Annotated in this window: 420 protein-coding genes, 7 tRNA genes, 3 rRNA genes, 1 pseudogene and 1 riboswitch (1 of these 432 cut by a window edge); of the genes and pseudogenes, 149 read left to right on the forward strand and 282 right to left on the reverse strand. The window is 69.0% G+C overall.

The genetic code is table 11. The annotated features are described in order from the left end of the window. Positions 1–200: 200 nt before the first annotated feature. Positions 201–467: a DUF4031 domain-containing protein gene (locus tag ACZ5Y9_RS11300; RefSeq protein ID WP_247622158.1), complete on the forward strand. Its 267-nt coding sequence runs from the start codon at positions 201–203 to the stop codon at positions 465–467. Here the strand turns inward: ACZ5Y9_RS11300 and ACZ5Y9_RS11305 are convergent. Further along, positions 432–2,861, reverse strand: a complete 2,430-nt coding sequence (locus tag ACZ5Y9_RS11305) for an Rne/Rng family ribonuclease (protein WP_464471370.1) — start codon at positions 2,859–2,861, stop codon at positions 432–434. The genes ACZ5Y9_RS11300 and ACZ5Y9_RS11305 overlap by 36 nt on opposite strands. 281 nt (positions 2,862–3,142) lie before the next feature. Between ACZ5Y9_RS11305 and ACZ5Y9_RS11310 the strand changes: the two genes are divergently transcribed. Next, on the forward strand, positions 3,143–3,760 hold the full coding sequence (locus tag ACZ5Y9_RS11310) for a vitamin K epoxide reductase family protein (protein WP_247631995.1): 618 nt from the start codon (positions 3,143–3,145) through the stop codon (positions 3,758–3,760). Between the two features lie 63 nt (positions 3,761–3,823). Here ACZ5Y9_RS11310 and ndk read toward each other — a convergent pair whose 3' ends face one another. The 4 genes from ndk to ileS are packed head-to-tail and all read right to left on the reverse strand — an operon-like array spanning position 3,824 to position 9,360. Further along, positions 3,824–4,240, reverse strand: a complete 417-nt coding sequence (ndk, locus tag ACZ5Y9_RS11315; protein ID WP_067120383.1) for a nucleoside-diphosphate kinase — start codon at positions 4,238–4,240, stop codon at positions 3,824–3,826. A 1-nt stretch (position 4,241) separates the two neighbouring features. After that, positions 4,242–4,664, reverse strand: a complete 423-nt coding sequence (locus ACZ5Y9_RS11320) for a DUF4233 domain-containing protein (protein ID WP_247622155.1) — start codon at positions 4,662–4,664, stop codon at positions 4,242–4,244. Then, positions 4,661–6,013, reverse strand: a complete 1,353-nt coding sequence (locus tag ACZ5Y9_RS11325) for a bifunctional folylpolyglutamate synthase/dihydrofolate synthase (protein WP_464471371.1) — start codon at positions 6,011–6,013, stop codon at positions 4,661–4,663. The genes ACZ5Y9_RS11320 and ACZ5Y9_RS11325 overlap by 4 nt, the downstream gene beginning before the upstream one ends. Then, positions 6,010–9,360 (reverse strand): isoleucine--tRNA ligase, encoded by a 3,351-nt coding sequence (gene ileS / locus ACZ5Y9_RS11330; protein ID WP_464471372.1) that lies wholly within the window; start codon positions 9,358–9,360, stop codon positions 6,010–6,012. Before ileS ends, ACZ5Y9_RS11325 begins: the two co-directional genes overlap by 4 nt. A gap of 280 nt (positions 9,361–9,640) precedes the next feature. Between ileS and ACZ5Y9_RS11335 the strand changes: the two genes are divergently transcribed. Continuing rightward, on the forward strand, positions 9,641–10,291 hold the full coding sequence (locus ACZ5Y9_RS11335; RefSeq protein ID WP_464471373.1) for a pentapeptide repeat-containing protein: 651 nt from the start codon (positions 9,641–9,643) through the stop codon (positions 10,289–10,291). 9 nt (positions 10,292–10,300) lie between these two features. Here the strand turns inward: ACZ5Y9_RS11335 and ACZ5Y9_RS11340 are convergent, their stop codons facing one another. The 4 genes from ACZ5Y9_RS11340 to ACZ5Y9_RS11355 are packed head-to-tail and all read right to left on the reverse strand — an operon-like array spanning position 10,301 to position 15,209. Continuing rightward, positions 10,301–11,815: an ATP-binding cassette domain-containing protein gene (locus tag ACZ5Y9_RS11340; protein ID WP_464471374.1), complete on the reverse strand. Its 1,515-nt coding sequence runs from the start codon at positions 11,813–11,815 to the stop codon at positions 10,301–10,303. After that, positions 11,812–12,624 (reverse strand): ABC transporter permease, encoded by an 813-nt coding sequence (locus ACZ5Y9_RS11345; RefSeq protein WP_464471375.1) that lies wholly within the window; start codon positions 12,622–12,624, stop codon positions 11,812–11,814. The genes ACZ5Y9_RS11340 and ACZ5Y9_RS11345 overlap by 4 nt, the downstream gene beginning before the upstream one ends. Then, on the reverse strand, positions 12,621–13,565 hold the full coding sequence (locus ACZ5Y9_RS11350; RefSeq protein ID WP_464471376.1) for an ABC transporter permease: 945 nt from the start codon (positions 13,563–13,565) through the stop codon (positions 12,621–12,623). Before ACZ5Y9_RS11350 ends, ACZ5Y9_RS11345 begins: the two co-directional genes overlap by 4 nt. Before the next feature lie 33 nt (positions 13,566–13,598). Continuing rightward, positions 13,599–15,209, reverse strand: a complete 1,611-nt coding sequence (locus ACZ5Y9_RS11355) for an ABC transporter substrate-binding protein (protein ID WP_464471377.1) — start codon at positions 15,207–15,209, stop codon at positions 13,599–13,601. 168 nt (positions 15,210–15,377) lie between these two features. Here ACZ5Y9_RS11355 and valS point away from each other — a divergent pair, with 168 nt between their 5' ends. From valS to ACZ5Y9_RS11370, 3 genes are all read left to right on the forward strand, one after another. Continuing rightward, positions 15,378–17,993, forward strand: a complete 2,616-nt coding sequence (gene valS, locus ACZ5Y9_RS11360; RefSeq protein ID WP_336640137.1) for a valine--tRNA ligase — start codon at positions 15,378–15,380, stop codon at positions 17,991–17,993. After that, positions 17,993–18,208 carry a hypothetical protein gene (locus ACZ5Y9_RS11365; protein ID WP_247622146.1) on the forward strand — a complete coding sequence of 72 codons (216 nt, stop codon included), beginning with the start codon at positions 17,993–17,995 and terminating at the stop codon, positions 18,206–18,208. The genes valS and ACZ5Y9_RS11365 overlap by 1 nt, the downstream gene beginning before the upstream one ends. An 86-nt stretch (positions 18,209–18,294) precedes the next feature. Beyond that, positions 18,295–18,792 carry a GyrI-like domain-containing protein gene (locus tag ACZ5Y9_RS11370; protein ID WP_247622145.1) on the forward strand — a complete coding sequence of 166 codons (498 nt, stop codon included), beginning with the start codon at positions 18,295–18,297 and terminating at the stop codon, positions 18,790–18,792. Here the strand turns inward: ACZ5Y9_RS11370 and ACZ5Y9_RS11375 are convergent. The 11 genes from ACZ5Y9_RS11375 to ACZ5Y9_RS11425 form a co-directional block, all read right to left on the reverse strand. Beyond that, on the reverse strand, positions 18,726–19,346 hold the full coding sequence (locus ACZ5Y9_RS11375) for an NUDIX hydrolase (RefSeq protein ID WP_247622144.1): 621 nt from the start codon (positions 19,344–19,346) through the stop codon (positions 18,726–18,728). The genes ACZ5Y9_RS11370 and ACZ5Y9_RS11375 overlap by 67 nt on opposite strands. Further along, positions 19,343–20,611 (reverse strand): ATP-dependent Clp protease ATP-binding subunit ClpX, encoded by a 1,269-nt coding sequence (gene clpX / locus ACZ5Y9_RS11380; RefSeq protein WP_247622143.1) that lies wholly within the window; start codon positions 20,609–20,611, stop codon positions 19,343–19,345. The genes ACZ5Y9_RS11375 and clpX overlap by 4 nt, the downstream gene beginning before the upstream one ends. 183 nt (positions 20,612–20,794) lie before the next feature. Then, positions 20,795–21,646, reverse strand: a complete 852-nt coding sequence (locus tag ACZ5Y9_RS11385) for an aldehyde dehydrogenase family protein (RefSeq protein WP_247622142.1) — start codon at positions 21,644–21,646, stop codon at positions 20,795–20,797. Continuing rightward, positions 21,643–23,085 carry an aldehyde dehydrogenase family protein gene (locus tag ACZ5Y9_RS11390; protein ID WP_247622141.1) on the reverse strand — a complete coding sequence of 481 codons (1,443 nt, stop codon included), beginning with the start codon at positions 23,083–23,085 and terminating at the stop codon, positions 21,643–21,645. Before ACZ5Y9_RS11390 ends, ACZ5Y9_RS11385 begins: the two co-directional genes overlap by 4 nt. 14 nt (positions 23,086–23,099) lie before the next feature. Beyond that, the gene (gene deoC / locus ACZ5Y9_RS11395) at positions 23,100–24,101 is read right to left on the reverse strand and encodes a deoxyribose-phosphate aldolase (protein WP_464471378.1); all 1,002 of its coding nucleotides are present in this window, start codon (positions 24,099–24,101) and stop codon (positions 23,100–23,102) included. Beyond that, positions 24,098–25,033, reverse strand: coding sequence for a sugar-binding transcriptional regulator (locus ACZ5Y9_RS11400; RefSeq protein ID WP_464471379.1), 936 nt, complete (start codon positions 25,031–25,033; stop codon positions 24,098–24,100). The genes deoC and ACZ5Y9_RS11400 overlap by 4 nt, the downstream gene beginning before the upstream one ends. A gap of 152 nt (positions 25,034–25,185) precedes the next feature. Next, positions 25,186–25,827 carry an ATP-dependent Clp protease proteolytic subunit gene (locus ACZ5Y9_RS11405; protein WP_247622138.1) on the reverse strand — a complete coding sequence of 214 codons (642 nt, stop codon included), beginning with the start codon at positions 25,825–25,827 and terminating at the stop codon, positions 25,186–25,188. A 20-nt stretch (positions 25,828–25,847) separates the two neighbouring features. Continuing rightward, positions 25,848–26,444 (reverse strand): ATP-dependent Clp protease proteolytic subunit, encoded by a 597-nt coding sequence (locus ACZ5Y9_RS11410; RefSeq protein WP_247622137.1) that lies wholly within the window; start codon positions 26,442–26,444, stop codon positions 25,848–25,850. Between the two features lie 80 nt (positions 26,445–26,524). Then, complete coding sequence (locus tag ACZ5Y9_RS11415) at positions 26,525–27,007, reverse strand: tetratricopeptide repeat protein (protein WP_247622136.1); 483 nt, start codon at positions 27,005–27,007, stop codon at positions 26,525–26,527. Positions 27,008–27,077: 70 nt separating this feature from the next. Next, positions 27,078–28,541, reverse strand: a complete 1,464-nt coding sequence (tig, locus tag ACZ5Y9_RS11420) for a trigger factor (RefSeq protein ID WP_464471380.1) — start codon at positions 28,539–28,541, stop codon at positions 27,078–27,080. Between the two features lie 60 nt (positions 28,542–28,601). Continuing rightward, positions 28,602–28,675 (reverse strand) — tRNA-Pro (locus ACZ5Y9_RS11425). 107 nt (positions 28,676–28,782) lie between these two features. Between ACZ5Y9_RS11425 and ACZ5Y9_RS11430 the strand changes: the two genes are divergently transcribed. Continuing rightward, positions 28,783–28,856 (forward strand) — tRNA-Gly (locus tag ACZ5Y9_RS11430). A gap of 101 nt (positions 28,857–28,957) precedes the next feature. After that, entirely contained in the window at positions 28,958–30,175 is a 1,218-nt protein-coding gene (locus ACZ5Y9_RS11435; protein WP_464471381.1) for a hypothetical protein, read from the forward strand. A 73-nt stretch (positions 30,176–30,248) separates the two neighbouring features. Here ACZ5Y9_RS11435 and ACZ5Y9_RS11440 read toward each other — a convergent pair whose 3' ends face one another. From ACZ5Y9_RS11440 to ACZ5Y9_RS11490, 11 genes are all read right to left on the reverse strand, one after another. Beyond that, complete coding sequence (locus ACZ5Y9_RS11440; RefSeq protein ID WP_247622133.1) at positions 30,249–30,602, reverse strand: RNA polymerase-binding protein RbpA; 354 nt, start codon at positions 30,600–30,602, stop codon at positions 30,249–30,251. Beyond that, on the reverse strand, positions 30,602–30,850 hold the full coding sequence (secG, locus tag ACZ5Y9_RS11445) for a preprotein translocase subunit SecG (RefSeq protein ID WP_247622132.1): 249 nt from the start codon (positions 30,848–30,850) through the stop codon (positions 30,602–30,604). Before secG ends, ACZ5Y9_RS11440 begins: the two co-directional genes overlap by 1 nt. An 81-nt stretch (positions 30,851–30,931) precedes the next feature. Next, the gene (gene tpiA / locus ACZ5Y9_RS11450; protein ID WP_336640130.1) at positions 30,932–31,723 is read right to left on the reverse strand and encodes a triose-phosphate isomerase; all 792 of its coding nucleotides are present in this window, start codon (positions 31,721–31,723) and stop codon (positions 30,932–30,934) included. Then, a complete protein-coding gene (locus ACZ5Y9_RS11455; protein WP_247622130.1) occupies positions 31,714–32,928 on the reverse strand; it encodes a phosphoglycerate kinase in 1,215 nt (404 codons plus the stop codon). Before ACZ5Y9_RS11455 ends, tpiA begins: the two co-directional genes overlap by 10 nt. Before the next feature lie 10 nt (positions 32,929–32,938). Beyond that, on the reverse strand, positions 32,939–33,943 hold the full coding sequence (gene gap / locus ACZ5Y9_RS11460; protein ID WP_247622129.1) for a type I glyceraldehyde-3-phosphate dehydrogenase: 1,005 nt from the start codon (positions 33,941–33,943) through the stop codon (positions 32,939–32,941). 104 nt (positions 33,944–34,047) lie between these two features. Further along, positions 34,048–34,674, reverse strand: coding sequence for a superoxide dismutase (locus ACZ5Y9_RS11465; protein WP_464471382.1), 627 nt, complete (start codon positions 34,672–34,674; stop codon positions 34,048–34,050). A 185-nt stretch (positions 34,675–34,859) separates the two neighbouring features. After that, positions 34,860–35,837 carry a DNA-binding protein WhiA gene (gene whiA / locus ACZ5Y9_RS11470; RefSeq protein WP_247622127.1) on the reverse strand — a complete coding sequence of 326 codons (978 nt, stop codon included), beginning with the start codon at positions 35,835–35,837 and terminating at the stop codon, positions 34,860–34,862. A 67-nt stretch (positions 35,838–35,904) separates the two neighbouring features. Beyond that, a complete protein-coding gene (gene rapZ / locus ACZ5Y9_RS11475; protein ID WP_247622126.1) occupies positions 35,905–36,777 on the reverse strand; it encodes an RNase adapter RapZ in 873 nt (290 codons plus the stop codon). 33 nt (positions 36,778–36,810) lie between these two features. Beyond that, positions 36,811–38,712, reverse strand: coding sequence for an excinuclease ABC subunit UvrC (gene uvrC, locus ACZ5Y9_RS11480; protein ID WP_247622125.1), 1,902 nt, complete (start codon positions 38,710–38,712; stop codon positions 36,811–36,813). Continuing rightward, positions 38,712–41,600: an excinuclease ABC subunit UvrA gene (gene uvrA, locus ACZ5Y9_RS11485; protein WP_336640128.1), complete on the reverse strand. Its 2,889-nt coding sequence runs from the start codon at positions 41,598–41,600 to the stop codon at positions 38,712–38,714. Before uvrA ends, uvrC begins: the two co-directional genes overlap by 1 nt. 51 nt (positions 41,601–41,651) lie before the next feature. Then, positions 41,652–42,095: a MarR family winged helix-turn-helix transcriptional regulator gene (locus tag ACZ5Y9_RS11490; protein ID WP_247622123.1), complete on the reverse strand. Its 444-nt coding sequence runs from the start codon at positions 42,093–42,095 to the stop codon at positions 41,652–41,654. A 45-nt stretch (positions 42,096–42,140) separates the two neighbouring features. Between ACZ5Y9_RS11490 and ACZ5Y9_RS11495 the strand changes: the two genes are divergently transcribed. Continuing rightward, positions 42,141–42,383, forward strand: a complete 243-nt coding sequence (locus ACZ5Y9_RS11495) for a hypothetical protein (protein WP_247622122.1) — start codon at positions 42,141–42,143, stop codon at positions 42,381–42,383. 42 nt (positions 42,384–42,425) lie between these two features. Here the strand turns inward: ACZ5Y9_RS11495 and ACZ5Y9_RS11500 are convergent, their stop codons facing one another. The 5 genes from ACZ5Y9_RS11500 to rpsA form a co-directional block, all read right to left on the reverse strand. Then, a complete protein-coding gene (locus ACZ5Y9_RS11500) occupies positions 42,426–42,749 on the reverse strand; it encodes a TfoX/Sxy family protein (protein ID WP_247622121.1) in 324 nt (107 codons plus the stop codon). Between the two features lie 28 nt (positions 42,750–42,777). Next, a complete protein-coding gene (gene uvrB, locus ACZ5Y9_RS11505; RefSeq protein ID WP_247622120.1) occupies positions 42,778–44,850 on the reverse strand; it encodes an excinuclease ABC subunit UvrB in 2,073 nt (690 codons plus the stop codon). Between the two features lie 61 nt (positions 44,851–44,911). Beyond that, positions 44,912–46,123, reverse strand: a complete 1,212-nt coding sequence (locus tag ACZ5Y9_RS11510; protein WP_247622119.1) for an MFS transporter — start codon at positions 46,121–46,123, stop codon at positions 44,912–44,914. Beyond that, the gene (coaE, locus tag ACZ5Y9_RS11515) at positions 46,120–46,719 is read right to left on the reverse strand and encodes a dephospho-CoA kinase (protein ID WP_247622118.1); all 600 of its coding nucleotides are present in this window, start codon (positions 46,717–46,719) and stop codon (positions 46,120–46,122) included. The genes ACZ5Y9_RS11510 and coaE overlap by 4 nt, the downstream gene beginning before the upstream one ends. A 79-nt stretch (positions 46,720–46,798) precedes the next feature. Next, positions 46,799–48,253 (reverse strand): 30S ribosomal protein S1, encoded by a 1,455-nt coding sequence (gene rpsA, locus ACZ5Y9_RS11520; protein ID WP_247622117.1) that lies wholly within the window; start codon positions 48,251–48,253, stop codon positions 46,799–46,801. Positions 48,254–48,451: 198 nt separating this feature from the next. Here rpsA and ACZ5Y9_RS11525 point away from each other — a divergent pair, with 198 nt between their 5' ends. Continuing rightward, a complete protein-coding gene (locus ACZ5Y9_RS11525) occupies positions 48,452–49,387 on the forward strand; it encodes a 5'-3' exonuclease (protein ID WP_464471383.1) in 936 nt (311 codons plus the stop codon). 3 nt (positions 49,388–49,390) lie between these two features. Here ACZ5Y9_RS11525 and ACZ5Y9_RS11530 read toward each other — a convergent pair whose 3' ends face one another. After that, positions 49,391–50,377 (reverse strand): PHP domain-containing protein, encoded by a 987-nt coding sequence (locus ACZ5Y9_RS11530; protein WP_247622115.1) that lies wholly within the window; start codon positions 50,375–50,377, stop codon positions 49,391–49,393. An 8-nt stretch (positions 50,378–50,385) separates the two neighbouring features. Next, positions 50,386–51,450: an anthranilate phosphoribosyltransferase gene (gene trpD / locus ACZ5Y9_RS11535; RefSeq protein WP_464471384.1), complete on the reverse strand. Its 1,065-nt coding sequence runs from the start codon at positions 51,448–51,450 to the stop codon at positions 50,386–50,388. Between the two features lie 192 nt (positions 51,451–51,642). Between trpD and ctaE the strand changes: the two genes are divergently transcribed. From ctaE to ACZ5Y9_RS11570, 7 genes are all read left to right on the forward strand, one after another. Further along, positions 51,643–52,296, forward strand: a complete 654-nt coding sequence (ctaE, locus tag ACZ5Y9_RS11540; protein WP_440748432.1) for an aa3-type cytochrome oxidase subunit III — start codon at positions 51,643–51,645, stop codon at positions 52,294–52,296. A gap of 20 nt (positions 52,297–52,316) precedes the next feature. Further along, a complete protein-coding gene (gene qcrC / locus ACZ5Y9_RS11545) occupies positions 52,317–53,117 on the forward strand; it encodes a cytochrome bc1 complex diheme cytochrome c subunit (protein ID WP_247622113.1) in 801 nt (266 codons plus the stop codon). A 36-nt stretch (positions 53,118–53,153) separates the two neighbouring features. Then, complete coding sequence (gene qcrA / locus ACZ5Y9_RS11550) at positions 53,154–54,230, forward strand: cytochrome bc1 complex Rieske iron-sulfur subunit (protein WP_247631967.1); 1,077 nt, start codon at positions 53,154–53,156, stop codon at positions 54,228–54,230. Continuing rightward, positions 54,227–56,041 (forward strand): cytochrome bc1 complex cytochrome b subunit, encoded by a 1,815-nt coding sequence (gene qcrB, locus ACZ5Y9_RS11555; RefSeq protein WP_464471385.1) that lies wholly within the window; start codon positions 54,227–54,229, stop codon positions 56,039–56,041. The genes qcrA and qcrB overlap by 4 nt, the downstream gene beginning before the upstream one ends. Positions 56,042–56,119: 78 nt before the next feature. After that, positions 56,120–56,527: a RidA family protein gene (locus ACZ5Y9_RS11560; protein WP_247622110.1), complete on the forward strand. Its 408-nt coding sequence runs from the start codon at positions 56,120–56,122 to the stop codon at positions 56,525–56,527. Between the two features lie 2 nt (positions 56,528–56,529). Continuing rightward, the gene (locus ACZ5Y9_RS11565; RefSeq protein WP_464471386.1) at positions 56,530–57,078 is read left to right on the forward strand and encodes a GNAT family N-acetyltransferase; all 549 of its coding nucleotides are present in this window, start codon (positions 56,530–56,532) and stop codon (positions 57,076–57,078) included. A 40-nt stretch (positions 57,079–57,118) separates the two neighbouring features. Beyond that, positions 57,119–57,538 carry a rhodanese-like domain-containing protein gene (locus ACZ5Y9_RS11570; protein ID WP_464471387.1) on the forward strand — a complete coding sequence of 140 codons (420 nt, stop codon included), beginning with the start codon at positions 57,119–57,121 and terminating at the stop codon, positions 57,536–57,538. 51 nt (positions 57,539–57,589) lie between these two features. On the opposite strand, the gene ACZ5Y9_RS11575 is transcribed toward ACZ5Y9_RS11570, so the two are convergent. The 5 genes from ACZ5Y9_RS11575 to ACZ5Y9_RS11595 all read right to left on the reverse strand — a co-directional run bounded on the left by ACZ5Y9_RS11575 (position 57,590) and on the right by ACZ5Y9_RS11595 (position 62,635). Further along, on the reverse strand, positions 57,590–58,024 hold the full coding sequence (locus tag ACZ5Y9_RS11575; RefSeq protein WP_247622107.1) for a cytochrome c oxidase subunit 4: 435 nt from the start codon (positions 58,022–58,024) through the stop codon (positions 57,590–57,592). Positions 58,025–58,027: 3 nt separating this feature from the next. After that, positions 58,028–59,761 (reverse strand): aa3-type cytochrome oxidase subunit I, encoded by a 1,734-nt coding sequence (gene ctaD / locus ACZ5Y9_RS11580; protein WP_247622106.1) that lies wholly within the window; start codon positions 59,759–59,761, stop codon positions 58,028–58,030. Between the two features lie 3 nt (positions 59,762–59,764). Then, on the reverse strand, positions 59,765–60,664 hold the full coding sequence (gene ctaC / locus ACZ5Y9_RS11585; protein WP_247622105.1) for an aa3-type cytochrome oxidase subunit II: 900 nt from the start codon (positions 60,662–60,664) through the stop codon (positions 59,765–59,767). Positions 60,665–60,760: 96 nt separating this feature from the next. Beyond that, positions 60,761–61,123, reverse strand: coding sequence for an iron-sulfur cluster insertion protein ErpA (gene erpA / locus ACZ5Y9_RS11590; protein WP_247622104.1), 363 nt, complete (start codon positions 61,121–61,123; stop codon positions 60,761–60,763). 102 nt (positions 61,124–61,225) lie between these two features. Then, a complete protein-coding gene (locus ACZ5Y9_RS11595; protein ID WP_464471388.1) occupies positions 61,226–62,635 on the reverse strand; it encodes a M20/M25/M40 family metallo-hydrolase in 1,410 nt (469 codons plus the stop codon). A gap of 46 nt (positions 62,636–62,681) precedes the next feature. On the opposite strand from ACZ5Y9_RS11595, the gene ACZ5Y9_RS11600 reads away from it, so the two are divergent. After that, positions 62,682–63,254: a DUF3043 domain-containing protein gene (locus ACZ5Y9_RS11600; protein WP_247622102.1), complete on the forward strand. Its 573-nt coding sequence runs from the start codon at positions 62,682–62,684 to the stop codon at positions 63,252–63,254. 65 nt (positions 63,255–63,319) lie between these two features. On the opposite strand, the gene ACZ5Y9_RS11605 is transcribed toward ACZ5Y9_RS11600, so the two are convergent. From ACZ5Y9_RS11605 to ACZ5Y9_RS11725, 25 genes are all read right to left on the reverse strand, one after another. After that, positions 63,320–64,360 carry a quinone-dependent dihydroorotate dehydrogenase gene (locus ACZ5Y9_RS11605; protein WP_464471389.1) on the reverse strand — a complete coding sequence of 347 codons (1,041 nt, stop codon included), beginning with the start codon at positions 64,358–64,360 and terminating at the stop codon, positions 63,320–63,322. 10 nt (positions 64,361–64,370) lie between these two features. Beyond that, positions 64,371–64,841 carry a transcriptional regulator NrdR gene (gene nrdR, locus ACZ5Y9_RS11610; protein WP_247622100.1) on the reverse strand — a complete coding sequence of 157 codons (471 nt, stop codon included), beginning with the start codon at positions 64,839–64,841 and terminating at the stop codon, positions 64,371–64,373. A gap of 9 nt (positions 64,842–64,850) precedes the next feature. After that, positions 64,851–66,155, reverse strand: a complete 1,305-nt coding sequence (gene hisD, locus ACZ5Y9_RS11615) for a histidinol dehydrogenase (RefSeq protein WP_464471390.1) — start codon at positions 66,153–66,155, stop codon at positions 64,851–64,853. A 1-nt stretch (position 66,156) separates the two neighbouring features. Then, positions 66,157–67,440, reverse strand: a complete 1,284-nt coding sequence (locus ACZ5Y9_RS11620) for a hypothetical protein (protein ID WP_464471391.1) — start codon at positions 67,438–67,440, stop codon at positions 66,157–66,159. A gap of 66 nt (positions 67,441–67,506) precedes the next feature. Next, positions 67,507–71,025, reverse strand: coding sequence for a DNA polymerase III subunit alpha (dnaE, locus tag ACZ5Y9_RS11625; RefSeq protein ID WP_464471392.1), 3,519 nt, complete (start codon positions 71,023–71,025; stop codon positions 67,507–67,509). Positions 71,026–71,081: 56 nt separating this feature from the next. After that, entirely contained in the window at positions 71,082–71,657 is a 576-nt protein-coding gene (locus ACZ5Y9_RS11630; protein ID WP_404596187.1) for a GNAT family N-acetyltransferase, read from the reverse strand. A 48-nt stretch (positions 71,658–71,705) separates the two neighbouring features. Beyond that, positions 71,706–72,626, reverse strand: coding sequence for an RluA family pseudouridine synthase (locus tag ACZ5Y9_RS11635; RefSeq protein ID WP_464471393.1), 921 nt, complete (start codon positions 72,624–72,626; stop codon positions 71,706–71,708). A gap of 2 nt (positions 72,627–72,628) precedes the next feature. Continuing rightward, a complete protein-coding gene (gene lspA / locus ACZ5Y9_RS11640; protein WP_247622094.1) occupies positions 72,629–73,165 on the reverse strand; it encodes a signal peptidase II in 537 nt (178 codons plus the stop codon). A 97-nt stretch (positions 73,166–73,262) separates the two neighbouring features. Continuing rightward, positions 73,263–73,874, reverse strand: coding sequence for a DivIVA domain-containing protein (locus ACZ5Y9_RS11645; protein WP_464471394.1), 612 nt, complete (start codon positions 73,872–73,874; stop codon positions 73,263–73,265). Between the two features lie 152 nt (positions 73,875–74,026). Beyond that, complete coding sequence (locus tag ACZ5Y9_RS11650; protein ID WP_247622092.1) at positions 74,027–74,323, reverse strand: YggT family protein; 297 nt, start codon at positions 74,321–74,323, stop codon at positions 74,027–74,029. A 6-nt stretch (positions 74,324–74,329) separates the two neighbouring features. Continuing rightward, positions 74,330–74,806 carry a cell division protein SepF gene (locus ACZ5Y9_RS11655; protein ID WP_247956408.1) on the reverse strand — a complete coding sequence of 159 codons (477 nt, stop codon included), beginning with the start codon at positions 74,804–74,806 and terminating at the stop codon, positions 74,330–74,332. Positions 74,807–74,849: 43 nt separating this feature from the next. Next, a complete protein-coding gene (locus tag ACZ5Y9_RS11660) occupies positions 74,850–75,530 on the reverse strand; it encodes a YggS family pyridoxal phosphate-dependent enzyme (protein WP_464471395.1) in 681 nt (226 codons plus the stop codon). Next, positions 75,527–76,681: a cell division protein FtsZ gene (gene ftsZ, locus ACZ5Y9_RS11665; protein ID WP_247622089.1), complete on the reverse strand. Its 1,155-nt coding sequence runs from the start codon at positions 76,679–76,681 to the stop codon at positions 75,527–75,529. Before ftsZ ends, ACZ5Y9_RS11660 begins: the two co-directional genes overlap by 4 nt. A 164-nt stretch (positions 76,682–76,845) precedes the next feature. Further along, on the reverse strand, positions 76,846–77,697 hold the full coding sequence (locus ACZ5Y9_RS11670) for a cell division protein FtsQ/DivIB (protein ID WP_464471396.1): 852 nt from the start codon (positions 77,695–77,697) through the stop codon (positions 76,846–76,848). A gap of 105 nt (positions 77,698–77,802) precedes the next feature. Next, entirely contained in the window at positions 77,803–79,203 is a 1,401-nt protein-coding gene (murC, locus tag ACZ5Y9_RS11675) for a UDP-N-acetylmuramate--L-alanine ligase (RefSeq protein ID WP_464471397.1), read from the reverse strand. A gap of 12 nt (positions 79,204–79,215) precedes the next feature. Then, positions 79,216–80,295 carry a UDP-N-acetylglucosamine--N-acetylmuramyl-(pentapeptide) pyrophosphoryl-undecaprenol N-acetylglucosamine transferase gene (locus ACZ5Y9_RS11680; protein WP_247622087.1) on the reverse strand — a complete coding sequence of 360 codons (1,080 nt, stop codon included), beginning with the start codon at positions 80,293–80,295 and terminating at the stop codon, positions 79,216–79,218. Next, positions 80,292–81,533, reverse strand: coding sequence for a putative lipid II flippase FtsW (gene ftsW, locus ACZ5Y9_RS11685; protein WP_464471398.1), 1,242 nt, complete (start codon positions 81,531–81,533; stop codon positions 80,292–80,294). The genes ACZ5Y9_RS11680 and ftsW overlap by 4 nt, the downstream gene beginning before the upstream one ends. Beyond that, positions 81,502–83,040, reverse strand: a complete 1,539-nt coding sequence (murD, locus tag ACZ5Y9_RS11690; protein WP_247622085.1) for a UDP-N-acetylmuramoyl-L-alanine--D-glutamate ligase — start codon at positions 83,038–83,040, stop codon at positions 81,502–81,504. The genes ftsW and murD overlap by 32 nt, the downstream gene beginning before the upstream one ends. Then, positions 83,030–84,142, reverse strand: a complete 1,113-nt coding sequence (gene mraY, locus ACZ5Y9_RS11695) for a phospho-N-acetylmuramoyl-pentapeptide-transferase (protein ID WP_247622084.1) — start codon at positions 84,140–84,142, stop codon at positions 83,030–83,032. The genes murD and mraY overlap by 11 nt, the downstream gene beginning before the upstream one ends. Further along, on the reverse strand, positions 84,139–85,551 hold the full coding sequence (locus ACZ5Y9_RS11700) for a UDP-N-acetylmuramoyl-tripeptide--D-alanyl-D-alanine ligase (protein WP_464471399.1): 1,413 nt from the start codon (positions 85,549–85,551) through the stop codon (positions 84,139–84,141). Before ACZ5Y9_RS11700 ends, mraY begins: the two co-directional genes overlap by 4 nt. 27 nt (positions 85,552–85,578) lie before the next feature. Then, positions 85,579–87,345: a peptidoglycan D,D-transpeptidase FtsI family protein gene (locus ACZ5Y9_RS11705; RefSeq protein ID WP_464471400.1), complete on the reverse strand. Its 1,767-nt coding sequence runs from the start codon at positions 87,343–87,345 to the stop codon at positions 85,579–85,581. A 23-nt stretch (positions 87,346–87,368) separates the two neighbouring features. Further along, on the reverse strand, positions 87,369–87,935 hold the full coding sequence (gene ftsL / locus ACZ5Y9_RS11710) for a cell division protein FtsL (RefSeq protein ID WP_247622081.1): 567 nt from the start codon (positions 87,933–87,935) through the stop codon (positions 87,369–87,371). Continuing rightward, positions 87,932–88,870 (reverse strand): 16S rRNA (cytosine(1402)-N(4))-methyltransferase RsmH, encoded by a 939-nt coding sequence (rsmH, locus tag ACZ5Y9_RS11715; RefSeq protein ID WP_247622080.1) that lies wholly within the window; start codon positions 88,868–88,870, stop codon positions 87,932–87,934. Before rsmH ends, ftsL begins: the two co-directional genes overlap by 4 nt. Positions 88,871–88,971: 101 nt before the next feature. Next, on the reverse strand, positions 88,972–89,403 hold the full coding sequence (gene mraZ, locus ACZ5Y9_RS11720) for a division/cell wall cluster transcriptional repressor MraZ (protein ID WP_247622079.1): 432 nt from the start codon (positions 89,401–89,403) through the stop codon (positions 88,972–88,974). A gap of 259 nt (positions 89,404–89,662) precedes the next feature. After that, on the reverse strand, positions 89,663–90,040 hold the full coding sequence (locus ACZ5Y9_RS11725) for a DUF3040 domain-containing protein (RefSeq protein WP_247622078.1): 378 nt from the start codon (positions 90,038–90,040) through the stop codon (positions 89,663–89,665). Between the two features lie 85 nt (positions 90,041–90,125). Between ACZ5Y9_RS11725 and ACZ5Y9_RS11730 the strand changes: the two genes are divergently transcribed. After that, a complete protein-coding gene (locus tag ACZ5Y9_RS11730) occupies positions 90,126–91,226 on the forward strand; it encodes a polyprenyl synthetase family protein (RefSeq protein WP_464471401.1) in 1,101 nt (366 codons plus the stop codon). A gap of 17 nt (positions 91,227–91,243) precedes the next feature. Here the strand turns inward: ACZ5Y9_RS11730 and ACZ5Y9_RS11735 are convergent, their stop codons facing one another. After that, on the reverse strand, positions 91,244–91,594 hold the full coding sequence (locus ACZ5Y9_RS11735) for an Rv2175c family DNA-binding protein (protein ID WP_464471402.1): 351 nt from the start codon (positions 91,592–91,594) through the stop codon (positions 91,244–91,246). Between the two features lie 133 nt (positions 91,595–91,727). On the opposite strand from ACZ5Y9_RS11735, the gene ACZ5Y9_RS11740 reads away from it, so the two are divergent. Further along, complete coding sequence (locus ACZ5Y9_RS11740; RefSeq protein WP_464471403.1) at positions 91,728–92,957, forward strand: LysM peptidoglycan-binding domain-containing protein; 1,230 nt, start codon at positions 91,728–91,730, stop codon at positions 92,955–92,957. A gap of 79 nt (positions 92,958–93,036) precedes the next feature. Then, positions 93,037–94,980 carry a Stk1 family PASTA domain-containing Ser/Thr kinase gene (gene pknB, locus ACZ5Y9_RS11745; RefSeq protein ID WP_247622074.1) on the forward strand — a complete coding sequence of 648 codons (1,944 nt, stop codon included), beginning with the start codon at positions 93,037–93,039 and terminating at the stop codon, positions 94,978–94,980. 104 nt (positions 94,981–95,084) lie between these two features. Here the strand turns inward: pknB and ACZ5Y9_RS11750 are convergent, their stop codons facing one another. Then, positions 95,085–96,425 carry a class II 3-deoxy-7-phosphoheptulonate synthase gene (locus ACZ5Y9_RS11750; RefSeq protein WP_247622073.1) on the reverse strand — a complete coding sequence of 447 codons (1,341 nt, stop codon included), beginning with the start codon at positions 96,423–96,425 and terminating at the stop codon, positions 95,085–95,087. A gap of 37 nt (positions 96,426–96,462) precedes the next feature. Continuing rightward, positions 96,463–97,161, reverse strand: a complete 699-nt coding sequence (locus ACZ5Y9_RS11755; RefSeq protein WP_247622072.1) for a lysophospholipid acyltransferase family protein — start codon at positions 97,159–97,161, stop codon at positions 96,463–96,465. 150 nt (positions 97,162–97,311) lie between these two features. Here ACZ5Y9_RS11755 and ACZ5Y9_RS11760 point away from each other — a divergent pair, with 150 nt between their 5' ends. Then, positions 97,312–99,144: an AMP-dependent synthetase/ligase gene (locus tag ACZ5Y9_RS11760; protein WP_247622071.1), complete on the forward strand. Its 1,833-nt coding sequence runs from the start codon at positions 97,312–97,314 to the stop codon at positions 99,142–99,144. A gap of 89 nt (positions 99,145–99,233) precedes the next feature. On the opposite strand, the gene def is transcribed toward ACZ5Y9_RS11760, so the two are convergent. The 3 genes from def to ACZ5Y9_RS11775 all read right to left on the reverse strand — a co-directional run bounded on the left by def (position 99,234) and on the right by ACZ5Y9_RS11775 (position 104,604). Beyond that, positions 99,234–99,725, reverse strand: coding sequence for a peptide deformylase (def, locus tag ACZ5Y9_RS11765; RefSeq protein ID WP_247956422.1), 492 nt, complete (start codon positions 99,723–99,725; stop codon positions 99,234–99,236). Further along, on the reverse strand, positions 99,722–101,131 hold the full coding sequence (locus tag ACZ5Y9_RS11770; RefSeq protein ID WP_464471404.1) for a MinD/ParA family ATP-binding protein: 1,410 nt from the start codon (positions 101,129–101,131) through the stop codon (positions 99,722–99,724). Before ACZ5Y9_RS11770 ends, def begins: the two co-directional genes overlap by 4 nt. Before the next feature lie 65 nt (positions 101,132–101,196). Next, positions 101,197–104,604 carry a pyruvate carboxylase gene (locus ACZ5Y9_RS11775; RefSeq protein ID WP_464471405.1) on the reverse strand — a complete coding sequence of 1,136 codons (3,408 nt, stop codon included), beginning with the start codon at positions 104,602–104,604 and terminating at the stop codon, positions 101,197–101,199. A gap of 93 nt (positions 104,605–104,697) precedes the next feature. On the opposite strand from ACZ5Y9_RS11775, the gene ACZ5Y9_RS11780 reads away from it, so the two are divergent. After that, complete coding sequence (locus ACZ5Y9_RS11780) at positions 104,698–105,510, forward strand: ParA family protein (RefSeq protein ID WP_247622067.1); 813 nt, start codon at positions 104,698–104,700, stop codon at positions 105,508–105,510. Between the two features lie 70 nt (positions 105,511–105,580). Here ACZ5Y9_RS11780 and ACZ5Y9_RS11785 read toward each other — a convergent pair whose 3' ends face one another. The 3 genes from ACZ5Y9_RS11785 to ACZ5Y9_RS11795 all read right to left on the reverse strand — a co-directional run bounded on the left by ACZ5Y9_RS11785 (position 105,581) and on the right by ACZ5Y9_RS11795 (position 107,391). Further along, positions 105,581–106,126: a MerR family transcriptional regulator gene (locus tag ACZ5Y9_RS11785; protein WP_247622066.1), complete on the reverse strand. Its 546-nt coding sequence runs from the start codon at positions 106,124–106,126 to the stop codon at positions 105,581–105,583. A 99-nt stretch (positions 106,127–106,225) separates the two neighbouring features. Further along, on the reverse strand, positions 106,226–106,906 hold the full coding sequence (gene ftsR, locus ACZ5Y9_RS11790) for a transcriptional regulator FtsR (protein ID WP_247622065.1): 681 nt from the start codon (positions 106,904–106,906) through the stop codon (positions 106,226–106,228). Beyond that, a complete protein-coding gene (locus ACZ5Y9_RS11795; protein WP_247622064.1) occupies positions 106,906–107,391 on the reverse strand; it encodes an FHA domain-containing protein in 486 nt (161 codons plus the stop codon). The genes ftsR and ACZ5Y9_RS11795 overlap by 1 nt, the downstream gene beginning before the upstream one ends. A gap of 112 nt (positions 107,392–107,503) precedes the next feature. Here ACZ5Y9_RS11795 and ACZ5Y9_RS11800 point away from each other — a divergent pair, with 112 nt between their 5' ends. Together ACZ5Y9_RS11800 and lpdA are read left to right on the forward strand one after the other, a co-directional pair. After that, positions 107,504–108,166 (forward strand): copper resistance protein CopC, encoded by a 663-nt coding sequence (locus ACZ5Y9_RS11800; RefSeq protein WP_464471406.1) that lies wholly within the window; start codon positions 107,504–107,506, stop codon positions 108,164–108,166. Between the two features lie 9 nt (positions 108,167–108,175). Continuing rightward, entirely contained in the window at positions 108,176–109,573 is a 1,398-nt protein-coding gene (gene lpdA / locus ACZ5Y9_RS11805) for a dihydrolipoyl dehydrogenase (RefSeq protein ID WP_247631933.1), read from the forward strand. An 89-nt stretch (positions 109,574–109,662) separates the two neighbouring features. On the opposite strand, the gene ACZ5Y9_RS11810 is transcribed toward lpdA, so the two are convergent. The 5 genes from ACZ5Y9_RS11810 to ACZ5Y9_RS11830 form a co-directional block, all read right to left on the reverse strand. Continuing rightward, on the reverse strand, positions 109,663–110,379 hold the full coding sequence (locus ACZ5Y9_RS11810) for a methyltransferase domain-containing protein (protein WP_464471407.1): 717 nt from the start codon (positions 110,377–110,379) through the stop codon (positions 109,663–109,665). Next, positions 110,369–111,535, reverse strand: coding sequence for a type III polyketide synthase (locus tag ACZ5Y9_RS11815; protein WP_464471408.1), 1,167 nt, complete (start codon positions 111,533–111,535; stop codon positions 110,369–110,371). The genes ACZ5Y9_RS11810 and ACZ5Y9_RS11815 overlap by 11 nt, the downstream gene beginning before the upstream one ends. Before the next feature lie 70 nt (positions 111,536–111,605). Then, a complete protein-coding gene (locus ACZ5Y9_RS11820) occupies positions 111,606–112,220 on the reverse strand; it encodes a CYTH domain-containing protein (RefSeq protein WP_464471409.1) in 615 nt (204 codons plus the stop codon). Continuing rightward, complete coding sequence (locus tag ACZ5Y9_RS11825; RefSeq protein ID WP_247622058.1) at positions 112,213–112,425, reverse strand: response regulator; 213 nt, start codon at positions 112,423–112,425, stop codon at positions 112,213–112,215. The genes ACZ5Y9_RS11820 and ACZ5Y9_RS11825 overlap by 8 nt, the downstream gene beginning before the upstream one ends. 55 nt (positions 112,426–112,480) lie before the next feature. Beyond that, entirely contained in the window at positions 112,481–112,951 is a 471-nt protein-coding gene (locus ACZ5Y9_RS11830) for a prepilin peptidase (RefSeq protein ID WP_247622057.1), read from the reverse strand. Between the two features lie 154 nt (positions 112,952–113,105). Here ACZ5Y9_RS11830 and ACZ5Y9_RS11835 point away from each other — a divergent pair, with 154 nt between their 5' ends. Genes ACZ5Y9_RS11835 through ACZ5Y9_RS11845 form a run of 3 tightly spaced genes read left to right on the forward strand, consistent with a single transcriptional unit; the run spans position 113,106 to position 118,860 of the window. Further along, positions 113,106–113,870 (forward strand): hypothetical protein, encoded by a 765-nt coding sequence (locus ACZ5Y9_RS11835; protein ID WP_464471410.1) that lies wholly within the window; start codon positions 113,106–113,108, stop codon positions 113,868–113,870. Beyond that, positions 113,867–115,405, forward strand: coding sequence for a DNA polymerase Y family protein (locus tag ACZ5Y9_RS11840; protein WP_247622055.1), 1,539 nt, complete (start codon positions 113,867–113,869; stop codon positions 115,403–115,405). Before ACZ5Y9_RS11835 ends, ACZ5Y9_RS11840 begins: the two co-directional genes overlap by 4 nt. Then, positions 115,405–118,860, forward strand: a complete 3,456-nt coding sequence (locus ACZ5Y9_RS11845) for an error-prone DNA polymerase (protein WP_464471411.1) — start codon at positions 115,405–115,407, stop codon at positions 118,858–118,860. Before ACZ5Y9_RS11840 ends, ACZ5Y9_RS11845 begins: the two co-directional genes overlap by 1 nt. Before the next feature lie 27 nt (positions 118,861–118,887). Here ACZ5Y9_RS11845 and ACZ5Y9_RS11850 read toward each other — a convergent pair whose 3' ends face one another. Then, positions 118,888–119,277, reverse strand: a complete 390-nt coding sequence (locus ACZ5Y9_RS11850; RefSeq protein WP_464471412.1) for a hypothetical protein — start codon at positions 119,275–119,277, stop codon at positions 118,888–118,890. A 273-nt stretch (positions 119,278–119,550) separates the two neighbouring features. Beyond that, positions 119,551–121,260, reverse strand: coding sequence for a long-chain-fatty-acid--CoA ligase (locus tag ACZ5Y9_RS11855; RefSeq protein WP_464471413.1), 1,710 nt, complete (start codon positions 121,258–121,260; stop codon positions 119,551–119,553). Positions 121,261–121,471: 211 nt separating this feature from the next. Here ACZ5Y9_RS11855 and ACZ5Y9_RS11860 point away from each other — a divergent pair, with 211 nt between their 5' ends. Next, entirely contained in the window at positions 121,472–122,632 is a 1,161-nt protein-coding gene (locus ACZ5Y9_RS11860) for an ice-binding family protein (protein WP_464471414.1), read from the forward strand. Between the two features lie 190 nt (positions 122,633–122,822). On the opposite strand, the gene ACZ5Y9_RS11865 is transcribed toward ACZ5Y9_RS11860, so the two are convergent. The 3 genes from ACZ5Y9_RS11865 to ACZ5Y9_RS11875 form a co-directional block, all read right to left on the reverse strand. Further along, the gene (locus ACZ5Y9_RS11865) at positions 122,823–124,613 is read right to left on the reverse strand and encodes a UvrD-helicase domain-containing protein (RefSeq protein ID WP_464471415.1); all 1,791 of its coding nucleotides are present in this window, start codon (positions 124,611–124,613) and stop codon (positions 122,823–122,825) included. Continuing rightward, positions 124,610–126,703, reverse strand: coding sequence for an ATP-dependent nuclease (locus ACZ5Y9_RS11870; protein WP_464471416.1), 2,094 nt, complete (start codon positions 126,701–126,703; stop codon positions 124,610–124,612). The genes ACZ5Y9_RS11865 and ACZ5Y9_RS11870 overlap by 4 nt, the downstream gene beginning before the upstream one ends. Positions 126,704–127,535: 832 nt before the next feature. Beyond that, positions 127,536–127,609, reverse strand: a tRNA-Pro gene (locus ACZ5Y9_RS11875). Between the two features lie 107 nt (positions 127,610–127,716). Here ACZ5Y9_RS11875 and ACZ5Y9_RS11880 point away from each other — a divergent pair. The 4 genes from ACZ5Y9_RS11880 to ACZ5Y9_RS11895 are packed head-to-tail and all read left to right on the forward strand — an operon-like array spanning position 127,717 to position 129,901. After that, positions 127,717–128,301, forward strand: coding sequence for a GNAT family N-acetyltransferase (locus ACZ5Y9_RS11880; RefSeq protein ID WP_464471417.1), 585 nt, complete (start codon positions 127,717–127,719; stop codon positions 128,299–128,301). Between the two features lie 37 nt (positions 128,302–128,338). Next, complete coding sequence (locus tag ACZ5Y9_RS11885; RefSeq protein ID WP_464471418.1) at positions 128,339–128,794, forward strand: hypothetical protein; 456 nt, start codon at positions 128,339–128,341, stop codon at positions 128,792–128,794. Positions 128,795–128,846: 52 nt separating this feature from the next. After that, on the forward strand, positions 128,847–129,518 hold the full coding sequence (locus ACZ5Y9_RS11890; RefSeq protein ID WP_464471419.1) for a lysoplasmalogenase family protein: 672 nt from the start codon (positions 128,847–128,849) through the stop codon (positions 129,516–129,518). Further along, on the forward strand, positions 129,515–129,901 hold the full coding sequence (locus tag ACZ5Y9_RS11895; RefSeq protein WP_247631919.1) for an RNA-binding S4 domain-containing protein: 387 nt from the start codon (positions 129,515–129,517) through the stop codon (positions 129,899–129,901). The genes ACZ5Y9_RS11890 and ACZ5Y9_RS11895 overlap by 4 nt, the downstream gene beginning before the upstream one ends. Before the next feature lie 35 nt (positions 129,902–129,936). On the opposite strand, the gene ACZ5Y9_RS11900 is transcribed toward ACZ5Y9_RS11895, so the two are convergent. From ACZ5Y9_RS11900 to ACZ5Y9_RS12020, 25 genes are all read right to left on the reverse strand, one after another. Next, positions 129,937–130,830, reverse strand: a complete 894-nt coding sequence (locus ACZ5Y9_RS11900; RefSeq protein WP_464471420.1) for an NUDIX domain-containing protein — start codon at positions 130,828–130,830, stop codon at positions 129,937–129,939. A gap of 152 nt (positions 130,831–130,982) precedes the next feature. Next, positions 130,983–132,455: a ribosome biogenesis GTPase Der gene (gene der / locus ACZ5Y9_RS11905; protein ID WP_247624674.1), complete on the reverse strand. Its 1,473-nt coding sequence runs from the start codon at positions 132,453–132,455 to the stop codon at positions 130,983–130,985. 40 nt (positions 132,456–132,495) lie between these two features. After that, a complete protein-coding gene (gene cmk / locus ACZ5Y9_RS11910; RefSeq protein WP_247622043.1) occupies positions 132,496–133,212 on the reverse strand; it encodes a (d)CMP kinase in 717 nt (238 codons plus the stop codon). Next, entirely contained in the window at positions 133,205–134,350 is a 1,146-nt protein-coding gene (locus tag ACZ5Y9_RS11915; protein ID WP_372491576.1) for a prephenate dehydrogenase, read from the reverse strand. The genes cmk and ACZ5Y9_RS11915 overlap by 8 nt, the downstream gene beginning before the upstream one ends. A gap of 23 nt (positions 134,351–134,373) precedes the next feature. Next, positions 134,374–135,162, reverse strand: a complete 789-nt coding sequence (locus ACZ5Y9_RS11920; RefSeq protein ID WP_464471421.1) for a pseudouridine synthase — start codon at positions 135,160–135,162, stop codon at positions 134,374–134,376. Continuing rightward, the gene (gene scpB, locus ACZ5Y9_RS11925; protein ID WP_464471422.1) at positions 135,159–135,794 is read right to left on the reverse strand and encodes an SMC-Scp complex subunit ScpB; all 636 of its coding nucleotides are present in this window, start codon (positions 135,792–135,794) and stop codon (positions 135,159–135,161) included. The genes ACZ5Y9_RS11920 and scpB overlap by 4 nt, the downstream gene beginning before the upstream one ends. Continuing rightward, the gene (locus tag ACZ5Y9_RS11930) at positions 135,784–136,692 is read right to left on the reverse strand and encodes a segregation and condensation protein A (protein ID WP_464471423.1); all 909 of its coding nucleotides are present in this window, start codon (positions 136,690–136,692) and stop codon (positions 135,784–135,786) included. The genes scpB and ACZ5Y9_RS11930 overlap by 11 nt, the downstream gene beginning before the upstream one ends. Continuing rightward, positions 136,676–137,509 carry a ParA family protein gene (locus ACZ5Y9_RS11935; RefSeq protein WP_247624672.1) on the reverse strand — a complete coding sequence of 278 codons (834 nt, stop codon included), beginning with the start codon at positions 137,507–137,509 and terminating at the stop codon, positions 136,676–136,678. The genes ACZ5Y9_RS11930 and ACZ5Y9_RS11935 overlap by 17 nt, the downstream gene beginning before the upstream one ends. Positions 137,510–137,617: 108 nt before the next feature. Continuing rightward, positions 137,618–138,994 (reverse strand): ABC transporter permease, encoded by a 1,377-nt coding sequence (locus tag ACZ5Y9_RS11940; protein ID WP_464471424.1) that lies wholly within the window; start codon positions 138,992–138,994, stop codon positions 137,618–137,620. After that, positions 138,991–139,671, reverse strand: a complete 681-nt coding sequence (locus tag ACZ5Y9_RS11945) for an ABC transporter ATP-binding protein (protein ID WP_336640070.1) — start codon at positions 139,669–139,671, stop codon at positions 138,991–138,993. The genes ACZ5Y9_RS11940 and ACZ5Y9_RS11945 overlap by 4 nt, the downstream gene beginning before the upstream one ends. Further along, entirely contained in the window at positions 139,668–141,323 is a 1,656-nt protein-coding gene (locus tag ACZ5Y9_RS11950; RefSeq protein ID WP_464471425.1) for an efflux RND transporter periplasmic adaptor subunit, read from the reverse strand. The genes ACZ5Y9_RS11945 and ACZ5Y9_RS11950 overlap by 4 nt, the downstream gene beginning before the upstream one ends. Beyond that, positions 141,323–142,339 (reverse strand): hypothetical protein, encoded by a 1,017-nt coding sequence (locus ACZ5Y9_RS11955; protein WP_336640068.1) that lies wholly within the window; start codon positions 142,337–142,339, stop codon positions 141,323–141,325. Before ACZ5Y9_RS11955 ends, ACZ5Y9_RS11950 begins: the two co-directional genes overlap by 1 nt. 161 nt (positions 142,340–142,500) lie before the next feature. Then, complete coding sequence (gene xerD / locus ACZ5Y9_RS11960) at positions 142,501–143,403, reverse strand: site-specific tyrosine recombinase XerD (protein ID WP_464471426.1); 903 nt, start codon at positions 143,401–143,403, stop codon at positions 142,501–142,503. A gap of 2 nt (positions 143,404–143,405) precedes the next feature. Continuing rightward, positions 143,406–143,996: an NUDIX domain-containing protein gene (locus tag ACZ5Y9_RS11965; protein WP_464471427.1), complete on the reverse strand. Its 591-nt coding sequence runs from the start codon at positions 143,994–143,996 to the stop codon at positions 143,406–143,408. After that, entirely contained in the window at positions 143,989–145,689 is a 1,701-nt protein-coding gene (locus tag ACZ5Y9_RS11970) for a CTP synthase (protein WP_247622034.1), read from the reverse strand. Before ACZ5Y9_RS11970 ends, ACZ5Y9_RS11965 begins: the two co-directional genes overlap by 8 nt. Positions 145,690–145,715: 26 nt before the next feature. After that, positions 145,716–147,398 carry a DNA repair protein RecN gene (recN, locus tag ACZ5Y9_RS11975; protein WP_464471428.1) on the reverse strand — a complete coding sequence of 561 codons (1,683 nt, stop codon included), beginning with the start codon at positions 147,396–147,398 and terminating at the stop codon, positions 145,716–145,718. Further along, on the reverse strand, positions 147,395–148,309 hold the full coding sequence (locus ACZ5Y9_RS11980; RefSeq protein ID WP_247622032.1) for an NAD kinase: 915 nt from the start codon (positions 148,307–148,309) through the stop codon (positions 147,395–147,397). Before ACZ5Y9_RS11980 ends, recN begins: the two co-directional genes overlap by 4 nt. Continuing rightward, positions 148,306–149,103: a TlyA family RNA methyltransferase gene (locus ACZ5Y9_RS11985; RefSeq protein ID WP_247622031.1), complete on the reverse strand. Its 798-nt coding sequence runs from the start codon at positions 149,101–149,103 to the stop codon at positions 148,306–148,308. The genes ACZ5Y9_RS11980 and ACZ5Y9_RS11985 overlap by 4 nt, the downstream gene beginning before the upstream one ends. Continuing rightward, positions 149,100–149,273, reverse strand: a complete 174-nt coding sequence (locus tag ACZ5Y9_RS11990; protein ID WP_464471429.1) for a hypothetical protein — start codon at positions 149,271–149,273, stop codon at positions 149,100–149,102. The genes ACZ5Y9_RS11985 and ACZ5Y9_RS11990 overlap by 4 nt, the downstream gene beginning before the upstream one ends. Positions 149,274–149,348: 75 nt before the next feature. Further along, positions 149,349–150,386 carry an HAD-IIA family hydrolase gene (locus ACZ5Y9_RS11995; RefSeq protein ID WP_247622029.1) on the reverse strand — a complete coding sequence of 346 codons (1,038 nt, stop codon included), beginning with the start codon at positions 150,384–150,386 and terminating at the stop codon, positions 149,349–149,351. Next, complete coding sequence (locus ACZ5Y9_RS12000; protein WP_464471430.1) at positions 150,387–151,283, reverse strand: hypothetical protein; 897 nt, start codon at positions 151,281–151,283, stop codon at positions 150,387–150,389. Next, positions 151,178–152,065, reverse strand: coding sequence for a hypothetical protein (locus tag ACZ5Y9_RS12005; RefSeq protein WP_464471431.1), 888 nt, complete (start codon positions 152,063–152,065; stop codon positions 151,178–151,180). Before ACZ5Y9_RS12005 ends, ACZ5Y9_RS12000 begins: the two co-directional genes overlap by 106 nt. Positions 152,066–152,301: 236 nt before the next feature. Continuing rightward, a 5S ribosomal RNA gene (gene rrf, locus ACZ5Y9_RS12010) occupies positions 152,302–152,418 on the reverse strand. A gap of 108 nt (positions 152,419–152,526) precedes the next feature. Further along, positions 152,527–155,630: ribosomal RNA gene (locus ACZ5Y9_RS12015) — 23S ribosomal RNA — on the reverse strand. A 421-nt stretch (positions 155,631–156,051) separates the two neighbouring features. Continuing rightward, positions 156,052–157,573, reverse strand: a 16S ribosomal RNA gene (locus tag ACZ5Y9_RS12020). The 16S, 23S and 5S rRNA genes sit together here, the layout of an rRNA operon. Positions 157,574–158,166: 593 nt before the next feature. Between ACZ5Y9_RS12020 and ACZ5Y9_RS12025 the strand changes: the two genes are divergently transcribed. After that, positions 158,167–159,471, forward strand: coding sequence for a CoA transferase (locus ACZ5Y9_RS12025; protein ID WP_464471432.1), 1,305 nt, complete (start codon positions 158,167–158,169; stop codon positions 159,469–159,471). On the opposite strand, the gene ACZ5Y9_RS12030 is transcribed toward ACZ5Y9_RS12025, so the two are convergent. From ACZ5Y9_RS12030 to ACZ5Y9_RS12045, 4 genes are read right to left on the reverse strand one after another with little or no spacing between them, the layout of a single operon-like run. Next, positions 159,456–160,250, reverse strand: coding sequence for a DUF4184 family protein (locus tag ACZ5Y9_RS12030; protein WP_464471433.1), 795 nt, complete (start codon positions 160,248–160,250; stop codon positions 159,456–159,458). The genes ACZ5Y9_RS12025 and ACZ5Y9_RS12030 overlap by 16 nt on opposite strands. A 45-nt stretch (positions 160,251–160,295) precedes the next feature. Then, the gene (gene tyrS, locus ACZ5Y9_RS12035; protein WP_464471434.1) at positions 160,296–161,597 is read right to left on the reverse strand and encodes a tyrosine--tRNA ligase; all 1,302 of its coding nucleotides are present in this window, start codon (positions 161,595–161,597) and stop codon (positions 160,296–160,298) included. Between the two features lie 28 nt (positions 161,598–161,625). After that, complete coding sequence (locus tag ACZ5Y9_RS12040) at positions 161,626–162,411, reverse strand: hypothetical protein (protein WP_404598576.1); 786 nt, start codon at positions 162,409–162,411, stop codon at positions 161,626–161,628. Next, positions 162,408–163,052: a SatD family protein gene (locus ACZ5Y9_RS12045; protein WP_247625363.1), complete on the reverse strand. Its 645-nt coding sequence runs from the start codon at positions 163,050–163,052 to the stop codon at positions 162,408–162,410. Before ACZ5Y9_RS12045 ends, ACZ5Y9_RS12040 begins: the two co-directional genes overlap by 4 nt. Before the next feature lie 60 nt (positions 163,053–163,112). Here ACZ5Y9_RS12045 and ACZ5Y9_RS12050 point away from each other — a divergent pair, with 60 nt between their 5' ends. Continuing rightward, entirely contained in the window at positions 163,113–163,697 is a 585-nt protein-coding gene (locus tag ACZ5Y9_RS12050) for a DUF1349 domain-containing protein (RefSeq protein ID WP_464471435.1), read from the forward strand. Between the two features lie 36 nt (positions 163,698–163,733). On the opposite strand, the gene argH is transcribed toward ACZ5Y9_RS12050, so the two are convergent. From argH to ACZ5Y9_RS12095, 9 genes are all read right to left on the reverse strand, one after another. Continuing rightward, positions 163,734–165,164, reverse strand: a complete 1,431-nt coding sequence (argH, locus tag ACZ5Y9_RS12055; RefSeq protein WP_247625361.1) for an argininosuccinate lyase — start codon at positions 165,162–165,164, stop codon at positions 163,734–163,736. Further along, entirely contained in the window at positions 165,161–166,117 is a 957-nt protein-coding gene (gene argF / locus ACZ5Y9_RS12060; RefSeq protein WP_247956524.1) for an ornithine carbamoyltransferase, read from the reverse strand. The genes argH and argF overlap by 4 nt, the downstream gene beginning before the upstream one ends. Beyond that, positions 166,114–167,319, reverse strand: coding sequence for an acetylornithine transaminase (locus ACZ5Y9_RS12065; RefSeq protein WP_247625359.1), 1,206 nt, complete (start codon positions 167,317–167,319; stop codon positions 166,114–166,116). Before ACZ5Y9_RS12065 ends, argF begins: the two co-directional genes overlap by 4 nt. Further along, a complete protein-coding gene (argB, locus tag ACZ5Y9_RS12070) occupies positions 167,316–168,215 on the reverse strand; it encodes an acetylglutamate kinase (RefSeq protein ID WP_247634407.1) in 900 nt (299 codons plus the stop codon). The genes ACZ5Y9_RS12065 and argB overlap by 4 nt, the downstream gene beginning before the upstream one ends. After that, complete coding sequence (gene argJ / locus ACZ5Y9_RS12075; protein ID WP_464471436.1) at positions 168,212–169,369, reverse strand: bifunctional glutamate N-acetyltransferase/amino-acid acetyltransferase ArgJ; 1,158 nt, start codon at positions 169,367–169,369, stop codon at positions 168,212–168,214. Before argJ ends, argB begins: the two co-directional genes overlap by 4 nt. Further along, on the reverse strand, positions 169,366–170,430 hold the full coding sequence (argC, locus tag ACZ5Y9_RS12080; RefSeq protein WP_464471437.1) for an N-acetyl-gamma-glutamyl-phosphate reductase: 1,065 nt from the start codon (positions 170,428–170,430) through the stop codon (positions 169,366–169,368). The genes argJ and argC overlap by 4 nt, the downstream gene beginning before the upstream one ends. Positions 170,431–170,650: 220 nt before the next feature. Then, the gene (locus tag ACZ5Y9_RS12085) at positions 170,651–172,807 is read right to left on the reverse strand and encodes a bifunctional hydroxymethylpyrimidine kinase/phosphomethylpyrimidine kinase (protein WP_464471438.1); all 2,157 of its coding nucleotides are present in this window, start codon (positions 172,805–172,807) and stop codon (positions 170,651–170,653) included. Then, positions 172,804–173,652, reverse strand: a complete 849-nt coding sequence (gene thiM / locus ACZ5Y9_RS12090) for a hydroxyethylthiazole kinase (RefSeq protein ID WP_464471439.1) — start codon at positions 173,650–173,652, stop codon at positions 172,804–172,806. Before thiM ends, ACZ5Y9_RS12085 begins: the two co-directional genes overlap by 4 nt. Further along, a riboswitch (TPP riboswitch) is annotated at positions 173,643–173,736 on the reverse strand. (Overlaps the previous gene by 10 nt.) 7 nt (positions 173,737–173,743) lie before the next feature. Next, positions 173,744–174,724, reverse strand: a complete 981-nt coding sequence (locus ACZ5Y9_RS12095; protein WP_464471440.1) for an NAD-dependent epimerase/dehydratase family protein — start codon at positions 174,722–174,724, stop codon at positions 173,744–173,746. An 84-nt stretch (positions 174,725–174,808) separates the two neighbouring features. Here ACZ5Y9_RS12095 and ACZ5Y9_RS12100 point away from each other — a divergent pair, with 84 nt between their 5' ends. Continuing rightward, positions 174,809–175,951, forward strand: a complete 1,143-nt coding sequence (locus tag ACZ5Y9_RS12100) for an AAA family ATPase (protein ID WP_464471441.1) — start codon at positions 174,809–174,811, stop codon at positions 175,949–175,951. A gap of 48 nt (positions 175,952–175,999) precedes the next feature. Here the strand turns inward: ACZ5Y9_RS12100 and pheT are convergent, their stop codons facing one another. The 10 genes from pheT to ACZ5Y9_RS12150 form a co-directional block, all read right to left on the reverse strand. Then, positions 176,000–178,504 (reverse strand): phenylalanine--tRNA ligase subunit beta, encoded by a 2,505-nt coding sequence (pheT, locus tag ACZ5Y9_RS12105; RefSeq protein WP_464471442.1) that lies wholly within the window; start codon positions 178,502–178,504, stop codon positions 176,000–176,002. Further along, positions 178,504–179,544 carry a phenylalanine--tRNA ligase subunit alpha gene (pheS, locus tag ACZ5Y9_RS12110; protein ID WP_464471443.1) on the reverse strand — a complete coding sequence of 347 codons (1,041 nt, stop codon included), beginning with the start codon at positions 179,542–179,544 and terminating at the stop codon, positions 178,504–178,506. Before pheS ends, pheT begins: the two co-directional genes overlap by 1 nt. Before the next feature lie 52 nt (positions 179,545–179,596). After that, a complete protein-coding gene (locus tag ACZ5Y9_RS12115; protein ID WP_464471444.1) occupies positions 179,597–180,514 on the reverse strand; it encodes an amino acid ABC transporter permease in 918 nt (305 codons plus the stop codon). Continuing rightward, complete coding sequence (locus tag ACZ5Y9_RS12120; protein ID WP_247625348.1) at positions 180,511–181,158, reverse strand: amino acid ABC transporter permease; 648 nt, start codon at positions 181,156–181,158, stop codon at positions 180,511–180,513. The genes ACZ5Y9_RS12115 and ACZ5Y9_RS12120 overlap by 4 nt, the downstream gene beginning before the upstream one ends. 80 nt (positions 181,159–181,238) lie before the next feature. Then, a complete protein-coding gene (locus ACZ5Y9_RS12125; RefSeq protein WP_247625347.1) occupies positions 181,239–182,156 on the reverse strand; it encodes a glutamate ABC transporter substrate-binding protein in 918 nt (305 codons plus the stop codon). A gap of 42 nt (positions 182,157–182,198) precedes the next feature. Next, entirely contained in the window at positions 182,199–182,945 is a 747-nt protein-coding gene (locus tag ACZ5Y9_RS12130) for an amino acid ABC transporter ATP-binding protein (RefSeq protein WP_247625346.1), read from the reverse strand. A 225-nt stretch (positions 182,946–183,170) separates the two neighbouring features. After that, on the reverse strand, positions 183,171–184,148 hold the full coding sequence (locus tag ACZ5Y9_RS12135) for a TAXI family TRAP transporter solute-binding subunit (RefSeq protein ID WP_464471445.1): 978 nt from the start codon (positions 184,146–184,148) through the stop codon (positions 183,171–183,173). Then, entirely contained in the window at positions 184,145–185,521 is a 1,377-nt protein-coding gene (locus ACZ5Y9_RS12140; protein ID WP_404598561.1) for a sensor histidine kinase, read from the reverse strand. The genes ACZ5Y9_RS12135 and ACZ5Y9_RS12140 overlap by 4 nt, the downstream gene beginning before the upstream one ends. 3 nt (positions 185,522–185,524) lie before the next feature. Further along, the gene (locus tag ACZ5Y9_RS12145) at positions 185,525–186,196 is read right to left on the reverse strand and encodes a response regulator transcription factor (protein ID WP_247625343.1); all 672 of its coding nucleotides are present in this window, start codon (positions 186,194–186,196) and stop codon (positions 185,525–185,527) included. Between the two features lie 52 nt (positions 186,197–186,248). Beyond that, the gene (locus ACZ5Y9_RS12150; RefSeq protein ID WP_247625342.1) at positions 186,249–187,061 is read right to left on the reverse strand and encodes a TrmH family RNA methyltransferase; all 813 of its coding nucleotides are present in this window, start codon (positions 187,059–187,061) and stop codon (positions 186,249–186,251) included. A gap of 233 nt (positions 187,062–187,294) precedes the next feature. Between ACZ5Y9_RS12150 and ACZ5Y9_RS12155 the strand changes: the two genes are divergently transcribed. Continuing rightward, positions 187,295–187,597 carry a ribosomal maturation YjgA family protein gene (locus ACZ5Y9_RS12155; RefSeq protein ID WP_464471446.1) on the forward strand — a complete coding sequence of 101 codons (303 nt, stop codon included), beginning with the start codon at positions 187,295–187,297 and terminating at the stop codon, positions 187,595–187,597. Positions 187,598–187,609: 12 nt separating this feature from the next. Here the strand turns inward: ACZ5Y9_RS12155 and rplT are convergent, their stop codons facing one another. The 3 genes from rplT to infC all read right to left on the reverse strand — a co-directional run bounded on the left by rplT (position 187,610) and on the right by infC (position 188,940). After that, positions 187,610–187,996 carry a 50S ribosomal protein L20 gene (rplT, locus tag ACZ5Y9_RS12160; protein WP_045252681.1) on the reverse strand — a complete coding sequence of 129 codons (387 nt, stop codon included), beginning with the start codon at positions 187,994–187,996 and terminating at the stop codon, positions 187,610–187,612. 31 nt (positions 187,997–188,027) lie between these two features. After that, positions 188,028–188,222: a 50S ribosomal protein L35 gene (rpmI, locus tag ACZ5Y9_RS12165; RefSeq protein WP_247625340.1), complete on the reverse strand. Its 195-nt coding sequence runs from the start codon at positions 188,220–188,222 to the stop codon at positions 188,028–188,030. 73 nt (positions 188,223–188,295) lie between these two features. Next, positions 188,296–188,940 (reverse strand): translation initiation factor IF-3, encoded by a 645-nt coding sequence (gene infC / locus ACZ5Y9_RS12170; protein WP_308194271.1) that lies wholly within the window; start codon positions 188,938–188,940, stop codon positions 188,296–188,298. 230 nt (positions 188,941–189,170) lie between these two features. Between infC and ACZ5Y9_RS12175 the strand changes: the two genes are divergently transcribed. Then, on the forward strand, positions 189,171–189,569 hold the full coding sequence (locus tag ACZ5Y9_RS12175; RefSeq protein ID WP_247625339.1) for a DUF1844 domain-containing protein: 399 nt from the start codon (positions 189,171–189,173) through the stop codon (positions 189,567–189,569). A gap of 173 nt (positions 189,570–189,742) precedes the next feature. On the opposite strand, the gene ACZ5Y9_RS12180 is transcribed toward ACZ5Y9_RS12175, so the two are convergent. The 6 genes from ACZ5Y9_RS12180 to ACZ5Y9_RS12205 all read right to left on the reverse strand — a co-directional run bounded on the left by ACZ5Y9_RS12180 (position 189,743) and on the right by ACZ5Y9_RS12205 (position 194,174). Then, complete coding sequence (locus ACZ5Y9_RS12180; RefSeq protein WP_336641897.1) at positions 189,743–190,570, reverse strand: SseB family protein; 828 nt, start codon at positions 190,568–190,570, stop codon at positions 189,743–189,745. Beyond that, positions 190,554–191,300 carry a bifunctional 1-(5-phosphoribosyl)-5-((5-phosphoribosylamino)methylideneamino)imidazole-4-carboxamide isomerase/phosphoribosylanthranilate isomerase PriA gene (gene priA, locus ACZ5Y9_RS12185; RefSeq protein ID WP_247634394.1) on the reverse strand — a complete coding sequence of 249 codons (747 nt, stop codon included), beginning with the start codon at positions 191,298–191,300 and terminating at the stop codon, positions 190,554–190,556. Before priA ends, ACZ5Y9_RS12180 begins: the two co-directional genes overlap by 17 nt. Before the next feature lie 102 nt (positions 191,301–191,402). Further along, complete coding sequence (gene hisH, locus ACZ5Y9_RS12190; protein WP_464471447.1) at positions 191,403–192,038, reverse strand: imidazole glycerol phosphate synthase subunit HisH; 636 nt, start codon at positions 192,036–192,038, stop codon at positions 191,403–191,405. After that, the gene (gene hisB, locus ACZ5Y9_RS12195) at positions 192,035–192,652 is read right to left on the reverse strand and encodes an imidazoleglycerol-phosphate dehydratase HisB (protein ID WP_247625335.1); all 618 of its coding nucleotides are present in this window, start codon (positions 192,650–192,652) and stop codon (positions 192,035–192,037) included. The genes hisH and hisB overlap by 4 nt, the downstream gene beginning before the upstream one ends. Continuing rightward, positions 192,649–193,734, reverse strand: a complete 1,086-nt coding sequence (locus ACZ5Y9_RS12200; RefSeq protein WP_464471448.1) for a histidinol-phosphate transaminase — start codon at positions 193,732–193,734, stop codon at positions 192,649–192,651. The genes hisB and ACZ5Y9_RS12200 overlap by 4 nt, the downstream gene beginning before the upstream one ends. Positions 193,735–193,811: 77 nt before the next feature. Then, on the reverse strand, positions 193,812–194,174 hold the full coding sequence (locus ACZ5Y9_RS12205; RefSeq protein WP_464471449.1) for a LysM peptidoglycan-binding domain-containing protein: 363 nt from the start codon (positions 194,172–194,174) through the stop codon (positions 193,812–193,814). A gap of 309 nt (positions 194,175–194,483) precedes the next feature. Here ACZ5Y9_RS12205 and lexA point away from each other — a divergent pair, with 309 nt between their 5' ends. Together lexA and ACZ5Y9_RS12215 are read left to right on the forward strand one after the other, a co-directional pair. Beyond that, the gene (gene lexA, locus ACZ5Y9_RS12210) at positions 194,484–195,170 is read left to right on the forward strand and encodes a transcriptional repressor LexA (protein ID WP_247625332.1); all 687 of its coding nucleotides are present in this window, start codon (positions 194,484–194,486) and stop codon (positions 195,168–195,170) included. A 47-nt stretch (positions 195,171–195,217) separates the two neighbouring features. Then, positions 195,218–197,083 carry a S9 family peptidase gene (locus ACZ5Y9_RS12215; protein ID WP_464471450.1) on the forward strand — a complete coding sequence of 622 codons (1,866 nt, stop codon included), beginning with the start codon at positions 195,218–195,220 and terminating at the stop codon, positions 197,081–197,083. Between the two features lie 7 nt (positions 197,084–197,090). Here ACZ5Y9_RS12215 and smpB read toward each other — a convergent pair whose 3' ends face one another. The 3 genes from smpB to ftsE form a co-directional block, all read right to left on the reverse strand. Continuing rightward, the gene (smpB, locus tag ACZ5Y9_RS12220; RefSeq protein WP_247956542.1) at positions 197,091–197,567 is read right to left on the reverse strand and encodes an SsrA-binding protein SmpB; all 477 of its coding nucleotides are present in this window, start codon (positions 197,565–197,567) and stop codon (positions 197,091–197,093) included. A gap of 95 nt (positions 197,568–197,662) precedes the next feature. Further along, complete coding sequence (gene ftsX / locus ACZ5Y9_RS12225) at positions 197,663–198,577, reverse strand: permease-like cell division protein FtsX (RefSeq protein WP_247625329.1); 915 nt, start codon at positions 198,575–198,577, stop codon at positions 197,663–197,665. After that, positions 198,574–199,686: a cell division ATP-binding protein FtsE gene (gene ftsE, locus ACZ5Y9_RS12230; protein ID WP_247625328.1), complete on the reverse strand. Its 1,113-nt coding sequence runs from the start codon at positions 199,684–199,686 to the stop codon at positions 198,574–198,576. The genes ftsX and ftsE overlap by 4 nt, the downstream gene beginning before the upstream one ends. A gap of 174 nt (positions 199,687–199,860) precedes the next feature. Between ftsE and ACZ5Y9_RS12235 the strand changes: the two genes are divergently transcribed. Both ACZ5Y9_RS12235 and ACZ5Y9_RS12240 read left to right on the forward strand, forming a co-directional pair. Next, a complete protein-coding gene (locus ACZ5Y9_RS12235) occupies positions 199,861–201,138 on the forward strand; it encodes a DUF2510 domain-containing protein (RefSeq protein ID WP_464471451.1) in 1,278 nt (425 codons plus the stop codon). A 33-nt stretch (positions 201,139–201,171) separates the two neighbouring features. Beyond that, entirely contained in the window at positions 201,172–202,188 is a 1,017-nt protein-coding gene (locus ACZ5Y9_RS12240) for a DUF2510 domain-containing protein (protein ID WP_464471452.1), read from the forward strand. A 22-nt stretch (positions 202,189–202,210) separates the two neighbouring features. Here the strand turns inward: ACZ5Y9_RS12240 and prfB are convergent, their stop codons facing one another. Further along, entirely contained in the window at positions 202,211–203,320 is a 1,110-nt protein-coding gene (gene prfB, locus ACZ5Y9_RS12245; RefSeq protein ID WP_247625325.1) for a peptide chain release factor 2, read from the reverse strand. Between the two features lie 85 nt (positions 203,321–203,405). Here prfB and ACZ5Y9_RS12250 point away from each other — a divergent pair, with 85 nt between their 5' ends. Beyond that, positions 203,406–204,656, forward strand: a complete 1,251-nt coding sequence (locus ACZ5Y9_RS12250) for an MFS transporter (protein WP_464472742.1) — start codon at positions 203,406–203,408, stop codon at positions 204,654–204,656. A 7-nt stretch (positions 204,657–204,663) separates the two neighbouring features. On the opposite strand, the gene ACZ5Y9_RS12255 is transcribed toward ACZ5Y9_RS12250, so the two are convergent. From ACZ5Y9_RS12255 to ACZ5Y9_RS12265, 3 genes are read right to left on the reverse strand one after another with little or no spacing between them, the layout of a single operon-like run. Then, positions 204,664–205,083, reverse strand: coding sequence for a pilus assembly protein TadG-related protein (locus ACZ5Y9_RS12255; protein WP_308194270.1), 420 nt, complete (start codon positions 205,081–205,083; stop codon positions 204,664–204,666). Next, positions 205,083–205,538 (reverse strand): TadE family protein, encoded by a 456-nt coding sequence (locus ACZ5Y9_RS12260; RefSeq protein WP_247625323.1) that lies wholly within the window; start codon positions 205,536–205,538, stop codon positions 205,083–205,085. Before ACZ5Y9_RS12260 ends, ACZ5Y9_RS12255 begins: the two co-directional genes overlap by 1 nt. After that, positions 205,507–205,908, reverse strand: coding sequence for a TadE/TadG family type IV pilus assembly protein (locus tag ACZ5Y9_RS12265; protein WP_464471453.1), 402 nt, complete (start codon positions 205,906–205,908; stop codon positions 205,507–205,509). The genes ACZ5Y9_RS12260 and ACZ5Y9_RS12265 overlap by 32 nt, the downstream gene beginning before the upstream one ends. Positions 205,909–206,025: 117 nt before the next feature. Here ACZ5Y9_RS12265 and ACZ5Y9_RS12270 point away from each other — a divergent pair, with 117 nt between their 5' ends. The 10 genes from ACZ5Y9_RS12270 (at position 206,026) to ACZ5Y9_RS12315 (ending at position 211,987) form a co-directional block, all read left to right on the forward strand. Continuing rightward, complete coding sequence (locus ACZ5Y9_RS12270) at positions 206,026–207,495, forward strand: recombinase family protein (RefSeq protein WP_464471454.1); 1,470 nt, start codon at positions 206,026–206,028, stop codon at positions 207,493–207,495. 150 nt (positions 207,496–207,645) lie between these two features. Then, the gene (locus ACZ5Y9_RS12275) at positions 207,646–207,855 is read left to right on the forward strand and encodes a hypothetical protein (protein ID WP_464471455.1); all 210 of its coding nucleotides are present in this window, start codon (positions 207,646–207,648) and stop codon (positions 207,853–207,855) included. Continuing rightward, positions 207,855–208,658, forward strand: a complete 804-nt coding sequence (locus ACZ5Y9_RS12280; RefSeq protein WP_464471456.1) for a hypothetical protein — start codon at positions 207,855–207,857, stop codon at positions 208,656–208,658. Before ACZ5Y9_RS12275 ends, ACZ5Y9_RS12280 begins: the two co-directional genes overlap by 1 nt. Continuing rightward, positions 208,655–208,819 (forward strand): hypothetical protein, encoded by a 165-nt coding sequence (locus ACZ5Y9_RS12285; RefSeq protein ID WP_464471457.1) that lies wholly within the window; start codon positions 208,655–208,657, stop codon positions 208,817–208,819. The genes ACZ5Y9_RS12280 and ACZ5Y9_RS12285 overlap by 4 nt, the downstream gene beginning before the upstream one ends. A gap of 338 nt (positions 208,820–209,157) precedes the next feature. After that, positions 209,158–209,412: a hypothetical protein gene (locus tag ACZ5Y9_RS12290; protein ID WP_464471458.1), complete on the forward strand. Its 255-nt coding sequence runs from the start codon at positions 209,158–209,160 to the stop codon at positions 209,410–209,412. Beyond that, positions 209,409–209,846, forward strand: a complete 438-nt coding sequence (locus ACZ5Y9_RS12295) for a hypothetical protein (RefSeq protein WP_464471459.1) — start codon at positions 209,409–209,411, stop codon at positions 209,844–209,846. The genes ACZ5Y9_RS12290 and ACZ5Y9_RS12295 overlap by 4 nt, the downstream gene beginning before the upstream one ends. Then, positions 209,843–210,106 carry a hypothetical protein gene (locus ACZ5Y9_RS12300; RefSeq protein WP_464471460.1) on the forward strand — a complete coding sequence of 88 codons (264 nt, stop codon included), beginning with the start codon at positions 209,843–209,845 and terminating at the stop codon, positions 210,104–210,106. The genes ACZ5Y9_RS12295 and ACZ5Y9_RS12300 overlap by 4 nt, the downstream gene beginning before the upstream one ends. Continuing rightward, positions 210,097–210,447, forward strand: coding sequence for a hypothetical protein (locus tag ACZ5Y9_RS12305; RefSeq protein WP_464471461.1), 351 nt, complete (start codon positions 210,097–210,099; stop codon positions 210,445–210,447). The genes ACZ5Y9_RS12300 and ACZ5Y9_RS12305 overlap by 10 nt, the downstream gene beginning before the upstream one ends. Next, positions 210,444–210,794 carry a hypothetical protein gene (locus ACZ5Y9_RS12310; protein WP_464471462.1) on the forward strand — a complete coding sequence of 117 codons (351 nt, stop codon included), beginning with the start codon at positions 210,444–210,446 and terminating at the stop codon, positions 210,792–210,794. The genes ACZ5Y9_RS12305 and ACZ5Y9_RS12310 overlap by 4 nt, the downstream gene beginning before the upstream one ends. Before the next feature lie 263 nt (positions 210,795–211,057). Continuing rightward, complete coding sequence (locus ACZ5Y9_RS12315; protein ID WP_464471463.1) at positions 211,058–211,987, forward strand: hypothetical protein; 930 nt, start codon at positions 211,058–211,060, stop codon at positions 211,985–211,987. A gap of 248 nt (positions 211,988–212,235) precedes the next feature. On the opposite strand, the gene ACZ5Y9_RS12320 is transcribed toward ACZ5Y9_RS12315, so the two are convergent. Next, a complete protein-coding gene (locus ACZ5Y9_RS12320; RefSeq protein WP_464471464.1) occupies positions 212,236–212,739 on the reverse strand; it encodes a hypothetical protein in 504 nt (167 codons plus the stop codon). A gap of 137 nt (positions 212,740–212,876) precedes the next feature. Here ACZ5Y9_RS12320 and ACZ5Y9_RS12325 point away from each other — a divergent pair, with 137 nt between their 5' ends. Further along, positions 212,877–213,503 carry a hypothetical protein gene (locus ACZ5Y9_RS12325; protein ID WP_464471465.1) on the forward strand — a complete coding sequence of 209 codons (627 nt, stop codon included), beginning with the start codon at positions 212,877–212,879 and terminating at the stop codon, positions 213,501–213,503. 292 nt (positions 213,504–213,795) lie between these two features. On the opposite strand, the gene ACZ5Y9_RS12330 is transcribed toward ACZ5Y9_RS12325, so the two are convergent. The 3 genes from ACZ5Y9_RS12330 to ACZ5Y9_RS12340 are packed head-to-tail and all read right to left on the reverse strand — an operon-like array spanning position 213,796 to position 216,757. Beyond that, positions 213,796–214,734 (reverse strand): type II secretion system F family protein, encoded by a 939-nt coding sequence (locus ACZ5Y9_RS12330; protein WP_247625320.1) that lies wholly within the window; start codon positions 214,732–214,734, stop codon positions 213,796–213,798. Further along, positions 214,731–215,588 carry a type II secretion system F family protein gene (locus ACZ5Y9_RS12335; RefSeq protein ID WP_464471466.1) on the reverse strand — a complete coding sequence of 286 codons (858 nt, stop codon included), beginning with the start codon at positions 215,586–215,588 and terminating at the stop codon, positions 214,731–214,733. Before ACZ5Y9_RS12335 ends, ACZ5Y9_RS12330 begins: the two co-directional genes overlap by 4 nt. Continuing rightward, positions 215,585–216,757 (reverse strand): CpaF family protein, encoded by a 1,173-nt coding sequence (locus ACZ5Y9_RS12340; protein ID WP_247634347.1) that lies wholly within the window; start codon positions 216,755–216,757, stop codon positions 215,585–215,587. Before ACZ5Y9_RS12340 ends, ACZ5Y9_RS12335 begins: the two co-directional genes overlap by 4 nt. Positions 216,758–217,024: 267 nt before the next feature. Here ACZ5Y9_RS12340 and ACZ5Y9_RS12345 point away from each other — a divergent pair. Together ACZ5Y9_RS12345 and ACZ5Y9_RS12350 are read left to right on the forward strand one after the other, a co-directional pair. Continuing rightward, positions 217,025–217,106, forward strand: a tRNA-Leu gene (locus ACZ5Y9_RS12345). A gap of 66 nt (positions 217,107–217,172) precedes the next feature. Beyond that, positions 217,173–217,946: a DedA family protein gene (locus ACZ5Y9_RS12350; RefSeq protein WP_247624792.1), complete on the forward strand. Its 774-nt coding sequence runs from the start codon at positions 217,173–217,175 to the stop codon at positions 217,944–217,946. A 28-nt stretch (positions 217,947–217,974) separates the two neighbouring features. Here ACZ5Y9_RS12350 and ku read toward each other — a convergent pair whose 3' ends face one another. Beyond that, on the reverse strand, positions 217,975–218,880 hold the full coding sequence (ku, locus tag ACZ5Y9_RS12355; RefSeq protein WP_464471467.1) for a non-homologous end joining protein Ku: 906 nt from the start codon (positions 218,878–218,880) through the stop codon (positions 217,975–217,977). 57 nt (positions 218,881–218,937) lie between these two features. Here ku and ligD point away from each other — a divergent pair, with 57 nt between their 5' ends. Then, positions 218,938–220,902: a non-homologous end-joining DNA ligase gene (gene ligD / locus ACZ5Y9_RS12360; RefSeq protein WP_464471468.1), complete on the forward strand. Its 1,965-nt coding sequence runs from the start codon at positions 218,938–218,940 to the stop codon at positions 220,900–220,902. Between the two features lie 3 nt (positions 220,903–220,905). Here ligD and ACZ5Y9_RS12365 read toward each other — a convergent pair whose 3' ends face one another. The 4 genes from ACZ5Y9_RS12365 to murI all read right to left on the reverse strand — a co-directional run bounded on the left by ACZ5Y9_RS12365 (position 220,906) and on the right by murI (position 224,130). Next, positions 220,906–221,826 (reverse strand): cation diffusion facilitator family transporter, encoded by a 921-nt coding sequence (locus tag ACZ5Y9_RS12365; protein WP_464471469.1) that lies wholly within the window; start codon positions 221,824–221,826, stop codon positions 220,906–220,908. 100 nt (positions 221,827–221,926) lie between these two features. After that, a complete protein-coding gene (rdgB, locus tag ACZ5Y9_RS12370; RefSeq protein WP_247624796.1) occupies positions 221,927–222,520 on the reverse strand; it encodes an RdgB/HAM1 family non-canonical purine NTP pyrophosphatase in 594 nt (197 codons plus the stop codon). Positions 222,521–222,522: 2 nt separating this feature from the next. Then, positions 222,523–223,260, reverse strand: a complete 738-nt coding sequence (gene rph / locus ACZ5Y9_RS12375; RefSeq protein ID WP_247624797.1) for a ribonuclease PH — start codon at positions 223,258–223,260, stop codon at positions 222,523–222,525. 33 nt (positions 223,261–223,293) lie between these two features. Beyond that, positions 223,294–224,130 carry a glutamate racemase gene (gene murI, locus ACZ5Y9_RS12380; RefSeq protein WP_464471470.1) on the reverse strand — a complete coding sequence of 279 codons (837 nt, stop codon included), beginning with the start codon at positions 224,128–224,130 and terminating at the stop codon, positions 223,294–223,296. Between the two features lie 62 nt (positions 224,131–224,192). Here murI and ACZ5Y9_RS12385 point away from each other — a divergent pair, with 62 nt between their 5' ends. Further along, on the forward strand, positions 224,193–225,518 hold the full coding sequence (locus ACZ5Y9_RS12385) for a nicotinate phosphoribosyltransferase (protein WP_247624799.1): 1,326 nt from the start codon (positions 224,193–224,195) through the stop codon (positions 225,516–225,518). Between the two features lie 16 nt (positions 225,519–225,534). Here ACZ5Y9_RS12385 and ACZ5Y9_RS12390 read toward each other — a convergent pair whose 3' ends face one another. Genes ACZ5Y9_RS12390 through ACZ5Y9_RS12400 form a run of 3 tightly spaced genes read right to left on the reverse strand, consistent with a single transcriptional unit; the run spans position 225,535 to position 229,137 of the window. Then, positions 225,535–225,801, reverse strand: a complete 267-nt coding sequence (locus ACZ5Y9_RS12390) for a DUF3039 domain-containing protein (RefSeq protein WP_247624800.1) — start codon at positions 225,799–225,801, stop codon at positions 225,535–225,537. A 40-nt stretch (positions 225,802–225,841) separates the two neighbouring features. Continuing rightward, complete coding sequence (locus ACZ5Y9_RS12395) at positions 225,842–227,401, reverse strand: hypothetical protein (RefSeq protein WP_247624801.1); 1,560 nt, start codon at positions 227,399–227,401, stop codon at positions 225,842–225,844. Next, a complete protein-coding gene (locus ACZ5Y9_RS12400) occupies positions 227,377–229,137 on the reverse strand; it encodes an ABC transporter ATP-binding protein (RefSeq protein ID WP_464471471.1) in 1,761 nt (586 codons plus the stop codon). The genes ACZ5Y9_RS12395 and ACZ5Y9_RS12400 overlap by 25 nt, the downstream gene beginning before the upstream one ends. 240 nt (positions 229,138–229,377) lie before the next feature. On the opposite strand from ACZ5Y9_RS12400, the gene ACZ5Y9_RS12405 reads away from it, so the two are divergent. The 4 genes from ACZ5Y9_RS12405 to ACZ5Y9_RS12420 all read left to right on the forward strand — a co-directional run bounded on the left by ACZ5Y9_RS12405 (position 229,378) and on the right by ACZ5Y9_RS12420 (position 233,057). Beyond that, positions 229,378–230,070 carry a phosphocholine cytidylyltransferase family protein gene (locus ACZ5Y9_RS12405; protein WP_247624803.1) on the forward strand — a complete coding sequence of 231 codons (693 nt, stop codon included), beginning with the start codon at positions 229,378–229,380 and terminating at the stop codon, positions 230,068–230,070. A gap of 96 nt (positions 230,071–230,166) precedes the next feature. Then, positions 230,167–231,159: a hypothetical protein gene (locus ACZ5Y9_RS12410; protein ID WP_464471472.1), complete on the forward strand. Its 993-nt coding sequence runs from the start codon at positions 230,167–230,169 to the stop codon at positions 231,157–231,159. 90 nt (positions 231,160–231,249) lie between these two features. Next, complete coding sequence (locus tag ACZ5Y9_RS12415; RefSeq protein WP_372491583.1) at positions 231,250–232,839, forward strand: acyl-CoA carboxylase subunit beta; 1,590 nt, start codon at positions 231,250–231,252, stop codon at positions 232,837–232,839. Continuing rightward, positions 232,836–233,057 (forward strand): acyl-CoA carboxylase subunit epsilon, encoded by a 222-nt coding sequence (locus ACZ5Y9_RS12420; protein WP_247624806.1) that lies wholly within the window; start codon positions 232,836–232,838, stop codon positions 233,055–233,057. The genes ACZ5Y9_RS12415 and ACZ5Y9_RS12420 overlap by 4 nt, the downstream gene beginning before the upstream one ends. Before the next feature lie 29 nt (positions 233,058–233,086). Here ACZ5Y9_RS12420 and ACZ5Y9_RS12425 read toward each other — a convergent pair whose 3' ends face one another. From ACZ5Y9_RS12425 to ACZ5Y9_RS12450, 6 genes are all read right to left on the reverse strand, one after another. After that, the gene (locus tag ACZ5Y9_RS12425) at positions 233,087–236,095 is read right to left on the reverse strand and encodes an alpha-mannosidase (RefSeq protein ID WP_464471473.1); all 3,009 of its coding nucleotides are present in this window, start codon (positions 236,093–236,095) and stop codon (positions 233,087–233,089) included. A gap of 56 nt (positions 236,096–236,151) precedes the next feature. Then, positions 236,152–237,408, reverse strand: a complete 1,257-nt coding sequence (locus tag ACZ5Y9_RS12430) for an ROK family transcriptional regulator (protein ID WP_464471474.1) — start codon at positions 237,406–237,408, stop codon at positions 236,152–236,154. Positions 237,409–237,685: 277 nt separating this feature from the next. Continuing rightward, positions 237,686–238,696, reverse strand: coding sequence for a hypothetical protein (locus ACZ5Y9_RS12435; RefSeq protein ID WP_247624809.1), 1,011 nt, complete (start codon positions 238,694–238,696; stop codon positions 237,686–237,688). Beyond that, the gene (locus tag ACZ5Y9_RS12440; protein ID WP_464471475.1) at positions 238,693–239,928 is read right to left on the reverse strand and encodes a sensor histidine kinase; all 1,236 of its coding nucleotides are present in this window, start codon (positions 239,926–239,928) and stop codon (positions 238,693–238,695) included. Before ACZ5Y9_RS12440 ends, ACZ5Y9_RS12435 begins: the two co-directional genes overlap by 4 nt. Further along, positions 239,918–240,577: a response regulator transcription factor gene (locus tag ACZ5Y9_RS12445; RefSeq protein ID WP_247624811.1), complete on the reverse strand. Its 660-nt coding sequence runs from the start codon at positions 240,575–240,577 to the stop codon at positions 239,918–239,920. Before ACZ5Y9_RS12445 ends, ACZ5Y9_RS12440 begins: the two co-directional genes overlap by 11 nt. 13 nt (positions 240,578–240,590) lie before the next feature. Continuing rightward, on the reverse strand, positions 240,591–241,838 hold the full coding sequence (locus ACZ5Y9_RS12450) for a class I SAM-dependent RNA methyltransferase (RefSeq protein ID WP_247624812.1): 1,248 nt from the start codon (positions 241,836–241,838) through the stop codon (positions 240,591–240,593). Positions 241,839–241,877: 39 nt separating this feature from the next. On the opposite strand from ACZ5Y9_RS12450, the gene ACZ5Y9_RS12455 reads away from it, so the two are divergent. Beyond that, on the forward strand, positions 241,878–242,534 hold the full coding sequence (locus ACZ5Y9_RS12455; RefSeq protein WP_464471476.1) for a Maf family protein: 657 nt from the start codon (positions 241,878–241,880) through the stop codon (positions 242,532–242,534). 78 nt (positions 242,535–242,612) lie between these two features. Continuing rightward, positions 242,613–244,379, forward strand: coding sequence for an acetyl/propionyl/methylcrotonyl-CoA carboxylase subunit alpha (locus tag ACZ5Y9_RS12460; RefSeq protein WP_464471477.1), 1,767 nt, complete (start codon positions 242,613–242,615; stop codon positions 244,377–244,379). 60 nt (positions 244,380–244,439) lie between these two features. On the opposite strand, the gene ACZ5Y9_RS12465 is transcribed toward ACZ5Y9_RS12460, so the two are convergent. Next, complete coding sequence (locus ACZ5Y9_RS12465) at positions 244,440–245,888, reverse strand: NAD(P)H-quinone dehydrogenase (protein ID WP_464471478.1); 1,449 nt, start codon at positions 245,886–245,888, stop codon at positions 244,440–244,442. A gap of 49 nt (positions 245,889–245,937) precedes the next feature. Here ACZ5Y9_RS12465 and ACZ5Y9_RS12470 point away from each other — a divergent pair, with 49 nt between their 5' ends. The 3 genes from ACZ5Y9_RS12470 (at position 245,938) to ACZ5Y9_RS12480 (ending at position 248,768) form a co-directional block, all read left to right on the forward strand. Next, complete coding sequence (locus ACZ5Y9_RS12470; RefSeq protein ID WP_247624816.1) at positions 245,938–246,771, forward strand: purine-nucleoside phosphorylase; 834 nt, start codon at positions 245,938–245,940, stop codon at positions 246,769–246,771. Further along, positions 246,768–248,438 carry a phospho-sugar mutase gene (locus ACZ5Y9_RS12475; RefSeq protein WP_464471479.1) on the forward strand — a complete coding sequence of 557 codons (1,671 nt, stop codon included), beginning with the start codon at positions 246,768–246,770 and terminating at the stop codon, positions 248,436–248,438. Before ACZ5Y9_RS12470 ends, ACZ5Y9_RS12475 begins: the two co-directional genes overlap by 4 nt. Positions 248,439–248,504: 66 nt before the next feature. Continuing rightward, a complete protein-coding gene (locus ACZ5Y9_RS12480; protein WP_247624818.1) occupies positions 248,505–248,768 on the forward strand; it encodes an HPr family phosphocarrier protein in 264 nt (87 codons plus the stop codon). A gap of 38 nt (positions 248,769–248,806) precedes the next feature. On the opposite strand, the gene ACZ5Y9_RS12485 is transcribed toward ACZ5Y9_RS12480, so the two are convergent. Next, the gene (locus ACZ5Y9_RS12485; RefSeq protein WP_464471480.1) at positions 248,807–250,726 is read right to left on the reverse strand and encodes a BglG family transcription antiterminator; all 1,920 of its coding nucleotides are present in this window, start codon (positions 250,724–250,726) and stop codon (positions 248,807–248,809) included. 171 nt (positions 250,727–250,897) lie between these two features. Here ACZ5Y9_RS12485 and ACZ5Y9_RS12490 point away from each other — a divergent pair, with 171 nt between their 5' ends. The 8 genes from ACZ5Y9_RS12490 to ACZ5Y9_RS12525 all read left to right on the forward strand — a co-directional run bounded on the left by ACZ5Y9_RS12490 (position 250,898) and on the right by ACZ5Y9_RS12525 (position 258,607). Next, complete coding sequence (locus tag ACZ5Y9_RS12490; RefSeq protein ID WP_247624820.1) at positions 250,898–251,212, forward strand: PTS sugar transporter subunit IIB; 315 nt, start codon at positions 250,898–250,900, stop codon at positions 251,210–251,212. Then, positions 251,209–251,484, forward strand: coding sequence for an HPr family phosphocarrier protein (locus ACZ5Y9_RS12495; protein WP_247624821.1), 276 nt, complete (start codon positions 251,209–251,211; stop codon positions 251,482–251,484). The genes ACZ5Y9_RS12490 and ACZ5Y9_RS12495 overlap by 4 nt, the downstream gene beginning before the upstream one ends. Then, entirely contained in the window at positions 251,484–253,169 is a 1,686-nt protein-coding gene (ptsP, locus tag ACZ5Y9_RS12500) for a phosphoenolpyruvate--protein phosphotransferase (protein WP_464471481.1), read from the forward strand. The genes ACZ5Y9_RS12495 and ptsP overlap by 1 nt, the downstream gene beginning before the upstream one ends. Beyond that, positions 253,166–254,782 carry a PTS mannitol transporter subunit IIBC gene (locus ACZ5Y9_RS12505; protein ID WP_247624823.1) on the forward strand — a complete coding sequence of 539 codons (1,617 nt, stop codon included), beginning with the start codon at positions 253,166–253,168 and terminating at the stop codon, positions 254,780–254,782. The genes ptsP and ACZ5Y9_RS12505 overlap by 4 nt, the downstream gene beginning before the upstream one ends. A 63-nt stretch (positions 254,783–254,845) precedes the next feature. Further along, the gene (locus tag ACZ5Y9_RS12510) at positions 254,846–255,280 is read left to right on the forward strand and encodes a PTS sugar transporter subunit IIA (RefSeq protein ID WP_247624824.1); all 435 of its coding nucleotides are present in this window, start codon (positions 254,846–254,848) and stop codon (positions 255,278–255,280) included. Next, the gene (locus ACZ5Y9_RS12515) at positions 255,277–256,434 is read left to right on the forward strand and encodes a mannitol-1-phosphate 5-dehydrogenase (protein WP_464471482.1); all 1,158 of its coding nucleotides are present in this window, start codon (positions 255,277–255,279) and stop codon (positions 256,432–256,434) included. Before ACZ5Y9_RS12510 ends, ACZ5Y9_RS12515 begins: the two co-directional genes overlap by 4 nt. 81 nt (positions 256,435–256,515) lie before the next feature. Continuing rightward, positions 256,516–257,811 carry a flavin-containing monooxygenase gene (locus ACZ5Y9_RS12520; protein WP_464471483.1) on the forward strand — a complete coding sequence of 432 codons (1,296 nt, stop codon included), beginning with the start codon at positions 256,516–256,518 and terminating at the stop codon, positions 257,809–257,811. A 37-nt stretch (positions 257,812–257,848) separates the two neighbouring features. After that, positions 257,849–258,607, forward strand: a complete 759-nt coding sequence (locus ACZ5Y9_RS12525) for an alpha/beta hydrolase (RefSeq protein ID WP_247624827.1) — start codon at positions 257,849–257,851, stop codon at positions 258,605–258,607. A 9-nt stretch (positions 258,608–258,616) separates the two neighbouring features. On the opposite strand, the gene ACZ5Y9_RS12530 is transcribed toward ACZ5Y9_RS12525, so the two are convergent. The 9 genes from ACZ5Y9_RS12530 to ACZ5Y9_RS12570 all read right to left on the reverse strand — a co-directional run bounded on the left by ACZ5Y9_RS12530 (position 258,617) and on the right by ACZ5Y9_RS12570 (position 269,130). Continuing rightward, on the reverse strand, positions 258,617–259,735 hold the full coding sequence (locus tag ACZ5Y9_RS12530; protein WP_247624828.1) for a polysaccharide deacetylase family protein: 1,119 nt from the start codon (positions 259,733–259,735) through the stop codon (positions 258,617–258,619). Between the two features lie 2 nt (positions 259,736–259,737). Continuing rightward, on the reverse strand, positions 259,738–260,853 hold the full coding sequence (locus tag ACZ5Y9_RS12535) for an adenosine deaminase (RefSeq protein ID WP_247624829.1): 1,116 nt from the start codon (positions 260,851–260,853) through the stop codon (positions 259,738–259,740). A gap of 67 nt (positions 260,854–260,920) precedes the next feature. Continuing rightward, positions 260,921–262,216, reverse strand: a complete 1,296-nt coding sequence (locus ACZ5Y9_RS12540) for a thymidine phosphorylase (protein ID WP_404598473.1) — start codon at positions 262,214–262,216, stop codon at positions 260,921–260,923. Next, positions 262,213–262,611: a cytidine deaminase gene (locus ACZ5Y9_RS12545; protein WP_247624831.1), complete on the reverse strand. Its 399-nt coding sequence runs from the start codon at positions 262,609–262,611 to the stop codon at positions 262,213–262,215. Before ACZ5Y9_RS12545 ends, ACZ5Y9_RS12540 begins: the two co-directional genes overlap by 4 nt. 7 nt (positions 262,612–262,618) lie before the next feature. Then, a complete protein-coding gene (locus ACZ5Y9_RS12550; RefSeq protein WP_247956569.1) occupies positions 262,619–263,899 on the reverse strand; it encodes an ABC transporter permease in 1,281 nt (426 codons plus the stop codon). Then, positions 263,896–265,167, reverse strand: coding sequence for an ABC transporter permease (locus ACZ5Y9_RS12555; RefSeq protein WP_404598470.1), 1,272 nt, complete (start codon positions 265,165–265,167; stop codon positions 263,896–263,898). Before ACZ5Y9_RS12555 ends, ACZ5Y9_RS12550 begins: the two co-directional genes overlap by 4 nt. Beyond that, positions 265,164–266,672 (reverse strand): ABC transporter ATP-binding protein, encoded by a 1,509-nt coding sequence (locus ACZ5Y9_RS12560; RefSeq protein WP_464471484.1) that lies wholly within the window; start codon positions 266,670–266,672, stop codon positions 265,164–265,166. Before ACZ5Y9_RS12560 ends, ACZ5Y9_RS12555 begins: the two co-directional genes overlap by 4 nt. Positions 266,673–266,770: 98 nt before the next feature. Beyond that, complete coding sequence (locus tag ACZ5Y9_RS12565; RefSeq protein WP_247624835.1) at positions 266,771–267,865, reverse strand: BMP family lipoprotein; 1,095 nt, start codon at positions 267,863–267,865, stop codon at positions 266,771–266,773. A gap of 149 nt (positions 267,866–268,014) precedes the next feature. Continuing rightward, complete coding sequence (locus ACZ5Y9_RS12570) at positions 268,015–269,130, reverse strand: mannose-1-phosphate guanylyltransferase (protein WP_247624836.1); 1,116 nt, start codon at positions 269,128–269,130, stop codon at positions 268,015–268,017. Positions 269,131–269,395: 265 nt separating this feature from the next. On the opposite strand from ACZ5Y9_RS12570, the gene sdhC reads away from it, so the two are divergent. From sdhC to ACZ5Y9_RS12610, 8 genes are all read left to right on the forward strand, one after another. Then, on the forward strand, positions 269,396–269,746 hold the full coding sequence (gene sdhC / locus ACZ5Y9_RS12575; RefSeq protein WP_407665553.1) for a succinate dehydrogenase, cytochrome b556 subunit: 351 nt from the start codon (positions 269,396–269,398) through the stop codon (positions 269,744–269,746). Next, positions 269,746–270,189, forward strand: coding sequence for a succinate dehydrogenase hydrophobic membrane anchor subunit (locus ACZ5Y9_RS12580; RefSeq protein ID WP_247624838.1), 444 nt, complete (start codon positions 269,746–269,748; stop codon positions 270,187–270,189). The genes sdhC and ACZ5Y9_RS12580 overlap by 1 nt, the downstream gene beginning before the upstream one ends. A gap of 19 nt (positions 270,190–270,208) precedes the next feature. Further along, positions 270,209–272,035, forward strand: coding sequence for a succinate dehydrogenase flavoprotein subunit (gene sdhA / locus ACZ5Y9_RS12585; RefSeq protein WP_247624839.1), 1,827 nt, complete (start codon positions 270,209–270,211; stop codon positions 272,033–272,035). A 2-nt stretch (positions 272,036–272,037) separates the two neighbouring features. After that, positions 272,038–272,805 carry a succinate dehydrogenase iron-sulfur subunit gene (locus ACZ5Y9_RS12590; RefSeq protein ID WP_247624840.1) on the forward strand — a complete coding sequence of 256 codons (768 nt, stop codon included), beginning with the start codon at positions 272,038–272,040 and terminating at the stop codon, positions 272,803–272,805. Positions 272,806–272,902: 97 nt separating this feature from the next. Then, on the forward strand, positions 272,903–274,057 hold the full coding sequence (locus ACZ5Y9_RS12595) for a YihY/virulence factor BrkB family protein (RefSeq protein WP_464471485.1): 1,155 nt from the start codon (positions 272,903–272,905) through the stop codon (positions 274,055–274,057). A gap of 10 nt (positions 274,058–274,067) precedes the next feature. Then, positions 274,068–274,907 carry an exodeoxyribonuclease III gene (locus ACZ5Y9_RS12600; protein WP_247634313.1) on the forward strand — a complete coding sequence of 280 codons (840 nt, stop codon included), beginning with the start codon at positions 274,068–274,070 and terminating at the stop codon, positions 274,905–274,907. 68 nt (positions 274,908–274,975) lie between these two features. Beyond that, a complete protein-coding gene (gene trpS / locus ACZ5Y9_RS12605; protein ID WP_464472743.1) occupies positions 274,976–275,953 on the forward strand; it encodes a tryptophan--tRNA ligase in 978 nt (325 codons plus the stop codon). Positions 275,954–275,975: 22 nt separating this feature from the next. Beyond that, on the forward strand, positions 275,976–276,623 hold the full coding sequence (locus tag ACZ5Y9_RS12610) for a hypothetical protein (RefSeq protein ID WP_464471486.1): 648 nt from the start codon (positions 275,976–275,978) through the stop codon (positions 276,621–276,623). A 145-nt stretch (positions 276,624–276,768) separates the two neighbouring features. Here the strand turns inward: ACZ5Y9_RS12610 and pth are convergent, their stop codons facing one another. Continuing rightward, positions 276,769–277,350 (reverse strand): aminoacyl-tRNA hydrolase, encoded by a 582-nt coding sequence (pth, locus tag ACZ5Y9_RS12615; RefSeq protein ID WP_404598464.1) that lies wholly within the window; start codon positions 277,348–277,350, stop codon positions 276,769–276,771. Positions 277,351–277,452: 102 nt separating this feature from the next. Beyond that, a complete protein-coding gene (locus ACZ5Y9_RS12620) occupies positions 277,453–278,061 on the reverse strand; it encodes a 50S ribosomal protein L25/general stress protein Ctc (protein WP_247624845.1) in 609 nt (202 codons plus the stop codon). A 231-nt stretch (positions 278,062–278,292) separates the two neighbouring features. Here ACZ5Y9_RS12620 and ACZ5Y9_RS12625 point away from each other — a divergent pair, with 231 nt between their 5' ends. Beyond that, on the forward strand, positions 278,293–278,418 hold the full coding sequence (locus tag ACZ5Y9_RS12625; protein ID WP_281731609.1) for a hypothetical protein: 126 nt from the start codon (positions 278,293–278,295) through the stop codon (positions 278,416–278,418). A 4-nt stretch (positions 278,419–278,422) separates the two neighbouring features. Here ACZ5Y9_RS12625 and ACZ5Y9_RS12630 read toward each other — a convergent pair whose 3' ends face one another. Together ACZ5Y9_RS12630 and ACZ5Y9_RS12635 are read right to left on the reverse strand one after the other, a co-directional pair. After that, positions 278,423–278,917 (reverse strand): gluconokinase, encoded by a 495-nt coding sequence (locus ACZ5Y9_RS12630; protein ID WP_247956578.1) that lies wholly within the window; start codon positions 278,915–278,917, stop codon positions 278,423–278,425. Between the two features lie 40 nt (positions 278,918–278,957). Continuing rightward, the gene (locus tag ACZ5Y9_RS12635; protein WP_464472744.1) at positions 278,958–279,995 is read right to left on the reverse strand and encodes a D-2-hydroxyacid dehydrogenase; all 1,038 of its coding nucleotides are present in this window, start codon (positions 279,993–279,995) and stop codon (positions 278,958–278,960) included. Between the two features lie 222 nt (positions 279,996–280,217). Here ACZ5Y9_RS12635 and gndA point away from each other — a divergent pair, with 222 nt between their 5' ends. Next, complete coding sequence (gene gndA / locus ACZ5Y9_RS12640; protein ID WP_247625265.1) at positions 280,218–281,627, forward strand: NADP-dependent phosphogluconate dehydrogenase; 1,410 nt, start codon at positions 280,218–280,220, stop codon at positions 281,625–281,627. A 59-nt stretch (positions 281,628–281,686) separates the two neighbouring features. Here the strand turns inward: gndA and ACZ5Y9_RS12645 are convergent, their stop codons facing one another. Both ACZ5Y9_RS12645 and ACZ5Y9_RS12650 read right to left on the reverse strand, forming a co-directional pair. After that, the gene (locus tag ACZ5Y9_RS12645; RefSeq protein WP_464471487.1) at positions 281,687–282,412 is read right to left on the reverse strand and encodes an ABC transporter ATP-binding protein; all 726 of its coding nucleotides are present in this window, start codon (positions 282,410–282,412) and stop codon (positions 281,687–281,689) included. A gap of 41 nt (positions 282,413–282,453) precedes the next feature. Further along, a complete protein-coding gene (locus tag ACZ5Y9_RS12650; RefSeq protein WP_464471488.1) occupies positions 282,454–283,938 on the reverse strand; it encodes an ABC transporter permease in 1,485 nt (494 codons plus the stop codon). A gap of 217 nt (positions 283,939–284,155) precedes the next feature. Between ACZ5Y9_RS12650 and ACZ5Y9_RS12655 the strand changes: the two genes are divergently transcribed. Both ACZ5Y9_RS12655 and ACZ5Y9_RS12660 read left to right on the forward strand, forming a co-directional pair. Further along, positions 284,156–284,884, forward strand: coding sequence for a response regulator transcription factor (locus ACZ5Y9_RS12655; RefSeq protein WP_464471489.1), 729 nt, complete (start codon positions 284,156–284,158; stop codon positions 284,882–284,884). Positions 284,885–284,910: 26 nt separating this feature from the next. Then, positions 284,911–286,407 carry a sensor histidine kinase gene (locus ACZ5Y9_RS12660; protein WP_464471490.1) on the forward strand — a complete coding sequence of 499 codons (1,497 nt, stop codon included), beginning with the start codon at positions 284,911–284,913 and terminating at the stop codon, positions 286,405–286,407. A 210-nt stretch (positions 286,408–286,617) separates the two neighbouring features. Here ACZ5Y9_RS12660 and ACZ5Y9_RS12665 read toward each other — a convergent pair whose 3' ends face one another. From ACZ5Y9_RS12665 to ACZ5Y9_RS12695, 7 genes are all read right to left on the reverse strand, one after another. Then, a complete protein-coding gene (locus ACZ5Y9_RS12665; RefSeq protein WP_464471491.1) occupies positions 286,618–287,436 on the reverse strand; it encodes a DUF559 domain-containing protein in 819 nt (272 codons plus the stop codon). Positions 287,437–287,667: 231 nt separating this feature from the next. After that, positions 287,668–289,242, reverse strand: a complete 1,575-nt coding sequence (locus ACZ5Y9_RS12670) for a flavodoxin reductase (protein ID WP_464471492.1) — start codon at positions 289,240–289,242, stop codon at positions 287,668–287,670. Between the two features lie 15 nt (positions 289,243–289,257). Next, on the reverse strand, positions 289,258–290,139 hold the full coding sequence (locus ACZ5Y9_RS12675; RefSeq protein WP_464471493.1) for an FAD:protein FMN transferase: 882 nt from the start codon (positions 290,137–290,139) through the stop codon (positions 289,258–289,260). Positions 290,140–290,188: 49 nt separating this feature from the next. Further along, positions 290,189–290,668 carry an FMN-binding protein gene (locus ACZ5Y9_RS12680; RefSeq protein WP_247634304.1) on the reverse strand — a complete coding sequence of 160 codons (480 nt, stop codon included), beginning with the start codon at positions 290,666–290,668 and terminating at the stop codon, positions 290,189–290,191. 103 nt (positions 290,669–290,771) lie between these two features. Continuing rightward, the gene (locus ACZ5Y9_RS12685; protein ID WP_247624857.1) at positions 290,772–291,806 is read right to left on the reverse strand and encodes a ribose-phosphate diphosphokinase; all 1,035 of its coding nucleotides are present in this window, start codon (positions 291,804–291,806) and stop codon (positions 290,772–290,774) included. Between the two features lie 7 nt (positions 291,807–291,813). Continuing rightward, positions 291,814–293,244: a bifunctional UDP-N-acetylglucosamine diphosphorylase/glucosamine-1-phosphate N-acetyltransferase GlmU gene (glmU, locus tag ACZ5Y9_RS12690; protein ID WP_464471494.1), complete on the reverse strand. Its 1,431-nt coding sequence runs from the start codon at positions 293,242–293,244 to the stop codon at positions 291,814–291,816. A gap of 1 nt (position 293,245) precedes the next feature. Further along, positions 293,246–293,317, reverse strand: a tRNA-Gln gene (locus ACZ5Y9_RS12695). Between the two features lie 82 nt (positions 293,318–293,399). Between ACZ5Y9_RS12695 and ACZ5Y9_RS12700 the strand changes: the two genes are divergently transcribed. From ACZ5Y9_RS12700 to ACZ5Y9_RS12710, 3 genes are read left to right on the forward strand one after another with little or no spacing between them, the layout of a single operon-like run. Next, a complete protein-coding gene (locus ACZ5Y9_RS12700) occupies positions 293,400–293,906 on the forward strand; it encodes a GNAT family N-acetyltransferase (RefSeq protein ID WP_247624859.1) in 507 nt (168 codons plus the stop codon). Then, positions 293,903–294,397: a MarR family winged helix-turn-helix transcriptional regulator gene (locus ACZ5Y9_RS12705; protein ID WP_247624860.1), complete on the forward strand. Its 495-nt coding sequence runs from the start codon at positions 293,903–293,905 to the stop codon at positions 294,395–294,397. The genes ACZ5Y9_RS12700 and ACZ5Y9_RS12705 overlap by 4 nt, the downstream gene beginning before the upstream one ends. Before the next feature lie 13 nt (positions 294,398–294,410). Beyond that, positions 294,411–295,382: a pseudouridine synthase gene (locus ACZ5Y9_RS12710; protein ID WP_464471495.1), complete on the forward strand. Its 972-nt coding sequence runs from the start codon at positions 294,411–294,413 to the stop codon at positions 295,380–295,382. A 9-nt stretch (positions 295,383–295,391) separates the two neighbouring features. On the opposite strand, the gene ACZ5Y9_RS12715 is transcribed toward ACZ5Y9_RS12710, so the two are convergent. The 7 genes from ACZ5Y9_RS12715 to ACZ5Y9_RS12745 all read right to left on the reverse strand — a co-directional run bounded on the left by ACZ5Y9_RS12715 (position 295,392) and on the right by ACZ5Y9_RS12745 (position 304,527). Then, the gene (locus ACZ5Y9_RS12715) at positions 295,392–296,051 is read right to left on the reverse strand and encodes a methionine ABC transporter permease (protein ID WP_247624862.1); all 660 of its coding nucleotides are present in this window, start codon (positions 296,049–296,051) and stop codon (positions 295,392–295,394) included. Then, the gene (locus ACZ5Y9_RS12720; protein WP_247634301.1) at positions 296,051–297,094 is read right to left on the reverse strand and encodes a methionine ABC transporter ATP-binding protein; all 1,044 of its coding nucleotides are present in this window, start codon (positions 297,092–297,094) and stop codon (positions 296,051–296,053) included. The genes ACZ5Y9_RS12715 and ACZ5Y9_RS12720 overlap by 1 nt, the downstream gene beginning before the upstream one ends. 98 nt (positions 297,095–297,192) lie before the next feature. Further along, the gene (locus ACZ5Y9_RS12725; RefSeq protein WP_402792246.1) at positions 297,193–298,098 is read right to left on the reverse strand and encodes a MetQ/NlpA family ABC transporter substrate-binding protein; all 906 of its coding nucleotides are present in this window, start codon (positions 298,096–298,098) and stop codon (positions 297,193–297,195) included. 146 nt (positions 298,099–298,244) lie between these two features. Beyond that, entirely contained in the window at positions 298,245–299,993 is a 1,749-nt protein-coding gene (locus ACZ5Y9_RS12730; RefSeq protein ID WP_464471496.1) for a Na+/H+ antiporter, read from the reverse strand. Between the two features lie 167 nt (positions 299,994–300,160). After that, positions 300,161–301,984, reverse strand: coding sequence for an ABC-F family ATP-binding cassette domain-containing protein (locus ACZ5Y9_RS12735; RefSeq protein ID WP_464471497.1), 1,824 nt, complete (start codon positions 301,982–301,984; stop codon positions 300,161–300,163). 1 nt (position 301,985) lies between these two features. Next, positions 301,986–302,753 (reverse strand): alpha/beta fold hydrolase, encoded by a 768-nt coding sequence (locus ACZ5Y9_RS12740; RefSeq protein WP_464471498.1) that lies wholly within the window; start codon positions 302,751–302,753, stop codon positions 301,986–301,988. Between the two features lie 46 nt (positions 302,754–302,799). Further along, entirely contained in the window at positions 302,800–304,527 is a 1,728-nt protein-coding gene (locus ACZ5Y9_RS12745) for an alpha/beta hydrolase-fold protein (RefSeq protein WP_464471499.1), read from the reverse strand. A gap of 20 nt (positions 304,528–304,547) precedes the next feature. On the opposite strand from ACZ5Y9_RS12745, the gene ACZ5Y9_RS12750 reads away from it, so the two are divergent. Beyond that, a complete protein-coding gene (locus ACZ5Y9_RS12750) occupies positions 304,548–306,161 on the forward strand; it encodes an HNH endonuclease signature motif containing protein (protein WP_464471500.1) in 1,614 nt (537 codons plus the stop codon). Between the two features lie 194 nt (positions 306,162–306,355). Here ACZ5Y9_RS12750 and ACZ5Y9_RS12755 read toward each other — a convergent pair whose 3' ends face one another. Next, complete coding sequence (locus ACZ5Y9_RS12755; protein WP_247624870.1) at positions 306,356–307,651, reverse strand: glycoside hydrolase 5 family protein; 1,296 nt, start codon at positions 307,649–307,651, stop codon at positions 306,356–306,358. Between the two features lie 50 nt (positions 307,652–307,701). Continuing rightward, on the reverse strand, positions 307,702–308,736 hold the full coding sequence (locus tag ACZ5Y9_RS12760; RefSeq protein WP_464471501.1) for a LacI family DNA-binding transcriptional regulator: 1,035 nt from the start codon (positions 308,734–308,736) through the stop codon (positions 307,702–307,704). A 128-nt stretch (positions 308,737–308,864) separates the two neighbouring features. Between ACZ5Y9_RS12760 and ACZ5Y9_RS12765 the strand changes: the two genes are divergently transcribed. Genes ACZ5Y9_RS12765 through ACZ5Y9_RS12785 form a run of 5 tightly spaced genes read left to right on the forward strand, consistent with a single transcriptional unit; the run spans position 308,865 to position 315,558 of the window. After that, positions 308,865–310,148, forward strand: coding sequence for an ABC transporter substrate-binding protein (locus ACZ5Y9_RS12765; protein ID WP_464471502.1), 1,284 nt, complete (start codon positions 308,865–308,867; stop codon positions 310,146–310,148). Between the two features lie 17 nt (positions 310,149–310,165). After that, on the forward strand, positions 310,166–311,098 hold the full coding sequence (locus ACZ5Y9_RS12770; protein ID WP_247624873.1) for a carbohydrate ABC transporter permease: 933 nt from the start codon (positions 310,166–310,168) through the stop codon (positions 311,096–311,098). A gap of 19 nt (positions 311,099–311,117) precedes the next feature. Beyond that, entirely contained in the window at positions 311,118–311,969 is an 852-nt protein-coding gene (locus ACZ5Y9_RS12775) for a carbohydrate ABC transporter permease (RefSeq protein WP_247624874.1), read from the forward strand. Then, positions 311,966–314,284 carry a glycoside hydrolase family 3 protein gene (locus ACZ5Y9_RS12780; RefSeq protein WP_464471503.1) on the forward strand — a complete coding sequence of 773 codons (2,319 nt, stop codon included), beginning with the start codon at positions 311,966–311,968 and terminating at the stop codon, positions 314,282–314,284. Before ACZ5Y9_RS12775 ends, ACZ5Y9_RS12780 begins: the two co-directional genes overlap by 4 nt. Next, positions 314,272–315,558: a glycoside hydrolase family 125 protein gene (locus tag ACZ5Y9_RS12785; protein ID WP_464471504.1), complete on the forward strand. Its 1,287-nt coding sequence runs from the start codon at positions 314,272–314,274 to the stop codon at positions 315,556–315,558. Before ACZ5Y9_RS12780 ends, ACZ5Y9_RS12785 begins: the two co-directional genes overlap by 13 nt. Before the next feature lie 109 nt (positions 315,559–315,667). On the opposite strand, the gene ACZ5Y9_RS12790 is transcribed toward ACZ5Y9_RS12785, so the two are convergent. From ACZ5Y9_RS12790 to rsmA, 8 genes and pseudogenes are all read right to left on the reverse strand, one after another. Beyond that, positions 315,668–316,120: a hypothetical protein gene (locus tag ACZ5Y9_RS12790; RefSeq protein ID WP_247624877.1), complete on the reverse strand. Its 453-nt coding sequence runs from the start codon at positions 316,118–316,120 to the stop codon at positions 315,668–315,670. Between the two features lie 271 nt (positions 316,121–316,391). Further along, on the reverse strand, positions 316,392–317,513 hold the full coding sequence (locus tag ACZ5Y9_RS12795; RefSeq protein WP_247624878.1) for a substrate-binding domain-containing protein: 1,122 nt from the start codon (positions 317,511–317,513) through the stop codon (positions 316,392–316,394). A 59-nt stretch (positions 317,514–317,572) separates the two neighbouring features. Continuing rightward, entirely contained in the window at positions 317,573–318,928 is a 1,356-nt protein-coding gene (gene mmsB, locus ACZ5Y9_RS12800; RefSeq protein WP_404598431.1) for a multiple monosaccharide ABC transporter permease, read from the reverse strand. Further along, positions 318,925–320,406, reverse strand: a pseudogene (mmsA, locus tag ACZ5Y9_RS12805) (multiple monosaccharide ABC transporter ATP-binding protein); the annotation flags it as partial. The pseudogene mmsA and the gene mmsB, both read right to left, overlap by 4 nt. A gap of 192 nt (positions 320,407–320,598) precedes the next feature. Beyond that, positions 320,599–321,630, reverse strand: a complete 1,032-nt coding sequence (locus ACZ5Y9_RS12810) for a LacI family DNA-binding transcriptional regulator (RefSeq protein WP_464471505.1) — start codon at positions 321,628–321,630, stop codon at positions 320,599–320,601. A 113-nt stretch (positions 321,631–321,743) separates the two neighbouring features. Further along, the gene (locus ACZ5Y9_RS12815; RefSeq protein WP_247624881.1) at positions 321,744–322,676 is read right to left on the reverse strand and encodes a 4-(cytidine 5'-diphospho)-2-C-methyl-D-erythritol kinase; all 933 of its coding nucleotides are present in this window, start codon (positions 322,674–322,676) and stop codon (positions 321,744–321,746) included. Positions 322,677–322,680: 4 nt separating this feature from the next. Next, a complete protein-coding gene (mgrA, locus tag ACZ5Y9_RS12820; protein ID WP_308194264.1) occupies positions 322,681–323,748 on the reverse strand; it encodes an L-glyceraldehyde 3-phosphate reductase in 1,068 nt (355 codons plus the stop codon). Continuing rightward, positions 323,745–324,605, reverse strand: a complete 861-nt coding sequence (rsmA, locus tag ACZ5Y9_RS12825) for a 16S rRNA (adenine(1518)-N(6)/adenine(1519)-N(6))-dimethyltransferase RsmA (RefSeq protein WP_247624882.1) — start codon at positions 324,603–324,605, stop codon at positions 323,745–323,747. Before rsmA ends, mgrA begins: the two co-directional genes overlap by 4 nt. A 55-nt stretch (positions 324,606–324,660) precedes the next feature. Between rsmA and ACZ5Y9_RS12830 the strand changes: the two genes are divergently transcribed. After that, on the forward strand, positions 324,661–325,944 hold the full coding sequence (locus ACZ5Y9_RS12830; protein WP_464471506.1) for an MFS transporter: 1,284 nt from the start codon (positions 324,661–324,663) through the stop codon (positions 325,942–325,944). Here the strand turns inward: ACZ5Y9_RS12830 and ACZ5Y9_RS12835 are convergent. From ACZ5Y9_RS12835 to rsmI, 11 genes are all read right to left on the reverse strand, one after another. Further along, positions 325,923–326,795, reverse strand: coding sequence for a TatD family hydrolase (locus ACZ5Y9_RS12835; RefSeq protein ID WP_247624884.1), 873 nt, complete (start codon positions 326,793–326,795; stop codon positions 325,923–325,925). The two genes, ACZ5Y9_RS12830 and ACZ5Y9_RS12835, sit on opposite strands and share 22 nt — an antisense overlap. 37 nt (positions 326,796–326,832) lie before the next feature. Continuing rightward, complete coding sequence (gene metG, locus ACZ5Y9_RS12840) at positions 326,833–328,410, reverse strand: methionine--tRNA ligase (protein WP_464471507.1); 1,578 nt, start codon at positions 328,408–328,410, stop codon at positions 326,833–326,835. A gap of 30 nt (positions 328,411–328,440) precedes the next feature. Further along, entirely contained in the window at positions 328,441–330,030 is a 1,590-nt protein-coding gene (locus ACZ5Y9_RS12845; protein WP_464471508.1) for a molybdopterin-dependent oxidoreductase, read from the reverse strand. A gap of 60 nt (positions 330,031–330,090) precedes the next feature. Beyond that, entirely contained in the window at positions 330,091–331,260 is a 1,170-nt protein-coding gene (locus ACZ5Y9_RS12850) for a glycoside hydrolase family 1 protein (protein ID WP_464471509.1), read from the reverse strand. Positions 331,261–331,293: 33 nt separating this feature from the next. Next, complete coding sequence (locus tag ACZ5Y9_RS12855; RefSeq protein WP_464471510.1) at positions 331,294–333,009, reverse strand: ABC transporter ATP-binding protein; 1,716 nt, start codon at positions 333,007–333,009, stop codon at positions 331,294–331,296. A 5-nt stretch (positions 333,010–333,014) separates the two neighbouring features. After that, a complete protein-coding gene (locus ACZ5Y9_RS12860) occupies positions 333,015–333,929 on the reverse strand; it encodes an ABC transporter permease (RefSeq protein WP_247624889.1) in 915 nt (304 codons plus the stop codon). Further along, positions 333,926–334,906 (reverse strand): ABC transporter permease, encoded by a 981-nt coding sequence (locus tag ACZ5Y9_RS12865; RefSeq protein WP_247634278.1) that lies wholly within the window; start codon positions 334,904–334,906, stop codon positions 333,926–333,928. Before ACZ5Y9_RS12865 ends, ACZ5Y9_RS12860 begins: the two co-directional genes overlap by 4 nt. Positions 334,907–334,961: 55 nt before the next feature. Continuing rightward, entirely contained in the window at positions 334,962–336,626 is a 1,665-nt protein-coding gene (locus ACZ5Y9_RS12870) for an ABC transporter substrate-binding protein (protein ID WP_336641968.1), read from the reverse strand. 100 nt (positions 336,627–336,726) lie between these two features. Continuing rightward, positions 336,727–337,827, reverse strand: a complete 1,101-nt coding sequence (locus ACZ5Y9_RS12875) for a LacI family DNA-binding transcriptional regulator (protein ID WP_464471511.1) — start codon at positions 337,825–337,827, stop codon at positions 336,727–336,729. Positions 337,828–337,870: 43 nt separating this feature from the next. Further along, on the reverse strand, positions 337,871–338,569 hold the full coding sequence (locus tag ACZ5Y9_RS12880; RefSeq protein ID WP_464471512.1) for a class I SAM-dependent methyltransferase: 699 nt from the start codon (positions 338,567–338,569) through the stop codon (positions 337,871–337,873). Between the two features lie 8 nt (positions 338,570–338,577). After that, on the reverse strand, positions 338,578–339,399 hold the full coding sequence (rsmI, locus tag ACZ5Y9_RS12885; RefSeq protein ID WP_247634274.1) for a 16S rRNA (cytidine(1402)-2'-O)-methyltransferase: 822 nt from the start codon (positions 339,397–339,399) through the stop codon (positions 338,578–338,580). A 22-nt stretch (positions 339,400–339,421) separates the two neighbouring features. Here rsmI and ACZ5Y9_RS12890 point away from each other — a divergent pair, with 22 nt between their 5' ends. Further along, positions 339,422–340,993: a dolichyl-phosphate-mannose--protein mannosyltransferase gene (locus ACZ5Y9_RS12890; protein ID WP_464471513.1), complete on the forward strand. Its 1,572-nt coding sequence runs from the start codon at positions 339,422–339,424 to the stop codon at positions 340,991–340,993. Here ACZ5Y9_RS12890 and ACZ5Y9_RS12895 read toward each other — a convergent pair whose 3' ends face one another. The 5 genes from ACZ5Y9_RS12895 to ACZ5Y9_RS12915 form a co-directional block, all read right to left on the reverse strand. Next, positions 340,994–342,376 carry an amino acid permease gene (locus tag ACZ5Y9_RS12895; protein WP_464471514.1) on the reverse strand — a complete coding sequence of 461 codons (1,383 nt, stop codon included), beginning with the start codon at positions 342,374–342,376 and terminating at the stop codon, positions 340,994–340,996. It abuts the gene before it with no gap. Positions 342,377–342,385: 9 nt separating this feature from the next. Continuing rightward, positions 342,386–344,197: a thioredoxin domain-containing protein gene (locus ACZ5Y9_RS12900; protein ID WP_247624897.1), complete on the reverse strand. Its 1,812-nt coding sequence runs from the start codon at positions 344,195–344,197 to the stop codon at positions 342,386–342,388. A gap of 46 nt (positions 344,198–344,243) precedes the next feature. After that, the gene (gene msuE, locus ACZ5Y9_RS12905) at positions 344,244–344,813 is read right to left on the reverse strand and encodes an FMN reductase (protein WP_247624898.1); all 570 of its coding nucleotides are present in this window, start codon (positions 344,811–344,813) and stop codon (positions 344,244–344,246) included. An 89-nt stretch (positions 344,814–344,902) separates the two neighbouring features. Further along, the gene (locus tag ACZ5Y9_RS12910) at positions 344,903–345,739 is read right to left on the reverse strand and encodes an aldo/keto reductase (RefSeq protein ID WP_247624899.1); all 837 of its coding nucleotides are present in this window, start codon (positions 345,737–345,739) and stop codon (positions 344,903–344,905) included. Next, complete coding sequence (locus ACZ5Y9_RS12915; protein ID WP_464471515.1) at positions 345,736–346,926, reverse strand: heparan-alpha-glucosaminide N-acetyltransferase domain-containing protein; 1,191 nt, start codon at positions 346,924–346,926, stop codon at positions 345,736–345,738. Before ACZ5Y9_RS12915 ends, ACZ5Y9_RS12910 begins: the two co-directional genes overlap by 4 nt. 44 nt (positions 346,927–346,970) lie before the next feature. Here ACZ5Y9_RS12915 and hrpA point away from each other — a divergent pair, with 44 nt between their 5' ends. Both hrpA and ACZ5Y9_RS12925 read left to right on the forward strand, forming a co-directional pair. Continuing rightward, positions 346,971–350,927, forward strand: a complete 3,957-nt coding sequence (gene hrpA / locus ACZ5Y9_RS12920) for an ATP-dependent RNA helicase HrpA (protein WP_464471516.1) — start codon at positions 346,971–346,973, stop codon at positions 350,925–350,927. Between the two features lie 18 nt (positions 350,928–350,945). Then, a complete protein-coding gene (locus ACZ5Y9_RS12925; protein WP_247624902.1) occupies positions 350,946–351,887 on the forward strand; it encodes a quinone oxidoreductase family protein in 942 nt (313 codons plus the stop codon). A gap of 11 nt (positions 351,888–351,898) precedes the next feature. On the opposite strand, the gene ACZ5Y9_RS12930 is transcribed toward ACZ5Y9_RS12925, so the two are convergent. From ACZ5Y9_RS12930 to ACZ5Y9_RS12965, 8 genes are all read right to left on the reverse strand, one after another. Beyond that, on the reverse strand, positions 351,899–352,531 hold the full coding sequence (locus ACZ5Y9_RS12930) for an alkylhydroperoxidase domain protein (protein WP_464471517.1): 633 nt from the start codon (positions 352,529–352,531) through the stop codon (positions 351,899–351,901). After that, entirely contained in the window at positions 352,528–353,103 is a 576-nt protein-coding gene (locus tag ACZ5Y9_RS12935) for a CMD domain protein (RefSeq protein WP_464471518.1), read from the reverse strand. Before ACZ5Y9_RS12935 ends, ACZ5Y9_RS12930 begins: the two co-directional genes overlap by 4 nt. Beyond that, positions 353,100–354,140: a putative FMN-dependent luciferase-like monooxygenase gene (locus ACZ5Y9_RS12940; protein WP_464471519.1), complete on the reverse strand. Its 1,041-nt coding sequence runs from the start codon at positions 354,138–354,140 to the stop codon at positions 353,100–353,102. Before ACZ5Y9_RS12940 ends, ACZ5Y9_RS12935 begins: the two co-directional genes overlap by 4 nt. Beyond that, a complete protein-coding gene (locus ACZ5Y9_RS12945; protein WP_464471520.1) occupies positions 354,137–355,753 on the reverse strand; it encodes a dipeptide ABC transporter ATP-binding protein in 1,617 nt (538 codons plus the stop codon). Before ACZ5Y9_RS12945 ends, ACZ5Y9_RS12940 begins: the two co-directional genes overlap by 4 nt. Before the next feature lie 58 nt (positions 355,754–355,811). Beyond that, positions 355,812–356,750 (reverse strand): ABC transporter permease, encoded by a 939-nt coding sequence (locus ACZ5Y9_RS12950; RefSeq protein ID WP_464471521.1) that lies wholly within the window; start codon positions 356,748–356,750, stop codon positions 355,812–355,814. Further along, on the reverse strand, positions 356,747–357,748 hold the full coding sequence (locus tag ACZ5Y9_RS12955; protein WP_464471522.1) for an ABC transporter permease: 1,002 nt from the start codon (positions 357,746–357,748) through the stop codon (positions 356,747–356,749). The genes ACZ5Y9_RS12950 and ACZ5Y9_RS12955 overlap by 4 nt, the downstream gene beginning before the upstream one ends. After that, complete coding sequence (locus ACZ5Y9_RS12960; RefSeq protein WP_464471523.1) at positions 357,748–359,382, reverse strand: TIGR04028 family ABC transporter substrate-binding protein; 1,635 nt, start codon at positions 359,380–359,382, stop codon at positions 357,748–357,750. Before ACZ5Y9_RS12960 ends, ACZ5Y9_RS12955 begins: the two co-directional genes overlap by 1 nt. Before the next feature lie 80 nt (positions 359,383–359,462). Further along, positions 359,463–360,872 (reverse strand): NtaA/DmoA family FMN-dependent monooxygenase, encoded by a 1,410-nt coding sequence (locus tag ACZ5Y9_RS12965; RefSeq protein ID WP_464471524.1) that lies wholly within the window; start codon positions 360,870–360,872, stop codon positions 359,463–359,465. 125 nt (positions 360,873–360,997) lie between these two features. Here ACZ5Y9_RS12965 and ACZ5Y9_RS12970 point away from each other — a divergent pair, with 125 nt between their 5' ends. Beyond that, positions 360,998–362,008 carry a Gfo/Idh/MocA family protein gene (locus ACZ5Y9_RS12970; RefSeq protein WP_464471525.1) on the forward strand — a complete coding sequence of 337 codons (1,011 nt, stop codon included), beginning with the start codon at positions 360,998–361,000 and terminating at the stop codon, positions 362,006–362,008. A gap of 2 nt (positions 362,009–362,010) precedes the next feature. Next, positions 362,011–362,985 carry an NYN domain-containing protein gene (locus tag ACZ5Y9_RS12975; protein WP_247956613.1) on the forward strand — a complete coding sequence of 325 codons (975 nt, stop codon included), beginning with the start codon at positions 362,011–362,013 and terminating at the stop codon, positions 362,983–362,985. Here the strand turns inward: ACZ5Y9_RS12975 and ACZ5Y9_RS12980 are convergent. From ACZ5Y9_RS12980 to ACZ5Y9_RS13020, 9 genes are read right to left on the reverse strand one after another with little or no spacing between them, the layout of a single operon-like run. Further along, positions 362,966–364,240: an MFS transporter gene (locus ACZ5Y9_RS12980; protein WP_464471526.1), complete on the reverse strand. Its 1,275-nt coding sequence runs from the start codon at positions 364,238–364,240 to the stop codon at positions 362,966–362,968. The genes ACZ5Y9_RS12975 and ACZ5Y9_RS12980 overlap by 20 nt on opposite strands. Further along, on the reverse strand, positions 364,237–365,244 hold the full coding sequence (locus ACZ5Y9_RS12985; protein ID WP_247634263.1) for a sugar phosphate isomerase/epimerase family protein: 1,008 nt from the start codon (positions 365,242–365,244) through the stop codon (positions 364,237–364,239). The genes ACZ5Y9_RS12980 and ACZ5Y9_RS12985 overlap by 4 nt, the downstream gene beginning before the upstream one ends. Beyond that, positions 365,241–366,215 carry a sugar phosphate isomerase/epimerase family protein gene (locus tag ACZ5Y9_RS12990; RefSeq protein WP_247956616.1) on the reverse strand — a complete coding sequence of 325 codons (975 nt, stop codon included), beginning with the start codon at positions 366,213–366,215 and terminating at the stop codon, positions 365,241–365,243. The genes ACZ5Y9_RS12985 and ACZ5Y9_RS12990 overlap by 4 nt, the downstream gene beginning before the upstream one ends. Before the next feature lie 4 nt (positions 366,216–366,219). Then, a complete protein-coding gene (locus ACZ5Y9_RS12995) occupies positions 366,220–367,164 on the reverse strand; it encodes a sugar phosphate isomerase/epimerase family protein (protein ID WP_464471527.1) in 945 nt (314 codons plus the stop codon). A gap of 48 nt (positions 367,165–367,212) precedes the next feature. Then, positions 367,213–368,040: a carbohydrate ABC transporter permease gene (locus tag ACZ5Y9_RS13000; RefSeq protein ID WP_247624917.1), complete on the reverse strand. Its 828-nt coding sequence runs from the start codon at positions 368,038–368,040 to the stop codon at positions 367,213–367,215. After that, positions 368,037–369,005 carry a carbohydrate ABC transporter permease gene (locus tag ACZ5Y9_RS13005; protein ID WP_464471528.1) on the reverse strand — a complete coding sequence of 323 codons (969 nt, stop codon included), beginning with the start codon at positions 369,003–369,005 and terminating at the stop codon, positions 368,037–368,039. The genes ACZ5Y9_RS13000 and ACZ5Y9_RS13005 overlap by 4 nt, the downstream gene beginning before the upstream one ends. Positions 369,006–369,013: 8 nt before the next feature. Next, on the reverse strand, positions 369,014–370,327 hold the full coding sequence (locus ACZ5Y9_RS13010; RefSeq protein ID WP_247624919.1) for a sugar ABC transporter substrate-binding protein: 1,314 nt from the start codon (positions 370,325–370,327) through the stop codon (positions 369,014–369,016). A 37-nt stretch (positions 370,328–370,364) separates the two neighbouring features. After that, positions 370,365–371,858 carry a GMC oxidoreductase gene (locus ACZ5Y9_RS13015; protein WP_247624920.1) on the reverse strand — a complete coding sequence of 498 codons (1,494 nt, stop codon included), beginning with the start codon at positions 371,856–371,858 and terminating at the stop codon, positions 370,365–370,367. A gap of 50 nt (positions 371,859–371,908) precedes the next feature. Beyond that, complete coding sequence (locus ACZ5Y9_RS13020; protein ID WP_247624921.1) at positions 371,909–373,015, reverse strand: Gfo/Idh/MocA family protein; 1,107 nt, start codon at positions 373,013–373,015, stop codon at positions 371,909–371,911. Between the two features lie 115 nt (positions 373,016–373,130). Between ACZ5Y9_RS13020 and ACZ5Y9_RS13025 the strand changes: the two genes are divergently transcribed. From ACZ5Y9_RS13025 to ACZ5Y9_RS13035, 3 genes are read left to right on the forward strand one after another with little or no spacing between them, the layout of a single operon-like run. Then, the gene (locus tag ACZ5Y9_RS13025; RefSeq protein ID WP_247624922.1) at positions 373,131–374,327 is read left to right on the forward strand and encodes an ROK family transcriptional regulator; all 1,197 of its coding nucleotides are present in this window, start codon (positions 373,131–373,133) and stop codon (positions 374,325–374,327) included. Beyond that, entirely contained in the window at positions 374,324–374,932 is a 609-nt protein-coding gene (locus ACZ5Y9_RS13030) for a DUF4166 domain-containing protein (RefSeq protein ID WP_464471529.1), read from the forward strand. The genes ACZ5Y9_RS13025 and ACZ5Y9_RS13030 overlap by 4 nt, the downstream gene beginning before the upstream one ends. Positions 374,933–374,988: 56 nt before the next feature. Next, the gene (locus ACZ5Y9_RS13035; protein WP_247625268.1) at positions 374,989–375,945 is read left to right on the forward strand and encodes a DUF1731 domain-containing protein; all 957 of its coding nucleotides are present in this window, start codon (positions 374,989–374,991) and stop codon (positions 375,943–375,945) included. Here ACZ5Y9_RS13035 and ACZ5Y9_RS13040 read toward each other — a convergent pair. Genes ACZ5Y9_RS13040 through ACZ5Y9_RS13055 form a run of 4 tightly spaced genes read right to left on the reverse strand, consistent with a single transcriptional unit; the run spans position 375,858 to position 378,449 of the window. Continuing rightward, positions 375,858–376,859 (reverse strand): epimerase, encoded by a 1,002-nt coding sequence (locus ACZ5Y9_RS13040; RefSeq protein WP_247624924.1) that lies wholly within the window; start codon positions 376,857–376,859, stop codon positions 375,858–375,860. The genes ACZ5Y9_RS13035 and ACZ5Y9_RS13040 overlap by 88 nt on opposite strands. Position 376,860: 1 nt before the next feature. Further along, the gene (locus ACZ5Y9_RS13045) at positions 376,861–377,247 is read right to left on the reverse strand and encodes a PLDc N-terminal domain-containing protein (RefSeq protein WP_247624925.1); all 387 of its coding nucleotides are present in this window, start codon (positions 377,245–377,247) and stop codon (positions 376,861–376,863) included. 14 nt (positions 377,248–377,261) lie between these two features. After that, positions 377,262–378,191, reverse strand: coding sequence for an aldo/keto reductase (locus tag ACZ5Y9_RS13050; RefSeq protein WP_247624926.1), 930 nt, complete (start codon positions 378,189–378,191; stop codon positions 377,262–377,264). A gap of 54 nt (positions 378,192–378,245) precedes the next feature. Beyond that, positions 378,246–378,449 carry an XRE family transcriptional regulator gene (locus ACZ5Y9_RS13055; protein WP_247956624.1) on the reverse strand — a complete coding sequence of 68 codons (204 nt, stop codon included), beginning with the start codon at positions 378,447–378,449 and terminating at the stop codon, positions 378,246–378,248. Positions 378,450–378,567: 118 nt separating this feature from the next. Between ACZ5Y9_RS13055 and ACZ5Y9_RS13060 the strand changes: the two genes are divergently transcribed. From ACZ5Y9_RS13060 to ACZ5Y9_RS13070, 3 genes are read left to right on the forward strand one after another with little or no spacing between them, the layout of a single operon-like run. Continuing rightward, positions 378,568–378,945 carry a helix-turn-helix domain-containing protein gene (locus ACZ5Y9_RS13060; protein WP_247624928.1) on the forward strand — a complete coding sequence of 126 codons (378 nt, stop codon included), beginning with the start codon at positions 378,568–378,570 and terminating at the stop codon, positions 378,943–378,945. Between the two features lie 7 nt (positions 378,946–378,952). Then, positions 378,953–379,354, forward strand: a complete 402-nt coding sequence (locus ACZ5Y9_RS13065) for an ImmA/IrrE family metallo-endopeptidase (RefSeq protein ID WP_247624929.1) — start codon at positions 378,953–378,955, stop codon at positions 379,352–379,354. 8 nt (positions 379,355–379,362) lie between these two features. Next, the gene (locus tag ACZ5Y9_RS13070) at positions 379,363–379,965 is read left to right on the forward strand and encodes a GNAT family N-acetyltransferase (protein ID WP_404598383.1); all 603 of its coding nucleotides are present in this window, start codon (positions 379,363–379,365) and stop codon (positions 379,963–379,965) included. A 21-nt stretch (positions 379,966–379,986) separates the two neighbouring features. Here ACZ5Y9_RS13070 and ACZ5Y9_RS13075 read toward each other — a convergent pair whose 3' ends face one another. After that, complete coding sequence (locus ACZ5Y9_RS13075; RefSeq protein WP_247624931.1) at positions 379,987–380,190, reverse strand: hypothetical protein; 204 nt, start codon at positions 380,188–380,190, stop codon at positions 379,987–379,989. 109 nt (positions 380,191–380,299) lie between these two features. On the opposite strand from ACZ5Y9_RS13075, the gene ACZ5Y9_RS13080 reads away from it, so the two are divergent. Continuing rightward, the gene (locus ACZ5Y9_RS13080; RefSeq protein ID WP_464471530.1) at positions 380,300–380,911 is read left to right on the forward strand and encodes a flavodoxin family protein; all 612 of its coding nucleotides are present in this window, start codon (positions 380,300–380,302) and stop codon (positions 380,909–380,911) included. On the opposite strand, the gene ACZ5Y9_RS13085 is transcribed toward ACZ5Y9_RS13080, so the two are convergent. Together ACZ5Y9_RS13085 and ACZ5Y9_RS13090 are read right to left on the reverse strand one after the other, a co-directional pair. Then, positions 380,841–381,851, reverse strand: coding sequence for a hypothetical protein (locus tag ACZ5Y9_RS13085; RefSeq protein ID WP_464471531.1), 1,011 nt, complete (start codon positions 381,849–381,851; stop codon positions 380,841–380,843). The two genes, ACZ5Y9_RS13080 and ACZ5Y9_RS13085, sit on opposite strands and share 71 nt — an antisense overlap. Before the next feature lie 54 nt (positions 381,852–381,905). Continuing rightward, positions 381,906–383,873, reverse strand: coding sequence for a DUF7507 domain-containing protein (locus tag ACZ5Y9_RS13090; protein WP_464471532.1), 1,968 nt, complete (start codon positions 383,871–383,873; stop codon positions 381,906–381,908). Between the two features lie 340 nt (positions 383,874–384,213). On the opposite strand from ACZ5Y9_RS13090, the gene ACZ5Y9_RS13095 reads away from it, so the two are divergent. Next, positions 384,214–385,149 carry a hypothetical protein gene (locus ACZ5Y9_RS13095; RefSeq protein WP_464471533.1) on the forward strand — a complete coding sequence of 312 codons (936 nt, stop codon included), beginning with the start codon at positions 384,214–384,216 and terminating at the stop codon, positions 385,147–385,149. A 70-nt stretch (positions 385,150–385,219) separates the two neighbouring features. On the opposite strand, the gene nrdF is transcribed toward ACZ5Y9_RS13095, so the two are convergent. The 4 genes from nrdF to nrdH are packed head-to-tail and all read right to left on the reverse strand — an operon-like array spanning position 385,220 to position 389,095. Beyond that, complete coding sequence (gene nrdF, locus ACZ5Y9_RS13100) at positions 385,220–386,200, reverse strand: class 1b ribonucleoside-diphosphate reductase subunit beta (RefSeq protein ID WP_247624936.1); 981 nt, start codon at positions 386,198–386,200, stop codon at positions 385,220–385,222. 30 nt (positions 386,201–386,230) lie between these two features. Further along, positions 386,231–388,351 carry a class 1b ribonucleoside-diphosphate reductase subunit alpha gene (gene nrdE, locus ACZ5Y9_RS13105; protein WP_247625269.1) on the reverse strand — a complete coding sequence of 707 codons (2,121 nt, stop codon included), beginning with the start codon at positions 388,349–388,351 and terminating at the stop codon, positions 386,231–386,233. Positions 388,352–388,371: 20 nt separating this feature from the next. Beyond that, entirely contained in the window at positions 388,372–388,821 is a 450-nt protein-coding gene (nrdI, locus tag ACZ5Y9_RS13110) for a class Ib ribonucleoside-diphosphate reductase assembly flavoprotein NrdI (protein WP_247624937.1), read from the reverse strand. Positions 388,822–388,861: 40 nt separating this feature from the next. Then, positions 388,862–389,095, reverse strand: a complete 234-nt coding sequence (nrdH, locus tag ACZ5Y9_RS13115; protein WP_247624938.1) for a glutaredoxin-like protein NrdH — start codon at positions 389,093–389,095, stop codon at positions 388,862–388,864. A 378-nt stretch (positions 389,096–389,473) separates the two neighbouring features. Here nrdH and ACZ5Y9_RS13120 point away from each other — a divergent pair, with 378 nt between their 5' ends. The 8 genes from ACZ5Y9_RS13120 (at position 389,474) to ACZ5Y9_RS13155 (ending at position 398,435) form a co-directional block, all read left to right on the forward strand. Beyond that, the gene (locus tag ACZ5Y9_RS13120) at positions 389,474–390,682 is read left to right on the forward strand and encodes an MFS transporter (RefSeq protein ID WP_247624939.1); all 1,209 of its coding nucleotides are present in this window, start codon (positions 389,474–389,476) and stop codon (positions 390,680–390,682) included. After that, positions 390,679–391,590, forward strand: a complete 912-nt coding sequence (locus ACZ5Y9_RS13125; RefSeq protein ID WP_247624940.1) for a sugar kinase — start codon at positions 390,679–390,681, stop codon at positions 391,588–391,590. Before ACZ5Y9_RS13120 ends, ACZ5Y9_RS13125 begins: the two co-directional genes overlap by 4 nt. Before the next feature lie 54 nt (positions 391,591–391,644). Further along, entirely contained in the window at positions 391,645–392,403 is a 759-nt protein-coding gene (locus tag ACZ5Y9_RS13130; protein ID WP_336641996.1) for an alpha/beta fold hydrolase, read from the forward strand. Then, on the forward strand, positions 392,400–393,560 hold the full coding sequence (locus ACZ5Y9_RS13135; RefSeq protein ID WP_247624942.1) for an acyl-CoA dehydrogenase family protein: 1,161 nt from the start codon (positions 392,400–392,402) through the stop codon (positions 393,558–393,560). Before ACZ5Y9_RS13130 ends, ACZ5Y9_RS13135 begins: the two co-directional genes overlap by 4 nt. A gap of 84 nt (positions 393,561–393,644) precedes the next feature. After that, positions 393,645–394,112 carry an Lrp/AsnC family transcriptional regulator gene (locus ACZ5Y9_RS13140; RefSeq protein WP_247624943.1) on the forward strand — a complete coding sequence of 156 codons (468 nt, stop codon included), beginning with the start codon at positions 393,645–393,647 and terminating at the stop codon, positions 394,110–394,112. Continuing rightward, complete coding sequence (locus ACZ5Y9_RS13145; RefSeq protein WP_464471534.1) at positions 394,109–395,503, forward strand: aspartate aminotransferase family protein; 1,395 nt, start codon at positions 394,109–394,111, stop codon at positions 395,501–395,503. Before ACZ5Y9_RS13140 ends, ACZ5Y9_RS13145 begins: the two co-directional genes overlap by 4 nt. 42 nt (positions 395,504–395,545) lie before the next feature. Beyond that, entirely contained in the window at positions 395,546–397,030 is a 1,485-nt protein-coding gene (locus ACZ5Y9_RS13150) for a CoA-acylating methylmalonate-semialdehyde dehydrogenase (protein WP_247624945.1), read from the forward strand. A 16-nt stretch (positions 397,031–397,046) separates the two neighbouring features. After that, entirely contained in the window at positions 397,047–398,435 is a 1,389-nt protein-coding gene (locus tag ACZ5Y9_RS13155) for an aspartate aminotransferase family protein (protein WP_247624946.1), read from the forward strand. Positions 398,436–398,458: 23 nt separating this feature from the next. Here ACZ5Y9_RS13155 and ACZ5Y9_RS13160 read toward each other — a convergent pair whose 3' ends face one another. The 5 genes from ACZ5Y9_RS13160 to ACZ5Y9_RS13180 form a co-directional block, all read right to left on the reverse strand. Beyond that, entirely contained in the window at positions 398,459–399,187 is a 729-nt protein-coding gene (locus ACZ5Y9_RS13160; RefSeq protein ID WP_247624947.1) for a FadR/GntR family transcriptional regulator, read from the reverse strand. 64 nt (positions 399,188–399,251) lie between these two features. After that, positions 399,252–400,031 carry a 3-oxoacyl-ACP reductase gene (locus ACZ5Y9_RS13165; protein WP_464471535.1) on the reverse strand — a complete coding sequence of 260 codons (780 nt, stop codon included), beginning with the start codon at positions 400,029–400,031 and terminating at the stop codon, positions 399,252–399,254. A 44-nt stretch (positions 400,032–400,075) separates the two neighbouring features. Further along, positions 400,076–401,431, reverse strand: coding sequence for an aldehyde dehydrogenase family protein (locus ACZ5Y9_RS13170; protein WP_464471536.1), 1,356 nt, complete (start codon positions 401,429–401,431; stop codon positions 400,076–400,078). Further along, complete coding sequence (locus ACZ5Y9_RS13175) at positions 401,428–402,180, reverse strand: gamma-glutamyl-gamma-aminobutyrate hydrolase family protein (RefSeq protein ID WP_247624950.1); 753 nt, start codon at positions 402,178–402,180, stop codon at positions 401,428–401,430. Before ACZ5Y9_RS13175 ends, ACZ5Y9_RS13170 begins: the two co-directional genes overlap by 4 nt. Further along, a complete protein-coding gene (locus tag ACZ5Y9_RS13180) occupies positions 402,161–403,516 on the reverse strand; it encodes a glutamine synthetase family protein (protein ID WP_247624951.1) in 1,356 nt (451 codons plus the stop codon). The genes ACZ5Y9_RS13175 and ACZ5Y9_RS13180 overlap by 20 nt, the downstream gene beginning before the upstream one ends. A gap of 156 nt (positions 403,517–403,672) precedes the next feature. On the opposite strand from ACZ5Y9_RS13180, the gene ACZ5Y9_RS13185 reads away from it, so the two are divergent. Beyond that, a complete protein-coding gene (locus ACZ5Y9_RS13185) occupies positions 403,673–405,220 on the forward strand; it encodes an amino acid permease (RefSeq protein WP_247956638.1) in 1,548 nt (515 codons plus the stop codon). Positions 405,221–405,233: 13 nt separating this feature from the next. On the opposite strand, the gene ACZ5Y9_RS13190 is transcribed toward ACZ5Y9_RS13185, so the two are convergent. From ACZ5Y9_RS13190 to ACZ5Y9_RS13200, 3 genes are read right to left on the reverse strand one after another with little or no spacing between them, the layout of a single operon-like run. Then, positions 405,234–405,506, reverse strand: coding sequence for a metal-sensitive transcriptional regulator (locus tag ACZ5Y9_RS13190; protein WP_247624953.1), 273 nt, complete (start codon positions 405,504–405,506; stop codon positions 405,234–405,236). An 18-nt stretch (positions 405,507–405,524) separates the two neighbouring features. Then, a complete protein-coding gene (locus tag ACZ5Y9_RS13195) occupies positions 405,525–405,950 on the reverse strand; it encodes a PIN domain-containing protein (RefSeq protein WP_464471537.1) in 426 nt (141 codons plus the stop codon). Beyond that, positions 405,947–406,228: a type II toxin-antitoxin system prevent-host-death family antitoxin gene (locus tag ACZ5Y9_RS13200; protein ID WP_464471538.1), complete on the reverse strand. Its 282-nt coding sequence runs from the start codon at positions 406,226–406,228 to the stop codon at positions 405,947–405,949. The genes ACZ5Y9_RS13195 and ACZ5Y9_RS13200 overlap by 4 nt, the downstream gene beginning before the upstream one ends. A 71-nt stretch (positions 406,229–406,299) precedes the next feature. On the opposite strand from ACZ5Y9_RS13200, the gene ACZ5Y9_RS13205 reads away from it, so the two are divergent. Both ACZ5Y9_RS13205 and ACZ5Y9_RS13210 read left to right on the forward strand, forming a co-directional pair. Continuing rightward, complete coding sequence (locus ACZ5Y9_RS13205; RefSeq protein WP_247634236.1) at positions 406,300–407,577, forward strand: DUF445 domain-containing protein; 1,278 nt, start codon at positions 406,300–406,302, stop codon at positions 407,575–407,577. Position 407,578: 1 nt separating this feature from the next. Continuing rightward, a complete protein-coding gene (locus tag ACZ5Y9_RS13210; protein ID WP_247624957.1) occupies positions 407,579–408,493 on the forward strand; it encodes an arginase family protein in 915 nt (304 codons plus the stop codon). A gap of 62 nt (positions 408,494–408,555) precedes the next feature. On the opposite strand, the gene ACZ5Y9_RS13215 is transcribed toward ACZ5Y9_RS13210, so the two are convergent. The 4 genes from ACZ5Y9_RS13215 to galU form a co-directional block, all read right to left on the reverse strand. Beyond that, positions 408,556–408,631 (reverse strand) — tRNA-Ala (locus tag ACZ5Y9_RS13215). 50 nt (positions 408,632–408,681) lie between these two features. Beyond that, on the reverse strand, positions 408,682–409,557 hold the full coding sequence (locus ACZ5Y9_RS13220; RefSeq protein WP_464471539.1) for a hypothetical protein: 876 nt from the start codon (positions 409,555–409,557) through the stop codon (positions 408,682–408,684). A gap of 85 nt (positions 409,558–409,642) precedes the next feature. After that, the gene (locus tag ACZ5Y9_RS13225; protein WP_247625270.1) at positions 409,643–410,254 is read right to left on the reverse strand and encodes a GNAT family N-acetyltransferase; all 612 of its coding nucleotides are present in this window, start codon (positions 410,252–410,254) and stop codon (positions 409,643–409,645) included. Between the two features lie 44 nt (positions 410,255–410,298). Beyond that, positions 410,299–411,186, reverse strand: coding sequence for a UTP--glucose-1-phosphate uridylyltransferase GalU (gene galU, locus ACZ5Y9_RS13230; protein WP_247624959.1), 888 nt, complete (start codon positions 411,184–411,186; stop codon positions 410,299–410,301). A 40-nt stretch (positions 411,187–411,226) separates the two neighbouring features. On the opposite strand from galU, the gene ACZ5Y9_RS13235 reads away from it, so the two are divergent. Genes ACZ5Y9_RS13235 through mscL form a run of 3 tightly spaced genes read left to right on the forward strand, consistent with a single transcriptional unit; the run spans position 411,227 to position 412,560 of the window. Further along, complete coding sequence (locus ACZ5Y9_RS13235; protein WP_247624960.1) at positions 411,227–411,823, forward strand: 5-formyltetrahydrofolate cyclo-ligase; 597 nt, start codon at positions 411,227–411,229, stop codon at positions 411,821–411,823. A gap of 15 nt (positions 411,824–411,838) precedes the next feature. Further along, positions 411,839–412,111: an FmdB family zinc ribbon protein gene (locus ACZ5Y9_RS13240; protein ID WP_247624961.1), complete on the forward strand. Its 273-nt coding sequence runs from the start codon at positions 411,839–411,841 to the stop codon at positions 412,109–412,111. 23 nt (positions 412,112–412,134) lie between these two features. Then, positions 412,135–412,560, forward strand: a complete 426-nt coding sequence (gene mscL, locus ACZ5Y9_RS13245) for a large conductance mechanosensitive channel protein MscL (RefSeq protein ID WP_247624962.1) — start codon at positions 412,135–412,137, stop codon at positions 412,558–412,560. A gap of 303 nt (positions 412,561–412,863) precedes the next feature. On the opposite strand, the gene ACZ5Y9_RS13250 is transcribed toward mscL, so the two are convergent. Continuing rightward, entirely contained in the window at positions 412,864–416,583 is a 3,720-nt protein-coding gene (locus tag ACZ5Y9_RS13250; RefSeq protein WP_464471540.1) for an AAA family ATPase, read from the reverse strand. A gap of 176 nt (positions 416,584–416,759) precedes the next feature. On the opposite strand from ACZ5Y9_RS13250, the gene ACZ5Y9_RS13255 reads away from it, so the two are divergent. The 3 genes from ACZ5Y9_RS13255 (at position 416,760) to ACZ5Y9_RS13265 (ending at position 418,727) form a co-directional block, all read left to right on the forward strand. Further along, positions 416,760–417,284 (forward strand): methylated-DNA--[protein]-cysteine S-methyltransferase, encoded by a 525-nt coding sequence (locus ACZ5Y9_RS13255; protein ID WP_464471541.1) that lies wholly within the window; start codon positions 416,760–416,762, stop codon positions 417,282–417,284. 129 nt (positions 417,285–417,413) lie between these two features. Further along, a complete protein-coding gene (locus tag ACZ5Y9_RS13260; protein WP_464471542.1) occupies positions 417,414–418,271 on the forward strand; it encodes a LuxR C-terminal-related transcriptional regulator in 858 nt (285 codons plus the stop codon). A 105-nt stretch (positions 418,272–418,376) separates the two neighbouring features. After that, entirely contained in the window at positions 418,377–418,727 is a 351-nt protein-coding gene (locus ACZ5Y9_RS13265; protein WP_247624966.1) for a histone-like nucleoid-structuring protein Lsr2, read from the forward strand. Positions 418,728–418,772: 45 nt separating this feature from the next. Here ACZ5Y9_RS13265 and ACZ5Y9_RS13270 read toward each other — a convergent pair whose 3' ends face one another. Further along, the gene (locus tag ACZ5Y9_RS13270) at positions 418,773–419,402 is read right to left on the reverse strand and encodes a MarR family winged helix-turn-helix transcriptional regulator (protein WP_247624967.1); all 630 of its coding nucleotides are present in this window, start codon (positions 419,400–419,402) and stop codon (positions 418,773–418,775) included. A 79-nt stretch (positions 419,403–419,481) separates the two neighbouring features. Here ACZ5Y9_RS13270 and idi point away from each other — a divergent pair, with 79 nt between their 5' ends. The 10 genes from idi to ACZ5Y9_RS13320 all read left to right on the forward strand — a co-directional run bounded on the left by idi (position 419,482) and on the right by ACZ5Y9_RS13320 (position 428,056). Further along, entirely contained in the window at positions 419,482–420,003 is a 522-nt protein-coding gene (gene idi, locus ACZ5Y9_RS13275; protein ID WP_404598348.1) for an isopentenyl-diphosphate Delta-isomerase, read from the forward strand. A gap of 2 nt (positions 420,004–420,005) precedes the next feature. Beyond that, a complete protein-coding gene (locus ACZ5Y9_RS13280; protein WP_464471543.1) occupies positions 420,006–421,085 on the forward strand; it encodes a polyprenyl synthetase family protein in 1,080 nt (359 codons plus the stop codon). Then, the gene (locus ACZ5Y9_RS13285) at positions 421,082–421,984 is read left to right on the forward strand and encodes a phytoene/squalene synthase family protein (protein ID WP_247624970.1); all 903 of its coding nucleotides are present in this window, start codon (positions 421,082–421,084) and stop codon (positions 421,982–421,984) included. The genes ACZ5Y9_RS13280 and ACZ5Y9_RS13285 overlap by 4 nt, the downstream gene beginning before the upstream one ends. Next, positions 421,981–423,579, forward strand: a complete 1,599-nt coding sequence (gene crtI / locus ACZ5Y9_RS13290) for a phytoene desaturase family protein (protein ID WP_247624971.1) — start codon at positions 421,981–421,983, stop codon at positions 423,577–423,579. Before ACZ5Y9_RS13285 ends, crtI begins: the two co-directional genes overlap by 4 nt. Beyond that, positions 423,579–423,926, forward strand: a complete 348-nt coding sequence (locus ACZ5Y9_RS13295) for a lycopene cyclase domain-containing protein (protein WP_464471544.1) — start codon at positions 423,579–423,581, stop codon at positions 423,924–423,926. Before crtI ends, ACZ5Y9_RS13295 begins: the two co-directional genes overlap by 1 nt. Further along, entirely contained in the window at positions 423,923–424,267 is a 345-nt protein-coding gene (locus ACZ5Y9_RS13300) for a lycopene cyclase domain-containing protein (protein ID WP_247624973.1), read from the forward strand. Before ACZ5Y9_RS13295 ends, ACZ5Y9_RS13300 begins: the two co-directional genes overlap by 4 nt. Further along, positions 424,264–425,154, forward strand: a complete 891-nt coding sequence (locus ACZ5Y9_RS13305) for a prenyltransferase (RefSeq protein WP_464471545.1) — start codon at positions 424,264–424,266, stop codon at positions 425,152–425,154. The genes ACZ5Y9_RS13300 and ACZ5Y9_RS13305 overlap by 4 nt, the downstream gene beginning before the upstream one ends. A 27-nt stretch (positions 425,155–425,181) precedes the next feature. Beyond that, the gene (locus tag ACZ5Y9_RS13310; RefSeq protein WP_464471546.1) at positions 425,182–427,368 is read left to right on the forward strand and encodes an MMPL family transporter; all 2,187 of its coding nucleotides are present in this window, start codon (positions 425,182–425,184) and stop codon (positions 427,366–427,368) included. Between the two features lie 54 nt (positions 427,369–427,422). Continuing rightward, positions 427,423–427,496, forward strand: a tRNA-Arg gene (locus ACZ5Y9_RS13315). 35 nt (positions 427,497–427,531) lie between these two features. Then, complete coding sequence (locus ACZ5Y9_RS13320; RefSeq protein WP_464471547.1) at positions 427,532–428,056, forward strand: hypothetical protein; 525 nt, start codon at positions 427,532–427,534, stop codon at positions 428,054–428,056. Between the two features lie 30 nt (positions 428,057–428,086). On the opposite strand, the gene ACZ5Y9_RS13325 is transcribed toward ACZ5Y9_RS13320, so the two are convergent. The 3 genes from ACZ5Y9_RS13325 to ACZ5Y9_RS13335 form a co-directional block, all read right to left on the reverse strand. Further along, positions 428,087–428,584: an HNH endonuclease gene (locus tag ACZ5Y9_RS13325; protein ID WP_247624977.1), complete on the reverse strand. Its 498-nt coding sequence runs from the start codon at positions 428,582–428,584 to the stop codon at positions 428,087–428,089. Between the two features lie 338 nt (positions 428,585–428,922). Further along, complete coding sequence (locus ACZ5Y9_RS13330) at positions 428,923–429,717, reverse strand: M23 family metallopeptidase (protein ID WP_247624978.1); 795 nt, start codon at positions 429,715–429,717, stop codon at positions 428,923–428,925. A 266-nt stretch (positions 429,718–429,983) separates the two neighbouring features. Continuing rightward, positions 429,984–430,685, reverse strand: a complete 702-nt coding sequence (locus tag ACZ5Y9_RS13335; RefSeq protein WP_247624979.1) for a metal-dependent transcriptional regulator — start codon at positions 430,683–430,685, stop codon at positions 429,984–429,986. 101 nt (positions 430,686–430,786) lie between these two features. Between ACZ5Y9_RS13335 and serC the strand changes: the two genes are divergently transcribed. Then, positions 430,787–431,899, forward strand: a complete 1,113-nt coding sequence (serC, locus tag ACZ5Y9_RS13340) for a phosphoserine transaminase (protein ID WP_464471548.1) — start codon at positions 430,787–430,789, stop codon at positions 431,897–431,899. 51 nt (positions 431,900–431,950) lie between these two features. Here the strand turns inward: serC and ACZ5Y9_RS13345 are convergent, their stop codons facing one another. Both ACZ5Y9_RS13345 and ACZ5Y9_RS13350 read right to left on the reverse strand, forming a co-directional pair. Beyond that, a complete protein-coding gene (locus ACZ5Y9_RS13345; RefSeq protein WP_464471549.1) occupies positions 431,951–432,586 on the reverse strand; it encodes a DUF3027 domain-containing protein in 636 nt (211 codons plus the stop codon). After that, the gene (locus ACZ5Y9_RS13350; protein WP_247624982.1) at positions 432,570–432,950 is read right to left on the reverse strand and encodes a cold-shock protein; all 381 of its coding nucleotides are present in this window, start codon (positions 432,948–432,950) and stop codon (positions 432,570–432,572) included. The genes ACZ5Y9_RS13345 and ACZ5Y9_RS13350 overlap by 17 nt, the downstream gene beginning before the upstream one ends. A gap of 120 nt (positions 432,951–433,070) precedes the next feature. Between ACZ5Y9_RS13350 and ACZ5Y9_RS13355 the strand changes: the two genes are divergently transcribed. The 6 genes from ACZ5Y9_RS13355 to ACZ5Y9_RS13380 all read left to right on the forward strand — a co-directional run bounded on the left by ACZ5Y9_RS13355 (position 433,071) and on the right by ACZ5Y9_RS13380 (position 439,697). Continuing rightward, positions 433,071–433,343: a multidrug ABC transporter ATPase gene (locus tag ACZ5Y9_RS13355; protein ID WP_247624983.1), complete on the forward strand. Its 273-nt coding sequence runs from the start codon at positions 433,071–433,073 to the stop codon at positions 433,341–433,343. Positions 433,344–433,356: 13 nt separating this feature from the next. Beyond that, a complete protein-coding gene (locus ACZ5Y9_RS13360; RefSeq protein ID WP_464471550.1) occupies positions 433,357–435,066 on the forward strand; it encodes a helicase-associated domain-containing protein in 1,710 nt (569 codons plus the stop codon). A gap of 37 nt (positions 435,067–435,103) precedes the next feature. Next, positions 435,104–436,759: a DNA repair helicase XPB gene (locus ACZ5Y9_RS13365; RefSeq protein ID WP_247624985.1), complete on the forward strand. Its 1,656-nt coding sequence runs from the start codon at positions 435,104–435,106 to the stop codon at positions 436,757–436,759. Between the two features lie 61 nt (positions 436,760–436,820). Continuing rightward, positions 436,821–437,513 carry a response regulator transcription factor gene (locus tag ACZ5Y9_RS13370; RefSeq protein ID WP_247624986.1) on the forward strand — a complete coding sequence of 231 codons (693 nt, stop codon included), beginning with the start codon at positions 436,821–436,823 and terminating at the stop codon, positions 437,511–437,513. A 44-nt stretch (positions 437,514–437,557) separates the two neighbouring features. Beyond that, positions 437,558–439,246, forward strand: coding sequence for a sensor histidine kinase (locus ACZ5Y9_RS13375; RefSeq protein WP_247624987.1), 1,689 nt, complete (start codon positions 437,558–437,560; stop codon positions 439,244–439,246). Between the two features lie 163 nt (positions 439,247–439,409). Next, a complete protein-coding gene (locus tag ACZ5Y9_RS13380; RefSeq protein ID WP_247624988.1) occupies positions 439,410–439,697 on the forward strand; it encodes a WXG100 family type VII secretion target in 288 nt (95 codons plus the stop codon). Positions 439,698–439,821: 124 nt separating this feature from the next. On the opposite strand, the gene groL is transcribed toward ACZ5Y9_RS13380, so the two are convergent. From groL to ACZ5Y9_RS13400, 4 genes are all read right to left on the reverse strand, one after another. Next, a complete protein-coding gene (groL, locus tag ACZ5Y9_RS13385) occupies positions 439,822–441,441 on the reverse strand; it encodes a chaperonin GroEL (protein WP_247956659.1) in 1,620 nt (539 codons plus the stop codon). 124 nt (positions 441,442–441,565) lie between these two features. Beyond that, a complete protein-coding gene (locus ACZ5Y9_RS13390; protein ID WP_247624990.1) occupies positions 441,566–442,138 on the reverse strand; it encodes a LytR C-terminal domain-containing protein in 573 nt (190 codons plus the stop codon). A gap of 25 nt (positions 442,139–442,163) precedes the next feature. Further along, positions 442,164–442,421 (reverse strand): DUF3263 domain-containing protein, encoded by a 258-nt coding sequence (locus ACZ5Y9_RS13395; protein ID WP_247634216.1) that lies wholly within the window; start codon positions 442,419–442,421, stop codon positions 442,164–442,166. A 9-nt stretch (positions 442,422–442,430) separates the two neighbouring features. Beyond that, positions 442,431–443,423, reverse strand: a complete 993-nt coding sequence (locus ACZ5Y9_RS13400) for a DUF2332 domain-containing protein (protein WP_247624992.1) — start codon at positions 443,421–443,423, stop codon at positions 442,431–442,433. A 71-nt stretch (positions 443,424–443,494) separates the two neighbouring features. Between ACZ5Y9_RS13400 and msrB the strand changes: the two genes are divergently transcribed. Next, positions 443,495–443,905, forward strand: coding sequence for a peptide-methionine (R)-S-oxide reductase MsrB (gene msrB / locus ACZ5Y9_RS13405; protein ID WP_247624993.1), 411 nt, complete (start codon positions 443,495–443,497; stop codon positions 443,903–443,905). Then, positions 443,902–444,480, forward strand: a complete 579-nt coding sequence (locus ACZ5Y9_RS13410) for a nitroreductase family protein (protein WP_247624994.1) — start codon at positions 443,902–443,904, stop codon at positions 444,478–444,480. The genes msrB and ACZ5Y9_RS13410 overlap by 4 nt, the downstream gene beginning before the upstream one ends. On the opposite strand, the gene ACZ5Y9_RS13415 is transcribed toward ACZ5Y9_RS13410, so the two are convergent. Next, positions 444,481–445,356 carry a DMT family transporter gene (locus ACZ5Y9_RS13415; protein ID WP_464472745.1) on the reverse strand — a complete coding sequence of 292 codons (876 nt, stop codon included), beginning with the start codon at positions 445,354–445,356 and terminating at the stop codon, positions 444,481–444,483. A 133-nt stretch (positions 445,357–445,489) separates the two neighbouring features. Here ACZ5Y9_RS13415 and ACZ5Y9_RS13420 point away from each other — a divergent pair, with 133 nt between their 5' ends. Both ACZ5Y9_RS13420 and ACZ5Y9_RS13425 read left to right on the forward strand, forming a co-directional pair. Further along, complete coding sequence (locus ACZ5Y9_RS13420) at positions 445,490–446,143, forward strand: SOS response-associated peptidase family protein (protein ID WP_247624996.1); 654 nt, start codon at positions 445,490–445,492, stop codon at positions 446,141–446,143. 2 nt (positions 446,144–446,145) lie between these two features. After that, positions 446,146–446,562, forward strand: a complete 417-nt coding sequence (locus ACZ5Y9_RS13425; protein WP_247624997.1) for an MmcQ/YjbR family DNA-binding protein — start codon at positions 446,146–446,148, stop codon at positions 446,560–446,562. Here the strand turns inward: ACZ5Y9_RS13425 and ACZ5Y9_RS13430 are convergent. Genes ACZ5Y9_RS13430 through ACZ5Y9_RS13445 form a run of 4 tightly spaced genes read right to left on the reverse strand, consistent with a single transcriptional unit; the run spans position 446,559 to position 449,976 of the window. Next, complete coding sequence (locus tag ACZ5Y9_RS13430) at positions 446,559–447,173, reverse strand: response regulator transcription factor (protein WP_336642024.1); 615 nt, start codon at positions 447,171–447,173, stop codon at positions 446,559–446,561. The two genes, ACZ5Y9_RS13425 and ACZ5Y9_RS13430, sit on opposite strands and share 4 nt — an antisense overlap. Beyond that, a complete protein-coding gene (locus tag ACZ5Y9_RS13435; RefSeq protein ID WP_464471551.1) occupies positions 447,170–448,261 on the reverse strand; it encodes a sensor histidine kinase in 1,092 nt (363 codons plus the stop codon). Before ACZ5Y9_RS13435 ends, ACZ5Y9_RS13430 begins: the two co-directional genes overlap by 4 nt. Before the next feature lie 9 nt (positions 448,262–448,270). Beyond that, positions 448,271–449,032 carry an ABC transporter permease gene (locus tag ACZ5Y9_RS13440; protein WP_247624999.1) on the reverse strand — a complete coding sequence of 254 codons (762 nt, stop codon included), beginning with the start codon at positions 449,030–449,032 and terminating at the stop codon, positions 448,271–448,273. Beyond that, entirely contained in the window at positions 449,029–449,976 is a 948-nt protein-coding gene (locus ACZ5Y9_RS13445) for an ABC transporter ATP-binding protein (protein ID WP_464471552.1), read from the reverse strand. Before ACZ5Y9_RS13445 ends, ACZ5Y9_RS13440 begins: the two co-directional genes overlap by 4 nt. Positions 449,977–450,153: 177 nt before the next feature. Between ACZ5Y9_RS13445 and ACZ5Y9_RS13450 the strand changes: the two genes are divergently transcribed. Then, on the forward strand, positions 450,154–451,021 hold the start of the coding sequence (locus ACZ5Y9_RS13450; protein ID WP_464471553.1) for a hypothetical protein. 2,033 nt of this gene lie beyond the right edge of the window; 868 of the gene's 2,901 nt are visible here — the first part of the coding sequence; its start codon is at positions 450,154–450,156; the stop codon falls past the right edge of the window.

Genomic DNA, 451,021 nt, shown 5'->3' on the forward strand with positions numbered 1-451,021 from the left:
TCGTTGGGGAGCTCGCGGCTCCGAGAATCTCACGGGAAGACTGTTGCTTGCATGCGCCGCGGGGCGACGGGTGCGAATGCAAGACTCTCCGCTTCGACCGACGAGGACGACGCGGCATACGCACCAAGGGACTACTTTACCGGATGCCGGAGCCACTCGCAAAGTGAGCCGAGGGGTGTGTCCGGTCATAGGCTTGCGGGATGACCGTTCTCGTCGACGACCCGCTCTGGCCCGCGCACGGACGCCTGTGGGCGCACCTCGTCAGCGACGAGAGCCTCGACGAGCTGCACGCGTTCGCGCTCAGCCACGACCTCCCGCCGCGCGCCTTCGACCTGGACCACTACGACGTGCCGGAGGAGAGCATCCCCCGGCTCGTCGCCGGCGGCGCCCAGCACGTCGGCGGCAAGGAGCTCGTCCGACGCCTGATCGCCTCAGGCCTCAGGATCCCCGCTCGCGACCGGCGCTGACGCCTCGCCGTTCACCGATACCGGGGTGCCGGTGAGCGCCGCGGTGCTGACACGACGGCGTCCACGACCCTGTCCCGGTGCCTTCGGCTCCGGGAGGGCGTCGAGCACCGAGTCGAGCAGCTGCTCGGCCTGGCTGCGCGGCGCGGGCTTGCGATCCGCCCCACGCTTCTTGCGGGGCTTCTTCGCGCGCTCCGGCGCCTCGACCGGCGCCTCGGCGACGACGACCTCGTCGCCGGCACCCTCGGCGGGAGCCTTCGTGGATGCCGCGATCTGCGCCAGGGCAGACTTCGCACCCTCGGGGATGCTGTGCGTCACGTTCGCAGCGGGCGGGGCGCTCTGGCTCTGTCCGCCACCGTTGCCACCGCGCTGACGGCGGCCGCTCTGGTTGTTGCCGTTGCCCCCGTTGCCGTTCCCACCGTTTCCGTTGGAGCGGTGCTTGACGACGGGGTCGTGGTGCACGATCACACCGCGGCCGGCGCAGACCTCGCACGCCTCGCTGAAGGTCTCGAGGAGGCCGAGGCCGAGCTTCTTGCGGGTCATCTGCACGAGACCGAGCGAGGTGACCTCGGCGACCTGGTGCTTGGTGCGGTCGCGGCTGAGGCACTCGATGAGACGGCGCAGCACGAGGTCGCGGTTGGACTCGAGCACCATGTCGATGAAGTCGACCACGATGATGCCGCCGATGTCGCGCAGGCGCAGCTGGCGGACGATCTCCTCGGCGGCCTCGAGGTTGTTCTTGGTGACCGTCTCCTCGAGGTTGCCGCCGGAGCCGACGAACTTCCCGGTGTTGACGTCGACGACGGTCATGGCCTCGGTGCGGTCGATCACGAGCGAACCGCCCGACGGCAGCCAGACCTTGCGGTCGAGCGCCTTCTCGATCTGCTCCGTGATCCGGAACGCGTCGAAGGGGTCGGCGGCGTCTTCGTACGACTCGACGCGCTCGAGGAGGTCGGGGGCGACGCTCTCGAGGTAGGAGCGGATCGTGCGCTGCGACTCCTCGCCCTGGATGAGCATCTTCGTGAAGTCCTCGTTGAAGACGTCGCGGACGATCTTGACGAGCAGGTCGGGCTCGGCGTGCAGCAGCGCGGGAGCCTGCTGGCTCTCGACCTGCTTCTGGATGTGCTCCCACTGCGAGGTCAGACGCTGCACGTCGCGCGTGAGCTGGTCCTCCGTCGCGCCCTCCGCGGCCGTGCGCACGATGACGCCGGACGACTCCGGCAGCACCTCCTTGAGGATGCGCTTGAGACGCGCGCGCTCGTTGTCGGGCAGCTTGCGGCTGATGCCGTTCATCGAACCGCCGGGGACGTACACGAGGTAGCGGCCGGGGAGCGAGATCTGGCTGGTCAGGCGGGCGCCCTTGTGGCCGACCGGGTCCTTGGTGACCTGCACGAGCACGCGGTCGCCCGGCTTGAGGGCGAGCTCGATACGACGGGGCTGGTTGCCGGTCTCGACGCCGTCCCAGTCGACCTCGCCGGAGTAGAGCACGGCGTTGCGGCCACGGCCGATGTCGACGAAGGCGGCCTCCATGCTCGGGAGCACGTTCTGCACACGACCGAGGTAGACGTTGCCGATGAGGGAGGCGTCCTGGTTGCGCGCGACGTAGTGCTCGACGAGGACCCCGTCCTCGAGGACGCCGATCTGCGTGCGGCCGTTCTTCGATCGGACGACCATCTTGCGGTCGACGGATTCGCGGCGGGCGAGGAACTCGGCCTCGGTGACGACCGGACGACGGCGACCGGCGTCGCGTCCGTCACGGCGGCGCTGCTTCTTGGCCTCGAGACGCGTGGAGCCCTTGATCGCCTTCGGCTCGGTGATGTACTCGACGACGCGCTGGCGCTGACGGGGAGCATCGCGCTGGTCGTCGCCCTCGGATCCGCCACGACGGCGGCGTCCGCGACGACCGCCGTCGGCATCGTCGAGCTCGCGCTCGGGAGCCGGGCCACGACCGGGGCGTGCCGGCAGCGGCACGATCTCGGGGGCGTAGAAGTGCAGCTGGGTGGAGACCTGCGACACGAACACCTCGGGGAGCAGACCCAGCGACACGGCGGTGACCGCGGCGGGCTCCTCGGGAGTGGCAGGTGCCTCGGGAGCGGCGGGTGCCTCGGGAGCGGCGGGCTCCTCGACCGAAGGCTCCTCGGCGGCGGACTTCTCCTCAGCCGAGGGCTCCTCTGCCGCGGACTCTTGCTCGACCGCGGACTCTTCCTCTGCCGCGGACTCGTCCTCGGCCACGACGGTCTCTTCGACCTGCGCGACCTCTGCGGGAGCATCCGACTCGGCCGGGGCCTCGTCTTCCGGAGTCTCGCCCTCGGGAGTCGGGGACTCCGTCAGCTCTTCCGCGGCGTCAGCCGGGAAGTCGAGGGTAGGGGTGTTGTTGTCATTGTTCTCATCGGCCATCTCTGGCTTGCTCCCTGCGCGGATCACCGGAGTGTTCCGCGAAACTCATGCGGCACCCGCGGGTGCCGCGAACTCACTCGATCTGCGACCGGCTCGTAGCTCTGGTCGCGTGGGGCATGGGCCCCGAAGTCTGCGTCGACACGTGTCACGGCTGGGCCGCTCATCGCGTCACAGGCCATTATCGCACCAAGTTCCGCAGAATGCGGCATCCGTGCACGTCCGGAGATTTTCTCCGGCCCCGTTCTCGCCCGATCCATAGCCGTCGCTGAGATAATCCTCAGATGAGCGAGCAGCGCACCCGCCCCGTCATCTTCGCCGTCTGGCTGATCATCGCGAGCGTGATCGGCTGGTTCGCCGCCTTCCAGCTCACGGTCGAGAAGTTCGTGCTCCTCGCCGACCCGGACGCCGCGCTGTCGTGCGACCTGAGCGCCTTCATCCAGTGCGGCAAGAACCTCGAGTCCTGGCAGGGATCGGTGTTCGGCTTCCCGAACCCGATCCTCGGCCTCACCGGGTGGATGGCACCCCTCGTCGTCGGTGTCGCGATCCTCGCCGGCGCCCGCTTCCCGCGCTGGTTCTGGGCCCTCTTCGGCGTCGGCATCACCTTCGCCTTCGGCTTCGTCTGCTGGCTCATCTCGCAGAGCATCTACGACCTCATCGTCCTGTGCCCGTGGTGCATGGTCACGTGGGCCGTGACGATCCCGACGTTCTTCGCCACCATGCTGCATCTCACCCGCAACGGCACCTTCACCCGCCACGAAGGGGCGCAGCAGCGGGCCGACAAGCTCATGGCGTGGGTGCCGCTGGCCACGGTCATCGCCTACGCGATCATCGTGCTGATGGCGCAGACCAAGGGCATCGACTTCCTCGGCGAGATGGTGCGCATCATCACCGGCGGCTGACTCCGCACACGAGAAAGGCCCGTCCGCTTCCGCAGCGGACGGGCCTTTCTCCTGGAGTGCGACTCAGTCGAACCAGATGCCGAGCTCGCGTGCGGCGCTCTCGGGGCTGTCCGAGCCGTGCACGAGGTTCTGCTGGACCTTGAGGCCCCAGTCGCGGCCGAAGTCGCCGCGGATCGTGCCGGGGGCTGCGGTCGTCGGGTCGGTCGTGCCGGCGAGGGAACGGAATCCCTCGATCACGCGGTTGCCGGCGAGGCGGATCGCGACCGACGGCCCCGACAGCATGAACTCGAGGAGCGGCTCATAGAACGGCTTTCCCTCGTGCTCGGCGTAGTGCGCGGCGAGCAGGTCGCGGTCGGGCTCGACGAGGCGGATGTCGACGAGCGCGTAGCCCTTCGCCTCGATGCGGGCCAGGATCGCGCCGGTGAGGCCGCGAGCGACGCCGTCGGGCTTGACGAGGACGAGGGTTTCTTCGGTGGCCATGTCATTCACTCTCTGTCTGAGTCTCGGTCGAGGGCTCGGTCGGGCGTTGTGCATCCACCCGCGCCCCCTTGATGGTCGCATACGCCCACATGCCGCCGAAAATCAGGACGACGAACAGGATGGACGGAACCAGGATCGCGGACAGGGCGATGATGACCTGCACGATCCACCCTGCGGTGATGGCCCAGGGCCGGGTGATCATGCCGGCGATGGCGATGCAGACCAGCGCCATCACGATGCCGCCCACGATCCCCCACCACTGCGGGATGGCCGGCGGGAGCGAGCGCAGGCCGAAGATCGTGAGTCCGACGAGGAACACGACGATCGACTCGAAGCCGAGCACGACCGGCGCGAGCTTCTGCACGAGGGTACGAGGCGGACGGGGCGGGCGTGGAGCGCGTCCGCCGGCGGCGCTGGAGGTCATGCGCGCCACCCGGATTTCCAGTCCTCTTCCTCGGCGAGGGCGATCGCCTCGCCCGCGAGCACGACCGATCCGGCGATGACGACCGCTCGGCGGTCGTTGGACGCGGCCCACTCCCGCGCGGCATCGGCCGCATCGGCGAGGGTCGGATGCACGGTGGCGCGCTGTCCCGTCTGCTCGACGAGGTCGGCGATCACATCGGCGTCCGACGCGCGATCGGAGTCGGGGGCCGTGGCGAAGACGTGCGCCGCCGCAGGAGCGAGCTGCGCGACGATGCCCGCGGCATCCTTGTCGGCCAGGACCCCGAGCACGACACCCCACTCGTCGAAGTCGAAGCTGTCGTCCAGCGCCTGCACGAGCGCTTTCGCGCCGTGCGGGTTGTGGGCGGCGTCGACGACGACGGTCGGGGCGACACCCAGCAGCTGCAGGCGGCCGGGCGACGTGGCGCCCTGCAGACCCTCCGACATGATGTCGTCGGCGATCCGCTGCGCCGCTCCACCGATGAGCGACTCGACCGCCGCGACGGCGAGGGCGGCGTTGTGGCCCTGGTGGGCGCCGTAGATCGGCAGGTACTCCTCGACGTAATCGCCGGCCAGGCCGCGGATGGTGAGCAGCTGCCCGCCGACCGCCAGCTTCTGCTCGGCGAGGCCGAAGTCGTCGCCCTCGAAGGCGATCGTCGCTCCCCGCTCGGCGGCGACTCGGCGCAGCACCTCGGCTGCCTCGGCCGGCTGCTGCGCCGAGACGACGGCTGCGCCGTCCTTGATGATGCCGGCCTTGACCTCGGCGATCTTCGCGATCGTGTCGCCGAGGCGGTCCGCATGATCGATGTCGATGGGCGAGAACACGGCGACGTCGCCGTCGGCCGTGTTGGTCGAATCCCATTCGCCGCCCATGCCCACTTCGAGCACGAGCACGTCGACCGGAGCATCCGCCACGGCGACGAAGGCGAGCACCGTCAGCAGCTCGAAGAACGTCAGCGGCGCGTCGCCCGCGGCCTCGAGCTCGGCGTCGACGATCTCGACGAACGGGGCGACCTCGTCCCAGGCGTCGGCCACGGCGGCGTCGTCGATCGGCTCGCCGTCGATCATGATGCGCTCGGTGAAACGCTCCAGATGCGGACTCGTGAAGAGTCCCGTGCGCAGACCGTGCGCGCGCAGCAGACTCTCGATCATCCGGGCGGTCGACGTCTTACCGTTCGTCCCGGTGATGTGCACGACGCGGTAGGTGCGCTGCGGGTCGTCGAGGAAGGCGAGGATGCGCGCGGTGCGCTCCTTGCGCGGCTGCACCCAGCGCTCCCCCGCGCGCCCCAGAAGGGTCTCGTAGACGGCATCCGCCCGTTCGCGAGCACTCATGCGGCACCGCCGATCCGGGACACGGCGATCGTGAAGGCCGCACGGTTCGCGTACGTGCCCTTCGCGATGTCGGCGATGAACTCGGCCCCTGCCACGGGGCGGTCCTCCCGGTGCAGCGAGTGCTCGACGGCCAGCGTCTCCCCCGCCACATCCGCGATCTCGAAGGCGGAGGCGACGGCATCCGCGTCCTCCTCGCTCGCGAACCGCAGATCCAGGCGGATGCGGTCGCTCACGTCGAAGCCGGCGTTCTTGCGCGTCTCCTGCACGGCGCGGATCACGTCGCGCGCCAACCCCTCGGCCTCGAGCTCCGGGGTCGTCTGCGTGTCGAGCAGCACGAAGCCTCCGGTGGGCACGATCGCGAGGGCCTCGCCCTCGGGGCGACCCGTCGTCTCGAGCACCAGCTCGTACTCGGCCGGTTCCAGGGCGATGCCTCCGGCCGTGACCACACCGTCGACCTCCGACCAGTCGCCGGAGCGCGCGGCCTGGATGGCCTTCTGCACCTCTTTGCCGAGGCGCGGTCCGGCCGCTCGCGCGTTCACGCTGAGGCGGTGGTCGATGCCGTAGTCGTGGGCGGTGGTGTCGGCGAGTGCCACCAGCTCCACCGACTTCACGTTCAGCTCCTCGCGCAGGATGTCGTCGAACTGCCCCAGCGTCGAGGCGAGCGGCGACACGACGGTGAGGCGCGCGAGCGGAAGACGCACGCGCAGCTTCTCCTTCTTGCGCAGCGCGTTGCCGACGCTCGAGAGTTCGCGGACGGCATCCATCGCGTCGCGGATCTCGTCGGCGGCGGGGAACGCCGCGGCATCCGGCCAGTCCTGCAGGTGAACGCTGCGCCCGCCCGTGAGTCCCTGCCAGACGCGCTCGCTGATCAGCGGCACGAGGGGCGCAGCGACGCGGGTGAGCGTCTCGAGCACGGTGTAGAGGGTGTCGAAGGCCTCGCGGCTCTTCGGGTCCTCGCTCACACCCACCCAGAAGCGGTCGCGCGAGCGGCGGATGTACCAGTTCGTCAGCACCTCGGCGAAGTCGCGCAGGCGACCGGCTGCGGTGGTCGAGTCGAGTCCTTCGAGGTCGGCGCGCACCTCGCGCACGAGGTCACCGAGGCGCGCGAGGATGTACCGGTCGAGCACGTCGGTCGAATCGGTGCGCCACGACGCCTCGTACCCGTCACCCGACGCATTCGCGTAGGTGGCGAAGAAGTACCACGAGTTCCACAGCGGCAGCAGGAACTCCCGCACGCCCGAGCGGATGCCCTCCTCCGTCACCGCGAGGTTGCCACCGCGCAGCACCGAGCTCGACATGAGGAACCAGCGCATCGCGTCGGAACCGTCTCGATCGAGCACCTCGGAGACGTCCGGGTAGTTGCGCAGCGACTTCGACATCTTGTAGCCGTCGCTGCCGAGCACGATGCCGTGGCAGCTGACGCCGGTGAAGGCCGGGCGGTCGAACAGCGCGGTCGACAGCACGTGCATCACGTAGAACCACCCGCGGGTCTGCCCGATGTACTCGACGATGAAGTCGGCGGGTGCGTGCGTGTCGAACCACTCCTGGTTCTCGAACGGGTAGTGCACCTGGGCGTACGGCATCGAGCCCGAGTCGAACCACACGTCGAACACGTCCTCGATGCGCCGCATCGTGCTCTTGCCGGTGGGGTCGTCGGGGTTCGGACGCGTCAGGTCGTCGATGTACGGGCGGTGCAGGTCGATCTCACCCTCGGGATTGCGCGGCAGCGTACCGAAGTCGCGCTCGAGGTCCTCGAGCGAACCGTAGGCATCGACGCGCGGGTACTCGGGGTCGTCGCTCTTCCAGATCGGGATCGGCGATCCCCAGTAGCGGTTACGGCTGATCGACCAGTCGCGCGCGCCCTCGAGCCACTTGCCGAACTGTCCCTGCTTGACGTTCTCGGGCACCCAGGTGATCTGCTCGTTGTTCGCGAGCATGTCGTCCTTGATGTCCGTCACGCGGATGAACCAGCTCGACACGGCCTTGTAGATCAGGGGGTTCCGGCAGCGCCAGCAGTGCGGGTACGAGTGCTCGTAGCTCTGCAGACGCACGAGGCGGCCGTTCTCGCGCACCAGACGCACGAGCGGGGTGTTCGCGTCCATCCAGAGCTCACCGGCGACGTCGGTGACGCTCGGCAGGAAGCGCCCGCCGTCGTCGAGCGACAGGATCGTGGGGATGGCGGCGGCACCCGCGACCCGCTGGTCGTCCTCACCGTAGGCCGGGGCCTGGTGGACGATGCCGGTGCCGTCGCTCGTCGTCACGTAGTCGTCGACCAGGATGCGCCAGGAGTTCTCGGTGCCCCAGACCTCGGCATCCGCGTAGTAGTCGAAGAGCCGGTCGTACGTGACGTCCTGCAGCTCGGATCCGCGGACGGATGCCTCGACCGCGGCGAGCGCCTCCTCGGCGCTCTCGTAGCCGAGATCCTTCGCGTAGCCGCCGAGCAGTTCGCGGGCGAGAAGGTAGCGGTGGGCGGAGGCCTCGACCGCGGCATCCGCGGAGCCTGCGACCTGGTGCACGTCGGCCGCTCCGTTCGGGCCGGCCGGCACGACGACGTACTCGATGTCGGGACCCACGGCGAGCGCGAGGTTGGTCGGGAGGGTCCACGGCGTGGTCGTCCACGCGAGGGCGCGCACGGCGGTGAGGCCGAGCGCCTCGGCCTTGGCCCCGGTGAGGGGGAAGGTGACGGTGACGGACGGGTCCTGACGCATCTGGTACACGTCGTCGTCCATACGCAGCTCGTGGGCGCTGAGCGGCGTCTCGTCACGCCAGCAGTACGGGAGCACGCGATAGCCCTCGTAGGCGAGGCCCTTGTCGTAGAGGGTCTTGAACGCCCAGAGCACGCTCTCCATGTACCCGAGGTCGAGCGTCTTGTACCCGCGGTCGAAGTCGACCCAGCGGGCCTGGCGGGTGACGTAGTCCTGCCACTCGCGCGTGTAGGCGAGCACCGAGCTCTTCGCCTTGTCGTTGAAGACGTCGATGCCCATCGCCTCGATCTCGCTCTTCTCGGTGATGCCGAGCTGCTTCATCGCCTCGAGCTCGGCGGGGAGCCCGTGGGTGTCCCACCCGAACACGCGGTCGACCTTGTGACCGGTCATCGTCTGGAAGCGCGGGAACACGTCCTTGGCGTAGCCGGTGAGCAGGTGGCCGTAGTGCGGCAGGCCGTTGGCGAACGGAGGGCCGTCGTAGAACACCCACTCGGGCGAGCCCTCGCGCTGCTCGATCGAGGCGCGGAAGGTGTCGTCCGTCTTCCAGAACTCGAGCACCTCCTCCTCGATCCGGGGGAAGCGGGGGCTGGGCGCGACGGAGGCGTCGGCGGCGGGGCCGAAGGAGGAACGCGGGTAGGTCATCGTGTCTCGCAGTGGTCGTCGTGGCGGATGCTCCTGCGAGGACGACCCTGCCGGGCCGCGGTACCACCTCGCGTGCGTTCCCGCCCCTCTCGGTGCGTTCACGCCACTCTCACTGCGGCTGTGACGGGCCTGCCCCGCTCGGTTCTACTGAGCCCGTCGCCGGGCCGTTCTTCCGAGAGCTCCCCGGTGATGCCGGATCGATGCTCGTGCTTCCAGTGTACGCGCCCCGGCGGGCCTGCGGGATCCCGTGAGTGTCGGCGCTCCGCCCTACGCTCGACGAATGGCCCGCTCCCCCGAGACCCCCGTCGCACCTCGCGTCTCGCCTCCCGACCTCCCCGATCACCTCGACGCCGCCGTCGCCGCGCGCAACGCCGACCTCATCGCCGCACGTATCGAGCTCGCAGGCGACGCCGACCTCGCCTACGCCTCGCTCGAGCAGTGCGTCGTGACCGCGGATGCCGACACGATCGACCTCACGGGGGCCACCGTGCTCGACGTCGACGTCACCGGCATCCGCGCCGCGTCGGTCAAGCTCCGCGGCGCCGGCATCCGCCGCCTGCGGGTGACCGGCGGCCGCATCGGCACGCTCGATCTCAGCACCACCCGGGTGTCCGAGCTCGAACTCCGCGATCTCCGCATCGACTACCTCAACCTGGGAGCGGCCCGCGTCGAAGACCTCGACGTGATCGGATGCCGCATCCGCGCTCTCGACATGCCCCAGGCGGAGCTCACCCGGGTGCGCTTCACCGATTCGGCGAGCGACGAGGTCGACACCCGCGGCATGCGGGCGACCGATGTCGATCTGCGCGGACTCGACGCTCTCGCCTTCCTCGACGCGAACAGCCTGCGCGGCACGACGCTCACGGCTTTCCAGGTGCAGCAGCTCGCCCCCGTGTTCGCCGCGGGGCTCGGCATCCACGTCGCCGACTGAGCGACCCGATCAGGGTCGGCGCACGCCGCTCGCCGCGAGCAGCTCCCGGGTGAACGGATGCTGCGGAGCCGCGAACACCTCGGCGACCGCCCCCTGCTCCACGATCCGGCCGCCCTGCATCACCAGGACGTCGTCGGCGACCGCTGCCACGACGTCGAGGTCGTGGGAGACGAAGACCATCGTCAACCGCCTTTCGCGCTGCAGCCGGTGGAGCAGACGCAGCACGCGCTCCCGCACCGAGGGATCGAGCGCCGAGACCGGCTCGTCGAGCACGAGCACGTCGGGATTCGCCGCGAGCGCCCGGGCGATCGCCGCGCGCTGCCTCTGCCCTCCGGAGAGTTCCGACGGGCGACGCCGGGCGAAGGACGGATCGAGATCGACTTCACCGAGAAGGGCCGAGACGCGCTCCCGACGTTCGGCACGCGGTACGCCGCCCGCCGCGAGCGCCTCGTGCAGGGAACGGCCGACGCTCCAGCGCGGATCGAAGGCGCCGAGCGGATTCTGGTGAACGAACTGCACCCGGTGCGCCCCGTTCCAGCGGATGCTCCCGGTATCCGGCGCCTGCACCCCCAACAGCACCCGTGCGAGCGTGGTCTTGCCCGATCCGGATTCCCCGACGATCCCGAGTGTCGTTCCCTGGCGCACGTCGAACGAGACATCGACGACGGCGGGAACCGCTGCGAACGCCACCGAGACCCGCTCGACCGAGGCGACCGTTTCACCGCCGGCATCGCCCGCCTCACGGGGCTCGTGCAGGGTCGCGGCGATGAGTTGCCGCGTGTACGGATGCTGCGGATCCTCGAGCACCTCGGCGACGGCGCCCTCCTCCACGATCTCTCCGTCGCGCATCACCAGCACCCGGTCCGCGAGCAGGCGCACGGCGGCGAAGTCGTGGCTGATGAAGAGAACGGCGGTACCGGCATCCGCGATCTCCCGCAGCAGACCGAGGATCTTCGCCTGCACGGTGGCGTCGAGCGCCGTGGTCGGCTCATCGGCGATGAGTGCGGCGGGCCCGGCGGCGAGCGCCGAGGCGATGAGCGCCCGCTGGCGCAGACCGCCCGAGAGTTCGTGCGGATACTGGCGCACGCGACGCTCGGGGTCCGGCATCCAGACCCGGCGCAGCAGCGCGAGCACCCGATCCCGCAGGGCGCCGCCCGCCCGCGCGTGCAGGCGCAGAGGCTCCGCGATCTCCGATCCGATGCGCTGCAGCGGGTCGAGGGCCACGAGGGCGTCCTGCGCCACCAGGGCGACGCGCGCCCCGCGCACGTTTCGCCATCCGCGCTCGTCGAGGCCGCGCACGTCCGTGCCGCCGACGCGCATCGCGTCGGCGGTGACGGCGGCTCGGCGGGGAGCGAGCCCGAGAAGCGCCCGGGCGGTGAGAGACTTCCCCGCTCCCGACTCGCCCACGATCGCGACGCACTCGCCGGGTGCCACGGTGAGCGACACCCCGTCCACGACCGCGGCACCGTCGATCGTGATGCGCAGGCTCTCCACCTCGATGACCGGCACGCTGTTCTCGCTCATCGCCCGTTCCCCTCCGCGCGCGTCCGCAGCACGCGACCGACGATCGTCGCCGCGACCACCGTGACGGTGATGGCGATACCGGGGAACACCGAGATCCACCAGGCCTGACCGAGCACGTTCCGACCGCCCGCGAGCATGAGGCCCCACTCCGGTGTCGGCTCCGCCGGGCCGAGCCCGAGGAAGCTGAGTCCGGAGGCGGCGAGGATGCTCGACCCGATGCCGATCGTCGCCAGCACGCTCAGCGATCCGAGCACGCCGGGGAGGACATGCCGCCAGAACGCCACCAGACGCGGCACGCCGAGGATGCGGGCGGCCTCTACGTGCTCGGCGACGCGGAGGGTGCGCGTCTGCACGCGGGCGAGTCTGATGTACACGGGCACCGCGGCGAGCGTCACGGCGATCGCGACGTTCACCGGCCCCGGCCCGAGCACGGCGATCACGACGAGCGCGACCAGGAACTCGGGGAATGCCATGAGCACGTCGTTCACGCGCATCAGCGACACGTCGACCCAACGGGGTGCGAGACCCGCGACCGCTCCGATGGCGAGCCCGGCCACCAGCGCGATCGCCGTGGCGAGCAGCCCGATACCGACCGAACGCGCGGCGCCGAACACGACCCGGGAGTACACGTCGCGGCCGCTCTGGTCCGTGCCGAAGAGGTGGTCGGCACTCGGCGGGAGCAATGCTCCCCGCACATCGGTGAGCACGGGGTCGTGCGTCGCGAGGACTCCGGGAAAGGCGGCGGCGGACGCGATGAGGCACAGCACCCCGACGGCCGCCCACAGCAGCCCTCGCTGCGCGCGGCTCATCGGCTCGTCCCACGGTCGACCGCGCGCACGCGCGGGTCGCTGAGCGGATGCACCAGCTCCACGATGACGTTCACGATCACGAACACGAGCGCACTGAGCAGGATGATCCCCGAGATCACGGGGAGGTCGCGGTCGCTGATCGCGGCGAGCGTCACCCGTCCGAGTCCCGGCCGCGCGAAGACGGTCTCGACCAGCACCGCCCCGCCGAGCACCGATCCGGTGAGGTAGGCGGTCAACGTCACGGCTCCCGCTGCCCCATGGCGCAGACCGTGCCGCAGCGTGAACCACCCCGCACTCGCACCCCGAGCGCGCACGGTCTCGGCGAACGGCATCCGCTCGGCCTGCACGAGGCCGTCGCGCAGCACCTGCCCGAGCAGTGCCGCGACGGGCAGGGCGAGCGTGATCGCCGGAAGCACGATGGTGGCGGGGTTGCGCGCGCCCGACACGGGGAACCAACCGAGCCCGAACGCGAACACGCTCAACAGCACCAGCCCGATCCAGAACACCGGTGACGAGAGCACGACCAGCTCGACACCCGTCGCGACCGCGCGCGCTGTCTCCCCGCGCACGAGCAGCGCGACGGAGAGGGCGATCACGACGGCGATGAGCAATGCGAGCGCCGAGAGCTGCAGGGTCGCCCCGAGCTGCCGACCGATGACCTCCGCCACCGGCATCCGCAACTGATACGACTCCCCCAGGTCCCCGCGCACCAGCCGGCCGAGATAGTCGACGTACTGCTCGAACGGTGGACGGTTCAGACCGAGGTCTTCTCGGATGCCGTCCTTCACCGCTTCGCTGACCTGCGCCTGGGGGCCGAGCATCACCGACACCGGATCGCCGGGGATCACGCGGAAGGCCAGGAACGCCACCGTCGCGGCGCCCCACAGCACGACCACCACGGATGCGACGAGACCGGCGATCTTCGCGAGCGCAGCCTTCACCGCTCTCCTCTCACCGCCGTGCGTCGACCCGGGTCAGCCGACCGTCACATCGTAGAACAGCGGCCGACCGTAGAGGTCGTACGAGAGTCCGTCGATGCGCTCGCCGACCGCGGTGATCGCCGACGGGCTGTAGAGCGGCACGATCGCCGTGTAGGTGGCGTTCCATTCCTGCAGCTGCGTGTAGATCGCATTGCGCTGGTTCTGGTCGCTGGTGGCCACGGCCTGCTCGAGCAGCCCGTCGACCTCGGGATCGGTCACTTGCGAGGCGTTCTGGAATCCGTCGGTGTGCAGGTGCGCGCGCAGGAAGTCGGGGTCGACGCCCGAGAAGCCCCAGTCGGTGAGGTCGAACGTCTTCGGTCCGTACTGCTCGTTGTAGGCGCCCGGCTCGAGCACCTCACGCTCGATCTCGAAGCCGATCTTCTTCAGGTCGGACTGGATCGCGTTCGCGAGGGCCGCGCGGTCGTCGGGCACCGGCGTCCACGCGATCCAGCGTGCGGAGAGACGCGCGCCGTCCTTCATGCGGATGCCGTCGGTGTCGCGCTCGGTCCAGCCGGCTTCGTCGAGGAGGCGGTTCGCCTCGTCGGGGTCGAAAGCCCAGGTGCCCTCGATGGCGGCGTCGTAACCCGGCGTCGTCGAGCTCAACACGCTCCAGGCGCGGGGGAACTGGCCGAAGAAGATCTCCTCGACCGCGGGGTCGATGTCGATGCCGCGGGCGAACGCCTGGCGCACCTTCTCGTCGGCGAACACGCCGTACTTCTCGTTGAGGTAGAGCGAGTACGGGAGGCCCGGGTACTCGACGGAGTCGACGCTCACACCGTCGCCGAGGTCTCCGGCGAGGTTCGGCGGGATGTTGCTCGCGAGGTCGGCCTCGCCGCTGGTCACGACGCCCGCACGGACGGATGCCTCGGGCTGGATCTCGACGCGCAGCGTCTCGAACTTCGGGGCTCCCTCGCCGTGCGGACCCCAGGCGTAGTCGTCGTTGCGCGTGTACACGAGCTCTTGGTCGGGTGTGTACTCGGTGAGCTCGAACGGCCCGGTGCCGACGGTGATCCCGGGGCCACCGGCCTTGAGCTGATCGGCCGAGTCGGCGAGGACGGCCGGCGAGTAGAACCCGAGCTGGGGCGTGCTGGCCGCCTGCAGGAAGGGAGCGTAGGGCTGGGTGAAGCTCACCGTCACCGTGTGGTCGTCGACGACCTCGGTACCCGCGTAGAAGTCGGCGCCGAGCATGCTCGCCGCCTGCGCGGATGCGGTCTCCGGGTCGACGATGCGGTCGAAGTTCGCCTTGACCGCCGCCGCGTCGAAGGGCTCGCCGTCGGTGAAGGTGACGTCGTCGCGCAGCGTGAAGGTGTACTCCGTACTGTCGTCCGACACGGTCCAGTCGGTCGCGAGCCACGGGGAGAACGTGCCGTCCTCCTCCTGGAAGACGAGCGAGTCGAGCACCGCGCGCTGCACCGTGCCCGACACGTCGAGCTGGCTGACCTGCGGGTCCATGTGACCGGCGGAGAGGTTCGCGCCCTCGATCGACCACACCACCTCGCCGTCACCGTCCTGTCCACCGGGGGTGGCGCAGGCGCTGAGCGCCAGGGCGGTCACGGCGACGATCGCCGCGGCGGGGAGAAGACGGCGCACGGATGCTGCGGGCATGAGGATTCCTCAGAACGAAAAATGGGGTGAGATCAGTCTAGGACCGATTCTTGGACTGGGTCGATTTGCGACGGCATCCGCTCGCGTGTGCCCTCGCTAGACTGGTGGGCACACCCACACTCAGGCACGCTCACACAGTGCCGCATACATCGCTCGAGGAGACCCTTCATGCCTGCTTCCGAAATCGCGCAGAACCAGATTCCCGACAAGCCCGCACTCGAAGGTCTCGAAGCGAAGTGGGATGCCGCCTGGGCGGAGCAGGGCACCTACCTGTTCGACCGCTTGCGGGCGGCGCAGTCCGGCCGCGACGGCGTGTACTCGATCGACACCCCGCCGCCGACGGCATCCGGCAGCCTGCACATCGGTCACGTGTTCTCGTACACGCACACCGACGTCAAGGCGCGCTTCGAGCGCATGCGCGGCAAGACGGTGTTCTACCCGATGGGCTGGGACGACAACGGCCTCCCGACCGAACGCCGCGTGCAGAACTACTACGGAGTGCGCTGCGACCCGTCGCTGCCGTACACCCCCGACTTCACTCCCCCGTTCGAGGGCGGCGACAACAAGTCGAGCCGTGCCGCCGACCAGCTGCCGATCAGCCGCCGCAACTTCATCGAGCTGTGCGAACGCCTCACCCTCGAGGACGAGAAGCAGTTCGAGGCGCTGTTCCGCCAGCTCGGCCTGAGCGTGGACTGGACGCAGACGTACCGCACGATCTCGGACGACACGATCCGCCAGAGCCAGCTCGCCTTCCTGCGCAACATCGAGCGCGGTGAGGCGTATCAGGCCCTCGCGCCGACGCTCTGGGACATCGACTTCCGATCCGCGATCGCGCAGGCCGAGCTCGAGGACCGCGAGCAGCAGGCGGCCTATCACACGATCGAATTCCCCTTCGCGGACGGATCGGGGTCGATCGCCATCGACACCACCCGCCCGGAACTGCTCCCCGCATGCATCGCGATCGTGACGCACCCCGAGGGCCCGCACAAGCACCTGATCGGCACGAAGGTGCGCACGCCCTTCTTCGGCGCCGAGATCGAGATCCACGGTCACCACCTCGCTCAGCCCGACAAGGGCACGGGAGCCGCGATGGTCTGCACCTTCGGCGACGTGACCGACATCATCTGGTGGCGCGAACTGCGCACCGCCGCCGGCGAGTCGCTGCCGAACATGACCACGATCGGCCTGGACGGTCGCTTCCTGCCGGAGGCGCCCTCGACCGTCGCCGACGCCGACGCCCGCGCCTGGTACGCCGAGGAGGTCGCCGGCAAGACGGTCTTCAGCGCCCGCAAGGCGATCGTCGAGAAGCTGCAGGAGACCGGCGACATGACCGCGGTCGGCAAGCCGTTCAGCCACGCGGTGAAGTTCTTCGAGAAGGGCGACCGCCCGCTCGAGATCGTGTCGACGCGCCAGTGGTACATCCGCAACGGCGCCCGCGACGGCGACCTGCGCGAGCAGCTGCTCTCGCACGGCACCGAGCTGAACTGGTACCCGGACTTCATGCGCGTGCGCTACGAGAACTGGGTCGGCGGACTCACGGGCGACTGGCTCGTTTCGCGTCAGCGCTTCTTCGGCGTGCCGATCCCGCTCTGGTACGGACTCGACGAGAACGGCGAACGCGACTACGAGCGCGTGATCGTGCCGGATGCCGCGTCGCTTCCGATCGACCCGACCACTGACGTGCCCGACGGTTACACCGAGGACCAGCGCGGCGTCGCGGGGGGCTTCGACGCCGAGGCCGACATCTTCGACACCTGGGCGACCTCGTCGCTCACCCCGCAGCTCGCCGGAGGGTGGCAGCGCGACGAGGAGCTGTGGAACCTCACGGCCCCGTTCGACCTGCGCCCGCAGGGCCAGGACATCATCCGCACCTGGCTCTTCTCGACCATGCTGCGATCCGTGCTCGAAGACGGCCGCTCGCCGTGGCGCAACGCCGCGATCAGCGGTTTCATCGTCGACCCCGACCGCAAGAAGATGTCGAAGTCCAAGGGCAATGTGGTCACGCCCGCCGACATCCTCGAGACGCACGGATCGGATGCCGTGCGCTACTGGTCCGCATCGAGCCGCCTCGGCGCCGATGCCGCCTTCGACCCGCAAAGCCCGACGCAGGTGAAGATCGGTCGTCGTCTCGCGATCAAGGTGCTGAACGCGGCGAAGTTCGTGCTGTCGTTCCCGGTGCCCGAGGGCGCTCAGGTCACGCACGCCCTCGACGCTTCGATGCTCAGCGCGCTCGACGGAGTGATCGCCGAGGCCACCGCCGCGTTCGAGAACTACGACCAGGCCCGTGCGCTCGAGATCACCGAGGCGTTCTTCTGGACGTTCTGCGATGACTACCTCGAGCTGGTGAAGGAACGTGCCTACAACCAGAACGACGTGGGGCAGGCATCCGCCGCCCTCGCGCTGCGCCTCGCCCTGTCGACCCTGCTGCGGCTGCTCGCGCCCGTGCTGTCGTTCGCGACCGAGGAGGCCTGGTCGTGGTTCGAGGAGGGCTCGGTGCACACCGCAGCCTGGCCCGAGGCTCTCGGCATCGAGGGCGACACCGCCGTATTGTCGGCCGCGAGCGAGGCGCTGATCGGTATCCGCCGTGCGAAGACCGAGGCCAAGGCGTCGCAGAAGACTCCGGTGTCACGTGCGGTGATCGCCGCGCCCGCCACGAAGCTCGTTGCTCTCGAAGCCGCCGCCGACGACCTGCGGGCCGTGGGCCGGATCGCCGAGCTGGAGTTCGTGGAGGCGGATGCCTTCGCCGTCACCGCCATCGAGCTCGCACCGACCGAGGCTTCCTGATGCAGCTGGGCACGCGCTGGGCCACCGGTTCCGAGGCTCCCGCATCGGTTCCCGCGGCTCTCCGCCCCGCGATCGCCGAGGTCGAGTCGCGCGGAGTCACCGGTCACTGGACACTCACCTGGCTCGAGGGGCGTGCGATCGCCGAGCTCGACGCCGGCTGGGAGGTCCTGCAGTCCGCGACGGGTGAGGTCATCGCCCGCCCGTTCGAGGACTGACGCCCTGCAGTCATCGTGAGAGGCCCCTCCGCCCACCGGCGGAGGGGCCTCTTGCGGTTTCCGCGGGAAGCCCCGACGATGTGGGCATGAACGCCTTTCCCGACAGCCCGTTCGGCGCGATGGAGCGCCTCACTCTCGATCCCGCTCCTCTGGCGGTGATCCGGCACGAGAGCATCCGCATCGCAGACCTGCGCAACGCCTTCGACACCGGCTACGGCGCGATCGCCGCCTTCTTCCACGACGGCACGCTCGTGCCGGCGGGGCCCGCCGTGGCGATCTACCACGGGGACCCCATGGGCGTTTTCGACCTGGAACTCGGCTTCCCCGTCACGACAGCGCCGACGGATCCACTGATCACCGCGAGCGGCGCGTCGGTGCAGGCGTCCACCCTTCCATCCGGCGACGCCGCCGCGACGACGCACATCGGATCGTACGACGGTCTCGGGCGGGCGTGGATGGGCCTCGCCGAGAGAGCCGGCGCGGAGGGCCTGCACCACCGGGGGATCTGGATCGAGGTCTACGTCTCCGACCCGACCGAGGATCCCGAAGAGCTGCGCACCGACCTCATCCTGCCGGTCGCCTGAGGTCCCGTCGTCCGGAGGAACTCCTCCGCCTTGTACCAGGTGAGCTGGTGATAGCTCTGATGCAGGTGCTCGGCGAGGCCCTCGAACGGAACCACATGGACTCTGATGTCCTCGTTCTCGTCGAGCGACTGCTCGGACGTCGGTTGACAGCCGAGCGCCACGAAATGATGGACGCGGTTCGTGTGGTTGCCGAAGTTCGCCCACGTCGCACCGAGCGCGATCATCGACGCCGCCTCGTATCCGGTCTCCTCTCGGAGTTCGCGGGCGGCTGCGACGGCCACGTCTTCACCCTCGGCTACGCCACCGCCGATCGTGCCCCACGCGACGATGCCGGCCCCGTGACGATACTCCTCGACGATGACGGCGTCGCCGGCGGTGTCGATGGCGAGCACGGACACCCAATCGCCGTATTCGAGAACGTAGTACGGCGCGATCGTCCGCCCTCGGGCATCGACGCAGTCATCGGCACGCACCGAGATCCACCGATCGGAGACGATGGTTTCGGACCGGCGGGTCTCCCAGGGTTCGGGCGACGACGCCCGGTCCGAGGTCACGCGCTCTTGCGCTTGCGCTCCATCACGATGGTGGGAGGCGCGCCTTCATCGACGGCGGCGCGGGTCACGATCACCTTGGCGACGTCTTCGGCCGAGGGGATCTCGAACATGATCGGACCGAGCACGTCTTCGAGGATCGCGCGAAGGCCCCGAGCGCCGGTCTTGCGCTCGACGGCGAGGTCGGCGATCGAGCGGAGCGCGTCGTCTTCGAATTCGAGCTGCACGCCGTCGAGCTCGAACATGCGCTGGTACTGCTTCACGAGCGCGTTGCGCGGGCCGGTGAGGATGTCGATCAGGGCATCCTGGTCGAGCGGAGACACCGAGGCGATCACGGGCAGACGGCCGATGAACTCGGGGATCAGACCGAACTTGTGCAGGTCGTCGGGCAGCACCTCGCTGAAGAGATCGAGATCCTTGCCCTTGTCATGCAGCGGGGCGCCGAAGCCGATGCCGTGCTTGCCGACGCGTGCCGAGACGATGTCTTCGAGACCCGCGAACGCTCCGGCGACGATGAACAGGACGTTCGTGGTGTCGATCTGCAGGAACTCCTGGTGCGGATGCTTGCGTCCACCCTGCGGTGGGACCGAGGCGACCGTGCCCTCGAGGATCTTGAGCAGCGCCTGCTGCACGCCCTCGCCCGAGACGTCGCGTGTGATCGACGGGTTCTCGGCCTTGCGGGCCACCTTGTCGATCTCGTCGATGTAGATGATGCCCTGCTCGGCGCGCTTGACGTCGTAGTCCGCCGCCTGGATGAGCTTGAGGAGGATGTTCTCGACGTCTTCACCGACGTAGCCGGCCTCGGTCAACGCGGTCGCATCGGCGACGGCGAACGGCACGTTGAGCCGCTTAGCGAGCGTCTGGGCGAGATAGGTCTTGCCGCACCCGGTCGGCCCGATGAGCATGATGTTGCTCTTCGCGATCTCGACCTCGTCGGCCTTCTGCTCCGCCGGCTGCAGCGTGCTGTGCGCGCGCGTGCGCTTGTAGTGGTTGTAGACGGCGACGGCGAGCGCCTTCTTAGCGGGCTCCTGACCGACGACGTACTCCTCGAGGAAGGAGAAGATCTCGCGGGGCTTGGGCAGATCGAAGTCCGTCACTCCCTCGGCGGAGGACTCGGCCATCCGCTCCTCGATGATCTCGTTGCACAGCTCGACGCACTCGTCGCAGATGTACACACCGGGGCCAGCGATGAGCTGCTGCACCTGCTTCTGGCTCTTTCCGCAGAACGAGCACTTGAACAGGTCAGCGCTTTCACCGATACGGGCCATGCGCGTCCTCCTATGGGGGATCCAGAGATCGTGCTTCGAGCCTAACCTCTGCATCGGACACCGGGACGCATTGGGACAGGGGCCGTGTCAGAGAGCCTCGGTTCGGAGCGCTCGACACGACGAAGGGCCGGCCCGCAGCATCCTGCGAACCGGCCCCTCGTCGAGAAATCGGATCAGGTCGGATCAGATCATGCTCTTGGTGTGCCACACGGTCTTGACCTCGGTGAACGCCGCGATGCGTTCGGGCGAGGCGACGACCTCACCCGGCGCGACCACGCGCTTGAGCGTCTCGGCGGCCGCGATCTGCAGGTCGACCCACTCGAGCGCACCGGCACCCGCGAGGTCGAGCGCGTTCACGTCCTGATGCGAGGCGAGCCACGGCGCGATCTCGGCCGGCGAGCCGGTGAGCACGTTCACCACGCCGCCGGGCACGTCGCTGGTCGCGAGCACCTCGGCGAGGCTGATGGCCGACAGCGGATGCCGCTCACTCGCGATCACGACGACCGTGTTGCCCGCGACGAGCGCCGGTGCCACGACCGAGACGAGACCGAGCAGCGCCGAGTCCTGCGGTGCGACGATCGCGACGACACCCGTCGGCTCGGGAACGGTGATGTTGAAGTACGGACCCGCCACGGGGTTCGCGTTGCCGGCGACCTGCGCGTACTTGTCGCACCATCCCGCGTACCAGACCCAGAGGTCGATCGCCTCGTCGACCTGCGAGGCTGCGGCCGATGCCGACAGCCCTTCCTGGGCGACGATCTCATCGATGAACTGCGCGCGACGGCCCTCGAGCACCTCTGCGACGCGGTAGAGCACCTGGCCGCGGTTGTACGCGGTGGCGCCCGACCAGCCCTTCACCGCGGAACGCGCCGCGACGACGGCATCCCTGGCGTCCTTACGCGAACCCTGCGCCGCGTTCGCGAGGAAGGCTCCCTTCGGTGAGACGACCTCGTAGGTGCGTCCCGACTCGCTGCGCGGGAAGGCGCCGCCGATCGCCAGCTTGTACGTCTTCGGCACGGTCAGTCGCTTGCTCATGCTGCCGATCCCTTCAGGTAGGCGGTGAGACCCTGGCGGCCGCCCTCGCGGCCGTAACCGGACTCCTTGTATCCGCCGAACGGGCTCGACGGGTCGAAACGGTTGAACGTGTTCGCCCACACCACGCCCGCGCGCAGGCGGTCGGCGACGGCGAGGATGCGCGATCCCTTGTCCGACCAGATGCCCGCGGAGAGGCCGTAAGGGGTGTTGTTGGCCTTGGCGATCGCCTCGGCCGGCGTGCGGAAGGTCAGCACCGAGAGCACCGGGCCGAACACCTCGTCACGCGCGATGCGGTGCGAGGCCTCGACGCCGGTGAAGATCGTCGGGGCGAACCAGAAGCCCTTCTCCGGGATCGCGCAGTCCGCGGTCCAGCGCTCGGCGCCCTCCGCCTCGCCGATGTCGCTGAGCTCGCGGATGCGTGCCAGCTGGGCTGCGGAGTTGATGGCGCCGATGTCGGTGTTCTTGTCGAGCGGGTCGCCCAGACGCAGCGTCGACAGGCGCGTCTTGAGCCGGTCGATGACCTCGTCGTGGATCGACTCCTGCACGAGCAGGCGGCTTCCGGCGCAGCACACGTGCCCCTGGTTGAAGAAGATGCCGTTGACGATCCCCTCGACCGCCTGGTCGATCGGCGCGTCGTCGAACACGATGTTCGCGGCCTTGCCGCCGAGTTCGAGCGTGAGCTTCTTGTTCGTGCCGGCCACCGCCTTCGCGATGTCGCGGCCGACGCCGGTCGAACCGGTGAAGGCGACCTTGTCGACGTCGGGGTGGCGCACGAGGGCCGCGCCCGTCGGCCCGGCACCGGTGATGATGTTGACGACACCGGCGGGCAGGTCCGCCTGCTGCAGGATCTCCGCGAAGATCAGCGCGGTGAGCGGCGTCGTCTCGGCGGGCTTCAGCACGACCGTGTTGCCTGCCGCGAGAGCGGGGGCGAGCTTCCACGCGAGCATCAGCAGCGGGAAGTTCCACGGGATGACCTGACCGGCCACGCCAAGCGCACGCGGGTTCGCGCCGAGGCCGGCGTGATCGAGCTTGTCGGCCCACCCGGCGTAGTAGAAGAACCAGGCGGCGACCAGGGGCACGTCGACGTCACGGCTCTCCTTGATCGGCTTGCCGTTGTCGAGGCTCTCGGCCACGGCGAGCTCGCGGGCGCGCTCCTGCACGAGGCGGGCGATGCGGAAGAGGTACTTGCCGCGGTCGCGACCGCTCATCCGCGACCACGTCTTCTCGTAGGCACGGCGTGCAGCGGCGACGGCGCGGTCGACGTCGTCATCGCTCGCGGTCGCGATCTCGGCGATGCGCTTCTCGGTCGCGGGCGAGATGGTGGTGAAGCTGTTGCCGGATCCGTCGACGAACTCACCGTCGATGAAGAGGCCGTAGCTGTCCTTGAGGTTCAGCAGCGCCGTGGATTCCGGCGCGGGGGCGTATTCCAGAAATGACATTTTGCGTATCCCAGTCAGTCGATCGTGACGTAGTCGGGGCCGGAGTAGTGGCCGGTGGTGAGCTTCTGACGCTGCAGCAGCACGTCGTTGAGGAGGCTCGAGGCGCCGAAGCGGAACAGGTGCGGCTGGAGCCACTCCTCCCCCACGGTCTCGGCGACGGTGACGAGATACTTGATCGCGTCCTTCGAGGAGCGGATGCCGCCGGCGGGCTTCACACCGATCTTCTCGCCGGTCGCGCGGTGCCAGTCGCGCACCGTCTCGAGCATGAGCAGCGTCGTCGGGAGAGTCGCCGCCGGCTGCACCTTTCCGGTCGAGGTTTTGATGAAGTCGCCACCCGCGAGGATGCCGAGCCACGACGCCCGCTTGATGTTGTCGTAGGTGTTCAGCTCACCGGTCTCGAGGATGACCTTGAGCGAGGCGTAGCTGCCGTCCTCGCGGCGGCAGGCTTCCTTCACGCGCGCGATCTGGTCGAACACGATCCCGTAGCGCCCGGAGAGGAATGCTCCCCGGTCGATGACCATGTCGATCTCGTCGGCTCCGGCGGCGACGGCCTCGGCCGTGTCGGCGAGCTTGATCTCGAGCGACGAACGGCCGCTCGGGAACGCCGTCGCGACGGCGGCGACCGAGATCAGCCCCTCGTCGGGATCGCCGTGCAGGGCACCGAGTGCGGTCACCGCGTCTCCGACCATGTCGCCGTAGACGCACACCGCGGCGACCTTCGGGGTCGTGGGGTCCGCAGCATCCGGGTTCTTGGCCTTGGCGACCAGAGAACGCACCTTGCCGGGGGTGTCGGCCCCCTCGAGAGTGGTGAGGTCGATCAGCTTGATGATCGTGTCGAGAGCCCACGCCTTCGACGTCGTCTTGATCGATCGCGTGCCCAGGCCCGCGGCGCGCTGCTCGAGGCCGACGGCGTCGACGCCGGGGAGGCCGTGCAGGAAGCGGCGGAGCGTCGCGTCGTCGGGATCTCCGCCGAGCACGTCCACCGCCGTTCTGCGGGTCAGTTCATTGGTCGTCATCGTTCCTCCAACAATGCTCGTGCTGTGGTCTCATCTGTCACCAGTACCCCGCACAGGCCGCTGGTGACGACGGTGCGGGCGATGTCATGCTTCGCGGGGCCGGCGGTGACGAAGATCGCCTTCTTCGCTCCGCGCAGGCGGTCGAGGCTCACGCCGACCGTACGGGCGTCGAGCTGCGCGTCGACGATGTTGCCCTCGGCATCAACGTAGCGGCCGAGCACGTCTCCGACGGCTCCGCGTCGGGCGAGCTCATCGACGTCTTCGGCGCTGAGGTAGCCGTTCTCGACGTGCGCCGAGGAGGCGTCGCACGGACCGGCCGTGAACAGGAAGGCCTGCGCGTCGGCGGCCTCCTCCAGGATGCCGGCGACGGTGCGATCGGACTCGATCGCCTGTTTGGTCTCGACGCGCTCGAGGATGGCGGGGCTCGGCAGCAGCGACACCTGCCCGTTCGCGCGCTGCGCGATCGTCACGGCGAGCCCTGCGGCCCCGCCCGAGCGGCGGTTCAGGCTCACTCCCCCGTTGAGCTGGACGACGGTGACGCCGTTCGCCCACCCGTCGGGAAGAGCTTCGGCCACCGCGCGGAGAGTGCGCCCCCAGCTCACTCCGAGCGTGCGGGGAACGGGACGGAGCGCGGTGAGGAAGTCTGCCGCTGCTTGGGCGACGCGTTCCAGCGTGCCGTCATCGCCCTCGGGGGCGGGCACCACGACCGCGTCGCTCAATCCGAAGCGCTCGACGACTTCCCGCTCGAGGCCGAGACGCCGGGCGCGCGGGTGGATGATCTCGATGCGGACGATGCCGCGCTCGCGCGCCTGGGTCAGCAGACGGCCGACCTTCCAGCGCGAGATCTTGAGGAGTCCGCCGATCTCGTCTTGCGTCTTGTCCTCGTCGTAGTACAGCTCGGCGACCCGGACCATGAGCAGTTCGTCTTCCACGGCATCCTCCTTCCGTGATCCAGCGTACGACGCTTCCCGCGTTGGTGCACGCTCATGCTCATATGAGCAGTGAGAGGCATCCGTCCGCACATCTGCCGGGTACGACGAAGGGGTGTCGGTCAGATGACCGACACCCCTTCGAAGAGAGTGACTCAGGCGCGCTTGCGCGAGGTGAGCACCTGATCGACGATCCCGTACTCCCGAGCCTGCTCGGCCGAGAGGATGTTGTCGCGATCGATGTCGCGGTTGATCTGCTCGACCGGCTTGCCAGTGTGCTTCGCCATGGTCTCTTCGAGCCAGGTGCGCATGCGGAGGATCTCCGCCGCCTGGATCTCGATGTCGGACGCCTGCCCCTGGCCCGCCTCGCCCATCGCGGGCTGGTGGATCAGAACGCGAGCGTTCGGAAGCGCGAGACGCTTGCCCGGCGCGCCGGCCGCGAGCAGCACGGATGCCGCGGAAGCCGCCTGGCCGAGGACGACGGTCTGGATCTGCGGCGCGACGTACTGCATCGTGTCGTAGATCGCCGTCATCGCGGTGAACGAGCCACCGGGCGAGTTGATGTACATCGTGATGTCGCGCTCGGAGTCCTGGCTCTCGAGCACGAGGAGCTGGGCCATCACGTCATCGGCGGATGCGTCGTCGACCTGCACGCCGAGGAAGATCACGCGATCTTCGAACAGCTTGTTGTACGGGTCCTGGCGCTTGAAGCCGTAGGCCGTGCGCTCCTCGAACTGCGGGAGCACGTAGCGGCTGGAGGGCAGGTTGCCTGCGGATTGGAAAGTGGGCGTGTACATGGTGTCCTTTCGAATCCGGATTACGCGGCGTCGTCGGCCGTGCCGCCGCCACCGGTGACGTCGCTGGCGTGCTCGCGGATGTGATCGACGAAGCCGTACTCGAGCGCCTCCTCGGCCGTGAACCAGCGGTCCCGGTCGCCATCGGCGTTGATCTGCTCGACCGACTTGCCCGTCTGGCCGGCGGTGATCTCGGCGAGGCGCTTCTTCATCGAGAGGATGAGCTGCGCCTGGGTCTGGATGTCGCTCGAGGTTCCGCCGAAGCCGCCGTGGGGCTGGTGCAGCAGCACACGTGCGTTCGGGGTGATGTAGCGCTTGCCCTTGGTGCCGCTGGTGAGCAGCAGCTGCCCCATGGAAGCGGCCATGCCGATGCCGACGGTGACGATGTCGTTCGGCACGAACTGCATCGTGTCGTAGATCGCCATTCCTGCGGTGATCGAGCCACCGGGCGAGTTGATGTAGAGGTAGATGTCCTTTTCCGAGTCCTCTGCGGCGAGAAGAAGGATCTTCGCGCAGATCTCGTTGGCGTTCTGGTCACGCACCTCTGAGCCCAGCCAGATGATGCGATCCTTCAGCAGCCTGTCGAAGACGCTCGTCGCGACAAGGGGTTCTGCAGCCATTTCAGCTCCTGTTTCCGTGTTCGTGCTTCGAATCTACCGGCGACCGCGCAGCCTCCAGGCCGTTGTTCGCCGTCGGCATATCAGCGTGGCGGATCGACCAGTTCGCGGGCGTATCCGGTGACCGAGCGCGTGTACCGCGGCAGGTGCGGCGCGAGCGCCTCCAGCGCGATGGCGGCGCCGCGCACGGGATCGCCGCTCGACACCAGTGCGAGGGCGTAGAAGGCCGACGCCGCATCGCCGAACGCGCCGCCTCGCTCCCGCTCGGCCCGGAGCATGTCCAGCGCCTCGTCGGTGTGCCCGAGGTTCCGCAGCGTGCTCGCGAGCTGGATGACGGCCTGCGGCCGATGCTCCTCGTCGAGACCTTCGGCGAGAGCACGTCGGTAGAGCACCTCGGCCTCCGCCTCGATACCGGCGGAGTCACGGGCCCCCGCCCGCTCGAACAGAGCACGGGCATCGTCGTCGCTCCGCTCCGCCGCGAGAGCGTCGATGCGCGTGATTCGCTCCGCATCGGTCAGGGCGTCGTCCGCCCACACGGCATCGATCCGCGTGTCCCAGTCATCCATCGGTTACTCCTTCGCTGATGAGAAAGGGGCGGATGCCGCAGCATCCGCCCCTTTCATCGTGATCGTGAGATCACTCGGCCTTGTCGGCCGCCTTCTTGGCCGGGGCCTTCTTGGCGGCGGGCTTCTTCGCAGCCGGCTTCTCGTCGGCGTCGGCATCGGCCGCCTTCTTGGCGGGAGCCTTCTTCGCCGCAGCCTTCTTGGCCGGAGCCTTCTTCTCGGCGGGGGCCTCCTCGGCCTCCGCCGCCTCTGCCTCGTCATCGGTCACGATGAAGTCCGACAGATCGACCGGCTTGCCGTTGGTATCGACGACCTTGACCTTGCCCAGGGCGACCGCCAGCGCCTTGTTGCGCGCGACCTCTCCGACGAGGGCGGGGAGCTGGTTCGACGACTGCAGAGCCTCGACGAACTCCTGCGGCGCCATGCCGTACTGCGCGGCGGACTGCACGAGGTACTGGCTGAGCTCCTCCTGCGAGACCTGCACGTCGGCCTGCTCGGCGATCGTGTCGAGCAGCACCTGCGTGCGGAACTGCTTCTCGCTCGCCTCGGTGACCTCGGCACGGTGGACGTCGTCCTCGAGGCGGTTCTCGCCCTCGAGGTGGTTATGCACCTCGTCCTCGATGAGCTGCGGCGGAACCGGGATCTCGATCTGCTCGAGCAGCGTCTCGACGAGCTTGTCGCGCGCGGCCGACCCCTGGGTGAAGACGCCCTGCTGCGACACGCGCTCGGCGAGGCTGGCACGCAGCTCGGCGATCGTGTCGAACTCGCTCGCGATCTGCGCGAAGTCGTCGTCGGCCTCGGGGAGCTCGCGCTCCTTGACAGCCTTGACGGTCACGGCGACCTCTGCCTCGGAACCGGCGTGGTCGCCGCCCACGAGAGCCGAACGGAAGGTGGTGTCCTCACCGGCGGTGAGCGACTCGATCGCGTCGTCGATGCCCTCGAGCAGCTCGCCCGAGCCGACCTCGTAGGACACGCCCTCGGCGCGGTCGATCTCGGCGCCGTCGATGGTGGCGACCAGGTCGAGCTCGACGAAGTCGCCCTTCGCTGCGGGGCGGTCCACGGGGACCAGCGTGCCGAAACGCGCGCGCATGTTCTCGAGCTCGGCATCGAGAGCGGCGTCATCCGCCTCGACAGCGTCGACCGTGAGGGTGATGCCCTCGTAGGAGGGGAGTTCGATCTCGGGGCGCACGTCGACCTCGACGTCGACGAGCAGGTCGCCGGAGAAGTCCTTCTCGCTCGGCCACTGGGTGATGTCGGCCGACGGACGACCGACGATGCGCAGCTTGTGCTCGGCGCTCGCCTCGCGGAAGAACTTGTCGAGACCCTCGTTGACCGCGTGCTCGATGACGGCACCGCGGCCGACGCGCTGGTCGATGATGGGAGCAGGGACCTTGCCCTTGCGGAAGCCGGGGATCTGGACGTCCTGAGCGATGTGCTCGTAGGCGTGAGCGATGCTCGGCTTGAGGTCGTCCGGGGTGACCGTGATGGTGAGCTTGACCCGGGTCGGGGTCAGCTTCTCGACGGTGCTGTTCGCCATGCTTGTGTGTCTCCTTGTGATTTCCGCGGTGCACCGCGGCCGTGAGCCTTGGGGGCCGTGTCGGGGCGACAGGAGTTGAACCTGCGACCTCCCGCTCCCAAAGCGGGCGCTCTACCAAACTGAGCTACGCCCCGGGGAATCCGCACGCAGATTCAGCCCCACCGAGTCTAACGGACAGGAGCATGCCTCAGAGTCCGGTATAGTCGATGAGTCGGCAACCGAGCTTCCGGGCTCGTTTTCCGGGGCTGTAGCTTAGTGGTAAAGCCTTAGTCTTCCAAACTAATGATGCGGGTTCGATTCCCGTCAGCCCCTCCACATCACGAAGGCCCTCGTCGCGAGACGAGGGCCTTCGTCGTCCGCGGCATCTCCTAGACTCGAGGGCATATCCACGTGGTGCCACGACGAGGGGGATGCCGGTGAGCGACGGGAATCGACCTCCGAACGGGCTTGTCCCCCTGAACGGCCACCACCATCTCCCGTTCCGGTTCTCCGGCGGAACCGAGGCGGTCGTCCGTCGCCGCCGCTCCGCGCCGAAGGCCCTCGTCTTCGGAATCGTCGGAGCAGCCCTCGCCGTCGGGGCGTTCACGACGGTTCACATCGGCGCCAATCTCCGCTTCGATGATGCGGCCGATTCGTACCAGGCGATCCGCACCGACACGATCTCCGCCCGCACGGCGCTCGACTCCGGTGTCGACGGGCTGACCGCGACCACCACCTCCGCCGATCAGCTGGTCGCTGCCGACACCGGCGTGTTGATGGACGGCATCCCGCTCGACGATCTCACCACGGCGATCGCCGACGCGAAGGACGAGACCGCGACCGCCCAGGAGCTGACGGCGCAGGACCCGCCGCGACTCGGTGAGAAGCCGGGGTGGTTCTGGGAGCTGTTCGGCACCGCGGATCTTCTCGATGCCCAGGCCGACGACGCCGACGCACTCCTGACCGACCTCGACGCGCAGCTCCCCGTGGTGGAACAGGCCGACGCCGCGATGGTCGACGCCGCCAGCACGATCGTCACCGGTGCCGCCGCCGCCGTTCCCGCTTTCGAAGCCGCGCACCTCTCCGCGAAGAACCTCGACATCATCTCGATGCGCGCGGCCGCCGAGGACATCGCCCCGCTCACGACGCTCGACGAGGATGCCGTGGCTCGCTTCACCGCACTCCAGGCGTCCGCCGCCCAGGTTGTCGTCTCTCAGGATGCGGAGATGGCGGAGAAGGCCGGCCCGCTGCTCGGCGCCCGGCTCGAGATCGAGGCGTTCGCTCGTTCGCTCGCCCCGGGCGTGCTGCTTGAGTTCGACTGGGCCCCGATCGTGAACGGTGCGGGCGACAACGGGAGCATGGGCGGCTACACGACCTGGTGGTGGGACGAGCCCGACCGCTCCGTGATCCTGCTGTCGAACTCGGTCGCCGAGCAGTGGCCTGCCGATCGGAGCAAGGCGCTCGTCGCGCATGAGGTCGGCCACGCGATCAGCGTGAAGTGCGAGGACATGTACGACTCCTCCACCCAGGACAGCATCGAGAAGTGGGCGACCGCCTGGGCGATCAGCATGGGATTCTCCGATGATGCGAACGGCGTCTGGGCCTACGGCTACCCGCCGGAGAGCTACATCGCCGCGGCCGCCGGTTGCCGCTGACGCCGCGGCGCGGGCCGGACGACGAAGCCCCCGCGATTCGATCGCGGGGGCTTCGTGATGTCTGTCTGCGGAACTACTGCCCGCGACGCTCGCGCAGCTGAGTGAGCGCATCGTCGAGGAGCTGGACGGCCTCCTCGTCGGTGCGACGCTCCTTCACGTACGCGAGGTGCGTCTTGTACGGCTCCGTCTTCGCCAGCGCAGGCGGGTTCTCACGATCGCGACCGGCCGGCAGACCGGACTGCGGGTGATCGATCGTGTCGGGAATCTCCTCTTCGGGCAGGCCTGCCGCGAAGTAGCGAACCGTCTCGTTGCCGAGGCCGTCCCAGTACGAGACCGCGATGCGGTCGGCGTGGTAACCGTGGTCCTGCTCGCCCATGGGGCCGGAGCCGACGCGGGTGCCACGAATGGCGTTGCCACCGGTAGCCATCAGATCACCTCGAACTTCGTGATGAGTCCCAGCGCGACGATCGCCACGAACCAGGCCAATGCCAGAACGACCGTGAAGCGGTTCAGGTTGCGCTCGGCGAGACCGGACGAGCCGACAGCCGAGGACATCCCTCCCCCGAACATGTCGGAGAGGCCGCCACCGCGACCCTTGTGAAGAAGGATGAGAAGGGTCAGCAGAACGCTGGTGATGCCCAGCACGACCTGCAGGACGAACTCGAGAATTGCCACGAGAAAGAGCCTTTCGCTGGGGCAGGAGTGCCCCCGTAACGGTCAAGTATACGGTGCAGCGGGGCCGAAGCCCCGCTGCACTCACACTCCGACGTGCTTCTCGAAGCGGATGATCGCAGCGAACTCGTCCACGACGAGGCTCGCGCCGCCGACCAGTGCACCATCGACGTCGGGCTCGCGCATGAAGCTCGCGATGTTCGCGGACTTCACCGAACCGCCGTAGAGGATGCGCGTGCGGGCGGCCGCATCGTCGCCGAGGACCTTCGCGACGACACCGCGCAGCGCGGCGCAGACATCCTGCGCCTGCTGCGGCGTCGCGGCCTGTCCGGAGCCGATGGCCCAGACGGGCTCATATGCCACGACGATGTCGGCGGATGCCGGCACGTTCTGCAGCGCGACCTCGAGCTGACCGGCCGGAACGGCGCTGGCCCCGAACTTCTCGAGGTCCTCCGCGGTCTCGCCGACGCAGATCACCGGCACGAGACCGTGCTTGAGCGTCGCCTGCACCTTGGCCGCGACGACCTCGTCGGTCTCAGCGTGGTACTCACGACGCTCCGAGTGGCCGAGGATGACGTACTTCGCATCCAGCTTGGCGAGGAACGCACCGGAGATCTCACCGGTGTACGCACCCGAGTCGTGCGCCGAGACGTCCTGCGCGCCCAGGGCGAACGGGATCTTGTCGGCGTCGATCAGCGTCTGCACGCTGCGGATGTCGGTAAAGGGCGGGAACACCGCGACCTCCACGGAGCCATCCTCGTGCTTGGCATCCTTCAGCGTCCAGTGCAGCTTCTGCACGAACGCGACCGCCTGCAGGTGGTCGAGGTTCATCTTCCAGTTTCCCGCGATCAGCGGGGTACGGGCGTTCAGGCCCATCCGAGCACCTCCAGGCCGGGTAGTTTCTTTCCCTCGAGGAACTCGAGGCTGGCGCCGCCGCCGGTCGAGATGTGGCCGAAGCGGTCATCGGCGAATCCGAGCTGCCGCACGGCCGCGGCGGAGTCTCCCCCACCGACCACGCTGAGCCCGTCCACCTCGGTCAACGCCTGCGCGACGGTCTTCGTACCGTTCGCGAAAGCGGGGAACTCGAACACGCCCATCGGGCCGTTCCAGAACACCGTCTTCGATCCCCGGATGACCTCCGCGAACCGTGCAGCGGTCTCGGGACCGATGTCGAGGCCGATGCCCGACGAACCGAACGCCGTCGACTCGATCGCATCGGCGGCCGTGATCTCGTGCGCCGCGTCTGCGGAGAACGAGGCAGCCACGACCACGTCGGTCGGGAGCACGAGCTCCACGCCGCGCTTCTCGGCCTCCGCGATGTAGCCGCGCACGGTATCGAGCTGATCTTCTTCCAGAAGACTCGAGGCCACGTCGTGGCCCTGCGCCTTGAGGAAGGTGAACAGCATGCCGCCACCGACGAGGATCCGATCGACGCGCGGCAGCAGGTGCGAGATGACGCCCAGCTTGTCGCTGACCTTCGACCCGCCGAGCACGACCGCGTACGGGCGCTCGGGGTTTTCCGTGAGGCGATCGAGCACGTCGAGCTCGGTCGCGATCAGCAGACCGGCGGCCGAGGGCAGGATCTCTGCGAGGTCGTAGACGCTCGCCTGCTTGCGGTGCACGACACCGAAGCCGTCGGAGACGAGGACGTCGCCCAGCTCCGCCAGCTCGGCCGCGAACGCAGCACGGGTCGCGTCGTCCTTCGAGGTCTCCCCCGGGTTGAAACGCAGGTTCTCGATCACGACGACGTCGCCGTTCTCGAGCGACTCCACGGCATCCTTCGCGGACTCGCCGACCGTGTCACGCGCGAAGGCGACCGGCTTGCCGAGCAGCTCGGACAGTCGCTGAGCGACCGGCTCGAGGCTGTACTGGGGGTCGGGCGCGCCGTCGGGGCGTCCGAGGTGCGAGCACACGACGACGCGGGCGCCGGCGTTGATGAGGGCGTTGAGGGTCGGCAACGAGGCGCGTACACGGCCATCGTCCGTTATGACCCCGTCCCGCAGGGGGACGTTCAGGTCACAACGGACGATGACGCGCTTGCCCTCGAGCGAACCCAGTGAGTCCAGGGTGCGCAGAGTCATGGGGCGATGCTCAGAGACGCTCTGCCACGTACTCGGTCAGGTCGACGAGACGGTTGGAGTAGCCCCACTCGTTGTCGTACCAGCTGGAGAGCTTGACCTGGTTGCCGATGACGCGGAGCAGGCCGGCGTCGAAGATCGACGAGTGCGGGTCGGTGACGATGTCGCTCGAGACGATCTCGTCCTCCGTGTACTTGAGGATGCCCTTGAGGGGGCCCTCGGCGGCAGCCTTGTACGCGGCCTTGATCTCGTCGACCGTGACCGGGGTCTTGGTCGTGATCGTGAGGTCGGTGATCGAGCCGGTCGGCACCGGCACGCGCAGCGCGAAGCCGTCGAGCTTGCCCTTGAGCTCCGGGAGGACCAGGCCGATGGCCTTCGCCGCACCCGTGGAGGTCGGGACGATGTTGATCGCTGCCGCGCGAGCACGGCGCAGGTCGCTGTGCGGGCCGTCCTGCAGGTTCTGGTCGGCCGTGTAGGCGTGGACCGTCGTCATGAGGCCGGTCTCGATGCCGAACGCGTCGTTGAACACCTTGGCGAGCGGCGCGAGGCAGTTCGTGGTGCAGGAGGCGTTCGAGATGATGTGGTCGGTCGCCGGGTTGTAGGTGTCCTCGTTCACGCCCATCACGATGGTCGCGTCGTCGCCCGTGGCGGGAGCCGAGATGAGAACCTTCTTGGCGCCGGCGTCGATGTGCTTCTTCGCGAGCTCCGCCTTGGTGAAGAAGCCGGTCGACTCGATGACGATGTCGACACCCAGCTCGCCCCACGGGAGGTTGGCGGGGTCGCGCTCGGCGAAAGCCTTGATGACGTTGCCGTTGACGGTGATGCTGTTCTCGTCGTAGCTCACCTCGGCGTCGAGGCGACCGGTGATCGAGTCGTACTTCAGCAGGTGCGCCAGGGTCTTGTTGTCGGTGAGGTCGTTGACCGCGACGATTTCGATGTCTGCTCCCTGCGCGAGAGCCGCGCGGAAGTAGTTGCGTCCGATACGGCCGAAGCCGTTGATACCGATCTTGACAGACACTCAGGTCTCCTGATTTTCTCGTGCGCTTGCGCGCGGTTTCTACTAGAGAAGCGTGGACAACGGCGTCCCGACGGGCGAATCGTCCGTCGGGACGCCCGTCTTGTTTACGACAGTACCAGCAGGCCAGCGGTCTTCTCGCGGGCCACCTCGAAGCGCTGGGCGACGTTCTCCCAGTTGGCGATGTTCCACGCGGCCTTGACGTAGTCGGCCTTCACGTTGAGGTAGTCGAGGTAGAAGGCGTGCTCCCACATGTCGAGCTGGAACAGCGGCACGGTGCCCTGCGCGGTGTTCGCCTGCTGGTCGAACAGCTGCTGGATGATCAGGCGGGCGCCGATCGGGTCCCAGCTCAGCACGGCCCAGCCGGAACCCTGGATGCCGGTGGCCGCCGCCGTGAAGTGAGCCTGGAACTTCTCGAACGAACCGAAGTAGTCGTCGATCGCAGCCTTCAGCTCGCCCTCGGGCTGGCCGCCACCGTTCGGCGAGAGGTTGGTCCAGAAGATCGAGTGGTTGACGTGCCCACCGAGGTTGAACGCGAGGTCCTTCTCGAGCTTGTTGACGTTCGCGAGGTTTCCGCTGTCGCGCGCCTCGGCGAGCTGCTCGAGCGCGGTGTTCGCACCGGTCACGTACGCCTGGTGGTGCTTGTCATGGTGCAGCTCCATGATCTTTCCACTGATGTGCGGCTCGAGAGCTGCGAAGTCGTAGGGGAGGTCGGGGAGCGTGTAGGTCGCCATATCGCTTTCATCCAATCCGCGCCGCGCCGCGGCGCTTGCCGATCCTCCGCGCCGCCGAGATGCGGCGAGGAGCGGACGTAACTCATCCTACTGACGCCAACGCCCGACGGCATCGGATCCTTCCGCTGAATGACGAAGAGAGCCGACCCTTGACAGGGCCGGCTCTCTTGTGTGCGAGGAACGGGTCAGACGTCGAGCCCGGCGGGCACCGCCGCCTCGGTCCCGGGGATCCCGTCGTGCTGCGCCTTCTTGTCGGCCATCGCCAGAAGACGACGGATGCGACCGGCGACGGCATCCTTCGTCAGCGGCGGATCGGCATGGTGTCCGAGTTCGTCGAGACTCGCATCGCGGTGTGCGAGACGCAGCTCCCCCGCCACGCGGAGGTGATCGGGGACCTCGTCGGCGAGGATCTGGAGCGCGCGCTCGACGCGCGCGCAGGCGGCGACGGCGGCCTGCGCCGAACGACGCAGGTTCGCGTCGTCGAAGTTGACGAGACGGTTGACGCCGGCGCGCACCTCGCGGCGCTGGCGCAGTTCCTCCCAGGCCACCGCGGTGCGGTGGGCACCCATCTCGCTGAGGATGGCACGGATCGCCTCGCCCTCGCGCACGACCACGCGCGGCATTCCGCGGACTTCACGGGCCTTCGCGGCGACGCCCAGGCGATGCGCGGCACCGACGAGCGCCATCGCGGCCTCCGACGACGGGCAGACGACTTCGAGCATGGCGGAGCGGCCGGGTTCGCTGAGCGAGCCGGCGGCGAGGAACGCCCCGCGCCAGAGACCGGCGAGCTCCGAGCGCGAACCGGTGGTCAGGCGGTTCGGGAGTCCACGCACCGGACGACGACGCTGGTCCAGGAGACCGGTCTGACGGGCGAGGGTCTCCCCCGAGTCGATGACGCGCACGGCCCATCGGGCGCCCTCATTGGCGGTGCTGGACTGCACCTGGGCGATCTCGGGACGAACACCGTAGATCTCAGCGAGATCCCGGGCCACGCGACGCGCGAGGGTCTCGGCATCCACTTCCGCTTCGACGGCCACCCGGCCGGCGATCGAGTGCAGGCCGCCGGCGAACCGCAGGATGGCGGTCACCTCCGCGACTCGCACCGTCGGGGGTGCATTTCGGATGCTGACCAGCTCGGCCTTGACGTCGGTGGTGAGTGCCACGGGGCTCCTTCTACGTTCACGCGTCGGGTCGCGACGCAAACGTCCAGCTTACCGGCTGGGCGCTCCCCTACTCGCGCCCGAGGTCGCGATGACGGACGTTGACGGCCACCCCGGGGATCGCCGCGAGACGCCGAGCGAGCTCCTCCGACATGGCGACGGAGCGGTGCTTGCCTCCGGTACAGCCGATCGCGATGGTGGAGTGGCTCTTGTTCTCGCGCTGATACCCCTCGAGCACCGGAGTGAGAGCCGCAGCGTAGGCCTCGAGGAACTCCCCCGCCCCCTCGCGAGACAGCACGTACTCGCGCACGGGCTCGTCCTGCCCGGTGAGACCGCGCAACTCCTCGTTCCAGAACGGGTTCGGCAGGAATCGCATATCGGCCACGAGATCGACGTCGGTCGGCAGGCCGTACTTGAACCCGAAACTGAGCAGCGTCACGCGATGACGAGCCTGCCCCTCTTCGGAGAACAGCTCCGAGACCTGTGTCGCCAACTGGTGGATGTTCAGTGTCGAGGTATCGATCACCATGTCGGCAGACTCGTGGATCGGCGCGAGTCGGGCGCGTTCGCGCCGGATGCCGTCGAGGAGCGTGCCGTCGTTCTGGAGCGGGTGCGGCCGGCGGACGGCTTCGAAGCGCCGGACGAGCACGTCATCGGACGCTTCGAGGAACAGCACCCGCACGGAGCCGCGCGAGCGGAGCAGGCGCGCGACCTCCGGGAAGTCGTCGAAGAGGCTACGTCCGCGAACGTCGACGACGGCTGCGACCTTGGGCAGGGCATCCCCGCCCATGTCGGTGAGGTCGATCAGCGGTCGGAGGATCTGCGGCGGGAGATTGTCGACGACATACCAGCCGAGGTCTTCGAGGGCGTTCGCCACCGTCGTCCGGCCTGCACCGGACATACCTGTGACGATGAGGAACTCGCCCTTCTCGGACTCGGTCATCTCTCGCTCATCCCTTTCGCCTGGGACACCAGCCTATCGAGTGGCGAGGTGCGTGTGGATGTTCTGCGCCAGCACCGGTCCGATGCCCTGCACCTCTTCGATCTGTCCCGGCTCGGCCGCCCGCAGGGCCGTCACGGATCCGAAGTGCTTGAGCAGCACCTTGATGCGAGCGGCGCCGAGCCCCGGGACCTCGGCGAGCACCGTGGTGATGTCGTTGCGGCGCTTCTTGCGCTGATGGACGATCGCGAACCGATGCGCCTCGTCGCGCAGGCGCTGGAGCAGGTAGAGCGCCTCGCTCGTGCGCGGGAGGATCACGGGGAAATCCTCGCCGGGAAGCCAGACCTCCTCGAGGCGCTTCGCGATGCCGCACACGCTGATCTCCGGGTGCCCCGCGTCGCGCAGGGCACGCGCGGCCGCTTCGACTTGGGGTTTGCCGCCGTCGACGAGGAGCAACTGCGGCCGATAGGCGAAGCGAGGCTTCTTGCGGCCAGGCTCGCCCTCGGCCTCTCCCTCCACCCCGTCGAGCAGCGGGTCGCTCACGACGACCGGGTCCGGGCGGTCGAGATACGCCAGCCGACGGCGCAGGACCTGGTACATCGAATCGGTGTCGTCCGTGGTCTCGGCGATGCCGAAGGAGCGGTACTGGTCCTTGCGCGGGAGGCCGTCTTCGAAGACCACCATCGAGGCTACGACGTTCGTCCCGCCCAGATGCGAGATGTCGAAGCACTCGATGCGCAGCGGAGCCTCGTCCATGCCGAGAGCTTCCTGCAGGTCGGTGAGCGCCTGTGTTCGGGCCACGTAGTCGCTGGTGCGCCGCGTCTTGTAGCGGATGAGGGCTTGCTGCGCGTTCAGCGTGGCGGTGCGCATGAGATCCGCGCGCTGGCCACGCTGGGCGACGGCGATCTCGACCTTCTTGCCGCGACGCTCGCGGAGCCATTCCTCCATCTCGGGTGCGTCATCCGGCAGCGAGGGCACCAGGATCCGCCGTGGCACGTCGGCGGCATCCCCGTAGGCGCGCTGGAGCACCTGATCGACCAACTCGGCACCCGAGATGTCGATCTCCTTCTCGATCGTCATCGCCCGGACGCCGCGCACACGACCCCCACGGATCACGAAGTGCTGAACCGCCGCGGCGAGCTCGTCCTCGGCGATGCCGAAGAGGTCGGCGTCCTCATCGGATGCCAGCACGAGGGCGCTCTTCCCGAGCACCGCCTCGATCGCGGAGAGCTTGTCGCGGTACTTGGCCGCCGCTTCGTAGTCCATGGCCGCGGAGGCGTCGAGCATCCGCTTGCGGAGGTCGCGAGTGAATCGCTCGTCGCCTCCAGCCATGAACGCCACGAAGTCGTTCACCATCGCGCGGTGCTCCTCGATGGTCACCGTCATCGAGCACGGCCCGCCGCACTTGCCGATCTGCCCGGGGAAACAGGGGCGTCCCGTCTGCATGGCGCGCTTGTAACTCGCGTCGCTGCAGGTTCGGATCGGAAACGCCTTGATCATCAGGTCGATCGTCTCGTGCACCGCCCAGACCTTCGGATACGGGCCGAAGTACCGCGCCCCCGGAATCCTGCGATTTCGGGTGACGAGCACGCGCGGCGCCTCGTCGCCGAGGGTCACCGCCATGAACGGGTAGGACTTGTCGTCCTTGTAGCGGACGTTGAACGGCGGATCGAACTCCTTGATCCACATGTACTCGAGCTGCAGCGAGTCGACATCGGTCGAGACGACCGTCCATTCGACCGAGGAGGCGGTCGTGACCATGCGCCGTGTGCGCTCATGGAGCGTGCGCAACGGCGCGAAGTAGTTCGAGAGCCGCTGGCGGAGGTTCTTCGCCTTCCCGACGTAGAGCACCCGCCCATCAGCGTCACGGAAACGGTACACACCGGGATCGGTCGGGATCTCTCCCGGCCGCGGCTTGTACGGAAGCACATCGGCCATCAGCTGGCCTTGCGCGCGGCGCGTCCATCCCCGAGGATCTCGGCGAGGAACTGCCCGGTGTGACTCTCCTCCACCCGGGCGATCTGCTCCGGGGTGCCCGTCGCCAGGATCTCGCCACCGCCGGAACCACCCTCGGGACCGAGGTCGATGACCCAGTCGGCGGACTTGATGACGTCGAGGTTGTGCTCGATGACGATCACGGTGTTGCCCTTGTCGACGAGTCCGTTCAGCACCTCGAGGAGCTTGCGCACGTCTTCGAAGTGCAGACCGGTGGTCGGCTCGTCGAGCACGTAGATGCTTCGACCGTTGCTGCGACGCTGGAGCTCGGTGGCGAGTTTCACGCGCTGCGCCTCTCCGCCCGAGAGCGTCGTGGCCGACTGGCCCAGGCGCACGTATCCGAGTCCCACGTCGACCAAGGTCTTCATGTAGCGGTGGATCGCCTGGATGGGCTCGAAGAACTCCGCGGCCTCTTCGATCGGCATCTCGAGGACCTCGGCGATGTTCTTCCCCTTGTAGTGCACGGCGAGCGTGTCGCGGTTGTACCGCTTGCCGTGGCACACCTCGCAGTCCACGTACACGTCGGGGAGGAAGTTCATCTCGATCTTGATCGTGCCGTCACCGGAGCACGCCTCGCAGCGGCCGCCCTTGACGTTGAAGCTGAAGCGACCCGGCTGGTAGCCGCGCACCTTGGCCTCGGGGGTCTCGCTGAAGAGCGAACGGATGCGGTCGAACACACCCGTGTAGGTCGCCGGGTTCGAGCGCGGCGTGCGTCCGATCGGTGCCTGATCGACATGCACCACCTTGTCGAGATTGTCGAGACCGGTCACGCGGGTGTGCTTGCCGGGCACGGTGCGGGCACCGTTCAGCCGGGACGCGAGCACCTGGTAGAGGATGTCGTTGACCAGCGACGACTTGCCCGAGCCGCTGACGCCGGTGACAGCCGTGAGGACACCCAGCGGGAAGCTCGCATCGACGTTCTTGAGGTTGTTCTCGCGAGCCCCGATCACGTTGAGCATGCGCTTGCGGTCGAGTTTGCGCCGCTTGGTCGGTGTCGGGATCTCACGACGACCGGAGAGGTACTCCCCCGTCATCGACGATCGGTCGTCGAGCAGAGCCTCATAGGGACCCGAGTGCACGACCTCGCCACCGTTGACACCGGCTCCCGGGCCGATGTCGACCACCCAGTCGGCCGCCTCGATCGTCTCCTCATCGTGCTCCACCACGATGAGCGTGTTGCCCAGGTCGCGCAGCTTGAGCAGGGTGTTGATCAGACGCCGGTTGTCGCGCTGGTGGAGACCGATGGACGGCTCGTCGAGCACGTAGAGCACACCGGTCAGACCCGATCCGATCTGCGTCGCCAACCGGATGCGCTGCGCCTCACCGCCGGAGAGAGAGCCGGCGGACCTGCTCAGGTTGAGGTACGAGAGCCCCACCTGAAGCAGGAAATCGAGTCGCAGACGGATCTCGCGCAGGACCTGAGCGGCGATCTTCGCCTCTCGCTCCGTGAGGGTCAGCGTCTGCATGAAGGACTGCGCATCGCTCAGGCTGAGGTGCGAGACCTCGGCGATGGAGTGGCCCTGCACCTGGACCGCGAGGACCTCCGGCTTCAAGCGATCGCCGTCGCAGACGGGGCACGGCACCTCGCGGAGGTACTCGCCCCACCGACCGCGCTGCGTGTCGGACTCGGCCTGCAGGTACTGCCGCTCGATGTAAGGGACGACGCCCTCGAACCCGGAGGCGTACCGCATCTCGCGCCCGTACCGGTTCTTCCACTTGACGGTGACCTTGTAGTTCTCGCCGCGCAGCACCGCGTCCTGTATGTCGGAGTGGAGCTCGCGCCAGGGGGTGTCGAGCGAGAAGTCGAGATCGCGGGACAGGCCTTCGAGCAGACGCTCGTAGTACTGGAAGAGACCCTTGCCCTGCGTCGTCCAGGGGATGATGACGCCTTCGCGGATCGAGAGATCCTCGTCGCCGAGCATCAGGTCGACATCGACCGACATGCGCGTACCTAGACCGGAGCACGCGGGGCACGCGCCGAACGGTGCGTTGAACGAGAAGGTGCGGGGCTCGATCTCGGTCAGGCTGAGCGGGTGCCCGTTCGGGCAGGCGAGTTTCTCGGAGAAGGACTGCCACGCGTCGTCGCCCTCTTCGTCGACGAAATTGACCTGGACGACGCCTCCGGCAAGGCCCAGAGCCGTCTCGACGGAATCCGTCACGCGCCCGAGGATGTCATCCGACGCGACGAGGCGGTCGACGACCACGGCGATGTCGTGCTTGTAGCTCTTCTTGAGGGTGGGCGGCTCGGCGAGCTGGATGAGATCGCCGTCGACGATCGCACGGGAGTATCCCTTGGCGCCGAGCTCGCGGAAGAGGTCGACGAACTCGCCCTTCTTCTGCGACACGATCGGAGCGACGATCTGGTAGCGGGTACGCTCGGGCAGCTCCATGAGCTGATCGGCGATCTGCTGCACGGTCTGCCGCTGGATCTTCTCGCCGCACTCGGGGCAGTGAGGAATGCCGATGCGCGCCCAGAGCAGTCGCATGTAGTCGTAGATCTCGGTGATCGTGCCGACCGTCGAGCGCGGGTTCCGGTTGGTCGACTTCTGGTCGATCGACACCGCCGGACTCAGCCCCTCGATGAAATCGACGTCGGGCCTGTCGACCTGACCGAGGAACTGGCGCGCGTAGGCGCTCAACGACTCGACGTAACGGCGCTGCCCCTCTGCGAAGATCGTGTCGAACGCGAGACTGGACTTGCCGGACCCGGACAGGCCGGTGAACACGACGAGCGAGTCACGGGGAATGTCGATGTCGACGTTCTTGAGATTGTGCACGCGGGAACCGCGAACACTGAGTTTTCCGGGGGTGGCGACGGGGACGATAGGCACCGGACAAGTCTACGAGGGGCCACCGACATTGGCTCCGCAGGGCCTGGATGCTCAGGCGCCTCCGAGGCGCCGCCCCGCGAACGGCCCCAGCCCGTCACGGAGCGCCGACACTTCGTGCACGTCCATCCCGACCGCGGACATCACCTGCGGCGGCACCTCCAGCGCCCGCTCGCGCAGAGCGCGCCCCGCATCGGTGAGGGTGATGTCGAGACGCCGCTCGTCCTCCGCGCTGCGCTCCCGCGCGACGAGCCCGTCGGACTCCAGTCGCTTGACCAGCGGCGACGCCGTGGCCGGCTCCATCGCGAGATCGGCGGCGAGATCGTTCAGGGTGCGAGGCGATCGTTCCCAGAGCGCCAGCATCACCAGGTACTGCGGGTGTGTCAGCCCCAGCGGCTCGAGGATCGGTCGGTAGATCGCCACGACGTTGCGCGCCGCGGTCACCAGCGCGAAGCACAGCTGGTTCTCGAGCCGGAGGAGTTCGTCGGATGCGTTCATCCGGCCAACTATACAACTGCCCTAATCGTTAGTACACTAATCAACATGGCACATGATCCGGAACGGGCTCCCCTGCGCACGCGCATTCGCGAGGCGGGAGGGCTGTACGCCTGGGTGAACACCAACCTCATCCGCTTCGCCGGACCGGCGTCCGTCGGCCCCTACGAGAAGACGCCCCCGCCGAGCGCCGCAGAGCGCGCCGAGCGCGCGTGCCCCCTGTGCGGAGCGCCGATGACGGCGCACGAAATCGACCGGTCCGGACCCAAGCCCCTCATCCACTGCCCCTGAGCCGAGGAAGCGCCTGCGGCCGGCGCGAACGGTCGACGCGCCTCAGTCGGCTCCGGCCCGCGCCGCATCGATCCAGAACAGCAGTCCGTCATCGTCGGCGATCGCGGATGGGGCGACGTCGATCCATCGCGCGCTCATGGTCCGCGGGCCCATCACGGCGCGCTCGGCTCCCTCGCGCAGGAGTAGCACTGCCTCGTCTTCGGCTGCGACCTTGATCAGCAGCACGCCTCCCGGCCGGGCCCCCGCGAGGATCCGGCCATCGAGCAGGAATGCTCGGGTCCCGAACATCCTCCGCTCCTCGATGCCGGATGCGGGCGCGACGATCGCGCGAATCCGATCGGCGAGTTCTTCGCCCGCAGCATCCATCCGCGCCGCCTTCACCTTCCGAACGCCCTCAGGCGTGACCGGCCCGCTCCATGGCGCGCAGTTCCTTCTTGAGGTCCTGCACCTCGTCGCGGAGTCGCCCTGCCAGCTCGAACTTGAGCTCGGCGGCAGCCGCCAGCATCTGATCCGAGAGGTCTTGGATCGTCGCCTCCAGCTGCTGTGCTCCCTCCGCGGCGATCCCCGTACGTCGGAGGTTCGGCGTGGGCGACTTGCCCTTGCCCGTCGCACGCCCCCTCCCCGACATCAGCTCGGCGGTGTCCGCCCCCTCGCGTGCCAGAACGGCGGTGATGTCGGCGATCTTCTTCCGCAGCGGCTGCGGGTCGATCCCGTGCTCCTTGTTGTACGCGACCTGCTTCTCGCGACGACGATCGGTCTCCTCGATCGCCTTCGCCATCGAGTCGGTCATCTTGTCGGCGTACATGTGGACCTCGCCCGACACGTTTCGCGCCGCACGCCCGATCGTCTGGATGAGCGACGTCCCGGAACGCAGGAAGCCCTCTTTGTCGGCATCGAGGATCGCCACGAGCGAGACCTCGGGGAGATCGAGGCCCTCACGCAGGAGGTTGATTCCGACCAGCACGTCGTACACCCCGGAACGCAGCTCGCTCAGCAGCTCGACACGACGCAGAGTATCGACATCGGAGTGCAGGTAGCGGACGCGAACCCCGTGCTCGCCGAGGAAGTCCGTCAGCTCCTCGGCCATCTTCTTCGTGAGGGTCGTGACGAGGATGCGCTCATCGCGCTCGACGCGCAGACGGATCTCCTCGAGCAGGTCGTCGATCTGCCCCTTCGAGGGCTTCACGATGATCTCGGGATCGACCAGGCCCGTCGGGCGGATGATCTGCTCGACGATCCCGTCGGCGATCCCCATCTCGTACTTCCCGGGCGTCGCGGAGAGGTAGACGGTCTGCCCGATGCGGTTCTTGAACTCGTCCCATCGGAGCGGACGGTTGTCCATCGCACTCGGCAGACGGAATCCGTGGTCGACGAGCGTGCGCTTGCGCGAGGCGTCACCCTCGTACATCGCACCGATCTGGGGCACGGTGACGTGCGACTCGTCGATGACGAGGAGGAAGTCGTCCGGGAAGAAGTCGAGCAGCGTGTGCGGCGGCTCCCCCGGAGCGCGACCGTCCATGTGGCGCGAGTAGTTCTCGATGCCCGAGCAGAATCCGAGCTGCTGCAGCATCTCGAGATCGAAGGTGGTGCGCATGCGCAACCGCTGCGCCTCGAGCAGCTTCCCCTGCTTCTCGAACTCGGCGAGGCGCTCTTCCAGCTCTGTCTCGATCGTGCCGATCGAGCGCTGGATCACATCGGTTCCCGCGACGTAGTGCGACGCGGGGAAGATCGGCACGGCGTCGAGCTTCTCGATCACCTCGCCGGTGAGCGGGTGGAGGGAGTACAACGCTTCGATCTCGTCACCGAAGAGTTCGATGCGGATCGCGTGCTCCTCGTAGACGGGGATGATCTCGATCGTGTCGCCCCGCACGCGGAAGTTGCCCCGCGAGAAGTCGACGTCGTTGCGGTTGTACTGCATCGCGATGAACTGGCGGATGAGCGCGTCCCGGTCGTACCGCTCCCCCACCTGCAGGGCGACCATCGCACGGAGGTACTCCTCGGGAGCACCGAGTCCGTAGATGCAGGAAACGGTCGACACCACCACGACGTCGCGGCGGCTGAGCAACGAGTTCGTCGTCGAGTGCCGCAGCCGTTCGACCTCGGCGTTGATGGACGAGTCCTTCTCGATGAAGGTGTCGGTCTGCGGGACGTACGCTTCGGGCTGGTAGTAGTCGTAGTAGGAGACGAAGTACTCGACCGCGTTGTTCGGCATGAGCTCGCGGAACTCGTTCGCGAGCTGAGCCGCGAGCGTCTTGTTGTGCGCGAGGACCAGAGTGGGGCGCTGCACCTGCTCGACGAGCCATGCGGTCGTCGCCGATTTTCCCGTACCCGTCGCCCCCAGCAGCACGACGTCCGTCTCCCCGGCGTTGATGCGCGCGGCGAGCTCGGCGATGGCCTGGGGCTGATCACCGGCGGGCGCGTATTCGCTGATGACCTCGAACGGGCGAACGCTACGGGTGGGTTCCATACGTCCAGCGTAGGCGGGGCCACCGACATCGGGGCCCGCTTCCCCTTCGGGCGAACGGCTCTCACACTCTTCCGGAAGGAGACGCGTGCAGAGCGAGCGCCGCGATCGCCGCGGATGCGGCGCACATCGCGAGGATGCCGGCGATGAACCACTCCCATCCCAGCCCTCCGAAGACGAGACCGAGGATCCATCCGAACAGGCTCGATCCGGCGTAGTAGCCGAAATAGTAGAGCGACGACGCCTGCGCGCGCACCGCCGGATCGGCATCCGTCGGCACCCACCCGGAGGCGATCGCATGGGCACCGAAGAACCCGGCGGTGAACAGCACGAGTCCGGTGAGCACCAGTCCCGTGGTCGGCATCGCCAGGAGTACCGCGCCCGACGCGGTGACGCCGATCGAGACCAGCAGCACGGGGTAGCGTCCGAACCTGCTGGCGAGCGATCCCGCCCAGGGCGAGGAGACCGTGCCGGCGAGGTAGGCAACGAACAGCAGGGTCACCAGCCAGGCCGGGAGCAGGAACGGTGGAGCCGCGAGATGGAAGCCGAGATAGTTGTAGACCGCGACGAAGGCACCCATCAGAAGGAAACCCTGCGCGTAGAGGGCGAGCTGTGGCGCGGAACGCAGCGGACGCAGAAGTCGCGCGAGGATCCCCGGGCCGCCGCCTCGCGCCGCAGGAAGGAAGCCGCGGGCGCGCGGCGTGAGCCAGAGGAACAGAACGGCGCAGACGATGCAGACCGCGGCGACGCCCCAGACCCCCGCACGCCACCCGCCCGCCTCTCCGATGCCGCCGGCCACGAGGCGCCCCGTCAGCCCGCCGAGCGTGGTGCCCGCGATGTAGCTGCCCGCGGCCGCCGCCGCGTGCGAGGAGCGGACCTCTTCGCTCAGGTAGGCGAGGGCGACGGCGGGCACGGCGCCCAGCGCGATGCCCTCCCCCAGCCGCAGGATCAGCAGCGGGAGGATGCCGTCGCTCAGCGGCGCGCAGATGCCGAGCACGGTGGCGATGATCACCCCCGTCGCCATCGCGGGGATCCGTCCGATCCGATCGGCGACCATCGACCAGGGGACGACGGCCGCCGCCAGCCCGAGCGTTGCGGCGGACACGCTCAGGGCCGCCGATGCCGGTCCGATCCGGAGGTCGGAGGCGATCTGCGGAAGGACGGCCTGGGTGGCGTAGAGCTGGGCGAATGTCGCGACGCCGGCGAAGAAGAGCCCGATGATCAGTCGGCGATACTCCCGTGATCCCGGAGCATGGCCGGTGAACGGTTCGCTCACCGCGCGCGGATCCGCTCCCATAGGGCGTCGGTGCGGGCTTCGGTCTCGTCGAGAGATCCGGACGTGTCGATCACCGCGTCGGCGATCGCGAGACGCTGATCGTCGGACACCTGGGCGTCGATGCGCTCCTTCGCCGACTTCGGGTCCATTCCGCGGATCTCGACGAGACGACGCAGCCTCTCCGTCTCGGGAGCGTGCGCCACGACGATGAGGTCCCAGGGGTCGTCGACGCGCGCCTCCACCAGGAGCGGGACGTCGTAGACGACGACCGCGTCCTCATCGGCTGCGAAAGCCTCTTCGAAGCGCCGCTGGGACTCGGCGCGAACGGCCGGGTGCACGATCGCGTTCAGGGCGCGAAGCCGCTCGGGGTCTCCGAAGACCTGCGCACCCAACGCCGGGCGGTCCAGCGACCCGTCGTCGGCGATGATGCCGTCACCGAACTCCGCGGCGATCCGACGGAGCACGGGACTCCCCGGCGCTTGGACGTCACGCACGATCTGATCCGCATCGACGAGGATCGCACCGTGCGAGGCGAGCCGTCGGGCGATGGTCGACTTCCCGGACGCGATGCCGCCGGTGAGCGCGATGAGGGGCATGGTCTCCATCCTGTCACGCGGGAGAACGCGGAACGGGCCGCCACCCGAAGGTGACGACCCGTTCCTGACGTGATGCTGCTTAGGCGTTGCCACCCGAGAGCTTCTCGCGGAGAGCCGCGAGAGCCTCGTCGTCGGCAAGCGTGCCCGCACCAGCGGTCTCGCTCGAGAACGACTGTCCGCCGAAGTCCTCGCCGGCCGCCGCCTCGGCCTCGGCCGCTTTGGTGACCTGAGCCTTGTGCGCCTCCCAGCGAGCCTGGGCAGCAGCGTACTCCTGCTCCCATGCCTCGCGCTGGGCGTCGAAGCCTTCCTTCCACGCACCGGTCTCGGCGTCGAAGCCCTCCGGGTACTTGTACTCGCCGTTCTCGTCGTACTCGGCGACCATTCCGTAGAGGGCCGGGTCGAACTCGGTGCCGTTGGGGTCGACCGACTCGTTGGCCTGCTTCAGCGACAGCGAAATGCGACGACGCTCGAGGTCGATGTCAATGACCTTGACGAACACCTCTTCGCCGACGGAGACGACCTGCTCGGCCAGCTCGACGTGCTTGCTGGAGAGCTCGGAGATGTGGACGAGGCCCTCGATGCCGTCTGCGACGCGCACGAACGCACCGAACGGAACGAGCTTCGTGACCTTACCCGGGGTGACCTGACCGATCGCGTGGGTACGGGCGAAGACCTGCCACGGGTCCTCCTGCGTCGCCTTCAGCGACAGGGAGACGCGCTCGCGGTCGAGGTCGACCTCGAGGATCTCGACGGTGACCTCCTGGCCGACCTCGACGACCTCGGAGGCGTGCTCGATGTGCTTCCAGGACAGCTCGGAGACGTGCACGAGGCCGTCCACGCCGCCCAGGTCGACGAACGCACCGAAGTTGACGATCGACGAGACGACACCCTTGCGGACCTGGCCCTTGTGGAGGTTGTTCAGGAACGTGGTGCGCGACTCCGACTGCGTCTGCTCAAGCAGCGCGCGGCGGCTGAGCACGACGTTGTTGCGGTTCTTGTCGAGCTCGAGGATCTTGGCCTCGATCTCCTGGCCGAGGTACGGCGTGAGGTCGCGGACGCGGCGGAGCTCGATGAGCGAAGCCGGGAGGAAGCCACGGAGGCCGATGTCGACGATGAGGCCACCCTTGACGACCTCGATGACGGTGCCGGTGACGACGCCGTCGTTCTCCTTGATCTTCTCGACGTCTCCCCAGGCGCGCTCGTACTGCGCACGCTTCTTGGAGAGGATCAGACGGCCTTCCTTGTCCTCCTTCTGGAGGACGAGGGCCTCGACCAGGTCGCCGACGGCGACGACCTCGTTGGGGTCGACGTCGTGCTTGATGGAGAGCTCGCGCGAGGGAATGACACCCTCGGTCTTGTAGCCCACATCGAGGAGGACCTCGTCGCGGTCGATCTTGACGATCGTGCCCTCGATGATGTCGCCATCGTTGAAGAACTTCAGGGTCTTCTCGACCGCGGCCAGGAAGTCCTCAGCAGATCCGATGTCGTTGATGGCGACCTGCTTGGTGGCCGGGGCGGTCGTTGCGGTAGTCATGTAGTGGGTTGTCCTTGTGAATGGAAACTCAGGCCGTGAACAGCGACCGCGCACGGCCGATATCCTGCTTCACAGCGATTGGATTGGATTGATCGTCACGAGAGCATGCGTATGCACGCCACGAGTGACGCTTCAGATTACCAGATCTCGGGATGCTGCGGGGGCTCGGGCGTCGGATGCCCGTGCGAGACTGTCCCCGTGACCGATCGCCTGATGCTGCTCGATACCGCCAGCCTCTACTTCCGTGCGTTCTACGGGGTGCCTGACAAGGTCACCGCACCGGACGGCTCCCCCATCAACGCGGCCCGTGGGTTGCTCGACATCGTCGCGAAGCTCGTCACGCTCTACGAGCCCACCCAGGTCATCGCCTGCTGGGACGACGACTGGCGTCCGCAGTGGCGCGTCGACCTCATTCCCAGCTACAAGGGTCACCGCGTCGTCGAGGTCGTCGCGGACGCCCCGGACGTCGAAGAGGTGCCCGATCCGCTCGAGGCGCAGATCCCTCTCATCCGTCAGACGCTCGCGGCTCTCGACATCCCCATCATCGGCGTCGCGGCGCACGAGGCCGATGACGTGATCGGCACGCTCGCCACGGCATCCGCCCTTCCGGTCGACATCGTCACCGGGGATCGCGACCTCTTCCAACTCGTCGACGACGCGAGCGACGTCCGCGTGATCTACACCGCCCGCGGCATGAGCAACCTCGAGATCGTGACCGACGCGACCGTCGTCGCCAAGTACGGAGTACTCCCCAGCCAGTACGCCGACTTCGCGACGATGCGCGGCGACGCCTCGGACGGCCTTCCCGGCGTCGCCGGCGTCGGCGAGAAGACCGCGGCGACGCTCCTCCAGACCCATGCCGATCTCGACGGCATCCGTGCGGCGGCCGCCGCGGGCGAGGGGATGAGCGCCGGCGTCCGCGCGAAGATCCTCGCGGCGAGCGACTACCTCGACGTCGCCCCCACGGTCGTCGCGGTGGCCACCGGACTCGACATCTCCGCGCCGGGCACGCCGCTGCATCCGTTCGACGACGTCGCCCGCGACGCGGCCGATTCTCTCGCCGCGAAGTGGAATCTGACCTCCTCGATGAACCGCGCGATCGCCGCGATCGAGAAGGTCACCGGTTCCGCCTGACCCTCATTCCGCCCACGCGAGCAGACGCTCGAGCCCCCAGGTCGTCACGATCCGGGATGCCGGCACCCCCGCGCGCTCCGCTCGCTCGGCGCCGTGGTCGAGAAGCGACAGCTGACCGGGGGCGTGCGCATCCGAGTCGATCGAGAAGAGGCATCCGGCTTCGAGAGCGAGCGCGATCAGCTCGTCCGGAGGATCCTGACGCTCCGGGCGGGAGTTGATCTCGACGGCGACGCCGTTCTCGGCGCACGCCGCGAACACGGCGGCCGCGTCGAACTCCGACGGCGGGCGGGTGCCGCGCTCACCCTGCACGAGGCGTCCCGTGCAGTGGCCGAGCACGTTCACCCGCGGGTGCGCCACCGCTGCGAGCATCCGACGGGTCATGGAGCGGGCATCCATCCGCAACTTCGAGTGCACGGACGCGACGACGATGTCCAGATCGCCGAGAAGCCCGTCCTCCTGGTCGAGCACGCCGTCGTCGAGGATGTCGACCTCGATGCCGGCCAGGAGCGTGAAGCCGTCGCCGGACTCGGCCCGGACGAGAGGGATCTGCTCGCGCAATCGCTCCGCCGAGAGCCCGCGTGCCACTCGCAGGCGCGGCGAATGATCGGTGATCGCCTGATACTCGTGGCCCTGTGCGCGCGCTGCGGCCGCCATCACCGCGATCGACGTCGTCCCGTCCGACCAGTCGGTGTGCGCGTGGAGATCGCCGCGCAGCTTCCGCCGCAGGTCGGAGATGCGCTCCGGCTCCACGTCGCCACGGAGCTCGACCAGATAGTCGGGGACCATGCCCTCCTGCGCCTGACGGATCACCGAGAAGGTAGACGCACCGATCCCCGGGGCCGCGCGGAGCCGGTTCGGATCTGTGCGCACGTCCGCGGGCAACGACTCGAAGACCGCGGCTGCCTGTCGGAAGGCCTTGGCCCGATATCTCGACGCCCGCTCGCGCTCGAGCAGCGAAGCGATCTCGAGCAGTGCGGCGACCGGTTCCATGATGCGCCTCAGCCGGCGGCGAGCTCCCGGCTCACGCCGATCCACTCGTCGAGCTTCGACAGCGCCCGCCCATCGTCGATCGCGGCGGCCGCACGCTCGTACGCGCTGCGCAGGCGTTCGAGGATCGGACGCTGCACCTGAGCCGCGTCCTGGGAGAGCTCGAAGGCGACGATGCCCGCTGCAGCGTTCAGCAGCACGATGTCGCGCACCGCTCCCCGCTCCCCCTCGAGCGTGCGACGCAGGATGGTCGCGTTGTGCTCCGGCACCCCTCCGAGAAGGTCCGAGAGTTCGGCGAGCGGGATGCCGAGGTCCCGCGGATCCAGATCGTGCTCGTGCACATCTCCTCGGGTGACCTCCCAGATCCGGCTGTGGCCGGTGGTGGTGAGTTCGTCGAGTCCGTCATCGCCGCGGAAGACCAGCGCGGTGGCGCCGCGCGTGCGGAACACTCCGGTGATCAGGGGCACGCGCTCGAGCTGCGCCACGCCCACGGCGTTCGCCTCGGCGCGAGCCGGATTGCAGAGAGGGCCGAGCATGTTGAACACGGTGGGTACGCCGAGCTGCGATCGCACGGCTCCCGCGTGCTTGAAACCGGGGTGGAACGCACCCGCCCAGGCGAAGGTGATCCCCGTGCGGTCGAGGATGGACGCCACGGCGGCCGGATCGAGCGTGAGCTCGAGCCCGAGAGCGCCGAGCACATCCGAGGAGCCGGACGCCGAACTCGCCGCCCTGTTGCCGTGCTTCACGACCGGGATGCCCATCGCACCGATGATGATGGCCGCGGTCGTCGAGACGTTCACGGTGCCGACACGGTCCCCACCCGTGCCGACGATGTCGAGGACGTCCGGCGACACCGGGAGCGGGACGGCCGCTTCGAGGATCGCATCGCGGAAACCGACGATCTCGTCGATCGTCTCGCCCTTCGCACGCAACGCGATCAGGAATCCCGCCAATTGGGCCTCGCTGACATCGCCCCGCATGATCTGACGCATGGCCCACGTCGACTCCCAGACGCTGAGGTCGCGACGCTCCAGGAGAGTGGTGAGCACATCGGACCAGGTCAGGGATTCAGCCATGTGTGCGATCCTATCGGCGCCGAGAAAACGTGCATCTCGTCTGTCACGGATGCCGACGGCCGGAGCACCCGCGATTTCCCGCGGATTCACCGACGATTCGCAGTGTTTTCTTAGGGTTACCTAAGTGAAAAGCTGGCGAAACGAGGTGTCCGGGTGCAAGAATCACCCCCGGGAATCGGCCATAATGGAACGGTGACGACCTCAGCGACGTATGCCCCGGCGGCGAGAACCATCAAGCGGCCCAACCCGGTAGCTGTCGGCACCATTGTGTGGCTCGGCAGTGAAGTGATGTTCTTCGCGGGACTCTTCGCGATCTACTTCACGCTCCGAAGCACCTCCCCCGAACTCTGGGCCGACCGGACCGAACTGCTGAACGTGCCGTTCGCATTCGTGAACACCGCGATCCTCGTGCTCTCGTCGTTCACCTGCCAGATGGGCGTCTTCGCAGCCGAGGACCTCCAGGCCTACAAGATCGGCAAGGGCCAGAAGAACGGTGCAGGCCGTCGCCGCCTGTTCGGCTGGGGCATGGTCGAGTGGTTCTTCCTCACCTTCGCCCTCGGCGCGGTCTTCGTCTCGGGTCAGGTCTGGGAGTACGCCCAGCTCGTCGCCGAGGGAATGCCCATCAGCGCCGACTCGTACGCTTCCGCGTTCTACCTGACCACCGGCTTCCACGCACTGCACGTGACGGGCGGGCTCGTCGCGTTCCTGCTCGTCATCGGACGCGCGTTCGCCGTCAAGAACTTCCGGCACAAGGAGGCGACCTCCTCGATCGTGGTGTCCTACTACTGGCACTTCGTCGACGTCGTCTGGATCGTGCTGTTCGTCGTAATTTACTTCCTGAAATAAGAGCGGAGCTGATCCCCGAGATGGCACGAGAGAAGAAGCGCCGTTCTGGCGGTCGCCGCAGCCCCCTGGCTGCCGCGGCCCTCATCGGAGCAGGCCTGATGATCACCGGCGCCGTGTACGCCGGCGCATCCGCGGCCTTCGCCGCGACCGACACGCAGACCGCGGCGACCACGCTGACCGTCGAGGACGGCGAGAAGCTGTTCCAGGCGAACTGCGCCACCTGCCACGGCCTCGACCTGCAGGGCACGCCCAACGGGCCGAGCCTCTACGGTGTCGGCGAGCTCGCCACCGAGTTCCAGCTCTCCACGGGCCGCATGCCCCTGCAGATGCAGGGACCGCAGGCTCCCCAGAAGGAGCCGCAGTTCACCGAGGACCAGATCCTCGCGATCTCGTCGTTCGTGCAGTCCACGGCCCCCGGCCCGACCTTCCCCGAGGAGCGCATCCTCGACGGTGAGGGCGACGTGGCTCACGGAGCCGAGCTCTTCCGCGTCAACTGCGCGATGTGCCACAACGTGGCCGCCGCCGGTGGAGCACTCACCGAGGGCAAGTACGCCCCGGCCCTGACCGAGACCAGCGCGCTGCACATGTACGCGGCCATGGTGACGGGCCCCCAGAACATGCCCGTCTTCGGCGACATGAACCTGTCGGACGAAGACAAGCGCGACATCATCTCGGCTCTCCTGTACCAGCAGCAGTCCGTGCAGATCGGCGGGTTCTCCCTCGGATCGCTCGGACCGGTCTCGGAGGGCCTGTTCGTCTGGATCTTCGGCATCGGCGCACTCGTCGCCATCACCGTGTGGATCACGGCGAAGTCCAACTGACGCTTAATCATCGAAGAGGAACGTACGAGGAGCACCATGGCACACGACGACGACTCGCAGGCTCTTGACAGGGCCTACCAGCCCTCTCCGGGGCTGGGCGTCGCAGTCAGCGACCCTGTGCAGAACCCGGGCCTGCCGCCGCACCGCGAGCGGATGACCGACAAGGACCCGCGCGCGGAGAAGGCCGCGGTCCGCACTGTCTACACGCTGTTCTACCTGTCTCTCGCGGGCAGCATCTGGGCGGTCGCCGCCTACATGCTGTTCCCGATCGAGAGCGGCGCTCTCATCGACATCCGTCAGAACAACCTCTTCATCGGACTCGGCATCGCCCTGGCGCTGCTCTCCCTCGGCCTCGGAGCGATCCACTGGTCGAAGGCGCTCATGTCCGACAAGGAGCACATCGAGCACCGTCACCCGACGCGCGGCAAGGACTCGACCCGCGAGGCCGCGATCAAGGCGTTCTCCGACGCCAACGAGGAGTCCGGCTTCGGACGCCGCACGATGATCCGCAACTCGCTGTTCGCAGCGCTCGTCGCGTCGATCATCCCCGGCGTGACGCTGTTCCGCGGCCTGGCCCCGCATGCCACCCCGGAGGACCCCTACGCGGGCGACCCGGTGCACCTGCTCAAGCACACCATGTGGGAAGAGGGAATGCGCCTCGTCCGCGACCCGGACGGCACGCCGATCCGCGCCGCCGACGTCACGCTCGGTTCCGCCTTCCACGTGATCCCGGCCGACCTGGCCGAGCTGAGCCACCACGACGGCTACCTCGAGGAGAAGGCGAAGGCCATCGTGCTGATGATGCGTCTGCGCCCCGAGCAGCTGATCGAGGCCGAGGACCGCAAGGACTGGTCGTACGACGGCATCGTCGCGTACTCCAAGGTGTGCACCCACGTCGGATGCCCGGTCGCGCTCTACGAGCAGCAGACCCACCACCTCCTCTGCCCCTGCCACCAGTCGCAGTTCGATGTGACGGATCACGCCAAGGTCATCTTCGGACCGGCCGCGCGCCCGCTGCCTCAGCTGCCCATCACCGTCGACGACGAGGGGTACCTCGTCGCGCGCAGTGACTTCACCGAGCCCGTCGGCCCGAGCTTCTGGGAGCGCCATTGAGCACCGCAACGCTGTCCAAAGAGGACAAGGACACCAAGGCGCCTCTCGGCGGCCGATTCGTCAGCGCCGCGTCGAACTACATCGATGAGCGCACCAGCCTCTCCGGCATCGTCAAGGAGCTGGGACGCAAGATCTTCCCCGACCACTGGTCGTTCATGCTGGGTGAGATCGCCCTGTGGAGCTTCGTCGTCGTGTTCCTGTCCGGAACCTTCCTGACGTTCTTCTTCCAGGCGTCGATGGTCGAGACCCACTACACCGGTGCGTACGCTCCGATGCGCGGCATCGAGATGTCCGCGGCGCTCGAGTCGTCGCTCCACATCTCGTTCGACCTCCGTGGCGGTCTGCTCGTCCGTCAGATCCACCACTGGGCCGCCCTGGTCTTCGTGGCCGGTATCGGCGTGCACATGCTCCGCGTGTTCTTCACCGGCGCGTTCCGCAAGCCGCGCGAGCTCAACTGGGTGATCGGCTTCGTGCTGTTCATCCTCGCTCTCGCCGAGGGCTTCACGGGATACTCCCTCCCCGACGACCTGCTCTCGGGTAACGGTCTCCGCATCATCGACGGCATGGTCAAGGGCCTCCCGCTCATCGGCACCTGGACCTCGTTCCTCCTCTTCGGCGGCGAGTTCCCCGGTACCGACATCGTCGGGCGCCTGTACTCGCTGCACATCCTGCTGCTGCCGATGCTGGTGATCGCCCTGATCGTCGTGCACCTCATGCTCATGATCATCAACAAGCACACGCAGTTCGCCGGCCCTGGCCGCACGAACGACAACGTCGTGGGCTACCCGATGATGCCGGTGTACATGTCGAAGATGGGCGGATACCTGTTCATCGTCTTCGGCACCATCGTGCTGATCGCGACCTTCTTCCAGATCAACCCGATCTGGAACTACGGTCCCTACGACCCCTCCCCCGTGTCCGCCGGAACCCAGCCCGACTGGTACATCGGCTTCGCGGACGGCGCGCTGCGTCTGGCGCCCTCGAACTGGGACGTCGTCTTCCTCGACCACACCTGGTCGTTCGGCATCCTCGTTCCGGTCGCCGTGCTCGGACTCTTCATCGTCGCCGTCGCGATCTACCCCTTCATCGAAGCGTGGATCACCGGTGACAAGCGCGAGCACCACATCGCGCAGCGTCCGCGCAACGCGGCGACCCGCACCGCCATCGGCGTGGCCGGCGTCATCTTCTACGCCGTGCTCTGGGCTGCAGCCTCCTCGGACCTCATCGCGACGCACTTCATGCTCACGATGGAGGGTGTCATCCACACGCTCCAGGCTCTGCTGTTCCTCGGGCCGATCCTCGGTTACTTCGTGACCAAGCGCATCTGCATCGCGCTGCAGAAGAAGGATCGTGAGATCGTTCTCCACGGCTTCGAGTCGGGACGCATCGTCCGCCTTCCCGGTGGCGAGTTCATCGAGGTGCACCAGCCGGTCGATCAGTACGACCGGTGGAAGCTCATCGACGTCGACGGCTACGAGCCGCTCGTCGTGCGCCCCAACGCCAAGGGCCGCATCCCGTGGACGGAGAACCTCCGGTCGTCGATGTCGCGCTGGTTCTTCGAGGACCGTCTCGCGCCCCTCACTCAGGCCGAGGTCGCAGCCGCGGATGCACACCAGCACCACGTCACGGCTCACAACGAGGAGACCGAGGTCGCCGAGATCCAGGGAGCTCACGAGCGCGCCGGATTCCCGGATGCCCCGATCGAGGCGACCGAGGACCACGTCGACGAGACGCCGAACACCCCGAGCACGGTCATCGCGACCGAGCCCGTGAAGAAGCCTCGCAAGAAGAAGTCGGAGGACGGCGAGTAACGTCCCGCCGCTCCCCCTCTCGAAGGGCCCTGTCCACGCGGACAGGGCCCTTCGATGTTCCCATGGGAGGATCGAAGCATGACGTCCGTAGTCCGACTCATCCGTTCCGACTCCCTCGCCGACACCCCGTACGCCTATGCCGCGACGGCTCCCGCCGGCTCCCGCCTCATCTTCCTGGCCGGCGCCTGCCCGCTCGAAGACGATGGCTCCACGACCGCCCCGGGCGACTACGCTGCTCAGGCAGCGCGCTGCGTCGAGACCCTGCGGGGCGCTCTCGCCGCGTCGGGTGCCGCACTGACAGACGTCATCAGCACGCGCGTGCTGGTGGCCTCCACACGCCAAGCTGACCTCGTCACCGCCTGGAACGTCGTAGAAGCGGCATTCGGATCCCACGATGTCCCGAGCACCCTTCTCGGTGTCACGGTGCTCGGGTACGACGACCAGCTGGTCGAGATCGAGGCGATCGCCGCGGTGCAGGGAGCCTGACGGTGAGCGGCACAATCCGCCCTGCCCTCTCGACCGACGCCGAACACGTGCAGGCGATCGAGTCGGCAGCGGATGCCCTCCTCATCGACGCTCTCGGCGCCTGGGAGTGGCCCGACGCAGAGGACGGCGCGGCCCGCCTCGCGGCTCCCGGGTTCATTCTGCTCATCGAAGACGAGGACACGCGCTCCCCCGTCGGATTCGTGCACGTGCTCGACGCGGACGGACACGCGCACCTCGAACAGCTGTCGGTGATTCCCTCGGCGGGACGGCAGGGGCACGGGCGCGCTCTGGTGCGCGCCGCCCTGCGTGAGGCGCACGAACGTGGCTACTCCCGTGTCACACTGCGCACGTACGCCGAGGTGCCCTGGAACGCACCGTTCTACGCCACCTGCGGATTCCTCGAGAGCCTCCCCGAGACGGCTTTCCAGCGAGCTCTGATCGACACCGAAGCAGAGCTCGGGATCGATCGCTACGGTCGCCGGGTGCAGATGACGGCCGAGGTCGACGACCGGACGCACCTGGCCGGAAAAGACCCACGAGCGACCGATTGATGAGCGCGGACCGACCCGTGCCTCTCCTACTCTGAGAGACATGATCGATCGCGCCGACTACTTCGCCGCCAAGCTCGCCTACGAGACCGACGCCAGTGACGTCCATGCCGACCTTAGAGCGGGGAAGCCGCTGGTCGTGATCGACGTGCGCTCCGCCGAAGCCTGGGCCCAGGGACGCGTCGCCGGCGCGACGCACATGCACTACAGCGAGATCGAGACCCGAGCGCCTGCAGAGATCCCTGCCGACAGCGAGGTCGTCGTCTACTGCTGGAGTCCCGGATGCAACGCCGGCGCGAAGGCGGCCCTCGCCTTCGCCCGCCTCGGCTACGCGGTGCGCGAGATGATCGGCGGATTCGAGTACTGGGCTCGGGAAGGTTATCCGGTGGAGGACGCGGATGGCGTGCACCACCGGCCCGTCGACCCACTCACCGGAATCCCTCGGATACGCAGCCGCTCGTGACGCAGAAGAGGCCCCCGGGAATCCCGGGGGCCTCTTCGTTCGTTCGCCCGATCAGCGAGCGAAGTTACCGCGGTAGTACTCGTACACCCAGCCGACGATCGCGACGACGAAGATCGCCAGGCCGATCGGCAGGAGGAAGTGTCCGACGGCCAGACCGACCACGAAGACACCGGCGGAGGCCGCCAGGACCAGCGGCCACCACGACCACGGGCTGAACTCGCCGAGCTCGGGGTCGCCGTCGTCGATGTCCGACGTCAGGATGTCTTCCGGCAGCTCTCCACCCTGCGCATTGTGCGTGCGGTCGAGGTAGAACGCGATCATCGCGCCCATGAAGGCGGCGAAGAACAGTGCGGTCGTGCCGACCCACTCGATCCGCATGGCGAAGTTGTCGTCCGGCGTCGCGAGGATGTGCCAGCCGGTGTAGATCACTCCGACCAGTGCGAAGAAAGCGGTGAGAATCCACCAGAGAATGACGTTGTCGCGCATGGCTCAGTGGACCTCTCGCTCGCCCGGAGCCGTGGTGGCGAACTCCGCTGCTTCGGGGTGATTCAGGTCGAAGGCCGGGCGCTCGCTGCGGATGCGCGGGATCGACGTGAAGTTGTGACGCGGCGGCGGGCAGGAGGTCGCCCACTCGAGCGATGCTCCGTAGCCCCACGGGTCGTTGACGGTGACCTTCGGCGCCTTGCGGGCCGTGATCCAGACGTTCAGGAAGAACGGCAGCATGGACGCGCCGAGGATCATCGCACCGATCGTCGAGACCTGGTTCTGCCAGGTCCAGCCATCGGCCGCGGAGTAGTCCGCGTAACGACGCACCATGCCGTCGACGCCCAGCCAGTGCTGGATGAGGAAGGTCATGTGGAAGCCGATGAACAGCATCCAGAAGTGGACATAGCCGAGACGCTCGTTGAGCATGCGTCCGGTCCACTTCGGCCACCAGAAGTAGAAGCCGGCGAACATCGCGAACACGACGGTTCCGAAGACGACGTAGTGGAAGTGCGCCACGACGAAGTAGGAGTCAGACAGAGCGAAGTCCAGCGGCGGGGCCGCCAGGATGACACCCGTCAGACCGCCGAAGACGAACGAGACGAGGAAGCCGAGCGAGAAGACCATCGGAGTCTCGAAGGTCACGGACCCTCGCCACATCGTGCCGATCCAGTTGAAGATCTTCACACCCGTCGGCACGGCGATGAGCATCGTCATCAGCGCGAAGAACGGGAGCAGCACGGATCCGGTGACGTACATGTGGTGAGCCCACACGGCCACGGAGAGAGCGGCGATCGCGATCGTCGCGTAGACGAGCGTCTTGTAACCGAAGATCGGCTTGCGGCTGAACACCGGGAAGATCTCCGAGACGATGCCGAAGAACGGCAGCGCGATGATGTAGACCTCGGGGTGCCCGAAGAACCAGAACAGGTGCTGCCAGAGCAGGACGCCGCCGTTGGCCGGGTCGTAGATGTGGGCACCGAGCACGCGGTCGGCGCCGGCGGCGAAGATCGCGGCCGCGAGGACCGGGAATGCCATCAGGATCAGGAGGCTCGTGACGAGCGTGTTCCAGGAGAAGATCGGCATGCGCCACATCGTCATGCCCGGTGCACGCATCGTGATGATCGTGGTGATGAAGTTCACCGCGCCGAGGATGGTGCCGAATCCCGAGATTCCGAGTCCGAGCATCCACAGGTTTCCACCCGCTCCCGGCGAGAACGAGGCGCTCGCGAGGGGCTGGTAGGCGAACCATCCGAAGGATGCCGCGCCCTGAGGGGTGAGGAAGCCGGCGACGGCGATCGTCGATCCGAACAGGAAGAGCCAGAAGGCGAAGGCGTTCAGACGCGGGAACGCGACATCGGGGGCGCCGATCTGCAGGGGCAGGATCGCGTTGGCGAAGCCCGCGAACAGCGGCGTCGCGAACATCAGCAGCATGATGGTGCCGTGCATCGTGAACAGCTGGTTGTACTGCTCCTTCGTCGGGATGATCTGCATACCCGGAGCGAAGAGCTCGGCGCGGATGACGAGGGCCATCACTCCTCCGAGGAGGAAGAACAGCACCGAGGCGATGAGGTACATGTACCCGATCGTCTTGTGGTCGGTGGAGGTGATCCACTTGACGACGATGTTGCCCTTCTGCTCGACGCGCGAAGAGCTCATGAGCGAGGCCTGGCGCGGGGGCAGAGTCGTGGGACGGGAGCGGTTCGCCTCGTCGGTGCGGGGTGCTTCAGTCGTCGACATGGCTTACTCCTCTCCTTCTTCGGAGTCGTTCTTCGGGGTCGTTCCGGGGTAGTTCGACAGACGGTCGTAAGCGTCCGTGATGTCTCCCGTGTTGCCCTTGTCCTTGAGGGTCTCGAGGTACGCGTCGTACTCGTCCTGCTCGACGACCTTCACGTTGAAGAGCATCATCGAGTGGTACTCGCCGCAGAGCTCGGCGCACTTCCCGGCGTACTCCCCCACGCGGGTGGGGATGAACGACCAGGAGTTGTCCTTGCCGATGTACATGTCCTTCTTGTAGAGGAAGTCGATGATCCAGAAGGAGTGGATGACGTCGCGGGACTGCAGCTTGATCGTGACCTTCTGGTCGACCGGGAGCACCAGCGTCGGCAGCTGCGACTGGTCGATGTTGCCCTCGGCGTCGGGCTGGGCCTGAATACCCATCGTCCAGACGGTGTCGTCCTCGGAATCGGCGTCGTACTGGAAGTCCCACGCCCACTGCTTCGCGATCGCGGTGATCTCGACGTCGGGGTCGTCCCACTGCGTCTCGATCGCGGCCTGGTCACGCGCGGTGAAGAAGAACATCCCGAGCACGAGGATCAGCGGCACGATCGTGTAGAAGATCTCGATCGGCATGTTGTAGCGCATCTGGACGGGAAGACCCGTCTGGCCCTTGCGACGGCGGTATGCGATCGCGGCCCAGGCCATGAGGCCCCAGGTGATGACACCGACGGCGAGAAGGACGATCCAGGAGTTCACCCAGAGCGACGACACGCGCTCGGTCTGGTTGGTGGCAGCGGGGCCATCATCGACGAAGCCGGGGAGATAGCCGTTCAGCTCGGCGGTGGTACATCCCGCCAGGGCCACAGCTGCCGCGACTCCCAGAGGGAGTGCGGCCCAACGAAGGCGGCGGCGTTTCGAGGGCACGATGCACCTTTCAGATTGCGGATAGGGCACACCCAAGTCTAGAGCAACCTCACACCCGATTCATGCCAACCACGCAGGTTGACGGGGTGGTTCCGCTCAGTGGAAGCTGTCGCCGCAGGCGCAGCTGCCGGCCGCGTTGGGGTTGTCGATCGTGAAGCCCTGCTCCGAGATCGAATCCTTGAAATCGATGGATGCACCATCGAGGTACGGCACGCTCATGTTGTCGACGATGACCTCGACGCCGTCGAAGTCGACGGTCTCGTCGCCCTCGAGGTAGCGCTCGTCGAAGTAGAGCTGGTAGATCAGGCCGGAGCATCCGCCGGGCTGGACGGCGACGCGCAGGCGAAGGTCGTCGCGACCCTCCTGCTCGAGCAGGTTCTTCACCTTGGTCGCGGCCGCGTCGGTGAGGCTGATGCCGTGGGCCTTGGTGGTCTCTGAGGTCAGGGTGGTGTCGCTCATGTCGCTCCTTGTGACGGGCCGCAGTCGCACGGCTTTCCCCGCAATTCTACCGCCGCCCTCGGCGAAGTCGGCGAGATCCGGAGAGAACCGTGCGACTGAGGGTCACTGCGGGAGCGTGAGAGCGTTCATCCGAGCCAGCAGGAGCGCCTCGGTCGCGACCGCGTTGCGGAAGGTATCGAGATGCAGCGACTCGTTCGGGCTGTGGGCGCGGGAGTGCGGATCCTCCACGCCGGTGACGAGGATCTGCGCCTCGGGGAACTCCCGCACCAGGTCGGCGATGAACGGGATGGAGCCGCCGACGCCCAGATCGACGGGAGGGACGCCGTACCCGTCTCGCATGGCGTCGCGTGTGAGCGCGACCGCCCATCCGGAGGTGTCGACGAGGAAACCGTTACCCAGGTCGACGTCGGAGAACGTCAGCTCCGCGCCGAACGGGGCGTGCGCACGCAGGTGACGTTCCAGAGCCTCGTACGCTTCCTGCCCGGTCTGGCCCGGTGCGACGCGGGCGCTGATGACGACCGTCACTTCGGGGAGGAGCGTGTTGGACGCCGCGGCCACGCTCGTGGCGTCGATGCCGATCACGGTGACCGACGGCTTGTTCCAGATGCGGCTGAGGATCGTGCCCCCGCCGATGGGCATCGTGCCGGGCAGGAGCCCGGCCTCATCGCGCAACGTCTCCTCGGTGTACTCCGGTGTCGCCGCTTCCCGTTCCGTCATCCCGTCCACGGCCACCGAGCCGTCGGCGTTCCACAGCGTCGAGAGGAGCGTGACGGTCGCCATCATCGCGTCGGGCACCGCCCCACCGAACATCCCCGAGTGCGAGGCGTGGTCGAGGGTGCGGACGCGCATCGTGAACCGCGCGTTCCCCCGCAGCGACACGGTGAGTCCGGGCGTCGTCGAATCCCAGTTGCCCGAATCGGCGACGACGATCGCATCGGCACGCAGAGCTTCCTTGTTGTCGGAGAGGAACTGCGCGAACGAGCGCGAGCCGTACTCCTCCTCGCCTTCGATGAACATCGCGATCCCGAGATCGAGGTCGTCGCCGATCACCTCCGCCGCGGCGCGGATGGAGGCGATGTGCGCCATGATCCCTGCCTTGTCGTCGGCCGCTCCCCGCCCATAGAGGCGACCGTCGCGCACGGTCGGCTCGAAGGGCGGTGTCTCCCAGAGCGCGTCATCCCCGGGAGGCTGCACGTCGTGGTGCGCGTAGAGCAGGATCGTGGGACGCCCGTTCCGGGCCGCACGGGTCGCCAGGACGGCGGGCTGTCCCTGCTCGTCCGTTCCGGGGATGTCGGCACGGAGGATGCGCACCTCGTCGAAGACGCCGGTGTCCGTCGCGAGCGCCGCCACGGCCTCGGCACTGCGCTCGAGCTGGGTCTGATCGAACGCCGGCCAGGCCATTCCCGGGATGCGGACGAGGTGCCCGAGGTCCGACAGCGCGGCCGGGTTCCCGGTCGCCACCGCCTCGAGGATGTCCGTTTCGAAGACAGGGGGAATCTCAGCAGAGGTCATGCGAGTAATCTTAAGGTGATCCCCCGTCAGCGAACCGAGGAACCTCGTGGCCACTACTCCTGCATCCCCTTCGACGAATGACGACGCCGCCGAGACGCCCGCCGTCGGAAAGGGCCGGGCGACGCCGAGCCGCGCCGAGCAGGAGGCCGCCCGCCGTCGCCCCCTCGTGGCCAACACCAAAGAGGCCAAGGCCGCGGCCCGCGCCGAGCTCAACGAGCGACGAGCCCGCGCACAGGCCGGTATGGCCGCGGGTGAGGAGAAGTACCTCCCGGCCCGCGACAAGGGCCCGCAGCGCCGCTGGGTGCGCGACTACGTGGATGCCGGCTGGCACCCCGCCGAATTCGTGATGGCCGTGATGGTGCTCGTGATCCTCGCGACGCTCGTGCCGTTCAGCACTCTGGTCTCCTACTACGCCTACCTCGTGATGATGGCGTACCTCGTCATCGCGATCGGCGGCATGATCCTCCTCGGCATCCGCGTCAAGCGCAAGGTCGCCGCGAAGTTCGGACAGGAGCGCATGGAACGCGGCCTCGGCTGGTACGCCGCGATGCGTTCGCTGCAGATGCGCTTCATGCGCCTGCCGAAGCCGCAGGTCAAGCGCGGCCAGTACCCCGACTGATCCAGTCCCGTTCACGAAGGAACGCCTCGTCTCCCTGCGGAGACGAGGCGTTCCTCGTACGGGCGTCAGCCCTGCGACAGAGGCAGGCGGTTCCGGAGTCCGCGATTGATCTGCCGGGCCCAGAGCGGACCGCGGTAGAGGAACGCCGTGTATCCCTGCACCAGCGTCGCGCCGGCCGCCAGGCGCTCCTCGACGTCGGAGGCCGTCTCCACTCCCCCCACCGCGATGACGCAGAAGTCCGCGGGCACCGCGGCGCGTACGACGCGCAGCACCTGGAGCGACCGTTCCTTCAGCGGCGCCCCCGACAGTCCGCCCGCTCCGGCCGCGGCGACGATCGCGGGGTCGGTGCGCAATCCGTCTCGACTGATCGTGGTGTTGTGGGCGATGATCCCCGCGAGTCCCTCGGCGACGGCCATCTGAGCGATCGCGGTGATCTCCTCGTCGGGGAGATCGGGGGCGATCTTCACCAGCAGCGGCGTCGTACCCGAGGCGTCGCGCACGGCGCGCAGCAGCGGGGCCAGCGTTTCGACCGCCTGCAGACCGCGGAGTCCCGGCGTGTTCGGCGACGAGACGTTCACGGCGAGGTAATCGGCGAGCGGCGCGAGCCGGGTGGCCGAGGCGACGTAGTCCGCGGTCGCGTCCTCGACGTCGACGACACGGCTCTTGCCGATGTTCACGCCAATGACGGTGTTCGGGGCACCGCGCCGCAGCCTCGAGAGCCGCCGTGCGGCGGCATCCGCTCCCTTGTTGTTGAAGCCCATCCGGTTGATCACCGCACGGTCGGGCACGAGCCGGAACAGCCGCGGCTTCGGGTTCCCGTCCTGCGGGATCGCCGTGATCGTCCCGACCTCGACGTGACCGAATCCGAGTGCAGCGAAACCGCGCACGCCGACCGCGTTCTTGTCGAAGCCCGCGGCGATGCCGAACGGCGACGGGAAGGTCAGCCCGAGGGCCTTCACCTGCAGCGACGGATCGGGACGCGTGAGCGAGCGGGTGACGGTCGAGAACGGCAGCACACCGAGCACACGGATCACCGCCATGCCGGCGTGGTGGGCGAACTCGGGATCGAAGCGCGAGAGGACAGCGCGGAAGAGCAGCGGATACATCACTGCCAGATTACCGGTCGGCGGACTCCGCCTTCGCGTGGTCGGCTCGGAGATCGGTGATGGCGGATTCGAAGTCCTCGAGCGAGTCGAAGGCCTGATACACGCTCGCGAAGCGGAGGAACGCCACCTCGTCGAGATCGCGGAGCGGGCCGAGGATGGCGAGTCCGATCTCGTTCGTGTCGAGCTGCGAGACACCCGTCTGTCGAACGGCCTCCTCGACGCGCTGCGCCAGGATCGCGAGGTCCGCTTCGGTGACCGGTCGGCCCTGGCAGGCCTTACGGACGCCGGAGATGACCTTCTCCCGGCTGAACGGCTCCATCACGCCCGAGCGCTTGATCACGTTGAGGCTCGCGGTCTCGGTGGTCGTGAACCGTCCGCCGCACTCGGGGCACTGTCGGCGTCGGCGGATCGAGAGGCCGTCGTCGCTCGTGCGCGAGTCGATCACACGCGAATCGGGATGACGGCAGAAGGGGCAATGCATCCGTACAACCTACTCCTTGAATCGTGCTTCGATCGCCTCGCCGTGCGCCGGGAGGATCTCGCTGTTCGCCAGCGCGACCACGCCGTCGCGCACCTCGGCGAGAGCGGTCCGGTCGTAGGAGATCACCTGCTGCGGGCGCAGGAACGTGTAGGCGCCGAGGCCCGGCGCGTACCGCGCCTGTCCCCCCGTCGGCAGCACGTGGTTGCTGCCGGCCATGTAGTCGCCCAGGCTGACCGGCGTCTGGTCGCCGACGAAAACGGCGCCCGCGCTGGTGAAGGCGGATGCCGCGGCCTCGGCGTCGGTGAGGTGCAGTTCGAGGTGCTCGGGTGCGTACGCGTTGCTGAAGGCCGCCGCCATCGCACGATCGTCGACGAGCACGATCGCGGACTGCGGTCCGTCGAGAGCGGCGGACACCCGGTCACTGTGCCGGGTGGCAGCTCCCTGAGCCGCGACGTCGTGCGCCACTCGAGCGGCGAGGTCTTCGGAATCGGTGACGAGCACCGCGGAGGCCTGCTCGTCGTGCTCGGCCTGGCTGACGAGGTCGGCGGCGACGAGACGGGCGTCGGCGGAGGCATCGGCGACGACGAGGATCTCGGTCGCTCCCGCCTCGGAATCCGTCCCGACCACACCCGCGACCGCCCGCTTCGCGGAGGCCACGTAGTTGTTGCCCGGACCAGACACCACGTCGACGGGATCGAGCCCGACGCCGGGGACGCCCCACGCGAACGCGCCGATCGCACCGGCGCCTCCCATCGCGTAGACCTCGCTGATGCCGAGCAGTGCGGCCGCTCCGAGGATCGTGGGGTGGATGCGCCCGCCCTGGTCGGCCTGAGGCGGTGAGGCGAGGGCGATCTGCGTGACGCCGGCGACCTGCGCCGGAACCACGTTCATGATGACGCTCGACGGATACACCGCCTTGCCCCCGGGGATGTACACACCCACGCGGGTGACGGGCTGCCACCGCTGCACGATGCGCGCACCCGGACCGAGAAGGGTCGTCTGATCCGCGGGTACCTGGGCAGCGGAGGCGAGACGCACGCGGCGGATCGCCTCTTCGAGTGCGGCGCGCACCTCGGGTGCGAGCGCGTCGAGCGCTTCCGAGATGTGCTCGGCCGGAACGCGGATCGCGTGCTCGGTGACGCGGTCGAAGCGCTCCGCCTGATCACGCAGTGCGGACTCCCCCTGCGTGCGCACGTCGTCGACGAGCCGCGCGGCCGTGTCGAGCGCCTCGGCGCGTGCCTGGGTCGCGCGCGGCACGGCCGCGAGCATGTCTGCCGGCGAGAGCTCGCGCCCTCGCAGATCGATGATTCGCACTTCAGCCCTTCGTGATGCCGGAGATGTCGTGGAGGTATCCGATGCGGCCGTCATCGTGCCGGACGACGAAGGCGCCACCGCGGTCCTCGATCACGAGCGCCCAGGCCTGGGGGCCGATGCGGAAGATCGCCTCGCCGCGCTCGTCGTGCACGTCGCGCTCGGACGGGGCGAGGATCCAGAAGGGCTGCGCGGCCTGCGCGGAATCGCGGGGACGGGTCGCCTCGGGATCCGTGACGACGGACTCGTCGCCGAACACGTCGGTCGGATGCTCCGCTGCCGCGCTGGCCGGAGCCGGCACCGGTTCGGCGACCTCTTCGAGGAAGGACTCGATCTCACCGGTGTCGGAGATGATCTCAGGGGTACGGGAGCGACGGGAGTACGACGGGGTGTACTCCTCCTCGGCGACCGCTTCCTCGGTACCGGTTCCTCCACCCGAGGCGTGCGCGGCCAGCGGGACCTGCTGCGGCAGATCGAAGCGCGCGATCTCGTCGGTCGCGTAGCCGTCGGGGGTATCGGTGTCGAGAGCGGCACGTCGCGTGGTCGGCGGCTCTGCACCGTCCCAGGATCCGTCGTGGGCCGAAACGGAATCGGGCGCGGCCTGCTCTTTCGTGTCCGGCTCGTTCGAGTCCGGCTCGGGCGCGAATGTCTCGGGTGCGAATGTCTCGGGTGCGGCGGCGCCCTCCGCATCGGCGGGGGCGGCGCGCTCGGCCCGCGGGCGGGCGATCACCGGGCGCACCGGGTTCGCGTTGCGATGCGCGAGAGTGACGAGGCGGCCGTGGAAGTCCTCTTTCAGGCCCGGGATGATCGGAGCGAAGACCGTCAGCGCGACCAGCGCGAGGGAAGCGAGGAGCTGCACGATGCCGACCCAGTTGAGGGTCCAGACACCGAACTCGATCGCCGCGGCGATCGATGACCACAGCGCGCTGATCCACGTCACCGCCGAGACGGTGAAGGCGACCGACGCGAACTGATCGATCCCGAGGGAGCCGACTCGGCGGATGCCGTCGGGCGAGAACCGCCGCAGCACGAGCAGGAACACGGCTGCCGTCGGCACGCCGATCGGCAGGATCCACTGGATACCCGCTCCCCAGATGGAGGTGCCACCGGTCAGCGGGAAGAAGGAGACCACGAAAGCGATGAGCCAGACGCCGACGATCGAGAGCTCCCGGAGGGTGAACCCGAGGATGCCGAACTCCGGCGTGACCTCTTCGTCGTACAGGACACCGTCATCATCGAGGAACGCCTCGTTCTCGGCATCCGCGTTGTCGGGGATATCGGTACTCATGGGTCTTCCTTTCGTCACGACGCGCAGAGGGGGAGGCGCGTTCCGACGCGTCCTGATACTACCCGCTCAGCCCAGGCAGCCCGGCCCGAGGAGCGACTTGAGGTCACCGAACAGATCGGCGGAGACCTTCACGGGCATGGGCACTTCGAACACCTTCGCGGTGCCGCCGCGATGCACACGCAGGAGGACCTCGGTCTCACCCGAGTGGCGCCGGAGCACGTCGGCGAGCTCGTGCATCACGCGCTCCGTGGCACGCTGCTCGGCGAGCACCAGGGCGAGCGGCCCCGCAGCGTCGAACGACCCGACGTCGGGAGCGAATGCGGACTGCGCGTGGAGGTTGAGCCCGTCGTCGCGTCGCGAGACGCGCCCGCGCACGGCGAGGATCGAATCCTGCTGGAGGACGTGCTGGAACTCGGTGTACGTCTTTCCCATGAACATCACGGTGACCTCGCCGTTGAAGTCCTCGACCGTGATCATGCCGTACGGGTTCCCGCTCGCCTTCGCCACGCGATGCTGGACACTCGTCACAAGGCCCGCGACGGTGACCTGGTCGCCGTCCTGGAGGTCCTCGGAGTTGTTGAGGTCGTGGATCGAGATGGAGGCGTGCTTCGCGAGCGGAACCTCGAGTCCGGCCAGTGGGTGATCGGAGACGTAGAGCCCCAGCATCTCCCGCTCGAACGCGAGTTTGTCCTTCTTGATCCATTCCGGGCGAGGCGGGACCTTCGCCGGCGCCGCCTCCTCCATACCGTCGTACAGGCTGTCGAAGTCGAATCCGATCGCGCCCTGGGCTTCGTTCCGCTTGCGGTCGACGGCGGCCTCGACGGCGTCCTCGTGGATCTCGACGAGCGCGCGACGGGAGTCGCCCATCGTGTCGAAGGCACCGGCCTTGATGAGGGACTCGACCGTGCGCTTGTTCGCGACGTGCAGCGGAACCTTGTCGAGGAAGTGGTGGAAGGAGGTGAAGCGCTCGTCCTTCCGCGCCTGCACAATGCCCTCGACGACGTTGCTTCCGACGTTGCGCACCGCGCCGAGCCCGAAGCGGATGTCGTCGCCGACGGCCGCGAAGTAGTTGATCGACTCCGACACATCGGGCGGCAGCACCTTGATACCCATGCGGCGGCACTCGTTGAGATAGAGAGCCATCTTGTCCTTGGAGTCGCCGACGCTGGTGAGCAGCGCAGCCATGTACTCGGCCGGGTAATGCGCCTTCAGGTAGGCGGTCCAGTACGAGACGACTCCGTAGGCGGCGGAGTGCGCTTTGTTGAAGGCGTAGTCGGAGAACGGAAGCAGGATCTCCCAGAGCGCATTGACGGCCCCGTCGGAGTATCCGTTGGCGTGCATTCCCGCCTGGAAGCCCGCGAACTGCTTGTCGAGCTCGGACTTCTTCTTCTTGCCCATCGCACGCCGGAGGATGTCTGCCTGACCGAGCGAGAACCCGGCGACGCGCTGGGCGATCGCCATCACCTGCTCCTGGTAGATGATCAGACCGTAGGACTCCTCGAGGATGTCTGCGAGTGAATCGGTGAACTCCGGGTGGATCGGCGTGATGGGCTGCTGGCCGTTCTTGCGCAGCGCGTAGTTCGTGTGGGAGTTCGCCCCCATGGGACCCGGGCGGTAGAGCGCGATGAGCGCCGAGATGTCACCGAAGTTGTCGGGCTTCATCAGTCGCATGAGCGACCGCATCGGGCCGCCGTCGAGCTGGAACACGCCGAGCGACTCTCCTCGCGCGAGCAGGTCGTACGCGCCCTGATCATCGAGAGCGAGGTGCTCGAGGTCGAGCTCCTCTCCCCTGTTCATACGGATGTTGTCGAGCGCGTCGGAGATGATCGTGAGGTTGCGCAGCCCCAGGAAGTCCATCTTGATCAGGCCGAGCGACTCGCACGACGGGTAGTCGAACTGCGTGACGATCTGCCCGTCCTGCTCGCGGCGCATGATCGGGATGATGTCGAGCAGCGGGTCGGACGACATGATGACGCCGGCCGCGTGCACGCCCCACTGGCGCTTGAGGCCCTCGAGACCGAGCGCACGGTCGAAGACCGTCTTCGCCTCGGGATCCGTGTCGATCAGTGCACGGAACTCGCTCGCCTCTTTGTACCGGGGGTGGGCCGAGTCGAACATTCCGTCGAGGGGCATGTCCTTGCCCATCACGGGGGGCGGCATCGCCTTGGTCAGACGCTCGCCCATGCTGAACGGGAACCCGAGCACGCGCCCCGCGTCCTTGAGAGCCTGCTTGGACTTGATCGTGCCGTAGGTGACGATCTGCGCGACGCGCTCCGAGCCGTACTTCTTGGTCACGTACTCGATGACCTCGCCGCGGCGACGGTCATCGAAGTCGACGTCGAAGTCGGGCATCGAGACACGATCCGGGTTGAGGAAGCGCTCGAAGATGAGGCCGTGCTCAAGAGGGTCGAGATCCGTGATCCTCATCGCGTACGCGACCATCGATCCCGCACCGGAACCACGACCCGGACCGACCCGGATGCCGTTGTCCTTCGCCCAGTTGATGAAGTCGGCCACGACGAGGAAGTATCCGGGAAAGCCCATCTGGAGGATGATGCCGGTCTCGTACTCGGCCTGCTTGCGCACCTTGTCGGGGATGCCGCCCGGGTAGCGGTAGTGGAGACCGGCCTCGACCTCTTTGACGAGCCAGCTGTCCTCGGTCTCGCCGTCGGGCACGGGGAAGCGCGGCATGTAGTTCGCCGCGGTGTTGAACTCCACCTCGCAGCGCTCGGCGATCAGGAGCGTGTTGTCGCACGCCTCGGGGTGATCGCGGAACAGCTGACGCATCTCGGCCGCGGTCTTGATGTAATAGCCGTCGCCGTCGAACTTGAAGCGATTGGGATCGTCGAGCGTCGATCCCGACTGCACGCACAGCAGGGCCTCGTGGGCGTCGGCCTCGTGCTGGTGGGTGTAGTGCGAGTCGTTCGTCGCGACCAGCGGGATGTGGAGGTCTTTCGCCAGACGCAGCAGGTCGGTCATCACACGGCGCTCGATGGAGAGCCCGTGATCCATGATCTCGGCGAAGTAGTTCTCCTTGCCGAAGATGTCCTGGAACTCGGCGGCCGCCGCGCGCGCCGCGTCGTACTGCCCGAGGCGCAGTCGCGTCTGCACCTCGCCCGACGGGCATCCGGTCGTCGCGATCAGCCCCTTGCCGTACGTCTGCAGCAGTTCTCGGTCCATGCGGGGCTTGAAGTAGTACCCCTCCATGCTCGACCGCGAGCTGATGCGGAAGAGGTTGTGCATGCCCTCGGTGCTCTGGCTCCACATCGTCATGTGGGTGTAGGCGCCCGAACCCGACACGTCATCGCTCTTCTGGTCGGGCGATCCCCACTGCACGCGCGTCTTGTCGCTGCGGTGGGTGCCCGGCGTCATGTACGCCTCGAGCCCGATGATGGGCTTGACCCCCGCGTTGCGCGCCGCGTTGTAGAACTCGAAGGCCGCGAAGGTGTTGCCGTGATCGGTGACGGCGATCGCCGGCATGCCGTATTCCGCGGCCGCCTGGGTCATCGCGTTGATCTTCGCCGCCCCGTCGAGCATCGAGTACTCGCTGTGCACGTGCAGGTGGACGAAGGAGTCGGATGCCATGGTTCGAGTCTACTTTCGGCGTCCGACATCGGGTCGCCGATCGGGCTCCGCGGGTGTCAGTCCGACAGGTCGAGCCGCATCAGCACGCGCGGGAATCCGTTCAGACGCGAAGTCGTCTCGGCCGACTTCTCGAAGCCCGCCCGCTCGAACAGCGCGCGCGTGCCGACGTAGGCCATCGTCAGGTCGACCCGCTCCCCCGCGTTGTCGACCGGATACGCCTCGATCGCTGGCGCCCCCTGTGCGCGTGCGAAAGCGACCGCCCCGTCGACCAGGGCGTGCGAGATGCCCTGCTTGCGATGCCCCGGACGCACCCGGATGCACCACAACGACCAGACGTCGACGTCGTCGATGTGCGGGATCCTGCGATTGGTGGCGAAACTCGTGTCGCGTCGAGGATGCACCGCCGCCCAGCCGACCGGCTCGTCGTCGAGATAGGCGATCACCCCGGGAGGCGGGTCTTCCGCGCAGAGACCGCGCACACGCTCGGCGCGTTCCTCGCCGCGGAGCTCCTGGTTCTCGGCGTTGCCGATCCGATAACTCAGGCAGAAGCAGACGTTCGACGTCGGCTTCTTCGGGCCGACCAGGGTCGCGACGTCGGCGAAGACCGTGGCGGGCCGAACCTCGATGTCCATGACCTCAGTATCGCCCCGGCATCCGACATCCGCCGGAGCGACGAGTGATCACTCGCCGCGGAGGACCGCCAGGGCGTGCTGGAAATCGGCCGGATACGGTGACTCGAACTGCACCCAGTCGCCGGTAGCCGGATGCGAGAACGCGAGCTGATGCGCATGCAACCACTGCCGCGCGAGACCGAGGCGGGCAGACAGCGTGGGGTCAGCCCCGTAGAGAGGATCACCGACGCACGGATGCCGGTGCGCGGCCATGTGCACGCGGATCTGGTGAGTGCGTCCAGTCTCGAGATGGATCTCGAGAAGCGACGCGCCGGGGAACGCCTCGAGCGTCTCGTAGTGGGTGACCGAGGGCTTGCCGTCGGGGGTGACCGCGAACTTCCAGGAGTGGTTCGGGTGCCGACCGATCGGCGCATCGATCGTGCCCGCGAGCGGGTCGGGATGCCCCTGAACCACCGCGTGATAGATCTTCTCGACCGTGCGCTCCTTGAAGGCGCGCTTGAGGTGCGTGTAGGCGGTCTCGGTCTTGGCGACGACCATCAGGCCGCTCGTGCCGACGTCGAGCCGGTGCACCACGCCCTGACGCTCGGGCGCACCGCTGGTCGCGACCCGGAAGCCGGCGGCCGCCAGCGCACCCACCACCGTCGGCCCCTCCCAACCGAGGGAGGGATGGGCCGCGACACCGGTCGGCTTGTCGACCACGACGATGTCGTCATCATCGAAGACGATCCCGAGTTCGGGCACCGCGATCGGAACGATCTTCGGACCTTCCTTGGGCTGCCATTCGACCTCGAGCCAGCCCCCACCGCGCAACCTGTCGGACTTGTCGAGGGTCACGCCGTCGAGGCGCACGCCGCCCGACGCCGCGACCTCCGCAGCGAAGGTTCGCGAGAAACCGAGCATCTTCGCGAGAGCGGCGTCGACGCGCGCGCCCTCGAGGCCGTCGGGCACCGGCAGTGAACGCGACTCCACGATCAGCGCTCGTCTTCGACCGGCGCCGCCGGTCGTTCGACGACGTCGCGTGCCGCGAGTTCCTGCTCCGCTGCCGCAGCCTCGGCCTCTTCCTCCGTCTCGACGGGCGCGTGGTCGCGCTCGCGGGAGCCATCGAAGCGCAGCCCGAAGACGACGAGCAGTGCGACCGAGATCATGCCGCACACGATGAAGATATCGGCGATGTTGAAGATCGCGGGCATCATCCAGGGCATCGAGATCATGTCGACCACGTGTCCCACCGGGAAGCCGGGGTCGCGGAAGAGGCGATCTCCGAGGTTGCCGAGTACACCGCCGAGCAGCGCGCCGAGTACGACTGCCCAGAGCCGCGAGCGCAGACCGAACGCCTTCCAGACGATGACGCCGGCGACGACCGCGAGGGCGATCGTGAAGATCCAGGTGACGTCCGACCCGAGCGAGAACGCCGCTCCGGGATTGCGGACGTAGTACAGCTGAAGGAACTCACCGAGGACGGGAACCGGCTCCTGGTAGGGAAGGTTCTCGGTGGTGAGGTACTTCACAAACTGATCGGCGGCCAGCACGAGCGCTGCGAGAATCGCAACGATCGCACCGGCCGCCGACCGACGAAGGGGAAGGCGTGGGCTCAAGACCTACGACCTACAGTCCGATCGCGGAGACGGGCGTCGAGTCCGTGGAGGCCGACTTCTCGTCGAGGTCGCGGAGCTGACCCTCGATGTAGCCGCGCAGCTGCGAACGGTAGTCGCGCTCGAAGTTGCGGAGCTCGGTGATCCGGGCCTCAAGCGTGTTGCGCTCGCGCTCGAGTCGAGCCGACTCCTCGCGCTGCTTCGCCTCCGCCTCGGTGCGGATACGGGCCACCTCGGTCTCGGCGTCGGCGATGAGCTGGTTGCGCTTCGCCTCACCCTCGGCGACGTGCTCGTCGTGCAGACGCTGCGCGAGCTCGATGATCCCGGCGGTCGCCGTGGCGGAGCCGGAGGGAGCGGGCTCCGCGGGAGCCTCGGCGACGGGTGCCGGAGCCGCAGGCGCGGGGGCCTCGGCGACCGGAGCGGCCTCGGCCGACTCTGCGGCGGGCGTGGCGCCCGACTCGTAAGCGGCCAGTTTGGCCTTGAGTTCGACGTTCTCCTCGAGGGCCTTGCGCCACTCGATGACGATCTCGTCGAGGAAGTCGTCCACCTCGTCCGGGTCGAAGCCGTCCTTGAAGCGAACGTGCTGGAACTGCTTGGTGACGACGTCATCCGGGGTAAGTGCCATGATGGCTCCTCTTTCGGTGAGTTCGGTTGCCAGTGTCGATATGGCGTGGTCGTGATGTGGCGCGAACCCGGGGCGCGCACCTGGGAGCCAGCATAGCCCCCGCACCTTGGCGCCGCGATGTCACGACACCCAGGAGTGAGAACTGGCAGGGGTCAGATGAAGAGCCGGACGATGTTCATCAGGATCAGCACGATGAGCATCGTCAGGGCGAAACCGAAGTCCAACGACAGCGTGCCGATCCGCAGGGGCGGGATGATCCGCCGGAAGAACCGGATGGGCGGATCGGTCACCGTGTAGGCGGCTTCGGCGACGACCAGGCCGAAGCCCTTCGGTCGCCACTCCCTGTTGAACAGCGGGATGTAGTCGAGGATCAGCCTCGCGAAGAGGACGAAGATGTACAGCAGCAGCACCAGATGGATGATGCTCGCGGCGATCGAGACCAGCTGCACGGCTTACTACTGATCGAAGCCCGCGGACTCCGCGTCCGCGTGCGCGATACCCCCCTGGCCCGAGACAGCGATGTTCTCCGGCGAGAGCAGGAAGACCTTCGAGGTCACGCGCTCGATACGACCGTAGAGGCCGAGGGAGAGACCGCTGGCGAAGTCGATGAGACGGCGGGCGTCTGCATCGCTCATCTGGGACAGGTTGATGATGACCGGAACGCCCTCGCGGAAGCTCTCGGCGATCAGCTGAGCGTCACGGTACTGCTTGGGGTGGACCGTCAGGATCTCGTTCACGGCACCCACCGAGGGCTGACGGACGGCGACGGGGCGGCGCAGCGGGGTGACGGGAGCCGGTGCCGGCTCTTCACGGTCACGGTCTCGGTCGCGCTCGCGGTGAGCGCGAGCGGGTGCCTGCTGCTCTTCTTCATAGGCTTCTTCCTCATCGGCGAGGCCCAGGTACACCATGGTCTTCTTCAGCGGGTTACCCATCGTGTCCTCCGGTTCGAACGATACGGGTTGGTCTTTGTAGAGGTTAACCCCGGTCGGGGCGGGGGCCGGTGATTGCCGACCCGATCCGAAGGTGTGTCGCGCCTGCGGCGATGGCCTCGGCGAAGTCGCCGGTCATCCCCGCGGAGATCCACGTGGCGTCGGGAGCGACGCCGCGCACCTCCTCGGCGACGCGGCGCAGACGCGCGAAAGCGGATGCCGGTTCCTCGTCGAGAGGGGCGACGGCCATGACCCCGCGCAGTCGAAGCGACGGGAGCGCGAGGACGTGCTCGGCGAGAGCTGCGGCCGCGGCGGGCTGGACGCCACCCCGCCCGGCGTCGGGCGTGAGATTGATCTGGACGAGCACGTCGAGGACGCTGTCGTCCTCGGCGGCACGATGCAGCGCGTCGGCGAGGCGCACCCGATCCACGGAGTGGACGATGTCAGCGCTGCGACGGATCGCCGCCGCCTTGTTCGTCTGCGCCTGACCGATGAAATGCCAGGTGAGGTCCAGCGCCTCGAGCTCGTCGCGCTTCGCGGACAGCTCCTGCTGCCGGTTCTCACCGACCTCCCGCACCCCGAGAGAAGCGAGCTCGCGCACCAGCTCTGCGGGATGGAACTTCGTCACGACGATGCGGGTGATCTCGGTCGCATCTCGCCCGGCCCGGCGCGCGGCGTCGGCGATCTGCTCGTCGATCGCCGACAGCCGCGCTCCCAGGTCGGTCACTTCAGGAATTCGGGGATGTCGATGTCGTCGTCGGCGAACGCCGGCTCGATGCTGGTCGTGTGCGTGCGCTGAGGAGCCGCGGAGGGCTCGGTCTCGGTGGTCTCGTCCTCCGCCACGGCATCTTTCTCATCCGAGAGCGCGACCTCCGGCAGCGTCGCGGTCGCCGGACGCGACACGACCATCGGGTCGAGGCGCAGGGACGGTTCGCCGCCGTCGAAGCCGGCGGCGATGACCGTCACACGCACCTCGTCGCCGAGGGTGTCGTCGATGACGGTACCGAAGATGATGTTCGCCTCGGGGTGCGCCGCTTCCTTGACGAGATCCGCGGCATCGTGGATCTCGAAGATGCCCAGGTTGGAGCCACCCTGGATCGACAGCAGCACACCGTGGGCGCCCTCGATAGATGCCTCCAGCAGGGGCGACTCGACGGCGAGCTCGGCAGCCTTGATCGCGCGATCGGCGCCTCGAGCGGAGCCGATGCCCATGAGCGCGGAGCCCGCGCCCTGCATGACGGACTTCACGTCGGCGAAGTCGAGGTTGATGAGACCCGGCGTGGTGATGAGGTCGGTGATGCCCTGCACACCGGCGAGGAGCACCTGATCGGCCGTCGCGAACGCCTCGATCATCGAGATCCCGCGGTCGCTGATCTCGAGGAGACGGTCGTTCGGCACCACGATGAGGGTGTCGACCTCTTCCTTGAGCTTCGCGACACCGGCCTCGGCCTGGCTCTGGCGGCGGCGGCCCTCGAACGAGAACGGCTTGGTCACGACACCGATGGTGAGAGCGCCGATCGACTTGGCGATGCGTGCGACGACAGGGGCGCCACCCGTTCCGGTACCGCCTCCCTCGCCCGCGGTGACGAAGACCATGTCGGCACCGGTGAGGGCCTGCTCGATCTCCTCCGCGTGATCCTCGGCAGCACGACGACCGACCTCCGGGTCGGCTCCGGCGCCGAGCCCGCGGGTGAGCTCGCGTCCGACGTCGAGCTTGACGTCGGCGTCGCTCATGAGCAGCGCCTGCGCGTCGGTGTTCACCGCGATGAACTCGACTCCGCGGAGACCGAGGTCGATCATGCGGTTGACGGCGTTGACGCCGCCACCGCCGACGCCGACGACCTTGATCACGGCGAGGTAGTTCTGGTTCTGGCTCATGGCCGGCCTCCGAGTTTTTCGAGCCTGGATCGGGCCAAACCTTAAACCTCAAGTAGAGGTGTAAAGTATTTCCCGGTATTGCGTTCTCTTGATCGAAGGTATGCGCCGCATCGGCATGCGCGCGCAACGGGATGGGCGTGTCGCGCGTTTTCTCGCGAAAGTCGTCAGCCGATGACGGCGGCGTTCGTGGACGAGACGTCGATCGTCCCGGCGCCGGGGTTCGCGGCGAGGGCCCTCGCGAGCACGATGCCCTTCGTCGCCGACTTGTCTTCGCTTCCCCACACCACCGTCAGTCCGCTGCTCAGCGTCAACGTCACGTCATCGGCGGTGGTCGCACGCACACCCGTCAACTGCGCGCGGACGTCCGCCGGGAGCGAGCGCACGACGAGGCCGGCACTCTCGAAAGCGCTCGAGTCGGTACCGCCTGCGATGTCGAGGAGGGGCTGCCCTGCCGGCTGGTCCGTCGTGGTCGCGAGTGCCACGCCCGCCGCGTCGACCAGCGTGTACCCGGCATCGGAGCGGAGCACACCCACCGGGGTGCGCTCGACGATGCGCACCGTCAGGTCGTGCGGCGGGCGCGCCTCGAGCGCGTATGTCTCGATGAGGGGAAAGCCGATGAGCGCCGCTTTGATCTCACTGCTGTCGACGAGCGCGAGCGGCGTGCCGATCTGATCGCCGAGCGCCGCCTCGATGGCGGCGGGGTCCAGGGTGGTGGCACCGACGATCGTGATCTTCTCGACGGCGAAGAGCGGGCTGTAAGCGGCGGCGACACTGCCCCCCACCAGCAGCAGAAGGGAGCCGACGATGCTCCATCCGACGATGCGTCGCCGACGGGAGCGCTGGGTGAAGCGGCGGATCTCCGCCCGCAGCGCCTTCCGACGAGCGCGGGCCGCGCGCCAGACGTCGCGCGTGGACGTCGGCGCATCGCCCGATGCGTCGGTCGGCGCATCGATCGGCGCATCCGCTCCTGCTTCGCTACCGGGATCGGCGTTCTCCGGCGTCGTCTCCGCACCCACCGGTTCGACCTCGCGCGGCGCGCGGGGCCGTGACCGGGACGTCGACGGACTCGCGCCCGGTTCCTTCGGCCGATCGGTCGGAAGCGGAGCTGGACGTCGCACCTGCTACGCCCCGTCGGTCCGGCTCAGCGCCTCCAGCACCTGCGGGATCATCTGGTAGACGTTCCCGCAGCCGAGGGTCACCACGACGTCGCCGTCGCGCGCGACCGTCGCGGTGTAATCCGAGGCCTGCTGCCAATCGGCGACGAAGTGCACGTGCGAGGGATCACGGAACGCGCCGCTCACGAGTTCGCCCGTGACTCCGGGAACCGGGTCCTCCCGCGCGCCGTAGACGTCGAGCATCACCGTGTGGTCGGCGTACGTCTCGAGGACGTCGGCGAACTCCTGGTACATGTGCTGGGTGCGCGAGTACGTGTGGGGCTGCTGGATCGCGATCAGGCGGCCGGATCCGGCGATGCCGCGCATCGCCTCGAGCGCCGCTCGGACCTCCGTCGGGTGATGCGCGTAGTCGTCGTAGACGCTCACGCCCCGGGCGATGCCGTGCAGCTCGAGGCGCCGAACGGTACCGGCGAAACCCTCCACCGCACGCACGGCGTCCGCGAGCGGGTAGCCGAGCGCGCCGAGCACGGCGACCGCGCCGGCCGCGTTGATCGCGTTGTGCACGCCGGGGACGGCGAGCTGCATGCGCACGCTCTCACCCTCGCGCGTGAGCGTGGCGGCGACCCCGCCGGCGGTCTCGATCTCGGTCACACGCAGGTCGGCGTCCTCGGCCTGGCCGAAGGTGATCACCCGGGGGTGCGAGAGGTCCGCACTGACGCGGAGCGCTCCCGCGTCGTCGCTGGAGATCACGACCGCCTCGGACGCGCCGTCCGCGAACCGGACGAACGCCTCGTGGAACGCCTCCTCCGAGCCGAAGTGGTCGAGGTGGTCGGGGTCGACGTTCGTGATGAGCGCGACCGCCGTGTCATAGAGCAGGAACGTGCCGTCGGATTCGTCTGCCTCGATCACGAAGAGGTCGCCCGATCCGGTGGCGCTCGACGCGCCGAGCTGCTCGATCACTCCGCCGTTGACGAAGTGCGGGTCCGCGCCGAGACCGCGCAGCGCGGTGACGATCATCCCGGTGGAGCTCGTCTTGCCGTGGGCCCCCGCGACCGAGACCAGTCGACGGTCGCCGATCAGCCAGTGCAACGCCTGGGATCGATGGATCACGTGGAGTCCCCGCTCCTTAGCGGTGACGAACTCGGGGTTCTCGGGCCAGATCGCTCCGGTGTGCACGACGGTGTCGGCATCTCCGAGGTGGGCCGCGTCGTGCCCGACGTGCACCGTCGCACCGGCCGCCGCCAAGGCCCGCAGGTTGTCGCTGTCGGCCCGGTCGGATCCCGAGACGCGGATACCCGCGTCGAGGAACATCCGAGCGAGGCCGCTCATCCCCGAACCGCCGATGCCGATGAAGTGCGCGGCCGTGATCGAATCGGGAATCGGCAGGGAGAGGTCAGGTCTGATCATGTCGTTCTCAGTCTACTTCCGGGCGCTCAGCGAGCGATCGACCAGTGCGATGACGTTCTCGGTGCCGCTGCGGGTTCCCGCCTTCTCGGCGGCATCGGCCATCTGCGCCAGGCGCGCGCGATCCGCCAGCAGGGGCACGACCTCCCGGCGCACGGCGTCACCGTCGAAGGTCCCGTCATCGAGCAGCCGGGCGGCCCCCGCGGCGACGGCGGACGCCGCATTCAGCCGCTGCTCGCCGTTGCCGACGGAATACGGGACGTACAGTGCCGGGATCCCGAGCGCACTGATCTCGCTGACCGTCGCGGCTCCGGAGCGCGAGACGATGAGATCGGCGAGGGCGAAGGCGAGGTCCATGCGATCGACATAGCGCCGCATCGCGTAGCCGGGAACCCCCGGATCGGCGAGGTCGCTGCGCTCGCCCGTGACGTGGAGCAGCTGCCACCCGGCCGCGAGCACGTCACCCCACGAGTCCGCGAACGCCTCGTTGAGACGCTGGGCCCCGAGCGAGCCACCGAACACGAGCAGCACGGGCGCATCGGAATCGAGATCGAAGTGCCGCGCCGCCTCGGCACGGGTCGCCGCACGGTCCAGTTCGATGATCTCGCGACGCAACGGCATGCCGACGACCTCGCTGCCGCGCAGCGGTGTGCCCGCGAAAGCGACGCCGACCGCGGCCGCCCCGCGCGCTCCGAGCACGTTCGCGAGTCCCGGCTTGGCGTTCGCCTCGTGAACCACGAACGGGATGCCCTCGCGGCGCGCGGCCACATAGGCCGGCGCCGAGGCGTACCCGCCGAAGCCGACGACCACGTCGACGGCGTGCGTGCGGATGTGCTGGCGCACCTGCGCGATCGCGCGGCGGAAGCGCTGCGGGAACCCCAGCGCCTGACGGTTCGGACGGCGCGGGAACGGCACCTTGTCGACGACGAGCAGCTCGTAGCCGCGTTCGGGCACCAGACGGGCCTCGAGCCCCTCGGCCGTTCCGAGAACGAGGACGGTGGCGTCGGCGTCACGCGCGACCAGTCCATCGGCGACGGCGAGCAGGGGGTTCACATGGCCGGCGGTACCACCGCCGGCGAGAAGGTACGAGGTCACTCCGAGACCCTACCCCGCCGCGCTGCGCGCACCCCGCGAGCTCGAGTGCGTGATGCGGACTCCTGCTTCTCACCGCTCGGGAGCGTGCGTGCGAAGGCGAGGAGCACCCCGCATGCCAGGAGCACGGCGAGGAGAGCGGTGCCACCCTGCGACATGAACGGGAGCGGAACGCCCATCACCGGGAAGAGCCCGACGACGACGCCGACGTTGAGGACGGCCTGTCCGGCGATCCAGACCGTGATCCCGCCCGCGGCGACCCGGATGAACGGATCGTCGGTCTTGCGGATGATGTGGAACGCGCCGACGGTGAAGAACGTGAAGAGGGCGAGCACGACGATGCATCCGATCAGGCCGAGCTCCTCCCCGACGATCGCGAAGATGAAGTCGTTGCCGGGAGCGGGGAGCCACCCGTACTTCTCCTGGGAGTTGCCGAGCCCGAGGCCGAAGATGCCGCCGTTGGCCATCCCCCAGATGCCGTGGATCGACTGATAGCAGTCCGTGTTGTAGAGGGCCATGTCATCGCAATTGGCGGTGATGCGCCGCATGCGGTCGGTGCTCGAGAGCGCGTACGCGAGCACCGCGGCGACGCCTATGATCACCGGGATGATGAACAGCCGCAGCTTGACCCCGGAGAAGAACAGGCACCCCAGGAGGATGAGGACCAGCACCATCGCGGTGCCGAGGTCCTTACCCGCGAGCACCGTGCCGATCGCGAGCGCGCCGACCGGCACCACCGGGATGAAGACGTGATGCCACGTTCCGAGCATCGCGTGCTTGCGCAGCAGCACGTACGCGATCCAGAGCGACAGCGCGAGCTTCAGGAACTCGGAGGGCTGCATCTGGAAGCCGACGAGCTGGATCCAGTTGCGGTTTCCGCCGTCGGCGACGCCGAGCGGGGTGAAGACCAGGAGCTGGAGCGCGACCGCTCCGAACAGAGCCGGCCAGGCCAGCTTCTTGAGGAAGCGCACCGGCAACCGACTGATCAGGAACATGAGCGGGATGCCGAGGATCGCGAAGATCCCCTGGCGCAGTGCGCCGCTCATCGGGTTGGAGCCGTTCGCGACGGCGGTCGCGCTCGTCGCCGAGAGCACCATGACGAGCCCGAAGAGGGTGAGGAGCAGCGCGGTCGAGGCGATCAACAGGAACTCGGTCGACACCGGCGTGAACCGGCGCCCGAGCGAGACCCGAGCGGCGAGACCGCCGGACTCAGAACGCGGAGGGCGAGCCACCTGCGTCATCGGCACTCCCCCGGTCGATCCACGTGCGCACCGCCTCGGCGAAGCGATGGCCACGATCCGCGTAACTGGTGAACTGGTCGAAGGATGCCGCCGCCGGGGCCAGCAGAACCGTGCCCTCGTCGTCGACGATCCCCGCCGCGATCTCCACGACACGATTCATGACATCTCCAGTGTCGCCAGCATCCACCTCGAACACCGGCACCGTCGGCGCGTGTCGTTCGAATGCCGCGACGACGGAGGCTCGCTCGACTCCGATCACGACCGCGGCGCGTGCCGTTCCGCCGGAGCTCGCGACGAGATCGGCGATGTCGACGCCCTTCAGATCTCCCCCCACGACCCACACCGAACCGGGGTACGCGCGCAGCGAGGATGCCGCGGCGTGCGGGTTCGTCGCCTTCGAGTCGTCGATCCAGGTGATGCCCGCGTGCGTGGCGATGACCTGGATGCGGTGGGCGTCGAGCCGGAACGATTCGAGTGCCGAGTGGATCGCCTCGGGTTCGACGCCGAGCGAGCGCGCGAGCGCGCTCGCGGCGAGGATGTTCTGCACGATGTGCGGAGCCACGAGGCCGACCCGCTGCAGATCGGCGACCGTGGTGATCTCGAGCGCGCTACGGGCCCGGTCGTCGAGGAAGGCCCGGTCGACGAGCAGGCCCTCGACGACTCCCAGATCGCTGGGTCCGGGTGTTCCCAGGTCGAACCCGATCGCGCGCGCCCCGTCGACGACCTCTGCCTCCTCGACCATGCGCCGGGTGGCCTCATCGGCCTTGTTGTAGACGCACGCGACGCGGGTGTTGCGGTAGACCAAGGCCTTCGCGTCGCGGTACGCCTCGGCGCTGCCGTGCCACACGAGGTGGTCGTCGGCGAGGTTGAGGCAGACGGAGGCGTGCGGGAAGAGTTCCCCCTCCGGCTGCGAGAGCCCGAGGTACCAGAGCTGATGGCTGGAGAGCTCGACCACGAAGACGTCGAATCCGGCGGGGTCGCGCACCGCATCGAGCACCGGCACGCCGATGTTGCCGCAGGGCGCGGCGCGCAGCCCGCCCTCGACGAGCAGTGCTGCGGTGAGCTGGGTCGTGGTCGTCTTGCCGTTGGTCCCCGTGATGAGCACCCACTCGGCCGGAGTGCCGTCGTCGCGCACGACCTTGTCGCGCACTCGCCAGGCGAGTTCGATGTCGCCCCACAGCGCGATCCCGGCTTCCTGCGTCCACCGGATGATCGGATGCGCAGGCGCGAAGCCGGGCGACGCGATCACCACCTCGGGGTCGAAGTCGGTGAGGGCCGCAGGCACCGTCGCGAGCGATCCGATCTCGAGACGGGCGCCGATCACGGGGACCAGGCGCTCGTACTCCTCGTCGGCGGACTCGCTGAGCACGAGGACGTCGGCACCGAGCTCGGTGAGGGTGTCGGCGACCGAGAACCCGGTCATCGAGAGTCCGAGGACCGCGACCCTCAGACCCTTCCAGTCGGCGTTCCAGCTGGTGAGGGTGCGCAGCCTCTCGTCAACCGACACGGGTGAGCCATTCGACGTAGAAGAGCCCCACGGCCGAGACCGCCAGGAGACCCGCGATGATCCACAGTCGGACGACGATGGTCACCTCGGCCCAGCCGCGCATCTCGAGGTGGTGATGGAAGGGACTCATGAGGAACAGGCGCTTGCCGCGCGTGAGCTTGAAGTACGCGCGCTGCAGGATCACCGATCCGGAGGAGAGCACGAACACGCCCGCGATCACGAAGAGCAGCAGCTCGGTGCGGGTCAGGATCGCGAGGGCGGTGATGACACCACCGATAGCCATGGAACCCACGTCGCCCATGAACACCTTGGCCTTCGGGGCGTTCCACCAGAGGAACCCGATGAGGGCACCGGCGAAGGATGCGGCGATGATGGCGAGATTGAACGGGTCGCGCACCTCGTAGCAGCCGGCGAGGGCCCCCATGTCGACGCCTTCACCGACGCAGGGCTGCTTGTACTGCCAGAACGCCATGAGGCTGTACGCACCGACGACGATGACTCCGGCGCCTGCCGCGAGGCCGTCGAGCCCGTCCGTGAGGTTCACGCTGTTCGAGGTCGCGACCCCGATCACGGCGATCCAGATGAGGTAGAGGGCCCAGCCGATGATCACGCCGAAGGCGAAGAGGTTGAGCCAGGTGATGTCGCGGAACAGCGAGATCGACTCGCTCGCGGGCGTCTGCCCGAACTTGTTGGGGAAGTTCAGCGCCACGATCCCGAAGGGGACGATCACGAGGAGCTGGCCGATCACCTTCCGCCAGCCCGAGAGACCCAGGCTGCGCTGACTGCGCACCTTCATGTAGTCGTCGATGAAGCCGACCGCGCCGAAGCCGATCATGAGCCAGATCACGAGGAGGGCCGAGAGCGCGGGCACCGCGCCGCCGACGTACACGCCGGTGAAGTATCCGACGATGGTGCCGATGATGAAGATCACACCGCCCATCGTCGGTGTGCCGCGTTTCGCCTCGTGACTCGGGTTCTCGAGCGCTTCGGGGGTGCGGATGACCTGCCCCCAGCCCCACTTGCGGAAGAGCCGCAGGAAGACGGGAGTCAGGAAAAGGGTGAAGGCGAGCGAGATCGCCGCCGCCATGATGAGTGACCTCACGAGAACAATTCTCCCAGACGATCGCCGAGATGCCGGAGGCCCACGGAGTTTGATGACTTGACGAGCACGCGATCGCCGTCGCGCAGCTCGGAACGGAGGTATTCGAAGGCGGCATCCTGATCGGGCAGGTGCACGGCTTCGCTGTCCCAGGATCCCTCGCCCACGGCGGAGAGGTAGAGGCGTCGGGCCTCGGGGCCGACGACCACGATGCGGCGGATGTTGAGGCGCACGGCGAGCAGACCGATACGGTCGTGCTCCTCCCCCGCGCTCTCACCGAGCTCGCTCATGGCTCCGAGGACGGCGACGGTGCGCTCGTCGGGACCGGTGATCTGCGCGAGGGTGCGCAGGGCGGCCGCCATCGAGTCGGGGCTCGCGTTGTAGGCGTCGTTGATGATGCGCACGCGCTCGTTGCCGAGGGGCTGCATGCGCCAGCGCTCCGCGATCTCGACGGTCGCGAGGCGAGCGACGGCGTCCTCCGCGGACACGCCGAGGACTCCCGCGGCGGCGATCGCGGCGAGGGCGTTGGTGATGTGGTGCGCGCCGAGCACCCGGAGATCGAGAGGGATGCTCCGTCCCGCGGTCTCGATGACGCACCGGGTTCCCGAGGCGGACACCTCGATGTCGTGCGCACGCACCTCGGCCACCGGGCTCTGTCCGAAGCCGACCACGCGCATGCCGCGGGATTCGGCGAGGTCACGCATCGCCGCGACGCGCGCGTCGTCGACGTTGAGAACGGCGGTGCCGGTCGCCCTGGCGGCGGCGACGAGCTCGGACTTGGCCTTCGCCGTCTCCTCGATGCCGCCGAAGCCGCCGGCATGCGCCATCCCGACCATGAGCACGACCGCGACGTCCGGCTCGACGAGTCCTGCCAGATGCGCGATGCTGCCGGGCGCGGCCGCGCCGAACTCGCTGACGAGGAAACGCGTGGTCTCGGTCACGCGCAGCATCGTGACGGGGGCACCCACCTCGTTGTTGAACGATTTGACGGGGGCGACGGTCTCGCCCTCGTCCGACAGGATGCGCGCGAGGAAGTTCTTGGTGGTCGTCTTGCCGTTCGAGCCGGTGATCCCGACGATCTTGAGGTCGCCCTTCTCCCGCACGCGGCGCACGACCTCCCGTGCGAGTGCGCCGAGCGCGACGACGGCATCCGCCACCACGATCTGGCTCACCTCGACGTCGACCGCGTGCTCGACGATCGCGAGCGCGGCCCCCGCATCGACGGCGGCTCCGACGAAGCGATGGCCGTCGGTCTCGGCACCGGGCTTCGCGACGAAGATCGAACGCGGACCCATGGTGCGGGAATCGGTGTCGACGGTGCCGTCGACGACGGTGCCGGCCGTATCGGTTCCGGCAAGGCGCAGCTCACCGCCGATGGCTTCGGCGATCTCAGCGAGCGACAGGGCGATCATGACATCTCCAGGCGCGGCTCTCGCCGGCTATTCGAACTTGGGCAGCAACTCGTCCATGGGAGTCGAGGACGGCATCACGCGATAGGTCTTCATCACCTGCGTCATCGCCTTTTGGAAGGCGGATGCGGTTGCCGCGGACGATACAACCTTAGTCGGCTCGTCGAGGGTGACCACGACGACGTACTGCGGGTCGTCGACCGGGGCGAACCCGACCATGCTGGTGAAGTAGACACCGGCCTTGTAGCCGCCCTTGCCGTCGGGAACCTGCGCGGTACCGGTCTTGCTCGTCACGCGATACCCCGGAACCTGGATGCGATCGGCGTTGCCGCCCTGCACCGCCACGTTCTCGAGCATCCGGGTGAGGTCGGATGCGGTCTGCTCGGTGATGATCCGGTCGTGCTGCGGCTCGTCGGCCGCGACGACCGTGCCGTCGGGCTGGGTGCACGACTCCACCAGCGAGAGGTCGATCTTCTCGCCTCCGTTCGCGATCGCCTGGTAGGCGCCCGCCACCTGCGCGGCCGTGACCGTGAAGTACTGACCGAAGGTCGTCGTGTACAGCGACTGACTGTCCCACTCGCTCACGGGATGCAGGATGCCGGAGACCTCGGTGGGGAATCCGACGGTGTCCTCCCCGACGCCGAATCGCTGCAGGTAGTCGTAGCGCACCTCGGGGCTCACCATGGTTCCGAACTTCGACAGCGCGACGTTGGAGGAGTCGATGAGGCCGCCGGCGAGCGTGTAGTTGTACGCGGGGTGTGTGAAGGCGTCGTTGATCACGGCGCCGTTCGGGAAGGTCTCCTTCGATGCGGCGCTGACGGTGCTCAGCGGCGTGACGCCCGCGCCCTCCATCACGGCTGCGGCGGTGATGGCTTTGAACGTCGAGCCGGGCTCGAAGTCGCGGTGGAAGATCTGGCTCCCCCACGACGACGGGCTCGCACCGTCGAGGTCGTTGGGGTCGAGCGAGGGCCACTCCGCTGCGGCGCGGATCTTGCCCGTCTTGACCTCGACGACCGTGACGGTGCCGCCCTTCGCGCCCTGCGCCTGCGCCTCCTCGGCGATCATCTGCTGCAGGTACCAGTTGAGGTCACTGTTGATCGTGAGCTGCACGGTGCCGCCGTCGACGGCATCCGTGATCTTCTCGCTGCCGGGGATGACGACGCCGTCCTTGCCCTGGCGGTAGGTCTTCGCGCCGTCGGTCGGCGCGAGGCACGACTGGTCCATCTTCTCGATGCCCGCCTGCGCCTCGCCGCTGCCGTTGAGGAAGCCGACGATGTTTCCCGCCACCGCGCCGTTCGGATACACGCGCGTCTCGCGCGCGGTCTGGTGGAGGTACGCGAGCTTGAGGTCGCGCAGCTCGATGTGCTGCTCGGTGGTGAGGGATTTCTTGAGCTCGACGTACTGGCTCTTGGGATTCACGGCCAGTGCGTCGGCGACGAGCTTTCGCACCTCATCGCCGGTCTGGCCGGTGATCGCGGCGATCTTCTCGGATGCCTCGGCCCACGGCAGCTCGGGATCCTTCTCCTCGAGCTGCGTGATCACGAGCGGGCTGAGCTCGGTGTCGTAGACCAGCACGCTCTCGGCGAGCGGGATGCCCGCGGAGTCGACGATCGTGCCGCGCTGACCGGTGATCGTGTTGCTGCCGCCGATGTAGCTCTGCGAGTCGGCGACGTGCGCATCGGCGCTGACCACCTGGATGTCGACGAGCCGCACGACGAACGCCGCCAGCACCGAGAGGATCACCGCAAGGGCGACGACAGTGCGTCGCCGCGGTCCGCGTGTGGCGCGTGTCGTCATGGGATCTCTCCGTCAGTTCGTGGTCAGTGCGTCGTTGGGCTGGGGAGGCCGTCGGTGATGGCGGGCGGGAGATCCTGGCCCGAGGTGGGGGCGTCCGCATCTCCGTCCGCAGCCGCCTCCTCCGCGGCGGGCGGCGGTGTGATCAGTGCGTTGCTCACGGCACCTGCGCCGTTCGGATCGACGGTCGAGGTCCAGTCGGCTCCGGCTCCGGTGCCGAACACCGCGCCGTCGCTGAGACGGAGGTACGACGGGGAGCCCGCGACGACCATCCCGAGCGCCGCGGCGTCGGTCGCCAGTTCTTGCGGAGAGCTGAGACCGAGGAGCTCCTCCTGGAGGGCGCTCGCCTGGAGGTCGAGTTCCCGCTGCTGCGAGCTGAGCCCGGCGAGCGTGAAGGAGTCCTGCGTGATCGCCAGGGAGAGCGCGATCTGCACACCGCCGATGAGCAGCGCACCGGCGAACGCGACGAGGGCGTAGGCGAGCTTCGGCTTGCGGCGGGTCGCGGGAGCGGTGACGGGCTGGAGCCGGCGCGGGGACGCGGTCTTGGGAGCGACCGGCTGCGCCGGACGACGGACGACGGCGGGCGCGCTCATGCGGTCTCCCGAAGTTTCTCAGCGGCCCGCAGACGCACCGGGATGGCTCGCGGATTGCGGGCGCGTTCCGCCTCGTCGGCGAGTTCAGCGCCCTTGGTGAGCACGCGGAATCGCGGGGCGTGCTCGGGCAGTTCCACGGGAAGCCCCTGCGGAGCCGTCGATGCGGATGCCGCGGCGAACGCCTGCTTGACCAGGCGATCCTCGAGCGACTGGTACGACATGACGACGATGCGCCCACCGACGCCGAGTGCGTCCATGGCCGGCGGGATGGCGTCCGCGAGCACCGTCAGCTCGGCGTTGACCTCGATGCGCAGCGCCTGGAAGACCCGCTTGGCGGGGTGACCGGCTCGCTGGGCGGCCGCCGGCGTCGCCGCCTGCAGGATGTCGACGAGTTCGGCCGAACGCGTGATCGGCTTCTTCTGCCGCGCGTCGATGATGAACCGGGCGTAGCGGCCGGCGAGCTTCTCCTCGCCGTAGCGCTCGAAGATCCGGCGGAGATTGCCCTCGCTGTAGGTCGCGATGACGTCGGCGGCCGTGACGCCCTTGGTCTGGTCCATCCGCATGTCGAGCGGCGCGTCCTTGGAGTACGCGAAGCCGCGGTCGGCCTCGTCGAGCTGCAACGACGACACCCCCAGGTCGAACAGGATGCCCGAGGCGCCCTGCGCGTGCAGACCGATCTCGTCGTAGACCGTGTGGACGAGGGAGATGCGGTCGGCGAAGCGCTCGAGCCGCTGGCCGGCGATCCGCAGCGCATCGGTGTCGCGATCCAGGCCGATGAGACGGATGTTGTCGAAGCGCTCGAGGAACGCCTCGGCGTGCCCTCCCATTCCCAGCGTGGCGTCGACGAGCACGGCTCCGTCGGCCTGGAGGGCGGGAGCCAGCAGCTCGACGCAGCGCTCGAGCAGGACAGGGGTGTGGATGTCTCGGAGGTTCATGATCTCTCTCGGGTGACCTTCGGCTCTGATCCCCCTCCGCTTCGCGACCCGGCACCGGGGAAGTGTGTCGGGGCGGGAGCGGCGGGGCATCACAGCCGTGGTCAGAACAGGCCCGGAATCACCTCCTGCTCCAGATCGGCGTAGGTCTCCTCGCCGGCGGCGAGGTAGGCGTTCCAGCTCTCGGCATCCCAGATCTCGGCGTGTGCGCCGACTCCGGTGACGATGAGCTCCTTCTGCAGGCCCGCGTACTGACGCAGGTGGGGCGGGATGGTGATGCGGTTCTGGCTGTCGGGCATCTCCGCACTGGCACCGGAGAGGAACAGGCGCATGAAGTCACGCGCCTGCTTGTTCGCGAGTGGCGCCTGGCGGATCCGCTCGTGCATCGCCTCGAACTCGGCCGTGCTGAAGACGTAGAGGCAGCGCTCCTGACCACGGGTGACGACGATGCCGCCACCCAAATCTTCGCGGAACTTCGCGGGAAGGATGACCCTTCCCTTGTCGTCCAGCTTCGGAGAATGCGTCCCCAACAACATCAGCCATCACCCCCTCTCCGTCCGGCCAACTCGAGGTGCGCCCCACTTTACTCCACTTCCCTCCACATTCCTACGATTATTCCGAGTATTCTCCCACCGAGATCGGCACGGAGGTCCGAAGTTCCGCATGATTCTGCGGTGGAGGAGGGTGGAGGGCCAGTGGAGGACCGGTGGAGGGAAGAGGGGACGCCGAGAAACGCGCAGAGCACGAAAAAGGCCCGGATGCTCAGAGCATCCGGGCCTTCAGAAGTGAGTGGGGTCAGTTCCCCTCGTGGCGGCGATCCCATCGATCGTTCATCCGGTCCATGAAGGACGCGGAGTCCTGCCGCTTGGCGGCCGGCTTCTCGGAGGGATTCGCGGCGGGTGCGGAACGGCGCACAGGAGTGACGGCCAGCATGACGCCGGCGAGCATGGCGGCGAACCCGACGACGCCGATCACGATTCCCCAAACGTCGCCCACGATCACGCCGGCGACCAGACCGCCGACGCCCGCGAGCACGAGGAGAGCCCCGTAGACGAGGTTCCGATAGCTCAGTGCGCGATCGCCCGAAGGCGCGCTCACGACGTCGGCGTCGTTGTGGAGGAGATGGCGTTCCATCTCGTCGAGCAGACGCTGCTCCTGTTCGGAGAGTGGCATTTCGTCCCCCTCGGGTATCGTGCGTTCCATTCTACGCGCGCGCGGCGCTCAGAGGCTAGCCGTTCGCCCCCTCATTGCTTTACGTATGCTGGGAGTCGTGTCCTCCCCCGCCCCGATCGTCGAAGCCGTCGCCTCCCGCCTGGAGCAGTTCGTCGAGAGGATGCGCGCCGAGTCGACCGAGTACGGCCCCGATGCCGTCGCTCTCATCGACGCTGCGGCCGACACGCTCGTGGGCGGAAAGCGGTTGCGCGCCCGGTTCTGCCACGCGGGATGGCAGGCGGTCGCGCGTGCGGCCGATCGTCACGCGACCGAAGGCGAAGCGCTCTGGAACACGTGCGCGGCGCTCGAGATCTTCCAGTCGGCAGCGCTCGTGCACGACGACATCATCGACAACTCCGACACGCGTCGGGGCCGACCGGCCGCGCATCGTGCCCTGGAGAGCGCGCATCGCTCGGCCGGGTGGAGCGGAGACGCCGAGGCGTTCGGGCGCGCGAGCGCGGTGCTGCTCGGCGACCTGCTCGTGGCGTGGAGCGACGACCTCGTCGAGTCCGCCATCACCGATCACGCTCACGCCGCAGACGTGCGGCGCGAGTACGCCCGCATGCGCAGGGACGTGACGGTCGGGCAGTATCTCGACATCGCCGAGGAATCCGCGTGGAGGGTGAACGACGACGCGGAGCACGCGCACCGCGCACTCCGCGTGGCCTCCCTGAAGTCGGCCAGATACAGCATCGAGCAGCCGCTCGTCCTCGGCGCATCGCTCGCTGGAGCGGATGCATCACAGCTGACGGCCCTGCGGAGCTTCGGCCACCCCGTCGGCATGGCCTTCCAGTTGCGCGACGACGTGCTCGGCGTCTTCGGCGACGAATCGGTCACCGGCAAGCCCGCGGGAGACGATCTGCGCGAGGGCAAGCGCACCGTGCTGATCGCCCTCACCCGCGAAGCCCTCGACCGCCCCGCCCGCGGGGTCGTCGACGAGATGCTCGGCGACCCGGAGCTCGAGCCTCGGCAGGTCGAGTACCTCCAGGCGACCATCCGAGACACCGGCGCGCTCGATCGTGTCGAAGCCATGATCGCGGACTACGCCCGCGAGGCCGACCGCGGTCTGGTCGGGGCGCGCCTCGACAACGCCGCCGTCAGCGGCCTCCGCGATCTCGCTCGGGCAGCCACCGTTCGTACCGCCTGAGCGGTTGCGCAAAGCCCTCAGGCGAGGGTGCGGGCGATTCGGCGGACTTCGCTCTTGTGGCCGGCGAGCAGCGACGCGATCGGCGAGCGCCCCATCGATTCCTCCTCGGCGAGGAGCCAATCGATCAGCTCGTCATCGGTGAACCCGGCATCCTGCAGCACGATGATCGTTCCACGCAGTGAACTGAGCGGACGCCCGTCGACGATGAAGAGCGACGGAACGGCGAACACGCCCGTGCGACGCGAACCGATCAGGTGGTGTTCGTCGATGAGGCGACGCACCTTGCCGAGCGGCTCGTCGAGCACCTCGACGAGATCGGGCAGCGTCAGCCACTCCAGGGCGGGGGTTCCATCAACGTTCTCAGACACCCAGCAACTATCTCATCTCAAAGCCGCACGTGCATTCTGAGATGCCTTCTTTCACAGACGTCACTTCTTTCACTCCTGTTGACTTCCGTTTACTTCCGTGTCAGCGTGGCAGGGTTCGAAAAGGGGGCCCCTCGTGACACCGAACACCTCTTCCCGTCGCCAGCGGTACGCGACGCTCGGCCTACCGGCCGCCGTCCTGGGCGCACTCGCCGGCGTGCTGGTCGCCGCCCCCGCCGGAGCCGATGTGGCCGTCGACGCCTCGTCCACCGCTCGCCTCAACGGTGTTCCGCACCGCATCGCACCGACGGAAGCCCCGCCGACCGACTACGTCGTCGCCCCCGGCGATACGATCTTCGCCATCGCTCAGCGCTTCGGCCTGCGCACCGCGGACGTGCTCGCGTGGAACGGGCTCGACGCGAGCTCCGTGATCCTCCCCGGACAGGAGTTGCGGCTCGATGCCCCACAGGCAGCTGCGAGCACACCCGCGCCCACTGCTCCTCCCGCATCCGCTCCCGCGACGTACACGGTCACCGCCGGAGACACGCTCTTCGCCATCGCCCAGCGCCACGGCATCCCGCTCGACGCTCTTCTCACCGCGAACGGGCTCGACAGATCCTCGATCATCTACCCCGGCCAGAGCCTCACCGTCTCCGCATCCGCGCCGGCAGCACCCGCTGCCGCGCCGGAACCGGCCCCCGCACCGGCTCCCGCCGCCGCGCCCGCCACCTACACGGTCGCCGCCGGAGACACCCTCTTCGCCATCGCCCAGCGCCACGGCATCCCGCTCGACGCTCTTCTCACCGCGAACGGGCTCGACAGATCCTCGATCATCTACCCCGGTCAGAGCCTCTCCGTCTCCGCATCCGTCCCGGCAGCGGCCCCTGCACCTGCTGCGGCTCCCGCACCTGCTGCGGCCCCCGCGCCCGTCGACGCCGCACCCGCGCAGAAGTCTGCTGACCTCTCCCCCGAGCAGGCGGCGAACGCCGCACTGATCATCCGCATCGGCCGCGAACTCGGCGTCTCCGATCACGGCATCGCGATCGCACTGGCGACGGGGATGGTCGAGTCCGACCTGCGCAACCTCGACTGGGGAGACCGCGATTCGCTCGGGATCTTCCAGCAGCGACCGAGCACCGGCTGGGGCACGCCCGAGCAGATCCGGGATGCGGAGCGCAGCACGCGCGTCTTCTACGGCGGTCCGAGCGATCCGAACGGTCGGACGACCCGAGGGCTTCTCGACGTTCCCGGCTGGGAGTCGATGGCGTTCACGGACGCCGCCCAGGCCGTGCAGATCTCGGCCTTCCCGCTCCGCTACGGACAGTGGGAGACAGCGGCCCACCGTTGGCTCGCCCTGTATCAGTGACCGCGCGTTCTGAAATCGGGTTGCCCTCAGGGGTGAGGCGCTCCCCGGCCTTTCAGGCAGTTCTCCATAGAATTCTGACGTGACGTCCAACCAGCAAGCCGACCCCCTCATCGGGCGGCTTGTCGACGGCCGATACCGCGTGCGTGCGCGCATCGCCCGCGGCGGCATGGCTACCGTCTACGTCGCGACCGATCTGCGCCTCGAGCGCCGCATCGCTCTCAAGGTGATGCACGCGCACCTCAGCGACGATTCGGCGTTCCAGAGCCGGTTCATCCAGGAAGCCCGGTCCGCCGCTCGGTTGGCCGATCCGCACGTCGTGAACGTGTTCGATCAGGGGCAGGACGGCGAGCTCGCCTACCTCGTGATGGAGTACCTTCCGGGCATCACGCTGCGCGAACTCCTCCGCGAGCAGAAGCGTCTGACGATCACGCAGACGATCACGATCATGGATGCCGTGCTGTCCGGGCTGTCCGCCGCGCACCGGGCGAACATCGTCCACCGCGATGTGAAGCCCGAGAACGTGCTCCTCGCCGAGGACGGTCGTATCAAGATCGGCGACTTCGGTCTCGCCCGTGCGACCACCGCCAACACGGCGACGGGTCAGCAACTGCTGGGCACGATCGCGTATCTCGCTCCCGAACTCGTCACCCGAGGCACCGCCGACGCGCGAAGCGACATCTACGCCCTCGGCATCATGCTGTACGAGATGCTGGTCGGCGAGCAGCCGTACAAGGGCGAGCAGCCGATGCAGATCGCCTTCCAGCATGCGACCGAGTCGGTTCCGCGCCCCAGCGCTCGCAACCCCGGCGTGCCCGAGCAACTCGACGAACTGGTGCTGTGGGCGACCGAGAAGTCCCCCGACGAACGCCCCGACGACGCGAAGCAGATGCTCGACCGCCTGCGCGAGATCGAGCGCGAGCTCGGCGTCTCCCCCGCCGCGGCGACCACCTCGCCACCGGTGCGATCCGCGAGCGACTCCGGGGATCTCACCAAGGTCATGCCCGCGACGGTGGCCGTCACCGATCCCGTCGCCCCCGTGCCGCAGACCGTCGACAACGCCACGCTCCTGCGGCGGCGCGCGTCGCGACGGCGCGCACGCGGCGCGTTCCTCCTCACTCTCGTCCTGCTGCTCGCAGTACTCGCCGGCGGCGTCGGCTGGTGGTTCGGCTCCGGGCCCGGCTCGCTCGTGGCTGTTCCCGGCGTCGCGGGAATGACCTACGACGAGGCGGCGGACGCACTCACCGCCGACGGCTTCTCCCCTCGACAGGAGGACCGCTTCTCGCTCGACGTCGAGCCGGGCACGGTGATCGAGACAGATCCCGGTGAGGGCAAGCGCCTCGACAAGGGAGCGGTCGTGTCGGTGATCGTGTCCGCCGGACCGACTCCGCACACGGTCGAGACTCTCAACGGGCGGGCGGAGGAGGATGCGCGCGATTATCTCGCGAGCATCAACGTGAACGTCGCGGAGACGACCGTCGTGCTCTTCTCCGACGCCGCCGAGGGCATCGTCATCAACGCTTTCGCCACACCGCGTGCCGGCGGCGAGGCCTACGCCTGCGCTGAGGGCTGCGACCTCTTCGAGGCCGACACGATCGAGCTCTACATCTCGGCGGGCGCCTTCCCCGATGTCTCGGGGATGTCCGTCAGCGAAGCGAGTTCGACCCTGACCGAGCGTGGCCTGATCGTGGGCGAGTCGTCGTACGTCTTCAGCTCGGACGTCGACAAGGACATCGTGATCGGCGTCTCGGACCGCGCCGAAGAGGGCAACTGGCGCCCCGGTGACACTGTCCAGCTGATCGTCTCGAAGGGGCCGGAGCTGTTCCCGGTTCCCGATGTGACGGGGATGACCCGTGATGAGGCCGCGCAGACCCTTCGGAATGCTGGGTTCGAACCCACATGGAACGTCATCTGGAATGCGTTCCCGAATGACTTCACGGAGGTGTCGGGGACGGACCCCGCACCCGAGTCCGAACGCCGGAAGGGTGCTCAGGTCACTCTGCAGATCAAGAGCAGCGGTTTCTAGATCCCCGGCCTCGGCATCCGCCGTTCCCTGGACGAAGGCACACGACGACGAAGGCCGCACCACCGGAATCCGGGGTGCGGCCTTCGTCGGTCGAAGATGCGGTGTCAGCGCTTCTCGAGCTCCTCGGCGACGAGGAACGCCAGCTCGAGGGACTGCATGTGGTTCAGGCGCGGGTCGCAGAGGCTCTCGTACCGGGTCGCCAGTGCGGCCTCGTCGATGTGCTCGGATCCGCCGAGGCACTCGGTCACGTCGTCGCCCGTGAGCTCGACGTGGATGCCGCCGGGGAAGGTGCCGACGGCGCGGTGCGCCTCGAAGAACCCGCGCACCTCGTCGACCACGTCGTCGAAACGACGCGTCTTGTATCCGGTCGGCGTCGTGATGCCGTTTCCGTGCATCGGGTCCGTGACCCACAGCGGGGTCGCGCCCGAGTCGCGCACGGCCTCGAGGAGAGGCGGAAGCGCGTCACGGATCTTTCCGGCACCCATGCGCGTGATGAAGGTGAGGCGTCCCGGCTCACGGTTCGGGTCGAGCTTGTCGATGAGCTCGAGAGCCGTCTCGGGCGTCGTCGTCGGCCCCAGCTTCACCCCGATGGGGTTGCGGATCTTCGAGAAGTAATCGACGTGCGCACCGTCGAGGTCACGCGTGCGCTCCCCGATCCAGAGGAAGTGCGCCGACGTGTTGTACGGCGTGTCGGTTCGCGAGTCGATGCGCGTCATCGGGCGCTCGTAGTCCATGAGCAGACCCTCGTGGCCCGTGAAGAACTCCACGCGCTTGAGCTCGTCGAAGTCGGCGCCGGCCGCCTCCATGAACTTGATCGCGCGATCGATCTCGGCCGCCATGCGCTCGTAACGCTGGTTCGCCGGGTTCTGCGCGAACCCCTTGTTCCACGAGTGCACCTCACGCAGGTCGGCGAACCCGCCCTGCGTGAACGCGCGGATGAGGTTCAGCGTCGATGCCGCCGTGTGGTACCCCTGCAACAGGCGTCCCGGGTCGGCCTGGCGCGAGCCCTCGGTGAAGTCGTAGCCGTTGACGATGTCGCCCCGGTACGCCGGCAGCGTGACGTCGCCCCGGGTCTCGGAGTCGCTCGAGCGGGGCTTGGCGAACTGCCCGGCCATACGGCCCATCTTGACGATGGGCATCGAGGCGCCGTACGTGAGAACGACGGCCATCTGCAGCACCGTCTTGATGCGGTTGCGGATCTGCTCGGCGGTCGCACCGGCGAACGTCTCGGCGCAGTCACCGCCCTGGAGCAGGAAGGCGCGGCCGGAAGCCGCGCGGGCGAGACGGTCGCGGAGATTGTCGACCTCGCCGGCGAAAACCAGCGGCGGCAGGGCCGCGATCTGTCGAGAGACCTCGGCGACGCGCTCGGCGTCGGGCCACTGCGGCTGCTGCTTGATCGGGAGCGAGCGCCACGCGTCCAGGGCGTCGATATCGTGCGGGAGCATCCTCCCAGCCTAGTGGTCGTGCGGCGCGTCGTCGGCGTCAGGAACGTCGTGTGACGCGGACCGGAAGACGGTCCTTCACGGTCGACGCGTAGACGTCCTCGTACTTCTGCTCCCCGAGCCGCTGCAGCGCGACCATGATCTCGTCAGTGACGGAACGGAGGATGTACCGATCGTTCTCCATCCCCGCGTAGCGCGAGAAATCGAGCGGCTCGCCGATCACGATACCGACGCGCACGATCCGTGGAAGTCTCTGCCCGATCGGCATCGCCGTATCGGTGTCGACCATGATCACGGGCACGACGGGAACCTTCGCCTCCAGCGCCATCCGCGCGATGCCGGTGCGTCCGCGGTAGAGCGTTCCGTCGGGGCTGCGCGTGCCCTCGGGATAGATGCCGAGCAGGTCTCCCCCGCCGAGCACCTGGAGCCCCGTGTTCAGCGACGCCTCGGACGCCTTGCCACCCGACCGGTCGATCGGGATCTGTCCGGTGGCGCTCATGAAGAACTTGGTCGCCCATCCCTTGAGACCGCGCCCGGTGAAGTAGTCGCTCTTCGCGAGGAACGACATCTTCCGGTCGATGACCAGGGGCAGGAAGATCGAGTCGGCGAAGGAGAGGTGGTTGCTGGCGAGGATCGCCGCACCGCTCGCGGGCACGTTCTTGCGGCCCACGATCCAGGGACGGAAGATCGCCTTGACCACGGGGCCGATCACGACGTACTTCATCAGCCAGTAGAACACCGTCGTGAGTCTAGCGCCGTGATCGCTCTCCGCCGGAAACTTCCCAGGAACAAGCCTCGGGAAGCGACCCAGTTCCACCAGGTGTGCGACCCGGTGTCATGCCCTAGACTCGGGAGGAACCCGTACCCGACCGGTACCGAAGGAGCTGCCGTGGTCCAGTTTGAAGTTCCCGCCGTCGTCCCCGCCGACCCCGACGCGAACGTCGCCGACCTCCTGGTCGAACGCGTCCGCGCCACTCCCGACCGCGCTCTGTTCGCCGTCCCCGACCGGGACGGATGGCGCGACATCTCCGCCGCCGACTTCCAGACCGCCGTGATCGCGCTGGCGAAGGGCTTCGCCGCCGCCGGCATCCAGCCCGGCGAGAAGGTCGGCTTCCTCGCCCGGACCACGTACGAGTGGACGCTCGTCGACTTCGCCCTCTTCTACGCCGGCGCCGTGATGGTGCCGATCTACGAGACGAGCTCGCCGTCGCAGATCCAGTGGATCCTCGAGGACTCCGGAGCGATCGCCCTGATCGTCGAGTCGCCCGAGCACTTCGCCCGCGTCGACGAGGTGCGCGGCGACCTCCCGCTCATCCGCGAGGTCTGGCAGCTGCACCTCGGCGCCATCGACACCCTCACCGCCCAGGGCGCGTCGGTCGAGGATGCCGAGATCGAACGTCGCCGGTCGCTCGCCGTGGGTTCGGACATCGCGACCCTCATCTACACCTCGGGCTCGACGGGTCGCCCCAAGGGTTGCGTCCTCACCCACTCCAACTTCGTCGAGCTCTCACGCAACTCCGCCAAGGCGCTGGACGAGGTCGTGCAGGTGCCGGGCGCCTCGACGCTCCTCTTCATCACCACCGCTCACGTGTTCGCGCGATTCATCTCGATCCTCGACATCCACGCCGGCGTGCGCACGGGTCACCAGCCCGACACCCGCCAACTCCTTCCGGCGCTCGGGTCGTTCAAGCCGACCTTCCTGCTCGCGGTCCCCCGCGTGTTCGAGAAGGTCTACAACTCCGCCGAGCAGAAGGCCGAGGCCGGCGGCAAGGGCAAGATCTTCCGCGCGGCCGCCGATGTGGCGATCGAGCACTCCAAGCTCGTCGAAGAGGGCAAGAAGATCCCCTTCGGCACGAAGCTCAAGTTCGCCCTGTTCAACAAGCTCGTCTACAGCAAGCTGCGCGAGGCGATGGGTGGCAACGTCGCCTACGCCGTCTCGGGCTCCGCCCCGCTCGGGCCGCGCCTCGGGCACTTCTTCCACAGCCTCGGCGTCGTCATCCTCGAGGGCTACGGCCTCACAGAGACGACCGCCCCCGCGACCGTGAACCTCGCGGACAAGTCGAAGATCGGCACGGTCGGCCCGGCGCTCCCCGGCGTGGGCGTCCGCCTGGCCGACGACGGCGAGATCGAGGTCCGTGGGATCAACGTGTTCAAGGAGTACTGGAACAACCCGGAGGCGACGGCCGAGGCGTTCAGCGAGGGCGGCTGGTTCCGTACCGGCGACATCGGCAGCTTCGACTCCGAGGGCTTCCTCACCATCACGGGTCGCAAGAAGGAGATCATCGTCACCGCCGGCGGCAAGAACGTCGCCCCGGCGGCCCTCGAGGACCCGATCCGCGCGAACCCGATCATCGGTCAGGTCGTCGTCGTCGGCGACCAGAAGCCGTTCATCTCGGCGCTCGTCACACTCGACTCGGAGATGCTGCCGACGTGGCTCGCCAACAACGGCCTCGCCGCCGACATGACGCTCGCGGATGCCGCGAAGAACGATGCCGTGCGTGCCGAGATCCAGCGAGCGGTCGATGCCGCCAACGCCCGTGTCTCCCGCGCGGAGTCGATCCGCAAGTTCACCGTGCTGGAGTCGGAGTGGACCGAGGCATCCGGCCACCTCACCCCGAAGCTCTCGATCAAGCGGAACGTGATCATGAACGACTTCGCGGACGAGATCTCGGCGATCTACGACGAGCCGGTGTCGACGACGAACGTCGCGATCGGCGGCTGAGCTCTCCCCGAGATCGCCCCTCCGGAACAGGAGAGCCCTCTGCGCACGTCGCGCAGAGGGCTTTCTCGTTCGGAGAAGGAGTACCGGCGTCAGAACCAGTCGCTCTCGCGCACCTGGCGCATCGCCGTGCGCCGCGTCTCGGGATCGAGACGCGAGAGGTAGAGCTTGCCGTCGAGGTGGTCGGTCTCGTGCTGCAGAGCCTGCGCGAGCAGCCCCTCTCCTTCGAGCACGACCGGCGCGCCGTCGAGATCGATGCCCTCGACGCGAGCCCAGGGGTACCGCAGCGCGTCGTGCCAGAGGCCCGGCACCGACAGGCACCCCTCCCCCGTGGGCACGGGCTCTCCGCGCACCTCGGTGAGGACGGGGTTGATCACGTAGCCGATGTCGCCGTCGATGTTGTAGCTGAACGCCCGCAACGCGACACCGATCTGCGGCGCGGCGACGCCCGCGCGACCGGGCAGTTCCACGGTCTCGACGAGGTCGGTCACGAGAGCGCGGACGCCGTCGTCGATCTCGTCGATCGGTGCGCACACGGTGCGCAGCACGGGATCGCCGAAGATCCGGATCTCACGGACGGTCATACGGATGCCTCCGTCCGCAGTCCTTCGACCAGCAGCGCGGCGAGCTGACGCGCTGCGAGACGCGTCTCGGGCTGCAGGTTCGCGAACACGATGGCGCCGCCGGCGGCGAGCTGCGCGTCGTAGGGCATCTGCACCACGCTGCGGACGCGGGAGGCGAAGTGCGCCTCCAGCTCGTTCACCCGCACGAGCGGCGTGCCGGGCGTGGAGTGGTTGAGCACGACGATCGCCTCGTGCGCGCGATCCTCGAACCCGTTCGTCTCCAACCAGGTCAGGGTCTCGGACGCCAAACGCGCCTCGTCGACGCTGAGGCCCGAGACGATGACGATACGGTCGGCGAGATCGAGCGTGGCCGCCATCACCGAGTGCACGATGCCCGTACCGGTATCGGTGAGAACCAACGAATAGTAGTGCGCGGCCAGATCCGCCACGTCGCGGTAGTCGGTGCCGCTGAACGCTTCGGCGATGCGCGGATCGGTGTCCGAGGCGAGCACGTCGAGCCGCGTCGCATCCCGCGCGACGACCGCCGAGATGTCGTGGTACCCCGTCACCTGATCGTGGATGCGCACGAGATCGCGCACCGACTTCGTGTGCTGCGGACGCACGATCCGATCGGCGAGCGTTCCCCGGTCGGGATTCGCGTCGATCGCGATGACACGGTCGTCACGAGCATCCGCCAGCGCCATGCCCAGCAGAGCCGTGATCGCGGTCTTCCCCACCCCGCCCTTGCGGGAGAGCACCGGGATGAACCGGGCTCCGCCGGGCAGCGGAGCGGCGATCCGAGCGGAGAGCGCCTTGCGCTCGCGCGCGCGACGCCCGTCGCCGATGTTGATCCGTCGGCCGGAGATCGAGTACAGCAGGTGGCTCCAGGCGCCTTCGGGTTCGGGCTTCGTCACGCGATGCGGATCGAGCAACCGGTCGGTCGTGAGTAGATCGGCGGATTCGCGATTGGCGCCGCTCAGATCGCCGAGACGCTTGGACGTCAGCGTCACCTCCGGCGGAGCGGTGCGCGGTGCGACGGACTTCTTGGGGCTCTCCACGGGAGCGGTCTCCTTCACGGGGGTGGGAGCAGGCACCACGACGGGCTCGGGAACGCGGGCGGGCTCGGGCTCGGGAACGCGGGCGGGCTCGGGCTCGGCGACGACCTCCTCGACGGCGGCGGCGATCGGTGCGGAGGACACCGCGATGACGGCATCCTCCAGCACGATGTCGGCGATGACGGCCTCGTCGACCTCGCCGTCGACGACCTCTTCATCGGCAAGATCGTCATCGTGCTCCTGCGGCATGACGACGCTCACCTGGGCGGTTCCACCGAGGATGCCGATGCCGGTCGTCGCGACGGACGCGGCGTCGTCGAGCACCCCCATCGCGTCGTCCTCGCGGTGATCAGGGGTATTCTTCGGGGTCACTGTCTCGCTCCAAGCATGCGCAGGCGAGGGCGCGCCGCATCGTGCGCTGCCCCCGCCGGACAAGGTTAGTGCGCGGGACGGATGACGACCAAAAGATCTCCGGCGTCGACCTGCTGCGTCGACGAGATCGCGTGGCGCTCGACGACACCGTCGACGGGCGCCGTGATCGCGGCCTCCATCTTCATCGCCTCGATCGACGCGACGGGCTCACCGGCTCGGACCGTGGCCCCGATCTCGGCCTTCAGGGTGACGACTCCCGAGAACGGAGCGGCGACCTGACCGGGAACGGAGGTGTCGGCCTTCTCGACATCGTGGGCGTCGACGGTGATCGCGCGATCTCGCACGAAGACCGGTCGGAGCTGGCCGTTGAGAGTCGTCATCACGGTGCGGATGCCGCGGTCATCGGCGTCGCCGATCGCCTCGAGTCCGACGTACAGCTGCACTCCGCGGTCGATCTCGACCAGGTGCTCCTGCCCCGCGACGAGGCCGTACAGGTAGTCGCTGGTGTCGAGCACCGACAGATCGCCGAAGAGCTCGCGCATCTGGCTGAACTCCTGCATCGGCGCCGGGAACAACAGGGTGTTCAGGCGCGCACGTCGTGTCGCGCTGTCGCCCGCGAGGGCCGACTCGTCCTCGGCCGTGAGGTCGGTCAACCCGACGCGGACCGTGCGCCCCGCGAGCACCTTCGAGCGGAACGGCTCCGGCCATCCGCCCGGCAGGTCGCCGAGTTCTCCGGCCATGAAGCCGACGACCGAGTCCGGCACGTCGTACTTCTCGGGGTTCGCTTCGAAATCGGCCGGGTCGGCCTTCACCGCGGCGAGGTGCAGGGCGAGATCGCCGACCACCTTCGACGAGGGCGTGACCTTCGGCACCCGACCGAGGATCCGGTCGGCGGCGGCGTACATGTCCTCGATCAGCTCGAAGTCGTCGGCGAGGCCGAGCGCCTTGGCCTGCTGACGCAGATTCGAGAGCTGACCACCCGGGATCTCGTGGTGGTACACGCGCCCCGTGGGCCCGGGAAGACCCGACTCGAACGGCGCGTACTGATGCCGTACGGCTTCCCAGTACGGCTCGAGATCCGAGACGCCCGCGAGATCGATGCCGCTGTCGCGGTCGGTGTGCGCGAGCGCGGCGACCAGCGCCGACAGCGAGGGCTGGCTCGTCGTGCCCGACAGCGGAGCGGATGCGGCATCCACCGCGTCGACACCGGCGGCGCTGGCGGCCAGGAGCGTGGCGAGTTGCCCGCCCGGGGTGTCGTGCGTGTGCAGGTGCACCGGGAGATCGAAGCGCTCGCGCAGCGCGGAGACGAGTTTCGCGGCGGCTGCCGGACGCAGCAGACCCGCCATGTCCTTGATGGCGATGATGTGCGCCCCGGCATCGACGATCTTCTCGGCGAGGCCGAGGTAGTAGTCGAGCGTGTAGAGGTCCTCGGCCGGATTCAACAGGTCGCCGGTGTAGCAGAGCGCGACCTCCGCGACCGCCGTCCCGGTACGCCGGACCGCCGCGATCGCCGGACGCATCTGCTCGACATCGTTGAGGGCGTCGAAGATGCGGAAGATGTCGACACCGCTCGCGGCGGCCTCGGCCACGAAGGCATCGGTGACGGCCGTCGGGTACGGCGTGTAGCCGACCGTGTTCCGCCCGCGGAGAAGCATCTGGATCGCCACGTTCGGGAGTTCCGCGCGCAGCTTGTCGAGGCGCTCCCAGGGGTCCTCGCCCAGGAACCGGAGCGCGACGTCGTAGGTCGCCCCGCCCCATGCCTCGACCGAGAGCAGCCCCGGTGTCAGTCGAGCGACGTACGGAGCGGCCGCGACGAGGTCCTTCGTGCGCACGCGTGTGGCGAGCAGGGACTGATGCGCATCGCGGAAGGTGGTCTCGGTGATCGCCAGCGCGCTCTGCGCGCGCAGTTCGGCCGCGAACCCTTCCGGTCCGAGTTCGAGGAGGCGCTGACGCGAGCCGGGCACCGGCTCGGCGGCGAGGTCGATCGCCGGCAGCTTCGTGCGAGGATCGACGGCCCCCGGGTGCGCACCGTTCGGCTTGTTGACGGTGACGTCGACCAGCCAGTTGAGGATCTTGGTGCCGCGGTCCTTCGACACCCGTCCGCGCAGCAGTTCGGGACGCTCGTCGATGAACGAGGTGCTGAGGTCTCCGGCGACGAAGGCGTCGTCGTCGAGCAGCGCCTGCAGGAACGGGATGTTCGTCGAGACGCCGCGGATGCGGAACTCCGCCAGCGCACGACGCGCACGGGCGACCGCCGCGGGGAAGTCGCGCCCGCGGCAGGTCAGCTTCGACAGCATCGAATCGAAGTGGGGGCTGATCTGCGCCCCCTGGTGCACGGTTCCGCCGTCGAGACGGATGCCGGCGCCGCCGGGCGACCGGTACGTCGTGATCTTCCCCGTGTCCGGGCGGAAGCCCTGCGTGGGATCCTCGGTCGTGATCCGGCACTGGAGGGCCGCACCCCGCAGCTGCAGGTTCTGCTGCTGCAGGCCGAGCTCCGCCAGCGTCTGACCGGAGGCGATGCGCATCTGGCTCTGGACGAGGTCGACATCGGTGACCTCTTCGGTGACCGTGTGCTCGACCTGGATCCGCGGGTTCATCTCGATGAAGACGACCTCACCCGCCCGCTCCCCCGCGGTCTCGAGCAGGAACTCGACCGTGCCGGCGTTCTCGTACCCGATCGACCGTGCGAAGGCGACGGCGTATCCGTGCAGGGCGGTGCGGATGCCGTCGTCGAGGTTCGGCGCCGGGGCGATCTCGACGACCTTCTGATGACGGCGCTGCACCGAGCAGTCGCGCTCGAAGAGGTGCACCGTCTCACCGGTCTTGTCGGCGAGGATCTGCACCTCGATGTGACGGGGACGCACCACGGCCTGCTCGAGGAACATCCGCGGGTCGCCGAAGGCGCTGTCCGCTTCGCGCATCGCCTCGGCGAGTGCGGGGGCGAGTTCGGCGGCGCTCTCGACGCGACGCATTCCGCGCCCTCCACCGCCGGCCACGGCCTTCGCGAAGAGGGGGAAACCGATGTCGGCGGCCTGCGACACCAGCGCCTCGACGTCGGCGGATGCCTCGGTCGAGCGCAGCACGGGTACACCGGCCTCGACGGCGTGGCGCTTGGCCTCGACCTTGTTGCCCGCCATCTCGAGCACGGCGGCGGGCGGACCGATGAACACGATGCCGTTGGCGGCGGCCTTCTCGGCCAGCTCCGGGTTCTCGGACAGGAAGCCGTAGCCGGGGTAGATCGCGTCGGCGCCGGACTCGAGCGCGACGCGGATGATCTCGTCGACGTTCAGGTACGCGCGCACCGGATGCCCGCGCTCGCCGATCTCGTAGGCCTCGTCCGCCTTGAGGCGGTGCACGGAGCCCCGATCCTCATGCGGGAAGACCGCGACGGTCCTGGCTCCGACTTCGTAGGCCGCGCGGAAGGCACGGATCGCGATCTCGCCGCGGTTGGCCACAAGGATCTTCTGGAACATGCACACCTCTGGGAGCTCGATGTGCGCGTGGATGCGCGCACATGGGGCGGGGCTGAGTGTCCCCCCAGACTAGGGCAAGGTAACGTGGAGTCCGTGCACGTACTCAGCGTCAGCTCTCTCAAGGGAGGCGTCGGCAAGACGACCGTGACCCTCGGCCTGGCCTCAGCGGCCTTCGCCCGGGGCGTCCGTACTCTCGTCGTCGACCTCGACCCGCAGTCCGATGTGTCCACCGGCATGGACATCCAGGTGGCAGGACGACTCAACATCGCCGATGTCCTGGCGAACCCGAAGGAGAAGGTCGTCCGCCAGGCGATCACCTCCAGCGGCTGGGCGAAGGTGCACCCCGGCACGATCGACGTGCTCATCGGCAGCCCGTCGGCGATCAACTTCGACGGCCCGCACCCCAGCGTGCGCGACGTGTGGAAGCTCGAAGAGGCCCTCGCGGCGGTCGAGGCCGACTACGACCTCGTTCTCATCGACTGCGCGCCGTCGCTCAACGCCCTCACGCGTACGGCCTGGGCCGCGAGCGACCGCGTGATGGTCGTCACCGAGCCCGGCCTGTTCTCGGTGGCCGCGGCCGACCGCGCCCTGCGCGCGATCGAGGAGATCCGCCGCGGACTCTCCCCCCGCCTGCAGCCGCTGGGCATCGTCGTGAACCGCGTGCGCCCGCAGTCGATCGAGCACCAGTTCCGCATCAAGGAACTGCGGGACATGTTCGGACCGCTCGTCCTCTCCCCCCAGCTCCCCGAGCGCACATCGCTCCAGCAGGCGCAGGGCGCCGCCAAGCCGCTGCACATCTGGCCGGGCGACTCGGCGCAGGAACTCGCCGCCGACTTCGATCAGCTCCTTGATCGCATCATCCGAACGGGGCGCATCCCGGTCCCCGAGACCGGACAGCAGGCGTAACGCCTCGCAGACATGAGAAACGGCCATCCTCGACGAGGGTGGCCGTTCTTGTGTCCGGTCGGACGGCGGGTCAGGCGGAGCGCTTCGAGCGGCGGCTGGCCAGCTCGTCGACGGGGTCCGGAGCCGTGGGGTCGAACTCCACCAGGGTGGACTCGACCTCGCGGAGCACCTTGCCCACGGCGATGCCGAACACGCCCTGGCCGCGGCTGACGAGGTCGATGACCTCGTCGTTCGAGGTGCAGAGGTACACCGAGGCACCGTCGCTCATGAGCGTGGTGCCGGCGAGATCGCGGATGCCGGCGCGACGCAGCTCTTCGACCGCGGTGCGGATCTGCTGCAGCGAGATACCGGTGTCGAGAAGGCTCTTCACGAGCTTGAGGACGAGGATGTCGCGGAAACCGTAGAGACGCTGCGAACCCGACCCGCTGGCGCCGCGGACGGTCGGAACGACCAGTTCCGTGCGCGCCCAGTAGTCGAGCTGGCGGTAGGTGATGCCGGCGGCACGAGCGGCGACCGCTCCGCGGTATCCGACCTCGTCGTCCATCGCCGGGAGACCGTCGGTGAAGAGGAGTTCGGGCACGAACCGCGGGTCGCCTGTGAGCTCATCCGCATTCATTTCAAATCCTCCCTGGAACGGTTACCTCCACGCTAGAGCAGCACCCCCGGGGCGGCAACGACATCCGCGACACCGCGAAGGTGTGTCGCAATCAGTTCGTTACGAAAGGACGCGCGTGAGCGCTTCCTTGACGAAGAGCCCGCGGACCTCGTCGATCTTCGACGCCAGTTCCGGCGCCAATTCGCTCGCCTTGGCGCGCGATGCGGCGTCGGTCCGCCGCAGCAGCGCGGAGAGCGCGGACTCGATGAGAGCGACCTCGCGGTCCGCCCCCTGACGCAGTGCGCGCAAGTGCCGCGGCTCGATGCCGTGACGGTCGAGGGCGACCAATCCGCGCAGCAGAGCGACCGTGGCTTCGGGGTATGTCTCCTGCGCGGTGATGACGCCGGTGCTGATCGCGTCGTTCAGCAGCTGAGGGCCCGCACCCGCCGCGGAGAGCAGCTCGGTACGGCGGTAGCGGCGCGGCGTCGGGGTGATCGACGGCGGAGGCGTAAGGGCAGCGGACTCCGTGCTCGCCTCGTCCAGCTGCTCGCGGATCACGCTCAGCGGAAGGTAGTGATCGCGCTGGAGCGTGAGACCGAGACGCAGGCGCTCGATGTCGGCCTGCGAGAACTTGCGGTAGCCCGACTCCGTGCGCGAGGGGGTGACGATGCCCTGCACCTCGAGGAACCGCAGCTTGCTGGAGGTGAGATCGGGGAAATCGGGCGTCAGACGTGCGAGGACCTGACCGATGCTCAGAAGACCCGCGGACGCAGATCGTTCGCGGGCCGGGGAAGCCGCCATCAGGCGTTGGCCGCTGCGCGGTCGACCGGGGAGGCGAAGAAGTTCAGCCGGAACTTGCCGACGCGCACCTCTGCTCCGTCGACCAGGGGGCTGCGGTCGAACCGCTCGCCGTTGACGTACGTGCCGTTCAGCGACCGCTGATCGATGATCTCGAACGCCGCGCCGTTCCGAGTGACCTCGGCGTGCCGACGTGAGACCGTCACGTCGTCGAAGAAGATGTCGGCCTCGGGGTGACGCCCGATCGTGGTCACGTCGGTGTCGAGGAGGTAGCGTGCACCCGCCAGCGCGCCGGAGCGCACCAGCAGCAACGCGGATCCGGAGGGAAGCGCGGCGATCGCCGACTGCTCGACCTCGGTCAGTTCCACGCCGAAGGGAACGAACGACAGGTCGGAATCGTGCCCGAACGTCTGCGTCACGTCGTGCTTCTGCTCGCCGGATCGGTGAATCGCCGCTTCTGCGGCCGGTCGGCTCTCGCTGTCTGTCACTTTGCCCTCCTGATCGTCCAGACTATCGGATGCCGAGCCCCCCGCGGGAGCCGCATCTACAGTCGATTCCCACATTCAGGCATCGCACACCGGATATTCCTAGGGTGGTGGGGTGCAGACCACCATCCTCCGGCGCTCGACCGCGCCCCTCGCTCTCGCCGCGGCCCTTCTCGCCGCCTTCCTCGTGCTCTTCGCGCCCCTGTCGGCTTCGGCGCATGACGACCTGATCTCCTCGTCTCCAGCGGCGGACTCGACGATTGATGTGCTCCCTTCGGAGATCGTCCTGACGTTCAGCGCTGACCTGATCAGCGGCGGGAACGGAACTGAAGTGCGGGTTCTCGACGCGAACGAGAATCTCGTGTCCGACGGAGACCCCATCGTCGAAGGTGCGACCGTAACCCAGCCGTTGCTCGCCGAGGCTGCCTCCGGCGTGTACCGCGTGCAGTGGCGGGTGGTCTCCAGCGACGGGCATCCAACGGCGAAGGAGTTCACCTTCACGGTCACGAACAGCACCATGGCGACCACCGAACCGACGCCCGCCCCCACCGAGTCGTCCTCCTCGTCGTTCGCCCCCGCCCCGACAGCGACGCCCACCGCGACGCCGACCCTCACGGCCGACAACCCCGCGGATACCGCATCCTCGCCGGCCTGGATCTGGATCCTCGTCGTCCTCGGCATCCTGGTGATCGCCGCGGGGATCACGCTCGCCGTCATCCTCTCCCGGCGTCGCCGGAGCGCCTCGCCGGCCGGTTCCGACGACTCCGCGGCGCGATAGGCTTAACGCATGCCTCATTACGACGTCGTCATCCTCGGTGCAGGTCCTGGTGGATACGTCGCTGCGGTTCGCAGCGCGCAGCTCGGCCTGTCCACCGCCATCATCGAGGAGAAGTACTGGGGTGGTGTCTGCCTCAACGTCGGCTGCATCCCCTCCAAGGCCCTCCTGAAGAACGCGGAGATCGCCCACACCCTGAAGCACAAGGCCGATTTCTTCGGCATCTCGGGCGAGTTCTCGCTCGACTACGGCAAGGCGTTCGACCGCAGCCGTGTCGTGGCCGACGGCCGCGTCAAGGGCATCCACTTCCTGATGAAGAAGAACAAGGTCACCGAGTACGACGGCCGCGGCACGTTCACCGGCCCGAAGGCCATCTCGGTCGCCAAGTCCGACGGCACGACCGAAGAGGTCACCTTCGACAACGTCATCATCGCGACCGGTTCGACGGTGCGCCTGCTCCCCGGCGTCACGCTCAGCGAGAACGTGGTCACCTACGAAGAGCAGATCATGAGCCGCGAGCTCCCCGAATCGATCGTCATCGTCGGCGCAGGCGCGATCGGCATGGAGTTCGCCTACGTCATGACGAACTACGGCGTGAAGGTCACGATCATCGAGTTCCTCGACCGTGCCCTCCCCAACGAGGACGCCGACGTCTCGAAGGAGATCGCCAAGCAGTACAAGAACTACGGCGTCGACATCCTCACCTCGACGAAGGTCGAGACGGTCGTCGACAACGGTTCGTCCGTCACGGTCACCTACACCGGCAAGGACGGCCAGTCCGGTTCGATCGAGGCCTCGAAGGTGCTCATGTCGATCGGCTTCGCCCCGCGCGTCGAAGGCTTCGGCCTCGAGAAGACCGGTGTCGAGCTCACCGAGCGCGGCGCGATCGCGATCGACGACCACATGCGCACCAACGTCGAGGGCATTTACGCCATCGGCGACGTGACCGCCAAGCTGCAACTGGCCCACGTGGCCGAGGCCCAGGGTGTCGTCGCCGCCGAGACCATCGGCAACGCCGAGACCATGACCCTCGGCGACTACCGCATGATGCCGCGCGCGACGTTCTGCTCGCCGCAGGTGGCGTCGTTCGGCCTCACCGAGCAGCAGGCGAAGGACGAGGGGCGCGACATCAAGGTCGTCAGCTTCCCGTTCATGGCCAACGGCAAGGCGCACGGCCTCGGTGAGCCGGTCGGCTTCGTCAAGCTCATCGCCGACGCCGAGCACCTCGAACTCATCGGCGCCCACATGATCGGCCCCGACGTCTCGGAGCTGCTGCCCGAGCTGACGCTGGCCCAGAAGTGGGACCTCACCGCGCTCGAGCTGGCGCGCAACGTGCACACGCACCCGACGCTGTCGGAGGCACTGCAGGAGGGCTTCCACGGCCTCGCAGGACACATGATCAACTTCTGATCACCCGCGCGCCTCTCGAAGGCGCCGCCACGAAGGCCCGGTCCGCGCTCGCGCGACCGGGCCTTCGTGCGTATGGCGGCCGTGCCTGCTCAGCCGAGCGGATGCTCCCACCGCAGTTCGAGCCGAGCCGGCAGCGCCGATCGCACGCGCCACCCCTCGGTGGTCACCGCGTCGAGCTCAGCCGCGGTGTAGGAGCGGCGGATGCTGCGCAGGCCGTCGATCCGGATGAACGAGTCCGCGAGGAGGTTCTTCGCGAACAGCGCCGTGCCCGCGGCGTAGAGCGCATAGGCGGCGCGTCCCCGCGCGATGTCCTGATGTGCGACGACGCCACCCGGCTCCACCAGCTTCTCGCTGTCGCGGAGGAGAGCCGTGAGTTCGGCGGAGTCGAGGTGGTGGAGCAGATGATTCGAGACGACGATATCGAACCGCTCTCCGGCATCCGCGAGCGTCGCGCTGTCCGCGCATCGGTACTCGACCCCGGCCGTGCCGTCATGGGCGCGTGCCCAGTCGATCGCCCGCTCGTCCGGGTCGAGCGCCGTGATCCGAGCCGACAGCCCCTCTCGTCGAAGGCGTCCCGCCAGATACCGGCAGAGGTCTCCCCCGCCCGCCCCGATGTCGAGGATGCGGACCTCGCCTCGTCGTGCGCGCGGTCGTACGTGCCGCCGATAGAGCAGCCCCGGTCGCGACACCAGCGCGTTGACGACCGCGAAGCGCCGATACGTGCGCTCGAGCATCCGCAGATCGGCTTCGGGGTCGTCCATGAGTTCTCGCAGGTCGACCGCCCGCTCCCGGAGGTCAGGCGCCATGACCGCGCGGCGTCTCGACCGTCATCAGCGCGCTCTCCGCGGTGAGCCCCGGGCCGAAGGCCATCGCCGCGACACGATCTCCGCGCTGCGCGCCCTCCTCCTCGAGGATGCGCTTGAGCACGAAGAGGATGGTGGCGCTCGACATGTTGCCGTTCTCGCGCAGCACGGCGCGCGCCGGATGCAGCTGTGCGTCGCTCAGATGGAGACGCTCCTGGATCCGGTCGAGGATGCTGCGTCCCCCGGGATGGATCGCCCAGTGCGCGACCCGCTCGCCGATCGCGCCCTCCTCGAACGCGATCGACATGTCGTGCTCGCCGACGTACAGCGGGCGCAGCGCTCCGAGAATGGTCTCGCCGATGATCTGCGGCACAGCGGTCGAGAGGATCATCTCGAAGCCCTCGTCACCGATCGTCCAGGCCATGTCCTTCTCGCCCTCCGGCGCGATGGCCGTGTGGAAACGGTCGAGACTCAGCGCCGGCACCTCCGACGGCAGCTGGCGGGCCGTGACGATACCGGCCGCCCCACCGTCGGCGAACAGCGAGGTCGCGACGATCGTGTCGGGGTCGTCGGAAGACCGCAGATGCAGGGTGCAGAGCTCGACGCTCACGACGAGGACGACGGCATCCGGATCCGCCGCGCAGAACTGGCTCGCCGCGCGCAGGGCCGGCATGGCGGCGTAGCAGCCCATGAAACCGAAATGGAAGCGTTGCACGCTGTCGGCCAGTCCGAGGGCGCACACGATCTCGTACTCGGGTCCCGGGGCGTGGAAGCCCGTGCACGAGACGGTGATCACGTGCGTCACATCGGATGCCTGAAGGTCGGGATCCTCCTCGATCGCCCGCTGCGCGACCTCCACGAACAGCCTCGTCGACTCGCGCACGTAGATGTCGTTGCGCGCCCGGGTGCCCGGCGCGAGCAACTGGCGCGTCGCCGGAGCGAAGAACACGGGCTCGTCCGTCTCGTGCAGCGGCGAGAACTCCTCGATCACGGTGTGTCGGGTGTCGATGCCCGAGCCGTCGAAGGATGCCGTGACGATCCGCTGCGCGAGCCGCCCGAGACCGGGCTGCTGCGCGAAGACGTCTCTCACCGCGTCCTGCGCGATGACGGTGTCGGGAACGATCGTCTGCAGCGAGCGCAGGACGGCGGGACGGCTCATGGTGTCACTCAAGCACGCGGCCTGTTCCCGGGGGAAGGGGGTTGTGCCGTGTCGCGACCTCTGCGAAGGCTCAGAAGCCGAGTGCGCGGGCGAGCTTCGATCCGGAAGAGGCGTCGCGCCCGCCGGCCGTGCGCACCGCGGCCTCGACCGCGGAGAAGAAAGCCTCGCGACCGTCGGCGTCCGCGGGCGCGGCCGGCCCCAGCTCCATCTCCCACTCGCGCCACGCGCGCTCGACCCCCTGGCGGAGGTCGGTGGCGCGGACCCGGTCGTCGACGAACTCGGCGATCACGCCGTCGGGTCCGGTGAACAGATACGCGGTCCGGTCATTGCGGATGCGCGCCAGGGGCGTCAACGGGTCGGTGGCCCAACGGGCGACCGTGGCGGCGACGGCATCCGGGATGCCCTCGCCGTCTCCGAGCGGCCATCCCAGTTCGAGCCGGCCGTCGCCCTCGCGCGGACCCTTGACGTGCCAGCCCGCATCGGGACCGCCGGTGCGTCGACGCAGCGCCACTCCGGAGCGCGACAGCGCCCCGTCGGCCGTATCGAAGTACTGGGCGTCGAGGTCGCGGGACTCACCGTCCGTGACGGTGTCGACTCCGGGGATCGCGTCCCAACGAGGGAGCGGCGTCGCATCGTCGGCGTCGAACTTGCGCTCGACTTCGACGGTGCGAGACGGCTCAGTCATCGTTGGACGTGAGGTCCTCGAGGGACTCGTCGTACCAGTAGTCGATCTCGGTGGGGCCGTCGTCGGAGCCGGTGTTCTGCGGCTCGCCGCGACGGTTGTACACCACCTGCGTCTCGCTGTAGGGGACGATCAGCTTGTCGTCCGCGTCGCCGAGAGGAATGATCTGCCCGTCCAGCGGGCCGCCGTGAAGTCGTGCGAGTGCCATGCCCTCACCCTATCGCCGTGCTCCGACCTTCGGGCGGAGAACCGGCGGGTCCGGGTCAGACGGCGAGGACGCCGAGCACCGCACCCACGATCATCCAGGGACCGAAGGCGATGCGCGTGGTGCGATCGGCCCGCCGGAGCGCCATGAGCCCCAGGGAGTACAGCGCGCCGAGCACGAAAGCGGATGCCGCGCCCACCGCGAGGGCCGTCCATCCGTGCCAGGCCAGCACCAGGCCGATCACGGCCGCGAGCTTCACGTCGCCGCCTCCCATGCCCGAGCGACTCAGCAGACGCAGCAGTGCGTAGAAGCCGCCGAGCACGATCATGCCCAGGAGCGCGCGGATCGACGGCGCCCGGTCGCCGGTCGCGAGTGCATCGACGAGTGCGAGCAGCAGGAGTCCCGCGAGGGTCGGGAGCACGATGCGATCGGGCAGGCGGTGGGTGCGCGCGTCGATGACGAGCAGCCACCCGCCGATGCCGAGCAGCATGAGGTGGACGAGCCCGATGAGGGCGAAGCGCGTATCCATCCCGGAAGGCTAGGAGATTCCGGTTCCGTCCCGCGGGGCGCTGTGGATAACCTCGGCCTGCCGCCCGGACTCCCGTTCGCGCAATGTCCGATGTGCGAATTAGCATCGACTCCATCACTTGATTAATTCGAATATTCGTTCGAGGATGGAAACCATGGGGATCGGGCTCGATGCGGTGACCGCGCTCTCTCCGAACAGCGATGCGCGTGCGGGAGAGGTGCTTCGTCTGCGCCGCGAGATCAGTCGGATGCAGCGTCGCCGCAGCGACCAGGCGGTGCTCCCGCTCGACCCCGCTCTCTCCTCCATCCTCCCCGACGAAGGTCTCCTCGCCGGCACCGCGTACACGCTCTCCCCCTCGCCGAGCCTCGTCCTCGCCCTGTTGAGCGCGGCATCGCAGAAGGGGCACTGGTGCGCCGTCGTCGGTATGCCGACGCTCGGCGTCGAGGCGGCCGCGGGCTTCGGAATCGATCTCGACCGGCTGATCCTGGTGCCCGATCCCGGCGATCGCTGGTTCGCCGCGACCTCCGCCCTCGCCGAAGTCGTGCCGCTGATCGCCGTGCACCCCGGAACACGATTGCGCGACGCCGACGTCTCCCGCCTGAGCGCCCGGCTGCGCGATCGTGGCTCCACGTTGCTCGTCACCGGCGTCTGGCCGCAGAGCGAGGGGTCCATCCGCGTGCACGACCCGCAGTGGAACGGCCTCGGCGCGGGCTGGGGGCTGCTGTCCGACCGCACGGTGACCGTGACCGCGCAGACCCGCCGACGTCCGCTCGCTTCCAGCGTTCGCGTGCGACTGCCCGGGCGTGACGGTGCGCTCGAGTCCGTGACGACCGAGCTCGCCGCGCTCCCCTCTCTGCCCGCGCGCACGCAGAGCCCTGCGCCGGCGCCCGAGCTCCTCCGTTGGGCGGATGCCGGATGAGCGCCCCTCTCCGCGTCCTGGTGCTGTGGTTCCCCGACTGGCCGCTGCGCGCCGCACTGGGCGACGCGCTCCCGCACCCGCCGACGGCCCTGATGCAGGCGAACATCGTCGTCGCCTGCACCGCTTCCGCCCGCGAGCACGGAGTGCGGGTCGGGCAGCGCCGTCGCGAGGCGCAGGGGCGCCTCTCCTCCCTGCGCGTGCTCCCCCACGATCCCGACCGCGACGAGCGTGCTTTCCTCCCCGTACTGCAGCTCATCGAGGAGCACGCCCCCGGCGTCACACTGCTGCGACCGGGACTCGCGGTGCTTCGCGCTCGCGGGATCTCCCGCTATCACGGCGGAGAGGAGGCTGCCGCGGCCTGGCTCGTGACGCAGCTCACCGAGGCCGGGTTCCCCGAGGTGCGCATCGGCGTCGGCGACGGCCCCTTCACCGCCGAGACCGCCGCCCGCGGGCCGCAGCGCTGCACCGTCGTGCCGCCGGGTGAGGCACGGGAGTTCCTCGCACCGTTCCCCGTGCAGGTGCTGCGCGACGAGCAGATCACCGGCCTCCTCCTCCGCCTCGGCGTCCGCACGCTCGGAGAGTTCGCCGCCCTCGGCCCCGTCGACGTGCGCGATCGCTTCGGCGAGCGCGGCGCCCGTCTCCGGGCGCTGGCCGCGGGCGCGGACTCGCAGCGCCTCGTGCCCCGCCCTCCCGACCCCGAACTGATGCGGAGCGTGGAGTTCGAGACCCCATTGGGTGGCGCGGATCAGGTGGCCTTCGCCGTGCGGCAGACGGCCGATGCGGTGATGCTCGCGCTGGGCGAGGCATCCGTCGTCTGCACCGAGGTGCGCATCGACCTGACCGACGACAACGGGCAGGTGTTCTCCCGACCGTGGCTGCACCCCTCGTGCTTCGACGCCTCCGACCTGGTCGACCGGGTGCGCTGGCAGCTGGAGGCGCTGGCGGCGCAGACCGCGAAGGATCCCGTCGACGAGGCACGGGCGTTCGGCGGGATCTCGGCGGTGCGGATCGTGCCGGTCGCGGTCGATGACGCCGCTCACCACCAGCCGGGGCTCTTCGGCTCCGGCACGGACGAACGCCTGCACCACGCCGTGTCTCGCGTGCAGACCATGCTGGGGCATGAGGGCGTGGTCACCGCCGCGCTCGCCGGCGGACGGTGGCTCGCCGACCGCCAGGTGCTCACTCCCTGGGGTGAGCGCGCGGTCGCTCCGCGCGACCCCGCCTCCCCCTGGCCCGGGAGCCTGCCCGATCCGCTTCCCGCCGAGGTCTTCCGCCCGCCCCGTCCCCTCGGGGTCACCGGAGCCGACGGTGCCGCGATCCGCATCGACGAGCGCGGAGCCCTCTCCTCCGATCCCGCGTTCATCGACGGCACCGCCGTGCACGCGTGGGCAGGACCCTGGCCCGTTCATGAGCGTCGCTGGGCCTCGGGCGGAGGTAAGAAGGGGCATCGCTTCCAGGTCATCGATGACCGGGATCGCGCCTGGCTGGTGTTCTGCGCCGGTGGGCGCTGGTGGGCCGAGGGGCGGTACCGCTGATGGGCTTCCACAACCCGCCTCTGAAGTGGGGCGAGCTGGCTCGCACTCTGAGCGGCGAGCCACCGCCCGCGAGCGCCGAGCCCTCCGGGGCGCGGGCCGATCCGGGCCCGGTGAGCAGGCGACGCAAGAGTATCCCGCCGTCGTCCGTGCCGCGCCCCGATGACGCCGTGCCCTACGCAGAGTTGCACGCCCACTCCTCGTACTCGTTCCTCGACGGCGCGTCCTCCCCCGAGGCGCTCCTGATCGAGGCCGAGCGCCTCGGACTCAGCGCCCTCGCGCTCACCGACCACGACGGCTTCTACGGTGCCGCGCGCTTCGCCGAGGTCGCCGAGCTCATGGACGTCCGGCTGCAGACCGTCTTCGGAGCAGAACTGTCGCTCGATCTCCCGGCCCCGCAACGCGGCACGCCCGATCCGGTCGGCGAGCACCTGCTCGTCCTCGCCCGCGGGATGGAGGGCTACCACCGGCTCTCCGGAGTCATCACCGCCGCGCAGCTGCGGGGCGGTGAGAAGGGCCGCCCCGTCTACGATCTCGACGAGCTCGCGGCGAGCGCCGGAGGCCACTGGACCATCCTGACCGGATGCCGCAAAGGTGCGGTGCGTCAGGGGCTCGAACGCGGTGACGCCCGGGCACCGTTGCAGCACCTCGTCGACCTCTTCGGCCCAGAGCACGTCGCCGTCGAGCTCTTCGACCACGGAGATCCGCTCGACACCCGCCGCAACGACGTGCTCGCGGAGTTGGCGGGACGGATGCACCTCCCCGTCGTCGCGACGAACAACGTGCACTACGCCGCCCCACAGCAGGCGCCGCTCGCCGAGGCCGTCGCCGCGGTCCGGGCGGTGCGCAGCATGGATGAGCTCGATGGATGGCTCCCCGCGCACGGGGGCGCGCATCTGCGCAGCGGCGCCGAGATGACGGCGCGCTTCCGGCGGTACCCCGGAGCCATCTCCTCGGGGCTCGAGCTGGCCGCGGCATCCGCCTTCCCCCTGCGTCTCGCCCGCCCCGCCCTTCCCCGGCAGAAGGTCCCCGAGGGGCACACCCCGATGAGCTGGCTGCGCCGACTCGTCTGGGACGCCGTGCCCTCGAAGTACCCCCGCATCGACGACGCCGGGCGGAGTCGGATCGAACGCGAACTGAACGTGATCGAGGAGAAGGACTTCCCCGGCTACTTCCTCATCGTTCACGGCATCGTCGCCGAGGCCCGTCGCCGAGGCATCCTCTGCCAGGGGCGCGGGTCGGCCGCGGCGAGCGCGGTCTGCTACCTGTTGGGGATCACCGCCGTCGACCCCATCCTGTACGGGCTGCCCTTCGAGAGGTTCCTCGCGACGACCCGTCAGGAGGAGCCCGACATCGACGTCGACTTCGACTCGCGGCGCCGCGAGGAGATCATCCAGTGGGTGTACGCCGAGTACGGCCGGGAACGCGCCGCACAGGTGGCGAACGTGATCCAGTACCGGCCGAAGAACGCCGTGCGCGACATGGCCAGGGCGCTCGGGCACTCCCCGGGACAGCAGGACTCGTGGTCGCGGCAGGTCGACGGCTGGGGTGCCGGGCTGGAGCCCGCAGAAGGGCACGACATCCCCGAGAACGTTCTCGCCTACGCCGGTGAGCTGATGAAGGCGCCGCGCCACCTCGGCATCCATTCGGGCGGGATGGTGCTCACTGCGCGTCCGGTCGGTGAGGTCGTTCCGGTCGAGCACGCGCGCATGGAGAACAGGACCGTCATCCAATGGGACAAGGACGACGCGGCGTTCATGGGCCTGGTGAAGTTCGACCTGCTGGGTCTCGGGATGCTGGCGGCCCTGCAGCACTGCTTCGACCTGATCCACGAGGCGACGGGCGAGCTCTGGACGCTAGAGACCCTGCCCAAGGAGGAGCCCGGCGTCTACGACATGCTCTGCCGCGCCGACTCGATCGGTGTCTTCCAGGTGGAGTCCCGGGCGCAGATCGGGTTGCTGCCCCGCTTGCAACCACGGAGCTTCTACGACCTCGCGATCCAGATCGCCCTCATCCGTCCGGGCCCCATCCAGGGTGGGGCGGTGCACCCGTTCGTGCAGCGCAAGATGGCGAAGGACAGGGTCGACGAGGAGAACAGGGAACGCGCGGCCCGAGGTGAGGCGCCCGTCGACTTCCCGATCCCCTATCCGCACGCGGATCTCGAGTCGATCCTGAAGCGCACCCTGGGCATCCCGATCTTCCAGGAACAGCTGATCCAGATGGCGACCGCGGTCGGCGACTGCACCGCCGACGAGGCCGACCTGCTCCGTCGGGCGATGGGATCCAAGCGGGGCCTGGAGAAGATCGAGAAGGTGCGCGAGAAGCTCTACGCGGGCATGGCACGACGCGGACTCGATGAGGCGGCATCCGATCGCATCTACGCGCAGATCCAGGCGTTCGCGAACTTCGGTTTCGCGGAGTCGCACTCCCTGTCGTTCGCCCTCCTGGTCTACGCCAGCTCCTGGCTGAAGCTGCACTACCCCGCTGCCTTCCTCGCCGGCCTCCTGCGTTCGCAGCCCATGGGGTTCTACTCCGCGGCGACGCTGACGGCGGATGCCCGTCGGCACGGCGTGGAAGTGCGGCGCCCCGATCTGCAGGTCTCCGGGGCCACCGAGACGCTCGAACCGCTCACCGGAGCAGAGGGCCGGATGCCGACGGGCCGCGACTCCTGCCGCGTCATGCCCCAGCCGCCGACGCTGCGCTTCGACCGCGATGCCCCGGACGAATCCGATGCTCACCGTCGCGATGGCGGCTACGCCGTGCGGATGGGGCTCAGCGGGGTGCGTGGGATCGGGGTGCCGATGGCCGAGCGGATCGTCGCGGAGCGCGAGGCGCACGGCCCGTATCGCGATCTGAACGATCTCGTGCGGCGCACGGATGCCACGGCCGCGCAGCTCGAGGCGCTCGCGACCGCCGGGGCATTCGCCTGCCTCGGGCTGGAGCGCCGAGAGGCCATCTGGCTCGCGGGCGCGGCGGCCGATGACCGCTCCCGCTTCCTGCCGGGGACCAGCGTGTCGGTGCAGCCTCCCCTGTTCGCCGATCAGAGCAGCTACGAACGCCTCTCCGCCGATCTGTGGGCCACCGGGGTCTCGACCGACGACCACCCGATGCTGCACTTCCGCGCGGCGTTGGGCGAGCGCGGCGTGCTCACCTCCGCCGATCTGCGCACCCACGAGACGGGCCGCCGTGTCGAGGTCGCCGGCCTCGTCACCCACCGCCAGCGACCGGCGACCGCGGCGGGCGTGACCTTCGTGAATCTCGAAGACGAGACGGGACTCGTCAACATCATCTGCTCGGCGGGCGTCTGGAACCGCTACCGCCGGGTCGCTCGGGACTCCCCCGCACTGATCATCCGGGGAATCCTCGAACGATCCGAGGAAGGGGTCATCAATGTGCTCGCGGATGCCTTCGACGATCTGCGCACCGGCCTCTCCCACCGCTCGCGGGACTTCCGATGAGTACCCGTGCGCCGGAGGGTCGTCCACTCACCAGAAGCGCTCGGACTCCTCGACGGGCGGCGGGCGATCGGATCCGCCCCAGCGGTCGGCTTCGGCTTTGGCGGCATCGGCTGCGGCATCCGCCTCGCGCAGCGCGACCTTCGCGCCGACCGGACCCGGCCCGCGGACATCCAGACGCAGCTCCGTGCGCGAGCCGGTCGACGACACGCCGATCGCGCAGTCCAGCACCCTGCCCAGCCAACGCACCTCATCGACACCGGCAGCCTCTTCGACGAGCCGGTAGCGGATGTTCGTCTCGAGATCGCGAACGGCGATCGCGAGCGTCTCGCCACTGAGCGGATCGAGCTGCTCGGTCACCTCGACGCGGTGGCCCTGCGCGATGGCGATCTGCCCCGGAAACACGATCGATCTGTCCATGACTCCACCTTAGGAAGCATCCGCTCGAGGCGGTAGGGACCCCGGAAAATCACGACTTTCAAAAAAGTTTGTCCCCCAAATGGCGGACAAGACAATTTCGGGATATTCTGATATGCGTAGCGGGGGCTACAGGGGCTGAGGACTGGGGAATCAGCCCCAAGAGAGAGCAGCGAGTTTTCATCGCCGCCTCCCCACCGTCCGGGAGGACGGTGAAGCCCTCTCGAGAAGACCTGCGTGGGGCAGACGACTCGAGAGGGCTCATCCCCCGTCGCGCTAGATCTCCTCCTGGAGCATCCGCTGACGGACGTCCTTCCGGAGAACCTTCCCGATCAGCGACCGGGGCAGATCGTCCATCGGCACGATCCGTCGCGGAACCTTGTAGGCCGCGAGCCGGGTGCGGCAGTAGTCGCGGAGCGCCTCCATCTCGATCGCCGCCGAGCCGTGCAGCACGACCGCGGCCGCCACCATCTCGGCACCATCGCCGCGCGGGAGAGCCACGACCGCGGCATCCTCCACGTCCGGGTGCGACCGCAGCGCCTCCTCCACCTCGCTGGGCGAGACGTTGAATCCTCCGGTGATGATGAGCTCTTTACGGCGATCGACCACCGTCACGAAGCCGTCCTCCGACACGGTGACGATGTCTCCGGTGCGCACCCAACCTCCCGGCAAGAGGGTCTCGGCCGTCTCCTCCGGGCGCCCCCAATAGCCCGAGAACACCTGCGGCCCGTGGATGAGCAACTCGCCCGGATCACCGGCTGCCACGTCGATCTGCGGATCGTCGGGATCGACCACCCGGATGGTCGTGCTCGGGAACGGGACGCCGACGGTTCCGGGACGCCGCGTCGGGCCGACGGGGTTGCCGAGGGCGACGGGCGAGGTCTCGGTCATCCCGTAGCCCTCCACGAGGAGGCCGCCGGTGACCTCCTCCCAGCGTGCGACCGTCGACACGGGCAGGCTCATCGCCCCCGAGATCGCGAATCGCACGGTCGAGAGATCGAGGCCGTCGCGGGATGCCGCACGGGTCAGACGGTCGTAGATCGGCGGCACTGCGGGGAGGAACGTGGGCGGAGACTTGCGCACGGCCGTCGAGACGAGACCGACGTCGAACGTCGGGAACAGCACGAGCTTGGCTCCGATGCCCATCGCGAACGTCAGGCAGAGCGTCATCCCGTAGGCGTGGAACAGCGGCAGCACTCCGTAGACCGTCTCCTCCCCCTCGCGGAGGCCGGGCAGCCAGGCACGACCCTGCATCGCGTTCGCGCGGAGGTTGCGATGGGTGAGCATCGCACCCTTGGGCTCGCCGGTGGTTCCGCTCGTGTACTGCAGCAGGGCGATGTCGTCGAGTTCGGGGCCGGGTGCGCGCCGCGGCAGTGGCCGGGATCGCTCGATGCTCTCCCACTCGCGGATGCCGCGACCCCGCGGCGCCTTGGCGGTCAGGGCCGCGCGTGCGTCGCGCGCTCGTCGGACCGGCAGACGCAGCGCCAGGCGCTGCGCGGCCGGCATCGCCCGCGTCAGATCGACGGTGAGGATGTGCGCCGGGCGCACGTCGGACGGGAACGCTGCAACGGTGTCGGCGACCTTGTTCCACACGATGGCGAACGTCGCACCGTGATCCTCGAACTGATGGCGCAGCTCGCGCGGCGTGTAGAGCGGGTTGTGCTCGACGACGATCGCGCCGAGTCGCAGCGCCGCGTAGAAGGCGACGACGTGCTGAGGGCAGTTCGGGAGAACGAGAGCGACCCGGTCTCCCTTTCGCACGCCGAGGCTCCGGAGACCGGCGGCCGCGCGCCTGACCCGCTCGTCAAGATCGGCATAGCTGGTGCGCGCGCCGAAGAACTCGAGCGCCGTACGCTTCGCGTGCTTCTTGGCGCTCTGCCGGAGCATCTCGGGGAGGGTCTGAGTCACCTCGTCGATCTCGTGCGGAACGCCCTCGGCGTAGGCATTCAGCCAGGGCTTGGCGTCGGAAAGTGATTCGTGGTCCATCCGGTCCTCCTCGGCACAGGCGCCGTGCGGCCCAGTCTAGGAGCGGGAGGAATGGGGATGCTGAGTCCGTGAGCGCGGGAGCGCCCAGGTCACGATTGAGTGGTCAGTTCCGCCCAGATCGGGAGCATTGATATATCGGTGATAGACAGGCGGGAGGTGCCGACCTGTTGACCCCCGTCGATGACGAGCCCTCCTGAACGGAAGGAACGTCATGTTCCCCTCACGTAGACCCGCCACCATCCTCGCGGCGGCCGTCGCCGCCGTCCTTCTCGTCTCCTCCCCGAGCGCGGCATCCGCCGACACGACGATCGACGGCCCGATCGATCTCGGTACCGCAACCCCGTTCGCCGTGCTGGCAGCCGCGGCGGTCACCAACACCGGGCCCTCGGTACTCGACGGCGATCTCGGACTCAGCCCCGAGACCTCGATCACCGGCTTCCCTCCGGGAACCGTGAACGGCACTGTGCACCAGACCGACGCCGTCGCCGCCCAGGCGCAGGTCGATCTGACGACGGCATACGATGTCGCAGCTGGCCTGACGCCGACCGTGTCCGGGCTGGGCGATCTCGCGGGGGCCTCGCTCACCCCTGGCGTCTACGCGGGTGGCGAGCTCTCGCTTTCGGGTGCACTCACGCTCGAGGGTACGGCAGGGTCCGTCTGGGTCTTCCAGGCCGCATCCACTCTCACGATCGGGACCGGCGCGACCATCATCCTGACCGGCGGTGCGAGCGCCTGCAACGTGTTCTGGCAGGTGGGGTCGTCCGCCACGATCGGCTCGGCAGCTCAGTTCATCGGCACCGTCATGGCAGACGTCTCCGTCACGGCGCAGACCGCCGCGACCATCGAGGGCAGGTTGCTGGCCCGCACCGGCGCCGTGACCCTCGATGACAACGTCATCGTCGCACCGAGTGGCTGCTCTGCTCCCGGCACGGTGAGCACAAGCCCCGAGGTCACATCCGGCGCACCGGCGAACGGCGAGACCGGTGTGGACTACACGCATACGATCACCGCCACCGGTACCCCGGCTCCGACATACGCGATCGCCGAGGGCTCCCTGCCTCCCGGACTCGCGCTCGATGGGATCACCGGCGTCATCACCGGAACGCCGACCGCACCCGGCACCTTCCCCTTCACCGTCGTGGTGAGCAACGGGACCTCGCCCGATGTCGTGGTCGCGTATGAGATCACGATCGCGCCCGCGGTCGTCGCCGCACCGCCGGCAGGACCGGCCGTCGGAGCACCTCCGGCACCCGTTTCACCGGAGCTCGCCGAGAGCGGACTCGATCTCGGCGCCGGGCCGTTGGCCGGCGTTCTACTGGTTCTCGGAGCGACCGCGCTTCTGCTGCGGAGGCGTCCGCGCATCGACGCCTGATCCGCACTCCCGTCGCAGCAGCTCGGTCGGTTTCTCGCCTGCGGCTTCGTCGGCGTCACGATAGCGGGGTGACTGCCGACGGCGTCGCTCCCCGCCGTCGCCTGTGCCTATGTCTCCGGACGACCGTCCTGCCGCACCCGCATCGTCAACTGATTGTTAAATCATGAAGATAGCATGCCCCTGGAAATTCCTACGCGGAGAGCGATCGTGGTGTTCCAGCCTCGTCGAACTCAATCGAGATCACATTCACCTGTCCTGCCCAGTCCTCGAGTACCGCGATTGCATCGTCGCTGAGTTCTTGAACGAACAGCAGCGCAAGGTTGTGTTTTGCTCGCGAAGCGGAGACGTAGAAAAGGTTGCGTGAGTGCTGAAAACTCCCGACCTGCCTAAGTTCTGGATTGCTCTGCGGAGCGTGGGCAGCGATCATCTTGGCGAAGTCGTACTTGGTCCAGCCGCGCCCGACAAGTACGATCACGTCGTCAAACTCTGCGCCCTTTACAGAGTGTTTGGTTGAGAAAACGGTGCTGTGTTCCAAGTACGAGCGAAGCGCGCGAACTTCGGCATACGGCACGGAGCGTAGCGCCTGATGCTCAACCAGCTTTCGTGGCTCTCGAAGTTCCTCTCCCGTGCCGAGAGCCAGGAGCGCCTCCCGCAACTCGCGCTGTCTCTTGGCCACTCGTGCGGGTAAGGAGAAGAGAATCTGCGAGTTCAAGAGGTCCAACACGTCCCCGATCGTGCCCGAACGACTGGTCGAGATGACCGAATCGAAGTAATCCGACCAGCGATGCTTATCCTTCGGTGCATTGAGCGTTGGCTTCTTGCTCCCCAGGAGGCGGAACAACTCGCCGTATTTGTGCTCGGAGAACGCCTGCATGGCGGGTTCGACAATATCGACAAGGTACTCGATCACCGGGTCTTCCTTGTTGGCAAAGGCGTCGTTGGAGCCGAATACCCCTGGAAGGCTCGGGTAGCCGAGTTCGTTCGCGATCGTCGCGTGCGTGAGCATTAGGATCTTCAGATCCTCTGAGTCCTGGATCCATGTGCTGCTTGGGGACGCGTATTGGAGCCATTCCAGACATGCTTGGGTTGCCTCTTGGGAGATCTGGCCCTTCCAATTTCTGCCTTGACGGACGCCCGGCCAGGAGTTGGAGTGATACACCGTGACTGTGCCCTCACCGGCATCGGCTCGAGGCGCCTGAGGAAGCTCCGGGCGTAGCTTGTTCAGGAACCTGACGACCGATCTGTCCGATCGGAAGTTGGCGTTCTTCGGGATCGATGTGAGCGAAGGATGCTCGATCGAACCACATGTCCTGTCATAGATCTGTTGCCAGTGGTCACCGAAGAAACCAACGACAGGGCTTGTACGGTCTTCTCCGTGACCAGATAGCACTCCTTCAGCAAGCCCAGACGGGGTATCTTGGTACTCATCAATAAAGATGACAGGGAATCGGTCGGTGATGAGCGACCGGAACTTCTCATTGCCGAAGAGCTGAATCGCGAACTCTGGGATGTCATTGTGATGGAGCGTTATTCGATCATCATGAACGCCGCGAATTCCAAGTTCGTACTCAATCGCCAGCCCAGTAGTCTCTGGGGTCTCCGCAAGGCGGTCTTTCCAACTCTCTGAGGCGTGGAGGGCCACCGAGAGAGCCTTCTGGTATGGACTGATCATCTCCCACAGGAAGCCGTGGAGGGTATCGGCGAAGATGGCGGGATCGTCATCAGTTCTTGCTTTGATCTCGTCGCGGGCAACCTTGGTGTAAGTGAGACAGGCGACTCTTTGATCGCTGCGGGGAAGGTAGACGGACTTGTTTTTCAGTATGCGTCGCAGAGCTTGGACCAGCGAGTAGGTCTTGCCTGCTCCTGCCCCCGCTTCAAGTTTGAAGTTCCTGCGACTATCGAGCGCAGCAAAGAGGTCCGCTAGAGCTTCCTCGCTCGCTCGCTCGGCGTTGTGAGCAACGGTGTTCTCCGGAGCGGTCATCGAACAACCACTCCCGAGTCGCTCGGGGCCTCAGCCACGGGTTCAACCGCGGTGGAGTAATTCAGTAACCAGTCGAGTCCTCGTTGAATGTATCGAGGGGTCTTCCAACCCTCCTCCTCAACGGCGAATCGCAAAGCGAAGTCGCTCTTCTTCAGACCGTCCACAGCCTCGCGAACGCGGGCCTCGTCCTCGCTGATATCGCCCGTGAGCGTGAGCCCTCCAGCAGAGGGGTTAGCGAGCAGGAAGGCGTCCTCGAAGGTGCGGCCACAGGCTTTCCCTTCGCTCTCAGGAACTTGGAATGCAAGGTACCGCTTGCCACTGATGATGGCGTCCGTCTCAGCAGCGTCCAACAAGGCAGTTGGGTTCTGATCGTCGGAGGCGGGGAACCACTTCTTGATGGTTGCGTTGCTTGTTGATGTACCTTCGTGAACAGTCGTTGCGCCGTCTCGACTCTTGCCTTCGACCTGGCCTATCGCATCGATGTCGGTGATGATAAGTGTTGGAATACGAAGGAAGTCAAGGAGCGGGAAGAAGATGTGAGCGTATGCGCCTCCCACTTCCATGAGTGCAACGTACTGGCTGTTGAGCCTGAGCTTGGCGTTTCTGATGGCCGCAGGAACGATCAGCCGTTCGCTCGTGCCTTCCACAAGTATGGCTTTGTCGGCGAAAAAAAGGTCGGAGCGGGTGAGGGTCAGGTACTGGTGTAGAAACTTCTTGTCGAGGCCCTCAGCGTCAGTGAGGTCGAGGACATTGGCGTGGTGGCCGGGGCCATCCTTTGGGTCGTTCTCGACACGGAAATATCGGATCGTTGAGAAGTCCGCACGGTTGGCAACATGGGAAGAGTGTGTTGACACCGCGAACTGAGGCCACCAAGGATGCGTTTGTTCGTCCAAGCCCGGGAAAAGCTCAGCGACCGAGGCGAGCTGCTCGATGAACACCTCCTGCATCTGCGGATGAAGATGCGCTTCAGGCTCTTCGATGAAGACCAAGTGCAGCCCAGGGATGTTTCCTCTCGTCGCATACTCCCGGTAGTAGCTAAGAAGCGTGAGCAGCATCAGGATGAGGTTACGAGACCCTAGACCGCTATACGACTCAGGAAGTGAAACCCCAGCTACGCCGTCGTAACGAATGCTGGTGTGGTTCCCCAGCAGACGCTCGATGTCGAGAGTCGTCTCTGCTTTGAGGCCAGGGTCTGTGAGACCGGGGTATCCGAAGGTCCGAAGTGCTGGGATGATTCCCTTCACCATTTCGCTGACTCTGGTGCCCAGATCCTGCTCAATGCCAGATACGGCTTCGGTGAGCGCATCGGCAGTTTCTTTTTGGGCAGTTCCTTCGTTCGCTTTGGATGCGGCGTCAAACAGGCTCTGGAAAATGCTGCCGATCAGGTCTTTCGGTCGTTCCTTCTCGTCATCGAGTCCGCGCTGAGCTTTCAAGAAGTGAACGGTGAGGATGCGCCGCATCGCCTCTAGTGCGATGACACGCGTGTTGGATGCATCTCCTGGGTCGATTGCGGTGACTGACCGTGCGAACATTCCTTGAACTCGGTCTCCGACCAACCCCAGCACGCGCTCGACATCCGGTTCGTCACCCGTGTTCGGGTCGACTGCGAGCCCCTCGAAGAAGTCCGACAAGCGTCCACCTTCGAGTGAGTAGCTCAAGCGGATCATCGCTGTTGTGCAGTCGGGGTCGAGATCGACGATTGCTGCAGCTAGAGGCCCATACTCGGGCAGCTCCTTCGAATACGAGATCTCCACGGTGAGGGAGATCTCGGGGAGAAGACTCCTCGCGACTTCTTCGTCTCCTATCGCGTAGGCCTTCCATGCTTCCAGGAATTCCGGGTAGCTCTCGGCGGAGAAGTCGGCCACGGTGAAGTTCAATGTTGATGGCTGCAGAAAGCGAGTAAACGCCTCAGCGAGAGTGGTCTTGCCACTGTTGTTCCTGCCAACCAGCACGGTCGTGCGACTATCAAGGTCGATGTCGACTTCTCGCAGTAAACGGAAGTTGCGCACCTCGATGCGAGAGACCCGCATCGGAGCTAACGAGCCCTTCTGCTCATCGCTGGAGTCTGTGGGCGCAGTCTGCTGGGTCATTCGCGGTCCTTTACTGAAGGACCGCCAGCGCTGCGCTCCTGCTGAGATGATTATCGTTTCACCAGAATGCCCGATCCGGTCTCCTGATGTCGAGCAGAACACGCCAGGCATGCCCCACTGAATCGGTCCACACCATCTGATCGGCGCACTCGCGAATGCGCGCATAGATCAGCAGACTGAAGCTGATCAGCCCCACCACGATGAACTTCAGCGCGTTTCACACCGACAACAGCACGATCAAGTGCCCCCAACCGCACCGCTGTTGATGAGTTTCGTGCACATGCTTGCCGCGCCGGTGTCCCACTCCATGTGCTCCAAGTCTTCTCGGGCACGCCTCGACGAAAGTCACAGGCGAGTCCCCCCAGACCGGCATCTGACCTTTGCCGCATTAGGGTGAAACTTGCGTCTCATCACGGCTTTTCTGCCGGTTGAGAGGATCTGAAACTGCAACCCCTGACCTCCAGAGAACCCTCAACCGTGATGAGCAGTGATGTCCAGTGCTAGGGAGTAGTCACCCCCTATCGCTGCGCCGCGATGTCGGCCTACCTGATATGACGATGCACGGCTTACAGCGCATGCCCGCATCGCTGCTGCTCGAGAGCGGAGCCGACATCGCACTCGTGGCGAGACGGCTCGGCCACTCGTCGATTTTGGTCGCTAGCGACATCTACCCGCACCTGATCGGCGACGCCGCTCGGTGCGCTGCGGAGAGCGCTTCGGCGCTCGTCCCGCGAGCAACTGCACAACGCAGTGCACAACCACGGCACGGCGGCGGATACAACAGAGGCCCGGAACCTCGCGACTTCCGCGCGATTCCGGGCCTCTTTATCGGTCGGGCTGACAGGATTTGAACCTGCGACCCCTTGACCCCCAGTCAAGTGCGCTACCAAGCTGCGCCACAGCCCGTTGTTCTGCACTCTCGCGCAGGCAACTCATCCATCTTAGCCTGACGCCGGGGCCTCCGCGAACCACCGGCGTTGCGAGTGTCGGATACCCGGCGTAGCGTGCCGCCCATGACCACGATCACGACCGAGTTGGCCACCAGCGCCCGGTGGGACGACGTGCAGCGCGCGCTGACCGGAGGCGGTGACGGCGCCAGCTGTCAGTGCATCTGGCCGATGCTGCGCAATAAGGACTGGAACGAGACGACCACGCCCGAGCGCACGACGATGCTCCGCGAAGAGATCGACGCGGGGCCGCCGCCGGGACTGATCGCCTACGTCGACGGCGAGGCCGCCGGATGGATCCGCATCGGCCCGCGAACCGTGCAGCGCCGCCTGGAGCACACCCGCGCGATCGCCGCCGCCACCGAAGAGCCGTTCGACGATGACTCGGTCTGGGCCGTGACCTGCTTCGTCGTGCGACGCGAGCACCGGGGACAGGGCCTCAACGGCGCCCTGCTGCACGCGGCCGTCGGCTATGCCCGCACGGCGGGGGCCCGTCTGATCGAGGGATACCCCGTCGACACCGGCGGCACGAAGCAGCACGCGAACGAACTGTTCCACGGCATGCTCACGACGTTCCTCTCCGAGGGGTTCCGCCCGCGCGGCGAGCTGAAGACCGGGCGTCCACTCGTGACACTCGACCTCTCGAAATGAACCCCGACGTACCTGCGTCGAGCGATAGCGTGGAGACATGAGCGACGAGCATCCGATCATCGACGACGCCGAACTCGGCACCTTCACCCGCGCGACGACCGAACTCACCGACGGCACGGTGCTCACGCACGACTGGTACGGCGGATCGCTCGTCCGCGACGACTCCTCGATCGAGCTCATGCTCGAGGGGACGTCGGCCGAGGAATCCCGCGCACGACTCCCCCGCCTCCGCGCCGTCGTCGCCGACATCGACTCGATTCAGCGCCGCGCATCCGATGCGGTGGTCACGGCCTTCAGCCAGGGCGACCCCGAACCGTTCGAGTTCGACGAAGCGGCATCCGACCTGGCCCTCGAGGCAATCGAGGCGTCCGCCGACGGCACGATCGTGCTCCACCTGACCGACACCTGCGGCACGCACTTCCCCGAGGGCTACTGGCCCGCCGCCCATCTCGGCGATGACGACACCATCACGCACGTCACCGTCGAGTCCTGACCTATCGAGTCCTGACCCGTCCGCCGGCCCGCCGCGACTCTACGATGGGGAGATGCACCGACGCGTCCTCTCCCCCGCGCTGGTCTGGGCCTTCACGCCCTACGCCATCGTCTCGGTCGTGCACGTCATCCTTCTGGCCATCGACAGCCCGGCGGCGGGACCGACGAAGATCCTGCTGATGCCGCTACTGGCCGTCCCGCTGATCGTCTTCGCGCGGCGGATCGGATCCCCGCAGGCCACGTGGCTCCTGGCTGCGGCGCTCGTCCTCTCGTGGCTGGGCGACAGCGCGGGCGCCTTCTTCCCCGCGCTTCCCGAGCTGCCGCTGATGCTCGGCTTCTTCGGTCTTGCTCACCTGGCCTACATCGCGCTCTTCCTTCGGCTCCTTGCCCAGAGGCCGCTGCCGTGGTGGACGCTGGTCTACGCCGTCTGGTGGATCGCGATGCTGACGATTCTCGGGCCGCACACCGACGGACTCCTCCTCGCTCTGGCGATCTACGGCCTCGTCCTCGCGGGGACCGCGGCCAGTTCGGCACGCGGCACCTCGACCATCGCGGTCGGCGGCGCCTTCTTCCTCGCGAGCGACTCGATCCTCGCCTTCCGCCTCTTCCTTCCCGAAGTTGTCTCCCCCTGGGGCAGTCCCCTCGTGATGCTGACCTACACGCTCGGCCAGGGCCTCCTCATCGCCGGCACCATCGCCGCTCTCACCCGCAGGAGCACACCATGAGCACCACCGCACGCGTCGACAGCTGGCTCTGGGCCGTGCGCGTCTACAAGACCCGCTCCGCTGCGACCACGGCCTGCCGCGCGGGGCATGTGCGCGTCAACGGCGACAAGATCAAGGCGGCGCAGGCTCTCAAGATCGGCGATGAGGTGCGCATCCGCATCGCCGGATTCGACCGCATCCTCTTCGTGCGGCAGCTGCTCGTCAAGCGCGTCGGCGCACCCCTCGCCGCCGTCGCCTACGACGACAGAACCCCCGAGCGCGAGCCGCAGGCGGCGCTCGGCCTCCGCGACCGCGGGGCCGGACGCCCGACCAAACGCGAACGCCGGGAGATCGATCGCCTGCACGCACGGTCCGAGCGCGGATCGGACGACTTCCTCCGCTGACGTTCACTCCGGGAACACCACAGGGGCGGACTCGTTCAGAGTCGCTCGAGCAGCCATCCAGCCGAGCGCACCTGCGCCGGCTCGGTCCGCCGGATGCGGTCGGCTAGCTCGCGGTCGCTCGTGACCCCGAAGACGTTCGCTCCGGAACCGACGCGCTTCTCGACCTCGGCGACGATGGCGTCGTCACCGGCGGCATCCGCGCGCACGATCGAGACTCCGGGCGGATGCGCGTCGAGCGCCCGCGCCTGGCCCTCGACCACGAGCGACACCTCCGGGAACCATTCGGTTCCGCCGATACCCAGCTCGGGCGCTGCGATTGCGACGCCGTCCAGCCGCCCGGCCAGTCGCTCGGCGGCGCCGGCACGATCCTTCCACCAACCGTCGGGAACCGACCCGACCACGTTGGCCGCATCGACGACGAGGGCCACGCGCTCTTCGAGAAGGCGGCGCAGCTCCGGCCAGGCGCGGGCGAAGCCGGGATGCAGCGGCCGGGACTCCACGTCGTCGATGGCCACCCACTCGAGCGCGACGCTCTCCGGGTCGCTGATCACGGGCTCGAAGGGCGTGTGCACATCGGCGACGACGGTCGTGTACGACCAGATCTCGAGATCGAGCACGCTGGTGAATCTCGGGCGGACGGCGCCCTCGGGCACTCCCGCTTCTTCCCGTGCCTCGCGCAACGCGCCGACGATCGAGCTCTCGCCCTCGTGCAGCGCGCCGCCCGGCAGGCCCCAGGTGCCGCCGAAATGGCTCCAGGCGACGCGGTGCTGCAGCAGCACCCCGCGTTCGGCATCCACGGCCAACAGCCCCGCAGCGCCGAAACGCCCCCAGTACCGCTCCCCCGAGTCGGCGACGACCCAGGCATCCCCGGGGTCGCGCGGCCCCTCCGGGCGGCGCGGCTCATCGAAAGCGGGGGGAACGATCGTCACCCCTCCACCCTGTCACAGCCGCCGCGTCCGGGCATCGAATCGGTCACAGAGAGAAAACAGCGCTCACCCGATGGAGCTCGCTGCAGAAGCCCCTGACATGCGAAAGCGGGCGCACCCAGGAGAGGATGCGCCCGCTGTCACGAGTACGAGGATCAGCGCTGGCGCTTCTCTCGCACACGCATGTTGATGACGATCGGCGTTCCCTCGAACGAGTACAGCTCGCGCAGACGACGCTGGATGAAGCGGCGGTAGCCCGGGTCGAGGAAACCCGTCGTGAACAGCACGAACGTCGGCGGACGCGTCGACGCCTGCGTCCCGAAGAGGATGCGCGGCTGCTTGCCACCGCGCAGCGGGTGCGGGTGCTCGGCCACGAGCTCGGCGAGGAAGGCGTTGAACTTACCGGTGGGGATTCGGCGATCCCAGTTCTCCAGCGACGTCTCGAGCGCGGGCACGAGCTTGTCGAGGTGACGGCCGGTCTTCGCCGAGATGTTCACGCGCGGCGCCCAGGCGACGTGCGCGAGGTCCTGCTCGATCTCGCGCTCGAGGTAACGACGACGATCGGCGTTCTCGAGGTCGTCGTCATTGAGACGATCCCACTTGTTGAACGCCAGCACGAGCGCGCGGCCCGACTCGAGCACGAGGTCGATGATGCGCACGTCCTGCTCGCTGATCGTCTCCGAGACGTCGAGCACGACCACGGCGACCTCGGCCTTCTCGAGAGCGGCCGAAGTACGAAGCGACGCGTAGAAGTCGGCGCCCTGCGCCATGTGCACTCGACGACGGATGCCGGCGGTGTCGACCAGCGTCCACAGCTTTCCGCCCAGCTCGACGATCTCGTCGACCGGGTCGCGGGTGGTGCCGGCGAGGTCGTTGACCACGACGCGCTCTTCGCCCGCGGCCTTGTTGAGCAGCGACGACTTGCCGACGTTCGGACGGCCGAGGATCGCGACGCGACGCGGTCCGCCGATCTCGGCCTTCGCGACCGCAGAGACCTCCGGCAGCTTCTTGAGCACCTCGTCGAGCAGATCCGCGACGCCACGACCGTGGATGGCCGAGACCGGGTGCGGCTCGCCGAGACCGAGGTTCCAGAGGGCTGCGGCCTCGGGCTCCTGGCGCGCGTCGTCGATCTTGTTGGCGACGAGGAAGACCGGCTTGCCGCTCTTGCGCAGCAGCTTCACGACGTGCTCATCGGTCGAGGTGGCACCGACCATCGCGTCGACGACGAACAGCACGACGTCGGACAGATCGATCGCGACCTCGGCCTGCGCGGCGACGGAGCGATCGATGCCGCGGGCATCCGGCTCCCACCCACCGGTGTCGACGAGGGTGAAGCGGCGATCCGCCCACTCCGCCTTGTAGGTGACGCGGTCGCGGGTGACGCCGGGGGTGTCCTCGACGACGGCCTCGCGGCGGCCGAGGATGCGGTTCACGAGCTGCGACTTACCGACGTTCGGGCGCCCGACGATCGCGACGACGGGCAGCGCGGGCAGGAACTGGATCCCGTCCTCGCCCAGCTCGACACCGGCGAGGAGTGCGGCATCCTCGTCGTCGAGCTCGTAGTCGGCGAGGCCGGCGCGCAGCGTCTCGGCCCGCTGTTCGGCGAGGTGCTCGTCGAGCTCCTCCATCTTCTCGGCGAGACGGTCAGGGCCGCCTTCGTATTCTTCGTCAGCCACGGTGTGCTCCTCGGAGTCGTTCGATCACCGTGAGGACGGCATCGATGGTCTGGGGGAAATCGAGCTCCGTCGAGTCGACGACCTCGACGCCGTCCGCGGCGTTGAGGAAGTCGACGACGGCGCTGTCGGAGGCGTCGCGCTTGTGCAAAGCAGCGGCGACGGCATCCGCGTTCTCGCCGGCGAGTTCACCGGCTCGGCGTGCGGCCCGCACTTCGGGGGCCGCGGTCAGCAGGATGCGGACGGGTGCGTCGGGGGCGACGACCGTCGTGATGTCGCGGCCCTCGACGACGACGGCCGGATACGGCGCCTCGGCGACGAGGGAGCGGAAGAGATCGTTGACCTGGGCCCGCACGGCGGGCACGCGGGCGACACCGCTCACGGCGCCCGACACCCGTGGTTCGCGGATCGCATCGGTGATGTCGACGTCGCCGACGCGCACGGTGCGGTCGTCGGGGTCGAGCCCGAGACGCACGGGGAAATCGGATGCCGCGGCGAGCACCGCGTCGGCATCCGCCGTGTCAGCGCCCCGATCGAGCACGTGCCACGCGAGCGCCCGGTAGGCGGATCCGGTGTCGAGGTAGCCGAAGCCGAGGCGCCGCGCGACCGCCTTCGACACGCTCGACTTTCCGGAACCCGCGGGACCGTCGATCGCGATGAAGTCCACGGCCGAGGTGTCGGCGGCGGACCGGTCGAGAGAAGTGTCAGTCATTGGTGTTCCCCGCAATCCGCCATCCACGTTCCTGAAGCCCCGAGATCGCGCCGTGCAGCGAGGCCGGTTCGACGCTGATCTCGGCGAGGCCGAACTGCGCGCCCGGCGAGTGCTCGAGACGCAGGTCCTCGACGTTGACGCCGAGCTCTCCGAGCTCACCGAACAGACGGCCGAGCTGACCGGGGGTGTCATCGATCATCACGACGAGCGATTCGAAGCGCCGGTTCTGGCCGTGCTTACCGGGAAGCCGGTCGACGCCGTCGTTGCCGTGACGGATCGTCTCCGCGACGACACGACGGGCACCCGCGGCGCCCGGGTCGCGCAGCGCGTCCGACACCTCACGCAGGTCGGCGGCCAGGGAATCGAGGATCTCGACGACGGGCCCGGCGTTCGCGCCGAGGATCTGCACCCACAGCTCGGGAGCGGATGCCGCGATGCGCGTCGTGTCGCGCACGCCCTGCCCGGACAGACGGAGGGAGCCCTCGTCGGCCTCGGCCAGGCGCCCGGCGAGCAGGCTCGCGACGACCTGCGGAACGTGCGAGGTGAGAGCGACCGACCGATCGTGCTCCTCGGGGGTCATCTCCAACGGCATGGCGCCGACGTCAAGGGCGAGCGCCTCCACGAGAGCGAGGTCGGCGGCGGCGGTGTCACCGTCACGGCACACGACCCAGGGGCGCCCGATGAACAGGTCGGCGCGCGCGGAGATCGCTCCCCCGCGCTCGCGCCCGGCGAGCGGATGCGAACCGATGTAGCGAGCGAGATCGACACCGCGTTCCTGCAGCTCGCGGAACGGCTCGAGCTTCACGCTCGCGACGTCGGTGACGACGGCATCCGGGTACTGCGCGAGCTCCGCCTGGACGACGTCGGCCGTCACGTCCGGCGGCACGGCGACCACGATGAGGCGGGGACGATCGTCCTCTGCGGCGAGGCGGCCGGCGCCGTAGTCGACGGCGAGGCGCAGCTGCGCGGGCGACGAGTCCGTCAGGACGACGTCGATGCCTTTCGCGCGGAGCGCGTGTCCGACGCTCGCGCCGAGGAGTCCGGCGCCCACGACACGGACGGTCCCCGACAGACGCGGGGCGACCGCCGATCGTTCGGATCCCGGACGACGAGCAGCGTCGACGGACGTCGATCGCACGCTGGACGCACTGGACGTGTCGGTCACTCGTTCTCCTGTTGCTCGCCTGGCGCCGAGGCGACACCGGAATCACGGCGCGACAGAGTGAGCAGCGCGCCGAGTTCGATTTTACCCAGTTCGCGGGACTTTCCTGCCGGGAGCGTTCCCAGGTGGAGCGGCCCGAACTGACGACGCACCAGTTCGGTGACCGGGTGGCCCACCGCGGCCATCATGCGACGCACGATGCGGTTGCGGCCGGAGTGCAGCGTGAGCTCGACGAGACTCGATCCGCGCGAGGTGTCGAGGAGGCGGGCCTTGTCGGCGCGGATGTGCCCGTCCTCGAGGTCGAACCCGGCCGTCAGCTTCGCGATGGTCTGCGCCGTGACGGTGCCCTCGACCTTGGCGATGTACACCTTGGTGACACCGAACGACGGGTGGGCGAGCACGTGCGCGAGCTCTCCGTCGTTCGTGAGGATCAGCAGACCGCTGGTCTCCGCGTCCAGGCGTCCGACGTTGTAGAGGCGCTCCTCGTACTGGTCGGTGAACCGACGCAGATCGGGACGACCGCTCTCGTCGCGCATGCTGCTGACGACGCCGGTGGGCTTGTTGAGCATGACGTAGCGCTTCGAGACGTCGAGCTGGATCGCCGTGCCGTCGACGTCGACCAGATCTGTCTCGGGGTGGATGCGGCGTCCGAGCTCGCTCACGACCTCGCCGTTCACGCGGATGCGACCCGCGACGATGTACTCCTCGACGACACGACGGGAGGCCACACCGGCCGCGGCCAGCACCTTCTGCAGGCGGACGCCCTGCGGCGCTTCGGAATCGGTCATCGGATGGTCCCTTCGTCGAACCCATCGGCACCGTCGTCGAGCAGCGGAGAGATGGGGGGCAACTCGTCGAGCGAGTTGATTCCGAGATGCTGGAGCAGCGCCTCGGTCGTGCCGTAGTTGATGGCGCCGGTCTCTGAATCGGCGAACAGTTCGGTGATCAGGCCACGGGCGAGCAGGGTGCGCACGACCGAGTCGACGTTCACCGCGCGGATCGATGCCACCTGGCTGCGGGTGACGGGCTGCTTGTAGGCGATCACGGCGAGGGTCTCGAGCGCGGCCTGCGACAGTCGCGCCGGCGCCTGCCCGCCGACGAACTCGGCGATCAGGTCATCATGGTCCTCGCGCACGTAGAGGCGCCAGCCCCCACCGACCTCGCGCAACTCGAAGCCGCGCCGGGGCCCCTGTCCGCGGCCGTCGTAGTCGTCGACCAGTGTCTCGAGCGACTGCCGAACGGCCGGCACGGGCGACCCGACCGCGGCGGCGAGGGCCACGAGTCCGATCGGCTCGTCGATGATGAGCAGGATCGCCTCGATGCGCTCCGACAGGGGCGTCGACGGCGTCTGCTCGGTCTCGGTGCCGCTCGCGGTCTCGGGGCGGCTCACGGTCTCGTCGGCGGTCACGTCATCGGTCATAGTCGGCCCCCAGGCTCGCGAGTGTCTCGTCCGACCAGGAGTCGGCGGCCCAGCGCAGCGTCAGCTCGCCGAGCGGTTCCAGTTGTTCGAAGGAGAGTGCCGCGTGCCGATACAGCTCGAGCACCGAGATGAACCGGGCGACCACGATGCCGGGTTCGCTGACCCCCGCCACCAGCTCGCGGAAGCTCAGCGACTCGGTGCCGCGAAGGAGCGTCACGACGATCGCCGCCTGCTCGCGAATGCTCACCAGCGGCGCATGCAGATGATCGAGGCCGACGTGCGGGATCTCCTTCGGCGCGAACGCGAGGAGCGCGAGCGCGGCGAAGTCGTCGGCGGTGAGCGACCAGACGAGCTCGGGCGTCTTGCGACGGTGCTTCTCATCGAGCCGCACCGCGCGCACGTGCCGACGGTCCTCCCGCTGGAGGCAGCGCGAGAACCAGGCCGACACCTCCTTGAACGCGCGGTACTGCAGCAGACGTGCGAAGAGCAGGTCGCGTGCCTCGAGCAACGCCACGGCCTCGGCATCCACCAGTTCGCCCTGCGGCAGCAACCCCGCCACCTTCATGTCGAGGAGCGTCGCCGCGACCACGAGGAACTCGGAGGCCTGGTCGAGCTCCTCATCGCCGTCGAGGTCGCGCAGGTAGGCGATGAACTCGTTGGTCACCGCGCTCAGCGAGACCTCCGTGATGTCCATCTCGTGCTTGGAGATGAGGTTCAGGAGCAGGTCGAACGGTCCATCGAAGTTCGACAGCGAGACGCGGAATCCGGGATCGGATGCCGACGGCTGCTCGATCAGAGCGGCGTCGGTTTCGGGCGCGAGTGAAGCGCCTTCCGGGGCAGGGGCGATGCCGTCGGGCGCGAGGGTGGCGTCGTACTCGGAATCAGGCGACGGCGCCACGGGCGACCAGCTCCCGCGCCAGTCGCAGATACGCCTGTGCGGCGGCGTGCTCCGGCGCGAACTCGGTGATGGGGACACCCGACACCGATGCATCGGGGAACTTCACGGTGCGACCGATCACGGTCTCGAGCACGTCGTCGCCGAACGCCTCGACGACGCGTTCGAGCACCTCGCGCGAGTGCAGCGTGCGCGGGTCGTACATCGTCGCGAGCAGGCCGTCCATCGTGATCGAGGGGTTGAGCCGATCGCGCACCTTGTCGATCGTTTCGATCAGGAGCGCGACACCGCGCAGCGCGAAGAACTCGCACTCGAGCGGGATGATCACGCCATGCGCCGCGGTGAGAGCGTTCACCGTCAGCAGGCCGAGCGACGGCTGGCAGTCGATGAGGATGACGTCGTACTCCCCCGCGACCTGGCGGAGCACCCGCGCGAGGATCGTCTCGCGGGCGACCTCGTTCACGAGGTGCACCTCGGCGGCGGACAGATCGATGTTCGCGGGCAGGACGTCGAGGTTCTCGACGCTGGAGTGGACGATCGCGTCGTTCGCGTCGCGCTTCGTGTCGAGCAGCAGGTCGTAGATCGTCGGCACGTCGTGCGTCTGGATGCCCAGGCCTGCGGAGAGAGCGCCCTGCGGGTCGAAGTCGACCGCGAGCACCTTGCGCCCGTATTCGGCGAGGGCTGCCGCCAGGTTGATGGTCGTCGTCGTCTTGCCGACGCCACCCTTCTGGTTGCACAGCGCGATGATCCTCGCGGGACCGTGGGAGCTCAACGGTTCGGGTGTGTCGAACCCGTGATAGGGCCGTCCGGTGGGTCCCATGGGTGTCTCGTCGACCTTCTTGGCCGTCGCCCTGGACTTCGCCGCTTTCTCCGCCACCGGTTCTCCTGCTCCTTCGTGCTTGCTCGATTCTAGCGGTCGCCCTCTCCCTCACACGCCGCGCAACGCGGCGACCGGCTCGATGCGTGCGGCGCGCCGTGCCGGATACCAGCCCGATCCCCATCCCACCAGCGCCCCCAGGAAGATCCCGGCGACGGCGATCAGCGGGTCGGTGACCGGCGACCACCCCTGGACGGCCGCGACCACGATCACCGCGGCGACCCCGAGGGCGGAGCCGATGATCCCCCCGATGAAGCCGATCACGATCGACTCGACCATGAACTGCCCGCCGATCTGGCGACGCGTCGCGCCCAGCGCCCGACGGAGACCGATCTCACCGATGCGCTCCATGACCGAGAGCAGGGTGACGTTCGCGATCCCGAGCCCACCGGCGAGGAGCGCGATGATCCCGAGGATGAGGAAGACGACGTTCACATCGGCCTGCACGTTCTGGCTGAGGTCGGAGGATGCCGCCGGCGCGCGTGCGTCCAGTGATTCCGGGTCGTCGGGCTGGAGCGCGAGCACCGACTGCTCGGCGACCTGAGGCCCCGCACCGACGACGATGTGGATCGCCAGTTCCGACGGCGCGGCCAATCCGAAGTCCGCGCGTGCCGCTCCCTGCGGGATGATCACCCCGTCGACGAACTCGGAGCGCCTCTCCATCCCGTCGATGATGCCGATGACGGAATACGACACGCCGGCGATGAAGATCGACGGCTGGGAATCGACGCGATTGATCCCCATCCGCTCCGCGGCGCGCTGGCCGAGGACCGCCACGCGATCACCCCGCTCGTCGTGACCGTCGTCGAAGAAGCGTCCCGTCACGAGTTCCCCGTCGACGGCATCCGGCAGGTCCTGGGTCGCCGCGAACAGCTTCGGCGAGGCCGTGATCGGGGCCGAGGGGTCGTTCACCGGCACGGCCGTGATCGTCTCGCCGTCGGCGAGTTCGACGTCGGCGATGAGCGCCGCGCTGTCGACACCGGCGAGGAGTTTCACACGCTCCGGGGCGTCCCAGGGCAGCCGTCCGGCAGCGACGGTCGTGTTCTCCCGGCCGGACTGCGCCTTCGCCGGCGTGACGATGACCTGGGTCGCTGCGACTCCGTCGAACTGCGCGGCGATCTGCGCCGCCGCCGTCTGGGCGAACCCGAGCGTCGCGACCAGCGAGGCGATCCCGAGCACGGTTCCGAGGATCGTCATCACCAGACGGGCGGGCCTCGATCCGATATCGGCCGTCGCCTCGGCGACCAGGTCCTGGAACGTGAACCGATCGGCATGCTTCACCGACGGCAGGAGCGCCGTCGCCGCGTTCTCGGGCGCCGCGTTCTCGGGGGCTGCGCTCTCGGACGCGGAGTTCTCGGCTGTCGTGCCCTCGGCCGGAACGTTCGTCGACCCGGCATCTCTGCGTCGACGCCGGAGCAGGCGCATCACAGCTCGCTCAATCGGCCGTCGGAGATGCGGATGCTCCGCCCGGCGCGGCGCGCGACCGCATCGTCATGCGTGATGACGATGAGAGTGAGCCCGTCCGCGTTGAGCTCCTCGAAGAGTTCCATGACCTCGCCGGAGGTGCGCTGATCGAGGTTGCCCGTCGGCTCATCGGCCAGCAGCAGCTGGGGTCCGCTGACGACCGCGCGCGCAACGGCGACGCGCTGCCGCTCGCCGCCGGACAGCGAGTTCGGGAAGAAGTCGATGCGGTGTCCGAGGCCCACCCGGGAGAGCGCCTCGCGCGCCCGGTCCTCGCGTTCGCGCCGCGGCACACCGCTGTAGAGCATGGGCATGAGCACGTTGTCGAGCACGCTGCGTCGAGGAAGCAGATGGAACGATTGGAAGACGAAGCCGATGAATCGGGCTCGCACCGCCGCACGCTCGTCGTCCGACAGGTCTCCCGTGAGCGATCCTGCCAGCCGATACTCCCCGACGCTGGGCCGGTCGAGCAGCCCGAGCAGGTTGAGCATGGTCGACTTGCCGGATCCGCTGGGTCCGACGATCGAGATGTAGTCGCCCGCCGCCACACTCAGCGTGGCCGCTTTCAACGCCTGGACCTCGGGCGGCCCGGGGAACGAACGCGTCACGTCACGGAGCTCGACCAGCGGCGGCGCGGCCGTCACCGGCCCACCACCACGAGATCGCCCTCGTCGAGTTCACCGTCGACCGGGGTCACCTCGACGGCCCCCTTGGCCGCCAGACCGGGCTCGACGACGACGAGGCGTGTCGTGGCGTCCTCGCCCTCTCGGGGATCGGACTCGACCACCTCGACGCGCGACTCACCCCCGGGGCCGGCGGTGAGTGCCGCGAGCGGCACCGAGAGAACGTCGCCGTCCGTGGCTCCGACCGCGATCTTGACCCGGACGTTGCTTCCCTGGAGCTGGCTGATCTGCTCGGGCGTGAGCGGGTCCGGTTCGAGGATCACCGACCACCGAGCACTGCTGTCCTTGCCCTCCTTGAGCGTCGCGATCACTGCACGGTGCTCGGTACCGTCCGGCAGCTCGAACGCCGCCTCGGCTCCCGCCTCCAGCAGACGGGCATCGGCCTCGGCTGCAGCCCCGGTGAGACGAACGGTCGCGCCCGACACGGTCATCGCTGCGCCCTCGACGATCGAGCCGCGCTGCACGTTCACCGCGTCCACACGACGCGGAAGTTCGGTGAGGTAAAGCACCTCGCTGGCAGGCAGGAAGGGAAGCGCCTTCTGACGCGCCTCCTCGAGCGCCTCGTTGGCCGAGGTCACCGCGGCGCGCGCGCTCTCCAGAGCGGATGCTTCACTGCTCGTGTCCCGCGGCGCCCAGATCGCATCCCGTTCGAGGTTCGCCGTGTGCAGGGCGCGCTCCGCGGCAGGGACTCCTTCGCCGGCGGCACGCGCGGCGTCGAGCGCTTCCACGGCCGTCTGCACCGCGACGTCCGCCTGGAAGGCTTCGACCGGGGTCGGGCCCGCTCCCGCGGCGGTCAGCGCCTTCTCGGCGTCAGCGACTCCGGACTGCGCGGAACGGACGGCCTCTTCGGCGGACCGCACGCCATCGGCGGTCCCCTCCTCGGATTCCGGCACCGGGTACCCGGCCTGCGCGTAGAGCTGCGCGATCCCTTCGGCGGTGGCCTGGTCGAACATGTTGGAATTCACGTCGCCGGCGCCGATGCCGACGCTCGCGAGCGCCTGCTTCAGCTGCAGAACATCCGGACCCGAGACGCCGAAACGCAGGGTGCGATACGCCGGAAGTTCTCCGGGCAGGACGATCACCGGGCGTCCGACGATCTCGAGCGCGACCGACAGCGGTTCGAGCGTGGCACCCACCTCCGGCGTCTTCCCGGTGACGACGGCGCCGCCGGTGAGCGTCGAGGTATCGATCTTGACGTCGACGGCATCCGCGTATCCGACGTCCGCCCGCAGGGTGACGTCGTTGCTCAACGGACCGAACTCCACCGGAGCGGTCACGAGACCGGGCTCGGGCGCATCCGCACTCGACGCATCGGGCGAGAGCAGGAAACGCCCGACCAGCAGCCCGGCCACCAGGCAGACCACCGCGCCGAGCGCCACGATCCAGAGGGTGCGGTTGCCGCGGAGCACGCGGCCCCACCCGCTCACCCGCGAAGTGTCCGTCGTTCCCGCGGCGTCGTCGGCGGTGCCATCCGCGGAATCCGCGCTCGCACCGTCGGGGCCGTCGATCAGGTCGGTGAACGTCGTCGTCTCCGCCGTGGCAGAGTTCTCCCCCGCCCCGGCGTCGCTTCCCTCTGCGGGGATCTGGGTCGTCGGGGTCTCGTCGTCGCGCATCACTTGCTCTGCTCGGCGGCGGCCTTGAAGGCGTCGAGGTCGGCCTTGTTCGCGGCGATGAACTTCTCCTCCAGCGCGAACTGGATCTCCATCGACTTCTTCGTGAACGACGTCTTCTCGCGGCACTCGAGATCGACGAGGGCGAGGGCGATCTCCCGCTCACCCAGTTCCTTCATCTCGGGGCTCTCGCTCGGGTCGACGAAATCGGGCGAGTCGAGGTCGACCTGCTCGGAGCCGTCACCGTAGGCCGCGTCGTACAGCGCGTTCTGGTCGTCGATGATCGACTGACCGGCATCCATCTGCTTCTCGAATCCGGGCTCGCCCTTGTCGGCCATGCAAGAGGCCCACTCCGCGTTCAGATCGACGAGCTCGGGTGCGTCCTGCGACGTCGTCCACAGCTCTTCCATGTTGGCGCGCAGCTCGGCGAACTCCTCGGCCTGCCACGGGTCATCGCCCTCGAGCTCGTGCTGCGCCCAGCCCTGGCATCCGGCCGTCTCCCAGTTGTACTCGTAGCTGCCGTCCTCCGACATCTCGGACTCCTCCTGCGGCGGGCCGTACAGCACCTCGTAGAACGCCGTCTGCTCGGACTCCGAGAGCGACGAGACGTAGTCCGCGTTCGGGTCGACGTACTCCTGGTCGGTGGGGCCCTCGTCCTGCTGCTCGGCGAACGGGCTGTTGACGTAGCCGTAGCCGTACTTCTCGACCCATTCCCGCTTGTCCGGCTCCCACTCGCCGCCGTCGCTGGTCATCACGCCGCCGCTGCTGGTGTTCGGGACGTACTCGAATCCCTCCTCCGACATGCACTCCGAGATCAGTTCCTCGACCTTGACCTGCTGCTCGTCGAACTTCTTCTGCTGCTCCTCGGGCGAGAGGTCGCTGCCCCAGGCCGCGGCGAGGTACTCGTTCAGGGGCGAGTCCTCGTAGGACAGCTCGTCGGAGGACGCGCCTCCGCAGCCCGAGAGGACGAGCACCATGGCGGTCGCCGCGAGCGCGGCGAGAGGAACGGTGGAACGCATGTCAAGACTCCTTTGTGCGACCGACGATGGCCGGAAGTATCCACAGTAGAGAGTGAGGCGAGATTCTCGCGTCCGCCGAAAGGATGACATGACGCTTTTCTGCTCTCCGTGCATCGCACGTTGGAGCGGCCTCGGGGCGCCGCTGCGAGGTGTGGTCCGCATCAGCGGGCGCGCGGGTGCGAGGTCGCGTAGATGTCGCGGAGGGTGTCGACCGAGACGTGCGTGTAGATCTGGGTGGTCGCCACCGAGGCGTGCCCGAGGAGTTCCTGGACGACGCGCACATCCGCTCCGCCCTGGAGGAGGTGTGTGGCGAACGAGTGGCGCAGCGTGTGCGGCGAGACCTCGGCCGTGATCTGCGCACGTTCGGCGGCCGAACGGATCACCAGCCAGGCGCTCTGCCGCGAGAGCGGCGCCCCCCGTGCTCCGAGAAAAAGGCGCGCCGATGCCCGCCCCTTCGCGGCGAGACCCGGACGCACCCGAGTGAGATACGCGTCGACGGCGTCGCGGGCGAACGACCCGATGGGAACGATGCGCTCCTTCGACCCCTTGCCGCGCAGACGCAGCACATCGCCGTGGGCGAGATCATCGACGTCGAGTCCGACCGCCTCCGACACGCGCGCACCGGTCGCGTAGAGCAGCTCGAGAAGTGCACGGTCGCGGATGCCGATCGGCTCCTCCGACGAGGGCGCCTGGAGCAACCTCTCGACCTGGTCGATCGTCAGCGCTTTCGGCAGTCTCCGGGGGGCTTTCGGCGGTCGCAGGCGCCCGCTCGGATCGTCCTGTTCAATGCCCTCGCGGGCAAGGTACCGGTGCCATCCGCGCACCGACGATTGCAGTCGCGCGAGGCTGGTCGCAGCAGGCGGCGGTACCTCCGAGGAGCGCTCCTCGATGAAACGGCCGATCACCTGGGATGTGACCTCGGAGGTATCCGTGACGCCATGCTCCGACAACCAGGCGATATAACCGTCGAGGTCTCGTCGATAGGCGGAAACCGTGTGGTCGCTCAGGCCGCGCTCGATCGTGACGTGACGCAGATACGAGTCGAGGGCGCGCGCGAGCAGCATCCTCAGCCCCGGTCGCGCAGCCTCAGCGTCGCCGCCATCACGCCCAGGCTCAGGATGCCGTTGCGCATGCGCCCGGCGAGCACCGCGTCGACGGCATCCGCCAGAGGAACCCACTCGACGCGAATGTCGGCCTCTTCGTCTTCTCTCGCATGCGGAGTCTCGGCATCCGAGAGTCCCGTCGCGAGGAAGATGTGGATGAGCTCGTCGTTTCCGCCCGGAGTCGTCCACGAGGCGACGAGCGGCTCCCACTGGGAAGCGGTGAGGTCGGCCTCTTCGGCGAGCTCTCGGCGAGCCGCTTCCAGCGGCTCCTCCCCCGGCACGTCGAGGAGCCCAGCGGGCAGCTCCCAGTCGCGGTGACGGATCGGATGCCGGTACTGCTGGATGAGCAGCACGCGCCCGTCATCGTCGAGCGCGAGGATCGCGACCGCACCGGTGTGGGCGACGTACTGGCGACGGATCTCACCGTCGCCGTAACGCACCCGGTCGTCGCGGACGTCCCACACGGCGCCCTCGAATGCGAGGTCGCTCTGCAGGACCTCGGGTTCGAAGGGCTCGTCATGGAGATCGCCCGCGTCGACCTGAGTCTCAGGCATCGGCGGCCGCGTCGACATCGAACAGCTCGCTCGCGCGGTGGCGATCGATGGCTGCGCCGACGAGACCGCGGAACAGCGGGTGCGGGTCGGTCGGGCGCGAACGCAGCTCGGGGTGAGCCTGGGTGGCGATGTAGTACGGGTGCACGTCGCGCGGCAGCTCGACGTACTCGACCAGGTCGAGTTCGGGGTTCAGACCCGAGAAGACCAGGCCGGCGTCGGACAGACGACCACGGTAGGCGTTGTTCACTTCGTAGCGGTGACGGTGACGCTCGGATGCCTGCGGCGCGCCGTACACCTCGCGTGCGAGCGACCCCTCGGCGAGAGCCGCCTGGTAGAGGCCCAGACGCATCGTGCCGCCCAGGTCGCCGCCGTCGAGGATCTCGACCTGCTCCGCCATCGTCGCGATGACCGGCTCGGAGGTCTCGGGGTCGAACTCGCTCGAGGACGCGCCCTCGATGCCGGCGACGTGGCGAGCGTACTCGATGACCATGCACTGCAGTCCGAGGCACAGGCCCAGGGTCGGGATGCCCTGCTCACGGGCGAAACGCAGGGCGCCGAGCTTGCCCTCGATGCCGCGGATGCCGAAGCCGCCGGGAACGCAGATACCGTCCAGTTGCGACAGCTGCTCCTGCGCACCCTCGGGCGTCTCGCAGAGATCGGAAGGGATCCAGCGGATGTTGACCTTCGTCTCCTGCGCGAAGCCGCCCGCCTTCAGCGCCTCGGTGACCGAGAGGTACGCGTCGGGCAGGTCGATGTACTTGCCCACGAGCCCGATCGTGACCTCGTGCTTGGGGTTGTGGACCGCGTGCAGCACCTTGTTCCAGCGCGTCCAGTCGACATCGGCCGCCTTGGCGTCGAGTCCGAGGCGACGCACGATGTAGGAGTCGAGGCCCTGGTCGTTGAGCGTGGACGGGATGTCGTAGATGCTCGGCAGGTCGACGGTGTTGATGACACCCTCGACGTCGACGTCGCACATGAGGGCGATCTTGTTGCGGTTGCTCTCGCTCACCGGGCGGTCGCTGCGGAGCACGAGCGCGTCGGGCTGGATGCCGACCTGGCGGAGGGCCGCGACCGAGTGCTGGGTCGGCTTGGTCTTCTGCTCACCCGAGGCTCCCATGAAAGGGACCAGGGAGACGTGCACGAAGAAGACGCTGTCGCGACCGAGTTCGTGGCGAAGCTGGCGGGCCGCCTCGAGGAAGGGCTGCGACTCGATGTCACCCACGGTGCCGCCGACCTCGGTGATGATGACGTCGGGGCGCGGGTCCTCCGACGCCTGCAGGCGCATGCGGCGCTTGATCTCGTCGGTGATGTGCGGGATGACCTGGACGGTGTCGCCGAGGTACTCCCCCCGGCGCTCACGGGCGATGACCTGCGAGTAGATCTGGCCGGTCGTGACGTTCGCGGCCTGCGACAGGTTGATGTCGAGGAAACGCTCGTAGTGGCCGATGTCGAGGTCGGTCTCGGCGCCGTCGTCGGTGACGAAGACCTCGCCGTGCTGGAACGGGTTCATCGTTCCCGGATCGACATTGAGATACGGGTCGAGCTTCTGCATCACGACGCGCATTCCGCGAGCCGTGAGCAGGTTTCCCAGGCTCGCTGCGGTGAGCCCCTTACCCAAAGACGAAACGACACCGCCCGTCACAAAAATGTGCTTGGTGGTGTCGTTGTTGGGTCCCGCAGAAGAAGAGTTCATCACGGGCTTCTATCCTAACAGTTCGTTCAGCGACCGAGGCTGAGTAGTTCACGGGCGTGGGTCAGTGCGGCGTCGGAATCGGCGAGTCCGGAGAGCAGACGAGCCATCTCCGCCTCTCGATCCGCACCGTCGAGCCGCCTCACATTCGAGGCGGTGACTGCTCCGTCGTTGGACTTCACGACGGACAGGTGGTTCGTGGCGAACGCGGCGACCTGCGCGAGGTGCGTCACCGCGATAACCTGCGACTTCTCTGCAAGCCGGGCGAGTCGCCGGCCGACCTCGATCGCCGCTGCGCCGCCGATGCCGGCATCGACCTCGTCGAAGACGAAGGTCGGCACGGGATCGGTCGCGGCGATGACGACCTCGATCGCCAGCATCACGCGGGAGAGCTCTCCTCCCGAGGCACCCTTGGCGACGGAGCGCGGTTCGGCGCCGGGATGCGGGGCGAGCAGGATGGCGACGTCGTCACGACCATGGGTGCTCTCGGATCCCGTCGATACCGTGACGGAGAGACGCGCATCCGGCATCGCCAGCGCATGCAGCTCGTCGGTCACGGCGGCGCCCAGACGTTCGGCCGCCTCGGTGCGCGCGGCGGTCAGACGATCCGCTGCGACATCGAGCTCCTCACGGGCGGCGTCGCGTTCGGCGAGCAGCCGCTCGAGGCGGTCGTCATCGTCGTCGAGCTCGGCGAGCCGGGCCGAGCCCGTCTGCCACACCTCGAGCGCCTCATCGAGGGAGCCGTGCGCACGGATCAGGGTGCCGAGGGCGGCACGCCGCTCTTCGACGGCCGCGAGCTCGTGCGGACCGGACTCGTCGAGGTCGGCCAGGTACGCGGAGAGGAGACCGGCGACATCGGTCAGGCGGTAACCGATGTCGGCGAGGCTCTCGGAGATCGCCGCCAGCTTGGCATCGGTCACCCGCTCGAGCACTCGTCGTGCCTCGGCCACCAGAGCAGAGGCGTCGGGCTCCCCCTCTTCGTTCGAGAGCGCCCCATGAGCGACGGATGCCGCGAGCCGGAGTTCTTCGGAATTCGCGAGGCGCTCCGCCCGTTCGGCGAGTTCTTCGTCTTCTCCCGCCTCGGGCGCCGTCGCCTCGATCAGGGCGAGCGCCTCCCTCAACCGGGTCGCCTCGTCGGCGCGGCGGTCGCGATTCTCGCTGATATCGGAGATCTCGGCGTCCAACGCCCGCCAACGCTCGAACGCAATGACGTAGGTCTGGAGTGCGGATGCGATCGGCGCTCCACCGAAGCGGTCGAGGGCGTCGCGTTGAGCGGCCGCGGATCGCAGCCGCAGCTGCTCGGACTGGCCGTGGACCACGACGAGCTCGTCGGCGAGTGCCGAGAGCACGCCCGCCGGGGCCGCTCGTCCGCCGACGCTCGCGCGGCTGCGCCCTTCGGCGCTCAGCGTGCGCGACACGTAGAGCTCGGAGCGACCTGCGCCGGCCGGTTCGAGTTCGCCACCGGCATCGGACACGATCTCCGAGACCGGTCCGGTCTCGGGCACGATCCATACGCCGGCGACGGATGCCTGGGCGGCCCCGGCGCGCACCGCGCCGGAATCAGCGCGCTGACCGAGCAGCAGCCCGAGGCCGGTGACGACCATGGTCTTTCCCGCACCGGTCTCGCCGGTGATCGCCGTGAAGCCGGGACCCAGCGGCAGCACGGCATCATCGATGACGCCGAGTCCCTGCATCCGCATCTCTTCGATCACGACGGCACCTCCTGCCCTCTCCATCCTTCGACCGGGAGCTGGAACTTGCGCACCAGGCGGTCCGTGAACGCGGTCGGGTGCAGACGAGCGAGTCGCACGGGCCGCGACGAGCGGCGCGCGACCACGCGTGCCCCCGGGGGAAGCTCGTGGGATCGGCGTCCGTCGCACCAGAGGATGCCGGAGCCGTCCGTACGCTCGAGCATCTCGATCGCGACGGCGGCGTCGGGGCTGACGACGAGAGGCTTGGCGAACAGCGCGTGCGCCGAGAGCGGCACGACGGCGATCGCTTCCACACTCGGCCAGATCACAGGACCGCCGGCCGAGAAGTTGTACGCGGTCGAGCCCGTGGGCGTGGAGATCACCATGCCGTCGCAGCCGAAGCTCGACAGGGGGCGCCCGTCGATCTCGAGCACGACCTCGATCATGCGCTCCCGGCTCGCCTTCTCGACCGTCGCCTCATTCAGCGCCCAGGTCTCGTAGACGACCGCGCCATCCGCATCCTTGACGCGCACCGAGAGGGCCAGACGCTCTTCGACCTCGTAATCGCGAGCGATCACGCGCCGCACGGCGTCGTCCATATCGTCACGGTCGATCTCGGCGAGGAAGCCCACGTGGCCCATGTTGATACCGAGGACCGGCGCCCCGGTCTCTCGCACGAGCTCGGCCGCCCGCAGTATCGTGCCGTCCCCGCCGAGCACGATCGCGAGCTCGAGAGTTCCGGGATCGACGGTGGTGCCCAGCTCGGCGACGTCGGCGAAGAACGCGTCGACCGCGGCGAGCTCGGAGCGGTCGTCCGACGCCAGCACAGGTCGCGCGCCCGCACCGCGCAGGGATTCGATCACCCGCCGTGCAGCCGCGACCGTGTCGGCGCGACCGGCATGGGCGACGACCAGGATGCTGCGCTCGTTCATCGTCCTCCTGCCAAAGCGTTGATGCGATCCAACCATTCTGTCGGATTGCTACCGCGCCCCGGCGCGAGATGGACGAGGTATTCGGAGTTGCCGTGTGTTCCGAGAATCGGGGAGGGAAGGATGCCCAGCATCCCGAGCCCAGCGTCCCACGCGCTCCACACGGTTCGCGCCACGGCATCGGCGCGGGTCGCCGGATCGGTGACGAGTCCACCGCGCACCGCGGTGCGGCCCACTTCGAACTGCGGCTTCACCAGGAGGACGATGTCTGCCGTCGGGGCTGCGACTCCCGCGACGGCCGGGAGCACGAGCTCGAGGGAGATGAACGAGAGATCACCGACGATGACATCGGGCAGCGCCTGTTCCCCGGTCGCCTCCGCGAGATTCCCGGGGGTCATGTGGCGGACGTTGTACCCCTCGACCGGGACGACACCGGCGTCCGCCGCGATCGACGGCGCGAGCTGTCCGTGACCGACGTCGACCGCGAGGACTCGACGAGCACCGCGCTCACGGAGCACCTGGGTGAAGCCGCCGGTAGATGCCCCCATGTCAAGGGCGAGACGCCCATCGACGCCGACATCGAAGCCGTCGAGCGCGGCGATCAGCTTGTGCGCGGCCCGACCGACATAGTGATCGGCGCCTGCGATCGAGATCTCGGAGGAGTCCGTCACCGCGGTGGACGCTTTGACGACGGGCGTGCCGTCGACCGACACGAGTCCTTCGGCGATCAGAGTGGCGGCGTGCGTGCGCGAACGAGCGAGTCCCCGCGCGGCGAGGGCGGCATCGAGGCGCGTCATCGTGACGGCGTCTCCCGGGGGTCGAGTTTCGCCCCGCTCTCGAGGCGTCGGGCGAGGTCGTCGTGCAGCGCCGAGTAGGCGTCGGCGCGCGCAGGCAACGGCTGTCCTTCGATCAGACGCAGCCGGCTCCACAGACCGTCGGTCGGGGTGCTCGTCTTATCTTCGCTCACGGATTCCACTGTACGCGGCGCCTCGGACAGCGGCGGTCGCCACGGCGCAGGCGACGAACCGCGCTCCGGTTGCGATCAGGGACGGTGGAACGGATCGTCGTAGAGGTGCTCGGGCACCCTCAGGACGAACACCGGGGTTCCGGACGCCCAGATCGCTGCTGCTCCCGCCCGGAGCAGATCGATCTGCTCCCCCTCGTCGGCGACGATCTCGACATCGGCGCCGTGCACGCGCACCGCAGCCCCGTTCACATGGAACACGCCGTCGCGCTCGACGGTCGCAGGGTACGGCTGGTGCAGCTCCCGGAGGTCGCTCACGATGAACGTCGGGCGCGAGCCCTCGGGGGCGGCGAGGACGTGCTTCGGGCGGTCGATGCCGGTCAGGACGAGCACCGAGTCGATACCGACGCGGTTGGCACCCATGATGTCGGTGTCGAGTCGATCGCCGATGAAGAGCGCCTTCTTCGCGTCGAAACGCGCGATGGCCTCGTCGAAGATCGGCGTCTCGGGCTTTCCGGCCACGGTCGCGAGCCGACCGACCGCCGTGTGCACTGCCGAGACGAGCGTGCCGTTGCCCGGGGCGACGCCCCTCTCACGCGGGATCGTCCAATCGGTGTTGGTGGCGATCCAGGGGATGCCACCCTCGTCCTCCGGCAGCTGCAAAGCGAAGGATGCTTCGGCGAGATCCGTCCAGGCCACCTCGGGTGCGAAGCCCTGGACGACGGCCTGCGGAGAGTCCTGCGCGCTGCGTGTGACCGTGTATCCGGCTTTCTGCAGCTCGTCGACGAGGCCGTCTCCCCCGACGACCAGAATCGTGGCGGGAGCGGGGACGATATCGGCCAGAAGCCGCATCGCCGCCTGAGGGCTGGTGACCACGTCGTGCGGCGCGACCTCGAGACCGAGGCTGGTCAAGTGGGCAGCGACCGACGCATCCGTGCGGGACGCATTGTTGGTGATGTACCCGAGACGCACACGACGTGCCGCTTCGTTCAAACTGTCGACGGCGTACGGAAGGGCTCCGGGACCGGCGTAGACCACACCATCGAGGTCGGCCAGGACGGTGTCGACCCCGTCGAGCGGGGTCGCTGCCGCGCGCTTCTTGGAGAACAGCGCCACTCAGGCCCCCGGCGTCTCGGAGTCGTCGTCGGACTCGCCGAGGAGCTCGCGCATCTCGTCGTCGACGGATGGCTCGGCGTCCACGGCATCCGACTCGGGAACCGAGTCTTCTGACGCTTCGGACTCCGAAGTCGCTTCGGCGGCGGTCTCGTCCTCCGTGTCGGCGTCTTCGGCGTCGTCATCGAAGTCGCCCTCGATGAGGCCGTCCTCGATGAAGATCTCCTCGTCGCCTGCCTCGTCGATACCGAGTGCTTCGGCGGCGACCTCCGCGCGGTGCGCCCAGAACGCCGCCTCGTCGTCACGACCGAGATCCTCGAGCACAGCGGCGCGGGCGGCGAAGAGTGCTGGGCTCCACTCGAAGGCGCGATCGGGGTCGAGTTCGGGAATCTCGAGTTCACCGAGAGCGAGTTCGAGGTCGCCCTGGTCGAGACGAGCACCCGACATCGCGATCGCCAGCGCGACCCGCACGGGAGTCGCCAGCGTGGAACGGTCGACGGAGCGTCCGGTCTCGAGCGCACGGTCAGGACGACCGATGCCGCGCTCGCTGTCGACCATGAGCGCGATCTGGTCGTCCTTTCCGGAGATACGACGGAAGGTACGAAGCTCGCGCAGCGCCAGGGCGAAGTCCTCGGTCGCGTAGGCCGTGATCCCGAGGGTTTCACGAACGATCGCGATACGTCCGGCGCTCCGCGACGCGGCGAGGGCGTGCTCGTGTGCCAGCGCGGGGTCTTCGTCGATGAGTCGCGACGCCATCGCGAGATGACGAGCGACGTGCTCGGCGTTCTCCTTGCTCAGCGTCTTGAGCTCATTGCGCGCGGCGCCATTGAGATCCCGCGCGGTGACCTCTTCGGGGATCTGCGGCTCATCGAAGCGAGGACGCTCGTTCGTCGCCTGCACAGGACGCTCACGCCCCGCTCCCCCGCGCTGCGGGTAAGAGCGGCCGGCGCCGGTCCCTTCGCGGCGGGGCGCGCGGTCGCGGTCGTATCCGCCTTCGTGACGGGGGGCACCACCGTCGCGGTTGTACCCGCCTTCGCGACGGGGAGCACCACCTTCACGACGGGGAGCACCACCGTCACGGTTGTATCCGCCCTCACGACGAGGAGCACCACCGTCACGGTTGTATCCGCCCTCACGACGGGGCGCGGAGCCACCGTCGCGGTTGTATCCACCCTCGCGACGCGGAGCACCACCATCGCGGTTGTATCCGCCCTCACGACGCGGAGCAGAACCACCATCACGGTTGTATCCGCCCTCACGACGCGGAGCACCACCATCACGGTTGTACCCACCTTCACGACGGGGAGCACCCCCATCACGGTTGTACCCACCTTCACGACGCGGAGCAGAACCACCATCACGGTTGTACCCGCCCTCACGACGGGGCGCGGAGCCGCCGTCGCGGTTGTAGCCGCCCTCGCGACGCGGAGCAGAACCACCATCACGGTTGTACCCGCCCTCACGACGCGGAGCACCACCATCACGGTTGTACCCACCTTCACGACGGGGAGCACCACCATCACGGTTGTACCCACCTTCACGACGCGGAGCACCACCATCACGGTTGTACCCGCCCTCACGACGGGGAGCACCACCATCACGGTTATAGCCGCCCTCGCGACGCGGAGCAGAACCACCATCACGGTTGTAGCCGCCCTCGCGACGCGGAGCAGAACCACCATCACGGTTGTAGCCGCCCTCGCGACGGGGCGCAGAACCACCGTCGTGGTTATAGCCGCCCTCGCGGCGCTGCCCGCCTTCGCGATAGTTCGGTCGTCCGCCGGAAGGGCGCTCGTTGCGGGCTCCGCGGTCGTTGTCGCGACGCGGGCGGCGCTGGTCGTCTTCCGGCATGATGAATCCTATCCCTGTAAACGCAAAATGGCCACCCAGCATTGGGTGGCCATTTTACTTAAAAGAAGTCCGGCGGTGTCCTACTCTCCCACAGGGTCCCCCCTGCAGTACCATCGGCGCTGTGAGGCTTAGCTTCCGGGTTCGGAATGTAACCGGGCGTTTCCCTCACGCTATGGCCGCCGAAACACTATTGATGTTTCAATCAAACACATAACAAAGTCATTGTTGTTATGCGGTTCTCGACCGTACATCGAGAACCACTCAGTGGACGCGTAGCACCAACAAACGGTGTGTTATCAAGTCATCGGCTTATTAGTACCAGTCAGCTGCATGCATTACTGCACTTCCACATCTGGCCTATCAACCCAGTAGTCTGGCTGGGAGCCTCTCACCCGAAGGTATGGAAATCTCATCTTGAGGCCGGCTTCCCGCTTAGATGCTTTCAGCGGTTATCCATCCCGAACGTAGCTAATCAGCGGTGCTCCTGGCGGAACAACTGACACACCAGAGGTTCGTCCAACCCGGTCCTCTCGTACTAGGGTCAGATCCTCTCAAATTTCCTACGCGCGCAGCGGATAGGGACCGAACTGTCTCACGACGTTCTAAACCCAGCTCGCGTACCGCTTTAATGGGCGAACAGCCCAACCCTTGGGACCTACTCCAGCCCCAGGATGCGACGAGCCGACATCGAGGTGCCAAACCATGCCGTCGATATGGACTCTTGGGCAAGATCAGCCTGTTATCCCCGAGGTACCTTTTATCCGTTGAGCGACAGCGCTTCCACAAGCCACTGCCGGATCACTAGTCCCGACTTTCGTCCCTGCTCGACCTGTCAGTCTCACAGTCAAGCTCCCTTGTGCACTTACACTCGACACCTGATTACCAACCAGGTTGAGGGAACCTTTGGGCGCCTCCGTTACTTTTTGGGAGGCAACCGCCCCAGTTAAACTACCCACCAGGCACTGTCCCTGAACCGGATTACGGTTCGAAGTTAGATATCCAGAGTGACCAGAGTGGTATTTCAACAATGACTCCACATGAACTGGCGTCCATGCTTCAAAGTCTCCCACCTATCCTACACAAGCCACACCGAACACCAATACCAAGCTGTAGTAAAGGTCACGGGGTCTTTCCGTCCTGCTGCGCGTAACGAGCATCTTTACTCGTAATGCAATTTCGCCGAGTTCGCGGTTGAGACAGTTGGGAAGTCGTTACGCCATTCGTGCAGGTCGGAACTTACCCGACAAGGAATTTCGCTACCTTAGGATGGTTATAGTTACCACCGCCGTTTACTGGGGCTTAAATTCTCAGCTTCGCCTTGCGGCTAACCGGTCCTCTTAACCTTCCAGCACCGGGCAGGCGTCAGTCCGTATACATCGTCTTGCGACTTGGCACGGACCTGTGTTTTTAGTAAACAGTCGCTACCCACTAGTCTCTGCGGCCTCCAAACGCTTTCGGAGCAAGTCCTAATACGTCGAAGGCCCCCCTTCTCCCGAAGTTACGGGGGCATTTTGCCGAGTTCCTTAACCACGATTCTCTCGATCTCCTTGGTATTCTCTACCTGACCACCTGAGTCGGTTTGGGGTACGGGCGGCTAGAACCTCGCGTCGATGCTTTTCTTGGCAGCATAGGATCATCCACTTTTTATCCGCATCGTGTCTCAGCCTATGTGAACGGCGGATTTGCCTACCGTTCGGCCTACGCACTTGCACCAGGACAACCATCGCCTGGCTTGGACTACCTTCCTGCGTCACACCTGTTAATACGCTAACCGCACCAGAATGGGGTCGTGCGCTAGGCCCAACGCTTCACCCCGAAGGGATCCGTCAGTGGGATTCAGACACTTAGCACTACTGGATTAGCTTGGGCGGTTCTTCGCCGGTACGGGAATATCAACCCGTTGTCCATCGACTACGCCTGTCGGCCTCGCCTTAGGTCCCGACTTACCCAGGGAAGATTAGCTTGACCCTGGAACCCTTGGTCTTTCGGAGGACGTGTTTCTCACACGTCTTTCGCTACTCATGCCTGCATTCTCACTCGTGTAGCCTCCACGGCTGGTTTACACCGCCGCTTCGCTGGCCACACGACGCTCTCCTACCCATCAACACGGCTGGACCACGAAGGCCTACCAATAATGTCAATGCCACAACTTCGGTGGCGTGCTTGAGCCCCGTTACATTGTCGGCGCGGAATCACTTGACCAGTGAGCTATTACGCACTCTTTCAAGGGTGGCTGCTTCTAAGCCAACCTCCTGGTTGTCAAGGCAACTCCACATCCTTTCCCACTTAGCACGCGCTTTGGGACCTTAGTTGGTGGTCTGGGTTGTTTCCCTCTCGACTATGAAGCTTATCCCCCACAGTCTCACTGCTGCGCTCTCACTTACCGGCATTCGGAGTTTGGCTGACGTCAGTAACCTTGTAGGGCCCATCGGCCATCCAGTAGCTCTACCTCCGGCAAGAAACACGCAACGCTGCACCTAAATGCATTTCGGAGAGAACCAGCTATCACGAAGTTTGATTGGCCTTTCACCCCTATCCACAGCTCATCCCCTCAGTTTTCAACCTAAGTGGGTTCGGTCCTCCACGACGTCTTACCGTCGCTTCAACCTGGCCATGGATAGATCACTTCGCTTCGGGTCTAGGACATGCGACTGAATCGCCCTATTCAGACTCGCTTTCGCTACGGCTACCCCACACGGGTTAACCTCGCCACATATCGCTAACTCGCAGGCTCATTCTTCAAAAGGCACGCTGTCACAGCTACTAAGGCTGCTCCAACGGTTTGTAAGCAAACGGTTTCAGGTACTATTTCACTCCCCTCCCGGGGTACTTTTCACCTTTCCCTCACGGTACTTGTCCGCTATCGGTCATCTGGGAGTATTTAGGCTTATCAGGTGGTCCTGACAGATTCACACGGGATTTCACGGGCCCCGTGCTACTTGGGATACTCTTCGCGCCAAGAGAGGCATTTCGACTACGGGGTTGGCACCCTCTATGACCGGCCTTTCAAGACCGTTCGTCTATACCTTCTTGTAACGCCGCCACCTCGGCAGAGATGACTGAAAAGTCCCACAACCCCCAACGTGCAACGCCTGCCGGCTATCACACACGCTAGGTTTAGCCTGATCCGGTTTCGCTCGCCACTACTAACGGAATCGCGGTTGCTTTCTCTTCCTGTGGGTACTGAGATGTTTCACTTCCCCACGTTCCCTCTACCCGCCCTATATATTCAGGCGGGAGTCACTAGGTCGGCACGCCGCCCAGCGGGGTTTCCCCATTCGGACACCCTCGGATCAAAACTTGCTTATCAGTTCCCCGAGGCTTATCGCAGATTGCTACGTCCTTCTTCGGCTCCAGATGCCAAGGCATCCACCGTTTGCTCTTAAAGACTTGAAATCACATGAGTTTGAATCAGAATCGACACCAGGCCCGAAAGCCTGGCATGAAATTGACTAATGATCTTTAAGATCATCTTGTGCAACCAGCTCGAAAGCCGGCTGCAAGATGCTCGCGTCCACTGTGTAGTTCTCAAAGTACGGGCGGTACCCCATCCAGCAACCCCACACGGAGGAAACCAGAAGAGGCCCAGAGTAACCAAATGCTTCCAACCCGAAGGTCAAAGCGCATCCGGTCCCTCAGGACCCAACAGCGTGCAGGCACCGGTCCCCTCACCCCACTCTTTCCAACAACCGAAGTTGCGTACTCGACCAGAGATCAGATCTCGATGCCATGTCAAATGTTCCACCCATGAGCTCCCAGCGAAGAACGTATGCCTTCGATCTGGGTTCTGGACTCCGAAGAGTCAGATGCTCCTTAGAAAGGAGGTGATCCAGCCGCACCTTCCGGTACGGCTACCTTGTTACGACTTAGTCCTAATTACCGATCCCACCTTCGACGGCTCCCTCCACAAGGGTTAGGCCACCGGCTTCAGGTGTTACCGACTTTCATGACTTGACGGGCGGTGTGTACAAGACCCGGGAACGTATTCACCGCAGCGTTGCTGATCTGCGATTACTAGCGACTCCGACTTCATGAGGTCGAGTTGCAGACCTCAATCCGAACTGGGACCGGCTTTTTGGGATTCGCTCCACCTCGCGGTATTGCAGCCCTTTGTACCGGCCATTGTAGCATGCGTGAAGCCCAAGACATAAGGGGCATGATGATTTGACGTCATCCCCACCTTCCTCCGAGTTGACCCCGGCAGTATCCCATGAGTTCCCACCATTACGTGCTGGCAACATAGAACGAGGGTTGCGCTCGTTGCGGGACTTAACCCAACATCTCACGACACGAGCTGACGACAACCATGCACCACCTGTTTACGAGTGTCCAAAGAGTTGACCATTTCTGGCCCGTTCTCGTATATGTCAAGCCTTGGTAAGGTTCTTCGCGTTGCATCGAATTAATCCGCATGCTCCGCCGCTTGTGCGGGTCCCCGTCAATTCCTTTGAGTTTTAGCCTTGCGGCCGTACTCCCCAGGCGGGGAACTTAATGCGTTAGCTGCGTCACGGAATCCGTGGAATGGACCCCACAACTAGTTCCCAACGTTTACGGGGTGGACTACCAGGGTATCTAAGCCTGTTTGCTCCCCACCCTTTCGCTCCTCAGCGTCAGTTACGGCCCAGAGATCTGCCTTCGCCATCGGTGTTCCTCCTGATATCTGCGCATTCCACCGCTACACCAGGAATTCCAATCTCCCCTACCGCACTCTAGTCTGCCCGTACCCACTGCAGGCCGGAGGTTGAGCCTCCGGATTTCACAGCAGACGCGACAAACCGCCTACGAGCTCTTTACGCCCAATAATTCCGGATAACGCTTGCGCCCTACGTATTACCGCGGCTGCTGGCACGTAGTTAGCCGGCGCTTTTTCTGCAGGTACCGTCACTTTCGCTTCTTCCCTGCTAAAAGAGGTTTACAACCCGAAGGCCGTCATCCCTCACGCGGCGTTGCTGCATCAGGCTTCCGCCCATTGTGCAATATTCCCCACTGCTGCCTCCCGTAGGAGTCTGGGCCGTGTCTCAGTCCCAGTGTGGCCGGTCACCCTCTCAGGCCGGCTACCCGTCGACGCCTTGGTGAGCCATTACCTCACCAACAAGCTGATAGGCCGCGAGCCCATCCCCAACCGAAATTCTTTCCAGACGCAGACCATGCGGTCACGTCACATATCCAGTATTAGACGCCGTTTCCAGCGCTTATCCCAGAGTCAGGGGCAGGTTGCTCACGTGTTACTCACCCGTTCGCCACTGATCCACAGAGCAAGCTCTGCTTCACCGTTCGACTTGCATGTGTTAAGCACGCCGCCAGCGTTCATCCTGAGCCAGGATCAAACTCTCCGTAAAAAAGAAATGCATACCACCCGGGGAAAAACCGGGAAGCAGCGAGTTTGATGCTGACCAAAGAGACAAATTCATTGCTGACTTCATCCGTTGCCAACCCCACAAGGAGGTTGGTCTTTGATCCAAAGGAATCTCATCCAGCCGAAGCTGAATCGAGGTTATTTGGCATTTGACAAGTGCACGCTGTTGAGTTCTCAAGGATCGGATGCTCCCACGACCCAGTCATCACAACCAGGCCCGAAGGGCAACTTCTCTATCTTACCCATCTCATCCGGCTTGTCAAGTCGGCGTGTCGAGCAGATCAGTGATCCGCTGCACAGCCGGACAAGCTGTAGAAGAGGTGAGTTCCCCATCCTAGACGCTAGCGCCTGTTCTCTCAAGTGAGAGTGGATCGGGATTCGTTCTCCGCTTGAGGGGGGTGAGGCTCTCGGCCTTTCCGCTTCCCTGTGGGGCGAACAAGTAATAAGTTACGGGGATTCCGGGGTTCTGGCAAATCGGGGCCCACCCCTCGGGCGTGTCGCAGCGGCTCCCGGATCGCCTTCGTCCCGATCACAGGCGTTTTCCCGCCCGCGACGCGCCGGGACTACGCTCGGCGCATGCCCACCTCACTGCTGCGACGCGTCTTCGCGGATCTTGCGATCACGCCCCCGGTGGACGTCGATGCCCCCGAACCGCAGGGCACCGTCGCCCTCCCCTCTCGGCTCGCGACGGACGAACTCGCCCGCTCCAGCGTCGCGGCGATCAGCGCCGTAGCGGGACGCGACCTCCGGACGGTCGACCTCGAGCGCATCGCCGTGGCGTATCGGAGCGATCGCTTCCTCACGATCGACGGCTCCTCTCCCCCGGTCTGGTCGCCGTTCTCCGGGTTCTGGTCCACGGGTGACGGTTGGCTCCGCACCCACGGGAACTACCCGCATCACGCGGCAGCCCTGCGTCGTGGCCTCGGCGTCGCGCCGAACGGTGACGCGACGGACGTGGCGGCCTCTCTCGCCCGTATCACCGCGGTCGACGCCGCCCGTGAGATCGCTTCTGCGGGTGGGCTCGCCGTCGTCGTGGAGCATGAACGTCCCGCGGTCGATCGTGCTCTGCGCACGACAGCACTCGTCGAGGTATCGCGTGACGGCACCCGCCCGTCGCTCGCAGACCTGTCGAGACCCCGGTCACCCGACGCTCCGCTCGCGGGGTACCGCGTGCTCGATCTCACACGCGTCATCGCCGGACCGGTGTGCACGCGCACGCTCGCCCTCCTCGGTGCCGACGTGCTGCGCATCGATCCTCCGCATCTGCCCGAACCGGAGTGGCAGCACCTCGATACCGGCCATGGGAAGCGAACGGCTCTCCTCGATGCCCGTTCCCCGCAGATGGAGGAGCTGCTGTCGTCCGCGGATGCCGTCGTGCTCGGATACCGCCCGTCGAGCATCGCGCGCCTCGGGCTCGATCCGGACGCGCTCGCGCGTCGGCATCCGCACCTGGTGATCGCCCGACTGAGCGCCTGGGGCAGCGAGCATCCGGACCGGGCGGGATTCGACAGTCTGGTGCAGGCCGAGTCCGGCATCTCCTGGATCGAGTCACGGGATGGGCGTGTGCCCGGTGCGCTCCCTGCTCAGGCGCTCGACCACAGCGCGGGATACCTGTTGGCCGCCGCCGTCTGCGTCGCTCTCCGCCGGCGGGAGCTCGAGGGCGGAAGCTGGATCATCTCGACCTCGCTGCGACGGATCGCCGCCGAACTGCTCGGGCTGCCACGACACGATGTCCTCGCCGCCGAGCGAACGATCGACGGCTCAGGCCATACGACGCGGTTCTCCGTCGGCGGGCGGAGCATCGTGACCGTCGGCTCGGTGATTCCGGGATTCGACTTCGCAGCCCCGCGGCCCTGGGGACGGGATCAGCCGCGCTGGTGACGTGAGCGCCGCATCGCGAGCACGAGGCACAGCACGATCGTGGCCGCTCCCCATATCGCGCAGGCCGGAGGCAGCACCCGGTAGGCGAGGTGCTGCGCGGTGAACTCCGCGTCGAGTGGACCCCAGATCAACAGTCCCACGATCCACGATCCGATCAGGACGACGGGGAGCGACACCCACCAGGCGATGCGCACACCCTGCGGCACGCGGCGATCCAGGGTGGGTCGAGGCGACCGACGCCGCACCCAGACCAGCGCCCAGATTCCGATGATCGCCAGCCCGATCACGCTCGATCCGTGCTGCAGCCACTTGTAACCCGGTAGCGGGCCCCACATCTCGTCGAGCGCCGGGACCAGCTCGACGCCGGTACGCCCTTCGTGCGTGAAGAGGTCCCAGAGGATGTGCGAGATCACTCCGAGGATCAGCGACGCGGCGAGCAGCACCGGGTACGCCCGACGCCCACCGACTCCCACGGCCTCCCCCGCCGCCGCGAACGCCGAGCGATCCCAACCCTCGGGAAGCCGCCGCGCGACCCATGCCGGAACGAGCTCCGGCACGGCCGGACGCAGCACGACGCGCCACACGAGGAAGAGCACGAACGCGAGGAGCGCGGTCCAGACCACGTTCCCCGCGGTGTGGGTGAACTCGTAGTTCAGTCCCACGCCGCGGAGGAACAGCGGAAGGTCGGGGGTCATCGCCCCGATCGCGATCGCCGCCGGCACGAGCGGCGTCCGGACGAACGGAAGTGCGACCAGCGCGTGGCTGGGTGTGAACGGCATCCGTCCTCCTCGGTGTCGGCGCCGAGGCGCGACGGCATGGAACCGTCAGGCGATGAACACGCCGGCCAGGGTCTTCTTACCGCGACGGAGCACGGAGACCCCACCGGGGAGACCACCACGCACCGTGTCGTTCTCGTCTTCGACGCGCGCGCCGTCGATCGAGACGCCACCCTGGGCGATCGCACGCCGCGCCTCGGAGAGACTCGACACCAGACCGGTCGAGACGAGTGCCTCGACCACTGGCGAGCCCAGCGTGACGGTCGTGTTCGGGAGCTCCTCGAGCGCGGTCCGCAGCGTGGCCGCATCGAGTGCGGTCAGGTCACCCTGACCGAACAGCGCGTCGGATGCCGCGATCACCGCCGCCGTCGCCTCGACGCCGTGCACGGTCGCGCACACCTCGAGCGCGAGGCGCTTCTGCGCGGCGCGACGGAACGGTTCAGACTCGACGAGTGCCGCGTACTCCTCGATCTCGGCGCGCGAGAGGAAGGTGAAGACCTTCAGACGCTCGATCACATCGGCATCAGCGGTGCTCAGCCAGAACTGGTACATGCGGTACGGGCTGCACATCGATGCATCCAGCCAGATCGCATTGCCTTCGCTCTTGCCGAACTTGGTGCCGTCGCTGTTCGTGATCAGCGGGGTGCCGATCGCGTGCGCCGACGCCCCCTCGGAGCGCCGGATGAGATCCGTGCCGCTGGTGAGGTTGCCCCACTGATCGGAACCGCCGGTCTGCAGCACGCAGTCGTACTGGCGGTAGAGCTCGAGGAAGTCCATGCCCTGGAGGATCTGGTAGCTGAACTCGGTGTAGCTGATGCCCTCGTCGGAGTTGAGGCGGGCTGCCACCGCGTCCTTCTTGAGCATCGTGCCCACACGGAAGTGCTTACCGACCTCGCGCAGGAAGTCGATCGCCGAGAGCGGCGCCGTCCAGTCGAGGTTGTTGACGATCCGAGCGGCGTTGTCACCCTCGAAACTGAGGTAGCGCTCGACCTGAGCACGCAGACGATCGACCCACTCGGCCACCGTCTCACGCGTGTTCAGTGTGCGTTCGGCTGTCGGGCGCGGATCGCCGATCAGCCCCGTCGACCCTCCGACGAGCCCCAGCGGCTTGTGACCGGCGAGCTGGATGCGGCGCAGCGTCAGCAGCTGCACGAGGTTGCCCAGGTGCAGGCTGGGTGCCGTGGGATCGAACCCGCAGTAATACGTGATGGGGTCTCCCGCGAGCAGGGCGCGCAGCGCCTCCTGGTCGGTGGACACGTGGACGAGGCCACGCCACACGAGTTCGTCCCACACGTTCTCGAACGTGGGGTCGATCGCCGGCGTCGCAGTCGTCAGAGCGGGATCAGACACGCTTTCCAGGCTATCAGCGCCGGATGCCTCACCCGTTCGCCGACCACCAGACGAGGAACGCCGCGCCGAGGGCGATCACCCAGCTGACGAGGCTGCCGACCAGGAAGTACTCGGCTCGCGCACCGGTCTCGCGTCCGCGCGAGATCTCGGGGAATCGCACGATGCCCTTGGCCGCGAGCATCGCCGCCAGGAGCGGGTACGCCGCAGCGAGGGTCAGCATGAGCACCAGGATCCGCTCGAGGGGGCCGATCAATCGCCCGCCCTGGAATGCACTGCGCCGATCGATCGCCGCCGTCGGTTCGGATGCGGATGCCGATGACTCGCCGTCGGCCCGCTCCGCATCGGCGGGGGTCGGCTCGAGCTCTCGGCGCTCGACCGGGCGCCAGGTGTGTTCGCCGTCGAGAGCCGCGCGCACCACGAGGTTCGCGGATTCGAGGAGGAACGCAGCCGCCCCGACCACCAGGACGGCGAGATCGAAGGAGATCGCGCCGACCGGCGAATCGAGGTGCCACACCTCGCCGATCAGGCCCGCGCCCGAGCGCTCGGGGAGAGTGACCACGGCGCCGACGCTGACGATGCCGAGCAGCACGGCCGGCCAGAACCCGGCGGGTGATGGACGGTCGTCGGGCATGCACCACACCCAGAGCGCACCGACCACGAGCGCAGCCAGCATCGGGAGCAGCGCGTCGCCGACGCTGCCGAGCACGAGGAGCAGCACCGCGACCACCAGATAACCGATCCAGCGGCGCGCGGCGAACTGCCGCACGAGGTCGACGGCACCGACCGCGAGAAGGAGGAAGCCGGCGAGGATCATGCGATGTCACCGCGCAGCGTCGCCAGGCCGTCGATGAGCGCCTGGGCTCCGGCCCGACGCAGCGACTTGGAGACGCTGGGTTGGGTCACGCCCTCGATCTCGGCGAGTTCTTGCTGGGAGCGGCCCACCAGGCGACCGTAGGTCAGCCGTCGCTCTCGCTCGCTCATCGCTCCCACCAGCTCGTCGCGGACGAGGAGGTAGGCGTTCGATACCGCGATCGTCGACTCCATGACCTCATTCTGACCGGGGGCACCGACAATCCACGTGCGCGAGCGCGGGACCGCTCGTCGTTCGCGCTCGTGGGCGAGGTCGATCGCCTCCCGTGCAGCCCACCATCCCGGCCCGTCGGGAAGCGCTCCGTGCGCGGAATCCACGCGGCGGACCTCCCCCACACCGAGCCCGAACCGCAACCCGATGCCGTCGGGAAGCGCGAGACGGATCATCAGGAGCGACGTCATCGCCCCCTCGAGATCGCCATAGACGGCCTGCTGCTCGTCGCCCACCGTCGGGGTGAGGGGCTGCAGCGCCAACGGGCGATCGCGCTCGGCCTGAGCGATCGCGTCATCGAGTCGACGCTGGGCGACCCCGCGGTCGCTCAGGGAACGGGAGCCGACGATGTCGGCGATCACGGCGATGACCATGTATATAACCGTATCACGCATATTCTTGAGTTATGCCTTTATGGGCTATATTCTCGGGATATGCCTGAATCGCAGAACGTCCCGTGGAGCGCCGGAACCTGGACCCATCCTCCCCTCTCGATCGAGAGCGGACAAGAGCTCATCGCCACCGCCGTCGAAGGAAGCGATGCCTGGCGGCACACGGCCTACGGATTCGTCCACGACACCGAGCACGCGCTCCTCGCCCCGCTCGCCGTCGGCGAAGCCATGGAGGTCTCCTTCCACGCGCCCTGGACCGGAGAGTTCGATCAAGCCGGCGTGTTCGTGCGCATCGACGACGAGCACTGGATGAAAGCCGGCCTCGAGTACGCCGACGGGCACCTCGGCCTCGGCGCCGTCGTCACCGCCATCCGCTCCGACTGGTCCGTCGGGTACGTCGACGACTGGCTCGACAGCGAGGTCACGGTGCGTGTGAGCCGGTGGGCGGATGCCCTGATCGTGCGTGCCCGCGCGGCCGACGGCCCGTGGCGACTCGTGCGGGTCGCCCCGTTCGACGGCGACGCCGCGGCATCCGCCGGGCCGTTCCTCGCCGGGCCGACGCGCAGCGGACTCGCCGTGCGGTTCTCCCGATGGACGCGGACGCCCGCCGACACCGACCTGCACTGAGCACCGGGCTCCGGCCCACCGGGGCCGGAGCCCGGCTCAGATACCGAGCGCGTGCGCGGCGGCCTGTGCGCGGGCGACGAGTTCGGCGCGCTGCTCGGCCACGCGCACCGGAGCGGTTCCACCGATCCCCGTGCGCGAGGCGACGGAGCCCTCGATCGTGAGGACCTCGCGCACCTCCGGGGTCAGATGCGAGGAGACGCCGGCGAGCAGTTCGTCGGACGCGTCCTCGAGACCGATCCCCTGCTCCTCGCAGGCGCGCACCAGCGCACCCGAGATCTCGTGCGCGTCGCGGAACGGCACCCGTCGCTTCACGAGCCACTCCGCGACGTCCGTCGCGAGCGAGAAGCCCTGCGGTGCGAGAGCCGCCATCCGATCCGTGTCGAAACGCAACGTGGCGATCATGCCGGCGAAAGCGGGAAGCACGACCTCGAGGGTGCGAACCGAGTCGAAGACCGGCTCCTTGTCCTCCTGCAGGTCGCGGTTGTAGGCCAACGGCAGTCCCTTGAGCGTTGCGAGAAGCCCCGAGAGATTGCCGATGAGGCGCCCGGACTTACCCCGCGCGAGCTCGGCGATGTCGGGGTTCTTCTTCTGCGGCATGATGCTCGACCCTGTCGAGTAGCCGTCGTCGAGGGTCACGAAGCCGAACTCGCGCGTGTTCCAGAGGATGATCTCCTCTGACAGGCGCGAGATGTCGACACCGATCATCGCGGTCACGAAGGCGAACTCGGCGACCACGTCGCGTGCGGCCGTGCCGTCGAGTGAGTTCTCGGCCGGACGATCGAGCCCCAGCTCCGAGGCGACGAGCGATGGATCGAGACCGAGCGTGGAACCCGCGAGCGCTCCCCCGCCGTACGGCGAGACGCCGGCCCGTCGACGCCAGTCGACCAGGCGCTCGAGCTCGCGCACCAGCGGCCAACCGTGGGCCTGCAGATGATGAGCCAGTAGCACGGGCTGTGCGTGCTGGAGATGCGTACGCCCCGGCAGGATCGCCTCGGGGTGCGCCTCGGCCTGCGCCACGAGCGCGTCGATCACCCGCAGGATGTCACGGGCGATCACCGCCGCGTGGTCGATGAGGTACATGCGCACGAGCGTCGCGATCTGATCGTTGCGACTGCGGCCGGCGCGCAGGCGTCCGCCCAGCTCCGGGCCGAGCTCGGCGATCAGCGCCTGCTCGAGCGCGCCATGGACGTCTTCATCGGTCGGCGCCGGGAGCAGCGTGCCGTCGGCGACCTTGCGCGCGACCGCGTCGAGGCCCGCGTGCATGCGCACCGCCTCCTCCGGCTCCAGATAGCCCGCCGCCTCGAGGGCCGTGGCGTGGGCATGCGAACCCGCGATGTCGTACGGGGCCAGGATCCAGTCGAAATGCGTCGACCGGCTCAGCTCCACGAGCTCGGGTGACGGACCGGTCGCGAACCGGGCGCCCCAGAGCGCGCCCTCGTTCGTGCCGTCGCTCTTCGCGCCGCTCATGCGGAGGCTCCGGCGAGGGCCGATGCCGAGCCGTTCTTCCGCAGCAGCCACACCAGCAGCGCCTTCTGCGCGTGCAGGCGGTTCTCGGCCTCGTCCCACACGACGCTCTTCGGGCCGTCGATGACCTCGGAGTCGACCTCGTATCCGCGATCGGCGGGAAGGCAGTGGATGAAGATCGCCTCCGAGTCGGCGAGCGTCATCGTCTCGGGCGTCACCTTGTAGCCGCCGAGATCACGGATGCGCGCGATCTTCTCCTCTTCCTTGCCCATCGACACCCACGTGTCGGTGACGACGACGTCGGCGCCGGCCGCAGCCTCGACCGGATCGGTGTACAGAGTGATGGACCCACCGGTCTCGGCCGCTCGACGGTCGGCCGCCTCCACGACGTCCGCCCGCGGCGAGTAGTCGGCGGGAGAGGCGATGCGCACGTGCATGCCCGCTGTGACGCCGGCGAGCGCATAGGAGTGCGCCATGTTGCTCTGCCCATCGCCGAAGAACGTCAGCGTGAGCCCCGCGAGCTCGCCCTTGTGCTCACGGATCGTGAGCAGATCGGCGAGCAGCTGGCAGGGGTGGAAATCGTCGGACAGCGCGTTGATCACGGGCACTCGGGTGCCCGCCGACATCTCTTCGAGCCCCGACTGCGCGTAGGTGCGCCACACGATCGCGGCGACCTGGCGCTCGAGAACCCGCGCGGTGTCCGAGGGGGTCTCCTTGCCGCCGAGCTGGCTGCTCGCGGTCGAGATGATGAGGGGCGATCCGCCGAGGTCGGCGATCCCGACCGCGAAGGAGACACGGGTGCGGGTCGACGACTTGTCGAAGATCACCGCGACCGTCTGGGGCCCGGCGAGGCTCTTGTCCGCCCACCGATCCTTCTTCAACTCGATCGCGAGATCGAGGATCTCGGCCTGTTCGGCGGGCGTGAGGTCATCGTCGCGCAGCAGGTGGCGGGTCATGCGGATACCTTTCCGGGGAGCGTCGCGAAGACGTCGGAGAGCGTGGCCGCGAACAGCTCGCGGAACTCGGAGATCTCGGCGTCGCCGATCGTGAGGGCGGGCGCGATGCGCACCGTGTCGGGATTGGCCGCGTTGACGATGAGGCCGCGCTCCTGCGCCGCAGCGACCACCGCACCCGCGACCGGCTCGGTGAGGGCGACGCCGATCAGCAGACCGCGACCGCGCACACCCGACACCAGCGGCGATTCCAGTCCGAGGATCGTCTCGCGCAGTTCTTCACCGCGTCGGGCGGCGTTCTCGACGAGCCCCGCGTCCTCGATCTCGGCGAGCACGGCATCCGCCACCGCGGTGGCCAGCGGATTCCCACCGAAGGTCGAGCCGTGCGAGCCGGGGGTGAACAGATCGCTCGCCGCACCGTAGGTCACGAGCGCGCCGATCGGGAAGCCCCCGCCGATCCCCTTCGCGAGCGTGATCGCATCCGGGGTGATGCCCTCATGGCTGAACCCGAACCAGGCGCCGGTGCGCCCGGCACCGGTCTGGATCTCGTCGACGATGAGGAGCGCTCCGTGCGCGAGCGTCAGCGAGCGGGCGGCGGCGAGGTAGCCCTCGGGAAGCTCGACCACGCCGGCCTCGCCCTGGATCGGCTCGACGATGACCGCCGCGACGCGATCGTCCATCGCGGCTTCGAGCGCCTCGATGGTCGCCGGGATGTGCTCGACGCCGCCGGGCATCGGCTCGAACGGGGCGCGCATCGCCTCTTTCGCGGTCAGCGCGAGCGAACCCATCGTGCGGCCGTGGAAGCCGTTCTCGAGGGCGATGATGCGCGGACGCTCGGCACCGCCGTGCAGACGGGCGAGCTTGAACGCGGCCTCGTTCGCCTCGGCGCCGGAGTTCGAGAAGAACACCCGACCGTCGATCCCGGCCCCCGCGAGACGCTTGAGGCGTGCGGCGAGCGCGAGCTGCGAGGGGGTCGCGAAATAGTTCGAGACGTGGGCGAGCGTCGCGGCCTGGCGGGAGACCGCTTCGACGAACACCGGGTGCGCGTGGCCCAGGGAGGTCACGGCGATCCCGGCGAGGAAGTCGAGGTGGCGTCGGCCCTCGGAGTCCCACAGATAGGAGCCCTCGCCACGCGTCAGCAACGCCAGGCGCGCTCCCGCGTTGAGTACGAGGTCGCGCTGCGCGTCGTCCTGCCAGATGGTCATCCTGCCACCACTTCCGTTCCGATTCCTTTGCTGGTGAAGAGTTCGACGAGCACCGAGTGCGGCACGCGTCCGTCGATGATCGCCGCGGCGTCCACTCCGCCCTCGACCGCGTCGAGGCAGGCGCGCATCTTCGGGATCATCCCCGACTCGAGGCTCGGCAGCATGTCGATGAGGGCCGTCGACGTCAGGTGGGACACGAGCGAATCGCGGTTCGGCCAGTCGGCGTAGAGCCCCGGCACGTCGGTGAGGATCACGAGCTTGCGGGCGCCGAGGGCGATCGCGAGGGCAGCCGCCGCCGCGTCGGCGTTGACGTTGAGGGAGTGCCCCGGGTGGTCGAGATCGGGCGCGATGCTCGACACGACGGGGATGCGCCCGGCGACCAGATGATCGATGACCGCCGTCGGATCGACCTGCACGACGTCGCCGACTCGCCCCAGATCGACCTCTTCACCGTCGACCATGACCCCGCGACGGCGACCGCCGAACAGGCCCGCGTCCTCACCGCTGAGCCCTGTGGCGATCGGGCCGTGGGAGTTGATCTTGGTGACCAGCTGCGGGTTCACCTGGCCGGTGAGCACCATGCGCACCACGCCGATCGCCTCGGTGTTGGTGACGCGATACCCGCCCTTGAACTCGCTGGGGATCTCGAGGCGCCCGAGCATGTCGGAGATCTGGGGGCCGCCGCCGTGCACGACCACCGGCTGCACGCCGACATAGCGCAGATACGCGATGTCCTGCGCAAAGGCGTCCTGCAGTTCGTCCGACACCATGGCGTTGCCGCCGTACTTGACCACGACGATCTGGTCGCGGAACTTCTTCAGCCACGGCAGCGACTCGATGAGCGTCGTCGCCTTCTGCGCCGCCTCTTCGGCGGGAGTGTCCTGGATGTCGGTCATGAGGCGTAGGCGCTGTTCTCGTGCACGTAGTCGTGGGTGAGGTCGTTCGTGAGGATCGTGGCGGATGCCTCGCCCGAACGCAGGTCGATGACGAGGTTCGTCGCCCGAGGCGTCAGGTCGACATCTTCGCGCGGACGATCCGGACCGCCTGCGGTGCACACGCGCACGTCGTTCATCCAGACGTCGACGTCGTAGGGGTCGAACTGCGCGGACGTCGTGCCGATGGCGGCGAGCACCCGACCCCAGTTGGGGTCGTTGCCGAAGATCGCCGCCTTGAAGAGATTGTTGCGGGCCACCGAACGGCCGACCTCGACGGCATCCTGCTCGGACACCGCGCCGCGCACCTCGATCGTGATGTCGTGGCTCGCGCCCTCCGCATCGCCCTGCAGCTTGACCGCCAGTTCCTGGCAGAGCTCGCGCAGCGCCGAGCGGAACGCATCCAGGTCGGGCTTCACCCCGCTCGCCCCGTTGGCGAGGAGGGTGACCTGGTCGTTGGTCGACATGCATCCGTCGGAGTCGAGCCGGTCGAACGTGGTGCCGGTCGCTGCGCGGAGCGCGGCATCCGCCTCGAGCGGCTCGAGGTCGGCATCCGTCGTCACCACGACCAGCATGGTGGCGAGTCCGGGAGCCAGCATGCCCGCGCCCTTCGCCATGCCGCCGATCGTCCATCCGTCGCCCTGCACGACCGCCGTCTTCGCGACGGTGTCGGTCGTCATGATCGCCTGGGCCGCGGCGTCGCCGCCGTCGGCGGACAGCGTGGCGATCGCCTGCTCGGTGCCGGCGAGCACCTTCGCGCGGAACACCTCGTCACCGGTGCCGATCAACCCGGTCGAGCACACGAGCACGTCACCCGCGCTGATGTCGAGCAGCTCCGCGGCCTTCTCGGCCGTCTGGTGCGTGGTCTGGAATCCGAAGCTTCCGGTGAAGCAGTTCGCGCCACCGGAGTTGAGCACGACCGCCTCGACGACGCGATCGGCGATCACCTGCTGCGACCAGATGATCGGGTTCGCCTTGGCGCGGTTGCTCGTGAACACGGCGGCGCCGACCTTGCGCGGGCCGCGGTTGACGACGACGGCGACATCGGGCTTGCCGGTGGACTTGAGGCCGGCGGCGACGCCTGCCGCTTCGAAACCTGCGGGGGCGGTGACGCTCACGGGGCGACTCCGTTCACTGAGAGCGCGCGGTCCTCGGGGAGGCCGAGCGCGATGTTCATGGACTGGATGGCGGCGCCGGCGGTGCCCTTGACGAGGTTGTCGACCGCGGCGACCACCGTGACCCGATTCGCCGCACGGTCGATCGCGAGACCGATCAGCGCGGTGTTCGCACCGAGCACGTCGGCCGTGCGCGGGAACACGCCCTCGGGCAGCAGCTGCACGAAGGTCTCGTCACCGTAGGCGTTCTGCCAGGCGGCGCGGATGTCGGCGTCGGACGCACCGGGCACGATCGGCGCGGTCGATGTCGCGAGGATCCCCCGCGACATCGGCACGATCACCGGGGTGAACGAGATGCGGATGCCGTCGCCCGATGCGCCGGTGCTCGCGGGCGCAGCTGCGGCGAGCGCCTGGCGGATCTCGGGGATGTGCCGGTGGGTGCCGCCCACGGCGTAGGGGTTCGCGGTGCCGAGGACCTCGCTGGCGAGCAGGTTGGTCTTCAGGCTCTTTCCCGCACCGGAGGGGCCTACCGCGAGCACCGAGACGATGTCGCCCGGGTCGATCACACCGGCAGCGACCCCGGGGGCGAGGCTGAGGCTGACGGTGGAGGCGTTGCAGCCGGGAGCAGCGATGCGTGTGGCACCGCGCAGGCGCTCGCGCTGCTTCGTTCCGTCGACGAGGAGCTCGGGCACGCCGTAGGTCCAGGCATCGTGGAAGGTGCCTCCGTAGAACGCGTCCCAGGCGTCCTGCGACGTCAGACGGTGATCGGCACCGGCGTCGATGACGAGCGGAACGTCGCCCAGCGCGTCCGTGTACTGCCCGGACTGTCCGTGCGGGAGCGCGAGCACGACGATGTCGTGACCCGCGAGGATCTCGGGCGTGGTGTCGTGCAGGGTGAGGTGCGCGAGGGAGCGCAGGTGGGGCTGGTGCTGGACGAGCGGCTGTCCGGCGTTCGAGTGCGCCGTGACGGTGCGGATCTCGATGTCGGGATGAGCGGCGAGGAGGCGGAGGATCTCGCCGCCCGCATAGCCGGATGCGCCGGAGACGGCGACGGAGTACGTCATGCTTCTACCTTAACGGTCGGGGCTGTCGGGGACCGGGGCGGCGACACCGGTGCTCGACCATCGTCCGCCGGGATCGGCAGGCAGGAGCGCGGGGTCGCCTAACGTCGGCGGTCGCGGCGTCGGCGCACCGGAGCGGCGCTCGGGACGAGCGTCGAGACAGCGGAAGCGGCCGAAGGCATGTCGCGACGATAGCGCGCCCTCGACGGCATCCGCAAATCCGTCACGTCACCGAGTCGCCGCCCCGCTCCCCCGGGGCACGGAAGAACGCCTGCTCGTGAACGCTGGAGCGTTCGAACGCACGCCGCATGCGCGCGCGGGTCTCGTCATCCGCCGCGGCCGCCGCCCGGGTGACGAACGCGATCGCCCGGGCGGTCGCCTCGGCGAAGGCGGGGTCGGCATACGTCGCGAGCCACGTGGTGTACGGATGCTCCGGGTCTCGGGCGCGCTCCCCGAACTCCCCCGCGTGCAGACGCTCGCCGAGGTCCGTGTAGAGCCAGAAGCACGGCAGCACGGCGGCGATCAGCTCGGGATAGTCACCCCCGAACGCCACGGATCGCAGGTGGTCGAGGTATGCGGTTGTCGTCGGCGAGGCGTCCGCGGCGAACGTGGCCGCCGCCACCCCCTGCGCCGGTGTCAACCAGGAGGCGTGCACTTCGAGCTCACCCAGGATCGACCCGCGGGCCGATTCCGCCCAGAACGCCTGCTCGTCCGGGGTGGGTGCGAGTCGGGCGGCATCGGCGAGGACGCGCGCATAGTCACGGAGATACAGCGCGTCCTGCGCGAGGTAGAAGAGGAAGTCCTCCGTGGGGAGGGAACCGTCGGCGAGTCCGCGGACGAACGGGAGGCCGTCGATGCCCGCCCGGATCCCGGCGATGCCCTGCCACCAGTCCTCGGCGACCTCCTCCGGGAGCGGTCGCGTGCCCGCACCGCCCCGCGCCCAGAGCCCCGCGAAGTGATGCACCGGGCCGTGACCGCCACCGACGTGCAGGGCACCGCTCTCCCGCAGCGACTCGCGCAGCCAGCTCCGCGCAGCGCGCACCGCCTCGGTGAGGTCGTCTCCGCGGGCGAGTCGTGTCGCGAGGGCGGAGGACAGAGAGCATCCCGTGCCGTGGGTGTTCGCCGTCGCGATGCGACCGCCGCCGAACTCCTCCCGTGAGCCGGATCGCACGTCGATGATCGCGTCCGGAGCCTGATCGCCGGGGAGGTGACCGCCCTTCACCAGCACCGCCGTGCCGTACTCGGTCGACAGCTCCTCGGCTGCGGCGAGCGCCGCGGGCCATCCCTCGACCTCCCGGCGGGTGAGGACGGCGAGTTCCGCGAGGTTCGGGGTGACGAGATGCGCGCGGTGCAGCAGCGAGGCCAGAGCGTCCTCGGCATCCGCGTCGAGCAGACGATCCCCGCTCGTCGACACCATCACGGGGTCGAGCACCACGATCGGCGGGCGCACCCGATTCAGCCACGCACTCACGACGCGCACGGCCTCGACGTTCGCGAGCATCCCGATCTTGACGGCGTCGATCACGATGTCGTCCGACAGCGCCTCCAGCTGCGCCGAGAGGAACGCGGCATCCGGCACGTGCACATCGCGCACGCCGCGCGTGTTCTGCACGGTGAGCGCGGCGATCGCCGCCATCCCGTATCCGCCGTTCGCCGCGATCGACTTGAGGTCGGCCTGGATCCCCGCACCGCCGGAGGGATCGCTGCCGGCGATACTCAGCACCCGTGGCACCGCGCCCCGCCGCCACCGCGCGCGGAACTCGGAGGCCGCGGCACGCGGATCCGGCGAGACGCAGAGCGCGGAGACGACGGCGAGCCCAGCGGCGCCGGCGGACTGCAGATCCTCGGTGTCGTCGATGCCGACGCCGCCGATCGCGACGCAGGGAAGGGCGGTGGCCCGGGCGAACGCCCGGAACCCCTCGATCCCGAGAGCCGGCGGGTGGTCGGGCTTGGTCGCCGTCGGGCGGATGACTCCCACCCCGAGGTAGTCGACCGTGCCCTCGGGCAATGCGTGGAGCGCAGCGAGATGGGCCGCGCTGTTCGCCGTGAGCCCGATCAGCGCGTCGGGTCCCAGCACCGCACGCGCGTGGAGCACCGACTCGTCGCCCTGACCGAGATGCACCCCGTCGACTCGGGCGCCCTGCGCGCGTGCATCGAGAGCCGCCTCCAGACGGTCGTTCACCACGAGGAGCGCTCGCCCATCGATCACGCGCGAAAGCTCGACCAGGCGAGCGACCACGTCGGAGTGCTCGGCATCCTTCTCGCGGAGCTGGACGATGCGCACGCCACCGTCGACCGCCTCCCGCACGGTCTCGACGACGCCGCGTGCACCGCACAGGGCGGCGTCCGTCACGAGGTACAGGGAGAGATCCGCGATCACCGCGCTCCCTCCTCGACGTGCGCGCGAGCGATGACCTCTGCCGGCTCGACGGCGGCGAGCGCGTCCAGCAGGGCGACGGCGAAGCTGCCCGGCCCCGGCGCCGACGCCGCCGCATCCTCCGCGGCGATCGTGTAGACGAGAGAAGCCCCGGCGACGGCATCCAGCGCTCCGGTGCCGGTCGCCCTGGCGGTGCCGAGGAACGCCGCCATCACCGCCCCGAGTGCGCATCCTCCTCCGGTCACGCGCGTCAGGAGCGCGTCACCGTTCGACAGCCGGAGAACCCGCTCGCCGTCGGTCAGCAGATCGACGGCGCCCGAGACGGCGACGATGCTGCCATGGCGACGAGCGAGGTGTCGGGCCGCGTCGAGTGCGGCTTCGGTGCCGTCGGTGGCATCGACCCCGCGTCCGCCCGTGCTCATACCCGCCAGCGCGAGGATCTCCGACGCGTTGCCGCGGATGGCCGTCGGCCGACGCTCGGCGAGCTCGCCCGCCAGGGAGGTGCGCACCGGGAGCACACCGATCGCGACAGGATCGAGCACCCAGGGAGTGCCGGCGAGGGTCGCCGCCTCGACCGCCTCGAGGCTCGCCGCGCGCTGTTCCGGGGTCGGGGTGCCGAGGTTCACGAGCAGCCCGGAGGCCGCACCCGCGAACATCCCCGCCTCGCCCACGATGTCGACCATCGCCGGCGCGGCTCCGACCGCGAGCAGCACGTTGGCGGTGAATCCGGTGACGACCGCGTTGGTGATGCACTGGGTCAACGGCGCAGCCGTGCGCAGCGCTTCGAGCAGTTGGGCCGCGGACTGCGCGGTCGAGGGGGCGGACGATGGACGCAGAAGATCGCTCATTGCGACATCCCTTCGCTAGTACGAACTAGATCAGGTTCGACGGGTGTGATCTCAGCCGCGGATGCGGCACCCCGTGTCACTCGCCCAGAGTCTAGCGAAGCGACCGTGATCGGCCGCCGAGCTCGGCGAGGAGATCCGCCTCTTCCGCGCGGCTGAGCCCGGCTCGGCGCGGACGATCCACACCGCGCACGAGCTCGTCGGCCACGACCCGCGCGGCCGTCGTGTCGAGCGGGCTCAGCGCGCCTCCCGTCGCGAGGAACCTCTCGTTGCGACGGGTCATGAATCCGGTCGTGTCGGCCGGCAACCAGAGCGGCAACGAGCGCACGCCCATCCAGTACTCCACGCTGCGCGCGCGCAACCACTCCTCGCTCGCCTCGCGCACGCCGCCGGTGTGTCCGGCGGCACCGCGCACGATCTCGAGCATGTCGGCGAGCGGGATGCCGTCGCCGACCGCGTTCACCGCGCCGACGGCTCGCGAGGAGGCGACGTACGCGGCGAGGTCGTCGACGTCGACGATCTGCGCGGTCCGGCCGGCCAGGGGCGGCACCAGCACCTGTCGCTCCCCCGCCCGTGCGAACGCCGCCGCCCAGTAACCGAAGCGGTCGCTCGGGTCGCCCTCGCCCACGATCAGACCGGGTCGCACGATCAGCGCCCGATCGCCCAGTGCGGCGACGGCATCCTCCGCCGCCGCCTTCTGCGCACCGTAGTCGGCATCCTCCGCGCGGGAGGACGGATGCCGTGGCGCGCTCTCGTCGGCGCCCACCGTCTCGTCGTCGGCGTACACCGAGACGGACGACACGAAGGTCCAGCGGGCGGCGCGGTCTCCGAGCTCGTCGACGGCCCGGGCGACCTGGAGCGCCGAGGACGAGACGTCGACCACGAGGTCCCATTCGCCGTCGAGCGCCGCGTACGGATCGGCGCCGGTCCGGTCCCCGACCACGAGCGTCGCCCCCGGCGGCACCGGGCGGGTCCCCCGCGCGAGGCAGGTCACGGCGGCGCCCTCGTCGAGGAGGCGGCGGGCGATCCGGCTCGACAGCCATCCGGTGCCGCCGAGAATCAGAGCCTTCGTCATGACACCAGCACACCAGGATCGGCGCGCCGACGGAAGCGCATCCGCTCAGAGCAGAGTGTCGGATGCGCCTGACACGATGGGGCCATGCTCACGACCCTCGCCGTTTCCGGCTATCGCTCGCTCGTCGACGTCGTCGTGCCGCTCGATCCGCTCACCGTGATCACGGGGGCGAACGGCACGGGCAAGTCGAACCTCTACCGCGCGTTGCGCCTGCTCGCAGCGACCGGCCACGGCCGCGCGGTCGCCGCCGTCGCACGGGAGGGAGGCCTCGACAGCGTGCTGTGGGCGGGCCCCGAGACGCCGCAGGGTGAGGGAGCCCAGGGCACACGGCGTACCCGACCGATCTCGGTGCGCCTCGGCATCGCCGCCGACGAGGTCGGGTACCTCATCGACCTGGGCCTGCCGCAGACCGACGCGCGCAGCCTCTTCACGCGCGACCCGGAGATCAAACGCGAACAGTTGTTCAGCGGCACGTTCGCGCGGCCGGGAACGCTGTTCGTCGATCGTCAGCGCGGCGGCGTGCGGGTGCGGGGCGACGACGGTTGGGAGTCGGTGGATCAGCCGATGGGACCGGGGCAGAGCGTGCTGCTCGACCTCGTCGACGGCACCGCGCGGTGGGAGACGGCATCCTTGCGCTCCCGGATCGCCAGCTGGCGCTTCTACGACCACTTCCGCACCGACGCGTCCGCCCCCGCGCGACAGCCGCAGGTCGGAACCCGCACGCGCTGGCTGAGCGACGACGGCTCCGACCTCGCCGCCGTGTGGGCGACGACGACGGAAGCCGGACGCGGCGCTCCGCTCGACGAGGCCGTCGACCGCGCCTTCCCGGGATCACGCGTGCAGATATCCGTCACCGACGGCTCGTTCCGGTTGCAGCTGCGGCAACCCGGGTTGCTGCGTCCGCTCGACGCCGCCGAACTCTCCGACGGCACGCTCAGATACCTGCTGTGGTGCGCGGCACTGCTCCCCGCCGACCCGCCGCCGCTCCTCGTCGTCAATGAGCCCGAGTCGAGCCTGCACGAGAGCCTCATCGACCCTCTCGGCTCGTTGCTCGCTCATGCGGCGGCCCAGACGCAGGTGATCGTCGTCACCCACTCGGCACCCCTCCGCCGCGCACTCGCCGAGGCGGGCGGGTCGGTCGTCGAGCTCGAGTCGAACGGCTACGGAACCCGTGTGCGCGATCAGCTGCCGCTCGAGCGTCCGAGCTGGCACTGGCCGTCGCGCTAGCGGTAACGCTGCGCGACGGCCAGTGCCTGCGAGGAGATCGGGTGGGACTCAGTCGCGGAGAGCCGCCCCGAAGCGCTCGGCGGCGACGGCGACGCCCGCGAGCTTGGCTTCACTGGCCTCGGCCGCCGTGAGAGTGCGATCGTCGGCGCGGAAACGCAGGGCGAAACTCAGGCTCTTCGAACCCGAAGGAACGCCCTCACCGCGGTAGTCGTCGACCAGGCGCACTGATTCGAGGAGTGCACCCGCGCCCTCGGCGAGTGCTGCCTCGACATCCGCGGCCGGAACCTCGATCGACACAGCGAGCGAGACGTCCTGCGTCGCGGCGGGGAACGTCGAGAGCGATGCGGCGACGATGCGCTCACCCGCGAGGGAGAGCACGAGATCGAGATCGACCTCGAGCACGGTCGCTCGCCCCGGGAGGTCCGCATCCGCGGTGACAGCGGGGTGGAGTTCGCCGACGTAGCCGACGACCCGATCCGCGACGCGCAGGTCGCCCGTGCGCCCCGGGTGGAGGGCGGCACGCGTGCTCTGCATGACATCGATCTCGACGCCTGCGGCCGTCGCGATCACGCGCACGGCGTCGAGAGCATCCGAGAGCCCGGCCGCCTCGGCCGGACGTCCCGGCTGGCGCGGGGTCGCGTTCCCGGTCAGGAGAGCGGCGAGGAAGCGGTTCTGCGGCGGGATCGATGCGTTCAGCTCGGCGAGGGTCTCCTCCGAGGGGCGCTCCCCGAGAGGCGGAACCTCATCCGTGCCGTAGGTCGTCCCGGCTTCGGGCAGGAACACCGCACCCGTGTCGAAGATCGCGAGGTCGGTGAGTCCGCGTGAGATGTTGCGGTGCGCCGTCTGGAGCAGCCCCGGCACCAGCGAGCGTCGCAGGAACGGCGCCTGGCCGTCGAGCGGGTTCGCCAGCCGGATGCTGGGCAGGTGCTCCCCCGTCGCCGATCCGTGGAGGTCGTTCTGCGCCTCGGTCGTGAACGGGAAGGCGGGGGTCTCGACGAAGCCCGCGGACGCCAGGGCGTTCGCCACCCGGCGGCGGCCCTGCTGGTGCGCAGTGAGTCCGCGGCCCGACGGCGGCGTGGGAAGCACCGAGGGGATGCGGTCGAGGCCGTGGATACGGGCGACCTCTTCGGCGAGCGTCCACTTGTCGGTCAGATCGGGACGCCAGGTCGGAGGGATGACGGTCCACCCGTCGTCGGCAGCGGTCACCTCCGCACCGATCGTGGTGAGGGCACCGGTGATCTCGGCCTCGGTGTAGTCGACGCCGATCAGGCCCTCGACGAAGCCTGCGGGCAGGTCGATCTCGCCGACGAAGACCTCGGCGAAGAGCGCGCCCCCCTCGTCGGTGAGCGTACCGCCGGCCAGCTCGACCATGAGGTCGGCCGCACGACGGGCCGCCACGAACGGGATGAGCGGGTCGACGCCGCGCTCGAAGCGCTTGGACGCCTCGCTGGGCAGCTTGTGCCGGCGTGCGGTGCGCGCGATCGTGGTGGGATCGAACGACGCGGCCTCGATGAGGACGTCGGTCGTCGTGTCGCTCATCTCGGTCGTGCCGCCGCCCATGACGCCGGCGAGGCCGATGGGTCCGGATTCGTCGGTGATGAGCAGATCCTCGACGTGGAGCGTGCGCTCCTGGCCGTCGAGAGTCGTCATCTTCTCGCCCGCCCGAGCGCGGCGCACCGTGATGCCGCCCGTGAGCTTGTCGAGGTCGTAGCCGTGCAGCGGCTGGCCGAGTTCGAGCATGACGTAGTTCGTGATGTCGATCAGCACGCCGAGCGAGCGCATGCCCGCGAGCGAGAGCCGCGCGATCATCCAGGGAGGTGTCGGGCGGGACGGGTCGACCCCGCGGACGACCCGGGTCACGAACTCGCTCGCGCCCACACGTCCGCGCACGGGCGCCTGATCGTCGACGATCGCGACATGGCCGGTGCCCGGCTGCAGCTCGGCGAAGTCCCGCTCGGCCGGGTCGCGGAACTCCGCTCCCGTCGCGTGCGAGTACTCACGGGCCACACCGCGCAAGGAGAAGGCGTACCCGCGGTCGGGCGTGACGTTGATCTCGACCGCGACGTCGTCGAGCCCGAGGAGGGCGATCGCGTCGGCACCGACCGGGGCGTCGATCCCCAGGTCGGACAGCACGAGGATGCCGTTGTGCTCGTCACCGAGCCCGAGCTCCCGCGCCGAGGCGATCATGCCGTCCGACACGTGCCCGTAGGTCTTGCGGGCCGCGATCGGGAACGGGCCGGGCAGCACCGCGCCCGGGAGCGTCACGATGACCTTGTCTCCGGCGACGAAGTTGTGGGCGCCGCAGACGATGCCGCGCACGCCGCCGTTCGCCTCGCCGACGTCGACCTGGCACCAGTTGATGGTCTTGCCGTTGGACTGCGGTTCGCCCTCGAGCGAGACCACCTGTCCGACGACGACGGGACCCGTGATGTCGAAGCGGTGCACGTCCTCCTCTTCGAAGCCGACCGTCACCAGTGCCGCGAGGACGTCCTCGGGGGACGCATCCGCTGCCACATCGACGTACTCACGCAACCACGAAAGCGGGACGCGCATCACACCACCATCCCGTACTGCTCGCTGAATCGGACATCGCCCTCGGCCATGTCACGCATGTCCTGCACATCGCTGCGGAACATGAGTCCCCGCTCGATGCCCATGCCGAACGCGAAGCCGCTGTACACCTCGGGATCGATCCCGGCCGCACGCAGCACGTTCGGGTTGACCATGCCGCAGCCGCCCCACTCGATCCACCGTGCGCCGCCCTTGAAAGTGGGGTGCCACAGATCGAGCTCGGCGGAGGGCTCGGTGAAGGGGAAGTAGTTGGTGCGGAAGCGCATCTTGGCCTCGGGGCCGAACAGCTGCTTCGCGAAGTGGTCGAGCGTGCCCTTGAGGTGCGCCATCGTGATGCCCTTGTCGATCACGAGACCCTCGAACTGGGTGAACACCGGCAGGTGCGTCGCATCGAACTCGTCGGTTCGGTAGACGCGCCCGGGGCAGAGCACGTAGATCGGCACCTCGCGGTCGAGCATCGAGCGCACCTGGACGGGACTCGTGTGCGTGCGCATGACGAGGTGTCGCGAGGCGGGGTCGACGTAGAACGTGTCCTGCTCCTGGCGGGCGGGGTGGTCGACGTCGAAGTTGAGCGCGTCGAAGTTGAACCACTCGTGCTCGAGTTCGGGACCCTCCGCGATCTCCCATCCCATGCCCACGAAGATGTCGCAAACCTGGTCCTGGAGCAGGGAGAGCGGATGCCGCGCACCGACGCGCGTGCGCGACGGCACCGCCGTGATGTCGATGCGTTCGGCTTCGAGGCGCGCCGCGACCTCGGCGGCAGCGAGCTCGGCGTCCTTGGCGGCGAGCGCCTGCGTGACCTGACCGCGCCCCTGGCCGACGAGCTTGCCGAAGGCGGCCTTGTTCTCGGGGGCGACCTGACGCATCGAGGCGTTCAGGACGGCGAGGGGCGAACCGTCGGCCACGTGGGCGGCACGGGCCGCCTTGAGCTCGGCGGTGTCGGTCGCTGCGTTGATCGCTGCCAGGGCTGCGGCGACGGCTGCTTCGACCGCTTCCGGGGTGATTTCTGGAGTCTCGGACACGAGAAACGAGTCTACCGGCGCGGGGTGGCGGGATCGGACGATCCCGCCACCGTCATGCTCCGGGGGTCGCGCTTCGCCCGCTGTCGGTCCCGCGCTGCAGCGTGATCAGCTCGGTGTTCGTCTCACCGGCGTGCTGACGCGGGTCCGGAGCCGCATCTCCCGCCTTGGGCGAACGCTTGGTGCGACGCTGGAGGCGGAACGCGATGTAGGAGAGCACCAGGCAGACGGCGACGTACATGGAGCCGCCGACGATCGCCGCCGGGATGAGCGGGGAGCCGTAGGGCGCCTGGTTGCCGATCTGGTTGATGACGTACAGCAGCTCCTGGTACGTGATGATGAACCCGAGAGCCGTGTCCTTCAGCGCGACGACGAGCTGCGCGATGATCACGGGCATCATCGCTCGCACGGCCTGCGGCAGGAGGATGAACCACATCACTCCGCTCTTGCGGAGTCCGATCGCGTACCCGGCCTCCGCCTGCCCGCGCGGCAGCGACTCGACACCGGCGCGCAGCACCTCGGCGAGCACCGAGCCGTTGTAGACGATGAGCGCGATCACGACCGCGAAGTAGGGCGACATCTTGATGCCGACGACGGGGAGGCCGTAGTACAGCAGCATCATGAGGACGAGCACGGGGACGGCGCGCAGCACCTCGATGATCCACCGGACCGGTTCCCGGACCCAGGCGTGCTCGGAGAGACGCCCGATGCCCAGGACGAAGCCGAGGACGAGCGAGCCGACGCCGGCCGCGGCGAAGGCGGCGAGCGTGCTGAGAAGCCCCTCGCCGAAGCGGACCCAGACCGCGGAGTAGGAGAAGATGTTCCACTTCTCCGCCGAGAACTGCCCGGTGGCGAAGAGCCGCCACACGACCCAGCCGAGCACGGCGAGCACCACGAGCACGGTCGCGACTCCGATGAGTCTGTTGCGCGCGATGGCGCGGGGACCGGGGACGTCGAAAAGAACGGAACTCATCGCGAGATCCTCCACTTGTTCTCGAGCACTCGCTGGACCCAGGCGAGCAGCAGCACCAGCACGACGAAGATGACCATGACCCACAGCAGCACGACCAGGGCGCTCTCGCCGCGCTCGCTGAGTGCGGCGCGGATCGTGCCCAGGTTGACGACGGAGAAGCCCGCCGCGACGGTCGTGTTCTTCATGAGGGCGATGAGCACGCTCATCATCGGGGGGACGACGGATCGGGTCGCCTGCGGCAGCACGACGTAGCGCATGACCTGGCCGAAGTTCAGGCCGATCGCCCGGGCGGCCTCAGCCTGCCCGACGGGCACCGTGTTGATGCCGGCGCGCAACGCCTCCGCGACGTAGGTGGCCGTGTAGAGACCGAGGGCGATGACCGCGAGCAGGAGGGAATTGACGCGTTCGCCGAGAAGGATCGGCAGGCAGAACGCGAAGAAGAACATGACCAGGGTCAACGGGGTGTTGCGGATCCAGTTCACGTAGACGCCGCCGACCGCGCGGGCGATCGGGACCGGGGACACTCTGGCCGCGCCGACGATCAGTCCGAGGACGATCGCGATGAGACCTCCACCCAGGAACAGCGCGATCGTTCCCCACAGCGCTTCCCCCCAGAGATCGAGGTGGTCGGTGATGACTCCCACTGGTGCTCCTGTCGATTCGAATTGGCGCGACGCTCTGCCGATGGGCGGGGCGGCCGAGGATATCGGCCGCCCCGCTCGGATCAGCTGATCGGGTCGACCTCGGGCTGGGTCGCCTTGACTCCGGAGGCTCCGAGGTTGTTCTCGAAGATCTGCTCCCAGACGTCGCCGCCGTCGGTCAGCTGCGTGTTGAAGTACTCGACGAGTGCGGTGTCATCCTTCGCCACACCGATGCCGTAGCGCTCCTCGCTGAAGGGCTCGCCGACGACCTTGAGGTTGTCGGGGTCCTGAGCCGCGTAGCCGATGAGGATCGCCTCGTCGGTCGTGACGGCGTCCACCTGGCCGTTCTTGAGGTCCTCGACGCACTTGGAGTAGGTGTCGTACTCCTTGGTGGGAACCTCGGGGTAGTTGGTGTTGATGTTCTGGATGGGCGTGGAGCCCGTGGCCGAGCACACCGTGGTCGAGGAGTCGAGGTCGTCGACGCTCTCGATGTCGCTGTCGGCCCCGACGAGGAGGCCCTGGCCCGTCACGAAGTACGGACCGGCGAAGGAGATCTGCTCCTTGCGCTTGTCGGTGATCGAGTAGGTGCCGACGTAGTAGTCGATGTCACCGTTCACGATCGCCTGCTCGCGGTTCGCCGAGGCGATCGCCTGGAACTCGATCTTCTCGGGGTCGACCCCGAGGGATGCGGCCATCCAGCGTGCGATGTCGACGTCGAAACCGGTGCGCTCGCCCGTCACGGGGTCGAGGTAGCCGAGCCCGGGCTGGTCCTCCTTGACGCCGACCTTGATCGTCCCGCTGGACGAGATCCGGTCGAACGTCGGGCTGCCGTCGAGGCTGACATCGGTCGCCACCGTCCAGGGCGTGCTGCTCGAGGCGTCGCCGCCGTCGTCGCCGCCGCCGGTGCCCGTGCTCGACGGGGTTCCGCTGTTGCAGGCGGTGAGCGCGAGCAGCGCCACCGCCGCGATTCCGATACCTGCCAGTGTCCGTGTGCGTCGCATGTGCGTCTCCTTCGTGTGCTGTGGGTGCAGGGTCTGGGGTGATCAGTGGGTGAGGAGCTTCGAGAGGAAGTCCTTGGCGCGATCGCTCTTCGGATGGGTGAAGAACTCCTCGGGCGTGGCCTCTTCGACGATCCGACCGTCGGCCATGAAGACCACGCGGTCGGCCGCCTTGCGGGCGAAGCCCATCTCGTGGGTGACGACGATCATCGTCATGCCCTCGTGCGCGAGCTCGACCATGACGTCGAGCACCTCGTTGATCATCTCGGGGTCGAGCGCGCTGGTCGGCTCGTCGAACAGCATGACCTTCGGATGCATCGCCAGCGCTCGCGCGATCGCGACGCGCTGCTGCTGCCCGCCCGAGAGCTGGGCCGGAAGCTTGGACGCCTGCTTGGCGACGCCGACGCGCTCGAGCAGTTCCATCGCCTCGCGCTCGGCGTCGGCCTTCTTGAGGCCGCGCACCTTGATCGGGCCGAGGGTGACGTTCTCGAGGATCGTCAGGTGGGCGAACAGGTTGAACGACTGGAAGACCATGCCGACGTCGGCGCGGAGTTCGGCGAGCCCGCGTCCCTCGGCGGGCAGCGCCTTGCCGTCGATGCTGATGGTCCCGCTGGTGATCGTCTCGAGGCGGTTGATGGTGCGGCACAGGGTCGACTTGCCCGAGCCGGACGGGCCGATCACGACGACGACCTCGCCGGCGTTCACGGTGAGGTCGATATCGGTCAGAGCCTGGAACTCGCCGTAGTGCTTCTGCACGTTGTCGACCACGACAAGGGCTTTACCGGTGGTCATCTTTTCTCCAAACTCGCCAGGTCGTCGGCAGTGCTCGATCGGGGGTCGGCCCCGGTGGGTTCAGTCCTCGCGCCACCCGTCCCCACGGGCATCCGCGTTCATCGTCGAACGGTGCGCGACCGACCTCACGATCGCAGAGCCCCCGGGCGCTGTCAGACTTCTTGAGGATTTCTTGAGGGTCGTAACAAGGGCGTTACGCAGCGGTCCCCGAGGGGCGCGGCGCCGTCATCCGCGCTGATCGCGATAGAAGTCCACCGCTCCGGGATGGAGGTCCACGGGCACGGTGAAGATCGCCTGACGGCGGCTCAGGAGCGCCGCCGCGGGCACGTCCTCCGCCATGCGCGAGCGCGCGTCGAAGAGCACCGTGAGCACGTCCTTCACGACCGCATCCGGGGTCGCGGACGCGACGATCAGGTAGTTCGGAACGGCCATCGTCGGCACCGATTGCGCGATCCCGTAGGCGCCCGCGGGGAAGTCCGACGAACGGTACGCGTCGGAGTACCGTGCGTTGACGGCGTTGACCCAGTCCTGTTCGATCGGCAGCAACCGCAGGGGCAGCGAACCCGAGAGGTTCTCGATGCCGGGCGTCGGCAGCCCCCCGACCCAGAAGAACCCGTCGATCTCGCCGCTCTCGAGCGCGGCGATCGACTCGCGCAGATCCAGCTGCGGATTGTTCACCGAGCCGGCATCCACCCGGGCGGCGTCGAGGATGCGCGTGGCGATGACGTTGACGCCCGATCCGACGGCGCCCAGCGACACCGTCCGCCCGGTGAGATCGGTGATGCCGTCGATCTCGGAGTCCGCCCGCACGACGACGTGCACGTACTCGTCGTACAGGCGCGCCGCCGCCTGGATCGGGAGAGGCTCGTCGAACGCGCCGCGTCCGGCCACGGCATCCGCAGCCGCATCGCCCTGGGCGAAGCCGAGCAGCGCCTCGCCGGACGCGACCCTGCGCAGGTTGTCGACGGAGCCGTCCGTCTCCGTCACCTCGGCCGATACGCCGAGCGCGGTCGAGAGTTCCTCGGCGAAGTGCCCGCCGTAGTCGAAGTAGACCCCCGTCGTGCCTCCGCCGGCGATGACGGCCGTGCCCTCCGCCCACTCGCCCGCGCGCGGGCTGCACCCGCTCGCGCCGAGGACGACGACGGCGGCGCAGACCGCGGCAGCGGCACGGTGCGCGAGCCGGAGCATCCGATCCCTGGTCATTCGAACCCCCCGTTCGTGAGCACGAGCGACACCAGGAGACCCCCGCCGTCCGGCGACGACACGACCAGTTCGCCACCGATGGATGCGAGCAGATCGGTGGCGATCGCCAGCCCGAGTCCGGTACCCGGGGTGTCGTCGCTGTCGGCGCTGCGCCAGAATCTGTCGGTCGCGTACTCCACCTGATCCCCGGCGAGCCCCGGCCCGCGATCCCGCACGGTCAACCGACAGCGTTCGCCGTCGCGTTCCACCCCCAACTCGATCACCGAATCGGCCGGTGAGAACTTCACCGCGTTGTCGATGACCGCATCGAGTGCGCTCTCGACGATCGTGCGATCGGTGACGCACATGACGATCCCCTCCCCCGTGCGTCGGAAGCCGATGCCGCGGGGCCCCGCCACCTCGCGCCAGGCATCGCTACGACGCTCGACGAGCGTGGTGAGGTCGACCGCGGAGAACATCGAATCGGCGCGACCGCTGCGGGCGAGGTTCAACATGGTCTCCAGGATCCGAGCCATCCGGCGCCCTTCCTCGCGCGTCTCCTCGATGTCGTCCTTCCATTCGTCATCGAGCCCCGTCGCCAGGTGCTCGACGCGCAGCAGCAGGGCGTTGAGAGGATTGCGCAGTTCATGCGAGGCGTTCAACGCGAACTCCTGCTGGCGGGCGAGGCTGCGCTCGATCTCCTCGGCCATGCCGTTGAAGACCCTCGTCATCCGCCTCAGTTCGGGCGGCCCTGTGTCCTCCGCGACGCGCGCATCCATCTCACCGTGCTCGATCGCCACCATCGCATCGTCGAGCCGCCGCACGGGCGAGAGCACCCACCGGGCGAGTTGGAACACCAGGAGAACGCCCAGGGAGATCGAGACGAGGGCGACCCCGATCAGGATCAGCAGCTGCTGCAGGATCGCCGTGCGCGGAGCCTCCACCTCGGCCGAGATCATCACCGCGCCGATCACATCGCCGTCGTCGAACACCGGCTCGACCATCGTGGCGTCCGAGATGATCCAGGGGAAGAAGGCCTCCGGGGCCTCCGCGCGGCGGCCGGAGAGCGCGAGTCGCACCTGCTCGGCCTCCTCCTCGGAGAGCACCCCCGGCTCCGACTCGCTCGCCGCCCAGACGGATCCGGTGAGGTCGTACACCGCGATCTCGATCCCGTAGACCTGCTCGAACCTGCGCGCCTCGCCCTCGAACACCCCGGCAGCATCCGAGCGGAGCGCCTGCCGGGCCGTCGTGGCGAAGTAGCCGAGGTCACCGATCTGTTCGGTGTAGACCGCCTGCTGGATGCTGCGCGCGGCGCTCCATCCGGTCGCGCCGCCGAGGGAGAGGAGGATCGCGACCAGGGGCACCAGGAACACGATCACGAGCCGCTTGCGCACCGGCTACGACCCCACGAGTCGATAGCCGACGCCACGCACCGTCTCGATCACCCGGTGCGAGCCCGTCTTCTTACGGATGGCTCCGACGTGCACCTCGAGCGAGTGACCGAAGCCGCGCCAATCGGTGTTCCACACCTCGCGAATGAGTCGATCCTTCGGAACGGCGACTCCGGGATAGCGCGCGAGCACCGCGACGATGTCGAACTCCTTGGGCGTGAGATCGACCGCCTGGTCGTCGACCCGGAGCTGCCGTGCCACGAGATCGATCGCGACAGCACCGCCGTGGATCGTGACCACACCGTCGGACTCGGGGCGCACCGCTCGCGAGCGCCGTGTCACCGCCTCGATCCGGGCGAGGAGCTCGTGCACGTCGTACGGCTTCACCACGAAGTCGTCGGCGCCGGCACGCAGCCCCTTGATGCGCTCGGTGACCTGGCTGCGCGCCGTCACGACGACGATCGGCACGTCGGAGCGGCCACGGATACGGCGGCACAGATCGATGCCGTCGACGTCGGGCAGACCGAGATCGAGGAGGACGACCTCGGTGTCCGCCCCCAGGAGATCCATCGCCGCGGCGCCGTCGGACGCCCTCACGGTCGCATACCCCGAACGGGCGAGGAAGGCGTCGAGCGCCGCGGCGACGCGATCGTCGTCTTCCACGATCAGTATCCGCATGCGCTCCCCTCCTCTCTCCGTCGGCGGTGACGGACGGGCAGGAGCAAAAGTATCAGCCGACCGTCGCGGCGCGCTGCGCGAACGCGCTCTCGTACAGGCACACGCTCGCGGCGGTCGCCAGGTTCAGCGACTCCGCCTTGCCGAAGATCGGGAGGCGCAGAACGCGATCGGCCAGCGCCAGAGCGTCGTCCTCCAGGCCTCGCGCCTCGTTTCCGAACAGCCACCCGGTCGGCTCGGCGAGCACGCCCTCGGCGCGCGCGGAGAGCAGGTCGTCACCCTTCACATCCGCGGCGAGGATGCGCAGACCGGCTTCGTGCGCGCGGGTGATGACGTCTTCGAGTTCCCCGCCGACCGAGACCGGGAGGTGGAACAGCGATCCCGTCGTGGCGCGCACGACTTTGGGGTTGTACGGATCGACCGTGCGTCCGGTGAGGACGACGGCATCCGCTCCCGCCGCATCCGCCGCGCGGATGATCGTCCCGAGGTTGCCGGGATCGCGCACCTCCTGACAGATCGCGACCAGGCGCGGGGATGCCGCGAAGACGTCGCGCACGGACGTCGGCGTCTGCCGAACGACGGCCACGAGCCCCTGCGGAGTGACCGTATCGGCCATCGCGTTCAGGACGTACTCGGTGACGTGCTCGACATCGATGCCGGCATCTGCGGCCTGAGCCCGGATGTCGGGATGCCTCTCCCACCCGGTCGGGGTCGCGAAGAGCTCGACGATCGCTTCGGGACGGTAGGTCAGAGCCTCTCGGACGGCCTGCGGCCCTTCGAGGAGGAAAAGCCCGGTCTCGGTTCGTGCGCTTCGCTTCGTCAGCTTGGCGACGGCTCGGACTCGGGGGGAGCGGGGGTTCTCCAGCACGATCACAGTCTAGGGAACACCTTCCCCGCGCCGAGCCATTGACGCAGGCGCAGTTCCAGGTTCGATCGATAGGGTGCGGGCGTGACAACCGACAGCCCATCGTCCCCGCGAGCGAGGCGACGCCGACGGATCGGTTGCGCTGCAGCGGCTGCGGGCGTCATCGGCGCAGGCCTCCTCGTCCACGGTCTCGTCGAGGGGCCGGCCGGGGACATCGCCGGGACGCCCTCTGCGCCGTGCTGATCTACGCGCTCATCGCCTGCGCACTCCCCCGTGCGCGCTCCGGCGCGATCGCGGTGTCGGCCGCCCTCGTGTGCGCTGCCGTCGAGTTCGCCCAACTCACCGGCATCCCGCACGCCCTGGGCCAGGCGTTCCCACCCGTGCACCTGGTGCTGGGTTCGGGATTCGATCCCCGGGATCTAGTCGTCTACGTCTGCGCCGTCGCGGTGGCCGCTGCGCTCGACGCCGGCGTGCGCTCCAGGTGGACAGCGCGTCCGGAGAAAGCAGAAGGCGCCCTCCCGGAGGAGAGCGCCTTCTGAAGAGATCGCTGCTTACGCAGCCGACTTCGGAGCGTTGACGTCGGAAGGCAGAGCCTTCTTGGCCGTCTCGACGAGAGTCGTGAACGTCGCTGCGTCGTTGACCGCGAGGTCGGCGAGCATACGACGGTCGACCGTCACACCCGCGAGGCCGAGGCCCTGGATGAAGCGGTTGTACGTGATGCCGTTCTGGCGTGCCGCAGCGTTGATGCGCTGGATCCAGAGGCGACGGAAGTCACCCTTGCGCTTGCGACGGTCCCGGTACGAGTAGACCAGGGAGTGGATGACCTGCTCCTTGGCCTTCCGGTAGAGGCGCGAACGCTGGCCGCGGTAACCGGAGGCGCGCTCGAGGATGACCCGGCGCTTCTTGTGAGCGTTTACCGCCCGCTTGACTCTTGCCATTTTCCTGTATTCCTATCGTGCGTTCGGCGCGTCAGCGACCGAGAAGCTTGTTCGCGACCTTGGCGTCTGCCTTCGACAGAACCTGGTCCTGGTTGAGGCGACGGGTGCGACGGCTCGACTTGTGCTCGAGGTTGTGACGCATGCCAGCCTGCTGCTTCTTCAGCTTTCCGCTGCCGGTGATCTTGAAGCGCTTCTTCGCACCCGAATGGGTCTTCTGCTTCGGCATCTTCTCTTCCTTCGTATGGCGCCTTCTCAGGCGACGGTGTCAACCCGCGGTGCGGGAGTGTGTGGGGCGGGTGTCACTCCGCGGCGGCTTCGGCCGGAGCCTCGGCCTTCGCCTCGCGGGCAGCCTGCTTGTTGGCGGCGCGCTGCGCGTCGCGAACGGCGTTCTGCTCCTGCTTGGCCTCGGACTTGCTCTTCAGCGGAGCCACGACCATCACCATGTTGCGACCGTCGATCGTCGGGTTCGACTCGACGGTTCCGAGCTCCGCGACGTCCTCGGCGAACTTGCGCAGCAGACGCACACCCTGCTCGGGACGCGACTGCTCGCGGCCGCGGAACAGGATCATGGCCTTGACCTTGTCGCCGGCCTTCAGGAAGCCCTCGGCACGCTTGAGCTTGGTCGTGTAGTCGTGCGCCTCGATCTTCAGGCGGAAGCGGACCTCCTTGAGAACGGTGTTCGCCTGGTTGCGGCGAGCTTCCTTCTCCTTCTGGGCGGCTTCGTACTTGAACTTGCCGTAGTCCATGATCTTGACCACGGGCGGCTTCGAGTTGGGTGCGACCTCGACGAGGTCGAGGTCGGCTTCCTGCGCAAGGCGCAGCGCCGCCTCGATGCGGACGACGCCGATCTGCTCACCCGCGGGGCCGACGAGGCGGACCTCGGGGACGCGGATGCGCTCATTGGTGCGGGGATCGCTGATGCGGAACTCCTTAGACGATGGGATTCGGCCACCGGGATGCTGTCAGCATTCCGGGCGAAATCAGAATCGTCCCCACCCACCGGCCTTCAGAAGCCGGCTTCGCACCCTGACGACCGCCCCGCTCTGCGAGCGGATCCGGTGGAGTGCAAGACCCGGTAGCCTGGAACGGCAAGCGCGGGTGGGAAGTGAATCCTCTTTCGTGCCGGAGCATGACGCTCCGGAGCCCGACAAAGTCTAACAGAAGGCAAGGCGAAGTGACGAACCAGGCATCCAACGAGGCTGACCGCGAGCGCGAAGCGCGCTGGGCACGGCAGGAGGAGGCCGCGTCGTCCGCAACGCGCGACATCGCCGACGTCCCCGCCGTCGAGGTCATCACCACCGCCGCCGTGCACCTCATGAGCGCGGCCGCCGTCAAGCTCGGTCTCGCCGACGACCCGAACGCGCAGGATCAGCTCGACCTCGACGAGGCGCGCAAGCTCATCAACTCCCTCGCAGGACTCATCACCGCCGGTGCCCCCGAGATCAGCGACATGCACGCGCGCTCCCTGCGCGACGGATTGCGCTCGCTCCAGCTCGCCTTCCGTGAGGCTTCCGTCATCCCCGACCCGATCGGCAAGGGGCCGGGAGAGAAGTGGACCGGGCCGGTCAACTAGTTTCTCCGGGGATGCATGACCTCGGGGGCGAGCTGCGCGATGCTGCCCTCTCTCGCAGAACGGGGACCCTCCCGCTTCGCGGGCCCCTCCCGATGCTCGTTCGGGCAGCATCGCTCCGCCCGCACTCATCGTCGAACCGAAAGCAGTCGATGCCGTGAGCGAAGCAGCGACGGTCAGGCGCTGCGGCGGAGTTTGACGGTGAGGGAGTCCGCGAGGACGGCGATACGGTCGTCGGACGACCACCGCTGAGCGAGGCGGGCGAGCACCGCGTCGAGGACCTCTCGCTCGAGTCCGTCGACGAGTTCGAGGATCACGATCAGTTCGGGACCCCGCAGACGAGCATCCGGATCCCCCGCGGCCACGGCCACGTCGATCACCGCGAGCTCCTGCGCGACGCTCGCCTGCAGGGCGGCGAACACCTCGGGCGAGAGGAAGCTCGGTTCCCACGCGTGCTCCTGCGCGATCGCCCACACCGCGGGGCGGCGGATCACGAACTCGGTCTCCGACGTCGGGTCGAGCACGATCAGATCGGTGTCGTCGGCGGATGCCGCGAGAGCCGCGCGAACGGCCTCGACGGGGATGGGTCGCGCCGACGCGTCCCATCGCTGCATCGCCTCCACCGAGGAGAACACGGGTTGCACGCGACGCCCGTCCGGTGCCGCGACCGTCACGATCGAGAGCTCCTGCGTCTTGTCGACGGCGAGTCCGCTCGGGGCGACGCCCTCCTCGCCCTTCTCGGCGACGAGCGGGATGAGCACACGCGCATGGCGGAAGGCGTCCACGACCTCCACCTGGCTACCGGAACCCGCGCGGAAACTCAGCAGCGCGGCGAGCAGGGCGGGATCGGCGGAGCCGTCATCGGCGGCGTGCTGGTTCGCCTCGAAACTGCGCCCCTCCCACGGAACGCCGGCGGAGTCGCCACGGTTCGCCGCACCCGCGTGGTCGTGGGAACCGTGACCGTGCGGGCCGTGACCGCAGGAGTCGTCAGTCGCCGGCGACATCCAGCGCCTCAGCAAGGGTGAACGCCCCGGCGTACAGGGCCTTGCCCACGATGGCGCCCTCGACTCCGAGCGGCACCAACTCGCGCAGCGCGGCGATGTCGTCGAGGCTCGAGATGCCGCCCGAGGCGACGACGGGCTTGGGCGTACGGGCGGTGACCTCGCGCAGGAGCTCCAGGTTAGGGCCGCGCAGCGTGCCGTCCTTCGTCACATCGGTGAGCACGTAACGGCTGCAGCCCGCGTCCTCCAGGCGGTCGAGCACCTCCCAGAGGTCGCCGCCCTCCTTCGTCCACCCACGCGCTGCGAGGGTCGTGCCGCGGACGTCCAGACCGACGGCGATCGCTTCGCCGTAACGGCCGATCACGTCGGCCGCCCACTCCGGGTTCTCCAGGGCGGCGGTGCCGAGGTTGATGCGGGTCGCTCCGCTCTCGAGAGCCGCTTCGAGCGTCGCATCGTCGCGGATTCCACCCGAGAGTTCGATGTTCACGCCTCGGTACTGCTTGATGACCTTGCGCAGGATCGGCGCGTTGCTCCCCCGACCGAACGCCGCATCGAGATCGACGAGATGGATCCACTGAGCGCCCTGCGAGACCCATTCGCCGGCGGCATCCAGCGGATCTCCGTAGCTGGTCTCCGTGCCGGCCTCGCCCTGCGTGAGGCGCACGGCCTTGCCACCGGCGACATCGACCGCGGGGAGCAGCGTGAGAGAGGGAGACTGTGCGAAGTCGTTCATGACGTCCTTGGTGTGGGGGCTCGGCGCCCGCTGCGGGCACGAGATTCGAGGGTACTCTGCGGCCGCTCGGGCCTCAAAATGCATGACGCCGGGCGGCGCCTCTCAGAGGCTCCGGGTCCAGTTGCGCAGGAGACGGATGCCCGCGTCCCCCGACTTCTCCGGGTGGAACTGCGTCGCGGTGAGCGGGCCGTTCTCGACCGCGGCCAGGAAGGGATCACCGTAGGTCGTCCAGGTGAGAACGGGCTGCGGGAACGGCGGGATGACGTCGAGTTCCCAGGTCTGAGCCGCGTACGAGTGCACGAAGTAGAAGCGTTCGTCCTCGATGCCGTCGAACAGGATGCTGTCGGGCCCCGGGGACACCGTGTTCCACCCCATGTGCGGCAGGACCGAGGCGTTGAGCTCGGTGACCGCTCCCGGCCACTCCCCCAGTCCCTCGGTGTCCTGCCCGCGTTCGACACCGCGTTCGAAGAGCACCTGCATCCCGACGCAGATCCCCATGACCGGGCGTCCACCCGCGAGCCGACGATCGATGATGTCGTCTCCGCCGTGCGCCCGCAGGGCGTCACGGACCGCGGCGAACGCGCCGACGCCAGGCACGAGCAGTCCATCGGCTTCGAGCGCCTCGGTGCGATCGCGAGTGAGGACGGCATCCGCTCCGGCGGCGACCAGCGCCTTCACCGCGGAGTGCACGTTGCCGGACTCGTAGTCGAAGACGGCGACCCGGGGCGTGCGGGTCACAGCGCGCCCTTGGTCGACGGGATGCCGTCGACCAGCGGGTCGAGGGCCTTGGCCTGCCGGAAAGCGCGCGCGAAGGCCTTGTACTCCGCTTCGGCGATGTGGTGCGGGTCGCGACCACCCAGCACGCGCACGTGAACGGTGAGCGCCGCGTTGAAGGCGATCGCCTCGAAGGTGTGCCGGACGAGCGAGCCCGTGAAGTGGCCGCCGATGAGGTGCTGCTCGAAGCCCGCGGGCTCGCCCTCGTGCACGAGGTACGGACGGCCGGAGATGTCGACGACGGCCTGGGCGAGCGCCTCGTCGAGCGGCACGAGCGCATCGCCGTAGCGCGAGATCCCCGCCTTGTCACCGAGCGCCTCACCGATCGCCTGGCCGAGCACGATCGAGATGTCCTCCACGGTGTGGTGCGCATCGATGTGGGTGTCGCCCGAAGCGCGCACCGTGAGATCGGTGAGCGAGTGCTTGGCGAAAGCCGTGAGCATGTGGTCGAAGAACGGAACGGAGGTGTCGATGCGGCTGGCGCCGGTGCCATCGAGGTTCAGCTCGAGCTCGACGGTGGACTCCGACGTGCTGCGCACGCGGCGCGCGGTGCGCGGGGCCGGGGTGGGGGTGCTCATGAGGCCGATTCTATCGAGGCCAGCGCATCGAGGAACGCCGTGGTCTCGGCCTCGGTGCCCGCGGTGACGCGCAGGTGGCCGGGGATCCCGACGTCTCGGACGAGCACGCCCTGCTCGTAGAGACGCTGCCACGTGACCTTCGGATCGGAGACGCCGCCGAACAGCACGAAGTTGGACCAGGACTCGTGAGGCGTGTATCCGAGCGCCTCGAGCGTCGCTGTGATGCGATCGCGCTGCGCGACGATCTCCTCGACCATGCCCAGCATGACGTCGGAGTTGCGCAGCGCGGCGACCGCGGCCGCCTGGGTGAGCGCGCTCAGGTGGTACGGCAATCGCACGAGACGCAGGGCGTCGATGAACGCGGGATCGGCGGCCAGGTATCCCACCCGCGCTCCGGCGAAGGCGAAGGCCTTGCTCATCGTGCGCGACACCGCGAGCCGCGGGCGTCCCTCCAGCAGCGTGAGCGCCGAGGGTGCGTCGTGCGGAGCGAACTCCTGATAGGCCTCGTCGACCACGACCACACCGCGCGCGGCGGCATAGACGGCCTCGATGACGTCGAGTCCGAGCGGCGTCCCCGTCGGATTGTTCGGCGAGCACAGGAGCACCACGTCGGGATCGACCTGCTCGATCTGAGCGACCGCCTCTTCCGGGGTGATCGTGTAGTCGGGTTGGCGCTCCCCCGCCACCCAGCTCGCGCCCGTCCCCTGGGCCAGCAGGGGGTACATCGAGTAGGTCGGGGCGAAGCCGAAGACCGTCCGCCCCGGGCCGGCGAAAGCCTGGAGGATGTGCTGGAGCACCTCGTTCGAGCCGTTGCCCGCCCAGATCTGCGAGGCGTCGAGGCCGTGACCGAGGTACTGCGCGAAGCCCTCACGGAGAGCCGTGAACTCGCGGTCGGGGTAGCGATTCACGTCGCGGAGCGCGACCGCGATGTCGTCGAGGATGTCGCTCGCCACGGCATCCGGTACGGGATGCGTGTTCTCGTTGACGTTCAGAGCGATCGGGAGCGGCGCCTGAGGTGCCCCATACGGGGTGAGCCCTCGGAGATCGTCGCGGAGAGGGAGATCATCGAGCGAAGAAGTCACCACTCCATGCTAGGCCGCACGGCCGGGGCCGCTCTCCGCGTTACCGCCTTTTGCGGTGGGGACGACGGCCGGACGAGTCAGCTCGCGTACTCCGCGGGGATCGACAGCTCCTGGCCGATCTGCAGCACGCCGCCCTGCAGCATGTTGAGACGAGTGATCTCGCCGATCACCTCGCGCGGGTCGGACTCGGGCGAGACCTCGGCCGCGATCGACCACAGCGTGTCGCCGGGCATCACGGTGACCGTCTCGAACGTCACCGTGCCGACCCCCTCGCCGGTCGCCAGCGCGCTGCCGCCGCTGAGCGCGGCGAAGGCGATGCCGACTGCGAGAGGAAGCGCAGCCAGAGCGAGCAGCACACGACGACCGCGCGCCGTCAGCCGGAGACGCGTCGCCGGGCGGACCGGACGGACGGCTGCGGTGCTGAAGGTGATGCTGCTCATGTCGTTCTCCTCTGCCTTGCTCCGGTGAACCGGAGGTCTGTCATCACCCGCGAGCGATGACCACGTTGGCGTAGCGTTCGCATCCGCCTCTCGGCCGGGAGGGGCGAGTGCGAAGCTACGTTCCGAAGGTATCTTCGAATTCGAATATCTGTCAAGCTTTCTTCGAAATCACGTTCGCGATTTCACCGACACGCTCGAACAGATCTTCCACATCCGCGCTTTTCTCGGATACGGTTTCGATACCAACACCGAACCACGGGCCTCCGACATTCGAAGAAGGACGCCGGAATCGCGCACCGAAGGAGCATCATGAGCGAGATCACCGCCCCCGATCCCGAGGCACCGCGCACACGCCGTCGGAAGAGCCTGAGCCCCAAGCAGATGGCCATTCTCGAGGTGATCCAGGCGTCGATCGCCCAGCAGGGGTATCCGCCGAGCATGCGCGAGATCGGCGACGCCGTCGGGCTCAAGTCGCTCTCGAGCGTGACCCACCAACTCGGCCAGCTCGAGCTCAGCGGCTACCTGCGTCGCGATCCCGGCAAGACGCGTGCGATGGAGGTCCTGATCGATCTCCCCGGCACGAGCACCGAGAACCCCGCCGATGTCGCCACTCCCGTGGGCGACGCTGCTCTGGTGCCCCTCGTCGGTCGCATCGCCGCCGGCGTCCCGATCACGGCCGACCAACACGTCGAGGAGATCTTCCCCCTGCCGCGACAGCTCGTCGGCAAGGGCGACCTGTTCATGCTCAAGGTCTCGGGCGAGTCCATGATCGACGCGGCGATCTGCGACGGCGACTGGGTCGTCGTCCGCTCCCAGCACACCGCCGAGAACGGCGAGATCGTGGCGGCGATGCTCGACGGCGAGGCGACGGTCAAGACCTTCCGGCGCCGCGACGGCCACACCTGGCTGCTTCCGCGCAACTCGGCGTTCGAACCGATCCTCGGCGACGAAGCCGTCGTCCTCGGAAAGGTCGTCGCCGTCCTCCGCGCGGTCTGACGCATACCCGGGCCCGGCGCGCTCGCGTCGACGCATAGGCTCGAAGCATGTCGTCACCGTACGGTTCCTGGTCCTCGCCCTTCACCCCGGCATCCGTCGCCGCGGCCTCCCCGCGCCTCGACGGAGCACGATTCGTCGGCGAGGAGATCTGGTGGGCGGAGTCCGTGCCCGCCGAGGGCGGTCGCATGACGGTGCGCTCATCGCTCGGACATGAGGTGCTCCCGGCCCCCTGGAGCGCTCGATCGCGCGTGCACGAGTACGGCGGTGGAGCATGGACGGCGGACGCCGATGGCACCCTCTTCTTCGTCCAGGCCGACGATCAGCGCGTCTACCGGCTCGGTCGCGGCACGGAGCCTGTCGCTCTCACTCCTCCGGGCCCCGCCCACGGCGGGCTGCGTGTGCAGGGCAGCCGCCTTCTCGCCGTCCGCGAGGATCTGACCTCGACGGAGCACCGTCGGGCGATCGTCGAGATCCCGACCGACGGATCTGCCGCGGAGTCCCCGTCCGCCGTCATCGTGCACGCCGAGAGCGGCGCCTTCTACGCCCATCCCTCCCTCTCCCCCGACGGCACGAAACTGGCCTGGGTCGAATGGTCGGGCGAGCGGATGCCGTGGGACGAAGCGCACCTGCGTCTGCGTGACCTGCGCTCCGGCGAGACGGGCTCGGTGTCCACGCGTGCGGCCCTGCAGCCGGAGTGGACATCCGAGAACGAACTCCTCTTCGCGGACGACCGCGACGGGCGCTGGGCCGTGCACCGTGTCACCGTCGACGGGATCGCCCCCACGGCCGCGCCGGCCCCTCTCACCTCCGCCGACGCCGACACCGGCTACGGACTGTGGGTGCTCGGCAATCGCTGGTTCCAGCCTCTCGATGACGGGCGCCTCGTGGCCGTGCGCACGAACGGCCGCGACGAGATCGTCGTCCTCTCCGGCGACGGTTCCGAGCGACGCGTCGAGGTGCCGTGCGACGGGCACGTGAGCATCGATGACGTCGTCGGCTCGCTCGTCCTGCTCTCGGGGAACGGATCGGGCGTCACCTCCGGGGTGTGGTGCGCCGATCTCGACACGGGTGCCGTCGTCGCGGTCCGCGGAGGCGAGGCCGTCGATCCCGCGTGGATGCCGCCGCCCCTCGCTCTCACCTTCGACGGCCGTCACGGCCCGGTGCACGCCTACGCGTATCCGCCCGCGAACCCGGGTGCTGCGGCATCTGCCGACGAACTCCCGCCGTACCTGGTGCTGGTGCACGGCGGCCCGACCGCTCACGTCACCGGGGCGACCTCGGCGGCGCTCGCGTTCTACACGAGCCGCGGGATCGGGGTGCTCGACGTCAACTACGGCGGGTCGACCGGCTATGGACGCGCCTATCGCGAGCGGCTCGACCGCCAGTGGGGCATCGTCGACGTCGACGACGTTATCGCTGCGGCGCACGGCCTCGCGGCGGCGGGCCTCGCGGACCCGACGCGCATCGCGATCCGCGGAGGCTCGGCCGGTGGTTGGACGGTCCTCTCCGCGCTCGTGCGCGGGGGCGCGTTCGCGGCGGGCATCTCGCGCTACGGCGTCTCCGACCTCAGGATGCTCGTCGCCGACTCCCACGACTTCGAGAAGCACTACATCGACGGCCTGGTCGGTCCGCTCCCGGCATCCGAGGAGCTGTACATCGAACGCTCGCCCCTGACGCACGCCGACCGGATCGACGTTCCGGTGCTCCTGCTCCAGGGAGCCGATGACATCGTGGTGCCTCCGTCGCAGTCCGAGGCGATCCGCGATGCGCTCGCCCGACGGGGCGTCGATCACGAGTACGTGCTCTACCCCGGAGAGGGGCACGGCTTCCGGCGCGCGGAGACGGTCGTCGATGCCCTCGAACGCGAACTCGCGTTCCTGGGTCGGGCGTTCGGCTTCACGCCGTCGCCGTGACCTGCGGCTATTCGCCGACGCGGTTGCGCAGTCGCATCGCGCGTTCCGCTTCGCGCGTGTCCTGACGCTCACGGAGCGTCTGGCGCTTGTCGTACTCGCGCTTGCCCTTGGCGAGTGCGATCTCGACCTTGGCGCGACCGTCGGAGAAGTACAGCTTGAGCGGGATCAGCGTATAACCGCCCGCGGAGACCGCGTGGGCGATCTTCGCGATCTCCTCGCGGTGCAGCAGCAGCTTGCGGATGCGCTTGGCCGAATGGTTCGTCCAGTGCCCCTGCGAGTACTCGGGGATGTGCACGGAGTCGAGGAAGACCTCGTTGCCCTTGACGAACGCGTAACCGTCCGAGAGGTTCGCACGCCCCTGGCGCAGTGACTTGACTTCGGTGCCGGTGAGCACCATCCCTGCCTCGTACGACTTCTCGATGTTGTAGTCGTGACGTGCGCGACGATTGGTCGCGATGACCTTCTCCCCGCGTTCCCTGGGCATGATGCTCTCCTGATCCGTGTCGTGCGCTCGCACAACAGCCTTTCAGCATACCTGCGTCACGTGCCTCCGAGCCACTTCCGACCCGGCCGAGATGGTCAGGTGCGCAACCAGCGCCGGATCGCGAAGCCCGCCGAGAGTGCGGCGAGCACGACGCCGATGCCGATCAGCACCGGCACGACCCACGCGGCATCCTGCATTCCGATCCAGGTCGTGATGAAGGGCACGCGTCCCCGCAGGTAGCCGTTCACACCGAAGTGCACGCCCGCGAGGATCGCCGCACTCGCGAGCGCCGATCCCAGCAGGGCGGCGAAGACGCCTTCGAGCACGAACGGCGTCTGGATGAAGCGGTTCGACGCGCCCACCAGGCGCATGATCCCGATCTCCTTGCGCCGCGCGTAGGCCGACAATCGGATGGTCGTGGCGATGAGCAGCGTCGCAGCGATGAGCATGAGCACCGCGATCCCGACGGCCACGTACGTGGCGACCGTGAGCGCCGAGAACAGCGGTTCGAGATATTGCAGCTGATCCTTGACCTGCTCGACGCCGGTCTGACCGCTGAAGGCTTCGGAGAGCACCTGGGACTGCCCCGGATCCTTCATCGTCACGAAGAAGACCTCGAACGCCTGGTCCGGGGTGATCACGCTCGCCTGCTCCTCGCCCACCTGCTCGACGAGCTTGGCGTAGGTGTCTTCCTTCGTGTCGAAGGTCATCGAGCTGATGAGCGGCGCGAGCGCGTCGCCCTCGAGCTGGGCGCGCACCGAGGCGACCTGCTCTTCGCTCGCAGCCCCGTCTACGCAGGTGTCGGACTCCGACACGGCCGAGCACATGTACACGGCGACCTGGGCGCGTTCGCTCCAGTAGCCGCGCATGACGCCGATCTGCGACTGCATCAGGATCGCCGCGCCCACGAAGGTGAGCGAGACGAACGTCACGAGCACGACCGAGATCACCATCGAGATGTTCCGGCGCAGGCCCAGCAGGGCCTCGGTGAGGATCAGTCCGATTCTCATGAGGTCGGACCCACTTCCTCGTCGTCGCCGCTGGAGAGGCCGAGTCTGTCGGCGACGCCGAGCTCGGCGACGTCGACCTCGGGAAGGACGATCGGATGCGTGCGCGGACCGGTGGAGGGAGACGTCGGCGCGGCGTCGGCTTCGGCGCGCGCAGCCTCATCGGCGGCGGGTTCCGCGGGAGCCGCGGCGGGGACCTGGCCCGGAGCCGGAGCGGCTGCCGCGGCGGTGGGAGTCGGCACGGGCGCCGGGGAGGCGGGTGTCGGAGCGGATGCCGCGGCCTTGCGCTGCGCGCTGAGCTCCTCGGTCAGTGCGGCCCGTACGATCGACAGATCAGACGTCTGGCGCTGCACCTCCTGCACCGCCGTGAGCGCAGCCGCGGCGGCGGCGCCGCGCACCTCCTCGGGAACGAGACGCGGGATGTTGGAGGTGTCGCCGTAACCGCCGTGCACCTCGTCGCGCACCATCACGCCGTCGCGGAGCTCGATCACGCGGCGCTTCATCTGATCGACGAAACCGGCCTCGTGCGTGGCCATGAGCACGGTCGTTCCGCCCGCGTTGATACGTGCGAGGAGCTGCATGATGTCGACCGAGGTGGCGGGGTCGAGGTTTCCCGTCGGCTCATCGGCGAGCAGCACCTGGGGGCGATTGACGAGAGCGCGCGCGATCGCGACGCGCTGCTGCTCACCGCCCGAGAGCTCATGCGGCATGCGCTTCTGCTTGCCGTCGAGACCGACCAGCGCCAACGCCTCGGGAACGGCCTGCTGGATGAAGCCCCGCGACGAACCGGTCACCTGGAGGGTGAAGGCGACGTTCTGGTACACCGTCTTCGACGGAAGCAGGCGGAAGTCCTGGAACACCGAGCCGATGTGGCGTCGGAAGTACGGCACCTTGCGGTTCGCGAGCGAACGGAGGTCGCGCCCCATCACCGCGACGCGGCCCGTGGTGGGCACGTCCTCGCGCAGGATGAGCCGCAGGCAGGACGACTTCCCGGAACCCGAGGCACCCACGAGGAAGACGAACTCCCCGCGCTGCACCTCGAAGTCGACTCCGGAGAGGGCGGGCTTGGACGTCCCGCGGTAGCGTTTCGTGACGTTCTCGAACCGAATCATGGCGGTACGAGCCTAAGCGCGCTCCCCTCCCGCGCCGCGCGCGACACCCCGCGCGAGCCGGACGTGCGAGAAGGCGTCGTTCGACATCCGTCTCCGTCGATGTCACGAGCCACTGCTATACATGAAGTGGCAGTCCGCGCCATCCACGCGGACGTGAGATCCGAGGGGGATGCCATGACGACACCTGCAGGCTGGTACGACGACGGTTCCGGGCGTCAGCGCTGGTGGGACGGCGAGCAGTGGACCGAGCACTTCGCTCCCGAGGCGACGGCTCCCGAAGCGAGCGCTCCCGAGACGACCACCGTCTCCGAGCAGCCGACCGCGCAGGTCGCCGAGGAGCCGCTCCCCGTCGTCCCGACCGAGGCCGAGGTGGACGCGACCATCGCGGTCGCCGAAGAGAACGAGCCGTCGGCACATGCAGATGCCGCAGCCGAGGCGCCGGCATCCGACGTCGACCCCGAAGCACCCGCATACGTCGCCCCCGAAGCCCCGGCCTACGTCGCCCCCGAAGCCCCGGCCTACGTGGCTCCCGAGGCGCCCGCGTACGTCGCTCCCGAGGCACCCGCTTACGCAGCGCCGGCCTACGCAGCACCCGGCTATCCGACCACCGCCCCCGGAGGCGCTCCGGCCTACGGCGTCGCTCCGACGGGCGCATACCCCGGCAGCGCTCCCTACGGCGGTGCCCCCGGCGGATACGCCCCGTACCCCGGCTCCCCCGCCGCCGAGCCCCGCCCGATCTCGGTGCTCGGCCTGGTCGGACTCGGTCTCGCCGTGCTGGGAACGATCCTCGTGTGCTTCCTGCTGACCGCGGTCTTCGGCTGGATCCTCCTCTTCGCCGGGCTCGTGGTCTCGATCGTGTCGCTCTTCCTCAAGGGCAAGAAGTGGCCGGGAATCACGGGAATCGGAGTGTCCGTCCTCGGAGGCATCGTCGGCGGCATCATGGCGATCGTGTTCTTCACGTTCGGCATCGCCCAGATCGCCATCGACAGCGCGGAGTCGTACTCGCCCCCGCCCGTGCCGTCGATCGGCACCGACGGCGGAGAGGACTCCGGCGAGATCGTGGAGGGCACGATGGGCTCTCCCGTCACGGTGAACCAGTACTCGGGCGAGAGCGAGGTCACCATCACCGCCGCGTCCTGGGGCACCTCCAACGGCTCCAGCTTCGAGGCCGAGAACGGCGGATATCTCTCGGTCGAGCTCACGTGGGAGGCCATCAGCGGCGACACCTCCGTCAACCCGCTCTACTTCACGGTGGTCGATGCCGACGGCAACGAGGGCACCTACGACTACTTCGGCGACGCCACTCTCGAGTCCGCCCAGCTGGCCCCGGGCGAGACCGCGCAGGGCACGCTGTCGTTCGACGTCGCGCAGAGCGACTCCTACACGATCGTCATCACCGACGAACTGATGCAGGACGTCGCGGAAGTGACCGTCGAGGCCAGCGCCCGCTGACCGCGGAGCGCCGAGACGAAGAGCACCACCGAGGTGTCGACTCCCGCAGGCTGGTACGACGACGGATCCGGGCAGAAGCGCTGGTGGGACGGATCGGGATGGACGGCGCACGTCGCCGCCTCCGCCGCCCCCGCGCTCGTGTCTCCTGAGCCCGCACCGTTCGTACCGCCGTACACGCCGCCCCTCGCCCCGCCGGTGCCCACCGCACCGCCGGGGGCATCGCCGATCGCCGCGCCGCAGCACCCCTCGGCACCTGCATATCCGTCGGCGCCGCAGTACCCCTCTGCAGCGGCCTACCCGCAGTACCCATCCACACCGCAGTACTCGCCCTCTCCGCAGTTCTCGCCGTATCCGTCCGCCCCGGGGATGCCGGCGCCGTACGACGGCTACGCACTCCCCGGTGCCTCTCCCGCGCCGTTCCCGGCCGTCGGACTCGCCGGGCTCATCGCCGCCGCGCTCGGAACGATCGTGGCCTGCATCCCGCAGATCCCGCTCATCGGATGGTTGCTTCTCGGCGCGGGATTCGTCCTGTCGCTCGTGTCGCTGTTCTTCCGCGCCCGGAAGTGGGCGGGAATCGCCGGGCTGGCGGTCTCCGTGCTCGGGGCGCTTCTCGCGGCCGTGCTCTCGTTCGTCCTCGTGGGTTCGTTCTCCGTGTCAGGGAGCGCGGACGACGTTCCCGGCAGCGAGGTGATCTACGCCAGCGACCTGGAGGTGGGCGACTGCCTGCCCGAGGGGCTGGACGGCGAAGAGTTCTTCGAGGTGACGATCGTGCCGTGCGACGGTCCGCACATCGACGAGATCTACTACGAGTTCGATCTACCGGACGGAGAGTTCCCCGGCGAGGACGCACTCACGGAGGCGGCGATCCGCGAGTGCGAGCCGCAGTTCGAGGAGTTCGCCGGCATCGCCTATGAGGAATCCGAGCTGAACTACTGGTGGCTCACGCCGACGGAGACATCATGGGCTGGCGGAGACCGCACGATGCAGTGCCTGATCTACGACTACGACGGCAGCACCGTGACCGGAACTCTCGAGGGCGCCGCCCGCTGAAATGCGCGCGGCGCGCTCGCGATCAGTCCTCTTCGGGACGCTTGCGCCAACGGATGCCGGCGGAGATGAAGCCGTCGAGGTCGCCGTCGAAGACCGCCATCGGGTTGCCCGACTCGTATCCGGTGCGAAGATCCTTCACGAGCTGCTGACCGTAGAGGAAGTACGAACGCATCTGGTCGCCCCAGCTGGCGGTGATGTTGCCCGCGAGTTCCTTCTTCTTCGCTGCTTCCTGCTCCTTTTGCAGCAGGAGGAGGCGGGTCTGCAGCACGCGCATGGCTGCGGCGCGGTTCTGGATCTGCGACTTCTCGTTCTGCATCGACACGACGATGCCGGTCGGAAGGTGGGTCAGTCGCACGGCGGAGTCGGTGGTGTTGACCGACTGGCCGCCGGGACCGGACGAGCGGAAGACGTCGACGCGGATGTCGTTCTCGGGGATGTCGACCTCGGTCGCCTCCTCCATGAGCGGGATGACCTCGACCGCGGCGAACGACGTCTGACGCTTGTCGGCCGAACCGAAGGGGCTGATGCGCGCCAGGCGGTGGGTGCCTGCCTCGACCGACACCGTGCCGAACGCGTACGGCGCGTCGATCTCGAACGTGGCCGATTTGATGCCCGCGCCCTCGGCGTAGGAGGTGTCCATGACCTTCACGGGGTACTTGTGCCGCTCGGCCCAGCGCAGGTACATGCGCATGAGCATCTCGGCGAAGTCGGTCGCGTCGTCGCCACCCGCGCCGGAGCGGATCGTCACGATCGCGGAGCGCTCGTCGTATTCGCCGTCGAGCAGCGTCTGCACCTCGAGCTGGTTGATCATCTCGGTGAGGGCTGCGAGTTCGGTGCGAGCCTCCTGCGCGGAGTCCTCGTCACCCATCTCGTTGGCCAGGTCGACGAGCACTTCGAGGTCGTCGAGGCGCTGGGCGATGCCGGTGACGCGGGCGAGCTCGGACTGGCGGTGGCTCAGCGCGCTGGTGACCTTCTGCGCGTTCTCGGTGTCGTCCCAGAGGTCGGGGGCACCGGCTTCTTCGCTGAGCCGCGCGATCTCGTCACGGAGCCGTGCGACATCGACGACCTCGCTGATGTCGCCGAAGGTGTGCCTGAGTGCCTGGATGTCGGCGGAGAGATCGAGTTCGAGCATGATCACCGAGCCTATCCTGTCGTCGCCGCGGGAGTAGCCTCGAACGGTGAGCAGTGCATCCACGGTCCTCCGACGATTCGGGCCGATGGTGTATCTCCCGACCTTGCTGTTCTCGCTCGGCGAGGGCGCGGTGATCCCGCTGATCCCCGTCATCGCCGCATCGATGGGCGCCGACGTCGCGTTCGCCGCGCTGGTCGCCTCGGCGCTGGTCGTCGGTCAGCTCTGCGGCAATCTGCCCGCCGGATGGGCGGTCGCGCGTATCGGCGAGCGGTTCACGATGGTCATCGCCGGCGCGATCGCCATGCTCTCGGCGGTCGGGATGGTCTTCGCCCCGTCGATCGGCGTGCTGGCGGCATCCGTCTTCGTCCTCGGTTTCTGCGCCGCCGCCTTCGGGCTCGCGCGTCACGCCTTCATGACCACGCGGGTGCCCATCGAGTTCCGCGCTCGTGCGCTGTCGTTGCTGGGCGGCAGCTTTCGCCTGGGGATCTTCATCGGGCCGTTCGTCGCGGCGGGTCTGCTGGAACTGTTCGCCACCGAGACCGCCGCGATCTGGTTCTTCCTCGGATGCCTCACGGTGATGGTGCTGCTCGTACTCTTCGGCCCCGATCCGGAGAAGACGATCCCGCCCGCTGTGACCTCCCCCATCCGCATCGGCACGGCCGAGGACTCGGGCGAGGTGGTCAGCGGAGCGATCCCCACCTTCGAGCGGATCGGGATCTTCCGCACGATGTGGCAGCAGCGCACGGTGCTCAGCCGGCTCGGCCTCGCCGCGGCGTCGCTTTCGGCCGTGCGTTCGGCCCGCCAGGTCGTGCTGCCGCTCTGGGGCCTCTCGCTGGGCCTCGATGCGCAGACGATCGCACTGGTCGTCGGGATCTCGGGCGCGATCGACTTCGCGCTGTTCTACGCGAGCGGGCAGGTCATGGACCGGTTCGGCCGGATGTGGGCGGCGATGCCGGCGATGATCCTGATGGGAGTGGGCTTCGTCGCCCTCTCGCTGTCGCACGACGTCGAGGCACCGGTGCTGTGGTTCGGGATGTTCGCCGCGGTGCTCGGTGTGGGCAACGGCCTGTCCAGCGGCATCCTGCTCACGTTGGGCGCCGATGTCGCGCCGAAGCGCGAACCCGCGGCCTTCCTCGGATCCTGGCGGACGCTGACGGATGCCGGTGGGGCGATCGCTCCGCTTCTGGTGTCGGCGATCACGGCGATCGCGTCCCTTCCGGTCGCAGCCGCTGCGATCGGGGTGATCGGTCTGCTCGGTGCCGTGGGGTTCGTCCGGTGGATCCCCCGGTTCGTCCCGAGGGTTCGGGATGACGACCCGGTGCCGCCTCCCGGCTGACGGTCGCTCATCGCAGCGCGGTGCGGCTCGTCGCGGTCGCTTCGAGCACGACGCCGTCGGGCACGAAGGGCGAGAACACCGGCGGATGCCAGGGTGCCGTCACCGTCACCCGCACCGAGACACCGTCGGGTGTCCAGGCGTCGACGAGGGCGGCATCTCCCTCGATCGCGTCGATGACCTCGAGCGCCTGCTCCCGCATGTCGCCGTCGTCGAGCTCGGCACGGACGCCGTGGTCATCGGCGACGAGTGTGAACCCGTCCGCTGCCGCTGCCGCCGCCGAATCGGCCAGCGCGTCGAGACGTTTCTGCGCGAGGTACAGGTCGGTGGCGCACACGCAGACCAGCACGATCGCGAGCGCGAGGAGCACGTAGCCCAGGGTCAGGAGCAGGATGCTGCCCTCCTCGGCCTCGCTCGTACGACGCCGCATCATCCGCTCCCCCAACCGCGACCGACCTTCTGCACGGAGGTGGCCTCCAGAGGAACGGCGAGGGCGCTGTCGAGTCCGAGCATCTCCGGCACGAACGGCATCCGCACGACCGTGGTGACCGTCACGCGGAGCGTCGCGCCGCCTGTGGGGCACTCGGTGCCTTCGGGCACGCAGGAGAGAGCGACGTCGGTGGCCTCGGCATCCATCCCGTACTCGTCGACGACCGCGGTGAGCACGTCGTCCGCCGCGAGCGCCGCGGATTCCGGGCCAGTCGACAGCGCGATGGTCCGGGCGATGTGTCTCGCAGCGGCCTCCGCCCCCAAGGACTGCTCCTGGATCGCGCCCAGGAGGATCACGAGGTAGGCGAACGGCACCAGCAGGATCACCCCGACCGTGATGAACTCCAGCGCGGCGGAACCGTCGTCATTCCTCCCCCAGGCTCTCCATCGGAGCATGCGCGGTCACCTCCCAGGCGGCGGGGATGCCGATCAGGCCGACCAGTGGGAACGTCGTGCGGATGCGCACATCGACGCGATCGCGGTCGCCGAGGTCGGTGACGCCGACGGCGATGTCCTCGGCATACGCGGCCCCGACCGCGCGCTCGATCACCTCGCGCGCCCGCTCGGCGCCCTCCTCGAGCGTGGTGTCGGCGAGCGCCGCATGGTACGCGCCCTCGACCGCTGCATCGTGCACCACGTTGCGGACGTAGACGGCGACACCGAGCTGGATCACGGCGAGTGTGAGCGCGGTGAGGAGCGTGCCGACGAGAACGAACTCGACGGGGCTCGATCCCCGCTCATCGTCGCGGATCCCGGACGATCTCACTGGATCCCGGAGACCCGCTGGATCGCCTGCTCGAACAGATCCGACAGCGCCGGACCGGCGACCGCCCAGATGAGCACGACGAGCCCAGTCATAACCATGACGGGGTATTATTCACACATGGCAACACGACGTAGGCGACCCACGAGCCCGCTCGACCACCTCGGCCCGGACACGTGCGTGATCTACCTCCGCATCTCTCAGGACCGCACCGGGCAGATGCTCGGCGTTGATCGGCAACTCCCCGAGTGCCGCGACCTCGCCGCGCGCCTCGGCCTCCGCGTCGTGCAGGTGTACACCGATAACGACATCTCGGCGACGAACGGCAAGAGCCGCCCCGCGTTTGAGGCGATGCTCGCCGCGCACCCCGAGGTGATCATCTCGTGGCACCAAGACCGCCTCCTCCGCCTCACGAGTGACCTGGAGCGCGTGATCGACCTCGGCGTCGATGTGCATTTCGTGACCTCCTCGAAGGGCGGTCTAGACCTCTCGACACCTGCCGGTCGCGCGGTCGCTCGCACAGTCGCGGCGTGGTCGCAGTACGAGGGCGAGCAGAAAGCCGAACGACAGTATGCCGCGAACCGTCAGCGCGCCGAGGCCGGGCACTGGCAGTTCTCCCGCCGCCCGTTCGGCTACGACCGCATCGACGGGCGGATCGTGCCCGTGCCGCACGAGGCCGACATCGTGCGCGAGTGCTACCACCGGTACAACGCCGGGGAGAGCCTTTACGCCATCGCGAACGACCTGAACGCCCGCGGCGTGCCGACGCACGACACCAACGCCGCCGAGGGCGAGCGCACCACGTGGTCGATGCGGCGCGTTCAGCAACTCCTCCGCAATGAGCACTACGCGGGCATCGTGACGTACCTCGGCGAACGTATCGACGCCGAGCCGACGTGGGAGCCGCTGATCGACTCGCGCACGTGGAGCGACTATCTCGCGATGCGCGACGGTCGAACCCGTGAGGGCGCGTGGAGCACGGCGACGAAGCACCTCCTGAGCGGCCTCCTCGTGTGCGGCGTGTGTGGCGGTCGGATGCTGGCGCGGCCCGACCGGGGGCGGCAGGTGTACGCCTGTACGGCGAATTGGTGCGTGTCGATCCAAGCCGCGGACGTGGAGCCCGTCGTGAATGGCATCGTGCTCGCGCGGCTCGGCGATAAGCGCGTGCTGAAAGACCTCCGCGCCGAGCCCAACACCGCGCCCGTGGTCGCCGAACTCGACACGCTCCGCGAACGTCACCGCGCCCTCATCGGCCTCGTGGCTGACGGCGCTCTCCCCCGCGCCGAGGCTCGACAGCGTGGGCTCGCACTCGCCGACAAGATCGAGACTCTGGAGAAGCGCCTGAGCGCGATGCGGCGTGAGAGCCCGCTCACCGACCTCGCGCTCGCCCGGTCGATCCCGACGCGCTGGCGTCGGATGCCGCTCCTCGAAAAGCGCCGCGTGATCGAAGACCTGGGCCTCGCCGTGACCATCGGCAAGACTCGCCCCGGTCGCCGTCCTCGTGATGCCGACGGCAAGCCGATTCCCGACCTCGATCGTATGGCGTTCGCGTGGCGCGACATCCCCGTCGAGGCCGCTCCCGTAGGCTAACCGCGGTTCGGGTTTCCCCTGATCAGTAATCATTTTCCTTCCACTGAGATAGGATCGAAGAGTAAGCCGACATCCGAGCATCGACACCGGTAACAACCAGCCGGGAACCTACACGCGCACCTAGGGCACGAGGCGCGCTCGGAGCCCCGCATGTCGGCACCTCTCACCGCCCCCAACGCCGCGAAACAGCGCCTCGCCTCAGCCGCCCGCTCGAAGCAACCGCCCGAGGTCATCGCCGACCGTCGCCGCGACCTCGCCGAAGCGAACATCGCCGCCGCCATCGCCCGCGCACTCTCGACCGCGCCGCCGCTGACCGATGAGCAATGCGCCCGCCTCGCCGCCCGCCTGCGCGGTGCGTGATGGGCGCGAGACTCGCTCTCGCGGCGTTCGCTACCGCCGCCGCGAACGGGCTCGACGGTAACCCGCGGGCGGTGCTCGTCCGCATGGCCCTCTCCGCACTCGACAGCGCCGAGCATCCCGCGTACTGGGCAGGCTGGGAACCGCTCGCAGAGGCCATCGGGCACGTGCTACCCGCGGACGACGGCACACCCGAAGCGGCTCGCGTCCGCCGAGCCGCACGCGAGGCCGTGCGCACGACCATGCGGCGACTGACCGCCGAGGGCATCGTCTCCCGAGCGGTCAGAGCGGCACCAGGCCGCAACACGCGATACGCGCTCCACCTAGACCGAGCATCGGTGCAGGCTCAGCCTGCACCGATGGATGACGCAACGATGCAGGCTCGGCCCGGCAACGATGCAGGCTCAGCCCGGCTCACAATGCAGGCTCAGCCTGCACCTGAGGAGGAGACAGGAGACACTGAGGAGGAGACGCGCACGAGCGCGCCCCCTGCCGATGCTCGATGCCCTCGACACCGCGGCATAGCCGAGCCGCCACCCTGCATCGGATGCCGAGATGCACGACTCGCCGCCGAGGCATCCGTCACCGCCACCGCTGACGCTGAGCGTGCTCTCCGAGCCGCCGCCCTCGCGACACTCGACCCCGCCGCGGTCGAAGCCCTGTCCCGACGCCTCGGCGGTCGATACAGCGCCGCCGCGATCATCGAAGCCGCCCGCGCCGAGATGCCCGGAAACCTCCCCCTCGGGCTCACCCTGCTCGCGAACCGTGACGACCTCGCCGCCGCCGTAGCGAGGTGGGAGCGATGACCCGCGAAGCGTCATGGGCCGAGATGGCTACCGCCGTGATGGCTCACCTCGACGCGTACGGCGCGGATGCGATCTACGACGTGTGGCACGTGCTGAACGCCTACACCGTCACCGCGACGACCCCGCCGTGCGACGACTGCCCCGAGGACACCGAACGATGACCGCACCCTCGCCCCTCCAGACCGTCGCGCGCGTAGCGCTCGAAACGCCGCGCGCACGAGGCCGAGCCGCTGTGCGGCCCTCAGACGCGATGAGCGCCCCGCACGACCATTCACACCGACCCACCCCCGTTCGCTCGCTGACGCCCTCACGGCGGGTTAATCGTGGTGCGTTCCGTCGTCTCGTGGTCAGGGCGACCGCGTACGCCGCGGACGTGCCGACGTACGGAGCCATCCACGCCCGTCTGCGGCGAGCGCGAGGCTCCGCGACTGGCCTGCCGTGCTTCCGATGCGGTCGGCGATCGACCGGCTGGGCCTGCATCGCTCCCGACGGCGACCGCGTGACCGGCACGAACAGCGAGCGCCGCCGCGTGTCGTACTCGCTCGACCTAGCCGACTACTCGCCCGCGTGCGACCTCTGCCGAGCCGCGACGGACGCCGAACACGCCCCCGAGCGTCGCGCCGTCACCGGCCTCGCCCTGACGCCGATTCGCAAGCCGGAGCGAGCCGTGCCCGTTCGCCCCGATCCTGCCCCGGAGCCCGAACCGATGTTTGCCCTCGATCCGGCTACCCCGACCGGCTGGAGCCTGTCATGACCCCCGACCCGAACACCGCCGGAGAAGACTGGAGCCGCCCGCCGTTTGAGCCCGGCAACACTGCCGCGGTGACCCACGGCGCGCACTCTCCCGGCGTCGTGGACCCGCTCGCCGCCGAGTACGCGCAAGCCGCCGTAGATGCCGCGCCGTACCTCGCCCTCGACCGGTTCGCGTTCGCTCTCACAGCGTGGGCGAGAGCCGAGGCCCGGTGCGAACTCCTGTCCCGCTACCTTGACCGGCACGGCGTCCAGAACAACCGCGGCACGCCCCGCATGTCGATCCTCGCGACGCTCGCCGCGTCCGAACGCGCCGCAGCCCGTGGCCGCGATGCCCTCGGCCTGTCCCCCGAGAGCGCGGCCCGTATCGCGGCGACGATGCGCGACGGCGGTGCCGCGCTCCTCAGCCCGACCGAACGAAGGGAACTCCTCGCATGATGATCCGACCCGCGCGCCGCGACCCGGCCCGCATCCGTGACGCTCTCGGCATCCACCCCCGACCGCAAGGAACCGTAGATGCCGCACTCGCCGCACTCGCCGGACTCGCGAGAAAGCGCGAGGCGCTGGGCATCGACACGCCGTCGCCGTACCCGCCGGACGCCACGCCCGAGGAGCGCCGCGCCCTCACCCATGCGGCTCTCGAAGAACTCGTGCGCACGCATCGGCCCGTGTCGTCGTGGGGACTGTCATGGCGATGATCCGCCGCACCCCGCCGACCCTCGCCGAACGTGAGGCGCGGGCGCGTGCCGTGACCGCTGAGCGCGTCGCCGCCGACCGTGCCGCCGCCCGCGCGGCTCACCTCGCTGACGTTCGCGAGCGCTTGGCACTCGCCGAGACTCGCCGCTCCTCCCGACCGATCACCGGCACGGACGTGTACACCCAACCACCGACACACCCGAGTCTCGACGCCCGCGCGACCGGCGAGCGCGCCGTGCCCGGCCTCGCCGCCGCCGCCGAACTCCTCGCCGCCGAAGCGCATGCCGATGCCCTCGCCACGATCCCCGAGAACCACACCGCCTACGACTGGAGCCGACCATGAGTCACCGCACCGCCGACAACGACCGCGAACGCATCCACCTCGCGCGGCACCCCGGCCACATCTCCGACGACCTCCTCGACAAGACCGAGACGGCCTACCGCGAAATCGTCACGGGCAGATACCAGGGCAAGAGCCGAAGCCTCGCGGCCCTCGACCTCGGACACGACCGCACGCCAGATGCCGCCGCCGTCACGAGGCTCGCAAGCGAACTCAGCCGAAGCGCCGTCATGCCCGCCGCCCTCGCCATCTCGTGCGCCGAGCATGACGCCGCCCCCGGCGCGTATTGCTTCCGCGGCGCGCACGCCGTGTGCGGCGACCGCCTCGACCGACGGCCCCGCCATGCCTGAGCGTCGATACCGCGGCGAATCCTGGTCGCATGCCCTCCTCCGCGCCGAACTCGCCGCCTCCGCGGAGCGCCGCGCCGAGCAAGAGCGCGCGGAGCGTGAAGCCAAAGCGAAGCGAGCCCGCGCCGCCCGCCGACGCGCCGCCGCCGCACCGACGCCGCCCCCGAAACCCGCCGAGACGCCCTCCGAGGCCAAAGCGCCCCGCGCCCTCGGCTGGCAAGACCTAACCCCCGACGAACTCCGCCGATTCTGAGAGAGCCCACACCATGACCACGACCACCACGCCCGACACCCGCCCCCTCCCCCTCGGCATCCACCACCTGCCCGACGCCGAACACGTCGCGTGCAAGGACTGCGGCACCCCGTGCGGCCCCGACACACCTCGAACGACGTTCACCGTCACCGGGCGCATGGACCCACGGGGACGGCTGATCGAAGGATTATCCGAAGTCACGTTCGGACAGTGCCCCACGTGCGCCGACCTCGATGCACACGCCGCCCGCACCCTGGACGCACACCCGAGCATCCGCCGCATGATCGGCTCGCCGAGCATCGGACAGCACCGCATCTCCTCAGCGTTCCGAGCACTCGCCGCCATCGGCGTGAAGCCCGCCGAGACCTACAGCGCCGACGGCCTGCTGTCACTCCTCGACCGGCTCTCCTCGCACGGAGCGGCCGCATCCTGGCACCGGCAGTTCGCTCCGGTTCGCGCGGAGGACGCCACGCGCGGGACTGCCGCCACCGAGCCGTGGCTACATGTGAACCCCGACCTGCGCGCCGACATTCGCCACGAGTACGGCGACCATCTCGCCGACCGCATGCCGCCTCGCCCGGTCACCTGCCCAACAGGCGGCTGTGCGTGGTGCGGGCTCGGCTCCGTGATGGCGAAGCGGACCGCGACACCGTGGACACCGCACGACCTGTACCCGGCAAGCCTCGGCGGCGTCGGACGACAGATGCGCGCGCATCTCTGCCCGACGTGCGAACGCGCCCGCGAGTTCGGCGACTCAATGGCCTCCGCGGTGCTCGACCTCATCGACGGCGACCGTGCGATGCGCCGCCGCGTCCCGTACGAGCCGGACCTCGACGGCGTGCACGGCTGGGCCGTCTCAGGCCACGAGCACCCGAACACGGAACCATGGGCGCATCTCGACCTCGACGGCCTCCGCGCGCTCCTCGAACGCGCGAACTACTGAGCCCGTGGGCGACCCGAGCGAGCCGCGCCTGTCGACGTACCGCGGGAACGACGAAGCTCGGACGCTCGGCGTCGCCCTCCTCCGCGCCACCGAACGCGGCGAGCGCGTGCCGTGCGACGGGCTCGACCCCGCGACCGTTCGCCCGAGTACCTGCGCGACCTGCCCTCGCGCGGTCCGCGAGGCGTGCGGCGATTACGGGCGAGCCGCGGGCCTGGTCGGCACTTTCGGCGGCATGCGGATGCGGTCGGTCACTTCTCGATCTTGAGCGTCTTACGCATCGCGGCGATGAACGCCTCGCTCGCCAGCGTAGATGCGTCCTCCTCATCCGAGGCGTAAGCGTCGGTCAAGGCGTTGAACGCGTCCACGATGGACGGGGGGCCGAGCAATTCGAGCGGTGCGGAAGCATCGATAACATCGGCAGTCAGGCTGTCTGCATCTTTGATGTTCACCTCTAGGTCAGCAAGTGCCCTCTGTCGTTTCGCCGAGTCGGGACTCTCCAAGTCGCCGGAGGTCATGATCTTGTTGCCTTTGGCTCGAAGGTGCCGCCACCGCTCGGCGATCTGCATGGCTCCGACGTACGCGTCGTATCGGCGCTCGCGAACCCATCGCGCGTGCTCCCTCCGGCCTTGAAGCCACGCACCTGCGAAGCCCGCCAAGGCAGTCACCAGTGCGGCACCGAACACCGTCAGGAGGATTTGGAGCGTCGGGTCGAGAGCGGAGGGAGTATTCGCCGCGGCGGCAGATATGATCACGCCGCCACCCTACCGACGTGCTCCCTCGCGACCAGAGGTCGATAGAGTGCGCGATATGACACACCAGACGGTAGAAGCGGTTCGCCTCGCTCAATGTACGCACGTTCCCAGCGCTCAGTTCGAAAGGCGGTAGCAGCATGGAATGGTGGGCAGCATTGCTTGTAGCTGGCGTACCTGCCGCCATCACGTCCGTGTCACTTATCTTGCAACAGCGTTTCAATACGAGCGCCGCGGAGCGCGCCGACGAAAGCCGACGGCTAGACGCCGAGGCTGAGCGCGGTCACCAGGAACGTCTACTTGAGATTGCAAACAGTCACGCGCGCGAGCAGGCCGAGCAGGACCACAAGCGGCAGTCGCGCGAGGCATGGAAGGCAGACCGTCGCGCCGCACACTCGCGACTCCTGACACGACTAGAAGAGTTGGAGGACGCCGCCAGCGGAGTCCTAGCTAGAGTCACCGTAGACATCCAGCTCGGCGACGACCCTTCTAAGCGGGACTTCACGGTTCCTGAATTGCCGAAGGAGTTCGTGGCAGATGTTGCTCTCGTGGGCTCAGATGCCTCAGCCGCGGAAGCACAAAAGGCCGGGGGCGCGGCCATGATGCTGGCGCTCACCGTAGGCACATTCGGCGTACTCGCAGACGCCCGTTCGCCGGAAGAGTTGCGAGACGACCTCGACAAAATTCGCGACAGGCTCAAGACTCTCGCGGACGCGACGAAAACGTACCGACAGGCCGCGAAGCAGGACATGGATACGGTGGATTAGGGCTCGGCCCCACCCTGCGACTGTGTGGCACGGTCGAATCCGCCTTGCGCGCGCGTATACGCGCGCACGCGCGCACGTCGACTGCGCGTGCATCGTCGTTGATGCCACGTCTAGTGCGGCTACGCACCTCAAAACGCTACTTAGGTTATGACTGGTAGGCCGGCGGTCATGAGCGTCACGAGCACCCAGCCGGGCACATCGCCGCGGTCATCGTGCGCGAGCGCGCGCATCCACCGGGTCGCGCGGACGCGGAGGGGAAGGATCGGGTTCATGGGTTTCCTTTCGTGGGAGCTCAGCCGATGCCGAGCCGGAGGATGAAGAGTCCGGGGTAGATCGCGAAGAAGACCGACAGGGGCAGGATCAGGAAGACGAGCGGCAGGAGCATGAGGATCTCCTTTCGCCCGGCCTGCTCGATGAGGATCCGCTTGGCGTCCTCGCGGGCGTCGCCCGCCTGCGCCTGCAGGACGGCGGCGAGGGGTGCGCCGTGCTCGAGTGCGGCGATCACCTGATCGATCGCGCGCGAGAGGCCCGGCAGCTGGAGTCGTGCGGCGGTCTCGCTCAGCGCCTCCGCCAGCGGGGACCCGGTGCCGACCGCGAGGACGACCTGCCGGAACTCGCCGGTGAGCTCGCCGGATCCGACCGATGACACCCGCCGCAGAGCGTCGAGGAATCCCTCGCCGGCGGACAGGCAGAGGGCGAGGAACTCGAGCGTCGTCGGAAGCTCGTCGGTCAGGCGGGTGCGTCGCGCCTTGACCCGAGTGGACAACTGCATGTCGTAGAGGGCTCCGGCTGCGCCTCCGCAGAGGAGCGGAAGGATGGCCACGGGGGCGGTCATGCGGCCGGTGAGCACGAGGACGACGATCACCAGCGCGCCGCCGCCGATCCCCCCGACGATCCATCCGAGCTGGCGAGCCCGGAATCCCGAGGGAGTGACACGCGCGCCCGACTGCGCGATGCGACGAGCGAGCGCTTCTCCCCCGCCGAGCACCCTCTCGAAGAGAACGAGGAGATGCTGCCAGGGTGAGCGCCTCCCCGTGGGGAGCAGGGCGATCGACGGGAGCGCCGAGAGTGGAAGGTCGGCATCGTCCACGACGTCGCGCACGTACGGAGCGATCCGCACGGCCAGGGATGCGGCACCCCAGCGCGGCACGACCGAGAGGATGCCCAGGATGCCGAGTCCGAACATCCCACCCAGCAGTGCGGCGATCGCGATCGACGACCCGACGTTCATCCGAACCACCGACGAGGCTCGGGCAGGCGTCCGATCCGGACCATCACGCGGAAGGCGACGGTCGACACGGCGGCTCCAAGACAGATCACCAGCACACCCTCGGGCGTGCCGTAGGCCTCGGCGCCCTCGGGCCGCATCACCAGCAGGCCGAGGATCACCCATGGCGCCACCGCGCCGAGCACGGCGGCCCCGCGGATCCATGACTGGCGCGCCTCGACCTCGCCGCGGAGCGCGGCATCGGCACGGACAGAGGCGGCGAGCGCGCGGAGCACGCCCGTCAGCTCACTACCACCCACCTGCCGGGCCATGCGCAGGGTCTCGATGATGCGGTCCCCGATGGGGTCGGCGAGCGTGTCCTTGAGGCGATCGAGGCTCGTCTCGAACCGCCCCGTCGCCCGCACATCGTGCGCGAACACCGCGAACGCCGGTCGCAGCATCGCCGGCGCGGAGTCCTCCAGCGCTCCGACCGCATCGGGGAGGGACAGACCGACGCGGATCGACGCGATGAGCAGATCGCATACGTCCGGCCAGAGCTGGCGGCGAAGACGGCGCAGACGCAGTCGACGCCCTCGCAGGTACCCGATCGGCGCCGAGCCCGCTGCGAGCCCGGCGAGGAGCGCCAGAACCGGAAGACCGGAGATGAGCCAGGCGGCAGCCGCCGCGGCGAGCGCCGCCGCGATCATGCCCGTGAGCACCGCTCGCGGCGTCAGCGCGCCGATCCCCGCCTCCGCGACGAGCCGAGTGAGATGCCCCCGACGGGGCGTCGTGCTCTTCGGCGCGCCCGGCGGCCACAGCCACGGCGAAAGGCACAGCAGCGCTCCTGCGGCCAGGAGGGCGCCGAGGAACAGCGTCACGAGTCGCGCCCCGGGGTACGCAGAGCGGTGCCGCGCCCGGGGTCCGAGTAGATGACGCGGGTGGCGATCCGTCCGTCGGCGATCTCACCGGTCGGGGCGATGACTTCGCGTACCCGTCGTCCGCCCTCCGGATCGCGCACGCAGTGCACCACGAGATCGACGGACGCGGCGAGCGCCGGCACGATGAAGGAGCGGTCGATGTTCCGCCCGGCCAGGAGAGGCAGCATCGTGAGCTTGTCGAGTGCATCGTCGGCGGAGTTCGCGTGCACGGTCGCCGCTCCCGGCACCCCGGTGTTGAGCGCCAGCACCAGGTCGAGCGCCTCGGCATCGCGCACCTCTCCGACGACCAGCCGATCGGGACGCATGCGGAGGGCTTCCTTCACGAGCCTGCGGAGGGTGATCTCACCGGAGCCCTCCAGACTCGCCTGGCGCCCCTGCAGCGCGACGAGATCGGGTCCGTCGACCGAGAGCTCGAAGGTCTCCTCGACCGTGACGATGCGCTGCAGATCGGCGCAGGCGGCCAGGAGGGCGCCGAGCATCGTGGTCTTGCCCGCATGCGTCGCCCCGGAGACGATCACACTCCGCCCCGCACGCATCTCATCGCCGAGGAATCTCGCGAGATCGACGGGGAGCGCCCCCTGCGCAGCGAGCGCATCGAGAGTCCGATGCCCGGGCAGGAACTTTCGGATGTTGACCGCCCACCCGCCGCGCACCACATCGGCGATCGCGACGTGCAGACGGGAGCCGTCGGGCAGCGAGGCGTCGACGAACGGTTGGCTGATGTCGACGCGGCGACCGGTGGATTGCAGCATCCGCTCGACGAGGTCGCGCACGACCGTCTCGCCGAGCCGTAGATCGACGCGCTCGGCCACTCCGCCCCGGGCGATGTGCACCTGGTCTCCCCCATTCACCCAGATCTCCTCGATCCCCGGATCGTCGAGCAAGGGCTGCAACGCCCCGTACCCGCTGACCGCCGCGAGCACATCGCGGACCGAGCGCGCCTCGTCGTCGATGAGTTCCTGCCCTCGGGCGAGTGCCAGGTCGTTGTGCCTGCGGACCTCGGCCTCGGTGATCCGACGGACGGCATCGGGATCGATCGAGGGGTCGGTGCCGTCGCTGCGCAGACGAAGGCGCACACGATCGGCCACGGCGAGAGAGGGAGGATTCACGCCGAGCATCCTCGCAAGAATCGCGAGAACGGCGCGGAAGTTATCCACAGCGAAGACGGAACGACCTCGGAACGGCCCTCGTGCTGCACTGAAGACGTAGCCTCCGACCCCTCGGAGCCCCCGGTGCCCGGATCGCCGCGGGGATGGTCACGCGACCATCGATCGGACGGTCGAGTCACCCGACGGATCGAGCGATCCCCGCCCTCTCCTTGTACCGGATTCTCCCGGGAAAGCGGAGGCCTCCGCTCGGTAGACTGTGAGCACCGCGCGGGAGTGGTGGAATTGGCAGACACGCAGGATTTAGGTTCCTGTGCCCCAGGGCGTGTGGGTTCAAGTCCCACCTTCCGCACAGGACGAGCGCATTCGCGCGTTCGGCTGCTCGACCGCCGCACCATCGCACCACGACGGGACACTCATGCATCACGCCGCGCTCATCCCCTGGCTCGACCCGGCCACGATCATCGGCACGGCGGGTCCGTGGGCTCTGCTCGTGGTGTGCTTCATCGTCTTCGCCGAGACCGGACTGCTCGTCGGCTTCCTGCTCCCGGGTGACACGCTGCTCGTGATCGCCGGTCTGCTGTCGCACCCGATCGCGGGTTCCGAGCACGGCGTCTTCGGCATCAACGTGTGGTTCGTGGCGCTGTTGATCGGTCTCTCGGCGTTCGTCGGCGGCGAGGTCGGCTACGTGATCGGCCACAAGGGCGGTCCGGCCGTCTTCGAGCGCAAGGAATCGGGCCTCTTCAGCAAGAAGAACGTCGAGCGTACGAACGCGTTCTTCGAGCGCTTCGGCGGCATCACCGTGATCCTCGCCCGCTTCGTGCCGATCGTGCGCACGTTCGCCCCGGTCGCCGCGGGCGTCGGACACATGCCGTGGCGCAAGTACACGCTCTACAACCTCATCGGTGCCATCCTCTGGGGCTTCGGTCTCACGATGTTCGGCTACGCCATCGGGTTCATCCCGCCCGTGGCGGACTTCGTCGAGAGCTACATCGACCTGATCCTGCTCGCCGCCGTCGGCGGCACTGCTCTGGTCACGCTCTGGCACTACCTCCGCGAGCGGTACAAGGCCAAGAAGGAAGCCGAGGCCGGCCACGACGTCGTCACCGACGCGGCCGAGGCGGAGGCCCTCACGCTCGATCCCGAGGTCTTCGACCGCGCGCCCGACCTGGACGGCGACGGCAAGCACTGACGACGCGGGCTGAAAGCGGGCGCGGCCGTCAGCCCGCTTTCTTCTTCGCCGGCGCCTTCTTCGCGGCGGGCTTCTTCGCGGCCGACTTCCCGGCGTCGGCATCCTTCCCGTCACCGCCGGACTTCTCCGCGGAGCCCTTCGCCCGCTGTTCCTTGGACTTCGCGACGCTGGCGCGCAGGGCCTCCATGAGGTCGATGACCTCGCCGCCCTTCTCCGCTCCCTCCGCCTCGCCGAAGGTGTCGGCGACGTCGAAGCCCTCGCCCGCATCGATCTTGGCGTCGATGAGCGTGCGCAGCTCCTTCTGGTACTCGTCGACGAACTCCTCGGGGTCGAAGTCGCTCGAGTAGCTCTCGACCAGCGATGCCGACAGTTCGAGTTCCTTCTTCGAGATCGACACGTCCTCGTGCAGCGAAGGGAAGTCGACCTCGCGCACCTCGTCGGCCCAGAGCAGCGTCTGCAGCACGAGCACGTCCCCGCGCACCCGCAGCGCGGCGAGACGGGTCTTCTGCCGGAGCGTGAAGCGCACGATCGCGGTGCGCTCGCTCTGCTCGAGCGTCTTGCGCAGCAGCACGTAAGCCTTGGGGGATTTCGAATCCGGCTCGAGGTAGTACGGCTTGTCGAGGGTGAGCAGATCGACCTGGTCGCTGGGCACGAACTCCACGACATCGATCTCGCGGCTCTTCTCGGACGGGAGAGCGGCGAGATCGTCCTTGGTGAGCACGACGGTGTGCCCCTCGTCGACGTAGGCGCGATCGATGTCGGAGTAGGCCACCGTCTCACCGCAGACCTCGCACGTGCGCTGGTAGCGGATGCGTCCCCCGTCCGCGTCGTGCACCTGGTGCAGCGGAACGTCGTGGTCCTCGGTGGCGGAGTACACCTTCACCGGCACGTTGACGAGCCCGAACGTGACCGCGCCCTTCCAGATCGTTCTCATGACCCCAGTGAACACCAGCGGCACCGGCCGAGACCAGCCCTTGACTACGCTGGCCCCATGGTCGTCGACGGTCGGATCGTGCAGGTCGAAGGACGCCGCCTGCGCGTGACCAACCTCGACAAGGTCGTGTATCCCGAAACCGGTACGACGAAGGGCGAGATCTTCGCCTATTACTCGGCCATCGCGCCGCAGCTGCTGCCTCTGCTCGGCGGTCGCCCCGTGACCCGCAAGCGCTGGGTCGAGGGTGTGGGGACGGCGGATGCCCCGGCCGATGCCTTCTTCACGAAGCAGCTCGAACGCGGGGCACCCGAGTGGATTCCCCGCCAGGCGATCGTGCACTCCGACGGCCCGAAGGAGTATCCGCTGGTCGACGAGGTGCCGACCCTGGTGTGGCTGGCGCAGGTCGCGGCGATCGAGCTGCACGTACCGCAGTGGCGGTTCGGATCCGACGGACTGCCCGGGCGACCCGACCGCCTGGTGCTCGACCTCGACCCGGGCCCCGGCGTGGGACTCGCGCAGTGCGCGGCCGTCGCCCGTCTCGCCCGCGGCATCCTGACCGGGATGGGACTCGATCCGGTGCCGGTGACCAGCGGCAGCAAGGGCATCCACCTGTACGCGGCGCTCCCCGGCGAGCAGACGAGCGCCGAGATCTCGATGGTCGTGAAGGAACTCGCCCGGCTCATCGAGAACGAGCACCCCGACCTCGCGACCGCCACCATGTCGAAGGCCGTGCGGGGCGGTCGAGTGTTCCTCGACTGGAGTCAGAACAACGGCAAGAAGACGACGATCTCGCCCTACTCGCTGCGCGGCCGCGCCCGGCCATGGGTGGCGGCTCCCCGCACCTGGGACGAGCTCGACGACCCCGAGCTCGCACAGCTCGACCTCGACGAGGTGCTGGAGCGCGCGGCAGCCGGCATCGACCCGATGGCGGCGCTGCACCCGGCGGATGCCCCGGCCCCGACTTCCCCGCCAGCCGCCCAGTCGAAGGCGGAGCGACACCGGCCGAGCAGCCGCGGCGCCTCTCCCATCGCGCTCGATCCGGAGGCGACGCTCCCGACTTTCGAGCCGATGCTCGCCGAGCACGGCACCCCCGCACTCGCGCGCCGCCTGAGCGATCCCGCCTGGGCCGAAGTGAAATGGGACGGCATCCGCGCGATGGGCACCTGGTCGAACGGACGGATGCGTCTGCACGCCCGCCGAGGCACCGATATCACCGCGCGCTACCCGGAGCTCACGAGCGACGGCGCCCCGTTCCTGCCGGCGGCGGACGCGGTCGTCGACGGAGAGATCGTCGCCTTCGAGTATGACGGCCGTCCGAGCTTCTCGCGGCTGCAGAACCGCATGCACCTCACCCGCGCGCGCGAGATCGAACGGGAGGTCGTGCGCACGCCCATCGTGTACATGCTCTTCGACCTGCTGCGCCTCGACGGCCACGATCTCACCGGCATCCCCCTGCACCAGCGGCGCACACTGCTCGATGACCTGATCGCCGACCTCGACGCGCCGGTGCAGGTGCCGCCCGTGTTCGACGACGTCGATGACGCTCTCGCCGCGAGCGACGACTTCGGTCTCGAAGGCGTCGTCGTCAAGGACCGCGACTCGCGTTACCGCCCCGGCACGCGCTCGCCCTCCTGGCTCAAGCTCAAGCACACCCGCATGCAGGAGGCGGTGATCGTCGGCATCCGTCCGGGCAAGGGCGATCGCGAGCGAACGCTCGGTTCGCTCCTGCTCGCGGTGCACGACTCCCCCGGCTCGCCCCTGCGCTACGTCGGCCGGGTCGGAACCGGGTTCACCGAGCGCATCCTGCGCGATCTGCTCGACCTGCTCGAGCCGCTGCGCACGAAGACCGCACCCCTCGACGGGGTTCCCGCGCCCGACGCCTCCGACGCGCTCTGGGTGCGCCCGGAAGTGGTCGGCGAGGTGGAATTCGCGAACTGGACGCCGGACGGGGTGCTGCGGCACGCGCGCTGGCGGGGACTGCGCCCCGACAAATCGCCCGATGAGGTCGTACGCGAGAGCTGACCCTCAGGCGTGGTGCGGCTCGCAGTCCGACTGCTCCGCCGGTTCGATCTGGAACGTCGAGTGCTCGACGTCGAAGTGCTCGGCGAGGCATCCCTGCATCTCCGAGAGGAGCCTGGTCGATCGTCCGTCGGCGAGGATCGCCGGGTCGACGAGCACGTGCGCGCTGAACACCGGCGCGCCACGGGTCAGTTGCCAGACGTGCACGTCGTGCACCCCGACCACACCGTCGTAGCCGAGCAGGTGCGAGCGGATGTCGGCCACCGCCATCCCCTTCGGCGCCGACTCGGAGAGCACCGAGAAGACCTCCCGCAGCAGAGAGATCGCCCGCGGGATGATGAGGATCGCGATGAACATCGAGGCGATGGCATCCGCCGGCATCCAGCCCGTCGCCACGATCACGATCGCCGCGACGATCACGGCCGCCGAGCCGATCAGGTCTCCCATCACCTCGAGGTACGCCCCGCGCACGTTGATGCTGGTGCGCTGCGCCCGACTGAGCAGCCACATCGAAACAGCGTTCGCCAGCAGACCGACCACCGCGACGGCGAGCATTAGCGGACCCGCCACCTCGACCTCGCCCGGGTCGATCAGGCGGCCGACGGCCTCAAACCCCACCCACCCCGCGAGCAGGATCAAGATGATCGCGTTGATCAGCGCGCCGAAGACCTCGGCCCGCTGATATCCGAACGTGCGACGGTCGTCGGCGGGGCGCGCGGCCACCGCCGCGGCGATGAGCGCGATCACGAGTGCCGAGGCGTCCGTGAACATGTGCGCGGCATCGGCCAGGAGCGCCAACGAACCGGTCAGCAGAGCGCCGACCACCTGCACCACCATGATCGTCGCGGTGAGGCACAGCGAGATCGTCAGAAGACGCCGGTGACCGGCCGAGCGGATGCCGCCGGCAGCGGGAGCGTGATCGTGCATGCCTCCAGGCTAAGCGCGGAATCAGCCGTTCAGCCGCGATTTCGCTAGTCGGGAAGGGTAACGAGAACCAGTCTCATCACGCGCTGCGCCGGACGGTGGCTCAGAGGTCGGCGAGCAGCGGCGCCAACTCCTCGAACGCGCGGGCGCGATGGGACTGCGCCTGCTTCTCCTCGTCAGTGAAGTCCCCGACCGAGCGCTCCTCCCCCGCCGGCTGACCGTCGGGGATGAAGATGGGGTCGTACCCGAACCCGCCCCCGCCGGAGGCGGCGTGCGCGAGCCGCCCGGGCCAGATACCGGTGACGACCTTCTCGGCACCGTCGGGTGAGACGAGCGCGATCGTCGAGGTGAAGTGCGCGGCGCGATGCGGGTCGGCGATGTCGCGCAGCTGATCGAGCAGCAGCTCGAGGTTGGCGACGGCATCCTTCTTCTGCCCCGCCCAGTAGGCGGAGAACACGCCCGGCGAGCCGCCGAGCACGTCGACGCAGATTCCCGAATCGTCGGCGAGCGCCGGAAGTCCGGTGTGCGCAGCCGCGGCTCGAGCCTTGATCAGCGCGTTGTCGGCGAAGGTCACTCCGTCCTCGACCGGTTCGGGTCCGTCGTAGCCGACGACCTCGAGGTCGGGGCGCACCCGGGCGACGATCTGCTGGAACTCGGCGACCTTGTGCGGGTTGTGCGTGGCCAGGACGACCTTCATCGTCACTCGGCCGCCAGCGCGGCGATCTGCCGCTCGGTGAGGGTCGCGCAGCCGTCGACGCCGAGCTGCAGCAGCGCGTCGAGTTCGCGCTTGTCGAAGGGCGCACCCTCGGCGGTGCCCTGCACCTCGACGAACAGACCGCGGCCGGTGACGACGACGTTCATGTCGGTCTCCGCGCGCACGTCCTCGACGTATGCCAGATCGAGCATGGGCTCTCCATCGATGATCCCGACCGACACCGCGGCGACCGAGTCGAGCAGCGGGGTGGAATTGCGACCGATGAACTTCTTCTCACGGCCCCACTCGATCGCGTCGGCGAGGGCGACGTACGCGCCCGTGATCGCCGCAGTGCGCGTTCCGCCGTCGGCCTGCAGCACGTCGCAGTCGATCACGATCGTGTTCTCGCCGAGCGCCTTGGTGTCGACGACCGCACGCAGCGCGCGCCCGATCAGGCGGGAGATCTCGTGGGTGCGCCCGCCGATGCGGCCCTTCACGCTCTCGCGGTCGTTGCGGCTGTTCGTGGCGCGAGGGAGCATGGCGTACTCGGCGGTGACCCACCCCTTGCCCTTGCCGGTGAGCCAGCGCGGAACGCCGTTCGTGAAGGATGCCGTGCACAGCACCTTCGTCCCGCCGAAGCTGATCAGCGCGGACCCCTCGGCCTGAGAGCTCCATCCGCGCTCGATCGTGACCTCGCGGAGCTGGTCGGTGGAGCGGCCGTCGGCACGCACGATGTCAGACATGGGCTTCCTTCGTTTCGGGGAGAGGGGTACCGCTCAGCGCGGCTCGGAGAGGGAGTCGGGAAGGGGGATGACGCCGGTCTGGACGAGCTGCACGTCGCGCACCTCGCGACCCATCAGGCGGTTCGCGAGCGCGGTGAAGTCCGAGGCGGAGTCGCCCGTGGCCTCGTACACGTACCGCGCGGTCGCGTCGGGCGGGGCGAGCAGATCGCCGCGGACGAGCTGACGGTAGACGTCGCCGGCCGTCTCGTCATCGCTCGACACGAGCGTCACGCCCTCGCCCATCACGTAGCTGATGGCGCCGCGCAGGAACGGGTAGTGGGTGCAGCCGAGCACGAGCGTGTCGACCTCCGCTTCGCGCAGCGGCGCGAGGTACTCCTCGGCGACGGCGAGCACCTCCGGGGTGCCGGTGATGCCCGCCTCGACGAACTCGACGAAGCGCGGGCAGGCCGCGGTGAACACCTGCAGCCGCTCGTTGACCTCGAGCATGTCCTGGTACGCGCGCGAGCCGATCGTGCCGACCGTGCCGATCACGCCGATGCGTCCGTTGCGCGTCGTCGAGACGGCCCGCCGAACCGCGGGCCCGATGACCTCGACCACCGGCACGTCGTAGCGCTCGCGCGCATCGCGGAGCATGGCCGAGGATGCCGTGTTGCAGGCGATCACGAGCATCTTCACGCCCTGGTCGACGAGCGTGTCGAGCACCTCGAGCGAGTAGCGGCGCACATCGGCGATGGGCTTCGGCCCGTAGGGCGAGTGGGCGGTGTCGCCGACGTAGACGAACGACTCGCGGGGCAGCTGGGCGCGGATGGCCCGCGCCACCGTGAGCCCGCCGACACCGGAGTCGAAGATACCGATCGGCGCGTCGTTCATGACTACCCAGCCTAGTCGCGACGACACGGCCGCAGGTGAGCCGCGCTCACTAAACTGAGCGCATGACCTCGTCGACGGCGCTGCTCACCGACCGCTACGAACTCACGATGCTCGCCGCATCGCTGCGCGACGGGACCGCATCGCGCCCGAGCGTGTTCGAGCTCTTCTCACGCCGCCTCTCGGGCGGACGCCGGTTCGGGGTCGTCGCCGGCACCGGGCGCCTGCTCAGCCTGGTGCGCGACTTCCGCTTCGGTGACGACGAGCTTCGTTTCCTCCGCGACAACGACGTGGTCGATGCGGCATCCCTGCGCTACCTCGAGGACTACCGGTTCACCGGGTCCATTCGCGGATACCGCGAGGGCGAGCTGTACTTCCCCGGCTCCCCCATCCTCACCGTCGAGGGCAGCTTCGCCGACGCGGTCGTGCTCGAGACGCTGGCGCTGAGCGTGCTCAACCACGACTCGGCCGTCGCCACGGCCGCCTCGCGCATGAGCATCGCGGCGGGCGAGCGCCCCCTCGCGGAGATGGGATCGCGACGCGCCGCCGAGCGGTCGGCCGTCGCGGCCGCCCGTGCCGCCTACATCGCCGGGTTCCGGTCGACGAGCAATCTCGAGGCCGGCCGCACGTGGGGCATCCCGACGATGGGCACCGCCGCGCACTCCTGGACCCTGCTCCACGACAGCGAGGAAGAGGCCTTCCGGTCGCAGATCGAGAGCCTCGGAACCGACACCACGCTGCTCGTCGACACCTACGACATCCCGACGGGCGTGGAGACGGCGATCCGCGTCGCCGGCACGGGCCTCGGCGGGGTGCGCATCGACTCCGGAGACCTGCCCACCGTGGCGGCCGCCGTGCGCGAGCAGCTCGACGCCCTCGGGGCCACCGAGACCCGCATCACGGTCACGAGCGACCTCGACGAGTACGCCATCGCGGCCCTCGCCGCGTCGCCCGTCGACGCCTACGGCGTCGGTACGTCGGTGGTCACGGGATCGGGATATCCGACGGCCAGCATGGTCTACAAGCTCGTCGCCCGACAGGATGCCACGGGTTCGTGGATCGGCGTCGCCAAGGCTTCCGCGGACAAGGCGTCGCACGGCGGCCGCAAAGCCGCGTTCCGTCGCCTCGAGGACGGCGTCGCCACCGCGGAGGAGGTTCTCGTCGCCGACGGCTTCGAGAAGCTGGACGGGCCGGCATCCTCCGTCGGGGGGCGCCCGCTCCAGGTGACGTTCATCGACAACGGCGAGATCGACTCCGCGCACGAGGGCGCCGCGGGAACGGCATCCGCCCGCGAGCATCACCTCCGCGTCCGCGAGGAACTGCCGGTGCGCGCGCTCGCGCTGAGCAAGTCCGACCCGGCCATCCCCACCGTCTACATCGACGTGGAGTGAGATCGCGCCCGCGCGGTCAGCGCGTCATCGACTCGTAGATCTCCTTGCACGTCGGGCAGATCGGGAACTTCTCGGGGTCGCGCCCCGGCGTCCACTTCTTGCCGCAGAGTGCGCGGACCGGCTTGCCGGTGATCGCCGACTCGAGGATCTTGTCCTTCTTCACGTAATGCGAGAAACGCTCGTGGTCACCCGGCTCGAGATTCTCCTCTCGGAGGAGCTCTTCCAGTTCGCGATCAAGCGTTGCCACGCCGCCCTGATCGGGGCTGTCCAGCGGAGTACTCATCCCGTGAGTCTAGCCGCGTCCACGCGTGCGCGGGGCGGCGTCACGCGGTCTCGACGAACTCCATGAGGCGTTCTCCGCTGCGTTCGAAGATGAGGCCGCCGACGACCGCTCCGATGACGAAGACACCGACGCCGGTGCCGAGGCCGGCCCAGAACGTCGCCATCGCCTGCTGCTCCCCCGAGAGGAGGTTCGAGGCGAAGAGCCAGATGACCGGACCGCTGACGAGGATCGCCCCGAGGAACGCGACGGCCGGCCCGTAGGCGCCGCGCGACGTCGGACGCTGCGGTTGTTGGAACGGACTGTCGCCCGGGCGCGACACCGCGTACGGCGCGACGACCGACACGATGCTCGACAGACCGAGGGCCGAGAGCAGCAGGCTGGATCCGAGGCCGATCAGCGGCAGCAGCAGATGCCAGTCGTCGATGACGAGGAGCGTGAGCGGAACGGCGATCGCCAGGACCGGAATCGACACCAGGAGAACGGGGACCAGGCGCCCGAGCCGATCGGGCAGCCCGCGCACGCCGCTGGCGACGTGCGTCCACAGGGCCGTCGAGTCGTAGGCGACGTCGTTGTGCGGCAGCCATCCGAAGAAGAGCGCCATCACGGGAACCGGCACGAGGGCGGCGATCTCGAGCGGTACCCCGGCGACCAGGAGCGGGAGCACCGTGAGGACGCCCGCGACCGGGACGACGATCACGTTGACGATGTAGCGGCGGTCGCGCAGCCAGTACACGAGGCTGCGCGAGGCGATGGCTCCGAAGGCCGTCGACGGCAGGAGGGCGAACCACCCGAGACCGGTGCGTTCGCGCGCGGCCACGGGGCGCTCGGTCGTCGTGAGCAGGCGGCGGACCAGCCATTCCCACACCACCCAGAGCCCCGCGAGGGTCACGACGGCGATGAGGCCGATGAGCCACGCCGTCGAGCTCTCGGGCGCCTGGAACAGCGCGCCGGGTGCCGCTCCGAGCGGGGTGAGGGAGATCACTCCCGTCAGCGAGATCAGGGATGCCGGCACCTCCCCGTCCCACCGGAACGACGCGAGGAACACGGCGACCGGGAACGCGACGACGAGCAGCGCGAGCACGAACAGTGCCGTGAGCTCGCGCGAGCGCCGTTCGGGCAGCAGCAGCGCATTGACCGCCATGCCGATGCGCGCGACCAGGATGGTGCTGACGATGCCCACCACCGTCATCCCGACCGCGAGCGGCCACGCGACGCCGAGCTGCACCGCCACGATGCCGACGCTGAGGTACACGGCCAGGAGAGCCAGGCTCGGGACGCTGATCAGCGACGCGACGACGAGGATCCACGGCATCTGACGCTCGTCGACGCCGAAGACGGCGAAGCGGCGAGGATCGAGCTGGTCCACGGCTCCCACGAGGATCGGGCCGATGAGGAAGCCGAGGAGGATCGCGGCGCCGCCGAGGACGGTGACCGTGCGGGCGACCCCGAGCGGTGCGCCGGAGAGGCTGAGCACCGAGGTGCAGACGACGACCGTGATCGCCACGACGACGAGGAAGGACAGGATCGACCGCGTCCTGCGCTCGCCGCGCAGCGATCCGAGCAGAAGGGCGAGCCTCAGTCGGAGAACGTGTGCAGCCACTCGAGCCCCTCCACCTCTCCGATACCGCCGGAGAGCTCGACGAAGCGCGCTTCGAGCGTCTGACCCGCCCGCACCTCGTCGATCGTCCCCTCGGCGAGCACTTCGCCGTCGACGATGATCGCGACGCGCGAGCACACCCGCTCCACGAGATCCATCCCGTGGCTCGACAGGATGACGGTGCCGCCGTGCGCGACGTACGCCCGCAGGATGTCGAGGATCACCGCCGAGGAGACGGGGTCGACCGATTCGAACGGCTCGTCGAGCACGAGCACGCGCGGCGAATGGATCATCGCCCCCGCGAGCATGACCTTCTTGGTCATACCCGCCGAGTAGTCCGAGACGACGCGACCGAGCGCATCCCCCAGATCGAAGGCGCGCGCGAGATCGGCGACGCGCTTCTCGATCACGTCGGAGGCCAGGCCACGCAGGAGGCCGTAGTAGTAGAGGAGCTGACGGCCGGTCAGACGGTCGAACGTGCGCAGGCGATCGGGGAGGACGCCCATCACTCGCTTCGCCGCCTGCGAGTTCGTCGCCTGGTCGATGCCGCAGATCACGACGCTCCCGGCGTCGGCGCGCAGCAGCCCCGCGATGATCGACAGCGTCGTCGTCTTACCGGCTCCGTTGGGTCCGACGATGCCGTAGAAGGAGCCTGCCGGCACAGACAGGTCTATGCCGTGCACGGCACGATTGTCACCGAAATGCTTGACGAGCCCGCGGATGTGCAGAGCCTCGACGTCCGACGCAGCGGGGGCGGCCGATTCCGCGGCGACGGCGGATGCCTCGGACCGGACGTCCGTGGCCTCGACCTCGGGCCCGGCTTCGGTGGTCTCCGGCTCGACAACCTCCGCCTCAGCGATCTCGAGCTCGACGACCTCGGGCTCGACGACCTCGGGCTCGACGACCTCCGTCTCAGCGATCTCCGCCTCAGCGATCTCAGGCTCGACGATCACCTCGTCGAGGCCGACAGTCGCTCCGGCACCGGCCGTCCCGTCGACCTCGACCACCGCCTCAGGCGGGTCGATCCGGGTCGACTCGATCGTGACGGGAGCCTGCGGCTTCGGCTCGGCGACCTCCGCGGACTCAGCCGCAGCCGCATTCGCCGCGGCCGCCTTCGCCGCAGCGGTCTTCGCGGCGGCAGTCTTCGCCGCGGTCGTGCGAGTGGAAGCGGCGCGTGATGCGGCGGTGCGTGCCGTCGACTTCGCCGCCTGAGCCTTCGTCGCCGCGGTCTTCGCCGCAGCGGTCTTCGCCGCCGTCGACTTCGCCGCCGTAGTCTTCGCTGCAGCCGATTTCGCGGCCGCTGTCTTCGCTGCCGTGGTCTTCGCCGCAGCGGTCGTGCTCGCGGCGGTCGTCTTCTTCGCCGCCGCCGACTTGGCTGCGGCCGTTTTCGCCGCAGCGGACTTCGCGGGTGTACGCGTCGTCGTGGCACGCGCTCCGGCAGCCGGCCGCGCGGGAACCTTCTTCTCGATCGGGCCCGCCGCCGAGACGGGCTCGATGACGACGTCGGTGCCCGCAGCGGCCCTCTCCGCCGCAGCCTTCGCCGTGCTCGGGCGCTTCGCGGGCGTGCGAGCTGCGGGAGTCTTCTTCGCGGCGTTCGTGCGGGCCGCGGAGGCCTTCTTCGCCGTCGGGGAGGACGCTGATGCCCGCTTCGACGTCGCCGTCCGCTTCTCCGGGGTCGCCTTCGATTCGGTCGTGGGGTCTTCCGCCTTTTCGGGGCGGGCGTCGGGGGAAGCAGTCACGGGTTCTACGGTATCAACGCGAGCCGACTTCCCCGGGGTCGGTCGCAACATTCACCCTGACAATCACCCGGGCGCCTTCCCCGACGTCGACCCTGGGTATACGGTGTGGACTGGGTCACGAAACGGCAACGGGCGCCGTGAGACCCGGTGTTTCCCAGGGTCCATCGCTAGCATGAACGCGGCACGACGAAGTGTCCGGCTGGTTAACCGGCCATGAACACACCTTCCAAAGGAGCACTCGTGACTCTTCAGACCGTCATCCTCGCAGCCGGCATGGGCTCGCGCCTGGGCCGTTCGCTGCCCAAGCCGCTCACCGAACTCGGCGACGGCCGCACGATCATGCGCCAGCAGCATGACAACATCCGCGCCGCGTTCGGCACCGACGCGCGCATCACCACTGTGGTCGGCTACCGCGCCGAGACCATCATCGAGGCCTTCCCCTCCGCCAACTACGTGCACAACGAGCGCTACGACGAGACCAACACGTCGAAGAGCCTCCTGCGCGCCCTCGGCGCGACCGGACGCGGCGGCGTGCTGTGGATGAACGGCGACGTCGTCTTCGACCCGATGATCCTCGGCCGCGCGGCCGCCTTCATCGAGCGCGATCAGTCGTTCGTGACGGTCAACACCTCCAAGGTCAGCGACGAAGAGGTGAAGTACACGGTCACGGCCGAGGGCTTCATCAAGGAGCTGTCGAAGACCGTCACCGGCGGCCTCGGCGAGGCCGTGGGCATCAACTACATCTCGTCGGCGCAGAAGAAGGCGTTCATGCGCCAGCTGCAGCGCGTCGACGACCAGGACTACTTCGAGCGCGGCCTCGAGCTCGCGATCGCCGAGGACGGCCTGCTGCTCGAGCCGATGGACGTCTCCGACCTGTACGCGGTCGAGGTCGACTTCGCCGAAGACCTCGAGCGGGCGAATCTCTTCGTCTGAGTCGCTGTCGAAAGCCTCCAGCAAAAACGCCGGGAGCCGCACCCTCAGGGGTGCGGCTCCCGGCGTTTTCGCGGGCGGGGTTCCTAGGATCGTGACATGGCCCCGAAGGTGCACAAGATCCACTCCCTCCCGGACGACGCCCCGTGGGACAAGGGCATCCCTCCGACGGGATCGCCCGAGCATCCGTTCGTCGTCCGTGGCCTCGATCGCGTGCTCTCCATCCAGCGCCCGCTCGTGCTCGCGCACATCCGCAGCATCCGTCTGCGCAATCCCCATGCGTCACCCGCCGAGATCGTACGGATCCTCGAACGGCGCTACCTCGCCGCCGTCACCACCGGTGGGGCAGCGGTCGGAGCCACAGCCGTCGTACCGGGGATCGGCACCGGCGTGACGCTCGCGCTCTCCGGCGTCGAGACGGTCGGCTTCGTCGAGTCGACCGCCCTGTTCGCGCAGTCGGTCGCCGAAGTGCACGGCATCGCGGTCGCCAACCCCGATCGCGCCCGGGCGCTGGTGATGACCCTGATGCTCGGCAAGGAGGGCGTCGACCTGGTCGGACAGCTCGCCGGTCAGGTCGCCGGCCGCGGCGGCACCCGCAACGCCTACTGGGGCGAGCTCGTGACGAAATCCCTCCCCCGTGCCGCCGTCGGACCGCTCGTCGATCAGCTCAAGAGCATGTTCGTGAAGCAGTTCGCCGCGCGCGGCGGCGCCTCCTTCCTGGGCAAGGCGCTGCCGTTCGGAGTGGGCGCGGCGATCGGCGGCGCGGGCAACCACATCCTCGGCCGACGCGTGCTGACGACCTCGCACCGCGCGTTCGGCGCCGCTCCCCTCGACCTCCCGCCCGAGCTCGAACCCGTCGCCGGTGCCGAGAAGGTCGAACTCCGCGTGCTCCGCGGCGCGCGCTACGCGGGTTCAGCGGTCGCGGGCGCGGCCGGCACGGCGGTGCGCGGGGTGGGCTGGGCGGGTCGCAAGGTCGGGGAACTGACCACCCGTCGCGGACGCGGCGCGAGTGGAGAGCTGGAGTCCGATTCCGCCCCGCGCGGCGACCACGAACTCCCCGAGAATCCGGGCGCCGACGGTCCGCCGCGCTGATCGGACAGAGAGCACCTCACCAAAGGATCACGCTACCCGTTGTGGCGAGCATCCAACAGGCCGAGCCGCGGCGACGATAGTGTGGAATCCGTGACGGACAAGCCCGACCTCTTTACCACCGCCGGCAAGATCGCGGATCTGCGCGCTCGCTACACCGAAGCCGTCGTCGACGCAGAAGCGAAGGCGAAGGAGAAGCAGCACGCCAAGGGCAAGATGACCGCCCGCGAGCGCATCGAGCTGCTCGTCGATCCCGGGAGCTTCGTCGAGTTCGACGAGTACGTGCGCCACCGCACGACCGCGTTCGGCATGGATCGCTCCCGGCCCTACGGTGACTCGGTCGTCACCGGTGTCGGCACGATCAACGGGCGCACGGTCGCGGTCTACTCGCAGGACTTCTCGACGTTCGGCGGGTCGCTCGGCGAGGTCGCCGGCGAGAAGATCATCAAGGTCATGGAGTTCGCCCTCGCGGGCGGCATGCCCTGCATCGGCATCCTCGACTCGGGAGGGGCGCGCATCCAGGAGGGTGTCGTCGCGCTCGGCAAGTACGGCGAGATCTTCCGCCTGAACACCCGCGCCTCCGGTGTCATCCCGCAGATCTCGATCATCATGGGCCCGGCAGCCGGCGGCGCGGTGTACTCCCCCGCCCTCACCGACTTCGTGATCATGGTCGACAAGACGAGCCAGATGTTCGTCACCGGCCCCGACGTCATCAAGACGGTCACCGGCGAAGACGTCGGCATGGAGGAGCTGGGCGGTGCGTACACGCACAACACCCGCTCCGGTGTGGCGCACTACCTCGCGGAGGACGAGGACGACGCGCTCGACTACGCGCGCACTCTGCTCAGCTTCCTGCCGGACAACAACATGGCAGAACTCCCCTCGTACGAGGGTGTCTTCGAGTTCGAGACGACGGATGCCGACCGCACGCTGAACACGATCATCCCGGACTCGGCCAACCAGCCGTACGACATCCACACGGTGATCGAGCACGTCGTCGATGAGGGCGACTTCCTCGAGGTTCAGCCGCTCTTCGCGCCGAACATCGTCATCGGCTTCGGTCGCATCGAGGGCCGCTCGGTCGGCATCATCGCCAACCAGCCCTCGCAGATGGCGGGAACGCTGAACATCGAGGCCGGCGAGAAGGCGAGCCGCTTCGTCCGCTTCTGCGATGCGTTCTCGATCCCGATCGTGACGCTCGTCGACGTTCCGGGCTACCTGCCGGGAACCGACCAGGAGTGGACCGGCGTGATCCGACGCGGAGCCAAGCTGCTCTACGCGTACGCCGAGGCCACCGTGCCGCTGGTGACCGTCATCCTGCGCAAGGCCTACGGCGGCGCCTACATCGTGATGGGCTCGAAGCAGCTCGGCGCCGACGTCAACCTCGCGTGGCCGACCGCCGAGATCGCCGTCATGGGCGGCCAGGGCGCCGTGAACATCCTCTACCGGGGTGAGATCAAGAAGGCCGAGGAAGCCGGCGAAGACGTCGCCGCCGTGCGCACCCGCCTCGCGAACGAGTACACCTACAACGTCGCCTCGCCGTTCCTCGCCGCCGAGCGCGGCGAACTCGACGGCATCATCGAGCCCGCGAACACGCGCGTCTCGATCGCCAAGGCACTCCGCGCCCTGCGCGGCAAGCGCGCTGAGCTGCCCCCGAAGAAGCACGGGAACATCCCGCTGTGATCGACGAGAGGGACGAGCGCCCGGCGCTCGAGATCACCCGCGGCACGGCGACCGAGGAAGAACTGGCCGCGCTCATCGCGGTGGTCAGCGACGCATATGCGGCCGAGGAATCGGATGCCGTCGCCGAGGAGCCGGTCGTCTCGGCGTGGACGCGCACGCAGCGCTCCCTGCGCAAGCCGCTGCGCAGGGACATCCCTTGGGGACGCTTCGCCCGCTGAGCACCGCCGGGCTCTCCCGGAACCGTGGATCAGCGCGCGAAGCGCAGCGTGACCAGCTGGAACGGCCGCAGCGACAGCTCGACGCCCGTCGCGACGCCGGTGACCGCCGCCCGCGGTGTCTCCCGCTCGAGGAGGTCGGTCTCCACGACCGACCCGAAGTCGAACGACGGCGTGACCTCCCCCACCGCCCGTCCGCCGTGCGCTTCGTACAGCCGGACGATCACATCTCCGCTGCGGTCCTCCGCGAGCTTGACCGCCTCGATCACGATCGCGTCCGACGACACCGCGAATAGCGGCGCGACGGGGCCAGAGCCGCGCATCGAGCGTGCGGGCAGATTCAGGCGGTACCCCTCACGCACGGCATCCGCGATCCCCGCGTCCGGACGGATGCCGATGCGGAAGGCGTGTCGTCCCTGATCCGCCTCCGGATCGGGGAACAGCGGCGCCCGCAGCAGGGAGAGCCGTACCGTCGACGCCGTTCCGCCGCCCTCACGGGGCGCTCGCGTGATGTCGTGGCCGTAGGTCGAGTCGTTCGCGATCGCGACCCCGAAGCCCGGTTCTCCGACGTGCACCCAGCGGTGCGCGACCGTCTCGAAACGGGCGACGTCCCACGACGTGTTGGTGTGGGTGGGCCGGTGCACGTGACCGAACTGGATCTCGGATGCCGCACGATCGCTGTGCACGTCGAGCGGGAAGCCGAGCTTGAGCAGCTTCTGCCGCTCGTGCCAGTCGACGATCGTCTCGATGTCGAGGCTCGGGGACCCCGCCGCGAGCGTGAGGACCTGAGTGATGCGGGACGCACCGAACTCCCGGTCGATCCGCACGACGGCGGCGGTCGGGTGCGCGACGACCTCGATCGCCACGGCATCCCTCAGCTCGACGGCGTGCCGGCGGTAGTGCTCGTCGATGTCCCAGGCATCCCATGCCGTGGGGGTGTCGCGGTGCAGCGTCAGCAGGTTCCCGCGCTCCCCCGTCGGGATCGTCTCGCGCCCGGTCGCACGCACGCTCAGCGAGGAGATGAGCCCATCGGCATCCACCACGACCCGCAGATGCTCGTTCTCGAGCACGATCTCCTCTCCGTGCCTTCCGGCATGGGCCGCCGCATTCGCGGACTCCGCGACCCCGATCGCCAGGCCGGGCACACCACCCGACGGGTAGGGGCTCGCGTTGGCGACCAGTTCCACCTCCCCCCGGCCTGCGACGACCTCGAGCGCGGTGTCGATGAGACCGTCGAGCGTCTCGAGGACCTCCGCGTAGCGGCGCTCGGCCTCGCGGTGCACCCAACCGATCGAACTGCCGGGAAGGATGTCGTGGAACTGCTGCAGGAGTACGGTCTCCCACGCCTCCTCCAGCGCGTCATACGGGTACTCGGCACCCGCCAGCGCTGCGCTCGTCGCCCACAGCTCGGCCTCGCGCAGGGCGTGCTCGCTGCGCCGGTTGCCGCGTTTGGTGCGCGCCTGCGAGGTGTAGGTGCCGCGGTGGAACTCGAGGTACATCTCCCCGGACCACACCGGCGGGTTCGGATACTCGGCCTCGGCCGTCTCGAAGAAGCGCCGCGGATCGGAGAGGGTCACGGTCGGCGATCCTTCCAGCGATCGCAGTCGTGCGGCGGCGGCGAGCATCTCGCGGGTCGGCCCGCCTCCGCCGTCACCGTACCCGAAGGGCACGAGCGAGGCGGTCGCCGCGCCCTTCTCGGCGAACTGGCGCTCGGCGCGGGCGAGATCCGCACCGGAGAGCTGCGAGTTGTACGTGTCGACCGGCGGGAAGTGCGTGAAGATACGGGTGCCGTCCAGACCTTCCCATGTGAAGGTGTGATGGGGCATCGTGTTCGTCTCGTTCCACGACATCTTCTGCGTCAGCATCCACCGCGACCCGGCGGCCCGCGCGATCTGCGGGAGCGCGGCCGAGTATCCGAACGAATCGGGCAGCCAGACATCGAGGGGCTCGACCCCGAACTCCTCGAGGAAGAAACGCTTTCCCCGCACGAACTGGCGCGCGAGGGCCTCGCCTCCCGGCATGTTCGTGTCGGACTCCACCCACATGCCGCCCGCGGGGTGGAATCGACCGGCCGCGACGGCGGCGCGCAACCGCTCGAAGAGCTCGGGCTGGAACCGCTTCATCCAGGCGTACTGCTGCGCCGACGACGCCGCGAACGAGAACTCGGAGTCCTCTCCGATCAGCGAGAGGACGTTCGAGAACGTGCGCGCCACCTTGCGCTGCGTCTCGCGCACCGGCCACAGCCACGCGGAGTCGATGTGGGCGTGCCCGACCGCGTGGGCGGAATGCGCGGACGCGGATGCCGGGCGGCCGAGAACCTCCGAGAGTGCGGCGCGCGCATCGGCGACGGTGCCGGCGACGTCGTCCGGGTCCGTCGCGTCGACCGCGTGCTCGAGGGCGCGCAGGATCTCGGCGCGGCGGGAGGAGCTCTCGGGGAGCTCGGCGCGCAGACCGTCGAGCACCGCGATGTCCTGCAGAAGTTCCCAGACCGTGAGGTCGAGCACGGCCACGTCGGCACGACGCAGCTCGTACAGCGGTTCGTCGCCGGCGGAGTCCCACTCCCCGAGCGGCGTGGGGCCGAAGGTGCGGAACCCGTCGCCCACGTCCGGGTTCGCCGCCGCCTCGAGGTAGAGCTCGATCGCATCGCCCGGAGCACCGTCGAGCGGCACGTAGGCGTTGCGCGGCTCGACCGCCTTGACGATGGATCCGTCCGGCCGGTACACCGTACCCTCGGCCTGGAACCCCGGCTGCGCGCCGTGGAAGCCGAGGTCGAAGACGAGTTCGGCCCGCTGCCCGGCATCCGTCGTCGGGATCGTCCCGGTCACCCGCAGCCACATCGTGCTCCAGGCACGCCCCCACGGCGAGCCCACGGCGAAGGGGGCGTACGTCTGCCCGACCGCCTCGGCGAACGGCACGGGTTCACCCGGGACCTGCCAGGCCTCGAGAGTGAGCTCGTGCGAGCGAGCGTACAGCGCGGGCTCGAGGCGCTCCCGGACGAACCGGCGGATGCGTGCTTCGACCAGCGAGGAGTTGTCGTGCATGACGGGTTTCCGATCGACGATGACGGAGGAACACCCGAATACTACATCGATTGGATTTAAGGAGCCACAGGCACGTCCGAGCGCTCCGACAGCATCAGCGTCGAGCTCCGCGGGGTGAGCGCCCGATCGAGCACCACGCAGGCCGCCCCCACGGCTCCCACGTCGGCACCCACGACCGTGCCGTCGATCGGGATCTCCCGCAGCGCTCGCGTCGCGCTCAGCCGCTGCACGTGCTCCGAGATCTCGGCGAGGTAGACCTCCGAGACGTACCCCCAGAAGGGTCCCCCGAGCACGATGCGCTCCACGTCGAGGACGTCGGTGAGCACCACCAGGAGGGCGGCGGTGCAGCGCGCGGCACGGCCGAGGATTCCCGCGGCGGCCACCTCCCCCTGTTCCGCCCGCGCACATACGTGCGCGAATCGCGCCTCGAGCGCACCGGGCTCGTCATCGTCGCCCTCCGCAGACAGCACCCCCGCACGCACCGCTTCCGCCACGATCGACTGCGGCGTGCACGTGACGGCGACGCATCCCCGGGATCCACAGGCGCACGGCGGCCCCTCAGGATCGACCACGATGTGCCCGATCTCGCCGAGGTTGCCCGTGCGTCCGCGCGTGACATCGCCGTCGCGCGCGAGCGCCGCACCGAGGCCCGTGCCGAGGTAGAGGAAGACGAACGAGTCGTCCACGGGACCTCGGTGCGTCCAGAGCTCACCCACGGCCGCCGCAGCGGTGTCCTTCTCCAACGCCACCGCGAACCCGGTCGCCGCCGACAGCAGCTCACGCAGGGGCACCCGGCGCCATCCGCGCAGCATGGGCGGGTCGACCACGGTCCCGTTCGCCTCGTCGAGGGGTCCGGGAGCGGCGAGTCCGATACCGAAGATCCGCGAGCGATCGACACCGACCTCGGTGATGAGGGCATCGATCGCGCGAGCCATCTCGTCGATGATTCGCCCGGGTTCGGGTGATCCCACCGGGATCAGGCGCCGCGCGACCACCGCGCCGGCGAGGTCGAGGAGCACCACCGTCACCACGGCGGGATCGAGATGGACACCCACCGAGTACCGGCTCTCCGCGACCAGACGGAGCAGGACGCGGGGCTTTCCCGGGCCGTTGATGGCGCGCCCGGCCTCGGCGATCAGTCCCTCGTCGAGGAGGCGGCGGGTGATGTTCGTGAGCGTCTGCGCGGAGAGTCCGGTGGTCGCGGCGAGCTCCGTACGGCTCAGCGCATCACCCGCGCGGCGGATCGCCTCGATCACGACCGCCTGATTGAAGTCGCCCATTCGGGGCAGGTTCGTTCCGCGCCGCGTGCTCATCCGGCCATCCTCCCGCATCCGCGCACCTATGTCCCCCAAAATACCTACAGACACGGGGGTTGCGAGCCGCGAAACTAATGGAGACGCTTCGCGTTCGATCGGTCTCTCTGTCCCAGGGTAGACAGACGGTGATCGATCATCCGCGGCTGGTTTTCGGGTAACTGAGCCGCATGGCGAGGGGCTGGCGATATCGCCGCCCCTCGCCCATTCTCACTTCCTCTTCGACTCCGGCACCCTCCCCCAGCCGGAGCCGAAGAGAAGCGCCATCGCCGATGGTTCAGCCGCGGGCGGCACTGCGCGGGATCTCGTGCCACACGTCGACGGAGTCGTCGTCGCGCGATGATCCCGACCCCACACGCCCGACCACCGTCACCGCTGTGCGATCGTCCTTGGCGGAACGGATGATGAGGCGTCCCGCGTGGGCCCCCGCCAGGACACCGGCGAGCTCGTCCCGGATCTCGATGCGACGCTCCTCGTCGACCCCCTCGAGACCGCCCTCGTCGAACACCGTGACGACCGCGCCGCGCCGACGCGCCGCTTCGATCGCATCGCGGACCGCATCGTTGAGCAGGTCGGCTCCGCGCAGCTCATCACGCAGGCGCCCCTCGGCGAGCCGGGCATCGAGACGCTCCTCCTCGGTCAGAGAGCCACGCGTCGCCACCGCGCGGCTGAGCACGGGGCCGGCGACCGCGAGCGCGAACTGTGTGCGCACGCGACGCTCCCGCTGACGCACGAGCTGCGTGGCGTGCCAGGCCGACACGGCCTGCTGGATCTCGGCGAGGCGCTCGGTGTCGCGCACCGCCCGGTCCCAGAACCACACCAGGAGATTCGCGACGACCACCCACATGATCGATCCGACCAGGCCGAAGTTGAGAAGGGACTCGAGGAAGCCCAGGAAGACCGACGACGTTGCCACCAGGAGAAGGAGGATCAGCCAGCCCGTCAGGAACCGCCGCCGGACGATGAGGATCACGCTGAGCAAGCCCACGCCGCCGATGTACCAGGTGGCGAAGGGGGCGGTCCGCCCTGCCTCGTTCAGCGAGAACGTCACCGCGATCGGGATGATCACGCTGACGATCACCGCCAGCGTCGCCGTCCACAACGGCAGCTTCACCGTTTCCGGAGAGCCGAGGATCGCGAGGTTGACGACCAGGAGGTAGAGCGCGATCGCGAGCACCATGAGCAGCGGTGCCGTGGGCTGCACGATCCACCACACGGCGCGCGCAGCGAAGTACAAGGCGAAGCCGACCGCGAGAGACGTCGCGACGCTGCGGACGGTCCGGTTCATGAGGCGCTCCAGCCCAGGGTCACGGTCGTGCCACGCTCATCCGAATCGATCCGAGCCGTTCCGGCCACGCCGGCCATGCGCGCGAGGATCGACGCGCGGATCCCCAGGCGGTCCTCGCCGATCGCCGTGAGGTCGAACCCCGCTCCGGTATCGCTCACGATCACGCGGATGCCGACGTCACCCTGCGAGTCGGCGAGGATGTGGAGTCCCCGCCCGCCCGCGTGCGTGACCGCGTTGCCGATCGCCTGACGCGCGGCGAGCACGAGCGCGCGCGCCACGCGGCCGGGAATCGCCCCGGGAGTACCGGTCTCCTCGACGATCGCGTCCACGCCCATCTCCGACAGGGCCCGACGCAGCTCGGACACGATCTGGCCGACGGCGACCGGCTCGTCGCTGCCCTCCTGGGCGACCGCCGCCTCGGTGTTGGCGAGGCGGGTGAGCGCCTCGCGCGCCATCGCCACCGCGAGTTCCTTCGCCCTCTCGCTCTCGGCCCGCTCGGCGGCGATCAGCGCCGCGAGCACGCTGTCGTGCATGAGCGCCGACATCGCGATGCGCTCCTCCTCCGCGGCCGCCGCCGCTGCTGCTGCCGCGTAGGAGGCGACTGCGTGCCCTCGCGCGTCGTCGACGCCCGCGGCGACCGAGCGGAACATCCATCCCAGCGAGATGATGACGATGCCGAGGATCAGCGTGAACGAGACATCGAACGCCGTCGTGGTCCAGAACTCGCGGGAGAACTCCCCCTGCACGAGCCGCACGTAGCCGTAGACGAACGGCACGGCCACCGCCCAGGCGTACTGCACGCGCACCGGGAAGGCGAGCATCGCGGCCACGACGCCGACGTTGACGAAGAAGAAGATCCACGGCTGTTTGGCCGCGAGCCCGTCGCCGATCGTCACGACGTTGGGCCAGGCGGCGAGCACGAGCACGTACGTGACGGCGAAGACGCCGGACGCGACACGGACTCCCCGGCCGATCAGGCAGCAGACCAGCATCACCGCGAACGGCACGTAGACGAGGAAGACGATGACGGCGTGGCCGACGTTCGCATCCGCGAGGGAAGGGATCGCGACGAACAGCGCCTGCACGCCGAGCGCCGTCGACCCGATCGCGACGACCGTGGCGAGGATGCGCTCCATGCGCTTGCCGGTGAACCGTTCGAATTCGGTCTCGGCCGCTCCGGGAGACGGGATCTGGTTCCACGCCTCGCGGATGCTGAGGGACTCAGCGGCCACTCGACGCCCCGTCTGGTTCGACGATGCCGTCTTCCATCGCGCGGCGGAGCAGGTCGACCTTCGTCGGCGCCGGGCGCCCGACCTCGACGTACTTCACGCGGATGCGGGTGATGTTCTCCTTGGCCGTCGAGTAGGCGACACCGAGACGCTCGGCGACCGCCTTGAGCGGCAGCCCGGCGGCGTACAGGCGGAGCACCTCGCGCTCGCGGGTCGAGAGCTGCGCGTCGGCGAAATCGCGGTCGCCGTCGACCGCGCTCGCCCACTCGACGTTGTTGAGCGCCTCGCCGTGGGCGACGGTGCGGATCGCATCGAGCACGTCGTCGAGCGCGGAGGACTTGCTCACCACGCCCGCGGCTCCGGCGGCGAGCGCCTCTCGGACCGCGGCCGGACGATCGGCGACGCTGTGGATGACGACGCTCGCGCCGTCGGTGACCAGCGAGGTCACGTTCTCGGTGACCGTCGTCCCGTCGCCGAGGGTGAGATCGAGCACCACGACCTCGGCGGGTGCCGCGCCGGATGCGGCGCGCCAGTCGAGGTACGACACGACCGTGCTGCCCGAGAAGACGATGGTCTGCCCGTCGCGTGCGCATGCCGCTTCGAGTCCCAGGCGGACGGACTCGTGATCATCGATGAGGGCGACCGTGCTCATCCCCACAGCCTAGTCAGCGGGTGAGCAGCGCGACGACCTCGAAGTGATGCGAGTGCGGGAACAGATCGAACCCGCGCAGCCGGTCGACATTCCAGCCGAGCCCCCGGAACGTGCCGAGGTCGCGTGCCAGGGCGACCGGATCGCAGGCGACGTAGGCGATCGCCTCCGGAGCGAGGGCGTGCACCGCCTCGACGACCTGGCGGCCGGCGCCCGCGCGCGGCGGGTCGAGGATGACGGCTCCGCTGCGTCCGCCCCCGGTGCGCGTGGCGAGGAACCGGTCGACCCGCGCCGTCACGGCGTTCACCGCGAGCGGGGCGAGGTTCTCGGCGGCATGCTGGGTCGCCCGGGCGCTCGATTCGACGGTCACGATGTCGGTGCCGCCGAGATCGGCGAGCGTCGCGGCGAACAGGCCGACCCCGCCGTAGAGGTCGAAGTGCGTCGCCCGCTCGTCGACGTGCCCGTCGAGAAGGCCGTAGACCGCCGCATCCAGAACGGATGCCGCACGCGGATGCACCTGCCAGAACCCGGTGGAGTCGACCGCGAACCGCCGGTCGTTCACGACCTCGTGGATCACCTCGGGAGCCGGGCGGCGTCGGAACCCGCGGGCGACCTTCGCCGGACGCTCGGTGGCGTCGCGGCGGATGACCCGCACCGTGCCGTCGGCCGGTTCGACGAGTTCGATGCGCCCCGGGGCCTCTCCGTGCAGGGAGAGTGCGGCCTCGGCGATCGCCGGCCGCGCGAGCGGGTGGGAGGTCACGGGGATCACGCGGTGGCTGCGGGCCGCGTACGGACCGACCCGCCCCGCGTCGTCGACGTGCAGCGTGACACGCGTGCGCCAGCCGCTCCCGTCGCCCGATTCGACGGCCTCGATCTCGGGGGCCTCGAGACCCGCGCCGGCGAAGCGGTCGAGCGCTTCGGTCAGCACCTGCCGCTTGAGGACGCGCTGGTGGTCGAGATCGATGTGCCCCAGATCGGCTCCACCCGGACGATCGGCGGGATCACGGGTCACGTCGGCCTCTGCCCAGAGGTGCGGACGACGGTGCTCGGACGCGTCGAGCACCTCGACGGTCTCGGCGCGCCAGAAGCTGCGGGTCGAGGCATCCGCTCCCTCGCCAGGTGCGATCAGCCGGGCACGGACGCGCTCGCCCGGGATGGCGTCGGAGACGAAGACGACGCGTCCTTCGTGGCGGGCGACGAAGGTGCCGCCGTGCGCGATCCCCGTGATGTCGAGGTCGAGCAGGTCCGCATCGGGGGAAGTCATCCTTCGAGGATACGGCGGTCCACGGATACGGTGGACCACATGCGCGTCTGCCTCGCCTCCACCTCTCCCGCCCGTCTGATGCTGCTGCGACAGGCGGGGATCGAGCCGCTCACCCTCTCCCCCGACGTCGACGAGGACGCGGTGGCGGCGGCCGCCGCGGCCGAACGGGGAGCGGAGCTGCCCCCCGCGGAGCTCGTGCTGCTGCTGGGACGCGCCAAGGCCGCCGATGTCGCCCGTCGCCTCTCGTCCGAGGACCCCTCCTTCGATGGCATCGTGATCGGGGGCGATTCGATGTTCGAGCTCAACGGACGCGTCTACGGCAAGCCCTACACGGCGGAGGAGGCGACGCGCCGCTGGCGCGAGATGCGCGGCGCCACCGGCGTGCTGCACTCCGGACATTCGGTCTTCCGCGTCTCGCCCGGCGCGGAGCCGGTCGAGGCCACCGCGACGGCCGCGGCATCCGTCACCTTCGCCGACGACATCTCCGACGCGGAGATCGCGGCCTACGTCGCCTCGGGCGAGCCGTTGCTGGTCGCGGGCGCCTTCACCGTCGACAGCCTGGGCGGGGCGTTCATCACTCGGGTCGAAGGCGATCCATCGACCGTGGTGGGGATGTCCCTCTCGACCGTGCGGCGCCTCGCCGCCGACCTCGGCGTCGTCTGGACGGACCTCTGGAACACCCCGACCCCGTCGTAGACTCCCCTCCACGTTCTCGGCTCTTTCTTGTGGGGAGTCGTCAAATGGATCCCCCTGCTTCTCGCTAGGCTGGCAACCATGCCTGCTATCGCCAAGGTGCTCATCGCCAACCGCGGCGAGATCGCCGTCCGCATCATCCGCGCCGCCCGGGATTCCGGAATCGCCTCGGTCGCCGTCTACGCCGACCAGGACCGTGACGCGCTGCACACGCGACTCGCCGACGAGGCCTACGCGCTCGGAGGCGCGACGAGCGCCGAGACGTACCTCCAGATCGAGAAGATCCTCTCCGTCGCCCGGCGCGCCGGTGCCGACGCCGTGCACCCCGGATACGGCTTCCTCGCCGAGAACGCCGAGTTCGCCCGCGCCGTGATCGGTGCCGGACTCATCTGGATCGGCCCGTCGCCCGAGGCCATCGAGGCCCTCGGAGACAAGGTCACCGCGCGCCACGTGGCGGAGAAGGTGGGCGCCCCGCTCGCCCCCGGCACGCCCGGTCCGGTCGAGACGGCCGACGAAGTGGTCGCCTTCGCGAAGGAGTTCGGCCTGCCGATCGCCATCAAGGCGGCCTACGGCGGCGGCGGGCGCGGCCTCAAGGTCGCCCGCGAGCTCGACGAGGTCGCCGAGCTGTTCGAGTCGGCCACGCGCGAGGCCGTCGCGGCCTTCGGTCGCGGCGAGTGCTTCGTCGAGAAGTACCTCGACAAGCCTCGCCACGTCGAGACCCAGTGCCTGGCGGACGCCGAGGGCAATGTGGTCGTCATCTCGACCCGCGACTGCTCGCTGCAGCGTCGTCACCAGAAGCTCGTCGAGGAGGCGCCTGCGCCGTTCCTGACCGACGAGCAGAACGCCCAGCTCTACGCCGCGTCGAAGGCCATCCTCAAGGAGGTCGGCTACGTGGGCGCCGGAACCTGCGAGTTCCTCATCGGCGCCGACGGCACGGTCTCGTTCCTCGAGGTCAACACGCGCCTCCAGGTCGAGCACCCGGTCTCCGAGGAGGTCACCGGCATCGATCTCGTGCGCGAGCAGTTCCGCATCGCCGCCGGCGGCACGATCGACTACGCCGACCCCGAGCCCCAGGGCCACTCCTTCGAGTTCCGCATCAACGGCGAGGACCCGGGTCGCGGCTTCCTCCCCCAGCCGGGCCCCGTCCACGTCTTCAAGACCTTCGGCGGTCCCGGCATCCGTCTCGACTCCGGCGTGACCGCCGGCGACGCGGTCTCGGGCGCCTTCGACTCGCTGCTGGCGAAGATCATCGTCACCGGCAAGGACCGCGAGGAGGCGCTGGAGCGCTCGCGCCGCGCGCTCGACGAGTTCGAGGTCGCGGGTCTCCCCACCGTGCTGCCCTTCCACCGCAAGGTCGTGCGCGACCCCGCCTTCACCGCCGAGAACGGCGATTTCGGCATCTTCACGCGCTGGATCGAGACCGAGTTCGTCAACGACATCCCCGCGTGGGACGGCGAGCTCGAGGCCCCGGCACCGGGTGCCGGTCGCCACACGGTGGTCGTCGAGGTCGCCGGCAAGCGCCTCGAGGTCAGCCTGCCCGACCGCGTGGCCGTCGCCGCCGGCAGCGCCGGGCGCCCGGCCACCGTGCCGCCGGCGCGTCGCAGCCACGCCACCACCGCCAACGCGGGCGCCTCGGGCGATGCGGTCAAGTCGCCCATGCAGGCGACCGTCGTCAAGATCGCCGTCGAAGAGGGGCAGCAGGTCGTCAAGGGCGACCTCGTCGTCGTGCTCGAGGCCATGAAGATGGAACAGCCCCTGCAGGCCCACAAGGACGGCGTGGTCGGCAACATCAATGCGGATGCCGGTGCCACCGTCTCCGCCGGGCACCAGCTGCTCACGATCAGCTGACCATCCCGCGAACACGCGAAAGGCGCCCCACCGAGGTGGGGCGCCTTTCGCGTCGTCCGGTCAGGAGATGTTGAACAGGTGCATCGCCCGGCTCGCGTCCGTGATGCTGCTGGACAGCGAGGGGTACGCCGCGAAGACGCGCGAGACCTGATCGACCGTGAGGCGCCGCTCGACGGCGATCGCGATCGGGTAGATCAGCTCGGAGGCCTTCGGGGCGACGATCACGCCGCCGATGACGGTTCCCGACCCCTTGCGGGCAATGAGCTTCACGAAGCCGTCCTTGATGCCCATCATCTTCGCGCGCGGGTTCGCCGCCAGCGGGAGCTTGTAGACCATGCCGTCGGCCACGCCGTCCTCGACGTCCTTCTCGGAGTACCCGACGGTCGCGATCTCGGGCGCGGTGAAGATGTTCGAGGTGATCTTGATCTGCTCCAGCGGGATCACGATGTCGCCGAGAGCGTGGAACACGGCCGTACGGCCCTGCATCGACGCGACGGAGGCCAGCGGGAAGAAGTTCGTGCAGTCGCCCACCGCGTAGATGTTGGGGACCGAGGTGCGCGCCACGCGGTTCACTCGGACGTGCCCCTGCTCGGTGAGCTCCACGCCCGCCTCGGCCAGACCGATGTCGGCGGTGTTGGGGATGGATCCGACCGCCATGAGGCAGTGGCTGCCGTCGACCGTGCGGCCGTCGGAGAGCGTGACGGTGACGCCGTCCTTCGTGGTCTCGACCTTGTCGGCGCGGGCCTTCGAGAGCACGGTCATGCCACCGCGCTTGAAGACCTTCTCGAGCACGCGGGCGGCATCCTGGTCCTCACCGGGAAGCACCTGGTCGCGACTGGAGACGAGCGTCACCTGCGCACCGAGGTTCATGTACGCGGAGGCGAACTCGGCGCCGGTGACACCCGAGCCGACCACGATCAGGTGCTCCGGGAGGGACTTCATGTCGTACAGCTGCGTCCACGTGAGGATCCGTCGGCCGTCGGGCTTGGCGGATTCCAGTTCGCGGGGAGCCGCGCCGACCGCCACCACGATGGTGTCGGCCTCCACGCGGTCGAAGTCGGTGCCGCCCTGACCGGTCGAGACGACGATCGCGTCGGAACCCTCCAGCCGCCCGTGACCGGAGAGGATGCGCACACCCGCCTCGAGGAGGGTCGCCCGCATGTCCTCCGACTGCTGCCCGGCGAGCGCCATCAGGCGCTTGTTGACGGCGGCGAGGTTGATCGCGATCTCGGGCTTGAGCGGCTTGCCCTTCTCGCCCTTCGCGTAAAACTGCACACCGAGGTCGCTCGCCTCGGAGATCGCGACCGCGGCATCGGCCGTCGCGATCAGGCTCTTCGACGGCACGACGTCGGTGAGGACTGCCGCACCGCCCACGCCGACACGCTCGACCAGGGTCACCTCGGCTCCGAGCTGAGCGGCAGCCAGGGCCGCCTCGTAACCGCCGGGACCGCCGCCGAGGACGGCGACGCGCTGAGTGCGCTCGAAAGGGGTGGAAGACATGAAAGCCATTCTTCCGCAATCTTGGCAGCCGAGCCGTCACCTTCCTAGAGTGGAGCCTATGTCCGAGACTCACAGCAACCCCCTGGACGACCCGAACGCCAACCCGTTCGAGGTCGCCGCCACCGCCGCCGCCGACATCGCCCGGCTGACCGGCGTCGAGAAGCACGACATCGCGCTCACGCTCGGCAGCGGTTGGGGCAAGGCCGCCGACATCATCGGCGAGACCGTCGCGACCATCCCCGCGACCGAGGTGACCGGCTTCTCGAAGCCCGCGCTCGAGGGCCACGTCGGCACCCTGCGCAGCATCCGCACCCCCGACGGCAAGAACGTCCTCGTCATCGGCGCGCGCACCCACTACTACGAGGACCACGGCGTCCGTCGTGTCGTGCACAGCGTGCGCACGGCGGCGGCGACCGGCGCGAAGATCATGGTGCTCACGAACGGCGCCGGCGGCATCCGCGAGACCTGGACGCCCGGCCAGCCGGTGCTCATCAGCGACCACATCAACCTCACCGCCGACTCCCCGCTCGAGGGCGCCACCTTCATCGACCTCACCGATCTGTACGCGAAGCGCCTGCGCGACATCGCCCGCAGCGTCGACCCGAGCCTCGACGAGGGCGTCTACACGCAGTTCCGCGGCCCGCACTACGAGACGCCGGCCGAGGTGCAGATGGCGAAGGTCATCGGCGGGCACATCGTCGGGATGTCGACCGCTCTCGAGGCGATCGCCGCCCGCGAGGCGGGCATGGAGGTGCTCGGCTTCTCGCTGATCACGAACCTCGCCGCCGGCATCCAGAAGACGCCCCTCAGCCACGCCGAGGTGATCGAAGCCGGCCGCGAGGCGGAGCCGGTGATCTCGGCCCTCCTCGCCCGAGTGGTCGAGGCGCTGTGAGCGAGGAGCGGCTCGCCCAGGCACGCGCCTGGATGCGCCAGGACCCCGACCACGAGACCCGCGACCAGCTCGCCGGGATCATCACGCGCGCGGCGAGCGGCGAGAAGGCCGCGCTGGCCGACCTCGACGACCGCTTCGGCGCCCGCCTGGCCTTCGGGACGGCGGGTCTGCGCGGCGAACTCGGGGCCGGGAGCAACCGCATGAACCGGGTGCTCGTGACGCAGGCCGCCGCGGGCTTCGCCGCGTATCTGCGCGAGCGCTCGGGAGGCGCGACCCCGACCGTGGTGATCGGCTACGACGGACGCCGCAACTCGCGGGTGTTCGCCACGGACTCCGCCGAGATCTTCGCCGGCGCGGGACTGCGTGCCGTGCTGCTCCCCCGTCTGCTGCCCACACCGGTGCTCGCGTTCGCGGTGCGCCACCTCGGTGCGGATGCCGGGGTCATGGTGACCGCGAGCCACAACCCGCCGAACGACAACGGCTACAAGGTCTACCTCGGCGGCGCCGACGAGGGCTCGCAGATCGTCGCTCCGGCGGACGCCGAGATCGCGGCATCCATCCAGCGCATCGCGGATGCCGGCAGCATCGCCGCTCTCCCCCGCTCGACCTCCTACGAGGTCGCGGGCGAAGACGTCGTCGATGCGTACGTGGCCGCCACCGCCGCGGTCGCCCCCGCTCCCGCGAGCGCATCGGGCCTGCGCTGGGTGTACACGGCGATGCATGGCGTCGGGTGGGAGACCTTCGCGCGCATCGTGACCGCCGCGGGGTACCCGCGGCCCGCCGTCGTCGGCGAACAGCTCGCGCCGGACGCGACCTTCCGCACGGTCTCCTTCCCGAATCCCGAGGAGCCGGGAGCGATGGACCTCGCGTTCGCGCGTGCCCGTCGTACGAACGCGGACTTCATCCTCGCCAACGACCCGGACGCCGACCGCCTCGCCGTCGCCATCCCCGACGACTCTGCCCCCGAGGGCTGGCGTCGCCTGACCGGCAACGAGGTCGGCCTGCTCCTGGGCGCCCGCGCCGCGCGCGCCGCCGCCGGTACGCCCGGCGCAGCGCTCGCGTGCTCACTGGTGTCGTCGCCGGGCCTCGGCGCGATCGCCGCGCACCACGGCCTCGACTTCCACGAGACGCTCACGGGGTTCAAATGGATCTCCCGTGCGCCCGGCATCGTCTTCGGTTTCGAGGAGGCCCTCGGCTATCTCGTGAACCCCGAGACGGTGCGCGACAAGGACGGCATCTCCGCAGCCGTCGCGATCCTCGGCCTCGCCGCCGAGGCCCGCGACCGCGGCGCATCGATCGCTGATCTGCTCGCGGAACTCGGCGACACCTACGGGCATTTCTCGAGCGGTCAGGTCTCGATCCGCGTCGACGATCTCTCGATCATCGGGCGCGTCATGCTGGCCCTGCGCACGCTGCCCCCGGTCCAGATCGCCGGCCGCCCGGTCGCCTCGGCCGAGGATCTTCTGCACGCAGCCGCGGGTCAGCCCTCGGGCGATGTGCTGCGCTACCGGCTCGACGACGGCTCACGGGTGATCGTGCGCCCGAGCGGTACCGAGCCCAAGCTCAAGGTGTACATCGACGCCGCGGGTGCCTCGGCCGACGAAGCCCGCGCAGCGGTCGCCGAGATCGAGACCGGTGTGCGGGAACTCCTCAACGAGCGCTCCTGATCCCTCACGACGGCGCGTGGCCCCTCGGGGCCGCGCGCCGTCGGCATACCCGGATACGATCGGATCATGCCGACCCGCCACGTCATCGTCAGCGCGCACAACGGAGTGCATGCCCGACCCGTCGCCGAGATCGTCCGTCTCGTGCAGGCGCACGGGGCACCGGTCACCCTGCGCACCTCGGACGGGACGACCGTCGATCTGCGCAGCGTGCTGGCCGTGATGGACCTCGCGCTCGGCACGGGCGATGCCGTCGAGCTGCAGACCGCGGCGGGTCCGGGTGCCGATGAGCTGCTCGACGAGCTGGCGGCCGTCCTCGCGCCGGCGAGCTGACCCCGCTCCGCTGTCTGCGGTGATGACGGCGAGGCCGTTCAGCCGTCGATGACGGCGACGAGCTCGTCGAGGAAGGCCTCGAAGGTCGTTCCCCGGCGCACGATCCGCTGCACGCTCTCGCGCTCGCTGAAGACCTCGACGAGCTGCTCGAACACGGTCTGGAACGCCGCGCGATCGCCCTCGCTGAAGGCGGCGAGCGCGACCACCTGCACACGCCCGTCCGCCCAGGCGGCCGATCCGTCGGCCACCCCGATCGCGATGGCCGTGCGCGTCGCGGTCATCTGCAGCGCATGCGGCACGGCGAGTGCATCGGTGAACGCGGTCGACGACATCCGCTCGCGCACGATGGTGTTCTCGACGTAGTCCTCCCCGATGACGCCGGTGTCCACGAGCAGTCCTCCGAGGCGTCGGATGATCGCCTCCTCGCCCTCGTCGGGCAGCGGGTGCACGAAGGCATCGGCATCGAAGTACTGGGCGAGCTCCTCGCGCAGGTGCGTGAGCCGGCGACCGCGGCGGATGCGACCGGCGGCCTGCTGCACGCGCTCGACGTCGGAGTCGGTGAAGAACGGATGGATGCGCACGAAGCGGTCGCCGGTGAGGGCGGGCTCGATCGTGCTGAGCACGAGGTCGGTGTCGAACGACGACCAGTCCGGGTCGACGCTGGTCACCACGCTCGTCACCTCGATCGCCGAACCGAGTGAGCGGTCGACGCTCGATCGCAGCAGCTCGTGCAGCTCGTAATACCCCGGGCAGACGATGGTGGCGGTGAGGATCGACGCGGCCTTGCGGCTGCGTTCGAGCCGTCCGCCGACGTGCATGGCGATGTAGGCGATCTCGTCGTCGTGGATCGGGGTGCCGAGGCGGTCGTGCAACCCCGAGGCGATCGACACCGCGACCTCGAAGATCATGGGGTACGAAGTCTTCAACGAGCGCGTGAGCGGGTTGCGGGCGAAGGCCTGGCCCTGCGCACGCCGGAGCAGGTTCTGCACGTGCAGCGAGAGGCGGAGCACGAACGAGTCCTCGACGAGGTCGACGTCGTACTCGGCCGCAGCCCGGGCGAGCTCGGCGCGCACCGCGTCTTCGACCCCGGCCTCCACGCCGCTGCGGGCGACCTCCCGCGTCGCCTCCTCGCCGGGAGCGACGACCCGGGTGAGCACGAGCGAGGCGAGGTGCCGGCTGTCGCCTTCCCCCAGCTCGACGCCGAAGTGCTCGGTCGCCAGGCGTGAGATCGTCTCCCCCACCCGCGGGATCTCGTCGTGCGCTCCGGTCGGGACGCCCGCGATCGCGTAGCCCGCGGCGACGCGGTCCGTCGCGATCGCGATGTGCAGGAGCACGTCCGAGATCGCGAGCTCGTTGACGAAGTAGCCGAGCCTTCCGAGTTCGCGCACGAGCGCCGACTTGAACGGGCCGACCGCCTCGGCCGACATGCCCGTGCCGGCGAGCGCACGACGGAACGTCTCGGGGTGGAACGACGCGGCATCCATCTCGTCGTGGGCGAGGCGCGAGATCAGCCGGCGCTGCTCCTCCTCGGTGCCCTGCAGGCGCACGATCTCGCGATCGCGCTCGAGCACGAGGTCCGTGCCGTCGAGGAGGCTGCGGACACGGGCGAGATCGGACTCGAGGGTCGCCTCGCTCACGTGCATCCGGTCGGCGGTCGCGTAGATGTCGATGCCGTCCGGCTCGTCGAGGAGCATCCGCACCACGGCGTGCAGGCGATCGCGAGGAGCGGACTCGCCACCCGACCGCGCGCGCAGTGCATCGCGCGCGGCGGGGCCCGCGCGATAACCCGCGGGACCGGACTCCACGGCGTCGCCGCCGACGCGGGCGTTGAGGGCGGCGACGTACGAACGGATGCTGCGGGGCGTCACCCCGACCAGATCGGCGAGGCTGGCAGCTGTCGCCCACGATCCCCGACGCAGCAGAGCGGTGAGGATCTGGTCCTGGCGCTGGCGCGACATGATCCTCCCTCTGCTCGTCGTACGTGCGCGACTTCTCTGTGCGCCGCCCTCCCATGATGTCAGGCCGCGGCCGGAGCGGGGGCCGGAAGCGGGGTTCCGCAGGGGCGGAAAGGATCCTGTTGGCACCCCACCCCCGGTCTTTCACAGACTGTTCTCAGGAAGGTGGAATCGATGAGGATCCTCATTGTGTGCGGCGCGGGTGCGTCGAGCACGTTCGTCGCACAGCGACTGCGGCGCGCCGCATCCGACGCGGGTCTCGAATGGGATGCCGTCGCCGGAGTGGAGTCCTCCGTCTTCCCCGGCGCACAGGATGCGCTCCTCGTCGGCCCGCACCTCGCGGACCGGGTGGACGCCCTGCGCGCGAGCGCCGGGGTTCCCGTCGCCCTCCTGCCCGCCGACATCTTCGCCGACCGCGACGGGGAACGGACGCTCGCCCTGGTGCGCGCGCTGCTCGCCGCGGAGACCACCCCGAAAGGAACACCATGACCGTTTCACGCACCGTTCGGATCGGCTCCTCCCACGGACTGCACGCGCGCCCCGCGAAGCTCTTCGCGCAGGCCGCCAAGGAGGCGGGCATCCCCGTCACGATCGCCAAGGACTCCGGCAAGGCCGTCAACGCGGCCAGCATCCTCGGGGTCATCGCCCTCGCGATCGAGCACGGCGACTACGTCACCCTCACGGCCGACGGCGACAGCGCGGAGGGTGTGCTCGACACGCTCACCGAACTGCTGACCACCGACCACGACCAGGAATCCTGATGAGCGAGCTGCGCGGAGTCGGCATCGGGCTCGGCGTCGCGCAGGGCCCGGTCGTGCGCATGACCGAGGCGCTGCCCGCGCCCGACCAGACGCCCAGCACCGTCGGCGCCGAGGCGGAGCGAGCCCGCGTGCGCGAGGCCGTCGCGGTCGTCGCCCAGGAGCTCACCGCCCGCGGCGAGGCGGCCGGCGGGTCGGCCCAGGAGGTGCTCGAAGCCCAGGCGATGATCGCCGAGGACCCGACGCTCCAGGACGAGGTCGACGAGCGCATCGACGCCGGCGCCACCGCTGAGTGGGCCGTGCACGACGCTTTCGCGGGATTCAAGGCCACGCTCGAGGCCGTCGGCGGCTATCTCGGCGAACGCGCCGCCGACCTCGACGACATCGCCCAGCGGGTGCTCGCCCGCCTGCGCGGCGTCGAGGCGCCCGGTGTGCCGAACCCGGGGCATCCGTTCGTCCTGGTCGCGCGCGATCTCGCGCCCGCCGACACCGCCTTGCTCGATCTCGACCAGGTGCTCGCGCTCATCACGAGCGATGGCGGCCCCACCTCGCACACCGCGATCCTCGCGCGTGAGAAGGGCATCGTCGCGATCGTCGGAGCGACCGAGGCCGCGACCCTCGCGACCGGCACGACGGTCATCGTCGACGCCGCGGCGGGAATCGTCACCGCCGATCCCGCACAGGACGCCCTCGACCGCGCCGCCCAGCGCGCCGCGGACCGCGCCTCCGCCGACGCCGCACCCGCGACGCCGGGAGCGCTGGCCGACGGCACCGCGATCCCGCTGCTGGCGAACCTCGGCAAGCCCGCGGATGCCGCGGACGCCGTCGAGCGCGGCGCCGAGGGCGTGGGGCTCTTCCGCACCGAGTTCCTGTTCCTCTCGGCCACGCAGGCGCCCACGATCGCGCAGCAGCGCGAGTCGTATCGCGAGCTGCTCGCCGCCTTCCCGGGCAAGAAGGTCGTCGTGCGCATGCTCGACGCGGGCGCCGACAAGCCCGTCGCCTTCCTCAACGACGCCCACGAGGAGAACCCGGCACTCGGGCTCCGGGGCCTGCGTTCCCTGCGCGCGAGCGAGGACATCCTGCGCGAGCAGCTCACGGCCCTCGCCGAGGCGGATGCCGCCACCTCCGCCGACCTGTGGGTCATGGCGCCGATGGTCACGACCGTCGAGGAGACCGCGTACTTCACCGGCCTCGCCCGCGAATACGGGCTGAAGACCGCCGGCGTCATGGTCGAGGTTCCGGCGAGCGCGCTGCTCGCCGACCGGGTGCTCGCGCACGCGGACTTCGCCTCGATCGGCACCAACGACCTGACGCAGTACACGATGGCGGCCGATCGCCTGCTCGGATCGGTCGCGAGCTTCCAGGACCCCTGGCACCCCGCGGTCCTGCGCCTCGTGCGCGAGGTCGGGGCCGCAGGTTCTCGTCTCGGCAAGCCCGTCGGCATCTGCGGCGAGGCCGCCGCCGATCCCCTCCTCGCCATCGTGCTCGTGGGCCTCGGCGCCACGAGCCTCTCGATGGCTCCCGCAGCGCTGGCGGACGTCCGCCACGCGCTCTCCGAACGCACGCTCGACGAGGCCCGTAACCTCGCCGAGCTCGCACTGGCGGCGGACGACGCCGCCGGTGCACGCCTGGCCGTGGTGGAAGCATCCACGGCCCTCCCTCCTCACCAGAAAGAGACGACATCATGACGACGACGTCACCAGCCCCCGCGAAGGCGAACGGGCTCCGAACGGGCGTGCAGCGTTTCGGCACGTTCCTCTCCGGCATGATCATGCCCAATATCGCGGCGTTCATCGCGTGGGGCTTCATCACCATGCTGTTCATCCCGGCCGGGTTCTTCGGCGCCAAGAGCCCCTTCGGCTGGCACTGGGCTCCGGTGGCCGAGATCATCGGCGGCGGCGGAGACTCCGCCGTCATCGGATGGCAGGGGGCCATGACGGCGGTCGCCGAGGGCGCCGACGGCAACATCTTCGCCTACGTCGGTCTGGTCGGACCGATGGTCACGTACCTTCTGCCGCTCCTCATCGCTAACACCGCGGGCCGCATGGTCTACGGCGAGCGCGGTGGCGTCGTGGCGACCATCGCCACCATGGGTGTCATCGTCGGAACCAACATCCCGATGTTCCTCGGCGCGATGATCATGGGCCCGATCGCGGCCTGGATCACGAAGCAGATGGACAAGCTGTGGGACGGCAAGATCCGCCCCGGCTTCGAGATGCTCGTCAACAACTTCTCGGCCGGAATCCTCGGCATGATCCTCGCGATCGTCGGCTTCTTCGCCTTCGGCCCGGTCATGCTCGGCATCAGCGCCGTGCTCGGCGCGGCGGTCGACTGGCTCGTCTCGCTCAACCTGCTGCCCCTGGTCTCGATCATCGTCGAGCCGGCGAAGGTGCTGTTCCTCAACAACGCCATCAACCACGGCGTCTTCACCCCGCTCGGCATCGAGCAGGCCGCCGAAACGGGCAAGTCGATCCTCTTCCTCATCGAGGCGAACCCCGGCCCCGGCCTCGGTCTGCTGCTCGCCTTCACCTTCTTCGGTGTCGGCGCGGCGAAGGCCTCGGCTCCGGGCGCGGCCGTCATCCAGTTCTTCGGTGGTATCCACGAGATCTACTTCCCGTACGCGCTCAGCAAGCCGACCACCATCCTCGCCCTCATCGCGGGTGGCGCGGCCGGTGTCACGACGAACATGCTCCTCGGCGGCGGTCTCGGCTTCCCGGCCGCACCGGGAAGCATCATCGCCGTCACCGCCGGAGCGATCGGCTCGGGCGTCGGCAACCTCGTCGTCGTCTACCTGTCGGTGCTCATCGCCGCGGCCGTGACCTTCCTCATCACGGCCGTCATCCTGCGGGCCTCCCGCAGGCGCGACCTCGAGGCAGAGGGCGACACCTTCGGCGCCGCGATCGCACAGACCGAGGCCAACAAGGGCAAGTCCTCCGCCGCGATGGACGCACTGCGCACCTCGAGCGGCGCAGCCGACGGTGGCACGGCCGTCGCGACCGATCGCCGCATCGAGAACGTCGTGTTCGCGTGCGACGCCGGTATGGGCTCCTCCGCCATGGGCGCGAGCGTCCTGCGCAACAAGTTCAAGAAGGCGGGCGTCGAGGGCGTCACGGTCACCAACCAGGCGATCGCGAACCTCGACGGAACGGCCGATCTCGTGATCACGCAGCAGCAGCTGACCGATCGCGCGAAGGCCCAGTCGCCGAACTCCCTGCACGTATCGGTCGACAACTTCATGAATTCCCCGAAGTATGAAGAGGTCGTCGAGATGGTGCGCGCCCAGCGCGACACCGACGCGTGACACACCCCGGTGGGCGGATGCTGCGGCATCCGCCCACCGGACCATTCTCAGAAAGGAAACATCATGAGCGTTCTCACCCTCGACCAGATCCGGATCCACCCGGGATCGGCGACGCAGGAGGAGGCCCTGCAGGAGGCGACCGACATCCTGGTCTCGGTGGGCGCCGTGACCCCGGCCTACGTCGACGCGATGCGTCAGCGCGAGGAGACGGTCTCGACCTTCATGGGCAACGGTCTCGCGATCCCGCACGGCACCAACGAGACCAAGGACGCGATCCTCGCCTCGGCCCTCTCCGTCGTGCGCTACGACGGCGGCGTGGACTGGGCGGGCGAGCCGGCGACGTTCGTGATCGGCATCGCCGGACGCGGGGACGAGCACCTCGAGATCCTCTCGCAGATCGCGATCCTGTTCTCCGACGAGGACGACGTCGCGAAGCTGACGGCGGCGCAGACCCCCGACGAGCTCTTCGCCCTGCTCTCGGCGGTGAACGAGGGATGAAGGCCGTCCAGTTCGGCGCCGGCAACATCGGCCGCGGGTTCGTGGGCCTCCTGCTCCACGAGGGCGGCTACGAGGTCGTCTTCTCCGATGTGGCGGATGCGCTCGTCGATGCGATCAACGCCGTCGACGCGTACACGGTGCACGAGGTCGGGCCGGGGGGCGTCGACCGCACCGTGACCGGGTTCCGGGCCGTCAACAGCAAGACCGATCCGGATGCCGCGGCCGACGAGGTCGCCACGGCCGACGTCGTGACCTGCGCGGTCGGCCCGACCGTCCTGCGCTTCATCGCGCCGACGATCGTCGCGGGTCTCACCCGCCGCTCCCCCGACGCCGCGCCGCTGGTGATCATGGCGTGCGAGAACGCGATCGGCGCGACCGATCTGCTCCGCGCCGAGATCGAGAGCGCCGCGGGCGCCGACGCGCGCGAGCTGCTCGCGAAGGCCGTGTTCGCGAACACGGCCGTCGACCGCATCGTGCCGGCCCAGCCCGAGGGTGCGGGAGTCGACGTCACGGTCGAGCCGTACTTCGAGTGGACGATCGAGCAGGGGCCGTTCGGCGGATCGCTGCCGAGCATCCCCGGCGCGCACTTCGTCGACGACCTCGCCCCGTACATCGAGCGCAAGCTGTTCACCGTCAACACCGGTCACGCGGCCACCGCGTACTTCGGCGCCCGCGCCGGCATCGACCGGATCTCCGACGCCCTCGCCGATCCGCAGATCGCCGCGGCGGTCGGCGCGGCCCTCGAGGAGACCTCGGCGGTGCTTGCCGCGACCCACGGGCTCGACCCGGCCGATCTGACCGAGTACCGCGCGACCATCCTCGAGCGCTTCCGCAATCCGGCGCTCGTCGACACCGTGCAGCGCGTCGGACGCCAGCCGCTGCGCAAGATCTCGCGGCACGAGCGGTTCATCGGACCTGCCGCCGCCGCCGCCGAGCACGGCCTGTCGACGGACGCGCTCGTGGCGGCCATCGCCGCGACCCTCGAGTTCGAGGATGCCGAGGACACCCAGGCCGTCGAGCTGCGCCAGCTGCTCGGCACGCTGGACGCGCAGACGTTCACGACGCGCACGACGGGGCTGGAGCCGCAGCATCCGCTCTTCGTCGCCGTCGAGGCGGTCGTGGCCGCCCGACAGGACGCTCTCCGCGCCGCCTGATCCATCGATCGCGGACGCCCCCGCACCCCGATACGATCGGGGTGCGGGGGCGTTTTCGGTACACGGACGTGCGGGGGCAACATGGACACCTATGCCGTGATCGGCGCGGGACCGTCGGGCCTGGCCGCCGTCCGCGCTCTGCGGAAGCGCGGCATCCCCGTCGTTGGCTACGAGGCCTCGCACGGCGTCGGCGGCCTCTGGGACATCTCCAATCCGCGCAGCACGATGTACGAGTCGGCGCACCTCATCTCGTCGCGCACGACGACCGAGTTCCGCGAGTTCCCGATGCGATCGACGGTCGACTATCCGGGGCACGCGGCGCTGCTCGAGTACTTCCGGGAGTACGCCGATCACTTCGGTCTGACCGAGCTCTTCCGCTTCGACACGCGCGTCACCGGGCTCGACCCCCGCGACGACGGCGGTTGGGACCTGACGAGCGTCGGCCCGGACGGCGAGCACACGCACCGATACGCCGGCGTCGTGCTCGCGAACGGCACGCTCGCCGAGCCGAACGTCCCCACCTTCCCGGGCGACTTCACCGGCGAGGTGCTGCACACGAGCGCCTACTCCTCCCCCGCGCAGCTCGCGGGACGCCGGGTGCTCATCATCGGCGCCGGCAATTCGGGCTGCGACATCGCAGTGGATGCCGTGCACCACGCCGACGCGATCGACATGAGCGTGCGTCGCGGCTACTACTTCGTTCCGCGCTACCTCTTCGGTCGCCCGAGCGACACCCTGAACCAGGGCCGTCCGCTGCCCGCCCGGCTCAAGCAGGCCCTCGACTCCCGCGTGCTGCGCGCCTTCACCGGCGACCCCGTGCGGTTCGGCTTCCCGAAGCCCGACTACCGCATCTACGAGTCGCACCCGATCGTGAACACCATGGTGCTCAATCACCTCGGCCAGGGCGATCTGCGCGTCCGGCCCGACGTCGACCGCTTCGACGGCTCGACCGTGCACTTCCGCGACGGATCGTCCGGCGAGTACGACCTGGTGCTCCTCGCGACCGGCTACCGACTCGATTATCCGTTCGTCGACCCCGCGCACCTGAACTGGCGCGGCGCCTCCCCCCGGCTCTTCCTGCACGTGTTCCCGCCGTCGTTCAACGGGCTGTTCGTGATGGGCATGATCGAGGCATCCGGGATCGGCTGGCAGGGCCGCTACGAGCAGGCGGAGCTCCTCGCCACGTATCTCGACGCGGCGGAGCGGGACCCGGCCCGCGCGGCGCGGTTCCGCGCGAGGGTGACCGATTCCGCCTGGCCCGACCTCACCGGCGGGTATCACTACCTGGGCCTCGACCGCATGGCCTACTACGTCAACAAGGATGCCTACCGCGGCGCTATCCGGCGGGAGCAGCAGGCTCTCGCGCAACCCGCGTGAGCGGTGCTCTCCCAGGCATCGCGCGTACCCTGGAGAGGTGCAGAAGAAGCGTGGCCGGCGCGTCCTGAAGTGGACGTTGTGGAGCATCCTGATCCTCGTCCTCCTCGGCGCCGGCGGCATCGTCGCCTGGAGCCAGATCGGTGTGATGGGGGCGGAGAAGGCCCCCCTCGCCGCCGTGCGCGAGAACCCCGCGATCACGGTCGACGACGCGGAGCAGGGCATCGTCCTGGCGCCCGCCGACGGGGATTCCGAGATCGGTCTCGTCTTCGTGCCCGGCGCGAAGGTCGACCCCTGGGCGTACGCCGCGATCCTGCAGGGCGTCGCCGAGGAGGGGGTCACGGTCGTGATCACGCGTCCCTGGCTGAACCTCGCCTTCTTCGACCCGCGCCCCCTCGACTCCTTCACCTCCGCCGCGCCCGACGTCGACGTGTGGGCCGTGGGCGGCCACTCCCTGGGCGGCGTGCGCGCCTGCCAGCTCGCGGCGGATGCCGATGCGCTCGTGCTCTTCGGCTCGTACTGCGCCAACGATCTATCCGGCACCGATCTCGCGGTGCTCAGCCTCGCCGGCTCCGAGGACGGCCTCTCGACGCCGGCGAAGATCTCGGATGCGCGCGGAAACCTGCCCGCCGATGCCGACCTCGTCGAGATCGACGGCGCCTCGCACGCCTCGTTCGGGGACTACGGCCCGCAGGCCGGCGACGGCACGCCGTCGATCTCGGACGAAGAGATGCACGCCACGGTCACCGAACTCCTCGGTGCGTTCCTCTCCGAGGACGCGCTGGCCGCCGCGGGCTGAGCGCGGAGTTCAGCCGATCCGCGAGATCAGCGACTCGAGGCCCATGCCGTAGTCGATGCGCACGACCGGCAGCGCCAGCTTGTCGGTGCCGATCTCGACGTAACCCGGCTCGATGGTGCGCGCCATCTCGAAGCCGGCCTGCGTCACGCCCTGCTTCGCCGTGTCGTTGTAGTGCCCGAACGGGTAGGCGATGACCTCGCGCACGCCCAGCACGTCGCCGGAGGTGTTGAGGTCGGCGGCGATCTCGTCGGCGGTCCAGTTCTCCATCCGGCCCCGACCGTTGGCACCGGCCTGGTGCATGTCGTGCGTGTGCGAGCGGCGCAGCACGTACGGCGACGGCGGCGGGTCCTGCCGGTAGGCGGTGATCATGAACGACGTCGAGAGCAGCTTGTACTTGTCGACGACCGGCACGGCGAGGTCGAACCACGTCTGGTCGGCGTCGTCATCGGTGATGATGACGGAGCGCGCGGGTAGCGACAGCCGGCCGTCGATGAACGCGCTCAGCTCGTCCCACGTGGGCAGGTAGAACCCGGTCGTCGCGATGTGGTTCATCTGCGCGTCGAAGTCGCCGATGTAGGCGTAGTTGCCGCGCAGCCACCCGGACTCCCCCTCGGGGTTCGGGGTGAACTGGTGGTACATGAGGATCGGCACCTGCACATCGGCCGCCGTGTTCGCCTCGGGCGTCGTCCACGCGCCGAACAGCTCGACCTCGGCATCCGTGCAGACGACCGCGTCCGCCCCGTTGACGCGCGCCGCGACGTTCTGGGCCGCCGCGTCGTCGGCCGTGGCGTACCACCCGGCGAACACGCGACCATCCTGCGCCGGGATCGGCAGGTACTGGTAGAGCGCGCCCTGCGACTGCACCTGCATGTCGAGCGCGATGCCCTCGCCCGTGAACGACACGGCGCACCCGTTCGGATCACCGGAGTCGGCGACGAGCTGCTGCGCCGCGGTCAGCGGGCGCTCGATCGGCGTCGCCTCGACGCGCGGGACAGGCTCCGGCTCGCGATTCATCCACGTGAAGGCGGCAGCGGCACCACCCGCCACGACCGCCACGGCGACGACCGCGCCGATCCAGATCCCCCGGCGTCTGCGCCGTGCCCGCGAACGGCTCCCCCGAGTCGTCATGGTCAGGCGTCGAAGCCTTCGGCGATCATCTCCACGAGCTCTTCGCGCTCCTCGACCGGGAGGAACGTCGCGGCCGCGGCGTTGAACTGGAAGGTCTCGAGATCGTCGAGGTCGTACTCGAACGCCTCGACGAGAAGGGCGAGCTCACGGGTGAGCGAGGTCGCGCTCATGGTGCGGTTGTCGACGTTCACGGTGACGGCGAAGCCGAGCTGGTAGAGCAGATCGAACGGGTGATCGGCGAGCTCCGAGCCCCAGGCGGCGACCGCCCCGGTCTGCAGGTTCGACGACGGCGACAGTTCGAGCGGGATCTCGCGGTCGCGCACCCAGCGCGCCACCTCGCCGAACTGCACCTGCACCTCATCGCCCTCGCGCGTGATGACCTCGAGATCCTCGGCGATGCGCACGCCGTGCCCGAGCCGCAGAGCACGTCCGTCGAGCAGGGCGGAGCGGATCGAGTCGAGTCCGGCCGCCTCGCCGGCGTGCACCGTCACGGGGAAGAAGTTGTCGGCGAGGTAGTCGAAGGCCTCGCGATAGTTCGACGACGGGAAGCCGTCCTCGGGGCCCGCGGTGTCGAAGCCCACGACGCCGCGGCCGCGGAAGTCGACCGCGAGTTCCGCGATCTCGCGGGCGCGATCGTGCTGGCGCATCGCCGACAGCAGCTGGCCGACGCGGATGCTGTGCCCCGCGGCGTCCGCGGCGTCCTCGCCCTCCTCGATCCCCTGCTGCACGGCCTCTACGACCTGCTCGAGGCTGAGGCCGCCCGCCAGGTGCTGCTCGGGCGCCCAGCGCACCTCGCCGTAGATCACGCCGTCCTTCGCCAGGTCCTGCACGAACTCCCGGGCCACCCGGGTCAACGCCTCCGGCGTCTGCATGACCGCGATCGTGAGGTCGAACGTCTTCAGGTACTCGACCAGCGAGCCCGAATCGCTCTGCTTCGCGAACCAGCGCCCGAGCGAGCGTGCATCGCTCTGCGGCAGCTCGATGCCCGCGGCATCCGCCAGCTCGACGATCGTCGCCGGACGCAGCGCGCCGTCGAGATGGTCGTGCAGCGACACCTTCGGCAGACTCCGCAGGGAGATCCCCTGGATCTTGACGTCGCCGTTCGCATCGATCGCCATGGGGATCCTCCAGTCGCAGAAAAGTGTGGCGGTGGTGACCGCCGTGTTCAGGGTAGCGGGCCGGAGGTCAGGCCGTGATGCGTTCGCGCACGATCGGTCCGCGCGCGGGCGCATCCGCTCCGATCTCCCACGCTCCCTCGAGCGCCTCGATCGCGCGCGGGAAGCGCGCCTCGTCGGCCGCCGAGAGCGTGAACAGCGGCTGTCCGGCGACGACGCGGTCGCCGGGCTTCGCGTGCAGGTCGATCCCCGCCTCGAAGATCACGGGATCCTCGGCGCGCGCACGGCCGGCGCCGAGACGCCAGGCCGCGATGCCGAAGGGCAGGGCGTCCATGCGGCTGATGACGCCGTCGGCGGGCGCCGTGACGACGTGGGTCTCGCGGGCGACCGGAAGCGCGGCATCCGGGTCGCCGTCCTGCGCGCGGATCATCGCCTTCCACTGATCCATCGCGCGCCCGTCGTCGAGAGCCGCCTCCACATCGGCATCCGGCTGACCGGCCAGCGCGAGCATCTCGCGGGCGAGCGCGATCGTGAGCTCGCGGACGTCGGCGGGACCTGCGCCGGCCAGGATCTCGACCGACTCGCGGACCTCGTTGGCATTGCCGATCGCGAAGCCGAGGGGCACGTTCATGTCGGTGAGCAGGGCCGTCGTCGCGACGCCCGAATCGGTGCCGAGCGCGACCATCGTGCGAGCGAGCTCGCGCGCACGATCGATGTCCTGCATGAAGGCGCCCGACCCGAACTTGACGTCGAGCACGAGGGCGTCCGTGCCCTCCGCGATCTTCTTCGACATGATGCTCGACGCGATCAGCGGGATCGCCTCGACCGTGCCGGTCACGTCGCGCAGCGCGTAGAGCTTCTTGTCGGCGGGGGCGAGACCGGAACCCGCCGCGCAGATCACCGCACCGACGTCGCCCTGCATCTGGGCGAACATCTCCTCGTTGCTGAGCGCCGCGCGCCAGCCGGGGATCGACTCGAGCTTGTCGAGCGTGCCGCCCGTGTGGCCCAGGCCGCGGCCGCTGAGCTGCGGCACCGCCACCCCGAACGCCGCGACCAGCGGAGCGAGCGGTAGCGTGATCTTGTCGCCCACGCCGCCCGTGGAGTGCTTGTCGACCGTCTTCTTGCCGAGGGCGGCGAAGCTCATCCGCTCCCCCGACGCGATCATCGCGTCGGTGAGCACACGGATCTCGTCGCGCTCCATGCCGCGCTGGAAGATCGCCATCGCGAACGAGGCCATCTGCGCGTCCGACACGTAGCCGCGCGTGTACGCGTCGACCATCCATCGCAGGGCGGGTTCCGGAACGGCTCCGCCATCGCGCTTCGCGCGGATGACGTCGACCGCGTCGTAGGGCTCCACCGTGCTCATCGTGCGTCCTCCAGGTCGCGGGGGCCGAACGCGTCCGGCAGTACTTCGTCGATCGTGCGGATGCCGGAGACGGTCTCGAGCAGCATTCCGGGCATCGCGTGCTCGAACAGCAGCTGACGGCAGCGGCCGCACGGCATGATCGTCTGCCCGTCGTTGTTCACGCACACGAAGGCGACGAGCTGGCCGCCGCCGGACATGTGCAGATCGCCGACGAGAGCGCACTCGGCGCACAGGGTGACGCCGTACGACGCGTTCTCGACGTTGCAGCCGGCGACGATGCGCCCGTCTCCCACCAGTGCCGCAGCCCCCACGCGGTAGCGCGAGTAGGGGGCGTAGGCCTTCTCCATGGCGGAGGTGGCGACCTGACGCAGCTCGTCCCAGTCGATGTCTGTCATGTCTCTCCTAGGACTTGATGTACGGTTCGCCGTCGGCCGCGGGGGCCCGCGACTTCCCGACGAGGCCGGCGACCGCGAAGATCGTCACGACGTACGGCAGCATGAGCATGAACTGGCTCGGCACCGGGGATCCGATGACGCTGAGCACGCCCTGCAGGTTGGTGGCGAAGCCGAACAGCAGCGCCGCGAGGGTGGCCTTGATCGGGTCCCACTTGCCGAAGATCACCGCGGCGAGGGCGATGAAGCCCGCGCCCGCCGTCATCTCCTGGTTGAAGCGCGGCACCGAGACGAGCGTGTAGAACGCGCCGCCCATGCCGGCGACGGCACCGGCGAGCAGGATCGCCCGGTAGCGGGTCGCCAGAACCTTGATGCCGACCGTGTCGGCCGCCTGCGGGTGCTCGCCGACCGCGCGCAGGCGCAGACCCCACCGGGTGCGATACAGACCGAACCAGACGAGCGCGACCACGAAGAACATCAGGTAGACGATGAACGACTGGCGGAACAGGATCGGGCCGATGACCGGGATCTCGCTCAGCACGGGGATCGACACGGTGTCGAACGTGGCCGGGCTGTTGAGGGTCTCGGTGTTCGGGGCGAGCACCACGCGGAAGAGGAAGGTCGTGAGACCGATCACCAGCACGTTGAGCACGACACCGACGATGACCTGGTCGACGTAGTACGTGATCGTGAAGACGCCGAGCACGAGCGAGACGAGCATGCCCGCCCCCATCGCGGCGACCAGACCCGCCCACGGCGAACCGGTGATCGACGAGGCGATCGCCGCCGAGAAGGCACCCGCCAGCAGCTGCGCCTCGATCGCGATGTTCACGACACCGGCGCGCTCACCGATCACGCCGCCCAGGGCGCCGAAGATCAGGGGCGTGGCCAGGGCCAGCGCTCCTCCGAGCAGGCTGATCATGCGCAGCGTCTCACCGGCGGCGGCCCAGGCCAGGAAGCCCAGCAGGAGGGCCGCGACGTAGACGATCACCAACCACAGCGGGATGCTGCGACGAGCGGATGCCCGCACGAACGCGAAGACGGTGACCGCGGCGAGCACCACGACGGCGACCCAGGCGGTCGCGTTCGCGGGCAGGATCACGTCCGGGATCGCGAAGAACGCGTCGGCCGAGGCCAGCCGGAAGGTCGTCTCCCCGTCGCGCGGGGCGAGCAACGGCAGGAGGGCGAACAGGACCGTGAAGATCCCGAAGATGATCGGCGCCTTCCACGAGGCGACGGCGACGGCGCGCGGCTCCTCGATCGCGACGGCGGCATTCGTGACGGCGCTCATGCCGACACCTCCTGCTTCTGCGACTTCTTGGCCGCTCGGGTCTTCTTGCGTGAGGGACGCCCGGGCTGCGGGAGACCGAACATCGCGCGCACCAGCGGGGGCGCGGCGATGAAGAGCACGATCAGCGACTGCACGACGAGCACGATCTCGATCGGGATGCCCTGCGAGGACTGCATCGTGAAACCACCGGTCTTGAACGCCCCGAAGAGGAGTCCGGCGCCGAGGATGCCGATCGGCGAGGAGCGCCCGAGCAGAGCGACCGTGATGGCGTCGAAGCCGATGCCCGCGTCGATCGAACCGCCGAAACCGCTGGTCTCGGTGCCGAGGATCTGGCTGATGCCGGCGATACCCACCAGCGCACCGGCGATCAGCATGACGACGAAGTACATCTTGCCGACGTCGATACCCGCGACCCGGGCCGCCGCGGGGTTCTCCCCCACCGCGCGGAAGCGGAAACCGAGCGACGAACGCTCGAGCAGCCACCACGTGAAGGCGACGGCGGCCAGAGCCACCAGGAAGCCCCAGTGCAGTTTGTAGGTGTCACCGAGCAGCAGCGGGAGCACGGCCGAGTCGGGCATCGGAGCCGTCTTCGGGTTGCTCGATCCCGGCGCCTGCAGGATGCCCTGCGTCGCCAGCATCCAGGCCAGCAGGTAGAAGGCGATGTGGTTGAGCATGATCGTCGTGATCACCTCGTGCGCGCCCGTGCGCGCCTTGAGGATCCCGGCGATACCGGCCCACAGGGCTGCGGCGACCATACCGGCGATGACGGCGGCGATCAGGTGCAGCGGGAACGGCATGTCGATCTGCGTCGCGACGTATCCGCCGGCCGCGGCCGCCATGAGCATCTGTCCCTGACCACCGATGTTGAACAGCCCGGCGCGGAACGCGAGGCCGACACCGAGTCCGGCCGCGATCAGCGGCGTCGCGAACTTGAGCGTCTCGGTCAGCGGACGGATGCCGGTGGCGAAGTCGTCGGCGTTGAAGTTGTAGATCGCGCCGCGGAACAGCGCGGCGTACGCACCGCTGACGGCCTGCCAGACGGCGGCGATCATGTCACCGGGACGGGCGAAGAAGTACCCCGCCGTCTCCTGCACCTCTTCGTTCGTCGCCGCGATCATGATCGAGCCGACGACGACCGCGATCAGGACGGCGAGCACCGAGATGATCGCGTTGCCCGAGACGATCTGCTGGAACGCGACGCGCCACCGCGAGGGGGCCACGACGGTCTCCGGCTCGGCGAGCGGTCCCTTTGTCTCTACGACGCTCATGCGCTCTCTCCGTTCATGCCCGCCATCATCAGACCGAGCTGATCGCGGGGGGTGTTGCCGGGCACGATGCCGACGACGCGGCCGCGGTACATCACGAGGATCCGGTCGGCGAGGGCGGCGACCTCGTCGAGCTCGGTCGAGATCACGATCACCGGAACACCGGCATCGCGCGTGTCGATGATGCGCTTGTGGATGAACTCGATCGATCCGACGTCGACTCCACGGGTCGGCTGCGCGGCGACGAACAGCGCGAGGTCGCGGCTGAGCTCGCGGGCGAGGACGACCTTCTGCTGGTTACCGCCCGACAGACGGCCGGCGGCCTGCGCCGGTCCCTGCGTACGGATGTCGAACTCGGCGATCTTGGCGCGGGCGAATTCGTCGAGAGCGCCACGGCGCACCGTTCCGGCGGAGACGAACTCCCCGCCGAACGACCGGTCGAGCATGAGGTTCTCCGAGATCGAGAACTCCTTGACGAGACCGTCGACGCTGCGGTCCTCGGGCACGAAGCCCACACCCGCGTCGAGGATCTGCCGCACGCTGCGTCCGACGAGCTCGTCGCCGTCGAGACGGATGCTTCCGCGCACGTGGTCCTGCAGGCCGAGGATCGCCTCGGTGAGCTCGGTCTGACCGTTGCCCTGCACACCGGCGATCGCGAGGACCTCTCCCCCGTGCACCTCGAAGCTCGCGTCGTCGACGAGGACGATGCCGGAGCGGTCGGTGACGGTGAGGCCCTGCACGCTGAGACCGTTCTCGCGCAGCGTCGGGGCGTCCTTGTGGACGGTGAGCTCGACCGCGCGGCCGACCATGAGCGAGGCGAGTTCCTCGTTCGAGGCCGTGGGCGATGCCTCGCCGACGACCTTGCCGAGACGGATCACGGTGATGCGATCGGCGACCTCACGGACCTCGCGGAGCTTGTGGGTGATGAAGACGATCGAGGTGCCCTGCGACTTGAGCTGGCGCATCGTCGCCATCAGCTCGTCGGTCTCCTGCGGGGTGAGCACGGCGGTCGGCTCGTCGAACACGAGCACCTTCGCCTCGCGCGACAGCGCCTTGATGATCTCGACGCGCTGCTGCACGCCGACCGGGAGGTCTTCGACGAGCGCGTCGGGGTCGACGGCGAATCCGAAGCGGTCCGAGATCTCGCGCACCTTCGCGCGAGCGGCCGCGAGGTCGAGACGACCTCCGAATCGGGTCTGCTCATGGCCGAGCATGACGTTCTCGGCGACGGTGAAGACGGGGATCAGCATGAAGTGCTGGTGCACCATGCCGATGCCGGCCGCCATGGCGTCGCCGGGTCCGTCGAAGTGCTGGACGACGTCGTCCAGCAGGATGTCTCCCTCGTCGGCTTGGTAGAGGCCGTAGAGAACGTTCATCAGCGTCGACTTCCCGGCGCCGTTCTCTCCGAGAAGACAGTGGATCTCACCCTCTTCGACGGTGAGATCGATGTGGTCGTTGGCTGTCAGCGCCCCGAATCTCTTCGTGATGCCGCGCAGTTCAAGCTTCATGTATTCGATCCTATTCAGCAGACCGGAGCGTCGGGAATGCCTCCCGACAGGACGGAACGGGGAGGCCGACGAGCGTCGGCCTCCCCGTTCTCAGTGAATCACTCGCTCAGGTAGGAGTTGACGGTGACGGTGCCGTCGATGATGTCCTGCTGCAGCTGGGTGACCTCGTCCTGCAGGCCGGCGTCGACCTTGTCGGCGAAGTTGTGGAGGTCGGCGATGCCGACGCCCTCGTTCTCCAGCGTGCCGATGTAGGTCTCCGGGTCGAACTCGCCCTTGCCGCTGGCGAGGACGGCCTCGTAGGTCGAGAGGTCCATGGCCTTGAGGACCGAGGTGAGCACGACGTCCTCCGTGCTCGGGTCGGTCTCGAACAGGTCGGCGTCGGCGCCGATCAGCGCGACGTCCTTACCGGACTCCTTGATGGCCTGCTGCGCCGACTGGTAGATCGGGCCGCCGACGGGGAAGATGACGTCGACGTCCTGGTCGAGAACGTTGACGGCGACCTGCTTGGCGTCCTGGTTGGCCTCGAAGCCACCCGTGAACGAGCCGGTCTTGCCGTCCCAACCGACGACCTGGACGTCGGTGCCCTTGACCTCGTTGTAGTGGTCGACGCCCTGCTTGAAGCCGTCCATGAAGATGGTGACGGTCGGGAACTCCATGCCACCGAAGGTGCCGACCTTGCCGGTCTTCGAGTAGCCGGCCGACAGGTAGCCCGCGAGGAAGGCGGCCTGGGCGGTGTCGTAGAGGAGCGGCTTGATGTTGTCCGCGTCCTTGGTTCCGTCGAAGTCGTTGTCGGCGGCGTCGTCGACGAGGATGAAGTCGACGTCCTCGTTGGCGGTGGCGGCCTCGACCGTGGCGGCCGAGAGGGCGAAGCCCACGGCGACGATCGCGTTGCAGCCCTCGTCGACGAGGTTCGTGATGTTGGGACCGTACTCGGTCTCGGCGTTGGACTGGACGTCCTTCAGCTTGACGCCGAGCTCATCGGCGGCCTTCGTGGCGCCCTCGAACGAGAGCTGGTTGAACGACTTGTCGTCGAAGCCGCCCATGTCGGAGACGATGCAGGGCAGGAAGTCGGGGGTGTCGCCGCCCGCGTCGCCGCCCGATTCGGCCGGTGCCTGGCCACAGCCGGCGAGAGCGAAGATGACGCTCGCGGCGACGGTCGCGCCGAGAAGCTTCTTGGTGGTGGAGATGGTCAACTCAGTGCCTCCCTGAACGGAACCGCGTCCCTCGCGGATCGATCAAAGTTACCTACTGTTTCACCCTTTTCGTATACCGGCGGCCCTCGCTCCGGTGAATCTTTACAAACTCGAAACCTGGAGCGCCGATGAGCACGATGCGCTGCTCATCAGAGCACATCGCCCCGTCCCGTGAGTTTGAGCGACTCCACGACGCCCTTCACCCGCTGCGCGTGCTCGACCGTCGTGACCAGCAGCGCATCGGGCGTATCGACCACCACGATGTCCTGAACGCCCACCAGGCTGATCACCCGTGAGGTCTGACTCACGAGGATTCCGGTCGCGGCATCCGAGAGCACTCGGGCGTGCGGCCCGAGGACCGCGAGATCGTTCTTGCGTCCGTTCGTGATGAGCTTCGTGAGCGAGGCGAAGTCCCCCACGTCGTCCCAGTCGAAGTGGCCCGGGACCACGGCGAGGCGCCCGCGTCGCGCGGCCGGCTCGGCCACGGCGTAGTCGATGGCGATCTTCTTCAGACGCGGCCAGATCCGATCGACCGCGGGACCGCGGGCCTCGCGGTCGTCCCAGGCCTCGGCCAACTCCTGCAGTCCCGCGTGCAGCTCGGGCTCGTTCGCTGCGAGCTCGTCGAGCAGCACGCTCGCCTTCGCGATGAACATCCCCGCGTTCCACAGATAACCGCGGTCGGCGAGATATCCCTTCGCCGTCTCGAGGTCCGGCTTCTCGACGAAGGTGTCGACGAGCGCCGCTTCGCGCGCGCCGTCGACCACGAGCTCGGCGCCCATCTTGATGTAGCCGAAGCCGACGGCCGGCTCCGTGGGCGAGATGCCGATGGTGCAGATGTAGCCCTCGCGAGCGACCTCCACGGCATCCCGCACCGCGAACTCGAACACGCGCGTACCGCGGATGACGTGATCGGCGCTGAACGACCCGATGATCACGTCGGGGTCGCGGCGGTGGAGGATGGCGGCGGCGAGGCCGATCGCGGCAGCGGACTCGCGCGGCTCGGATTCGAGGAAGACGTTGAGATCGGCGATGCCGGGCAGCTGCTCCTCGACCGCGGCTCGGTGGGCGCGACCGGTGACGACTGCGATGCGATCGGGGCCCGCGAGGGGGACGAGCCGATCCCAGGTGTCGCGCAGCAGCGAGTGACCCGATCCGGTGAGGTCGTGCAGGAACTTCGGCGCATCCGCCCGAGACAGCGGCCACAACCGGCTGCCGATTCCGCCCGCGGGGATCACGGCGTAGAAGTCTTCGATCGGTTGCGTCATGCCGCCAGGGTATCCCGGGGCGATCGCAGACTCCCGGTGCTGCTCAAGAACGCCTCAAGACCGGCCGGAGTTAGGTTCCCCTTCGTCGCCCCCCGCTGGAAGACGGGAATAGGATGGACACCGATCGGGCGTGCCTGGCGGCATGCGACCGACGCACATCGATCCAGGGAGGACGACCGTGTCCACGAGCGCTCGCTTGACACCGTCGATTTCGGAAACCACGTCCAAGACCCCCCGCGGCACCCTCTACCGGGGTCGCGAAGGCATGTGGTCGTGGGTGCTTCACCGCATCACCGGAGTCGCCATCTTCTTCTTCCTGTTGGTGCACGTGCTCGACACGGCGCTGATCAGGGTCTCACCCGAGGCGTACAACGCCGTCATCGGCACCTACAAGAACCCGATCATGGCGATCGGCGAGGTCGTCCTGGTCGCGGGCATCGTGTTCCACGCGATGAACGGACTGCGCATCATCGCCGTCGACTTCTGGTCGAAGGGCGCGAAGTACCAGCGACAGCTCTTCTGGGGCGTGCTGCTGGTGTGGGGCATCATCATGGCCGGTTTCGTGCCGCGACACCTCATGCTCGCGTTCGCCGGATTCACGGGGGGTGGACACTGATGTCCTCGCAGACCATCGCACCGCCGGCCCGTCGCCGCCGCGGATTCAACCTCGAGAAGTGGGGCTGGATCTTCATGCGCGCCTCGGGCATCGTGCTCGTCGTGCTGATCTTCGGCCACCTCTTCATCAACCTCATGGTCGGCGAGGGCATCCACGCCCTGGACTTCGCGTTCATCGCCGGCAAGTTCGCGACCCCGTTCTGGCAGTGGTGGGACGTGCTGATGCTGTGGCTCGCGCTGATCCACGGCGCGAACGGCATGCGCACGATCGTGAACGACTACGTCACGAACAACACCGCCCGCAAGGCGCTCATCTGGGCACTCGGCCTCGCCGCCGGACTGCTGATCCTGCTCGGCACGCTCGTCGTGTTCACGTTCGACCCCTGCTTGGGCGTGACCGAGTCGAGCACGCTGTGGGATTCGTGCCAGTCGCTGGGCAACTAAAGAAGAAGGCATACGAGAAGTGACTACCGAGACGCAGGATTCCGTCGTCCGTGACGGCGTGCACTACCACCAGTTCGACATCGTCATCGTGGGCGCCGGCGGCGCCGGCATGCGCGCGGCGATCGAGGCGGGCCCCGGTGCGAAGACCGCGGTGATCTCGAAGCTGTACCCGACCCGCTCGCACACGGGCGCGGCGCAGGGCGGCATGGCCGCGGCGCTCGCCAACGTCGAGGAGGACTCCTGGGAGTGGCACACCTTCGACACGGTCAAGGGCGGCGACTACCTCGTCGACCAGGACGCGGCGGAGATCCTCGCGAAGGAGGCCATCGACGCGGTCATCGACCTCGAGAACATGGGCCTCCCCTTCAACCGCACGCCCGAGGGCAAGATCGACCAGCGGCGCTTCGGCGGTCACACGGCCGAGCACGGCAAGACGCCGGTGCGCCGCGCCTGCTACGCGGCCGACCGTACCGGCCACATGATCCTGCAGACGCTGTTCCAGAACTGCGTCAAGCTCGGCATCAACTTCTTCAACGAGTTCTACGTGCTCGACCTGCTGACGGTGAAGGATGCCGCCGGCAAGACGCAGGTCTCCGGCGTCGTCGCCTACGACCTCTCCACCGGTGAGCTCCACGTCTTCCAGGCGAAGGCCGTGATCTTCGCCACCGGCGGATTCGGCAAGATCTTCAAGACCACCTCCAACGCGCACACCCTCACGGGTGACGGCGTCGGGATCGTCTGGCGCAAGGGCCTCCCGCTCGAGGACCTCGAGTTCTTCCAGTTCCACCCGACCGGTCTCGCCGGCCTCGGCATCCTGCTCACCGAGGGTGCCCGCGGTGAGGGAGCGATCCTGCGCAACGCCTCGGGCGAGCGTTTCATGGAGCGCTACGCGCCGACCATCAAGGACCTCGCTCCCCGCGACATCGTCGCGCGCTGCATGGTGCAGGAGGTCGCGGAGGGCCGCGGCGCCGGTCCCCATAAGGACTACGTGCTGCTGGACTGCACGCACCTGGGTGCCGAGGTCCTCGAGACCAAGCTCCCCGACATCACCGAGTTCGCCCGCACGTACCTGGGTGTCGACCCGGTCGTCGAGCCGGTGCCCGTGATGCCGACCGCGCACTACGCGATGGGCGGCATCCCCACGAACAACAACGGCGAGGTGCTCGCCGACAACGACACGATCGTCCCGGGTCTCTACGCGGCCGGCGAGTGCGCGTGCGTCTCGGTGCACGGCGCCAACCGTCTCGGCACCAACTCGCTGCTCGACATCAACGTGTTCGGCAAGCGCTCCGGCCGCAACGCGGTCGAGTACGTCAAGACGGCCGAGTTCGTGCCGCTCCCGGAGAACCCGGCCGGATTCGTCTCCGACATGCTCGAGGGTCTGCGCAACAACCAGGGCACCGAGCGCATCGCCGTGCTGCGCAAGACGCTGCAGGACGAGATGGACAAGGGTGCACAGGTCTTCCGTACGCACGAGTCGCTCCAGCACGTGCTGGGCGTCATCGCCGAGCTGCGCGAGCGCTACAAGAACGTGCACGTCGACGACAAGGGCCACCGCTTCAACACCGACCTCCTCGAGGCCGTCGAATTGGGCTTCCTGCTCGACATCGCCGAGGTCGTCGTCTACGCCGCGCAGAACCGCGAGGAGAGCCGCGGCGGCCACATGCGCGACGACTTCCCCAAGCGCGACGACGAGAACTACATGCAGCACACGATGGCGTACCTCACCGGAGACGCGCACTCGTCCGACCCGGGCGACCACATCAAGCTCGACTGGAAGCCCGTCGTCTTCACCAAGAACGAGCAGGGCGAGTTGAACTACCCGCCGATGGAGAGGAAGTACTGAGCATGTCGAACGCCATCGCCGAGGCCCCCGCAGACACGACCGAAGAGACCGGGATCCAGTCCTTCATCGTCACCTTCAACATCCGCCGCTTCGACCCCGAGGTCGACTCAGAGCCGCACTGGGTCGACTACGACGTGGAGCTCTACTCCACCGACCGCGTGCTCGACGCGCTCCACAAGATCAAGTGGGAGGTCGACGGCTCGCTGACCTTCCGTCGCTCCTGCGCGCACGGCATCTGCGGATCGGATGCCATGCGCATCAACGGTCGCAACCGCCTCGCCTGCAAGACGCTGATCAAGGACCTCGACATCTCGAAGCCGATCTACGTCGAGGCCATCAAGGGACTTCCCCTCGAGAAGGACCTCGTGGTCGACATGGAGCCGTTCTTCGCCTCCTACCGCGAGGTGCAGCCGTTCCTCGTCGCGAGTTCCGTTCCCGAGAAGGGCAAGGAGCGCACCCAGTCGATCGCCGACCGCGAGATCTTCGACGACACCACCAAGTGCATCCTGTGCGCGGCGTGCACCTCGTCGTGCCCCGTCTTCTGGACCGACGGTCAGTACTTCGGCCCGGCGGCGATCGTCAACGCGCACCGCTTCATCTTCGACTCGCGCGACGACAACGCCGCCGTGCGTCTCGACATCCTCAACGACAAGGAGGGCGTCTGGCGCTGCCGCACGACCTTCAACTGCTCCGAGGCCTGCCCCCGTGGCATCGAGGTCACGAAGGCGATCGCCGAGGTCAAGCAGGCCGTGCTGCGCGGACGCCCCTGACCTGCATCCGGCATTCGTTCGAGAACGGGCGGCTCCCTCGGGGAGCCGCCCGTTCTCGCGTTTCGGCCCGTTGTCACCGATCGATAATGTGGAGGGCATGTCCGCTCCCCGTCCCCTCCGCGCGCGGCTCGAGGCACCCATCGAGCGTGTGACGGAGCTGAAGGACCGCACCCTCGCCGCCTTCCCGGTGCGGGTCTGGCGCAACTTCGCGTTCAGCAACGGCTTCCTGCTGTCGGCGGGGATGAGCTACTACGTGCTCTTCGCCCTCTTCGCGCTGCTGTACGTCGGCTTCGCGGGCGCGGGTCTCTGGCTCGGAGCGAGCAGCCTCGCGATCGAAGCCCTCGTGCGCCTGGTCAACACGTACATCCCGGGGCTGATCGCCCCGGAGGGCGGCCTGTTCTCGGTCGAGGACGTCACCCAGATCGCTCAGGACTCCACGGGTATTCTGGGCATCACCGGAGCGATCGCCGTCGGCGTGGCGCTGTGGACGGCGGTGAGCGCGGTGACCTTCACCCGGCGCGCGGTGCGCGACCTCTTCGGGCTGCCGTTCGATGCGCGCCCGTACTGGTTGCTCAAGGTGCGCGACTTCTTCGCGGCGATCGTCTTCGGCGGGGCCATGCTCGTCGGCGCGGTGCTCATCTCCCTGAGCGTCTGGGCGCTGGAGCAGATCTTCCTGCTCTTCGATTGGAGCACCGGCACCTGGTTCTTCTCGTTCGGCGCGCAGACCGTCTCGGTCGTCGTGGCCTTCGCGCTCGATGCGACCGCGCTGGCGATGCTGGTGCGCTTCCTGACGGGTACGCATCTGCACTGGCGATTCATCTGGCCCGGTGCGATGCTCGGCGGAGGCGCGATGGTCGTGCTGCAGCTCGGTGCCGGATTGCTGCTCTCGCACGTGCCCAGCAATCCACTGCTCGCCTCCTTCACCGTGATCATCGGTCTGCTGCTCTGGTGCCGCTGGCTGGCGATCGTGGTGCTGATGGCGGCCTCGTGGATCGCGGTGGCGGCCGAGGACAAGGATCAGCCGCTCGAGCGCGAGGACGAGGAGACGGCGCGTCGGGCCGAGAAGCAGGCGCTCCTGCTCGCCGCCCGCGTGCAGGTGCGCCGAGCGCAGGAGGCCGTCGACACGGCGCCCTGGTACCGGCGACCGGCCGCACGACGCGCGCTGAAGGCCGCGCAGCAGAGGCTGACGGATGCGCGGGCGGACGCCGAGGCGGACGCGGTGACGACAGGCAATGTCCGACCCCGCCCGTAGGCTGGATCACATGCCTCATCTGCGTATCGCCTCGGTCAATGTCAACGGGATCCGGGCGGCCGCCCGCAACGGCATGAGCGGATGGCTCGACGCCGCCGACGTCGACGTCCTGACGCTCCAGGAGGTCCGCGGTCAGGACGAGCATCTCGCAGCCGCCCTGCCCGGCTGGTCGTTCGTGCACGACGAGGCGACCGCCAAGGGCCGCGCCGGCGTCGCGATCGCCAGCCGCGTTCCGGCGCTCGCTTCCCGCACGGCGTTCGGCGCCGAGGACTTCGACTCGAAGGGCCGGTGGATCGAGGCCGACTTCCTGCTCGGCGACCGTCCGCTCACCGTGGTCAGCGCCTACGTGCACTCCGGCGAGGCAGACACCCCGAAGCAGGACGAGAAGTGGAAGTTCCTCGATGCCTTCGGTCCGCGCCTGAGCGAACTCGGCGCCGACGATGCGCTCGCCCTGGTGACCGGCGACCTCAACGTCGGCCACCGCGAGCTCGACATCAAGAACTGGCGCGGCAACCGCAAGAAGGCCGGGTTCCTCCCCCGTGAACGCGCCTACTTCGATCGCTTCCTCGGCGCAGCCGGCACCGAGGTGACGGGTGTCGACGGCACGGTCGGCACCGGGCTCGGCTGGGTCGATGTCGGCCGCCGCTTCCACGGAGAGGTCGAGGGGCCCTACACCTGGTGGTCGATGCGCGGACAGGCGTTCGACAACGATTCCGGGTGGCGCATCGACTACCACCTCGCGACGCCTGCACTCGCCGAGCGTGCCACCGGCTACCACGTTGCCCGCGCCGCCGCGTACGACCAGCGCTGGAGCGACCACGCTCCGGTCGTCGTCGACTACACCTACTGACCCGGCACCGGCGGCTTCCCCCGCCCCATAGGATTGAACGCGTGACCAAGCCTCGCCTCTACTCAGGAATGCAGCCCTCCGCCGACTCCCTCCAGATCGGCAACTACATCGGGGCGCTCCTCCAGTGGCGTGATCTGCAGAGTTCGTACGACGCGTTCTTCTCGGTCGTCGACCTGCATGCCCTCACGGTCGCTCAGGACCCCGCGGTGCTGCGCGAGAAGACGCGCCGCACTGCCGCGCAGTACATCGCCGCCGGCATCGAGCCCTCGCAGTCGACCCTGTATGTGCAGTCGCACGTGCGGGCGCACGCCGAACTCGCCTGGATCCTCAGCACCATCACCGGCTTCGGCGAGGCCGGGCGCATGACGCAGTTCAAGGACAAGTCGGCGCGGTACGGACAGGACGCCACGAGCGTCGGACTGTTCACGTATCCGGTGCTGATGGCCGCCGACATCCTGCTGTACCAGACCGATGTGGTGCCCGTGGGCGACGACCAGAAGCAGCATGTCGAGCTCACCCGCGACCTCGCGGAGCGCTTCAACTCGCGCTTCGGCGAGACGTTCACGGTGCCGATGCCGGTGATCCAGAAGGACACCGCGCGCATCTACGACCTGCAGAACCCGACGTCGAAGATGTCGAAGTCGGCCGAGAGCGACGCCGGCGTGCTGTGGATGCTCGACGATCCGGCCAAGTCCGCGAAGAAGATCATGCGCGCGGTGACCGACAACGAGGGCTCCGTGCGCTTCGACCGTGAGAGCAAGCCCGGCGTCTCGAACCTGCTCACGATCTACGCGGCCCTCTCCGGCCGCCAGGTCGCGTCGATCGAAGACGAATACGCCGGACGCGGCTACGGCAACTTCAAGAAGGGCCTCGCGGAGGTCGTCGTGTCGGAGTTCGAACCGGTGCGCACCCGCGCGCTCGAGCTCCTCGACGATCCGGCCGAGCTCGACCGCATCCTGGCGGACAACGCCGGACGCGCGGATGCCGTGGCCGACGCGACCCTCGCGCAGGTCTACGACCGCGTCGGCCTGCTCCGCCGGGTCTGACCCTTCACCCTAGGATGACCTCGTGACCGATCCCCAGCTTCCTCCGCCGTCCGGTTCCGTGCCCTCAGGCTTCGTTCCCCCGGCTCCGCCGGCCGCACCGCCCGTCGCACCCGCACCGCCCGCTGCCGCTCCGGCTCTCGCACCTGCGGCGTACGGGGCGTCCGTTCCGCCCGTTCCGCCGGCGCCCGGCTACGCCGCGCCTCCCGGGGCCTATCAGGTGCCGGTCGGCGGATACACGGCTCCCACCGGTGCGTACACCGTGCCCGACCCGGCACCCCGGCCGTCGAAGTTGACCGGCACGCTGTCGCTGGTCTTCGCTCTCGTCGCCGCCGTCGTCACGCCGATCGTGGCGGCGTTCGCCTCGTACGAGATCGGCCGACGGGTGCCCGAGGCGATCGTGCGCCTCAACAGCGACGACCTCTCGTCGCTCGCCGTCCTCTCCCCCGCCCGCGACCAGGTGCTGTGGGCGGAGATCTCGTTCTGGGCCGGCACGATCCTCGGCATCGCCGCGATCGCGCTGGGCATCATGGCCATCGCACGCAAGCGCGGTCGCGGCCAGGGAATCGGCGCGCTCATCGTCGCGGTCGTCGGCCCCGCGATCTTCTTCCTCATCGCCGGGGTCGCGCTCGGCGCCGGAGCGGCAGCCGGAGGGATCGGCCTCTACAGCTGAGGCGCCCTGCGCAGCACGACTCGACGCCTTACGCAGCCCGAGTCCGCGCCCTGCGCAGCCCGAGTCCGCGCCCTGCGCAGCCCGAGTCCGCGCCCTGCGCAGCACGACTCCGCGCCCTGCGCAGCACGACTCCGCACCCTGCGCCTCAGCGCGGCGCGTGATGCTTCTGCTGGGCGGCGAGGAGTCCCTCGCCGATGAGGAGCTCGACGGCGTCCGCGGCATCCGAGACGAGGATCGGCAGGTTCGGTTTCTCGTCCTTGCCGAACGGCGAGAGCACCCAGTCCGCCGGATCCTGGCGTCCGACGGGGCGCCCGATCCCGACCCGTACACGTGGGAACTCGGGAGTGGTGATCGCGCGCGCGATGTCGCGCACGCCGTTGTGACCGCCATGCCCTCCCCCGGTCTTCAGCTTGACGGTGTCGAAGGGGATGTCGAGCTCGTCGTGCACGACGATGATCTGCTCCGCCGGCACCGAGTAGAAGCGCGCGAGCGCCGCCACGGGCGTGCCCGACACGTTCATGAAGGTGTTCGGCTTCGCGAGCACGAGCTTGTCGCCGCCGGGTCGGAGCCAGGTCTCGACGACGCGCGCTCCGCCCTTGTGCTCGCGGAAGCTCTCGTTGCGGCGCGCGGCGAGCTCGTCGACAACCATCTGCCCGATGTTGTGACGGGTCGCTTCGTAGCGCGGGCCCGGATTGCCGAGCCCCACCACCAGCCAGGGGGAAGTCATGTCCTCATCCTCTCGCACGGGCGCGCGACGGCCGCCCGGTCGGGGTACGACAGAGGGGACGCGATCGGATCGCGCCCCCTCTGTCGGTGATTCAGCCGGAGATCACTCCGCGGCGGGCTCCTCGGCGGCAGCCTCTTCGCCCTCGGCGGGCGCCTCGTCCTCTTCGACCTCGAGGGCCGGGATGGAGATGGCGACGACGAGCACCTCGGCGTCGGTCAGCAGCGTCGAGCCCTTCGGGAGCTTCACGTCGGCAGCCGTGATGTGCGTGCCGTCCTCGAGGCCCTCGACCGAGACCTCGACGTTCTGCGGGATGTGCGTGGCCTCGGCCTCGATCGACAGCGTGGTCGCGTCGAGGTTGGCGATCGTGCCGGGAGCCGATTCGCCGGTGACGACGATCGGCACGTCGATGGCGACCTTCTCGCCCTTCTTCACGACCAGGAGGTCGATGTGCTCGATGATCTGGTGCACGGGGTCCTTCTGGACGTCCTTGACCAGGGCGAGCTGCGGCGTGCCCTCGATGTCGAGCTCGAGCAGCGCGTTGGCGCGACGGATGATGAGCGAGACCTGGTGGCCGGGCAGTGCGACGTGCACGGGCTCGGTTCCGTGGCCGTAGATGACGGCCGGGATCTTGCCGGCGGCGCGCAGACGGCGGGCGAAGCCCTTGCCGAAGCTGTTGCGCAGCTCGGCCTGGACCTTGGTGTCTTCAGACATGAGGTTCTCCTTCGGGGCACGCAGCGATTGCGCCGCGCGGTGGTCTGTGTGTTGTCGTGTTCTCGACATGGACACGTGAGGAAAGCCACCGGGGACTCGCATCGCCGCGTCGATAACGGACGCTCGCGCACGCGCGCGATCATCCCTCGCCGAGGTACTCGATCAATGGTACCGGATCACCCGATAGGCTGGGGACACCGTTCGCCTTCTCGCAGATCACGGAGACCCCTCATGCTCGACGGAGCCTTCTTCTCGCACGTCATCCTCTGGGTCATCGGCGCGATGACCGTCGGCGCCACGATCGCCAGCTTCGCCGCACTGTTCTCGCTCGGCCGCTCCGGCTACCGCAAGGACTGACGCCTCAGGCGGCCGGGTCCCCGATCGCCGCCCGGATCAACGAGACGCTGCGTTCGACGTCCGCCGGTTCGACGCGGATGCCGTTCTCGTCGCTCTCGAGCGACTCGAGGGTGGCCAGTTGCGAGTCCAGCAGCGCCGCCGGCATGAAGTGATCGGTCCGAGCACGCATCCGCTCCTCCAGCGCCGCCCTGTCGACGGTCAGCTCCGCGAAGAACGCATCGGACGACTCCGCCCTGATCGCATCGCGGTAGATGCGACGCAGCGCCGAGCACGCGATGACGATCCGATCGTCGGCCTGGAGCGCCCGTCCCACGACGCCGAGCCACGGCATCCGATCGTCGTCGTCGAGCGGGATGCCGGCGGCCATCTTGTCGACGTTCGTGATCGGGTGCAGGTCGTCGGCGTCGATGAACCGGGCCCCGATGCTCTCGGCGAGCGCGAGGCCCACCGTCGACTTGCCGCAGCCACTCGGCCCCATCACGATGATTCGCACGGTCATCGAACTCCTCCTCCGTCGAACGCGCTCAAGAGAGTTCCGCTCAGTAGAACTCGACGGTGTCGACGACCGCACGCAGCGGTCGACCGTCGAGCAGCCGGGAGGCGTTGTCGGCGAAGCGGCGCGCGATGCGCTCCTCCTCGTTCGCGTTGATCGCCGCCGTGTGCGGGCTCACGAGGACCCGGGGGTGACTCCACAGCGGTGACTGATCGGCGAGCGGCTCCTGCTCGAACACGTCGAGGCCGGCGAACGCCACGCGCCCGTCGTCGAGAGCCGTCAGGAGCGCGGCCTCGTCGACGACCGTGCCGCGACCGACGTTGGTGAGGATCAGTCCCGGCTTCACGGCGGCGAGCACGTCGGCGCCGATCAGGTGGTGAGTCTGCTCGGTGCCCGGCAGGGTCACGACGATCGCGTCGACCTGGGCCACGGCATCCGTCAGCTCGGAGAGCGGGATCAGACGGTCGACGCCATCCACCGGCTCACCCGAACGGGTGGTGCCCCACACGGTCGCGCCGAGCGCGTGGAAGCGGCGCGCGCACTCCGCTCCGATGCCGCCGAGGCCGACGACCAGCACGGTCATCTCGTCGAGCTGATGCATCTGCCAGCGATCCGGCCAGGTGCGGCTGCGCTGGTCGGCGAGGAGCCGGGGAAGTCCCTTCGCCCCGGCGAGCACCGCGAAGACCGAGAACTCGGCGAGCGTGCCGCCGTGCACGCCCGCGCTCGTGGTGAAGACGACGCGATCGAGTTCGGCGCGGTCGAGACCCGCGGCCTTGACCGAAGCCCCTCCGCCCGCCGCCGTCGTCATCACCCAGCGCAGGGCGGGGTTCGCACGTACGGTGCGGGCGAGCGCCGCCGCGTCCACATCGGGGATGCCGAAGAGAACATCGGCGGAGTCGACCATCGCGTCGAACGCCGTCTGCTGCTCGGCGGTGCGCACGTGGTCGGGATCCCCCGACCAGTCGGCGGGCCAGCGCGCGGGATGCACGAGCGAGTGGTCGCGCACGACCTCCAGCCGGGGCTCGAGTTCTTCGATCAGTCGGCACTGCTCCTCGGGCAACGGCACCGTTACCACCGCTCGCAGTCTGGGTCCGCTGTTCACCACGCTGATTCCTCCTCGAAGACGCCGTCTGCATCCAGCGTAGAGGCCCCCGGAGCGGCGCCCTGCCGGTCGCTGACGCAAACCGAGACACACGCGCACGGGTCCCCGGTGACAGCGATACGCTGAGAACAACCCTTCTTCACGATCGAGGAGCCTTCTGTGCCCGAAGCATCAGCCAACATCGGAGTCGTCGGACTCGCCGTCATGGGGTCGAACCTCGCCCGCAACCTCGCCAGCCGCGAGGGCAACACGGTGGCGATCTTCAACCGCAGCTACGAGAAGACCCAGAGCCTTCTCGATGCGCACCCCGAGGCCGGTTTCATCCCGGCGCAGTCCTACCGGGAGTTCGCCGACTCGCTGCAGAAGCCGCGCACGGCGATCATCATGGTCAAGGCCGGCGGCCCGACGGATGCCGTGATCGACTCGCTCGTCGAGGTCTTCGAGCCCGGCGACATCATCGTCGACGGCGGAAACGCGTACTTCCCCGACACGATCCGTCGCGAGAAGGCCGTGCGCGAGACCGGTATCAACTTCGTCGGCGCCGGCATCTCCGGTGGCGAGGAGGGCGCCCTCACGGGCCCCTCGATCATGCCCGGCGGCTCGGACGAGTCGTGGGTCACCCTCGGCCCGATCCTGAAGTCCATCGCGGCGATCGCCGAGGGCGAGCCCTGCGTGACGCACGTCGGCCACGACGGTGCCGGTCACTTCGTGAAGATGGTGCACAACGGCATCGAGTACGCCGACATGCAGCTCATCGCGGAGGCCTACGACCTCATCCGTCGCGGCACGGGCAAGAGCCCCTCCGAGATCGCCGACATCTTCGCCGAGTGGAACAAGGGCGAGCTCGAGTCGTACCTGATCGAGATCACCGCCGAGGTGCTCCGCCAGGTCGACGCCGAGACCGGTAAGCCGCTCGTCGACGTCATCCTCGACCAGGCAGGCGCCAAGGGCACCGGGGCGTGGACCGTGCAGACGGCCCTCTCGCTCGGCGTTCCCGTCTCGGGCATCGCCGAGGCGACCTTCGCCCGTTCGCTCTCGTCGCACCCCGAGCAGCGCGCGGTCGCCGGCGCCCTCCCGGGCCCCGACGAGGAGTTCACCGTCTCGGCCGAGAACACCGAGCAGTTCATCGAGGACGTGCGCCTCGCGCTGTACGCGTCGAAGATCGTCGCCTACTCGCAGGGCTTCGACGAGATCCGTGCCGGCGCCGCCGAGTACGACTGGAACATCGACCTCGGGGCGATCTCGAAGATCTGGCGCGGCGGCTGCATCATCCGCGCACAGTTCCTGAACCGCATCGCCGACGCCTACGCCGAGACCCCCGAGCTGCCGGTGCTCATGACCGCACCGTACTTCGCCGAGGCGCTCACCCGCGGCCAGTCCGCCTGGCGCCGCGTCGTCGTGACCGCCGCGCAGGCCGGCATCCCGGCTCCGGCGTTCTCGTCGTCGCTGTCGTACTACGACGGCATCCGCGCCGACCGCCTGCCCGCCGCCCTGGTGCAGGGTCAGCGCGACTTCTTCGGCGCCCACACCTACAAGCGCATCGACAAGGAAGGCACCTTCCACACGCAGTGGTCGGGCGACCGCACCGAGATCGAGGCAGAGGACACCCACTGACCTCGCGCTGACGCACACGAAGGGCCCCGGCATCACGCCGGGGCCCTTCGTGCGTTCGCCTACTTCGTGATGTCCTGCACGGTGCCCTTCGAAAGCCGCAACCGGCGGGTGGCGCGGCGGGCGACGGCCGAGTCGTGCGTCACGACGATCATCGTGATGCCCTCGGCGCAGAGCCCTTCGAGAAGCGCGAGGATCTCATCGCGCATGCTCTCGTCGAGGTTTCCCGTCGGCTCATCGGCCAGCAGCACGCGCGGGCGCTTGACGATCGCCCGCGCGATCGCGACCCGCTGCTGCTGACCGCCCGAGAGCTCGGTGGGCAGGTGATCGCCGCGGTCGGCGAGCCCCACGTGTTCGAGCGCCTCGGTCACACGACGGCGTCGCTCGCCCTTGTCGAGGGAGGTCGGTTCGAGCGCCATGTCGACGTTCTCGGCGGCCGTGAGCGTGGGGATCAGGTTGAACCCCTGGAACACGAACCCGATCTCCTCGGCCCGGATGCGGCTGAGCTCCTTCGGCGAGGCCGAGGCGAGCTCGGTGCCTCCGAGGGTCAGGGAGCCGGACGACGGGCGGTCGAGCGCGCCGAGCAGCTGGAGCAGCGTGGACTTCCCTCCGCCGGTCGGCCCCTGGATCGTGACGAACTCGCCGGTGCCGATCTCGAGATCGACGCCGGTCAGCGCCTTCACCGTCCGCCCATTCTGGGCGTAGGTGCGCGTGACGCCGGTGGCGCGGTACAGCGGCGCCGCGGCATCCGTCTCCGAAGCGGTGGCGGTGGTGTCGGTGATGGTCATCTTCTTCTCCTGGTCTGTCGTGGGTGTCGTGGACGGCGCGATCACGCGACCGACCGCAGAGCCTCGGCCGGGCTGAGGCGGGCGGCGCGCCAGCCGCCGAAGGCACCGGCGACGAGGCCGCCGAGCACCGCGAGACCGACCGCGGCGACGAGCACCCACGGGGTGAAGGGGGCCTGCAGCACGATGTCGGCCGCCTGCGTGGTCTGGAACATCCCTCCCCCGCCCGTCGGCCCGCCCATACCGCCGGGGCCGCCCTGCGCACCCTCGGTGGCCGCGGCGCCCGCCGCGACCGTCGGCCGGATGACGTTGATCACGATGATTCCGGCGATGCCGATCACGAGGCCGACCGCTCCCCCGATGAGGCCCTGCACCATGGATTCCCCGGCCACCTGGCGCACGACGCGCCCGTTCGACCATCCGATCGCCTTCAGGGTGCCGAACTCCCGGGTGCGGCGCCCGACGCCCGAGAGGGTCAGCAGGACCGACAGCAGCACGGCGACCGCCAGCACGATGATCGAGAGCCACGTGCCGAGGTTGGTGATGAGCGACGTCGCGCTCGACAACGAGCCCGAGACGCTCGACGCGAGCTCGGTCTGCGAGGTGACGGTCGCATCGGGCAGCTCGTCGGTGAGCGCCGCCTGCACCGCGTCGATCGACGATGCCGAGTCGGCCTGCACGTAGACGGTCGAGATCACGTCGCCGGCGCCCGAGAGCTCCTGCGCGGTGTCGAGGGGCAGGTAGACGTTCGCCGCGGTGTCGGCCGCATCCGAGGTGGAGGTGAGGATGCCGACCACCTCGACGTCGGACCCCGCGACGTCGATCGTGTCGCCGACGGCGATGTCATTCGTGGTCGCGTACGTGCTGTCGACGAGGGCGACGAGCGCGCCGCTGTCGTCGGCGTCGAGCGCGCGTCCGTCGCCGACCTCGACCGAGGCGAGCGGTCCGATCGCCGTCGCCGCCGGGTCGATGCCGAGGACGGTGAAGGAATCGACGCCGAACGCGCCGCCGCCCGCCCCATCGGATCCACCCTGCGGAGGAGCCTGGCCCTCTGCGGGCATCTGCCCCTGCTCACCCTGCGTCGCGCCGTCCTGCTGCCCGAACCCGCCGCTCGGGAGTTCGCCCGAGAAGGTGGAGTTGGTGAGGCTCAGTGCGCCCGTCGCGGCCGAGACGCCCTCGGTCGAGGCGACGGTGTCGAGCACCGAGGCCTCCAGCGTGCCGCGCATGAAATCGGTGCTCAACGTGGACTGGTTGAGGGTGGTCGTATCGCCCTCGGTCTCGCCGGAGTCGGCGTCGAACTCGAAGCGCGGGCCACCGCCCTCCCCCGGTTCCGCCGCAGCTCCGGTGACGGTCAGGTCGGTGCCGACGCCGTACACGGACTCGAGGGCCTGCGCCTGCGCGTCGCGCACGCCCGCCGTCAGGGCGTTCACGATGATCACGAGGCCGATCGCGATCGCGAGTCCGATCGCGACGATCGTCGTCTGCTTCTTGCGGCCCGCGAGTTCGCGCCGCAGATATGTTCCGTACATCTCTCTCCTTCTGCCGCGGAGGTCGCGGTGCCAGAGACGACGTTAGGAATGCGCTCTATGCGGATTCGAGGGCGAGGTGATGAAGAGGCTATGGATGAAGAGGCTATGGATGAAGAGGCTATGGATGACGGGGCCGGGGATGACGGCATCCGATCTTCACAGGCTATGCATAGCGCGCTCCATAGAAACCCCATAGGAGGTTCCGCAGAATGAGTGCATGACCAGTGATCTCCCCGACCTGCGCCGCCCCGACGGAACCGCGCTGCGCATCCTCGCGGTCGACGACGAGCAGATGCTCACCGACCTGCTCGCGATGGCCCTGCGCATGGAGGGCTGGGAGGTGCGCACCGCGTCATCCGGCATGGAGGCGCTCCAGGTCGCCCGCGAGTTCGAGCCGGACGCCCTCGTGCTCGACATCATGATGCCCGACCTCGACGGGATGGCCGTGCTGCGGCGCCTGCGCGAATCCGGGAGCCTGGTACCCGTGCTCTTCCTCACCGCGAAGGATGCCGTCGGCGACCGCGTCGCGGGCCTCACCGCCGGCGGTGACGACTACGTGACGAAGCCGTTCAGCCTCGAAGAGGTGATCGCCCGCCTGCGCGCGATCATCCGCCGCACCGGCCACGCGATGGCCGACGACGGACAGTCGATCCTGCGGGTCGCCGATCTCACCCTCAACGAGGACAGCCACGAGGTCGTGCGCGACGGCACCGAGATCGAGCTCACCGCGACCGAGTTCGAGCTGCTGCGGTACCTCATGCGGAACGAGCGTCGCGTGCTCTCGAAGGCGCAGATCCTCGACCGCGTGTGGAGTTACGACTTCGGCGGCAAGTCGTCGGTGGTCGAGCTCTACATCTCGTACCTGCGCAAGAAGATCGACGCCGGACGCACTCCCCTGCTGCACACCGTGCGCGGCGTCGGCTACATGATCAAGGCCCCGCAGTGACGCAGACGAGGATGACGCGTCGGCCGATGAGCCTGCAGACGCGGCTGATGACCGCCGTCATCGGGTTCGTCTCGCTCATCCTCGTGATCGTGGCCGTGATCACCAGCGCGACGCTGGGGAGCACTCTCGAGCGACAGCTCGACGAGCGGATCTACGGCTATGCGGATTCGGTGTCGCGGATCATCAAGCAGGTCTCGCCCGACCTCGTCACCGCCCAGAACATCATCGGACGCGGTGGCGGCGAACCCGGGCTCCTGGTGGCGATCCAGAACCCGGCGACCGGAATCGACGGTGTCGTGGTGCCGAGCTCGACGGACGATTTCGAGGGTGGGACGGATGCCCTCACCTCGGCGCAGCTCGTGCAGATCGCCGATGCTCTCAACGGCCAGCACGTCGCGAACGTCACGATCGAGGGCCTCGGTTCGTACCGGGTGACCGCGTCGACGGCACCCTCCGGCGTCGTGGTCGTGACCGGCCTCCCCCGCGAGGCGATCCAGAATCAGCTCACCGCGCTGCTCACGGTGATCGCGCTCGCGACCATCGGCGGGCTCATCCTGCTCGCCCTCACGACGGCGATCACGATCCGGGTGGGACTGCGACCGCTCCGGGCGGTCGCAGCGACCGCCACCCGCGTGGCCAACCAGCCCCTCGATCGCGGAGAGGTGTCGATCACCGAACGGATCCCCGCGTCTCAGGCAGATCCGCGCACCGAGGCGGGACTCGTCGGCGCATCGCTGAACAAGCTGCTCGATCATGTCGACACCTCACTCGCCGCTCGCCAGAAGAACGAGGAGCGGATGCGGCGCTTCGTCGCCGACGCCAGCCACGAGTTGCGGACTCCCCTCGCCTCGATCCGGGGCTACTCCGAGCTGTCGCTGCGCGCTCTCGAGCAGGCGCACGGACCGGAGGCGATCGAGGGCACGACCACGTCTCTGGAGCGCATCCAGGCCCAATCGCTGCGTATGACGCGTCTGGTCGAGGACCTGCTGCTGCTGGCACGTCTCGACGAGGGGCGCGAGTTGGTCTACGGCACCGTGGACCTCACGCAGCTCGCACTCGAGAGTCTGGCCGATGCCCGGCCGACGGCCGTCGATCACCACTGGAACATCGAGGTGCCCGACGAGCCCGTCGTCGTCGTCGGCGACAGCGGGCGCATGCACCAGGTCGTCGCGAATCTGCTCGCCAACGCGCGGACGCACACCCCCGCCGGCACGACGATCACCCTGTCGGTCGCGCAGGAGGACGACGAGGCCGTGCTGCGCGTGCACGACGACGGTCCCGGCATCGATCCGGTCGTGCGCGACGAGCTCTTCGCCCGCTTCGCGAGGGGCGACAGCTCGCGGGCCCGCCAGACGGGAGGCACGGGTCTGGGGCTCGCGATCGCGAAGGCCATCGTCGAGGGGCACGGCGGCTTCATCTCCGTCGCCAGCGAGCCCGGAGACACGACGTTCACGGTGCGTCTGCCCCGGAACCCCGCGGTTGCGGCGGCCGAGGGTGAGACGTCGGAGGCGAGCGAGGCGTAGGGGCGGGCGTCGGGGCCGCACGTCCTCGGAGCCGCACGGCATCGGGGCCGCACGGCATCGGGGCCGCACGGCATCGGGGCCGCACGGCATCGGGGCCGCACGGCATCGGGGCCGCACGTCTGCACGGAGAAGTCACGTCTGCACGGAACATCCGCCGTGTGCTCCGTGCAGACGTGCGTCGGCCGTGCAGATGAGCGAGGCCACGCAACGTCAGGACGCCCGGGCGAGTGCGGCGATGATCGCCGCCTCGACCACGGGCCAGTCGTGCACGACCTGGGCGTAGTCGAAACGCAGCGTCTCGAATCCTCGCGCGGATGCGGCGGCATCGCGCTGCAGATCGCGATGCCGCTGCGCGGGGTCGCCGTGATGCTCAGCCCCGTCGGTTTCGAGGATGAGTCGCCCGCCGACGACGAAGTCGACCCGTCCCACACCCTCGATCTTCACCTGGCAATCCAGGCGGATGCCGAGGTGGTGCAGCCGCAACCGGAGGAGCGATTCGAGGCCGCTGCCTGCGTCGTACCGAGCGAGGTCGATGAGCCATCGCGCGGACGCCGGCAGCCGCGCTCGCAACAGTCTGGCCGACCCGATCTTGCGCTGACGCATCGCCGATTCGAGAGCGACGAAGAACGCCTCCGCCCCGCGACAGGCGTAAACATGCACCAGCGCGTCTTCGAGCGGCGCCAGTCCAAGAACCGTCGCCCCCTCGAACCAATGGCTGACACAGTCGCATCCGGTGTGATGGACGCGTCCGTTCTCTCCGAGCCACACATGCAGGTCCGGATCATCATCGAGCACCCAGATCCCGTGCATCCGCAGCGCCGCCGTGCAGGTGAGCGCTCCTCCGTGAGCAGCAGCGGCGACGAGTTCCGGGGCGGTGCGATCAGTCGCGAACACCCCTCGCCGCACGCGCACGACAGTCCCGTCGCGAACGGCTCGCGCAACGTGGAACCGTGTCAGACCGAAACGATGCAGGAAGGTGCCGCGGGCGATGCCGCCGCTGTGGTTGATCACATGTGCAGGCGAGAGCATCCGACCATCGTCACCGATCTCGACGAGCAGCCAAGTGCTCTCCCGCCGCGTGCGCGAAGAACTCTCGTAGCTGCTCCGTAGTGCAGAAAGAGTGCACGCATCACACCTGCACGGAGTGCGCACGTCTGCACGGTGGAAACCGGCATCCGCCCGTGCGGACGTGTTTCCTCCGTGCAGGTGCGCACGTGCGGCGGGCTGCAGTCGGCTGAGACGGCGCGCACCGCGCGCGGGTCAGTACCCGGCGAAGGCGTCGGTGGTCAAGGCACGGGCGCGCTGGAGAGCGGGCGCGAGGTCGGCGATCAGGCGAGGCGGACCCGAGATGAACGCATGACGATCGGCGATGTCGGGCACGAAGCGGTCGAGACCGTCGGCGTCGAGGCGGATGCCGTGCGCCCAGGTCCAGTGCGGCGGGAGGTCGTGCGGCTGGTCTCGGGTGAACACGACCACGTGCGCTCCGGTCGCGGCGAGCTCGTCGCGGAACGCGAGCTCGGCGGCCTCCGCCGCGACGTACACGAGCACGACGTCGCGCTCGACGCCCTGGGCCTGCAGCTGCCGGAGCTGCGAGACGAACGGCGTGACGCCGATGCCGGCGGCCACCATCAGCACAGGGCTCTCGCCGCGCGGGAGCAGGAAGTCGCCCCAGGTGCCGGTGACCGCGAGCGTCGTGCCCGGTTCGGCGGCGGCGAGGGCGCGCTTGTACGACGACGGATGCTGCTGGTCGCCGTTCTTGTACGCGATGCGCAGCGTCGGAAGGTCGGCCGGAGCGGAGACGATGCTGAACTCGCGGCGGGTTCCCCGTGCGTCCGGGCGGTGATGCGGCACGTCGAGTTCGAGGTACTGCCCGGGGAGGAACGACACCTTCCCCTTCGCGCGGAACGTCAGCTCCTGCGCGGTGGGTGTGACGAACCGGCGCTTCTCGAGCACCAGGCGAACCGAGCCGCGCACCGCGAACGCGAAGGCCACGAGGTTGCCGATGAGGAGCGCCCGTTCCTGGCCGAGCGTGAACAGCCCGGCGATCGAGATCGGCCAGCCGGCCAGCACGCCCACGACCGCGGCGACCGAGAACTGCTGCCAACGCCGCGGCGGCAGGGTCAGCGGCTCGGAGAGCATGAATGCCCCGAGGAAGAGGAACGGCGACTGCAGCAGCGCGAACGAGAACGCGGTGCCGAGATCGGCGTCGAGGCCGGCCTGCTGGGCCTGCACGAACTGGCGCAGCATCGACGTGGCGAGAGCGATCACGAGGAACAGCAGCACGATCCGCACCTTCTCGGTGCGCCACAGCACGGCGAGACCGAGCAGCACGACCGGGATCGTGAGCGACGGGGTGCCGACCCACCACGATGCCGAGGTGCCGAGCCACGAGAACGCCCCGAACGACCCGACGATCGAGACGACGGCGGCGCCGAACGCGGCGGGGTTGAGGATGTGGCGTCCGCGCCAGGCGAGCAGGTACTTCGACAGGCTCGCCACGGCGCCCGCGATCGCGAGACCGAGGATCGCCTGCACATCGACGCCCGGGCGCAGGACGAAGAGCAGGATCAGCGCGGTCACGAGCGACGACTCGATACGCCACGGCAGGCGGAGCAGACGCTGCACCAGCGCATCCACGCCCGAGATCACGACGGCGAGCACCAGGAACGACACCACGATCTCGACCGGTGTGGGCGAGACGATGACCCCGAGCGCCGACAGGCCGAGGGCAATGACGGCGAGGGCGATGAGCGCGAACAGCACCAGCCGGTACATCGACAGGGCCCCGAGGAGGGCGAGCACGCGCTGCCGTGCGGCGGTGAAGGAACGGTTCATGAGCTCGACTCTTCCCTATCGGGGCGAACGGGTGGGGGTGAAGATCTCGACGGGGCACCCGGGTGAGCGCTGCGCTCGGCCGTCGGTGCTCATGCGCACCCACTCGACGCCCCAGCGGGCGGCGAGTTCGGGGCCGCCGTCGAAGAAGAGCGCGGTGGCGACGGCATCCGCGGTCATGGCGTCGGGTGCGATCGCCCAGGTCGCCGCCCAGGTGCGCACCGGCAGTCCGGTACGGGCGTCGAGCACGTGGTGCAGTCCGTCGCCCCAGGCCCGGCGGTTGATGGCCGAGGCGCACAGGGCCTGGTCACGGATCGTGGCGATGCCGATCGCCCGCGACGGATCGAACGGATGCTCCAGGCCGATGCGCACACCGGCGCCGTCGGCACCAGCGCCGCGCACGGCGAGGTCTCCGCCGGCATCGACGATCAGGTCACCCGCGACAGAGCTCAGCGCATCGCGCACGAGGTCGACGAGACGCCCCTTGCCGAGCGCACCGACGTCGATCAGTGCGGGATGCGCGACCGCCGCCGTGCCCGTCGTCCACCGCACCCGGTCGGTCCAATCGGCCGGCGCGATCACCGGATCTGCGGCGGTGAGCGAGTAGTCGGCGTCGTAACCGAGGGCTTCGAGGCTCTCCCCCACGAGCGGATTGACCGCCCCGGCGGTCGCATCCGACAGCTCGCGGTACGCGTCGAGCATCGCCCCCGCGTCGGGAGAGGCGAGCATGCCGCCCTCGCGCGCGAGGCGCGTGACATCGGAGTCGGGGCGGAACCGCGACCACTCCCGGTCGAAGCGCTCGATCACGGCATCGACGGCACCGCGGGAGTCCGCCGACAGCTCATCGGCCGACTCGATCTCCCAGCGCGTGCCGATCGCCTCGAATCGCCAGATCACCATCGCAGGATCACCACGACCACGTCACCACCGCCAGATCACCCGTCGGGGATCAGGCTGCGGCCTGCTCCTTGATGTCATCGACGGCGGCGTTGAACCCACCGCTGGTCAGCGAGGATCCGGCCACGCGACTGACGTTCAGGTCGTCGAGCGCCTTGCCCTCGACCTCTTCGGAGATGCCGTCGATGAACGCGCCCTGGTACTGCTCGGTCTCGCGCGCCTGCGGGTCACCGGTCACCTCGACGTCGGTGACGACGCCGTCGGCGAGGGTGAGGGTCACCGAGATCGTCTCGACCGATTCGGGGGTCTGGTACGAGCCCTCCGCCGTGTAGGTGCCGTCGGCGTACGACGACGACGCGTCGGCGCCCGAGGAGGACTCCGAGCCGGTCGCGCTGTCGGTGCCCGAGGTGCTGTCGGTCGTCCCGCCGGTGTCGGTCGGCGTGGTCGCGCACCCGGCAAGGACGAGGAGTCCGGCGATGCCCACGAGGGCGGATCCCTTGCGGACGGAAGTCGGTACGGTCGTGCGGATCATGGTGGTCCTCCCGGCTCGGTGTCGTCGACGCGGTGTCGATGATCCGAGCGTAGGAAGGGTGGCTATGTGCCCGCTGTGCCGTGTCGAGGCGAAGGCTATGGGCCTACGCGTCGCCGCCGAACATGCTCGTGACCGAGCCATCCTCGAAGACCTCGTGGATCGCGCGGGCGAGCAGCGGAGCGATCGGGAGGATCGTGAGCTTGTCCCAGCGACGCGACTCGGTGAGCGGGATCGTGTCGGTGATGACGACCTCGTCGATCGAGGAGTCCTGCAGACGATCGGATGCCGGGTCGCTGAAGATCGCGTGCGTCGCCGCGACGATGACGCGGTGCGCGCCGGCCGCCTTCAGCGCCTGCGCGGCCTTGACGATCGTGCCGCCGGTGTCGATCATGTCGTCGACGAGGAGGCAGGTGCGGCCCTCGACCGTCCCGACGATCTCGTGCACGGAGACCTGGTTCGCGACCTTCGGATCGCGGCGCTTGTGGATGATCGCGAGCGGGGCGCCGAGGCTGTCGGACCACGTGTCGGCGACGCGCACGCGCCCCATGTCGGGCGAGACGACCGTGAGGATCTCGCGGTCCGCGGCCGAGAGCGTGCGCTCGAAGTAGTCGAGCAGCACGGGCTTGGCGAAGAGGTGATCGACGGGACCGTCGAAGAAGCCCTGGATCTGCGCGGCGTGCAGGTCGACGCTCATCACGCGGTCGGCGCCGGCGGTCTTGAGCAGGTCGGCGACGAGACGGGCGCTGATCGGCTCGCGACCGCGGCCCTTCTTGTCCTGACGCGAGTACGGATAGTACGGGGCGACGACCGTGATGCGCTTGGCCGAAGCGCGCTTGGCGGCGTCGATCATGATGAGCGTCTCCATGAGCCACTCGTTGACCGGCTCGCCGAAGGTCTGCACGAGGAAGAGATCGACGCCGCGGATCGACACCTCGAAGCGCGCGTAGATCTCGCCGGAGGCGAAGGTGCGGTGCTCGACCGGAGCGATCTCCGTGCCGAGGGCCTCGGCGACGGCCGCCGTGAGCTCGGGGTGCGAGCGCCCACCCGCGACGACGAGCCGCTTCTTGGTCTTCGCGATGATGCCGGGGGCTACCCCGTTGTCGCGATCCAGATCGACCGTCTTCTTCTTCCGGGCCATGGCCTGCCTATTCCGCCGCTCGCTCTCGGGCCACGGCATCCGCCGCGCCCGTCCCTGCTCTGTTCTTCTCGACCCAGCCCTCGATGTTGCGCTGGGGTGCGACGGTCATGGCCAGTGCACCGGCCGGAACATCCTTGCGGACGACCGCGCCGGCGCCGGTCTTCGCGCCTGCTCCCAGCCTAACGGGCGCGACGAGCACCGTGTGCGACCCGGTGTGCACCTCGTCGCCGATCTCCGTTCGGTGCTTGTTCACGTCGTCGTAGTTCGCCGTGATCGTGCTCGCGCCGAGGTTCACGCCGCGGCCGATCGTGGCGTCTCCCACGTACGACAGATGCGGCACCTTGCTGCCCTCGCCGATCTCGGCGTTCTTGGTCTCGACGTACGCGCCGATCTTTCCCTTCGCGCCCAGGATCGTGCCGGGGCGCAGGAAGGAGAACGGCCCGACCGTCGCCTCGGCTCCGATCACCGCGAACGTCGCGTCGGTACGGCGCACGGTCGCGCCCTCGCCTACCTCGCAGCCGACGAGCGACGTGTCGGGACCGATGATCGCGCCCTCCGCGATCGTCGTGGCGCGCAGGATGTGCGTGTTCGGGAGGATCGTGACGTCGGGGGCGAGCACGGCGTCGTCGTCGATCCACGTCGTGGCCGGGTCGACGACCGTGACGCCCTCGAGCTGCCAGCGGCGGACGATGCGCTCGTTGAGCACGCGTCCCGCCTCGGCGAGCTGGATACGGTCGTTGATGCCGAACGTCGATGCGGTGTCGACCGCGATCTCCGCCGCGACGCGGTGCTGCGCACCTCGCAGCAGTTCGATCACGGTGGTCAGGTACATCTCGCCCTGTGCGTTGTCCTGGCCGACCTGTGCGAGGAAGCTGCGCAGCTCGGGGGCGCGGAAGACGTAGACGCCGGCGTTGATCTCGGTGACGGCGGCCTCGGCGGCGGTGGCGTCCTTCTGCTCGACGATGCGCTGCACGGTGCCGTCCGCGTCGCGGATGACACGGCCGTATCCGGTGGGATCGTCGAGGCGCGCACTCAGCAACGTCGCGGCGGCGGCGGCCGCTCGGTGGCCCTCGATGAGGGCGCTGAGTGTGTCGGCTTCCAGGAGCGGAACATCTCCCGACAGCACGAGCACGTCGCCCGTGAAGTCGTCGGGGAGGGCATCGATCGCGACCTGCACGGCGCGACCGGTGCCCGGCACGTCGTCCTGATCGATGAACACGGCGTCCGGGTAGTCCTCGGCGAGGGCCGCGACGACCTGGTCGCGCTCGTGCCGCACGACGACCTCGACGTGCGCGGCGCCGAGCCGGGCAGCGGTCGTGAGCACGTGGCCGACGAGCGGGCGACCGCCGATCGGGTGCAGCACCTTCGGCAGCCGGGACTTCATGCGCGTGCCCTGCCCTGCGGCGAGGACGACGATCGCGAGGTTGTTCTCCGTCATGCTCCGCCGCCAGGACTCGAACCTAGACCTCACAGCTCCAAAGGCTGTCGTGCTGCCATTACACCACGGCGGACCGCGGCCTCCGCGAGGAAAGCCGCCCGCTCATTCTGCCACGCCGACATCGGCGCGAAACACGGCTCTGGGATGCTTCGACCATGAGCATCCTGATCGACCGCGTCGCGGGCCCGACCCCCGGCCTCGCCGCGTTCCTCCTCGCGCACCACGACGACATGGCCGGCACCGCGCCGCCCGAGAGCCAGCACGCGCTGTCGCTCGATCGGCTCCTCGCCCCGGGCGTGCGGCTGTTCGTAGCGCGCGACGGCGACGATCTCGTCGCCACGGGAGCACTCGCTCCGCTCGCCGAGGGTCACGAGGAGCTCAAGTCGATGCGCACCGAGCCCGCCCGCCGGGGACAGGGTCTGGGGCGGGCGATGCTCGACGCCCTGCTCGCCGACGCCCGCAGCCGCGGCATCCGCCGAATCTCGCTCGAGACCGGCAGCGCGGAGTTCTTCCGCCCGGCGCACGCGCTGTATGCGCGAGCCGGGTTCGTGGAGTGCGCCCCGTTCGGCTCCTACCTGCCCGACCCGCACAGCACGTTCATGACCGTCGAGCTCGGCGACGAAGCGCAGTCGGGGCCCTCGGGCGCGATAATGGAGGGATGAGCGCAACGGACGAGGTCGATCGGATCGTCGGCGCCTGGAACACCCAGCGCCCCGACCTCGACTTCTCGCCCCTCGAGGTGCTCTCCCGCATGGACCGGCTCTCGCGCCACCTCGACCGCGCGCGACGCGACGTCTTCCGCCGCAGCGACCTCGAGCCCTGGGAGTGGGACGTGCTCTCGGCGCTGCGCCGCGCGGGGGCGCCGTTCCAGCTCTCCCCCAAGCAGCTGCTGCAGCAGACGCTCGTCTCGAGCGGCACGATGACCAATCGCATCGACCGCCTCGTCGGGCGTCGCCTGGTGCGACGAGAGGCCGATCCCGGCGACGGCCGGAGCATCCTGGTCACGCTGACCGACGACGGACGCACGCGGGTGGATGCCGCGATCACCCGCCTCGTCGACGTCGAGGCCGACCTGCTGCAGGCGCTGTCGCGGGGCGACCGCGATCGGCTGGCCGGGTTGTTGCGCAAGCTCAGCCTGAGCTTCGACGCGTGAGCGGCGTGCGCTGATGGGCATGCCCTCGCCCCTTCCCGTGCGCGACGGTGTCGGCGCGACGCGCCTGCACGTGCCGCTCACCGGGCCATGGCCGACGATCGCCGACTACATGGTGGAGCGTTTCTTCCACCTCGAGCCGGAACTGCTGCGGGTGCGCTTCGACCGCGGTGAGATCGTCGACATCGACGCCCGCGCAGTGCCGCGCGATGCGCCCCTGGGGAGCGTGGAGTTCGTCTGGTACTACCGCGAGCCCCCGGTCGAGAGCGTCATCCCCTTCGAGATCGAGGTCCTCCACCGCGACGACGACCTCGTCGTGGTCGACAAGCCGCACTTCCTCCCGACGACGCCGGGCGGCAAGTTCCTGCAGAACTCCGCCCTGGTGCGGCTGCGCAACCTCCTCGACAACCCCGACCTCGCTCCGATCCACCGCCTCGATCGAGCGACGGCCGGCCTGCTGATGTTCTCCGCGCGCCCCGCGACGCGCGGCGCCTACCAGCTTCTCTTCGAGACCCGCCGGGTGCAGAAGACCTACGAGGCGGTGTCGGCCCGACCCGAGGGCTGGGATCCCGAGCGTCCGGCCCTGGCGGGGCATCCGCTCCCCCTCGTCTACCGCACCCACATCGACAAGCATCGCGGCGAACTGCGCGTGCGGGTCGACGACGAGCGCGAGCCGAACTCGGAGACGCTGATCGAGCTCATCCGTACCGATGACCAGGTCGTGCACACGCTGCTGCGCCCGCACAGCGGCAAGATGCACCAGTTGCGCGTGCACCTCTCGGCTCTGGGCGCCGGCATCCTGAACGATCCGTTCTATCCCGAGCTGCGTCCGGAGGCGCCCGACGACTTCGCCCGGCCCATGCAGCTGCTCGCGCGCGAGCTGAGCTTCACCGACCCGCTGTCGGGCGAGGATCGCGTGTTCACGACGCGTCGTCGCCTGCAGGACGCTCCCGCCGACGACGCGGCAGAAGCCCCCGCAGGCGACTGACGGGCGCGCTCAGCGGCGCATGATCTTGCGCGCCAGGCGCGTACCCAGCATCTGCACGAGATGCACGAACACGACGATGAGGGCGATCGCGGCCCACATCACGACCGGTTCGAACTGACGGAAACCGTAGATCTGCGCGAACGCTCCGAGGCCGCCACCACCGATCAGACCGGCCATCGCGGTCATGTCGATGAGCGCGACCACGATGAACGTGTAGCCGAGGATGAGCGGGCCCAACGACTCGGGGATCGCGACGGTGAAGAGGATGCGGAGAGGGCCTGCGCCCATCGCGCGCGCCGCCTCGATGACACCGGGCGACACCGAGACGAGATGCTGCTCGACGATGCGTCCGATCGCGAAGGAGGCGGCGAGGGCGATGATGAAGGCTCCGGCCGTGGTGCCGATACCGACGCCCACCACGACGCGGGCGAACGGTTGCGCGACGGCCATGAAGATGACGAACGGGATCGGACGGAAGATGTTCACCGCGAGGTTCGCGAGCATCGACACGGCGCGGTTCGGCAGCAGACCACCGGGGCGGGTCACGTAGAGGATGACGCCGATGAGGAGTCCGAGCACGCCGCCGAGGACGAGCGCGAACGACGTCATGTACAGCGTCTCGAGCGCGGCGGCCCAGAACTCGGGCATCAGTTCCTGCAGACGATCCATCAGCGGGCCTCCTCTCGTGCGATCTCGGTGACTTCGACGCGTTCGGCGATGGCCGCGAGGGTGCGGTCGATGGCGGCGCTCTCGCCGCGGATCGCCAGGGTCAGGTGACCGAAGGCGCGCCCGCGGATGTCGTTGATGCCGCCGTAGACGAGTTCGAAGTCGAGGCCGGCCGCAGCGAGATCGAGGAAGACCTGCGCCTGCGAGGAATCGCCGTCGCGGAACGAGAAGGTGACCAGGCGTCCGCGGTGGCGCTCACGCAGCACCGACAGCTCGGCCGGCGACGGAACGCCCTTGACCACCGTGCCGACGAAGCGCTGCGACGCCGGATTCTGCGGGGCGGAGAAGACGTCGAACACGTCGCCCTGCTCGATCACGCGGCCGTTCTCCATGACCGCGACCTTCGTGGCGATCGTCTGGATCACGTCCATCTCGTGGGTGATGACGACGATGGTGACGCCCTGCTCCTGGTTGACCCGCTTGAGCAGATCGAGCACCTCATGGGTCGTCTGCGGGTCGAGCGCGCTGGTCGCCTCGTCGGCGAGCAGGATCGCGGGGCCCGTGGCGAGGGCGCGGGCGATGCCCACGCGCTGCTTCTGACCTCCGGAGAGCTGCTCGGGGTAGGCCTTGGCCTTATCGGACAGACCGACGAACGAGAGCAGCTCGGTCACGCGGGCCTCGATGTCGGCCTTCGACCAGCCCGCGAGCTTGAGCGGATATGCGACGTTCGCGCGCACCGTGCGCGAGGAGAACAGGTTGAACTGCTGGAAGATCATGCCGATGCCGCCGCGCACCTTGCGCAGCGCACTCTCGGAGAGCGAGGTGATGTCGACGCCGTCCACCAGGATCGTGCCGCCGGTGGCGGGCTCGAGGGCGTTGATCAGGCGCACCAGTGTCGACTTGCCGGCCCCCGAGTATCCGATGATGCCGAACACGTCGCCCTTCTCGATCGACAGGGTCACGTCGTCGACGGCGATGATCTCGGCGTCTCCCGGTACGCGGGAGGGATAGGCCTTCGACACGTTGGTCAGGCTCACGATCGGCATGGAAGCTCCGGTGGGTGGGATGTCGGGAAACGACGAATCGGGTGACGCACGAGGCGCCACCCGATTCTCTCGCATCAGGCGGGGTGTCCCCGCCCTGATCACTTGTTCGCTGCGGTGTCCTTCTGGACCTTCTCGAGCGAGGCGACGAGGTCGGCGACCGGCGTCTGCAGCGGCACCGCGGTGTCACCCGACGACTCGAGGAGTCCGGCCTGGACGGCCTCGTCGGTCTGGAAGATCTCGACGAGCTTGAGGTAGGTCTCGTTGTCGGCGTCTTCGGCGCGAGCGGCGAAGATGTTCACGTACGGCAGCGCGTTGGGGTCTTCCGGGTCGTCCTGGGCGATCGCGTCGCTGAAGGTGAGACCGGCGTCCTCGACGAAGTCGTTGTTGATGATCGCGGCTGCGACATCGGGCAGCGAGGTCGGGATGAGCGCGGCCTCGAGCGCGGTGACCTTGACCTTGCTCTTGTCGGTGTCGACGTCGGCGAGGTCGGAGAAGATGGTTCCGCCGCTCTTGAGCTCGACGAGGCCGGCCGACTGGAGCACGAGCAGGGCGCGCGCCTGGTTCGAGGCGTCGTCCGGAACGGCGACGGTCTCGCCCTCGGGGATGCTGTCGACGTCGTCGTACTTCTTCGAGTACAGGCCCAGCGGGTAGATCGCGGTGGAACCGATCGGGGTGAGGTCCGAGCCCGAGTCCTCGTTGTAGCCGGCGAGGTACACGATGTGCTGGAACTGGTTGAGGTCGATCTCGCCCTCGGTCAGCGCGGGGTTCGGCTGCTCGTAGGAACCGAAGTCGACGAGCTCGACCGTGATGCCCTCTTCCTCAGCGGCCTCGACGAAGGCGGGCCACTGCGGGTCGCCCTTGCCGACGACGCCGATCTTGACGACCTCGTTCTCGGACGAACCCGAGTCGGAGCCGGCATCGGTGGACGTGGCGCATCCGGCGAGCGCGACGAAGAGCGGGACCGCGGCGAGCGCGGCGATGATGGACGTGGTACGACGGGACATGATGTGTGCGAGTTCCTCTCTCAGGGACTCCCATACGTTAGGCAGGTGCGACGCCGGGCGCGGAATCGACTGTCACACAGCGTCACCGGGCCCGACGGCCGCGCGTGTCGGGTCCGTACGGAGCGCGTCCTCTCCTTCGACGTCGGTCAGTCAAACTCCTCGATCCCCTGCAGGCGCACCTGCTCGAGGTCGAGGCGGGCGGCGATGCGCCGCACCACGATGTCATCGACGGTGCCGGAGCGGCGCAGGCCGATCAGCACCTCGCGCTTGCGGTCGAGGAGGGCGAGCTTGAGCCGGGTGTGCTCCTCGTGGCGCACGAGGGGCGAGCGCTGCAGCACGTCGACGTCGGTGGAGGTCGCGATCATCTGCAGGGTGGTGCCGTCGACGGCATCCGTCACTCCCCCGACGCCCAGTGCATCGTCGAGGGCATCGGATGCCGGGGCGCCGGGCGCCGTCGTGTCGGGGGCGTCGAGCAGGGCGTCGAGTTCGCGCGCCTCGGCGTCGACGAGCGCCTGCTCGCGGGCCAACGCCTTCGCGTTGGCGAGCTCGAGCATCTGGTATCCCTCGGAGCGCACGCGATCGCGCACCTCCTGACCGATGCCGTGCTCGGCGGCGAGGTCATCGAGCGCCGAGAGCGCGGCCCCCGAGATCGCCCGTTCGGCGAGCTCGTACTCCTCCTGCTCGGCGTGGTCGACCGGCATCCGCGCCCAGCGCACGACCGCCGGCAGCAGCGGACCCTGCACGAGCAGGCTGAGGAGGATGACGCCGGCGGTCACGAACACGACCTCGTCACGACCCGACGACCCCTCGGCGAGACTCGTCGGCACCGACAGCGCGATCGCCAGCGAGACCGCGCCGCGCATACCGGCGACGGTCGAGACCACGCGCGACCGGGCGCGCAGACCGCGCGGCGGCCGGGTGGCGGGCCGTTGGAAGAACCCGGTGAAGAACTGGAAGAGGTAGCGCACGACCACGAGCGTCGCCCAGACGGCGATCGAGGTGAGCACGAGCCAGCCGATCATCGCGGCCGAGATCTCGTGCACGACGTACTGCACCTCGAGACCGATGAGGATGAACAGCGCGCCGTTGAGCAGGAACACCCCGAACGGCCAGACCGCGTCGGACTGGCGGCGGGAGGATGCCGTCGTGACGCGCGGCGAGACGTACGAGGCGATGAGCCCCGCCACGACCACGGCGAGCACGCCCGAGGCGTGGATCAGCTCGGCGACGAGGAACGCGGAGAACGGGATGAGCAGCATCGTGACGTTGATGACCGCCGTACGATTCGACTGGCGCAGCACCAGCACGCCGAGCATCGCGATCACGACACCTGCGGCGATGCCGCCCACGTACGACACGAGCACCGTCCAGGTGACCGACCACGGGGTGACCTGGCCGCCGACGGCGAGCGAGACGGCGATGGCGTAGAGCACCAGCGCGGTGCCGTCGTTGGTGAGGCTCTCGGCCTTCAGCTTCATGAACATGCGCCGCGGCAGCAGGCGGCCGAGGGCCGCGACCGCGGTGGCGTCCGGCGGGGCGACCGCGGCACCGAGGATGAGGGCGATCTCCCACGGCATCCCGAACAGCACGCCGACGCCGGCGACCGCGAAGGCCGAGGCGACGACCAGGAGCGTGCTCATCGGGAGGATGTACCGGAAGTCGCGGCGGATCGACCGCAGCGACGTCGTCAGGCTCTCCCAGAACAGCATCACCGGCAGGAACAGCAGCAGCACGGTCTCGGGCGGCAGCTGCACCTCGCGCAACGCCGGCACGAAGCCGAGCAGAAGCCCGAAGACGACGAGCACCAGCGGCAGCGCCAGCCGCACCCGCGGTGCGATCAGAGTGCCGACGAGAATCGTGAGCCCGAGCAGGACCGTGACCTCGAGTCCTTCCATGTGTACCTCCCGGTGCCGCAGAATCGTGCTGTGCGACACCGGCCGGCGTCAGACCCCGCCCAGAGCACAGCGCGTCGCAAGGCAAAGGTATTCCCGCAGCATCGAGATCGCCAGGTACTGACGGTCCCTGGTTCGCACGCCCGGTTCCGATGCGGGTCGGGCGGGCGTCAGCCGATCTGCTCGGTGAGCTCGAACCAGCGCAGCTCGAGCTCTTCGATCTCGGCCTCCTGCGCGCTGATCTTCGACATCTTCTCGCCGAGACCCGCGTAGTCGGCCTGGTCGTGCTCCGCGAGTGCGTGCTTGGCGGCATCCACCTGCTGGGTCAGCTTCTGGATGCGGCGCTCGAGGGAGGAGACCTCCTTCTGCGCGGTGCGCAGGGCGGCACCGTCGAGAGCGGATGCCGTCGACGCGGCCGCGCTCGTCGCGGCCTTCACCGCCTGGCCCTTCTCGGCGTTCGAGGTCTGGAGGTGGCGCAGACGCAGGTACTCGTCGACGCCGCCGGGCAAATGACGCAGGTGCGCGTCGAGGATCGCGAACTGCTGGTCGGTGACGCGCTCGAGGAAGTAGCGGTCGTGGCTGACCACGAGGAGGGTGCCCGACCAGGAATCGAGGAGGTCTTCGATCGCGGCGAGCATGTCGGTGTCGAGGTCGTTGGTGGGCTCGTCGAGGATCAGCACGTTGGGCTGGTCGAGGAGCACGAGCAGGAGCTGCAGGCGGCGCTGCTGGCCACCCGAGAGGTCCTTGACCGGCGTCGAGAGCTGGGCGGACGAGAAGCCGAGCCGCTCGAGGAGCTGTCCGGGCGTGAGATCCTGCGCCTTCGAGCCGGCGCCGAGCGTGTACGAGGTGCGCAGGCCCGAGATGATCACCCGCACCGGGTCGTTCCAGTACTGGTCGAGTTCGTCGAGGCGCTGCGTCAACGTCTGCACCTTCACGGTCGTGCCGCGCTTGACGCGGCCGACCGTCGGCTCGACGGTTCCCGAGATGAGGCCCAGCAGCGTGGACTTGCCCGCGCCGTTCACGCCCAGGATGCCGGTGCGCTCGCCCGGAGCGATGCGCCATTCGACATCGCGCAGCACCGTCTTCTCGCCGCCGTCGACGGTCGGGTACGTCACGCCCACGTCGAGGAGGTCGACGACGTCCTTGCCGAGCCGCGACACGGCGAGCGACTGCAGCGACACCTTGTCGCGGATCTCCGGCACGTCGGCGATGAGCTCGTTGGCCGCGTCGATGCGGAACTTGGGCTTGCTCGTGCGCGCGGGGGCGCCGCGGCGGAGCCACGCGAGCTCCTTGCGGGCGAGGTTCTGGCGCTTCGCCTCGGTGGCGGCGGCCATGCGGTCGCGCTCGACGCGCTGCAGGATGTACGCCGCGTACCCGCCCTCGAAAGGCTCGACGATGCGTTCATGCACCTCCCAGGTCTCGGTGCAGATCTCATCGAGGAACCACCGGTCGTGGGTCACGACCATCAGGGCGCCCGAGTTGGTGGCCCAGCGCTTCTTGAGGTGCCCGGCGAGCCACGTGATCGCCTCGACGTCGAGGTGGTTGGTCGGCTCGTCGAGGGCGATGACGTCCCAGTCGCCGGCGAGGAGGCGGGCGAGCGAGACGCGGCGGCGCTGACCACCGCTGAGGGAGCCGATCTCGGCATCCCACGGGAGGTCGGTCAGCAGCCCCTCGATCACGTCGCGGGTGCGAGCGTCGCCCGCCCACTCGTACTCGGGGGTGTCGCCCACCACGGCCTGACTGATCGTGAGGTCGTCGGGGAGCGTGTCCGCCTGATCGAGCACGCCGATCGTCGTTCCGCCGCGCACCGTGACGCGACCCGAGTTCGGTTCCTTGATGCCCGCGAGCATGCCGAGCAGGCTCGACTTGCCGTCGCCGTTGCGGCCGACGATGCCGATGCGATCCCCCTCCTCGATGCCGAGCGTCACGGAGTCGAAGACGACCCTCGTCGGATATTCGAGGTGCAGGGCCTCGGCCCCCAGAAGATGTGCCATGTCACTGTCCAGGGTAACCGGGTGCGCGGGGCTCGAAGACCTCGGGGAGCGCGGAGACGAACTCGTCGAGGTGGCCGTACCAGGGCGTGTGGGCGGCACCGCGGATCCGGCGGACATCGATGCCGGCCTCTTCCCATCGGCTCGCGGCATCATCGGAGACGAAGCGGCTGGGGTCGGCGACGACGGCGATCGATCCGGGTGGCGGCTGCTCGTCGACGTTCGCGCCGCACGAGATCGACGCCGACGTCGCGGGGTCGAAGAGCTGGGCGGCGCGTGCTTCCCGCTGCGCAGCGGCGACCGAGTACCCGGGGCGCTCACGTAGCGCCTCGACGGTGCGCGACGCGGCGTCCGCAGCGTACTGCGCCGTGAGGGCCGCGTGGTCGGCGCCCCCGGCGAAGCCGAGAGCGGCGTCGACGAACACGGCGAGACCGGACTCGAGCGCAGGAGCCGCAGCGGCGAGTACGGTGCCACCGTACGAGTGTCCGAGCGCCACGGCGGGTGGACGACGCAGGTGCGTCTGCACGGTGCGCACGACGGATGCCGCGGCGCGCGCGACCGTGAGACCCGGGTCGCGCGGCGAGCGGCCGTGGCCCGGGAGGTCGATCGCGACGACGCGCCAGCCGTTCGCGGCGAGGAGCGGAACGAGATCGTGCCAGCTCTCGGTCGATCCCATGAGTCCGTGCAGCAGGACGATGCTCCCGACATCGTGCTCGCGTGTGCTGTCAGCGGCCTGGTGCGTCGGCAGCGTGATCTCGGCGTGCAGAAGCATCCGTCGAGTCAATCACGGCGTCGGGTCGATCACGGCGTCGGGTCGATCACGGCGTCAGGTCGATCCCGCTGCGTCGCCGGCGGGCGAGCAGCGCGGCCCCTCCCCCGAGGAGCACTGCGGCGCTCGCGGCGAGGGCGATCGGGGCGATGGTCCCGGCGTCCGCTCCCGTGTCGGCCAGGCGGTCGCCCGGAGCGGTCGCGCCGCCGGACGCCGCCGCGACGACCTCGACCGGCGCCCAACCGATGAGGGCGCCGTCGGTGGCGTAGACGGCGACGCGGTGCGCCCCGAGCGCGGCATCCGTCGGAACGATCGCCTGCACGACGCCGGCAGATGACGCCGTGAGCGTGCCGAGGTGGGCGGGGTCGGAGAAGAGGCCGAGGTGGGCGGGGTCGGAGAAGAGGCAGACGTCGACGGTTGCGCCGGCGAGGTCGGTCCCGAGCGAGAGATCGAAGGGCGACCCCTGCGCGACGGTGGCCGGTGCAGTGACGGGGCCGCGGTTGTCGTCGGTGAGGTCGTCGGCGGACGGGGTGGCGGGCGCCTCCGGGGCGACCGTCACGGTGAGCGTGGCGGGCGCGGTCGCGGACTCGCCCACGGCGTTGGTGAAGACCGCGCGATAGCGGGTGCCGGAGGCGGATGCCGGGACGGCGTCGATCGTGAGGGTGGGGGCGGCGGCATCCGGGATCGTCACCCAGTCACCGGCATCCGGCAGCTGCGTCTGCCAGATCACCGTGGGTTCGGGGGTTCCCGTCGCCGCGGCGGTGAAGGTCGCGGTCGCTCCCGCGGGGATCTCGGCATCCGACGGCTGCGTGACGATCTGCGGGGCGACGTCCTGCTGCTCCGGCAGGGACGTTCCCGGAACGTCGGTGCCCGGCGCTGCGTAGATGAATCTCAGGCCGCGGCTGAACGCCGCTCCGATCACCGAGAGGTGGGTCTCGTCGTCGAAGACCGTGGCGCCCAGTTCGAGTCCGTCGTAGGCGCGGGCGGCGAGCGTGCGCGCGAAGCTCGTCATGTCGCTGGTCATCGGGAACCCGGAGGTCGTCTCCTCGAGCTCTCCGACCGAGAGGAAGACGCGCGCGTCGAGCGCGTCGTGCGTCCCGGCGTAGTCGGCCTCCATGTCGAGGATCGTGCGGTCGTCCCACCAGATCGAGGGGCTCGCGATGACGAACCGGTGGAAGAGTCCGTCGTTGTGGAGCAGTGCATAGGTGGCGAAGAGACCGCCGAAGGAATGGCCCATGAGTGCGCGGTCGCCGGGGTCGGCGCGGAACTCGCTCTCGATCTGCGGGACGAGTTCGGATCTCAGGAAGTCGAGGAATTCGGGAGCACCGCCGGTCGGCACGTCGGCCGTGATCTCGGTCGGGGTGAGATCGAGGGTGCGGCGCACTCCGGAGGCCGCGAAGCCCTGGCCGGGGTCGTCGTACCCGATGCCGACGACCATCGTGCCCGGCGCGTTCAATCGGGCGGTCTCGACGGCCATCCCGAACTCGGCGTTCGCATCGGTGACGTAGAGGACGCGGTACGGATCGCCGTTCTCGTCGTAGTTCGCCGGGAGGGCGACCGAGATCTTGTAGTCGCGGCCGGCGGCGGAGGTGGTCGTCCACGTCTGGACGTCGCGGATGAAGTCGTCGGGGCTTTCGTCCGAGGCTGCGACGGTGTAGGTGATGGGTGGGGAGGACGACGCGGGTGTGTCGGTCGCGGCGGCGAGCGACAGGGTCGCGCCCGCCGTGAGTGCGATCGCGGTCGGGATGCCGAGCAGTCGGCGGAGGTCGAATCTCATGTCGTTTTCCCCTTCATCGGATGCCGCTGGATACCGCTGGATACCGCCGGTGGGAAGCCACGGTAGAGGTGGCTGCACTCGTCGGACATGTGAGGTCGGCCCAGAGCTGCGGTGCGGCGTTGTGGGGAACCTCCGGTCCGATTGGCGACGATTCTTCGTCTATATGTTCGAATGTCGGTGGTCTGTGGTGGGCTGTTCGCATGACGGAACTGCTCGACGCAACGAACTCCCAGACGGCGATGATCGCCGATCTGGTGGGCTCGGTGCGGGCGGTCGAGGGGACGATCGCTCGGCTGTCAGCCGTGCGCGACGGGATGCTCGCCGTCGCCGCTCGCGTCGCGGTCGACATCGCACGGCAGGCGGCGCATCCCGATCACGGCGACATGGCCCTGCGGGCGGTGGCGGCGGAGATCGGGGCGGCAGTGCGGGCGAGCGACCGTACGATCGAGCGGCGGATGGACGAGGCATCGTGGGCGGTCGAGCGATTCGCCGAGGTGTGGGCGGCGCAGGGCGCGGGGCGGATCAGCGCCGCCCACGCCCGGGTCATCGTCGACGCGGGCGCACATCTGGACGACCCGGCCGATCGGGCGCGGTATGCGGCGCGAGCGGTGGAGGCGGCGGTGGTCGAGTCGCCGAACAGGCTGCGGCGGGTGGCGCGGCGGATCGCGGAGCAGTACCAGGCCCGCACCGTCACCGAGCGTCACCGCGACGCGCGGGAGTTGCGGCGGGTGTGGGTGAAGGACCTCGACGACGGGATGGCCGAACTCGGGATGCTCGGGCCCGCCGTCCTCGTCCACGGAATCCACGACCGGCTGACGCGCATGGCGCGGACGATCACCGTGGAGAACGGGCGGGCCCGGAAGGCGGCGAAGGGGACCGCCCCGGACATCGACTCTCCCGCCGACACGGACATCGACTCCCCCACCGACACGGACCTCGACTCCGACACCCGCACGACCGATCAGCTGCGCGCCGACCTGCTCGCCGACATCGCACTCACCGGCGCTCCGACCGGGCACGACACGGAGGCGGGACTGCTCGGCGAGATCCGCGCACGGGTAGAGATCACCGTCCCCGTCCTCACGCTCATGGACGACGACACCGGCGGCCATAACGGCGGTAGCGCCTCCGGCGCACCTCCGGCAGAGCTCGACGGCCGCTCCCCCATCGACACCCGCACCGCACGCCTCCTCGCAGGCGACGCGACCGGCTGGGAACGGGTGCTCACACACCCGATCACCGGCGCACTCCTCGCCGTCGACCGCTACCGCCCGTCGGATCAGCTCACCCGACACCTCCGGGCTCGCGATCAACGCTGCCGCTTCCCCGGCTGCAACATCGCCGCACGACGATGCGACATCGACCACACCCACGCCGCGTCCGACGGCGGTGAGACCTGCGCCACCAACCTCGCGCACCTCTGCCGACGACACCACACGCTCAAACACCACTCGCTCTGGCGCGTCCAACACCGACGCCCCAGGGAGGACGACGTCGGGCTCCATCTCGAAGGCGGACGAGCAGATCAGAGCATCAGAACCACCGGCGATCTCGTCTGGACCAGCCCGACCGGAACGATCTACATCGACCGCCCGCCTGAACAGAACACGGTCAGGTTCACCGACAGCCGGTGAATCGCCCTCCGGTGCGATGCCAACGGGCGCGATGTCTTCCGGCACTATGCCGTCAGGCACGATGCCCTAGACGCGATCCCCGCAGACGCGCTGCCCTCAGGCACGACGCCGTCAGGCGCGGTGCCGTCAGACGCGCTGCCCTCCGGCCCTCCAGCGCGACGCCGTCAGGCACGACGCCGTCAGGCACGACGCCGTCAGGCGCGCTGCGCGACCTCGACGACGGTGTCGATTCCGCGAGCGGCGAGAGCGGCGGCATCCTGAGCGGTGCGCGAGGTGACGACGGTCACGGGCTCGCCCTGTTCCCGCAGCTCGTGCCAGCGCTCGAACACCCGCCCGCCGGGGGCGAGGTCGGTGCGCGAGAGCGGAAGGTCATCGGCATCCACGTCGATCACGACGCCCACGGTGCGCGGCATGACCGGAGAGTCACCGGCACCGGCAGCATCCGCCCGCGCCTGAGCGACCAGCTCCGCGAACCGCCGACCCAGCGGCTTGACGACGTTCTCGGTGTCGAGCAGTCCGAGCGAGTACTCGAGATCCTTGTAGTCCCCGAGCGAGCGCGACACGTCATGCGAGCACCACCACGTGATGCCGTAGAGGCCCTCGGTGGTCAGCGCCGCCTCGACCGTGCGCGAGGCGAACTCGGGCATCTCGTCGTCGGCGAGATTCATCGACGGTGCACCCACCTCCTGCAGCCACACCTTGCGCTGCGGATCGGTCGCGAACGCCTTCGAGAGCTCGATCATCCACTCGGCGTGGCGAACCGACGGCGACGAGAGGCCGCCGTAGCGCGCCGCGGTGCCGTTGAAGATCCACGAATGCACCGTCGTGACATCACCGAGACGGGACGCGTGCTCGGGCAGGAACGGATGCCCGTCGCGGTACCAGAGGTGGTCGTTCTCGCTGTGCGCGATGAGGTGGCGTGGATCACGATCGCGCGGCGCCCCCAGCAGGCTCTCGAGCCAGTGCGTGATCTGGGCGCTCTCGGCGGGCATCGCGGCGGGGTTGGGCAGCTGGAACTGATTGAGCTCGTTGCCGAGCGTCAGACCGATGAGGTTCGGCTTGTCGCGCACTGCATCGTAGACCGCGGCGACGAGCGCCGCCTGCGCCTGGATCGCCTTCTCGTCGGTGAACATGTTGCCGTCGTGCCAGTTGACCAGCCACGCCGGCACGAAGTCGAAGCCCGACATGTGGCCCTGGATGACGTCGACAGCGATGTCGAGCTCGAACTCGGCCGCGATGTCGGCCACGAGAGCGATGTCGTCGAGCGCCTTGCGGCGGATGAGCGTCCGGTTCGGCTGCAGCACGGGCCACAGCGGGAACACCCGCACATGATCGAGCCCCAGCCCGGCGAGCGCCTCGAAGTCCGCGCGCACGACATCGGCGTCGATCCCCATCCACTGGAACATCCAGTCCTGGGAGGGCGTGTAGTTCGCCCCGAAACGCGGTGCATCGAAACGCGGAGCATCGGAGCGCGGAGTGTTGTCAGTCACTGATCTGTGGTCCTTCTCGATCGTGGGCAGGAAGTCTCGGGGATCGGGGATCATGCATCCGTCGGCGCGGCGCCGCTCGATTCGCGCACGATCAGGCGCCGCGCCGACACGCTCTGCGACACGACGTCCTCGCCGCTCACGAGCTGTGCGAGCAGCGCCACGGCGGTGCGAGCGCTCTCCTCGACCGGGGCGTCGAGCGCGGTGAGCCGCGGGCGCACCAGGCTCGATACCCAGGAGTCCTCCCAGGCGATCACCGACAGCTGCTCGGGCACGCGCACACCGATCTCGGGCGCATGCGCGACGATCTCGGCCGCGAGGGCCTCGCTGTCGACGAGCAGGGCCGTCGTCGCTTCGGCGCGCGCCAGCAGATCGGCCACCGGATCGGATGCCGCGCGCTCCCAGCGCAGCACGAGCGAGGTCATGCCGCGCTTCTCTGCGGCATCCACGAATCGACGATCACGATCGCGGGCGTGCACGAGACCGGGCGAATCGCTCACGCGCGCGACGGCGCGGTGGCCGAGACCGTGAAGGTGCTCGAGCACCTCCTCGTACGCGGCATCATCGTGCACGGTCACGGCCGGCACGGCGTCGTCGACCGGCGCTCCGAGCAGCACGGCGGGTGCGCCGAGCTCGCGAACGAAGCCGATGCGGGGGTCGTCGTCGCGGAGGTCGACGAGCAGGAACGCATCCACTCGCTGCTCGCTCCACCACTCGCGGTACACGCGCTCCTCGTCGTCGGCGCGCACGAGGGTGAGCGAGAGCGACCATCCGATCTCGGCGAGCGGTTCGGTCAGGCCGGCGATCAGCCGCATGAAGAAGGGATCGCGCTCGAACGTGTCGCCCGAGCGGGCGATCACGAGGCCGAGGCTGCGTCCACCCTGACCGCTGACCTTGCGGCTCGCGTAGTTCGGACGCCAGTGCAACTCGTCGGCCGCCTGACGGATGCGCGCGGCCGTCGCCGCAGACACGTTGGGCCGGCCGTTGAACACGTGCGACACGGCGGAGGGCGACACCCCGGCGCGCGCGGCGACCGCTGCGATCGTCGCGCGGGCGGGCTTCTTCTCGTTCGTCACCTTCTCGCTCACACCACCGAGATTAGGGTGTTGACCCTCCGTTGTAAAGCGGTATACATTAATCGCACGTTGACGTGTACCGCTTTACAAAGCGCGCCGCGACACATCCATCCGTAGCACTGCAGCTCTCAGGAGGGCTCATGACCGAAGGCATCAGCAGGCGCACCTTTCTCGGGGCGGTGATCGGAGGGGGCGTGATGATCCCCCTGCTCACCGGATGCGGCCCCCTCATGCCGACGTCCAGCGCGGTCGGCTCGATCTCCGTGCACACCCAGCTCAGCGGCGCCGTCTCGGGCGCCCAGGTGTTCTCGGACGTCGTCGCCGCCTACTCGCGGGCGAACGATCGTCCCGTCGCCCTCCTCAAGAACGGCTCCGACCTGCCGATCGTCTTCGAGACCAGCTCGCTGGCCGGCAAGGAGGCCGACATCGCGATGGTCAACCTGCAGGGACGCACGCTCTCGTGGACCCGCCTCGGTGCCACCATCCCGGTGCAGGATCTGCTCGACGAGTGGGGCCTGCGCGACAAGATCATCCCCGAGGCGCTCGAGGAATGGACGGATGCCGAGGGCAACCTGCGCGCCTTCCCGTTCACTCGCACCAACTGGCCGGTCTCCTTCAACACGGGGCTCCTCGACGAGGCCGGCGTCGGCATCCCGACGACCTCGGACGAGTTGATCGCCGTGGCCGACGCACTGCGTTCGAAGGGCATCGGCCCGGTGACCGTCGGTGGCTCCGACTGGAGCGGCCAGAAGATGTTCCTGCAGATCCTGCAGGGCTTCCTCACCCGTGACGAGGCGAAGAAGGCGTTCTCCTCTGGCAAGCTCTCGGACTTCCCGGGCGCCGTGGCCGGCGTCGAGCACTTCGTCGAGCTGCGCGACGCGGGCGTGTTCGTCGACAACGTGCAGGGATACACGTCCGACTCCGAACTCACCCAGTTCAACACCCGCAAGGCCGCGATCGTCCCGGCGATGTCGTCGGCGCTCGCCCTCGTGCCCGCCGAACGCGCTGCCGAGGTCACGGTCGGCGGCTGGCCCGCCCCGTCGCGCGGCGGCGTCGTCGCCCATCCCACCGTCATCCAGAGCTTCAACGGCCACGGCATCTGGATCAGCGCGAACGGCGCCGAGAAGCTCGACCTGCTGAAGCCCTTCATCCAGAACCTCTACACGCCCGAGGTCACGAGCGACTTCATCCTCGGCTCCGGCCGCGACATGAGCCGGATCACCGATGTGGTCAGCCGCGACTTCCCCCTCGTCGCACAGGCCTCCCAGCTCACGACCGATCAGGTGACCCCGGTGATGCTGCCCGACCTGCTCATCCCCGACGCCGTCTTCGAGCCGATGATCCGCGCGACCGCGATGGCCTACGGCCGCGCCTCCGCCGACCAGATCATCGACACGTTCGAGAAGGCCTACGCCGCGGCCTGAGGGCCCGAGAGGACACCATGACCGCGCTCGCCCCCGCCCCCACGACCGAACAGCTCGTCACCGCCCTGCCCCCGAACCGACGCCCTCGTCGCTCGTCGTTGCGCGAGCGGTTCCCCGGCCTCGCCCTGCCGGCGCTCATCTGGTACGCCGTGTTCATGATCGGCCCCGTGGTCGCGATCTTCGTGATCTCGTTCCTGCGCTGGCCCGGCATGCTCGAGACACCGACCTTCGCGGGCTGGGACAACTTCCGCGCGGTGTTCGCCGATGCGACCTTCTGGGCCGCGCTCGGCAACTCCGCCATCCAGATCGTCGTCGGCCTGCCGATCATGATCATCCTCGCGTTCCTCCTCGCGTTCTACGTCGTGCAGAAGCCGCGCGGTCACCGCGTGCTCCGCTACCTGCTCTTCATCCCGGCCCTCATCTCCGCCCCGGCGACGGCGATGGTCTTCTACGCCATGCTCAACCCCGACGGCCTGATCAACGGCATCCTCGCTCCCCTCGGCCTGGGAGGGAACGCCTGGCTGGCCGACCCGAGCACGGCGCTCGGCGCGATCATCGCCGTCGAGCTCTGGAGCGGCATCGGCTACTCGGCGGTGCTGATCGCCGCGCGCCTCGACGGCGTCGACACCGAGATCGTGCAGGCCGCCCGCGTCGACGGCGCCGGAGACTGGCGGGTGGCGTGGCGCATGTACTGGCCGATCGCCCAGGACTTCATCGGCGTCGTGACGATGCTGCAGTTCCTGTCGCTGCTGTTCAACTCGGCCCAGACCGTGCTGCTGCTCACCCAGGGCGGCCCCGGCACCTCGACCATGACGCTGTCGTACCTCATCTACAGCAAGGCGTTCGTCGAGACGAACCTCGGCTACAGCCAGGCCGTCGGCGTCATCCTGTTCATCCTCGGACTGCTCGGCATGTGGCTGATCCGCCGCACACTGCGCGCGACCCACTGACCGGACGAAGGAGCATCCCATGGCATCACGCACCGTCCTCCCCCTCCGCGACCGGGTCGGATCGATCACGAGCGGCACGCTGGCCTGGCTGTACGCGGCCATCCTGATCATCCCCTTCTACTACTTCATCGCGTCGTCGTTCAAGACGAACGAGGAGATCTTCGAGTCGCCCCTGGCGCTCCCCACGAGCTGGGACTTCTCGAACTTCACCACGGCGCTGCGCCAGGCCGATCTGGGCCTCGCCGTCGCCAACTCCGCCCTCACGACCGTGGCCGCGCTGATCCTGACGCTGCTCCTCGCGCTCCCCGCCGCGTTCGCGCTGGCCCGTGCCACCGGCAGGATCGGCCGCATCATCGAGACCGTCTTCAGCCTGGGCTTTCTGATCCCCTCGTTCGCCGCGCTGTTCCCGACCTTCCTGCTGGCGGCATCGCTCGGCCTGTTCCACACGCGCACCTTCGTGGTGCTGCTGCTCCCGGCGACCGCGCTGCCACTGTCGATCGTCATCCTCACCGCCTTCATGCGCACCATCCCGCGCGAGCTCGAAGAGGCGGCGTCGATGGACGGCGCGACGACGCTGCAGGTGCTCCGCCAGGTCTACCTGCCGATCTGCATCCCCGGTATCGCGACCGTGCTGCTGCTGAACTTCCTCTCGTTCTGGAACGCGTACCTGTACCCGCTCATCCTCATCGGACCCGACACCGCCCAGCGCACGATCCAGGTGGCACTGCCGACCCTCAAGGTCGACGCGGGAACCGACTACGGTGTGCTGATGGCCGGAACCCTCCTGACCCTGCTGCCCGTCTATCTCGTCTACACCGTGCTGCAGAAGCAGATGCAGAAGGCGCTGGTCTCCGGGGCGATCAAGGGATGACGGGCTCTGCACATCTGCCCCTGCGCGAGCGCGTCGGCCAGATCAATCAGCGCCTCAAGGGCTGGGAAGCGGTGCGCTGGGCCGACGGCGCACCCCGCATCACCGACGTCCTGCGTCGCGAGGTCGACCGCTGGGGTGGGATCGGCGCGATCTACGGCGTACTGCGCGCCGACCCGTGGTCGCAGGTGCGGTGGAGCAACGGCATCCCGCCCGAGCACAGCGCCGAGGCCTATCGGGCCGTGCAGGAGTACATCGTCACGCACGGCGCGGGCCTGCCGACGCTGTTCGTCGAGGAGGTGCCGCACGGGCTCATGGCCCTCGGCGGCACGACCCTCCCCGTCAACCTGGCCCTCGGCGCGGGTATGGATCCCGCCCTCACCGAAGAGCTCGCGGCGCACGTCGCCGCCGAGACGCGCCTGCGCGGCGCGCACGTCGCGCTGGTGTCGGGACTCGACGTGCTGCGCGACCCGCGCTGGGGCCGCGCCGAAGAGTGCTTCGGCGAGGATCCGGCGCTCGCCGCCCTGCTCGTCGAGGCGACGGTGCGCGGGATGCAGGGCACGGATGCCGCGGCTGCAGCATCAGCGATCGCCCCCGACCGCGTCGCCGTCGTCGCCAAGCACCTGGCGGCGCAGGGCGCGGGCATCGGAGGCCGCAACGGCTCCGGCGCACCGATCGGGCGCCGGGAGCTGGGCGAGATCCATCTGCGTCCGGCATACGCCGCCGCCCGGGCCGGGGTCGCCGGCTTCATGGCCGCATACAACGACATCGACGGCATCCCCTGCAGTGCGAATCGTGAGCTCTTGACCGGCACGCTGCGCGAGGGGTGGGGCTGGGACGGCCTCGTGATGGCCGACGGCACCGCGATCGATCGTCTGCGCGACAGCGCCCCCGATCCGGCGACGGCCGCGGCGATCGCTCTCGCCGCGGGTGTCGACCTCAGCCTGTGGGACGAGGCCTTCACGCACGTCGAGGAGGCCGTCGATCGCGGCATCCTCGACGAAGGGGTCGTCACGCGGGCCGCCGACCGCGTGCTCGCACTCAAGCGCCGCCTCGGTCTGCTCGGGGAAGCCGACGTGCCGGCCGCGATTCCTGCCGACCCCGAGCGCGAGCGCGCGTTCCTCTCCCTCGCCGCGCGTGCCGCCGCCCAGTCCGTCGTCGTCGTGCACGACGCGGGGGCGCTCCCGCTTCCGGCTGCCGAAGATCGCGCGGATGCCGGCCCCGTGATCGCCCTCCTCGGACCGAACGCCTCGGACCTCGACGCCCAGCTCGGCGACTACACGCCCCCGCGTCCGGTCCCCGACCCGACCTCCTCCACCGTGCACTCCGCACTCGTCACCCGATACGGCGCGGAGCGGGTGCGCGTCGCGCAGGGCTCCACGCATCGCGGCGAACTCTCCGATCCCGCCGGCGCCCGGGATGCCGTGAGCGCAGCCCTCGACGGCGCCGACGTCGCCCTCGTGGTGCTCGGCGGTACGAGCCGCCGCAGCTACGACGACGAGTTCGCCGACAACGGCGCGATCGATGCGCCGGCACCCGACACCACCAACGGCGAGGGCGTGGATCTCGCGCACCTCGGGTTGCCGGACGCACAGCTCGCCCTGCTCCGCGCCGCACGCGCCTCGGGGGCACCTCGGGTGATCGCGGTCGTGATCGACGGGCGCCCGCGCCCGCTCGACGACGTCATCGCACTCTCGGATGCCGTGATCCTCGCGCCCTTCCCCGGTCCCGGCGGTGGAGAGGCGATCATCACCGCCCTGACCACCGGTGTCGGCGGAGGCCTGCTGCCGGCGACGCTCCCCTCCGCCGACGGAGTGCTGCCGGTCGCGCACGACGAGCGCCGCGAGACGGCGCGCGGCTACCTCGATGCACGCCACCCCGCCGGAGTGCTCTTCGGCACCGGCACACCGTCGACGGTCGAGGTCCGTCTGCGCCCCGCTGCTCCCGGCGAGTCCCCCACCGTCTCGACCGCCGACCTGCGCAGGGGCGAGCGTGTCACGGTCCTGATCGACGTCGCGAACGCCTCGGCATCCGAGATCTCCCTCGCCGTTCCTCTCTACGGGCGGCGGCACGAGCGCGGCATCCGTCCCCGACGTCGGACGCTGCTGGCGGTGACCCGGGTGACCGTCGCAGCGGGCGGCCGCACCACGGCCCCGGTCGACCTCGGACTCGACGCGCTGGGCTCCTGGGCGAGCGGGCGGCCCGAGGCCCTGCCCGCTGAGATCCTCGCGTGGACGGCATCCGCGCACGATCCCACCCACGACGCGATCACGATCCGCATCACCGACGAGGAGGGCCGCACCGGATGGACGAGCTGACGGCGTTCACGCCCGATGTCCGCACGCGGAATCTGATCGCGGACGCCGCCGACGGCGTGCGGCGCACCAGTGGTGAGCGCATCGGCGACCTCGTGGAGGCCGCCCTGCTGCGCACCCTCACCGAGACGGTGGGTATCGACCAGGAGGGGCGGGTGTTCATCATCACCGGCGACATCCCGGCGATGTGGCTGCGCGATTCCACGACGCAGCTCACCCCGTACCTGCGCTTCCTCGACCGGAGTCCGCAGCTCGCCGACCTGGTCGAGGGTGTGGTGCGTCGGCAGTTCGGATTCCTCGCGCACGACTCCTACGCCAACGCGTTCAACGACGGCCCCACCGGCGCCCACTACGACGCGGACGACGTCTGCGACGACCCCGAGGTCTGGGAGCAGAAGTACGAGGTCGACAGCGTCTGCTACCCGGTCTCGCTCGCCCACACGCTCTGGCGGCGCACCGGACGCACGTCGGTGTTCGACGACGGCACGCATGCGGTCCTCCGTGTGATCGTCGATCAGCTCCGCGCCGAGCAGCACCACGAGGAGTCCGCGTACCGGTTCGAGCGCGACACCGCGATCCCCACCGAGACGCTCCCCCGCGGCGGCCGCGGCTCCGCCGTCGCGCACACGGGGATGACCTGGAGCGGATTCCGCCCCTCGGACGACGCGTGCACCTTCGGGTACAACGTCCCCGCGAACCTCTTCGCCGCCCAGGCGCTGCGCGACCTCGCCGAGATCGCTCGCGAGGTGCTCCACGACGAGGTGCTCGCCACCGACACGCTCGCCCTATCCGACGAGTTGCGAGCCGGTGTGAGTACGCACGGGATCATCGACGGCCCCGACGGCGAGCCGATCTACGCGTACGAGGTCGATGGCCTGGGCGGCGCGCTCGTCATGGATGACGCGAACACCCCGTCGCTGCTGTCGCTCCCGCTGATCGCCCCCGAGGTGATCGACCGCGAGATCTGGGAGGCGACGCGTCGCGTCGTACTGAGCCCCGTGAATCCCTACTGGTTCGCGGGCACCGCCCTCCGCGGCATCGGCAGCCCGCACACCCGCGAGGGGCGCGTCTGGCCGATCGCCGTCGCCGTCGAGGGGCTCGTCGGCACTTCGGACGACCGCACCCGCCTGCTGCGCATGATCGCCGAGACGGATGCCGGCACCGGGCACGTGCACGAGAGCATCGACGTCGACGATCCCGCCGTTTTCAGCCGCCCGTGGTTCTCGTGGGCGGAGTCGATGTTCTGCGAGCTCGCGCTGCAGGTCGCCGAGGACTGAGCACCCGACGCACTCGCACACCCGTGAACGCACGAACCGCCCGGGTCGGATGACCCGGGCGGTTGTGTACGTCTCGACAACGCTAATGTGTCATCGATGAATCATAAGATCAGGCGGTGCAATTGGGGGCCCCCAGAGCAACCTTGGACAAGAAACCGGCCAGCGTGAATGGCCCAGCCCCCATGACAACGATGCCGAGCACCATTCCACCTGCAGTCTTTCCGAGCCAGATAACACACTGAACTTTATCTGCAGGCACGCTTGCCACCTCACCATTTCCGGAAAGGCTGATGCTATCTACCTGCTGTCCATTGATGTATTTCTGGAGATAGGACCCCTTGCAATCGCTGAGCGGCGCCCCACTCGCCATGGAATACGACGACCCGTCAGTGCCGAGACAGATGTACTCGTATTCACCCGTTGACGCGGGCTGAACGGCAGCGGATGTAGGGGACTGAACAGCGGTCGGTTCACTCTGCGCGCTGGCGGCGCTCGGCGCGACCAAGGTCGACAATGCGACGACGACGGCGGCCCCCCAGCCAATCAATGATTTCTTCTTCATGATTCCTCCGATCTCACCTCTTTGTGCGGATCACCGTCTTCGCGGCGGTTCACCCTCGGTAGATTTCCAACCCGTACACCCTTTGTCAACCCATCGAATTTGTGGATAAATTCATCGGCGGAAAATACCACCTTGTACACCGACACGGCACCCACGCATGAGGACACAGCTCCTCCGGCGGTGAGTTTCCTCCATATTCGCAGCGCGGTCCTCACGCCAACGAGCCGCCCACCCGAGGGGTGGACGGCTCGTTGGCGAATGCGGAGAACGCTTACTGGTACGACTTCACGATCTCGAGCAGGCTCGGAACGTTGGCGTAGGCCTCGGCGGCGTTGTCCTTGGTGACGATCACCGGGTCAAGCAGGTACGAGTCGACGATCTTGGCGCCGTTGTCGTAGGACTCGGTGTCGTTGACGTCGACCTCCTCGCCCTTCTGGAGCTGCTCGACCATCTTGATGGCCTGCGCCACCAGGAGAGTCGTGTCCTTGTTGATCGTGGAGTACTGCACACCCTCCATGATCGACTTGACGGACTCGACCTCGGAGTCCTGACCCGTGACGACCGGAACCGGCTTGCCGGCCTGCTGCACCGAGGTGATGATGGCGCGTGCGAGCGTGTCGTTGGGCGAGAGGACGCCGTCGATGACGGTGTCACCGCTGTACGAACCGGTCAGGATCGTGTCCATGCGGTTCTGGGCGTTCTCCGGGAGCCATCCCTCCGTCGCCGTCTGGGCGATTTCCGTCTGACCGGAGACAACCTTCAGCGTGCCGTCGTCGATCTTCGGCTGAAGGACATCCATCGCGCCGTCGAAGAAGACGGACGAGTTGGCGTCCGTCGCCGCGCCGGAGAACAGCTCGATGTTGTACGGAGCTTCGTGGCCCGCGTTCGCCTCGAGACCGTCCAGGAGCGCCTGCCCCTGCAGCTGGCCGACCTTGAAGTTGTCGAAAGCGACGTAGTAGTCGACAGCCTCGGTGTTCTCGATGAGACGGTCGTACGCGATCACGTACGCACCGGCATCCTTGGCCGCCTGCACCTGGGTGGCCAGCTGCTTGCCATCGTTCGCGCCGATGATGACGACCTTGGCACCGTTCTGCACCATGGCCTGGATCTGGTTCTGCTGTTCGGCGACCGTGTTGCTCGACGGCGCGTACTGCACGTCGGCCTTGAAACCCGCGGCTTCGAGTCCGTCGGTGAACAGCTTGCCGGCGAGCACCCAGTTCTCCGACGTCTTGTCGGGGAGTGCGACACCGATCGTCGAACCCGCTTCGAAGCCGCTGGTGGCCTCTTCGCCGCTGCCGGATCCGGTGTCACCGCCGCGCTCCGATGAGCAGCCGGTGAGGGCGAAGGCGCCCGCGACGACAAGCGCTGTCGCCGAAACAAGGATCTTCTTCATGTGATCTCTTTCTCTGGTGTGTGAAGGTCTGAACGCGCGTGGGCCACGCGATCGGACCCCTACTTTCCGCTCGTCTTGTCGACGGGTGGGGCTTGGTAGGTCTTGTTGGGCTCGAAGGTCTCTGTGGCGGGATCCACCTGACGGCCGAAGCGGCGCGTCATGAAACCGATGAGCGACGGGCGTCCCTGCTGCTTGTTCCAGACGTCGATGCCGACGGCGAGGAGCAGCACGATTCCCTTGACCATGGCGACGACGTCCGACCCCTGTCCGAGGAGGGCGAGGCCGTTGTTGAGGAACGCCATCACGAGTCCACCGATGATCGATCCGATCACGGTACCGATACCACCGGCGACGGCCGCGCCACCGATGAAGACCGAGGCGATCGCGTCGAGCTCCCAGCCGGTGCCGTCGTTCGGGCCGGAGGCCTGCGAACGGGCGACGAAGATCATTCCGGCGAGTGCCGCGAGCATCGACATGTTCATCATGACGAAGAAGTCGACCCAGCGGTCCTTGACGCCCGACAGGCGCGCGGCCTGGCGGTTGCCACCGACGGCGTAGATGTGACGACCGAAGACCGTCTTGCTCGTGATGAAGGTGTAGAGGATGACGAGGGCGAGGAGGATCAGACCCGGAACCGGGAAGCTCGTGCCCGGACGACCGGTCGCGAACATCCAGGCCGCGACGAGCACGACGAGCGAAAGGAGCACGACCTTGGTGATGCTCACCCAGAGCGGGGCGCTCTCCGATCCCATCTTGTGCTGCACGCGACGGGTGCGGATCTCGAAGAAGACCAGCCAGGCCACTGCCACGAGAGCGAGGAGCATCGTCGGGATGTTGAACGGCAGAGGCAATCCGATCTCCGGCAGATAGCCGGTACCGATGACCTGGAACCCCTTGGGGACGGGGATCGTCTGTGAGTCGCCGATGACCTGCTGCCAGCCGCGGAAGAGCAGCATGCCCGCGAGCGTCACGATGAACGCGGGAACTCCGACGTACGCCACCCACAAACCCTGCCAGGCGCCGACCGCGGCACCCACGGCCAGGCCGAGCAGGATCGCGAGCGGCCAGGGAAGGCTCCAGTCCTGCATGGCCTTCGCCACGATGATCCCGGTGAAGGCCGCCACCGAGCCGACCGAAAGGTCGATGTGCCCCATGATGATGACCATCACCATGCCGATCGCCAGGATCAGGATGAACGAGTACTGGTTGATGACGTTGATCAGGTTGCCCGAGGTCAGCGTCGCGCCGTTGGGCCCGTTGCGGATGAGCGTCAGGATCTCGAACAGCACGATGATGACGATCAGGCTGCCGAGGATTCCGAACTGGCGCAGGGTCGAGGTGCCACCGCCGCCGAACATCTTGGTGATGTCCTTGAAGTGGAACCCGCGCTTCGCGGTCGTGGTGTCGGTGGTCATGCGGATGCTTTCTGGGTTGCGGAGGTCATGCTGCGCATGAGGGCCTCGGGTGTCGCCTGGTCGGCCGGGATGCAGTCGGTGACCCGACCTTCGAAGACGGTGTAGATGCGGTCCGAGATGCCGAGCAGCTCGGGCAGCTCGCTGGAGATCACGATGACGCCCTTGCCCTGCGCCGCGAGCTCGTTGATGATCGCGTAGATCTCGTACTTCGCGCCGACGTCGATGCCGCGGGTGGGCTCGTCGAGGATCAGCAGGTCGGGGTCGGTGAACATCCACTTCGCGAGGACGACCTTCTGCTGGTTGCCGCCCGACAGCTTGCCGACGCCCTCCTCGACCGAGGGGGTCTTGATGCGCAGCGCCTTGCGGTACTGGTCGGCGACCGCGAACTCCGCACGGTCGTCGACGACGCCGCGCTTGGTGATCTTCGAGAGCTTGGCGGCGACGACCGATCGCTTGATCGTGTCGAGCAGGTTGAGGCCCAGCACCTTGCGGTCCTCGCTCACGTAGGCGAGGCCGTGCTTGATCGCCGAGGCGACGTCGGGCAGGGAGATCTCCTGCCCGTCCTTGACCATGGTGCCGCCGAGGAACGTGCCGTAGGAGCGTCCGAACATGCTCATCGCGAACTCGGTGCGTCCGGCGCCCATGAGTCCGGCGATGCCGACGACCTCACCACGGCGCACGTTGAGGCTGGAGCCCTTGACGACCATGCGCTCGGAGACGGTCGGATGCTGCACCCACCAGTCCTTGACCTCGAAGAACACCTCGCCGATCTCGGGGGTGCGGTCGGGGTATCGGCTCTCGAGCGAGCGTCCGACCATGCCGCGGATGATGCGATCCTCGTTGATCTCGCCGCGCGAGATGTCGAGGGTCTCGACCGTGCGGCCGTCGCGGATGATGGTGATCTCGTCGGCGATCTGCTCGATCTCGTTGAGCTTGTGGCTGATCATGATCGACGCGATGCCCTTGGCCTTGAGGCCGAGGATCAGGTCGAGCAGGTGCTGCGAGTCGTTCTCGTTGAGCGCGGCGGTCGGCTCGTCGAGGATCAGCAGCTTGACGTCCTTGTTGAGCGCCTTGGCGATCTCGATGAGCTGCTGCTTGCCGACGCCGAGGGTCTTGATCTGCACGTCGGGGTCTTCGTTGAGACCCACGCGGGCGAGCAGCTCGGTGGCGCGCTTCGTCTGCGCCTGCCAGTCGATCGTGCCGAAGCGGCGGATCTCGTTGCCGAGGAAGATGTTCTCGGTGACCGAGAGTTCCGGGATGAGCGCGAGCTCCTGGTGGATGATCGCGATGCCGGCGGCTTCGCTCGCCGCGATGTCCTTGTAGCGCTGCTCTTCGCCGTAGAGCAGGATCTCTCCGTCGTAGGTGCCGTACGGGTACACCCCCGACAGCACCTTCATGAGCGTCGACTTCCCGGCACCGTTCTCGCCGCAGATCGCATGGATCTCGCCGGCGCGGACAGTGATCGAGACGTCGGCGAGAGCCTTGACCCCCGGGAACTCCTTGGTGATGTTCTTCATCTCCAGGATCGGGCCAGACACGGTAGGCAACGTTGCTGTGGTGCTCACGGATCTTCCTCGCGACGTGCGGTCACCTTCGATGTGACCGTTCACATTGGTACATACAACTCCGGCGCACCGGGCCTGTCAAGTCCGGCGCGGATTTTCGTGTCGCTACCGTGACCTGCGCGGCGCGTGGGGCCCCGCGGACTCGCGATCGCGCACCGTGGTCTGGATCGGACCGAACTCCGGAGCCTGCTCCCCGCGGATCTGCGCGAGCAGGATCTTCACCGCGCGGCGCCCGAGTTCGGGGAAGTCCTGGTGCACCGTGGTGAGGGTCGGCGCCATGTGCGCGGCCACCGGTACGTCGTCGAACCCGACGACGCTGATGTCGTCGGGCACGCGCACCCCGGCATCGCGGAACCCGTGCATGAGCCCGATCGCCATGAGGTCGTTCGCTGCGAACACCGCCGTGAAGTCGCGCCGGCGCGACAGTTCCTGCCCGGCGAAGTAGCCGAAGTCCGCGGTCCAGTCGCCGCGGATCGGCGGGAAGGTCGGCAGATCGGCCTCGCGCAGGCCGTCGAGGTATCCGCGCATGCGCGACTCCGCCTCGATCCAGTCCTGCGGGCCGGCCAGATGCAGGATGTCGCTGTGCCCCAGGCGGATGAGGTGCTCGGTCGCGGCTCGCGCCCCGGCGACCTGATCCGCCGACAGACTCACCCCGTCCGACCCCGACGCGGTCTGCAGGGTGACGAACGGGAAGTCGACCGCCATCCCCCGCAGCACGTGGAACACGCGCACCTGAGGGGCGAGCACCACGATCCCGTCGACCTGTTCGCGCGCGAGCTGGCGCACGGCGCTGCCGATCGCCTCCGGCGTGGTCGCCGCGAGGTTGAGCGTCGAGACCGAGTACCCCTCCTCGCGGGCGGCATCCTCGATGCTCGCGATCGACGAGGTCGGCCCGAACTCCCCGATCGTGGCCGAGAGCACGCCGAGCATGTTCGATCTGCTCGTGACGAGCGCACGGGCGGCGAGATTCGGGCGGTAGTCGAGCACCGAGATCGCGTCGAGCACCTTCGCCTTCGTCTCGGGGCGGATGCTCGGATGATCGTTGAGCACGCGGGAGACGGTCTGATGCGAGACCCCGGCGAGACGGGCGACATCGCGGATGCTGGGCATCCGGGCGCGCTCGGAGGCAGTGGACATCACGGCCTCCTTGCATGTGCACCCTTATGTGCACGGTCACATCGTACGTACATTATGACCCTGAGCGCACGAAAGCGCCTAGCGCGGGAACGGAGCGCGGGTCGGGAATCGGGTCAGACCAGGATGCGCGCGCCCGGCACGGGGCCGTGCACGTGGAGCGCTTCCCGACCCGCCTGCTGCAGCGCGGTCTGCACCGCCTGCGCGGACTCCGGATCACCGCACAGGAGGGCGACCGTGGGTCCGGAGCCCGACACGATGCCGTGGAGCGCACCCGCGCGGATGCCGCGCCGGATCGTCTCCTCGAGGTCGGGACGCCGGTGCACCGCGGCCGCCTGCAGATCGTTGTGCAGGCTCGCCGCCAGCTGCACCGCATCGCCCGACCGGAGCGCCTGCAGCACGGGGATCGGCACGTCGAGGCTCGACGGCGGATCGTCGGCGAGCGCCCCCTCCTCCTCGCGGAGCAGGTCGAGCTGCTCGTACACGGCGGGGGTCGAGAGGCCTTCGTCGCTGGTGACCAGCACCCAGTCGAACCGGCCGCGGGCGAGCGCGGGGTTGAGCTGATCGCCGCGCCCCGTGCCGACGGCGGTGCCCCCGTGCAGGGCGAAGGGCACGTCGGCCCCGAGCCGCGCAGCCAACTCGTGCAGCCGCGCGGGCGAGAACCCGGTGCCCCACAGCGCATCGCACGCGACGAGGGCGGCTGCGGCATCCGCCGATCCCCCGCCCATGCCGCCGGCGACGGGCACGCTCTTGCGGATCTCGAGCGCCACTCCCCCGTGGTAGTCGGCGGCGGCGGCGAGCAGCTTCGCCGCACGCATCGCGAGGTTGCGGTCGTCGAGCGGAACGGCATCCGCGTCCACCGCTCCCCGGACCGTCACCGAGAAGTCGTCCGCCGCCCGTGCGATCACGTCCTCGTACAGCGACACCGCCTGGAAGACGGTCGCGAGGGCGTGATACCCGTCGTCGTGGCGCCCGCCGACCCCGAGGAAGACGTTGATCTTCCCCGGGGCGCGGACGTGCACCCGATCGACGGACGCGGCAGAGCTCATCGGCTCACAGCTCCGAGGACTTTGCCCACAGGTTGACGTCGACCTTGCCCGAGAGGGAGTCGATGCGGGCGAGCTGCTCGGAGGTGAACTCCGGACCGTTCACCGCGGCGATGTTCTCGTCGAGCTGCGAGACGCGCGAGGCGCCGATCAGCGCCGAGGCGACGACCGGGTTGCGCAGCGTCCACTGCAGGGCGAGCTGGGCGAGCGACTGTCCGCGTTCCTTCGCCACCTCGTTCAGATCGCGCAGGGTCTGCACGGCCTCGTCGCTCAGACGCCCCTCGGGCAGCGAGCCGCGCTTCTGCGCGCGATCGGCCGTGCCGTCGCCGAGGTACTTGTCGGTGAGCAGGCCCTGGGCGAGTGGGGTGAACGCGATCGCACCGAGGCCGTTCTGCGTGAGGGTGTCGTCGAGGCCGTCCTCGACCCAGCGGTTGAGGATCGAGTACGCGGGCTGGTGGATGACGAGCGGGGTGCCCAGTTCCTTCGCGACGGCGACGGCCTCGGCCGTGCGCTCGGCGCTGTACGAGGAGATGCCCACGTAGAGTGCCTTGCCCTGGCGGACAAGGGTGTCCAGCGCTGCGACGGTCTCGGTGATCGGGGTGACCGGGTCGACGCGGTGCGAGTAGAAGATGTCGACGTAGTCGAGGCCCATGCGCGTGAGCGACTGCTCGGCGCTCGCGAGGATGTACTTGCGGCTCGCGAAGTCTCCGTAGGGCCCGGGCCACATGTCCCACCCGGCCTTCGACGAGATGATGAGCTCGTCGCGGTACGGGCGGAAGTCCTCGGCGAAGATGCGACCGAAGTTCTTCTCGGCCGAGCCGTAGGGCGGGCCGTAGTTGTTGGCGAGGTCGAAGTGCGTGATGCCGCGGTCGAACGCGTGGCGCAGCAGTGCGCGCTGGTTGTCGAGCGGGATGTTGTCGCCGAAGTTCCACCACAGGCCGAGCGAGATCGGCGGAAGGTACAGGCCGGACGAGCCGACCTGGCGATAAGCGAACTCGCTGTAGCGGCCGTCGGCGGCGGCGTACGGGCGGTGCAGTTCGGGGACGTTCGGGCTGAAGCGGGGCGAGTCGGTCACGGTGCCAGATTAGTCGTTGCGGCCTGCGCGGCGATCCTCTGGTAGTCATCGACCGTAAGATCCTCGCCCCGGGCGGTCGGCGCGACACCGGCGGCGGTCAGGACCTCGGATGCCGCGGCCGAGCTGCCGAAGATCCCCGACAGCGCCTGGCGCAGCATCTTGCGGCGCTGGTTGAACGCGGCATCCACGATCTGGAACGTGCGGCGGCGCTCGTCCTCGCTCCCCCGCTCGCCCTCGGACCGGTCGAAGCCGACCAGCAGGCTGTCGACGTTGGGCACCGGCCAGAAGACCTGGCGCGAGACGTTTCCGCTGAGCTTCCACTCGCCGTACCAGGCGGCCTTCACGCTCGGAGAACCGTAGATCTTCGACCCCGGCTTCGCGGCGAGACGCTCGGCGACCTCGGCCTGCACCATCACGACGCCGCGCTGCAGGTAGGCGAAGTTCTCGAGGAAGTGCAGCAGCACCGGCACCGAGACGTTGTACGGGAGGTTGGCGACGAGCACCGTCGGCTCTCCCGGCAGCTCGGTGATGCGCAGGGCATCGGCATCCACGACGGTCAGCATGCCCTCGGGAACGCCGCGCTCCGCGGCGGTCTGCGGCAGGCGGGCGGCGAGCCGGTGATCGATCTCGACGGCGGTGACCTTCGCCCCCGCTTCGAGGATCGCGAGCGTCAACGACCCGAGGCCGGGTCCGACCTCGACGACCCGTTCCCCCGGCTGCACGCGCGCGGCGTGCACGATCTTGCGCACCGTGTTGGCGTCGACCACGAAGTTCTGGCCGAGCTTCTTGGTGGGGGTGACGTCGAGCTCGGCGGCGAGGCGGCGGATCTCGGTGGCGCCGAGCAGGGTGACGGTCATTGCTCCATTCTCCCCTACGGCGGACGATGTCCCCGGCTCCCAGTACTCTCGGGTGGTGCCCACCCTCGGAGAACTCGTCGCCCCGCGCCGCATGGGGCGCGATTTCCGGTGGCTGCTGGCATCGTCGTGGACCAGCAACGTCGGCGACGGCGTCGCTCTCGCGGCCGCTCCCCTGCTGATCGCCTCGATGACCTCGTCGCCGATCCTCGTCGCGGCCGGCGCCATCCTGCAGTTCCTCCCGTGGCTGCTCTTCGGCCTGCACGCGGGAGCGATCGCCGACCGCTTCGACCGGCGGCGACTGGTGATGCTCGCCAACGCCGCCCGCGCCGTCGTCCTCGCCGCGTTGTGCGTCTTCCTCGTGACCGGTACCGCCAACATCTGGATCGTGCTGGCGGTGGCCTTCCTCTACGGCACGGCCGAGGTCTTCGTCGACACCGCGGGCAGCACGCTGCTGCCGATGCTGGTGCAGCCCGCCGATCTCGGCATCGGCAACGCACGGCTGCAGGCGGGCTATCTCGTGGCCAACCAGTTCGCCGGCCCGCCGCTCGGCGCCTTCCTCTTCGCGGCAGGCAGCGCCTGGCCGTTCCTCGTCGAGATCGTCTGCGTGCTCGCAGCCGTCGTGCTGATCTCGCGCCTGGCCCGCACCCCGGTGCCCCCGCGCGCGAGCGCCGACGGCGGCGGCTCCGCGCACCCTCCCGTGCACACCGACATCGCCGAGGGTCTGCGGTGGCTGTGGCGCAACCCTCCGGTGCGGATGCTGGTGCTCATCATCCTGCTCTTCAACGTCACCTGGGCCGCGCCCTGGGGTGTGCTCGTGCTCTACGCGACTGAGCACCTGCACATGGGAGCGGTGGGCTACGGAGCGCTCACCACGGCCTCGGCCGTCGGCGGCATTCTCGCGACGCTGAGCTTCGGGTGGCTGGAGCGGCACATCTCGTTCGCGAGCCTCATGCGCATCGTGCTGACCCTCGAGGTGCTCATGCACCTGGCCTTCGCACTCACCACCGTGGGGTGGGTGGCGCTCGTGATCATGTTCTTCTTCGGCGCCTACGCCTTCGTCTGGGGCACGATCTCGACCACCGTGCGCCAGCGGCTCGTGCCCGCCGAACTGCAGGGCCGCGTCGCCTCGGTGAACATGGTCGGCGTGTTCGGGGGCATGGTGATCGGCCAGGCCCTCGGCGGCGTGATCGCCGAGATCTGGGGCCTCACGGCTCCGTGGTGGTTCGCCTTCGCCGGAGCGGCGCTGACCCTGCTGTTCGTTTGGAAACCGATCAGCGCGATCGTTCAGGCAAGGCCAGTCTCACAGGACGACCCGGCTCAGCCCTCGAACGAGCCGTAGACCCGCTGCGTGTTCGCGGCGATCCGCGCACAGAGCTCGTCGACCTCGAGATCGAGTTCGGCGGCCATGAAGCGCACCGTGATCGGCACGAGGTACGGCGCGTTCGGCCGTCCGCGCAGCGGCACGGGAGTGAGGAAGGGGGCATCCGTCTCGACCAGGATGCGGTCGAGGGGCGTGACCTTCAACGCATCGCGCAGGTTCTGCGCGTTCTTGAACGTCACGTTGCCGGCGAACGACAGGTAGTACCCGGCGTCGGCGCAGACGCGGGCCATCGCGTCATCGCCCGAGAAGCAGTGGAACACCGTCGTCTCGGGCGCGCCGACCCGCGTCAGCGTCTCGAGCACCGCATCGTGCGCATCGCGATCGTGGATCTGCATCGCGATGCCGTGCTTCTTCGCGATCGCGATGTGCGCCTCGAACGAGGCGTGCTGCGGGCCCCGGCGTTCGGGCTCGGTGCGGAAGAAGTCGAGGCCGGTCTCGCCGACGGCCCGCGTGCGCGGGTGCGCGGCGAGCTCGTCGATCACCGCGATGGCCTCGTCGAGGCGCCCCTCGTCGGCGTAGGTGGGCGCGTCGTTCGGGTGGATCGCGACCGCGGCGAGCACACGGGGATCGGATGCCGCGGCATCGACCGCCCAGCGCGACGACTCGATATCTCCCGAGGACTGCACGACGCCGGCGATCCCGACCGCCTGCGCGCGATCGAGCTGCTCGCCGAGCGTCAGCGGCTCATCGCCGTCGACGATGTCGAGGTGTGCGTGGTTGTCGTACACCGGCACCGCGAGCGGCTCGGGAGCCGCCGGATACCGCAGATCCTTGCGCCCGTCGTTGCTTCGCTGCTGCACGTACGTCATGCTCGCGCGCCCCTCCTGTTCAGGCGGTCGTCGATTCTCAGGCGGTCGTCTCCACGCGCGGGAACAGCGGCGCGAGACCGTTGACGCTCGTGCCCGGCTTCAGCGCACCCCAGGCGCCCGCCTCCCGGATCGGCTGATTCTGCAGGCGGCCCAGGTCGTCTCCGGCGCCGAGCGCCTCCCAGAGCTTCTCGGTGGACTGCGGCATCACCGGCGACAGCAGCACGGCGAGCGCGCGCAATCCCTCGGCGCACGTGTACAGCACGGTGCCGAGCCGCTCGCGCTGCGCCTCGTCACGGGCCAGCGCCCACGGCTCGTTCTCGGTGATGTAGCCGTTGAGCGCGTCGACGATCTTCCAGATCGACGAGATCGCCTCGTCGATGCGGAACTGCTCGATCGCGGCATCCGCCTTCGTCGCGGCATCCGCCACGATCTGCTGGATCGCGAGGTCCTTCTCGGTGTACTCGCCCGCGGGCGGCACGATCCCCTCGAAGTACTTCTCGATCATCGCGGTCGTGCGCGAAGCGAGGTTGCCGAAGCCGTTCGCGAGCTCGGCCTGGTAGCGCGCCGCGAGGTCCTCCCACGAGAACGAGCCGTCCTGACCGAAGGCGATCGCCGACAGGAAGTAGAAGCGGTACGCGTCGGAGCCGAAGACATCGGTGATCTCGGTCGGCGCGATGCCGGTGAGCTTCGACTTCGACATCTTCTCGCCGCCGACCAGCAGCCAGCCGTGCGCGAAGACGCCCTTGGGCACATCGACGCCCGCGGCCATCAGCATCGCCGGCCAGATGACCGCGTGGAAGCGCAGGATGTCCTTGCCGACCACGTGGTAGGCCGGCCAGCGCCGATCGAAGTTCGCGTCGTCGTCGCCGTAGCCGACCGCGGTCGCGTAGTTGAGCAGTGCGTCGACCCACACGTAGATGACGTGCGCGTCGTCCCACGGCACCTCGATGCCCCAGTCGAACGCCGACCGCGAGATCGAGAGGTCCTTGAGACCCTGGCGCACGAACGAGACGACCTCGTTGCGCGCCGACTCTGGGCGGATGAAGTCGGTCTGCTCCTTGTAGAGCTCGAGCAGACGGTCCTGGAACTCGCTGAGCTTGAAGAAGTAGTTCTTCTCCTGCAGCAGCTCGAGGGGCTTGGAGTGGATCGCACAGACCTTCAGTCCCTCGAAGGGACCGGTGCCGTCGAGGATCTCGGACTCGGGCTTGAACTCCTCGCAGCCCACGCAGTAGAGCGCCTCGTACTCGCCGGCGTAGATGTAGCCGCGGTCGTAGATCGCCTGCACGAACTTCTTCACGCGCTCCTCATGACGCTCCTGCGTCGTGCGGATGAAGTCGTCGTTGGCGACATCGAGGGTCTTCAGCAACGGGAACCACGCCTCGGTGACGAGCTTGTCGACCCACTCCTGCGGGGTGACGTTGTTCGCCGCCGCCGCGCGCAGCATCTTCTGGCCGTGCTCATCGGTGCCCGTCAGCATCCAGGTGTCGTCGCCCGCCTGGCGGTGCCAGCGCGCGAGCGTGTCGACCGCCACCGAGGTGTACCCGTGGCCGATGTGGGGCACGTCGGAGGGGTAGTAGATGGGCGTGGTGATGTAGAACGATTCGCCTGCGGGCATGGAGCAATTCTAGGTGCCCGCAGGGCGACGTTACGCCGGTCCGACCGTCACGTCGATGCGGTGCCAGCCCTGGGCGCCGTCGGGTGCGGGGGCCGCGCGCTGCTCGGTCTGCGTGTCGCCGTCGGCACCGATCGCCCGGCACTCGATGCTGTGCTCGCCGACCTGCGCCGACCATGGCATGCTCCACTGCACCCAGGTGTCGTCGGAGATCCCGGTCGCGAGGTCGGCAGCCTGCCACGACCCGCCGTCGACGCGCACCTCGACGCCCGCGACGCCCGTGTGCGGAAACCAGGCCATGCCCGCGATCATCGTCTCCCCCGCAACGACCGTCCTTCCGCCGCGCGGCACGTCGATGCGCGACTGCAGCTTGATCGGTCCGTGGTCGGACCATCCGCGCGGGGTCCAGTACCCCATCGCCCGGTCGAAGCGCGTGACCTCGAGCTCGGTGACCCACTTCGTCGCCGAGACGTATCCGTAGAGCCCCGGCACCACCATCCGCGCGGGGAAGCCGTGCTCCAGGGTCAAGGGGGCACCGTTCATCCCGATCGCCAGGAGCGCATCGCGATCGTCGGTGAGCGCCTCGATCGGGGACGAGGCGGTGAACCCGTCCGCCGAGGTCGAGAGCACCATGTCGGCGTCGGACTGCACCCCGGCGCGGGCGAGCAGTTCGCGCAACGGATAGCCGAGCCAGCGGGCGTTGCCGATCAACGAGCCGCCCACCTCGTTCGACACGCACGAGAGTGTGACGTAGGACTCGGTCATCGGCAGCGACAGCAACTCGTCCCAGGTGACCACCACCTCGCGATCGACCATGCCGTGGATGCGGAGCGACCAGTCGGCGGGGTCCACGCGCGGGACCACGAGGGCCGTGTCGATCCGGTAGAACTGCTCGGTCGGCGTGACGACGGGGGCGAGGCCCGGCAGATCGAGCTCGGCGCCGCTCGGCACCGCCCCCGCCGCGGTCGTCGGCTTCGGCAGCGTCAGCGCCTTCCGCACCGCCTCGAGAGATCGTGAGGCGCCGCGGGCCGCATTCCCGATGAGCAGGGAGATCACGCCTGCGGCCGCGACGCCGCCCGTCCACAGCAGGAAGCGGCGGCGATCGTCGGGGTCGGGCGCGACGCCCACGATCGGGCGGAGTCGGCGGATCAGCAGCCGCAGGACGAACGCCGAGATCCCGCCCGCGACGATCCCGGGCACCCACGCGTACGGGCCCGGGTTCGCCCGCGTCAACGCCACCAGCACCGCCACCGCGCCCAGAACACCGAACATCGTCGCCCCGAGGCCGGAGATGCGCCGTTCGACCACGCCGGCCAGAGCTGCGACCGCGGCGAGGACCACCCCGATGCCCACCAGCAGGGCGACCTTGTCGGCAGTTCCGAAGAGCGCGATCGCCGTGTCCTTCGCCCAGGCCGGTGCGAGATCGATGAGCCCGCCGCCGATGACCGCGAACGGACTCGCCTCCGGGGCGATGAGGGCGGCGACGAGTTCTGCGACGCCCACGCCGAGAGTGGCGGCGGCGAGCCCGGCGGCCGCCGCCCGGACGCGCTCCGCCGAGCCCCGATCGCTCGGAGCCCCGAGCGCCTGCGGCGGCGTCTGCGGCGTCTGCGGCGTCTGCATCATCTCCTGATCGTACGCCGCCGCGCATGCCCGGCGACCGGACGGCCTCTCGTGCGCCGGCTCTCAGAGAGCGTTCCGCCGCGCGACCTCTCCGAGCCACGCGAGCGAGGGCTTCGGTGTGCGCGCGAACGTCTCGCGATCGAAGGCGATCAGCCCGAACGTCGGGGCGAAACCGCTCGCCCACTCGTAGTTGTCGAGCGCGCTCCAGTGCTGGTAGCCGCGCACCTCGATGCCGTCGGAGATCGCCCGGTGCAACCCTTCCAGCGCCCCCTGCGTGTAGGCGATGCGGCGGGTGTCGTCGGCGGTCGCGATGCCGTTCTCGGTCACGATCACCGGCACCCCACCGCTGCGCTCCCAGGCGCTGCGCACTCCCAACTCCAACGCCTCGGGGAAGAACTCCCATCCGGTGAGCGTCGTCTCGACATCGGCCGAGACCGGCAGCGGGCCCTCCGGACCGATGAAGGTGCGGGTGTACGCCTGCACGCCCACGAAGTCGTCGCCCGCGGACTGCTCGAGGTACCAGTGGTCACGCGGATCGCCGTACTGCGCGACCATCTCGTCGGCGCCCGGCTCGCCGGTCGAGTGGAACGCCTGGGTGGCGATGGTCCACCCCGCCTGCGCGCCCGACACGGAGTGCACGATCTCGGAGGCGCGGTGGTGGGCGTCGAGCAGGGTGTCGGCGACCGCGAGATCGGGGTTCGGCAGACCGTAGGCCACCAGGTTCGATGCGTCCTCGCCGCCCGCGAGCATGGCCGCGATGTTCGGCTCGTTGATCGTGCACACGTACCGCACCCCGTCGAGGATCGGCAGGACGGTTTCGACGTAGCGCGAGAAGAGGTCGACCGCGTCATCCGCGCGCCAGAAGCCGTCGCGCTGGAACCACTCGGGCACCGTGAAGTGCATCAGCGTGACCGTCGGATCGAGACCGTTCTCGCGAGCGGTGTCGATCATGCGCCGGTAGTGGTCGAGCATCGCCCGCGAGACGAACCCGCGCTCCGGCTCGATCCGCGCCCACTCCAGCGAGAAGCGGTACGAGTTGAGCCCCGCATCGGCGAGCAGCCGCATGTCCTCGGGATAGCGGTGCAGATGGTCGGCGGCGTCTCCGGATGGCTCCACCATCGTCGAGTCCGGCGCATGCTCCATGCGCCACCAGTTGCTGGTCGTGTTGTTGCCTTCGACCTGGTGGGCGGCGGTCGCGGCGCCCCAGAGGAAGCCGTCGGGGAATGCGAGCACGGATGCTCCTTTCATGAGGGGTCTTGTGAGGTCTCAGCGCGAACGCGCGGGGTTGGGGACCGCATCGAGCAGCTCGACCGTGTAGGGGTCCTCGGGATGCTGCAGCACCTGCGAGGTCTCGCCGCGCTCCACGACGCGGCCGCGGTTGAGCACGAGGATGTTCTCGGTCACGAGACGGGCGCTGAGCAGATCGTGCGTGATGTAGAGCATGCTGATGCCCCAGCGCTCGCGCAGATCCTCGAGCAGGGCGAGCACACCGGCCCGCAGCGAGACGTCGAGCATCGACACCGGCTCGTCGGCGATCAGCACCTGCGGATCGCTCGCGAGAGCCCGCGCGATCACGACGCGCTGACGCTGACCGCCCGACAGCTGGTGCGGCAGCTTCGCCGCGAACTGCTCGACGGGGGTGAGTCCGACGGTGTCGAGCAGTTCGAGCACCCGGGCGCGCGCCTCCGCCCCGCGCAACGGCGTGTAGTTGCGGATCGGCCGGCTGAGCGCGTACTCGACGGTGTGCAGCGGGTTGAGCGCGGCGTAGGGATCCTGGAAGACCATCTGCACGTCCTTGCGCAGATCGCGCAGACCCCGACGCTTCAGCGACGCGACGTCGGTCTCGCCGAAACGCACCGTGCCCGCGGTCGGCTTCTCGATGCCGGTGAGCAGCTTCGCGATCGTGGATTTGCCCGACCCCGAGGCGCCGACGAGCGCCAGGGCCTCCCCCGGCTCCAGCCGGAACGACACGTCGTCTACCGCGGTGACGGCATCCTGTCCGCGACGCGGAGCGGGATAGCGCTTGCTCACGCCGTCGACGACGATCGCGGCGTCCGCCCGCCGCGTCTCGCGCTGCGACACCGTCGGCAGCGTCTCGGTCACATCGGTGCGCGAGCGCCCCTCTCGCCGGCGGGTGCCGGCATCCACGAACCCGGGGATCGAGAGGGTCTCGGCGCGCGGATCGGCGTAGTGGCTGAGCAGCATGCGCGTGTACTCGTCCTGCGGGGAGTGCAGGATGTCGGCGCTCGCCGCATCTTCGACGATGCGGCCTTCGTGCATCACCATCACGCGGTCGGTGGCCTCGAGCACGATGCCGAGGTCGTGGCTGATGAGGATCGCGGTGAACCCCTCGGCGCGCTGCAGGTCTCGGATCGTGTCCATCACGGCGTGCTGCACGAGCACGTCGAGCGCGGTCGTCGGCTCGTCGAACACCATGAGCTGCGGCTCGAGCGACAGGGCGAGGGCGATCGAGGCGCGCTGGCGCATGCCGCCGGACAGCTCGCCCGGGTAGCGCGCGAGCACGGCCGGGTCGAGCCCCACCTTCGCGACGAGCTCGCGGGCGCGGGCGTCGCGGTCGTCGCGCGGCACGTGGCCGTGGGCGGCGAAGATGTCGGCGAAATGGTGGCCGACGGTTCGCACCGGGTTCAGCGCGTTCATGCCCGACTGCAGCACCATCGCGAACCCGCCCTGACGCTGGCGGCGCAGCCCCTCGGCGTCGAGGTCGCGGATGTCCTTGCCGTCGAACAGGATCCGTCCGCCGCTGATGCGCGCCGGGGGCTTCTGCAGCCGGGTCAGCGCGAAGCCGAGCGTCGACTTGCCCGACCCCGACTCGCCGACCAGTCCCACGAACTCGCCCTGCCGCAGCGTGAACGACACGTCGTGCACGGCCTGCACCGGTTCGGCGCCGGGAGAGGCATACTCCACCGACAATTGCTCGACCTCGAGAAGGATCGGGGTCTCGGTCGTCTCTGACACGGTCATGGCGGTCATCGCCCCTTCCCTTCCCGCAGGCGCGGATTGGAGATGCCGTCCACGCCGAAGTTGATGAGTGTGAGGCTCAGCGCCAGCAGCGCGATGCACAGACCGGGGGCGAACAGCAGCAGCCACTGGCCCGTGAGCAGGGAGTTGGAGTTCTGCGCCCAGTAGAGCATCGTGCCCCAGCTGACGATGCTCGAGTCGCCGAGGCCGAGGAATTCCAGGCCCGCCTCCGCGAGGATCGCCGCCGTGGCCGCCCCGAAGAGCGTGCCGGCGATGATCGACGTCATGTTCGGCAGGATCTCGCGGAACACGATGCGTGCCGGGCTGTCGCCAGAGAACTGCGCCGAGGCCACGAAGTCGTTGCCGCGCAGCGACTGCGTCTGGCTGCGCAGCACGCGCGCTCCCCACGCCCAGCCGGTGATGACGATCACCGCGATGATCATCAGGATGCCGCCGTTCTGCAAGTAGGCGGCGATCACGATCATGAGGGGCAGGCCGGGGATCACCAGGAACAGGTTGACGACGAAGCCGACGACCTCGCCCGAGAACCCGCGCATGTACCCCCAGCTGAGACCGATCAGCACGGCGACGATGGTCGAGAGGATGCCGGCGGCGAAGCCGACCAGCAGACTGACCTGTGCGCCGTAGATGAGCTGACTCAGCACGTCCTCTCCCGCCGCGGTGGTGCCCAGCCAGTGCGCGGCCGAGGCATCCGCGTTGCGTTCGAAGCCGTTCTCCTTCGCGCCGTAGGGAGCCAGGAGCGGGGCGAACACGGCCACCAGCACGAAGAAGGCGAGCAGGCACAGCCCGATGCGGGCCTTGCCGTTCGACCACAGCGTGCCGACCATGCGGCCGACCGAGCGCCAACGGCTCGGCTGGGCGATGCGATCGGAGGGGATCTTGACGTTCATGGTGGAAGTCATCGGCGGGTCCTTGGATCCAGCACGCCGTACAGGATGTCGACGAGGAAGTTGGCGATGAGCACGCTCACGGTGATCATCAGGAAGAGCGCCTGCATGAGCGGGTAGTCCTGCCCGATCACGGCGTTGAAGAGCAGGTACCCGATGCCGGGATAGCCGAACACCTGCTCGACGAGGATCGACCCACCCACCACGCCGCCGAGCGTGAGCCCGAAACCGGTGAGGTTGGGGAGGATCGCGTTCCGCGCCGCGTAGCGCACGGCGATCGTGCGCCCGTGGAGCCCGTTCGCCTCGGCGAAGGTGATGTAGTCCTCGCCGAGCGTGTTGATCATGGCGTTGCGCATGCCGATGATCCATCCGCCCAGCGATGTGAGCAGGATCGTCAGCGCGGGCAGCACCGCGTGCCGGGCGAGATCGCCGATGAACTCGAGGGTGAACCCCGGGGTCGTCGTCGCCGAGTAGGCGCCGGTCGTCGGGAACCAGTGCAGCACGTAGCCGAGGAAGAACAGCAGCAGCAGCGCCGTCCAGAAGTACGGGAACGTGCTGAGGAAGGAGCCCGTCAGCGTCGGCAGGGAGTCGAGCCAGGTGCCGCGGCGCCAAGCCGCCGCGACGCCGATGAGCGTGCCGATCACGAACGCGAGGATCGTGACGATCCCGACGAGTCCGATCGTGTACGGCAGTGCGGTCGAGACCATGCTCGCCACCGACTGCGGATAGAAGGTGTACGAGACGCCGAAGTCGAGTGTCGCGACCTGACCGAGGTAGGCCACGTACTGGTCCCACAGCGATCCGCCCGGCACACCGAGTTGGGCTTCGATGGCGGCCCGGGTCGCGTCGGACACCGGTCCGTTCTGCGAGAGCTTCGCGATCGCCGCGTCGGCGGGAGAGCCGGGCATGAGCCGCGGCAGGAAGAAGTTCAGGGTGATCGCGGCCCACAGCGTGAGCACGAACAGGCCGAGCTTCTGCAGGAGGTACTTCATCGGTCGCCCTCCTTCACGGGCTTCAGCTTCGTGAAGAGCTCCACCATCGGATGCATCATCGGTCGCCCTCCTTCACGGGCTTCAGCTTCGTGAAGATCATGAGGGGCGCCGAGTCGTAGTTCTGCGGGATCATGTACGGGTCGTCCGCGCTCGGCCAGCCGGTGAACTTCGCATCGCTGAACAGACCCCAGATGCCGCCGTAGTAGAGCCCGATCACGGGCATCTCGTCGTAGACGATGTTCTGCAGCTCGCGCACGATCTCGGCCTGCCGGTCGGGATCGACCGTCTCGCGGTACTCGAGCAGCAGGGCATCCGCCTCGTCCGAGCGGTAGCGTTCGAAGTTGTTCGCGGTCGGCTCCCCGGAGGGCACGTAGAACTCGCTCGAGAGCAGGTTGTTGTAGGCCTGGTAGGCGTCACCGTTGCCCATGCCGCCGATCGCCATCTCGAAGTCGCCGTTGCTGATCGCGCTCTGATATCCGGCCGGCTGCGGCAGCTTCAGCGTGACCTTCACGCCCACCGCGGCGAGCTGGCTCTGCACGCTTTGGGCCGCGCGGGTCCAGTCGGTGAAGCCGTTCGCGGTCGTGAGAGCGAACTCGAGCTGCGCGCCGTCGGGGCCGACGAGACGATCGCCGTCGAGCGTGTATCCGGCCTGCTCGAACGCCGCGAGGGCGGCATCCGTGTCCTGCGTGATCATGCCGGAGTCGGGGATCGACGGGTCGAGGTACTTCTCCTGGTTGGGCAGGATGAGGCCGGTCTGGCCGGCGGGCTCCATGTACCCCTCGGATGCCGTCTCGGCGATCTCCTCGCGGTCGAGCGAGAGGGCGATACCGCGCCGCACGTTCACGTCGTCGAACGGCGCGACCTCGAGGTTCGGCATGAGCCCGATCACCCCGCCCGGCGGGAACCACCAGGAGTTGTGCTCGCTCGCCGCGCCCCACGTGCCCTCCACGTCGGAGATGAAGGCGTACGCCCAGTCGTATCCGCGGCTGACGGTGTCGAGCTGGTTGTTCGTGGCGGGCAGGACGATGTGCTCGATCTCGATCGAGTCGGCCTGCCAGTAGTCGGGGTTGCGATCCATCGAGTACTGCTGGTCGTTGTAGTTGCCGAGCACGAAGGGCCCGGTGCCGACCGGCTCCTCGTTGCGATAGGTGCCCGGGTCCTCGACGTCGGCCCAGAGGTGCTCGGGCACGATCATCGTGAGGCCGATGATCGACAGCGACGGGGCGTCCTCGCTCAGCAGGTGGAAGACGACGTCGTTCCCCTGCGTCTCGACGCTCTCGATGTGCTGCCAGGCACCCTTGATGTCGAGCGTGGGCTCGTCCTTCAACAGCTGGAACGTGAACGCGACGTCATCCGGGGTGAGCGGCTCGCCGTCGCTCCACTCGACGCCGTCGCGGATCGTCATGACGATCGTCTTCGCGTCGGGCTGCGACCACTCGGTCGCCAGCCACGGGTTCAGTTCGCCGTCGAGCGGGTTCACCAGGATGAGCGGTTCGTAGATCCAGCGCGACGCCGTGCGCGTGTTCGTCAGGTACGGGTTGAAGTTCCGGGTGAAGAACGGGTTTCCGTGGTCGGCGTTGATGAGCATCGTGTCGTCGCCGATCGTGGGATCGGGCTGGGATGTGATCTGGATGCTGCATCCGCTCAGTGCCACGGCCGCCGCCGCGAGCGCGACCACCGCCGTCCTGCGCCAGCGTCGGAGCATGTGCGTCTTCGCCACGCGTCCACCTCATGTCGTCGTCGTCATGGAGGGACCCGGTGGCCCCTCGAGAAGCCACTGTAAGCGCATACATTTCGATCGCGCAAGGGGGGTGACGAATTCAGGACGGGCGCTGAGAGCTCTCCCGGAGCAGGATCTGCAGGGGCAGGCGCACGACTGCGGGCGGGGCATCCGGATGCTCCAACCGACGCGCGAGCACCTGCACCGCCGCGCGACCGAGGTCGATCATCGGCTGCCGGATCGTGGTCACCGCGGGCCGCGAGAGCGCCGCCGCCTCGACGCCGTCGAACCCGGTCACGAGCACGTCCTCCGGCACCCCCAACCCGGCGTCGCGGAGCACGTCGATCGCACCGAGCGCCATCTGGTCGTTGGCCGCGACGAGGGCGTCGGGGGCTCCCCCGACCAACAGGCCCTCCGTTGCTCGGCGCCCGGACTCTCGGGTGAAGTCGCCCCGCACCACGGTCACGGCATCCGTTCCGATTCCCGCGGCGCGCACAGCCTGCGAGAAGCCCTCCCACCGCTGCCCGCCGTCCGGCGAATCCTCGGGTCCGGCGAGGAAGGCCACGCGTGCGCCCTCCGGCACCTGCGCGAGCACGTGCCGGGTGAGCTCGGCCATCGCCTCGCTGTTGCTCACCGTCACGTGGTCGTAGTCGTCTCCGCGGGGTGGCCCGGAGAGCACGACCACGGGGATGCGACGCGACAGTCGGGCGAGCACCTCGTCGGGCACGCTCCGGGCGAGCACGACCAGGCCGTCGACACGCCCCGCCATGTCGCGCACTGTCGAGCGGTCGGGGTCGTCGCGGCCGACGCCGATCATGAGCACGAAACCGCGCTTCCACGCCTCGAGCTCGGCCCCGCGCAGCACCTCGTCGAGGAAGAGCGACGTCGGATGCACTTCGCCGTCGTCGTGCGCCAGGGTGAACGGCGGGACGGATGCCGGGTCGTCCACGAACACGTCGAGATCCGGGGCCTCCTCGGCCGCGTCGAACCCCGGGAAGTACAGCCCCAGCACTCCCGTGCGCCGCTCGGCGAGCCCGCGCGCGCTGCCGCTGGGCACGTAGCCGAGTTCGGCGACCGCCTCGCGCACCCGCTCGCGCGTGGTCGCGCGGACGGCATCCGGCGAGCGCAGCACCCGCGAGACCGTGGCGATCGAGACTCCGGCGCGCGCGGCGACGTCGTAGACGGTCACGGACCTGCTCACGATGATTGCTCCGTCCTGGTGGTCGCGCCCCGGCGCCGGGACGTCAGGCCAGGGTACCCGGCGGATCACGCCGCACCGCGGTCAGCGCACCGTGCGGGCGCGAGCTCGCCTCGCCCGGCAGACGATCACGCCGCTCGGCCGACACCACCGTGAAGCCCGCGTCGACGAGCAGCGCCCCGAGAGCCTCGGCCGACCAGAAGTACGCGGTCGTCACCCGGTGCCCGAACGCCTCGCGTGCGATGCCGTCGAAGTAGCCGATCAGCAGGCTCCCGCCGGGCCGGAGCACCCGCGCGAACTCCGCCAGCACCGCAGGCACCTCGGCGGGCGGGGTGTGGATCAGCGAGTACCAGGCGAGGATGCCGCCGAGCGAGGCATCCGCTGCGGGGATATCCCGGAACGATCCGACCGCGAAGATCGTCTCCGGGAATCGCGCCCTGGCCGAGGCGACGAACGCCTCGGTGACGTCGAGGCCCCAGACGTCGCGCCTGCCTTCGTCGCGCGTGCCGCCGCCACCACCGCCGCCGCCGCCGCCGAGGAACCGCGTCCACATGCCCGGCCCGCTGCCGGCGTCCAGCAGCGTCCCCGTCGTGGAGTCGCGCCAGGCCGCGATGGTTGCGCGGTCCGCGGCATCCATCTGCTCGATGTCGCCGAGCGCGCGCACGTACTCCTCGGCGCGGGCGGAGTACGCCGCGGCGATCACGCTGTCCGATGTGACCGCCTCCGACGCGACCGCGTCCGACATGCGCGTGGCTAGCCCTTCTTCGCGGCGAGCGCGGCCTGATAAAGATCCCGCGACGACAGCCCCGTGAGTCCGGCGACCTCCGAGGCGGCATCCTTCAGGCGGATGCCGTCGGCGACGAGCCGCTGCACCTGCGCGAGCGCGTCCTCGGGCGAGGCATCGCGACGCGGCGCCCCCTCGACGACCACGACGATCTCACCCTTCACGCCGCCCTCGGCCCAGGCGACGAGTTCGGCGGCCGTTCCCCGGCGCACCTCCTCGTAGAACTTGGTGAGTTCGCGGCAGACGGCGATGCGCCGGTCGTCGCCGAAGGCCGCCCCCATGTCGGCGAGCGCCGAGGCGAGGCGAGCCGGCGACTCGAAGAACACCATCGTGCGCGGCTCGGAGGCGAGTGCCCGCAGCGTCGTGCGGCGCTCGGCCGGCTTGCGGGGCAGGAACCCCTCGAAAGTGAAGCGGTCGGTGGGAAGGCCCGAGATCGCCAGGGCCATCAGCGGCGCGCTCGGCCCGGGGATCGCAGTGACCGTCACACCCTGGGCTACCGCCTCGGCGACGAGCCCGTAGCCGGGGTCGCTCACCGTCGGCATGCCCGCATCGCTCATCACGACGACGTCGGTCTCGATCGCGAGGGTCGCGAGCTCGGCGGCCTTCTGCTTCTCATTGTGATCGTGCAGCGCGATCAGGCGCGGACGGTTGGCGATCTCGAGCGCCTTCAGCAGCTTCTGCGTGGTGCGGGTGTCCTCCGCCACGACGACCTCCGCGTTCTCGAGCACCTCGATGAGGCGGCGCGAGGCATCGCCGAGATTTCCGATCGGGGTCGCAGCGAGGATGATCACCCGCCCAGCCTAGGCTGTACCCGTGACGTCGCCCGATCCCGCTCCTGCGCTGCCTGTGCGCCTGCCCGCACACGCGGAGCGCATGACCTGGTGGGGGCGCACCCGCGACCGTCTGCTGCTCGATCCGGAGTGGAACAGCATCCTGAACTGGCTCGCGCCGTTCGCGGTGACCCTGCTCGCGGCCTTCCTGCGACTGGTGAACGTCGGGCACCCGCACGAGCTCGCCTTCGACGAGACGTACTACGTCAAGGATGCCTGGTCGCTGTGGACGCTCGGCTACGAGGGCACGTGGGGCGACGGTGCGAACGAGGCCTTCGTCGCGAACCAGGATCTCCCGCTGTCGGAAAAAGGCTCGTTCATCGTCCACCCGCCGCTCGGCAAGTGGCTGATCGCGCTGGGCATGGCCGCCGGCGGACCGGCCGACAGCCTCGGTTGGCGCCTCGCCACCGGCATCCTCGGCACCGCCTCCGTGCTGCTGGTCTACCTGATCGCACGCGTGCTGACGGGATCGACCGTCGTCGCGACCGTCGCCGGCTTCCTGCTCGCGATCGACGGACTGAGCATCGTGCTCAGTCGCATCGCCCTGCTCGACGGCCCGCTCACCTTCTTCGTGCTGCTCGGGGTGCTCTTCGTGCTGCTCGACCGGCGCCGCACGATCCCGCTCCTCGAACGGGGCGACCCCGACAGACCCGAGCCGCTGTGGGGTCCGATCCTGTGGCGGCGCCCCTGGCTGATCGCGGCGGGCGTCGCCCTCGGCGCCGCCTCCGCCGTGAAGTGGTCGGGCCTGTACGCGCTCGCGGGCTTCGGCCTGTACGTCGTGGTGACGGATGCCCTCGCGCGGCGCCGCGCGGGCGTCGTGGTCTGGCCGTCCGACGCGGTCTTCCGGCAGGGCCCGGTCTCGTTCGTGCTGCTGGTCTTCCCCGCGCTCGCGACCTACCTCGTCAGCTGGACAGGATGGCTGGTCACTGCGGGAGGGTACGACCGGCAGAGCGACCCGAATCCGCTGATCGCGCTGTGGAACTACCACCAGTCCATGCTCGGGTTCCACGTCGGGCTCACCCGCGGGCACCCCTACGCGAGTCCCGCCTGGGAGTGGCCGTTCCTCCTGCGCCCCACCGCGGTGTGGGTCGACAGCGATCCCGGGCCCTGCGGTACCGACCACTGCATCGCGGTGATCTCCTCGATCCCGAACCCGCTGATCTGGTACGCCGGCGTCGCGGCGTCCGTCTACCTGCTCTACCGGCTCGTGCGCGGCTGGGTGCTGCGGCAGCCGGTCGGCGCCGAGATCGGCATCCCGCTCGTCGGCCTCGCGGTCACGTACGTGCCCTGGCTGATGTTCCCCGAGCGCACGATCTTCCAGTTCTACACGGTCGTGATGATGCCGTTCCTCGTGATCGCGCTCGCCCTGACGCTGCGCACGATCGCCGGTCGGCGCGACGACCCCCTGCACCGACGGCAGTCCGGCGAGCGCACTGTGATCGTCTTCCTGGTCGTCGCCGTGCTGGTGTCGATCTTCTTCCTGCCCTCGTGGGTCGGCATGAGCGTGCCATACCCGTTCTGGCTCGTGCACAACTGGCTGCCCGGCTGGGTGTGATCAGCGCCGGCGTGTGAGGCGTGCGACGACCCAGAGCGCGAGCGTCAGCCCGGCCGTGAGCAGCAGTTGCGTGCGAGCTGCGGCATCGAACGCCGCCAGCACGACGACGCCGGCGATCAGCGCGACGCACAGCCACGACAGCCAGGGGAAGCCCCACATGCGGATCGGCAGCTCCGTGCCCGTGCGCTCGGCGCGGCGGCGCAGGATGATCTGCGACACCGCGACGGCCGCCCACGTCACGAGCAGCGTCGAGCCGACGACGTTCAGCAGCACCGGGAGCACGACGTCGGGGAACGCCCAGTTCAGCCCCACGGCCACGAAGCCGAAGACGACCGAGGCCACGACGGCGATCCGCGGAACCCCCTTCACGGTGGTGCGCGTGAGCGCGCGGGGCGCGAGGCCGCGCTCCCCCAGCGAGAACACCATGCGCGAGGCGCCGTAGATGTTGGCGTTCATGGCCGACAGCAGCGCCACGACGACGATGATCGACATCACCAGATCGACGCCGGGAAGGCGCAGGGTGGCGAGCACCGCCGAAAACGGACCGTCGAGCACCGCCGGGGTGTTCCACGGCAGCACGGCGACGATCACGAAGATCGAGCCCAGGTAGAACACGAGGATGCGCACGAGCACCTGGCGCACGATCCGGCGGATGCTGCGGCCGGGGTCCGCCGATTCCGCCGCCGCGATCGCGACGAGTTCGGTGCCGCCGAACGCGAAGACGACGATGAGCAGGGCGGCGGCGATGCCGGCGGCGCCGTTCGGGGCGAAGCCGCCCTCGTCGAAGAGATGCGCGATGCCGGTCGCCGGCACCCCGGGGAACAGCCCGAGGATCGCGCAGACGCCGATCACGAGGAACACGATGATCGCGGTCACCTTGATCGCCGCGAACCAGAACTCGAACCGTCCGTAGCCGCTCACCGCGAAGAGGTTGATGGCGGTGAACGCGGCGACGAACAGCAGTACCCACACCCAGGCGGGCACGGCCGGCACCCACCCCGCGACGATCCCCGCGGCGCCCGTCGCCTCGGCGGCGATCACGACCACGAGCTGGATCCAGTACATCCATCCGACCGCGCTGCCGGCGCTGCGCCCCATCGCATCCTGCGCGTAGGAGCTGAAGGCGCCGGAGCTGGGGCGCGCGGCCACCATCTCGGCGAGCATCGCCATCACCAGCACGACGATGGAACCCGCCACGAGGTACGAGATCAGCACCGCGGGACCGGCCAGACCGATCGCCTGCCCCGAGCCGACGAAGAGACCGGCACCGATCGCGCTGCCGAGTCCCATCATCGAGATCTGACGGCGCGTCAGCCCCGGCTTCAACGAGGTCGATGCGGTGCTCGACGCGGTGGCGGGTGCGGTGGGGGCGGAGTCGGTCACCGCGCCACCCTAGACGGCGACCCTCTCGCGCGACAATTCGTGAGGCTCGCTCACCGGGAGCAGGCACACGAAGCCGCGGCAGTCGTAGGCCAGACCCTCCGTGCCCGAGCGCCCGGCGAACAGCTCGAACCCGGCCGCGGCGAACTCCTCGGCCTGTACGGGCGACACGACGCCGACCACGTCGGCATCCGCACGTCGGGCGGCGACGGCGAGTGCGCCCGCCGGATCGTCGGTGACCACCACGATCTGCCGCGGCGGATCGACGAGCCCGGCCGCGACGCGCAGCAGACTGCCGTGCGCGAACGGTTGGGACAGCGCGGATGCCGCGTAGGCGTGCACCACGGAGGCGGCCGCCTCGCGATACCGCTCCCCCGCCCCGAGGCGCCACGCGGTCAGCGCCGCCTGAGCGAGTGCCGCGGGGCCGGACGGCAGATCGCCGTCGGTCTGATCGGGAGACGAGGCGATCCCCTGCGCGCTCAGGAGCGGATCGCCAGCGATGCCGTCGAGGGCGAGATCGACGATGCCCCGTGCGGCGATCGCCCACGTCGCCTCCCCCGTCGCGAGAGCCAGCGCGAAGAGGCCGTCGGCGAGGAGACCGAGATCGGAGGGGGCCGCGACGGCCGTCGATGACACACCGTCGAGCGACGCGCGCACGAGGGCACCGCTCGCGTCGCGGTTGGTGGTGAGCACGCCGTCCGCGGCCCGCCGGGCGGCGTCGACCCAGGATGCTTCGCCCAGAGCAGCGCCTGCGCGCGCGAGGGCACCGATCGCGAGGCCGTTCCAGCCCGTGATCACCTTGCCGTCGACGGCCGGCGGTTCGAGACCCCGACGGCCGGTGGCATCACGGAGGTAGTAGCCGCCCTCGCTGCGCTCGCCGTCGATCCACGACTCGGAATCCTGGGCGGCTCCGAACCCGCCGCCTTCGCGCTCGAGGACGTCGATGAGGAACCCGGCGATCCCTCGCACCGTGACTTCATCGCCGTCGTCCAGCGCGACATCCAGCAGTTGCGCGTTGTCGGTGAGCATCCGCTCGTAGTGGGGCACCGTCCAGTCGCGCTGCGTCGCGTAGCGGAAGAACCCGCCCTCGACGTCGTCGCGCAGATCACTCGCGGCCATCGCGGAGAGAGCGCGCCGCCCCGCCTCCGCCGCCGGCGCGTTCTCCCGGCGCACGAGCGGCGCCTGCAGGAACCGCAGCACCGTCGCGACGGGGAACTTCGGAGCACCCCCGAAACCGCCGTGCTGCGGGTCCTCGCGGTCGGCGATCGCCGATGCCGCGCCCGCGAGCGCCACGGGATCGGGCAGGTCCGAGGGCGTCGTCTCGGCGGCGCGCGCGAGCGCTTCGATCACGGCATCCGCCGACTCCTCGGCCTGCGCCCGGCGCTGCGTCCACCCCTCCTGCACCGCCGCGAGCACCTCGCGGAACGAGGGCATCGGCGGACGGGACTCCGGCGGCCAATAGGTGCCCGCGAAGAACGTGCGCCCGCGCGGGGTCGCGAAGACGGTGAGCGGCCAGCCGAGGTTCTGGGTGAAGGCGGATGCCGCGGCCATGTACGCCCCGTCTACCTCGGGATGCTCCTCGCGGTCGACCTTCACCGCCACGAAATCACGGTTCACGATCTCCGCGGTCTCGGGGTCGGAGAAGGACTCGCGCGCCATCACATGGCACCAGTGGCACGTCGAGTACCCGATCGAGATCATCAGCGGCACGTCGCGGCGCTGCGCCTCGGCGAACGCCTCCTCGCCCCACGGGTACCAGTCGACGGGGTTCTCGGCGTGCGCGCGGAGGTAGGGGCTGAGCGTGTCGGCGAGCCGGTTGGTCATGCCCTCACGCTACGCGCCCCGACCGACGTCGCGGCCGGAACGTCACTCAGATCGCGAGAGCGGCGAGGGGCTGCGAGGCCGCGTAGTTCACCAGCGGCAACGCGCGATCGGCGGCGAGGTCGATGCGCGAGCGCAGCACGTCCGAGTTGATCTCGTAGCCGTCGAAGTCGGTGTTGCTCGCGTACACGCCGATCGGCAGCGTGAGCGCCTGGAAGAACGCGAACAGCGGGCGCAGCTGGTGCTCGATGATGAGGGCATGGCGCTCGCCGCCTCCCGTGGCCGCCAGCAGCACCGGCTTGCCGACGAGCTCGTACTGCCCGACGAAGTCGAAGAGGTGCTTGAAGAGTCCCGTGAACGACGCACGGTAGACGGGGCTGCCGACGATCAGCAGATCGGCCTGCTCGATCGCGACGAGCTTCTCCTCGACCCGGGCCGGCAGCTGATCGCGGCTCAGAGCACCCGCGAGGTCCGGGCCGATGTCGGTGAGCTCGATGACCTCGACCTCGACCGCCGTGCGCTCGGCCACGGCGGCGGCGATCGCACGGATGAGGGCGGTCGTCTTGCTGGGCTCGTGGAGCGACCCGGACACGGCGACGACGCGGTAGGGAGCTGTCATGTCCTCGACGGTACCCACGAAGACGCCCCGTGTCGCGGGCTGGCGACACGGGGCGTCATCTGTGGATTCCTGTCGAATCCGCGACGGGATCAGTTCACGTCGTCGGGGTGCGCACCGACGCGGCCCGAGCCGTCGAGCGGGTCGAGGGCGTCGATCGCGGCGATCTCGGCATCCGTCAGCTCGAACCCGAAGACGTCGAGGTTCTCGCGCAGGCGCTCGGCGCGCACCGACTTCGGGAACACGATGACGCCCTTCTGCAGGTGCCAGCGCAGCACCGCCTGCGCGGGGGTGACGCCGTGGGCCGCCGCGGCCTCGGCGATCGCCGGAGTGCCGAACAGGTCGTACTTGCCCTGGCCGAGCGGACCCCAGGCCTCGATCTTGATGCCGTGCGCGTCGGCCCAGGCCACGACCTCGCGCTGCTGGTAGGCCGGGTGCAGCTCGATCTGGTTCACGGCGGGGGTGACGCCGGTCTCGGAGACGACGCGCTCGAGGTGCGGCACGAGGAAGTTGGAGACGCCGATGCTGCGGGTCAGGCCCGCCTCGCGCAGCTCGATGAGCTTCGCGAACGCGTGCACGTAGTCGTCCTTGGCGGGGGTCGGCCAGTGCACGAGGTACAGGTCGACCTTCTCGAGTCCGAGCTTGTCGAGGCTTTCGCCGATCGCCGCCCGCGGCTCGTCGTCGTGGTGGCGGTCGTTCCACAGCTTCGTGGTGATGTAGAGCTCGTCGCGAGCGATGCCCGAGGCCGCGATCGCCGCGCCCACGCCCTCTTCGTTGCCGTAGATCGCGGCGGTGTCGATGTGGCGGTAGCCGATCTCGAGCGCTTCGCTCACCGCGCGCTCGGTCTCGTCGGCCGGCACCTTGAAGACGCCGTAGCCGAGCTGGGGGATGGAGGAGCCGTCGTTCAGTTCGAGGGAGGGAATCGTCATGCATCCAGCCTAGGACGCGTGATGTCGGGCCGGGCCGGAACCTCCGCCATTCTGCGCGCGGCGAACCCGACCAGGCGCTCGAGCGGACCCCGGCCGACGAAGATCGACCACACGGTGGTGACGAGCAGCATCCCGATCGCGAGCACGGCCCAGAACACGTTGCTCGTGTAGTACCCACCGGGCCCGGTGATCAGCGCGATCGCCAGTACGTGTCCGCTGTATGCCGACAGCGGCATGGACCCGAGCGCGCCGATCGGCAGCAGCGGCCAGCGCAGCGGACGGCTGAGCAGCAGGCACAGCGCGATCACCGCGAGGGCGAAACCACCCGAGCCCAGGATCTCGGCGGTGCCACCGCTGTGCGGCTCGACGGCGAAGATCGCGTGCAGCAGCGCCCCGAGCGGATCGGCCTGAGCGAGCGCATCGGCGTATCCGGGCCACCCCGACGCGGGCGGCTCCTCGAACGACGAACCCGACTCGAAGCCGCGCACGACGTCGCTCCCGGCGGCGCCGAGACCGTAGCCGACGATCGCCAGCACGACGCCGGTGACCAGGGCGATCACCGCGGTGCGCACGGTCGCGACGTGCAAGCGCCCGAGCGCCATGCCGCCGAGCACGAACGCCATCCACACCGTGATGGGGTAGCTGCCGTAGAGCACGAATCCGATGCCGGCCCCGAACGGGTTCAGCGTGACGGCACCGAGGAGGGCCAGCAGCGCGGGCCCCGCGAGCGCGAGCACGCCGGCTCCGAGCAACAGCTGCCACGGCTTCCACCGCAGGAACGGGATGACGGCGACGTAGAGCAGCCCGTAGAGGGTGAGGATGACCGCGATCGGGGTGTTGAGGAACTCGAGGGCGAGGCCGATGAGGAAGATCACGGCGCCGCGGCCGATGAGCCCGAGACGGATGCCGGGCAACCGGGCGGGGTCGGGCAGCGCGCTGCGACCGGTCATCAGGGCGATCGACACCCCCGCGAGCACGGCGAAGAGGATCGAGGAGCGTCCGTGCACGAGGTCGGTCCAGGTCGCCGGGTCGAGCCAGTCGAACGTCGACGTCTCGCCGATGTGCGCTCCGGCCATGCCGAGGATCGCGAGGCCGCGGGCCACGTCGAGGCCGAGGATGCGCGGCGGGCGGCCGAACTCGCGGAACCAGCGCACGGGAGCGCTGAGGGAAGGCGGAACGGTGGTCACCCGATGCATCGTAGGGGGTCGAGGTCGGCATACGATGAAGGGCTATGTCCTCTCCCGTGATCTCCTTCCCCCCGGAGCTGCCCGTCAGCGCGGCCCGGGCGGAGATCGCCGACGCCATCCGCGACCACCAGGTCGTGATCGTGGCCGGTGCCACGGGTTCGGGCAAGACCACGCAGCTCCCCAAGATCGCCCTCGAACTGGGGCGCGAGCGCATCGCGCACACGCAGCCGCGACGTCTCGCCGCCCGCACGATCGCGGAGCGCGTCGCCGAGGAGCTGCAGGTCGAGCTGGGCACCCTCGTCGGCTACAAGGTGCGCTTCACCGACAAGGTGTCCGACGACACCCGCATCGCGCTGATGACCGACGGCATCCTGCTCAACGAGATCCACCGCGACCGGCTGCTCACCCGCTACGACACGATCATCATCGACGAGGCGCACGAGCGCTCCCTCAACGTCGACTTCCTGCTCGGCTACCTCGCGCGCATCCTGCCCGAACGCCCCGACCTCAAGGTGATCATCACCTCGGCGACGATCGACCCCGAGAGTTTCGCGAAGCACTTCTCCGCTCCCGGCCCCGGGGACGACCGAGTGCCGGCGCCGATCATCGAGGTCTCCGGCCGCACCTATCCGGTCGAGATCCGCTACCGCCCGCTGGTCGCCGACGGCGACGACGACGAGGCGGATGCCGCCGCTCCCGTTCCCGCAGCGGGCGGCGAGCCCGAGGACGAGGTCTCGGCGATCGTCGCGGCGCTCCGCGAACTCGACCGCGAGGAGCCTGGCGACGTGCTGGTCTTCCTCCCCGGCGAAGCCGAGATCCGCGACGCCGCCGACGCCGTGCGGGGCGCGTATTCGAAGGACCGCTCCCCCACCGAGGTGCTCCCCCTGTACGGGCGCCTCTCCGCCGCGGAGCAGCACCGCGTGTTCGAGCGCAGCCGAGTGGCGGGTGTCCGCCGCCGCGTGATCCTCGCGACGAACGTCGCCGAGACGAGCCTCACGGTTCCCGGCATCCGCTATGTGATCGACACCGGCACCGCCCGCATCTCGCGCTACAGCAACCGATCGAAGGTGCAGCGTCTGCCGATCGAGGCGATCTCGCAGGCATCCGCGAACCAACGCTCCGGTCGCGCCGGTCGCACGAGCGACGGCATCGCGATCCGCCTGTACTCGGAGGACGACTTCGCCAAGCGGCCGGAGTTCACCGAGCCCGAGATCCTGCGCACCTCGCTCGCCTCCGTCATCCTGCAGATGCTGTCGCTCGGATTCGGCGACATCTCGGACTTCCCCTTTCTCACCCCGCCCGACTCGCGCGGTGTGAAAGCGGCGTTCGACCTGCTCACCGAACTCGGTGCGGTCGAACCGTCGCGGCGCGACGGGTCCCCGCACCTCACGCGCATCGGCCGCGACATCTCGCGCATGCCGATCGACCCGCGCTTCGCCCGCATGCTGATCGAGGCCGGGCGCCACGGCGTCACCCACGATCTGCTGCCGATCGTCTCGGGCATGACGATCCAAGACGTCCGCGAGCGACCGGAGGAGCGCCGCGAGGAGGCCGACCGGCTGCACGCGCGCTTCGTCGACCCGACCAGCGACTTCATCACCCTGCTCAACCTCTGGAACCACCTGCGCGAACAGCAGCGCGAGCTCGGATCCAGCGCATTCCGCCGCCTCTGCCGCTCCGAGCACCTCAACTACGTGCGCGTGCGGGAGTGGTTCGACGTGCACCGTCAGCTCAAGACGCTGGTGAAGAGCGCCGAGCCGAAGGGCGACGGCAGCAGCGATCCCGATGCGATCCACCGGGCGATCCTCGCGGGACTCCTCTCGCAGATCGGTCTCCTCGACGAGCGCACCGCCCCCGCCGGCAAGACGCACGCACCCGCGAAGGACAAGGGGCGCCGCATCGCCGAGTACCGGGGAGCGCGCGGCATCCGCTTCTCGATCTTCCCGGGGTCGGGTCTGCGCAAGAAGAGCCCGCGCGCGGTCATCGCGGCCGAGATCGTCGAGACCTCGCGCACCTTCGCCCGTACCGTCGCCGCGATCGATCCGGCGTGGGCCGAGCCGCTCGCCGGCGACCTCGCCAAGCGCCAGGTCACCGAGCCGCACTGGTCGAAGGATGCCGGCGCCGCCGTCGCCTACGAGAAGGTGACGCTGTTCGGCCTCGAGATCATTCCGCGCAGGCGCGTGCAGTTCGCGCGCATCGACCGCGCGGCCTCGCGCGAGCTGTTCGTACGGCACGCACTCGTCGAGGGCGAGTGGGATCCGAGCCGCATCGACAAGCGCGTGAGCGCGTTCTGGCGCAGCAACGCCGAGCTGCGCAAGCGTCTCGAGAAGCTCGAGGAGCGCGAGCGCCGCCGCGACATCCTCGCCGGTGACGAGGCGGTGTTCCGTTTCTACGACGAGCGCATCCCGGCCGAGGTCTTCGACGTGCGGTCGTTCGAGACGTGGTGGCGGGAGGCGCTGACGACGACGCCGAAGCTCCTCGTCATGCGCGAGGCCGACCTGATCGACGACGACGGGCGGGCCTCGCAGAGCGAGTTCCCCACCCGCTGGACGCAGGGCGACCAGGTGCTCGGCCTCGCCTACCGGTTCGAGCCGGGCGCCGCCGATGACGGCGTGAGTGTCGTGGTGCCGCTCGCCCTGCTCGCCCAGATCGAGGACACCGGGTTCGACTGGCAGGTGCCGGGGCTGCGCGCCGAACTCATCACGGGCCTGCTGCGGGCGCTGCCGAAGGCGATCCGGCGTCACGTCGTGCCCGCCGCCGACTGGGCCGACAAGTTCGGCGCCGAGCTCGCGGGCCAGGGACCCGAAGACCACGACGGTCGCCCGAACAGGTCGTTGAAGGAGGCGCTCGCGCGCCTGATCCAGCCCCTCGCGAACCAGCTCGTCTCGGCCGCCGACTTCGAAGACGAGCGGGTGCCCGCTCATCTGCGCATGAACTTCCGTGCGGTCGACGAGCGCGGGCGCGTGGCCGGTTCCCACCGCGACCTCACGACCCTGCAGGCGGAACTCTCCGATCGCGCGCGCAGCAGCGTCGCGCGCTCGATCGCGAAGCCCGAACGCGGGCCGCGCGCACGGGGCGGTTCCGAGGCGGTGGCCGCGGCATCCGCTCGGGGTCCGATCGAGCAGGCGGGTCTCACCGCCTGGACGTTCGGCGACCTTCCCGAGGTGCTCGATACGCGCGTCGCCGGTGGCGTCGTGCGCGGCTACCCGGCGATCGTCGACGAGGGCAAGAGCGTCGCGGTGCGCGTGGAGTCATCGGCGGATGCCGCGGCCGACGCCACCCGTGACGGCGTGCTGCGTCTCGTGCTGCTGGCCGTGCCGTCGCCCTCGTCGTACGTGCAGCAGCACCTCACCAGCCAGGAGAAGCTCGCCCTCGCGGCCTCGCCGTACCCGTCGGCGGCCGCGCTCATCGAGGACTGCCGTGCGGCCGTGGCCCGCAAGGTGATCGACGCTTCGACAGGCTCAGCGACCGGGGGTGTCGGCGTCGTGCGCACCGAGGCAGACTTCGGGCGGGTGCGGGATGCCGTGTCGGCCGCGCTCGTCGACGAGCTGTTCGCATGCGTCTCGCTCGTCGCCCGCATCCTCACGCAGTCGCGCGAGGTCGAGCGCGGCATCAAGTCGCAGAACTCCCTCGCCCTCCTCGGGCCGTTGAACGACATCCGCACGCAGCTCTCGGGGCTTCTGCATCCGGGCTTCGTGTCGGCCGCCGGCGTCGACCGGATCGCGCACTTCCCCCGCTACCTCAGCGGCATGGTCGACCGGTTGAAGACCCTCTCGTCGGAACCCGGCAAGGACCGCACGCGCATGAGCGAGTACGAACGGATGGCGAAGGCCTTCGAGGATGCCGGGGGAACGATCCCGCTCCCCCGCGGTGCCGCTGCGTCGCTCGTCGAGACCCGCTGGCTACTGGAGGAGTACCGGGTGAGCGTGTTCGCCCAGCGCCTCGGCACCGCGCAGCCCGTGTCGCCGCAGCGCATCATGAAGGCCCTCGCGGGGAAGTAGCGCGGGTAGCCTGAGGGCATGGCTCGCGCGATCGTCTACACCGAAATCGGCTCCCCCGACGTCCTCCACCTCACGGAGGTGCCCGATCCCCTCGCCGGTCCCGGCGAGATCGTCGTGCGCATCGAAGCCGCGGGCGTCAACCCGATCGACGCGAAGATCCGCGGCGGACGCCGCCCCTCGCCGCCCATCACCGAACCCCGCCCGGTCGGCTTCGACGGTGCGGGTGTCGTCGATCAGGTCGGCGACGGTGTGGAAGGCTTCGCGGTCGGCGACCGGGTCGCGATCCGCGACGCCCACGGCACCTACGCGTCGGCCCTGCTCGTGCGCCCCGAGCACCTCGCCCTCCTGCCCGACGCGGTGACCGCCGCGGAGGGCGCCGGCATCGGCATCCCCGCCGGCACCGCCTACCAGGTGCTGCGCTCGCTCGCCGTGGGCCCCGACGACGTGCTGCTCGTGCACGCGGGTTCCGGCGCCGTCGGCCAGGCCGCCGTGCAGTTCGCCGTGGCGTGGGGCGCGACCGTGATCGCGACCGCCAGCCCCTCGCGCCACGCGCAGCTGCGCGAGCTCGGCGCGATCCCCGTGGCCTACGGCGACGGCCTGCTCGAACGCGTGCGCGACGCCGCACCGTCCGACGTCACCGTCGTGTTCGACGGCGCCGGCACCGACGAAGCCATCGAGGTGTCACTCGCGCTCGTCGCCGACCGCGACCGCATCGGCACGATCGTGCGCGGACCGGACGCCGCATCATTCGGTATCCGTGCCTTCTCGGGCGGCTCGCCGGTCCCGCTCACCGACGAGGAGCAGGCCTGGCGCGCCGAGGCGCTGCCGAAGACCATCGAACTCCTCGCGAGCGGCGACTTCGTGATCGAGCTCGGACCCGAGCTGCCCCTCGCCGAGGCCGCCCGGGCCCACGAACTCGTCGAGGCGCACGTCGCGGGCAAGATCGTGCTGGTGCCGTAGGGCGCGAGACCTCAGTCGCTCGGCGCGACCGCCCGGCCGATCGAGAGCATCAGGCGGTTCGCCCAGTTGAAGAACGCCGCACCGTGGATGACGTCGGCGATCTCGAGATCGTCGAGCCCCGCCGCGCGCAGCCGCTCCACTTCCGCCACCCCGAAAGCGCTGGGGGTGTCGGTCAGCGCGACGGATGCCGCGACGATCGCGTTCCACCGCTCTCCGAGATCCGCGCCCACGCCCTCATCGAGCAGGAGGTCGACGTCGTCGGGACGCTTGCCGTGGTGCGCCGCGAAGCGGGAATGCACCGAGGCGCAGAACACGCACCCGTTGCGGCGCGAGGCGGCCGTCGCCGCGAGCTCGCGATCCGCGCGCGGCAACCCCTCCGCCACGTTGTAGAAGATGTCGTTGTCGACGAGCGTGCGCGCCTTGAGCACTTCGGGATCACGCGCGAGCAGCCGGAAGTAGTCGTTCTTCGCACGCGCCGCATCGACCAGCCCCTCATAGTGGCGATCGGTCAGCTCCTCGACCGCGAGCGGCGCCAGGTGCGGCGTCCACCCGACGTTCGCGCGCGTGAACGCGTGCGGATGCGGCGAATCAGCGTGGCGCAGCGGGCCGGCCGTGCGGGCATCGACGGAGGTGGGAGATGTCATGCGAGAACCTTCAATCCGGTGACGACGCGCTGCTGGAACGCGAGGAACGAGACGAGCTGCGAGAGGGTGATGATGCCGTCGGCCGACCACCCCGCCTCGACGAGACGACCCAGGTCGTCTCCCGAGGCCTCACGCGGGCGCAGCACGAGCAGGTGCGCGTGGGCGAGGGCCGCGGCGAGGCGCTCCCCGAGAGCGGCGACCGCGGCATCCGACGGGGTGTAGCGCGATCCATCGGTGTTCTCGGACTGCAGACCCAGCTCGGTGTACGCGCCGAACGGTCCTGCGACCGCGGCGGACGCGGCCTCGGCGAGCGCGACCGCCGAGCGCTCGGCATCCGCCTCCTGCGCCCGTGCGGCGTAGAACGCCGCCGTCGGGTCGTCGGCGCCGGCGAGAGCCGTCGCGAACGCCGCGACGATCTCGCGCTCGGCCTGCGACACCTCCGCATCCGAGACGGGGGCGAACAGCGCATCGAAGCTCGCCTGCAGCTGATCGCGGGTGACGGGGCGACGGTGCCGCAGAGCGTTCAGCTCCAGCGTCACCCCCACGATCCGGTCGACGACGTCGTGAGTCATTTGTTCTCCTCGAGTGTGTGGGATGTGAGCGTCTGGGACACGGAGTAGCCGAGAGCCGGGGCGACCTCGCCCGCGAAGAGCTCGATCGAGCGCAGCACGTGCTCGTGCGGGGCATCGACGGAATGCACCTGGAAGGCGACCTCGGTCGCCCGGGCGAGGGTGGTGTCGGCGGCGAGCGACTCGGCCACCTGCTCGGGCGTGCCGAGGTGCGTGTCGAGCGCCGCGATCAGCTCGTCGAGACTGTCGCCCGGGATCGTCTGCCCCTGCGCCCGGAACCCCTCGGCGGCGCGGCGCAGACCGACCTCGGCGAAGCGCAGCGCCTCGGCACGGTCATCGGCGACGAACACCGTGCGCGACGCCGTGATGCGCGGGGCGACGCCGGTGGGCAGCGCGGCGAGGTAGGTGTCGATGATCGGATCCTGCAGCGCCGACAGCGGCGCGTGCGGCGCATCCGCCGAGCGCGGCTGCGTGCGCGAGAGCAGCAGCCCGTGCCCGCGGATGCCGGCGCGATGACCACCGGGAGCCGAGAAGGTCGCCTGCCAGACGCGTTCGGCGAGCGTGGAGGTGTCGGGATAGATCGCGTTGCCCGCGCCGACGTCCCGCCCCTCCAGCGCATCGACCAGCACCTGGAGCTTGCGGTCGTAGGTGGCGGCCTTCGCGCGCACGTCCTCCCCGAAGGGCACGAACGACGACGGGGTGCCGCCGCTGCCGAGCCCGAGATCGACCCGCCCGCCCGAGAGCAGATCGGCGACCGCGGCATCCTCGGCCACCCGCACCGGATCCTCCAGCGGCAGCGTCACCACCCCGGTTCCGAGGCGGATGCGCGAGGTCTGCGCGGCGACGTGCGCGAGGAACACGAGCGGCGAGGGCAGCCCGCCCTCCGCGGCGTGGAAGTGGTGCTGCGCGACCCAGGCGCGGCCGATCCCGTGCCGTTCCGCGTGCTGGATCTGCGCGGTCGCGAGCGCGTACCGCTCGGCCGGTGGCGCATCGTCGAGCAGCCGGGTGAAGAAGGCGACGGTGGGAGCGGATGCCGTCATGCGGGCACCTCCGTTCTGCCGGGGACCGCGGCGAGCAGTTCCCGGGTGTAGTCGTGCTGGGGGTCGTGGAACAGTTCTTCGGTCGCGCCCTCCTCGACGATGCGCCCGTGCCGCATCACCGAGACCGTGTGGCTGATGCGGCGGACCACCGCGAGGTCGTGCGAGATGAAGAGGTAGGTGAGTCCGAGTTCGCTCTGCAGCGAGGCGAGCAGCTCGAGGATGCGGGCCTGCACCGTGACGTCGAGAGCCGAGACCGCCTCATCGAGCACGACGATCTCCGGGTCGATCGCGAGCGCACGGGCGATCGCGACGCGCTGGCGCTGACCGCCCGACAGCTCGCTCGGTCGGCGCTGCGCGAGATCCTGCGGCAGCGAGACCCGATCGAGCAGGGCGAGGGATCGCTCCCGCCGTTCGGCCCGGGTACCGACGCGGAAGCTCTGCAGCGGCTCGGCGACGATGTCGACCACCCGCTGCCGCGGATCGAGCGAGGCGAACGGGTTCTGATAGACGAGCTGGATGCGCCGGCGCAGCGCCCGCAGGCGCTCCCGTGATGCATCGGTCACATCCGCACCGTCGACCTCGATCGTGCCGGCGTCCGGTTGCAGGAACCGCGTGACCAGACGCGCGGTCGTGGTCTTGCCCGAGCCGGACTCCCCCACCAGCGCGTGCGTGGTGCCCTTGCGCACCCGGAAGGACACGTCGTCGACCGCGCAGAAGCGCTCGCGCCCCGCCACCCGGAACTCCTTGACCAGGTTCGACGCGACGATCGCATAGGGCTTCTCGGCCGCGACCGCCGCCGCATCGCGCAGGAACGGCGGCGCCTCGGGGCGCCGGAAGCCCGTCGTGAATGCGGGGGCGTCGGCGAGGAGCCGGCGGGTGCAGGCATCCGTCGGTGCCTCCAGTACCCGCCCGCTCTCGCCCTGCTCGACGATGCGGCCGTCCTTGAGTACGACGATCCGCTGCGCGCGATCGGCCGCGACACCCAGGTCGTGGGTGACGAGCAGGATGCTGGTGCCCTCCTCCTCGCGCAGTTCGTCGAGCAGGTCGAGCACGCGGCGCTGCACCGTGGCGTCCAGCGCACTCGTCGGCTCATCGGCGATCAGCAGCCGGGGGCGCAGGGCGATCGCCGTCGCGATCAGCACGCGCTGGCGCATGCCGCCGGAGAGCTCGTGCGGGTACTGCTGGGCGCGCAGCGCCGGATCGTCGATGCCGACCCGGTCGAGCAGTTCGATCACCCGCGCGCGGCGGGCCCGGCGATCCCGGTGACCGTGCAGCCGCAGGATCTCCTCGACCTGCGCCCCGATCGGACGCACCGGATCGAGCGAGGTCACCGGATCCTGCGGCACGAGGCCGATCTCCGGACCGCGGATGCCGCGCAGGGCACGATCGCTCCAGCCGGCGATCTCGAGCTCGCCGAGGCGCACGCTGCCGCCGCCGACCCGTCCCCCGGCGGGGAGCAGACCCAGGATCGCGTGCGCGGTCGTGGACTTGCCCGATCCCGACTCGCCGACGAGGGCGAGGGTCTCACCCTCGGCGATCTCGAACGAGACGCCGTGGACGACCTCGCGGGCGCCGTAGGAGACCTTCAGATCCTGCACGCTCAACACGCTCATCGGACGTTCCTTCCCAGACGATGGCTGAACTCATCAGACGCATCGTCAGGCGCTGCGCTCATCGGACGTTCCTTCCCAGACGGTGGCTGATCCTGTTGGCGCTGAGCACGACGGCCACGACCACGAGGCCGGGCAGCGCGGTGAGCCACCAGGCGGTCGCGACGTAGTTGCGGCCCTCGGCGATCAGCAGACCCCACTCGGGGGTGGGCGGCGGGGCACCGTAGCCGAGGAAGCCGAGGGTGGAGATCGCGAGGATCGCGGTGCCGAACTGCAACGCGGCGAGCGCGGCGATCGGGGTGAGCGAGTTGGGCAGCACGTGCCGCCGCAGCACGGTGACGAACGTGCCGCCGCTGCCGTAGGCGGCCTCGACGTACTCGGTGCGCCGCACCCGAGCGACCTCGGCGCGCATGAGCCGCGCGAACGCCGCGACGCTGCCGAGACCCACGGCGATCGCCGCGTTCACGGTGCCGAACCCGAGCAGGATGATCACCGACAGCGAGAGCAGCAGGCCCGGGATCGCGAGGAGCACGTCGACGACCCGCATCAGGATGTCGTCGATCATCCCGCCCAGCGCCCCCGCGACCGCACCGATGAGGGTGCCGAGGGCGAGGCCGACGGTCACCGCGATCAGGGCGCCGGAGAGCGAGTGGACGGCGCCGTGCACGACGCGGCCGAAGAGGTCGCGTCCGAGGGTGTCGGTGCCGAACCAGTGCGCTGCGCTCGGCGGCAGCAGCTTATCGGCGGGCACCGCATCGATCGGGCTGCCCGGCGCGAAGACCCCGGGCACCACGGCCCACAGCACGGCGAGCGCGACGACGAGGAAGGAGAGATACAGCCCCCACGGACGCGCAGTCGGCGACCACCGTCGGCGGCGCCGCGAGGACTCGTTGGCCGCGGCATCCGTCTTCTCGGCTACCTGCTCGATGACGGCGTTCTCCGTGACGGCGTTCTCTGTGCCGATGTTCTCTGTATCGGCGGGTGAGACGGAGACGGTCATGCGGGGACCTCCTGGGTGGTCGGAGAGGGCGCGGCGGGCGACGCGGCGGATGCCCGTCGCGCGCGGCCACGGCCCGTGCGTCGCTGCCGCGGATCGATGAGCGGCGTGACGAGGTCGACGGCGAAGCTGATGATGACGAAGCCGAGCGCCGACAGCAGCACGACCCCCTGCAGCACCGGGATGTCCTGGTTGGCGACGGCCTGCTCGGTGAGCCGGCCGATGCCCGAGCGTCCGAACACCGTCTCGGTCACGACCGCCCCGCCGACCAGCTCGCCGAACAGCACGCCGGCGATCGTGAGCACCGGCAGAGCGGCGTTGCGGGCCACGGAGCGCGTGAGCACCCACACCGGCGGCGCCCCCTTGGCGCGCACCACCGTGATGAAGGGTTGCGCCTGCACCTGATCGATCGCGCGCACGAGCACCTGCGCCAGCGGAGCCGAGATCGGCACCGCGAGCGTGAGCACGGGAAGGATCAGGCCGCTCACCGGATCCGCGCCCACGACCGGCACCCAGCCGAGCCCGAACGAGAAGACCTGGATGAGCAGGATGCCGAGCCAGAACACCGGCACCGCGACGAAGAGCCCGGGCACCTGCCGCAGACCGTCGCGCAGCCACCCGAACGGTGACAGCGACGACAGTCCCGCGACGAGCACCGCGATCAGCAGCGCGACCACGAGGCCCAGCGAGGCGAGCAGCAGCGTCTGCGGCAGCGCCTCGGCGAGCATCGTCAGCACCGGGGTGCCGAACTGGGTCGAATAGCCGAAGTCCCCCGCGAGGAACCCCAGCCCCGCGTGCAGGTACTGCTCCCACCAGGGCAGGTCCGCCCCGTAGGTGGCGCGGATGCTGTCGAGCTGTTCGGGAGAGAGCCCGAGGCTCGGGTCCGAGAACTTGATCAGGATGGCGTCGCCCGGCAGCAGCTGCAGCAGGAAGAAGGTGGCCGTGAAGGCCGCGATCAGAACGATCGCGGCCTGCCCGGCTCGTCGGAGGACGAAGGTCATCAGTGCTCCTGCAGCCAGACGCCCGAGAACGTCGGACGCGCGACGGACTCGAAGTCCACGCCCTGCACGTAGGTGGCGGCGCCGTACACCTGCGGCTCCTCGAACAGCGGGATCACGTACGCCTGCTCGGCGATGTAGTCCTGCGCGGCCTCGGTGGCCGCGACGCGCTCGTCGACGTCGGGTTCGGAGGCGATCGCGAGCAGCAGCGCGTCGAGCTCGGCGTCCTGCGAGATCAGCACGTCGCGGTTCTTCGTGAAGTACTGGCTCTTGATCACGTCGAGATCGGCCCGGCCGACCATCGAGTGGTAGAAACCGGTCTTGAGCGGGTCGCGCGTGTCTTCGGCGTAGGTGCCGGCGTCGCCGGGCTTGACGGTGAGTTCGACGCCGATCTTCGCGAGCTGCTGGCCGACCAGTTCGAGCGACTGCTTCGACAGCGGCTGCGGCTTGGCTTCGTAGACGGTGATCGACAGGCGCTCGCCGTCCTTCTCGCGGATGCCGTCGGCTCCGGGCTCCCACCCGGCCTCGTCGAGCAGCTCCTCGGCCTTCTCGGGGTCGTACGCGTAGTGCTCCGACTCGTCCTTGTAGCCGAGTGCCTGCGACGAGAGCACCGACGTCGCCACCGGGTAGTTCTCGGTGAAGAGCGTGTCGACGACCTCCTGCGCGTCGACGCCGGCGATGATCGCCTGGCGCACGCGGATGTCTGCGAGCAGCGGGTTCTCGGGGCGCAGCGCGATCGAGTTGTTCACGCCGCGGGTCTGCGGGGCGTAGAGCGTGAAACCCGCGGCCTCGACGCGGTCCTCGTCGAACGCCTGCACGTAGCGCACGTAGTCGGCCTGACCCGAGAGCAGCGAGCCGATGCGCACCGAGTCCTCGGGGGTGATGAGCACGTGCACCGCGTCGAGGTAGGGGCGGCCCTGGTTCTCGGCGCTCTCCGGCGCCCACGCGTAGTCCTCGCGCGCGGCAAGCGTGTACTCGGTGCCGAGCTTCTCGTCCGAGACGGTGAAGGGGCCGGCGCCGACGATGTCGGCGGCGTTGCCCGCCCCGAAGTCCTCGATCGTGCCGTCGAGCGTGTCGGACGACAGCAGCCCGGAGTTGATCGTCGAGGTCGCCTGCAGGAATCCGGGCGACGGCGCCGTGAAGCGGAACGTCACGGTGTCGTCGTCGACGACCTCGCTGCTGGCGTAGTTGTTGATCGCCTCGGAGATCGTGAGTCCGCGATCGGCATCGCCGAGGCCGTAGGTGTCGAAGTTCTTCGCCACGACCGCGGCGTCGACCGGGGTGCCGTCCGAGAACGTCACATCGGGCTTGAGGTCGAACGTGTACTCGGTCGCGTCGTCGTTCACGGTCCAGTCGGCCGCGATCCACGGCTCGATCTCGAGCGTTTCCGGGTTCTGCCACGTGAGCCGGGCGGCGATGTTATTGACGATGCCGCCGTTGGGGTAGAAGCCGGCCTGCGGCGGGTAGAGGTTCGTGTAGGCCTGGTGCTCGAGGTAGGTGAGGGTGCCGCCCTCGACGGGGTCGCCCGCCTCGGTGGGCACGTCGGACGGAGCCTGCGACGAGGAGCAGGCGACGAGGCTCGCCGCGAGGGCGAACGGGAGTGCGAGGGCGGCGACGCGGGTGATGCGACGTGTCATGCGAGGGTCCTCCGGAGGGGTGTGCGGTGCGGGATGGGGTTCACGTTAGGCAGAGCGATCGGTGCCGTGCGGCCGTGCGGTCACGCGTCGACACCGCTCGACACGAGCCGACTCGACCCGACTCGCGGGGTAACACTCAGGCGCTCCCGGAGGGTCGATCCCTCGCGTCCGAGCAGCCCGCGGCGGCGCAGTTCGGGGGCCGCGAGACGCGTGAACGCCTCGAACTGCGCCGGCTGGAAGGCCGAGAGCACGTTGAACCCGTCGGCGGCGCCGGCGTCGCGCCACGTCTCGAAGTGGTCGGCGACGGATGCCGCGCTCCCCACCACGAACGCACCGGGAACGGCGTGTGCGGCGACCAGGTGCCGCCAGGTGAGCGAGGTGCCGCGAGCGGACCCGGAGATCTCGAGTCCGGCGATGCGGGCGAGGCGCTCGATCAGCACCGCTCCCTCCTCGCCCAGTCGCTCGGCCTCGGCGGCGGTCACCGGGGCGTCGAAGGCCGCGGAGCGGAGCGGGTCGTCGGCCGCGACGCCGAGCGCATCCGCGAGGGCGGTGACCGAGCGGTTCACGGGGAAAGCCGGACGAGATCGCTGATGCTCCTCGGCCAGCGGGACGAGCGAGAGCAGCCGCACCACGATGGCCTGGGCCTCGGCATCCGTCTCCCCGACCACGGGCAGCACCGGGGCGATGACCCGCACGGCCTCCGGCGAACGCCCGGCCTCGGCCGCGAGCAGACGCAGGCCCGTGCGCGTCGCCACCGCATCGGCCAGTGAGGGCGCGGCGATGAGGGCGAGGTCGGCCTCGGTCGCGGCGAGCGCGCGCGAACGCGGCGAGGTGCCCGCGTGCACGATCGGCAGGCGTCCCTGCGGGGGCCGCGCGACGTTCAACGGGCCGGTCACGCGCACGTGCGCCCCCTCGACCCCGGCCTCGCGGAGCCCGTCGGGGTCGATGAGCACACCGCGATCGGCATCCGCGATCCAGGCGTCGGCGCTCCACGAGTCCCACAGCCGGTCGAGCGCCGTGACGAACTCCTCGGCGCGGTCGTAGCGGTTCTCGTTGTCGGCGTGCGCGTCGCGGCCGTGGTTGCCGGCCGCCCGCGGCTCGACGCCGGTGACGAGGTTCACCCCGGCGCGACCGCCGGTGAGCACGTCGAGCGAGGCGAGCGCCCTGGCCGTCGCGTAGGGGTCGGCGTAGGTCGTGTTGACCGTGGCGATCAGCCCGATCCAGGAGGTGACCCCGGCGAGGAAGAGCACCGCGCTCAGCGGGTCGATGCGCGCCAGCAGGTAGGGGTCGCGGAACTCCAGATCCGGACCGGTCGCGAGCCAGTCTCCGAAGAAGAGGTAGTCGAGACCCGCCTCCTCGCCCAGCTCGGCGATGCGTCGGAGCACCGCGGCGTCTCCGGCGGGATCGCGATGGGCGCCGGGGTGACGCCAGCCGGAGGGATAGGCGCCGAGGGTGCGCACCATGGCGCCGATGATGAGTGGTTCGGTCATGCCCGCCACGGTAGGAGCGCGGATCGCCCCGTGCTCGGTCGGCGAAGCCGCGGGTCACGCGGCGCAACAGACCGACATACGCCCCGCACGTCCGCGGTGTCGCAGGCACCCTCTACGCTGGGGACATGACTGGTCTTCGATGGGGAATCCTCGCGACGGGCGGCATCGCCGGCTCGTTCGCTTCCGATCTGCGCGCCGCGGGTCTCGACCTGGTGGCCGTGGGGTCGCGTTCGCAGGAATCGGCGGATGCCTTCGCCGCCCGCTTCGACATCCCGCACGCCCACCCGTCCTACGAGGCGCTCGTCGCCGATCCCGACGTCGACATCATCTACGTCTCCACCCCGCACCCGATGCACCACGCGAACGCGCGCCTGGCCCTCGAAGCCGGCAAGCACGTGCTCGTCGAGAAGGCCTTCACGCTGAACCAGGCCGAGGCCGCCGACCTGCAGGCCGTCGCCGCAGAGCGCGGTCTGCTCGCGACCGAGGCGATGTGGACCCGCTATCTGCCGCACATGATCCGCGCGCGTGAGATCGTCGCCTCCGGCATCCTCGGCGAGGTGCGCTCGGTGAGCGCCGACCACACGCAGCTGCTGCCCTCCGACCCCGAGCACCGTTTGAACGCGCTCGAGCTCGGCGGGGGCGCCCTCCTCGACCTGGCGATCTACCCGATCTCGTTCGTCTGGGACATCCTCGGTGCGCCCACCAGCATCCACAGCGTCGCGCGTCTGATCGAGACCGGTGCCGACGCCGAGGTCGCGACCGTCATGACCCACGAGGGCGGCGCGGTCTCGACCACGCTCTCCTCGTCGCGCACGGCTGGCCCGAACCGCGCGACGATCCTCGGCACGAAGGCCCGCATCGAGATCGATCGCTTCTTCTGGTCGCCGTCGGTGCTGCGCGTGATCGACCCCGAGGGCACGGTGCTCGAGGAGTTCGACGGGCGTCTCGACCCCGAGGCCGGCGGCCGCGGCATGCAGTTCGAGGCTCTCGCCGCCGAACGCCTCGTGCGCGAGGGGAACCTCGCCGGCGACATCCTGCCGCTCGCCGAGTCCGTCGCGATCATGGGCACGCTCGACGAGATCCGCCGTCAGATCGGCGTCCGCTATCCCGGCGAGTCGACCGGCGAGCAGGCCTGAGCATGGCCGAGCCCACCGACGTCCGCGTCGCGGTCTACCTCGACTTCGACAACATCGTCATCTCCTGGTACGACCGGGTGCACGGTCGCAACGCCTACGGCAAGGACCGTCAGCGCATCAGCGAGAACCCGAACGATCCCGAGGTCGCCGAACGCCTGAGCCTCGCGATGATCGAGGTCGGCGCGATCATCGACTACGCCGCCTCCTTCGGCACGCTCGTGCTCACCCGCGCCTACGCGGACTGGTCATCGCCCGTGAACGCGGTCTACCGCTCGCAGCTCGTCGCCCGCGCGGTCGACCTGGTGCAGCTGTTCCCCGCCGCCGCATACGCGAAGAACGGCGCCGACATCCGTCTCGCGGTCGATGCGGTCGAAGACATGTTCCGCCTGCCCGACCTCACTCACGTGGTGATCGTCGCCGGCGACAGCGACTACGTGCCGCTCGCCCAGCGCTGCAAGCGTCTCGGCCGGTACGTGATCGGCGTCGGCGTCGCCGGGTCCACGGCGAAGTCGCTGGCCGCGGCCTGCGACGAGTTCGAGGCCTACGACTCGCTCCCCGGCGTGCACCGTCCCGTCAAGGCCGCCCCGGTGGCCGAGGTCGTCGCCGCGCCCGCCGAGACGGCCGAAGCGGAGGCCGAGCCGGCGGCCGAGGCTCCGACCGATACGGTCAAGAAGAGCACCCGCTCGCGTCGCGCCAAGTCGGCACCGGCCGCGCCGCCGCCCGAGCCCGTGATCGACCCGCAGAACGAGGCGACGCAGCTGCTCGAGCGGGCGCTGCGCCTGGGGCACGACAAGGCGGATGCCGACGAGTGGCTGCACAGCTCGGCGGTCAAGACGCACATGCGCCGCATGGATCCGTCGTTCAGCGAGAAGGGACTCGGCTACCGGTCGTTCTCGGACTTCCTGAAGTCCCGCGACGACATCGCCGAGCTCGAAGAGACCGGGCACGAGCGCTTGGTCAGGCTGCGCGACCGCTGACCTCGTCGCCGCCCGTGTCGTGACGCCCGAGGGCGCGCCACGAGAGGGCGGCCACGACGACCGTGACCGCCCCGACGACGGCGTAGGCGAGGCGCGGGTCGGTGAGTTGCGCGAGCGCACCCACGAGCACGCCGGTCACGACGGTCGATCCCGGCAGCGCCATGGCCCAGATGCCCATGACGCGGCCGCGGATCGGCGTCGGGGTCGAGAGCATGACGAGCGCGTTGGCGCGCGCGATGAACCACATCACGATCGCCCCGACCACCGCGAGGCCGATGAACAGCAGCGGCAGACTGGGTGCCGCCGCCGACAGCAGCACCGCCAGGCCCATCAGCGCCGCCAGCATCCGCACCTCGCCGCCGCGCGGCGTCGTCGGCCCGGTCGCCGAGAAGAATGCGCCGGGCAACGCGCCCAGACCGAAGGCGACGGCCAGCAGCCCGTAGGTTCCGCCGTCGGCGCGGAAGACGTTCGCGACGATCAAGGGGATCACGACCGCGATGTTGTACCCGGCCGCCGCGCACACGGCGAGCAGGAGCGTCTGCCGCACCGCAGGCGCGCGGGCCACGAACCGCCAGGCGCCCGTCGTCGGCGGGTCGGGCGCGGCCGATTCCTCGACCACCGGAGCCGACGTCGGCCGCGACCGCGGCCGCAGCGTCAGCAGCACGATGATCGACGGCACGAACACCAGGGCGTTCACGACGAAGCACCACGCGGCATCCGCGAACACGAGCAGCACTCCCGCCACCGCGGGGCCCAGCACCCGCGCGCCGTTGATGATGACCTCGTTCATGCTCACCGCGCTCGTCACGCGCTCGCGCCCGACGAGGTCGAGCACCAGCAGCTGACGCGCCGGGTTGTCGGCGGCGAACGCGAGGCCGTGCGCGAGCGAGAGCGCCATCAGCATCCAGATCTCGAGTGCACCGCCGAAGGCGAGCGCGGCCAGCACGGCGGCCACCGCCATCTGTGCGACGGCCGTCACCAGCAGCACCGAGCGCCGCGAGTGGCGATCCACGAGCACGCCGATGAACGGGCCGAGGGCGAGCGTCGGCACCATCATGCAGGCCGTCACGGCACCGAGCGCGAGCCCATCGCCCCCGAGTTCGACCACGAGCCACGCGATCGCGATCTGCGAGGCGGCCCCGCCCGCCGCCGACAGCAGCTGCGCGATGCTCCATCGGCGGTAGTCGCGGATGCGCAGCGCGGCGAACGACCGGGTCAGGGCTTCGCGCGTGAAGCGATCGCGCCAGAAGCTCACTGGTTGCTGAATGCGGCGTCGAACGAGGCCGTCGGCTTCGGCCACAGCAGCGACCGCACGTACTCGACGGCCTGCGCTGCGCCGTGCAGACGATCCATGCCGGCGTCCTCCCACTCGATCGAGATGGGGCCCGCGTATCCGATGGCGTCGAGCGCGCGGAACGAATCCTCCCAGGGCACGTCACCGTGCCCGGTCGAGACGAAGTCCCAGCCACGGCGCGGGTCGCCCCAGGGCAGGTGCGAACCGAGCACGCCCGCGCGTCCGTTGTGCGGGCGCAGTCGGGTGTCCTTGCAGTCGACGTGGTAGATGCGGTCGGCGAAGTCGACGATGAAACCCACCGGATCGATGTTCTGCCACATCATGTGCGAGGGGTCCCAGTTGAAGCCGAAGGCCTCCCGGTGGTCGATCGCTTCGAGGGCCCGCACCGACGACCAGTAGTCGTAGGCGATCTCGCTCGGGTGCACCTCGTGCGCGAACCGCACGCCCTCGGCGTCGAAGACATCGAGGATCGGGTTCCAGCGTGCCGCGAAGTCCTCGAATCCTCCGTCGATCACCGACTCGGGCACCGGCGGGAACATCGCCACGTAGGGCCAGATCGACGAACCGGTGAACCCGACCACGGTGTCGACGCCGAGCTTGCGGGCCACGCGCGCGGCGCGCTTCATGTCGTCGGCGGCACGCTGACGCACGCCTTCGGCCTCGCCGTCGCCCCACACGTAGTCGCGGAGGATCGCCTGATGGCGGAAGTCGATCGGCGCATCGCACACCGCTTGACCGGCGAGGTGGTTCGAGATCGCGAAGACCTGCAGGCCGTGGCGGTCGAGGATCTCGAGGCGGGAGGCCGCATAGGCGTCGTCCTCGTCCGCGCGCTGCAGGTCGAGGTGGTCTCCGGATGCCGCGATCTCCAACCCGTCGTAGCCCCACGAGGCGGCGAGCCGGGCCACCTCCTCGAACGGCAGATCAGCCCACTGGCCGGTGAACAGGGTGACGGGATGCGTGCTCATCGATGTGCCTCCGTTGGCGCTGCGGGGTAGTTCTCGGCGATCCACGCCCAGCTCGTCTTCGCGCTCTCGAACGGCTCCATGCTGGGCTTGTCGACCTCGATCAGAACCGTACCGCCGAAATCGTCCGGCAGCTCGGCGAGCGCCTCGCGGATCGGCACGTCGCCGAGCCCGGGCTCGAGGAAGAAGCGCTCGGCCATGACGTCGAAGTAGGGCGTCTTCTTCTCGCGCGCGGTCTTCGCGAGCGCGAGATCCATGTCCTTCACGTGCAGGTCCGAGATGCGGTCGGCGTGCGCGGCGACCCAGGCCACGACATCCGTGCCCGTCCACGCGAGGTGCCCGATGTCGGGCCCGGCGGCGAGCAGGGACGGCGAGATCGCGTCGAGCACGTGGTCGTACTCGGCCTCGGTCTCGATCCACGTGCCGACGTGGTTGTGCAGCGCGGGCGTCACGCCCTCGGCCGTCAGCACCTCCGCCGCCTCGCCGATGACGTTCACGACCCGATCGAGCCGCGCGGCGTCGAAGGCATGGCCGGAGGCCGCCGCCTCGTCGATGCGCGGCCGCCCGGGGGCCATGTCGGCCGCGAGGAACACGCGGTCGAGACCGAGGTACAGCGACTCCTCGGCACGCCGACGGATGCCGTCGAACCAGCGGAAGTGCGCCTCGTCGTCACCCGTGTGATCGCGCCCGAACTCCTCGGGGAGCCCGATGTGCACGTAGCCGGGTGTGACCTTCAGCCCCGAGTCCGCGACGACGCGGGCGTACGCCTGCAGGGTCTGGGTCGGGAGCACCTCGAGCATGACCGACGAGAACCCGGCGTCGCGCACCTGACCGAGCACGATCGGCTGGCGGGCGAGGAAGCTCGGGCGGTCGAACTCCCATCCGACGCTGCCCGGGTCACCCGTCGAGTCGCCGAGCGAGACGGTGATCCACTGGAGGGTGTTGAGCGAGAAGTGATCCCTGGTGAGTGTCATCGTGTCACTCCGTGATCTCTGCGACCCAGCGGGCCGTGTGGTGGGCACTGGCGACCGGGTCCATGCTGGCGCGATCGACCTCGATGATCACCCAGCCGTCCCAGCCCTCGGGAAGCTGCTCGAGCGTGCCCCGCAGGTCGACCTGCCCGAGCCCGGGCTCGAGGTAGAGTCCGAGGTCGGTCGCCCGCTCGTAGCTCAGTCCCTCTTCGCGGCTGCGCCGCGCGAGTTCGAGGTCGAGATCCTTCAGGTGCAGATCCTGCACGCGGTCGACCCAGCGCGCGATGGTGTCCTTCGCGCTGATGCCCGCCCACTCCAGGTGACCGATGTCGAAGGCCGCGCCCAGGCGCTGCGCGTCGATCGCGTTCAGCACGTGCTCGTACTCGTGCTGCGTCTCGATCCAGGTGCCGACGTGGTTGTGCAGCCCGGGCTTCACGCCCTCGGCGTTCAGCACGTCGACAGCCTCGTCGATCAGGTCGGTGAGCTCATCGAGGCGATCCTGCGAGAAGTCCGCGCCGATGGCCGGCTTCTGCCAGCGGATCGCCGTCTGGTCGACCTCGGCGGCGAGGAAGATCGTGCCGATCCCGAAGTAGTTCGATTCCTCGGCCTTGCGACGCACCGCGTCGAACCAGTGGATGCGCTCGAAGGTGCCGCGCTCGAGCCGTCCGCCGTGATCGCTCGCCAGCGGAACCTGCACGTACCCCGGGGCGAGGGTCAGACCCGACTCCCGCACCATCGCCGCGTAGTTCTGCAGGGTCTGCGTGTCGAGCACCTCCATCATCGTGGCCCCGAACCCGGCCTGTCGGATCTCGCGGAGCACATCGGGGTACTCGGCGACGAACGCGGGGTCGGCGAAGCGCCACAGACTCGCGCTCTCGAGGTCTTCCGGGTCCTCCTTCACGTTGATCCACTGGATCGCGTTGAGGGCGAACTTCAGGTCCTTCACGGCCATGGGAGGGGTCCTTTCGAGGGGGTCGCTGCAGGGGTCACGGCGCGGCGGTCACTTCAGACCGGTGGCGGCGACGCCCTGGATGAAGTACTTCTGCAGGAAGAGGAACAGGATGAGGATCGGCAGCAGCACGACCATCGCACCGGCCAGCAGCAGACCGAAGGAGATGGTGTTGGATGCCTGCGACGCGACCGAGAGTCCGACCGGCGCGGTGTAGGTGTCCTGCGACTGGGCGACGACGAGCGGCCAGAGGAAGTTGTTCCACGAGGTGAGGAACGACAGGATCGCGACGGTCGCGAGGCCGGGACCGGTGAGCGGCAGGAAGACCCGGAAGAAGATCCGGCCCTCCCCCGCGCCGTCCAGACGCGCGGCCTCCATGAGCTCGAACGGCACGCCGTGCGCGAACTGGCGCATGATGAACACGCACAGCGGCAGCACGAGCACGGGCAGGATGATCGCGATGAGCGAGTTCACCAGGCCCATCTGCACGACGATCACGAACTGCGGCACGAAGAGCGCCACGTACGGCACGATCATCGATGCGATCACGAGCGGGAACACGAGGCCGCGTCCGCGGAAGCGCAGCTTCGCGAGCGCATACCCGGCCATCGCGCTGAAGAGCACGTTGCCCACGATCGCGACGCTCGAGACCACGATGCTGTTGAGCATGTAGGTGCCGAAGCCGCGGTCGGCGAACAGCTGGATGTAGTTCTGGATCTGGAACGACTCCGGGAACCACGCCCCCGGGTTGCCGAGGAACTCGGCCTGCGTCTTGAACGATCCGAAGAACACCCAGACGAAGGGCAGGAGCATGAAGACGGTGATGACGGTGAGCGCCGTGTAGTTCAGCGCTTGACGCGTCGGAGACAGAGTTTTCAATGTTTCGGCCTCAGGATTCTGAACTGGACGATCGCGACGATTCCGACGAGCACGAGCAGCAGCACCGATCCCGCCATCGAGGCGGAGACGTTGCCGAACCCGAACTGCTCGTACACCCAGACGGCGATCGACTTGGTGGATCCGAGCGGGCCGCCCTTGGTGAGCAGGTACGGCTCTTCGAAGATGTTGAGGAACGAGACCGTCTGCAGCACCGTGACGAGCAGGGTCGTCGGGCGCAGCAGCGGCAGCGTGATCGACCAGAGCCGGCGCCAGGCGCCCGCCCCGTCGGTGGCCGCGGCCTCGTAGATCTCCTCCGGCACGGCCTGGAGGCCGGCGAGGAAGAGGATCATGCAGGTTCCGGTCGTGCGCCACACGCCCATCATCACGACGGTGGTGATGGCCCAGCCCGGCTCGCCGAGCCAGTTCGGCGCTCCGAGTCCCAGATCCGCGAGGGTCGTGTTCACCGGCCCGGTGATCGAGAACGCGTACTGCCAGATCACGGCGGCGGCGACGATGTTGGTGATCACCGGCACGTAGGCCGCGGCCCGGAAGAAGTTGCGCAGGCGACGGATGCCGTTGTTGAGCATGAGCGCCAGGGCGAGGCCCAGGGCCATGCTGATCGGCACGCAGATCACCACGAACATCACGGTGTTCAGGAACGCGCTCTGGAATCCGGGGTTGTTGATGATGTCGATGAAGCCCTGGAAGCCCGTGAAGTTCACGTTGAACGGATCGCGGATGTCGCGGGCGCTGATGTCGGTCAGGCTCGCCCCGATCGCGAGCACGGCGGGGATGCCGGTGAAGAGCAGGAAGATCGCGAGGAACGGGGCGAGGAACAGCCACGCGGTGGTGGCTTCGGCCCGCGATCCCTCGTGCACCTTCCTGATCCGTCGAGGACCGGTGCCCCGGGGGCGTCGCGAGGACGCCCCCGAGGTGACCATGGTGCGGGTCGCAGTGGTGGACATGATCGGGGTCAGTTACCCGTCCCGATGGACTCGGCCTGCGCCTGAGCCTCGTCGAGAGCGTCCTGCGCCGACACTCCGCCGCGGACGACCTTCTCCATCTGCTCACCGATCACGGTGCCGACCTGGCTCCAGGTCGAGACCTTCGGCAGGGTGACGCCGGTCTCGAGACCGGCCTCGACCGTCTGCAGCAGACGGTCCCCGGCGAGCGCCGGGTCCTCCCACGCCGACTTCACGGCCGGCATGTTCTTGAAGATCTCGAACCACTTGACCTGGCTCTCGGGCTCCGACATGAAGCGGGCGAACTTCCACGCCGCGTCCTTGTTCTCGGAGTCGGAGGGCACGAACCAGCTGCCGCCGCCGACCGTGGTCGCGGCGTCGCCGTCGGGGCCGACGGGCATCGTGGCGAGCGAGAGGTGCTCGTCCGCCCAGCCCTCGCCGTTGGCATCGTCGAACCAGCCGACGAACCAGGGGCCGCCGTCGATGATCGCGGCGTTCTTACCGGTGGTCGACCACGAGACCGTGTCGAGGAAGGCGGGGCCGTCGGGCGAGGCCAGGCCGTCGGCCATCAGGCCCGCCCAGTACTCGAGCGCCTCGACGTTCTCGGGCGAGTTGATCGTCCACGTCGAGAGGTCGTCGGAGATGAACCCGCCGCCGTTCTGCTTCGCGAAGGTCAGCAGCTGACGGGCGGTGTACGAGTCGTAGGCCGCGTAGAGCGCGAGCGGCCACTCGACACCGGAGGCCTTGAGGTCCTCACCGAAGGTGCGCAGACTGTCCCAGTCGGTGGGGGCCTCGGCACCCGCGGCCTCGGCCAGGTCGGTGCGGTAGATGACCATGTCGGCGTAGGCGTACCACGGCACGCCGTAGGCCACGTCGTCGTAGACCGAGTTGTCCCAGATGACCTCGAAGAAGTCGTCCGGGTCGACGAGGCCGTCGGGCACGGCGTCGAATCCTCCGGTCGAGATCAGCGACGACTGCGTCTCGGTGAACGCGTAGATCAGGTCGGGCACGGTGCCCGCGGTGATCGCCGCGGTCATCTTCGACGCGAACTCCGCTTCCGGGATCTGCGTCATGTTGATCTCGACGTCGGGGTTGTCCTTCGTGAACTCCTCGAACATCTGGGGCAGTTCGGCGCCGTCGGCGCCCTGCGTCCAGATCTCGAGGGTGCCGGTGGCCGGCTCGTCGTCGACCTTCGTGGAAGCGCCGGCGTCGCCGCCGCCGCTGTCGCCGCTGCGGCCGCAGCCGGTGAGCAGCAGGGCGCCGGACGTGACCAGCGCGATTCCGAGCATCGTCGCCCGGCGTCGCGAAGTGGTGTGGAAGTGCATCGCGATCATCTCCTTGGTGGGTAGGGGTACTGCAGGGTCAGAGGGAAGCGGCGACCGCGCGGGCGATGCGCACCGAGAGCGTGGCTCCGGTGAGCGTCGAGTTGCACGTCAGCGCGGTCGGGATCACGCCGTTGCCGGCGAGATACAGGTTGTCGAAGCCCCAGACACGACCATCCGTGTCCACGACGCTCGTGCCGTCGTCATCGGGGCCCATCCGGACGGTGCCGGTGTAGTGCAGGGATGCCCCGGGGGGCTGCACCTCGCGGTCCTCGGTCGGGAAGTCCCCGATCACGGCCGCTGCCGTCCGCTGCACCTCCTGGGTGCGGCGGATCTCCTCGAGGTCGGCGTCGGAGTACGAGAAGTGCACGGTCATGTGCGGCATGCCGAGGGCATCCGTCAGCTCGTCGGAGAACTCGATGCGGTTCTCGGCGCGGATCTCGGTGGCGCAGTACCATCCGACGCTGAGCTTGTGGCGTCCCTCGAACTCGCGCTCCATGAGCTGGCCGTGCGCGGGGCGGGCGGCGCCGATCGACGGGCTCCAGAACGAGCCGATGAACGGCTCCCCCGCGGGCGGCTGGATGATGTCGGCATCCGTCAGGCCGAAGCGGGAGGCGTCGATGTCGACCTCGCCGTCGATCGTCGCGTGCTCGTTGAGGTAGGCGCCGAGGGCGGTGGGGCGGATGCCGGAGGCCCAGAGCAGCTGCGGGGTGCGCAACGCGTCGCCCGCGATCAGCACCTGCGCGCCGTGGGCGGTCGCTTCCTCGCCGGTGACGAGGTCGCGGTAGGAGAGTCCGGTGACGCGCGTTCCGTCGTGCTCGATGCGGTGCACCAGCACGCCGCTGCGGAGCGTGACGTTCGCCTCGCTTCCGTCGAAGACGAACGGCGCGATGTCCCGGGGGCCGGTGCGGGCGAAGGGCTCGCCGACGCGCGGCACGCCGCCCATCGGCATGTACCCGAACTCGCGGGCGGGATCGGGGCTCGGCACGGCCTCGCGGAGAGCGGCGAACAGCGGCTGCTCGAACGGGTTCGGCACGCCCGCGACGAGGGGCCCGACGTAGGTGCGCAGCAGACCGCGCGCCGTCTCGAGGTCGGCGTCCCATTCGGCGCGCGGCAGGAAGGCGGGGATCTCCTCGGCATAGGGCCAGGGGGTCGCGGCGGTCCAGTGCACGCCCATCCCGCCGATGTTCCAGGCGACGGACGCCCCCGGGAAGGCGGCGAAGTTGTGCCCGAAGAACGCCGCCGGGAACACGCCGGACGACTCGGGATCCCACCCGTCGCCCTCGATCGCGCTCATCGAGACCGCATCCTTGACGTACTCGATCTGGCGCGCGCGGCGCATGAGGTCGTCGTACGAGGCGTTCATCGCGCTCTCATCGGCCTCGACGAGGTGCTCGCCCGGCACCGAGGTGATCTCGCGACCGGCCTCGAGCACCAGGATCGTCGCCTCGGGCACCCGCTGGTGCACCTGCTGCGCGATGATCGCGCCGTTCGGACCGGTGCCGACGATCACGAGGTCGAAGTTGTCAGTCATCTGTGTTCCTTCTGTTCTGCGTTGAATCAGGAGAGGTGCGTGCACCGGGGTCAGAGTGCGGGGGTGTCGACCCAGCGCTGCTCGTCGGCGGCGATCAGCACGGCCTCGGTGAGTCGAGCGGCGCGCACCCCGTCGTCGAAGGTGGGCAGGCCGTCGGGTGACTCACCGCGGATCGCCGCGTAGGCGTCGGCGACGAAGCCGTTGAAGGCGTCCTGATAGCCCTGCGCGTGACCGGCGGGAACGGTCGAGAACCGGGCGACTCCGGGGTGAGCGGTCTGCGGGTCGCGGAAGAGGTGCCTGCTGCCCTCGCGCTCGCCGATCCACAGCTCCTCCGGGCGCTCCTGGTCGAAGCGGATGCTCGCCTGCGTACCGTGGAGTTCGAGGGTGAGGGAGTTCTTGCGGCCGGCGGCCATCTGCGAGATCAGCAGCGTGCCGATCGCGCCCGACTCCATCTCGACGAGGATCGACACGGCGTCCTCGTTGGTGACGGCGCGCCCGGCGCGCTCGGCGTAGACGCGGCGCGTGCGGGCGGTGAGGCGCACGATCCGCTCCCCCGCGACGAACTCGAGCAGGTCGCACAGGTGCGAGCCGATGTCGGCGAAGGCGCGGGAGGGTCCGCCGTCGGCGGAGGTGACGCGCCAGTCGTCGTCGCCGGGCAGGAGCATCCAGTCCTGCAGGTATCCGCAGTCCACCGTGAGGAGATCTCCGATCTCACCGGCGGCGACGCGGGCGCGGGCCTCGCGCACCATCGGGTGGTACCGGTAGACGAAGGGCACCGCGGCGACCACACCGCGCTCGGCGGCTGCGGCGGCGAGCGCGCGGGCGTCGTCGACGTGCGTGGCGAGCGGCTTCTCGCAGATCACGTGCACGCCGGCCTCGATCACCGCGAGGGCGAAGGCGGCGTGGGTGGCGTTGGGGGTGCACACGTGCACCACGTCCACGTCCTGGGTGAGCAGTTCGGCGAGATCCTCGGCGGCGCGTTCGATCCCGAGGTCCTGAGCGGCGGTGAGGGCCCGCTCCCGCGAGGAGCTCGCGAGCACTGCGGTGGTGGCACCGGCGGCGCGTGCTGCGCGGCTGTGCACCTGGGCCATGAATCCTCCGCCGAGGAATCCGGATCGGATCGTCCCGACGCCGGTAGCTGTGACGTCCGTTGTCATGCCGATGATTCTGACACGAGTCCTCCTACTTTTGCTAGATCTTCGTCAAAAGATTTTTCTCAATCGTCAGATCTCCTCCGCTGAGCAGTGGAAGTCCTGTGATTTACTGACCCCTATGAGTGATGCGGAACGCCACCTCTCGAGCGCCTCCACGGGCGCGGGCGACATCTTCCAGCTCCTGCTGGACGGTCAGGCGCGCACCAAGGCCGACCTCGTGCACCTCACCGGCCTCGCCCGTTCCACCGTGTCGGCGCGCGTCGATGCCCTCCTCTCCGCCGGACTGCTCGTCGCCGCGGGCGAGGCCGCGTCCACCGGCGGGCGACCCCCGTCGCGCGTCGCCTTCAACCCGCGCGCGGGCCTCGTGCTGGCCGTCGACCTCGGCGCCTCACACGCCACGATCGCCATCGCCGATCTCGGCGGCAGGATCCTCGGCTCCACCACGCATCCGCTCGACATCGCCGGCGGGCCCGAGCCGGTGCTGGATCGGATGCTCGTCGAGGCCGAGGCCCTTCTCTCCGACCTCGAGACGCCCACGAGCGCGCTCGTCGGCGTCGGGATCGGCGTGCCCGGCCCGGTCGAGCACTCGACCGGCCGCCCCTACAACCCGCCGATCATGCCGGGATGGGACCGCTTCGACATCCCCGGCTACGTGCAGCGCACGTTCGACGTGCCGGTGCTCGTCGACAACGACGTGAACGTGCTCGCCCTCGGCGAGCAGACCACCAGCTTCCCCGACACCACCGATCTCATCTTCGTCAAGGTCGCCACCGGCATCGGTGCCGGCATCATCGCGGGCGGCCAGCTGCAGCGCGGCGCGCAGGGCTCGGCCGGCGACATGGGGCACGTCCGCGTGCCGCACTCCGCCGAGTCCACGCACGCCGCCGATGAGGAGCGCGACCTCGAGGACCTCGCCAGCGGCAGCGCGATCGCCGCGTCACTGCGCGCGCAGGGGATCGACGCCGAGACCAGCCGAGACGTGACCGAACTGGTGCGGGCGGGGAACACCGCGGCGATCGAAGCGTTGCGCCAGGCCGGGCGCGACGTCGGCGAGGTGCTCGCCACGGTCGTGAACCTGCTCAACCCCTCGATCGTCGTGCTCGGCGGCAGCATCGCACGAGCGGGCGAGCACCTGCTGGCCGGTGTCCGCGAGGTCGTCTACCGCCGATCGATCCCCCTCGCCACGCAGCATCTCGCCATCGTGCAGTCCCCGACCGGGGAGCGCGCCGCGGTGCTGGGCGCGGCGATCATGGTCGCCCGCGAGGTGCTCTCCCCCGCCAACGTCGAACGATACGTGTCGGTGAGAACCCGATGATTTCGCCCTATGAGCGCGTGCTCGGAGATCGCATCTCCGAGCTCCACCCGAAGACCGCCTGGTACTTCCGCACGATCCCCGATGGTCAGGTCGGCATCGGTACCGGGGTCTTCACCCGAGCCGGGTCCCCGCATCGCTGGCTGTGGCCGGTCTTCCGCATCGCCGAGTCCCTGGGCGTCGCGTTCGCCGGGTGGGAGCGCGACGTGCCCTTCCGCATCGAGAACCGCACCGTCGGCGGCACGGCCGTCGCGGTGCGGTACTTCGACCTCCCCGGCCGCACCTGGGTCATGCCCGACACGGTCGCCCTCGGCGAGAATCGCATCCTCCGCAACGAGATCGGCCCTCACCGCACCGTCGTGACGACCTTCGACCTCGACGTGCAGGACGGCGCGGTCGTGCTCACCATCCGACGGGTCGGGACGCGGTTCGGGCGGGTGCGCATCGCCGCTCCGCGCCTTCTGCGCCCGCGCATCGGCCTCGTCGAGCGCTGGGACGACGGCCGGCAGCAGCACCACGTGAACATGACCATCGACGCGCCACTCCTCGGTCGCGTCTACGAGTACACGGGCTACTTCGACTACGTGATCGAGAGCGAGACCCCGTGACCGATGCCACGCCCCTCCCCGCGGGCCCCGTCGTCATCGGCGGCTCCTCGGGATTCATGGGCAGGCACCTCGTCCCGCGCCTGCGGTCCGCCGGACGCGAGGTCATCACGATCTCGCGATCCGGGGCCGACATCTCCTGGGGCGACCAGCGCGCGATCGATCGCGCCGTCGACGGCGCGTCGCTCGTGATCGGTTTGGCCGGCAAGAGCGTGAACTGCCGATACACCCCCGAGAACCGCGCCCAGATCTTCCGGTCGCGGCTCGACACCACCGCGTCGCTGAGCTCGGCCATCGCCGACGCGACGGACCCGCCACCCCTGTGGATCAACTCCTCGACGGCGACGATCTACCGCCATGCCGAGGATCGACCGATGACCGAGTCGTCCGGGGATCTCGGCGCCGGTTTCTCCGTGGACGTGGCGAAGGCCTGGGAGCGCGCTCTGTTCGCCGACGATCTGCCGCACACCCGACGGGTCGCACTGCGCAGCGCCATCGTGCTCGGTCACGGCGGTGTGCTCGGTCCGCTCGAACGCCTGGCGAGACTCGGGCTGGGCGGCGCACAGCACGACGGACGCTGGCCCGTCAGCCGGGCGCGCCGCACCGCCGGAACCGGGCACTTCCCGGGAGCACTCCACGGCACGCAGAGGTTCAGCTGGGTGCACGTCGACGACGTGGCCCGGATCATCGACTTCCTCGAGGTCACCCCCTCGATCGAGGGCCCGGTGAACGCGGCCTCCCCGAACCCCTCCGACAACGCCGGGTTCATGGCCACCGTGCGCCGAGTGCTCGGCGTCGGCTTCGGGCCCCCGCTCCCCCGATGGATGCTCGAACTCGGCGCCATCGGCATCCGCACCGAGACCGAACTGGTCCTGAAGAGCCGCTGGGTCATCCCCGAGAAGCTCACGACCGCCGGGTTCGCCTTCGCCTATCCGGAGCTCGAGGGCGCGGTCCGTGAATCCTTCTCGCGCACGTCGCGCAGCGCCGGCTCCAGCTCGGGGAAGGCGAAGGCGTAGCCTGCGTCCTCGAGCACACCGGGAGCGATCCACCGACTGTTGAGCACCAGATCCGGCTCGGCGCGCAGCACCCACATCGCCGGCTCGAGCATGAACCGCCACGAGGGCAGCCCGATCGGCATCCCGACGACACGACGCAGCGCCCGCATCAGTCCGCGGTTGTCCACGACGCCCGGCGCCGACATGTTCACCGGACCCGAGATGCGCGCGTCGTCGCGGATGAACCGCACGGCTCCCACGAGGTCGTCGATGTGGATCCAGCTGAACCGCTGATGCCCGCGGGACCGCCGTCCCAGCGGCTTCCGCGGCTCGGTCGGGTGCGGGCCGATGCCGCGATAGCGCCGGTGCGGGAACCACCAGCCGTCGAACTGCGGCCCGCCGACGCCGAAGCGAGCGAGGCGGAAGAGCAGTGCCGGCGCGGGACCGTCGCCGACCACGAAGGTGATCCGCAGCGCCACGCGCCTCGTCGACGGCAGATCGCCCCGGAACAGCTCGGCTTCCCAGGCCCGGGTCACGTCCGGCAGGAAGCCGGTGTCGCGCTCGGTGTCGGCCTCGGTCTGAGCGCGGTCGAGCGCGTAGCGATAGACCGCCGCGCTGGATGCGTTCATCCAGACGGCGGGCGGATGCTCGGCTCCCGCGATGGCGTCGTGGAGCGCGCGGGTCGTGTCGATGCGCGACTGGAGGATCTCCTCGCGATTGCGATCGGTGAACCGCGCGTTGATGCTCTTGCCCGCGAGACCGATGACCAGGTCCGCGCCGTCGACGACGCGCCGGATCGAGGCGGGGTCGTCCCAGCGGGCGTCCGGGCCGTGGCGGCCGATCACGCTCACCGCGTATCCGTCGGCCTCGAGCGCCTGGGTCAGCGCCGTGCCGACGAACCCGCTGCCGCCGCCGATGACGGCCCGTTTCGCCATGTCAGAGGCCTTCCCCGCCGGATTCGCCGGCATCTCGCTTGCGCTTCTCGATCTCCTCGCGCAGGCGCCATTCCTCGATCTCGCGGTCGAGGTCGGCGATCTGCTGCTCGGTCGTGCGGATGTCGCGGGGCGGCGCCGGGGGTGCCTCGGTGCCCGTCGACGGGGCCGTGCGAGGAGCCCTCCGCAGACGTGGGATCGCGATCCCCGCGTCGCCGTAATCCCGGCCGAGGCCGAACCAGAGGAGCGCTCCGAGGAGCGGCAGCAGGATCACCACGATCAGCCAGACGAGGCGGGGCAGGAACCGCACCTGCGAGTCCTCGCGCCGCACGATGTCGACCACCGCGCCGATCGTCAGCGCGAGAGTGATGATCGTGAACAGGAACGGCATGAACTCAGAGTAGATCAGGGAAGCAGGTGCCCGGCAGCCCGGAACAGCTCGTACCACTCCTCACGGGTGAGTTCGACATCCGCCCCGGCCGCGGCATCCGTCACCCGCTCGGGCGTCGTGGTGCCGAGGACGACCTGCATGCGCGCCGGGTGACGGACGATCCACGCCGTCGCGATCGCGATCGGCGTCACGCCGTGCGCGGCGGCGAGCCGGTCGATGACCGCGTTCAGCTCGGCGTACTGCGGGTTGCCGAGGAAGACGCCGGTGAAGAAGCCGCCCTGGAACGGCGACCACGCCTGGATCGTGATGCCGTTGATGCGGCAGTACTCGACGATCCCGCCGCCGTCGCGCACGATGCTCTGGTCCTCGGCCGCCATGTTCATCGCGATCGGCTGGGCGATGATCGGGGCGTGCGTGATCGAGAGCTGCAGCTGGTTCGCGACGAGGGGCTGGCGCACCGCGGTGCGCAGCAGGTCGATCTGGCGCGGCGTGTGGTTCGACACCCCGAATGCGCGCACCTTGCCCGAGGCTTCGAGCTCGTCGAACGCCCGCGCGACCTCCTCGGGTTCGACCAGCGCGTCCGGGCGGTGCAGCAGCAGCACGTCGAGGCGGTCGGTTCGCAGCGAACGCAGAGATCCCTCGACCTGCGCGACGATGTGCTCGTACGAGAAGTCGAACATCCCCTTGTCGGGCACGATGCCGCACTTGGTCTGCAGCACGATCTCGTCGCGCTCGGCGGCGGTGAGACGCAGGGCAGCGGCGAACCGGGACTCGCAGTGGTGCATGCGTCCGCCGTAGATGTCGGCATGATCGAAGAAGTCGATCCCGGCGGCGCGCGCCGTGTCGTACAGGGCCCGGATGTGGGCGTCGTCCTTGTCGTCGATGCGCATCATCCCGGCGACGACGGCGGGTGCGGTGGTGGTTCCGAAAGGCACGGTCTTCATGGCGCCACGATATCGCGGCGGCGGGCACCCGCGTCAGTGGTCAGTGGTCAGTGGTCAGCGACCCGAGCGCAGGTCAGGGAGGAGGGATGCCGGCGAACGATCCAGCGCCTCGGCGATGCGCGCGAGGTCGACGACGCTGATGTCGGCCTGCGCGTCGAGCTTGCGACGTAGGGTGGAGTAGGCGATTCCGGAGTGCTCCGCGAGCCATCTCTTCGAACGCTGACTCTCACGCAGGGCGGAGACGATCGCGGATGCCACCAATTGTCGATCATCTGCCGTCACACGTAGACAGTATCCTCCCGATTGGCGACACGCAACACCGCGTGTGTCCAATATGACGGCATACTGCATCCATCACGGTGCTATCGTGACTCGTGTGAAGACATCAGCGGAGCTGTTCAACGCGGCCGTCGGCCGTCAGCTGCGGGCCGAGATCGCCGCCGCAGGAAGCAGCATCGCCGCCATGGCGCGCGATGCGGGAGTCGCGCGGAGCGCGCTCGACAACTACGTCACCGGCAAACGCGCCATCCCCGTGCCGGTCGTCTACACGGTCTGCGCGATCATCAACGTCGCTCCGCACCTCGTGCTCGCGCGCGCCGAAGAGCGCCTGAGCGCCGACATCGCGAGCGCCCCGGCGACGATCACTCCCCTGCACCGCCGCCCCGATGTCGCACCCCTCGGCCAGGATGTCCCTGAAGTCGCCTTCGGCTCTCCCCTCCCGCACGATCGCGACACCGACGACCTCTACTCGTAGGAACGACATGGACCCGCAGCTCCTCCGCCTCGCCGAGGAGCGCGGGCTGCACATCGTCGAACGCGCCGGCCCCACGCGCGGCGGCTTCGACCCCGCGCACAGCATCATCCGCGTCGCCCCCGGCATGAGCGCCCGCACCACCCGCAGCGTCCTGGCCCACGAACTCGGGCACGCCACGCTCCGTCACGCGCCGACGACGCACGCGCGCCTGCGCGCTCGCCAGGAGCGCCAGGCCGATGCCTGGGCCGCACGCCTCCTGATCTCCCCGCAGGCCTACGCCGCCGCCGAGAACCTCCGTGGGCCGCACCCGGCGAGCCTCGCGTTCGAGCTCGACGTCACGGTCGAACTGGTGATCGCCTACCAGGCGCTCCTCGCCCACCCGAGTGAACGACAGCGCCGCGCTGGTTGAATGGCCGCATGGCTTTTCTCGTTCCCCCCGCGCCCGTCACGCTCACCGGCCGCCTCGTCGAACTGCGCCCGCTCGACGCGTCGTACCGCGACTCCCTCATCGAAGCCGTCGAAGAGGGCGACCTCTGGCAGACGGCCTGGTACACCTCGGTGCCCGCACCCGACGGGGTCGCCGCAGAGATCGATCGGCGGCTCGATCTCTGCGCGAAGGGCGAGATGATCCCCTTCGTCGCCGTCGATGCGACCGGTCGCGTGCTCGGCCTGACTTCGTACTACGACATCGCCGAGGACGTGCCCCGCCTGCACATCGGGTACACGTGGAACCGCCCCTCCGCCCACGGCACCGGCACGAACGCGGAGTCGAAGCTGCTGCTCCTGCGCCACGCCTTCGAGACGCTCGGCGTCTTCCGCGTCGGACTCACGACCCAGTGGGTCAACTTCCAGTCCCGTGCGGCGATCGAACGCCTCGGCGCCAAGCAGGACGGCGTGATGCGCGCGATGTCGCGCTACCGCAACGGCGCACTCCGCGACAGCGTCGAGTATTCGATCATCGAGCCGGAGTGGCCCGCCGTGCGCGCGAACCTCGAGATGCGGTTGTCGCGCAGGAAGTGAGGGCGCCGGCGCCGACCGTGATCAGTCGGTGGAGGGGCCCGACCAGTTCTTCGAGCGCCGCGTGGCCGAGCCGCGCTCGCGCATCATGAAGGCGAGCGACAGCATCGTGATCAGGAGGCCCGCGACGAAGATGATCGCCTGGTAGTCCTCGGCGGTCTGCGCGAAGGCCATGAGGTAGATCCCTCCGAGGAAGAGGATCAGGAAGAAGATGAAGCTGAGGATCACGGGATCTCCTGTCGTAGCGGCCGCCCCTCCAGCCTACCGCGCGTAGCGCAGGGCACCGATCCGCGGAAGCCCCTTCGCGCGCGCGGCATCCGCTGCTCTACTCGTCATCATGGACACCGCGCTCACCGCACTCGCCATCACCTGCACACTCAAGCCCTCCCCCGCCGACTCGAGCTCCGACCTGCTCGCCACGCAGATCCTCGACGCTCTCGCCGACCACGGCGTCACCGGTGATCTGGTGCGCGCCGTCGACCTCGCCGTGAAGCCGGGCGTCGAGACCGACATGGGGGACGGCGACGAGTGGCCCGCCATCCGCGAGAAGGTGCTCGGCGCCGACATCCTCGTGCTCGTGACCCCGACGTGGATGGGGCAGCACTCGAGCGTCGCCCAGCGGGTGCTCGAGCGCCTCGACGCCGAACTCGCCGAGACGGATGCCGAGGGGCGCCCGATCCTGTTCGACAAGGTCGCGATCGCCGGGATCGTGGGCAACGAGGACGGCGCGCACCACATCGCCGCGATCCTCTTCCAGTCGCTCAACGACGTCGGGTACACGGTCCCCGCACAGGCGTCGGTCTACTGGAACGGTGAAGCGATGCAGGACGTCGACTACAAGGACCTCGACGAGACGCCGGAGAAGGTCGTGGAGACGATCACGACCGCGTCGCGGAACGCCGCGCATCTCGCCCGGGCGCTGAAGACGAACGCGTATCCGGCCGACTGAACGTGACGACCTCGTCGCGACGCGATCGATCCACCGAGAGACCCGCGAGCTCCAGCCGCCGGAACACACGCTTCGGCAGATCCGGCAGCCCGCGCTCCACACCGCGCGGAGGCGTGACGAGCCCCAGGAGGAGCGACAGGTCGACGCCTTCGGCGCGCACCTCGATGCGCGCGTAGTCGCTGCGTGGCCTCCACAGCAGGTGGTTGAGGTCGCGATACGGGACGCGATGGTGCACCAGGCCGACCGTGAGGCGCAGCTCGTCGTTCCCGAACTCGATGACGGTGGGAACGGACCGACGCCGCGCACTGGCGGTGAACACGAAATACACGGGCAACCCGACGAGCAGGCCCAGCGCGATGATCACGATGCGCGGGCCGAGCCTCATCGCGAGGTCGTCGAACACGACCATCAGCACGAACGCCACGAGCCCGGCCGGCAGGATCATCCCGACGATCGCCAGCGTGAGGGCGCGCATGCGCATCTCGACCGCGTCGACGCGCAGCTCCGAGCCGTCGCCGCTCGGCGCACGCTCCCAGGTGCGGAGAACCGGAGCCGGACGCTTCGCGGCATCTCGACGGCTCATCACCGAGGTCACGCGCGAGAGCAGCCCGAGCCAGATCCATCCCGCCGCCGGGATCGCGGCCATCTGCAGTACCACCACGACCGCGCGCACCGGCTCGGAGAGCGTCGCGAGCCAGGGCCCGGCGAACTCGACCACGACGATCATCAGCGCGGCCAGCACCACGGCGACCCCGATGTGAAGGGGAACGCCCGTGCGATTCGGCATCCGCAGCGTGAGGCCCACGAAGGCGAAGCCGAAGCACCACCCGCCCACCAGCATCAGGAGGAACGGCAAGAAGCTCAGGTCGTCGCCGGCCAGGGTCGCCGCGAGGGCGGCGGCGAGGAGGACGACTCCCCAGAAGAGCGGACGGCGCAGCACGGGACAAGCTTAGGATCAAGCCCGCCCCGTGCTGCGCCAGGTGTCAGTTGCGGATCAGCTGCGGCGCGCGCGGCGCACGGCCATCGTCGCCGCTCCGGCGAGCAGCAGCATCAGACCGAAGCCGGCGGCGTACCAGGGCAGGTCGCCTCCGGTGATGGCCAGGCCGGCGCCTGCCTGGCCGGCCGCGGGCGGGGTGGTGCCACCGGGGGCTGCGGGTGCGGTGACGGTCACGGCCGCGGATGCCGATCCGGTGAGGAGGTTCTCATCGGGGTCCACCGCGGAACCCGCGGCACCGTTGGTCAGCGTGCCGACGTCGGCGGCGCGCACCTCGTACGACACGGTGCAGGTGAGCACATCGCCGGGGGCGAGCGTCACGGGTGCGGTCGTGTCGCACTCGAGGTCACCCAGCGGAGCCGATCCCGAGAAGTCGGTGTCCGTCAGCGTGACATCGGAGAGGGTCACGGCGCCGGCGTTCGTCGCGGTGAGCGTGTAGAGAACGTCGTCGCCGACCGCGGCGGTCGATACGGATGCCGTCTTGGTCACGGCGAGGGCGGATTCACCCTCGACCGCGACGAGCGCGGTGGACGCAGCGGATGCCGACGACACCGTGGTGTCGGCGATCAGCGCCGTCGCGACGGCCTCGTTGCTCACACCACCGGCGTCGACATCGGCCTGCGTGATCTCGTAGGGCGCCTGGCACGTGGTGCTCTCGCCGACGGCGAGTTCGGTGACGGGGCACACGATCTCGCCGAGCTCGCCCGTACCCGAGAAGGCCGTCTCGTCGATCGCGAGACCGTCGACCGGCAGGTCGCCGTCGTTCGTGACGGCGAAGTCGTAGACGACCGTGTCGCCCGCGGCCGCGGTGGTCGGGCTCACGGTCTTCACGAGGCCGAGCGACGCCGCCTTCGCGGTGTTCGTGACCGTGCAGCTGACCGCGTCACCGGCGACGAGAGCGAGCTGCTGGCTCGCACCCGCGCCCTCCGGCAGCTCGGTGGTGCTGGTCGCATTCGCGTTGGTGCACGCCCAGTCGGCGTCGTAGTAGTCCACCGGGCTCGCAGAGCCCGCGGTCGACGCTTCGGAGAGCGTGAGCGGACCGCTCGGGATCACCGGCACGACGTCGGTCGATGCCGAGTCGGCGTCGCCCGTCGAGGCGGATGCCAGGAGCGGACCCTCGCTCGATGCGACACTCAGGTCGAACGAGTCGGTGGGGTCGACGCGGCTGGCGACCTGCTTGTCGACCGAGACGCTGGCGGTGCGGATGCCGAAGGCGAGGCCTTCGCGCTCACCGCGGTTGTTCATGTAGAGGCCGCCCGAGATGCGCGTCGCCGACGGCGCCGCGAAGATCGCACCGTACACACCGGGGTTCGCTGTCGAACCCGGGTAGCACCACACGTCGGTCGTTCCGTTCCCTACCGGCGGAATCATGCATCCGCCGGCGGCGCCCAGCCAGTTGTAGTCGATGAGCGACATCGGGGCATCCGAGGTCCAGTGGATCCACTCTCCGGCGCTGCCGACCGCGGCATCCTGTGTCTCGGGAGCTGCCGCGATCAGGTCGTAGCCGCTGACCGGGGTGCCGTTCAGCGAAACCTGGAAGTCGGAGGTGATGATGTCCACGCCGCCGTACGGCTGACCGGCGGTCGCATACAGATACGGACTTCCCGGGATGCCGTTGTAGTAGCCGGGGATTCCCATGATGAACGGGGGGTTCGTCGCGGGAACCGCGACGACCGGGCGCGCCGTCCAACCGGAGATGGGGCGCTCACTCACCGTGTAGGCGACGTCGTAGGCGCCGAGCGACATCTCGAAGTCCTGCCCGTCAGCGCTCTGGCCGATCGTGGAGTCGTAACCGGCGAAGTCGAGCCAACAGATCGAGTCCGGGAACTTCCCGCCCCCGTCCGGGTTGGCGTACCCGCAACTGGACTCGATCGGAGCGGCGGATGCCGGAGCCGCCGCGACTCCCGTGAACAACATGGCCAACAGTGCTGCTGCGCCGGCGAACGCCGACAGTTTCTTGACGCTCACAAGCGCTCTCCCCTGGGTAAAGGTGGGCAGCGTCCCATCAACGCCTCCCCTTCAAGAGACGCCGGAACGGCCCGATCATTACGCGCATCTGTCGGATACCGATGCGCGCACCACCGGCACATCGCGTTCTTTCGAATCCCCCGCGATATTTCGGTCAGCTCACCCTATTAGACAGGAAGTGTCGAATGCGAGATGTGCGCCACACGTCATCCGCAATTTACTTTGAACGTTTATTCAGTCTTGCCGCCCCGGCCCGATGCGGGTGTATGTTTCGGAAATGGAGCCGTTGCGCGTAGGGCTCGTCGCAGATCCGGCTTCGCCCACGGCCGTGGCTCGTCGGATGACCGACCTCGCGCCGCCGATCACCGCCGAGGCCGTCGGCTGGACGGTCGAAGTCGTCAGCGAACCGTTCACCCTCGGGTCCGAAGATGTCGACGTCGCCGTGGCTCGGCTCGGCGGGCACGCCGAGCGGAACGGGTGGGATCTCGTCGTCGGTGTCACCGAGCTCCCGCTGCGCGCCGACGACGGCCGCTATCTGCTGGCGGCGATCGACGCGCGGCGCCGGTCCGCGGTGCTGTCACTGCCCGCTCTGGGCGGCGTGCGGGTGCAGGCGCGAGCACGCCACGCCGTACGAGGGCTCATGGATGAGATGGCCGAACCCGCCACGCGCGAGGATCAGCGCCTGCCGCTCCCCCGGATCAGCGCCCGCGGGCGCCTGCTCATGGGCATGGTGCTGGCGAACCGCCCGTGGATGCTCGCCGCGGGACTCAAGTCGGCGTTGGTCGCGGCCCTGGCGACTGGCGCCGTGGCGACGATCGAACCGACGGTGTGGTCGCTCGCGATCTCCCTGTCGGGCTGGCGCCTGGCGGCGGCGATGGTCGCCTCCATCGCTATCCTCATCGCCTGGATCGTGATCGACGGCGAGCTCTGGGACCGCCCCGAGGACGACTCGCCCGCGTCGCGGGAGAGATCCCGGCTCTACAACACCTCGACGATTCTGACTCTGACCGTGGGGATCGTCATCTGCTATCTGGCCCTGTACGCCGTGAACCTCGCCTGGGCCCTCTTCGTCCTCGATACGGCGGTGATGAGCGACGCCCTCGGTCGCGCCGTCGCACTTCCCGACCTGTTCGTGCTCACCTGGTTCGTCGCGTCGGCCGCGACTCTCGGCGGGGCACTGGGCACCGGCTTGGAGTCGGACGATTCGATCCGCGCCGCCACCTACTCGAAACGCGAGGAGGAGCGGCGCGCTCGCCTTGCCGGCGAGCGCGCCTGAACCGATCACGAGCGCGCCGGAACCGATCACGCGAGATGATCGCCGAGCGGACCGCCCCGCTGACAGTGACTCAGAAGTCCCAGTCGTCGTCTTCCGTCGCCTCGGCCTTGCCGATGACGTAGGAGGAACCCGAGCCCGAGAAGAAGTCGTGGTTCTCGTCGGCGTTCGGCGACAGGGCCGACAGGATCGCCGGGTTCACGTTCGTGACCGTCGACGGGAACATCGCCTCGTAGCCGAGGTTCATGAGCGCCTTGTTGGCGTTGTAGTGCAGGAACTTCTTGACGTCCTCGGTCAGCCCGACGCCGTCGTAGAGGTCCTGCGTGTACTGCACCTCGTTGTCGTAGAGCTCGTAGAGGAGCGAGAAGGTGTAGTCCTTCAGCTCGTCGCGGCGCTCCTGGGTCTCGTTCTCGAGACCCTTCTGGAACTTGTAGCCGATGTAGTAGCCGTGCACGGCCTCGTCACGGATGATGAGGCGGATGAGGTCGGCCGTGTTCGTCAGCTTCGCCTTCGACGACCAGTAGATCGGCAGGTAGAAGCCCGAGTAGAACAGGAACGACTCGAGCAGGGTCGAGGCGATCTTGCGCTTGAGCGGGTCGTCGCCCTGGTAGTAGTCCATGATGATCTGAGCCTTCTTCTGAAGGTTCGGATTCTCGGTCGACCACCGGAACGCCTCGTCGATCTCCTTCGTCGACGCGAGCGTCGAGAAGATCGAGGAGTAGCTCTTCGCGTGCACCGACTCCATGAACGCGATGTTGGTGTACACCGCCTCTTCGTGCGGGGTGATCGAGTCGGGGATGAGCGACACGGCGCCCACGGTTCCCTGGATCGTGTCGAGCAGCGTGAGACCCGTGAAGACGCGCATCGTCAGCAGCTGCTCCTCGGGGGTGAGCGTGTTCCACGACTGGATGTCGTTCGACAGCGGCACCTTCTCGGGCAGCCAGAAGTTGTTCACCAGACGGTTCCAGACCTCGAGGTCCTTGTCGTCTTCGATGCGGTTCCAGTTGATCGCCTGCACGCTGTCGACCAGCTTGAGCGGAGGGTGAGGAGTCATGTTCGTCGTTTCTCGATAATCAGTGACGGGTCAGAGCATGCAGGAGACGCACTCGGTCATGTCGGTGCCCTCGAGCGCCATCTGACGCAGACGGATGTAGTAGATCGTCTTGATGCCCTTGCGCCATGCGTAGATCTGCGCCTTGTTGATGTCGCGCGTCGTGGCGGTGTCCTTGAAGAACAGCGTCAGCGACAGGCCCTGGTCGACGTGCTGCGTCGCCGCGGCGTACGTGTCGATGACCTTCTCGTAGCCGATCTCGTAGGCGTCCTGGTAGTACTCCAGGTTGTCGTTCGTCATGAACGCCGCCGGGTAGTAGACGCGACCGAGCTTGCCTTCCTTGCGGATCTCGATCTTCGACGCGATCGGGTGGATCGACGACGTCGAGTTGTTGATGTACGAGATCGATCCGGTCGGCGGCACCGCCTGCAGGTTCTGGTTGTAGATGCCGTGCTCCTGGATGGACGCCTTCAGCGCCACCCAGTCGGCCTGCGTCGGGATGTGCTTGCCCGCGAAGAGCTCCTTGACCTTCTCGGTCGCCGGCACCCACTCCTGGTCGATGTACTTGTCGAAGAACGCGCCCGAGGCGTACGTCGAGTCCTCGAAGCCGTCGAACGCCTGCTTGCGCTCGATCGCGAGGTTGTTCGAGGCGCGCAGCGCGTGGAACAGCACCGTGTAGAAGTAGATGTTCGTGAAGTCGATGCCCTCTTCGGAGCCGTAGTAGACGTGCTCGCGAGCGAGGTAGCCGTGCAGGTTCATCTGGCCGAGGCCGATGGCGTGCGAGCGGTCGTTGCCGTCTTCGATCGAACGGACCGAGCGGATGTGGCTCTGGTCGCTCACCGCGCTGAGCGCACGGATCGCCGTCTCGACGGTCTGACCGAGGTCGTCGGCATCCATCGAGAGCGCGATGTTCATCGAGCCGAGGTTGCAGGAGATGTCCTTGCCGATCTGGTCGTACGACAGGTCGTCGTTGTACGTGGTCGGCGTGTTCACCTGCAGGATCTCGCTGCAGAGGTTCGACATGTTGATGCGGCCCTTGATCGGGTTGGCCTTGTTCACCGTGTCCTCGAACATGATGTACGGGTAGCCCGACTCGAACTGGATCTCGGCGACGGTCTGGAAGAACTCGCGAGCGTTGATCTTGGTCTTCTTGATGCGCGAGTCGTCGACCATCTCGCGGTACTTCTCGGTGACCGAGATGTCACCGAAGGGCACGCCGTAGACCTTCTCGACGTCGTACGGCGAGAAGAGGTACATGTCCTCGCCGTTCTTGGCGAGCTCGAAGGTGATGTCGGGAACGACGACACCCAGCGAGAGGGTCTTGATGCGGATCTTCTCGTCGGCGTTCTCGCGCTTGGTGTCGAGGAACCGCATGATGTCGGGGTGGTGCGCGTTGAGGTACACCGCACCCGCGCCCTGACGGGCACCGAGCTGGTTGGCGTAGCTGAAGCTGTCTTCGAGCAGCTTCATCACGGGGATGATGCCCGAGGACTGGTTCTCGATCTGCTTGATCGGGGCGCCGGCCTCACGGATGTTCGAGAGCAGCAGCGCCACGCCGCCGCCGCGCTTGGAGAGCTGCAGCGCCGAGTTGATGCCGCGGGCGATCGACTCCATGTTGTCTTCGATGCGCAGGAGGAAGCAGCTGACGAGCTCGCCGCGCTGCGCCTTGCCCGCGTTGAGGAAGGTCGGCGTCGCCGGCTGGAACCGGCCGGAGATGATCTCCTCCACCAGGGCGACGGCGAGCTTCTCGTCACCGTCGGCGAGTCCGAGGGCGGTCATGACGACGCGGTCCTCGAAGCGCTCGAGGTAGCGCTTGCCGTCGAACGTCTTGAGCGTGTAGCTCGTGTAGTACTTGAAGGCGCCGAGGAACGTCTCGAAGCGGAACTTCTTGCCGTAAGCGAGGTCGTTGAGCTTCTGGATGAACTCGAGCGAGTACTGCTCGATCACGGCCGGCTCGTAGTACTCCTTCTCGACCAGGTAGTCGAGGCGCTCCTTGAGGGAGTGGAAGAAGACCGTGTTCTGGTTGACGTGCTGCAGGAAGTACTCCCGCGCCGCACGCTTGTCGGCGTCGAACTGGATCTTGCCGTTCGCGTCGTAGAGGTTCAGCATCGCGTTCAGGGCGTGGTAGTCCAGCCCCTCGTACGCCTGGTTCATCTTGAACGCCGCCTGCTGTGTCACGGTCTGCTCGTCAACTGCGCTGCCCACACTCGTTCCAATCCGTCGCTGACGCGATCCACGTCGTCCTGTGTGCCGAAGATTTCTAGCCGATACAAGTGAGGCACGTGGCACTTGCGGCTGATGATGTCGCCGGCGAGGCAGAATGCCTCGCCGAAGTTGGTGTTGCCTGCGGAGATCACTCCGCGGATGTGACGACGGTTGCGCTCGTCGTTGAGGAACCGGATCACCTGCTTGGGCACGGCGCCCCGCTCGACGCCTCGCCCCTCGCCCCCGCCATAGGTCGGGGTGACCAGAACGTAGGGCTCGTCGATGACGAGCTCTCCGTCGTTCCGGTGGAGCGGGATACGTCGGGCGGGAAGGCCCAGTTTCTCGATGAAGCGCGCCGTGTTTCCGGACACGCTCGAGAAGTAGACGAGGAGCGGTGCTGCGGTCGCGATGGCGTTCATGCGTCGATTCGCTCTCTCACCCCGCTGCGCGGCTGCCCGATCAGGCCAGACGGGTCGCGAGCTCGTCGATCTTGTCGGGACGGAAGCCCGACCAGTGGTCCTCGTCGGTGACGACGACCGGCGCCTGCATGTAGCCCAGCGCCTTGACCTGCTCCAGGGCCGTCGGGTCCTCCGACAGGTCGTGGATCTCGTACTCGATGCCCTTGGCATCCAGGGCGCGGTAGGTCGCGTTGCACTGGACGCAGGAAGGCTTGGTGTAGACCGTGATCGACATCTGTTTCCCCTCAGAATCGTTGTGTGGCCGGCAGTCCTCCGCCGGGAGTTCAATACTACATATAGGGACGGACACTCGGAGTGACCACAAGGGGTAGTAGTTACATTCGTGTAGTTTTTCCACCGCTCTCCCCAGATACAACACAGGTTCTCCACCGTTTCTTCCACAGGCGGAGGGGCGGGCGCAGGGCTCCCGAACCGCGAGAAATCGCGGCTGGGAGGCACCTGTGAGAGATCCATCCACAGGTCGCACGCTACGCCGGGCATCCGACATTCGGATTCCTGTGGAAACTGCTCCTCGGCGTGTCGTCGGCGTGTCGCCGATGCCGGGGCATCCGACCGTTCCCGTAGCGTCCGCGGCTGCCGGTACCGTTGTCTGGTGGCGGGATATCAGGACCTTCTTCGCACGCCCGGAGTGGCGCGCATGATCGCGGCTCAGCTGACGGCGCGATTCCCCAACGGCATGTCCTCGCTCGCGATCCTGCTGCACGTCGAGCAGCAGACCGGGTCGTACGGCGCCGCGGGCCTCGTCCTCGCCGCGACGAGCGTCGGGCAGGCCGTCGCCGGCCCCGTGACCAGCCGCTGGATGGGCGCGTGGGGCATGCGTCGGGTGCTCACCCTCACCCTCTCGGTCTGCGTCGTCGCCGTGCTCTGCCTGGCCCTGCTCCCCCTGAGCCTGCCCGGGTACATGGCGCTCGGTCTGATCGCCGGGCTCTCGACACCGCCCGTGCAGTCGGCGGTGCGCACGATCTACCCCAAGCTCGTCAACGCCAAGCAGCTCACTCCCCTCTTCTCCCTCGACGCCTCGCTGCAGGAGATCATCTGGATCCTCGCCCCGGTGGTCATCACGCTGGTCTCGACCCAGGTCGGCACCACGCAGGGCCTGCTCCTCGTGGCGGTGTTCCTCGTCGGCGGCGGCTCGTGGTTCATCCTCTCCCCCGAGGTCGGGCGCGTGCGCATCCCGCGCAGCCGCAGCGCGCTCGGCAAGGTGGTGCTCAAGCCCCCGGTGCTGATGGCCACCATGATCGGCTTCCTCCTCATCGGCGCGTGCTCCGCGGTCGAGGTGGGCGTGGTCGCGACCTTCGAGCACGGCAGTCTCGAGGCGGGCCTGGTGCTCGCGGTCTTCGCGGTGGGAAGCCTCGCGGGTGGGCTGTCGTTCGGACACATCCCGATCGGGCCGTGGGCGATGGCGCGCCGCCTCACGATCGTGACGGTCGGCCTCGCGCTCACCATGGTCTCGCTCAACGTGTTCTGGCTCGGCGGCACGCTCATCCTCGCCGGTATCGGCATCGCGCCGGCCCTCGCGGTGCTGTTCGCGATCACGACGGCGAGCGTCAAGTTCAGCGAGACCGCCGAGGCCTTCGGCTGGGCGGGCACCGGTCAGCTCATCGGCGCCGCTGCCGGATCCGCGGTGGCCGGCTTCCTCGTCGATGCCACCGACGCCCGCGGAGCCTACTTCGCCGCCGTCCTCTTCGCCGCGCTCGGTCTGGTCGTGTCGATCGTCTTCGTCCGCGCCCTCCCCGACCTGCGTCATCGCGACGCGAGCCCCTACCCCGACACCGAACCCCTGGCGGTCACCCCCTCATGAGCACGCTCCCCTCTTCTCCGTCCGCGCCCGAGGTCGTCTGCATCGGCGAGTCCATGGGCCTCGTCACCGCACTGGGCGCTCCTCTGGCCGAGACCGAGACCGCCGCCCTCGGCATCGCGGGCGCCGAGGGCAACGTCGCGGTCGGCCTGGTCGCCGCGGGGCACCGGGCCGTGTGGGCGTCGCGCCTCGGCGACGATCCCATCGCTGAGCGCATCACCGGCGAGCTTGCTCGGCGCGGGGTCGAGCTCTGGGCCGAGAAGGACGCGGATGCTCCCACCGGCGTCATGTTCAAGGATCCGGGCGTCGAGTCCTCGTCGGTCTACTACTACCGCCGCGGATCGGCCGCCTCCCTGATGGATTCCGGCTTCCTCTCCGTCGACCGGCTGCGGGGCGTGCGCGTCGTGCACACGACGGGCATCACGCCCGCGCTCTCCGCCTCGTGCCGCGCCATGGTCGACGACCTGTACGTCGACGCCCGCGAGGCGGGGGCCCTCGTCTCGTTCGATGTGAACGACCGCCGAGCGCTGTGGTCGATGGACGACGCGCAGGCCACTCTGACCCGCCTCGCCGACGCCGCCGACATCGCCTTCGTGGGCCGTGACGAGGCCGAGCGGCTCTGGGGCACCGCGACCGCCGCCGATGTGCGCGCCCATCTGCCGAACTGCGCTCTCCTGATCGTCAAGGACGGCGACGTCGGCGCGACCGCCTTCGCCGCCGGCGAGGAGCCCGTGTTCGTCCCCGCTCCGCGCGTCGACGTCGTCGAGCCCGTCGGAGCCGGCGACGCCTTCGCCGCGGGTTTCCTCGCCGCGACCCTCGATGGCACGGCCCTCGCCGACCGGCTCTCCGCCGGGCACGCCGCCGCGGCGCGCGTGCTCCGCACCCACGGAGACCTGCCGCCGCTCGGATGACGGCGATCGACACCCGACGGAGACTCCCTCCCGTCGCGGTTCTAGGCTGAGGGCATGGCCGCACCGCTCATGCTCCCCCGCCTCTCCTGGGGCGATCCGACCGCCGACCGCCATGCGCTCCTCGTGCACGGGCTGGGGTCGTCCGGCGCGCTGATGTGGCGCCTCGGCGAGGCCCTCGCCGAGTCCGGGTGGCACGCGGTCGCCGTCGACCTGCGCGGTCACGGCGACGCACCGCGGGCGCTCGACTACACCGTCGCCGCGTACGCCGCGGATCTCGGGATCGCGCGACCGCAGCGCGGAGGCGCGTGGGATGCCGTCGTCGGCCACTCGCTCGGCGGCGCATCGAGCACGGTGGCCGCGGCCTCCGACCCGGACTGGACGCGCCGTCTGATCCTGCTCGACCCCGCGATCTTCGTCGAGGGCCGCGACGCGAAGATCGTGCGCAAGAGTCAGGAGCGCGCGTTCGCGGACCAGCGGATCGAGGTCGTGCAGCAGGAGCATCCGCACTGGCACCCGCAGGACTGGGAGCTCAAGGTCGACGCGGTCCGTCGGGCGAGCGCCTGGGCGGTCGAGCAGACCAGCGTGCAGAACACCCCCTGGGACGTGCGAGCGGATGCCGCACGCCTCGCCGTACCCACGCACGTGATCGCCTCGGATCCCGAGGTCTACAGCATCTTCACCGGCGATACCGCGACCGACGTGCTGAGCGCGAACCCGCTCGTGACGATGTCGATCGTCGACGGCGCCGGGCACTCGCTGCACCGCGACAAGCCGGAGGAGTCGATCCGTCAGCTCCGGGAGGCCCTGGCATGAGCGCCTTCGACCCGGCCGCCTTCCTGCCCGACGATCTGCTCGAGCGGATCCGCGAACGCGCACCGATCCACGACCGCGAGAACACGTTCCCCCAGCAGGATCTCGATGAGCTCCGCGCCGCCGGGTACCTCGCCATCCTCGTCCCGGCCGACCGGGGAGGTGCGGGACTCGGGCTCGCCGAGGCGGCGATCCTGCAGCAGCGCCTCGCCTCGGCCGCACCGGCGACCGCGCTGGCGATCAACATGCACCTCGTCTGGACGGGTGTCGCGAAGGTGTTCTCCGACCGCGGGGTCCCCGGCCTCGAGTTCGTGCAGGACGGCGCAGTCGCGGGCGAGGTCTTCGCCTTCGGCATCAGCGAGGGCGGCAACGACCTCGTGCTGTTCGGCAGCGACACGGATGCCGTGCCCACCGCCGACGGCGGCTACACGTTCACCGGCACGAAGATCTTCACCTCGCTCGCCCCGGTGTGGACGAAGCTCGGACTGCACGGCCTCGACACGACGAGCGCCGACGCTCCGAAGCTCGTGTTCGCGTTCGTGGAGCGCACGGATGCCGTCGTCACCGGCGACGACTGGGACACCCTCGGCATGCGCGCCACCCAGAGCCGCACCACTCGTCTGTCGGGCGCGGCGGCCGCCGCCGAGCACGTCGTGCGGCGCATCGATCCGGGACCGAACCCCGACCCGATCGTGTTCGGCATCTTCAGCGTCTTCGAGGTGCTGCTGGCCTCGGTCTACACCGGGCTCGCCCGCCGCGCGCTCGATCTCGCGGTCGAGACCGCTCACCGGCGCCGCTCGAAGAGCACCGGCGCCGCGTACAGCCAGGACCCCGACATCCGCTGGCGGATCGCCGACATGGGCCTCGCCTACGACGCGCTCCCGCCGCAGATCCGGGCCCTCGCGCGCGACGTCGACGAGCGCGTCGATCACGGCGCCCGCTGGTTCACGCTGCTGTCGGGGCTCAAGCACCGCGCGATCACGACGGCGAAGCAGGTCGTCGACGAGGCGATGCTCGTCGCCGGAGGCGGCTCGTACTTCTCGAGCAACGAGCTGTCCCGCCTCTACCGCGACGTGCTCGCCGGAGCCTTCCACCCCTCCGATCCCGAATCCGCGCACGCGACCGCGGCGAGCGCCTGGCTCGGCCCCCGCAAAACCTGACACTTCCTGCCGAATTCGCAGATTGAATGAATCGATCCTGCGAAATCGGTTGAAATGACCGGCTACGGGTGCGAGGATCGCACCATGGTCTCCTCGAAGAAGCAGTCCCCCCTCGATGCCGTCTCCAAGACGATCATCGAGCTGCTCCAGGACGACGGGCGTCGCTCGTACTCCGACATCGGCCGCGTCGTCGGCCTGAGCGAAGCAGCGGTCCGTCAGCGCGTGCAGCGGCTCACCGAATCCGGGGTGATGCAGATCGTGGCGGTCACCGACCCCATGCAGCTCGGCTTCCACCGGCAGGCGATGATCGGCATCCGCGTGTCCGGCGATGCGCGCCGCGTCGCCGAGGCCGTCGCCGAGATCGAGGCGATCGACTATGTCGTCATCACGGTCGGCGCCTTCGACGTGCTCGCCGAGGTCGTCTGCGAGGACGACGAAGACCTGCTGTCCCTGATCAACGACGTCATCCGACCGATCGACGGCGTGCTGTCGACCGAGACCTTCATCTACGCCAAGCTGCAGAAGCAGCTCTACAACTGGGGGACCCGATGAACACCGCTCTCTCACCCGAGGCCGAGGCCGCACTGCAGGCGAAGGCTCAGGACCACCTCTGGATGCACTTCACGCGCCAGTCGACCATGGCCACCTCCGGTGTGCCGATCATCGTCAAGGGCGAGGGCCACCGCATCTGGGACGCGAAGGGCAAGGAGTACTTCGACGGGCTCGCCGGCCTCTTCGTCGTCAACGCCGGCCACGGGCGGCAGCGTCTCGCCGAGGCCGCGGCGAAGCAGGCATCCGAGCTCGCGTTCTTCCCGCTGTGGTCGTACGCGCACCCGGCGGCGATCGAACTCGCCGACCGCCTCGCCGACGAGGCACCCGGCGACCTCAACCGCGTCTTCTTCTCGACCGGCGGCGGTGAAGCCGTCGAGACCGCGCTCAAACTCGCGAAGCACTACTGGAAGCTGCAGGGCAAGCCCACCAAGCACAAGGTGATCTCGCGCTCGGTCGCCTATCACGGCACCCCGCACGGCGCCCTGGCGATCACCGGCATCCCCGCGATGAAGGCGATGTTCGAGCCGGTCGCCCCGGGCGGATTCCGGGTGCCGAACACCAACTTCTACCGGGCGGCCGAGATGGGTGCCCCCGCCGACGACCTCGAGGCCTTCGGCCGCTGGGCCGCCGACCGCATCGAGGAGATGATCCTCTTCGAGGGCGCCGACACCGTCGCCGCGGTCTTCCTCGAGCCGGTGCAGAACTCCGGCGGATGCTTCCCGCCCCCTCCCGGCTACTTCCAGCGGGTGCGCGAGATCTGCGACCGGCACGACGTGCTGCTCGTCTCGGACGAGGTCATCTGCGCCTTCGGGCGCCTCGGCCACACCTTCGCGTGCACGGGTCTCGGCTACGAGCCCGACATGATCACCTGCGCGAAGGGCATGACGAGCGGGTACTCGCCGATCGGCGCGACGATCGTCAGCGACCGCATCTACGAGCCGTTCTCGAAGGGCGACCTGTCGTTCCCTCACGGCTACACGTTCGGCGGTCACCCGGTCTCGGCGGCGGTGGCGCTCGAGAACCTCGCGATCTTCGACGAGGAGGGACTCAACGCCCGCGTCCGCGAGAACTCGCCGCTGTTCCGCGCCGAGCTCGAGAAGCTGAGCGATCTGCCGATCGTGGGCGATGTGCGCGGCGACGGCTACTTCTTCGGCATCGAGCTGGTGAAGGACAAGGCGACGCGCGAGACCTTCGACGACACCGAGTCCGAGCGACTCCTGCGCGGATTCCTCTCTCCCGCGCTGTTCGAGGCCGGCCTGTACTGCCGCGCCGACGACCGGGGCGACCCCGTGATCCAGCTCGCGCCGCCGCTGACCGTGGGTCCGGCCGAGTTCCGCGAGATCGAGCAGATCCTGCGCGACGTGCTCACCCGCGCGCAGGCCGTTCTCTGAGCAGCCCCTCTCCCCCTTCCCCTTCACACCCTCAGGAGCACTGTGGACGTCGTCCGTCATGTCATCAACGGTTCGGAGACCGCCGAGGCGGCCCGCACCGGTCAGATCTTCAACCCCGCGACCGGTGAGGTGACCCGCGAGGTCGCGTTCGCCTCGACCGCCGAGGTCGACGGCGCGATCGCCGCCGCCGCGGCCGCCGCACCCGCCTGGCGCGAGACGAGCCTGATCAAGCGCGCCGACGTGTTCTTCCGGCTGCGCCAGCTGCTCAAGGAGCGCACGCCCGAGCTCGCGGCGATCGTCACCTCCGAGCATGGCAAGGTGCTCTCGGATGCCGCGGGCGAGGTGTCGCGCGGCATCGAGAACGTCGAGTTCGCCGCCGGTCTCGTGCACCTGCTCAAGGGCGAGCGCAGCGAACAGGTCTCACGCGGCGTCGACGTGCACTCGGTCAAGCAGCCGGTGGGGGTGGTCGCCGCGATCACGCCGTTCAACTTCCCCGTGATGGTGCCGCTGTGGATGGTCGCCTCGGCGATCGCCTGCGGCAACACGGTCGTGCTCAAGCCCAGCGAGAAGGACCCGTCGGCCGCCGTGTGGCTGGCGAAGCTCTTCCGGGAGGCGGGCCTCCCCGACGGCGTGCTCAACGTCGTGCACGGCGACAAGGAGGCCGTCGACGCCCTGCTCGAGTCGCCCACCGTGTCGGCCGTCAGCTTCGTGGGCTCCACCCCGATCGCCCGCTCGATCTACCAGCGCGCCTCGGCCGCGGGCAAGCGCGTGCAGGCCCTCGGGGGCGCGAAGAACCACATGGTCGTGATGCCGGATGCCGACATCGACGCGGCGGCCGATGCCGCGGTCTCCGCCGCCTACGGCTCGGCCGGCGAGCGCTGCATGGCCGTGTCGGTGCTCGTCGCCGTCGGCGACGTCGCCGACGACCTGGTCTCGGCGATCGCCTCCCGCATCGACGGACTCACGATCGGCGACGGCACCGATCCCTCCAGCGAGATGGGCCCGCTCATCACCCGCGAGCACCGCGACCGGGTGGCCTCGTACGTCACGGGAGCGGCGGCCGAGGGCGCCACGGTCGTCGTCGACGGCACCGCGAAGGAGTTCGACTCGAACGGCTTCTTCTTGGGCGTCAGTCTGATCGACCACGTCACCCCGGGCACGAAGGTGTACGACGACGAGATCTTCGGCCCGGTGCTGTCGGTCGTGCGCGTCGACACCTACGCGGATGCCGTGGCGCTCGTGAACGCCAACGCCTACGGCAACGGCACCGCGATCTTCACCCGCGACGGCGGAACGGCCCGTCAGTACGAGTTCGACATCGAGGTCGGGATGGTCGGAGTCAACGTGCCGATCCCCGTGCCGATCGGTGCGTACTCCTTCGGCGGCTGGAAGGACTCGCTGTTCGGCGACTCCCACATCTACGGCCCCGAGTCCGTGCACTTCTACACGCGCTCCAAAGTGGTCACCACCCGCTGGCCCGACCACACGCCGTCGCAGATCGACCTCGGCTTCCCGAGCAACCACTGATCGAGGAGCACGACCGATGACGAACTTCACCGACCGCCACGGTGCGGCCCACGCGCTGCCTGCTCCGGATGCCGAGGCGCAGGTGCGCGCCGACGACCGGGGGCACGTCTTCCACTCATGGAGCGCACAGGCTCTGATCGATCCTCTGCCCGTCGCCGCCGGCGAGGGATCGACGTTCTGGGACTACGCGGGCAACGCCTACCTCGACTTCTCGAGTCAGCTCGTGAACCTCAACCTCGGCCACCAGCATCCCGATCTGGTCGCCGCGATCCAGCAGCAGGCCGGCCGGCTCGCGACCATCCAGCCGTCGATGGCGAACGACGTGCGGGGCGAACTCGCCCGCCTGATCTCCGAAGTCGCGCCCGCGGGCATGCAGAAGGTGTTCTTCACCAACGGCGGCGCCGAGGCCAACGAGTACGCCGTGCGCATGGCTCGCCAGTTCACCGGGCGCCGCAAGGTGCTCTCGATGTACCGCAGCTACCACGGGTCGACCTCCACGGCGATCTCGCTCACCGGCGACCCGCGGCGCTGGGCGAACGACGGCGTCGACAACGGCACGGTGCGCTTCTTCGGCCCCTACCTGTACCGGTCGCCCTTCCACGCCGAGACGCCCGAGCAGGAGTCCGAGCGGGCGCTCGCACACCTCGAGCAGACGATCCAGCTCGAGGGTCCGGCCACGATCGCGGCGATCATCATCGAGACCGTCGTCGGCACCAACGGCGTGCTCGTGCCGCCGCCCGGGTACCTTCCCGGCGTGCGCGAGCTGTGCGACCGCTATGGCATCGTCTACATCGCCGACGAGGTGATGGTCGGGTTCGGCCGCCTCGGCGAGTGGTTCGGCATCGACGCGTTCGATGCGACACCCGACCTGATCAGCTTCGCGAAGGGCGTCAACTCCGGCTACGTGCCGTTGGGCGGCGTGGTGATCTCGGATCGCATCTCCGCGGCGTTCGACGAGATGCCGTTCGCCGGCGGACTCACCTACTCCGGGCATCCGCTCGCGTGCGCGGCGGGCGTCGCCACCTTCGAGGTGTTCCGTCGCGACGGTATCCTCGAGCGCGTGCGCGATCTGGGCGAGCGCATCGTCGAACCGACCCTGCGCCGCTGGACCGAGACGCATCCGAGCGTCGGCGAGGTGCGCGGACGCGGTCTCTTCTGGGCGATCGAGCTGGTGCGCGACCGCGCGACCCGCGAACCGCTCGTACCGTTCAATGCGTCCGGAGCGGATGCCGCGCCGATGGGTGCCTTCGCCGCCGCGGCGAAGAAGGGCGGCGTCTGGCCGTTCGTGCACTTCAACCGCGTGCACGTCGCGCCGCCGCTGATCATCTCGGAGGACGACCTGGTGCGCGGACTCGCCGTGATCGATGAGGCGCTGAACGTCGCCGACGAGGCGGCCGCGCGCTGACGGACTGCGCGGCTGCCCGGGATTCAGATCAGGAACCCGCGCAGCAGCGCCTCGGAACCGGCGAGGTGGTCGCGCATCGCGGCCTCGGCGACGTCGGGCCGACCCGCGAGGATCGCCGTGACGATGCGCTCGTGCTGCTCTCCCGAGTGCTGGATGTTGCGCGGCAGGAGGGGGAAGGTGTCGAGCCAGGCGTTGACGTCGGCCCGGTTCTCGGCGACGAGCGCCACGAGTGACGGGACGCCCGCGGCCTCCGCGATCGCCAGGTGCAGCAGCGTGTCGAGACGGCGGTACTCCTCGGGGCCGGCCGGAAGCGCCGATTCGTGCCGCGCCCACAGATCCGCCCGCGTCGCGGCATCCAGCGTGCGGCTCGCCGCCGCGCGCACGGCACCGGTCTCGAGCACGCGCCGGAGGCCGAGCACGTCGTCGATCTCGGCCGCGGTCACCGCCCCGGCATCCGAGGGTTCCGGCAGCGGATCCGCGACGAACGTGCCGCCGTACCGCCCGCGCTTCGGCACCAGATAGCCGGTGTCGGCGAGCTCACGGATCGCGTCACGCACGGTGTCGCGGCTCACCCCGAAGGACGCCGCGAGCTCGCGCTCCGGGGGCAACGACTCCCCCGGAGCGACGACGCCGAGTCGGATGGTCTGCACGAGGCGAGCGACCGCATCCTCGAGAGCGTTCCCGCGGCGCAGCGGGCGGTAGACCGCCCGGCGCACCTCGACGAGATCGCCGTCGGAAGGGTGCTCGCTCATGCTTCTCAGCCTGTCACAGCGACATGATCCCGCTTCACAGCATCCGACATCACCGCATCCCGCTTCACAGTGGAGTGACGTAGGCGTTGGTGATGCCGCCGTCGACGACGAAGGCGCTGGCGGTGATGAACGACGAGTCGTCGGAGGCGAGGAAGGCGACAGCGGCGGCGAGTTCGGACGGCTCGGCGAAGCGCCCCATCGGCACATGCACGAGACGCCGCTGCGCGCGCTCGGGGTCCTTCGCGAACAGCTCCTGCAGCAGCGGGGTGTTCACCGGCCCCGGGCAGAGCGCGTTGACCCGTACGCCCTGCCGGGCGAACTGCACGCCCAGCTCGCGCGACATCGCGAGCACGCCGCCCTTCGACGCGGTGTAGCTGATCTGCGAGGTCGCCGATCCCAGCAGCGCGACGAACGAGGCGGTGTTGATGATCGATCCGCGGCCCGCCGGCACCATGTGACGCAGAGCCGCACGGCTGCAGAGGTACACGCTCTTGAGGTTCACGTCCTGCACGCGGTCCCAGGCGGGCAGCTCGGTCGTCTCGATCGAGTCGTCGTCGGCGGGCGAGATTCCGGCGTTGTTGAAGGCGATGTCGATGCGCCCGAACTCCGCTGCCACGCCGTCGAACAGCGCGTCGACCTTGGTCTGGTCGGCGACGTCGACCGGGCGGAACGCCCCGCCGACCTCGGCCGCCGCCTTCTCGCCCGAGGAGGGGTCGACGTCGGCGATGACGACGAACGCCCCCTCGGCGGCGAAGCGCTGGGCGGTGGCGAAGCCGATGCCGCTCGCTCCACCGGTGATGATGGCGACGCGGTCCTTCAGGCGCTGGGTCAGATCGATGCTCATGTGTGTTTCTCCGTTGCAGGTGGTCGAGGGGATCGGGGTCGCGCTCAGTCGGTCGCGAAGAAGACGTTCTTGGTCTCGGTGAAGTGCTCGGCGGCGTCCGGCCCCAGCTCGCGCCCGAGTCCGGAGGCCTTCATGCCGCCGAAGGGCGTCGCGTAGCGCACCGAGGAGTGCGAGTTCACCGACAGCACGCCGCTCTGCACGCCGCGCGAGACGCGGACGGCGCGGCCGAGGTTCTCGGTCCAGAGGGAGCCGGCGAGGCCGTAGGCGGTGTCGTTCGCGAGACGGATCGCGTCGGCTTCGTCGTCGAAGGGCATGACCGCGACGACCGGACCGAACACCTCCTGCTGGGCGATCCGATCGGCGGGGTCTGCCAGCACCACCGCGGGCGCGAACCAGAACCCATCGCCCTCCGGTGCACTCCCCCGGAATGCGATCGTCGCGTCGTCGAGGAACCCGGCGACCGTGTCGCGGTGACCGGCGGAGATGAGCGGACCCATGTCGGTGTCGGCACTCGACGGGTCACCGACCCGCCACGCCGCGACCGCCGGCTCCAACAGCTCGAGGAACCGGTCGTACACCGAACGCTGCACGAGGAGCCTGCTGCGCGCGCAGCAGTCCTGCCCCGCGTTGTCGAACACCGATCCCGGGACGGCCGCGGCGGCCTTCTCGAGATCGGCATCCGCGAAGACGATGTTGGCGCTCTTGCCACCGAGTTCGAGGGTGACGGGCTTGAGCGCCCGCGCGCAGCCGGCTGCGACCTCGATGCCGACCTCGGTCGACCCCGTGAAGACCACCTTGCGCACGTCCGGATGCTCGACGAGACGCTGCCCCACCACGGAGCCCGAACCGGTCACGACCTCGAAGAGTCCCGCGGGCAGCCCCGCTTCGAGCGCGAGCTCGCCCAGACGGATCGCGGTCAGCGGGGTCAGTTCGGCGGGTTTCAGCACCACCGCGTTGCCCGCGGCGAGCGCCGGAGCGAACGCCCACGCGGCGATCGTCATCGGGAAGTTCCACGGCACGATCACCCCGACCACGCCGTAGGGATCGTGGAAGGTGACGTCGAGCCCGCCCGCCACCGGGATCTGCCGGCCCGAGAGTCGTTCGGGGTCGGCGGAGTAGTAGTTGAGCACCTGGGCGACATGACCCGCCTCCCAACGGGCGGAGCCGATCGGATGCCCGGAGTTGAGCACCTCCAGGTGCGCCAGCTCCTCGGCGGCGCCCTCGACGGCGCGCGCGAACGCCCGCAGCGCATCGGCGCGCGCGACGGGGGCGAGCGCCGCCCACCGGCGCTGAGCGGACACGGCGCGCGCGATCGCGGCATCCGTCTCTCCGGCATCGGCGCGGGCGATCTCGCGGATCGCCGCGCCCGTCGACGGGTTGATGACCGTGAACGCGCTCATCGGGCGTCCTCCTTCCGCCGCGCGGCGAACGCGCGTGCCTGTGTGACGAGATCGGCGAAGAGTCGCCGGTCCTCGGCGTTCTCCTCGGGGTGCCATTGCACGCCGACGATGTGGGCGCCTGCCGTGTCGACGAAGGCCTGAACGAGGCCGTCATCGGAGTGCGCGGCGGCGACGAGCCCGTCGCCCAACCGGCCGACGCCCTGGTGGTGGTAGCTGTGCACGCGCATGTCGGTCTCTCCGAGGATCCCGGCGAGCGCCGTATCGACCTCGACCTCGACGTCGTTCTCGGCGAACACGCCGCCGCCGATCCGGTACCTCTCGGTCCCGAGCGATTCGGGCAGGTGCTGCTGCAGCGTGCCGCCGCGGGCGACGTTCACGAGCTGCAGCCCCCGGCAGATCGCGAGCACCGGGATGCCGCGACGCTCGGCCGCATGGAACAGCGCGAGCTCCCACGCGTCGCGATCGACCCGCGCGGGGTCGGTGAGCGGATGCCGTTGCTCGCCGTAGAGTTCGGGGGCGACGTCCGCGCCGCCGGAGAGCACGAGCCCGTCCATTCCCGCGATCGCCGCGTCGGCGGCATCCGGATCCTGCGGCGGCAGCAGCAGCGCGATGCCGCCGGACGACGTCACGCTCGTGAGGTACTGCTCGGGCAGGAAGGCCGCCCGCACGTCCCACACCCCCTGCTGCGCGCGCTCCAGGTAGGTCGTGATGCCGATCAGCGGCGCGGGGTCAGAGGCGCTCGAAACCACGGATGCGCTCCCAGTCGGTGACGGCCGCGTCGTAGGCCTCGACCTCGATGCGCGCCTGGTTCAGGTAGTGCTCGACCACGTCGTCGCCGAACGCCGCCCGAGCGATCGTCGACTCGCGGAAGAGCTGCGCGGCCTCGCGCAGGGTCGTGGGCAGGTGATCGACGCCCGCCTCGTAGGCGTTGCCGGTGAAGCGCTCGGGCAGCGGCAGCTCGTTCTCGATGCCGTGCAGACCGCCGGCGATGATCGCCGCGATGCCGAGGTAGGGATTCACGTCTCCGCCCGGCACCCGGTTCTCGACGCGCAGACCCGATCCGGATCCGACGACGCGCAGGGCGCAGGTGCGGTTGTCGATGCCCCACGCGACCCCCGTCGGGGCGAAGCTGCCCTTGGCGAATCGCTTGTAGGAGTTGATGTTCGGGGCGAACAGCAGGGTGAACTCGCGCAGCGTCGCGAGGATGCCGGCGATCCAGTGCTCCATGACGGGGCTGAATCCGTGCTCGCCGTCACCGGCCATCACCGGAGCGCCCGACCGATCTCGCAGGGACAGATGGATGTGACAGCTGTTGCCCTCGCGCTCGTTGAACTTGGCCATGAACGTGAGCGACTGACCGTGCTGTTCGGCGATCTCCTTCGCGCCGTTCTTGTAGATCGCGTGCTGGTCGGCGGTCTCGCGCACCTCGGCGTAGCGGAAGGCGATCTCCTGCTGACCGAAGTTGCACTCGCCCTTGACGCCCTCGCAGTAGAGACCTGCGCCGTCCATGCCGTTGCGGATGTCGCGCAGCAGCGGTTCCATGCGGGTCGATGCGAGCAGGTTGTAATCGACGTTGTAGTCGGTGGCGGGGGTGAGCCCCTCGTACTTGCGCGCCCAGGCCTCGCGATAGGTGTCTTCGAACACGATGAACTCGAGCTCCGTGCCCGAGTACGCGGTCCAGCCGCGTTCGGCGAGCCGGTCGCGCTGACGGTCGAGGATGGCCCGGGGTGACGGTCCGACCGGCTCGCCGTTCTGCCAGACGAGGTCGGCCATCACGAGCGCCGTCCCCTCGAGCCACGGGATGTTGCGGAGCGTCTCTGCGTCGGGCCGCAGCACCATGTCACCGTAGCCGCGGTCCCATCCCGACATCGCGTAGCCGTCGACCGTGTTCATGTCGACGTCGACCGACAGCAGGTAGTCGCAGGCCTCGGCGCCGTGCGACAGGATGTCCTCCTGGAACAGGCGGGCCGAGACGCGTTTGCCGACCAGACGCCCCTGCGCATCGGCGAAGGCCACGATCACGGTGTCGATCTCGCCGGCGGCGATGCCGGCGTCCAGCTGCTCGATGCTCAGGTTTCCCGACATCTGACGCTCCGTTCTCCTGCGGTGAAGCGATCGGCCGACCGGCTTCGCCCTCAGAGTAGATCACCGCGACGTTTAAAGGTAGACGAAACCACCATTGACTGCCACAATCATCCGCAAGGTGCACCCGGCGCCTGCATGCGAGTGAGCGGAGAACGTATGTCTGGGCAGAGCAATGAATCCCGCAAGGTCGCTGGAGCGACCTATACACGTGCCGGGAGCGAGTACTTCGAGAAACGCACACTGAAGAGGTCGGCCGGCGTCTGGGGCCTGTGGGGACTCGCGGTCGCCGCTGTCATCTCGGGAGACTTCTCGGGATGGAACTTCGGTATCGACTTCGCGGGGTTCGGCGGGATGCTCATCGCCTTCGTCATCCTCGTGGCGATGTACTACGGCATGATCTTCGCCATCGGCGAGATGGCGGCTGCGATGCCGCACACCGGTGGCGCCTACTCCTTCGCCCGCTCGGCCATGGGGCCGTGGGGCGGCCTGGTCACCGGAGCCGCCGAGACGATCGAGTACGTCGCGACCACGGCGGTGATCGTCTACTTCTCGGCGTCGTATGCCAATGGGATCACGAGCGAACTGCTCGGTCTCGAACTCCCCGGATGGGTCTGGTACCTCATCCTCTACGTCGTCTTCATCGCGCTGAACTCCGCGGGAGCGGCCATCTCGTTCCGCTTCGCGATCGTCGTCTCCGTGATCTCGATCGGCATCATCCTCGTCTTCTCGCTCATGGCGCTGTTCTCCGGTGCGTTCTCGTGGGATGCCCTGTGGGACATCGTCCCCGACGAGGGCCAGTCGACCTTCCTCCCCCACGGCGTCCTGCCGATCCTGTTCGCCCTCCCGTTCGCGATGTGGTTCTTCCTCGGCATCGAAGAGCTGCCGCTCGCGGCCGAGGAATCGCACAACCCCACCCGCGACATCCCGAAGGCCGGGTTCTGGGCGCGCGGCACCCTCATCGTCACCGGACTCCTGGTGCTGTTCCTCAACACCGGCGTGATCGGTGCCGAGGCGACCGGAACCGCGGGAGAGCCCCTGCTCGACGGCTTCCGCGCGATCGTGGGAGACCAGCTCGCCGCCGTGCTCGCGCTGTTCGCCCTGATCGGCCTGCTCGCCTCGCTGCAGGGCATCATGTTCGCCTACGGCCGCAACATGTACTCGCTGTCGCGCGCCGGGTACTACCCGCGCTTCCTCTCACTGACGGGCAAGCGCCAGACACCGTGGGTCGCTCTCACGGTCGGCGCCGCGATCGGCTTCGTCGCCCTGATCGTGCTCGACGTGCTCACCGCGGTCGACTCCGAGGGTGCGGGAACGGTGGCCGGGGCGATCGTGCTGAACATCGCGGTCTGGGGCGCGGTCGTCGCCTACGGGCTGCAGCTCGTGTCGTTCATCATCCTGCGCAAGAAGTTCCCGAACGTCGATCGTCCGTACGTCAGCCCCTGGGGCATCCCCGGCGCCGTCATCGCGCTCGTCATCGCGGCGCTCATCTTCGTCGGCTTCCTGCTCAACCCGACGTTCGGCCCGGCCATCATCGCGATCGCGATCGTGTACGCGATCATCCTGCTCGGATTCGGGCTCTTCTTCCGCCACCGCCTCGTGCTCTCCCCCGAAGAGGAGTACGCGCTCTCGGGCGGCTCGCACGGAGACCCGCAGGCCGAGGGCTACGACGCGATGGAGGGCGAGGTCTTCGACGGCAAGGCGTGAGAGGCGAGGAGCGCTACTTCGAATCGAAGTCGAACGCCTTGAGCAGCTCGGCGACGGCCTGGTCGCGCTCCTCCCCACCCGCCTCGAACATGTGCGTCACGTGGGTGCGCAGATGGTTCTCGAGCAGCAGCCGGTTGAGGGACTCGAGCGACTTCTGGATCGCGCGGGACTGCGTGATGATGTCCATGCAGTAGTCCTCGCTCTCGATCATCCGAGCGACCCCGCGGAGCTGCCCCTCGAGGATGGCGGTGCGGTGCAGGGCGCGCTTCTTGATGTCTTCGATCACGCATCGAGGTTACCCCGCTCATGAGTCACTGAGCCCGTCGAAGGGATCGACCACCGGGAGCCCGGGAACGTCGAAGTCCTTCACGTTGCGGGTCACCAGCGTGAGCCCGTGGTGAAGAGCGGTCGCGGCGATCAACGCATCACCGAGGGGACGACGATCGGGCACCTGGATCGCCGCCACCAGCTGCGCGACCGCACCGGTCACCTCGAGCGCAGGAATGGCGAGGCCCTGCAGCACGGATCGGAACCATCGGTCGAGTGATGCTGCGGCGACGGCATCACGACGCTGCACGAGAAGGATGCCGCGTCGGAGTTCGAGCTCGGTGACCACGCTGATCCGCAGGGATCGCCGCGGCGTCGCCTCGAACCAGCGCACGACACCGGCATCGGGCCGCGGTCGACGGGTCTCCGAGACCACGTTCGTGTCGAGCAGGAACCCCGTCACAGGTCGACCTCCCGCCCGAGGTCGCGCGCTCGTTCCGACGCGAGGTCGTCCATGATGCGGCCGAAGAAGTCGTCGGGATCCGCGCTCGTCGGCACGGGCGCGATCACATCGAGCAGCGACCGATCGTCGCCTGCGAGCGACTCAGACCGCAGCCGCTCGTATTCGTCGATGTTCAGCAGCACGTAGGCCGGCTCGCCTCGGCGGGTCACGAGCACCGGCTCCTCGTCGGCGATGCGCTGCGCACGCGCGACGGACTGATTGAAATCTCGAGCGGTCATACGGAACACGATGCACCTCGTTTCTGATGTAGTGAGGGTACTACACAGACACGGCGTGAAAGGATGCCTTCATGCCGCGCACACCGATGGCGATGCTCTCGCCCGCCGATCAGGTCCGTCTCCGCGCGCTGCGCCGTATGAAGGCGGTCGCCCTGGGGGCGCTGATCTTCATGGCCGTCGTGTTCGTGTTCGCCTTCGCGTTCCAGGAGCGGATGAGCTGGCTCGGGTACGTGCGCGCCGCGGCCGAGGGCGGAATGGTGGGTGCTCTCGCCGACTGGTTCGCGGTGACGGCGCTCTTCCGCCGCCCGCTGGGCCTCCCCATCCCGCACACCGCGATCATCCCGAGCCGCAAGGACGAGATCGGCCGCAGCCTGGGCGAGTTCGTCGAGACGAACTTCCTCGAGGCGAGCGTCGTGCGCACGAAACTGTCGTCCACCGCCATCGCGCAGCGTGCCGGCGAGTGGCTGCGCGAGACGCCGCACGCCGAGCGGGTCGGCGCCGAGGGCGCGACGATCGCCACCGCGATCCTCAACGGGCTCAGCGACGACGACGTGCGCGATCTCATCTCCGACCTCGCGCGCGAGCACCTCGTCTCCCCCGAGTGGGGCCCGCCCGCGGGCGCCTGGCTCGAGAAGATCGTCGAGGCCGACGCCCATCACGGCGCGGTCGACCTCGCCGCCGACAGCATCGGGCGCTGGCTCGAGGCGAACGCCGAGTCATTCTCCGGCCTCGTCTCCCGGCGCCTGCCTTCATGGGTGCCGCGGCTCGCGCACCGCTTCGTCGACGACACCGTCTACAACGAGGCCGTGAAGTTCGTGCAGGCGGTGCAGGCCGATCCCCGGCATCCGGCCCGCCTGGCGATCGACGGCTACCTCGGCCGCCTCGCCGACAGTCTGCAGAACGACCCGACCACCCGCGCGAAGCTCGAGAACGCGAAGGCGTCGCTGTTCGACAGCCCCCGCGTCGGCGCCCTCGCCGCCGAGGCGTGGAACACCGCGAAGAACGGCCTGCTCACGGCCCTGGCCGACCCCGAGAGCGGGCTGCGCCGCCGGGCCGTGCAGGCGCTCGAGGAGGTGGGCGAGCGTCTGACGACGGATGCCGCGCTGCAGCGCCGCGTCGACACCTGGGTATCGGATGCGGCGGTCTTCCTCGTCGACCGCTACCGCCACGACATCGCCTCGATCATCACCGACACCGTCGAACGCTGGGACCCGGCCGAGACGACCGAGAAGATCGAGCTCATGGTCGGCCGCGACCTGCAGTACATCCGCCTGAACGGCACGTTCGTCGGTGCTCTCGCCGGCCTCGCCATCTTCTCGATCGCCCACGCCCTGATCCCCGGAGTCTGACATGGCCCTCTCGCACGATCCGCTCTGGCCGCGCGCCGGATCCTGGCCCTCTCCCGACGCCGTCGACGACGCGGAGGCCGTGCTGCTGGGTGTCCCGGCCTGGCGCACGTCGCTCTCACCCACGGGTGCCGGGGCGACTCCGGCCGCGATCCGCGACGCACTCCCCCGCTACGGCACCGCGCTGATGGGCCCGCCGGCGATCGACCTGAACGAGGTGCTGCGCATCGCGGATGCCGGCGACGTGCACGAGCCCGACGGCGACGAGGGCGAGGCATCCGTCATCGCGCGGGTGCGGGAGCTCTCGGAGTCGTTCGTCATCGCGCTCGGCGGCGACAACTCCCTCACCTACCCCGTGGCGCTGGGCGCCCAGGCGACCGGTTTGATCACCTTCGACGCGCACTTCGACCTGCGCGACGGCGTCTCGAACGGAACCCCGGTGCGCCGGCTCGTCGAAGACGTCCCCGTGCTCTCGACGCTCGACACCGCCCGCATCGACCCGACGCGCATCGTGCAGATCGGCATCGCCGACTTCGCGAACTCGGTCGCCTACGCCCGCCGGGCGGCGGACTGGGGCATCCGGGTGATCACGCTCGATGAGGTGCGCCGCCGCGGTGTCGACGACGTCGTGAACGAAGCCCTCGAGATCGCCGGTGCCGGATCAGATGCCCGCGTCCACCTCGACATCGACGTCGACGTCTGCGACCGCTCGGTCGCCCCCGGTTGCCCCGCGAGCGTGCCCGGTGGCCTGCAGGCGTGGGAGCTGCGCGCCCTCACCCGCGCCGTCGCCGCCGACCCGCGCGTCGTCAGCGCCGACCTCGCCGAGGTCGACGCCACAGCGGATGCCGACGACGCCCGCACCGTGCGCCTCGCAGCCCTCTGCGTGCTGGAGCTGCTCGCCGGGCTCGCCTTGCGCTGAGTCCTTCAGCCACCCGTCGGGAAAGCAGAAACCCCCGGGCGGCTGCCCGGGGGTTTTCGTGGTGGTGGACCTAAGGGGATTCGAACCCCTGACCTCCTCGATGCGAACGAGGCGCGCTACCAACTGCGCCATAGGCCCTTACGGAGATCAACATTATCACGACGTCGACCCCACCTCGGACGCCGCGATCACCCTGCCGCGCGACGGGCGAGCATGTCGCGCACGTGCGCCTCGATCTCGGCGTCGTCGACGAAGCCCATCTTCGCGTAGGGCGAAGCCTCGGCAGCAGGAGCGGTACGCGGGGCGGGAATCCGCACGGGCGCCGGAGCCTGCTCGGCGGCGATCTGCTCGGCGCGGGCGCGGAGTTCCGCAAGCCGTGCGGCCTTGCGGAGCTGCTCCTGCGCGTCGATCTCGGCGCGGGCGGTCTGCGCGCGCGACCCGGCGACCGCGACAAGCGGCTCGGGCAGCGGACGCGGGGTCCACGTCGCACGACCCTGGTCGTGGATCTCGGGCGCGACGCGCTCTCGCGGCGCCTCGACGACCACATGACTCGCGCGGGCGACTCGACCAGCGACAGCGGCCATCCGCTGCAGCGCGATCGCGCCGAGCAGGGCCAGAGCCCCGCCGACCCACAGCAGGGTCGACGCTCCGGTCGCGAGCAGTTGCCACACGCCGAGTCCCGCGAGCACCACTCCGACGAGCGCGGCGACGGTCGACAGCATCCGCACCCGACGACGCGCACGCGCCTGACGGATCACCGGATCGGCCCGCGTCGCCGCGAGTTCGGCACGCAGCGCCTCGAGCTCCGCGGACTCGCGCTCGGACTGCACGCGTTTGGCGAGCTTCTGCTGCGCCAGCGCGGTGCGAGCGCTCAGCTCGACGCGCACCTCTTCGGGGGTCTCGCTCGTCTCGGCGAGGATGCGCAGCGCCTGGTTCAGGCGCACGGCGTTGCGCTCGGCGGCGTTGTACTGGAAACGGCCGCGCCACGAGGGCAGCAGATAGAGCATCCACAGGAGCACGGCGACGAGCACGATCACTCCCCCGCTCAGCACCGGCCCGTCCATATCGATAACGGTAAGGGTACGAAGGTCGCTCGGCCCCCAGCCGGGCGCGTGTCGCGACCAGACGGATGCTTCCGACGGCGTGTCGTCAGACGGAGAGCCGGTCCGACGGAGGGATCGTCGCGGCATCCGGAGGAACCTGACCGCTCAACCAGCGCGCCAGCACCCCCTGCGGCACGTCCTCCTTCGTCAGCGCGAACGCGTAGTGGTCGCGCCAATCGCCGTCGATGTGGATGTACCGACGACGCAGTCCCTCGTAACGGAAACCGAGCTTCTGCACCACCCGCAGGCTCGCCGCGTTCTCGGGGCGGATGCAGATCTCCATGCGGTGCAGGCCGTACTCGACGAAGCACGCATCCGTCGCGAGCGCGACCGCGGTGGGGGTGATGCCCTTGCCCGCGAACTTCTCGCTGACCCAGTACCCGATCGTCGCCGAGCAGAGCGACCCGCGTGAGACTCCCCACACGTTCAACTGACCGGCGACCTCGCCGTCGTACTCCATGACGAACGGGTATCCGGCGCCGTCGCGGTACTGCTGGAGCAGACGACGGATGCTCAGGCGCATGTCGAACGACACCGAGCCGTAGGGAACCGTGGCCTCCCACGGCTGCAACCAGGACCGGTTCGCGAGCAGCTCCTGCTGGAGCACGCGGGCATCCTTCGTGCGCACGAGGCGCAGCTCGATCGATCCGTGTCGCATGCCCGCCATGAGATCCATCATCTCGCGCTCGACCCGCCGGAGGCCTAGAGGCGCTCGGCGAACTCCTTCAACCACGGGCGCAGCTCGCCGCCGAGGTCGTCGCGGTCGGAGGCCAGCTGCACGATCGCCTTGATGTACTCGACCCGGTCACCGGTGTCGTACCGCCGACCGCCGAAGATCACGCCGACCACTCCGGGGCCCGACGGGTCGGCCGCCATCTCCTGCAGCGCATCGGTCAGCTGGATCTCCCCGCCCTTGCCGGGTTCGGTGTGCTCGAGGATGTCGAAGATCGACGCGGGAAGCACGTAGCGCCCGATGACGGCGAGGTTCGACGGGGCGTCCTCGCGCGCGGGCTTCTCGACGAGTCCGGTGACGCGCACGGCATCCGAACCCTCGATGTCCTCGACGGCCGCCGTGCCGTACATGTGGATGTTCGCGGGATCGACCTCCATGAGGGCGATCACGGCGGCGCCGGAGCGCTCGTGCTCGGCCAGCATCTCGGTGAGCAGCGGATCGCGCTCGTCGATGAGATCATCGCCCAGGAGCACGGCGAAGGAGCTGTCGCCGACGTGCGCGCGGGCACGCAGCACGGCATGGCCGAGTCCCTTCGGCTCGCCCTGGCGCACGAAGTGGATGTCGGCGAGGTCGCTCGAGCGCACGACGCGCTCCAGGCGACCGTGGTCGCCCTTCTCCATGAGCTTGACCTCGAGCTCGGGCACCGAGTCGAAGTGGTTGGAGATCGCGTTCTTGTTGCGTCCGATGATGACGAGGATGTCGTCGATCCCGGCATCCGCCGCCTCTTCGACCACGTACTGGATGGCCGGCTTGTCGACGACCGGCAGCATCTCCTTCGGCATCGCCTTCGTCGCCGGCAGGAAGCGCGTCCCCAGACCTGCCGCAGGAATGACCGCCTTGAACTTCTGTGTACCCATCCCGACAGCCTACCGGTGGGCGCCGCGTAGACTCTGAGCCATGTCGAACGAGGTCGAGCACGCCAAGCGCGCACTGCGCGCCGAGCTCCGCGAACGCCGGGCGCTCCTCTCCGATGCGCAACGCGACGCCGCCGCCTCCTCGATCGGCGCACGCCTCGACGAACTCGTCGAGAGCCTCGGCGCCCAGTCGATCTCCTGCTACCTCTCGGCGACCGCCGAGCCGGGCACCCGTGAGTTCGTCACGCGGGCGGTGCGCCGCGGCATCCGCGTATTGCTCCCCGTCACCCGCGCCGACGGACTGCTCGACTGGGCCGTCGCGAACGACGACGACGATGTCGCCGAGGGACTCTTCGGCCTGCCCGAACCGACCGGCGAGGTGCTCGGCCCCATCGCGGTGAACGACGTCGATCTGATGATCGTGCCCGCCGCCGCGGTCGACCGTTCGGGCATGCGCATGGGCTGGGGCCGCGGCTATTTCGACAAGACCATCGGGTCGATGGAGAAGTGCCCTCCCGTGTACGCGGTCATCTATGATTCCGAGATACTCGACTCCCTGCCTCGCGAGGTGCACGACCAGCCGGTCGACGGCATCGTGACGCCGACGCAGACCCTCTCCCTGTCGCAGACGCGACGCTGACCCTCCGAGGACACCATGCCCACCTACGCCTATGCCTGCACGTCGTGCGGCCACCGCTTCGACGCCGTGCAGAGCTTCGCCGACGCGTCGCTCACCGTCTGCCCCGAGTGCGGCGGCACCCTGCGCAAGCAGTACGGGTCGATCGGCGTGACCTTCAACGGCTCCGGCTTCTATCGCACGGACTCGCGGGCGAAGAGTGGCGGATCATCGGATGCTTCGACATCATCGAAGAAGGAGTCGACGACCACCAGCGCCCCCGCGCCGACGTCGAGCCCGACCTCATCCTGATTCCCCACCACTCGGAGGTTCGCATGCTCAAAGGATTCAAGGACTTCATCCTCCGCGGCAATGTCATCGACCTCGCGGTCGCCGTCGTCATCGGCACGGCGTTCACCGCGATCGTCAACGCCGTGGTCGCCAGTGTCATCAACCCGCTCGTCGCCCTCTTCTTCAAGGCCGACGCGATGGGCGGCTTCGGCCCGCAGGTCACCAACATCTACGGCGACACGGTCACGTTCCCGCTCGGCGACCTGATCTCAGCCGTCATCAGCTTCCTCGCGGTCGCCCTCGTCGTGTACTTCGTGTTCGTGCTGCCGATGAACACCTTCAAGGCGCACGTCGAGGCCCGCAAGGGAACGTCCGCCGAGCAGCCCGAAGAGGAGCCGGCCGCCGCAACCGAGGCCGAGCTGCTCGTCGAGATCCGCGACCTGCTCGCGAAGAGCAACGCCCGCGACTGACGGGCACACCCTCGCTGCACAGGCAGCCGCACCGGACGTCCCGTTCCGCTCCGCAGCGTCACCACGACGCTCAGTAGTGGGGCGGGACGTCCTGCATCATGCGGTCGTCATTGGGACCCGCGGGGCCGTCCGGGCGCCGCTTCCGGTCTTTCGCGACCGATTCGGTACCGCTCTCGGGGTCGGGATCGCTTCCCTCCACCGGCGTCAGGCGTGCGCGGCGGGAACCCGGCACGCGCTCGACCCGCTGCCGCGGAGCATCCGATGCGGGCTCCCCCGGAGAGGCATCCTCAGGCATCCGCTCGGTCAGCCGTTCGCGCCGTCATCGAGGTCGAGCGGCTGCGTGTCGTTCTCGGCACGAGCGGTCGACGGCGAGATGCCGAGCACCGACGCGATCCGCGTCGCCGCCGTGGCCGGGTCGCTGTAGAGGTCGAACGCGTGCACGCGCACGTAGTGCCAGCCGAGTCGGCGCAGCACGTGCGGGCGCAGACGCAGAGTCTCGCGCAGCGAGTCGCCGCGCGATTCCGGATCGCACTCGATCACGACGGCCTTGCCGCCGTGCTGCGCGACCAGCGGCAGCAGACCACGGTAGTCCACGTCGACGGATGCTCCGAGCCGGCGCAGCTCGCGGGCGAGCGCGAGGGTCAACGGGTCGGCGAGGTCTTCGAGACGCGCGTCGCGGGCACGGGCGGCCAGGCCGCCGAGGATCGACATGAGCGTCGCTGCACCGTGCTCGAGGCGTCCATCGTCGAAGGACGACGGACGGATCGACGACACGATCACCATGGAACGGCGCGCGCGGGTCATGCCGACCGTGAGCAGCCGCTCGCCGTCGGGCGTCGAGAGATCGCCGAAGTCGCTGAGCACTCGGCCGTGCTTGGTCAGACCGAAGCCGAGCGAGAAGATCACCCGGTCGCGGCTCTCGGCGACGGACTGCTCGAGGGTGAGAACGGCGAAGGGTTCTGCGGTATCGCGCCCCACGAAGTCGGCGACGTCGGAGCGTCCGGCGAAGGCTGCCGTGACCGCGGCGCGCACGCGCTCGGCATGACGGGCGCTCGCGGTCACGACCATGAGCGACTCGGACGGGCGGTGCACGGCATGCTCGACCACGAGCGTCACCACGCGGGCGACCTCGGCGTCGGGGCTCTCGACCGCACCCGAGATCGGGTCGGGCGTGCCCGTGCCTCCCTCGACGTAGTCGACCGTGAGGCTTCCCCGACCGAGATACGACCCGGCCCAGGGCAGCGACACGATCTCGCCACCGTAGAAGGCGTCGTTGATGAGCTCGGCGAGGTCTTCTCCCCCGGCGCGGTAGCTGCGCGTGAGCGTCATCACCGGAAGCAGCTCCGAGAGACGTTCGAACACCGAGGTCTCGTCGAACTCGACCTCGGGCTCCCAGAGGTCATCCGGGTCGACGGCGATCTGGAACGGCGACGGACGCTGGGTCACCGGGTCGCCGAACGCGACGACCTGCCGCGCACGACGGATCGCGGGCGCGGCCTCGGCGAGGTTGATCGCCGCGGCATCCACCAGGAGAACGGCGTCGAACTCGACGGAGTCCGGGATCTCGGGCACGAGGTAGGGCGAGGAGATCCAGACCGGAGCGAGCGTGGAGACGAGCGTCGGAGCGGCGCTGATCACCTCGGCGGACGTCGTCGTGCTCTGCGTCAGGGCACGACGCAGGTTCGCGGATTCCTGCGGCTCATCGACGATCGCGATCTTCCACTGGTTGGCGAGCTGCCAGGCCAGCAACGGGCCGGCCATCGCGGCGTGCGCCTCGTCGACGAGACGGAAGTCGCGCTCGAGCCGATCGACGACCGCGGTGTTCGCGCCGAGGAGGGCGCGGTTGTCCTGGAGGGCGCGCTCGAGGAGAGACTGCCACCACGCGAACTCGAGCTCGTCGCCCACCCGCGACTCGGAGACGTGACGCACCGAGAGGTCGGTGAGCAGGGGCTCAAGGCCGAGGAGGGCGAGTTCGTCGCGCAGCTCCGCGCGCTCGACGAGGTTCTCGAAGACGTCGGACTTCGCCGCGAGACCCGCGAGCGTGCGCACCAGGCGCGCCACGGGCAGCGTCGCCAGCGGTTCACGTCGGCCGAGGGCCGCGTCGAGTTCGGCGAGTTCGGCCTCGACGCGCTGCCACGCGGCCGCGACCTCGCCGAGACCCAGGGGGATCTCGGGGGCGACGCCCGCATCGACGCAGCGCTGCCACTGCGTGCGCTGGGTCTGGATGCGCAGCAGCGCCTCGTGCATCTCGGTGACGTGCACACCGGGACGCACGTACTCCTTCGCCAGACGGCGCAACCGCCGACGGTTCGCCGACGACATCCCCGGTGCATCGCGGCGGGACCCGTGCGCCTGGATCAGCTCGCCCAGCGGGCGCTCGAACACGGTCGGGCTGAAGCGGTCGAGCGAGTCGCGGATGCCCTCGAGCAGTCGCAGGTAGTCGCCGAGCTCGTCGATGGTCGAGAACGGGCGCATGTGGGTCTGGGCGATGAGTTCGTAGCCCCGCTCGAGCAGCGCCGGAACGCTGTCGGAGTGCAGGCGGCCCGCCAGCTCGTGCGCGGCGCGTGCGGCCTCGGTCGTGGCGAAGGTGACGCCGTACCAGGGCGAATCGTCGGGACCGAAGCGGAACTCGCCGAGACGCGCGGCCTGCGCGAGGGCGGCGGCGGCCGGCCCGCGATCGCCGGCGAGACGCCGCAGGGACTCGTTGCTGAGTCGCGCCGTGGTCGACGGCGGGGTGGGCAGTGAGGCGAGTCGGGTGAGGTGACGGGTCGCCTCGAGCACGGAGGCATCCATCCCGGGCACGGGAGACGTAAGCGCGTGACGGTAGTCGCGGAGCACGGTGCGCAGGCGCACCAGCGCGTCGTCGACCTCTCCGACCTTGGGAGCGCTCGCCTTCTCGTTGCGACCGATGGCGCGCACGAGATCACGACGCACGCTCACCGGCGAGATCGCGAGGCTGTCGAGACCGATCCCGGCCAGGCGGTGGCGGACTCCGTCGAGCGTGGAGCGGCGGGCCGAGACGACGAGCACGCGCTTCCCCGCCCGGACGAGCTCGCCCAGCGCGTTGATCACGGTCTGCGTGCCGCCGGTGCCGGGCAGCGTCGCGACGGTCAGCGAGTGGCCGGCGGCGATGCGCGAGAGGACGGCCTCCTGCTCGGCATCCGCATCGAGCAACAGGGTGTCGGATGCCGGCGCGCGGTCGTCCGGCCCGGTGAAGTGCGGCGTGGCCCGCGGGGCCCTGACCCGCTCGCGGTCGCCGACGTGACCGGCGAGGGCGTTGAGCACCTGGTGGTCGAGCGTGCGGGTGTCGCGCGACATGGAGCCCGCGACGTCGGCGAAGGTCGACACGACCAGGCGCGGTTCGACCGAGAAGGTGTCGATCGTCCGGGTGATCGCACGCAGGCTGTCGATGACCGGCTGAGGCTTGAAGATGCCGCCGTCGTAGGCGAGGGATGCCAGGGTCGACGCGTCGATCGAGATGCCGAAGTGCTCGCGGGCGATGCGGACGAGTTCGGGATTGACCTCGAACGCCCCCTGCAGCTTCAGCTCGTAGTCGGAGTGGTGGCGGCGGATCGCGAGCGGGCGCAGCAGCACGGGGGCGGCGAAGAACGCTCCCCCGATCCGCCAGCGGGCGACGCCGACGGCGAGGTGCACGGCCTCGATGCCGCGCACGGTGCGCAGCTCGGTGTTCTTCGCGGTGATCCGCTCGGCGGCGAGTCGCGCGGTGCGCAGACCGACCTCGTCGCGGAAGAGGTTCGACAGCAGCGTCGATTTTCCGGTGATGAACTGCGGGAGGCTGCCGGGATGCGCCTTGGAGATGTCGATACCGGACTCGGCCCCGTCGCGGAAGCTGGTCAGCGGCGAGGGGCCGCCCAGATCGGCGGCTTCACTACGCAGTCGCGAGCGCTCGCCCTCGGCGGCGTGGGTCACGATGACGCCGGTCGACGAGGACCGGAGGTCGCTGAGGGTCACGGCGAGCGCTGCTCCCGCGTCTTCTACCGTCTTGCCTTCCCGTCGCCACACAACTCACACACTAAGCGCGCCGGGCGCGAGGCCCGGTATCCCGGGCGGGTTTCGCGGAATTCCGGTCACGGATGCCGTGGCGAACTCCTTCTGCACCGCCACCCGTCGAGAGCGACTCTCCCCCGTCCGTGGGCCTCCCCTCACGGCAGGCGGTCGCCGGGCGTCAGGATGGACGCATGACCTTCCGCTACGACTTCGCCCCCACGCCCTTCGGCGATGCGCTCGCGGTGTTCTCCGACGAGGGCATCGTGCGCTTCGATCTGTCCGAGTCGGAAGACCCGTCGGTCCCGTGGCTCCTCGAGAACGTCGCCCAGGAGCTGCGGGCGGTGCCGGAGCCCGACCCGGGTGCGGCCGATGAGCTGGCCGACCTCCTCGACCGCTACTTCGACGGCGCTCCGATCCGGTTCAACGAGCACCTCTCTCTCGACTGGCGCCTCGTCGACGGCTTCCCTCGACGCGCCCTCGAGGCGATCGGAACGATCGAGTGGGGCGAGACCCTGAGTTACGGGGAGGTCGCCGTCCTCGCCGGCCACCCGGGCGCGGCCCGCGCCGTGGGATCGGCCTGCCGCATCACCCCGTTCTCGATCATCGTGCCCGTGCACCGCGTCATCCGCTCCGACGGCTCTCCCGGTCACTACGGGGCGCACCCCGAGCGCAAGCGGTTCCTCCTCGACCTCGAATCGGGCGGGCAGAGCGTCTAGCGCCACAGGATCGGCGCGGGTCCTGCCGAGTAGGCCGTCGGGATCCGCGCCGGAGGGGCGCCGGAGGGGCGCCGGTGGTAATCTCACCGCGTGACGGGAACGGCGCCGTCGCGCGGAAGGCAGGTGGCCGTGAGCACTCCGACCGGAACCGAATCCGACACCGAGCTCGTCGCCCGCGCCGTGCGGGAACTCGCCCGCCGCACGCGGTTCCCGGTCGCCTTCGGCGGCCTCCTCGATGACGGTGTCGTGCACGTGACGACGATCGTTGGCAACCGCACCCGCAGTCTCGACGGCCTGCGTGTTCGACCCGAGCGCGGACTCGGAGGGCGAGCGATGATGGAGCTCCGTCCGCGCATGACCAGCGACTACGGGTCCTCGCAGCAGATCACGCACGACTACGACGTCTTCGTGCTCGGCGAGGGGCTGCGCACACTCCTGGCGGTTCCGATCGTCGTCGCGGGACGATCCCGCGGCGTGCTCTACGCGGGCGCCTGGGACGACGAGCAGATCGGCGGGATCACCACCGCCCCGGCCATGCAGGTCGCGCAGTCGGTCGCCGACGAGTTGCGCATCCGCGAGGAGGTCGAACGCCGACTTCGCGCCGGCGCCCCGGCATCCACCCCCCTGCCGGCCGGTCAGCAGGAGCAGTTGCGCGAGACGTTCGCCGATCTGCGCAGCATCGCCGCATCGATCGACGACGACGAGCTGCGCGCTCGGCTCGCTCGCGTCGAGGGTCGTCTGCTCGCCCTCTCGGGTGAGCAGACGACGACCGCGACCGGCCCGTCGCCCGTGGTCCGCCTCTCGCCGCGCGAGACCGATGTCCTCTCGTGCGCCGCGCTCGGGGCGACGAATGCCGAGATCGCATCACAGCTCGGCCTCCGCGAGGGGACGGTCAAGGCGTACCTCGGCACCGCCATGTCGAAGCTCGACGCATCGACCCGGCATTCCGCTGTCGCTCGAGCCCGGCGGGCGGGGCTCCTGCCGTGATCGCCTAAATCACACCGGAATTCCATTTGCATTCACTCCTGTATGCAAAAGGAATCGCCGTCGAATTGATTGCCGCAATTAGATTCGGCGAGTAATGTTCACTCCATGGCGAGACGAATTGTGCATCAACTGGTCGACGATATCGACGGCAGCGTTCTGGAGATCGGCGAGGGAGAGACCGTTCATTTCTCCCTCAACGGCACCGCGTGGGAGATCGATCTGAACTCGGAGCACGCCGCGGAACTCCGCGCAGCCCTCGAGCCCTACATCTCCGCCGGGCGTCGTGCGGGTTCCGCGAGCTCCCCGCGCAGCTCTTCGGGTTCCGCCCGTAAGCGACCTGCGCGCAACCCCGAGGTCGCGGCCATCCGCGCCTGGGCGAATGACAACGGATACTCGCTCTCGGAGCGCGGACGAATTCCCGCGCCCGTCATCGAGGCGTACAACAAAGCGCACTGATCGCGCACGAATACCACGAACGAAGGCTCTCCTCCGGGGGAGCCTTCATTCGTCGTGCTCGGTGACCCAGGCCTCATCGGGCAGGGCGATCTCCTGCGTCATGTCCTCGAGGAAGCGAATGACGACCGCGCGCTCCTCGCGCGTGAGCCTGGCCGCGGCGTAGAACCGCTTCGCCTGCTGACGCCCCACGGTCTGCATCGCCGCGTGGCGGGTCTCCTCGGTGATCGTGATCGCGAGCGCCCGGCGGTCGGTCGGGTGCGGCGAGCGCACGATGTGACCGCCCTTCTCGAGGCGGTCGAGCAGCTTGGTGGTCGACGCGGTCGAGATCGCCAGGTGCTGCGCGATGCCGCCCGGGGTCGCGATCGCGTGCCGGTTGGCGCACACGATGAGGTAATGCAGGGCACGCATGTCGGTCTCGTTGAGCTGCATGTAGCGACGCGAGGCGCGCGACAGCTTCTGCTCGGCCTCGCGCAACTCGCCGAGTGCTCCCATCACGAGAGCGATCTGCTGCAGGTCCTCCGGCGCGACCCCCGAGCGATCGACGAGCGCACTGCGCGGGTCGCTCGCCTCGACGTCGTAGATCGCGGCGTGGCTGAGCCCGTCGGCCGCGGCATCCGCTCGCGTACCGTCGACCGGCGCCCCCGTCTTCGGGGTAGTGCCGGGTGCAGTGTCCATGCGATCATGTTACACAACGATCTATTTCATGCTAAGTTAATTACTCGCCAAGCTAGTGAAATGACCTGCAGAGGACGCCATGGACGACGTGACCCTTCTCGACGAGAACGGAACCGCGATCGGTTCCCTGCCGAAGAGCGACGTCCACACCACCGACACTCCTCTTCACCTGGCCTTCTCCTGCCACCTGCTGAACGCGCGCGGACAGGTTCTGCTCACCCGCCGTTCGCTCGCCAAGAAGACCTGGCCCGGCGTGTGGACGAACAGCTTCTGCGGGCATCCCCGCCCGGATGAGGCCATCGCGGATGCCGTGCACCGCCGAGCACACGAAGAGCTCGGTGCGCGCGTCGTCGATCTGCGGCCCGCGCTCCCCGATTACCGCTACCGCGCCGTCGACGCGAGCGGCATCGTCGAGAACGAGGTGTGCCCCGTCTACGTCGCCCGACTCGACGGCGACCTCTCCCCCCGACCGGACGAGGTCGCGGAATGGGCGTGGGCGGATGCCGCCGACATCGCCGCCGCCGTCGCCGGGACCCCCTTCGCCTTCAGCCCCTGGCTGGTCGAGCAGCTTCCGCTGCTCCGAGAGAGCGGAGCACTCTGATCATGGCTTCCGTCGCGACTCAGGACGAACTCGGCACCCGCGTCGAGGAGGCCCTCCGGCAACGCTTCGCCGAGCGCAGCTCCGCCGCCGAGAACTACGGAGAACCGTTCGCCGCGCTCTGGCGTGCCGCCGCGGCGCACGCGATGGGCGGCAAGATGATCCGTCCTCGCCTGCTCCTCGACGCGCACCGAGCGCTGTCGGCATCCGGTTCGGAGGTCGACCAGACAGCAGCCATCGAGATCGCCGCAGAGGTCGAGCTGCTCCACTACGCCTTCCTCCTGCACGACGATGTGATCGACGGCGACCTCGTGCGTCGTCGGCAGCCGAACCTCATCGGTACCCTCGCGGCGTCCACGGGCCGGGCGCGCGAGGACTCCGAGCTGCACTGGGCGCGCTCGAGCGCCATCCTCATGGGCGACCTGCTGCTGGCGACCTCGGTTCTCGGCTTCGCGCGCGCCCGCGTCTCGACCTCCGCACGTCTGCGCCTGCTCGACCTCATCGAGCACACCATCGTCGAGACCGTCGCCGGGGAGCACATCGACGTCGGCCTGGGCGACGGGATCATCGAACCGGACCTCCGCACGATCCTGGAGATGAGCACCTACAAGACCGCGACCTACTCGTTCTCGCTCCCTCTGCGGGCGGCGGCGATCCTCGCCGGGGCCTCGGCCGAGCTCGAAGACGACCTGGCGGCGATCGGCCGTCATCTCGGACTCGCCTTCCAGCTCCAGGACGACCTGCTCTGCGTGTTCGGCGATCACGAGGTGCACGGCAAGGATGCGTTCTCCGACCTGCGCGAGGGCAAGGAGACGGCCATCATCGCCTATGCGCGGATGACGACCGCCTGGCCCCACATCCGGCAGCACTTCGGCTCCACGATGCTCGATGAGCACGAGGCCGTGCGCATCCGCGAACACCTGCGCGACTGCGGGGCCGAGCGATTCGTGCAGGGCCTCGTCGCCGATGAGCTCGCCGCGGCATCCGCGGTCGCGGTCGACATCGAGTCCGCGCACATCGTCTCGGGCGACGTCATCGACAGCATCCGCACCCTGATCGCGCGCATCGAGGGGCGCGCATCGTGACCGCATCGCCCGCGACCGGCGGCGACGAATCCCTGCGCCGGTTCAGCAGGACCGCCGAGATCGCCACCGCCGGCGTGATCCGCGCCTATTCCACGTCGTTCGGCATGGCGACCAAGCTGCTCGGCCCCCGCCACCGCCAGCACATCCGCAACATCTACGCGATGGTGCGGATCGCCGACGAGATCGTCGACGGCGTGGCCGCCGAGGCGGGGCTCGACGCCGGAGCGCAGGCCGACGCGCTGACGTCGTACATCGCCGAGACCCACCGCTCTCTGCGCACGGGGTACAGCAGCGACCTCATCCTGCACGCCTTCGCGCAGACGGCGCGCGCGTGCGGCATCGGGGAGGACCTCACGCAGCCGTTCTTCGACTCGATGCGCGCCGACATTCCCTCGGCGGACGCGGCGGCGGCGTACGACGCCGACGCCCACGCACGGTACGTGTTCGGATCCGCAGAGGTGGTGGGCCTGATGTGCCTGCGCGTGTTCCTGCGGGACGCCGAGCGCACGACCGCGCAGCTCGAGACGCTCGAGCACGGCGCACGCCAGCTCGGCGCCGCGTTCCAGAACGTGAACTTCCTGCGCGACCTCGCCGACGACACCGATCGTCTGCGCCGCAGCTATCTCGGCACGGCCGAGCGCCTCACCGACGCCGACCGCGACACCTGGGTCGCGACCGTCGAGACCCAGCTCGACGACGCCCGCGCCTCGATCCCGCTCCTCCCGAAGGATGCGCGCGCCGCCGTGCGCAGCGCGCTCGCCCTGTTCGCCGCGCTCACCCGACGCGTCGCGAAGACCCCCGTCGACGACCTCTACCGACGGCGCGTGCGCGTGCCCGACCCGCTCAAGGCAGTGCTCGCCGCACGCTCCGTGCTCGTCACCGCGGTGGAGCCCCGATGAGCCGGGTGGTGGTGATCGGCGCCGGCGTCGCGGGCCTCGCGACCGCGGGCCTGCTCGCACGCGACGGCCACGAGGTGCTCGTTCTCGAGAAGAACGCACAGGTCGGCGGGCGCGCGGGCAGCATCGAGCGCGACGGCTTCCGCTTCGACACCGGCCCCTCCTGGTACCTGATGCCGGAGGTCTTCGACCACTGGTTCGCGATGATGGGCACGTCGGCCGCCGAACAGCTCGATCTCGTGCCGCTCGACCCCGGCTATCGCGTGTTCCGTCAGCCGCAGGGCGATGCGGCGACCTCGGAGGTGACGGTGCCGGCGGGGCGCGACGCCGTCTCCCGGCTGTTCGAGTCGCGCGAGCCGGGTGCGGCGAGCGCGCTGTCCGACTACCTCGACTCGGCCCACCACGCGACCTCGATGGCCGAGAAGTATTTCCTCTACAACCCGTTCACCCGGCTGACGACGCTGACGACCGGAGAAGTGCTGCGCGCTGCTCCGCGGCTGTTCTCCCTCCTGGGCACGCGCCTGCAGGCCTTCGCGGGCCGACGGTTCCGCGATCCGCTGCTCCGGCAGATCCTCGGCTATCCGGCGGTCTTCCTCGGCACCGATCCGCGCAGCGCCCCCGCGATGTACCACCTCATGAGCGCGCTCGACCTCGACGAGGGCGTCAGCTACCCCCAGGGCGGTTTCTGGGGCGTCGCCCTGCGCATCGAGGCGCTGGCCCGCGACGCGGGCGCGCGCATCGTGACCGAGGCGGAGGTCACCGGCATCCGCACCACCGGCCGCGGTCGGGCGACGCGCGCGACCGGCGTGGAATGGACGGATGCCGCCGGCGAACGCCACATCGAAGACGCCGATATCGTGGTCTCCGGCGCCGATCTGCACCACACCGAGACCGCGCTCCTGCCCGCCGAGCAGCGCAGCTATCCCGAATCCTGGTGGAGCCGACGCACGAGCGGCCCCGGCGCGGTGCTCGTCATGCTCGGCGTGCGCGGTGCGCTCCCCGAGCTGCCGCACCACTCCCTGTTCTTCACCGACGACTGGGACGCGAACTTCGACGCCATCTTCGGATCCGAGCAGCGCATCCCCTCCCCCGCCTCGACGTACGTCTGCCGCCCCAGCGCGACCGACGACGCCGTGGCCCCGGCCGGTCACGAGAACCTCTTCATCCTCGTGCCGGTCCCCGCCGACCCCGACCTCGGCCACGGCGGCTCCGACGGCACCGGATCGGCGACGATCGAGCGCGCGGCCGACGCCGCGATCGACCTCGTCTCGACCTGGGCGGGCATCCCCGACCTGCGAGAGCGGATCGTGGTGCGCGAGACCAAGGGACCGGCCGACTTCCGCGACGACTACCACTCGTGGAGCGGGGGGATGCTGGGGCCGGCGCACATCCTGTCGCAGAGCGCGATGTTCCGCGCGCAGAACGCCTCGAAGCGGGTGCGCGGCCTCTACTACGCGGGGGCGACGACGGCGCCGGGCGTCGGTGTGCCGATGTGCCTGATCAGCGCGGAGATCGTGCTCAAGCGCATCCGCGGCGATCACTCCGCCGGCCCCCTTCCGGAGCCCGCGCGCACTCCCCGCGGATCGACGGGGCGCTGATGGGCTTCGTGTACCTGGCCGCCCTGCTGGTCTCGACGGGCTGCATGCTGCTGCTCGACCGGCGCTTCCGACTGTTCTTCTGGCGGGATGCGATCGCGGCGACCGTCGTCACGATCGCGGGTCTGGCGTTCTTCCTGATCTGGGACGTCTTCGGCATCGCCACCGGCATCTTCTACCGGGGCGAGGGCGCGATCGCGACGGGCATCGTGCTCGCGCCCGAGATGCCGCTCGAGGAGCCGGTCTTCCTCACGTTCCTGGTGATCTGCACGATGGTCGTCTACACGGGGGCGGTGCGCCTGCTCACCCGCGGCCGCGCTCGCCCGGTGCCGAGCGAGGAGGCGCGATGACCTACCTGCAGCTCGCCGCGTGGTTCCTCGGCGCCGCCGTGGTGATCGCGATCGGCCTGACGCTCCTCGCTCGCGGTCGAGGTCCGCATGCCGGTGCCGTCGCCCTGACCGTCCTGGTGATGCTCACGCTGACGGCAGTGTTCGACACGATCATGATCGCGAGCGAACTCTTCCACTACGCCGGGCCGCAGCTGCTCGGCGTGCACATCGGCCTCGCCCCGATCGAGGACTTCGCGTATCCGCTCGCCGGCGCTCTGCTGCTGCCGGCGCTGTGGGCTGCGCTCCGCTCGCGGCGTACCGCCCCGGAAGACGCTCCTTCCTCTGAGAGGACCTGCGCATGACCGCACCCGCTGCCCGCCCGTCGCTCGCCAGCGACCTGGGGCAGATCCTGCTCTCGTCGCGCCCCATCAGCTGGATCAACACCGCGTTCCCGTTCGCCGCCGGTTATCTGCTCACGACGCGCGAACTCGACCTCACCGTCGTGATCGGCTTCGTGTACTTCCTGATCCCCTACAACCTCGCCATGTACGGGATCAACGATGTGTTCGACTACGCCTCGGATCTCGCGAACCCGCGCAAGGGGGGCATCGAGGGTGCGCTCCTCGCTCCGCGGATGCACCGCCCGACACTGTGGGCTGCGGCGGTGTCGAACATCCCGTTCCTGGTCTACCTCGTCGTGGTGGGCAACGCCGCGTCGACCGCGTGGCTCGCGGTCAGCGTGTTCGCGGTGATCGCGTACTCCGCGCCTCGTCTGCGCTTCAAGGAGCGCGCGTTCCTCGATTCGGTGACCTCGAGCCTGCACTTCGTGACCCCGGCGATCGTCGGACTGGCCCTGGCGGGCTCGGGCGTCACCCGCGACACCGTGCTCGTGCTCGTGGCCTTCTTCCTCTGGGGCATGGCGGCGCACGCGTTCGGCGCGGTGCAGGACGTCGGCCCCGACCGCGAAGCCGGCATCGGCTCGGTGGCGACCGTGATCGGCGCAGCCGCGACCGTGCGCCTCTCGCTGGGCCTGTGGGCGCTCGCCGGCATCCTGATGCTGCTGACGGCCTGGCCGGGACCGCTCGGTGCGCTGCTCGCCCTCCCCTACCTGATCAACGCCGCGCCGTGGTGGCGCGTGAGCGATGAGGACTCCGGCGCGACCAACCGAGCCTGGCGCCGCTTCATCTTCCTGAACTACTTCGCCGGCTTCCTGGCGACGATGATCCTCATCCTCGCCTGGGTCTCCTGACCCCGCATCACCCGAAAGGCCCTCACCATGCCCCGATCCGACCGCGCCACGACGCCGACCATCCGCGAACGCTCACGCCGCCACTCCTGGGTGCGCGTGTTCCTGCCGGTCGCGCTGATCCTGGTCTGGCTCGTGGGCGCGTCGCTCGGCGGCCCGCTCTTCGGCAAGGTCGACGAGGTCTCCTCCAACGACCAGACCACCTACCTCCCCGAGTCGGCGGACGCCACCCAGGTGCAGGAGCTGCTGGGCGATTTCCGCGACAGCGACGAGATCCCCGCGATCGCCGTCTTCACCTCCGAGACGACGCTGACGGATGCCGAGATCTCCGCGATCACGGACGCCGTCGCCGACACCCCCTCGCTCGAGGGCATCGCCGACGACGTCTCGCCCGCGCTCGTCTCCGACGACGGATACGCGGTGCAGGCGTTCATCCCGATCAGTGGAGACGCCGAGCTGAAGGACGTCACGGCCGAGCTCGGCGACGTGCTGCGCGCCTCCGCCCCGGACGGCGTCAGCGTGTACATCACGGGCCCCGCCGGATTCACCGCCGATCTCGCCGCCGGGTTCGCGGGCATCGACGGACTCCTCCTGGGCGTCGCGCTCCTCGCCGTTCTGGTGATCCTCGTGCTCGTCTACCGCTCGTTCCTGCTGCCGCTCGTGGTGCTCTCCACCAGCCTCTTCGCGCTCTGCGTCGCTCTGCTGGTGGTGTGGTGGCTCGCGAAGTTCGAGGTCCTGCTGCTGAGCGGGCAGACCCAGGGCATCCTCTTCATCCTCGTCATCGGCGCCGCGACCGACTACGCGCTGCTGTTCGTCGCGCGCTTCCGCGAGGAACTGCGCATCGCGGAAGACAAGGGCACGGCGGTCATGGCCGCGTGGAAGGGGTCGTTCGAGCCGATCGTCGCCTCCGGCGGCACGGTGATCGCGGGTCTGCTGTGCCTGCTGCTGAGCGATCTCAAGTCGAACAGCACCCTCGGTCCGGTCGCGGCGATCGGTATCGTCTTCGCGATGCTCGCGGCGCTCAGCCTGCTGCCCGCACTGCTGCTGCTCTTCGGTCGCGCGGTGTTCTGGCCGCGGCGGCCGCGGTTCGAGCCGGAGGTCGTCGCCGAAGAGCACGGCATGCGCACCACGGGCCTCTGGGCGCGCCTCGCGGGAGTCATCACCCGTCGACCGCGGGTGATCTGGATCGTCACGACGCTGGTGCTGCTCGCCGGCGCCGCGGGCATCACTCAGCTCAACGCGGTGGGCGTGCCGCAGTCCGATCTCGTGCTCGGCGCGTCCGAGGCGCGCGACGGCCAGGCGGCGCTCGGTGAGCACTTCCCGGGCGGTTCGGGCAGCCCGGCCTACGTGATCGTCGCCGAGGACTCCCTGCAGGATGCCGCAGATGTGCTGCTCGCGAACGACGGCGTCGACAGCGTCGCGGTCACGGCATCCGATTCCCCCAGCGGAACCGCGAGCGTGACGACCGATGGCATCGTCGCGGTCGGCCCTCCCGGAACCGCCGCACCCGATCCGACGGTCGTCGACGGTGAGGTGCTGCTGCAGGCGACGCTCACCGACGCCGCCGATTCGGATGCCGCGGCCGAGACCGTCCGCTCCCTGCGCACCGAGCTCGCGGGCGTCGACGCCCTGGTCGGCGGCGTGACGGCGACGGCGATCGACACGAACGACGCGTCGATCCACGATCGCAATCTGATCATCCCCGTGATCCTCGTCGTCATCATGCTGATCCTGATGCTGCTGCTGCGCTCGATCCTCGCGCCGGTGCTCCTGATCCTCACCACGGTGCTGTCGTTCGGCACCGCGATGGGCGTCTCGGCGCTGGTCTTCAACGGCATCTTCGACTTCCCCGGGGCGGACCCCGCCGTGCCGCTCTACGGTTTCGTCTTCCTCGTCGCCCTCGGTATCGACTACAACATCTTCCTGATGACGCGCGTGCGCGAGGAATCCCTGGCGCACGGCACGCGCGAGGGTGTGCTGCGCGGACTGTCGATCACGGGCGGCGTCATCACCTCCGCGGGCCTCGTGCTGGCCGCGACGTTCGCCGCACTCTCGGTGATCCCGATCCTCTTCCTCGTGCAGCTCGCGTTCATCGTGGCGTTCGGGGTGCTGCTCGACACGTTCATCGTGCGGTCGCTGCTCGTGCCCGCGCTCGCTTACGACATCGGCAAGAGGATCTGGTGGCCGTCGAAGCTCTGGCGCCGGGGCCTGGACTGAGTCTCTGCCGAGCCTCAGGGGCCTGACGTATCCGGTCGCTAGACTGGATTCCAGGCCCCCGTAGCTCAGCAGGATAGAGCAGCCCTCTCCTAAAGGGCAGGTCGCAGGTTCGAATCCTGTCGAGGGCACCGATGATCATCCGACGACGAGTGGGGACACGACGATGACCGATCCGACGCAGAACCCGTACGTTCCGCCGCCCGCACCGGGCGCGGGCATCCCGCCGGTCCCGCCGGCCACGTCGGTGCCGCCCGTTCCCCCGGCACCCACCGCGAGCCCGCTCGGGTACCAGCCGCCCGCGCCGCATACTGCACCGCCGGTCGCACCGCAGTATGCGCCTCCGGTCGCGCCGCAGTACGCGACGCCGCCGCAGCCCGTCCAGCCCCCGCAGCAGGTCGCGCCCTACGGCTACCCCGGTCAGGCCCCCGTGCCCGCCGGGCGGAAGCAGACGTCACCGCAGACCAGCAGCATCATCTCGGTCGTCGCCGGAGCGGTCTCGATCATCGTCCTGCCCTGGATCGCCGGATTCATCGGCATCGGGATGGGCGTGTTCACCCTCCGCACGCAGTCGACCGCGCGTCGCCAGGGGCTTCCCACGAGCGGTGCCCATACGACGATGGCGATCATCGGGATCGTGCTCGGCTCGATCGGCATCCTCGCGAAACTCGCGCTCGACTACTTCCTCTGATCCGTTCCGAGTCGCGCCTGTCGCTCGCGGTCAGGCCGCGAGCGCCAGGTACGGCTCCCACCGCGGGTCGCTGCGCTCGGTGCCGCGCACGGTCCACGCCGTGCCGTGCGGAGGCCGAGGAACGAACCGCAGTTCCCAGCGCATCTCCTGCGGTGTGCGATTGCTCTTCACGTTGTTGCAGCGCAGGCAGCAGGCGACGAGGTTCTCCCACGAGTCGGCTCCGCCTCGCGAACGCGGCATCACGTGGTCGATGGTCGACGCCGCCTTGCCGCAGTAACCGCACCGGTGATTGTCGCGGCGCAGCACGCCGCGACGCGTGACCGGCACCCGCCTGCTGTTCGGCACGCGCACGTAACGCGAGAGGATGATCACCGCCGGGCGATCGTAGGCACCGCGGCTCCCCCAGACGGGGTCCCCCTCGATGCGTTCGATCACGGAGGCCTTGTCGTTCATCACGAGCACGAGGGCCCGCTTGAACGACACGATCGCCAGGGGCTCGTAGCCCGCGTTCAGGACAAGTGTGCGCATTCGTCATCCTCTCGATCCGCCGGGACGGCTTCCCGGCACTCTCGACTCACACGACGTCGTGCCGGCGGAGGAATGATCGCAGAGACGAAAAAAGGCGCTGTCTAGAGACAGCGCCTTCTGCGCGCGGAAGAACCGCGGCGTCCCTGCGGGCAATGCCGGAGGACGTGACGACCGAGGGCATCCATGGTGCGGATACTCGGTTGCGTGTCCATCGGCTTCTCCCGTCAGTTCGACGACGGGTTCAGGCTAACCCATTCCGGACGGTGCAGGGCGAAACAGCCGGTGAACGTTCGGGCGTGTTCGCCCAGCGCTCGCCCAGCCGAGCGGCTCAAGAAAGGTCAGCCGGCGTTGGCGCCGAGCCAACCGATGGGCTCGACGAGTCCGCCGTTGACCCAGACCTCGAAGTGGAGATGGTTGGCGGTCGAGCGACCGGTGCTGCCGACGTAACCGATGAGCTGGCCGGCTTCGACGGTCTGCCCCTGCTGCACCTGACGCGAGCCGTAGATCATGTGGCCGTACGTGGTCTGCACGCGCTGGCCACCGATGACGCTGTCGAGCATGACGCAGACGCCGTATCCGCCGATGCTCTCGGCCGAGGCGCGCACGACGCCGGCCGCGGCCGCGTAGATCGGGGTGCCCGCGGGGGCGAGCATGTCGGCACCGTTGTGACCGCCGCCGACCGTGCGGCTGACGTTCCAGGAGCCGAGGGGAAGCGGGTAACGGACCTCACCCGATCCGGGCGCGACGAGCGCGTAGCCCGCGGTGTTGAAGCTGGTGCTGGTGCTGGCAGCGGCGGCCTTCGCCGCCTCGGCGGCACGTGCGGCGGCAGCTTCTTCGGCCTTCTTCTTCTCGATCTCCTCCGGCGTCGTCGCCGTGAAGGTTCCGCGATCGAGGGGAGCTGCAGTGGCCTCGGATGCCACGACGAGCGACTGCGCGTCGACGGCGGCGAGCTGCTGGACGGTGGTGGCGGCCTCCGCCGGCTTGGTGGCGGCGTAGGCGGGCAGAGCGACGGCGGCGACCAGAGCACCGACTGCCCCGAAGATGGCGACCGACCGGATCGGCTTCGCGATGGAGCGGGTGCCGTTCTTCCCACCGGTACGGCGGGCGACAGCGCGGTCTTCAGATTTCTTCACGGGCAATTCGTTGTCTGCGACCAAAACATCCTCCAGCGCCTGCGCGCTCGGGTAGCGCTGACTCGTCGGCACTCTGCTCTCGTGGCACGTGTGTATCTCGGGTACGTTGTGCGTTTCTCACCGCGTCGACGACGAGCCTGGGAGGCAACCGACGCGATTCATCGTCTGCGGGCTTCGCGGACGACTCGACCGAGGTTACCGGAAGATAACGATCATGTCACCCTGTGAACCTGGCAATCCTCGGAGAGCCAGTTCAGGAGCCATTTTCAGGCAGGCTCCCCCACGAGGAAGATGTGCGAGGCAAGCTCGACGGGAAGCTCGAGTCCGTCGTCCTTGCCCTCCATCTGGATCAGGACGTATCCCTCGTTGAAGCGGAAGTCGCCGCGCGCACCGGGCATGACGCCCGCGTCGCGCAGCTGCTCGAGCAGTTCGGGGTCGACCTGCGCGGGCTCGGCGAGGCGACGGACGGTGCCGTCGATCGGCTCACCCGCCGCATTCAGCTTCTGCACGAGGCCGATGACGCCCTCGTCGAAGGTGCGCGCCGGAAGGTCGCCGAGCTGGTCGAGCCCGGGGATCGGGTTGCCGTAGGGCGACTCGGTCGGGTGCCCGAGGAGCTCGACGAGGCGACGCTCGACCTGCTCGCTCATGACGTGCTCCCAGCGGCAGGCCTCTTCGTGCACGAACGCCCAGTCGAGTCCGATCACATCGGAGAGGAGCCGCTCGGCGAGGCGATGCTTGCGCATCACGTCGACGGCCTTGCGGCGGCCGGCATCGGTGAGCTCGAGCGTGCGATCCTCGGAGACGATCACCAGGCCGTCGCGCTCCATCCGGCCGACGGTCTGCGAGACCGTGGGACCCGAGTGGCCGAGGCGCTCGGAGATGCGCGCACGCAGCGGAACGATGTTCTCCTCCTCGAGTTCGAGGATGGTGCGGAGGTACATCTCCGTGGTGTCGATCAGATCCGTCATGTTCTGGCCCTCCGAGGTTCTTAGGCAAGCCTACATTCCCGCACGGACATCGGGCTCGCGCACGGTGAAACACGCCCTGCGCGCCCCCGTAGAATCTACGCATGGCGATCGAGATTCCGCGTGACCTCCTGCCCGTCGACGGCCGTTTCGGCTGCGGACCCTCGAAGGTGCGCCCCGCGCAGCTCGAGGCTCTGGTGACCGCGGGAGCGTCGATCCTCGGCACCTCGCACCGCCAGGCACCCGTGAAGAACCTCGTGGGCAGCGTTCGCGAGCAGCTCTCCGCCCTGTTCCGTGCGCCGGAGGGATACGAGATCCTGGTCGGCAACGGCGGGTCCACGGCGTTCTGGGACGCGGCGGCCTTCGGCCTCATCGAGCGCCGCAGCCAGAACCTCGTCTTCGGCGAGTTCGGTGGCAAGTTCGCCGCGGCTGCGGCAGCCCCCTGGCTCGACGCCCCCGACGTGCGCAAGGCCGAGCCCGGATCGGCGACGACCGCGCAGATCGTCGACGGCGTCGACGTCTACGCCTGGCCGCACAACGAGACCTCCACCGGCGTGGCCGTTCCCGTCGAGCGCGTCGCCTCCGAGGGGGCACTGACCGTCATCGACGCGACCAGCGCCGCGGGCGGCATCGACTTCGACGCCACGCAGGCCGACCTCTACTACTTCGCCCCGCAGAAGAACCTCGGGTCCGACGGCGGGCTGTGGTTCGCCGTCGCCTCGCCGGCGGCGATCGAGCGGATCGAGCGGATCGCGGCATCCGATCGGTACATCCCGGAGTTCCTGAGCCTGAAGAACGCGCTCGACAACTCGCGTCTGAACCAGACGCTCAACACCCCGGCGCTGACGACCCTGCACCTGCTCGACAGCCAGCTGCGGTGGATCCTCGACAACGGGGGCCTGAGCTGGGCCGCCGCCCGCACCGCCGAGTCCTCCGGCGTGCTCTACGACTGGGCGGAGGCCTCCTCGGTCGCGACACCCTTCGTCGCGGAAGCGGCGCACCGCTCCCCCGTCGTCGTCACGATCGACTTCGACGACAGCATCGACGCGGCGGCGATCGCGAAGACGCTCCGCGCCAACGGGATCGTCGACACGGAGCCCTACCGCAAGCTCGGGCGCAATCAGCTGCGCGTCGCGACCTTCGTGTCCATCGAGCCCGACGACGTGCGCCAGCTCACCCGCGCGATCGACTTCGTGCTCGCGAACACCGCCTCCTGAGGTGCGGGCGCGGGCCCTGAGCCCGCGCCCCTCCCCGGATGCCGGGGAGGATCACTCCTCGTCGTCGGAGTCCTCGTCCGAATCGTCGTCGTCGTCGGAATCGTCATCCGATTCCTCGTCGGAATCGTCTTCTTCCGAGTCGTCGTCCTCCGACTCCTCGTCCTCCGACTCGTCGTCCTCCGACTCCTCGTCGAGCTCGTCGATGTCGACACCGTCGAGATCCCCGGCGTGGAGGATGTCCGGCTCGTCGTCGTCGAGATCGTCGTCGTCGAGATCGTCGTCTGCGTCGTCGCTCTGGTCGTCGGCGGCACCGTCGACCGCCGCGTCGGAATCGTCACCGGCGGCTGCGGCCTGCTCGGCCAGTTCGACCTGGTGCGCACGGTAGTCGGCGAGACGCTCGGCCCACGGCACCCACTCGGGTGCGAGAAGCGCACCGTCGCCGGGCAGCAGCTCGACCTCGAGCACCGTCGGGTCCTCGTCGTCGACCCGTGCGACCGTCACGATCCAGTACCAGCCGGGATAGCCGGCGAGGCGGTTCTCGAAGCGCAGCGAGACCGAGCCGTCCTCCTCGGGGAGGAAGCCGGCAGCGGGGCCGATGGTGTTCGCGGGAGTGATCTCGCGCAGTGCGGCGAGCGCGAGATCGTGGGCTCCGATGAGACGCTCGTCGGCGTCAGGCTTCGAGGTCATCAGCGACCTTGCGCAGGACGGCCGCGATCTTGCGGCCGTGGGAGGAGGACGGGTAGCGTCCGCGACGCAGATCGCCGCCGATGCCGTCGAGCAGCTTCACGAGGTCCTCGACGATGATCGCCATGTCGTCGGCCGGCTTCCGCTTGGCCTTCGCGAGGCTCACGGGCGCTTCGAGCACGCGGACCGAGAGCGCCTGCAGACCGCGCTTGCCGTCGGCGACGCCGAACTCGACGCGGGCGCCCGCCTTGACGGCGGTGCCGGCGGGCATCGCCGACGCATGCAGGAAGACGTCCTGGCCGTCATCGGATGCGATGAAGCCGAAGCCCTTGTCTTCGTCGTAGAACCTGACCTTGCCGGTGGGCATGGGAGAAACCTCGCTGAATCGGTGCAGAACAAGACAGCCGCGCACGTGCGCGACCCCCTCCAGCCTACCGGTCACCGGCCGCGAGATCTCGAAGGCCCCGGTGCGGGTAGGGTGAGACTGATGAGCACGCAGAACTCCCAGCCGGATGTTCCGATCCGCCGAGTGGATCGCATCCTGGCCTTCACGGCGCTCGGCATCGCCGCGGCATCCGTCATCTGCTTTTTCGCGATCATCATCGGAACCGCGCTCGGCATGGATCAGAAGGCGTTCGGCCACGGCGCCTGGCCCGTCATCGCGTTCATCCCCTACTGGGGGCTCCCCCTCGCCTTCGCGATGATCATCACGCTGCTGACCATGAGCTTCATCCGGAAGGGTCGCGCATCGCGACCCTGAGGGCGGCCTCGTCATGAGCACGCACGCACGACCGCTGGCCGATCGCCTGGCTGCGGCGGGCGACGACGACCTCACGCGGCTCTTCGCCGCGCGCGGTGTGCGCGCCGACCCCGGATGGCACGACTTCTTCGACGCCGCCGAGGCCCTGCTCGATCCGTCGTCACTGGCCAAGGCGCTGCCCCGGCTGACCTCGGACGAGGCGGCGGCCCTGCTGCGTGCGGACGATACGGGCGACGCCGGCGATCAGCGCGAGGCCCTCGACGCCCTCGCGCTCCTGACCGCCGACGGCTCGACCTGGCCGGAGCTCGCGACGGCGCTCGAGGGTCGCCCCGCCCCCGCACCGCTCGACGCATCGGCGCCGCACCCTTCCGACCCTGCGGCGTCGGCGCACGCCGCCGAGCGCGCCTTCACCACGGTCGCCGTCCTCGCCGACCTGCTGATGATCACCCGGGATGCCCCGTTCTCGCTCCTCGCGGGCGGCACCGTGAGCGCCGCGGAGAAGCGCCAGCTCGCCGAGGCGGGGATCGCGGTCGACCTGGTGGACGCCCTCGTGTCGATCGCCGTCGACGCGGGGCTCGCCACCGCGGCCGAGCGTCGACTGCGCGTGACCGCGGACGGCGACGGCTGGCTGCGCTCCTCCGCATCCGATCGCTGGACGAGACTCGCGACGTCGTTCCGCGACGTTCTTCCGCGCGGCGTGCGCACCCCGAGCGGCGGCTGGATCGCCACCGACGCCTGGATCGACGCTCACCCGTGGGATCCCGCCTGGCCCGACCGCAGCCGCGCGCTGCGGGAGACGGCCCGACTGCTCGGACTCGTCGCCGGAGACGGCAGCGAGCCCGCGTGGGCGACGCCGCTGCGCGAGGGAGCCCCCGCGGACACCTCGGCGCTCGGCGTCCTGCTGCCCGCCGAGGTCGATCGCATCTTCCTCCAGAACGACCTCACGGCGATCGCCCCCGGCCCCCTCGCCCCCGCGCTCGACGTGCGGCTGCGCACGATCGCCGCTCGCGAATCCGCGGCGCAGGCATCCTCCTACCGCTTCACCGCGGAGTCGATCGCGCACGCCTTCGTCGTCGGTGAGAGCGAACAGGGCATCCTCGACTTCCTCGGCGGTATCTCGCTGACGGGCATCCCGCAGCCGCTCGCCTACCTCATCGCCCAGACCGCCCAGCGTCACGGGCTGGTGCGCGTGTCGACCGACGACGAGACCGGACGCACGCGCATCGAGAGCGACGACCGGCACCTCATCGACGCGATGGCCGTCGACCAGAGCCTGCGCCCGCTCGGCCTGACCGCTCACGTCGCCTCTCTCACCACCAAGGTCGGTCGCGACACGGTGTACTGGGCGCTCACCGATGCGCGGTACCCGGCCACGCTCATCGGCGCCGACGGCGCGCCTCTCATCGGCGACCGGCATCCGCCGCGAACGGCGACCGCGCCGGCAACCGCCGCCGTCGACTACGCGCCGTTGATCGCCCGCCTGCGCTCGCGACAGGGCCCCGACGCGGATGCCGCCTGGCTCGACCGCGAACTCGAGGCCGCCGTCCGCGCGCGTGCCGTGGTGCGCGTCACCGTCGGCATGCCCGACGGATCGACCCGAGACCTCCTCCTCGAAGCGACCGGGCTCGGCGGCGGACGTCTGCGCGGTCGCGACCGAGCGGCCGACGTCGAGCGCACCCTGCCCGTGTCGAGCATCCGCAGCGCGACGATCGTCGCCCCGTAGGCGCCCGCACAGCCGGGCGCGGGTAGGATTGTCTGCTATGTCTGATGGCCCCCTGATCGTCCAGAGCGATCGCACCGTGCTGCTCGAGGTCGCCCACGCGGATGCCGAGAGCGCGCGCCACGAACTGGCGATCTTCGCCGAGCTCGAGCGCGCCCCCGAGCACATCCACACGTACCGCATCACGCGCCTGGGACTGTGGAACGCACGCGCCGCCGGGCACACCGCCGACGACATGCTCGAGACCCTCGACCGCTGGTCGCGCTTCCCCGTGCCGCCCTCCGTGGCCGTCGATCTGAAGGAGACGGTAAACCGTTACGGCCGTCTGGTGATCGAGCGCGACGAGGAGGGCGTGCTGATCCTGCGCTCCACCGACCCCGCGGTGCTGTCGCAGGTCGCGCACAACAAGCGCATCCAGCCGCTGCTGATCGGTCACCCGACCCCCGAGACCTTCGTCGTCGACGCCTGGGCCCGCGGCCAGATCAAGCAGGAGCTCCTCAAGATCGGCTGGCCCGCCGAAGACCTGGCCGGGTACACGCCGGGCACACCGCACGAGATCGACCTCGCCGAGAGCTCGTGGAAGATCCGCCCCTACCAGCAGGATGCCGTCGACGCCTTCGCGAAGGACGGCTCCGGGGTCGTGGTGCTCCCCTGCGGCGCGGGCAAGACGATCGTCGGCGCCGGCGCGATGGCGGCGACCAAGACGACCACGCTCATCCTCGTCACGAACACGGTGTCGGCCCGCCAGTGGCGCGACGAACTGCTCAAGCGCACGAGCCTCACCCCCGAGGAGATCGGCGAGTACTCCGGCCAGTCCAAGGAGGTCAAGCCGGTCACGATCGCGACGTACCAGATCCTCACGGCCAAGCGGAAGGGCGAGTACGCGCACCTGGCGCTCCTCGACGCGCTCGACTGGGGTCTGATCGTCTACGACGAGGTGCACCTCCTTCCCGCGCCGGTGTTCAAGCTCACCGCCGACCTGCAGGCCCGCCGCCGCATCGGCCTGACCGCCACGCTCGTGCGCGAGGACGGTCGCGAGGGCGATGTCTTCAGCCTGATCGGCCCCAAGCGCTTCGACGCACCGTGGAAGCAGATCGAGGCGCAGGGCTTCATCTCCCCCGCCGCCTGCTACGAGGTGCGCGTCGACCTGCCACCGGACGACCGGCTCGAGTACGCGGCCGCCACCGACGACGAGCGCTATCGTCTCGCCGCCTCGGCGCCGGCCAAGATCGACGCCGTGCGGGAGCTGATCGCGAAGCACCCGGGCGAGCGGATCCTCGTGATCGGTCAGTACCTCGACCAGCTCGAGACGCTGTCGCAGGCACTCGATGCGCCGCAGATCACCGGAGCGACACCGGTCGACGAGCGCGAGGAGCTGTACCGCCAGTTCCGCGAGGGCGAGATCGAGCTGCTCGTCGTGTCGAAGGTCGCGAACTTCTCGATCGATCTGCCCGAGGCATCCGTCGCCATCCAGGTGTCGGGATCGTTCGGATCGCGCCAGGAGGAGGCCCAGCGCCTCGGCCGTCTGCTGCGCCCGAAGCAGTCGGGTCACACCGCCAGCTTCTACACCCTGATCGCCCGCGACACGATCGACCAGGACTACGCCCAGAACCGCCAGCGCTTCCTCGCCGAGCAGGGCTACAGCTACACGATCCTCGACGCGCACGACCTCGCCTCATCGTTCGCTGACCGCTGATCGACGGGGCGCACCGGCAGATAATCAGCCAGAGCATCGGCGGAGTCACCATAATGGGGTCATGACTGCTGCGCGCATCCTTGTCGTCGACGACGAGCCGAACATCCGTGACCTGCTCTCCACGGGCCTCAGCTTCGCGGGGTTCCAGGTGAAGACGGTCGCCAACGGCGCCGCCACCATCTCGGCCGTGCTCGAGGAGGAGCCGGACCTCATCATCCTCGACGTGATGCTGCCCGACATGAACGGGTTCAGCGTCACCAAGCGACTGCGCGGCGCCGGATTCACCGCGCCGATCCTCTTCCTCACGGCGAAGGACGGCACCGACGACAAGATCGAGGGGCTGAACGCCGGCGGCGACGACTACGTCACGAAGCCCTTCAGCCTCGACGAGATCGTCGCGCGCGCCCAGGCGATCCTGCGCCGGACCATGCAGGCCGACGAGGAGTCGATCATCCGCGCCGGTGAGCTCGCGATGGATCAGGACACGCACGACGTGCACGTGGGCAAGGAACCGATCGAGCTGAGCCCGACCGAGTTCAAGCTGCTGCGCTACCTCATGCTCAACCCGAACCGCGTGCTGTCGAAGGCCCAGATCCTCGACCACGTGTGGGAGTACGACTTCAACGGCGATGCCGGCATCGTCGAGAGCTACATCTCGTACCTGCGCCGCAAGATCGATCCGCACACCGAGGAATCCCTCATCCAGACCAAGCGCGGCTTCGGCTACATGCTCAAGGTCGGCAAGTCCGCCTGACCCGCGCCCGCTCGACCAGAACCACGCCGCACCGGGAGGACCGCATGGCGCACAAGCCGGATGCGGTCACCGCATGGTGGCGTCGGATCAGTCTGCGCGCCAAAGTCACGGGCGTCACGGTCGCGATCCTCGCGCTCGGGTTGCTCGTCGCCGGCGTCGGCACCGTCCCGGTGCTGCGCAACGCGCTCGTGCTGAACATCGACGCGCAGCTGCCCGCCCTGGTGTCGAGCAACCTCGCCGATCGGTACTTCGTGCTCGCCGACGACGGCGAGACGCTGACGCCCCGCGACACCCCGCGCGACTTCGCCGTCGCGATCTACAACGCGGACGGGGATCTGCTCGCGTCGTCCGGAGCGATGCCGCTGGAGTCCGCCCCGCTCTTCCCCTCGTCGTACTCCCCGCAGAAGGCCGCGGCGAACGAGGACGAGGTGACCGACCTCCTCGGCAAGGACGGCAGCGTCTACCGCAGCGCCGTCGCGATCATCCCCGCCGACGGCGGTGCCCTGCGCATCCAGCTCGTCGCGATGCCGCTCGATGAGGCCGACCGGATCATCTCGCAGTACTTCGGCATCTACATCACGATCGCCCTGATCACGATCCTGATCGCCGCCCTCGCCACCCGCGGGCTCGTCACCCTCACCTTCCGCCGGCTGGGACAGGTCGAGGCGACGGCCATGTCGATCGCCGCGGGTGACTTCAGCCAGAGACTCACCGATCTGGAGCCGACGACCGAGGTCGGTCGTCTCAACACCGCAATCAACACGATGCTCGACCGCGTCGACCGCTCGCTCGCGCAGCGCGAGCGCACGGTGCGGCACATGCGCCGGTTCATCGGCGATGCGAGCCACGAGCTGCGCACGCCGCTGGTGAGCGTGCGCGGCTACGCCGAGCTGTACCGGATGGGCGCGATCCAGGGCGACGAGGACACCGCCCGTGCCATGGAGCGCATCGAGAAGGAGGCGATCAGGATGGGTGTGCTCGTCGAGGACCTTCTCGCCCTCGCCCGTCTCGACGAGGAGCGCGAGCCGGAGATCGCCGCTCTCGACCTGCGCCCCGTGGCCCGCGACGCCGCCCTCGACCTGCGCGCGGCCGCTCCGGGACGCACCGTGACGGTCATCGACCGCACCGCCGAGACGAGCGACACCGCGAGCGTGCGCATCGCCTCGGTTCCCGCACCCCCACCCCCGCCCCGCGGGCTCTCGCGCGCGGCTCTCTCGCGTCTGCGGCGGCGTCCGCGTTCGACGCCCACGCCGACCGAGCAGATCCCCGCGATCGACTTCTCGGAGACCCCCGACACCCCGGTCCGGACTCCCCCGATCGTGCTCGGCGAGGAGAACAAGGTGCGCCAGGTCGTCACCAACCTGCTCGGCAACGCGCGCCGGTTCTCTCCCGAGGACGGTCCGATCGAGATCGTCGTCGACGCGAACCGCGTGCAGGGCACGGCGAGCATCGCGATCGTCGACCACGGAGAGGGCATCCCGCCGCAGATCCGCGAGCAGATCTTCGAGCGCTTCTGGCGCGCCGACACGTCTCGCGCACGGGAGACCGGCGGGTCGGGCCTCGGCCTCGCGATCGTCGCGTCGATCATGAAGGCGCTGCACGGCAGCGTCGCCGTCTCGGAGACCCCCGGCGGCGGCGCCACCTTCACGGTGACCCTGCCCCTGGCACCGTCGCGCGCGACGCCCGCGCACCTGCTCGAGGACACGCAGCCGCTCGAGCCGCTCGACCTCTGACACGGCCGCGCCCGGCACACGCCCCGTCGCGCCCAACACACGCCCTGCACAGCCGGGCGATCGCACAGGTTCTTCCGCGACGCCGTGGAGCACGCGCATCGCGGGGACGGACGGGCGGATGCTCGACCTAATCTCGGAACTCCCATCACGAAGGAGAATCCAGATGTCCGTCTTCACCGTCGACACCGAAGCAGTCCAGGCAGCGAACAGCGCGGCCCGCGCCACCATGGAGCGCCTGCAGTCCGAATCGACCACCCTTATGGCGCAGCTCACGCAGCTGCAGTCGTCATGGGTCGGCAGCGCCTCGACCGCGTTCCAGGGATGTGCGGAGCAGTGGCGCACGGCGGCCCTGCAGGTCGAGCAGGTGCTCGACTCGATCGGCACCTCACTCGGTTCGGCCGCGATGCAGTACAGCGACGCCGACCAGTACTCCGCGAGCCTGTTCCGCTGATGCCCGTCGGCCGATGCTCACCGGCCGACCCCGACGTCCTGCGGACGGTGGTTCCTCCCCGCCGTCCACAGGAACGCAGAACGCCCCCGGCCGAAGCCGGGGGCGTTCTGTCATGCGCGATGGATCAGAAGTCCATGCCACCCGACGGGTCGCCGACCGGAGCGGACGCCTTCTCGGGCTTGTCGGCCACGACGGCCTCGGTGGTGAGGAACAGCGCGGCGATCGACGCGGCGTTCTGCAGCGCGGAGCGCGTCACCTTCGCCGGGTCGATGATGCCGGCGCCGAACATGTCGACGTACTCGCCCGTGGCGGCGTTGAGGCCCTGGCCCGCGGGGAGCTCGGAGACCTTGTTCGCCACGACGCCCGGCTCGAGGCCGGCGTTGAGTGCGATCTGCTTGAGCGGAGCCTCGATCGCCACGCGGACGATGTTCGCACCGGTCGCCTCGTCACCCGTGAGCGACAGACCGTTGAGCGCCTTCGTGCCCGACTGGATCAGCGCGACGCCACCACCGGGGACGATGCCCTCTTCGACGGCTGCCTTCGCGTTGCGGACGGCGTCCTCGATGCGGTGCTTGCGCTCCTTGAGCTCGACCTCGGTGGCCGCGCCCGCCTTGATGACGGCGACGCCACCGGCGAGCTTCGCCAGGCGCTCCTGCAGCTTCTCGCGGTCGTAGTCGCTGTCGGTGTTCTCGATCTCGCGACGGATCTGGGTCACGCGACCCTCGATCTGCTCGGCCTCACCGGCACCCTCGACGATCGTGGTCTCGTCCTTGGTGACGATGACCTTGCGGGCACGACCCAGCAGGTCGAGCGTGGCGTTCTCGAGCTTCAGGCCGACCTCTTCGGTGATGACCTGACCACCGGTGAGGATCGCGATGTCCTGCAGCTGCGCCTTGCGACGGTCGCCGAAGCCGGGAGCCTTGACGGCGACCGACTTGAAGATGCCCTTGAGCTTGTTGAGCACGAGAGTCGCGAGAGCCTCGCCCTCGACGTCCTCGGCGATGATGACGAGCTCCTTGCCGTCCTGGATCACCTTGTCGACGATCGGCAGGAGGTCCTTGATGTTGGAGACCTTCTGGTTCGCGATCAGGATGTAGGGGTCCTCGAAGACGGCTTCCTGACGGTCGGGGTCCGTGACGAAGTACGGGTTCAGGTAGCCCTTGTCGAAGCGCATGCCCTCGGTGAGCTCGAGCTCGGTGCCGAAGGTCTGCGACTCCTCGACGGTGACCACACCCTCCTTGCCGACCTTGTCGATCGCCTCGGCGATGAGCTCGCCGATCGCGGGGTCTGCGGCGGAGATGGATGCCGTGGCGGCGATCTGCTCCTTCGACTCGATCTCCTTGGCGCTGGAAAGCAGCTCCTCGGTGATCGCGGCGACGGCCTTCTCGATGCCGCGCTTGAGCGAGATCGGGTCGGCGCCGGCTGCGACGTTGCGCAGTCCCTCGCGGACCAGGGCCTGTGCGAGGACCGTGGCGGTGGTGGTTCCGTCACCGGCGACGTCGTCGGTCTTCTTGGCGACCTCCTTGACGAGCTCCGCGCCGATCTTCTCGTACGGGTCGTCCAGCTCGATCTCCTTGGCGATGGACACACCGTCGTTCGTGATCGTGGGGGCGCCCCACTTCTTCTCGAGCACGACGTTGCGACCGCGCGGGCCGAGGGTCACCTTGACCGCGTCGGCGAGGATGTTGAGGCCGCGCTCGAGGCCGCGGCGGGCCTCCTCATCGAAAGCAATGATCTTTGCCATGAGTTTTTTCGTCCCTCCTGGACGTAGACGTTGGGTTTAGCACTCAGAGTGTGAGAGTGCTAACGCCATTCTGGCACTCGACCCCTGCGAGTGCAAGCCGCGGACGGAGGGTGCCCGACGCGTCTCAGGGAGCGGGCGTCTCGGCCGAAGTCTCGGGCGCCGTGGCGGAGCGATCGAGGCCGACGACGATCGTGAGCTGCTTCGCCTCGCCGTCGTTGAGGTCGGCGTAGAAGTCGCTCTGCTCGACCGCCGCTCCCCCGATGAGGTCGGCGACGCCGAGTGCGGCCGGACGATCGGCCTCGTCGACGTAGTACACCGTGGTGGTCTCGAAGTCCTGGCTGCCGCTGTCGCTCGCGTACACGGTGGCGAACCCGGCGTTGAGCAGGGTGTCGCGCATCTGCTCGTCGAGACCCTCATCGGGCGTCGCGTTGAGGATCGTCACCTCGAACGTCGTGTCGACCACACCCGTCTCGACCGGGGTCGGCTCGGCGGTCGGTACCGCTTCGGGGAAGAGGTCGATCCGCCCCATCACGACCAGCGAGCCGAAGATGCCCACGATGATGAGCACGAGCGCCGCGACGAACGACCACAGCAGCACCACCCATCCGTTCATCCCCGGCGCTTCGGCGCGGTGCGCCCCGACGCGGCCGGATGAGCGGGGGACGTCGTCGAAACGATCACGGGTGGGCTTGGACACCCCACGATGCTATCCGAGAGCGCGGTCAGCCCACGAAACCGGGCGTCCGTGCCGAACGGCGCACGACGCGCGCGTCGCGCAGACGCCGCAGCCGACGGATCAGCATCGGATCGAACTCGAGGGCGGCATCCGACTCGATCAGCCGGCCGAGGAGCTGGTAGTAGCGCGCGGCACTCATGCCCAGCTGCGCCCGGATCGCCTCCTCCTTGGCCCCGCTGTGCCGGGGCCAGACCGTCTCCAGCGCGAGGATCGCGCGGTCGCGCTCCGTGAGGTCACCGATCATGTGCCCAGGTTAGGACGGGTGCGGCCGCTCGGCCGCGCGCCACTCCCACCACGCGCCGAGCGGATCGGCCGCCGCACGCACCCGCCCGTCGAGCGCGACCGCGAACCCGGGCCACGCCTCCACGTCGATCGGCGGCTCCCAGACGTCCAGCAGGCCGGGCGGGTCGATCGTGACCCACCGCGCCGGGAGCTCACGGATGCGGGCGACCAGAGCCGACCTGGCGGCGCGCGGGATGTGCACGAGCACGCCGGGGGTGGTGATCACGAGCGTCGCCCCGACCGGCGCCCGGGCGACGAGAGCATCGAGGCGTTCGAGCGCGTCGCCGGCGACGAGCGTCGGCGGATCGGATGCCGCGATGTCGAGCGCCGCCGCGATCCGCTGCTCGCGGCCGGTCTCCCCCGGCCACACGAGCCCCTGCAACCACCGACGATCGTCGGCATCGCGGGCATCGAGCGGTGCGAGATCGATCCCGGCGCGCCACACGATCTCGGGCAGCCGCAGGTCCGGAAGCTCCCCGTCGACCCGACTGGCGAGCACGACCGGGGAGACCCCGTCGAGCGGATCGAGCGCCACCCGCGCCTCGCCATCGGAGCCGCTGAAGCGGTACGAGTAACGATCCGGGTAGAGGCAGAGGCCCGCGGATGCCCCGATCTCCAGCAGCGCGATCGGTCCGTCGATCTCCGACAGCACCGGGAGGAGCGCCGCGAGCCGGAGCGGCTCGTTGGTCTGCAGCGAGCGCGCGGAGCACTGGGCGACGACGGCATCCGCGTTCCGGAGCACGAAGTCCCGCCACACCGGATATCCCTCGAGCGCTGCTCCGAGAAGCCGGGTCACCGCGAACACCAGCGGCGGCTGACGCCGATTCTCGGGGATCCGCGCGAGCACTTTCTGCACCGGGCCGTCGCCGGCGACGCCCGCCGCCCACTCCGCGTAGAGCGCGCTGCGACCGGGCGCCTCCTTCTCGGCGAAGCGCGCGTAGCGCTCGCGAACAGCATCCGTCATCCCTCCATTGTGGATGCACGCAGCCCGGCGCCCCGCGACAGGGGAGAATGGAGAGGACCCCAGGAGGACTCATGTCGTACAGCGTGGAAAAGACCGAAGACGAGTGGCGCAAGGAGCTCGGCGACGACCAGTACGCCGTGCTGCGCCAGGCGGCGACCGAGCGCGCCTGGACCGGCGAGCTGCTCGACGAGGGACGCGCCGGCCTCTACACCTGCGGCGCATGCGGCGCTGAGCTCTTCCAGAGCGGCACGAAGTTCGACTCCGGCTGCGGCTGGCCGAGCTTCTACGAGTCGATCCGCCCCGAGGCCGTCGAGCTCATCGAGGACACCTCGCTCGGCATGGTCCGCACCGAAGTGCGGTGCGCGACGTGCGGATCGCACCTCGGCCATGTCTTCCCCGACGGCTTCGGCACCCCGACCGGCGACCGCTACTGCATGAACTCGCTGGCGATGAACTTCACTCCCGAGGCCCCCGAGGCGTGAGCGCGCTCGACGCCGTCCGCTCGCGGCAGTCCTGGTCGAAGGTCACCGAGGAGGCGCCCTCCCGCGAGGAGCTCCTTCCGCTGATCGCCGCCGCCGGGCGCGTGGCCGATCATTCGTCGCTGCGGCCGTGGCGACTGATCGAGCTGCGCGGTGACGACCGGCTCGCCCTGGGCGCCGCGATCGCGAAGGCCGAGGGCGAGAAGAAGCCGTCGACCAAGCCGCTGCGTGCGTCGCTGCTGATCGCGGTGGTCGGCAGCTATCGCACGAACCACAAGGTGCCGGTGTGGGAGCAGGAGGCGGTCGCCTCCGGTGTCGCGCACACGCTGAGCCTGCTGCTCGACGAAGCCGGGTGGGGCGTGTTCTGGCGCACCGGCGGATACACGCGGTCGAAGGCGGTCGCGCGGGCGCACGGACTGGCGAAGAACGAGGTGCTGCTGGGGTGGCTCTACGTCGGCGGCAAGCCGGCGAAGTCCCCGGGGCGGCGCACGCCCGTCGATGCCGACGCGCTGCTGACGCGAATGCCGTCGGACGGGGCGACGAAGGACGAGAAGTCCGAGAAGAAGAAGAACAAGTAGTCAGCGCCGTCGGCGCACGACCGCCACGAGCACGGATGCTGCGGCGATCACCACCATCGTGACGATCTGCCAGGTCGCAGGCCCCGCCTCGGTGGGCCAGATCAGGTCGATCGCGACCGCGGCGACGAGCTGCCCCAGCACCGATCCCAGTCCGAGCAGCAGCACCCCGGTGTGCGCGACGAGGAACGCCCCGACGAAGATGTAGACGACGCCGAGGAAACCGCCCGCGTACAGCCACGGTTCGGCCGGCAGTCCGTGCGGGGCACCCTGCGAGACGACGCTGATCGCGGCGGCGACGGCGAGCACGACCGTGCCGGCGATGAAGCTCGTCATGGTCGCCACCATGGGCGACGACACGCGCTGCGCCAGGCGTCCGTTCACGGCCTGCTGCCACGCGATGCCCACGCCGGCGGCGAACGGGAGCACGAGCATCCACAGCGGGGCGGTGCGCAGCACGTCTCCGCCCAGCGAGACGCCGACGGCCACCAGCGCGAGCGCGGCACCGGCGACGCGACCCATCGTCACGGCCACGACGCCCGCGGGTCCGAAACCGATCCGGTCGAGCACGAGTCCGTGCAGGGTCTGCCCCGCGACCACTCCCACGGTGAACAGCGAGACCCCGAGCACGGCGGCGGTGAGCCCCTGCGTCGAGACGGTGAGCGCGCCGCAGGCGCCGCCGAGGAGCATCCACGGCGGGATGGTCCTGCCTCGTACTCCGCGGACGAGCCGGACCATACCGGCGCGGCCGGACGGGAGGGAGGCGACGATGACGGCGAGGACGGCCGTACCGACGGCGAAGGAGACGAGACCGGCGACGATCCCATCGCCCAGACGGATGCCGAGGACGCCGTTGATGCGCGCCTGGATCGCGGTCATGACGCCGATCGCCACGGCACCGCCGATCGCGAGCGGCGCGGGGAGCGAACGGGTCGGAGTCACTCGTTTCACGGTACCGGATCCCCCCTCCCGCCCCCTGACGGATGTCGGTGGCCCGGGCTAGCCTGTGGGCATGTGCGCGAGCTATGGACTGGATCCCCGATTCACCGACGCCGAGCTGCTGGCCGAGGCCGACGCCGACGTGCTCGACGGCCTGCGCCAGTGGGCGCAGCAGAACGCGGGTGAGACCCTGCGCCCGACCGGCAAGAACCTCCGCAACCTCAATCCCGTGGTCGTCGATGCCGACGGCCAGGCCACGCTCGAGCCCGCGTGGTGGGGGTTCCTGGTGAACGGCGAACCCGCGAAATTCCCCTCGATCAACACCCGCTCCGAGCGCCTGCAGGAGCGCCCCGGCTCGCTCAAGACCCGCGCGCTGGTGCCGGCGACCGGCTGGTTCGAGATGAAGAAGCCCGAGCGCGTGTGGCACGAGTTCGGCATGGGCGAGGGCACCCTGTTCGGAATGGCGGCCGTCACGCAGCGCGGCCGCACCGCCGATGGCGAATGGTTCACCTGCTACTCGATCGTGATGCGCCCCGCGCCCGCCCATCTCGCCGATGTGCACGACCGCATGCCGGTCCTCATCCCGACCGCGTTCGCCCACGAGTGGCTCACCGCGCAGGGCGATCGCGAGCTCATCGACGAGGCGCTGCTGGCGGCGGCATCCCTCGACGATCGCGTCGCCGTCGCCGCGCGATCCGACGACAAGGGAACGGATCGGCTGTTCTGACGATGGATGCCGATGCCCTCACCGCCACGGCGGCCGAACGCGCCGAAGAACTCCCCGGCGCCGAGCTGACCAACCCGTTCGGCCCCGAGTGGGACGTCTACAAGGTGCGCGGACGCGTCTTCCTGCTCCTGCCCCTGGACGGCACGGGTCGGGTGACCGTCAAGTCGCATCCCGACGACGCGGTCGCCCTGCGCGAGACGTTCGCCGACATCCTGCCGGGGTACCACATGAACAAGAAGCACTGGATCTCGCTGCGCCCGGGCCCGTCGCTCGAACCGGGACTCGTGACCGAGTTGGTCACCGAGTCGTACCTGCTGGTCGTCGAGAAACTGCCCCGCGCGCAGCGGCCCGTGGATCCCGAGCTGTTCGCGAGACCCGCCCCCGAGATCCCGCCGGTTCCAGATCCAGCCGGGTCCTAGATCCACCCCTTGTCGCGGGCGATGCGGGCCGCCTGCGCACGATTCTCGGTCGCCGTCTTGCCGATGGCCGACGACAGATGGTTGCGCACCGTCCCGGCCGACAGGAAGACCTCGGCGGCGATCTGCGCGATCGCGCGCCCGTCCGCCGACAACCGCAACACCTGCTGCTCGCGCTCGCTCAGCGGGTTGGCGCCCTCGAACAGCGAGGCCTCGGCGAGCGCGGGATCCACGACGCGGAGTCCCTGATGCACCCGCCGGACCGCGTGCGCGAGTTGCGCGGCCGGAGTGTCCTTGGCGATGAAGCCGCTCGCCCCCGCGTCCAGAGCCCGGCGCAGATACCCGGGACGCGCGAAGGTCGTCACGATCAGCACACGCGTCGACGGGCTGACCTCGCGCACGGCGCGCGTCGCGGCCACCCCGTCGACACCGGGCATCTGGATGTCCATCAGGCACACGTCGGGCCGCGCCTGCGCCGCTCGCTCCGCCGCTTCGGCACCGTCGGCGGCTTCGGCGACGACCGTCAGATCGTCCTCGAGTTCGAGCAGGGCACCCATCGCTCCCCGCACGAGAGCCTGATCGTCGACGAGCAGCAGCCGGATCGGATCGCTCACCAGGTCACACTCACTCTCGTCCCGCCCAGCGGGGCATCCTCCACGACGAGCACCGCGCCCGCCGCCGCGGCGCGTTCGGCCATCCCGCGCAGACCGTTGCCCGCGGGCCCCCGTGCGCCGCGACCGTCGTCCTCGATCGCCACCACGCCGGGGGCCATCGTGATCCGCACCCGCCGTGCCTTCGCGTGACGCAGGATGTTCGTGGTCGACTCCCGCACGATCCACCCGGCGGGCAGGGCCTGCGCGGGCGACAGCGCTGCGGCGTCACCCTCGACGTCGACGTGCAACCCCGCCGATTCGAGCGCGACCGTGCTCGCATCGACCTGCTCCGCCAGGGCGACGCTGCGGATGCCGGTGACGGTGCTGCGCACACCGGCGATCGCCTCGCCCGTGAGGTGCACGATCTGCGCGAGTTCGGCCTTGGCGCGCACGGGGTCGTGGTCGACGAGGCGTTCGGCGAGCTCGGCCTTGAGCTTCACGGCCGTGAGGGTGTGCCCGAGCAGGTCGTGCACGTCGCGGGCGATCGAGGTGCGCTCTTCGCTGGTGGCGAGGTCCATCCGCACCTTGTCGGCGTCGACCGAGCGCCCGATCAGCCAGGTGTTCACAGTGTTCACCACCGCGATGAGCAGCACGATGACGAGGATCTGGAAGTGGTCGCCGAACCTCCCCGTCGCGACGATCGTCCCCGCCGCGATCGCGATGCCCGCCAGGGTCGTCACCCAGTGCCAGGCACCCCGCAGCCCGTAGCTGGCGTACGACATGAGGTACGGGAGGAAGCTCAGCGCCTGCGACTCGATCGCCGGGATCGTCGCGAGCGCGCACGCGATCTGCACCCAGAACAGCGTGCGCACGATCGGGCGCGGTCGTCCCCACGACGAGCGCATCCCGATGACGAATCCGACCACGTACACGGTCGCGAATGCGCCCAGTCCCGCCCATCCGAGCACGACCCATCCGGTCGCGGCATCCGAGGCGAGCAGCGCCAGCACCGGGTAGACGAGGAAGACCATCCAGACGACGGCCATCAACCATCCCCAGCGCTCCCAGGGACCGGTGTGCGCCGGGGTCTCGGCAGCCTCGGTGGTCATCGGCCCAGCCTAACGACGGCTGCGCGAGCGCATCACGCCGAGACGCACGAGCGCGGCGAACAGCACGGCCCAGACGACGACGTTCAGCAGCACGGCCCAGAGCGGGTCGGCCCCGCCCGCCACGAGGGTGCCGTCGGTGGCCGGCCAGCGCACGAGCGCGACGTAGCCGTACATCGGGGTCCACTTCGCGATGTCGAGCATCACGCCGTCGAGCGGGATGAAGACGTTGCCGAAGAAGCCGAAGAAGGTGATCGAGATCGAGGCGAGAGCGGCCGCCGAGTCGGAGTTGAAGGCGAGGCCGACCCCGAGTCCGAACAGGCCGTAGATCAGCCCCAGACCCAGGGTGATTCCGGCGGCGGCGAACCAGCGCCAGGTGTCGGATGCCTCGGCACCCGTCGCGAGACCGGCCGCATACACGAAGAGCACGGCGAGCGCCGAGAACGACACCGCGGCGAGCACCTTGGTCACCGCGTATCCCGCGGTCGAGAGCGGGGTGAGCGCGAGCTGACGCCCCCACCCCTGTCCGACCTCGGAGGCGGCGAGCGAGCACAGCGAGCTCATCGCGGTGGCCGTGCCGTACGCCCCCATCGACACCATCACGTAGAACGAGACGTTCGCCTGGCCCACGCTCTGCGAGGCGTACGACATGCTCGCACCGAAGAGCAGATACATGGCCACCGGCATCGCCAGGGTGAAGGCGAGCGTGTACGGGTTGCGGATCTGCCGCACGAGTTCGGTGCGGTACAGCGCGGGGGCGACGAGCGTGGTCATGACGGGTCCTCCGTGAGCGAGGTGAAGGCGGATTCGAGGGTGGGAGCGGTGATCTCGAGATCGCAGGCACCGAGCGACAGCAGCCGTCCGGCGAGCAGATCGGATGCCTCGGTGCGCACCGTGAGCCGATCGGCGTCGGTCGACACCTCGGCGACGGAGGCGTCGGCGCGGAGTTCCGCGGCAAGCGCAGCGATCCCGCCGGGGATCGTCGCCGAGACGATGCGGCCGCCCAGTGACGCGCGCAGGCGGGCGGTGGCGCCATCGGCGACCACACGTCCGTGATTCATGACGATCGTGCGCCGCGCGAACTGCTCGGCCTCTTCGAGGTAGTGGGTGGCGAACACGATCGTGCGGCCGGCGTCGGCATCCACCCGCATCGCCTCCCAGAAGCGGCGACGGGCGGTGACGTCCATCCCCGCGGTCGGCTCGTCGAGCACCAGCACGTCCGGGTCCGGCAGCAGCGCGAGCGCGAACTTCACGCGCTGCTTCTCGCCACCCGAGCATTTGCCGACGCGGCGACGCGCGATCGCGGTGAGGTCGGCGCGATCGATGACCTCGGCGATGCGACCGGAAGCGCCGTGCAGCCCGGCGACCACCGAGATCGTCTCGCGCACGGTCAGGTCGGAGAGCAGTCCGCCGGTCTGCAGCACCGCCGCGAGGCGCCCCGCCGTGACCGCGCGGTGCGGATGCGTGCCGAGCACGCGCGCCGTGCCCTCGTCGGGTTCGGAGAGTCCGAGGAGCACGTCGATCGTGGTGGTCTTGCCCGCGCCGTTCGGGCCGAGCAGAGCGACCACATCGCCGCGCTCGATGCGGAGGTCGACGTGATCGACCGCGACGATCCGATTCGCGCCGTGCCCGAAGCGTCGGACGATGCCGGTGAGATCGACGGCGGGCGCGGAGTCTGCGGGAGGGCGATCGGCGGGGGCGACGAGGGGCTGGCTCATGCTCCCAGTGAAGCGCCGCGAGCCCGGCCCGCACCGGAGGGCGATGTCACGCGGTGCGGATGACATCCGTCATGTTCCCGGTGCGCTGTTCGCCTGCCGTTCACCCCTGCGTCGGCATCCGTTCGTCCGCTTCCGTTTGTGTCGGATCGACCCGACCCCCGACCGGAGGTACTCGCCGTGCCCATCCCCCGCTCCCTCTCCTTCGGCCTCGCCGCGCTCGTCGCGGCGAGCGCGGCGATCGTCGCCCCGCAGGCCGCCGTCGCCGCCGATGCCCCCGCCGACCAGCTCGCCGTCTCGGTGGTCGGCGACGGCGCGACCACCGGCAACGACGCGGTTCCGGTCGCGATCCAGCTCCTCGACGGACAGGGCGAGCTCGGCGGCACGATCGCGCTGCCGACGACGGATGCCGGCGATCAGCACGCGTTCACCCTCGGGGCGAACCGCGACCAGCAGGGGGCACTGCAGCAGTCCGCCGATCACCGCTACGTGACGCTCGGCGGATACGACGCGGCCCCGGGATCGGGCTCGCTCAACGACACGGCCGCCCCCGACACGCTGCGCGTGATCGCCCGGATCGGATCGGAGGGCGACGTCGACACCGCCACGACGCTCGCCGGAGCGTTCTCGCTGCGTCACATCCGGGGCACCGCCACGGTCGACGGCACACGCTACTGGGCGGGCGGGCACGGCGGCGACTCCACGGCTCCCGCCGGCGGCGTCCTCACGGTCGAAGCCAGTGGGACCACCCCCACCGCCGTCGTCTCCGGCAGCAGCAACCTCAACAACGGCCGCGTGGTCGACATCCATGACGGCCAGCTCTACCTCACGAGCGACCGCAGCGGGTTCTCGGGGCTGAACACGGTCGGCACCGGCATCCCCACCGCCGCGGGAGCACCGCTCACGCTCGTGGCCGCGGCCCCGGACGGGGCCTCCGTCGCGCACGACTTCGCCTTCGCCGGCGAACACCTGTACGTCGGCTACACGGAGGGGGCGAACGAGGGCATCGCGAAGTACCGCCGGACCGGTGCCACCTGGACCTGGGTCG

The organism is Microbacterium sp. T3-8 (assembly GCF_055398145.1).

What these genes read in the sequence shown, in the direction of transcription:
- ACZ5Y9_RS11870 (WP_464471416.1), bottom strand. Translation starts at nt 126,703, where the DNA reads ATGACCCAGCAGACTGCGCCCACAGACTCCAGCGATGAGCAGAAGGGC.
- ACZ5Y9_RS11345 (WP_464471375.1), bottom strand. Translation starts at nt 12,624, where the DNA reads ATGAGCCGCGCGCAGCGAGGGCTGCTGTGGGCGGCCGTCGGGGTGCTG.
- ACZ5Y9_RS13045 (WP_247624925.1), bottom strand. Translation starts at nt 377,247, where the DNA reads ATGCCGTTCCTGTTCACGATCATCACTCTCGCGCTGACGATCGGCGCG.
- rplT (WP_045252681.1), bottom strand. Translation starts at nt 187,996, where the DNA reads ATGGCAAGAGTCAAGCGGGCGGTAAACGCTCACAAGAAGCGCCGGGTC.
- ACZ5Y9_RS12460 (WP_464471477.1), top strand. Translation starts at nt 242,613, where the DNA reads ATGCCTGCTATCGCCAAGGTGCTCATCGCCAACCGCGGCGAGATCGCC.
- ACZ5Y9_RS11415 (WP_247622136.1), bottom strand. Translation starts at nt 27,007, where the DNA reads ATGGATGACTGGGACACGCGGATCGATGCCGTGTGGGCGGACGACGCC.
- murI (WP_464471470.1), bottom strand. Translation starts at nt 224,130, where the DNA reads ATGAACGACGCGCCGATCGGTATCTTCGACTCCGGTGTCGGCGGGCTC.
- ACZ5Y9_RS11955 (WP_336640068.1), bottom strand. Translation starts at nt 142,339, where the DNA reads ATGCGTTCCACCGTTCCTCTCGCCGCGCTCGCGGCGACCGCCATGGTG.
- ACZ5Y9_RS12145 (WP_247625343.1), bottom strand. Translation starts at nt 186,196, where the DNA reads ATGCGGATACTGATCGTGGAAGACGACGATCGCGTCGCCGCGGCGCTC.
- ftsZ (WP_247622089.1), bottom strand. Translation starts at nt 76,681, where the DNA reads ATGAGCCAGAACCAGAACTACCTCGCCGTGATCAAGGTCGTCGGCGTC.
- ACZ5Y9_RS11605 (WP_464471389.1), bottom strand. Translation starts at nt 64,360, where the DNA reads ATGTATCCGCTGCTCTTCCGCGCTGTCCTCTCGCGCTTCGATCCCGAG.
- ACZ5Y9_RS11895 (WP_247631919.1), top strand. Translation starts at nt 129,515, where the DNA reads ATGAGCACCACCGCACGCGTCGACAGCTGGCTCTGGGCCGTGCGCGTC.
- ACZ5Y9_RS13080 (WP_464471530.1), top strand. Translation starts at nt 380,300, where the DNA reads ATGGACACCGCGCTCACCGCACTCGCCATCACCTGCACACTCAAGCCC.
- ACZ5Y9_RS11365 (WP_247622146.1), top strand. Translation starts at nt 17,993, where the DNA reads ATGCAGCTGGGCACGCGCTGGGCCACCGGTTCCGAGGCTCCCGCATCG.
- ACZ5Y9_RS13165 (WP_464471535.1), bottom strand. Translation starts at nt 400,031, where the DNA reads ATGAGCATCGATCTGACCCAGCGCCTGAAGGACCGCGTCGCCATCATC.
- ACZ5Y9_RS12740 (WP_464471498.1), bottom strand. Translation starts at nt 302,753, where the DNA reads ATGCTTCTGCACGCCGAGATCACGCTGCCGACGCACCAGGCCGCTGAC.
- ACZ5Y9_RS13445 (WP_464471552.1), bottom strand. Translation starts at nt 449,976, where the DNA reads ATGAGCCAGCCCCTCGTCGCCCCCGCCGATCGCCCTCCCGCAGACTCC.
- uvrB (WP_247622120.1), bottom strand. Translation starts at nt 44,850, where the DNA reads ATGGAACCCACCCGTAGCGTTCGCCCGTTCGAGGTCATCAGCGAATAC.
- ACZ5Y9_RS11850 (WP_464471412.1), bottom strand. Translation starts at nt 119,277, where the DNA reads ATGGACAGATCGATCGTGTTTCCGGGGCAGATCGCCATCGCGCAGGGC.
- ACZ5Y9_RS11310 (WP_247631995.1), top strand. Translation starts at nt 3,143, where the DNA reads ATGAGCGAGCAGCGCACCCGCCCCGTCATCTTCGCCGTCTGGCTGATC.
- ACZ5Y9_RS12745 (WP_464471499.1), bottom strand. Translation starts at nt 304,527, where the DNA reads ATGAGATTCGACCTCCGCCGACTGCTCGGCATCCCGACCGCGATCGCA.
- ACZ5Y9_RS11985 (WP_247622031.1), bottom strand. Translation starts at nt 149,103, where the DNA reads ATGACGCGCCTCGATGCCGCCCTCGCCGCGCGGGGACTCGCTCGTTCG.
- ACZ5Y9_RS11815 (WP_464471408.1), bottom strand. Translation starts at nt 111,535, where the DNA reads ATGAGCCGTCCCGCCGTCCTGCGCTCGCTGCAGACGATCGTTCCCGAC.
- ACZ5Y9_RS11530 (WP_247622115.1), bottom strand. Translation starts at nt 50,377, where the DNA reads ATGGAACCGGTCGCCGCACTGCTCGAGATCGCTTCGCTGCTCGAGCGC.
- ACZ5Y9_RS12735 (WP_464471497.1), bottom strand. Translation starts at nt 301,984, where the DNA reads ATGGCACATCTTCTGGGGGCCGAGGCCCTGCACCTCGAATATCCGACG.
- ACZ5Y9_RS12235 (WP_464471451.1), top strand. Translation starts at nt 199,861, where the DNA reads ATGACGACACCTGCAGGCTGGTACGACGACGGTTCCGGGCGTCAGCGC.
- ACZ5Y9_RS11920 (WP_464471421.1), bottom strand. Translation starts at nt 135,162, where the DNA reads ATGACCGATTCCGAAGCGCCGCAGGGCGTCCGCCTGCAGAAGGTGCTG.
- ACZ5Y9_RS12495 (WP_247624821.1), top strand. Translation starts at nt 251,209, where the DNA reads ATGACCGTTTCACGCACCGTTCGGATCGGCTCCTCCCACGGACTGCAC.
- ACZ5Y9_RS12860 (WP_247624889.1), bottom strand. Translation starts at nt 333,929, where the DNA reads ATGACTTCCACCATGAACGTCAAGATCCCCTCCGATCGCATCGCCCAG.
- ACZ5Y9_RS13030 (WP_464471529.1), top strand. Translation starts at nt 374,324, where the DNA reads ATGATTTCGCCCTATGAGCGCGTGCTCGGAGATCGCATCTCCGAGCTC.
- ACZ5Y9_RS12930 (WP_464471517.1), bottom strand. Translation starts at nt 352,531, where the DNA reads ATGACATCTCCCACCTCCGTCGATGCCCGCACGGCCGGCCCGCTGCGC.
- ACZ5Y9_RS13265 (WP_247624966.1), top strand. Translation starts at nt 418,377, where the DNA reads ATGGCGAGACGAATTGTGCATCAACTGGTCGACGATATCGACGGCAGC.
- rdgB (WP_247624796.1), bottom strand. Translation starts at nt 222,520, where the DNA reads ATGAAGGTCGTCCTGGCCACGCACAACCCGCACAAGGTCGCCGAGTTC.
- ACZ5Y9_RS12935 (WP_464471518.1), bottom strand. Translation starts at nt 353,103, where the DNA reads ATGACTCACGACGTCGTCGACCGGATCGTGGGGGTGACGCTGGAGCTG.
- ACZ5Y9_RS11785 (WP_247622066.1), bottom strand. Translation starts at nt 106,126, where the DNA reads ATGAATGCGGATGAGCTCACAGGCGACCCGCGGTTCGTGCCCGAACTC.
- ACZ5Y9_RS12510 (WP_247624824.1), top strand. Translation starts at nt 254,846, where the DNA reads ATGAGCGTTCTCACCCTCGACCAGATCCGGATCCACCCGGGATCGGCG.
- crtI (WP_247624971.1), top strand. Translation starts at nt 421,981, where the DNA reads ATGAGCCGGGTGGTGGTGATCGGCGCCGGCGTCGCGGGCCTCGCGACC.
- ACZ5Y9_RS12600 (WP_247634313.1), top strand. Translation starts at nt 274,068, where the DNA reads ATGCCTCATCTGCGTATCGCCTCGGTCAATGTCAACGGGATCCGGGCG.
- ACZ5Y9_RS13380 (WP_247624988.1), top strand. Translation starts at nt 439,410, where the DNA reads ATGTCCGTCTTCACCGTCGACACCGAAGCAGTCCAGGCAGCGAACAGC.
- ACZ5Y9_RS12530 (WP_247624828.1), bottom strand. Translation starts at nt 259,735, where the DNA reads ATGACGACTCGGGGGAGCCGTTCGCGGGCACGGCGCAGACGCCGGGGG.
- nrdR (WP_247622100.1), bottom strand. Translation starts at nt 64,841, where the DNA reads ATGCATTGCCCCTTCTGCCGTCATCCCGATTCGCGTGTGATCGACTCG.
- ACZ5Y9_RS12005 (WP_464471431.1), bottom strand. Translation starts at nt 152,065, where the DNA reads ATGGTGGTTCTGCTCCGCGTCGCGAGGGCGGCTACAACCGTGATGGTG.
- ACZ5Y9_RS13440 (WP_247624999.1), bottom strand. Translation starts at nt 449,032, where the DNA reads ATGACCACGCTCGTCGCCCCCGCGCTGTACCGCACCGAACTCGTGCGG.
- ACZ5Y9_RS12465 (WP_464471478.1), bottom strand. Translation starts at nt 245,888, where the DNA reads ATGGCTTTCATGTCTTCCACCCCTTTCGAGCGCACTCAGCGCGTCGCC.
- ACZ5Y9_RS13070 (WP_404598383.1), top strand. Translation starts at nt 379,363, where the DNA reads ATGGCTTTTCTCGTTCCCCCCGCGCCCGTCACGCTCACCGGCCGCCTC.
- ACZ5Y9_RS11705 (WP_464471400.1), bottom strand. Translation starts at nt 87,345, where the DNA reads ATGACGACACGCGCCACACGCGGACCGCGGCGACGCACTGTCGTCGCC.
- ACZ5Y9_RS12580 (WP_247624838.1), top strand. Translation starts at nt 269,746, where the DNA reads ATGTCCTCGCAGACCATCGCACCGCCGGCCCGTCGCCGCCGCGGATTC.
- ACZ5Y9_RS11730 (WP_464471401.1), top strand. Translation starts at nt 90,126, where the DNA reads ATGCTGGGAGTCGTGTCCTCCCCCGCCCCGATCGTCGAAGCCGTCGCC.
- ACZ5Y9_RS12275 (WP_464471455.1), top strand. Translation starts at nt 207,646, where the DNA reads ATGTCGGCACCTCTCACCGCCCCCAACGCCGCGAAACAGCGCCTCGCC.
- xerD (WP_464471426.1), bottom strand. Translation starts at nt 143,403, where the DNA reads ATGCTGCTCGCGCGCGCCCTCGACTCGTATCTGCGTCACGTCACGATC.
- ACZ5Y9_RS12310 (WP_464471462.1), top strand. Translation starts at nt 210,444, where the DNA reads ATGAGTCACCGCACCGCCGACAACGACCGCGAACGCATCCACCTCGCG.
- ACZ5Y9_RS12250 (WP_464472742.1), top strand. Translation starts at nt 203,406, where the DNA reads ATGGTGTATCTCCCGACCTTGCTGTTCTCGCTCGGCGAGGGCGCGGTG.
- argB (WP_247634407.1), bottom strand. Translation starts at nt 168,215, where the DNA reads ATGACCGACATCCAGGACACTCCCGCCGAAGAGGCGGCGCAGAAGGCG.
- qcrA (WP_247631967.1), top strand. Translation starts at nt 53,154, where the DNA reads ATGGCACACGACGACGACTCGCAGGCTCTTGACAGGGCCTACCAGCCC.
- ACZ5Y9_RS12845 (WP_464471508.1), bottom strand. Translation starts at nt 330,030, where the DNA reads ATGATGCAGACGCCGCAGACGCCGCAGACGCCGCCGCAGGCGCTCGGG.
- ACZ5Y9_RS12815 (WP_247624881.1), bottom strand. Translation starts at nt 322,676, where the DNA reads ATGAGCTCTGCCGCGTCCGTCGATCGGGTGCACGTCCGCGCCCCGGGG.
- ACZ5Y9_RS11825 (WP_247622058.1), bottom strand. Translation starts at nt 112,425, where the DNA reads ATGGCACTCGCACGACTTCACGGCGGCCCGCTGGACGGGCAGATCATT.
- ACZ5Y9_RS12770 (WP_247624873.1), top strand. Translation starts at nt 310,166, where the DNA reads ATGACCGCGCTCGCCCCCGCCCCCACGACCGAACAGCTCGTCACCGCC.
- ACZ5Y9_RS11405 (WP_247622138.1), bottom strand. Translation starts at nt 25,827, where the DNA reads ATGTACACGCCCACTTTCCAATCCGCAGGCAACCTGCCCTCCAGCCGC.
- ACZ5Y9_RS13135 (WP_247624942.1), top strand. Translation starts at nt 392,400, where the DNA reads ATGAGCGCCTTCGACCCGGCCGCCTTCCTGCCCGACGATCTGCTCGAG.
- ligD (WP_464471468.1), top strand. Translation starts at nt 218,938, where the DNA reads ATGGTCGTCGACGGTCGGATCGTGCAGGTCGAAGGACGCCGCCTGCGC.
- ACZ5Y9_RS11880 (WP_464471417.1), top strand. Translation starts at nt 127,717, where the DNA reads ATGACCACGATCACGACCGAGTTGGCCACCAGCGCCCGGTGGGACGAC.
- clpX (WP_247622143.1), bottom strand. Translation starts at nt 20,611, where the DNA reads ATGGCCCGTATCGGTGAAAGCGCTGACCTGTTCAAGTGCTCGTTCTGC.
- ACZ5Y9_RS13025 (WP_247624922.1), top strand. Translation starts at nt 373,131, where the DNA reads ATGAGTGATGCGGAACGCCACCTCTCGAGCGCCTCCACGGGCGCGGGC.
- ACZ5Y9_RS12660 (WP_464471490.1), top strand. Translation starts at nt 284,911, where the DNA reads ATGAGCCTGCAGACGCGGCTGATGACCGCCGTCATCGGGTTCGTCTCG.
- ACZ5Y9_RS13205 (WP_247634236.1), top strand. Translation starts at nt 406,300, where the DNA reads ATGCCGCGCACACCGATGGCGATGCTCTCGCCCGCCGATCAGGTCCGT.
- ACZ5Y9_RS11775 (WP_464471405.1), bottom strand. Translation starts at nt 104,604, where the DNA reads ATGTTCCAGAAGATCCTTGTGGCCAACCGCGGCGAGATCGCGATCCGT.
- ACZ5Y9_RS12385 (WP_247624799.1), top strand. Translation starts at nt 224,193, where the DNA reads ATGACCTCGTCGACGGCGCTGCTCACCGACCGCTACGAACTCACGATG.
- ndk (WP_067120383.1), bottom strand. Translation starts at nt 4,240, where the DNA reads ATGGCCACCGAAGAAACCCTCGTCCTCGTCAAGCCCGACGGCGTCGCT.
- ACZ5Y9_RS12910 (WP_247624899.1), bottom strand. Translation starts at nt 345,739, where the DNA reads ATGACGATTCCCTCCCTCGAACTGAACGACGGCTCCTCCATCCCCCAG.
- ACZ5Y9_RS11845 (WP_464471411.1), top strand. Translation starts at nt 115,405, where the DNA reads ATGGGCTTCCACAACCCGCCTCTGAAGTGGGGCGAGCTGGCTCGCACT.
- ACZ5Y9_RS13370 (WP_247624986.1), top strand. Translation starts at nt 436,821, where the DNA reads ATGACTGCTGCGCGCATCCTTGTCGTCGACGACGAGCCGAACATCCGT.
- ACZ5Y9_RS12750 (WP_464471500.1), top strand. Translation starts at nt 304,548, where the DNA reads ATGCCGCTGGATACCGCTGGATACCGCCGGTGGGAAGCCACGGTAGAG.
- msuE (WP_247624898.1), bottom strand. Translation starts at nt 344,813, where the DNA reads ATGACAGCTCCCTACCGCGTCGTCGCCGTGTCCGGGTCGCTCCACGAG.
- ACZ5Y9_RS12540 (WP_404598473.1), bottom strand. Translation starts at nt 262,216, where the DNA reads ATGAGCACGGTGGAGCCCTACGACGCGGTCGACGTCATCCGCGCGAAG.
- ACZ5Y9_RS13235 (WP_247624960.1), top strand. Translation starts at nt 411,227, where the DNA reads ATGTCGAACGAGGTCGAGCACGCCAAGCGCGCACTGCGCGCCGAGCTC.
- ACZ5Y9_RS12775 (WP_247624874.1), top strand. Translation starts at nt 311,118, where the DNA reads ATGGCATCACGCACCGTCCTCCCCCTCCGCGACCGGGTCGGATCGATC.
- ptsP (WP_464471481.1), top strand. Translation starts at nt 251,484, where the DNA reads ATGAGCGAGCTGCGCGGAGTCGGCATCGGGCTCGGCGTCGCGCAGGGC.
- ACZ5Y9_RS13360 (WP_464471550.1), top strand. Translation starts at nt 433,357, where the DNA reads ATGAGCACGCACGCACGACCGCTGGCCGATCGCCTGGCTGCGGCGGGC.
- rapZ (WP_247622126.1), bottom strand. Translation starts at nt 36,777, where the DNA reads ATGACCGAGTCCGAGAAGGGCGAGTTCCTCATCGTCACAGGTATGTCC.
- ACZ5Y9_RS11300 (WP_247622158.1), top strand. Translation starts at nt 201, where the DNA reads ATGACCGTTCTCGTCGACGACCCGCTCTGGCCCGCGCACGGACGCCTG.
- ACZ5Y9_RS11725 (WP_247622078.1), bottom strand. Translation starts at nt 90,040, where the DNA reads ATGCCACTCTCCGAACAGGAGCAGCGTCTGCTCGACGAGATGGAACGC.
- ACZ5Y9_RS13035 (WP_247625268.1), top strand. Translation starts at nt 374,989, where the DNA reads ATGGGCAGGCACCTCGTCCCGCGCCTGCGGTCCGCCGGACGCGAGGTC.
- ACZ5Y9_RS13200 (WP_464471538.1), bottom strand. Translation starts at nt 406,228, where the DNA reads ATGACCGCTCGAGATTTCAATCAGTCCGTCGCGCGTGCGCAGCGCATC.
- ACZ5Y9_RS12680 (WP_247634304.1), bottom strand. Translation starts at nt 290,668, where the DNA reads ATGATCCGCACGACCGTACCGACTTCCGTCCGCAAGGGATCCGCCCTC.
- ACZ5Y9_RS12480 (WP_247624818.1), top strand. Translation starts at nt 248,505, where the DNA reads ATGCCGACCCGCCACGTCATCGTCAGCGCGCACAACGGAGTGCATGCC.
- hrpA (WP_464471516.1), top strand. Translation starts at nt 346,971, where the DNA reads ATGTCCTCTCCCGTGATCTCCTTCCCCCCGGAGCTGCCCGTCAGCGCG.
- ACZ5Y9_RS11645 (WP_464471394.1), bottom strand. Translation starts at nt 73,874, where the DNA reads ATGGCACTTACCCCGGATGACGTCGTCACCAAGCAGTTCCAGCACGTT.
- ACZ5Y9_RS11965 (WP_464471427.1), bottom strand. Translation starts at nt 143,996, where the DNA reads ATGCCTGAGACTCAGGTCGACGCGGGCGATCTCCATGACGAGCCCTTC.
- ku (WP_464471467.1), bottom strand. Translation starts at nt 218,880, where the DNA reads ATGAGAACGATCTGGAAGGGCGCGGTCACGTTCGGGCTCGTCAACGTG.
- ACZ5Y9_RS12330 (WP_247625320.1), bottom strand. Translation starts at nt 214,734, where the DNA reads ATGAACGTCGGGTCGTCGATCGCGATCGCCGCACTGCTGGGTGGGATG.
- ACZ5Y9_RS13365 (WP_247624985.1), top strand. Translation starts at nt 435,104, where the DNA reads ATGTCTGATGGCCCCCTGATCGTCCAGAGCGATCGCACCGTGCTGCTC.
- ACZ5Y9_RS13350 (WP_247624982.1), bottom strand. Translation starts at nt 432,950, where the DNA reads ATGCCCACCGGCAAGGTCAGGTTCTACGACGAAGACAAGGGCTTCGGC.
- ACZ5Y9_RS11320 (WP_247622155.1), bottom strand. Translation starts at nt 4,664, where the DNA reads ATGACCTCCAGCGCCGCCGGCGGACGCGCTCCACGCCCGCCCCGTCCG.
- ftsE (WP_247625328.1), bottom strand. Translation starts at nt 199,686, where the DNA reads ATGATTCGGTTCGAGAACGTCACGAAACGCTACCGCGGGACGTCCAAG.
- ACZ5Y9_RS12700 (WP_247624859.1), top strand. Translation starts at nt 293,400, where the DNA reads ATGAGCATCCTGATCGACCGCGTCGCGGGCCCGACCCCCGGCCTCGCC.
- ACZ5Y9_RS11465 (WP_464471382.1), bottom strand. Translation starts at nt 34,674, where the DNA reads ATGGCGACCTACACGCTCCCCGACCTCCCCTACGACTTCGCAGCTCTC.
- ACZ5Y9_RS12130 (WP_247625346.1), bottom strand. Translation starts at nt 182,945, where the DNA reads ATGACCACCGGTAAAGCCCTTGTCGTGGTCGACAACGTGCAGAAGCAC.
- ACZ5Y9_RS12040 (WP_404598576.1), bottom strand. Translation starts at nt 162,411, where the DNA reads ATGATCCTCGCCGGCTTCCTCCTTCTCGCGGTCGGTGCCGTCGACCTC.
- ACZ5Y9_RS13170 (WP_464471536.1), bottom strand. Translation starts at nt 401,431, where the DNA reads ATGAGCGCGTTCACGGTCATCAACCCGTCGACGGGCGCGGCGATCCGC.
- ACZ5Y9_RS12970 (WP_464471525.1), top strand. Translation starts at nt 360,998, where the DNA reads ATGACTGGTCTTCGATGGGGAATCCTCGCGACGGGCGGCATCGCCGGC.
- ACZ5Y9_RS12125 (WP_247625347.1), bottom strand. Translation starts at nt 182,156, where the DNA reads ATGCGACGCACACGGACACTGGCAGGTATCGGAATCGCGGCGGTGGCG.
- ACZ5Y9_RS12425 (WP_464471473.1), bottom strand. Translation starts at nt 236,095, where the DNA reads ATGCACGACAACTCCTCGCTGGTCGAAGCACGCATCCGCCGGTTCGTC.
- qcrC (WP_247622113.1), top strand. Translation starts at nt 52,317, where the DNA reads ATGGCACGAGAGAAGAAGCGCCGTTCTGGCGGTCGCCGCAGCCCCCTG.
- ACZ5Y9_RS11890 (WP_464471419.1), top strand. Translation starts at nt 128,847, where the DNA reads ATGCACCGACGCGTCCTCTCCCCCGCGCTGGTCTGGGCCTTCACGCCC.
- ACZ5Y9_RS12560 (WP_464471484.1), bottom strand. Translation starts at nt 266,672, where the DNA reads ATGAAGCTTGAACTGCGCGGCATCACGAAGAGATTCGGGGCGCTGACA.
- msrB (WP_247624993.1), top strand. Translation starts at nt 443,495, where the DNA reads ATGTCGTACAGCGTGGAAAAGACCGAAGACGAGTGGCGCAAGGAGCTC.
- ACZ5Y9_RS11560 (WP_247622110.1), top strand. Translation starts at nt 56,120, where the DNA reads ATGACGTCCGTAGTCCGACTCATCCGTTCCGACTCCCTCGCCGACACC.
- ACZ5Y9_RS12215 (WP_464471450.1), top strand. Translation starts at nt 195,218, where the DNA reads ATGTCGTCACCGTACGGTTCCTGGTCCTCGCCCTTCACCCCGGCATCC.
- ACZ5Y9_RS13395 (WP_247634216.1), bottom strand. Translation starts at nt 442,421, where the DNA reads ATGATCGGTGACCTCACGGAGCGCGACCGCGCGATCCTCGCGCTGGAG.
- ACZ5Y9_RS12315 (WP_464471463.1), top strand. Translation starts at nt 211,058, where the DNA reads ATGACCACGACCACCACGCCCGACACCCGCCCCCTCCCCCTCGGCATC.
- tig (WP_464471380.1), bottom strand. Translation starts at nt 28,541, where the DNA reads ATGGCGAACAGCACCGTCGAGAAGCTGACCCCGACCCGGGTCAAGCTC.
- ACZ5Y9_RS13225 (WP_247625270.1), bottom strand. Translation starts at nt 410,254, where the DNA reads ATGCGACACGGATCGATCGAGCTGCGCCTCGTGCGCACGAAGGATGCC.
- der (WP_247624674.1), bottom strand. Translation starts at nt 132,455, where the DNA reads ATGGAGGAGCTCGACGAGCACCTCGCCGAACAGCGGGCCGAGACGCTG.
- ACZ5Y9_RS12855 (WP_464471510.1), bottom strand. Translation starts at nt 333,009, where the DNA reads ATGACCGTGTCAGAGACGACCGAGACCCCGATCCTTCTCGAGGTCGAG.
- ACZ5Y9_RS11335 (WP_464471373.1), top strand. Translation starts at nt 9,641, where the DNA reads ATGGCCCGCTCCCCCGAGACCCCCGTCGCACCTCGCGTCTCGCCTCCC.
- ACZ5Y9_RS12325 (WP_464471465.1), top strand. Translation starts at nt 212,877, where the DNA reads ATGGAATGGTGGGCAGCATTGCTTGTAGCTGGCGTACCTGCCGCCATC.
- ACZ5Y9_RS12485 (WP_464471480.1), bottom strand. Translation starts at nt 250,726, where the DNA reads ATGTCGCGCCAGCGCCAGGACCAGATCCTCACCGCTCTGCTGCGTCGG.
- trpS (WP_464472743.1), top strand. Translation starts at nt 274,976, where the DNA reads ATGCAGCCCTCCGCCGACTCCCTCCAGATCGGCAACTACATCGGGGCG.
- lpdA (WP_247631933.1), top strand. Translation starts at nt 108,176, where the DNA reads ATGCCTCATTACGACGTCGTCATCCTCGGTGCAGGTCCTGGTGGATAC.
- ACZ5Y9_RS12305 (WP_464471461.1), top strand. Translation starts at nt 210,097, where the DNA reads ATGGCGATGATCCGCCGCACCCCGCCGACCCTCGCCGAACGTGAGGCG.
- ACZ5Y9_RS12945 (WP_464471520.1), bottom strand. Translation starts at nt 355,753, where the DNA reads ATGAGCGTGTTGAGCGTGCAGGATCTGAAGGTCTCCTACGGCGCCCGC.
- ACZ5Y9_RS13280 (WP_464471543.1), top strand. Translation starts at nt 420,006, where the DNA reads ATGGCTTCCGTCGCGACTCAGGACGAACTCGGCACCCGCGTCGAGGAG.
- ACZ5Y9_RS13270 (WP_247624967.1), bottom strand. Translation starts at nt 419,402, where the DNA reads ATGGACACTGCACCCGGCACTACCCCGAAGACGGGGGCGCCGGTCGAC.
- ACZ5Y9_RS11820 (WP_464471409.1), bottom strand. Translation starts at nt 112,220, where the DNA reads ATGACTGAGCCGTCTCGCACCGTCGAAGTCGAGCGCAAGTTCGACGCC.
- ACZ5Y9_RS12095 (WP_464471440.1), bottom strand. Translation starts at nt 174,724, where the DNA reads ATGACGAAGGCTCTGATTCTCGGCGGCACCGGATGGCTGTCGAGCCGG.
- ACZ5Y9_RS13015 (WP_247624920.1), bottom strand. Translation starts at nt 371,858, where the DNA reads ATGACTGACAACTTCGACCTCGTGATCGTCGGCACCGGTCCGAACGGC.
- erpA (WP_247622104.1), bottom strand. Translation starts at nt 61,123, where the DNA reads ATGAGCGACACCACCCTGACCTCAGAGACCACCAAGGCCCACGGCATC.
- ACZ5Y9_RS13305 (WP_464471545.1), top strand. Translation starts at nt 424,264, where the DNA reads ATGACCGCACCCGCTGCCCGCCCGTCGCTCGCCAGCGACCTGGGGCAG.
- scpB (WP_464471422.1), bottom strand. Translation starts at nt 135,794, where the DNA reads ATGACCGATGACGTGACCGCCGACGAGACCGTGAGCCGCCCCGAGACC.
- ACZ5Y9_RS12705 (WP_247624860.1), top strand. Translation starts at nt 293,903, where the DNA reads ATGAGCGCAACGGACGAGGTCGATCGGATCGTCGGCGCCTGGAACACC.
- ACZ5Y9_RS11385 (WP_247622142.1), bottom strand. Translation starts at nt 21,646, where the DNA reads ATGAGCAAGCGACTGACCGTGCCGAAGACGTACAAGCTGGCGATCGGC.
- ACZ5Y9_RS12995 (WP_464471527.1), bottom strand. Translation starts at nt 367,164, where the DNA reads ATGGCCGTGAAGGACCTGAAGTTCGCCCTCAACGCGATCCAGTGGATC.
- ACZ5Y9_RS12550 (WP_247956569.1), bottom strand. Translation starts at nt 263,899, where the DNA reads ATGAGCGCCGTCACGAATGCCGCCGTCGCGATCGAGGAGCCGCGCGCC.
- ftsR (WP_247622065.1), bottom strand. Translation starts at nt 106,906, where the DNA reads ATGGCGGCTTCCCCGGCCCGCGAACGATCTGCGTCCGCGGGTCTTCTG.
- ACZ5Y9_RS12990 (WP_247956616.1), bottom strand. Translation starts at nt 366,215, where the DNA reads ATGACACTCACCAGGGATCACTTCTCGCTCAACACCCTCCAGTGGATC.
- tpiA (WP_336640130.1), bottom strand. Translation starts at nt 31,723, where the DNA reads ATGGGCCTGAACGCCCGTACCCCGCTGATCGCGGGAAACTGGAAGATG.
- smpB (WP_247956542.1), bottom strand. Translation starts at nt 197,567, where the DNA reads ATGCCCAGGGAACGCGGGGAGAAGGTCATCGCGACCAATCGTCGCGCA.
- ACZ5Y9_RS12965 (WP_464471524.1), bottom strand. Translation starts at nt 360,872, where the DNA reads ATGACCGAACCACTCATCATCGGCGCCATGGTGCGCACCCTCGGCGCC.
- ACZ5Y9_RS13420 (WP_247624996.1), top strand. Translation starts at nt 445,490, where the DNA reads ATGTGCGCGAGCTATGGACTGGATCCCCGATTCACCGACGCCGAGCTG.
- def (WP_247956422.1), bottom strand. Translation starts at nt 99,725, where the DNA reads ATGACCGTCCGTGAGATCCGGATCTTCGGCGATCCCGTGCTGCGCACC.
- ACZ5Y9_RS11595 (WP_464471388.1), bottom strand. Translation starts at nt 62,635, where the DNA reads ATGACCTCTGCTGAGATTCCCCCTGTCTTCGAAACGGACATCCTCGAG.
- ACZ5Y9_RS12255 (WP_308194270.1), bottom strand. Translation starts at nt 205,083, where the DNA reads ATGCGGCGTCGTACGAGCGAGGCCGAGGAGGGCAGCATCCTGCTCCTG.
- rsmA (WP_247624882.1), bottom strand. Translation starts at nt 324,605, where the DNA reads ATGACCGTCACCCTGCTCGGCGCCACCGAGATCCGCCGCCTCGCCGCC.
- ACZ5Y9_RS13320 (WP_464471547.1), top strand. Translation starts at nt 427,532, where the DNA reads ATGACCGATCCGACGCAGAACCCGTACGTTCCGCCGCCCGCACCGGGC.
- ACZ5Y9_RS13255 (WP_464471541.1), top strand. Translation starts at nt 416,760, where the DNA reads ATGACCTTCCGCTACGACTTCGCCCCCACGCCCTTCGGCGATGCGCTC.
- ACZ5Y9_RS12520 (WP_464471483.1), top strand. Translation starts at nt 256,516, where the DNA reads ATGGACACCTATGCCGTGATCGGCGCGGGACCGTCGGGCCTGGCCGCC.
- priA (WP_247634394.1), bottom strand. Translation starts at nt 191,300, where the DNA reads ATGAACGACTTCGCACAGTCTCCCTCTCTCACGCTGCTCCCCGCGGTC.
- ACZ5Y9_RS11630 (WP_404596187.1), bottom strand. Translation starts at nt 71,657, where the DNA reads ATGGACATCGAGGTTCGGCCCGCCACGGTCTTCGCCGACGTCGCGACC.
- ACZ5Y9_RS11305 (WP_464471370.1), bottom strand. Translation starts at nt 2,861, where the DNA reads ATGGCCGATGAGAACAATGACAACAACACCCCTACCCTCGACTTCCCG.
- ACZ5Y9_RS12630 (WP_247956578.1), bottom strand. Translation starts at nt 278,917, where the DNA reads ATGACCGTGCGAATCATCGTGATGGGGCCGAGTGGCTGCGGCAAGTCG.
- ACZ5Y9_RS12650 (WP_464471488.1), bottom strand. Translation starts at nt 283,938, where the DNA reads ATGTACGGAACATATCTGCGGCGCGAACTCGCGGGCCGCAAGAAGCAG.
- ACZ5Y9_RS12260 (WP_247625323.1), bottom strand. Translation starts at nt 205,538, where the DNA reads ATGCTCCGATGGAGAGCCTGGGGGAGGAATGACGACGGTTCCGCCGCG.
- nrdF (WP_247624936.1), bottom strand. Translation starts at nt 386,200, where the DNA reads ATGACTCCTCACCCTCCGCTCAAGCTGGTCGACAGCGTGCAGGCGATC.
- ACZ5Y9_RS12715 (WP_247624862.1), bottom strand. Translation starts at nt 296,051, where the DNA reads ATGGATCGTCTGCAGGAACTGATGCCCGAGTTCTGGGCCGCCGCGCTC.
- ACZ5Y9_RS13160 (WP_247624947.1), bottom strand. Translation starts at nt 399,187, where the DNA reads ATGAGCGAGCACCCTTCCGACGGCGATCTCGTCGAGGTGCGCCGGGCG.
- ACZ5Y9_RS13040 (WP_247624924.1), bottom strand. Translation starts at nt 376,859, where the DNA reads ATGGCGAAACGGGCCGTCATCGGCGGCGGCAGCGGGTTCGTCGGCACG.
- ACZ5Y9_RS13130 (WP_336641996.1), top strand. Translation starts at nt 391,645, where the DNA reads ATGGCCGCACCGCTCATGCTCCCCCGCCTCTCCTGGGGCGATCCGACC.
- ACZ5Y9_RS13010 (WP_247624919.1), bottom strand. Translation starts at nt 370,327, where the DNA reads ATGCACTTCCACACCACTTCGCGACGCCGGGCGACGATGCTCGGAATC.
- ACZ5Y9_RS12450 (WP_247624812.1), bottom strand. Translation starts at nt 241,838, where the DNA reads ATGACTTCCCCCGATGCGGACCTGCTCGACCTCGACATCACGGGGATC.
- ACZ5Y9_RS13375 (WP_247624987.1), top strand. Translation starts at nt 437,558, where the DNA reads ATGGCGCACAAGCCGGATGCGGTCACCGCATGGTGGCGTCGGATCAGT.
- argH (WP_247625361.1), bottom strand. Translation starts at nt 165,164, where the DNA reads ATGAGCGGCGCGAAGAGCGACGGCACGAACGAGGGCGCGCTCTGGGGC.
- argC (WP_464471437.1), bottom strand. Translation starts at nt 170,430, where the DNA reads ATGACGTACTCCGTCGCCGTCTCCGGCGCATCCGGCTATGCGGGCGGC.
- ACZ5Y9_RS13345 (WP_464471549.1), bottom strand. Translation starts at nt 432,586, where the DNA reads ATGACCTCGAAGCCTGACGCCGACGAGCGTCTCATCGGAGCCCACGAT.
- ACZ5Y9_RS11575 (WP_247622107.1), bottom strand. Translation starts at nt 58,024, where the DNA reads ATGCGCGACAACGTCATTCTCTGGTGGATTCTCACCGCTTTCTTCGCA.
- ACZ5Y9_RS12765 (WP_464471502.1), top strand. Translation starts at nt 308,865, where the DNA reads ATGACCGAAGGCATCAGCAGGCGCACCTTTCTCGGGGCGGTGATCGGA.
- valS (WP_336640137.1), top strand. Translation starts at nt 15,378, where the DNA reads ATGCCTGCTTCCGAAATCGCGCAGAACCAGATTCCCGACAAGCCCGCA.
- ACZ5Y9_RS13325 (WP_247624977.1), bottom strand. Translation starts at nt 428,584, where the DNA reads ATGCGCACACTTGTCCTGAACGCGGGCTACGAGCCCCTGGCGATCGTG.
- ACZ5Y9_RS12655 (WP_464471489.1), top strand. Translation starts at nt 284,156, where the DNA reads ATGACCAGTGATCTCCCCGACCTGCGCCGCCCCGACGGAACCGCGCTG.
- ftsX (WP_247625329.1), bottom strand. Translation starts at nt 198,577, where the DNA reads ATGAGAATCGGACTGATCCTCACCGAGGCCCTGCTGGGCCTGCGCCGG.
- ACZ5Y9_RS11340 (WP_464471374.1), bottom strand. Translation starts at nt 11,815, where the DNA reads ATGAGCGAGAACAGCGTGCCGGTCATCGAGGTGGAGAGCCTGCGCATC.
- ACZ5Y9_RS12985 (WP_247634263.1), bottom strand. Translation starts at nt 365,244, where the DNA reads ATGAGCACGCATCCCGTCACCCTGTTCACCGGCCAGTGGGCTGATCTG.
- groL (WP_247956659.1), bottom strand. Translation starts at nt 441,441, where the DNA reads ATGGCAAAGATCATTGCTTTCGATGAGGAGGCCCGCCGCGGCCTCGAG.
- ACZ5Y9_RS12135 (WP_464471445.1), bottom strand. Translation starts at nt 184,148, where the DNA reads ATGACCAGGGATCGGATGCTCCGGCTCGCGCACCGTGCCGCTGCCGCG.
- ACZ5Y9_RS12295 (WP_464471459.1), top strand. Translation starts at nt 209,409, where the DNA reads ATGACCCCCGACCCGAACACCGCCGGAGAAGACTGGAGCCGCCCGCCG.
- ACZ5Y9_RS12710 (WP_464471495.1), top strand. Translation starts at nt 294,411, where the DNA reads ATGGGCATGCCCTCGCCCCTTCCCGTGCGCGACGGTGTCGGCGCGACG.
- ACZ5Y9_RS12685 (WP_247624857.1), bottom strand. Translation starts at nt 291,806, where the DNA reads ATGGCCCGGAAGAAGAAGACGGTCGATCTGGATCGCGACAACGGGGTA.
- ACZ5Y9_RS13295 (WP_464471544.1), top strand. Translation starts at nt 423,579, where the DNA reads ATGGGCTTCGTGTACCTGGCCGCCCTGCTGGTCTCGACGGGCTGCATG.
- ACZ5Y9_RS12960 (WP_464471523.1), bottom strand. Translation starts at nt 359,382, where the DNA reads ATGACACGTCGCATCACCCGCGTCGCCGCCCTCGCACTCCCGTTCGCC.
- ACZ5Y9_RS12670 (WP_464471492.1), bottom strand. Translation starts at nt 289,242, where the DNA reads ATGAACCGTTCCTTCACCGCCGCACGGCAGCGCGTGCTCGCCCTCCTC.
- ACZ5Y9_RS12205 (WP_464471449.1), bottom strand. Translation starts at nt 194,174, where the DNA reads ATGAGCAGCATCACCTTCAGCACCGCAGCCGTCCGTCCGGTCCGCCCG.
- ACZ5Y9_RS11620 (WP_464471391.1), bottom strand. Translation starts at nt 67,440, where the DNA reads ATGAGTACCGATATCCCCGACAACGCGGATGCCGAGAACGAGGCGTTC.
- ACZ5Y9_RS12725 (WP_402792246.1), bottom strand. Translation starts at nt 298,098, where the DNA reads ATGTCCCGTCGTACCACGTCCATCATCGCCGCGCTCGCCGCGGTCCCG.
- coaE (WP_247622118.1), bottom strand. Translation starts at nt 46,719, where the DNA reads ATGCCCCTCATCGCGCTCACCGGCGGCATCGCGTCCGGGAAGTCGACC.
- ACZ5Y9_RS12720 (WP_247634301.1), bottom strand. Translation starts at nt 297,094, where the DNA reads ATGCCGATCGTGAGCCTGACCAACGTGTCGAAGGCCTATCCCTCCCGC.
- ACZ5Y9_RS11570 (WP_464471387.1), top strand. Translation starts at nt 57,119, where the DNA reads ATGATCGATCGCGCCGACTACTTCGCCGCCAAGCTCGCCTACGAGACC.
- ACZ5Y9_RS13435 (WP_464471551.1), bottom strand. Translation starts at nt 448,261, where the DNA reads ATGACCACCGAGGCTGCCGAGACCCCGGCGCACACCGGTCCCTGGGAG.
- ACZ5Y9_RS12645 (WP_464471487.1), bottom strand. Translation starts at nt 282,412, where the DNA reads ATGACCATCACCGACACCACCGCCACCGCTTCGGAGACGGATGCCGCG.
- ACZ5Y9_RS13355 (WP_247624983.1), top strand. Translation starts at nt 433,071, where the DNA reads ATGAGCACGCAGAACTCCCAGCCGGATGTTCCGATCCGCCGAGTGGAT.
- ACZ5Y9_RS12115 (WP_464471444.1), bottom strand. Translation starts at nt 180,514, where the DNA reads ATGAGTTCCGTTCTTTTCGACGTCCCCGGTCCCCGCGCCATCGCGCGC.
- rph (WP_247624797.1), bottom strand. Translation starts at nt 223,260, where the DNA reads ATGTCTGACATCGTGCGTGCCGACGGCCGCTCCACCGACCAGCTCCGC.
- ACZ5Y9_RS11885 (WP_464471418.1), top strand. Translation starts at nt 128,339, where the DNA reads ATGAGCGACGAGCATCCGATCATCGACGACGCCGAACTCGGCACCTTC.
- ACZ5Y9_RS12435 (WP_247624809.1), bottom strand. Translation starts at nt 238,696, where the DNA reads ATGAACCGGACCGTCCGCAGCGTCGCGACGTCTCTCGCGGTCGGCTTC.
- ACZ5Y9_RS12835 (WP_247624884.1), bottom strand. Translation starts at nt 326,795, where the DNA reads ATGACGTACGTGCAGCAGCGAAGCAACGACGGGCGCAAGGATCTGCGG.
- ACZ5Y9_RS11500 (WP_247622121.1), bottom strand. Translation starts at nt 42,749, where the DNA reads ATGGATGCTGCGGGCGAAGAACTCGCCGATCGGATTCGCGCGATCGTC.
- ACZ5Y9_RS11950 (WP_464471425.1), bottom strand. Translation starts at nt 141,323, where the DNA reads ATGCGCGACGACGAGACCCCGACGACCCAGATCCCCGCAGAGGGAAGC.
- ACZ5Y9_RS12555 (WP_404598470.1), bottom strand. Translation starts at nt 265,167, where the DNA reads ATGAGCGTCGTAGAGACAAAGGGACCGCTCGCCGAGCCGGAGACCGTC.
- ACZ5Y9_RS11325 (WP_464471371.1), bottom strand. Translation starts at nt 6,013, where the DNA reads ATGAGTGCTCGCGAACGGGCGGATGCCGTCTACGAGACCCTTCTGGGG.
- ACZ5Y9_RS13155 (WP_247624946.1), top strand. Translation starts at nt 397,047, where the DNA reads ATGACGAACTTCACCGACCGCCACGGTGCGGCCCACGCGCTGCCTGCT.
- ACZ5Y9_RS12050 (WP_464471435.1), top strand. Translation starts at nt 163,113, where the DNA reads ATGCCTGAATCGCAGAACGTCCCGTGGAGCGCCGGAACCTGGACCCAT.
- ACZ5Y9_RS12865 (WP_247634278.1), bottom strand. Translation starts at nt 334,906, where the DNA reads ATGAAGTACCTCCTGCAGAAGCTCGGCCTGTTCGTGCTCACGCTGTGG.
- ACZ5Y9_RS11855 (WP_464471413.1), bottom strand. Translation starts at nt 121,260, where the DNA reads ATGGACCACGAATCACTTTCCGACGCCAAGCCCTGGCTGAATGCCTAC.
- rsmH (WP_247622080.1), bottom strand. Translation starts at nt 88,870, where the DNA reads ATGAACCTCCGAGACATCCACACCCCTGTCCTGCTCGAGCGCTGCGTC.
- ACZ5Y9_RS12675 (WP_464471493.1), bottom strand. Translation starts at nt 290,139, where the DNA reads ATGGTGATCTGGCGATTCGAGGCGATCGGCACGCGCTGGGAGATCGAG.
- cmk (WP_247622043.1), bottom strand. Translation starts at nt 133,212, where the DNA reads ATGACTGACACTTCTCTCGACCGGTCCGCCGCCGACACCTCGGCCGTG.
- ACZ5Y9_RS12285 (WP_464471457.1), top strand. Translation starts at nt 208,655, where the DNA reads ATGACCCGCGAAGCGTCATGGGCCGAGATGGCTACCGCCGTGATGGCT.
- nrdE (WP_247625269.1), bottom strand. Translation starts at nt 388,351, where the DNA reads ATGAACCAGGCGTACGAGGGGCTGGACTACCACGCCCTGAACGCGATG.
- ACZ5Y9_RS13425 (WP_247624997.1), top strand. Translation starts at nt 446,146, where the DNA reads ATGGATGCCGATGCCCTCACCGCCACGGCGGCCGAACGCGCCGAAGAA.
- ACZ5Y9_RS11840 (WP_247622055.1), top strand. Translation starts at nt 113,867, where the DNA reads ATGAGCGCCCCTCTCCGCGTCCTGGTGCTGTGGTTCCCCGACTGGCCG.
- ACZ5Y9_RS11970 (WP_247622034.1), bottom strand. Translation starts at nt 145,689, where the DNA reads ATGAACTCTTCTTCTGCGGGACCCAACAACGACACCACCAAGCACATT.
- ACZ5Y9_RS12430 (WP_464471474.1), bottom strand. Translation starts at nt 237,408, where the DNA reads ATGAGCACGCGGCGCGGAACGAACCTGCCCCGAATGGGCGACTTCAAT.
- ACZ5Y9_RS11410 (WP_247622137.1), bottom strand. Translation starts at nt 26,444, where the DNA reads ATGGCTGCAGAACCCCTTGTCGCGACGAGCGTCTTCGACAGGCTGCTG.
- mraZ (WP_247622079.1), bottom strand. Translation starts at nt 89,403, where the DNA reads ATGTTGTTGGGGACGCATTCTCCGAAGCTGGACGACAAGGGAAGGGTC.
- ACZ5Y9_RS12570 (WP_247624836.1), bottom strand. Translation starts at nt 269,130, where the DNA reads ATGACGCAACCGATCGAAGACTTCTACGCCGTGATCCCCGCGGGCGGA.
- ACZ5Y9_RS11835 (WP_464471410.1), top strand. Translation starts at nt 113,106, where the DNA reads ATGGGGATCGGGCTCGATGCGGTGACCGCGCTCTCTCCGAACAGCGAT.
- ACZ5Y9_RS11455 (WP_247622130.1), bottom strand. Translation starts at nt 32,928, where the DNA reads ATGACTCTGCGCACCCTGGACTCACTGGGTTCGCTCGAGGGCAAGCGC.
- dnaE (WP_464471392.1), bottom strand. Translation starts at nt 71,025, where the DNA reads ATGGCATCCGACTCCTTCGTCCACCTGCACGTGCACAGCGAGTACTCG.
- ileS (WP_464471372.1), bottom strand. Translation starts at nt 9,360, where the DNA reads ATGACCTACCCGCGTTCCTCCTTCGGCCCCGCCGCCGACGCCTCCGTC.
- ACZ5Y9_RS13095 (WP_464471533.1), top strand. Translation starts at nt 384,214, where the DNA reads ATGACCGACCTCGCGCCGCCGATCACCGCCGAGGCCGTCGGCTGGACG.
- glmU (WP_464471494.1), bottom strand. Translation starts at nt 293,244, where the DNA reads ATGACGGAGAACAACCTCGCGATCGTCGTCCTCGCCGCAGGGCAGGGC.
- ACZ5Y9_RS11865 (WP_464471415.1), bottom strand. Translation starts at nt 124,613, where the DNA reads ATGACCGCTCCGGAGAACACCGTTGCTCACAACGCCGAGCGAGCGAGC.
- prfB (WP_247625325.1), bottom strand. Translation starts at nt 203,320, where the DNA reads ATGCTCGAACTCGATCTCTCCGCCGACATCCAGGCACTCAGGCACACC.
- ACZ5Y9_RS11860 (WP_464471414.1), top strand. Translation starts at nt 121,472, where the DNA reads ATGTTCCCCTCACGTAGACCCGCCACCATCCTCGCGGCGGCCGTCGCC.
- ACZ5Y9_RS13310 (WP_464471546.1), top strand. Translation starts at nt 425,182, where the DNA reads ATGCCCCGATCCGACCGCGCCACGACGCCGACCATCCGCGAACGCTCA.
- ACZ5Y9_RS11750 (WP_247622073.1), bottom strand. Translation starts at nt 96,425, where the DNA reads ATGCTCCCGCACGATATCGACGCCCTGGACGCGTGGCGCTCGCTCCCG.
- pheT (WP_464471442.1), bottom strand. Translation starts at nt 178,504, where the DNA reads ATGCGCGTCCCGCTTTCGTGGTTGCGTGAGTACGTCGATGTGGCAGCG.
- nrdH (WP_247624938.1), bottom strand. Translation starts at nt 389,095, where the DNA reads ATGTCGATCACGGTCTACACCAAGCCTTCCTGCGTCCAGTGCAACGCG.
- ACZ5Y9_RS12900 (WP_247624897.1), bottom strand. Translation starts at nt 344,197, where the DNA reads ATGACCAACCGGCTCGCCGACACGCTCAGCCCCTACCTCCGCGCGCAC.
- ACZ5Y9_RS12100 (WP_464471441.1), top strand. Translation starts at nt 174,809, where the DNA reads ATGCTCACGACCCTCGCCGTTTCCGGCTATCGCTCGCTCGTCGACGTC.
- ACZ5Y9_RS13300 (WP_247624973.1), top strand. Translation starts at nt 423,923, where the DNA reads ATGACCTACCTGCAGCTCGCCGCGTGGTTCCTCGGCGCCGCCGTGGTG.
- ACZ5Y9_RS11370 (WP_247622145.1), top strand. Translation starts at nt 18,295, where the DNA reads ATGAACGCCTTTCCCGACAGCCCGTTCGGCGCGATGGAGCGCCTCACT.
- ACZ5Y9_RS13400 (WP_247624992.1), bottom strand. Translation starts at nt 443,423, where the DNA reads ATGACGGATGCTGTTCGCGAGCGCTACGCGCGCTTCGCCGAGAAGGAG.
- ACZ5Y9_RS11490 (WP_247622123.1), bottom strand. Translation starts at nt 42,095, where the DNA reads ATGAACGCATCCGACGAACTCCTCCGGCTCGAGAACCAGCTGTGCTTC.
- ACZ5Y9_RS11700 (WP_464471399.1), bottom strand. Translation starts at nt 85,551, where the DNA reads ATGATCGCCCTGTCGCTCGCTGAGATCGCCGAAGCCATCGGCGGTGAG.
- ACZ5Y9_RS12790 (WP_247624877.1), bottom strand. Translation starts at nt 316,120, where the DNA reads ATGAAGAAGAAATCATTGATTGGCTGGGGGGCCGCCGTCGTCGTCGCA.
- ACZ5Y9_RS11355 (WP_464471377.1), bottom strand. Translation starts at nt 15,209, where the DNA reads ATGCCCGCAGCATCCGTGCGCCGTCTTCTCCCCGCCGCGGCGATCGTC.
- ACZ5Y9_RS11980 (WP_247622032.1), bottom strand. Translation starts at nt 148,309, where the DNA reads ATGAACGAGCGCAGCATCCTGGTCGTCGCCCATGCCGGTCGCGCCGAC.
- ACZ5Y9_RS11935 (WP_247624672.1), bottom strand. Translation starts at nt 137,509, where the DNA reads ATGGGACCCACCGGACGGCCCTATCACGGGTTCGACACACCCGAACCG.
- ACZ5Y9_RS12545 (WP_247624831.1), bottom strand. Translation starts at nt 262,611, where the DNA reads ATGACAGACATCGACTGGGACGAGCTGCGTCAGGTCGCCACCTCCGCC.
- ACZ5Y9_RS13180 (WP_247624951.1), bottom strand. Translation starts at nt 403,516, where the DNA reads ATGTCGGGAAACCTGAGCATCGAGCAGCTGGACGCCGGCATCGCCGCC.
- ACZ5Y9_RS13145 (WP_464471534.1), top strand. Translation starts at nt 394,109, where the DNA reads ATGAACACCGCTCTCTCACCCGAGGCCGAGGCCGCACTGCAGGCGAAG.
- ACZ5Y9_RS13210 (WP_247624957.1), top strand. Translation starts at nt 407,579, where the DNA reads ATGGCCCTCTCGCACGATCCGCTCTGGCCGCGCGCCGGATCCTGGCCC.
- ACZ5Y9_RS12795 (WP_247624878.1), bottom strand. Translation starts at nt 317,513, where the DNA reads ATGAAGAAGATCCTTGTTTCGGCGACAGCGCTTGTCGTCGCGGGCGCC.
- ACZ5Y9_RS12270 (WP_464471454.1), top strand. Translation starts at nt 206,026, where the DNA reads ATGGCAACACGACGTAGGCGACCCACGAGCCCGCTCGACCACCTCGGC.
- ACZ5Y9_RS12515 (WP_464471482.1), top strand. Translation starts at nt 255,277, where the DNA reads ATGAAGGCCGTCCAGTTCGGCGCCGGCAACATCGGCCGCGGGTTCGTG.
- ACZ5Y9_RS11810 (WP_464471407.1), bottom strand. Translation starts at nt 110,379, where the DNA reads ATGGCGCCTGACCTCCGGGAGCGGGCGGTCGACCTGCGAGAACTCATG.
- ACZ5Y9_RS12810 (WP_464471505.1), bottom strand. Translation starts at nt 321,630, where the DNA reads ATGTCCACTGCCTCCGAGCGCGCCCGGATGCCCAGCATCCGCGATGTC.
- ACZ5Y9_RS12880 (WP_464471512.1), bottom strand. Translation starts at nt 338,569, where the DNA reads ATGTCGGACGCGGTCGCGTCGGAGGCGGTCACATCGGACAGCGTGATC.
- sdhC (WP_407665553.1), top strand. Translation starts at nt 269,396, where the DNA reads ATGTGGTCGTGGGTGCTTCACCGCATCACCGGAGTCGCCATCTTCTTC.
- pth (WP_404598464.1), bottom strand. Translation starts at nt 277,350, where the DNA reads ATGACTTCCCCCTGGCTGGTGGTGGGGCTCGGCAATCCGGGCCCGCGC.
- rpsA (WP_247622117.1), bottom strand. Translation starts at nt 48,253, where the DNA reads ATGACTACCGCAACGACCGCCCCGGCCACCAAGCAGGTCGCCATCAAC.
- trpD (WP_464471384.1), bottom strand. Translation starts at nt 51,450, where the DNA reads ATGGCTGAATCCCTGACCTGGTCCGATGTGCTCACCACTCTCCTGGAG.
- ACZ5Y9_RS12940 (WP_464471519.1), bottom strand. Translation starts at nt 354,140, where the DNA reads ATGACGGCATCCGCTCCCACCGTCGCCTTCTTCACCCGGCTGCTCGAC.
- ACZ5Y9_RS12950 (WP_464471521.1), bottom strand. Translation starts at nt 356,750, where the DNA reads ATGACCGTCTCCGTCTCACCCGCCGATACAGAGAACATCGGCACAGAG.
- ACZ5Y9_RS12975 (WP_247956613.1), top strand. Translation starts at nt 362,011, where the DNA reads ATGGCCGAGCCCACCGACGTCCGCGTCGCGGTCTACCTCGACTTCGAC.
- ACZ5Y9_RS12365 (WP_464471469.1), bottom strand. Translation starts at nt 221,826, where the DNA reads ATGCACGATCACGCTCCCGCTGCCGGCGGCATCCGCTCGGCCGGTCAC.
- ACZ5Y9_RS12025 (WP_464471432.1), top strand. Translation starts at nt 158,167, where the DNA reads ATGCCCACCTCACTGCTGCGACGCGTCTTCGCGGATCTTGCGATCACG.
- mscL (WP_247624962.1), top strand. Translation starts at nt 412,135, where the DNA reads ATGCTCAAAGGATTCAAGGACTTCATCCTCCGCGGCAATGTCATCGAC.
- mmsB (WP_404598431.1), bottom strand. Translation starts at nt 318,928, where the DNA reads ATGACCACCGACACCACGACCGCGAAGCGCGGGTTCCACTTCAAGGAC.
- ACZ5Y9_RS13240 (WP_247624961.1), top strand. Translation starts at nt 411,839, where the DNA reads ATGCCCACCTACGCCTATGCCTGCACGTCGTGCGGCCACCGCTTCGAC.
- serC (WP_464471548.1), top strand. Translation starts at nt 430,787, where the DNA reads ATGGCGATCGAGATTCCGCGTGACCTCCTGCCCGTCGACGGCCGTTTC.
- ACZ5Y9_RS12390 (WP_247624800.1), bottom strand. Translation starts at nt 225,801, where the DNA reads ATGAGTACTCCGCTGGACAGCCCCGATCAGGGCGGCGTGGCAACGCTT.
- ACZ5Y9_RS12455 (WP_464471476.1), top strand. Translation starts at nt 241,878, where the DNA reads ATGCGCGTCTGCCTCGCCTCCACCTCTCCCGCCCGTCTGATGCTGCTG.
- ACZ5Y9_RS12045 (WP_247625363.1), bottom strand. Translation starts at nt 163,052, where the DNA reads ATGGTCATCGCCGTGATCGCCGACATCGTCGGCTCCCGTTCCCTGAGC.
- gndA (WP_247625265.1), top strand. Translation starts at nt 280,218, where the DNA reads ATGGGGTCGAACCTCGCCCGCAACCTCGCCAGCCGCGAGGGCAACACG.
- ACZ5Y9_RS12490 (WP_247624820.1), top strand. Translation starts at nt 250,898, where the DNA reads ATGAGGATCCTCATTGTGTGCGGCGCGGGTGCGTCGAGCACGTTCGTC.
- ACZ5Y9_RS12300 (WP_464471460.1), top strand. Translation starts at nt 209,843, where the DNA reads ATGATGATCCGACCCGCGCGCCGCGACCCGGCCCGCATCCGTGACGCT.
- ACZ5Y9_RS12595 (WP_464471485.1), top strand. Translation starts at nt 272,903, where the DNA reads ATGTCCGCTCCCCGTCCCCTCCGCGCGCGGCTCGAGGCACCCATCGAG.
- ctaD (WP_247622106.1), bottom strand. Translation starts at nt 59,761, where the DNA reads ATGTCGACGACTGAAGCACCCCGCACCGACGAGGCGAACCGCTCCCGT.
- ACZ5Y9_RS12665 (WP_464471491.1), bottom strand. Translation starts at nt 287,436, where the DNA reads ATGCTCTCGCCTGCACATGTGATCAACCACAGCGGCGGCATCGCCCGC.
- argF (WP_247956524.1), bottom strand. Translation starts at nt 166,117, where the DNA reads ATGACCCGCCACCTGCTGCGCGACGATGACCTCACGCCCGCCGAACAG.
- ACZ5Y9_RS12925 (WP_247624902.1), top strand. Translation starts at nt 350,946, where the DNA reads ATGGCTCGCGCGATCGTCTACACCGAAATCGGCTCCCCCGACGTCCTC.
- rpmI (WP_247625340.1), bottom strand. Translation starts at nt 188,222, where the DNA reads ATGCCGAAGCAGAAGACCCATTCGGGTGCGAAGAAGCGCTTCAAGATC.
- ACZ5Y9_RS12280 (WP_464471456.1), top strand. Translation starts at nt 207,855, where the DNA reads ATGGGCGCGAGACTCGCTCTCGCGGCGTTCGCTACCGCCGCCGCGAAC.
- ACZ5Y9_RS11440 (WP_247622133.1), bottom strand. Translation starts at nt 30,602, where the DNA reads ATGGCTACCGGTGGCAACGCCATTCGTGGCACCCGCGTCGGCTCCGGC.
- metG (WP_464471507.1), bottom strand. Translation starts at nt 328,410, where the DNA reads ATGCCCGCAGGCGAATCGTTCTACATCACCACGCCCATCTACTACCCC.
- lexA (WP_247625332.1), top strand. Translation starts at nt 194,484, where the DNA reads ATGAGCGAGATCACCGCCCCCGATCCCGAGGCACCGCGCACACGCCGT.
- ACZ5Y9_RS13050 (WP_247624926.1), bottom strand. Translation starts at nt 378,191, where the DNA reads ATGAAGACCGTGCCTTTCGGAACCACCACCGCACCCGCCGTCGTCGCC.
- ACZ5Y9_RS13020 (WP_247624921.1), bottom strand. Translation starts at nt 373,015, where the DNA reads ATGACAACGGACGTCACAGCTACCGGCGTCGGGACGATCCGATCCGGA.
- ACZ5Y9_RS12350 (WP_247624792.1), top strand. Translation starts at nt 217,173, where the DNA reads ATGCATCACGCCGCGCTCATCCCCTGGCTCGACCCGGCCACGATCATC.
- ACZ5Y9_RS13140 (WP_247624943.1), top strand. Translation starts at nt 393,645, where the DNA reads ATGGTCTCCTCGAAGAAGCAGTCCCCCCTCGATGCCGTCTCCAAGACG.
- ACZ5Y9_RS11495 (WP_247622122.1), top strand. Translation starts at nt 42,141, where the DNA reads ATGGCACATGATCCGGAACGGGCTCCCCTGCGCACGCGCATTCGCGAG.
- idi (WP_404598348.1), top strand. Translation starts at nt 419,482, where the DNA reads ATGGACGACGTGACCCTTCTCGACGAGAACGGAACCGCGATCGGTTCC.
- ACZ5Y9_RS12955 (WP_464471522.1), bottom strand. Translation starts at nt 357,748, where the DNA reads ATGACCTTCGTCCTCCGACGAGCCGGGCAGGCCGCGATCGTTCTGATC.
- ftsW (WP_464471398.1), bottom strand. Translation starts at nt 81,533, where the DNA reads ATGACGCAGGTGGCTCGCCCTCCGCGTTCTGAGTCCGGCGGTCTCGCC.
- ACZ5Y9_RS13125 (WP_247624940.1), top strand. Translation starts at nt 390,679, where the DNA reads ATGAGCACGCTCCCCTCTTCTCCGTCCGCGCCCGAGGTCGTCTGCATC.
- ACZ5Y9_RS12780 (WP_464471503.1), top strand. Translation starts at nt 311,966, where the DNA reads ATGACGGGCTCTGCACATCTGCCCCTGCGCGAGCGCGTCGGCCAGATC.
- ACZ5Y9_RS13005 (WP_464471528.1), bottom strand. Translation starts at nt 369,005, where the DNA reads ATGTCCACCACTGCGACCCGCACCATGGTCACCTCGGGGGCGTCCTCG.
- ACZ5Y9_RS13220 (WP_464471539.1), bottom strand. Translation starts at nt 409,557, where the DNA reads ATGGACGGGCCGGTGCTGAGCGGGGGAGTGATCGTGCTCGTCGCCGTG.
- ftsL (WP_247622081.1), bottom strand. Translation starts at nt 87,935, where the DNA reads ATGAGCGCGCCCGCCGTCGTCCGTCGTCCGGCGCAGCCGGTCGCTCCC.
- ACZ5Y9_RS13065 (WP_247624929.1), top strand. Translation starts at nt 378,953, where the DNA reads ATGGACCCGCAGCTCCTCCGCCTCGCCGAGGAGCGCGGGCTGCACATC.
- ACZ5Y9_RS12625 (WP_281731609.1), top strand. Translation starts at nt 278,293, where the DNA reads ATGCTCGACGGAGCCTTCTTCTCGCACGTCATCCTCTGGGTCATCGGC.
- galU (WP_247624959.1), bottom strand. Translation starts at nt 411,186, where the DNA reads ATGGGTACACAGAAGTTCAAGGCGGTCATTCCTGCGGCAGGTCTGGGG.
- deoC (WP_464471378.1), bottom strand. Translation starts at nt 24,101, where the DNA reads ATGACGACCAATGAACTGACCCGCAGAACGGCGGTGGACGTGCTCGGC.
- ACZ5Y9_RS11655 (WP_247956408.1), bottom strand. Translation starts at nt 74,806, where the DNA reads ATGGGTAACCCGCTGAAGAAGACCATGGTGTACCTGGGCCTCGCCGAT.
- nrdI (WP_247624937.1), bottom strand. Translation starts at nt 388,821, where the DNA reads ATGAACGCCATCGCGACCGCAGCACCGCTCCTCGTCTACTTCTCGAGC.
- ACZ5Y9_RS13335 (WP_247624979.1), bottom strand. Translation starts at nt 430,685, where the DNA reads ATGACGGATCTGATCGACACCACGGAGATGTACCTCCGCACCATCCTC.
- ACZ5Y9_RS11390 (WP_247622141.1), bottom strand. Translation starts at nt 23,085, where the DNA reads ATGTCATTTCTGGAATACGCCCCCGCGCCGGAATCCACGGCGCTGCTG.
- ACZ5Y9_RS12730 (WP_464471496.1), bottom strand. Translation starts at nt 299,993, where the DNA reads ATGGAAGGACTCGAGGTCACGGTCCTGCTCGGGCTCACGATTCTCGTC.
- ACZ5Y9_RS12785 (WP_464471504.1), top strand. Translation starts at nt 314,272, where the DNA reads ATGGACGAGCTGACGGCGTTCACGCCCGATGTCCGCACGCGGAATCTG.
- murC (WP_464471397.1), bottom strand. Translation starts at nt 79,203, where the DNA reads ATGATCAGACCTGACCTCTCCCTGCCGATTCCCGATTCGATCACGGCC.
- ACZ5Y9_RS13415 (WP_464472745.1), bottom strand. Translation starts at nt 445,356, where the DNA reads ATGACCGCGATCCAGGCGCGCATCAACGGCGTCCTCGGCATCCGTCTG.
- hisB (WP_247625335.1), bottom strand. Translation starts at nt 192,652, where the DNA reads ATGAGCACCCCCACCCCGGCCCCGCGCACCGCGCGCCGCGTGCGCAGC.
- ACZ5Y9_RS12470 (WP_247624816.1), top strand. Translation starts at nt 245,938, where the DNA reads ATGTCCGAGACTCACAGCAACCCCCTGGACGACCCGAACGCCAACCCG.
- ACZ5Y9_RS12620 (WP_247624845.1), bottom strand. Translation starts at nt 278,061, where the DNA reads ATGTCTGAAGACACCAAGGTCCAGGCCGAGCTGCGCAACAGCTTCGGC.
- ACZ5Y9_RS12505 (WP_247624823.1), top strand. Translation starts at nt 253,166, where the DNA reads ATGACGACGACGTCACCAGCCCCCGCGAAGGCGAACGGGCTCCGAACG.
- ACZ5Y9_RS12535 (WP_247624829.1), bottom strand. Translation starts at nt 260,853, where the DNA reads ATGGCGATCGATGCGAACGGCGACGTCAAGATCCAGGGGATCTCCCTG.
- ACZ5Y9_RS12065 (WP_247625359.1), bottom strand. Translation starts at nt 167,319, where the DNA reads ATGACCATCTGGCAGGACGACGCGCAGCGCGACCTCGTACTCAACGCG.
- ACZ5Y9_RS11830 (WP_247622057.1), bottom strand. Translation starts at nt 112,951, where the DNA reads ATGGATACGCGCTTCGCCCTCATCGGGCTCGTCCACCTCATGCTGCTC.
- thiM (WP_464471439.1), bottom strand. Translation starts at nt 173,652, where the DNA reads ATGAGCGATCTTCTGCGTCCATCGTCCGCCCCCTCGACCGCGCAGTCC.
- ACZ5Y9_RS12590 (WP_247624840.1), top strand. Translation starts at nt 272,038, where the DNA reads ATGTCGAACGCCATCGCCGAGGCCCCCGCAGACACGACCGAAGAGACC.
- ACZ5Y9_RS13185 (WP_247956638.1), top strand. Translation starts at nt 403,673, where the DNA reads ATGTCTGGGCAGAGCAATGAATCCCGCAAGGTCGCTGGAGCGACCTAT.
- ACZ5Y9_RS12030 (WP_464471433.1), bottom strand. Translation starts at nt 160,250, where the DNA reads ATGCCGTTCACACCCAGCCACGCGCTGGTCGCACTTCCGTTCGTCCGG.
- ACZ5Y9_RS12180 (WP_336641897.1), bottom strand. Translation starts at nt 190,570, where the DNA reads ATGTCGCCGGCGACTGACGACTCCTGCGGTCACGGCCCGCACGGTCAC.
- uvrC (WP_247622125.1), bottom strand. Translation starts at nt 38,712, where the DNA reads ATGGCCGATGTGCTTCCGTACAAGCCGCGGCCGGGAGAGATCCCGACC.
- ACZ5Y9_RS12445 (WP_247624811.1), bottom strand. Translation starts at nt 240,577, where the DNA reads ATGAGCACGGTCGCCCTCATCGATGATCACGAGTCCGTCCGCCTGGGA.
- ACZ5Y9_RS12410 (WP_464471472.1), top strand. Translation starts at nt 230,167, where the DNA reads ATGGCCCCGAAGGTGCACAAGATCCACTCCCTCCCGGACGACGCCCCG.